Annotated in this window: 314 protein-coding genes and 1 other RNA gene; 173 read left to right on the plus strand and 142 right to left on the minus strand. The window is 33.3% G+C overall.

What is annotated here, in order from left to right; genetic code table 11:
- Nucleotides 1-774: T9SS type A sorting domain-containing protein (locus HHX25_RS09455; RefSeq protein WP_169672516.1), on the plus strand; the 774-nt coding region annotated here is incomplete at its 5' end.
- 50 nt (nucleotides 775-824) lie between these two features.
- Here HHX25_RS09455 and HHX25_RS09460 read toward each other — a convergent pair.
- Nucleotides 825-1,691: a glycosyltransferase family 2 protein gene (locus tag HHX25_RS09460; protein ID WP_169673133.1), complete on the minus strand. Its 867-nt coding sequence runs from the start codon at nucleotides 1,689-1,691 to the stop codon at nucleotides 825-827.
- A 177-nt stretch (nucleotides 1,692-1,868) separates the two neighbouring features.
- On the opposite strand from HHX25_RS09460, the gene HHX25_RS09465 reads away from it, so the two are divergent.
- The 3 genes from HHX25_RS09465 (at nucleotide 1,869) to HHX25_RS09475 (ending at nucleotide 5,547) form a co-directional block, all read left to right on the plus strand.
- Nucleotides 1,869-2,864: a polysaccharide deacetylase family protein gene (locus HHX25_RS09465; RefSeq protein WP_169672518.1), complete on the plus strand. Its 996-nt coding sequence runs from the start codon at nucleotides 1,869-1,871 to the stop codon at nucleotides 2,862-2,864.
- Between the two features lie 183 nt (nucleotides 2,865-3,047).
- Nucleotides 3,048-4,841 (plus strand): HAD-IIIC family phosphatase, encoded by a 1,794-nt coding sequence (locus HHX25_RS09470; RefSeq protein ID WP_169672520.1) that lies wholly within the window; start codon nucleotides 3,048-3,050, stop codon nucleotides 4,839-4,841.
- A 1-nt stretch (nucleotide 4,842) separates the two neighbouring features.
- Nucleotides 4,843-5,547 carry a TylF/MycF/NovP-related O-methyltransferase gene (locus tag HHX25_RS09475; protein WP_169672522.1) on the plus strand — a complete coding sequence of 235 codons (705 nt, stop codon included), beginning with the start codon at nucleotides 4,843-4,845 and terminating at the stop codon, nucleotides 5,545-5,547.
- A 42-nt stretch (nucleotides 5,548-5,589) separates the two neighbouring features.
- On the opposite strand, the gene HHX25_RS09480 is transcribed toward HHX25_RS09475, so the two are convergent.
- The 3 genes from HHX25_RS09480 to gcvP all read right to left on the minus strand — a co-directional run bounded on the left by HHX25_RS09480 (nucleotide 5,590) and on the right by gcvP (nucleotide 10,122).
- Complete coding sequence (locus HHX25_RS09480) at nucleotides 5,590-6,111, minus strand: methyltransferase domain-containing protein (RefSeq protein ID WP_169672524.1); 522 nt, start codon at nucleotides 6,109-6,111, stop codon at nucleotides 5,590-5,592.
- Nucleotides 6,112-6,113: 2 nt separating this feature from the next.
- A complete protein-coding gene (locus tag HHX25_RS09485) occupies nucleotides 6,114-7,172 on the minus strand; it encodes a 3-oxoacyl-ACP synthase III family protein (RefSeq protein ID WP_169672526.1) in 1,059 nt (352 codons plus the stop codon).
- Nucleotides 7,173-7,272: 100 nt separating this feature from the next.
- Entirely contained in the window at nucleotides 7,273-10,122 is a 2,850-nt protein-coding gene (gene gcvP, locus HHX25_RS09490; RefSeq protein WP_169672528.1) for an aminomethyl-transferring glycine dehydrogenase, read from the minus strand.
- Between the two features lie 120 nt (nucleotides 10,123-10,242).
- On the opposite strand from gcvP, the gene HHX25_RS09495 reads away from it, so the two are divergent.
- A complete protein-coding gene (locus HHX25_RS09495; RefSeq protein ID WP_169672530.1) occupies nucleotides 10,243-11,076 on the plus strand; it encodes a UbiA prenyltransferase family protein in 834 nt (277 codons plus the stop codon).
- On the opposite strand, the gene HHX25_RS09500 is transcribed toward HHX25_RS09495, so the two are convergent.
- The 5 genes from HHX25_RS09500 to HHX25_RS09520 all read right to left on the minus strand — a co-directional run bounded on the left by HHX25_RS09500 (nucleotide 11,073) and on the right by HHX25_RS09520 (nucleotide 14,605).
- Entirely contained in the window at nucleotides 11,073-11,333 is a 261-nt protein-coding gene (locus tag HHX25_RS09500) for a hypothetical protein (RefSeq protein WP_169672532.1), read from the minus strand. The genes HHX25_RS09495 and HHX25_RS09500 overlap by 4 nt on opposite strands.
- Nucleotides 11,334-11,335: 2 nt before the next feature.
- The gene (locus HHX25_RS09505; protein WP_169672534.1) at nucleotides 11,336-11,890 is read right to left on the minus strand and encodes a sigma-70 family RNA polymerase sigma factor; all 555 of its coding nucleotides are present in this window, start codon (nucleotides 11,888-11,890) and stop codon (nucleotides 11,336-11,338) included.
- Nucleotides 11,891-11,968: 78 nt separating this feature from the next.
- Nucleotides 11,969-12,661, minus strand: a complete 693-nt coding sequence (locus HHX25_RS09510) for a DUF2071 domain-containing protein (protein WP_169672536.1) — start codon at nucleotides 12,659-12,661, stop codon at nucleotides 11,969-11,971.
- Between the two features lie 373 nt (nucleotides 12,662-13,034).
- Nucleotides 13,035-13,538 carry a GbsR/MarR family transcriptional regulator gene (locus HHX25_RS09515; protein ID WP_169672538.1) on the minus strand — a complete coding sequence of 168 codons (504 nt, stop codon included), beginning with the start codon at nucleotides 13,536-13,538 and terminating at the stop codon, nucleotides 13,035-13,037.
- Nucleotides 13,539-13,609: 71 nt separating this feature from the next.
- Nucleotides 13,610-14,605 (minus strand): GlxA family transcriptional regulator, encoded by a 996-nt coding sequence (locus HHX25_RS09520; RefSeq protein ID WP_169672540.1) that lies wholly within the window; start codon nucleotides 14,603-14,605, stop codon nucleotides 13,610-13,612.
- A gap of 112 nt (nucleotides 14,606-14,717) precedes the next feature.
- Here HHX25_RS09520 and HHX25_RS09525 point away from each other — a divergent pair, with 112 nt between their 5' ends.
- The 3 genes from HHX25_RS09525 to HHX25_RS09535 are packed head-to-tail and all read left to right on the plus strand — an operon-like array spanning nucleotide 14,718 to nucleotide 16,143.
- Nucleotides 14,718-15,065 carry a hypothetical protein gene (locus HHX25_RS09525; RefSeq protein ID WP_169672542.1) on the plus strand — a complete coding sequence of 116 codons (348 nt, stop codon included), beginning with the start codon at nucleotides 14,718-14,720 and terminating at the stop codon, nucleotides 15,063-15,065.
- Complete coding sequence (locus HHX25_RS09530) at nucleotides 15,062-15,718, plus strand: DUF2461 domain-containing protein (protein WP_169672544.1); 657 nt, start codon at nucleotides 15,062-15,064, stop codon at nucleotides 15,716-15,718. The genes HHX25_RS09525 and HHX25_RS09530 overlap by 4 nt, the downstream gene beginning before the upstream one ends.
- A gap of 50 nt (nucleotides 15,719-15,768) precedes the next feature.
- Nucleotides 15,769-16,143, plus strand: coding sequence for a SnoaL-like domain-containing protein (locus HHX25_RS09535; protein WP_169672546.1), 375 nt, complete (start codon nucleotides 15,769-15,771; stop codon nucleotides 16,141-16,143).
- 134 nt (nucleotides 16,144-16,277) lie between these two features.
- Here HHX25_RS09535 and HHX25_RS09540 read toward each other — a convergent pair whose 3' ends face one another.
- From HHX25_RS09540 to HHX25_RS09550, 3 genes are all read right to left on the minus strand, one after another.
- Complete coding sequence (locus tag HHX25_RS09540; RefSeq protein ID WP_169672548.1) at nucleotides 16,278-18,317, minus strand: M3 family metallopeptidase; 2,040 nt, start codon at nucleotides 18,315-18,317, stop codon at nucleotides 16,278-16,280.
- A 144-nt stretch (nucleotides 18,318-18,461) separates the two neighbouring features.
- Nucleotides 18,462-18,944 (minus strand): 5-(carboxyamino)imidazole ribonucleotide mutase, encoded by a 483-nt coding sequence (gene purE, locus HHX25_RS09545; RefSeq protein ID WP_169672550.1) that lies wholly within the window; start codon nucleotides 18,942-18,944, stop codon nucleotides 18,462-18,464.
- A gap of 137 nt (nucleotides 18,945-19,081) precedes the next feature.
- A complete protein-coding gene (locus tag HHX25_RS09550; protein ID WP_169672552.1) occupies nucleotides 19,082-20,236 on the minus strand; it encodes a 5-(carboxyamino)imidazole ribonucleotide synthase in 1,155 nt (384 codons plus the stop codon).
- 135 nt (nucleotides 20,237-20,371) lie between these two features.
- Here HHX25_RS09550 and HHX25_RS09555 point away from each other — a divergent pair, with 135 nt between their 5' ends.
- Both HHX25_RS09555 and obgE read left to right on the plus strand, forming a co-directional pair.
- Nucleotides 20,372-21,481, plus strand: coding sequence for an adenylate kinase (locus HHX25_RS09555; protein ID WP_169672554.1), 1,110 nt, complete (start codon nucleotides 20,372-20,374; stop codon nucleotides 21,479-21,481).
- Nucleotides 21,482-21,576: 95 nt separating this feature from the next.
- Nucleotides 21,577-22,575: a GTPase ObgE gene (gene obgE, locus HHX25_RS09560; RefSeq protein WP_169672556.1), complete on the plus strand. Its 999-nt coding sequence runs from the start codon at nucleotides 21,577-21,579 to the stop codon at nucleotides 22,573-22,575.
- A 6-nt stretch (nucleotides 22,576-22,581) separates the two neighbouring features.
- On the opposite strand, the gene HHX25_RS09565 is transcribed toward obgE, so the two are convergent.
- Nucleotides 22,582-23,685 carry an alpha/beta hydrolase family protein gene (locus HHX25_RS09565; RefSeq protein WP_169672558.1) on the minus strand — a complete coding sequence of 368 codons (1,104 nt, stop codon included), beginning with the start codon at nucleotides 23,683-23,685 and terminating at the stop codon, nucleotides 22,582-22,584.
- 106 nt (nucleotides 23,686-23,791) lie between these two features.
- Here HHX25_RS09565 and HHX25_RS09570 point away from each other — a divergent pair, with 106 nt between their 5' ends.
- Nucleotides 23,792-24,313 (plus strand): DUF4136 domain-containing protein, encoded by a 522-nt coding sequence (locus HHX25_RS09570; protein ID WP_169672560.1) that lies wholly within the window; start codon nucleotides 23,792-23,794, stop codon nucleotides 24,311-24,313.
- Nucleotides 24,314-24,390: 77 nt separating this feature from the next.
- Here HHX25_RS09570 and HHX25_RS09575 read toward each other — a convergent pair whose 3' ends face one another.
- The 4 genes from HHX25_RS09575 to HHX25_RS09590 all read right to left on the minus strand — a co-directional run bounded on the left by HHX25_RS09575 (nucleotide 24,391) and on the right by HHX25_RS09590 (nucleotide 32,976).
- Nucleotides 24,391-25,800 (minus strand): T9SS type A sorting domain-containing protein, encoded by a 1,410-nt coding sequence (locus HHX25_RS09575; RefSeq protein WP_169672562.1) that lies wholly within the window; start codon nucleotides 25,798-25,800, stop codon nucleotides 24,391-24,393.
- Nucleotides 25,801-25,802: 2 nt separating this feature from the next.
- A complete protein-coding gene (locus tag HHX25_RS09580) occupies nucleotides 25,803-26,309 on the minus strand; it encodes a hypothetical protein (protein WP_169672564.1) in 507 nt (168 codons plus the stop codon).
- 101 nt (nucleotides 26,310-26,410) lie between these two features.
- Nucleotides 26,411-26,782, minus strand: coding sequence for a DoxX family membrane protein (locus HHX25_RS09585; protein WP_169672566.1), 372 nt, complete (start codon nucleotides 26,780-26,782; stop codon nucleotides 26,411-26,413).
- A gap of 77 nt (nucleotides 26,783-26,859) precedes the next feature.
- Nucleotides 26,860-32,976, minus strand: a complete 6,117-nt coding sequence (locus HHX25_RS09590; RefSeq protein ID WP_169672567.1) for an alpha-2-macroglobulin family protein — start codon at nucleotides 32,974-32,976, stop codon at nucleotides 26,860-26,862.
- A gap of 141 nt (nucleotides 32,977-33,117) precedes the next feature.
- Between HHX25_RS09590 and HHX25_RS09595 the strand changes: the two genes are divergently transcribed.
- Nucleotides 33,118-34,071, plus strand: a complete 954-nt coding sequence (locus tag HHX25_RS09595) for a tetratricopeptide repeat protein (RefSeq protein ID WP_169672569.1) — start codon at nucleotides 33,118-33,120, stop codon at nucleotides 34,069-34,071.
- Between the two features lie 139 nt (nucleotides 34,072-34,210).
- Nucleotides 34,211-35,566, plus strand: a complete 1,356-nt coding sequence (locus tag HHX25_RS09600; protein WP_169672571.1) for a UDP-N-acetylmuramate--L-alanine ligase — start codon at nucleotides 34,211-34,213, stop codon at nucleotides 35,564-35,566.
- A 72-nt stretch (nucleotides 35,567-35,638) separates the two neighbouring features.
- On the opposite strand, the gene HHX25_RS09605 is transcribed toward HHX25_RS09600, so the two are convergent.
- Nucleotides 35,639-36,145: a hypothetical protein gene (locus tag HHX25_RS09605; RefSeq protein ID WP_169672573.1), complete on the minus strand. Its 507-nt coding sequence runs from the start codon at nucleotides 36,143-36,145 to the stop codon at nucleotides 35,639-35,641.
- Nucleotides 36,146-36,549: 404 nt separating this feature from the next.
- On the opposite strand from HHX25_RS09605, the gene HHX25_RS09610 reads away from it, so the two are divergent.
- Nucleotides 36,550-37,716: an HYR domain-containing protein gene (locus tag HHX25_RS09610; RefSeq protein WP_169672575.1), complete on the plus strand. Its 1,167-nt coding sequence runs from the start codon at nucleotides 36,550-36,552 to the stop codon at nucleotides 37,714-37,716.
- Nucleotides 37,717-37,818: 102 nt separating this feature from the next.
- Here HHX25_RS09610 and HHX25_RS09615 read toward each other — a convergent pair whose 3' ends face one another.
- The 7 genes from HHX25_RS09615 to HHX25_RS09645 all read right to left on the minus strand — a co-directional run bounded on the left by HHX25_RS09615 (nucleotide 37,819) and on the right by HHX25_RS09645 (nucleotide 41,851).
- Nucleotides 37,819-38,040 carry a hypothetical protein gene (locus tag HHX25_RS09615; protein WP_205958027.1) on the minus strand — a complete coding sequence of 74 codons (222 nt, stop codon included), beginning with the start codon at nucleotides 38,038-38,040 and terminating at the stop codon, nucleotides 37,819-37,821.
- Entirely contained in the window at nucleotides 38,037-38,342 is a 306-nt protein-coding gene (locus tag HHX25_RS09620) for a DUF3817 domain-containing protein (RefSeq protein ID WP_169672576.1), read from the minus strand. Before HHX25_RS09620 ends, HHX25_RS09615 begins: the two co-directional genes overlap by 4 nt.
- A gap of 3 nt (nucleotides 38,343-38,345) precedes the next feature.
- Complete coding sequence (locus HHX25_RS09625) at nucleotides 38,346-38,810, minus strand: hypothetical protein (protein ID WP_169672578.1); 465 nt, start codon at nucleotides 38,808-38,810, stop codon at nucleotides 38,346-38,348.
- Nucleotides 38,811-38,887: 77 nt separating this feature from the next.
- Complete coding sequence (locus tag HHX25_RS09630) at nucleotides 38,888-39,478, minus strand: TetR/AcrR family transcriptional regulator (protein ID WP_169672580.1); 591 nt, start codon at nucleotides 39,476-39,478, stop codon at nucleotides 38,888-38,890.
- A 112-nt stretch (nucleotides 39,479-39,590) separates the two neighbouring features.
- A complete protein-coding gene (locus HHX25_RS09635) occupies nucleotides 39,591-40,010 on the minus strand; it encodes a hypothetical protein (RefSeq protein ID WP_169672581.1) in 420 nt (139 codons plus the stop codon).
- 69 nt (nucleotides 40,011-40,079) lie between these two features.
- Nucleotides 40,080-41,150 carry an N-acetylmuramoyl-L-alanine amidase family protein gene (locus tag HHX25_RS09640; protein ID WP_169672584.1) on the minus strand — a complete coding sequence of 357 codons (1,071 nt, stop codon included), beginning with the start codon at nucleotides 41,148-41,150 and terminating at the stop codon, nucleotides 40,080-40,082.
- Nucleotides 41,151-41,233: 83 nt separating this feature from the next.
- Nucleotides 41,234-41,851, minus strand: coding sequence for an FMN-binding negative transcriptional regulator (locus HHX25_RS09645; RefSeq protein ID WP_169672585.1), 618 nt, complete (start codon nucleotides 41,849-41,851; stop codon nucleotides 41,234-41,236).
- 166 nt (nucleotides 41,852-42,017) lie between these two features.
- Here HHX25_RS09645 and radC point away from each other — a divergent pair, with 166 nt between their 5' ends.
- The 6 genes from radC to HHX25_RS09675 all read left to right on the plus strand — a co-directional run bounded on the left by radC (nucleotide 42,018) and on the right by HHX25_RS09675 (nucleotide 47,845).
- Nucleotides 42,018-42,716, plus strand: coding sequence for a RadC family protein (gene radC / locus HHX25_RS09650; protein ID WP_169672587.1), 699 nt, complete (start codon nucleotides 42,018-42,020; stop codon nucleotides 42,714-42,716).
- Nucleotides 42,717-42,859: 143 nt separating this feature from the next.
- Nucleotides 42,860-44,176, plus strand: a complete 1,317-nt coding sequence (locus tag HHX25_RS09655) for a polysaccharide deacetylase family protein (protein ID WP_169672589.1) — start codon at nucleotides 42,860-42,862, stop codon at nucleotides 44,174-44,176.
- 101 nt (nucleotides 44,177-44,277) lie between these two features.
- Nucleotides 44,278-44,967: a YjjG family noncanonical pyrimidine nucleotidase gene (locus HHX25_RS09660; protein WP_169672591.1), complete on the plus strand. Its 690-nt coding sequence runs from the start codon at nucleotides 44,278-44,280 to the stop codon at nucleotides 44,965-44,967.
- Between the two features lie 46 nt (nucleotides 44,968-45,013).
- Nucleotides 45,014-45,577, plus strand: coding sequence for a hypothetical protein (locus HHX25_RS09665; RefSeq protein WP_169672594.1), 564 nt, complete (start codon nucleotides 45,014-45,016; stop codon nucleotides 45,575-45,577).
- A complete protein-coding gene (locus HHX25_RS09670) occupies nucleotides 45,574-46,992 on the plus strand; it encodes a DUF5723 family protein (protein WP_169672596.1) in 1,419 nt (472 codons plus the stop codon). The genes HHX25_RS09665 and HHX25_RS09670 overlap by 4 nt, the downstream gene beginning before the upstream one ends.
- Complete coding sequence (locus HHX25_RS09675) at nucleotides 46,982-47,845, plus strand: hypothetical protein (protein ID WP_169672597.1); 864 nt, start codon at nucleotides 46,982-46,984, stop codon at nucleotides 47,843-47,845. The genes HHX25_RS09670 and HHX25_RS09675 overlap by 11 nt, the downstream gene beginning before the upstream one ends.
- A gap of 36 nt (nucleotides 47,846-47,881) precedes the next feature.
- On the opposite strand, the gene HHX25_RS09680 is transcribed toward HHX25_RS09675, so the two are convergent.
- Nucleotides 47,882-49,159, minus strand: a complete 1,278-nt coding sequence (locus HHX25_RS09680) for a replication-associated recombination protein A (RefSeq protein WP_169672599.1) — start codon at nucleotides 49,157-49,159, stop codon at nucleotides 47,882-47,884.
- A 152-nt stretch (nucleotides 49,160-49,311) separates the two neighbouring features.
- Between HHX25_RS09680 and HHX25_RS09685 the strand changes: the two genes are divergently transcribed.
- Nucleotides 49,312-50,043: a rhomboid family intramembrane serine protease gene (locus HHX25_RS09685; RefSeq protein ID WP_169672600.1), complete on the plus strand. Its 732-nt coding sequence runs from the start codon at nucleotides 49,312-49,314 to the stop codon at nucleotides 50,041-50,043.
- On the opposite strand, the gene rlmB is transcribed toward HHX25_RS09685, so the two are convergent.
- The 6 genes from rlmB to HHX25_RS09715 form a co-directional block, all read right to left on the minus strand.
- Entirely contained in the window at nucleotides 50,040-50,774 is a 735-nt protein-coding gene (gene rlmB / locus HHX25_RS09690) for a 23S rRNA (guanosine(2251)-2'-O)-methyltransferase RlmB (RefSeq protein WP_169672602.1), read from the minus strand. The two genes, HHX25_RS09685 and rlmB, sit on opposite strands and share 4 nt — an antisense overlap.
- 64 nt (nucleotides 50,775-50,838) lie before the next feature.
- A complete protein-coding gene (locus tag HHX25_RS09695) occupies nucleotides 50,839-51,348 on the minus strand; it encodes a lipid-binding protein (protein ID WP_169672604.1) in 510 nt (169 codons plus the stop codon).
- Nucleotides 51,349-51,365: 17 nt separating this feature from the next.
- Nucleotides 51,366-51,971, minus strand: coding sequence for an immunoglobulin-like domain-containing protein (locus HHX25_RS09700; RefSeq protein WP_169672606.1), 606 nt, complete (start codon nucleotides 51,969-51,971; stop codon nucleotides 51,366-51,368).
- An 18-nt stretch (nucleotides 51,972-51,989) separates the two neighbouring features.
- Nucleotides 51,990-53,429, minus strand: coding sequence for a SusD/RagB family nutrient-binding outer membrane lipoprotein (locus tag HHX25_RS09705; protein ID WP_169672607.1), 1,440 nt, complete (start codon nucleotides 53,427-53,429; stop codon nucleotides 51,990-51,992).
- A gap of 18 nt (nucleotides 53,430-53,447) precedes the next feature.
- Nucleotides 53,448-56,681, minus strand: coding sequence for a SusC/RagA family TonB-linked outer membrane protein (locus HHX25_RS09710; RefSeq protein ID WP_169672609.1), 3,234 nt, complete (start codon nucleotides 56,679-56,681; stop codon nucleotides 53,448-53,450).
- 213 nt (nucleotides 56,682-56,894) lie between these two features.
- A complete protein-coding gene (locus tag HHX25_RS09715; RefSeq protein ID WP_169672611.1) occupies nucleotides 56,895-58,589 on the minus strand; it encodes a POTRA domain-containing protein in 1,695 nt (564 codons plus the stop codon).
- A gap of 334 nt (nucleotides 58,590-58,923) precedes the next feature.
- Between HHX25_RS09715 and rpsL the strand changes: the two genes are divergently transcribed.
- The 36 genes from rpsL to HHX25_RS09895 all read left to right on the plus strand — a co-directional run bounded on the left by rpsL (nucleotide 58,924) and on the right by HHX25_RS09895 (nucleotide 81,529).
- Nucleotides 58,924-59,298, plus strand: coding sequence for a 30S ribosomal protein S12 (gene rpsL, locus HHX25_RS09720; protein WP_102756994.1), 375 nt, complete (start codon nucleotides 58,924-58,926; stop codon nucleotides 59,296-59,298).
- A 22-nt stretch (nucleotides 59,299-59,320) separates the two neighbouring features.
- Nucleotides 59,321-59,797, plus strand: a complete 477-nt coding sequence (gene rpsG, locus HHX25_RS09725) for a 30S ribosomal protein S7 (RefSeq protein ID WP_102756995.1) — start codon at nucleotides 59,321-59,323, stop codon at nucleotides 59,795-59,797.
- Between the two features lie 6 nt (nucleotides 59,798-59,803).
- Nucleotides 59,804-61,930: an elongation factor G gene (gene fusA, locus HHX25_RS09730; protein ID WP_169672613.1), complete on the plus strand. Its 2,127-nt coding sequence runs from the start codon at nucleotides 59,804-59,806 to the stop codon at nucleotides 61,928-61,930.
- Nucleotides 61,931-61,941: 11 nt separating this feature from the next.
- Nucleotides 61,942-62,247: a 30S ribosomal protein S10 gene (gene rpsJ / locus HHX25_RS09735; RefSeq protein WP_007650482.1), complete on the plus strand. Its 306-nt coding sequence runs from the start codon at nucleotides 61,942-61,944 to the stop codon at nucleotides 62,245-62,247.
- Nucleotides 62,248-62,422: 175 nt separating this feature from the next.
- The gene (rplC, locus tag HHX25_RS09740; RefSeq protein WP_169672615.1) at nucleotides 62,423-63,040 is read left to right on the plus strand and encodes a 50S ribosomal protein L3; all 618 of its coding nucleotides are present in this window, start codon (nucleotides 62,423-62,425) and stop codon (nucleotides 63,038-63,040) included.
- A complete protein-coding gene (gene rplD / locus HHX25_RS09745; RefSeq protein WP_169672617.1) occupies nucleotides 63,040-63,669 on the plus strand; it encodes a 50S ribosomal protein L4 in 630 nt (209 codons plus the stop codon). The genes rplC and rplD overlap by 1 nt, the downstream gene beginning before the upstream one ends.
- A gap of 7 nt (nucleotides 63,670-63,676) precedes the next feature.
- Entirely contained in the window at nucleotides 63,677-63,967 is a 291-nt protein-coding gene (gene rplW / locus HHX25_RS09750; RefSeq protein WP_169672619.1) for a 50S ribosomal protein L23, read from the plus strand.
- A 10-nt stretch (nucleotides 63,968-63,977) separates the two neighbouring features.
- Complete coding sequence (rplB, locus tag HHX25_RS09755; protein ID WP_169672621.1) at nucleotides 63,978-64,805, plus strand: 50S ribosomal protein L2; 828 nt, start codon at nucleotides 63,978-63,980, stop codon at nucleotides 64,803-64,805.
- Nucleotides 64,806-64,808: 3 nt separating this feature from the next.
- Nucleotides 64,809-65,087: a 30S ribosomal protein S19 gene (gene rpsS / locus HHX25_RS09760; protein WP_054851677.1), complete on the plus strand. Its 279-nt coding sequence runs from the start codon at nucleotides 64,809-64,811 to the stop codon at nucleotides 65,085-65,087.
- Nucleotides 65,088-65,093: 6 nt separating this feature from the next.
- A complete protein-coding gene (gene rplV / locus HHX25_RS09765; RefSeq protein WP_169672623.1) occupies nucleotides 65,094-65,501 on the plus strand; it encodes a 50S ribosomal protein L22 in 408 nt (135 codons plus the stop codon).
- Between the two features lie 9 nt (nucleotides 65,502-65,510).
- A complete protein-coding gene (rpsC, locus tag HHX25_RS09770; RefSeq protein ID WP_169672625.1) occupies nucleotides 65,511-66,236 on the plus strand; it encodes a 30S ribosomal protein S3 in 726 nt (241 codons plus the stop codon).
- A 21-nt stretch (nucleotides 66,237-66,257) separates the two neighbouring features.
- Nucleotides 66,258-66,677, plus strand: coding sequence for a 50S ribosomal protein L16 (gene rplP / locus HHX25_RS09775; RefSeq protein ID WP_169672626.1), 420 nt, complete (start codon nucleotides 66,258-66,260; stop codon nucleotides 66,675-66,677).
- A gap of 13 nt (nucleotides 66,678-66,690) precedes the next feature.
- Nucleotides 66,691-66,882, plus strand: coding sequence for a 50S ribosomal protein L29 (gene rpmC / locus HHX25_RS09780; RefSeq protein WP_169672629.1), 192 nt, complete (start codon nucleotides 66,691-66,693; stop codon nucleotides 66,880-66,882).
- 12 nt (nucleotides 66,883-66,894) lie between these two features.
- Nucleotides 66,895-67,152: a 30S ribosomal protein S17 gene (gene rpsQ / locus HHX25_RS09785; protein ID WP_054729566.1), complete on the plus strand. Its 258-nt coding sequence runs from the start codon at nucleotides 66,895-66,897 to the stop codon at nucleotides 67,150-67,152.
- 2 nt (nucleotides 67,153-67,154) lie between these two features.
- Complete coding sequence (rplN, locus tag HHX25_RS09790) at nucleotides 67,155-67,523, plus strand: 50S ribosomal protein L14 (protein ID WP_019386277.1); 369 nt, start codon at nucleotides 67,155-67,157, stop codon at nucleotides 67,521-67,523.
- Between the two features lie 14 nt (nucleotides 67,524-67,537).
- Nucleotides 67,538-67,849, plus strand: coding sequence for a 50S ribosomal protein L24 (gene rplX, locus HHX25_RS09795; RefSeq protein ID WP_169672631.1), 312 nt, complete (start codon nucleotides 67,538-67,540; stop codon nucleotides 67,847-67,849).
- Between the two features lie 2 nt (nucleotides 67,850-67,851).
- The gene (gene rplE / locus HHX25_RS09800; RefSeq protein WP_135877600.1) at nucleotides 67,852-68,403 is read left to right on the plus strand and encodes a 50S ribosomal protein L5; all 552 of its coding nucleotides are present in this window, start codon (nucleotides 67,852-67,854) and stop codon (nucleotides 68,401-68,403) included.
- Nucleotides 68,404-68,406: 3 nt separating this feature from the next.
- On the plus strand, nucleotides 68,407-68,676 hold the full coding sequence (rpsN, locus tag HHX25_RS09805) for a 30S ribosomal protein S14 (RefSeq protein WP_169672633.1): 270 nt from the start codon (nucleotides 68,407-68,409) through the stop codon (nucleotides 68,674-68,676).
- A gap of 71 nt (nucleotides 68,677-68,747) precedes the next feature.
- Nucleotides 68,748-69,146, plus strand: a complete 399-nt coding sequence (rpsH, locus tag HHX25_RS09810) for a 30S ribosomal protein S8 (RefSeq protein WP_169672635.1) — start codon at nucleotides 68,748-68,750, stop codon at nucleotides 69,144-69,146.
- Nucleotides 69,147-69,164: 18 nt separating this feature from the next.
- Nucleotides 69,165-69,707, plus strand: coding sequence for a 50S ribosomal protein L6 (rplF, locus tag HHX25_RS09815; protein ID WP_169672637.1), 543 nt, complete (start codon nucleotides 69,165-69,167; stop codon nucleotides 69,705-69,707).
- Between the two features lie 10 nt (nucleotides 69,708-69,717).
- A complete protein-coding gene (gene rplR / locus HHX25_RS09820; RefSeq protein ID WP_169672639.1) occupies nucleotides 69,718-70,074 on the plus strand; it encodes a 50S ribosomal protein L18 in 357 nt (118 codons plus the stop codon).
- Between the two features lie 6 nt (nucleotides 70,075-70,080).
- Nucleotides 70,081-70,605 (plus strand): 30S ribosomal protein S5, encoded by a 525-nt coding sequence (gene rpsE, locus HHX25_RS09825; protein ID WP_169672640.1) that lies wholly within the window; start codon nucleotides 70,081-70,083, stop codon nucleotides 70,603-70,605.
- An 11-nt stretch (nucleotides 70,606-70,616) separates the two neighbouring features.
- Entirely contained in the window at nucleotides 70,617-70,799 is a 183-nt protein-coding gene (gene rpmD / locus HHX25_RS09830) for a 50S ribosomal protein L30 (RefSeq protein WP_102757012.1), read from the plus strand.
- A 13-nt stretch (nucleotides 70,800-70,812) separates the two neighbouring features.
- Complete coding sequence (gene rplO, locus HHX25_RS09835) at nucleotides 70,813-71,265, plus strand: 50S ribosomal protein L15 (RefSeq protein ID WP_169672642.1); 453 nt, start codon at nucleotides 70,813-70,815, stop codon at nucleotides 71,263-71,265.
- Nucleotides 71,266-71,280: 15 nt separating this feature from the next.
- Nucleotides 71,281-72,633 carry a preprotein translocase subunit SecY gene (gene secY / locus HHX25_RS09840; RefSeq protein WP_169672644.1) on the plus strand — a complete coding sequence of 451 codons (1,353 nt, stop codon included), beginning with the start codon at nucleotides 71,281-71,283 and terminating at the stop codon, nucleotides 72,631-72,633.
- 12 nt (nucleotides 72,634-72,645) lie between these two features.
- Nucleotides 72,646-72,861 (plus strand): translation initiation factor IF-1, encoded by a 216-nt coding sequence (infA, locus tag HHX25_RS09845; protein ID WP_007094967.1) that lies wholly within the window; start codon nucleotides 72,646-72,648, stop codon nucleotides 72,859-72,861.
- A gap of 55 nt (nucleotides 72,862-72,916) precedes the next feature.
- Entirely contained in the window at nucleotides 72,917-73,033 is a 117-nt protein-coding gene (ykgO, locus tag HHX25_RS09850; RefSeq protein WP_010181906.1) for a type B 50S ribosomal protein L36, read from the plus strand.
- Nucleotides 73,034-73,035: 2 nt separating this feature from the next.
- Nucleotides 73,036-73,410 (plus strand): 30S ribosomal protein S13, encoded by a 375-nt coding sequence (gene rpsM, locus HHX25_RS09855; protein WP_169672646.1) that lies wholly within the window; start codon nucleotides 73,036-73,038, stop codon nucleotides 73,408-73,410.
- Between the two features lie 99 nt (nucleotides 73,411-73,509).
- Nucleotides 73,510-73,893, plus strand: coding sequence for a 30S ribosomal protein S11 (gene rpsK, locus HHX25_RS09860; RefSeq protein WP_169672648.1), 384 nt, complete (start codon nucleotides 73,510-73,512; stop codon nucleotides 73,891-73,893).
- 193 nt (nucleotides 73,894-74,086) lie between these two features.
- A complete protein-coding gene (gene rpsD, locus HHX25_RS09865; RefSeq protein WP_169672650.1) occupies nucleotides 74,087-74,692 on the plus strand; it encodes a 30S ribosomal protein S4 in 606 nt (201 codons plus the stop codon).
- 95 nt (nucleotides 74,693-74,787) lie between these two features.
- Nucleotides 74,788-75,780, plus strand: coding sequence for a DNA-directed RNA polymerase subunit alpha (locus HHX25_RS09870; RefSeq protein WP_102758311.1), 993 nt, complete (start codon nucleotides 74,788-74,790; stop codon nucleotides 75,778-75,780).
- Nucleotides 75,781-75,845: 65 nt separating this feature from the next.
- Complete coding sequence (gene rplQ, locus HHX25_RS09875; RefSeq protein ID WP_169672652.1) at nucleotides 75,846-76,319, plus strand: 50S ribosomal protein L17; 474 nt, start codon at nucleotides 75,846-75,848, stop codon at nucleotides 76,317-76,319.
- Between the two features lie 135 nt (nucleotides 76,320-76,454).
- Nucleotides 76,455-77,558 carry a glutamine-hydrolyzing carbamoyl-phosphate synthase small subunit gene (gene carA / locus HHX25_RS09880; protein WP_169672654.1) on the plus strand — a complete coding sequence of 368 codons (1,104 nt, stop codon included), beginning with the start codon at nucleotides 76,455-76,457 and terminating at the stop codon, nucleotides 77,556-77,558.
- A 155-nt stretch (nucleotides 77,559-77,713) separates the two neighbouring features.
- Nucleotides 77,714-79,006: a phosphopyruvate hydratase gene (gene eno / locus HHX25_RS09885; RefSeq protein ID WP_169672656.1), complete on the plus strand. Its 1,293-nt coding sequence runs from the start codon at nucleotides 77,714-77,716 to the stop codon at nucleotides 79,004-79,006.
- 171 nt (nucleotides 79,007-79,177) lie between these two features.
- The gene (locus tag HHX25_RS09890) at nucleotides 79,178-80,464 is read left to right on the plus strand and encodes a citrate synthase (RefSeq protein ID WP_169672658.1); all 1,287 of its coding nucleotides are present in this window, start codon (nucleotides 79,178-79,180) and stop codon (nucleotides 80,462-80,464) included.
- A gap of 150 nt (nucleotides 80,465-80,614) precedes the next feature.
- Nucleotides 80,615-81,529 (plus strand): dimethylarginine dimethylaminohydrolase family protein, encoded by a 915-nt coding sequence (locus tag HHX25_RS09895; RefSeq protein ID WP_169672660.1) that lies wholly within the window; start codon nucleotides 80,615-80,617, stop codon nucleotides 81,527-81,529.
- Between the two features lie 27 nt (nucleotides 81,530-81,556).
- On the opposite strand, the gene HHX25_RS09900 is transcribed toward HHX25_RS09895, so the two are convergent.
- Nucleotides 81,557-82,405 (minus strand): AraC family transcriptional regulator, encoded by an 849-nt coding sequence (locus tag HHX25_RS09900; RefSeq protein WP_169672662.1) that lies wholly within the window; start codon nucleotides 82,403-82,405, stop codon nucleotides 81,557-81,559.
- 104 nt (nucleotides 82,406-82,509) lie between these two features.
- On the opposite strand from HHX25_RS09900, the gene HHX25_RS09905 reads away from it, so the two are divergent.
- From HHX25_RS09905 to ctlX, 4 genes are all read left to right on the plus strand, one after another.
- On the plus strand, nucleotides 82,510-83,415 hold the full coding sequence (locus tag HHX25_RS09905; protein WP_169672664.1) for a carbohydrate kinase family protein: 906 nt from the start codon (nucleotides 82,510-82,512) through the stop codon (nucleotides 83,413-83,415).
- 14 nt (nucleotides 83,416-83,429) lie between these two features.
- Complete coding sequence (locus tag HHX25_RS09910; protein ID WP_169672666.1) at nucleotides 83,430-84,932, plus strand: L-fucose/L-arabinose isomerase family protein; 1,503 nt, start codon at nucleotides 83,430-83,432, stop codon at nucleotides 84,930-84,932.
- Complete coding sequence (locus HHX25_RS09915) at nucleotides 84,916-85,797, plus strand: class II fructose-bisphosphate aldolase (RefSeq protein WP_169672668.1); 882 nt, start codon at nucleotides 84,916-84,918, stop codon at nucleotides 85,795-85,797. The genes HHX25_RS09910 and HHX25_RS09915 overlap by 17 nt, the downstream gene beginning before the upstream one ends.
- Nucleotides 85,798-85,889: 92 nt before the next feature.
- Nucleotides 85,890-86,825 carry a citrulline utilization hydrolase CtlX gene (gene ctlX, locus HHX25_RS09920; RefSeq protein WP_169672670.1) on the plus strand — a complete coding sequence of 312 codons (936 nt, stop codon included), beginning with the start codon at nucleotides 85,890-85,892 and terminating at the stop codon, nucleotides 86,823-86,825.
- On the opposite strand, the gene HHX25_RS09925 is transcribed toward ctlX, so the two are convergent.
- On the minus strand, nucleotides 86,822-88,894 hold the full coding sequence (locus HHX25_RS09925) for a tetratricopeptide repeat-containing sensor histidine kinase (RefSeq protein WP_169672672.1): 2,073 nt from the start codon (nucleotides 88,892-88,894) through the stop codon (nucleotides 86,822-86,824). The two genes, ctlX and HHX25_RS09925, sit on opposite strands and share 4 nt — an antisense overlap.
- Nucleotides 88,895-89,374: 480 nt before the next feature.
- Here HHX25_RS09925 and argS point away from each other — a divergent pair, with 480 nt between their 5' ends.
- Nucleotides 89,375-91,159, plus strand: coding sequence for an arginine--tRNA ligase (gene argS, locus HHX25_RS09930; RefSeq protein ID WP_169672674.1), 1,785 nt, complete (start codon nucleotides 89,375-89,377; stop codon nucleotides 91,157-91,159).
- Between the two features lie 20 nt (nucleotides 91,160-91,179).
- Here argS and HHX25_RS09935 read toward each other — a convergent pair whose 3' ends face one another.
- The 8 genes from HHX25_RS09935 to HHX25_RS09970 form a co-directional block, all read right to left on the minus strand.
- A complete protein-coding gene (locus tag HHX25_RS09935) occupies nucleotides 91,180-91,785 on the minus strand; it encodes a hypothetical protein (RefSeq protein WP_169672676.1) in 606 nt (201 codons plus the stop codon).
- 169 nt (nucleotides 91,786-91,954) lie between these two features.
- Complete coding sequence (locus tag HHX25_RS09940; RefSeq protein WP_169672678.1) at nucleotides 91,955-92,497, minus strand: hypothetical protein; 543 nt, start codon at nucleotides 92,495-92,497, stop codon at nucleotides 91,955-91,957.
- Between the two features lie 7 nt (nucleotides 92,498-92,504).
- Nucleotides 92,505-96,686 (minus strand): leucine-rich repeat domain-containing protein, encoded by a 4,182-nt coding sequence (locus tag HHX25_RS09945; RefSeq protein ID WP_169672680.1) that lies wholly within the window; start codon nucleotides 96,684-96,686, stop codon nucleotides 92,505-92,507.
- Nucleotides 96,687-96,903: 217 nt separating this feature from the next.
- Nucleotides 96,904-97,083: a hypothetical protein gene (locus HHX25_RS09950; protein ID WP_169672682.1), complete on the minus strand. Its 180-nt coding sequence runs from the start codon at nucleotides 97,081-97,083 to the stop codon at nucleotides 96,904-96,906.
- Between the two features lie 154 nt (nucleotides 97,084-97,237).
- Nucleotides 97,238-97,618 carry a hypothetical protein gene (locus HHX25_RS09955; protein WP_169672684.1) on the minus strand — a complete coding sequence of 127 codons (381 nt, stop codon included), beginning with the start codon at nucleotides 97,616-97,618 and terminating at the stop codon, nucleotides 97,238-97,240.
- 17 nt (nucleotides 97,619-97,635) lie between these two features.
- Entirely contained in the window at nucleotides 97,636-99,984 is a 2,349-nt protein-coding gene (locus HHX25_RS09960) for a TonB-dependent receptor plug domain-containing protein (protein ID WP_317169079.1), read from the minus strand.
- Entirely contained in the window at nucleotides 99,977-100,873 is an 897-nt protein-coding gene (locus tag HHX25_RS09965; protein WP_169672687.1) for a FecR family protein, read from the minus strand. Before HHX25_RS09965 ends, HHX25_RS09960 begins: the two co-directional genes overlap by 8 nt.
- Before the next feature lie 251 nt (nucleotides 100,874-101,124).
- Entirely contained in the window at nucleotides 101,125-101,640 is a 516-nt protein-coding gene (locus HHX25_RS09970) for an RNA polymerase sigma factor (protein ID WP_169672689.1), read from the minus strand.
- 149 nt (nucleotides 101,641-101,789) lie between these two features.
- On the opposite strand from HHX25_RS09970, the gene HHX25_RS09975 reads away from it, so the two are divergent.
- The 3 genes from HHX25_RS09975 to HHX25_RS09985 all read left to right on the plus strand — a co-directional run bounded on the left by HHX25_RS09975 (nucleotide 101,790) and on the right by HHX25_RS09985 (nucleotide 106,081).
- Nucleotides 101,790-103,568, plus strand: coding sequence for a hypothetical protein (locus HHX25_RS09975; RefSeq protein ID WP_169672691.1), 1,779 nt, complete (start codon nucleotides 101,790-101,792; stop codon nucleotides 103,566-103,568).
- 175 nt (nucleotides 103,569-103,743) lie between these two features.
- Nucleotides 103,744-105,072, plus strand: a complete 1,329-nt coding sequence (gene ffh / locus HHX25_RS09980; RefSeq protein WP_169672693.1) for a signal recognition particle protein — start codon at nucleotides 103,744-103,746, stop codon at nucleotides 105,070-105,072.
- A 127-nt stretch (nucleotides 105,073-105,199) separates the two neighbouring features.
- A complete protein-coding gene (locus tag HHX25_RS09985; RefSeq protein ID WP_169672695.1) occupies nucleotides 105,200-106,081 on the plus strand; it encodes a bifunctional 5,10-methylenetetrahydrofolate dehydrogenase/5,10-methenyltetrahydrofolate cyclohydrolase in 882 nt (293 codons plus the stop codon).
- A 376-nt stretch (nucleotides 106,082-106,457) separates the two neighbouring features.
- Here HHX25_RS09985 and rluF read toward each other — a convergent pair whose 3' ends face one another.
- The 9 genes from rluF to HHX25_RS10030 all read right to left on the minus strand — a co-directional run bounded on the left by rluF (nucleotide 106,458) and on the right by HHX25_RS10030 (nucleotide 113,635).
- Entirely contained in the window at nucleotides 106,458-107,216 is a 759-nt protein-coding gene (rluF, locus tag HHX25_RS09990) for a 23S rRNA pseudouridine(2604) synthase RluF (RefSeq protein WP_169672697.1), read from the minus strand.
- A gap of 19 nt (nucleotides 107,217-107,235) precedes the next feature.
- Nucleotides 107,236-108,063 carry an alpha/beta hydrolase family protein gene (locus tag HHX25_RS09995; RefSeq protein WP_169672699.1) on the minus strand — a complete coding sequence of 276 codons (828 nt, stop codon included), beginning with the start codon at nucleotides 108,061-108,063 and terminating at the stop codon, nucleotides 107,236-107,238.
- The gene (locus HHX25_RS10000; protein ID WP_169672701.1) at nucleotides 108,060-108,431 is read right to left on the minus strand and encodes a cupin domain-containing protein; all 372 of its coding nucleotides are present in this window, start codon (nucleotides 108,429-108,431) and stop codon (nucleotides 108,060-108,062) included. Before HHX25_RS10000 ends, HHX25_RS09995 begins: the two co-directional genes overlap by 4 nt.
- Nucleotides 108,432-108,464: 33 nt before the next feature.
- Nucleotides 108,465-109,436, minus strand: a complete 972-nt coding sequence (locus HHX25_RS10005) for a YitT family protein (RefSeq protein ID WP_169672703.1) — start codon at nucleotides 109,434-109,436, stop codon at nucleotides 108,465-108,467.
- 11 nt (nucleotides 109,437-109,447) lie between these two features.
- Nucleotides 109,448-110,008, minus strand: a complete 561-nt coding sequence (locus HHX25_RS10010; RefSeq protein ID WP_169672705.1) for a hypothetical protein — start codon at nucleotides 110,006-110,008, stop codon at nucleotides 109,448-109,450.
- Between the two features lie 43 nt (nucleotides 110,009-110,051).
- Entirely contained in the window at nucleotides 110,052-111,596 is a 1,545-nt protein-coding gene (locus HHX25_RS10015; protein ID WP_169672707.1) for a helicase HerA-like domain-containing protein, read from the minus strand.
- Nucleotides 111,597-111,689: 93 nt separating this feature from the next.
- Nucleotides 111,690-112,316 (minus strand): hypothetical protein, encoded by a 627-nt coding sequence (locus tag HHX25_RS10020; RefSeq protein WP_169672709.1) that lies wholly within the window; start codon nucleotides 112,314-112,316, stop codon nucleotides 111,690-111,692.
- 122 nt (nucleotides 112,317-112,438) lie between these two features.
- Nucleotides 112,439-113,134, minus strand: coding sequence for a hypothetical protein (locus HHX25_RS10025; protein WP_169672711.1), 696 nt, complete (start codon nucleotides 113,132-113,134; stop codon nucleotides 112,439-112,441).
- Nucleotides 113,135-113,206: 72 nt separating this feature from the next.
- Entirely contained in the window at nucleotides 113,207-113,635 is a 429-nt protein-coding gene (locus tag HHX25_RS10030; RefSeq protein ID WP_169672713.1) for a hypothetical protein, read from the minus strand.
- A gap of 118 nt (nucleotides 113,636-113,753) precedes the next feature.
- Here HHX25_RS10030 and HHX25_RS10035 point away from each other — a divergent pair, with 118 nt between their 5' ends.
- The gene (locus tag HHX25_RS10035) at nucleotides 113,754-114,383 is read left to right on the plus strand and encodes a 7-carboxy-7-deazaguanine synthase QueE (RefSeq protein WP_169672715.1); all 630 of its coding nucleotides are present in this window, start codon (nucleotides 113,754-113,756) and stop codon (nucleotides 114,381-114,383) included.
- A 134-nt stretch (nucleotides 114,384-114,517) separates the two neighbouring features.
- On the opposite strand, the gene HHX25_RS10040 is transcribed toward HHX25_RS10035, so the two are convergent.
- The 4 genes from HHX25_RS10040 to HHX25_RS10055 form a co-directional block, all read right to left on the minus strand.
- Nucleotides 114,518-115,063 (minus strand): DUF2911 domain-containing protein, encoded by a 546-nt coding sequence (locus tag HHX25_RS10040; RefSeq protein ID WP_169672717.1) that lies wholly within the window; start codon nucleotides 115,061-115,063, stop codon nucleotides 114,518-114,520.
- Nucleotides 115,064-115,210: 147 nt separating this feature from the next.
- Nucleotides 115,211-118,555, minus strand: a complete 3,345-nt coding sequence (gene gatB/aspS, locus HHX25_RS10045) for a bifunctional amidotransferase subunit GatB/aspartate--tRNA ligase AspS (protein ID WP_169672719.1) — start codon at nucleotides 118,553-118,555, stop codon at nucleotides 115,211-115,213.
- The gene (locus HHX25_RS10050; protein WP_169672721.1) at nucleotides 118,555-119,955 is read right to left on the minus strand and encodes an amidase family protein; all 1,401 of its coding nucleotides are present in this window, start codon (nucleotides 119,953-119,955) and stop codon (nucleotides 118,555-118,557) included. The genes gatB/aspS and HHX25_RS10050 overlap by 1 nt, the downstream gene beginning before the upstream one ends.
- 3 nt (nucleotides 119,956-119,958) lie before the next feature.
- Nucleotides 119,959-120,225 carry a hypothetical protein gene (locus tag HHX25_RS10055; protein ID WP_205958028.1) on the minus strand — a complete coding sequence of 89 codons (267 nt, stop codon included), beginning with the start codon at nucleotides 120,223-120,225 and terminating at the stop codon, nucleotides 119,959-119,961.
- A gap of 633 nt (nucleotides 120,226-120,858) precedes the next feature.
- Here HHX25_RS10055 and HHX25_RS10060 point away from each other — a divergent pair.
- From HHX25_RS10060 to secDF, 7 genes are all read left to right on the plus strand, one after another.
- The gene (locus HHX25_RS10060; RefSeq protein WP_169672723.1) at nucleotides 120,859-122,610 is read left to right on the plus strand and encodes a leucine-rich repeat protein; all 1,752 of its coding nucleotides are present in this window, start codon (nucleotides 120,859-120,861) and stop codon (nucleotides 122,608-122,610) included.
- Nucleotides 122,611-122,869: 259 nt separating this feature from the next.
- A complete protein-coding gene (locus HHX25_RS10065) occupies nucleotides 122,870-124,213 on the plus strand; it encodes a leucine-rich repeat protein (RefSeq protein ID WP_169672725.1) in 1,344 nt (447 codons plus the stop codon).
- Between the two features lie 395 nt (nucleotides 124,214-124,608).
- Nucleotides 124,609-126,546, plus strand: coding sequence for a DNA topoisomerase (ATP-hydrolyzing) subunit B (gyrB, locus tag HHX25_RS10070; RefSeq protein WP_169672727.1), 1,938 nt, complete (start codon nucleotides 124,609-124,611; stop codon nucleotides 126,544-126,546).
- Between the two features lie 154 nt (nucleotides 126,547-126,700).
- A complete protein-coding gene (locus tag HHX25_RS10075) occupies nucleotides 126,701-127,702 on the plus strand; it encodes a DUF6588 family protein (protein ID WP_169672729.1) in 1,002 nt (333 codons plus the stop codon).
- A 228-nt stretch (nucleotides 127,703-127,930) separates the two neighbouring features.
- Nucleotides 127,931-128,863 (plus strand): malate dehydrogenase, encoded by a 933-nt coding sequence (gene mdh, locus HHX25_RS10080; protein WP_169672731.1) that lies wholly within the window; start codon nucleotides 127,931-127,933, stop codon nucleotides 128,861-128,863.
- Between the two features lie 292 nt (nucleotides 128,864-129,155).
- Nucleotides 129,156-129,767 carry a hypothetical protein gene (locus tag HHX25_RS10085; RefSeq protein ID WP_169672733.1) on the plus strand — a complete coding sequence of 204 codons (612 nt, stop codon included), beginning with the start codon at nucleotides 129,156-129,158 and terminating at the stop codon, nucleotides 129,765-129,767.
- A 249-nt stretch (nucleotides 129,768-130,016) separates the two neighbouring features.
- Nucleotides 130,017-133,007: a protein translocase subunit SecDF gene (secDF, locus tag HHX25_RS10090; RefSeq protein ID WP_169672735.1), complete on the plus strand. Its 2,991-nt coding sequence runs from the start codon at nucleotides 130,017-130,019 to the stop codon at nucleotides 133,005-133,007.
- A 168-nt stretch (nucleotides 133,008-133,175) separates the two neighbouring features.
- On the opposite strand, the gene HHX25_RS10095 is transcribed toward secDF, so the two are convergent.
- From HHX25_RS10095 to rsfS, 6 genes are all read right to left on the minus strand, one after another.
- Complete coding sequence (locus HHX25_RS10095) at nucleotides 133,176-133,442, minus strand: acyl-CoA-binding protein (RefSeq protein WP_169672737.1); 267 nt, start codon at nucleotides 133,440-133,442, stop codon at nucleotides 133,176-133,178.
- Nucleotides 133,442-134,092 carry a phosphatidylserine decarboxylase family protein gene (locus HHX25_RS10100; protein WP_169672739.1) on the minus strand — a complete coding sequence of 217 codons (651 nt, stop codon included), beginning with the start codon at nucleotides 134,090-134,092 and terminating at the stop codon, nucleotides 133,442-133,444. The genes HHX25_RS10095 and HHX25_RS10100 overlap by 1 nt, the downstream gene beginning before the upstream one ends.
- Nucleotides 134,082-134,903, minus strand: a complete 822-nt coding sequence (locus HHX25_RS10105) for a phosphatidate cytidylyltransferase (protein ID WP_169672740.1) — start codon at nucleotides 134,901-134,903, stop codon at nucleotides 134,082-134,084. The genes HHX25_RS10100 and HHX25_RS10105 overlap by 11 nt, the downstream gene beginning before the upstream one ends.
- A 1-nt stretch (nucleotide 134,904) precedes the next feature.
- Nucleotides 134,905-135,513: an LUD domain-containing protein gene (locus HHX25_RS10110; protein WP_169672743.1), complete on the minus strand. Its 609-nt coding sequence runs from the start codon at nucleotides 135,511-135,513 to the stop codon at nucleotides 134,905-134,907.
- A 123-nt stretch (nucleotides 135,514-135,636) separates the two neighbouring features.
- Nucleotides 135,637-137,577, minus strand: a complete 1,941-nt coding sequence (gene ftsH, locus HHX25_RS10115) for an ATP-dependent zinc metalloprotease FtsH (RefSeq protein WP_169672745.1) — start codon at nucleotides 137,575-137,577, stop codon at nucleotides 135,637-135,639.
- A gap of 8 nt (nucleotides 137,578-137,585) precedes the next feature.
- Nucleotides 137,586-137,957, minus strand: a complete 372-nt coding sequence (rsfS, locus tag HHX25_RS10120; RefSeq protein ID WP_169672747.1) for a ribosome silencing factor — start codon at nucleotides 137,955-137,957, stop codon at nucleotides 137,586-137,588.
- A 93-nt stretch (nucleotides 137,958-138,050) separates the two neighbouring features.
- Here rsfS and HHX25_RS10125 point away from each other — a divergent pair, with 93 nt between their 5' ends.
- The gene (locus tag HHX25_RS10125) at nucleotides 138,051-138,782 is read left to right on the plus strand and encodes a biotin--[acetyl-CoA-carboxylase] ligase (protein ID WP_169672749.1); all 732 of its coding nucleotides are present in this window, start codon (nucleotides 138,051-138,053) and stop codon (nucleotides 138,780-138,782) included.
- Here HHX25_RS10125 and HHX25_RS10130 read toward each other — a convergent pair.
- A complete protein-coding gene (locus HHX25_RS10130; protein ID WP_169672751.1) occupies nucleotides 138,779-139,174 on the minus strand; it encodes an SRPBCC family protein in 396 nt (131 codons plus the stop codon). The two genes, HHX25_RS10125 and HHX25_RS10130, sit on opposite strands and share 4 nt — an antisense overlap.
- Before the next feature lie 26 nt (nucleotides 139,175-139,200).
- Nucleotides 139,201-139,845, minus strand: coding sequence for an orotate phosphoribosyltransferase (pyrE, locus tag HHX25_RS10135; RefSeq protein ID WP_169672753.1), 645 nt, complete (start codon nucleotides 139,843-139,845; stop codon nucleotides 139,201-139,203).
- Nucleotides 139,846-139,976: 131 nt separating this feature from the next.
- On the opposite strand from pyrE, the gene HHX25_RS10140 reads away from it, so the two are divergent.
- Complete coding sequence (locus HHX25_RS10140; RefSeq protein WP_169672755.1) at nucleotides 139,977-140,558, plus strand: NUDIX hydrolase; 582 nt, start codon at nucleotides 139,977-139,979, stop codon at nucleotides 140,556-140,558.
- Between the two features lie 6 nt (nucleotides 140,559-140,564).
- Here the strand turns inward: HHX25_RS10140 and HHX25_RS10145 are convergent, their stop codons facing one another.
- Nucleotides 140,565-142,304, minus strand: a complete 1,740-nt coding sequence (locus HHX25_RS10145) for a M14 family metallopeptidase (protein WP_169672757.1) — start codon at nucleotides 142,302-142,304, stop codon at nucleotides 140,565-140,567.
- A 165-nt stretch (nucleotides 142,305-142,469) separates the two neighbouring features.
- Between HHX25_RS10145 and HHX25_RS10150 the strand changes: the two genes are divergently transcribed.
- Together HHX25_RS10150 and HHX25_RS10155 are read left to right on the plus strand one after the other, a co-directional pair.
- Nucleotides 142,470-142,835, plus strand: a complete 366-nt coding sequence (locus HHX25_RS10150) for a hypothetical protein (RefSeq protein WP_169672759.1) — start codon at nucleotides 142,470-142,472, stop codon at nucleotides 142,833-142,835.
- 116 nt (nucleotides 142,836-142,951) lie between these two features.
- Nucleotides 142,952-144,565: a SulP family inorganic anion transporter gene (locus HHX25_RS10155; RefSeq protein ID WP_169672761.1), complete on the plus strand. Its 1,614-nt coding sequence runs from the start codon at nucleotides 142,952-142,954 to the stop codon at nucleotides 144,563-144,565.
- Between the two features lie 40 nt (nucleotides 144,566-144,605).
- On the opposite strand, the gene HHX25_RS10160 is transcribed toward HHX25_RS10155, so the two are convergent.
- The 4 genes from HHX25_RS10160 to HHX25_RS10175 all read right to left on the minus strand — a co-directional run bounded on the left by HHX25_RS10160 (nucleotide 144,606) and on the right by HHX25_RS10175 (nucleotide 147,132).
- Entirely contained in the window at nucleotides 144,606-145,052 is a 447-nt protein-coding gene (locus HHX25_RS10160; RefSeq protein ID WP_169672778.1) for a HEAT repeat domain-containing protein, read from the minus strand.
- An 84-nt stretch (nucleotides 145,053-145,136) separates the two neighbouring features.
- The gene (locus tag HHX25_RS10165) at nucleotides 145,137-145,610 is read right to left on the minus strand and encodes a hypothetical protein (protein WP_169672780.1); all 474 of its coding nucleotides are present in this window, start codon (nucleotides 145,608-145,610) and stop codon (nucleotides 145,137-145,139) included.
- Nucleotides 145,607-146,062, minus strand: coding sequence for a pantetheine-phosphate adenylyltransferase (gene coaD, locus HHX25_RS10170; protein WP_169672782.1), 456 nt, complete (start codon nucleotides 146,060-146,062; stop codon nucleotides 145,607-145,609). The genes HHX25_RS10165 and coaD overlap by 4 nt, the downstream gene beginning before the upstream one ends.
- Before the next feature lie 83 nt (nucleotides 146,063-146,145).
- Nucleotides 146,146-147,132, minus strand: coding sequence for a D-alanine--D-alanine ligase (locus HHX25_RS10175; protein ID WP_169672784.1), 987 nt, complete (start codon nucleotides 147,130-147,132; stop codon nucleotides 146,146-146,148).
- A gap of 176 nt (nucleotides 147,133-147,308) precedes the next feature.
- Here HHX25_RS10175 and HHX25_RS10180 point away from each other — a divergent pair, with 176 nt between their 5' ends.
- Complete coding sequence (locus tag HHX25_RS10180) at nucleotides 147,309-147,863, plus strand: PASTA domain-containing protein (RefSeq protein ID WP_169672786.1); 555 nt, start codon at nucleotides 147,309-147,311, stop codon at nucleotides 147,861-147,863.
- Between the two features lie 36 nt (nucleotides 147,864-147,899).
- Nucleotides 147,900-148,937, plus strand: coding sequence for an RluA family pseudouridine synthase (locus tag HHX25_RS10185; RefSeq protein WP_169672788.1), 1,038 nt, complete (start codon nucleotides 147,900-147,902; stop codon nucleotides 148,935-148,937).
- Between the two features lie 75 nt (nucleotides 148,938-149,012).
- Here the strand turns inward: HHX25_RS10185 and HHX25_RS10190 are convergent, their stop codons facing one another.
- On the minus strand, nucleotides 149,013-149,504 hold the full coding sequence (locus HHX25_RS10190) for a hypothetical protein (protein WP_169672790.1): 492 nt from the start codon (nucleotides 149,502-149,504) through the stop codon (nucleotides 149,013-149,015).
- 52 nt (nucleotides 149,505-149,556) lie between these two features.
- The gene (locus HHX25_RS10195; RefSeq protein WP_169672792.1) at nucleotides 149,557-150,153 is read right to left on the minus strand and encodes a hypothetical protein; all 597 of its coding nucleotides are present in this window, start codon (nucleotides 150,151-150,153) and stop codon (nucleotides 149,557-149,559) included.
- A gap of 329 nt (nucleotides 150,154-150,482) precedes the next feature.
- On the opposite strand from HHX25_RS10195, the gene HHX25_RS10200 reads away from it, so the two are divergent.
- Genes HHX25_RS10200 through HHX25_RS10210 form a run of 3 tightly spaced genes read left to right on the plus strand, consistent with a single transcriptional unit; the run spans nucleotide 150,483 to nucleotide 152,706 of the window.
- A complete protein-coding gene (locus HHX25_RS10200) occupies nucleotides 150,483-151,139 on the plus strand; it encodes a VOC family protein (protein ID WP_169672794.1) in 657 nt (218 codons plus the stop codon).
- Nucleotides 151,140-151,164: 25 nt separating this feature from the next.
- Nucleotides 151,165-151,923, plus strand: coding sequence for a peroxide stress protein YaaA (gene yaaA, locus HHX25_RS10205; RefSeq protein WP_169672796.1), 759 nt, complete (start codon nucleotides 151,165-151,167; stop codon nucleotides 151,921-151,923).
- Nucleotides 151,924-151,983: 60 nt separating this feature from the next.
- Nucleotides 151,984-152,706, plus strand: a complete 723-nt coding sequence (locus tag HHX25_RS10210) for a hypothetical protein (protein WP_169672798.1) — start codon at nucleotides 151,984-151,986, stop codon at nucleotides 152,704-152,706.
- On the opposite strand, the gene HHX25_RS10215 is transcribed toward HHX25_RS10210, so the two are convergent.
- A complete protein-coding gene (locus HHX25_RS10215; RefSeq protein WP_169672800.1) occupies nucleotides 152,689-154,125 on the minus strand; it encodes a hypothetical protein in 1,437 nt (478 codons plus the stop codon). The genes HHX25_RS10210 and HHX25_RS10215 overlap by 18 nt on opposite strands.
- 38 nt (nucleotides 154,126-154,163) lie before the next feature.
- On the minus strand, nucleotides 154,164-155,198 hold the full coding sequence (locus HHX25_RS10220) for a DUF4476 domain-containing protein (protein ID WP_169672801.1): 1,035 nt from the start codon (nucleotides 155,196-155,198) through the stop codon (nucleotides 154,164-154,166).
- Between the two features lie 395 nt (nucleotides 155,199-155,593).
- Between HHX25_RS10220 and HHX25_RS10225 the strand changes: the two genes are divergently transcribed.
- Nucleotides 155,594-156,274, plus strand: coding sequence for a uracil-DNA glycosylase family protein (locus HHX25_RS10225; protein ID WP_169672803.1), 681 nt, complete (start codon nucleotides 155,594-155,596; stop codon nucleotides 156,272-156,274).
- A gap of 86 nt (nucleotides 156,275-156,360) precedes the next feature.
- Here HHX25_RS10225 and HHX25_RS10230 read toward each other — a convergent pair whose 3' ends face one another.
- Nucleotides 156,361-158,208, minus strand: coding sequence for a hydrolase/aminopeptidase (locus HHX25_RS10230; RefSeq protein WP_169672805.1), 1,848 nt, complete (start codon nucleotides 158,206-158,208; stop codon nucleotides 156,361-156,363).
- A gap of 176 nt (nucleotides 158,209-158,384) precedes the next feature.
- Here HHX25_RS10230 and HHX25_RS10235 point away from each other — a divergent pair, with 176 nt between their 5' ends.
- From HHX25_RS10235 to HHX25_RS10245, 3 genes are read left to right on the plus strand one after another with little or no spacing between them, the layout of a single operon-like run.
- Complete coding sequence (locus HHX25_RS10235) at nucleotides 158,385-159,683, plus strand: DEAD/DEAH box helicase (RefSeq protein WP_169672807.1); 1,299 nt, start codon at nucleotides 158,385-158,387, stop codon at nucleotides 159,681-159,683.
- 8 nt (nucleotides 159,684-159,691) lie between these two features.
- The gene (locus HHX25_RS10240) at nucleotides 159,692-159,901 is read left to right on the plus strand and encodes a DUF6500 family protein (RefSeq protein ID WP_169672809.1); all 210 of its coding nucleotides are present in this window, start codon (nucleotides 159,692-159,694) and stop codon (nucleotides 159,899-159,901) included.
- A gap of 5 nt (nucleotides 159,902-159,906) precedes the next feature.
- The gene (locus HHX25_RS10245; protein ID WP_169672812.1) at nucleotides 159,907-160,137 is read left to right on the plus strand and encodes a VF530 family protein; all 231 of its coding nucleotides are present in this window, start codon (nucleotides 159,907-159,909) and stop codon (nucleotides 160,135-160,137) included.
- 48 nt (nucleotides 160,138-160,185) lie between these two features.
- Here the strand turns inward: HHX25_RS10245 and HHX25_RS10250 are convergent, their stop codons facing one another.
- From HHX25_RS10250 to HHX25_RS10290, 9 genes are all read right to left on the minus strand, one after another.
- Nucleotides 160,186-160,638 (minus strand): tRNA (cytidine(34)-2'-O)-methyltransferase, encoded by a 453-nt coding sequence (locus HHX25_RS10250; RefSeq protein ID WP_169672814.1) that lies wholly within the window; start codon nucleotides 160,636-160,638, stop codon nucleotides 160,186-160,188.
- 3 nt (nucleotides 160,639-160,641) lie between these two features.
- Nucleotides 160,642-161,091, minus strand: a complete 450-nt coding sequence (locus HHX25_RS10255) for a DUF805 domain-containing protein (protein WP_169672816.1) — start codon at nucleotides 161,089-161,091, stop codon at nucleotides 160,642-160,644.
- Nucleotides 161,084-161,854 (minus strand): tryptophan synthase subunit alpha, encoded by a 771-nt coding sequence (gene trpA / locus HHX25_RS10260; protein ID WP_169672818.1) that lies wholly within the window; start codon nucleotides 161,852-161,854, stop codon nucleotides 161,084-161,086. The genes HHX25_RS10255 and trpA overlap by 8 nt, the downstream gene beginning before the upstream one ends.
- 296 nt (nucleotides 161,855-162,150) lie before the next feature.
- Nucleotides 162,151-163,335, minus strand: a complete 1,185-nt coding sequence (gene trpB / locus HHX25_RS10265; protein ID WP_169672820.1) for a tryptophan synthase subunit beta — start codon at nucleotides 163,333-163,335, stop codon at nucleotides 162,151-162,153.
- Nucleotides 163,336-163,420: 85 nt separating this feature from the next.
- Nucleotides 163,421-164,089 (minus strand): phosphoribosylanthranilate isomerase, encoded by a 669-nt coding sequence (locus HHX25_RS10270; RefSeq protein WP_169672822.1) that lies wholly within the window; start codon nucleotides 164,087-164,089, stop codon nucleotides 163,421-163,423.
- Nucleotides 164,086-164,871 (minus strand): indole-3-glycerol phosphate synthase TrpC, encoded by a 786-nt coding sequence (trpC, locus tag HHX25_RS10275; protein WP_169672824.1) that lies wholly within the window; start codon nucleotides 164,869-164,871, stop codon nucleotides 164,086-164,088. Before trpC ends, HHX25_RS10270 begins: the two co-directional genes overlap by 4 nt.
- Before the next feature lie 88 nt (nucleotides 164,872-164,959).
- Nucleotides 164,960-165,952 carry an anthranilate phosphoribosyltransferase gene (trpD, locus tag HHX25_RS10280; protein ID WP_169672826.1) on the minus strand — a complete coding sequence of 331 codons (993 nt, stop codon included), beginning with the start codon at nucleotides 165,950-165,952 and terminating at the stop codon, nucleotides 164,960-164,962.
- 290 nt (nucleotides 165,953-166,242) lie between these two features.
- Complete coding sequence (locus HHX25_RS10285; RefSeq protein ID WP_169672828.1) at nucleotides 166,243-166,809, minus strand: anthranilate synthase component II; 567 nt, start codon at nucleotides 166,807-166,809, stop codon at nucleotides 166,243-166,245.
- A 299-nt stretch (nucleotides 166,810-167,108) separates the two neighbouring features.
- Complete coding sequence (locus HHX25_RS10290) at nucleotides 167,109-168,512, minus strand: anthranilate synthase component I family protein (RefSeq protein ID WP_169672830.1); 1,404 nt, start codon at nucleotides 168,510-168,512, stop codon at nucleotides 167,109-167,111.
- A gap of 279 nt (nucleotides 168,513-168,791) precedes the next feature.
- Between HHX25_RS10290 and HHX25_RS10295 the strand changes: the two genes are divergently transcribed.
- From HHX25_RS10295 to HHX25_RS10315, 5 genes are all read left to right on the plus strand, one after another.
- Nucleotides 168,792-169,340, plus strand: coding sequence for a TlpA disulfide reductase family protein (locus HHX25_RS10295; RefSeq protein WP_169672832.1), 549 nt, complete (start codon nucleotides 168,792-168,794; stop codon nucleotides 169,338-169,340).
- Between the two features lie 7 nt (nucleotides 169,341-169,347).
- A complete protein-coding gene (locus HHX25_RS10300; protein ID WP_169672835.1) occupies nucleotides 169,348-169,971 on the plus strand; it encodes a thioredoxin family protein in 624 nt (207 codons plus the stop codon).
- A gap of 158 nt (nucleotides 169,972-170,129) precedes the next feature.
- Nucleotides 170,130-170,447, plus strand: a complete 318-nt coding sequence (locus tag HHX25_RS10305) for a rhodanese-like domain-containing protein (protein ID WP_169672837.1) — start codon at nucleotides 170,130-170,132, stop codon at nucleotides 170,445-170,447.
- Nucleotides 170,448-170,454: 7 nt separating this feature from the next.
- The gene (locus HHX25_RS10310; protein WP_169672839.1) at nucleotides 170,455-170,850 is read left to right on the plus strand and encodes a rhodanese-like domain-containing protein; all 396 of its coding nucleotides are present in this window, start codon (nucleotides 170,455-170,457) and stop codon (nucleotides 170,848-170,850) included.
- 193 nt (nucleotides 170,851-171,043) lie between these two features.
- On the plus strand, nucleotides 171,044-171,313 hold the full coding sequence (locus tag HHX25_RS10315; protein WP_169672841.1) for a hypothetical protein: 270 nt from the start codon (nucleotides 171,044-171,046) through the stop codon (nucleotides 171,311-171,313).
- A gap of 262 nt (nucleotides 171,314-171,575) precedes the next feature.
- Here the strand turns inward: HHX25_RS10315 and HHX25_RS10320 are convergent, their stop codons facing one another.
- From HHX25_RS10320 to HHX25_RS10375, 12 genes are all read right to left on the minus strand, one after another.
- A complete protein-coding gene (locus HHX25_RS10320) occupies nucleotides 171,576-173,249 on the minus strand; it encodes a sodium:solute symporter (RefSeq protein WP_169672843.1) in 1,674 nt (557 codons plus the stop codon).
- Between the two features lie 18 nt (nucleotides 173,250-173,267).
- Nucleotides 173,268-174,593: a xylose isomerase gene (xylA, locus tag HHX25_RS10325; protein ID WP_169672845.1), complete on the minus strand. Its 1,326-nt coding sequence runs from the start codon at nucleotides 174,591-174,593 to the stop codon at nucleotides 173,268-173,270.
- Nucleotides 174,594-174,609: 16 nt separating this feature from the next.
- The gene (locus tag HHX25_RS10330) at nucleotides 174,610-176,094 is read right to left on the minus strand and encodes a xylulokinase (RefSeq protein WP_169672847.1); all 1,485 of its coding nucleotides are present in this window, start codon (nucleotides 176,092-176,094) and stop codon (nucleotides 174,610-174,612) included.
- Between the two features lie 3 nt (nucleotides 176,095-176,097).
- On the minus strand, nucleotides 176,098-177,096 hold the full coding sequence (locus HHX25_RS10335) for a GntR family transcriptional regulator (RefSeq protein WP_169672849.1): 999 nt from the start codon (nucleotides 177,094-177,096) through the stop codon (nucleotides 176,098-176,100).
- A 576-nt stretch (nucleotides 177,097-177,672) separates the two neighbouring features.
- On the minus strand, nucleotides 177,673-178,020 hold the full coding sequence (locus HHX25_RS10340; protein ID WP_169672851.1) for an L-rhamnose mutarotase: 348 nt from the start codon (nucleotides 178,018-178,020) through the stop codon (nucleotides 177,673-177,675).
- Nucleotides 178,021-178,032: 12 nt separating this feature from the next.
- On the minus strand, nucleotides 178,033-179,382 hold the full coding sequence (fucP, locus tag HHX25_RS10345; RefSeq protein WP_169672853.1) for an L-fucose:H+ symporter permease: 1,350 nt from the start codon (nucleotides 179,380-179,382) through the stop codon (nucleotides 178,033-178,035).
- 89 nt (nucleotides 179,383-179,471) lie between these two features.
- Nucleotides 179,472-180,263 (minus strand): SDR family oxidoreductase, encoded by a 792-nt coding sequence (locus HHX25_RS10350; RefSeq protein WP_169672855.1) that lies wholly within the window; start codon nucleotides 180,261-180,263, stop codon nucleotides 179,472-179,474.
- A gap of 14 nt (nucleotides 180,264-180,277) precedes the next feature.
- Nucleotides 180,278-181,108 carry an amidohydrolase family protein gene (locus HHX25_RS10355; RefSeq protein ID WP_169672857.1) on the minus strand — a complete coding sequence of 277 codons (831 nt, stop codon included), beginning with the start codon at nucleotides 181,106-181,108 and terminating at the stop codon, nucleotides 180,278-180,280.
- A 2-nt stretch (nucleotides 181,109-181,110) separates the two neighbouring features.
- Nucleotides 181,111-182,649 (minus strand): alpha-L-fucosidase, encoded by a 1,539-nt coding sequence (locus tag HHX25_RS10360; RefSeq protein WP_169672859.1) that lies wholly within the window; start codon nucleotides 182,647-182,649, stop codon nucleotides 181,111-181,113.
- A 29-nt stretch (nucleotides 182,650-182,678) separates the two neighbouring features.
- Nucleotides 182,679-184,109, minus strand: coding sequence for a tagaturonate reductase (locus tag HHX25_RS10365; protein ID WP_169672861.1), 1,431 nt, complete (start codon nucleotides 184,107-184,109; stop codon nucleotides 182,679-182,681).
- A gap of 63 nt (nucleotides 184,110-184,172) precedes the next feature.
- Nucleotides 184,173-185,825: a UxaA family hydrolase gene (locus HHX25_RS10370; RefSeq protein WP_169672863.1), complete on the minus strand. Its 1,653-nt coding sequence runs from the start codon at nucleotides 185,823-185,825 to the stop codon at nucleotides 184,173-184,175.
- Nucleotides 185,826-185,833: 8 nt separating this feature from the next.
- On the minus strand, nucleotides 185,834-186,844 hold the full coding sequence (locus tag HHX25_RS10375; protein ID WP_169672865.1) for a zinc-binding alcohol dehydrogenase family protein: 1,011 nt from the start codon (nucleotides 186,842-186,844) through the stop codon (nucleotides 185,834-185,836).
- Nucleotides 186,845-186,986: 142 nt separating this feature from the next.
- Here HHX25_RS10375 and HHX25_RS10380 point away from each other — a divergent pair, with 142 nt between their 5' ends.
- Nucleotides 186,987-187,862: an AraC family transcriptional regulator gene (locus HHX25_RS10380; RefSeq protein WP_169672867.1), complete on the plus strand. Its 876-nt coding sequence runs from the start codon at nucleotides 186,987-186,989 to the stop codon at nucleotides 187,860-187,862.
- Between the two features lie 93 nt (nucleotides 187,863-187,955).
- Here HHX25_RS10380 and HHX25_RS10385 read toward each other — a convergent pair whose 3' ends face one another.
- Nucleotides 187,956-189,491 carry an alpha-L-fucosidase gene (locus HHX25_RS10385; protein WP_169672869.1) on the minus strand — a complete coding sequence of 512 codons (1,536 nt, stop codon included), beginning with the start codon at nucleotides 189,489-189,491 and terminating at the stop codon, nucleotides 187,956-187,958.
- A gap of 258 nt (nucleotides 189,492-189,749) precedes the next feature.
- Nucleotides 189,750-190,769 carry an SGNH/GDSL hydrolase family protein gene (locus HHX25_RS10390; protein ID WP_205958029.1) on the minus strand — a complete coding sequence of 340 codons (1,020 nt, stop codon included), beginning with the start codon at nucleotides 190,767-190,769 and terminating at the stop codon, nucleotides 189,750-189,752.
- Nucleotides 190,770-191,071: 302 nt separating this feature from the next.
- Here HHX25_RS10390 and HHX25_RS10395 point away from each other — a divergent pair, with 302 nt between their 5' ends.
- From HHX25_RS10395 to budA, 3 genes are read left to right on the plus strand one after another with little or no spacing between them, the layout of a single operon-like run.
- The gene (locus HHX25_RS10395) at nucleotides 191,072-192,061 is read left to right on the plus strand and encodes a Kelch repeat-containing protein (protein WP_169672873.1); all 990 of its coding nucleotides are present in this window, start codon (nucleotides 191,072-191,074) and stop codon (nucleotides 192,059-192,061) included.
- 16 nt (nucleotides 192,062-192,077) lie between these two features.
- Nucleotides 192,078-193,901 (plus strand): arylsulfatase, encoded by a 1,824-nt coding sequence (locus tag HHX25_RS10400; protein ID WP_169672875.1) that lies wholly within the window; start codon nucleotides 192,078-192,080, stop codon nucleotides 193,899-193,901.
- Between the two features lie 10 nt (nucleotides 193,902-193,911).
- The gene (gene budA / locus HHX25_RS10405) at nucleotides 193,912-194,733 is read left to right on the plus strand and encodes an acetolactate decarboxylase (RefSeq protein ID WP_169672877.1); all 822 of its coding nucleotides are present in this window, start codon (nucleotides 193,912-193,914) and stop codon (nucleotides 194,731-194,733) included.
- 147 nt (nucleotides 194,734-194,880) lie between these two features.
- Here the strand turns inward: budA and HHX25_RS10410 are convergent, their stop codons facing one another.
- The gene (locus tag HHX25_RS10410; protein WP_169672879.1) at nucleotides 194,881-197,082 is read right to left on the minus strand and encodes a carbohydrate-binding family 6 protein; all 2,202 of its coding nucleotides are present in this window, start codon (nucleotides 197,080-197,082) and stop codon (nucleotides 194,881-194,883) included.
- 321 nt (nucleotides 197,083-197,403) lie between these two features.
- Here HHX25_RS10410 and HHX25_RS10415 point away from each other — a divergent pair, with 321 nt between their 5' ends.
- Nucleotides 197,404-198,804, plus strand: coding sequence for a S41 family peptidase (locus HHX25_RS10415; protein ID WP_169672881.1), 1,401 nt, complete (start codon nucleotides 197,404-197,406; stop codon nucleotides 198,802-198,804).
- Nucleotides 198,805-198,894: 90 nt separating this feature from the next.
- Here HHX25_RS10415 and HHX25_RS10420 read toward each other — a convergent pair whose 3' ends face one another.
- The 4 genes from HHX25_RS10420 to HHX25_RS10435 form a co-directional block, all read right to left on the minus strand.
- On the minus strand, nucleotides 198,895-200,055 hold the full coding sequence (locus HHX25_RS10420; protein WP_169672883.1) for a DUF6786 family protein: 1,161 nt from the start codon (nucleotides 200,053-200,055) through the stop codon (nucleotides 198,895-198,897).
- A gap of 50 nt (nucleotides 200,056-200,105) precedes the next feature.
- Nucleotides 200,106-200,984 carry a family 16 glycosylhydrolase gene (locus HHX25_RS10425; protein ID WP_169672885.1) on the minus strand — a complete coding sequence of 293 codons (879 nt, stop codon included), beginning with the start codon at nucleotides 200,982-200,984 and terminating at the stop codon, nucleotides 200,106-200,108.
- Between the two features lie 62 nt (nucleotides 200,985-201,046).
- Complete coding sequence (locus HHX25_RS10430; RefSeq protein WP_169672887.1) at nucleotides 201,047-202,570, minus strand: alpha-L-fucosidase; 1,524 nt, start codon at nucleotides 202,568-202,570, stop codon at nucleotides 201,047-201,049.
- 122 nt (nucleotides 202,571-202,692) lie between these two features.
- The gene (locus tag HHX25_RS10435; RefSeq protein ID WP_169672889.1) at nucleotides 202,693-203,553 is read right to left on the minus strand and encodes an AraC family transcriptional regulator; all 861 of its coding nucleotides are present in this window, start codon (nucleotides 203,551-203,553) and stop codon (nucleotides 202,693-202,695) included.
- A gap of 151 nt (nucleotides 203,554-203,704) precedes the next feature.
- On the opposite strand from HHX25_RS10435, the gene HHX25_RS10440 reads away from it, so the two are divergent.
- From HHX25_RS10440 to HHX25_RS10465, 6 genes are read left to right on the plus strand one after another with little or no spacing between them, the layout of a single operon-like run.
- Complete coding sequence (locus tag HHX25_RS10440; protein WP_169672891.1) at nucleotides 203,705-204,823, plus strand: Zn-dependent alcohol dehydrogenase; 1,119 nt, start codon at nucleotides 203,705-203,707, stop codon at nucleotides 204,821-204,823.
- A gap of 14 nt (nucleotides 204,824-204,837) precedes the next feature.
- Complete coding sequence (locus tag HHX25_RS10445; RefSeq protein ID WP_169672893.1) at nucleotides 204,838-205,638, plus strand: alpha/beta hydrolase; 801 nt, start codon at nucleotides 204,838-204,840, stop codon at nucleotides 205,636-205,638.
- Nucleotides 205,639-205,651: 13 nt separating this feature from the next.
- Nucleotides 205,652-206,809 carry a cytochrome P450 gene (locus tag HHX25_RS10450; protein ID WP_169672895.1) on the plus strand — a complete coding sequence of 386 codons (1,158 nt, stop codon included), beginning with the start codon at nucleotides 205,652-205,654 and terminating at the stop codon, nucleotides 206,807-206,809.
- Nucleotides 206,810-206,860: 51 nt separating this feature from the next.
- Entirely contained in the window at nucleotides 206,861-207,175 is a 315-nt protein-coding gene (locus HHX25_RS10455) for a 2Fe-2S iron-sulfur cluster-binding protein (protein WP_169672897.1), read from the plus strand.
- An 18-nt stretch (nucleotides 207,176-207,193) separates the two neighbouring features.
- Nucleotides 207,194-208,450, plus strand: a complete 1,257-nt coding sequence (locus HHX25_RS10460) for an NAD(P)/FAD-dependent oxidoreductase (protein ID WP_169672898.1) — start codon at nucleotides 207,194-207,196, stop codon at nucleotides 208,448-208,450.
- Between the two features lie 54 nt (nucleotides 208,451-208,504).
- On the plus strand, nucleotides 208,505-211,045 hold the full coding sequence (locus HHX25_RS10465; RefSeq protein WP_169672900.1) for a sugar-binding domain-containing protein: 2,541 nt from the start codon (nucleotides 208,505-208,507) through the stop codon (nucleotides 211,043-211,045).
- A gap of 76 nt (nucleotides 211,046-211,121) precedes the next feature.
- Here HHX25_RS10465 and HHX25_RS10470 read toward each other — a convergent pair whose 3' ends face one another.
- A complete protein-coding gene (locus HHX25_RS10470) occupies nucleotides 211,122-211,907 on the minus strand; it encodes a hypothetical protein (protein WP_169672902.1) in 786 nt (261 codons plus the stop codon).
- Nucleotides 211,908-212,059: 152 nt separating this feature from the next.
- Nucleotides 212,060-212,830: an IclR family transcriptional regulator gene (locus HHX25_RS10475; RefSeq protein ID WP_169672904.1), complete on the minus strand. Its 771-nt coding sequence runs from the start codon at nucleotides 212,828-212,830 to the stop codon at nucleotides 212,060-212,062.
- 115 nt (nucleotides 212,831-212,945) lie between these two features.
- On the opposite strand from HHX25_RS10475, the gene HHX25_RS10480 reads away from it, so the two are divergent.
- From HHX25_RS10480 to HHX25_RS10530, 11 genes are all read left to right on the plus strand, one after another.
- Nucleotides 212,946-214,013, plus strand: coding sequence for an L-rhamnose/proton symporter RhaT (locus HHX25_RS10480; RefSeq protein WP_169672906.1), 1,068 nt, complete (start codon nucleotides 212,946-212,948; stop codon nucleotides 214,011-214,013).
- Between the two features lie 9 nt (nucleotides 214,014-214,022).
- Nucleotides 214,023-215,174, plus strand: a complete 1,152-nt coding sequence (locus HHX25_RS10485) for an ABC transporter substrate-binding protein (protein WP_169672908.1) — start codon at nucleotides 214,023-214,025, stop codon at nucleotides 215,172-215,174.
- Between the two features lies 1 nt (nucleotide 215,175).
- The gene (locus HHX25_RS10490; protein WP_169672910.1) at nucleotides 215,176-216,318 is read left to right on the plus strand and encodes a CaiB/BaiF CoA transferase family protein; all 1,143 of its coding nucleotides are present in this window, start codon (nucleotides 215,176-215,178) and stop codon (nucleotides 216,316-216,318) included.
- 15 nt (nucleotides 216,319-216,333) lie between these two features.
- The gene (locus tag HHX25_RS10495; protein WP_169672912.1) at nucleotides 216,334-216,837 is read left to right on the plus strand and encodes a MaoC family dehydratase; all 504 of its coding nucleotides are present in this window, start codon (nucleotides 216,334-216,336) and stop codon (nucleotides 216,835-216,837) included.
- A gap of 66 nt (nucleotides 216,838-216,903) precedes the next feature.
- Complete coding sequence (locus tag HHX25_RS10500) at nucleotides 216,904-218,046, plus strand: CaiB/BaiF CoA transferase family protein (RefSeq protein WP_169672914.1); 1,143 nt, start codon at nucleotides 216,904-216,906, stop codon at nucleotides 218,044-218,046.
- Between the two features lie 5 nt (nucleotides 218,047-218,051).
- On the plus strand, nucleotides 218,052-219,281 hold the full coding sequence (locus tag HHX25_RS10505; protein WP_169672916.1) for an ABC transporter substrate-binding protein: 1,230 nt from the start codon (nucleotides 218,052-218,054) through the stop codon (nucleotides 219,279-219,281).
- A gap of 6 nt (nucleotides 219,282-219,287) precedes the next feature.
- Entirely contained in the window at nucleotides 219,288-220,358 is a 1,071-nt protein-coding gene (locus HHX25_RS10510; protein ID WP_169672918.1) for a Gfo/Idh/MocA family protein, read from the plus strand.
- A 176-nt stretch (nucleotides 220,359-220,534) separates the two neighbouring features.
- Nucleotides 220,535-221,398 (plus strand): DUF1963 domain-containing protein, encoded by an 864-nt coding sequence (locus tag HHX25_RS10515; protein ID WP_169672920.1) that lies wholly within the window; start codon nucleotides 220,535-220,537, stop codon nucleotides 221,396-221,398.
- Nucleotides 221,399-221,439: 41 nt separating this feature from the next.
- The gene (locus tag HHX25_RS10520; protein ID WP_169672922.1) at nucleotides 221,440-221,976 is read left to right on the plus strand and encodes a hypothetical protein; all 537 of its coding nucleotides are present in this window, start codon (nucleotides 221,440-221,442) and stop codon (nucleotides 221,974-221,976) included.
- 451 nt (nucleotides 221,977-222,427) lie between these two features.
- Nucleotides 222,428-223,141 (plus strand): hypothetical protein, encoded by a 714-nt coding sequence (locus tag HHX25_RS10525; RefSeq protein ID WP_169672924.1) that lies wholly within the window; start codon nucleotides 222,428-222,430, stop codon nucleotides 223,139-223,141.
- An 86-nt stretch (nucleotides 223,142-223,227) separates the two neighbouring features.
- On the plus strand, nucleotides 223,228-224,118 hold the full coding sequence (locus HHX25_RS10530; protein WP_169672926.1) for a hypothetical protein: 891 nt from the start codon (nucleotides 223,228-223,230) through the stop codon (nucleotides 224,116-224,118).
- Nucleotides 224,119-224,199: 81 nt separating this feature from the next.
- On the opposite strand, the gene HHX25_RS10535 is transcribed toward HHX25_RS10530, so the two are convergent.
- A complete protein-coding gene (locus tag HHX25_RS10535; RefSeq protein WP_169672928.1) occupies nucleotides 224,200-224,340 on the minus strand; it encodes a hypothetical protein in 141 nt (46 codons plus the stop codon).
- A 99-nt stretch (nucleotides 224,341-224,439) separates the two neighbouring features.
- Here HHX25_RS10535 and HHX25_RS10540 point away from each other — a divergent pair, with 99 nt between their 5' ends.
- From HHX25_RS10540 to HHX25_RS10550, 3 genes are all read left to right on the plus strand, one after another.
- Complete coding sequence (locus HHX25_RS10540; RefSeq protein ID WP_317169081.1) at nucleotides 224,440-225,204, plus strand: SDR family NAD(P)-dependent oxidoreductase; 765 nt, start codon at nucleotides 224,440-224,442, stop codon at nucleotides 225,202-225,204.
- A gap of 23 nt (nucleotides 225,205-225,227) precedes the next feature.
- Nucleotides 225,228-225,680: a MaoC family dehydratase gene (locus HHX25_RS10545; RefSeq protein WP_169672932.1), complete on the plus strand. Its 453-nt coding sequence runs from the start codon at nucleotides 225,228-225,230 to the stop codon at nucleotides 225,678-225,680.
- A 178-nt stretch (nucleotides 225,681-225,858) separates the two neighbouring features.
- Nucleotides 225,859-227,481, plus strand: a complete 1,623-nt coding sequence (locus tag HHX25_RS10550) for a sulfatase family protein (protein WP_240964460.1) — start codon at nucleotides 225,859-225,861, stop codon at nucleotides 227,479-227,481.
- A gap of 194 nt (nucleotides 227,482-227,675) precedes the next feature.
- On the opposite strand, the gene HHX25_RS10555 is transcribed toward HHX25_RS10550, so the two are convergent.
- On the minus strand, nucleotides 227,676-228,851 hold the full coding sequence (locus HHX25_RS10555) for a DUF4861 family protein (protein WP_169672934.1): 1,176 nt from the start codon (nucleotides 228,849-228,851) through the stop codon (nucleotides 227,676-227,678).
- 20 nt (nucleotides 228,852-228,871) lie between these two features.
- Nucleotides 228,872-229,714 carry a 5-dehydro-4-deoxy-D-glucuronate isomerase gene (kduI, locus tag HHX25_RS10560; protein WP_169672936.1) on the minus strand — a complete coding sequence of 281 codons (843 nt, stop codon included), beginning with the start codon at nucleotides 229,712-229,714 and terminating at the stop codon, nucleotides 228,872-228,874.
- A 432-nt stretch (nucleotides 229,715-230,146) separates the two neighbouring features.
- Between kduI and galB the strand changes: the two genes are divergently transcribed.
- From galB to HHX25_RS10595, 7 genes are all read left to right on the plus strand, one after another.
- On the plus strand, nucleotides 230,147-232,627 hold the full coding sequence (gene galB / locus HHX25_RS10565) for a beta-galactosidase GalB (protein ID WP_169672938.1): 2,481 nt from the start codon (nucleotides 230,147-230,149) through the stop codon (nucleotides 232,625-232,627).
- A gap of 10 nt (nucleotides 232,628-232,637) precedes the next feature.
- A complete protein-coding gene (locus HHX25_RS10570; protein WP_169672940.1) occupies nucleotides 232,638-234,014 on the plus strand; it encodes a sulfatase-like hydrolase/transferase in 1,377 nt (458 codons plus the stop codon).
- Nucleotides 234,015-234,024: 10 nt separating this feature from the next.
- Complete coding sequence (locus HHX25_RS10575) at nucleotides 234,025-235,686, plus strand: sulfatase-like hydrolase/transferase (RefSeq protein WP_169672942.1); 1,662 nt, start codon at nucleotides 234,025-234,027, stop codon at nucleotides 235,684-235,686.
- 101 nt (nucleotides 235,687-235,787) lie between these two features.
- A complete protein-coding gene (locus tag HHX25_RS10580; protein ID WP_169672944.1) occupies nucleotides 235,788-237,083 on the plus strand; it encodes a sulfatase-like hydrolase/transferase in 1,296 nt (431 codons plus the stop codon).
- Between the two features lie 10 nt (nucleotides 237,084-237,093).
- A complete protein-coding gene (locus tag HHX25_RS10585; RefSeq protein WP_169672946.1) occupies nucleotides 237,094-238,476 on the plus strand; it encodes a glycoside hydrolase family 28 protein in 1,383 nt (460 codons plus the stop codon).
- Entirely contained in the window at nucleotides 238,473-239,870 is a 1,398-nt protein-coding gene (locus HHX25_RS10590) for a glycoside hydrolase family 28 protein (RefSeq protein WP_169672948.1), read from the plus strand. Before HHX25_RS10585 ends, HHX25_RS10590 begins: the two co-directional genes overlap by 4 nt.
- A 22-nt stretch (nucleotides 239,871-239,892) precedes the next feature.
- Nucleotides 239,893-241,443, plus strand: coding sequence for a sulfatase-like hydrolase/transferase (locus tag HHX25_RS10595; RefSeq protein ID WP_169672950.1), 1,551 nt, complete (start codon nucleotides 239,893-239,895; stop codon nucleotides 241,441-241,443).
- A gap of 68 nt (nucleotides 241,444-241,511) precedes the next feature.
- Here the strand turns inward: HHX25_RS10595 and HHX25_RS10600 are convergent, their stop codons facing one another.
- Entirely contained in the window at nucleotides 241,512-242,573 is a 1,062-nt protein-coding gene (locus tag HHX25_RS10600; RefSeq protein WP_169672952.1) for a lactonase family protein, read from the minus strand.
- Nucleotides 242,574-242,936: 363 nt separating this feature from the next.
- Between HHX25_RS10600 and HHX25_RS10605 the strand changes: the two genes are divergently transcribed.
- Entirely contained in the window at nucleotides 242,937-244,466 is a 1,530-nt protein-coding gene (locus HHX25_RS10605) for a sulfatase-like hydrolase/transferase (protein WP_169672954.1), read from the plus strand.
- Between the two features lie 22 nt (nucleotides 244,467-244,488).
- Nucleotides 244,489-247,746: a glycoside hydrolase family 2 TIM barrel-domain containing protein gene (locus HHX25_RS10610; RefSeq protein ID WP_169672957.1), complete on the plus strand. Its 3,258-nt coding sequence runs from the start codon at nucleotides 244,489-244,491 to the stop codon at nucleotides 247,744-247,746.
- Between the two features lie 305 nt (nucleotides 247,747-248,051).
- On the opposite strand, the gene HHX25_RS10615 is transcribed toward HHX25_RS10610, so the two are convergent.
- The 10 genes from HHX25_RS10615 to HHX25_RS10660 all read right to left on the minus strand — a co-directional run bounded on the left by HHX25_RS10615 (nucleotide 248,052) and on the right by HHX25_RS10660 (nucleotide 261,586).
- Nucleotides 248,052-250,166, minus strand: a complete 2,115-nt coding sequence (locus HHX25_RS10615; protein WP_169672959.1) for a hypothetical protein — start codon at nucleotides 250,164-250,166, stop codon at nucleotides 248,052-248,054.
- Nucleotides 250,167-250,204: 38 nt separating this feature from the next.
- The gene (locus HHX25_RS10620; RefSeq protein WP_169672961.1) at nucleotides 250,205-253,612 is read right to left on the minus strand and encodes a glycoside hydrolase family 31 protein; all 3,408 of its coding nucleotides are present in this window, start codon (nucleotides 253,610-253,612) and stop codon (nucleotides 250,205-250,207) included.
- Nucleotides 253,613-253,628: 16 nt separating this feature from the next.
- Nucleotides 253,629-254,258 carry a bifunctional 4-hydroxy-2-oxoglutarate aldolase/2-dehydro-3-deoxy-phosphogluconate aldolase gene (locus HHX25_RS10625; protein WP_169672963.1) on the minus strand — a complete coding sequence of 210 codons (630 nt, stop codon included), beginning with the start codon at nucleotides 254,256-254,258 and terminating at the stop codon, nucleotides 253,629-253,631.
- 5 nt (nucleotides 254,259-254,263) lie between these two features.
- Complete coding sequence (locus HHX25_RS10630; protein ID WP_169672965.1) at nucleotides 254,264-254,947, minus strand: creatininase family protein; 684 nt, start codon at nucleotides 254,945-254,947, stop codon at nucleotides 254,264-254,266.
- Entirely contained in the window at nucleotides 254,944-255,921 is a 978-nt protein-coding gene (locus HHX25_RS10635) for an ROK family protein (RefSeq protein WP_169672967.1), read from the minus strand. The genes HHX25_RS10630 and HHX25_RS10635 overlap by 4 nt, the downstream gene beginning before the upstream one ends.
- 13 nt (nucleotides 255,922-255,934) lie before the next feature.
- Nucleotides 255,935-257,275 carry an FAD-dependent oxidoreductase gene (locus HHX25_RS10640; protein WP_169672970.1) on the minus strand — a complete coding sequence of 447 codons (1,341 nt, stop codon included), beginning with the start codon at nucleotides 257,273-257,275 and terminating at the stop codon, nucleotides 255,935-255,937.
- 12 nt (nucleotides 257,276-257,287) lie between these two features.
- Nucleotides 257,288-258,073: an SDR family NAD(P)-dependent oxidoreductase gene (locus HHX25_RS10645; RefSeq protein ID WP_169672972.1), complete on the minus strand. Its 786-nt coding sequence runs from the start codon at nucleotides 258,071-258,073 to the stop codon at nucleotides 257,288-257,290.
- A gap of 2 nt (nucleotides 258,074-258,075) precedes the next feature.
- Entirely contained in the window at nucleotides 258,076-258,885 is an 810-nt protein-coding gene (locus HHX25_RS10650; protein WP_169672974.1) for a sugar isomerase domain-containing protein, read from the minus strand.
- Nucleotides 258,886-258,906: 21 nt separating this feature from the next.
- Entirely contained in the window at nucleotides 258,907-259,671 is a 765-nt protein-coding gene (locus HHX25_RS10655; RefSeq protein WP_169672976.1) for a GntR family transcriptional regulator, read from the minus strand.
- Between the two features lie 523 nt (nucleotides 259,672-260,194).
- Nucleotides 260,195-261,586: a sugar porter family MFS transporter gene (locus HHX25_RS10660; RefSeq protein WP_169672978.1), complete on the minus strand. Its 1,392-nt coding sequence runs from the start codon at nucleotides 261,584-261,586 to the stop codon at nucleotides 260,195-260,197.
- A 321-nt stretch (nucleotides 261,587-261,907) separates the two neighbouring features.
- On the opposite strand from HHX25_RS10660, the gene HHX25_RS10665 reads away from it, so the two are divergent.
- The 7 genes from HHX25_RS10665 to HHX25_RS10695 are packed head-to-tail and all read left to right on the plus strand — an operon-like array spanning nucleotide 261,908 to nucleotide 270,851.
- Nucleotides 261,908-262,531: a GntR family transcriptional regulator gene (locus HHX25_RS10665; protein ID WP_169672980.1), complete on the plus strand. Its 624-nt coding sequence runs from the start codon at nucleotides 261,908-261,910 to the stop codon at nucleotides 262,529-262,531.
- Nucleotides 262,532-262,543: 12 nt separating this feature from the next.
- Nucleotides 262,544-263,590: a tartrate dehydrogenase gene (locus HHX25_RS10670; protein ID WP_169672982.1), complete on the plus strand. Its 1,047-nt coding sequence runs from the start codon at nucleotides 262,544-262,546 to the stop codon at nucleotides 263,588-263,590.
- Nucleotides 263,591-263,596: 6 nt separating this feature from the next.
- Entirely contained in the window at nucleotides 263,597-264,235 is a 639-nt protein-coding gene (locus tag HHX25_RS10675) for a cyclase family protein (RefSeq protein ID WP_169672983.1), read from the plus strand.
- The gene (locus HHX25_RS10680) at nucleotides 264,232-265,632 is read left to right on the plus strand and encodes a four-carbon acid sugar kinase family protein (RefSeq protein WP_169672985.1); all 1,401 of its coding nucleotides are present in this window, start codon (nucleotides 264,232-264,234) and stop codon (nucleotides 265,630-265,632) included. The genes HHX25_RS10675 and HHX25_RS10680 overlap by 4 nt, the downstream gene beginning before the upstream one ends.
- Nucleotide 265,633: 1 nt before the next feature.
- The gene (locus HHX25_RS10685; RefSeq protein WP_169672987.1) at nucleotides 265,634-266,899 is read left to right on the plus strand and encodes an MFS transporter; all 1,266 of its coding nucleotides are present in this window, start codon (nucleotides 265,634-265,636) and stop codon (nucleotides 266,897-266,899) included.
- Nucleotides 266,889-267,914: a Gfo/Idh/MocA family protein gene (locus HHX25_RS10690; RefSeq protein WP_169672989.1), complete on the plus strand. Its 1,026-nt coding sequence runs from the start codon at nucleotides 266,889-266,891 to the stop codon at nucleotides 267,912-267,914. The genes HHX25_RS10685 and HHX25_RS10690 overlap by 11 nt, the downstream gene beginning before the upstream one ends.
- Nucleotides 267,915-267,974: 60 nt before the next feature.
- On the plus strand, nucleotides 267,975-270,851 hold the full coding sequence (locus HHX25_RS10695; RefSeq protein ID WP_169672991.1) for a DUF5060 domain-containing protein: 2,877 nt from the start codon (nucleotides 267,975-267,977) through the stop codon (nucleotides 270,849-270,851).
- A 100-nt stretch (nucleotides 270,852-270,951) separates the two neighbouring features.
- On the opposite strand, the gene HHX25_RS10700 is transcribed toward HHX25_RS10695, so the two are convergent.
- The 3 genes from HHX25_RS10700 to HHX25_RS10710 all read right to left on the minus strand — a co-directional run bounded on the left by HHX25_RS10700 (nucleotide 270,952) and on the right by HHX25_RS10710 (nucleotide 272,491).
- Nucleotides 270,952-271,413, minus strand: coding sequence for a DUF4259 domain-containing protein (locus HHX25_RS10700; protein ID WP_169672993.1), 462 nt, complete (start codon nucleotides 271,411-271,413; stop codon nucleotides 270,952-270,954).
- 159 nt (nucleotides 271,414-271,572) lie between these two features.
- Nucleotides 271,573-271,935 carry a VOC family protein gene (locus HHX25_RS10705; protein ID WP_169672995.1) on the minus strand — a complete coding sequence of 121 codons (363 nt, stop codon included), beginning with the start codon at nucleotides 271,933-271,935 and terminating at the stop codon, nucleotides 271,573-271,575.
- A 70-nt stretch (nucleotides 271,936-272,005) separates the two neighbouring features.
- Nucleotides 272,006-272,491 carry a hypothetical protein gene (locus HHX25_RS10710; protein WP_169672997.1) on the minus strand — a complete coding sequence of 162 codons (486 nt, stop codon included), beginning with the start codon at nucleotides 272,489-272,491 and terminating at the stop codon, nucleotides 272,006-272,008.
- A 428-nt stretch (nucleotides 272,492-272,919) separates the two neighbouring features.
- Between HHX25_RS10710 and HHX25_RS10715 the strand changes: the two genes are divergently transcribed.
- Nucleotides 272,920-274,254, plus strand: coding sequence for a BNR-4 repeat-containing protein (locus tag HHX25_RS10715; protein ID WP_169672999.1), 1,335 nt, complete (start codon nucleotides 272,920-272,922; stop codon nucleotides 274,252-274,254).
- A 260-nt stretch (nucleotides 274,255-274,514) separates the two neighbouring features.
- Here HHX25_RS10715 and HHX25_RS10720 read toward each other — a convergent pair whose 3' ends face one another.
- Nucleotides 274,515-275,207 (minus strand): hypothetical protein, encoded by a 693-nt coding sequence (locus HHX25_RS10720; RefSeq protein ID WP_169673001.1) that lies wholly within the window; start codon nucleotides 275,205-275,207, stop codon nucleotides 274,515-274,517.
- Nucleotides 275,204-276,055, minus strand: a complete 852-nt coding sequence (locus HHX25_RS10725) for a hypothetical protein (protein ID WP_169673002.1) — start codon at nucleotides 276,053-276,055, stop codon at nucleotides 275,204-275,206. Before HHX25_RS10725 ends, HHX25_RS10720 begins: the two co-directional genes overlap by 4 nt.
- Before the next feature lie 694 nt (nucleotides 276,056-276,749).
- Between HHX25_RS10725 and HHX25_RS10730 the strand changes: the two genes are divergently transcribed.
- From HHX25_RS10730 to HHX25_RS10795, 14 genes are all read left to right on the plus strand, one after another.
- On the plus strand, nucleotides 276,750-276,911 hold the full coding sequence (locus HHX25_RS10730; RefSeq protein ID WP_169673004.1) for a hypothetical protein: 162 nt from the start codon (nucleotides 276,750-276,752) through the stop codon (nucleotides 276,909-276,911).
- Between the two features lie 129 nt (nucleotides 276,912-277,040).
- Nucleotides 277,041-278,903, plus strand: coding sequence for a tetratricopeptide repeat protein (locus HHX25_RS10735; RefSeq protein ID WP_169673006.1), 1,863 nt, complete (start codon nucleotides 277,041-277,043; stop codon nucleotides 278,901-278,903).
- A 56-nt stretch (nucleotides 278,904-278,959) separates the two neighbouring features.
- Entirely contained in the window at nucleotides 278,960-279,727 is a 768-nt protein-coding gene (locus tag HHX25_RS10740; RefSeq protein ID WP_169673008.1) for a LytR/AlgR family response regulator transcription factor, read from the plus strand.
- Nucleotides 279,728-279,868: 141 nt separating this feature from the next.
- The gene (locus tag HHX25_RS10745; protein ID WP_169673010.1) at nucleotides 279,869-280,318 is read left to right on the plus strand and encodes a LytR/AlgR family response regulator transcription factor; all 450 of its coding nucleotides are present in this window, start codon (nucleotides 279,869-279,871) and stop codon (nucleotides 280,316-280,318) included.
- Between the two features lie 18 nt (nucleotides 280,319-280,336).
- On the plus strand, nucleotides 280,337-283,990 hold the full coding sequence (locus HHX25_RS10750; protein ID WP_169673012.1) for an Hsp70 family protein: 3,654 nt from the start codon (nucleotides 280,337-280,339) through the stop codon (nucleotides 283,988-283,990).
- Nucleotides 283,991-284,008: 18 nt separating this feature from the next.
- On the plus strand, nucleotides 284,009-285,487 hold the full coding sequence (locus HHX25_RS10755; RefSeq protein ID WP_169673014.1) for a hypothetical protein: 1,479 nt from the start codon (nucleotides 284,009-284,011) through the stop codon (nucleotides 285,485-285,487).
- Nucleotides 285,481-287,466 carry a hypothetical protein gene (locus tag HHX25_RS10760; RefSeq protein WP_169673016.1) on the plus strand — a complete coding sequence of 662 codons (1,986 nt, stop codon included), beginning with the start codon at nucleotides 285,481-285,483 and terminating at the stop codon, nucleotides 287,464-287,466. The genes HHX25_RS10755 and HHX25_RS10760 overlap by 7 nt, the downstream gene beginning before the upstream one ends.
- 1 nt (nucleotide 287,467) lies before the next feature.
- A complete protein-coding gene (locus HHX25_RS10765; RefSeq protein ID WP_169673017.1) occupies nucleotides 287,468-288,649 on the plus strand; it encodes a hypothetical protein in 1,182 nt (393 codons plus the stop codon).
- Between the two features lie 2 nt (nucleotides 288,650-288,651).
- A complete protein-coding gene (locus tag HHX25_RS10770) occupies nucleotides 288,652-289,839 on the plus strand; it encodes a hypothetical protein (protein ID WP_169673019.1) in 1,188 nt (395 codons plus the stop codon).
- Between the two features lie 398 nt (nucleotides 289,840-290,237).
- Nucleotides 290,238-292,763 (plus strand): tubulin-like doman-containing protein, encoded by a 2,526-nt coding sequence (locus HHX25_RS10775; protein ID WP_169673021.1) that lies wholly within the window; start codon nucleotides 290,238-290,240, stop codon nucleotides 292,761-292,763.
- A gap of 1 nt (nucleotide 292,764) precedes the next feature.
- Nucleotides 292,765-293,526 (plus strand): trypsin-like serine peptidase, encoded by a 762-nt coding sequence (locus HHX25_RS10780; RefSeq protein ID WP_169673023.1) that lies wholly within the window; start codon nucleotides 292,765-292,767, stop codon nucleotides 293,524-293,526.
- Between the two features lie 14 nt (nucleotides 293,527-293,540).
- A complete protein-coding gene (locus HHX25_RS10785) occupies nucleotides 293,541-294,182 on the plus strand; it encodes a DUF4230 domain-containing protein (protein WP_169673025.1) in 642 nt (213 codons plus the stop codon).
- A 301-nt stretch (nucleotides 294,183-294,483) separates the two neighbouring features.
- Nucleotides 294,484-296,403: a hypothetical protein gene (locus HHX25_RS10790; protein WP_169673027.1), complete on the plus strand. Its 1,920-nt coding sequence runs from the start codon at nucleotides 294,484-294,486 to the stop codon at nucleotides 296,401-296,403.
- 99 nt (nucleotides 296,404-296,502) lie between these two features.
- Entirely contained in the window at nucleotides 296,503-298,848 is a 2,346-nt protein-coding gene (locus HHX25_RS10795) for a hypothetical protein (RefSeq protein WP_169673028.1), read from the plus strand.
- 305 nt (nucleotides 298,849-299,153) lie between these two features.
- On the opposite strand, the gene HHX25_RS10800 is transcribed toward HHX25_RS10795, so the two are convergent.
- From HHX25_RS10800 to ssrA, 3 genes are all read right to left on the minus strand, one after another.
- Complete coding sequence (locus HHX25_RS10800) at nucleotides 299,154-299,534, minus strand: VOC family protein (RefSeq protein ID WP_169673143.1); 381 nt, start codon at nucleotides 299,532-299,534, stop codon at nucleotides 299,154-299,156.
- Nucleotides 299,535-299,671: 137 nt separating this feature from the next.
- Entirely contained in the window at nucleotides 299,672-300,484 is an 813-nt protein-coding gene (locus HHX25_RS21420; protein WP_169673030.1) for an AraC family transcriptional regulator, read from the minus strand.
- A 408-nt stretch (nucleotides 300,485-300,892) separates the two neighbouring features.
- Nucleotides 300,893-301,287, minus strand: a transfer-messenger RNA (tmRNA) gene (ssrA, locus tag HHX25_RS10810).
- A 297-nt stretch (nucleotides 301,288-301,584) separates the two neighbouring features.
- On the opposite strand from ssrA, the gene HHX25_RS10815 reads away from it, so the two are divergent.
- On the plus strand, nucleotides 301,585-302,790 hold the full coding sequence (locus HHX25_RS10815) for an NAD(P)-dependent oxidoreductase (RefSeq protein WP_169673145.1): 1,206 nt from the start codon (nucleotides 301,585-301,587) through the stop codon (nucleotides 302,788-302,790).
- A 20-nt stretch (nucleotides 302,791-302,810) separates the two neighbouring features.
- Nucleotides 302,811-303,596, plus strand: a complete 786-nt coding sequence (locus HHX25_RS10820; protein ID WP_240964468.1) for an SDR family NAD(P)-dependent oxidoreductase — start codon at nucleotides 302,811-302,813, stop codon at nucleotides 303,594-303,596.
- Nucleotides 303,597-303,601: 5 nt separating this feature from the next.
- Here the strand turns inward: HHX25_RS10820 and HHX25_RS10825 are convergent, their stop codons facing one another.
- The 7 genes from HHX25_RS10825 to HHX25_RS10855 all read right to left on the minus strand — a co-directional run bounded on the left by HHX25_RS10825 (nucleotide 303,602) and on the right by HHX25_RS10855 (nucleotide 308,874).
- Complete coding sequence (locus HHX25_RS10825; protein ID WP_169673032.1) at nucleotides 303,602-304,258, minus strand: DUF1361 domain-containing protein; 657 nt, start codon at nucleotides 304,256-304,258, stop codon at nucleotides 303,602-303,604.
- On the minus strand, nucleotides 304,255-304,653 hold the full coding sequence (locus tag HHX25_RS10830) for a ribosomal maturation YjgA family protein (protein WP_169673034.1): 399 nt from the start codon (nucleotides 304,651-304,653) through the stop codon (nucleotides 304,255-304,257). The genes HHX25_RS10825 and HHX25_RS10830 overlap by 4 nt, the downstream gene beginning before the upstream one ends.
- A complete protein-coding gene (locus HHX25_RS10835; protein ID WP_169673036.1) occupies nucleotides 304,650-305,279 on the minus strand; it encodes a SanA/YdcF family protein in 630 nt (209 codons plus the stop codon). The genes HHX25_RS10830 and HHX25_RS10835 overlap by 4 nt, the downstream gene beginning before the upstream one ends.
- Before the next feature lie 379 nt (nucleotides 305,280-305,658).
- A complete protein-coding gene (locus HHX25_RS10840; protein WP_169673038.1) occupies nucleotides 305,659-306,948 on the minus strand; it encodes a DUF4153 domain-containing protein in 1,290 nt (429 codons plus the stop codon).
- 375 nt (nucleotides 306,949-307,323) lie between these two features.
- A complete protein-coding gene (locus HHX25_RS10845) occupies nucleotides 307,324-307,824 on the minus strand; it encodes a Coq4 family protein (protein WP_169673040.1) in 501 nt (166 codons plus the stop codon).
- A 79-nt stretch (nucleotides 307,825-307,903) separates the two neighbouring features.
- Nucleotides 307,904-308,197, minus strand: coding sequence for a winged helix-turn-helix domain-containing protein (locus HHX25_RS10850; protein WP_169673042.1), 294 nt, complete (start codon nucleotides 308,195-308,197; stop codon nucleotides 307,904-307,906).
- 65 nt (nucleotides 308,198-308,262) lie between these two features.
- Nucleotides 308,263-308,874, minus strand: a complete 612-nt coding sequence (locus tag HHX25_RS10855; protein ID WP_169673044.1) for a hypothetical protein — start codon at nucleotides 308,872-308,874, stop codon at nucleotides 308,263-308,265.
- 100 nt (nucleotides 308,875-308,974) lie between these two features.
- Here HHX25_RS10855 and HHX25_RS10860 point away from each other — a divergent pair, with 100 nt between their 5' ends.
- Nucleotides 308,975-309,352, plus strand: a complete 378-nt coding sequence (locus HHX25_RS10860; RefSeq protein WP_169673046.1) for a DUF1801 domain-containing protein — start codon at nucleotides 308,975-308,977, stop codon at nucleotides 309,350-309,352.
- Nucleotides 309,353-309,358: 6 nt separating this feature from the next.
- Here the strand turns inward: HHX25_RS10860 and HHX25_RS10865 are convergent, their stop codons facing one another.
- Nucleotides 309,359-310,240 carry a hypothetical protein gene (locus HHX25_RS10865; protein ID WP_205958031.1) on the minus strand — a complete coding sequence of 294 codons (882 nt, stop codon included), beginning with the start codon at nucleotides 310,238-310,240 and terminating at the stop codon, nucleotides 309,359-309,361.
- 62 nt (nucleotides 310,241-310,302) lie between these two features.
- On the minus strand, nucleotides 310,303-311,121 hold the full coding sequence (gene kdsA, locus HHX25_RS10870) for a 3-deoxy-8-phosphooctulonate synthase (protein WP_169673048.1): 819 nt from the start codon (nucleotides 311,119-311,121) through the stop codon (nucleotides 310,303-310,305).
- Between the two features lie 274 nt (nucleotides 311,122-311,395).
- On the opposite strand from kdsA, the gene typA reads away from it, so the two are divergent.
- The 6 genes from typA (at nucleotide 311,396) to HHX25_RS10900 (ending at nucleotide 318,943) form a co-directional block, all read left to right on the plus strand.
- Nucleotides 311,396-313,195: a translational GTPase TypA gene (gene typA, locus HHX25_RS10875; RefSeq protein WP_205958032.1), complete on the plus strand. Its 1,800-nt coding sequence runs from the start codon at nucleotides 311,396-311,398 to the stop codon at nucleotides 313,193-313,195.
- Nucleotide 313,196: 1 nt separating this feature from the next.
- Complete coding sequence (locus tag HHX25_RS10880; protein ID WP_169673050.1) at nucleotides 313,197-313,436, plus strand: uroporphyrinogen decarboxylase; 240 nt, start codon at nucleotides 313,197-313,199, stop codon at nucleotides 313,434-313,436.
- Nucleotides 313,437-313,618: 182 nt separating this feature from the next.
- On the plus strand, nucleotides 313,619-314,920 hold the full coding sequence (locus HHX25_RS10885; RefSeq protein WP_169673052.1) for an O-antigen translocase: 1,302 nt from the start codon (nucleotides 313,619-313,621) through the stop codon (nucleotides 314,918-314,920).
- Nucleotides 314,921-314,968: 48 nt separating this feature from the next.
- The gene (locus HHX25_RS10890; RefSeq protein ID WP_169673054.1) at nucleotides 314,969-316,255 is read left to right on the plus strand and encodes an O-antigen translocase; all 1,287 of its coding nucleotides are present in this window, start codon (nucleotides 314,969-314,971) and stop codon (nucleotides 316,253-316,255) included.
- 241 nt (nucleotides 316,256-316,496) lie between these two features.
- Nucleotides 316,497-317,861, plus strand: coding sequence for a phosphoethanolamine transferase (locus HHX25_RS10895; RefSeq protein ID WP_169673056.1), 1,365 nt, complete (start codon nucleotides 316,497-316,499; stop codon nucleotides 317,859-317,861).
- Nucleotides 317,858-318,943, plus strand: coding sequence for a glycosyltransferase (locus HHX25_RS10900; RefSeq protein ID WP_169673058.1), 1,086 nt, complete (start codon nucleotides 317,858-317,860; stop codon nucleotides 318,941-318,943). Before HHX25_RS10895 ends, HHX25_RS10900 begins: the two co-directional genes overlap by 4 nt.
- Here the strand turns inward: HHX25_RS10900 and HHX25_RS10905 are convergent.
- From HHX25_RS10905 to HHX25_RS10920, 4 genes are read right to left on the minus strand one after another with little or no spacing between them, the layout of a single operon-like run.
- Nucleotides 318,933-319,895, minus strand: coding sequence for a glycosyltransferase family 2 protein (locus HHX25_RS10905; RefSeq protein WP_169673060.1), 963 nt, complete (start codon nucleotides 319,893-319,895; stop codon nucleotides 318,933-318,935). The two genes, HHX25_RS10900 and HHX25_RS10905, sit on opposite strands and share 11 nt — an antisense overlap.
- Before the next feature lies 1 nt (nucleotide 319,896).
- Nucleotides 319,897-320,784: a glycosyltransferase gene (locus tag HHX25_RS10910; protein ID WP_169673062.1), complete on the minus strand. Its 888-nt coding sequence runs from the start codon at nucleotides 320,782-320,784 to the stop codon at nucleotides 319,897-319,899.
- Nucleotides 320,785-320,786: 2 nt separating this feature from the next.
- A complete protein-coding gene (locus HHX25_RS10915; protein WP_169673064.1) occupies nucleotides 320,787-321,467 on the minus strand; it encodes a cell division ATP-binding protein FtsE in 681 nt (226 codons plus the stop codon).
- Entirely contained in the window at nucleotides 321,445-322,812 is a 1,368-nt protein-coding gene (locus tag HHX25_RS10920; protein ID WP_169673066.1) for a hypothetical protein, read from the minus strand. Before HHX25_RS10920 ends, HHX25_RS10915 begins: the two co-directional genes overlap by 23 nt.
- A gap of 278 nt (nucleotides 322,813-323,090) precedes the next feature.
- Here HHX25_RS10920 and HHX25_RS10925 point away from each other — a divergent pair, with 278 nt between their 5' ends.
- From HHX25_RS10925 to HHX25_RS10935, 3 genes are all read left to right on the plus strand, one after another.
- A complete protein-coding gene (locus tag HHX25_RS10925) occupies nucleotides 323,091-326,111 on the plus strand; it encodes a tetratricopeptide repeat protein (RefSeq protein ID WP_169673067.1) in 3,021 nt (1,006 codons plus the stop codon).
- 140 nt (nucleotides 326,112-326,251) lie between these two features.
- Nucleotides 326,252-327,988: a TonB-dependent receptor gene (locus HHX25_RS10930; protein ID WP_169673069.1), complete on the plus strand. Its 1,737-nt coding sequence runs from the start codon at nucleotides 326,252-326,254 to the stop codon at nucleotides 327,986-327,988.
- 108 nt (nucleotides 327,989-328,096) lie between these two features.
- Nucleotides 328,097-328,924, plus strand: coding sequence for a hypothetical protein (locus tag HHX25_RS10935; protein WP_169673071.1), 828 nt, complete (start codon nucleotides 328,097-328,099; stop codon nucleotides 328,922-328,924).
- Between the two features lie 37 nt (nucleotides 328,925-328,961).
- Here the strand turns inward: HHX25_RS10935 and HHX25_RS10940 are convergent, their stop codons facing one another.
- Nucleotides 328,962-329,657, minus strand: coding sequence for a class I SAM-dependent methyltransferase (locus HHX25_RS10940; RefSeq protein WP_169673073.1), 696 nt, complete (start codon nucleotides 329,655-329,657; stop codon nucleotides 328,962-328,964).
- Nucleotides 329,658-329,786: 129 nt separating this feature from the next.
- Between HHX25_RS10940 and HHX25_RS10945 the strand changes: the two genes are divergently transcribed.
- The 4 genes from HHX25_RS10945 (at nucleotide 329,787) to HHX25_RS10960 (ending at nucleotide 332,655) form a co-directional block, all read left to right on the plus strand.
- A complete protein-coding gene (locus tag HHX25_RS10945) occupies nucleotides 329,787-330,278 on the plus strand; it encodes a YkgJ family cysteine cluster protein (RefSeq protein ID WP_169673075.1) in 492 nt (163 codons plus the stop codon).
- 22 nt (nucleotides 330,279-330,300) lie between these two features.
- A complete protein-coding gene (locus HHX25_RS10950) occupies nucleotides 330,301-331,137 on the plus strand; it encodes a sterol desaturase family protein (RefSeq protein WP_169673077.1) in 837 nt (278 codons plus the stop codon).
- A 124-nt stretch (nucleotides 331,138-331,261) separates the two neighbouring features.
- The gene (locus HHX25_RS10955) at nucleotides 331,262-331,750 is read left to right on the plus strand and encodes a DinB family protein (RefSeq protein ID WP_169673079.1); all 489 of its coding nucleotides are present in this window, start codon (nucleotides 331,262-331,264) and stop codon (nucleotides 331,748-331,750) included.
- A gap of 2 nt (nucleotides 331,751-331,752) precedes the next feature.
- On the plus strand, nucleotides 331,753-332,655 hold the full coding sequence (locus HHX25_RS10960; RefSeq protein ID WP_169673081.1) for a hypothetical protein: 903 nt from the start codon (nucleotides 331,753-331,755) through the stop codon (nucleotides 332,653-332,655).
- Here the strand turns inward: HHX25_RS10960 and HHX25_RS10965 are convergent.
- Entirely contained in the window at nucleotides 332,652-333,950 is a 1,299-nt protein-coding gene (locus HHX25_RS10965; RefSeq protein WP_169673083.1) for an exo-beta-N-acetylmuramidase NamZ family protein, read from the minus strand. The genes HHX25_RS10960 and HHX25_RS10965 overlap by 4 nt on opposite strands.
- 8 nt (nucleotides 333,951-333,958) lie before the next feature.
- Between HHX25_RS10965 and HHX25_RS10970 the strand changes: the two genes are divergently transcribed.
- From HHX25_RS10970 to HHX25_RS10985, 4 genes are all read left to right on the plus strand, one after another.
- Entirely contained in the window at nucleotides 333,959-335,194 is a 1,236-nt protein-coding gene (locus HHX25_RS10970) for an ABC transporter permease (protein ID WP_169673085.1), read from the plus strand.
- Nucleotides 335,195-335,382: 188 nt separating this feature from the next.
- A complete protein-coding gene (locus HHX25_RS10975) occupies nucleotides 335,383-336,741 on the plus strand; it encodes a pyridoxal-phosphate dependent enzyme (RefSeq protein WP_169673087.1) in 1,359 nt (452 codons plus the stop codon).
- 251 nt (nucleotides 336,742-336,992) lie between these two features.
- Nucleotides 336,993-338,123 carry an FIST signal transduction protein gene (locus HHX25_RS10980; protein WP_169673090.1) on the plus strand — a complete coding sequence of 377 codons (1,131 nt, stop codon included), beginning with the start codon at nucleotides 336,993-336,995 and terminating at the stop codon, nucleotides 338,121-338,123.
- A gap of 56 nt (nucleotides 338,124-338,179) precedes the next feature.
- On the plus strand, nucleotides 338,180-339,856 hold the full coding sequence (locus tag HHX25_RS10985; RefSeq protein WP_169673092.1) for a response regulator: 1,677 nt from the start codon (nucleotides 338,180-338,182) through the stop codon (nucleotides 339,854-339,856).
- On the opposite strand, the gene HHX25_RS10990 is transcribed toward HHX25_RS10985, so the two are convergent.
- Both HHX25_RS10990 and HHX25_RS10995 read right to left on the minus strand, forming a co-directional pair.
- Nucleotides 339,853-340,308, minus strand: coding sequence for a DoxX family protein (locus tag HHX25_RS10990; protein ID WP_169673094.1), 456 nt, complete (start codon nucleotides 340,306-340,308; stop codon nucleotides 339,853-339,855). The two genes, HHX25_RS10985 and HHX25_RS10990, sit on opposite strands and share 4 nt — an antisense overlap.
- Before the next feature lie 51 nt (nucleotides 340,309-340,359).
- Nucleotides 340,360-340,926, minus strand: coding sequence for a Crp/Fnr family transcriptional regulator (locus HHX25_RS10995; protein ID WP_169673096.1), 567 nt, complete (start codon nucleotides 340,924-340,926; stop codon nucleotides 340,360-340,362).
- 130 nt (nucleotides 340,927-341,056) lie between these two features.
- Here HHX25_RS10995 and HHX25_RS11000 point away from each other — a divergent pair, with 130 nt between their 5' ends.
- The 6 genes from HHX25_RS11000 (at nucleotide 341,057) to HHX25_RS11025 (ending at nucleotide 347,620) form a co-directional block, all read left to right on the plus strand.
- The gene (locus tag HHX25_RS11000) at nucleotides 341,057-342,328 is read left to right on the plus strand and encodes a DUF2851 family protein (protein ID WP_169673098.1); all 1,272 of its coding nucleotides are present in this window, start codon (nucleotides 341,057-341,059) and stop codon (nucleotides 342,326-342,328) included.
- 121 nt (nucleotides 342,329-342,449) lie between these two features.
- Nucleotides 342,450-342,677: a PspC domain-containing protein gene (locus HHX25_RS11005; protein WP_169673100.1), complete on the plus strand. Its 228-nt coding sequence runs from the start codon at nucleotides 342,450-342,452 to the stop codon at nucleotides 342,675-342,677.
- A gap of 18 nt (nucleotides 342,678-342,695) precedes the next feature.
- A complete protein-coding gene (locus tag HHX25_RS11010) occupies nucleotides 342,696-343,721 on the plus strand; it encodes a potassium channel family protein (RefSeq protein WP_169673102.1) in 1,026 nt (341 codons plus the stop codon).
- Nucleotides 343,722-343,828: 107 nt separating this feature from the next.
- On the plus strand, nucleotides 343,829-345,439 hold the full coding sequence (locus tag HHX25_RS11015; RefSeq protein WP_169673104.1) for an alanine/glycine:cation symporter family protein: 1,611 nt from the start codon (nucleotides 343,829-343,831) through the stop codon (nucleotides 345,437-345,439).
- Between the two features lie 10 nt (nucleotides 345,440-345,449).
- On the plus strand, nucleotides 345,450-346,328 hold the full coding sequence (locus tag HHX25_RS11020) for a ComEA family DNA-binding protein (protein ID WP_169673106.1): 879 nt from the start codon (nucleotides 345,450-345,452) through the stop codon (nucleotides 346,326-346,328).
- 122 nt (nucleotides 346,329-346,450) lie between these two features.
- On the plus strand, nucleotides 346,451-347,620 hold the full coding sequence (locus HHX25_RS11025) for an acyl-CoA dehydrogenase family protein (protein WP_169673108.1): 1,170 nt from the start codon (nucleotides 346,451-346,453) through the stop codon (nucleotides 347,618-347,620).
- Nucleotides 347,621-347,660: the final 40 nt, after the last annotated feature.

The raw sequence follows: 347,660 nt of genomic DNA on the forward strand, positions 1-347,660 counted from the left end.
TGTTTGGTATGGCACTTGAGCTTTGATGGCGATCTGGAAGGGGCAGAAACAGGAAAGAACGCCTCCGACCTGGTAGGTTGCTATAGCCTGTCGAATCCCATCGAAGTTATTAGAAATGATAAGGTTGAACCTGTGTGTGATGTTAATGGCGGCTATATTAAAGCAGGTGGGTTATACTTGTTCTGCGAAGGTGATGGTAATGATGATTTTGCAACAGGAATAAAATTGCATAACAATGAAGGATATAGTTCTCAATGGGTCGTTACAGACGTGGAGGGTAATATTCTTGGCTTACCACCATCACCAGATGCTGTTAATTTTGATGGTGCTGGGCCTGGAGTTTGTTTAATCTGGCATTTGAGTTTTAACACCATATATGGAGCAGAAGAGGGCAATAATGCGTTTACTGATTTATCGGGTTGTTATGATTTATCGAATCCAATACCTGTTTTTAGATTTCCATCAGATAGTGCTGTTTGCGATTTGATTAATTATGCGAATCATCATAAAAGTAAATCTGCTAAAATTTCTATGCATCCAAATCCCGCTAGAAATAATTTGAAGATTGATCTGTCAGGAGTTGAAGACGAGGATGTTACGGTTAAGATTTATAATTTCTCTAGTCGAGAGGTTATTAATAAATCTGTTAATTTGGCTAAACATAATAAAACCATTAATGTGAATGTTAGTTCGTTACCTCAAGGACTTTACCTGGTTAGTATCACAAATAAAGATAATTCTATAAAAACAGTAAAAAGATTACTTGTGGAATAAAGTCCATAAGTTGTGTTGACCCCATGTGAAAGGAGCTAGCTTAAAAGCGGTTAGCTTCTTTTGCTTTTTAGGGATAAGATGTTTTTTATGCCTTTCCAACGTAAATTACGAATAAATAGACCTTCTTGTTCTGATACTAAATAGGGAATTTTACTTTTTTTAGCCCTAAAATAGCCAGACATATAATTTTTAAATAAAGTAAGACTTCCCTTTTTATAAGCCAATTTTATAGCAGAAATCAAGGTGATAATGAATCCGTATCGCATTTTGTACATGGCTTCACCCTGTAGATATTTTGAAGCTTTATTGTAACTAATACCTGTTGGTTTTAAATGCTTTACTTTTAAAGATGCATCAGTTAAAAGTTCCCAATTATAAAATTTAGCCAATAACTCATCTACTGTATCCCAACCCATGGATGGTTTGAGTTTTCCAATTTGAAGAAAACACGCTTTTCTATAAGCTTTTAATGCACCACGAATATGATCCTTTCTCGTTAAGTTTTCTAATACCCAGCCATCATCCTTTTCTATATAACAAAAACCAGAAACCATGCCTAGTTTTTCATTAGTTTTATAATGATTAGATAGTTTTTCTAAGTAAGTATTCGGAAAAATTAAATCGGCATCAAATTTACAGATCACATCATAATTATCATCTAGAGTTTCATAACCTTTGTAAAAAGCATTAATGATTTTAGAGCCAGGCAAATGCTCATTAGACGATTTGGAATTTACTAAAGAAATCCAAGGATATTTTTCAGCATAAGCCTCAACAATATCTTGGGTTTTATCTGTTGAGTTATCATTTACAACCACTAAACGCTTAGGAGATAGCGTTTGTTTGGCCAACGAATCTATTGTGAGTCCTATAGAGTTTTGTTCGTTATGGGCGGGAATAATGATATAAAAATTCAAAATGGAAGTTTGTTTATTCAAAGTTAAACTCTTTCTGTGTAAATAATATAATATTAAGAGTATAATATTTATACCATCACGAAAAAGCTTGTAGATAACGCTTCGTTGTTAAAAAAGAAATAACTTTGCTTCATTCAAGTTATTAATTATTAAAATCAGGCTTTTAATTTAAGCATTATGGGAATTGTAAAAGATATTTTATATAAAATCTCCAATAAAAGACTATTGCCAGTATTTAAAAAGCAGAGTATATTTCCATATTATCACATCATAAAAGATAACCCAGTAACCCATATCGAAAATTTATATTCATTTAAAAATAAAGAGCAATTTTTAAGCGATATTAATATTCTGAGCAGTAATTATAAATCTTTAGATCCGAAAAATTTATTGGAAAGAAGCATTGAAGAAAATAGTTTTTTACTTTCTTTCGATGATGGTTTGCAAGAAGTATATACCGAGATTTACCCTATTCTAAAAAAAAAGAATATTAAGGCTATATTTTTTATAAATCCGAGTTTTGTTGATAATAAGGAGGGGTTGTATAAACACTATATAAGCATCATAATCTCTAGTTTGAAAAGTCAAAATTTTGATAAGTCCACCTTAGATAAAATAAGCAACATTTTTTCTTTTTCTTATCATAGTGTAGAAGAGTTTAAGCAAAAATTCACAAGTATTAAATTTACAGAAAGAGGAAAGATTAATGATGTTTTAAATCTTTTAAACATAAATATAGAAGACTATTTAAAAAAACATAAACCATATATTACAAAAGCACAGATTCAAGAAATGATAGACGATGGGTTTTACTTTGGTGGCCATACCATGTTGCACCCGCCTCTTGTTCAATTGTCATATGAAGAACAAAAGGCAGAAATAATTAATTCTATAGATTGGTTAAAAAATCATTTCAATATAGATTACTCCTTTTTCTCGTTTCCTTTTTCAGACCGATCTATTTCAAAAAAATTAATAGAAGCGTTATTGGAATACGATGATAATATAAGAATTTTTGGGAATTCGGGCATAAAGAAGGATATGGACGCACGAATAATTCAGCGATTTTCACTTGAAAACCCAACCAAGCTAACAGAAAAAAGAATTATTGAAGAAAACCTTTATAAATATTTTAATAAAGCCATAGGAAGATATCATATTAAAAGAAATTAAAGGTTCAGGTTTCTTGCTTGAAACAATTCAAATGGTTTAAAAATATTATTAAAACAGACATCAATAAAAAGACTTCGTTTATCTTTACAAGATAAAAAATATCCAAAGCGATTTATAAAAAAAGAGATGTGGGTTGTTGTTCTAAATAATGTGTTTATTTTGGTTCAAGACGCCTAAAACAAGATGTACGAATCAGAAGTATATATTAAAGCCACGCAAGGAAATCTACCTCAGGAGATTTGGAAAAAATTTTCAGAGACTTACGGTAGTATAAAGTCTAGAAGTATGCTTCATTGGACTGAACATTGTACTGAATGTGCCATGCCTTCATGCTTTGAAACCTGTGATTTATATGCGCCTAGAATTGATGGTAAGTGTCAGCGATTTGTTGAAGGTATAGAAAGAGTGATTCCACCTTATAAGATACACAAAAGTTCTCAAATACTGAAAATTCAGTTTAAAAAGTGGGGCGTATTGGCAACTCAAGGCAATAATGAGTTGTACGACTGCCGTGAAATTGAAGACCTAGAAGAAAGAGAATTGAAACTGGCTAGGTTCATACATCTAATACCTCCAAAATTTATCAGAAAAAAACTAATTAAAAAGCGATATAGTCAGAAAAAAAATAAAATAATTAGTGATCAAAATAAAGGCACAAAAACGCCTGATGGCTTTTTGCTCGAAATTTATAACCCTTCCGAACAGATGATACCTTTGGGGCTGGTGATTCGAAATGACGACCAAAAATACAGTAAAATCCCTTTTCAATACCGAATTGAGTTGAAACCAGGGTATAATAAGGAAATAATTCCATTTGATGAGATTGCAAAAAGAGTAAAAATGGAGATGCCTTACCGTATTAATCTTATTCCTGAAGCTATTAATAGTGACATCCCTCTATACTTTGGAACCACCGAATTTGTGCAATTAAGAAATTATAAACAAGCTAATCAGGCGGCCAAAAAAATTAAATGTATCGTTTGGGATTTAGATAATACGATGTGGAGTGGTACGTTGGTTGAAGACGGTATTGAAAGGCTTAAGCTTAAAGAAGGCATTAAAGATATTTTAAAGTATGTGGAAGAAAGAGGAATTATAAACTCTATAGCAAGTAAAAACAATTATGATACGGCTATGGAGGCATTAAAACATTTTGGTATTAATGATTTTTTTCTCTACCCTAAGATTTCATGGCTTCCTAAAAGCAAAAGTCTCAAAGAGATAGCGTTAGATCTTAATATTAATATTAATACGTTTTTGTTTATTGATGATTCCGAATTTGAGAGAAAGGAAATAGAAATGACACTTCCTCAGGTGAGGTTAATGGATGCCGTTCATTACCAAACGATACCAGATATGGAAGCACTTCAAATTCCGATGACTAGTGAAAGTGTTAAACGAAAGACATTTTACGCTAATGAAGCTAAAAGAAAAAAGTTGTCTGATGATTATGAAGGCGAATATTTTGATTTTCTTCATACTTGTAATATTGAACTGGAAATTGAATCGTTGAAAAAAGAGCACTTTGAAAGAGTTTATGAGCTCACTCAAAGAACCAACCAAATGAATTTTTCGGGCAATCGATATACTAAGGATGATATTTCTGAAGTTTATAATAATACAGATCTTTCTGCTTATATATTGAGATGTAGTGACCTATTTGGCGACTATGGAATTATTGGGTTTGGTATAATAAAAAAATCAGAAAACCGACTCATTGATTTGATGTTTAGTTGTCGTATCCAGAGTAAAAGGGTAGAGCACGCTTTTTTAACTCATATTTTAGAACATTATCTTAAATTAGGTGATTTTTGGGTTACTTACAATCACACGGAAAAAAATAAATTCTCTGCACAGGTTTTTAATGATTTCGGATTTGAAATCATACAAAAAGAAGATGATTTTAGGGAGCTTAAATTTAGTCAGGACAGAGACATACACAACGATAAAATAATAACGGTAATCGAAAGTAAATAATATGCCACTTCACCCCTTTTTGTCAAAAACGAAATTATATAAATTTTTAAAAACGATATGCAAGCCCTTTCATGTAGTTTTTAAATACACGGAGTTTGTTGCCTTTATAGACGAAAACAGAAACAAAGGTAAAATCAACGATTATTATAATAAATCAACCGCATATAAAAACAGGTTTCAACTTCATGACAAACTTTTAGAGGAGTTAAAGAATAAGCCTATTTTTTATTATGAGTTTGGCGTTGCAGGTGGTGATATGATTAAAAAATGGTCTTTAACTAACAAAGTTGAAACATCACGCTTTGTTGGTTTTGATTCTTTTGAAGGGCTTCCAGAGAGTTGGGAAAACAAAAAAGAAGGGCATTTTGATCAGAAAGGAAACTTTCCAGATATCAATGATAGTCGGGTAAGTTTTGTGAAAGGATGGTTTCAGGATTCTGTTTATAAAGCATTATTAGACAGTGAATTTAATGAACAATGTGTATACCACTTAGATGCAGACTTGTTCTCTTCGACACTTTTTGTGCTGTTTCAAATATTCCCAAAGCTTAAAACAAATGACATTCTCATATTTGATGAGTTTTCGAGTCGCGATCATGAATTTGAGGCGTTTGAAATATTTAAAAAATGTACTAATAATAAATGGCAATTTGAATTCATAGGGGCGGTCAACAATTATAGGCAAGTAGCATTTATGTTGAAGTAAGGATGGAAGGATTGATTTTAATATATTACTAATAATAACGAATCAGATTCTTTCTGCATACACGATATAGTACCTAGGTGTGAACCAGCGTAAAATAGGCCTTATCCCTATTTTTTTTACAGGATGCGTCCATTTTTTACTGTCTATAATTTTCCAGCCAGCTTTTTCCAACAACCAATCGAATTGCCAATCTTCAAACTCATGGTAATGCCTGTCCAACATATCTGTTTTACTTCTATAAGCCGAAGAGAACCATAATCTAAGTGGGATACTCGCTACTAATTTATCTGCTTTTATCGATTGTAAAACGGTGAATGGCGATAATAAATGCTCAAAAATCTCAAAAGCCGTGACTACATCCGAATTTGAATTTTCAATAGTAGAAGTATTTAAATCGATATCTTCTCCAAGAGTGTTTTCAACTGAATATCCGTTTTCTTGCATGATTTTTGTAAACGGATTTACAACACCCAAATCTAAAATAGTTTCAGAATTCGAAATGTGTTTTTTTAAAAATTGGAGAGTCAGCTTAAAACGTTTGTTCGGATAGTTTTTCTCGTACATTATTAATATTTGTATACAATGGCATTAATGTGCATGCCAGCACCAACACTTGCAAATATAACAACATCACCTTTTGTTAAGCTATGATTTTTCAATTTATTGTTTTTTACCAAATCAAAAAGAGTAGGAATGGTAGCTACAGAACTATTCCCTAAATTTTGAATACTCATAGGCATAATGTTTTCAGGGATTTCTGTTCTGTAAAGTCTGTAAAAACGTTTTAAAATAGCTTCATCCATTTTTTCATTAGCTTGGTGGATGAATATTTTTTTTACATCTTTTATGTCAATACCGCTATTATCTAAACAAGTCTTCATGGCTTTTGGAACATTGATGAGCGCAAATTCGTAAATTTTACGTCCGTCCATTTTTATATACCGTGTATCTTTTGGTAGCTCTTGATTATTTGACTTCCCAAAGAATAAATAATAGGCTTCGTCATAGGTGAAACTAGCTGTTTCATGTGCCAAAACCCCACCATCTTCATTGGAAGCTTCTACGATAGTAGCACCAGCACCATCAGAAAAAATCATGGAATCCCTGTCGTGTTTATCGACAACCCTAGATAAAGTTTCAGATCCGATAACCAAACAACGTTCTGCCATTTCAGCTTTTATAAAAGCCTTGGCTTGAATAACACCTTCTACCCAACCTGGGCAACCAAATAGGATGTCGTAAGCGACACATTTAGGGTTTTTTATACGTAAACTATGCTTAATTCTTGAGGCTAAGGAAGGGAGGATATCACTTTGGGTGGTATTATGCCTTACATCTCCAAAATTATGAGCCACTATAATATAATCTATGGTTTCGGGATCTATTTTTGCATCTTCTATGGCTTTTTCAGCAGCAAAAAAACCTAAATCTGAAGCACTTAAATGTTCTTTAGCATAACGACGTTCGGCTATACCTGTTATCGCTTTAAATTTCTCAACTATGACTTCATTTGGTGCATTTATAGATGAACCATCATTATTTAAAAATGTATGGTTATGAAAGTCGGTATTTTTTTCAACCTTAGATGGAATATAGCTTCCTGTACCAGTTATTTTTATGTTCATAAAAAAGCCTTTAATTAGTTTATTATACAAATAGCAATATACTTGTTTCTAATTAAAGGCAAATTTTGTTTTGTTTTTATTTACGATGTTCAAAGGCTATTTATGCTTCTACATAAGCCTCAATAGGTGTGCAGGAACATATTAAATTTCTGTCTCCATAAGCATCATCAACACGTCTTACGCTAGGCCAAAATTTATTATCCCTAACATATTTTAAAGGAAAGGCTGCGGCTTCTCGAGTGTACGGAAAATACCATTCATCCGATGTAATCATGTCTAACGTATGTGGCGCATTCTTTAAAATATTATTATCATCGTCTTTAGAAGCACTGTCTATTTCTTTTCTAATGGAAATCATGGCGTCACAAAACCTGTCAATTTCTGCTTTGCTTTCACTTTCTGTAGGCTCAATCATTAAAGTACCGGCTACAGGAAAAGATACGGTTGGTGCATGAAAACCGTAATCCATTAAGCGTTTTGCAATATCTGTAACTTCAATACCATTTGCTTTAAATGGTCGGCAATCTACGATCATTTCATGTGCGGCACGTCCACGCTCACCCGAATATAAGGTATCAAAACTGCCTTCTAAGCGATGCTTGATATAATTAGCGTTCAAAATGGCAATTTTTGTAGACGCTCTTAAACCTTCAGCCCCTAACATTTTTATATAACCATATGATATTAAACAAGCCAATGCCGATCCAAAAGGAGCAGCCGAAATAGCTGTGATGGCCTTTTTTCCACCAGTTTTAATTATAGGGTTTCCAGGTAAAAACGGTACAAGTTGTTTTGCAACACAAATAGGACCAACTCCTGGGCCACCACCACCATGAGGAATGGCAAAGGTTTTATGTAAATTTAAATGACATACATCGGCTCCTATATTCCCTGGGTTTGTTAACCCTACCTGGGCATTCATGTTGGCGCCGTCCATGTAAACTTGCCCGCCATTATCATGAATAATTTGAGTAATTTCTTTAATAGCCGACTCATAAACACCATGAGTAGAAGGATATGTTACCATTAAAGCGGATAAATGATCTTTATGTAATTCAGCTTTTTCACGTAGATCATCCACATCAATGTTCCCTTCTGCTGTCGATTTTGTTACGATAACTTTCATGCCAGCCATAACGGCACTGGCAGGGTTGGTGCCATGTGCAGATGAAGGAATTAAACATATATTTCTATGATGGTCACCACGAGATTCATGATATGCTTTAATAACCATAAGTCCAGCAAATTCACCTTGTGCTCCAGAATTTGGCTGTAATGAAGTGGCTGCGAAGCCAGTTATTTCTGTTAATTGATCTTCAAGTTCTTTTAAAACGGTTAAGTAACCCTTAGCTTGTTTTAAAGGTGCAAAAGGATGGATATTACCCCACTTAAACCAGCTTAGCGGTAACATTTCCGAAGCAGCATTCAATTTCATGGTACAAGACCCTAAAGAAATCATAGAATGATTCAATGCCAGATCTTTGCGTTCAAGAAGTTTTATATAACGCATTAATTCAGTTTCAGAATGGTATTTGTTAAAAACATCTGATGCTAAGAAATCGGAGGTTCTTTGCATAGATTCTGAAACATTATTTGCCTTATTAATAGCCGAGATCGTAATAGTTTCTTTTTTGGCAGCTTCAGCAAAAACAGAAATTAAATAGTTAATATCTCTAATCGAGGTTGTCTCATTAATGGCTATAATGACTGTTTCTTTGTCAGGATAATATAAATTTACTTTTTTCTCTTTGGCAATTTCTTTTATTTTTTTTGACTTCGTTTTTATTTGAAGAGTGTCAAAGTATGATGTATTAATTTGATTGTACCCTAATTTATCCAAAGCATTTGCCAATTCAGAAGCTTTATTATGAACCTTATTAGCAATAAATTTTAAACCTTTTGGGCCATGGTACACTGCATACATGCTTGCCATAACAGCTAATAACACTTGAGCTGTACAGATATTAGAGGTTGCTTTATCCCTTTTTATATGTTGTTCGCGTGTTTGTAGGGCCATGCGCAAGGCTCTATGACCGTTTTTGTCTTTAGTAACACCAATAATTCTGCCTGGTAAATCACGTTTGTAAGCTTCTTTAGTTGCAAAAAATGCAGCATGAGGTCCTCCATAGCCCATAGGGATACCAAAACGTTGCGTGGTACCAACAACAACATCTGCTCCAAATTTTCCAGGAGCTTCCAATTTTATTAAACTGAGTATATCCGCAGCTATGGCAACTTTAATCTGAGCTTCATTCGCCTTGGCTATAAACGTTTTAATATCGGTTATTTGACCATCTTTCCCTGGATATTGTAATATGGCTCCGAAAAAATCTGATGAAAAATTGAAAGTGTCTTCATCACCAATAACAAGTTCTATACCAATTGGAGTCGCTCGGGTTTGTAATAAGGATAGCGTTTGAGGCAGAACATTCTCTGAAACAAAGAATTTATTAACTCCAGATTTTTTCTGACTACGTTCTCGAACTGCAAATAATAAACTCATAGCTTCTGCAGCAGCCGTACTTTCATCAAGAAGTGATGCATTTGCAATTTCCATACCTGTTAGGTCTATAACCATGGTTTGAAAATTTAATAGTGCTTCAAGTCTCCCTTGAGAAATTTCAGCTTGATATGGTGTATAAGCGGTATACCAACCTGGATTCTCAAGAATATTTCTTTGAATAACAGCTGGTAGAACGGTTGGGTGATACCCCAACCCAATATATGTTTTATAAGCTTTATTTTTTTTGGATAACTCATGAATGTGTAGTAGATATTCATGCTCAGTCATTGGGGCTTCTAAGTTTAGCCCATTTTTTAAGCGAATATCATCTGGAATTGTTTCATATATCAATTGATCTAAAGAATCAACACCAAGGGTTTCAAGCATGAGGTTTTGGTCGTTTTCCGTAGGGCCAATGTGACGCAAAGCAAAAGCGTTTGTATTCATTAAAGTGGAATTAATTATATAATTCGCAAAAATACATAATATTTAATGTGTTTTATTGCATAAAATGGAAAGTTTTTAACCTTTTTGAGGCGTTATCAACACTTTGATTATTTTTACATTATGAAATTTATAAAGCAGCTTTTTAATTTCTATTTAAACAGTAGTATACACGTTGCCTTATCGGTATTTTCATTGACATGGATAACACTTATGGAGTTTGAAATACCTTATGACGAAAATATCCTCTACTTTGTGTTTTATGCAACTCTCACTGGGTACAATTTTGTTAAGTATTTTGGGATCGCAAAATTTCATCATAGAAGCTTGACAAATTGGCTAAAATTGATTCAAGTGTTTTCTCTTTTTAGCTTTCTTTTTATGTGTTATTATACGTTTAAATTAAATACTAAAACCTTAATTTGTGTTGTTGGTTTTGCTGTTATTACATTTTTATATGCCATTCCTTTTTTACCAAAACGTTTTTTTTTGGATAAGCAACATAATTTAAGGAGTATAGGCGGACTAAAAATTTACTTAATAGCCTTGATTTGGTCTGGAGTGACTGTATTACTTCCTCTAATAAATAATAATTATCATATCGGTACCGATGTTATGATAACAGCAATTCAAAGATATCTCTTCATAATGGTTTTAATGTTGCCTTTTGAAATTAGGGATTTGAGGTACGATAGTTTAAAGCTCTCAACGATTCCTCAAAAAATAGGGGTCAAACAAACAAAAATAATAGGAGGGATATTGCTTGCGGTGTTCTTTTTTCTAGATTTTTTTAAAAGAGAGACAGGCATGGTGCAAGTAATTATTTTAATGACAATTACATGTATAACCCTATTGTTTTTAGTTTTTTCTAAAGTGGAACAAGGAAAAAGTTATAGTGCTTTTTGGGTGGAGAGCATACCAATTATATGGCTTATACTACTGTTACTATTCTATTAATTGGAATGTTCTTTCAAAGCCTTTTCAAAGTCTAGTTTCATAGTCTCCTTGCATTTTTTATCAAGACATTCAACTTCAGATTTTTTTATGGCTTTAGTAAGTTTTGTATTGTTTTTTGTGTATTCTCTACAGGCTCTACAATATATTAAATGTATATTGAGTTTTATCTTCTCCCATAGGGTTGCCTCTTTATATTGTGTTTTATCGCATACATGATTTGCATCATCACAAGGGATAAAAACCTTAATTTTACTCATAATCAAAACCAATTTTCTTTTAAGCAATCTGCCATAGCTGTTCGTGCTCTGTGAATGATTACCCAAAGGTTAGACGCAGTAATATTTAATTCATTACAAATTACTTCGGTTTCGAAGCCTTGAATAGTTTTCATTTTAAAAACATCCGCTTGTTTTTCTGGTAATTTTCCTAAACAGTTATGAATGGCATCACCAAGTTCACTATTTTGCATAGTATCTTCTGCTGTTTTGTCAAAAGGATCTGCAACACGTTCTTCTAACCAATCACCTTCGGTCTCAGAATCGTCATTATAGCTAATGCGTACTTCTGCTTTTCCCTTGTTTGAATTTATTTTGCGGTAGTGATCTATGATTTTTCGTTTTAAAATAGAGATAAGCCATGTACGTTCGCTCGCTTCTCCTTTAAAGTTTTTCATAGATTTTAAACCAGCCAAGAAGGTGTCTTGTACTAAATCTTGTGCAATTTCTCTATCACTAACACGGGTAATGGTGTAGTTGTACAGGTAATCGGAATATAAATCGATCCATTGGTTAGGATTAATTTGATGATTGGGCATTATCTATGCGATTGTTTTTAGAATTTCAAAAATAAGATAAAAAAATGACTTTTTTAATGCTTGATAAAATGAGTTGTCCTATTGTGGAATACCTTTTTGCACATGAATAGAAGAACCATTAACAAAACATGTGGAAATGTGTTTTATATTTTTAAACTTTAGAGGAAGCAATTTTAATATTTTACTATCAAAATTTGAATGTTGTATTTCATAAAGCTCCCATGGTTTGTGAAATATTTTATATTGAAATGTTTTATTAAAGTTGTTCTTAACAAAGGCGATATTTCTGTCTACTACAAATTGTTCAAGTGTATTGGGGATTAGTTTATGAGTTTTAATAATACCAATAACAGCCGTTTTTGCCCTCTTATATTTATATTCTAATTTTATTGTATTATTTCTAACGAGCTTGTTTATAGTAATTGATTTAAAAAAATAAGGTTCATTATAAAATAGATTAGCTATCAATGCTATTATTGGTTTGGGAGCAAATTCCTTAATAAAAACGACACCCTTGGTTCCATCAATTTTAGATTTTACGTAGAAACGAAAATTTATTTGTCCAAAATGTTGATGCATGGGGATTTTAAATCCAAAAAAATTAACCTTAGAAAAGGTAAAAGCTACCATACTCATTAAAGCTTTGCCTTTGTATAAATCTAGCTCAGTATCTTTTGGAAGATAGGACTGTATAACATGCTTATCAATTTCGAAAGTCGTCATAATCAGATCCTCCCAATTACCTGACATAAATATGTTTTGGATTTTCATGATTTTTCAGATTTGTAAAGTAAGTATGTTATGTTTAAATGAAGGAATGCCAAAAGTATACATAAAACAAAGTATGCTGAAGATGAGAATCCATTAGTGCTGGATATTATAAACAGAACAATGGCAGTGGTGATAGAATAAATTATAAATTGTGTTTTTCCACTTTGATTAAGTTTTTGCAAATTACAAGTGATTATAAAAGCCATTATTAATTGAGCAGAACCCAATATAGTTAAGAACATTAAGCCGAAAAAAGGTATAATAAAAAGTAAAACGTTAATTATTACGAGCCATTTGTTTGTGAGGTATAAATATTTCATATTTCAAATATTTAAAACTTTCAGAAATATTTGAAAGTTTATTGTAAATTTTTTTATTTAATAAGTTTGAGTAAAGATTTAGTTATCCAGTTTTGTTCCTGGTTTACAATCTTGTTCATCATAGCATCTGCTGTTTCTGCTAAATCATGCAGTGCTTTGGTTTGTTTTATAAGCTCTTTGGTTTTTTCTGTCCCATCGTCTTTTATAGAGCTAACTTCCTTTAGTGTTTTAATTACAGGTTTTATTTCTCTCCTACTTCGTTCTTTAGCAATATGCCTTGCCAATTCCTGTACATCTTTTTCTGTAGTAAAAAACTCTTTTCGTTCACCAGGAATAAGTTCTTTTGTAACGATGCCCCAATCCATGAGCTGCCTCAAATTCATACTGGTATTGCCACGTGAAATTTTTAGCTCATCCATGATCTCTTCCATGGATAATGGTTTTGTGGAAATGAAAAGAAGCGATTGTATTTGGGCCATGGCTTTATTTATACCCCATAATGAGCCTAAGCTCCCCCAGGTGCTTATAAATTTATCTTTTGCTTCTTGGTATTCCATACAGCAAAGATATAAAAAATTTCTAAACTTTCAATAATTATTGAAAGTTTGTTTTGTGCTGCTTCTGTGAATTAAAAACTAACCAGTTCTCGGTTATATTTATTTTTATAGGCTACAGGCGTTAAACCTGTAAACCTTTTAAATAAAGATCTAAATGCTTTAGTGTCTGAGTAGCCGACAGAAAACATAACTTCATTAACCGTGTTCTGTGTAGATTCCAAAGCATTTTTGGCTGCTTCAACTTTTACGCGTTGAATATATTCCAATGGTGTATTGGCTGTGGCTTTTTTAAATCGCCTTATAAAATTACGCTGACTCACCGCTAACATACCTGATAGTTGTTCTACCGAGACTTTTTCGGAGACATTGTTTTCTATAAATAATTGTGCTCTTTGTATCAGGGTGTCGCTATGTTCTTTTTGACCCTTAAAAATGGCAAATTGGTTTTGATTATCCCTGCTAATATCTATTTCGAAGAGTTTAGAGACGTAAACAGCAGCTTCTTGTCCGCAATATTTGTAAACCAAATGCAAGATTAGATTTAAAAATGAATAGGCACCACCACTGGAATAAATACCTTCTTGATCGGTAACTATTTTTTCTGGTAGTACATGGATTTGAGGATACATCTGTCGGAATAAATCGATCCCTGCCCAGTGTGTGGTACATTGTTTATGGTCTAATAAGCCAGTTTCAGCCAATAAAAAAGCACCAAGGCATAAGCTTGCCACTTCGGCATTATGTTGCGTGTGTTGCTGTTTTATCCACGGAATGAAAGCATTATTGGCAGTTATACCTTCAGCAATCCATTCGGGCTTGACCGCTGCAATAATGATAAGGTCGGTTTTGGGAATATCGTGGATGGTAGCATCGCAATGTATTGAAAAAGCACCATCGTATAGAACCGTATCTTTATCAATACCAACAAGGTTTATATCAAAGAAAGGCTGTTGACTTTTTCCGGTTTGAATAACGAAGTCATTCACACTTTTAAAAATTTTATAAGGCCCAACAACACTGCTTAGAATGGTATTAGATTTAGGAACCAAGATGCTTACATGTTTCATTGGTTTAAATGTTAATTAGTTTCGATTTTAAAAGTAAGATTAAATTTTGGCATAATCAACACCTAAAAGTGTCGTATTTGACCTCTTAAAAGCATGTATTCATTTTATAATTTTGAAAACACCGTTAAATAATCCCATGGAACCCGAACAGTATTTCGAAACCATAAGAGTTAAATTTTGTTCTAGCCACAAAGGAGTGACTGCTGGCAAAATGATGCATTCTGAAGCGATACATTATAAAGGAAAAGTATTTGCATTTTTTTCTACAAAACAGAAGATGGTATTTAAGCTTGGAAAACAGTTTAATGTTCAGGTGGTCGATGTACCATTGGAAATGTTTAGTCCGTTTAAAAATAAAAAACCTATGTCAGGTTGGTATCAATTGGGTGTTGAATATAAAGATTCGTGGGAGTCGCTTACAAACTTGGCATTGGATACAATAATTCATAAAGACAAATGATAACACAAGCTTACACCGAATTCTTTAAAGAACTGAATGAAAATAATAATAAAGAATGGTTTCATGCCAATAAGAAGCGCTATGAAAATGATGTTAAACAACCTTTTTTAGAATTACTTTCAGAACTGCTTCCAATACTTCATGAATGGGACAGCCGAATTCCAACCGAAGAAAAGAAAGCCCTGTTTCGAATAAATAGAGATGTTCGATTTTCAAAAGATAAGACACCTTATCATACTATCTTAAAAGCTGGGTTTTCTCCTAATGGTAAAAAGTCTATGCTTCCTGGGTATTATTTGGGTATTAGTGCAGATTCGATCCACGTTGGAGGCGGGCTATTTAGTGTTAAATCACCAGAATTAAAAGCAGTAAGAAATCATATAGCCCATAATATTGACGATTTTTTAGCTATAACTAAAGCAGAAGAATTCAATGATGTTTTAGGAGGGATGATGGGGGATGTGTCTAAACGTATTGATAAAGCTCATGAAGCTGTGGCGAATAAAACACCATTAATATATAACAAACAGTTTTATGCTATGGCTAACCTTTCTTTAACAAGTTATTATAATTCACCTAACCTAAAGAAGGATATTATAAAACATTTTAGTGCCATAAGGCCTTTAAATGAGTTTTTAAATAATTCATTTTAAGGTGCTTTTATACAAATTAAAGATTATTAATTATAAAATCAATAAAAATTATGACAACACAAGAAGTTGCAGAACAGTTAGTAAACTATTGCAGGCAAGGAAAATTTGCTGAAGCTACACAAGAATTATATGGACAAAATATTGTAAGTGTAGAACCAGACGGAGCTCCTGTTAAGGAAACTAAAGGCTTAGAAGCTGTTATTGCCAAACAACAGCAGTTCAATGAAATGGTGGAAGAAATCCATAGTATGGAAGTTTCAGATCCTATAGTGGCAGATAAATTTTTTTCATGTACTATGAAAATGGATGTAACGTTTAAAGGTGCTCCTCGAATTAATATGGATGAGGTTTGTTTATATGCTGTTGAAGATGGTAAAATCGTAAGAGAAGAATTCTTTTTTACACCAATGCCACAACACGCTTAATAAAGAGAATTAAAAACAAGCCGTCATTACGAAGAGAGAAGTGACGTGGTAATCTTTTAGTTTAACAGATTGTCACGACTTTTTCAAAGTCTCACAATGACGGTTTGTTGTATATTTAAGCTTGTTGTATTATTTCAATTCAACAACCCAGCCCGTTTCAATAATGCCTCAGGCTTAGGCTCTTTGCCTCTAAAACGTTTATAAAGCGTCATGGGATTTTCTATTCCTCCTTGAGATAGAACATGATCTTTGAATTTATCGGCAACTTCTTTGTTGAAAATACCTGCTTCTTTAAAATATTCGAAAGCATCAGCATCTAAAACCTCTGCCCATTTATAACTGTAATACCCAGAGGAATAACCTCCTTGAAAAATATGTGAAAAAGAGGTACTCATACAATTTTCGAAAACTTCAGGATATAATGTGGTGTTTTTAAAAGCTTCTGTTTCGTGTATTTTAACCGATGTGATGGTTTCTGGAGATTCGTTAGCATGCCAGCTCATGTCCAATAATCCAAAACTTATTTGTCTTAGTGTTTGCATGCCCTCATGAAAGGTTGCAGATTCTTTTATTTTTTCAACAAGATCCATCGGGATTACTTCTCCTGTTTCATAATGGGTGGCAAACAATTCTAAAGCTTCTTTTTCGTAGCACCAGTTTTCTAAAACCTGACTTGGTAATTCAACAAAATCCCAAAATACACTGGTTCCAGATAAACTAGGGTAGGTCGTGTTTGCCAACATACCATGTAATGCATGTCCAAACTCATGAAACAAAGTTGTAACTTCGTTAAAGGTTAATAGGGACGGTTTGCTCTTTGTCGGTTTTGTAAAGTTGCAGACAATAGATATATGCGGTCTGTCATTGATACCATTTTTTATTGACTGCGGTTTGTAAGAGGTCATCCATGCACCATTTCGTTTTCCTGCTCTTGGAAAAAAATCGGCATAAAAAATAGAAATAAAATCACCACTGTTATTGGTTACCTTATAGGTTAAAACATCTTCATGATAAGTGTCTATGGTATCTATTTTTTCAAAATTTAGATCGAATAGTTTATTGGCAACTGTAAAGGCGCCGTGTATTACGTTTTCTAATTTAAAATATGGTTTTAGCTTTTCGTCATCAAGACTAAATAATTTCTGCTTAAGCTTCTCAGAATAATAGGAACCATCCCATTTTTCAAGTTGATCAATATGATCTAATTCTTTGGCGAAATTTTCCAGATTTTTAAACTCCCGTTTAGCAGCAGGCTTTGCTTTTTCGAGCAACTCATTTAAAAAACTTTCAACAGTTTCAGGTGTTTTTGCCATACGCTCTTCCAGAACAAAATGCGCGTGTGTTTTATATCCTAAAAGATTAGCACGCTGAAAACGTAATTTTACTATTTGTAATATATTTTCCTGATTATCCAGAGCATCGCCTTTAAAGGCTTTTGCTCCAGCAGCCAGTGCTAGCTTTTTTCTTAGTTCCCGGTTATCGGCATAGGTCATAAAGGGAATATAGCTAGGATAATCTAATGTAAATACCCAACCTTCTTTTTCTTTAGATTCAGCTAGTTGCTTGGCAGCTTCCTTGGCCCCGTCTGGTAAGCCTGATAGATCATTTTCGTCAGTTATATGCATTTCAAAAGCATTGGTTGCCGCTAATACATTTTCTCCAAATTTTAGTGTTAACTGACTTAATTGTTTGTCAATATTTCGAAGTTCTTGTTTTTTGTCCTCAGGTAAATTGGCACCGTTTCTTGAAAAACTTTTATATTTTTTATTTAGAAGCGTTTGCTGCTCTGTGGTTAAATCTAATGAATCTTTTGAATTATATATGGTTTTTACGCGTTTAAATAAGTCTTCATTCAAGGTAATATCATTACTGAACTCAGATAGTAAGGGCGATACTTCTTGCGCTATTTTTTGAATCGTATCATTCGTTTCTGCTGAGTTCAAATTAAAGAAGATACTAGAAATTCTATTTAATTGCTCACCAGAAAAATCTAAAGCTTCAATAGTGTTTTTAAAAGTTGGAGAATCATCATTTTTAGCTATAACATCAATTTCAGATTTAGCACTGGTAATAGCTTGCTTAAAAGCGGGTAGAAAATCCTCATTATTGATCTTTGAAAAGGGAGCAGAATTATATGTTGTTTCAAAGGGTTTTACTAATATGTTTTTTGTCATTTTCAAGAAATATGTTAAAATGTCGTTTTATTATGTGCGCATAATATTTTTTTGTACTTTTGTAGCCAATGATACACAGAGTGACTAACTCAATAGAATTATACACTAATAGCGAAAAGGTCTCAAATTTAATTTGGGACTTTTTTATTTTAAATCTTTAGTCGATTCGTTTACTTTTTGTTTTAGGCCTTCTTTGTAAACTAAAACTTTATCTAGAACACAATTATCGTTTGAGCCTATAATTTGAGCAGCTAAAATTCCTGCATTTTTTGCACCATTAAGAGCAACCGTAGCAACAGGAACACCTCCAGGCATTTGTAGAATAGATAACACAGAATCCCAACCATCTATAGAATTACTACTTTTAACAGGCACACCAATAACAGGAAGGGGTGATAAAGATGCGATCATTCCAGGTAAATGTGCTGCGCCACCGGCACCAGCAATAATTACTGCAAATCCTCTTGTATGTGCATGTTTGCCATAGTCAAATAATTTTTCAGGAGTCCTGTGAGCCGAAACAATGTCTACTTCAACTTCAATGTCAAAACCTTTTAAAATATCAATAGCGTCTTGCATTACTGGAAGATCGCTTTTACTTCCCATGATTACTCCTACTTTTTTCATAAATTTTTATTTTATGTGAGGTCAAGCGCAGTCAAGACCTCAATACCAAAACTTAAAATATTTAAAAATCCCTTGCAAACTGCGTTTCTATCTTCAACTAAAAAGATGTTTTTACTTTTGATAATGCTAAGGAGGGCTTATTCACTTATAACTTTAATTGATTTTTTTACTTCTTCAGCAATTCTTCGTGCCTCATTCAAATCCTCATTTACAATGGTAACATGGCCCATTTTTCTAAACGGGCGTGTTTGCTTTTTGCCATAAATATGAGGCGTTACCCCATCCATGTTCATAATGCCCTCAATATTTTTATAAACTACATTGCCGGTATAACCTTCAGCACCTACTAAATTCACCATAACACCACCAACCTTATTACTGGTTCTTCCCAAAGGTAAATCTAAAATAGCTCTTAAATGCTGCTCAAATTGCGATGTATAGCTGGCTTCTATAGTTTGATGGCCAGAATTATGAGGCCTAGGAGCTACTTCATTTATTAAAATATCATCGTTTTGCGTTTGAAACATTTCTACAGCTAATAACCCAACATGATTAAATGCTTCAGATGTTTTTAAAGCGACTTCTGTAGCTTTTTCTGCAACCTCGTCTGGAATTCTTGCAGGACAAATAACATATTCTACTTGATTGGCTTCTGGGTGAAATTCCATTTCTACAACTGGGAACGTTTTTATGTCTCCCGAAGCATTTCTAACCACAATAACAGCTAGTTCATTTTTAAAGGGCACTAAGGTTTCGGCAATGCATTCTACATTTGGCAAACCTTCTAGGTCTTGAAGGGTTTTTACAATTTTTACCCCAGTACCATCATATCCAAATTGTGCACATTTCCAAACAAATGGTAGGGTTAAACCTCCATTTTTTATGGCTTCGTTAATTTCAGAAGTGTAAGCAAAGCGCGAAAAAGGTGCTGTTGGCAACTTATTATCAACATAAAACAATTTCTGGGTGGCTTTATTTTGAATCGTTCGCAATGTTTTAGATGCAGGGTATACTTTTATGCCTTCTTTTTCAAGAGCTTCTAAAGCATCTACATTTACATTTTCAATTTCAATGGTTAAGACATCAACTTGTTTTCCAAAATTATACACAGTATCATAGTCCATTAAATCACCTAAATGAAACTCATTACTTGCAATTTTACAAGGTGCTTCGTTACTGGCATCTAAAACAGAGGTGTATATATCAAATTTTCTGGTATCGTTAAGCAGCATTTTACCTAATTGTCCACCACCAAGAATGCCAAGTTTAAAATCTGAAGAAAAGTAGTTCATTGATTTCTTTTTTACTGAAATTGAATAAGGATACGCAAAAATACACTTAAATATTAATTAGCACCTAAATCGTAAACCAAAAAATCGTTATTTGTAATCTAATGATTATCTTTGCTCCTTCAAAAATTAGTAACCGTGATAAAGCTACACGACAAATATTTTAAACCGTTTATTTCTGCTAAGGAAATTGATGATGTTATACAGCGTTTAGTTATAGAAATTGCTGAAGACGTGGGTGATGAAACCCCAGTATTTGTTGGTATTTTGAATGGATCGTTTATGGTTGTAAGCGATTTTGTAAAAAAGTACCCCAAACCATGTGAGGTCACGTTTATAAAGTTGGCATCATATGAAGGTGTTAAATCGACTGAAGATATTCAAAGACTTATTGGATTAACTCAGGATTTAACAGGTCGTACGGTTATTATTTTAGAAGATATTATCGATTCTGGAAATACCTTGGCCGAGGTTCACAGGATTTTTGAAAATGAAAAAGTAAAATCGCTAAAAATCGCAACGTTATTTTACAAACCAGAGGCCTATAAAAAAGATTATAAACTACATTATGTTGGTATTGAAATCCCTAATAAATTTATAGTTGGCTTTGGCTTGGATTATGACGGATTAGGAAGGAATTTACCAGAAATATATCAAATAAAAGAAACGCAACACATGACAAACTTAGTGCTATTTGGCCCTCCAGGAGCTGGAAAAGGAACACAAGCAGATTTTTTAAAAGAGAAGTATCATTTGGTACATATTTCTACAGGCGATGTTTTTAGATACAATATTAAAAACGAAACGGCTTTAGGTATGTTGGCTAAATCATATATGGATAAAGGCGAGTTGGTTCCAGATCAAGTAACTATTGATATGCTAAATGCCGAGGTTGAAAAAAATACAGATGCTAACGGTTTTATTTTTGATGGTTTTCCGCGTACCAATGCGCAAGCAGAGGCTTTAGAGAAGTTAATGGATAGCAAAGATTCTCAAATAAATGCGATGATTGCTTTAGAAGTTGATGATGAAATTTTGGTTGAGCGCTTGCTGTCCCGTGGTAAAACGAGTGGAAGGGCCGATGATGCAGATGAATCTATTATTAGAAATAGAATTGCTGAGTATTATGATAAAACAGCTATTTTAAAAGATTTTTATTCGTCACAGAATAAATATTTTGGTGTTGATGGCGTTGGTAGCATTGACGAAATAACAGTTCGTTTAAGTGCTGTAATAGATAATCTATAGGTTTTTGTCATTCTTGTAAAGGCGGGTCCGTATAAATATTTAGCTTTAATTTAAGAGTTCCCGCCTTTGCGGGGATGACAAAAACGAGATAATTCATGACTGAAGGGAATTTTGTTGATTATGTAAAAATGTATGTCGCTTCTGGTAATGGAGGTAAAGGTTCTACACACTTACATCGCGAAAAGTATATTGAAAAAGGTGGGCCAGATGGTGGTGATGGTGGACGTGGCGGTCATGTGATTCTTCGGGGAAATTCTAATCTATGGACACTTCTTCATTTAAAATTCAAAAAACATATTCAGGCTGGTCATGGTGAACATGGAAGTAAAGGACGAAGTACAGGTGCAGATGGAGAGGATGTTTATTTAGAAGTTCCATTGGGAACTGTGGTTCGGGATACCGAAACGGATACTGTTCTTTTAGAAATTACCGAACATGGTGAAGAAAAAATTATTGTAGAAGGTGGTAAAGGCGGACTGGGAAACTGGCATTTTAAGTCTTCAACAAACCAAACACCAAGGTATGCGCAGCCTGGGCTTCCATTAGAAGAGAAATATGTGACGCTAGAATTAAAAATATTGGCCGATGTTGGTTTGGTAGGGTTCCCGAATGCGGGAAAATCTACATTATTATCGGTAGTAACATCAGCAAAACCTAAAATTGCCGACTATGAATTTACAACACTGAAACCTAACTTGGGAATTGTAGAGTATCGCGATTTTCAAACCTTCGTCATGGCGGATATTCCTGGGATTATAGAAGGGGCTGCCGAAGGTAAAGGTTTGGGGCATTATTTTTTGCGTCATATAGAACGTAATTCTATTTTATTGTTTTTAATACCTGCCGATGCAGATGATATTAGGAAGCAATATGATATTTTATTGGATGAGCTTCGTCGCTACAATCCAGAAATGCTTGATAAAGAACGTCTCATAGCCATATCGAAAAGTGATATGCTAGATGATGAGTTGAAGGCAGAACTCAAAAAAGAGCTGGATAACGAACTTCCTATCCCATACTTATTTATTTCGTCTGTAGCGCAGCAGGGAATTACCGAGTTAAAGGATATCTTGTGGAAGATGTTGAATGATTAAGGCTGATTATTTAAATCGTTCTAAGATCCAATCTTTTATTATTTTTAAAGCTACAGGAGAGAAGGTTTCTTCAATTTGAGCATATTCTTGCATGCTTCCTGTTTTGGCAGTTTGAAACAGATGATTTAGACCTTCTAACTCTTTAATGGTTACATCTTTGTTTCTCGCAATCTCCAATCCGCTTTTAATACCTTCTAAATTAATTTTTGGTAATACTTGAAAATCTTTACTTCCATTTAAGGCTAATACAGGGCATGTTGTTTTTTCTAGATAATCTTTTGGGTCTATTCTAATAAAAGTGAGTAGCCATTTAGATTTTAAAATGCTCAATTGTTGTTCGATTAAAGCAGGGGTAATATAAGGAGTTATTAGAGATTTAGGATGCTGAGTTTTAAAATTATTAAGTTCTTCAGTGATTTTGATTTTAATATTTTCTATGTCAGAATGGGTTCTAATAATATTGTAAATAATTTTTGATAATTTTTCATTTTCATCCAGAATAGCACTATTAGCTCCTGCTAATTCTGCTGCTCGCCTAGATTGGGTTTCTAAAACTTTTGCTCCGTTTACACCTGTTCCTGCAAGTAATATGATATAGGCTACATCTTTAGTTTTTGAAGCAACCATGGGAGCAATAAGCCCACCTTCACTATGTCCTATAAGACCTATTTTAGACGTGTCAATATCGTTTCTTGTTTTTAAATAAGTGATGGCAGCTTCAACATCGGTGGCAAAATCGAAAGTAGTAGCATCATTAAAGACGCCTTCAGATTCAGCTGTTCCTCTATCATCATATCGTAAAACTGCGATTCCATTGTTTGTTAGGTAATCGGACAAGACCAAAAAAGGTTTATGATTTGCTAATTCTTCATTTCTGTTTTGAGGCCCAGAGCCACTTATTAAAATAACGGCAGCTGGTTTTTTGATATCTTTGGGAAGTGTAAGCGTTCCTGCTAGTTTTATATTATTCGTCTTTGAATTGGTGAAATAGACGGCTTCTGAAACATAATTATAGGGTTCTTTTGGTTCTTGTGGACGGCTAGTCTGAGAAAAAAGATTGAGGCAAAAAAGAAAGCATATTAAAAAAATACACTTAGAATAAGATACCATGCTAACGATTTTATGAATCAAATTTCGGGATACTAAACTCAAATTCAAAACTTTTACTTTATATGTGGAATAATTTTTGATTAACTTTAATCCTAAAATTATGACTATGAAATTCTTAAAAATTATTTTGCTTGCTTCGTTACTTATAGGATGCGCGCCTATTCGAGTTAGTTACGATTTTGATAGAACAACTGATTTTAATAATTATAAAACCTATAATTATTACAGTGATATGAATACGGGGTTAAGCGAATTGGACACCAAACGTTTGTTAAATGCCATAGATGCCAAAATGACAACAAAAGGATTTAGTTTATCCGATAACCCAGATTTTTTCATTGATATTAAAAGTAGTGAATTTCAAGAAGCACAGCGTAGCACAGTAGGTGTTGGTTTGGGAGGTGGTGGCCGAAATGTAGGAGGTGGTATATCAATAGGTTTGCCTGTAGGCCAGTCTCATGTTAATCGTCAGATAATAATTGATTTTGTTGATGAAAAGAAAAAACAATTGTTTTGGCAAGCCGTAAGCGAATCAAATTATAATCCTAACGCTATACCAGGAGAGCGTGAAGAACGATTAAATGCTATAGTTGAAAAAGTATTACTGGAATACCCTCCTAAACAATAATTTAATGAGTTTTGATTTAAAGAATATAGACTTTGAATCGCTCATAAGCTAAAGCAAAAGGTCATAAAATCTATAACTTATTGCTTCACTAATTTTTTGCTGGCAACTAATGCATTGTTTGTATAGAAATTAACTATGTATATACCTTGACTTAAGTTACTAATATCAATTTGTTGGATTTCATAATTAGATGCGGATACTGTTTTTAACTTTTTACCATCCAAACTAGTAATGTCCATTTTTAAATAGGCGTCTTTTTCACTTTCAATTTTAAAGTTTGCTATGGTATTTGTTGGGTTTGGATACATGGTAATACTTAAATTATTACTATCAGCTTCAATATCCTTAACTCCTAAAGACGTATTATCAATAGTCCAAGTGACCATATATACATGAATGGTTTCATGGTTGTTAACTTTTAAAAGTGCTGTATTATCAGTAACCACAACTGTTAAATTGTTTAGTCCTGCATTTAAATCGGTTTCTAAGACACTTACATTATCAATATTTGTAGCAAAATTGGCAGTATTAAGTGTCCATGAACTTTCAAGTGTATTGGGAATGGGTTTTATTAAGTTTAAATTAAAATCAATAGGGAAACTTGGGTTTGAAACTGTATTTGAAATAGGCATATAAGAGGCGATAGGAGATACCAAACTGTGTATTTTTTCTATCATACCCTCTTTACAAACCGAGCAAAAAGGGACGCCTAAATATCGCATTTTACACGATTGATGTGGTCTGTACCAAGTAGCTGCAATTGGGGTTCCTGAATGTTGATAAATTCCAATACCGTTAATTCCAATCCAGTTTTTCCATTTCACTAAACTTGGATTGCTCTCCTGAGTCATATTAATAGCTTCTCCAACAAAAACATCTCCAGCATAATACTCATCCTTTAAATCAAATAAAGAATGTCCCAACTCATGTATGGCAATGTCGTTTGCTGAAGTTGAAGCTATAGGAAACTCTCCGCCAGTCCCTCCATAAATATCAGTATTAACTAGAATTAAAGCTTGATCGTAAGTTGGGAAATTATCAGCTAAAACAGAGCGTATTTTTGTTTCAGCTGGTATGGCATCTGTATAGTTAATACCATAAAAGAGAAACCTGTGAAAATTAAAAGCATCAAAAGTAGCATTGAAATAAGTGTCTTTATAAACTTCGGGGGTTACAGGCTCTGTAACATCTGTAGCTGTTGCTGGATGATCCGCACCACTTTCATTTGAAGGCACTTTTATCGCATACACATTAAAGTATTCAGCATACTCTAAAAAAGGTGATTGGCTAAACATGTCGTTGGTAAGATTGGTTGCGTCAGTAATAAATTGTGTTAATTCTGTAGTTTGGTATCCTTCACTTAAAATAACAAGATTTATTCTTTTGTCGCTATCTCCCGAAAATTTAATGGTATCCATATCAAAAGTTTGAGCAGCGGTCAACCCTATATTTAAAAAACATACTATGTACATTAAAAAATACTTCATAGTCAATTAAGTTTGGTTTTATTTAGAGGGATTGACTGGTTTTTGGTTGTATTAAGACCATGAATACTAACGTATTTCGTATTTGGGTTTAATTGTAGTCTACATGAAAATCGTGTACTATCTAAATCAATGCTGTGGGATTGAAGCGATTTAGATTCATTCACATATTCAATAGTTTTAGCAAGTGGGTTTTTTATGATGATACTTTGTAGGATATTTGACTTTTTATCAAGTTGAAAGAGTTGTAGGTCTCCAGAGGCAGCACTCTCTAAAGATCTACTATAGTGGTTTTTTAGTTTTCCTTCAGTAACTTTTTTATTTATAAAACGAATGGACCTATTACCGTCTGAAGTTTTTTTAATAGCATAGTTTAAAAAAATAATCTTAGGAGATGTTTCTATATTGTTCGCATTTGTAGATATGCTTCGTTTTGAAACACAGCCTAAAAGCAACATAAAAAATAAGAATGCTGTTGTAGTTTTGGGGATATTTAATTTTTGCTTATTCAAAGGTTTAAACAAATAAATAAAATTTGAGTAAAGTTAAGAAAATAAAAGAGGTTGTCTAATAAGTCACTATGACCTTTTAAGACAACCTCATATGAATAAGGTTAACTCAGTAAATCTTTATACTTGTCTTTATAGCCATAAAGCACAATAATGTTTAAAACTAGTAAAATTAAAGCGCCAGCAATGCCTTCTGGAGCTAACATAGCATGAAACAGTACGGCATTAACAGAAATACTCATTAAAATAAGAGCTAAAAGAGCTCCGTATTTGTTAAAAATAAATGCCAATCCCGCTGCAATTTCTACAATAGCGACTATAGTAATTAATTTAACAGAGGATAATGCTCCGAAGTAAGCCCCTGCTTCAGGAGACATCTCTCCAAATGCCATAAAATGAAAGAACTTGTTAAGCCCAAAAAACAAAACGAAAAGCCCAAGAAGTATTCTTACGACCATAAAAACTTTTGAATTCATAATAATGTATTTATTAGTTATTAGACTGAAAGATAGCAAATTAAAATTAATTTACTTTGAGCTTTATCGAAACAGATCTACTTAACTAACAAACGAATCCCTTCACTATGACTACTAAATTCTGGGGCATACATGCTTTGTATGGTTGTAATACCATTACTCATGTTACCAGCATTATTGACCCTTAAATCATATTCAAAAACGTAAATACCTTTTGGTAAATAATCAAAAAAGAAATTGGTAGAGGCATCTTTTGTACTTTCGTAATAGCCCAGACCATCTTGCCATTTATATTGAGATAACACACTTACAGGTTCTAGCCCCGAAGCACGCATGTCTTTCATGTGGATAAACTCCATATTGCGATCACTTCGTAACTCTATACGAACTCTTACTAAATCTCCAACGTTTAGATGCGTGTCTTTTGTAATTTCTGATATGATTTCTCCTCTATCTGTATTTTGCTTTAAGAATAATTTTTTCTTTAGCTTAAGAGGTGTTTCTGCCGATGTAATTTTATCTAAATCTTCAAAATATTGCCAGTATAAACTCCCCCAGGCTATGCCTTTTCCTTTTTTAGTAAGTTTTACCTCTGCCATTTCGGGTTTAATCTCTGTGCCATTCCAAGAGGTTTTATAATAACCTGTTCCTGCTTCAACTTTTACGCTTTCTAACTTCGAAGGCGTTATTTTTTGCCCGCCTAAAACAACATCGACTATGTCTGTTACACTTAGCCAATCACTTCCTTGAAGCAACAAGGCGTATACGGCATCAGTAGTAGCTTTGGTCGTTTTCCATCTATTGGTTTGTTTGTTTTTAAGTAACCAGATTTTTAAATTATTAATAGTTTCAGTATCATTTTCGATTTCTGAGAAAACTTCAATTAAAAGCGCATGTGTTTCAATAGGAGCCTGATACCAGAACCAAGAATTGGTGTTTGATTTCCAATAGGTGCCTAATTCTTCTGAAGTGACACTCGTTTCTTTTAATGATTTTAAAATCTTATTAGTCGTTTTGGAGTCCTTATTTCTATGTGATATTAAAACCATTAAACCCTTAGCATATAATGGTCGGCTTAGCCAATATTTTTGAATTTGTGTTTGGTAATATTGCATGATTTTTTCAACTTCTTTTGACTTTTTAATGTCTGTAAAGAAGCTGCGCATATATAAATAATGCAATTGGGCATAGCTTAAACGGTCTTTGTTTAAATCGGCCTTAGCATTATACTTTCTAATGTCCTTATATTCTTTTACGAATTGTGCATCGAGATACTTTATGGCTTTTGAAATCATTCTAGAGGTCTTGTCTGTGCTTGACGTGACACCTAACTTGTTTAAATGGCCAAAACCTGTCATGATGTGTTGTGTGATGTATCTGTTTGCTCGTCCACCATTAAACCATGCCCATGCACCAGAATTCATTTGATTATTTTCTAATTTCCTGATGGCCGATTGCAACTCATTGTTCATCTTGTTTAGGTCGAAAAGCAATGCAATACGTTTTTTCTGCTCTGTTTCGTTTTGAGCATCTCTTAACCACGGTGTTTCTTGAATAACGATAGATTTAAGTTCTTCATTCTTCTCTAAATTAGAAATTAGAGCATCTTGAGATTTCCATTGATTGAAAACCTCTTGAATTCGCGGATTCGAATTAGCAATATGGCTTGCCAAAGCATTGGCATAATAACGGCTAAAAGTTTGCTCGTTGCATTCATACGGATACTCCATTAAATAAGGGAGTGCCTGTACGGCATACCAAGCAGGGTTAGACGTCATTTCCAAAGTTAACTTATGGTTTTTGAGTGTTGTCGAGGTATTGGTTTTCAATTTGTCTAAGGTGAAGGTTTTTGTTTGATTACTGCGAATCCACATAGGAAGTGTTTCGGTAACCAGCATTCGGTTAGATAGCACAGGTAAGGCATTTTGTTCACCGTCACTAAAGGTTTCCGATTTGGCAATTACTTTATATTGAATTGCTTGAACGTCATCTGGAATTGATAAATGCCATGATACTTGGGTGTTTCCTTTAGTGTCAACGGTAAATGTTTGGGAACTGGGAGTAGTTGAAGTATGTTTATTAGATGGTACGTTTTGACTACGCTCAACGTCCAAAAGCCTTTGAGATATGTCCTTTCCAGAAATAGCATCTGTTAAAATTAATATGGCTTCGCCAGATAATTGCTTTTCGGTGAGGTTTGCAATTTTAGTACTAATCGTAATGTGATCGCCTTCGCGTAAAAAACGCGGAGCATTTGGCACCACCATTAATTCTTTTTGGGTAACTGTAGTTAAGGTTTTAGTAGCACTCTCTAAAGATTTGGTATGTGCCAGTAGCTGTAAATTCCATTGAGTTAAAGCTTCTGGTGTTGTAAAACTAAAACTAACGTTACCCTCTAGGTCTGTTTTTAACTGTGGAAAGAAAAAAGCAGTTTCTTGGAGGTTTTTGCGAATTTTGACATTGTCAAAATTAGGCTCTTCTAATTTTTTTTCAATTAGTTCCTCTTTTAATTCTAAATCATCTTCATCGTTTATAAGTTCAGAGCTATAGCCTACAACCGCTACTTCATCTAAATTTGCACTATCACTTTCTGCTTTAAAATCAACGGATTCTTCTGCTTCCATCTCTGGCGCCATGGGAGCGTTTACTACACGACTACTAAATTTGCTTAAAGTTCTTTCTGCCAGATAATTGTTTCCAAAATAAAACCCAAACCAATTGAGTTGATCGTAATGTTGGGGTGTATAATGAGACCTCTTATAATTATTATAGACCCTAAAATACTGTGTACCAAAACTTCGATGAGCTTTACTTTGGTTATACGAATAATAGTTGGGTTTATTAGTAGCAAAATACCAGGCATGTGGCCTAAATTGATCTAGCGAGGCATCATACATACTAGCTAATAATTCTGCACTCACTTTATCTCCTTGAGGCCCTTTTATTTTGAAACTCCAGGTTTCATTGACTCCAGGTTGTAATTTATCTCTAAAAGTTGTTGTTTCAATATCTAACTCGGTGTTAGGGTACGGAACAGCTATATTCAAGCTGCCCGATTGAAAACTATTAAAAGCGGCAAAACTGTATTTAACTGCAAAACCACCCAAATCTTCATTGTTCACAGGCATAGAAATTGTTTTTTTATTATTGTTTAGAGAAATAACATATGTCTTTATAACTTTTCGATCCTTTTCAACCTGAACAGTAACGTTTACATTGCTAGCAGCCGACCCTAAAGTAATTAAAGCATTTTCGCCTATCTTGTAACTTGATTTATTTGTTGCAATATGAAATAGTTGTTTGTCTGCTATAGTTTTATCTTTTTCACTGTACAGAGTCGTTTTAATTTCATCCTTAACCAATTGTCCAAACTTGTCTTTGCTCTCTAAAATGATAATATAGGCACCGGATTTCCATTTCTTAATTTTGCCTAGATTAAGTTTTTTGGTAGTTGCTGTATTAAAAGAAGATACAAATACCAGTGTCCCTTTTTTCCAGTTATCAGGATTATGTTCATTATTATAAGCATCATTTGGGAATAGCTTATGAAAAACATCTTGTGAAAATTCCTGATAGTCTGGTGCGTCCCATAGTCTTTGTCTTAAAACTCTTTTAGGGCCGTTCAGCTTATAAATTTTAACTGTTCCTTTTGCTGGTACAAATTCACTATTCAAATTTCTCGTGTCTATCTCGATAGCATTGTTTTTTTTAGTTTTATCTATAAGATTAGCAATAGACATATTTGCTGTTAGGGCATGGTAACCAACATTTACGATAGTAGTAGCACTTCTGGTTTCGCCATTTAAATCGGTAACATCAGCAGTGACTTCATATTTAAAAATAGGAAGGTTCAATTTATTTGCACTTAAATCTGGAATGGCTTTAAAAGTGATTTCAAAGATTCCTTTGTCATTCGTTATACTTTCTCCATGGGTAATTTCCTGAGGTTCGCTGTTAAACCATGGGTTGTACCAAAAACACCAACGGGGATATGCTACTTTTCTATGAACTCGATACACAACTTTGGCATCAGTAATATGGCTACCCGCATATGCTAAGGCATTTCCTTTTATAGTTACCGAGTCATTTACTTTATAGGTTTGTGTTATAGGGATAAACTTTGTTTCGAATTTTGGACGTTTATACTCTTCAACAGAGAAGTGGGCAGAACTTTCCATATCGTAACTAGATTCTGTATCGAATTCAATATAGTATTGACCGTTTAACCCATTGCTAGGTAAAATAAATTCGCCCGAAACAGAACCAAATTCATTTGTTTTAAACTTTAATTGCTTGATTTCTTCACCATTTACGTTGTATAAAATAGCATAAACAGGTTCGTTTGCCAGGACCTCAGATTTGTTTTCCCCTGTTTTAAGGGCTATGGCTTTAAAGTAGACGGTTTGTCCAGGTCTGTATATGCTTCTATCTGTGAACAGAAAAGCATTGTATGTAACTTTTTCTTGCTTTTGTTTATAATATCTACCTACATAATAGTTGCCAAAATATGCCTTTTCCCTACCGTTTGTAACTTTGATGTTTAAACTACTGTAGTTTGCATTCGATTTTAGAAGTGAAACTTGTCCTAATTGATTTGAAGTTTTGGTTTCGGTTATTTCCTTATTACTGTAGTTTTTTTTATAAGATAATTTAATGGTGGCATTTTCTATAGGTTTTCCGTTGTTTCTGTCAATAATTTGAAAGACTTTTTCATCTGGATTCTCAGTTTCAGCTAAAGCCATATTAGTGACTTGTATAGTACTAAATGCAAAAGTTTTATCATCATTTTTAGGTGAAGCAAAAATTAAGTAGGTGCCATTATTTAGTTTAGGTATTAGAATTTCGGTTGTGTGTATTTGAAAATCCTGCTCGTTTCGCAATGTATTATCCCAATTTTTATAAGCATCTAACTTTTTAATAAATGTTAATTGCTTATCTTGTATGTAGGTTTTATGGAATTTTTTTAACTGATTTCTGGAGAGCTTAAAAATTTTAAATTGAAGCTGGTTTAAGTTTTTATAGCGTACTAAAAAGCGGGTGTTTTGTTGTATGGGAAGAAAATTTTCTGTAGTAATTTGTATTGTTGACTGCTGTATTTGCTGTTTTAAAACAGTACATTTTTTAGCACCATCACTTTTAGGGAATTTTGAAATAGCTTGGTTTAAAATAGCGACAGCATCTTTAAGTTTCCAACGTTTGTTTTTATTGGTTTTAGGATGGTAAGTTGTGCCTTGCTGATTATAAATAGTAGCTATTTCATAATCGTATAAAGTAGAAACTTCATGCGTCTTTAAGTATGCTCTTTCTGCCTTTAAAGTGTTTAATAGAATAGATTCTTTATCATTAAATATAGCATGTTGATTTACAAATTTTAAACGATTAATATTAACATCGGCTAAGGCAAAAGGGCTTTTGCCTTTTAGATGAAACGTAATAAGGTCTTTATAAATTTTTAAGGCATTTAATTGTAGAGAGGTTGTGTCTTTTGAATCTATTTTTAATTTCGAAAATGTTTTGGTATCACCTAAAAAATCGGGGTGATCTATTTCAAATTTATAGGCAGGTTTGGTAATATGTGTTTCATCAGTCTTATAAAACTGTAGGGCATTGTGACTTAAAAAATCAAATAAGGTGGGTCTGTATATTTTTGAGCCTTTTTGTACATTCAAGATATCGTCATAATTACTTAAAGGCTCTAACTGTAGCATCTGCCCATTTTGTAACGAATTTTGATAATGTACATGAATCTCATTAAACAGTGTTTGCAGATCCCATGTCCTAAAATCTTCAGCATCTACTTTTTCAGAAGTTTTTGTTCGGTTATAAAATTTCCATCTATTTTGATTAAAATATTGCCAATACATATTGGCTAGGACGCTTTCTAAAATATTTTTTGTAGGAAACGTGCTTTTTTCAATGGCTCCTTTAAAATTGTTAATGATATTAAACTGGGCATCTTCTTCTAAAGTTAGAGCATATTTGCTTTTAAAAAGCATGCTCTTGATAAGTTGAGGTGCATTTTTGTCCTTTTCGGCCAATTTGATAATATTTTCAACAGTTTTTAAAGCAGATTTTGGTAAACCTTCAGTTTCCTGTTGTTCGACTTTAGCCCATAAACTTTCATATTTATTATTTTGGGCACTAGAGAATGCGGCGAATAGTATAATCATTAATAGGGATAAAGTGTTTTTCATTGTTCTAAGTTTGTATCTAAAATACTTTCAAAAGCTATACCAAAAAATAAGGAATGAGCGAACGGACCGTTTGATTGAGTGAAATTAGGTTTTTATGAGTAAAATAGAAAGTTTATTTTTACGTTTTCGACTATACACACCATGAAAAAGTTTTTGTCTCTTTTCTTATTTCCTATACTGGCTTTTGGTCAATCAAACCTTAATGATGTAGATGCTCTTATTCAGAAAAAACAATTTAAAAAAGCGGAACAGTTAGTTTCTGATTATTTAGAACTACACCCAAATAACCTGAAAGCTATTGAATTGTTAGGAGATGCTTATGGGCACCAAAAAAAGTGGGATGATGCTATTTTTCAGTACGAAAAGTTAGTGGTTTATGAAGAAACCAATGCCAATTATCACTATAAATATGGAGGTGCTTTGGGTATGAAGGCATTATCGATTAGTAAATTAAAAGCTTTAGGCATTATAGGTGATGTGAAAGGAGCCTTTTTAAAGGCAGCCGAGTTGGATAAAAATCATATTCCTACGCGTTGGGCCTTAGTAGAATTATATATGCAATTACCAGGTATTATAGGTGGAAGCAAAAGTAAATCGCTGCATTATGCAGAAGAACTTGAAGTGCTTTCCAAAGTAGATGGCTATCTGGCTAAAGGTTATATTTATGAGTATGATGATGAACCGAAGCTTGCAGAGAAATATTATAAAATGGCGATAAAGGAAGGTGGGTCGGTGACTTGTTATAATAAACTAACTACTTTATACGAAAATGAAGAAGAACCTGAAAAAGCGATTGAAACTATAGAGGCTGCCCATAAAAAGCACCAACGGAATGCCATGCATTACCAAATAGGTAAAGTTGCAGCCGAATACAATATTGAATTACAAAAGGGAGAGCGTTGTTTACAAACGTATTTAGACAACTATTCTGCCGAAGATGGGGTTCCTAAGGCTTGGGCACACTACCGTTTGGCACAAATCCATATGCATAAAAAAAACAAACAAGAAGCTTTAAAATATATAGATTTAGCCATTGCCGAACTTCCTAAAATAAAACCATTTAAAAAACAAAAGGAGAAAATCCTTAGTTTGTAGTTTTAGACTATGGAGTATTAAGTATGGTATATCAATTATTTAGATTTTTGTGTCTTAACTACTGCCTACTGTCCACCATTTTTTTGGAATTTGTTTCGTATAATTTGGAAATTGATATCTGGAGTTTGATATTTGTTTTATGAACGTACATTTTATAGCTATTGGCGGTGCTGCCATGCACAATTTAGCCTTGGCATTGCATAATAAGGGATATCAGGTAACAGGAAGTGACGATACTATTTTCGAACCTTCAAAATCACGATTGGATGCTAAAGGCTTATTGCCCGAAACCTTTGGCTGGTATCCAGAAAAGATTACTTCAGAATTAGATGCCATTGTTTTGGGAATGCATGCTAAAGCAGACAATCCAGAACTGTTAAAAGCTCAGGAACTGGAATTGAAAATTTACAGTTATCCTGAATTTTTGTACGAGCAATCGAAGCATAAAACCCGTGTGGTTATTGGAGGCAGCCATGGTAAGACAACCATAACGTCTATGATCTTGCACGTTATGCATTATCACGATAGAGATGTTGATTATATGGTAGGTGCTCAGTTAGAAGGTTTTGATGTGATGGTGAAGCTAACCGAAGAGAATGATTTTATTGTGTTAGAAGGTGACGAGTATTTAAGCTCTCCTATTGATAGACGCCCTAAGTTTCATTTGTATAAGCCTAATATAGCCTTGTTAAGTGGTATTGCCTGGGATCATATTAATGTATTTCCAACTTATGATAATTATGTGGAGCAGTTTAGCATTTTTGTAGATTCTATTGTGAGTGGTGGTAGTATTAATTATAATGAAGAGGATCCAGAGGTAAAACGTGTTGTAGAAGCTTCTGCTAATACCATTCGTAAATTAGCATATCGAACACCAGTGTATTCTGTAGAAAATGGACAAACTTTGTTAGAAACACCAGAAGGTGATTTGCCTATAGAGGTATTTGGAAAACATAATTTAAATAACCTTGCAGGGGCCAAATGGATTTGTCAGCATATGGGTATTGACGAGGATGACTTTTATGAAGCCATTGCTACTTTTAAAGGTGCCAGCAAACGATTGGAAAAAATTGCTGAAAGTAAAAAAAGTGTGGCTTATAAAGATTTTGCACATTCTCCAAGTAAAGTAGAGGCTACTACTCATGCTGTTAAGGAGCAATATAAAGACCGAACTTTAGTGGCTTGTTTAGAATTACATACCTATAGCAGTTTGAATGCTGATTTTTTGAAAGAATATAAAGGAACGCTAGATGCTGCCGACGTTGCAGCCGTGTTTTATTCGCCACACGCGGTTGAGATTAAAAAGCTTGAGGAGGTAACGCATGAGCAAATAGCTAATGCTTTTCAACGTGATGATTTAATTGTTTATACCAATCCAGAAGATTTTAAAGACTTTCTGTTTTCTCAAAACTTTGATGATAAAGCTTTGTTACTTATGAGTTCGGGTAATTATGGTGGATTGGATTTTGATGCTGTTAAGGGGTTGATAAATTAGAGTGAGTTTGTATATGTTTTTGTTGAGAAGACTATGTCATTCCCATTTCTGTAAAAGTTAACTAATTTGGAATTAAGCTATAATTTCATTTTTTAGGTCAAACATGACTTTATTTTCTTTTTTCAGTACATTGGAGTAGGTTTTAAAGAATGATGGAATGTTATATTCATTTCCGTATTCAATACGTTTTTTTACTTCTTCGAATGCCAGTACTTTAATTTGACTATTGGAATTGTTAACAATTAAAATGGGCTGATTTAGTTTGTCATGCCAATAGTATTTTCCTCCATAATACCTTCTTACAACTTCAAAAATATAGGAGCCGGCTTGTGCAATAATGTCTTCTTTCATATCAGGACTCACATGATCCTTATTATCATAAAACAAGCTCAATATATTCTCGTCTAATATTTTTAAACTTGCCTCACTGTAGTCTAATCCGTAACCAACATCTTCGTTAAAGCTTGAAATGAGCCTTTCCGAAGTGTTAATGGATTTTTCAATAAATTCTTTCTGTATTTCGTCAATTGGATTCTTGGATTGACTAAGTTTCTCTTTAAAGAAGTGAAATATTCCCATAATCTTTTATTTCGTTTAACTGGTTTTTAATGAGTACAGCGTCTCGTTATATAAAAATATTTGAATACGAATCAGGTTAAGTACTAGTTATTTGATATAAAACACGAACAATGTAGTTAAATTTTCTTACAAAAACAAGATTATTATTTTTACAAATAAGGAAATTCATTCTTAAAAAGTATAAGTGTCGTATAAGATTAGTTAATAAGCAAGGTGCTGAACATCAAATGAAAGCTACTTCTTTAAAAAACAATTCATTATTTAGGTAGAGATCCTGCATTAGATGTGTGTTAAAAGTGCATTTCAAATCTAATATTAACCATATGAACAATAAAATAAGATTTTAAGACAACCTGAAACATTTCTATTTTCTTAGGTTTACATTATTATTTAAAAAAAATATTATGATTAAGAATAAATTAATTTATAGTGTACTATTCTCATCATTGCTTTTTGCTTGTAGTAGTAACGATACCCCAGAAGATACAACACCTCCATCTATAACCTGTGTTGATGATATTAATGTTAGTATTGATGCCATAGCGAGTGATGCTGTGGTAACATACAACACGCCCGTTGGGACTGATAACGTTGAAGCTGTTACTAAGCAAACCGAAGGGCTAGCTTCTGGTGCTACTTTTCCTTTGGGAACAACGACTAATACATTTACGGTAACAGACGGAGCAGGTAATAAGGCCTCATGTAGTTTTGATGTTATAGTAACCAGAAATGCTCCTACAGCTGATGTACCTTATTTTATTGGTGAAGCACCTACACCAGATGGTAAAAAATGGTCAAAACTTGAAAATTTATCAGATGAGTTCGAACAAGCCGATGGTATTGATAGAACTAAATGGCACACTGCGCCTAAAATTACCGAAGAAGGTTGGTTTTGGGAAGGCAGACCGCCAGGATTGTTTATAGAAGAATCTATTACTGTAGATGATGGTAAATTAAAAATCGAAGCCGATAAATTACCAGCTACCGTAGTACAAAATGGGAAAAGCTATGATTATACCGGGGGTATCGTTAGATCCAAAGAACAGTGCAAGGTTGGCTATTATTATGAGTGTAAAATGAGAGCTAATAAAACCTTTATGTCCTCAACATTTTGGATGATGACAGAAGAAAATGCTTGCCCTAAAAGGACCGAGTTGGATATTCAAGAATGTGTTGGGGAAATAAACCCTGATGCCCCAGCTTGGGTATCTACAGGAAAATGGGATCAAATATTCCATTCAAATGCCTTTCATAGGACCAGTTGTGCCAACGATACGGCTACTAGAAAGCAAGATGCTATAGAAACAGCTAAAAATTGGAGCGATTTCTTTGTGTATGGCTTTTGGTGGAAATCGGAAACCGAATTATGGTTTTATTTTAATGGTGAGCTTGCATATAAAATTGATAACCCTACTACAGATTTTGATATTCCTATGTATTATAACTTGGCTGTTGAGACCTATGACTGGAATCCGCCACAAACAGATGGTAAGGATATGGAAGGTCTTACTAAAGATGAGCGCTCAACTCAGTACGAATGGATAAGAACATGGAAGTTAGAAGATGAATAAAACTAACTTATAAAAATTCTATAGAAACGCCCTGAAATAGATTAATAGCAAATTAAACCGTTGAAGCTTGGCTTTAACGGTTTTTTGTTTAGAGTTTATTCGTTAACTTTTAAGCTCTATACAAGAAAAACCTTTTTCCTTTAATAATCGTACAATTTTTCTAGAAATAGACCGCTCACTTTCTACCCGAAGAATCTTATCACAATCTTCCAGATCGAAATTCCACTTTAAATTAACCAATAATTCATCAAGAAAAGGTTTTAATGATTCAACTGAGTTTTTGTTGAATACATTTGTCTTAAATACTAATACATCAGTCATCATTTCAAGTGTTTCAGTATTTTATTATCAATATAAAAAGTTCCAAAAGGAATAAAACAAGCAACAATAACTTTCCAGGTAGTTTCTTTAAAGCGCCATTGTTCTTCAATTCCAATGCGTAATGCATTGAAAATAAATAGTATAAATAAGGCGCCATGAATAGGTCCCATACTTTTTACCCAATTAGGGTTATGAAACATGTATTTAAGGGGAACCGCAATAAAAACTAAAAATAATAGAGATAGTCCTTCTAAAAAGCCATAAAGACGTAAACGTCCGATAGGTGTTGTAAAATATTTTTTCATGCTTTAAAATGGTCTTAAATAAGTTCTGACTGATAACGGTGAAAATGGCCATGGAATGGCGATGAAAATGATGACCAAGGCTATAGAAAACCAAACTAACATGGTCTTGAATTTTTCTTTATCAGTTGGTTTTCGTTTAGCTAATGCCGAACCGATGGTTAGAAAAACAATAGCGGTTAGCATTAAAAGAAGATGTACAATACCGTAAAATGTTAATTCCGAATTTTGTAACCCTACTCCAGTATCTGACCAAAAATATGTTACAATTGGACTTTGTGTATAAAGTACGATCCCAACCATTAACTGAATGTGGGCAATGGTTGCTGTCCAGTGTCTGAAAGCATTGTCGGTTCTAGAAAAAGATCTGTTTTTTACAAACCCTGTAGACGCTCTGTATATTGTATATAGAATAAAAATTAGTACAAGCCAGCGAATAATTGAATGGCCAGTGAGTAAGTGTGAATACATCTCGAATATTGATTTTTCTTTTCTAAGCACAAATTTAAAACAAAAACATACCAATTAGTATGTTTTTGTTGAAAAAATTATTTCAATGTATTTAAGTAATTTTTAAGTTCTTTTAAATAAGGGAGGTATGCATTTTTGTTGTTTTCTAATTTTCCAAAATTTCTAATGCCCCAATAGCCAGACATAATAAACATGGTAACTTGTTTTGCATTTACGCTTTTATTGATAAACTCACTCTTTTTTCCCTTTTCAATAATAGCAATCATTGTTTCTATCCACTCATTAGTTAGCTCATCTAATACTTTACTAAAATTAGCATGCCATGGCGTCATTTCTTGTGTAAAATTAGATGCAGGACAACCGAATTCAACTTTTAAAAATTCATTGTTCATTAGAAGATTGTACATTAGAGTGTAAATTGAATCCAATGGATTTTTCTCCTTTTGTAAAGGCTTAACAAAACTATTGGTAAATGTTGGTTTTAAAATGTCATTAATAATGGCAAGTCCCATATCATCTTTGCTTTTAAAATGATAATAGAATGCCCCTTTTGTAACTTGGGTTGTAGCAATAATATCGTCAACGCTAGTTGTTTGGTAGCCTTTTTCATAAATTAACTCAAATGCCTTGTGTAGAATGTTCAATCTGGTTGCCTCAGCTTTTTTCATAGAAGATACCATTTAGTATTTTGCAAAGGAACGAAAATGTCCATGTATCCACAAGTTTTATGTGATAGGCTAAATGGTAAAGGGGAAGTTTACTGGTTTATCCTTTATCAGATCACATTCGTAAAAATTGCATAACACCAGCATTTAATTGAAAGTCCAGATCTGAAATAAAATAATCAATCTCATTATTTGGAAAACAACTTTTAATCTCATCAATAGAGCTAATAGTGTCTTTATAATAATTTAAAAGTTTATGGTTGTCAGGGTTTAGGCCTTCTTGTTTACACCATATTAAAAAATCTTCAGATTCATGAAGCGTAACTAAAGCTCTAAAAACGATAATAAAATTTAATACGGGGTTATAGTGGTTAAGGTCCTCATATTCATCCATAACATGGACCGTATAGGTCTTATTGTTTATTTTTAATAGTACGGGAATTAAATTTTTATCAATAGGGCATACTTTGCTCAACCAAGTTGTAATCCCTCTGGTAGCAATAAGATTGTGGATATTTATGATCTCAGGGTGCATGATGCCTGTAATTTATAAATAAAAGCACATTGTACAAAATTACATACAAATTTTATCAATTTGTATGGTTTATTTCAGGTTTTTATGTGTGTCAAAATCAACTAAAAGCCCATTGAAAATCCATTTTGCCAAAGCTTTTCTGTTTTGATAATTAAGAATTCTTTTTTGGTCCTTTTTGTTTTTTATATTTCCTAATTCGATATACACCATTGGAGGGAATGTCTTTTTTATAAGGTAGAGCCCTCTGGATTTTACAGAGCCTGAGTAGATCCTATTTGGCTGGTGTTTTGCATATTTTTCTTTGAACGATTTGTGGATATGTTCTGCCAATCGTTTTCCTTTTTTACTGTTATGGTGATGATAAAAAAATACATCTATATTTTTGCTTTTACTTCTGCTGTCAACATGAGTAACAATTAGTCTTTGATAAGCACCTTTGTGTCTTAAATATAAATTATTCACCGTTTTTGTGCGTTGGCTCAATCGTAATTTTTGACTTTTTGAAATTGGCTTGTCTTGAAAATTAACTTCATCGTAATCTACTTCAAGAATTTTTTTGTCTCTAATACCATCATTTTTATCTTGAATAATCATATAAACCTTTGCACCGTTGGAAATAAGTATTCGTGCTAATCTCAGGGTCACATCATAGGCATATTCGTCTTCAGAAATTAGTTTACCATTATAGGTTTCTATAGCTCCTGGGTCAGGACCACCATGTCCAGAAATTAAATAATAGATGGCTCCATTTAAAGTATTGCTTTCAAAGGGAACGTTATTATAATCTTTACCAAAAAGTGGATTCTTGGTTTGCTTTGTTGTTGCAATGGTGTCAATAGTTTTGGGTTCAATGTTGGCGTTAGCCGGATTGATTTTAATATCGGTAATGGTATCTTTTACGATTATTGGAAGCAAGTATGCCCGACCTTTTACTAAGCCGTTGTTTTTTGTTAAATTTTCCTTATTAAGTTTAATAAAAGCTCTGTAATATTTTGTCGGTTCTATACCATTTTTTCGGAGTATGGAATAAATACCATCACCATCAGTTGCAATTACTTTTTTTTCAATATTTTGAGCAGTAGAGAGATTAGAAATGTTTAGATATAAAAGGATAAATAAAAGTAATTTTAATATTCTCAATTCTGATTAATTTTAGGCCACAATCTTTTTAAGGATAAAAAAATGTTGAACCATTTCTACTAAACAACGGCGTTTTTCCATTTTTATTTATTAAACTCATCTTGACTTAAAAATACCTTTCCTAAAAACTGTTCAATGCTTTCTTGATTTGCTCTAATAAGTTCTGCTCTGGCATTTTCAATATCACGGGGCTTTTTGTCTTGTGAAAGCTTGAATTTACCTTCCCAATCGGTAATCGTTATTTCGAACATTTTAATATAATCCAGATACCCTTTCATACTTCGGTTATCAGGTTTTAAAACGTATTTGTGTTCTGGAGCTTCTAAAAAAGCAGTCATATCTATTAATGATGCTATTAAAGAGGTCTTATTTTCAATGGCCTTGACTGTGGCTTTTAAATGAACAATAATATAATTCCAAGTTGGTAATTGGGTGGTTGAGTAAATACTTGGTGAAATATAACATTGCGGGCCAGAAAATATGATAGTAACATCATTGTCATCCTTTAATAATTCTGCTTGCGGATTAAACTTATCTATATGCCCGATAAGCTTCCCTTCATTATTATAAATTAAGGGTAAGTGGGTAATCAATGGTTGATTGTCCTTAACAGAAATCAATGTAGCCAATGGGTAAGTTTTAATCACCTCGATCATATGATTAATGTCATTATCTTGATGATGTTTTGGAGGATACTTCAAAATGACTTTTAGTTTTAAATTAATGTGGGTTCTATGTATAAAATTACAACATTTATTTATCCTCTATAATTTGTTTATAACAAATAAGAAGGAAATGTCTTACTTTAAATCTTTTTGCTTTTCTTTATGCTCGTTTAAATACGAAATAAATTAATACCACTAACAAATGCAAGAAAAACGAGCATCGTTTCCAATTAAAGACTGGTCGCAAGACGATCAACCACGCGAAAAATTACAGTATAAAGGAAGAGAAACCTTAAGCGATGCAGAGCTGGTGGCTATTTTAATAGGGTCGGGAAATAAAGATGAGAGTGCAGTTGCTTTATGTAAACGAATTTTAGCAAGTGTGGATAATAATTTAAGTGAACTAGGTAAATTATCTATTATAGAGCTCATGATGTTTAAAGGCATTGGTGAAGCCAAAGCGATTACTATTGCAGCAGCCTTAGAGTTAGGGAGACGGCGAAGAGGAGAAGAGGCCTTGGAAAAGGATAAAATAACATGTAGTAGGTCGGCTTTTGAACTTATGCAACCTAAAATAGGTGAGTTGCTACATGAAGAATTTTGGATTATTTACTTAAATAATTCCAATAAAGTCATTCAAAAGAATCAATTAAGTAAGGGAGGTATCACAGGTACTTTGGTAGATGTCCGTTTAGTACTAAAAAATGCTTTAGAAGTTGGAGCAACAGGTTTAATTTTAGCCCATAACCATCCGTCGGGAGCTTTAAAACCTAGTGAAGCCGATAAGCAGATCACTAATAAATTAAAAAAAGCAGCCCAAAGTATAGATATAAAGGTACTAGATCACCTAATTATAACAGAAAAAGCATATTTTAGTTTCTCAGATAAATCATTACTGTGAAATTAACGAAAAATAAATTTTAAAATCTAAGGCTAAAATCAATGTGGTTAGCTTGGAATTTGATATTTATAAAAATTAATGGATCTTGTAAAGTACACTTTAGACTACTTACTGCTAACGATTGAAAACTGCTTACTAAGAAAATGCTTTTAGTTTATACCCATAAAATATCACCTCGATTAAAATATGTTTTTAAACATCTATGTACCAGAATTCTTGGAATAAAGGTAGAATTTACAACTAAAATAGAGGCGTTTATTGCACATGATAGCTTAAAAATGTCTTATACGAAGCAACAGCTTGGAAATGAGTTTTTTATTAAAAGCCATGATATTTTATTTGAGCAAGGGTTAAGTGATCTAGAGATTCATATTCATGATTGGGATCGTACAAAATGCTTTTTTTATAATGGAGATAAAAGTGCGATACCTTTCGATATTTTTGCGGCTTCTTTCTATTTATTATCCAGATATGAAGAGTATTTGCCACATGTAAAAGATGAATTTGGCCGTTTTACAGCAGTTGAAAGTCTGGCCTATAAGCATGGTTTTTTGCGTCAGCCAGTTGTAGATATTTGGGCATATAAATTTAAGGATGCTTTGCAGTTACAATTTCCAGAATTTAAGTTTCCTGAAAGAGATTATACCGTTAGGCCCATTATCGATGTACCCAGTGCCTATAATTTTAAATTAAAAGGCATTATACGAACCCTGGGGGGAATGGTAAAAGATCTATTTCTATTTCGGTTTAAGAGTTTGTACACTAGATTTTTGGTTATTCTCGGCTTTATACATGATCCGTTTGATACTTTTAAATACATAATAAATAGGCAAAAGCATACCAAGTTTAAGTTCCTGTTCTTTTTTTTAATAGGCGATTATTCCACATATGATAAAGGTATAAGTCCTAATAAAAAGAAGTTTGTATCGCTTATAAAACATATTGCCGATTATTGTATTGTGGGTTTGAAAGCATCATATTTTGCTATTGATGAAATATCAATTTTGAAGAAAGAAAAATTGAGAATGGAAACCATTTTAAATACAGTATTAAAAGCTTCCAGGCACTCTTTTTCGAGGCTTAATTTACCAGAATCGTATAGAAATCTTATAGAATTAGAAATTAAGGAAGATTACACCATGGGATATGTAAACCATATAGGTTTTAGAGCTGGATCCTGTACACCTTTTTTGTTTTATGACTTAGATTATGAAGTACAAACACCTTTAAAAATTTATCCGTATCATATTATGGATTATGCGTTACTAAAAACATATTCTTTGTTAGATAAGAAGCAAGTTTTAAATGAGATCATTAGCGAGGTAAAACAAGTAAACGGTATATTTATTCCAATATTTCATAATTACACTTTTAGCGCAGAAAAAAAGTGGGATGGATTTAAAGAATTGTTTAATATTATTATAGAATCTGCTGATGAAATGAATACCAATAAAGTTTAAATAATGTCTTATCATATTTCTAAATTTTTTAATAAAAAATAACTGTATGATTTTATTTGTGCTTATTTTTAATTTATCGAAATGATCATAAAAAAATAAAAATGAAAATAGAGGGTATAACTGATGTGTTTTTTGATTTGGACCACACTTTATGGGATTTTGATAAAAACTCTGCATTGGCATTTGATAAAATATTAAAATTGAATCACATCGATGTAGATATAAGCGATTTTTTATATCATTATGTACCTATAAACTTAAAGTATTGGAAGCTATACAGGGAAGCAAAAATAGAAAAGAATACCTTGCGTTTTGGAAGGTTAAATGATGCATTTTCAGCAGTTGGTTATCAAGTTGAAGAGACTATGATCAATAAATTGTCTGATGATTATATAACACATTTAACAACGTTTAATTATCTATTTGATAATACTTTTGAGATTCTAGATTATTTAAATCTCAATTACAATTTGCATATTATTACTAATGGATTCGATGAAGTACAGCATAAAAAGCTAAAAGGTTCTAATATTGATAATTATTTTAAAACAGTCACTAATTCGGAGATGGCAGGCGTTAAAAAACCCAATCCAGAAATTTTCAATTTTGCTTTGAATTTGGCTAATTCAAATAGCAGTCAGAGTGTTATGATAGGAGATAGCTATGAAGCCGATATATTGGGAGCTAAGAATATTGGTATGGAGGTTGTTTTTTTTGATGTCCATAACACTGTAATTGATGATAATGTTAAACGGATTGATAATTTAATTCAGTTAAAGAAATATCTATAGATGCACTAATTTTTATATTTTACCGTTTAGTTGCTATACCTACTTTATGCAGAAACAAATAATCAAATATTCATTTTTAGTTGTTGCTATAAGCTTAAGTCTTCTTTCATGTGTAAAGGACGTTGATTTTGATCAAGCTGATGATTTTGAAATTTCTCCTGTAGTGGAATCTAGTCTTATCTTTTTTGAAGGACAGGCTAATCGTTTTTTATTAAACACTAACGAAATAGTTTCTATTAAAGATTCCGTAACTGTAGAATTTTTTAACAGTAATTTTATAGTCGATAACCTTATTAAATCCGAGTTTGTATTTGAGGCGGTAAACTCAATTAGTAAGGAGTTCCAAGTACGTGTTGACCTTATTAACGATTTGGAGCTACAGGTACATTCATTCACGCTTACAGCTTCACCGTCTACAAATGGTAATGATGTCCTGTCCGATCATACAGAGGTATTTGAAAATGACAAATTAGAGGCTTTAAAAAACACTTCAAAAATAGTATTTACCCTTAGTCTGCTATCTGGTGAAACTATTAATCAATCAACTCTGGGTAGAATTAAGCTACAATCTAAGGCTGTTTTTTATTTAAATATTGGAGAGGAGCTATGATGAGGCGTTTCATTTTTTTTTTGACACTTGCTTCATGCTGTCTCTCATTTTCACAGAATAAGCAGATACTTTACGGGTTTTCAGATATCCCACAATCTACATTGCTTAATCCTGGTAAGCTGATAAAAAATGATTGGTATTTTGGAATTCCTTTATTATCGCATATCCATGCCAATGTAGGAATAACGGGCAGTACTGTTTATGATATTTTTGCCAATGATGGTATTGATTTTAATGCTAAGCTTCAAAATGCTGTTTACGGTATGGAAGCTAATGATTTTTTTAGCGTAAATCAACAATTGGAAATTTTTTCTGGCGGATTTTCTTTTGGGAGTTCTTACGAGAAAAATGAGTACATAAGTTTTGGCCTATATCAGGAGTTGGATGTTATTGCTTATTTTCCAAAAGATCTCGCGATTTTAGCTTTAGAAGGGAATCAAAATAATATTAATAGGTCTTTTAGTACAAGTCAAGTAAGTGTAGCGGCAGAAGCCATTTCTGTATTGCATCTTGGCTATACCAAAAAAGTAAATGACCATTTTACCTTTGGAATTAGGGGAAAAATATACTCAAGCATAGCTAACATTAACGCTACAAAAAACAAAGGGCGTTTTATAACAGTACGAGGACAAAATAATTTTTACGACCATATTTTTAATTTAGATTTAGAAGCCAGAACTTCTGGGATAGCCAGTTTATCTGAGGACGGTTCCGATTCTAACTCTGTAGCTCGAGATTTAAAAAAACGTCTTTTATTTGGCGGAAACCTGGGGCTGGGATTCGATGTTGGTTTTACGAAACAATTAAACAAACAATGGAGCTTTGATGCCAGCCTGTTGGATGTTGGTTTTATTAGACATACAAAAGATATTGAAAATTACAAGATAGAAGGAGATATTGTGTTTGAAGGCATTAACCCTATTTTTCCCGACATAGGAAATGGCCAGACAGCAGAAGATTATTGGAGCGAAATTGAAGAAGACTTTGAAGAAATATTTGAACTGGATACCACAGCAACCAAGTATACCACATGGCGTCCTATAAAACTTAATACGTCATTGAATTATGCATTTGGTAAGAAAAAAGATAAAACATGTAATTGTGTAAAAGAAGAAGGTGATTATCTAAATGCCGCGGGTATGCAGTTATTTGCTATGAGCAGACCCAAGCGTCCTCTATTGGCATTAACGGCATATTATTATAGGCGTTTATTTAATGGTTTACAAATCAAAACTACATATACCATAGATTCCTATTCGCCTTATAATATCGGTCTGGGTATGTCTGCCAACTTAGGAAAATTAAACTTTTACGTAATGGCAGATAATTTTTTGGAATTTAAAAACATATATAATGCACAAAGTGTATCTTTACAATTAGGGTTTAACTATATATTTAATAAAAATGAAGACTAAGATTTTATCTGCTGCTATAGCTTGTTTAATTGTAACGACTGTTTTTTCACAATCTAATTTGAATGATTATAAGTACGTGATTGTGCCTAATAAGTTCGATTTTTTAAAGGAGAAAGACCAATATCAATTAAATTCTTTAGCGCAGTTTTTATTTAATAAATATGGATTTGAAGCTTTAAAAGAGGGTGATACCTATCCAGAAGATTTAATTAGAAATAGATGTTTGGCATTAAGATCTGATGTAACCAAAGAACCTGGAATGTTTAAAACAAAATTGGCAGTAGAACTTAAAGGTTGTAATGACCAGGTAATATATACATCTCAATTAGGAATAAGTAGAGAAAAAGATTATGCTAAAGCTTATGTAGAAGCATTAAGAGCAGCGTTTAAATCTATAGAAATGCTTAATTATAAATATGAACCTAACGAAAGGATAACATCTTTGCAAACTCAAAGCTCTGGAGAAAAGAACGAAGTAGCGCAGGAGATTGAGGTATTAAAACAAGAAATTCAAAATCTTAAAAAGGAAAAAGAAGCAGAACTAAAAGTAGTGAGCATTCCCAAAGCAGAAACACCAGTAGCCGTTTTGCCTACAATTAAAAAAGCTACTGCGATGGAGACAGGTGTTAAGGAAGTGCTTTCCAAGGTATTATACGCTCAGGAAATTGAAAATGGATTTCAATTGGTAGATAGCTCCCCAAGAGTTGTATACAGGATAAAACAAACACAACTTGAAAACGTCTATTTAGTAGAAAATAAGAGCGCTATTATTTATAAAAAAGGAGATGATTGGATTATTGAATACTATGCAAATAACGTATCTAAACAAGATGTCTTGAATATTAAATTCTAGCCTTGTAGGGTGAAAAACAGACCCTATTAAGGCAGACTAATATCCATATTTATCTTTCCACCGTTGTTTTAAAAACTCCTTATGAGCATTTTCACGAGCATTATTTCCAGGTTCGTAAAGTTTAGTATTTTTAATTTCATCTGGTAAAAATTCTTGGTTGGCAAAGTTGAGGTCGTAATTATGGGCATATTTGTAATTATCACCATATCCTAATTCCTTCATCAATTTGGTAGGAGCATTTCTAATTTCTAAAGGCACAGAAAGGTTGCCCGTTTCTTTAACTAATTGCTGTGCTTTACCAATGGCTTTATAGGCGGCATTACTCTTAGGGGAGCATGCTAAATAGGTCGCACACTGACTTAATATAATTCTGGATTCTGGGTAGCCAATAGTAGAAACCGCCTGAAACGTATTATTGGCTATAACCAAAGCCGTTGGATTGGCATTGCCAATATCCTCACTCGCTAAAATGAGTAATCTGCGTGCTATAAATTTTACGTCCTCACCGCCTTCTACCATACGAGCTAACCAATATATGGCAGCGTTAGGATCGCTTCCCCGTATCGATTTTATAAATGCAGAAATAATATCATAATGCTGTTCACCAGTTTTATCGTAATGCACAGTATTGTTCTGAACCTTTTCCGAAACCGAAGCATCGGTGATCGTTATTACATCAGAGTCATAAGAATTAACAATAAGCTCAAAGATATTAAGTAGTTTTCTAGCATCACCACCTGAAAGCTTTATAAGGGCGTTCGTTTCTTTTAGCTTAATTGTTTTTTTAGAGATATACTCATCTTGGTCTACCGCACGTTTTAAAAGTGTCTCTAAATCATTTTTATTAAATGCGTTTAGAATGTAGACCTGGCAACGAGACAAAAGTGCTGAAATAACTTCAAAACTAGGATTTTCAGTTGTCGCGCCAATTAATGTAATCCACCCCTTTTCAACAGCCTGTAAAAGGGAATCTTGTTGCGACTTGCTAAATCTATGAATTTCGTCAATAAACAAGATAGGGTTTTTTGTTGTAAATAACCCACCGCTCTGTTTGGCTTTATCGATTACGTCCCGAATATCTTTAACCCCAGAATTTATAGCACTAAGTGTATAGAAAGGTCTGCCCGATTCAGTAGCAATAATATTCGCAAGCGTCGTTTTTCCTGTACCTGGAGGCCCCCAAAAGATCATGGATGGAATTAAACCTTGTTTTATATGCTGCGTCAAGCTACCCTGTTTACCAACGAGATGATTTTGACTCACGTAGTCATTAAGGGTTTTCGGTCTTAAACGTTCAGCTAAAGGTTCATTCATATGGTAAAATTAAAATATTTTTTTAAGATTTTTGTATGTACTATTAGTTTACTTTTACTAATGGAAAAACGGGCTAATGACTTTAGAGATCTTTATCTGACATTTTAACACTAAAATAAAAATTGGTTAGCTATTTGCTATCTTTAAGTCATATGAAACAGAAACAACGCGACCATTTTAAATTCTCAACAGGAGTTATAGTTTATCCTGTATTTTTTGTACTGGCTATCTGGTTGGTATTTTGGTTTGAAGTTCGTTTTGGTTTTAACTTTAGTAAGTACGGAGTATACCCTCAAACTTTAAAAGGTTTAAAGGGGGTTATATTCAGCCCTTTTATTCACGGAGATATACAGCATATTTATCATAATACAGTGCCATTATTTGTGCTTTCCATGGCTTTATTCTATTTCTACAAGCCTCTTGCCTGGAAAGTGATACTATTCGGAATTTTATTTTCGGGTTTTTTTACCTGGTGTATTGGTAGGCCATCCTATCATATAGGGGCAAGTGGTCTTATTTATGTTTTGGTAAGTTTCACCTTTTTTAAAGGGGTATTTGCTAAACATTATAGGCTTATAGCGCTATCTCTACTGGTTATTTTTCTTTATGGCAGTATGCTGTGGTATGTTGCTCCAGTAAAAGAAGGCATTTCATGGGAAGGCCATTTATCTGGTTTAGTCACTGGTCTGTTGTTTGCACTTTTCTTTAGAAAAGAGATTGCAAAGCCAAAAAAATATGCATGGGAACAAGAAAACTATAATGAGGAAGAGGATCCTTTTCTAAAACATTTCGACAAAGACGGTAACTTTATTGAGCATATTGAAACCGAGCAGGAGGAACCTCCTATAATAAACTATACTTATAAAAAAAATAGGGAGGATTAGGAACGTTGTCTTACTGCTTCATATAAAAAGGCGCCACAAGCAACAGAAACATTTAAAGATTCAATGTCGCCTAATATGGGCAGCTTAGCTTTAACATCAACAACTTTTAACGTAGATGGGTTAATACCCCTGCCTTCAGACCCCATAATGATAGCACAGGGTTCTTTAAAAGAGACATCGTATAATACATGGTCCGTTTTTTCGGTAGCTGCTATAACACTTATTCCAGATGCCTGCATATAGAATACAGCATCTTTAATATGGTCTACTTTGCAAATAGGAACTTTAAATACAGCTCCAGCACTTGTTTTGATTGCGTCCCCATTTACTGGGGCACCACCTTTTTTTTGAATAATAATACCATCAACACCAGTACATTCTGCGGTTCGTATTATAGCACCGAAATTACGAACATCACTTAGTTGATCCAATAGCAAAAATAAAGGTGTTTTGCCAGATTCTATAACGTTTAAAACCAAAGTTTCTATGTCGTGAAATGCAATTGGAGATATTTGGGCAACAGCTCCTTGATGGTTTTTTGGGGTAAGTCTGTTGAGCTTTTCAACAGGTACATAAGAAGTGTTTATTGAATTTTTCCTTATAGCAGTTTCCAATTCACTAAAAAGCGCTCCTTTTAGCCCTTTCTGAAGAAACACTTTATCGATTGTTTCACCAGCATTTATAGCTTCAATAATAGCCCTAATACCAAAAATTTGTGTCTGTTCTTGCATGTGGGTAAAGGTATAAAAAAACCACCTCAAGTGAGGTGGTTTTTTTATTGTTTAAAGAACTTGGTTAATAATGAGGATTCTCATCTTCTAAAAACCCTGTTCTCCAATGTCCTTCATATTTATAAACCAGTCCTGGATCCCAACTAAATTCGGCATCAAAGAAAATTTGATCGACTTCAGTATTACTTTCAGTAGTATAACCTCCTCTAACAATTCTTCCATTAGTTATTGTAACAGTAGCAGGTCCGTAAAGTTCTTCTGTATTAGGTTCACTTTGAAAAGTTAAACCATCTGCATTAAGAGTTACTTTTGCTTTAAGCTCCATCCAATTTCCATGGTCGTCTAACCAAAAAGTATTATCATTTGCAGAAGTATTAAATGTACTAAATTGAACAAAATCACCTCCATATGCAGTAGCACTACCATCTGGGGTTAAAGCAACTGCCCACCAATCTCCAGCAATTTCCTCAACACTGGTTCCTCCTGGGTCTGGTTCACCACCTTCATCACAAGAGATAAACAAACTTACCGTGAATAAGAGTAAAACGGCTTTATATATATATGTGTTTTTCATAATTCTTTAAATTTTATTTATTCGTATTCAAAAGTATAGTCAAATCCATAAGGCTGAATCTCTGTTGTAAACATTCTAGTAGCTGGATCGTAAGTCAAAGCCACGCTAGTTGCGCTGAATGGGTATGTTTGTGGTATTTCTGAAATGATATCTCCATCCATTTGGAAATACATAGGGAAATTACCACCAAAACCAAAGTCAGTACAATGAAAGATACTTGTTGTTCCAGGCACTAAAGTTATAATACCTTTTCTTTCATTTCTTCCAGCATCTTGAATATTTCCTGTAACATCTGTTCCCACAATTGCAGGGTCATGAACTACTACGGTTTGAAAAACAGTGGCAGCAAATCCATCTGAATTGGTTGCAGAATAAGAAACGTCATAAACTCCTACTGTACTGGTGTCTACATTTCCACCTGATGTTACTTCTAAAGTGGCTCCATTTTCTGTAGCCACTGCTGATGGAGTGAATGTTCCGTTTAAGGGTACCACAGCTAAATTATCGTATTCGAATACAGCATAGTTGGTAACAAAAGAAACATCTCCAGTCGATTCAGTATCACAGCTACTGCTTAAGAACAGTACTGCGATACACATAATACTCTTTAATATATTTTTCATGATTCTTAACATTTTTTATTATTGATTCCACCAAATAGGTGTGGTAATTGGTACTACTGCTGGCGCTTGTAAATTTGTCGACGTTTCTCCAGCTGGATATAATAAACGTTGAGGAAATCCAGTGCCTAATACACCGTTTACAGAAACTGCAAATTGACCAGGAATATAACCTGCGTCGGTTTGAGGAACTGTAGATGTTGCAGGAATCCCTGTTCTGTGCCATTCAAAGAATGCTTCTGCACCATTTCCTGGATAACTAGCAATCCACTTTTGGGTAATAATGGCTGTAAGGTTTTCGTCAAATGTACCGCTTGGGTATTCGTAAGCTCCAGCTGTTGCAACAAATGCCGAGCCGTCTAAGCTCCATTTATTAAAGTTTTCCATCACTGCAGCATCATACATGGCTTTAGCACCTGTGCCACTGTTGTAACGTTCCATAGCTTCAGCTTGCATGAATAAACTTTCTTCATGGCTTATAAAGTAAACAGGGGTAAGAGGACTTAAGATAGAAACCGCAAATGTGTTTGGTCCAGCAGGGTTGTTATAATCACCTTGATTCACAGGATTTCCAGCTGTATAAAATAAACCCAATCTTGAATCTAAATTCGTCGCTAAATAAGAATGCATCGTTGTACTAGCCCTTAAATTAAGTGCTGTATTTAATTGTCTCTTATCAGATTCGAATAAAGGATTACTCACGTTTGGAGCATCAGTAAAACCTGTTAAAGAAGCATCGGTATCTAAAAAGGGTGCATTAGCATTAATCATGGCAGTAATTCCAGCTTGCGCTACAGAAGGTCTGGCCTCTGTCTGGCGTAAGAATATTTTAAGTTTAAGTGTATTGGCAAACTTAACCCAATTATTCATGTTACCTCCAAAAACCAAATCATCAGCACCAGGTGTATCACCTACAGAGGCTCCTAAATTACGACCCAATGCATCATCAAGATCAGCAATCATGGCATCATATACGGCTTCACCTGTGTCAAATTTAGGTTGAAAGATTAAAGGATCATTTGCTTCACTATAAGGAATGTCACCATACCAATCAGTAAGCATATGCGATATATATGTTTCTAGTACAGTTGCTATTAAGTAGTAATTCCAATTTTCGGCAGCCAAAGCTTTTTTCTTAATATTTCTGATATCTAGAAGGCCGTCATAGGTATTACGCCATCCACTCTCGGCAATGGCATCTGTAGTTCCTAAAGTATAGTTATCCACTACACGATATTGACTTGAACCAGGGCTTTGCGACCACATTTGCGACCAAATACCGCCAATTAATGCCCAGTTAGCTCCTTGTACACCAGCTACAGCTGTAATACTCGCTGGTAATTCAACTTCAAAAGCTAAATCATCAGGAGTTAGGTCGTCAGGATCTCTGTTTATATCTAAAACTGAATCGCAAGATATTAACATTCCAAATCCTATTAATAATAATATTATTTTTTTCATTGTATATTTTTTTAATTATTAGAATGACATTTTTAATGCAACTCCGTATGTTCTTTGAGCAGGGTTTCCTGCAAACTCACCAAATTCAGTTGCTAAATCATTACCTCCAAATGAAGTAACCTCAGGATCTACATAAGGATTTTCATCTGGAGTCCAAAGCATTAAATTTCTGCCATAAACACTTAAAGATAAGGAACTTAATCCTGATTTCCCAATAATGCTTTCAGGGAAACTATAAGATAAAGACAAATCACGTAATCTTATAAACGTCTTATCAATGATGTGGTTGGTTGCTTCTGTAGTAGGGTTGTTACTTGCACTATAAAAACCAGTAACGGCATCAAAAGTAATAGGCGTTGTATTTTCAGGATACGTAGGAGCCGTAATAACAGAGCCATCTGGTGCATAAACACCATCATCAATAACAGAGTTAGGTACTATAAACGTATTTCTGTCATTATATGTTGTAGCTATAGAATTCCCAGTAAATCCTAAAAGTCTGGATGTATAAGAGTACATTTCTCCACCTTCTTTCCAGTCAAATCCAAATGATAATCTGAAATTTTTATATCTAATAGTATTTTGAAGCCCCATCACAAAATCTCTTTGTGAATCACCAATGGTTTGTTCTTCAGTAGATTGTAATGGAATCCCTGTGTTAGGATCTACAATAATCTGACCAGCATCATTTGTTTGTGGAACACGTGCTTGGAAAACACTTAAGGGCTGTCCTTCAATAGCATAAAAGTTTACACCAAAAGCACTGTTAATTAATAGTTTATCTAAGCCATCTGGAAGGTCTGTAACTTTATTCTTATTTTTTGTAAATGTATAGTCTATATTCCAACTAAAATCATCTGTTCTAATTGGGACTAAACCAAGAGCGACCTCTATACCTTTATTTTCGATATCTAAAAAGTTACCAAAAATTTCTCTATACCCTGTAGAGTTAGGAAGTTGTTGAGCTATAATAGCACCATCAGTTGTTTTTGTATAATAAGCAATATCTGCAGTAATCCTATTGTTAAAGAATCTACCTTCAAGACCTATTTCGTATTCATCAGTAAATTCAGGTTCTATTCCTATGTTTCCTAAAGTTCTACCAATTTCAAAAGAGTTTAGGTTGTTGAATGGGAAGTTAATAGACCCAAAATAAGCACCAGCAACACCTTGTGTAGCAGAACTTTCTGTTAAATATAGACCGGCACCATTTGCAAGTGACGCATAACCTCCACGAGCTTTTAAGAAGTGTGCTCCATTATCTAAAACAATGGCACTTAAATTAGCAGAAGGATAGAAAAAGGAATTGTTTCCTATTGCTAAAGTAGATGTCCATTCGTTTCTTGCTGTTAAGTTTAAATAAATACGCTCTTTAAATGCTAAGGTAGCTGATCCAAAAACCGAATAGTTCTTAGCTTGGGCATCTTGTTGTGCCGTGATTGGCAGTACTGCCGAGTTAGAAATTTCATAGAAATTAGGAATATCTAGGTTTGTTACTCTAACTTGTAAAGAACTTGTTGTACTATTATTGATAGATCCCCCAAGCGAAGCATCTAATGTAAAGTTTTCATTTAAGACAGTATTATAATCGAATGTCATAAAAGACTCATAACGTCTAGCTTGGTTGGTTCTTTCTGTAACACCACCAACAACAGTACTCGCTCCTAATAAGTCATTTGGAGATCCTGGCGTATAGTTAATAACAGCACCATGACTATGACGTTTACCATTATTTATATCTGCACCAATTTGAATAGTACCAACTAAGTTAGGTGTGATATCATAAGAGAAATTAATATTTCCGTAAAAGCGCTCACGATTTAAAACCGTTGCATTTTCGTTAAGTAACCACCATGGGTTTCTTGAATACGGTGTATAGAAATTATCATTATTATTGAAAGGATTATTGGTATAATCTCTTAAGTCTAATACACTAATACCTCTCGGGATTTGAATTAACTCTTGCATAAAAGTTTCTCCTTCACCTGCACCATCACCTTGTCCAGTATTTACAGCATTTTGCCTAGTTTGTGCATAATTACCATTAACACGAAGTCTGAATTTTTCACCAGAAATACCGCCATTAAAGCTTAAAGTATTTCTTTTTAAAGCATCAGCATCGGTAGGAATAATACCGTCAGTGTCTACTCTGGAAAATATAACTGAAAAATCAGTGTTTTGACCACCACCACTTAGACGAACTGAATTTGTATAGGTATTACCAATATCATAAAAATCTTTAATATTGTCTTTTAGATTTGAGTAAGGTTTTATTTGCTGCGCATTATCAACTATTTGACCCCAAGGACGAAGCGCTCCAGTGAATTTAGGTCCCCAAGAACCATTTTCATTTGTCGCACCAGTACCGCCAGCAGGAAGACCTGAATAATCGACACCATTCCAACCTTGACCAAATTCTTGTTGTAAATGCGGGATTCTGGCAACTTCTAAAAAGTCGATAGAACTATTTATTTCTACTTTAACCTTTTGTCCAGCTTGTCCTTTCTTGGTCGTAATGATGATAGCTCCACTTTGTGCTCTGGAACCATATAATGCAGTTGCAGCACCACCTTTAAGGATGTTAATACTCGCAATGGCATTGGCATCAATGTCATTAATATTAGTACCACCATCAAAAGATCTATTAACATCTGTATTTAGTCCGCTAAGACTACCCGTGTTTGAAGCCGAAGATACAGGTGTACCATCAATAACATATAAAGGACCATTACCACTTGTAGAACTGAAACCTCTAAAAATTATTTTTGTAGAGGCACCTGGTTGGTTAGGAGCTGTTACATCCAAACCTGCTACTTTTCCAGATAAACTTTCAAAAGGGTTAAGTGTGGCCACCTCTGTTAATTTTTCCCCAGAAACTGCGGTTGCAGCATAACCAAGTGATCTTTTTTGCTTGGTTTTACCAAAAGCTGTTACTACAACCTCCTCTAAAGATTCGGCATCTTCTTGTAATGTCACATTAACCGTGTTGGACGCACCAACAGGAGCTTCGGTAGTTGTATACCCCACAAAACTAAAAACAAGGATGTCACCTTGACTAGCTCTTATTGAATACTTTCCGTCGAAATCTGAAGATGTACCAGAAGTAGTACCTTTTACTAAGACAGTAGCTCCAGGTAACGGTAAGCCAGAATCATCTGAAACAGTACCTGAAATTGTCTTTTCTTGTGCAAACGCAAGTTGCACTACCAACGCTAGTAATAGCGTTAGAATTCCACTAAACTTTGTTTTCATTTTATAATTATTTGAATTAGTCAATGCCAAAAATCATAATAAAAAGTTAATAAAACAATAAATAATGGTTAAAATTTACCTTTTAACGAGAATTTTTAAGAAAAGTGGAAAAAAAGAATACGTTCAAATGAGGCGTTTTTAATTTATTTTTAAAAAAAAGATACTCGGTTTTTATTACTTGAATTATAAAATTTAGTAAAATATTAACAAAAACTAAAAATTAGCCACCAGACTTATATGTATTTTAGAATTTGAAAGTTTGAATTTTTGATTTTCATTTTTACCATTTGCATAGTTAAATCTAAATAGTCCTGCTTGAGTAAGAACACCAAAGCCAAAGCCGTAACCAAAAAGCTTTTCCCTGGTATTCAAAATTTTATTCTCAAAATATGCTGCATCTATAATGGAATGGATATAAATAGAATTGTTAAGTTGATATCTGTACTCTGTGTTTATTAAACCAAATAGAGATGCAAATAGACTGTTTTCCTCAAAACCCCTAATGGAATTTATACCGCCAAATCTTGATAGTTCATTTTCTAAATAAGTGTCGGAATTTAAAAAAGCACTATTTAACCTTAAAAAAATGCTGTTTTTTCTGTTTAAATGAAAGGTTTTAAAAGCGTCAATAGAAATTTGCGATTGTTTCTCTTGTGTGTTGAGCGATTTTCTTTTTCCAAAGTTGGTTTCTAGATATAGTTTGGAATTAATTGGAAAAAGCAGATGTAAGGGGTGCGGTTTTATAAACTCATATGCAAAGGTGTAGTATTGTGTGTTGTAATCAGAAATTATGGGCGATATATTTTCCGTTAATAAGTTGTTGGACTCTGTAGAAAGAAGCCCCGCATAAACCTTATGTTTTGGATTTATTTGATAGTGCAATTTCAGGGCCTGATTTACAGTTGTAAATGAAGAATCCTTTTTGAAGATTCGTAAGGATAAGTCAACACCTATAGGCGATTTAAATAGGTATGGAAGTGTTAAATCTGCTTGAAATGTTTTTTGGTCATTTTCATCACTTTTATATAATAATTTAAATGATTCCCCAAAGTTTAAGTTGTTAGTTAAATTTAAGTTTAAGTAACCATCAAATTCCAGTTTGTTTGTTTCTTCATTGGTTCCAAAACCTAAAAAGCCATCAAAAGAATTACTTTTTGCTTTTTCAAGATACAAGTATAATGTCGTTGAGTCTTTAGAAAATAAAACTTCTGGAGATTTTATCTGATTGGCAAACCGTAAGTTGTTTAGTTCGTTGGTTTTGCTTCTAATTTTGGTTAAATCAAAAACCTGAGAAGGTTTAATTTTTAAGAAGTGGTTTAGATAGGAGTGTGGAAATTTTTCATAGCCTTTTATCATAATGTTGCTAATCGTTCTCTTTTTTACTTCCGATTCAATGATCAGATGCGCAGATAGATTGAAGCTGTCTTTTACTTTAATGTTGGACAGGCGTAGTTTTGAAAAGGGTAAGCCTTCTTCTGAAATTTTAAAATTAATTAAATTCAAGGCATTTTCGACTTTGTTAAGCTCTAACTCAAAATAATCATCAAAAATGTTTTTGGAAATGATTTCTAAAAGAGAACGTTTAATCTTTGTCTTGTCGTAATATACATATATGGTGTTGAATTTCTTTTTTAAGTGAATTCGACTTGTGAATAAGGAATCGTTTATCTTAATGGTTTCTTTTAGTTCATTTTCAATATATCCTATTTTGTAGAGTCTTTTTTGAACACTGTCTATTTCACGTTTAATGGATGTGTAATCTTTGTGTTTTTTTAAATAGTTTAAGGAGTCGATCAAGCTGGTTTCATGCTCAGTATTGCCATTAATTTTTAGATGTAAATTTTGGCAAAACAGTTTTGAAGAAAAAAGTGTGTATATAATAAGGAGTAAAAAAGAAGCTTTTTTCACTTTATGATAGCTAGCTGATTATTGTGTAAATCTAACGGAAAACCTAGACTTATAATATAAGTGATTAGATAATTTTTCAGATCTATTAGAATTAGGTTGTCTTTCTTATTAAAAAAGGGCTATTAACTTTAGAGTTTTTTTAAGGTAGAATGAGGCCATTTAGGTAGATAAATAAAGAGGTTGAAACATGTGCGGGGCTTGGTTGAAGTATTCTATGAAAAGCAAATATTCATTAAGGCATGAAAATTAATGAATTAGGATTTGAATTATTCATTTTAATTTCTACCTTTGCAGCCCTCTTAGAAGAGGATTTTAAAATTTATATATAATATATATGCCAACAATTTCACAATTAGTAAGAACAGGAAGAGCCAAAATAACCAAGAAGAGTAAATCGGCTGCTTTAGATTCTTGTCCGCAAAGACGTGGTGTGTGTACTCGTGTTTATACGACAACTCCTAAAAAACCAAACTCAGCAATGCGTAAGGTGGCAAGGGTTCGTTTAACAAACGGTAACGAGGTTAATGCATACATTGGTGGAGAAGGACATAATCTACAAGAGCACTCGATAGTATTGGTTAGAGGTGGAAGGGTAAAAGATTTGCCAGGAGTTAGATATCACATCGTTCGTGGTGCTTTGGACACAGCAGGTGTTTCAGGTAGAACACAACGTAGATCTAAGTATGGTGCTAAACGCCCTAAGAAGTAATTTAAAACTTTAAGAAGAAGACATGAGAAAAAGAGCAGCAAAAAAGAGACCGCTTTTACCAGATCCACGTTTTAACGATCAGTTAGTTACTCGTTTCGTTAATATGATGATGTGGGACGGAAAAAAGTCTGTCGCTTTTAAAGTATTCTACGATGCTATTGATATTGTAGACTCGAAAAAAACTGACGAAGAAAAAACAGCTTTAGAGACATGGAAAGATGCTTTGTCTAATGTGATGCCTCACGTAGAAGTGCGTAGCCGTCGTGTTGGTGGTGCAACATTTCAAATTCCAATGCAGATTCGTCCAGATCGTAAAGTTTCAACAGCAATGAAATGGCTTATAGGCTATGCGCGCAAAAGAAACGAAAAATCTATGGCGCAACGTTTGGCTTCAGAAATTTTAGCAGCAGCTAAAGAAGAAGGGGCAGCGGTTAAGAAAAGAGTTGATACTCACAAAATGGCAGAAGCAAATAAAGCATTCTCTCACTTTAGATTTTAATACGACATGGCAAGAGATTTAAAATTTACTAGAAATATAGGTATTGCTGCACATATTGATGCAGGAAAAACTACAACTACAGAACGTATTCTTTATTATACAGGTGTGTCTCATAAAATTGGAGAAGTGCATGATGGTGCTGCTACAATGGACTGGATGGAACAAGAGCAAGAAAGAGGTATTACAATTACTTCTGCAGCTACAACTTGTGAGTGGAAATTCCCAATTGAAAATGGGCAGCCAACTCCTGAAACTAAAGGATATCACTTTAATATAATTGACACACCAGGTCACGTAGATTTTACTGTTGAGGTAAATCGTTCTTTACGTGTACTTGATGGTTTAGTGTTCTTATTTAGTGCAGTTGATGGTGTTGAGCCACAATCTGAAACTAACTGGAGACTAGCGGATAACTATAAAGTGCCCCGTATCGGTTTTGTTAATAAAATGGACCGTCAGGGATCTAACTTTTTAGGTGTTTGTCAGCAAGTAAAAGATATGTTAAAGTCTAACGCCGTGCCAATTGTTTTGAATATTGGTGATGAAGCTGACTTTAAAGGAATTATCGATTTAGTAAAGAATCGTGCTATTGTTTGGCATGATGAAACTCAAGGGGCGACTTTTGATGTAATCGATATCCCAGAAGATATGAAAGAAGAAGCTCGTAAGTACCGTGCGCTTTTAATAGAAGAAGTTGCAACTTACGATGAGGAGCTGTTAGAAAAATTCATGGAAGATGAAGATTCTATTACAGAAGAGGAAGTGCATGCCGCACTTAGAGCTGCTGTAATGGATATGGCTATCATTCCTATGATTTGTGGTTCTGCTTTTAAAAATAAAGGTGTACAGTTTTTATTAGATGCTGTTTGTCGTTACTTACCATCTCCAACAGATAGAGATAATATTGTAGGTACAGATCCAAGAACAGGAGAAGAGGCTGTACGTAAGCCAGATGTTAAGGATCCGTTTTCGGCTTTGGCATTTAAAATTGCTACAGATCCTTTTGTAGGTCGTTTGGCATTCTTTAGAGCATATTCAGGTCGTTTAGATGCTGGTTCTTACATATTGAACAACCGTTCAGGTAAAAAAGAGCGTATCTCTCGTATTTATCAAATGCACTCTAACAAGCAAAACGCAATCGATTATATCGAAGCAGGAGATATTGGTGCAGCAGTAGGGTTTAAAGATATCAAGACAGGAGATACTATGTCTGATGAAAAAAATCCTATTGTTTTAGAGTCTATGGATTTTCCAGATCCAGTAATCGGTATTGCGGTTGAGCCTAAAACAAAAGCAGATGTTGATAAATTAGGGATGTCTTTAGCGAAACTAGCTGAAGAAGATCCAACATTTACTGCAAGAACAGACGAAGCTTCAGGTCAGACTATTATTTCTGGAATGGGGGAGCTTCACTTAGATATTATTGTTGATCGTCTTAAACGTGAGTTTAAGGTGGAAGTAAACCAAGGTCAACCACAAGTAGAATACAAAGAAGCAATTACACAACGTGCAGAACACAGAGAAGTTTATAAAAAACAATCTGGTGGTCGTGGTAAATTCGCAGACATTGTATTTACATTGGAACCTGCTGAGGAAGGAAAAGTAGGATTGGAATTTATTTCTGAAATAAAAGGAGGTAACGTTCCTAAGGAATTTGTTCCTTCTGTTGAAAAAGGATTCAAAATGGCTATGGTTAATGGACCATTAGCAGGATATGAAGTTGATGCTATGAAAGTAACATTAACAGATGGTTCTTATCATGATGTGGATTCGGATCAATTATCATTCGAATTGGCTGCTAAACTTGGATTTAAAGCTGCTGCAAAAGCTGCAAAAGCGGTGATTATGGAGCCTATTATGAAACTTGAGGTGATTACACCTGAAGAAAACATGGGTGACATTGTAGGTGATTTAAATAGAAGAAGAGGTCAAGTAAGTGACATGGGAGATAGAGCAGGTGCAAAAACTGTAAAGGCTACCGTACCATTGTCAGAAATGTTTGGGTATGTTACTACATTAAGAACATTATCATCAGGTCGTGCAACGTCAACAATGGAATTTTCACATTATGCTGAAACACCTTCGAATATATCTGAAGAAGTAATTAAGGCAGCTAAAGGTGTTGAAGCTTAAAATCTAAGAAAATGAGTCAAAAAATCAGAATAAAATTAAAATCTTACGATCACAACTTAGTAGATAAGTCTGCTGATAAGATTGTAAAGACTGTAAAAAGCACTGGAGCTGTAGTAACTGGACCTATTCCATTGCCAACACACAAGAAAATTTTCACAGTATTACGTTCACCACACGTAAACAAGAAATCAAGAGAGCAATTTCAATTAAGTTCTTATAAGAGATTATTGGATATCTACTCTTCGTCATCAAAGACTATTGATGCGTTAATGAAACTTGAGTTACCAAGTGGTGTTGAGGTAGAGATTAAGGTATAATAATTGGTTTCGACTTCGCTCAACCAACAATTATTATTGGTTGCTGAGCGGAGTCGAAGCAAACATGTCCCACCGATGTGGTCGCGGGAAAAACGGGTAAATACATTTCAGGGACGAAACGTATTTTGTCCCTGAATTTTTTTAAATAAGTAATAAATAAATTAATAATTAAATTATGTCTGGGTTAATTGGAAAAAAAATCGGTATGACCAGCATCTTTGATGAGAATGGGAAGAATATTCCTTGTACAGTAATCGAAGCTGGGCCATGTATCGTTACCCAAGTCAGAACCGAAGAGGTTGACGGCTATGAAGCTGTTCAGTTAGGTTTCGATGACGCGACAGAAAAAAGCGCTACAAAAGCAGACTTAGGTCATGCTAAAAAAGCGGGTACTTCTGTAAAGCGTAAAGTTGTTGAATTCAAAGGTTTTGAGGAGGAGTACAAATTAGGAGATGCTATCACTGTAGAACACTTCACTGAGGGTGAATTTGTTGATATATCGGGTACATCTAAAGGTAAAGGATTTCAAGGTGTTGTAAAACGTCATGGTTTTGGTGGAGTAGGTCAAGCGACTCACGGTCAACATAACCGTTTAAGAGCACCAGGATCAATTGGAGCTGCATCTTACCCTGCAAGAGTTTTTAAAGGCATGAAAATGGCTGGAAGAATGGGTGGAGAAACAATAAAAGTTCAAAATTTAAGAGTTTTAAAAGTAGTAGTTGAAAAGAATCTACTTGTTGTTAAAGGTTGTGTGCCTGGACACAAAAACGCTTATGTAATTATTAGAAAATAATGAAAGTAGCAGTTTTAGATATAAACGGAAAAGACACAGGAAGAAAGGCAGACCTTTCTAAAGATGTGTTCGCTATTGAGCCTAATAATCACGCTGTGTATTTAGACGTTAAGCAATACTTGGCAAATCAACGTCAAGGAACTCACAAATCTAAAGAAAGAGGTGAGATTGCTGGAAGTACACGTAAGATTAAAAAGCAAAAAGGAACTGGTACGGCAAGAGCAGGTAGTATTAAGTCTGGTGTATTTAAAGGAGGAGGACGCATGTTTGGTCCAAGACCAAGAAATTACAGCTTTAAACTTAATAAAAATGTTAAGCGATTAGCACGTAAATCTGCACTAAGTATCAAAGCAGGAGAAAAATCAATTACAGTTTTAGAAGACTTTAATTTTGAGGCTCCAAAAACGAAAAACTTTACAGCGATTTTAAAAGCCTTAGAGCTTGAAAACAAAAAATCTCTGTTTGTGTTGGGTGGGTCAAATAATAACGTATATTTGTCATCGCGCAATTTAAAAGGCTCTGAAGTTATAACTACTTCAGAATTAAGCACTTATAAAATTCTAAATGCAAATCAAGTTGTGCTTTTGGAAGGTGCTTTAGAAGGAATTGAAACAAACTTAAGTAAATAAGAAACAGATGAGTATCTTAATTAAACCTATAATCACAGAAAAAGCGACTGCAGATAGCGAGTTAAGAAACTGCTATACTTTCGCAGTGAATACTAAGGCGAACAAGGTAGAAATTAAAAAAGCAGTGGAAGCTGTTTATGGTGTTTCTGTTGAAAAAGTTCGTACTATAAATGTCCGTCCAGATAGAAGAACCCGTTTTACAAAAACAGGTATTCAACATGGTAAAACAAATGCTGTTAAAAAGGCAATTGTACAACTGGCGGAAGGTGAAATGATTGATTTATACAGTAACATGTAATTAGACGACAATGTCAGTAAGAAAATTAAAACCAATCACACCAGGACAGCGATTTAGAGTAGTAAATGGTTATGACGCCATAACTACTGATAAGCCGGAAAAGAGCTTGCTCGTTCCGAATAAAAGGTCTGGTGGTAGAAACAGTCAAGGAAAAATGACCATGCGCTATATTGGTGGAGGTCATAAAAGAAAGTATCGTATTATCGATTTTAAACGTAACAAAGCTGGAATTCCAGCAGAAGTTAAGTCTATTGAATACGATCCAAACAGAACCGCTTTTATTGCTTTATTGAACTATCAAGATGGCGAAAAAAGATACATTATTGCTCAAAATGGTTTAAAAGTTGGGCAAAATGTAGTATCTGGTTTAGAAGGTGTTGCTCCAGAAATTGGAAACGCTATGCCGTTGAGTGAAATTCCATTAGGGACTATTATTTCTTGTGTAGAATTACGTCCGGGACAAGGGGCTGTTATGGCTCGTAGTGCTGGTGCTTTTGCTCAGTTAATGGCAAGAGATGGTAAATTTGCTACTATTAAATTGCCTTCAGGAGAAACAAGATTAGTGCTTGTTAACTGTATGGCTACGGTAGGTGTGGTTTCTAATTCAGATCATCAATTATTAGTTGGTGGTAAGGCAGGTAGAACAAGATGGTTAGGAAGAAGACCACGTACTAGACCAGTAGTTATGAATCCAATTGATCATCCAATGGGTGGTGGTGAAGGTAAATCTTCAGGAGGACACCCACGTTCAAGAAACGGTATTCCTGCTAAAGGTTATAGAACCCGTTCTAAGACTAAAGCAAGTAATAAATATATTGTAGAACGTAGAAAGAAATAAGACATGGCAAGATCATTAAAAAAAGGACCTTACGTTCATTATAAATTAGAGAAAAAAGTAGCTGCTAATGTTGAATCTAACAAAAAGACAGTAATCAAAACTTGGTCAAGAGCCAGTATGATTACTCCTGATTTTGTAGGACAAACAATCGCAGTACATAATGGCCGTCAATTTGTACCAGTTTATGTAACAGAAAACATGGTAGGTCATAAGTTAGGAGAATTTTCACCAACACGTTCATTCCGTGGACATGCAGGTGCTAAAAATAAAGGTAAAAAGTAGTAAGCTATGGGAAGTCGTAAAAAACAAATGGCAGACGCTATTAAGGAAGCAAAAAAGCAAGTTGCTTTTGCTAAACTTAATAATTGTCCTACATCACCAAGAAAAATGCGTTTAGTAGCCGATTTAGTAAGAGGCGAAAAGGTAGAACATGCACTTAATATCTTAAAGTTCAACCAAAAAGAAGCATCAGGTCGTTTAGAGAAGCTGTTATTATCAGCTATTGCCAACTGGCAAGCTAAAAATGAAGATGCAGATATTGAATCGGCTGAATTATTTGTAAAAGAAATTAGAGTTGATGGCGGATCTATGTTAAAAAGATTACGTCCAGCGCCACAAGGTCGTGCACACAGAATTAGAAAACGTTCTAACCACGTTACATTAGTAGTTGGAGCTAACAATAACACACAAAGCTAAGATAGAAGTATGGGACAAAAAACAAATCCAATCGGAAATCGCTTAGGTATTATCAGAGGATGGGAATCCAACTGGTACGGAGGTAATGATTATGGAGATAAGCTTGCCGAAGATGATAAAATTAGAAAATACGTTCACGCACGTTTATCTAAAGCTAGTGTTAGTAGAGTAATTATTGAAAGAACTTTAAAACTTGTAACCGTTACTATCACTACTGCTAGACCTGGTATTATTATCGGTAAAGGTGGTCAAGAGGTAGACAAGTTAAAAGAAGAGCTTAAGAAGATTACTGGAAAAGAAGTTCAGATTAACATCTTTGAAATTAAAAGACCTGAGCTTGATGCATTTTTAGTAGGATCTAGTATTGCTCGTCAAATTGAAAACAGAATTTCATACAGACGTGCAATAAAGATGGCTATCGCTGCTACAATGCGTATGAATGCTGAAGGAATTAAAATCCAGATTAGTGGTCGTTTAAATGGTGCTGAAATGGCACGATCTGAACATTACAAAGAAGGGCGTATTCCTTTATCTACCTTTAGAGCCGATATTGATTATGCTTTAGTTGAGGCACACACTACTTATGGTAGGTTGGGTGTTAAAGTATGGATCATGAAAGGCGAAGTATATGGTAAAAGAGAACTTTCTCCGCTAGTTGGTTTATCCAAAAAGCAAGGAAAAGGTGGAGCCGGAGGACGTGGTGGAAATAAATCTAACCAACGTCGTAGAAAGTAATTTTTTATAAAGTAAAGAAAAATGTTACAGCCTAAAAGAACAAAATTTCGTAAGCAACAAAAAGGACGTATGAAGGGGCTCTCTGGAAGAGGACACCAATTATCATATGGAACTTTTGGAATAAAAGCATTAGACGCAACTTTTATAACGTCACGTCAAATTGAAGCAGCTCGTATTGCGGCTACACGTTACATGAAAAGAGAAGGACAACTTTGGATTAAAATATTTCCAGACAAACCTATCACAAAAAAGCCTCTTGAAGTACGTATGGGTAAAGGTAAAGGAGCCGTTGAATATTGGGTGGCAGTTTGCAGACCTGGACGTGTTTTATTTGAAGTTGGTGGTGTGCCACTAGAAGTTGCAAAAGAAGCATTACGCTTAGCAGCGCAAAAGTTACCAGTAAAAACTAAGTTTTTAATTGCTCGCGATTACGAAGCATAATTTATTTGATATTATGAAACAATCAGAAATTAAAGAATTATCTACAGCTGAGTTACAAGAGAAACTTGGTGAAACAAAAAAGAGTTATTCAGACCTTAAACTAGCTCACGCAATATCTCCTTTAGAAAATCCAATTCAGTTGCGTACTGTAAGACGTACTGTAGCTAGAATTGCGACAGAATTAACTAAAAGAGAATTACAATAATTCTGCTGAAAGATGGAAACAAGAAATTTAAGAAAAGAACGTATAGGAGTTGTTACAAGTAACAAAATGCAGAAATCTATTGTGGTTTCTGAGGTTAAAAAAGTAAAACACCCTATGTATGGTAAGTTCGTGTTAAAGACAAAAAAGTATGTTGCACACGACGAAACAAACGATTGTAATATTGGAGATACTGTAAAGATCATGGAAACAAGACCTTTAAGTAAATCTAAATGTTGGAGATTAGTTGAAATCATAGAAAGAGCTAAATAATTATGGTACAGCAAGAATCAAGATTAAAGGTAGCAGATAACACTGGAGCAAAAGAAGTATTAACAATACGTGTTCTAGGTGGTACTAAAAGAAGATACGCTTCTGTAGGAGACAAAATAGTTGTTTCTGTTAAAGACGCAACACCTAATGGAAACATTAAAAAAGGTGCTGTTTCTACTGCAGTTGTTGTTCGTACTAAAAAAGAAGTAAGAAGACCAGATGGATCTTATATTAGATTCGATGATAACGCTTGTGTTTTATTAAACCCAACGGGTGAAATGAGAGGAACACGTGTATTTGGTCCTGTTGCTAGAGAACTTCGTGATAAACAATTCATGAAAATTGTATCATTAGCACCAGAAGTGCTTTAATACATTAATTTAAGATGACAAAGCTTAAAATAAAAACTGGAGATACTGTGAAAGTAATTGCTGGCGACCATAAAGGGTCTGAAGGTAAAGTACAAAAGGTATTAATAGATAAGAACAAAGCGATCGTTGAGGGTGTAAACATGGTGAAGAAACATACAAAACCAAGTGCACAAAATCCACAAGGAGGAATCGTAGAAAAAGAAGCTGCTATTCATATTTCAAACTTATCATTGTTAACTTCAAATGGAGAAACAACAAGAGTAGGTTATAGAATGGAGGGCGATAAGAAAGTGAGATTTTCAGTAAAATCTAATGAAGTAATATAGTTATGGCATATTCACCTAGACTTAAAGAAGAGTATAAAAGCAGAGTAATTGCAGCTCTTACAGAAGAATTTGGATATAAGAATGTTATGCAAGTTCCAGTACTTAAAAAGATTGTAATATCTAAAGGTGTTGGAGCAGCAGTAGCAGACAAAAAGTTAATTGACTACGCAGTAGAAGAGTTGACCACTATATCTGGACAAAAAGCTATATCAACATTGTCTAAAAAAGATGTTGCATCATTCAAATTACGTAAAGGAATGCCAATTGGTGCTAAAGTTACTTTGCGTGGAGAAAGAATGTATGAATTCTTAGATCGTTTAGTGACATCTGCGCTACCACGCGTTAGAGATTTTAACGGAATTAAAGCTACAGGTTTTGACGGAAGAGGTAATTACAATTTAGGAGTTACCGAGCAAATTATATTCCCAGAAATTAACATTGATAAAGTTAATAAAATCTCTGGTATGGATATTACATTTGTAACATCTGCCGATACAGATAAAGAAGCAAAATCATTATTAACAGAACTAGGGTTACCTTTTAAAAAGAACTAAGTTATGGCTAAAGAATCAATGAAAGCCCGTGAGGTAAAAAGAGCAAAAACAGTAGCTAAATATGCTGAGAAACGTAAAGCTTTAAAAGAAGCTGGAGATTACGAAGCATTACAAAAGTTGCCTAAAAATGCTTCTCCTATCCGTATGCATAATAGATGCAAATTAACAGGGAGGCCTAAAGGGTATATGAGAAATTTTGGGATTTCTCGTGTTACATTTAGAGAAATGGCTAACAAAGGGTTAATACCTGGTGTTAGAAAAGCAAGTTGGTAAAAAAAGAATTATAAATTGGTTTTAGGTTCAAAAGAAATTTTTTTGAAAACCACTACCGCAAATTAATAAATATGTATACAGATCCAATAGCGGATTATCTTACGAGAGTTAGAAATGCAATAAGAGCAAATCACAGAGTGGTTGAAATCCCAGCATCTAACTTAAAAAAAGACATCACTAAAATATTATTCGAGCAAGGATATATTTTAAGCTACAAGTTCGACGATTCAACTGTACAAGGAACTATTAAAATAGCACTTAAGTACAATAAAGAAACTAAAGAGCCTGTAATTAAGAAACTTCAAAGAATTAGTAAACCAGGTTTGCGTAAGTATGCTGGTTCTAAAGAATTACCTAGAATCCTTAATGGACTTGGTATTGCCATCGTTTCAACTTCACACGGAGTAATGACTGGCAAACAAGCCAAAAGAGATAACGTAGGTGGTGAAGTATTATGTTACGTTTACTAATCTAAAAGGGAGAAAGAAATGTCAAGAATAGGAAATAACCCTGTTGCAATTCCAGAAGGAGTTACAGTAGAAGTAAAAGATAGCGTAATCACAGTAAAAGGAAAGTTGGGTGAATTAACTCAAAACTTCGATACTGTAGAAATTAAAGTTGAAGATGGAAATGTTTTAGTAACCAGATCAGCGGATTCTAAAGCATATAAAGCTAAACATGGTTTATATAGATCTCTAGTCAATAACATGATAGAAGGTGTATCTAAAGGATGGACTAAAGAATTAGAATTGGTAGGGGTTGGTTATAGAGCATCAAACCAAGGACAAAAATTAGATTTAGCTTTAGGTTTTTCTCACAATATTGTTTTAGATATTGCTCCAGAAGTAAAAGTTGAAACGGTTTCAGAAAAAGGGAAAAACCCAATAGTAAAGTTAACATCGTTTGATAAACAACTTGTTGGTCAAGTAGCTGCAAAGATCCGCGGATTTAGAAAACCTGAGCCTTACAAAGGGAAAGGGATTAAGTTTGTTGGTGAAGAAATAAGAAGAAAAGCAGGTAAATCAGCTTAATAAAATAGTTATGGCATTAACAAAGAATCAAAGAAGACAAAGGATTAAAAACAGAATTCGTAAGGTGGTTTCTGGAACAGAAGCTAGACCAAGATTAACTGTTTTTAGAAGTAATAAAGAAATTTATGCTCAAATTGTGGATGACGTAAATGGTACAACTATCAGTGCTGCATCTTCAAGAGATAAAGATATTAGTTCTGCAAAAGGTACTAAAACAGAGATTGCTACTCTAGTAGGAAAAGCAATTGCTGAGAAGGCTTTAAAAGCAGGGGTAGAAACGATCGCTTTCGACAGAGGTGGTTATTTATATCATGGTAGAGTAAAATCATTAGCTGAAGGAGCTAGAGAAGCAGGACTTAAATTCTAGAATATTATGTTTCAAAAATATAAAAGTGCAGAGTTAGTAAAACCAGGTGGATTAGATCTTAAAGATCGTTTAGTTGGTGTACAAAGAGTTACAAAAGTAACTAAAGGTGGTAGAGCATTTGGTTTTTCAGCAATCGTAGTGGTTGGTGATGAAGCAGGTGTTGTAGGACAAGGTTTAGGAAAATCTAAAGATGTTGCCAGTGCTATTGCAAAAGCAGTTGAAGATGCTAAGAAAAACCTAGTAAGAATTCCTATTATAAAAGGAACATTACCACACGAACAAAAAGGGAAATATGGTGGAGCAAGAGTAAATATCATTCCTGCTGCTCCTGGTACAGGAGTTATTGCTGGTGGTGCTGTTAGAACTGTTCTTGAGGCCGTTGGAGTACATGATGTATTATCAAAATCTCAGGGATCTTCTAATCCTCATAATGTAGTAAAAGCAACGTTTGATGCTTTATTACAGTTAAGGGATGCCAATGCAATTGCTAGAGATAGAGGTATTTCACTTGAAAAAGTTTTTAACGCTTAATAACATCAGAGATGGCAAAAATTAAAGTAAAAAAAGTTAAAAGCGCAATCAATCGTACGCAAAGACAAAAAAGAACTTTAGAAGCTCTAGGTCTTAAAAAGATTGGTCAAGTAAAAGAGCATGAGGCTACACCTAATATCTTAGGTATGATTGCTAAAGTTTCACATTTAGTTTCTGTAGAAGAAGCAAAATAATATAAAACTGAAAATGGATTTAAGTAATTTAAAACCTGCAGAAGGTTCAGTAAAAAATCAAGGCAAAAGAGTAGGTAGAGGACAAGGTTCAGGTAAAGGTGGTACGGCAACACGTGGTCACAAAGGAGCTAAATCTCGTTCTGGTTATTCTAAGAAATTAGGATTTGAAGGAGGGCAAATGCCACTTCAAAGACGTGTTCCTAAATTTGGTTTTACTAACATTAACCGTGTTGAGTACCAAGGTATCAATTTAGATACTTTACAACAATTGGTTGATGATAAGAAAATAAAAGATACAGTAGATTTCGAAATTTTATTCTCAAACCGTTTAGCTGGAAAGAATGACCTAGTTAAAATTATGGGTAGAGGTGAGTTAAAAGCAAAATTAAAAGTATCTGCACATAAATTTACAGCTTCAGCAAAAGCAGCTATAGAAGCAGCTGGAGGAGAAGCAATAACATTATAAGACCATATTATAAGTATGAAGTTTATAGAATCTTTAAAAAATGTTTGGAAAATTGAGGAGCTAAGAAACAGAATCATAGTAACACTAGGTCTGTTATTAGTATATCGTTTCGGTACTCAGGTTACATTGCCAGGTGTTGATGCCGCGCAATTAGCAGCCCTAGGAGACAAAACAAGTACAGGGTTATTAGGATTGCTTAGCCAATTTACAGGAGGAGCATTTTCTAGAGCATCTGTGTTTGCCTTAGGTATTATGCCTTACATTTCTGCTTCTATTGTAGTACAATTAATGGGGATAGCGATTCCTTATTTGCAAAAATTGCAAAAGGAAGGAGCTAGTGGGCAAAAGAAAGTCAACCAAATTACACGTTGGCTAACAATTGCCATTTGTTTATTACAAGCACCTGGTTATTTAGCTAGTTTGCCAAGTTTAGGAGTTCCACAAAGTGCCTTTTTATTGGGTACAGGACCTTTATTCTATTTCTCTTCTGTAAGTATTTTAGTTACAGGTTGTATTTTTGCCATGTGGTTAGGTGAAAAAATTACAGATAAGGGTATCGGTAATGGAATTTCATTATTAATTATGGTTGGTATAATTGCAACATTACCTCAGTCATTTATTCAAAACGCAGCAACAAGATTAGAGGGTAATAATGTCATGCTTATTCTTTTTGAATTGGTTATTTGGTTTGTTATTATTCTGGTTACCATCATGTTGGTTATGGCTGTTAGAAAAATAGCGGTGCAATATGCAAGAAGAACAGCCTCTGGAGGTTATGAGAAGAGTGCCATGGCTGGTTCGAGACAATATATTCCATTAAAGTTAAATGCTTCAGGAGTGATGCCTATTATATTTGCGCAAGCTATTATGTTTGTGCCTGGTATGATAGGAGGTACAGATTTATTAAAAGATTCATCAGTAGGAGCTTGGTTGGTTACTAACCTTGGTCCGGCTAGTATGTTTGGTTTTTGGTATAATGTTGTTTTCGCTTTATTAATAATCGTATTTACGTATTTCTATACAGCGATCACGGTACCAACAAATAAAATGGCAGATGATTTAAAACGTAGTGGTGGTTTTATTCCTGGTATTCGCCCAGGTTCTGAAACTTCAGAATATCTCGATAAAATAATGTCTCAGATAACCTTACCAGGTTCTATATTTTTAGCACTTATAGCTGTGTTCCCGGCTTTTATTGTTAAGCTTATGGATGTACAACAAGGATGGGCATTATTTTTCGGAGGAACCTCATTATTAATTATGGTTGGAGTTGCAATTGACACTATGCAACAAGTAAATTCATACTTGTTGAATAGACATTATGATGGCTTGATGAAAACAGGTAAAAATAGAAAGGCTAGCGCTTAATATATATCTACTATGGCAAAACAGGCAGCAATAGAACAAGACGGAACAATTATAGAAGCATTATCAAATGCAATGTTTCGTGTTGAATTAGAAAATGGTCACATTGTGACTGCACACATTTCAGGTAAAATGCGTATGCATTATATTAAATTATTACCAGGAGATAAAGTGAAATTAGAAATGAGTCCTTATGATTTAACTAAGGCTCGAATAACTTATAGATACTAATTACGATGAAACCGTAAGGTTACATCTTACAGTAATATAGAATAACTAATATAAGATGAAAGTAAGAGCATCACTTAAAAAGAGAAGTGCGGATTGTAAAATCGTACGAAGAAAAGGCAGACTTTACGTTATAAACAAAAAGAATCCTAGATTTAAACAAAGACAAGGGTAATTATGGCAAGAATTGCAGGTGTAGACATACCAAAAAACAAAAGAGGAGTAATCTCTTTAACTTATATCTATGGAATAGGTAGAAGTAGAGCAAAAGAAATTTTAGCAACAGCTAAAGTTGACGAAAGTACTAAAGTTCAAGATTGGAGCGATGATCAAATTAGTGGTATTCGTGAAGCTGTTGGATCTTATACAATCGAAGGTGAATTACGTTCTGAAACTCAATTAAACATTAAGCGATTAATGGATATTGGATGTTACAGAGGTATTCGTCATAGATCGGGTCTTCCATTAAGAGGGCAACGAACTAAAAATAACTCCAGAACTAGAAAAGGTAGAAGAAAAACAGTTGCTAATAAGAAAAAAGCAACTAAATAATTAAAAGTCATTAGTATTTAGTCGTTAGATGGAATCTGTTTGAAATGTAAAAGTCTAGGATTCTAATACTAACAACTAACAACTAGAAACTAAAACAATATGGCAAAAACAAGCACTAAAAAACGTAAAGTTATTGTAGATTCTATAGGAGAAGCACACGTTACAGCTTCTTTCAATAACATTATTATTTCGCTTACCAACAAAAAAGGAGACGTTATTTCATGGTCCTCTGCAGGTAAGATGGGATTTAGAGGTTCTAAGAAAAACACACCTTATGCTGCTCAATTAGCTGCCGAAGACGCTGCTGCTGTAGCTCAAGAAGCTGGTTTAAAGAAAGTAAAGGTTTATGTAAAAGGACCTGGAAATGGTAGAGAGTCTGCTATTCGTTCTATTCACAATGCTGGAATTGAAGTGACAGAAATTATTGATGTTACACCACTTCCACATAATGGATGTCGTCCTCCAAAACGTAGAAGAGTTTAACCCCGTTTTTACTAACGCGGTTTAAATAAAGCAAATAGAAAAATTAATATCATCTGATTGTCAGATGGTATTAATTTTTTGTATAAATTTGCAAACTGAAAAAAAATAACAAGTATCAACGAGAGACCAAAAAGATTATCGAAGGATAAGATTAAGACCTTAATTCATAATCACTCTCAAAAACAAATTTAAAATGGCAAGATATACTGGTCCTAAAACTAAAATAGCTCGTAAGTTTGGCGAAGCTATCTTCGGAGACGATAAGTCTTTCGAAAAAAGAAATTACCCTCCAGGTCAACACGGAAACAATAGAAGACGTGGAAAAAAATCTGAATACGCAATCCAGTTAATGGAAAAACAAAAAGCTAAATATACCTATGGTATTTTAGAGCGTCAATTTAGAGGATTATTTAAAAAAGCGAGAGCAGCACAAGGTATTACAGGGGAGGTTTTATTACAATTATGTGAGTCTAGATTAGACAATGTTGTGTATAGAATGGGAATTTCTCCTTCTAGAAGTGGCGCAAGACAATTAGTATCTCACAGACATATTACTGTAAATGGTGAGTTGGTAAATATTCCTTCTTACCAATTAAAAGCAGGTGATGTTGTTGCAGTAAGAGAAAAATCAAAATCACTTGAGGCTATTGAGAGATCTTTATCAAACTCAAGCCACGTTTACGAATGGATTACTTGGAATGATGATACAAAGCAAGGAACTTATGTTTCTGTTCCTGCTAGAATTCAAATTCCAGAAAATATAAACGAACAATTCATCGTCGAACTATACTCTAAATAATAAATTAATCACATTGGTATTTGGCCAAAGGGTTTATTAGTCCTCTTCAAACTTTTAAACCGCGCAACCAAGTAACAATTAAAACGAAGAAATATATGGCAGTATTTAATTTTCAAAAACCCGACAAAGTAATCATGATTGATTCTACTGATTTCGAAGGTAAATTCGAATTCAGACCACTAGAACCAGGTTACGGGTTGACAGTAGGTAACGCACTCAGAAGGGTTTTACTTTCCTCATTAGAAGGATTTGCAATTACATCGGTTAGAATTGAAGGTGTAGATCATGAGTTTTCTGCAATTGCTGGAGTGGTAGAGGATGTTACAGAAATCATTTTAAACTTAAAACAAGTACGTTTTAAAAGACAGATTGATGATATAGATAATGAATCTATTTCAATCTCAATTTCTGGTCAGGATAGAATTACAGCTGGAGATTTTCAGAAGTTCATTTCAGGATTTCAAGTATTAAATACTGAACTAGTAATATGTAATTTAGATCCTAAAGTTAATTTCAATTTAGAAATTACTATTGAAAAAGGTAGAGGTTATGTACCAGCTGAAGAAAACAAGAAAGCTGCTGCTCCAATAGGAACTATCTTTACAGATTCAATTTATACGCCTATTAAAAATGTTAAGTATAGTATTGAAAACTATCGTGTAGAGCAAAAAACCGATTACGAAAAATTAGTTTTTGAGATTATTACCGATGGGTCTATTACACCACAAGATGCTTTAACTGAAGCTGCTAAGACATTGATTCACCACTTCATGTTATTCTCTGATGAGCGTATCACTTTAGAAGCTGATGAAATTGCACAGACTGAAACATATGATGAAGAATCATTACATATGAGACAGTTGCTTAAAACTAAGCTAATTGATATGGATTTATCTGTGCGTGCACTTAATTGTTTAAAAGCTGCAGAAGTAGATACTTTAGGAGATTTAGTATCATTCAATAAAAATGATTTAATGAAATTCAGAAACTTCGGTAAGAAGTCTTTAACAGAGCTTGAAGAGCTTGTAAATGTTAAAGGGTTAAATTTCGGAATGGATTTAAGCAAATATAAATTAGATAAAGATTAATAACTCCTTTATAATTTGCTCCTCGATTATGGGTTGTAGCAAGATAAAGGTTTAAAACAAATGTCATGAGACACGGAAAAAAATTCAACCATTTAGGTAGAAAAACAGCTCACAGAAAAGCAATGTTGGCTAATATGGCTTGTTCTTTAATAGAACATAAACGTATTAATACGACAGTAGCTAAAGCAAAAGCTTTAAAACAATTTGTTGAGCCAATGATTACAAAATCTAAGCAAGATACAACACACAACAGACGTATCGTTATGTCTCGTCTTAGACAAAAAGAAGCAGTTGCAGAATTATTTAGAGATGTGGCGGCTAAAGTTGCAGACCGTCCAGGAGGTTATACAAGAATTATAAAGCTTGGTAATCGTTTAGGTGATAATGCAGATATGGCTATGATAGAGCTTGTAGATTATAACGAAATTTACAATGCAGATAAGAAGCCTAAGAAAACAACAAGAAGAAGTAGAAGAGGTGGTTCTAAACCAGCTGCTGCTCCAGTTGTAGAGACTAAAGCAACTAACGAAGAAGAATAAATGTTAATAAGCATTTAAAATATTAAGGATAAACTATTTTAGTTTATCCTTTTTTTTATGCAATTTTGTAAAACCTTGTTCCCAAAGGTCACTGAGCATAGTCGAAGTGAAAGCGGGAATCTCATAAAAATCAGAATGAAATATCAAAAAAGACAAAAAGCCATCATTCTTCTAGCAGATGGTACTATTTTTTACGGTAAGGCAGTAGGAAACAAGCAAGGAACATCTTTTGGAGAAGTGTGTTTTAACACAGGAATGACTGGGTATCAAGAAATTTTTACAGACCCATCTTATTTTGGCCAATTAATGGTGACTACCAATGCTCACATAGGTAATTATGGAACCCATGCTGATGAAGTAGAATCAGATTCTATTAAAATTGCTGGGTTAATTTGTAAGAACTTCAGTTATGTGTATTCTCGAGTTGATTCAGAAGGTTCACTGGAAGAATTTTTAGATAAGAATAACCTGTTAGCAATATCAGATGTTGATACGCGTGCTTTAGTAAGCTATATTAGAGATCATGGAGCAATGAATGCTGTTATTTCTACAGAAGTCGATAATATAGAAGGTTTAAAGAAGCAATTGGCCGAGGTTCCAAATATGGAAGGTTTAGAATTAGCATCAAAAGTGTCTACAAAAGAACCTTATTATTTTGGAGATGAGAATGCAACTTATAAAGTAGCAGCTTTAGATATAGGTATTAAAAAGAATATTTTAAGAAATATAGCCAGTAGGGATGCTTATATAAAAGTATTCCCATACAATTCTAAATTTGAAGATTTAGAAGCTTTCAAACCAGATGGGTATTTCTTGTCTAATGGTCCAGGAGATCCTGAACCATTAATTGAGGCACAGAACTTAGCAAAAGAAATTATAAAAAGAGATTTACCATTATTTGGAATCTGTTTAGGACATCAGGTTATTGCCAGAGCCAATGGCATATCTACTTATAAAATGCATAATGGTCATAGAGGCATTAATCATCCTGTTAAAAATTTAATAACAGGAAAGGGTGAGATCACTTCTCAAAATCATGGGTTTGCTGTAAACAGGGAAGAAGCCGAAGCAAATCCAGATTTACGAATAACACATGTTCATTTAAATGACCATACAGTTGCTGGTTTGGCTATGGAAAACAAAAATTGTTTTTCAGTACAATACCACCCAGAAGCGAGTCCTGGTCCGCATGATTCTTCGTATCTTTTCGATCAATTCATTGAAAATATCAAAAAATAAATTGAATAATAGCCTCAAACAAAGCATGCTTTTTTGAGGCTTAAGTTTACTAAAACGTTATAGATGTGGTTTTGAGCATTTCTTCAAAAACATCTTAAAATAAACAAGATTAAGCCGTAAATTTGAAGTATTAAAAAGATTTAAAATAACCAATTATGAGTATTATAATTAATATCCACGCAAGACAAATTCTAGATTCAAGAGGTAACCCTACAGTTGAAGTAGATGTGGTAACAGAAAATGATGTATTAGGAAGAGCAGCTGTACCATCTGGTGCATCAACTGGAGAGCATGAAGCTGTTGAATTACGTGATGGTGGTAGTGCCTATATGGGAAAAGGTGTTACTAAAGCTGTAGATAATGTAAACTCTATTATTGCTAAAGAATTATTAGGAGTTTCAGTATTTGAACAAAATTTGATTGATCAAATGATGATTGATTTAGATGGAACACCAAACAAATCAAAATTAGGAGCAAATGCTATTTTAGGAGTTTCTTTAGCGGTTGCTAAAGCTGCTGCTGGAGAACTAGGTTTGCCATTATATCGCTATGTAGGGGGCGTTTCTGCCAATACATTACCATTACCAATGATGAATATTATTAATGGAGGATCTCATAGTGATGCACCAATTGCATTTCAAGAGTTTATGATTATGCCTGTAAAAGCCAAAAACTTTACGCATGCTATGCAAATGGGGACTGAAATTTTCCATAACCTTAAAAAAGTATTGCACGACAGAAATTTAAGTACAGCAGTTGGTGATGAAGGTGGTTTTGCACCAAACTTAGCAGGAGGTACTGAAGATGCTTTAGAAACGATAGCAAAAGCAGTTGAGAATGCTGGATATAAATTTGGCGATGAAGTTAAAATCGCTTTAGACTGCGCTTCTGCCGAGTTTTATGAAAACGGACAATATGATTACAAAAAATTCGAAGGTGATTCGGGTGTTGTAAGAACAAGTAAAGAGCAAGCTGATTACTTAGCGCAATTGGTAGCTAAATATCCAATTGTTTCTATTGAAGATGGTATGGATGAAAATGATTGGGAAGGTTGGAAATATTTAACAGAATTAGTTGGCGACAAAGTACAGTTAGTTGGAGACGATTTATTTGTAACTAATGTAGAGCGTTTGTCTCGTGGTATTGAAGAAGGCATTGCAAATTCAATTCTTATTAAGGTAAATCAAATAGGAACATTAACTGAAACTATTGCAGCTGTTAATATGGCACATAATGCAGGGTATACATCAGTAATGTCTCACCGTTCTGGGGAAACAGAAGACAATACCATAGCAGATTTAGCGGTTGCTTTAAATACTGGACAAATAAAAACGGGTTCTGCATCTCGTAGTGATCGTATGGCGAAGTACAATCAATTACTTCGTATAGAAGAAGAGCTAGGAGAAGTTGCTTATTTCCCTCAAGAAAAAGCATTCAAAGTAAAATAGTATATATTACAATTTATAAAAAGCGATTATTATTATTTAATAATCGCTTTTTTTTTGGTGTCAATTTTAGCAATATGATAAATATCAAAACCTTTGAGGAGTTCCTTTATTAATAGGGGGATATTTCGTAAATTAGCAATCCATTATTAAAAAATAAAATCACTCAAATACATGGCTAATACCGCTACCATAGAAATAAATGGTCAAAAGAATGAATTACCATTAATTAAAGGAACAGAGAATGAGATTGCTATAGATATTACAAAGCTTAGAAGTGCTACTGAAGGTGTAATAACTGTAGATCCAGGATATAAGAATACGGGATCTTGCGAAAGTGCCATTACATTTTTAGATGGGGAAAAAGGTATTTTGAGGTATAGAGGGTATTCTATTGAAGAGTTAGCAGAAAAAGCTGATTTTTTAGAAGTCGCTTATCTTTTAATTTTTGGAGAACTTCCAACTAAAGAACAAAATGATAAGTTTCATGACGATATCAAAGCAGAGTCTATCGTAGATGAAGATGTAAAAAAGATATTGGATGCCTTTCCTAAAGCAGCACACCCAATGGGGGTTATATCTTCCTTAACAAGTGCCTTAACAGCATTTAATCCCTCTTCAGTAAATGTAGATTCTGAAGAAGATATGTATAAATCTGTAGTAAGAATTTTAGGTAAATTTCCTGTATTAGTTGCATGGACGTTCCGTAAGAAGGAAGGTTTACCTCTTGATTATGGCGATAATTCGTTAGGTTATGTTGAAAACATTTTAAAAATGATGTTTGTGAAACCTAATGGAGAATATACACAAAACCAAATTTTAGTTGATGCATTAGATAAGTTGTTAATTTTGCATGCAGACCATGAACAAAACTGTTCTACATCTACGGTAAGAATTGTAGGATCATCACATGCAGGATTATTTGCGTCACTTTCTGCAGGTATTTCAGCACTTTGGGGACCACTTCACGGTGGGGCTAACCAGGCTGTCTTAGAAATGCTAGAAGCTATTAAAGCAGATGGAGGTGATACTAAAAAATACATGGCTAAGGCGAAAGATAAAAGTGATCCATTCCGTTTAATGGGCTTTGGACACCGCGTTTATAAAAATTTCGATCCCCGTGCTAGAATCATCAAAAAAGCTGCTGATGAAGTTTTAGGAGATTTAGGAATTGATGATCCTATTTTAGATATTGCCAAAGGGCTTGAAAAAGAAGCCTTAGAAGATCAATACTTTGTGGATAGAAGACTATATCCTAATGTTGATTTCTACTCAGGTATTATATACAGAGGTATGGGTATACCAACAGATATGTTTACCGTTATGTTTGCCTTAGGACGTTTGCCTGGTTGGATAGCACAATGGAGAGAAATGCGCTTACGTAAAGAGCCTATAGGAAGACCTAGACAGGTTTATATAGGTGAAACAGCAAGGGAATTTGTGCCAATAGAGAAAAGATAAATTTCAATATATTGTATTATTATTAAGCTTCATGATGTTTTCATGAAGCTTTTCTTTTTTTTAGTAATATTTTTTAGAATAATTCAAAAAGTGTTTTTAATTATTATTAGTTTAGCCCCCTGAAAAATAAATTCCTATTGGGGTATAAATATGCTAGAAATAAATGTTAAAAATGAAACATCGAGGTTAAGAGCAGTTGTTTTAGGTACTGCTCAAAGTAGTGGGCCAATCCCTGAAGTAGAAGATTGTTACGACCCTAAAAGTATTGAGCATGTTATAGCTGGAACGTATCCAGAAGAGCATGACATGATGCTAGAGATGGAAGCGGTTGCCAAGGTTTTTGAAAAATATGATGTTACTGTTTTTAGACCAGAAGTTATTAAAGATTGCAATCAGATATTTTCAAGGGATATCGCTTTTGTAATTGAAGATAAAATTATTCGGGCTAATATTTTACCTAATAGAGAAGAAGAGGTAAAAGCCATTAAATATATTTGGGATCAAGTTAGAAAAGAAGATAGAATTATATTACCTGAAGCCTGTCATGTTGAAGGAGGCGATGTGATGCCGTGGAATGATTATATTTTTATTGGAACCTACTCAGGTGAAGATTATCCAGATATTATTACGGCGCGGACAAATATGGATGCGGTTATAGCCATTCAAGAATTATTTCCTAACAAGATTGTAAAATCGTTTGAACTTAGAAAGTCCAATACAGATGCAAAAAATAATGCATTACATTTAGACTGCTGTTTTCAGCCCATTGGAAAGGATAAAGCCATTATTCATAAAAATGGATTCTTGGTTGAACGTGAATACGAATGGTTGGTTGATTTTTTTGGGAAAGAAAATATTTTTGAAATAACTAAAGACGAAATGTACCAAATGAATAGTAACGTGTTTTCCATTTCTGAAAACGTTATTATTTCAGAAAAAAACTTTACACGTTTAAACTCTTGGTTAAGAGAACAAGGTTTTACGGTTGAAGAAGTACCATATGCCGAAATAGGAAAACAAGAAGGTTTATTGCGCTGTTCTACAATGCCATTATTTCGGGATTAGTTATTCTAAATAACCATTTATTTATATCTAAAGCTTTTTTCTATATTCTAAAGGTGTCTGTTTTAAGTATTTTTTGAATTGTCTATGGAAAAAAGACATGTTTTCATAACCACACCTCAAAGCTATATCAAGTAATTTATTGTCTGTTTCTTGTAACAGTAAGCAGACTTTGCGTATTCTAAATTCATTGAGATAATTGGTAAAAGATCTGCTAAATTGTTTCTTGAAATATTTACAAAAAGCACCCCGAGTCATAAAAGTTAGATTGGCCATATCTTGAATAGTAATTTTTTCTTGATATTTTGTATCAATGTAATTTAAAATAGATGTGATTCTGGTATCTGATTTTTTTGAGAATTTATAACGTTCTCCTTCAATTGCCAAGAGTTCTTTGTCACTGCAATTAGATAATTCCAGTAAGATGTCTAACAAATCAATTATTTTTTTTTCAGGCTTAAAATAGCATAGCTTTTCAAGCCTTTTACGTATCATTTCATTAAATGCCTTATTGGTAAATTTTATCCCAAATTTTGATGCCTCCAGTAACTTGCGAATTGCTTTTAATTCTATATTAGAACGTACAAAATTATCTAGTACATTACTATCCCATTGTACACAAGTAGATTTGACCCCATTTGAATATCCTTTTTCGTTTTTCCAGCAATGCGGTACATTTTCACCTATAAATATTAAGTCACCAGATACAAAGTTGTCTACGCTATTCCCTACATATCTAATACCGCTACTTTTAGTAATATAAGTAAGCTCATAGTCTTTATGATAATGCCATGGGGCGTCAAAAAAATCATTTTCGTACACGAAAGCATGAATGGCTCCATCAATTTCGTGTGGAATAAGTTCTAATTGTGGTTTCATCTAAAAATAGAATATTAATTATGACAATATAGTACATATTTTGTCATAATTAGAATTTAAAACCAATGTTCTTTCGGTCTATATTTGATATAAATAATTTGGTTATGAAAGTTTTATGTAGCGGATTAAACGTTGTAGATGTACTGGTGTCTACACCATCAAATATAAATGTTGGAGGGAAAAATGCGTGCGAAAAAATTTTATTGCAAGGAGGCGCTCCCGCAGGTAATGCCGCTTGTGCTATAGCTAAATTGGGACATGAAACTTCATTCTTGGGTTATTTTGGCAATAACCCTTTAAGCATGGTTGCTAAGAGTGAATTGACTAAGCATGGTGTTAAGGATGACTTTTTTTTATATAAAGAAGAGGCTTCTCCTGCCATTGCTGTTGTGCAAATTGATAATCATGGAGAACGTACTGTATTGTATTCTACAAAATCGTATATGCCATTTTCGTCAAAGGATATTGATAAGAAATCTTTAAAGAATTTCGATTTAATCCTTGTCGATGGTTATGATACTGAAATAAATTTACATCTATTGAGGTTGGCAAACGATTTGGGTATCATGAGTGTGTTAGATATGGAAACTGCTGAAATGAACATTATGAAGACCATGTTAGAATTATGCTCTGATGCTATTTTACCTCTCGAAGCGGCAATAAGCATATCAGGAAAAGAAGATACCATAGAAGCCTTAAAGGCTGTTTCAAAAATGACTCATGCACAAGTTGTTATTACTGATGGTGCCAATGGGGCTTTTGCGTTACAAAAAGGAGAATTAATTTATCAACCAGCATTTAAAGTCAAAGTTGTAGATACTACGGGCTGTGGAGACTCTTTTCATGCAGCATATGCTTCAGCTTTATTACAAGATTTTAATTTAAGAGATAGATTGGTATATGCAAGTTACTACGCTTCTCAGGTAGCGCAACATTATGGAGGTAGAACCTATTTGCCAAACAGAAGTTTTATGGAAGAGCATTGTCCATTATTTGTAAAAAATAAATAGAAAATATTATGGAGATGATTAAAAAATTGTCCACTAAAAATGGGATAGTAAGCCACTTATTTGAAAAAGTTATAACTTCCAAAAAGCCTAATTATATAGCGAAAATAGCTTTTGTTGGTATAGGGCTTGAAGAGCATTTTGATTGGCAATCAATTTTGAGTAATTATAAGAAAGCGAAATTAGGTTTAGCGGAAGCCCTTCCTAAAGAACGATTTGAGTTAATTTCTTCAAAGGAGCCGATTCAAACTAAAGAGGCTATTTTTACATGGCTTAAAGAGATGCAGGCGCAAGGTATCGATGGTATTATTATTTATCAAGCTTCTTTTATTGCAGGAGATTTAGCCGCGACTTTGGCACGTTGGTTAAACCAAAATAAAATCCCCATACTAAGCTGGTCTCATGATGAAGAAACAGGGGGAAGGCTATCAAATAACAGGTTGTGCGGACAAAATTTTTTGTTGAATATTTTTAGTTCTTGCGGTGTAAAATTTTCATGGCTTTTCGAATCGCCTGAAGATGATGAGTTTAATAGTAATATTTTAAAGTTTGCCAAATCGGTTTATGTAAAAGCATCAATCAATCAAAAATCAGTTGGTATGGTTGGAGGCTTCAGAGTGCCAGGTTTTTATGATTGTGAGTTAAATGAACTTTCATTATTAAATAGGTTTGGGATAAAAATAGATAGAATTGATTTTGATACTATTTGGCAGCACGGGAAGAAATTTACAGACCTAACAATCCAAGAAATAAGGGACGAACTTCTTAATCATCCACTGTGCAAGTTTAATAATGTGACACATCAACAGATAGATAAATCTATTCGTTTGTCATTAGCTATGGCAGATTATGCACGTTTAAATGATTATCTGGGCATTGGGTTAAAAAATTGGCCGGAGCTTTTTGATCATTACGGCATTGCAGGAGATGGGGCAGGCGCTTTGGTGCAAGATTTAGGAATACCTGTGGCCGATGAATCTGATATGGGGGCTTTGTTAACCATGATTTTAATGAATCAAATAAGTTTTGAAAAAGCCATTCCTACATTAGTGGATTTGTCATTGATTAATAAAAATGATAACCGAATAGGGTTCTGGCATTGTGGTGGTGCACCTACTAAACTTATTAATGGAGATACGGGATATGAAGTGAGAAACCATAGTATTTTGGAGAATTTTGATGTCGATAGTAGTATGGGTATGTTGTTAGAGTTTCTACAGAAAAAAGGCCCGGTAACAATTGCAAAATATCAATACCCTGAGGCTTCGCGAGTATTGACGTGGGAAGGAGATATTCGACCTTCAGAAATGGCATTTAGAGGTAGCTATGCAGAAGTGGAACCAAAGATAAATTCAGCCGGAGATATTTTAAGTACCGTTTTAAATAACGGTTTGGATCACCATTGGATTATTGGGCGTGGCTATTTACAAAAAGACCTGAATGAGTTAAACCATTGGTTAGGAATCGATAATATTAAAATAGAAATTAGTAAAGATCATTTATATGGACACAGTAATTAAAAGCAACATAAAGACTATCTATAATCAAGACTATAAAAGTCTTAAGGAATTATTTATTGATTACAGGGCCACGCAACGCTGCTTACCAGCTTTTAACGTTAATGATAATTATGATTTAAAAGCTGTGGTAGAAGCTTCAGACGATATGGATACTCACGTTATGGTTATGACATATCCTCCTGTAGCGGAGTTAAACACTACAGAGGTTTTTAGGTCATTGGTTGATGGATTTAAAAAACGATCTAAAAACAAAATTTTTCTCCATTTAGATCATAGCACTTCTGTTGATTTATGTAAAAGAGCAATAGATTCTGGCTATGATTCTGTTATGATAGATGGTTCGCAGGTATCGTTAGAAAAAAATATTAAAATGACACAGGAAGTCGTTAATTATGCTGCTTCTGCTGGTGTTGTTGTTGAAGCAGAAATAGGAAAAATTATGGGGCGTGATGTTGTGGTGAAATCAGACAATGATTTTTTGGCAGATGTTGGTGAAGTGAAACAACTGTTTGAAGCCACGGATGTAGATTTAGTTGCTGTAGGTATTGGAACGGCTCATGGGTTTACGCCTACTGAGCCTAAAATTCATTTTGATAGGTTACAAGAAATTGCAGAAGCAATTCCGGCGCCTTTGGTTTTGCATGGAGGGACAGGAATTCCCGATACAGATATTCAAAAATCAATTTGTATGGGTATGAGCAAAATTAATATTGGAACCATAGTACATAATACCTATATGAAGTATGCTTTTGAAGAAATGAAAAAGGCAGGGAATGATGCTTATCCACCTTATGTTATGAAAGAAGTGCTTCCAAAAATAAAGAATGTTGTTAAAGACCGACTGAAGGCAGTTAATTACAAGTAATAGTAATTGAATGACTTGAAAAGTTTCTTTTATTAAAATATAAGTTAATTACAGTTTAATAGTATAATTTTGCATTTCATATTGGAATAGAAATGCAACAAACAACAAATACTATCTTAATGGTTCGTCCTGTAAATTTTAGGATGAATGAGCAAACGGCGGTAAATAATTACTATCAAAAAATAATAGATAACTTATTGCCAGAAGCAGTTAATGTCAAAGCGCAGCAAGAATTTGATCATTATGTTAAAAAATTAAGAGCTATAGGGGTTGATGTCATAGTTGTTAATGATACGGATGCCACAGATACCCCAGACTCTATTTTTCCAAATAACTGGGTGTCATTTCATGAGAATGGTGATGTAGGCTTGTATCCTATGTTTGCAGAAAACAGGCGTTTAGAACGCCGTGAGGATATTTTGAATATTCTTGAAGAAAAAGGATTTTTAATAAGTAATATCGTTGATTATACTAGTGCTGAAGATGAAAACATATTTCTCGAAGGTACTGGAAGTTTGTTGTTGGATCGTGAAAATAGAAAAGCATATTGTGCGTTATCGCCTAGAGCCGATGAAGATTTAGTTATTGAATTTTGTGAAGATTTTGAATATATACCGGTAATTTTTACCTCAAATCAGACTGTAGATGGTAAACGTAAAGCTATTTATCATACCAATGTTATGATGTGTTTGGGAGAGACCTTTGTTGTTATTTGTTTAAGTAGTATTGATGACAAAAAAGAACGCAAAAATGTGATCGGCCATCTAAAGGAAAATAACAAAGAAATTATTGATATTACAGAAGCCCAGGTAAATAATTTTGCAGGTAATATGTTGCAGGTAAAAGGAGCTAATGATGAGCGCTATTTAATTATGAGTCAAGCTGCTTATGATTCGCTGACAAAATCTCAAATTAAGATTTTAGAGAAACATACTAAGATATTATCGAGTTCATTAAATACTATTGAAGCTTGTGGTGGTGGTAGCGCACGTTGTATGATGGCAGAAGTGTTTTTGCCTAGAGCTTAATCACCATTGGGTCTTGATTTTGGTAGTTGTACATAGAACGTACTTCCTACACCTTGGGTACTTTCTACCCAAATTTTACCATTATTCAATTCTATTAATTCCTTACAAATAGAAAGTCCCAATCCAGTACCTTTTTCGTTACTGGTACCAACGGTAGTGAAAGAACTATTTTTGAAGAGTTTTTCTAGGTTGTGTTTAGATATACCAACTCCAGTATCGGCGATGCTTACAATACAGCTTCCGTTACTTATATGATTAGAAATGGTAATGGTATCTCCATCCTTACAGAATTTTAAAGCATTAGCAAGTAGGTTTTGTACAACAATCTCAAACATACTTCTATCCGCATAGGCAAAATCACGTAAAGAATGGTCAACTAGAGCGATGCCTTTGCTTTCCATACGCTGTTCAATAAGTTTGACCTTATCTTCAAAAACTTCTTGGATGTCAAACAAACTAGGCTTTGGCTCTAACGACTGCATTTGAGATTTAGACCAGTTTAATAAATTAAACAATAACAACGAGGCATTGTTTGCGTTTTCACTTAATTCTGGAATTAAATTATCAAACTCTTCTCTAGATAGGGAGCCATCTTTGAGTAAATCTATAAAACCGTTAATAGAAGAAAGCGAATCCTTTAAATCGTGAGACACAATAGAAAATAATTTGTCTTTCACATTATTCACGCTTTCAAGATGCTTCGTTTGTTCTTGAAATGCGGCATTTTGTAATTCAATTTTAATATTTTTTTCTTCTAACTCTTGTGTATATTTTATATTGCTATTACGCTTTAAATAAATTAAGATTAAAAAAGTGGATACAATAGCGAGTGCTGCTAATAAAGCGTAAAAAATAAGCTTGAATTTGCCATAATCTTCATTTTTGGCTTCCATTGGTTCTATTTTTCCTGCCGTATTTGCTTCTTCGTCTATAATTGGTTTGTCAAAATTTGGATCTAGTTCCAATACAAGAGGTTCTTCAGTTTCCGAATCTATGTTTACTTCTTTTTTATTAAACTTGTTTTTTAAATCGTAATATTGGCGTTGCCACATAAAAGCTCTGTCAAATCGTTTTTTCGTAGAATCTAACGATTTCATCAACTTGTAATGCTTGAGTAATTCTGTTTTATTACCTATGCTTTTAGCGATACCTCCAGCTTCAAGTAATTGTTTTTCTGCTAAGATTAATTTACCTTGTTGTAAATTTAAATGCCCTATGTTATTTAGAGCAATTAATAAACCTTCTTTATAACGACTACGCCTATTAAGCCTTAAACCTTTTACTAAATATTTAGCTGCATTATCGTAATCATTGAACATTAAATATTCGCCGCCTAATTTAGGGTAAATACGTCCACGTACAGAATCTCTGTTTGTTGTTTTATTGGCTAATACTTTTTCGTAATGTTCTATTGCTTTTCGGTGCTCTTTTTTAAAAGAAAATAACTCTGCTAATTGACTGTTGGATCGATTAGTTCCTTTTACATCATTTAATTGTTCCTGTACATTTAAAGCTTTCGAATAAAACTCTATGGCCTTATCATAAGCATTAATATTATAGTAGGCATCTGCTAAATTGCTATATGCTAATCGTAAATCTTCTACTAAATGCCTTTTTTCCAACTCTTTAATAGCTGCAAGTGAAAACTGTAACCCTTTTGCATAGTTACCTCGCTTAATTTCAATTAAACCAATGCTGTTATTTACTTTGGCAATTCCAAGCGTGTCCTTTAATTGATTAAATAAAGCTTTAGACTTTTCATAACCACTAACAGCATTTATATAATCGCTCTTTACTGCATATATGAGTGCTTTATAATAGGTGATTTCTGCAATGCCTTTATTGTAATTTAAATTATGAGATAATTTTTCACTTTCAATAATGTACTTTAAGGCTCTATCGTAATCGTTTATATCATAAAGCGATTTAATAAGCTTTATAGAAGTGTCTATTTTTAAAGTGTCTTGGTTTTGGTAAGCTAACTCTAGGGCGAGGCTATCCACATCGTTGGTTTGAGAGTAACCAATCAACACAGATAAAAATACAATACATGTAATTATTTTCCTCATATAACATTTTAATTACAACTATAAATCAAGCAATAATTAAAGTTGTCTTAAATTTGAGGGAAAGTAAGAGCACTTTATTAAGTTGTAACGTGTTTGTTAGTGTTAAAATTTTCCAAATAAATGGATTAACTAATAGCTTTACGAAACAAAAGTTGGAAAAAGCAAATTTAAAATCTAATTTCTGCGTTTTAATACCAATAAATTAGATAAAAGGACATTGTAATTTTAACATAAAAATCGACGAATAGACGAACGGTAAAAATCATAGAAAAAGAGCACTTTTATCGACGAAATGCATGTTTTTTTTAGATACATTTTTACGCTTTTTTTATAACAATTTGAGAATGAGTTATTTGTTGGTTTTTCTTTCAAATAGTGTTTTCATTTTTATTTTATTGGTAGACTATTTTTTAAGACTACTTTTACAAGTAATGCTTTGATAAAATTTTTATCTTTGCGCACCTAAAAATTCACTATATAATGAGCCTTCAAGAGACTTTAGCTAATCAAGTAAAAAGAGCCGTAGCATCGAGTTTTAATGTTGAATTGGAAACCGTGGAATTTCAAGCGACCCGAAAAGAGTTTGCTGGAGATATTACTGTTGTTATTTTCCCAATGTTACGCTTTGTAAAAGGTAATCCAGTGCAAATAGGAGAGACTATTGGTCATTATTTAGTGGAACATGTAGCAGATGTAAAGGCATTTAATGTGGTTAAGGGCTTTTTAAATGTAGAAATAAGCGATTCGTATTACATCGACTTTTTTAATAAAATAAAAGATAATGAAGCCTATGGTTTTACTTTGCCTAATGTCGAAAAAAAGGCAGTAATGGTAGAGTATTCTTCACCAAACACCAACAAACCATTACATTTAGGACATGTACGAAATAACCTTTTAGGTTATAGTGTGGCCGAAATTTTAAAAGCAGCAGGAACCAAAGTATACAAAACACAGATTATAAACGATCGTGGGATTCATATTTGTAAAAGTATGTTGGCGTGGAAACGTTTTGGAAATGCTGAAACTCCAGAGAGTACTGGTTTAAAAGGGGATAAGTTAGTAGGTAATTACTATGTGAAGTTTGACCAGGAATACAAAAAGGAAATACAAAACTTAGTGGTTTCTGGAGAAACAGAAGAAGAAGCTAAGAAAAAGGCGCCTATTTTGTTGGAAGCTCAAGATATGCTTTTAAAATGGGAAGCAGGCGATGAAGAAACAGTAGCCCTTTGGAAGAAAATGAATGGTTGGGTGTATGATGGTTTTGATATAACCTATAAAAACTTAGGTGTAGATTTCGATACACTGTATTATGAAAGCGATACTTACCTATTAGGGAAAGAATTTGTTGCCGAAGGCTTAAGGTCTGGTGTTTTTCATAAGGAAGAAGATGGCTCTGTTTGGTGTGATTTAACAGAGGACGGGTTAGATAAAAAAATTGTATTACGAGCTGATGGAACTGCAGTTTATATGACTCAGGATATAGGTACAGCGATACAGCGTATTAAAGATTATCCAGATGTAGGTGGTTTGGTTTATACGGTTGGTAATGAGCAGGATTATCATTTTCAAGTATTATTTCTAATTCTAAAAAAACTTGGTTTCGAATGGGCTGAAAATTTATACCATTTAAGTTACGGTATGGTAGATTTGCCAAGCGGAAAGATGAAAAGTAGAGAAGGTACAGTGGTTGATGCTGACGACTTAATTGATGATATGGCTAAAACGGCTGGTGAAATTTCGGAAGAATTAGGGAAGCTTGATGGCTATTCTGATGACGAAAAACAAGCCTTGTATAAAACGATTGGTTTAGGTGCTCTAAAATATTATGTCTTAAAAGTAGACCCTAAAAAACGTATTTTGTTTGATCCTAAAGAGTCTATCGATTTTCAAGGGAATACGGGGCCTTTTATTCAATATACTTATGCTAGGATTCAATCTATTTTAAGAAAGGCCACTTTGACTACGCTCAATGACCAAAATATAAGTGGAATTAATCTTCACGAAAAAGAAAAAGAGCTTTTAAAACAAATCCAATTGTTCCCAGAGGTTATTCAAAATGCTGCAGCGCAACATAGTCCTGCATTAATAGCGAACTATATCTATGACTTAGTTAAGTTGTATAATTCCTTTTTTCAAAATGTATCCATTTTAGGCGCAGATAATGAAAGTGAAAAAGTATTCAGAGTACAACTTTCAAATACGACTGGAAATACTATCAAAAATGCATTTAGGTTATTAGGAATTCATGTTCCTGAAAGGATGTAATTAGTGAATTTTAACCCTGTTTATTTTTTGAATATACTAACCCAATTTTGCAATTCTACTTTTAGTTTTTGCAATTCTTTTGCTATATCATATTTTTTATTTGTCTTTTTTTCTTTTCGTAAATTTTTTAACCTTTGATCAAAGAGATAAAATTCTTTTAAAGATTTTAAATAAAAATTCTTTTTATAATACAAAAGCAATTTATCTATAGCTCTTTGGATTTTATTTTCACTTAATAGGGCTTGAATATCTTTTGCTATTGGGACTGGAATAAGAGATTCGTTCCAATATTTAATGTTATTTATATATGGTTGAGTTTGATTTTCTTTACAGGTGGATTTCTGTATTTCTAATAGAAATGAAAGGCATTCTATTTTTTTGCCTAAGGGCATTTGACTATTAGTGTCATTTTTTAATGAACTTCTTAATTTTTGACCAAGTTCATAACCAATTCTAAAACCAATATAATATTGATTTCCAAATAATCTATGATTATATCCTTTAGGGCATTCAATGTTCTTTATGTCTCTTATTAAAATATAATCATCAAAGTGAACAGGGCTTTTAAGTCCTTCAATTCTCCCCTCATTTATTCCTATCGATTTAGGAAAAGGTTTCCCTCCCATTATATTTATAATTTAAAGTCATATCAAAAATGATTTTCACGAGATTAATTATATAAATAGCAAATATTTGGTTTTATAGTGGTTTGTAAAAACCATCAATATTTAGTGCCACCACACCATTAGCCATCTACTTTACAAATCACGCTCTTTTTTTTCAACTATTTTTCTTTTATTCTTCTTGTAAATTTATATACCGATCCCTAATTTCTGAATCGAAAAACACTGTAATTTCTGGATAGCCGAGGTAAGGCTTGGTTTCTTCGTCTACAATCTTCATTGCTTTTAAGTAAATATGCTCTCTATTATCAAAATGAAGTTCTAAACCATATGGATAATCTGTTCTAGATTTCGGATGCCCTCGAGAAAACCTATGGTTTATAATCCTTTCCCAATTCAACCATATTGCTTGTATTTCTTTTCCTATGTAGCCTTTCCATTCTACAGTAACATTTTTTAAGTGTTTAATATATTTCTTTTCTCTTTCCCAGTAATTCATTTTTTTGATGTAAACGCCATAAATGAACTTTAAATTCAACTCATCTGCAGGATAAATATGAAAGACATCACCATCAGAACATTCCAAAAAGAGTCCTTCTTCGTTAGTTTGATAATCACTTCTGATATTAAACTTGCCTTTGTACCATACCGAAGTGATTATCTTTCCTTTCAATTTGGAAAATGCATGTTCCAAATCTATTTTATTTTTTATCATATAGAACTTAAGATGCAGTTATAGCCAATAAATCAGCTATCGTTTCTGAAAAGACAATAGGCGGTATTTCCTTAAAAGGAATTAATCTGCTATCATTTTCATTATAAGGGTTTTCATCGACATAGCTATCTGTACGAACAGCACCTATAGCAACAAAATATAATCTGCCAGAGGTCATTATGTCTTCATAACCTTCTCTTACAGGTAGCTCATTTGTTTCTATAAAAGCTTCTATATGGTCTGCTTCAAAAGCCTTTTCGTAAGAAGTAACCATGCCTCCTACAACAAGACCTCTTCGCCATCCTGCTTTAGTGGCTCGATACCTAAAAGTGCTGACTTGAATTTGTTTAAGGTTAAAACGATTGTCCATAGTCTGAGCATGGAGTTCTTCTGGTAAGTGGTGTATATCTCTGGTTAGTTGATCGAAAGTTGATGAAATAGCTTTGGTTTCCAAATAGGTTATCCATTTTTGACTTATATCTTGCCCCATTAAGATAGGATGTGCTAAAGTAATTTGGTCATTTTTTCCTAAGTAAACTCTCTGATCTTTTAAATCAACCACCTCACCGTTAGGCCTTGCGATGAAATAGATTTCACCATTACTCCAAACTGTCTTTTGTGCAAAAGCAAAAGTGACAGGATGGTTTAGGAAAAATGATTGCCAATCTTCTGTGAACCAAAATTTTTGAGTTACCAAATATCTATTGAGTGATTGCGAAAATTGCTTGGCTACCGTCATTAATAAAGCATTGGACTCTTTTTGCTTCTTTTTAAAGTCTGAAGATGCTTTGGGAATACTTTTTAGGACCTTCTCTTTTTCATTTTTATAGCTGAAGTGAAGTGAAGTATCAATAAATAAAATGTAATCTACACCGTTTTCTGTAAACTTCAGTTCACGTTCTGTAAATCCAAAATCAGGGAGCATTCGTTCTTGCAACTCCAGAGCTGTTAGTCCTAAACTATCTGCTATAGCAGTAAAAGCAGCTTCGGCTTCTCTTAAAAGGCTGTTTTGCTTCGGTTCATTAATTTTCATGACCTTATCTAAAGCCCAAGCAGCAGTTTCAGAGGCCATAAGCCCTAATAGGCTACAAGCAACTACTTTTTTGTTTTTTAACGCTTCATGTGCTAAGCTGTTTATTAATTCTTCCCCACCCCAAATACCAACAGGAGCAAGAACCCCTTTTTCCTTTATAGATAAGCCTTGGTCTTTTTGAACCAATTCCCACCATGCTTTAGCAAAACCTTCTGCACTTTTCTTTTCTACCAAGTTATAGATGGGTTGAGCTTCTACATCTGGGGCTATAGTTTTGCACAGGCTTTGTCTATAAAACAAATAGTCAATTTCCTCTTGAGTAAATGATGTTCCATCAGACCAAATTAGCTGAGGAAGCTTGTTTTGCCATTTTACTATTTTAGTTTCTAACTTATTTAAAGCAATAGCATCTTGTATTCGCTCTTTCATTTCGCCAACCGTTACTTTACTAAGGTCTTGTTGCCCATAAATAATATCTACGGCTATTTCTCTTATTAAATCTTTGTTTTCTGTTTTAAGAATAGACTGGATGGCCGACTTGGTATCCTCATCTCTCCAGTAATAAAAAACACGCATAGCAGCTAATCTCTGTGCATCTTTCTTTGAATTTAAGTAGTCTAGTGCTTTATTTTTAACTTCAATATTTTCTGTTCTCGCCAGTTCGAAAGCTGCCATTTGGGAAATTTTGGTTTTTTTATCTGTCGCTAGTTCCCATACCTTGTCGAAATGTGCCGAATAATCAAACCTTCCAACGATACCCAATAATGCTCTATAATATTCTTCGGCTCCATTACTGGTTGTACTCACTTTAAAATCATGTTGTATGATATCCAATGCGTCTTGACCAAAGTGATCGACGATAACTTTAGAAATTCCTAAATTATGTCTTTTAGTATGCTCTACATATTGAGCAACTGCTTCTTTTAATTCTGTGCCATAAATTTCCAGTGACCAGTCTATAAATTCGGGTGTGTTATCTCCATATCCGCCTTTTACAGACCAAGAAAATTGGTTTTTTCCGTTTTTATTTATCTTCTCAGAAATAATAGTTAACGTTTCTTTCACTTTTGCAAGCGTTATGTCTCTGTAATCTTCCTCGTTGTGCTTTAGTAAGATTCTGTGGCATTCCATGATACATTCATGACAATCTGTTTGTTCTATCAGTTCATGAATGTAATGTTCATAGGACTTAAGGTCATAAGAAACCAACAGTTCAAGTAAAGTAAATGGGATATGTTTATTTGCTCCGCCTGTTCCCTCATATTCCCTTATAACCAACATTTTTGCCAAACTTTTTTCTAATAATTTACGGTCATTAATAAGCATAAATTGAATAAAAGGCCTTCTTAATTTATGTTTGATCATAAGGTCTGTAAGGTTTTCTATGTCATTTTTAGCTTTGTCTAGAATATAGTTGCCAACAGAATTTGGTGTTTGATCTGCGTGATTAAACGGAACTTTTGCTGGTACGGAAGATAGAAATGCTTCAAAACAAGTGTCTTCATCTACACCAGCATTAATGAGTAGTTCAAAAATACTTCCTAAGAGATTCTGGTCTTTTTGTTCATTTTCCAGTTGAGGTAAAAACCAATTTTCGAAAAATTGTTCATGATATCCACTAAAAGAAGGGCCATCTATAAATCTATTTTGCTCCTGATAATAAAATGCATCTTGGGTGATGAATAAAAAAACTCTCTCATCTATAAAGTTCCATTCTTCTAATGGGGACAACAAGTCAACAATACGTTTATAATCATAAGAGTCTTTTCTTAATGCTAAAGGTAGGTCGTGCGATTCTCCAGTAACAAAGTCTCTTACTGTTTTTATATTCTCTTTATCATCACCAAACGTTTCTGCATTAATATCAGAGAATATATCTTCTATCAGGTTCCCTCTGTTTTTAACCAATTGTTCTTTATTGGGAGGAGTCTCAGGTATATTTTTAGTAACAGTGGTCTTCTGTTTCTTACTAAGATTGCTTAAATAATCAATAATGGACTCAGGCTCGAGGGAGTTAAAGCCAAGACTCTCAACCCTAAACTGTGAAGGTATATTAGACGTTTCACTTAAATTAATTTCGAAATTTTCTAAGTTCTCTAAGTGTACAAACTCGTTTGGGATATGCTTTACGGCAACTGAAGAAGAATGCATTTCTAATGTTTCTAAGTTGGTTAAGCTACAAATCCCTAAAGGGAAGTGATCAAGAGCGTTATATTCTATTATTAATTCTTTCAGTTTTTTTAGATTACCTATGTCGTCTGGTAAAGATTGAATATCATTTTCTTTTAAGTCCAGTTTGGTTAGGTTCGTGAGTTTTCCAATCTCTTTGGGAATAACTAGGCCTGGAAGTTGAGAGTCCAAGTAAGGACTTCTACTTCTAGAAGACTGAACAATTAATTCCTCTAAATTGCCCAGATTTCCAATTGAAGCAGGTAATGTTTCTAAAAGTTTAGGATTATTTAATTCTATTTTTTTAAGTTGAGATAAATTACCTAAGTCTTTAGGGAGTTCTTTACTAGCAAATCCATCAATTCTTAATGTTTCTAAGTTGGATAATTTGGAAATGGCGCTTGGGAGGATGGATTTGTGATTACCATCTAGATGTAATTTCTTAAGATAAGATAGTTCTCCTATTTCATTTGGAATGATAAAATTTATGCCATAGCCTGGCGAAATATAGAGATCTTCTAGTTTTTGTAGATTTTTGATAGATTGTGGAAGGCTTTTACACTCAAGAAGTGAAAGTTTAAGAGTTTTAAGGTTAATTAAATTGCCTAATTCTTCTGGGATATTTAAATCTGTCCGAAGATCTAAAAATTCTAACTCAGTACATTTCCATATTTCTGCCAGTATTTCTTCGTTGTCTGTCCATAATCTATCCTCATTAATTATAGTAGCATTCCCTCTTTGAACTTGCTCTATCCTATACAGTAAATCTAGATCTTCCCCCTTTATTTTAATTGTAAGTTCAATATAACCACCTTTTATTTTAGATTTAATAAGTTTTTCTGCATCCTTTTCACATGCTTCCTCAGTTTTAAAAGTCTTTTTGTTCTTTCTTAGTTTGCCATCTACCTTTCCGTATTCTACAATATGAGATTTGCCTTTGGTTTCTATTTTCCAAAGTTTGGTGTTGTTGACTAGTTCTTTTTTCATTTTTTGATTTTGTTGAAACTGATTAAGGCTTTTGAGTTTTCAGAATGTTTTTTTTAACTTATAACCTCAATGTGTTATAAGATGTTGTTTTTTTTCAAAAATAGAGACAATTTTATTGTTTTATATCCCAGTTTTCAGTGAAAAATATAACTTAAAAGACTTGGTGTATAATTGAAGATGTTAAGCTAATTTTGGATTGATTTTTATATCAATTCAGTCATAAAATTTCTTTAGCATCCTCACGGTCATTTTCATCATCTTTCTTTTCAACAAGTTCAATAGTATATTTTGGTAAATTATCTTTTTTGTAAAATGTTATAGGTACAGGCAATACAGAAGCCAAAGCAATCATAAGTATTAAAGCAAAAAGCCTTAATGCCTTTTTTAAAGTTTTCATAGTAGTAATAGTAGTAAGACTGCGTAAAAGGATTTTATTATTTGATTTGTCTTATTGTGCATTTCGACTGCGCTCAATGCGACATTGTATTTACTTTTTAGGCTAGTCTCAGATTAAAAATAATTGAAATTGTGCCAGAATATTGACAACAGGTTTACTCTATGAAGATACTTTTAGACTTGATTGTGTATGTTTGAGCGATAAGATTTTGCTCTAGAAGGTTATTGTAGTTTTCAAATTGTAGAATAGCTTCCTTTTGAGACTTAAAAGTTAGATTAAAATCGAAAATATGATTATTCAATAAGGATTTAAAACTAAAAATAAGGTATTGATTAAATACCACTTTTTGAGGCCTTTTGGCCAAAGGTAGGTATTCTTTAACAGTAGAATCATCGCTTCTGTATTTACTAACTAAAAGCTCGGTTTGTGGTTTATCATAATTAGAAGAAACACTTGTGGGTACCGAAAATGATACTAAAGTGATTAATAAAGCGAGATAGCTAAATATATTTTGGATTCTCCTTATTGGTAGCATCTTACAAAAATAAGCATTTAAAAATAAATTCTTAAACTGACATTAGGCGTGATGCCTAGAGATTCATTTTCAATGGTGTTGATCTCATTGTTGTCATCTAAAGTATAATAGGTGTTGATGATATTCTTTTTGTTTAAAACATTCCAGACCGATGCTCCAATAGTTGCTCGCGTTGTATCAGATATATCAAAGGCATAGGTGGCAGAGCAATCTGCTCGTAAATAATCTTCTAAGTTACTGCTATTAGGATTGGTATAAGTTATGGCCCGATCTTCTGGATCGTCAGTTGTATCTGGAAGTGTGCTAGGTCTTCCAGAGTGCCAATTGAGTCCCAAGGCTAATTTAAGAGCATTTTGAGTATAGGTTCCAGCAAAAGAAAATGTATGCCTAATATCTGTATTGTTAGGAAACTTTTTGCCTTCGTTTAAAGATGGGAATATATAATTATTATTACTAAAAGAATAGGAAACCCAACTGCTAACCGTATTGCCAAACTGTTTGTTTAACAAGACATCTAACCCTTTAATTTCATAACTTCCTATACTGTTTACAAATTGATATTGGTTTTGAAACCCTTGGCTTCTTGTTGTAATGCCATTTACTTTTTTTATGTAACCTTCGGCACTAATTAATAGTTTGTTTTTATTATAATGTATGCCTGCAGATAGTTGCTTGCTCTTTACTACTGGTACAGGGTAGATTGTTTTATTGTTAATAACAATATTGTCACTATTATTGTTAGCTAATACCCACCTGCGATTTTCGATACCCAAAAAATCGTTTTGCAAATCGATAATTTGAGAAGTCGTTTGGTGTTTGAATTCCCCTAATATCTCGAATTTAAGGTTATTAAGAAAACGTTGACTAAACCTAAGCCTGGGTTCTGCTAAAAATAAATCGAATTTACTTATATAATTTAAGCGCCCACCTATTTTTAAATTGGTTTTGGCATTATTCGATAAAAGAGCTGTCTCTGCATAAATAGCATGGCTTCTAATAACATCTTTAATATAGCTTCTAAAAATAGGGTTGTTAACGTCTTCTAAATTACTAATACCAATTTCTGAGAAATGGTAACCGCCATTTATCTTTAATTGACGACTGTGTTTGTAATTAATATCAAATTTAGAAGTACCGTCATATACTTCGTTTTCTTGAATAAGACGTTGGTCGTTAATAAGGTCAAAATTAGTAGCGTCCAGATCATAGTTAGAAACATAGACTTGATATGTTGTTGAAAGCCTTTTGGTCCAATCTCTAGTATAAGTAAGTCCAATAGCTGAGTTTCGTTGTGAAAGTTTGCTTACTAAAGCCTCATCTCTAACATTACTGGTTAGTTGTTCTTCGTAATTTAATTTGTTATCTACATGTAATAAATGAAATCTAATTTTATCTTTTTTAGAAATGTTATATAAGAATTTTGCAGTAACATCGTAAAAATAGAAGCTCTCATTTTGAGAGATGGTATTGTTACTGGATTTACTAAAATCTGAATCTTCAAAAACACGCTTGAGATACTGATCGTAAGTAGGTGTTACAATTAAATCGGTTACAGAGCGGCGTGTGGATAATTGCAGTTCCGTTTTTTTAGATAAAGGAATTTTGGCGTATCCGTCGGCATTAAGTAAATTAAAGCCTAAGCCTGCTTTAAATTCGTTATCAATGTTATCAGGTAATTGCAAATCTATAATGCTCGAAATACCATCGCCATATTTAGCACTGGTGCCATTTTTATATACACTAACACGTTTAGTTGTGTGCGGGTTAAAGGCAGAAATGAGTCCGAAAAAATGACCAGATTGATACATTTTTATACCATCCCATAATAATAAGTTCTGATCGTGGGTTCCGCCTCTAACATTTATATTCGATACGGTTTCATCTGTGCTTACAACACCTGGAAGTGCCTGAATGGTTTGTAAAACATCGGGTTCTATTAAACCAGGGAGAATTCCAAATAATTCTGGTTTTATACTAATAGATCCGTCATTAAGTTTAGTAATACCACTAGTAAGATAATTGGTAACAACAACCTCTTCAAGCTTTTGCAATCTGTAATTGCTTTTTTCTTTTTCTAAAAGTTTAATGGCTACAAAACGACTATCTAATAATTGAAAATCTAGTTCGGTTTCTTCTTTAAGTAGTTCTAAAATAATTTCTAGGGCCAAACCTTCGGAAGGTAGGGCGATTTCTTTACCCTTAATCGTTTCATCTACATAAGAAAAACTAATATTGTAACGCTCTTCAAGGATGTTTAAAATAGACAGCAACGGTTGCTTTTCTTTTTGAATGGTTTGCGCTTTGAGGTTAACGACATTCAAAAAAAGCAATAAAGAAAAAAAAGAAAGAATACTTTTTCTACTCACGTTTTAATATTATAGTATGGTTTGTTTTACTATAAGTTACACGTAAAGGTAAGGTAATTGCTTTTATGGCCACATCTATATTATCATGTGCAAAGCTACCTGTAAATAGTTGGTCAGAATCAATATTCATTAAAGTAATATGAACTCCATATTGTCTTTCAAATTCTGCAATAACAGCTTTATAAGGCGCACTTTTAAAAGTACTTTCGTTATTTAACCACGAAGGTTCCGAGCGGTTTTCTTTTTCTTTAGCAATTATTTTCCCATCGATAATTAAAAAACTGTCACCAGAATTTAACTTTGTTTCTTGAGAATTGTAAGTAACGCCAACTAAACCTTCGTAGCAAATAACCTCAAAATAATGATCCCATTGTTTTACATTAAATTGAGTTCCGTAAACAGTTACAAGTCCTGTTTTTGTCTTTACTTTAAATGATGAGCCCTTAGCTACTTTAAAAAAAGCTTCACCATTAAGTTCTACCTCTCTATTGTGTTTCCAACCTTTTTTATTGAAAGTCAATAATGATTTTGCATTTAGAGAAACACTGGAAGTATCGGGTAATTCTATAGTTGTTTTTTGAGCAAACTCAGTAGTTATAGTAGTATCTAAAGTCGTTGTGTAATAATATAAGCTAAAACAAACAGCGAGTATAGCTGCAATACGCATAAATGGCTTGAACCAATGTGTCGATTGCTTTTTGTTGCTTTTAATCGTGCTTAAAACGGTGTCTAGTTCTTCAGACGTGTTGTAGGCATCTACCTTAAAAGCTTGTAAGCCTTGGTTTAAATTCACTAAATCATCATAATCTTCAAGCGCTTTAAATGCTTCAAGCTCTTGATCATTTAGATCGTTATCCAGCCATTTCGATATTAAAATTTCTCTGTTCATGATTCCTTATTCAACTATATAACAATTGACTTTTATTTTTTCCTACCCTAAATTTAATTTTTTTTTCAAAAAGTTTAAAATTCAGTGTTCAGCCAATTTTATATTTTTCGTTAGAAAACAAAAGATACAAAATATTAATACATTCTTTTTTGTATTCTAATAAAAGCGTATTCGGTTTTGCTTTGCGAGAAAAAAGAATTCAAATTTCAAAATCAAATACCAAAATTTTAATTTTCTAACATCTAACAACATCATAACTCCTTAATGTCCTTACGCAATTTTTCCAAGGCACCGTAAATGCGTTTTTCAACAGCTTTGGTAGAAATATCTAAAAGTGCTGCAATTTCTTTAAAACGTTTTCCTTCAACACGATTCATCATAAAAGCGACCCGTTGTGCTTCCGTTAAATTAGCCAGTGCTTTTTGTAATTTATCATGATACTCACTTTCCTGCATTAAAAATTCAGGGCTCTCATTCGTATACATTTTGGGCTTGGTTTGTTGATGTCTTAAAACAACCTTTTGATGTGCCGTTTCATTCAACATTAAATTGTTGGCAGTAGTAAATACAAAACTCTTAGCCTTATCTGGGGAAACCTTTGAGCAGTTTTCCCAAAGTTTAACAAAAGCTTCCTGAACCTTATCTTTTGGATTTAGCAATTCACCAAACTTATAATATAAAAAATTGTGTAAATCTTTAGAATGTTTATTAAATATAGACGAAAACAGGCGTTCCTCACAAATGTTTTCATGTAATTGCTTACCCATTATAGTTTGGTGGTTTAATGACGCTAAAATAAAGTTTTTTGGAATTCGGAATTTAGAATTTTGATTTTTTTTCCATTCATAGGGTAGGAATTTTTAAAGATATCCTGTTTAATAATCAAAAAGCTATGTTTAACCCAAAATTAAAAATCATGAAATCTAAAATGAGAATATTATTATTGATACCTTTTTTTGCCCTTTTGTTCTTCACATCATGTCAAGAAGAGGCTGTTGAAGTAACGCCTCCTGCCGAAAGTGAAGCACTTGTAGCAGATTCGCAGTTAACAAGTTTTATAAGTGCAACATCTAAAATGGATGGTTCTAAAGACAACATTATAGATAATGCAAGTTGTATATCTGTATCGTTACCAGTAACAGTAACAGTTAATGGTTTAGAGGTTATTGTTGACTCTGAAGAAGACTTTGAAGTTATCGAAGCTATTTTCGACGAATTTGAAGAGGATTTAGACAAACTGGAAATGTTATTTCCAATTACAATAGTTAATTCAGAGCATGAAGAAGTTGTTATAAATAATGCCGATGAGTTAGAAGCTTATGTTAAAGAGTGTAGTGGAGACAACGAAGTTGATGATGATATTGAATGTATCGATTTCCAGTATCCAATATCTTTTTCGGTTTACGATACTGAGTTTCAGGTTATAGATGTTGTAACGATTGAAAATGACAGAGAATTACATCGTTTTGTTAAGCGTGTTGCGAATGCCGAAGTTTTAGCAAGTCTTAACTTTCCTGTGACAATGCTTTTATCTGATGGTTCTTCTGTTGTAGTAAACAATAATGAGGAATTGGAAAAAACTATAAACGAAGCAAAAGATGCTTGCGATGAAGATGATGATAACGATTATGGTGATGACGATTTCACCAAAGAACGTTTAGATGAGTATTTAAAAATTTGTCCTTGGGTTGTTTATGAATTCAAAAGAGATAACCAAGACAATACAGCCGAGTACAAAGAATATGCTTTAAACTTTAAAGAAGATAATGTTGTTGTAATGCGTGCAAGAGGCGGAGATATTTTAACAGGTACTTGGAGTACACGCGTAACTGATAGAGGTGCACTTTTAAAAATGGAATTTGAAAATCTGGCCGACTTTACTTTAGAGTGGATTGTATATGATATTGAATATGGTAAGATTAAGCTTTATGAGACTGGTGGCAATAGAATCATCATGAAGAAAAACTGTGATGTTGTTATTGATATTACCAAAGAAAGAATTAAAAACTATTTACAGGAATGTTTATGGCGAGTAGCACGTTTAAGTGTTGATGGTGCCGATAATGAAAAAGATTATATAGGAACACCTTTAAAGTTCTTTGAAAACAATGTTGTAAAACTTAGAGTTAATGGTGAGTTGGTTGAAGGAACTTATGAAGTAGGTGTGAGAAATACAGGTTTTGTTTTAAAAATTAATTTAGAAGGAAGACCAGATTTGAAACTAGAATGGGCTATTACTTTCTTAGAGCCAGGTTTAATTAAACTTGAAAATGAGAATAACAAAATGGTCTTGAAAAGACACTGTCCTGAAGGAGATGAAGATATAAACTATATCAACGATGTACTTACTACCGCTTGGGGAGCAGGTTGGGATGGAGGTTGGATTGTAGCCTCTTATATCGATGGAGATGAAGAGAAAAAGGAAGCCTTTGAGTTATATGCAATTACTTTTTCAGAAGAAGGAAAGATAAATGTTTATAAGGAAAATAATGATTTACAGTATAGTGGTTCTTGGTTAGCTTATAGAAATGAAGGTTTGTTCCTTGGTATGCATTTTGGAACTGAAGCACCATTTAATACGCTTAATCACAGGTGGATGATAAAATCTATTACAGAAACTAGAGTAGAATTAAAGGATTACACTGCCGAAGGTGGTATAGAAAGAATATTAGTTCTTGAACAAAAAGAATGGTAATCTGAATCTGTTTTTGATTAAAAAGGATAAGCTTATCTTTTCGGTTTATGGTTAGTTAGTTAAGTCTCCTTTATAAGGCTGTCAAATTATAATTTGACAGCCTTTTTTTATTAGTCTACTTTATAAATACGCTTCAAATGATTAACTTTGCCATTCCTAAAATTAAAAGTAAATTATGTTTAATAATTTAAGTGATAAATTAGATAAAGCCTTACACGTTTTAAAAGGACATGGAAGCATTACAGAGGTTAATGTGGCCGAGACTTTAAAGGAAGTACGTCGCGCATTACTTGATGCCGATGTTAATTTTAAAATAGCCAAAGAATTTACAAAAAGAGTTAAAGAAAAAGCCCTTGGACAAAATGTTTTAACAACATTACAGCCAGGTCAGTTAATGGTTAAAATCGTAAAAGATGAGTTGACTGAACTTATGGGAGGCGATGCAGAGGGGGTTAACCTTTCAGCAACGCCAAGTGTTATTTTAATGTCTGGTTTGCAAGGTTCTGGTAAGACCACTTTTTCTGGTAAACTCGCTAATTATCTTAAAAATAAAAAAACTAAAAAACCATTGTTGGTGGCTTGTGATGTGTATCGTCCAGCAGCGATTGACCAATTGCATGTTGTTGGAGATCAAATAGGTGTTGAGGTTTTTAGTGATAGAGGCAATAATGATCCTGTTGCGATTTCTAAGGCGGGTATTGCCCACGCAAAGGCCAATGGACACAATGTCGTGATTATTGATACCGCAGGTCGTTTGGCTGTTGATGAGGTGATGATGACCGAAATATCAAACATTCACAAGGCAATCCAACCACAGGAAACATTATTTGTTGTAGATTCTATGACTGGTCAGGATGCTGTTAATACGGCAAAAGCCTTTAATGATGTCTTGAATTTTGATGGTGTTATCCTAACAAAATTAGATGGTGATACACGTGGTGGTGCAGCAATTTCCATAAAATCTGTAGTCAATAAACCAATCAAATTTATTGGTACGGGAGAAAAAATGGAAGCCATAGATGTGTTCTATCCATCTCGTATGGCAGACCGTATTCTTGGAATGGGAGACGTTGTTTCCTTAGTTGAAAGAGCCCAGGAACAATTTGATGAAGCTGAAGCACGTAAACTTCAAAAGAAAATAGCTAAAAACCAATTTGGTTTTGATGATTTCCTGAAGCAAATTCAGCAGATCAAGAAAATGGGAAACATGAAAGATCTTATGGGGATGATTCCTGGTGCTGGAAAAATGATGAAAGATATTGATATTGATGATGATGCTTTTAAAGGGATTGAAGCCATTATTCATTCTATGACACCTAAAGAAAGAAGTAATCCATCTATTTTGAATTCAAGTAGAAAAATACGTATAGGAAAAGGTTCGGGAACATCTGTTCAGGAAGTGAATCAACTACTTAAACAGTTCAACCAGATGAGTAAAATGATGAAGATGATGCAAGGGGGCGGAGGCAAAAAGATGATGCAAATGATGAAAGGGATGCGCTAGTTCTAGTGAGCAGTGTTCAGTACTCAGTTCGCAGTAAGCAGTAATTAAGGGAAAAGTATATAACAACTTTGCGATTTAGCGTCTTTGCAAGATAATATTCGTGCATTCACGGCAAAAATTAATAAATATGACAATTTTAGACGGAAAAAAAGTTAGTAACGACATTAAAAATGAAATTGCTGCTGAAGTTCAGAAAATAAAAGATAAAGGAGAGAAAGTTCCTCATTTAGCGGCAATAATTGTTGGTAATGATGGTGCTAGTTTAACCTATGTTGGGAGTAAAGTAAAAGCTTGTGAACGCGTTGGTTTCGAGTCTACTTTGGTGCAAATGTCCAATACAACGAGTGAGGTTGAATTGTTAGAAAAAATAAAAGAACTTAATGAGAATCCTGAAATTGATGGTTTTATAGTTCAGTTGCCGTTACCTCCACAAATTAATGAGCAGAAAGTATTATTAGCCGTAAACCCAGATAAAGATGTTGATGGTTTCCATCCTACAAATTTTGGGAAAATGGCTTTAGATATGTCTACTTTTATTCCAGCAACCCCATTCGGTATTCTAGAATTGTTAGATCGTTATGGTGTAGAAACTAAAGGAAAGCATACGGTAGTTATTGGACGTTCTCATATTGTAGGTAGGCCTATGAGTATTTTAATGGGACGCAAAGGATTCCCTGGAAATTCAACAGTAACTTTAACCCATAGTCATACAAAAAATATTACCCAAATTACATCACAGGCAGATATTATTATTTCGGCATTGGGGGTTCCTAATTTCTTAAAAGCAGAAATGGTAAAAGACGATGTTGTTGTTGTAGACGTTGGGATTACAAGGGTTACCGATGAGACTAAACCGAGAGGGTATAGAATAGTAGGAGATGTAGATTTTGCCAATGTTAGTCAGAAAGCAAGTTATATAACACCAGTTCCTGGAGGTGTAGGTCCTATGACCATTGCCATGCTACTTAAAAACACATTGCTCGCTAGAGAAAGGCATAACAATATTTAAACTTAAACTAAACAACTTATAAAGGTTTTTTGAATGGCATTATAGGCTTTTAGCGTATAATGCTTTTTTTATTAAAACTTTTTTTGTGTTATAGATAATATTATCAGCAAAATTTAGTTATACTATACAATTACCAGTAATTTGTGATATGAATAAAATGACAAATTTGCCTAAAGAAGGTAAATCAATATTTGAAGAAATTGATAGACTCAAAAAGATGAACGATCTGTTGGTCATTATTCTTATTTGTCTTTTTATACTTTTATTCGCAGTGGTGTTTGTATTGCAATAGATGGATAAACAAGTGCTGACTTCCTAAGGCTTACACGTAAAATGATTTAAAAGTTTTAAAAATATGGTTTCCTCTATCAACAATTTATCTTTTTATTCTTTTTGGCTGTTTCTGGTGTTCTTTCGAAGAATTGCTAATTAACTTATTTAGCTCATTAAATTCCACTTTCGTTAATTCTCTATACGCACCAATAGGTATATCCATTTTAATATTCATTATTCTAACACGTTTTAGTGTTTGCACCTCATAATTTAGATACTCGCACATTCGCCTAATTTGTCTGTTTAGGCCCTGTGTTAAGATGATTTTAAATTGGAAAGTACTTAACTTTTTAACTTTACATTTTTTAGTAACCTGTTTTAATTCAGCTAGATGAATACCGCTAGACATACGCTCAATAAATGTTTGAGATATAGGTTTATCTACAGTTACAATATATTCTTTTTCATGATTATTACTGGCGCGTAGAATTTTATTTACTATATCGCCATCATCAGTTAGTAGAATTAAACCTTCACTAGGTTTGTCCAGTCTTCCAATTGGAAAAATACGTTTCGGGTAATTTATAAAGTCAATAATATTGTCTTTTTCAACAGAAGTATCGGTTGTGCAAACAATTCCAACAGGTTTATTAAAAGCTAAATAGACAAAGCTTTCTTTATTGTTTTTTATTTCCTTGCCATCAACGTATACAATATCTCCCGGTGCAATTTTTGTACCCATTTCAGGGATCACTCCATTAATAGTGACTCGTCCAGCTTCAATAAGTTTATCGGCTTCTCGACGAGAACAATATCCAACTTCACTTAAAAATTTGTTAATGCGTTTTAATTGTACTTCCATGCCTCAAAAGTACAACATTTTATACGTTTAAGAAGTCGATAATATAATTGTGAACGATATCGTTTTTTAGACCATGACCGAAACCTTTGGTACCAATAAATTGTACTTTTTCATGGTTTTTTTTAAATTTTAAACCATCTGTGTAAGGTATAACTTTATCTTTCTTATCGTGAATGACTAGTATTTTTGTTTCGATTTCTTTTATGAAATTAGGTGCAGAATAGTATTCTGGTAAATGGTTAAATTCTTCCAATACATATTGAACCATGGCAGAGGAAACTCTTTCATTGTAGCCCATCATAGTCTCATAGCGTTTAAAAACATCAACAAAATCTGCTGGGGCACCCAATGAGACAATTTTTTTAACAGACTCTAATTGCTTTTTATGCTGAGAAAAAATAGTTGCAGTGCCTCCAACCGAATGCCCTATCAAAGTATCTACCTTAAATTTTTTAGCAACAATACTTATACACTCAGAATAAAGAAGCGCATTGAATAATTTGCCACTAGAATTACCGTGAGCAGGAGCATCTAGAGCAATAATAGTATAATCTAAAGCAGTTAAAGTTTCAATGAGGCTTTTCCATCTAAAAGCGTTACTTTTCCAACCATGAGCTAGTAAGATGGTTTCTTTTTTGCCTTGCCAATAATAGGTTTTTATTGAAATATTTTCATGAATGATATTTTCTTGAATAGCTGTGGAAAGGTATTGGTTTTGTTCTTCGTTAAGTCGTCCTTTTTGGGGTGTAGAAAATAATTTGATTGCTAATTTTGCAGCATATTTAGGAGAAATATAGCTTATCAGATTTATATAGAACCCAATAAATTTTATAAAATACGCCTTCATTTAACTTCTCTGTTTACCAAGTCTATAGAAAATGCAGGTGTACAAATAGCTATGTATTCACATATTTCAGCAAAAGGATTGGAATATTGAACTCGGGTGTTCTTTTCAATTTTAATAGATTGACCAGCTTCTAAAATAACTGTTTCATTTTCAATAATAAATTGCTTCTTGCCTTTTAGAATAAAGGTGAATTCATCAAACTTAGGTGTCTGAAAAGGTTCGCTCCACCCAGAAGGCGCCTTCATATAGGCAATACTAATTTGAGAATTACCATCGGTAGCCATTCCAAAATGCTCTTTTATAACTTTGCCATCTGTGGTAGGCACAATAAACGGATTGTTTTGAATAATATATTTCTTTTGTTTCACGAGTTTTTAATTTTGCTCACTATTCACTGCTTACTATTTCATAGGCTTTTTTTTGATCATACCACCCTTTAAATCTTTAACAATACCCATAATGATAAATGCGTTTCTATCAATTTTATCAATCTCGGTTTGTAACTTTGCAAGTTCTAAACGGGTTACTACAGTATAAATAATGTCTTTGTCATAGCTTTTTCCCTGGGTTCCAAAACCACCTTTCCCCGCATAAATAGTACAGGCACGACGCAGTTTTTCGGTTAACATAATCCTTAATTCTTCATGTTTGTTCGATATGATTGTAACCCCAACATATTCTTCTACACCATCAACCACAAAATCTACTGTTCTTGCTGCTGCTAAATAAGTAAGAATGGCGTAAAGAGCGGTTTCAATAGAAAGTGTATACGCACCAATAGAAAATATAATGATGTTAATTAGCAATAGAACATCACCTATAGTTAATGATAATTTTCTGCTTAAAAAAATGGCTAAAACCTCAGTGCCATCAATAACACTACCCCCACGCATAGACATACCTATTCCTAGCCCTAAAAAGAAACCGCCAAAAACAGCAATCAATAACTTGTCTTCTGTAACAGTTGGGTAATCTATAAAATGAACAACGAGAGCTAAAAGCGCAATGGCAGCAATACTTTTTATTGCAAATTTGAAATTAATAGTTTTAGATGCAAGAATTAAAAAAGGCAGGTTGACCAAAACTAATAATAACCCCAATTTTAACGAGGTAACATTTTCCAATAATAAAGAAATACCTGTAGCGCCTCCGTCAATAAATTTATTTGGAAGCAAAAAACCCTTTAACCCAAATCCAGCAGAAAAAACACCAAGTATGATAAAAATATATTCTTTTATGGCATGCGATAATTCAACTTGAAATCTCCTTACCAGAGGGACTATTTGCTTTTTGCTTACAGGCTTGTTTGCTTGTTTTTTTTCAAGCCTTTTACGAGCTAAATCTATTAATAGTTTCGATAAGAATGGATTCATTTATTTGTTTGCTAATGCATATTCCAGTTTAAGAAAAAATATTTTATTTTGGCATCATCAGGGATATGTGTTGCTTCTATTTTAACATCCATATTAAATCTAAGATTTGCTGGAAGCTCTTCTTTATCTATAACAAAACTTGCGTTTAGTTCATTAATAATAATATGAATTGAGTTTATGAGATTGTTTATTTTCGATATTTTATAAGTGCTTGAAATATCCTTAAAAGTACTTAGAGTTGTAATGCCCTTGTTGGTCTTAAACCGAGGGTCTAAAATTTGTATACTCTCAATAGTCGATGTAGAGTCTAAAGCTTGTTTAGGCGTGAGGGCCAAGAGTTTTTTACCTCCTTTTTCAAATATTTCTATATTGTTCTGGCTCCCTGTAAACTCATCACCGCCAATAAATTTCACCAAAGAATCATTAACATAAATATCCTTAAGGTCTTTTACCTGCGTTGAGTCTGTCAATAGTCCGAGATGCTGTTTTCCAATTTCAAAAGGATCTTGCTTCTTTTTACAGCTAGAAAACAAAAAACTAAGTATAATAAGACTTAAAAATGGTTTGTACATTATTTTAAAGATAATTTACGGGTTGATTTATATTAATTGTTATTTACTTTTTTAGCACTTTAGTTAAAATGCCAAAAACACTTCTTATAAATGTAGCACTTGTAAGTACTTTAACAATGGGGTTCATTCTGGTACTTCTCCTTCTGGAACTAGTAGTTGTACGCTTTCTGGATTCTGCCTTTTTAAGAGCTTCTCTTTCTTTCTTTGCTTTTTCTTTGGCTTCTTCAGCTTCTGCTAGCTCTATTTTTTCATTTAGCATTTCATAAGCACTTTCTCGATCAATATCCTTATTGTATTTTTTTACCAATTTTGATTTTGAAAGCAGTGTACTTAATTCCATATCGGTTAAAACATCCATTCTACTCATTGGTGCTCGCATCATGGTCGCTGCTAATGGCGTGGGTCTACCTTTTTCATCTAAAGCAGAGACTAAAGCTTCTCCAATACCTAAAGATGTTAATACTTCGGTGGTATCATAATATTCAGAATCTGGATAGTTTTGTGCTGTAAGCTTTATGGCTTTTCTGTCTTTGGCAGTAAAAGCTCTGAGGGCATGCTGTACTTTTAAGCCCAGTTGCCCTAAAACAGCTTCAGGGACGTCTGTTGGATTTTGAGTTACAAAATACAAGCCGACACCTTTACTTCTTATTAGTTTTACGATGCTTTCAATTTGATTTAGTAAAGCTTTGGATGCTTCTTTAAAAATTAAATGAGCTTCGTCGATAAATAGAATTAATTCAGGTCTATCACTATCGCCTTGTTCTGGAAATGTTGAATAAATTTCGGCTAATAGACTTAACATGAATGTTGAGAACAATTTAGGTTTGTCTTGAATATCGGTTAATCTGATAATATTGATATAACCGCGTCCGTTCTCATCAATTCTTAATAAATCCTGAGTATCAAAAGAGGTTTCTCCAAAAAATAAATCGGCGCCTTGTTGTTCCAATTCAACGACTTTGCGTAAAATAGCGCCTGTTGATGCTGTTGAAATTCTTCCATAAGCTTCGGTGAATTCTGCTTTTCCTTCTTGAGTAGCGTATTGTAATATTTTTTTGAAATCTTTGATGTCTAGGATAGGAAGTTTATTGTCATCACAATATTGAAATATAACAGCAACGACACCAGATTGCGTTTCAGATAAATCTAAAATTCTTGAGAGTAGTACAGGACCAAATTCGGTAATGGTTGCTCTTAGGCGTACACCGTCTTGTTCAGATAGAGTTAGTATTTCTACGGGAAAGTTTTTAGCTTCAAATGGAAGTCCTATTTTTTCATGGCGCTCATCAATTTTTGGATGTCCTGGACTTGGTTGAGCCAATCCACTTAAATCACCTTTAATATCCATAAGCAAAACAGGAACACCCTTGTCACTTAAGTTTTCGGCCAGTACTTGTAAAGATTTTGTTTTCCCGGTACCTGTTGCACCAGCAATTAACCCATGACGATTCATGGTTTTTAAAGGGATTTTTACATGCGCACCCGTAATAGTTTCCCCATCTAGCATGGCGGCACCTATGGGAATAAAATCACCCTTTGTTGTATTGCCTTCGGTTATATGTTTAAAAAAAGTTTCTTTACTCCCCATTTGCTATAATTTTGCATAAAAATACAGGAAAAATGAAGAAGAAAAAAATAAGGTTTTATAATGAAAAAACAACTATAAAGTTATATACTTAAACTATTCGCGCCATTTAACCCAAATAATGGCTGCAGGGTCTTCTACAGCAGAGCCGTTGCTGGCAGCTCTAATTGTTATATAGTCTCCAGCATTAAAATCAATATTAAAAGTAGTTCTTGTAAAAGAACCTCCCGAAAGATTGAACCTTCCGTCCAGAGTTGGGTCTGAATTATTCCCAACATTAGTACCATTTATTAATAAGTCAAATCTTTTTGAAGCATTTCCTCCTGAAGATTCAATAGTTAAATATACAATGGTGCCGTTAAATGGCATTTTAGGGCCACTAACATCTTGAGGAGCAAGATAGTATCCTATGTCTCCTCCGAAATATAAAGTTTGATCATCAGTACTAGTTCCATAACCATATTGAAGTGCAGTTGTTTCGACGCTAAGCCATTTTGTTCTGGTTGCGTCGTACATAAATAATTTGTCACCTATTACTGCCAATTGTCCAGTTACTGTACCAGTTGGGGCAGACTGCGGGTTTAATTCTAAAGCAGGAATTCCTGTATTAGTGGTTTCGATTTCTAGTTCGGAGGTTGGAGAGGTTGTGCCAATACCTACTTGGGAAAAACTGTAATAATGCATACAAAAAAGCAGCATTAAAGAATAAGCTATTTTTTTCATTTTAGAGAGAGATTAAAGCAATTTACTTTTAGTTTATTTAAAGAGATTATAAAAATATATAATCAAAACTTAGATTGTACTATTAAATAAGGTTGTTATAAATCATATCGCATTTATGGTTATTAATTTAGCTTGGTGATACCTATATTGACGAATTGTGCTTCTAAAGGTGTGCCGCCATTATTTATTACATATCTTATTTTTACTTCATCATTTGCATTAATAGGATACATAATATTTCCACTGGTACCCCAGTAATCTGTACCCGTTAGGGTTGCAAACCCCCTACTTAAGTAGCCAATTAAGTGACCATTTACGGTTATAGCAATAATGAATTTTGTACTGCCTGACGGCATGTTTCTTATAGATAAAGAAGCACTAAACATATAATTTCCAGGTTCCTGTATTGTAATAGTTCCATTAGCTGTTACATTGTATACTTGCGAGTTTGTAACTAGAACATTGCTAGAGCCTATAGGGAAATCATAGTACGTATTCGTGTTGGTAGAGATAATCGAATTACCACTTGTGCCAACCATATTCATTACTAAAGCTGAATTGGTTAGGCTGGTCCAAGCACTGTTTTTGTATATACAGTATGAGCTTTTAGTGGTGTTAAATACTAAAGCGCCATCTAGGGGCGTTGTAATAGACATCATTTGAGTATTGGTCATTCTAGGAGGTACAAAAGCTCCTGTTGTACTGTCTATTTGTAAAGCTGAACCATCATCTGGTGTGGTTGTTCCAATACCCACTTGGGCATCGCCATAATAATGCATACAGAAAAGCAGCATTAGTAAGCAAACTATTTTTTTCATTGTTAGAGAGAGGTTGTAAGCAATTTACTTTACTAAGATATAAATAAAATACTTATGTTACGCGATTATTTTTTAACAAAAATAGTTATGCAAGTTTGTGCCTAATATAAATTCCACAAAATAATTTCCTGCATTTTTGTAATACCTAAATTTCGTTCTATTGTCCTTTACCAATATAGTATGACTACTGGTTGTATAGGTTAACTGGTTAGACGAATTTTTAGTTGCATTACCAACATGCATTCTACTTTCATCATTAGATGTCGCATTAAACACAAAAGCGGAAGTTCTATTAAAGGAAACTCCAACAATATTTTTGTCGCTTTCTAAGTGTATTGGAAATACATTTGTTTTTGTGGCAATGCCAGTTTCATAATTAGAGAATCTAGCCATTGTAGGTTCATTAGAATCGAGCTGATCTGTAGTAATGGTATCAGCCTGAGAGAAAGTGTAATAGCTACTTAGTAACAGTAGTATTACAAGGTGTGTAGTTTTTTTCATATAAGATAGATTTATTGAGGGGCTTCAAATTTAATCGATCGAAGACAAACATATAAAAATAGAATTGAAAATCAAAATATAATACTAAAAGTAATGGAATTATGTATCTTTGCAAACTATGAAAAAAGAGGTTCAATCACTGATAGATAAAGGGGAATTATTACCCTTGATGGAGGAATTTTATACCATACAAGGAGAGGGGTATTATAAAGGTACTGCGGCTTATTTTATTCGCATTGGTGGATGCGATGTAGGATGTCACTGGTGTGATGTGAAGGAAAGTTGGAATGCCGATTTGCATCCTCCTACAGAAACCGCTAAGATTGTCGAAAATGCAAAAAAATATAGTGATACTATTGTCGTAACAGGAGGAGAGCCTTTAATGTGGGATATGAGCATTTTAACAACCCAATTAAAAGAAGAAGGACTCCAAACGCATATAGAAACATCAGGAGCGTATAAATTAACAGGTATTTGGGATTGGATTTGTTTGTCTCCTAAAAAAATGAAGTTACCTACTGAGGAGGTTTATAATAATGCAGATGAGCTTAAAGTGATTGTGTATAATAAAGATGATTTTCGCTTTGCCGAAGAACAGGCAGCTAAGGTTAATAAAGATTGTATTTTATACTTACAACCCGAATGGAGTAAACGTGATAAGATTGTACCAAACATTGTAGATTATGTTATGGCTAATCCTAAATGGAAAGTGTCACTTCAAACACATAAGTATTTGAATATTCCCTGAATTCAGTTTACAGTGTGCAGTAAGCAGTAGCAGTGTTCAGTAGGTAATTACTGTGATCAGTATCTGTAATTGTTAAAATAAAAAAGTTCCAACAGTTTTAAGCTATTGGAACTTTTTTAATTTTGTCTTACGTCTTACTTTGTAAAAGGCACAGCAACTCTAGTAGTTCCCCATCCTAAATGCATATTTATACTGCCGTTAGCTTCTTCAAAAGCAATAGAGAATGCTTCTAGAGATTCTCCGCCTGATGTTACTGGTACAGATAAACGAGCCACATCGTTTGCTTCATTATAGAAATAGGCTCCCCAAACGTTTAAATCTTTACTAATTATAGCGATCCATTCTTTATCTCCTGGAATGGCATAAAAAGTGTAAGTTCCTGCTTTTACAGAAGTACTTCCTAATTTCATGTCTTTATAAAGTGTTAACTCGGCAGCTTCATTAGCTCCTAGTCTCCAGACTTTACCATTCGGCGCAAGTTTACTAAGCGCTCTTTCTTTAAGTTGAGGTCTGCTATAAACAATTTTGATAAGCTTGTTAGGGTCTTTATAACTGCTTGGGAAAGCAGCTGCATCCATTGGGCTTTTGTCTAGTTTAGAGAACTTCTGAGCACCCACGTTGGTTGATAATAGCATAATAAAAGAAAAAGTGATAATCGATAATACGGTTGTTTTTTTCATGATGAAAGATTTAAAATTATTTAATTAAAGTTAGTGTTCTAGAGTCTGCAATTTTTTATAAAACTTACCTGGAGATGTGTTAAAGTTTACTTAAAAAAAAAGCTTTAGCACATGCTAAAGCTTTTTCTAAATAAGCATCATATTACTTTATTTATTTCGAACTATTTGGACATTCATTTCTTCTACTTTTTTATCGGATAAAGGAGAAGGTGCACCAAACAATAAATCTTCACTGGTTCCTGTTTTAGGGAAGGCCATAACTTCTCGAATAGAGGCTTTTTTCTCTAAAATCATCATGAGCCTGTCAACCCCCCAGGCAATACCACCATGAGGTGGAGCGCCGTAATGGAAAGATTTGTACATAGTACCTACACTTTTAAGCATCTCTTCTTTATTATACCCCATATTTTTATAGGTAGCTTCCAGTATTTCTGGCTTGTGTGCACGAACAGAACCGCCTCCAATTTCATAACCGTTTAAGATAAGGTCATATTGCTGGGCAATAATACTCCCTATTTCTTCTTCTTTGCCATTCATATGCTTCTCAATATCATAAATAGCAGGCATAGAGAATGGGTTATGGGTAAAGGTCCAGCGTCCTTCATCTGTTTTTTCAAACATAGGGAAGTCTATAACCCAGGCTGGTCGTAATTCTTTCGGATTGATTAAGCGTAACATACGACCTAGTTCTTGACGAACAGCATCTAAGGCTTTATTGGCAGTAGCATAATCTGCAGCAGAGAAAAATACGACATCTCCTACTTTGGCACTGGTAGTCTTTATAATACCAGAAGCAATATCTTCTCCTAAGAATTTAATGATGGGTGATTGTAAATCGTTTTCGTTAACAATGATGTATGCTAAACCTCCTAAACCGTGCTGTTGGGCAATAGCTGTTAGTTTTTCTATTTGTCCTTTAGATAAACGTTTCTTTCCTTGCTCTTCGGCAGATACCTTAATACATTTTACAATACCACCTTCTTCAATAGGTTTACTAAAGACCTGGAAAGTGGTATCTTTTACAATATCCGTAATGTCCTGCAATTGTAAGCCAAAGCGTAAATCTGGTCTGTCACAGCCATATTTGTCCATAGCTTCTTTATAGGTAAGGACTTCAAAAGGATGTAAAATCCATTTTTTGCCATATACTTTTTTAACAATGTCGTTGAACATGTTGGTGTTCAAATCTATAATTTGCTGCATACTGGCATAGGCCATTTCTAAATCCAACTGCGTGAATTCGGGTTGACGATCACCACGAGAGTCTTCATCCCTAAAACAACGGGCTATTTGGAAATATTTTTCATACCCACTTACCATCAACATCTGTTTAAATTGTTGAGGGGCTTGTGGTAAGGTGTAAAATGAGCCTGCTTGTTTACGGGTTGGAACTATAAATTCTCTGGCACCTTCATCGGTTCCTGCGCTTAAAATAGGCGTCTCAATTTCTAAGAAATTTCGATCATCTAAAATATCACGCATCAGCTTAATCACTTTGTGGCGATTTACAATAACTCTACGAACATCGTCATTTCTGTGATCCAAGTATTTGTATTGAAAACGCGTGGTCTCGTTTGTTTTAGTGGCTCTTTTTATTTCAAAAGGAAGCGTTTTAGAAAGATTTAAAATCTCTAAAGAAGCTGTTTCCAACTCAATTTTACCAGTTCTTAAAGCAGGGTTGTAATCGTCTTCTTTACGTTGCACCAATGTTCCTGTAACCGTAATAACCGATTCGGGCTTAAGCTTTACTAATTCGTCCAAATTAGGGAATGATTCTCTGCTTAATCGTACCTGAAAAATTTCGTTACTGGAATCTCTTAAATCGATAAAAATAAGTTCACCATGATCGCGAACACTCGATACCCAGCCAGAAAAAGTAACGTCTTCGGAAATGTTTTCTTCAGAAATATCAGAAATTAAATGTGTTCGGTATTCATCTTTTATAACAATTGGAATCTCGGGCAATATTTCTTCCTGCGTTTTGCTGTCTATTTGCAGACCACTAGTTGTAGGGGCTTCTTTTTGTGTTGTAGAGGTGCTTTGGGCTCCTGGTTCAGAACTTTGCAACTGATTAAGAACTCCTTCGCGAATGACTTTCCCAGAGGCACCCTTACCAATAATGCTAATGACTTTACCAACAAGGATCCCTGCTTTTCCCTGGTTTCCAGCTTTAATGTCATTCGCAATAGCTTCATTTTCAGAAATTACTTTTGCAATGGCATCTTGAATTTGAGATTCCGAAATGGTGTTGTCTTCAAAATACTTAGTATAATTAAAATCTCTGTCTTTTAGATAGGATGTAATGGCATTTTGAACCAGTACAGATGTTATTTTTTCATCCTTAAAGAGTTGGAAAATTTCAATAAGATGTTCTATTCTGTGTATGTCTGCATACTCTTCGGCACCAATATTATTTACTAATGTTTTAGCCACAAAAGAAGGATCTTTAAGGGCATTGTTTATAGTCATAAAAGTCTTGGAACGTAACGAATCTGCTGTGAAAAACTTAGCGTCTTGAGGTAGCACACCACCTTTAATTAAGATGGATTCTACAGCATACGGAAGCGTACTGGTATCTACCTGAATAGTATCAACAACGTCTTTAATTGAAACAAAAGGTAAATCGGGTTCTGAAATAAAACGATAATCGGCCTCGAACTCCTTTTTACGCATCGTTTTGGTTTGCTTAAGCTCGGCATCCCATAAAACGGTCGTTTGTTCTGGTCGAAATTCCTTATGTTCAATATAATAGTTGAACTGTTTTTCAACTTCTTCTTTTAAAGCCTCGACCATAAACTTAAACGAGTTCAAGTTCTTTATCTCGGTACGTGGATTTAAATTATAGCTATGTTTTTTACGAAGTGATACCGATACATCCGATTTAAACTCGCCTTTCTCAAGATTGGCTTCCGATATTTTTAAATTCTGAACAATACGCTGAATGTATTGTGCATAAATTGAAGCATCTTCTATATGTCGAATGCATGGTTCGGTTACAATTTCAATAAGTGGTACGCCAGCCTTATTAAAATCGACTAGAGATACTGCTTTTTCATGTACTAATTTAGCAGCATCTTCCTCAATGTGTACTTGAGTGAGGTTAACTGTAAATTGAGACCCGTCATTTCGGTAACAAGAGACTTGTCCATCTGGTATAACGGGATTGTGAAACTGTGTAATTTGAATATTCTTAGGGTTGTCAGGGTATTCGTAATGTTTTCTATCCCAGGAAATCACTTCGTTTTCAAAAGACGATTTTACTGCCTTTCCAAAATAAATAGCCTTATTGATAGCTTCTTTATTGATAGCTGGGAGTACCCCCATTTGCCCTGTGCAAACAGAACATATATTTTCGTTTGGTGTTTCTATTTCTTGATTCGGACAAGAACAAAACAACTTGGTTTTGGTATTTAATCGCACGTGGGTTTCAAGTCCGATTACCAATTCTAATTCGTGGGCTTTTAATGCCGCGTCTAATTGCTTCAGGTCCATTATATCGTGTCTTTTAAGAAGTTAGCAAACTTCAAAACGAGTTCGTCATTATTTTTTGCTGCTGTAACCTGTAAACCTGTTTCTGTACCTTGAGGAACGGTTAAGGTTGGTAGTTGTCCTAGGCTAAAACCTACTGTGTAAGCATCCGATAAATACATCGTTAAAGGGGCTTTTAAACTGTCCCCAATTTTAGGAGGCGTATTGGGTGTTACTGGCGATAAGATAATGTCCACTTCATTAAAATCTTTTTCAAAGTTTTCAGAAATAGCATCTCTTAAAGCAAGGCCTTTTAAATATATTTCATCAGAAAACCCTTGAGACAATACCTGGTTGCCACCAACAATTCTACGTTTGGTTTCTTCTGAAAATTTCTCAGATCGGGTTATGGCATAAGATTCTTTTAAGTCCTTATCGTCAATGCGATCCCCATAATTGGTGCCATCTAGTCGTGATAGGTTTGAAGCGGTTTCTGCCATGGCCAATGTGTAATAAGTAGAAACCAGAATATCAGATTTAAAGAAGTCCAGTTCTTTTACCTGAATACCCTTGGATTTTATTTTTTCAATAGACATTAAAAAATCCGTTTTGATACTGGCATCAATCGCTTCGTTTTCTACAAAGTTTTTAAAATAACCAACGGTTTTAATGCTAGCTGTGTTTAAAATACTCTCTTGTTTAATAGCTTCAGAAGGATAGGTTGTTTGGTCTTTTGTGTCTTTTCCACTCATGGCGTTTAGGACAATGCGAATATCTTCAGCAGATTTAGCTATAGGTCCTACACAGTCTGTCGATGATGCATAGGCCATTAAACCATAACGAGAAATACGTCCGTAAGTTGGTTTTAATCCATATACATTATTGTAACCAGCTGGCTGACGTACCGAACCACCAGTGTCTCCACCAATAGAAAAAACAGTGTAGTCCTTAGCAACATTAACCGCAGAACCTCCACTGGAACCACCGCCAACTAATTCTGGATTTGTAGCGTTTTTAACAGCACCAAAGATGGTATTTTCACTAGATGAGCCATGACCAAAACTGTCGCAGTTTTCTTTTACAACGGGTATGGCACCTGCATCCAATAGTTTTTGAATAGCTGTGGCCGTGTATGCCGATTTATAATTTTTAAGTAAGTCTGAGCTTGCTGTTGCATAAGTACCTTGAAGCATATACACATCTTTGATCCCAAATGGAATGCCCTCAAGCAAACCAATGGTGTCACCATTTGCAATTTTAGCATCCACCTTGGCTGCTCTGTCTAATGCCAATTCGGTTAATAACGAGTTTACGGTGTTATAAGTGTTCTCTTTGAGCGCGCTTAATTTTTCTTGTATTAAATCGACACAAGAAATTTCCTTGTCCACTAATTTTTGGTGGATTTGTTGTATTTGAGATTCCATAATCTATGCATCTATAACTTTAGAAACTACTAAATAGCCATTTTTCTCTTTCGGGAAATTGTCTTTAATGATCTGTTTTTCTAGTGCAGAGCTTTCAATCACGACATCATCTCTTAAATTATTTAAAGACACGCTGTTATTATGATTATTATTGGGGGCATTATTTGCTGTTTGTGCATTTTTAATCACATCAAATAATTTACTCACAGCCTCAGAGGGCTGTGCACCTTTAATACTCGACAATACGTCGACTGTCATAATTTTACTCATGTCTTAATTTTTAGTTTAACAAAAAAGCCTTCCAAATTTGGAAGGCTTTATATATTTTTAAAAACAATAACCTTCCTAATCCTAAACATTAGGATTATTGAAATTATTATTGTTATTATTTTTTGTCATAATATGTTATCTGCTGTCAAAGATATGTAGAATAAATTTAGTAAACATCATTTTTTCTTCATCTACAATTTTTATTGTCAAATTAATAAAAAACCCAAAATTATTTTATTGCTTTTATAACGATTATTCGTTTAAGGTTCATTCTAGGCATAATATTTCGTTATTGTAAGTTGGAAAGCATGGTTTGTTCATCTGTGGTATGATTGAAAATTTCATAAAACAACCTATGTAAATACGTTGTGTTTAATGCTTGTTTTCTAAACTTTAAATCTGTTCTGTTTGAACTAAACTAAAAAACAAAGAAAGTTTTTAAACAAAAGCTAATATAACATTGATAAATGACCAATTTGTGATTTCAAATGAGTGATTTGTGATGTTTAGCGATTTCACAAAATAGATTAGGACTTCATTGATTGATTTGTGATCAAAATTGATCTAAAATTGATTGTAAAAAGTAATTAATTGCGACCTGTAAATTTAAGATCAATTTAAAACCAAATCATTATGAACAAACAATTACTTTTTTTATTAACCGTCATTTTATACGGTATGTTGTCTTATGGACAAACGTTTACATTTAATGGTATAAATTATACGGTTACCGATGCTGTTGCTGAAACGGTGGAGGTTGCATCAAACACAAACTATACGGGAGCCGCTGTGATTCCTGCTACGGTGACAGATGGTGGTGTTACCTATCAGGTTAAGGCTGTAGGTCTTGAGGCGTTTAAAGACTGTGTAGGGTTGATGTCTGTGAGTATGCCAAATTCTATTGAAATCATTGAAAATTCTGCTTTTCATAATTGTACAGGTTTAACATCTGTAAATATTCCAAATTCCGTATCAGCCATTTATTTTCATGCATTTAGAAATTGTACGGGCTTAACCTCCTTAGATATTCCAGATTCAGTTTTGACTATTGGAAGGTATGCTTTTTCAGGCTGTACAGGATTAACGTCATTAAACATTTCAAATTCTGTAAGGAGTATTGGTCCATTTGCGTTTAGCAACTGTCGTAGCATAACGTCATTAAGCATTCCTGATTCTATTTCAATTATAGCTGAATCTGCATTTTCAGGCTGCACTCGTATAGAGTCATTGGATATTCCTGATTCTATAGAGGGTATTCGTGATTATGCCTTTGCAGGCTGTCATAGCATAACGTCGTTGGATATTCCGAATTCTGTTTTGACTATAGGAAGTAGTGCGTTTCGTGGTTGTGCAAGTTTAACTTCCATAGTTATTCCAGATTCTGTAGTGAGTATTGGAGATAGTACATTTAGGGATTGTACAGGTTTAACGACTATCGATATTCCAGATTCAGTTTCAAGAATTGAAGATTTTACGTTTTATAACTGTACAGGGCTAACATCAATAATTATCTCAAATTCTGTTGTAGCTATTGGGCGTTATGCATTTTCTAGGTGTAGTAGTTTAGAGTCAATAAATATTCCAGATTCTGTTACCAGTATTGGAGAATTTGTATTTCAAGCCAGTACAGGGTTAAGATCATTGAATATCCCAGATTCTGTAACAACTATTGAAAAAGGAACGTTTTCTAATTGTACTGGTTTGATCTCAATAAGTATCCCAAGTTCGATAACAAGTATTGGTGACAGTGCGTTTAGTAGCTGTGTAAACCTGAGATCATTGGATATTCCAGAGTCTGTTGTAAGCATTGGAACAAATGGGTTTTATAATTGTAGAGCATTAAGATCATTAGATATTCCAAATTCTATAACAAGTATTGGAGCAAGATCGTTTTCTAACTGTAAAAATTTAACAACATTGAGTATTCCTAATTCTGTGATTAGCATTGGAGAAGTTGCATTTTCTGATTGTACATCACTGACTTCGGTAACCGTTGCTCATGCATCTCCCTTGTCAATTAATAGCAATGTATTTGAGAATGTAAATACCGCAGCAGCGACTTTGCACGTGCCATCGGGGCGTAAAATTGCTTACAGAGCAGCAGATGTATGGAGAGATTTTGGAACTGTATTAAATACAGAGGAACTACAAAAAAATGCAAATACATTTAGTATGTATCCCGTTCCTAACAAAGGCGTCTTAAATGTAAAATCGAAGGTCTATGATTCCTTTCAAATCATAAACCAATATGGTCAAGAAGTGAAACGTTTTACAGTAGCACCAGGAGTCGCTACAAAATTAAATATAAGTTTTTTAAGTGACGGTATTTATTATGTTAAAGCAGTACAAAGTACTAGTACAAAAAAACTGGTTATCAAGAAATAGGGCTTTTAGAATGACTGGTCTTAAAGCTGCCATGTATTGGCAGCTTTTTTTGTTAACAATATTTGTGCTAATAAAAACAGAATTACAAAAGTAATTCCCATTTTTGGGGACGAATAAATGTCTTTTTTAGGCTTACGGTCAGAATAAGAAAAGATGCCATATTTAGGTACGGAAATACCCTATATTCAGTGAGAAAAACAAGTGTCATGTTGAATAAATTTGCATCATAATCGAGTATGAAATTTTAACTCTAATCGTGATGAATAAACAAATACTTTTTTTACTGTTGACTTTTGTGTGTGGTATGATGTCCTATGGACAGGATTTTGAATACAATGGCATTAACTATAGGGTAACCGATGATATGGCACTAACAGTAGAGGTTGCTGTAAATGTAGATTATACAGGTGATGCTGTGATCCCTGCTGCTGTAGTCTATAATGGTGACTCTTATCGGGTTACAAAAATTGGAGATGAGGCTTTTAGGAACTGTACAGGCTTAAGTTCGGTAAATATTCCAGATTCCGTTATAAGTGTTGGGCATCATGTTTTTTCTGGTTGTAGTAGCTTAGTTTCAGCAAATATCCCAGATTCCATTACGGGTATTGGGCATAGTATGTTTTATAATTGTACTAGCTTGGTCTCAATAAGTATCCCAGATTCCGTTACGAGTATAGGAGTTCAGGCATTTAGAAATTGCAGAGTTTTAAACTCAATAAGCATCCCAGATTTTGTTACCAGTATTGGGGCGCATGCGTTTTCTAGCTGTAGAAGCTTAACCTCAATAGGTATTCCAAGTTCTGTTATGAGTATTGGAGATTCGGCTTTTTGGGACTGTTCTTATTTAACATCGGTAAACATCCCAGATGCTGTCACCAGTATTGGAGATCGTGTATTTGGTGGATGTAATAGATTGGCATCTATAGTTATACCCGATTCGGTTACAAGTATTGGTGAATTAGCATTTTATACATGTCGTAATTTGGTCTCAATAAATATCCCAGATTCTGTTACTAGTATTGGAGATCGTGCGTTTTCTAGTTGTTCTAGTTTAACTTCAGTAAGTATCCCAGATTCCGTTACGAATATAGGGCTTCGTGCATTTAATGGCTGTACTGGTTTAATATCGGTAAATATCCCAGATTCCGTTACCAGTATTGGAAGTTATACGTTTGCTAGCTGTATAAGATTAACTTCGGTAACTGTGGGTCATGCATCTCCTTTGGCCATTGATAGAACTGTTTTTAACAATGTAAATACCTCAGGAGTGACTTTACATGTACCAGCGGGGCTTAAAATTGCTTACAGAACGGCAGACGTATGGAAAGATTTTGGAACCGTATTAAATACAGAGAAACTACAAAAAAATGCAAATACATTTAGTATGTATCCCGTTCCTAACAAAGGCGTTTTAAATGTAAAATCGAAGGTCTATGATTCCTTTCAAATCATAAACCAATACGGTCAAGAAGTGAAGCGTTTTGCAGTAACACCAGGAATCACTACAAAATTAAACACAGGGTTTTTAAGCGACGGAGTTTATTATGTTAAAGCAGTCCAAGCCCAGGACACTGGTGCGAAAAAGCTAATTGTTAAGAGGTAAGATTTTCTAGAAGCATTTTACAATTTTAAAAATACTGCCTAAAAGTGTTGTTCAAAATAACATTTTTAGGTAGCTTTTTTAATTAAAAACGTTTGTGCTTTTCTAAATTATCAATAAAAAAATGATAATGTTAATTTAAAACATTACTTCTATGGGGTTTTATGTTTTTACTTGAAATTCAAAAAGAATAAAAAAAGCTAAAATCCATTTTAAGGTTGTTTTTAGACGATTTAAGCCGTTTTTAAGAAATTAACAATTGTTGATAATTATTGTATAAAGTCTCGGAGATGCTTTTTAAAAGGGTGATGTTTTTGTATATTTGTTAGTAACCAAACAATGATGCATTAGCGTCATTTTTTTATGACCTAAAATCATATATAAAAGACAAAAATTTTATGAGCGAAGAAAACAAAAATCAATATTCGGCAGATAGTATTCAGGCTTTAGAAGGTATGGAGCACGTACGTATGCGCCCGTCCATGTATATTGGAGATGTTGGTGTGCGTGGTTTACATCATTTAGTATACGAAGTTGTAGATAACTCCATTGATGAAGCGTTGGCTGGTCATTGCGACAATATTACGGTAACTATTAATGAAGACAATTCAATAACTACCGAAGATGACGGTCGTGGTATTCCAGTAGATTTACATAAAAAAGAAGGCGTTTCTGCTCTTGAGGTTGTTATGACTAAAATTGGAGCAGGTGGGAAGTTTGATAAAGATTCTTATAAAGTATCTGGAGGATTGCATGGTGTAGGTGTGAGTTGTGTAAATGCACTATCGGAACATTTAAAAGCGACAGTATATAGAGGCGGAAAAATTTATGAGCAGGAGTATGAACGCGGGAAAACGCTATACCCTGTTAAATCAATTGGAGATACTGATAAAAGAGGAACAATCGTTACTTTTAAGCCAGATCCTACTATTTTTACACAAACTTTAGAGTATAGTTACGATACTTTGGCGAGTCGTTTGCGCGAGTTGGCCTATTTGAATAAAGGGATTACGATTCATTTAGTTGACAAAAGAACTAAAAAGGAAGATGGCGAATTTGAAGGCGAAACATTTCATTCTGATGAAGGATTAAAAGAATTTATTAAGTATTTAGATGCGACTCGAGAGCCTTTAATGAAAGATGTAATTGCTTTTGAAGGTGAAAAGAATGGCGTACCAGTAGAGGTTGCTATGGTATACAACACATCGTATGCAGAAAATTTACATTCTTATGTAAATAATATTAATACCCATGAAGGGGGAACCCACCTATCTGGTTTTCGTCGTGGATTAACACATACCTTAAAAAAGTATGCAGATGAATCTGGGATGCTGGACAAATTAAAGTTTGATATTTCCGGCGACGATTTCCGTGAAGGATTAACAGCTATTGTTTCTGTAAAAGTAGCAGAACCACAATTTGAAGGACAGACCAAAACGAAATTAGGTAACCGTGAAGTTTCGGCATGTGTTAGTCAGGCGGTTTCAGAAATGTTAACAGACTATCTGGAAGAACACCCTGAAGATGCTAAGACCATTGTACAAAAAGTGATTTTAGCTGCTCAGGCCCGTCATGCAGCACAAAAGGCACGTGAGATGGTGCAGCGTAAAACGGTGATGTCTATTGGAGGGCTCCCTGGAAAATTATCCGATTGCTCAGAGCAAGATCCTGCAAAATGTGAAGTTTTTCTTGTTGAGGGAGATTCGGCAGGTGGAACGGCCAAACAAGGTCGTGATCGTGCATTTCAAGCCATCCTTCCGCTTCGTGGTAAGATTTTAAATGTTGAAAAGGCCATGCAGCATAAGGTCTTCGAAAATGAAGAGATCAAGAATATTTTCACCGCACTAGGTGTGACTATTGGAACCGAAGAGGATAGCAAAGCATTAAACCTTTCTAAGTTACGCTACCATAAAATTGTTATCATGTGTGATGCCGATATTGATGGTAGTCACATTGCGACTTTGATTTTAACCTTCTTCTTTAGATATATGAAGGAATTGATAGAGAATGGACATGTCTATATTGCTACGCCTCCTTTATACTTGGTTAAAAAAGGTGCTAAAAAACAATATGCATGGACTGACAAAGAACGGGACGAGATTATCGGACAGTTTGGAGAAAATTCTAAGATTCAACGATATAAAGGTCTTGGAGAGATGAACGCAGAACAACTTTGGGATACGACTATGAACCCAGAATTTAGAACCATGCGTTTAGTGCAAATCGATAATGGTACCGAAGCAGATAGAATTTTCTCGATGCTAATGGGAGATGAAGTACCGCCTCGTAGAGATTTCATTGAAAAGAATGCTATTTATGCAAATATTGATGCTTAAATAGCTTAAATAATAATTCTTTATAAAACCCTGATATGATTCATGTCAGGGTTTCTTTTTATAGTAAAATATCGTTGAAATGCATTTTTTTTCGATAAAAAGTTGTTTGTAGTCGTTTTTTTTATACTTTTGTTCTAACCAAATTAACAAAAGAATGAAAAAGTTAACCTTATTATGTTTGCTATTATTAGTAGCACATGTGTCTCGTTCGCAAGAACTGGAAAGTATTCTACTGGCATCTAGAGACGATGCTAACAAATTAACGAATAGTTACATTGGTCCTGCAATGACAGGATTAATTTATGGTATGAATAGTGGTTGGTACCATACGGCTAAAGTCCATAAAAAACTAGGGTTCGATGTTACAATTGCTATGAATGCTTCTATGGTACCATCAAAAGATGAATTCTTCGATATTGCAAACTTAGGGTTAACAAGTATAACGGCATCAGGATCTTCTGTAACCCCAACCGTTGCTGGTAAAGGTGATGGAGCTATGTTAGATGTAAACGCTACCGTTGAAGGCCAGACTGTAACAGCTTCATTTGAAATGCCTTCTGGTATAAATGATGATTTGCCTCTAGGAGCAGTACCAACACCAGCAATACAATTAGGTGTGGGCTTGCCTTATAAATTTGATGTGATGCTGCGTTTAGTTCCCGAAGTAGGAAGCGATGATGTAAAAGGGAAATTATTTGGAGTAGGACTTAAAAAAGAAATAACGAGCATTTTCGGGCCAGTTGATAAGTTGCCATTACATGTTTCTGTATTAGCGGCTTATACCTCTATGGATGTAAATTATGGCATCGATGGTAATGTGATACCTGGTCAAAATCAAAGAGCAGAGTTTAAATTAAATGCATATACAGTTCAAGCCATAGGGTCGTTAAACTTCCCAATTGTTAATATTTATGGTGGATTGGGGTACACTGGAGGTAGCTCAACACTAAAAATGTTAGGGACTTATGAACTACAGTATGATAACATTCCAGTAGCTATTCCAGTTACAGATCCTTTAAACCTAGATTTTGATGCCAGTGGTTTTAGAACGACATTAGGCGTAAGACTAAGTTTAGGTTTCTTTAAGCTTTTTGGAGATTATACATTGCAAGAGTATAATACATTATCCGCAGGAATAGCGTTTAGTTTTAGATAAAAGTTGAAAAAAAAGTCATTTAGTTAAGTTAGTTTATATTTCATTAATTAGTTTTTAAAAGTACAAGATTTAATCTTGTACTTTTTTTATTTAGAGTATATTAATTCGTAGTTTTGTATGACTAAAATCATATAATTTAGGCTTTTAAATTATGAGATTTGTATCGATAAAATTTCACTAAAAAGTGAATATTCAAGGGCCTAGAAATAACAATAAAATAAATAATAGATGAAAGTAACAGTTGTAGGAGCAGGAGCAGTAGGCGCAAGTTGTGCTGAATATATTGCTATTAAAGATTTTGCTTCGGAAGTCGTTTTATTAGACATTAAAGAAGGTTATGCGGAAGGAAAAGCCATGGATTTGATGCAAACTGCATCATTGAATGGTTTTGATACTAAAATAACAGGTATTACAAACGATTATAGTAAAACTGCAAATAGTGATATTTGTGTGATTACTTCTGGGATTCCTCGTAAACCAGGTATGACACGGGAAGAATTAATAGGAATTAATGCAGGTATTGTAAAATCTGTATCATCAAGTTTAATAGAGCATTCTCCAAACACGATTCTTATTGTAGTTAGTAACCCAATGGATACCATGACATATCTAGCACATAAGTCAACTAACTTACCTAAAAATAGAATTATTGGTATGGGTGGTGCATTAGACTCTGCCCGATTTAAATATAGGTTGGCAGAAGCTTTAGGAGCACCTATTAGCGATGTTGACGGTATGGTAATTGGTGGTCATAGTGATACAGGGATGGTGCCATTAACAAGCCAAGCAACCAGAAACAGTGTTAGAGTATCTGAGTTTTTGAGTGAAGATAGATTAAATCAAGTAAAAGAAGATACTAAAGTAGGTGGAGCTACACTTACTAAATTATTAGGAACTTCTGCTTGGTATGCACCAGGTGCAGCAGTAAGTGCTTTGGTACAAGCGATTGCTTGCGACCAGAAAAAAATGTTCCCTTGTTCTACGTTTTTAGAAGGGGAGTATGGTTTAAGTGATATCTGTATTGGTGTACCGGTTATTTTGGGTAGAAATGGTATAGAGAGCATTGTTGACGTGCCTTTGAGCGATGCAGAAAAAGCACATATGCAAGCTAGTGCTGAAGGTGTTAGGAAAACAAACGGACTATTAGAGGTAGGTGTATAGAAGCTTACTTTTTAAATATATTTAAGGGCTATCAATATTTTGGTAGCCTTTTTTGTTATATAATGAAAATATGTGTGTATACTTATTAGGCCACATATTTACTTTCTGTTATTCTCTGATAGAAAATTTATAATATTCAGTACTTTAAATGAGATATTTATGTAAAAGACCGTAGAAAAACTGTCTTTATTTTTTATATTTGGCTCTTGAAATGTTCATAGCGGTATCTTCATTATATGGTGAAAAGACTTTATGGATATTACATGACCGTTGAAATCAATAGATATTACGCATGAAAGCGAAATGGTACTTTAGTACTTTAGTTATAGCCCTTATTTTATTAGGTGTTTGCCAGGAGCAAATTTCTGTACCAAATCAGGAAATTGTCATGGAATTCATCTATGATGAGGTAACATCTGACGAAGTTCAAGATGCCATTGCAGTTGTAAAGAAGCAATTGCGAACCTTAGGGATTGATAATGTACAGGTAGGAGAAAAGGAAGATGGACGGTTAAAAATCACATATTATAGTGATGTTCATGTTGCTAGTGTAAAAGAATTACTTTCCAAAGAAAAAGATCTAGAGCTAGATTACGCTTCACAGAACCAGGATAAAGGTCAGAACAAGATCCCTTCCAACGAAAACAAAAACAGTTATAACTTAGATGTATATGAAATTCAAAAAGGAACAGATGGAGAATCTGACCTAAATGGAATATACGTTGCTGAGTTAAAGCATGAATATGACCGATTTACCAATCCAAATCTATACATTGCTAAAATAGATAGTAGTGAAAAAGATAGGATTGTTGGAGTAGTCTATAAAGTACAGAGACATATTACAATTGCAATAGATGATATGTCTTATAATGTTCCTGACGTTAGAGCTGGACCAACTTCGTAAAGGGAATTCTTAACCTTATTAAATAATGCTTTTTTACTTTTCAAATAAATGATGGTATGACTAAATGCCTCAGGGAAGAAATACAATATTAAAAGCATTTTTCAAAAACATAAAAATACAATAAGACAAGTTTTATCATTAGCTTGAAAATAATGAATCGTCTTATTTGAATCACAAAAAATAATTGTCAAAATATAGAGTAAATCATACATTTGCTCATTTTTAAAAATTGACCAAAATAATATAAACATGCAAAATAAAGGATTAGTAAAATTATTTGCTGTGTTGTTCGGACTAGTAAGTATTTATCAGTTATCGTTCACATTTAAAGCAAATCAAATAGAAAGCAATGCCGAAGAGGTAGCGATCAATAAAATTCCAGAAACGGAAGCCGATTATCGTGCTAAGAGAAGTCAGGAGGAAGTTAGTTATTTAGAATCTATTGCAACCGACACCGTTTTTAATCTTGGTATTTCCAAATTCACTTATAATCAAGTGAAAGAAAAAGCCATGCCTTTGGGGCTGGACCTTAAAGGAGGGGTTAGTGTGACTTTACAAATTTCTGTAAGAGATATTTTAGAAGGACTAGCTAATAAAAGTAAAGACCCAGCATTTAATAAAGCCTTAGATGATGCTGAAGAACTTCAAAAAGATGCTCAAGAGTCTTATTTAGAATCTTTTTTCAGAGCTTTTGATGCTATCAAAGGTGACACTAGATTAGCATCACCAGATATTTTTTATACAAAAGATTTGGATGGTGAAATTAATAGCAATATGTCTGATGATGAGGTTAAGCAAGTTATAGGACAGAAGGTAGATGAATCAATTGTATCAGCTTTTGAGGTATTGCGTAAGCGTATTGATGAGTTTGGTGTTACACAACCTACTATTCAACGTCTAGGTAATTCGGGTCGTATTTTAGTTGAATTACCAGGTGTTAAAGATAAAGAACGTGCTATAAGATTATTACAAAATACGGCACAATTAGAGTTTTGGGATGCTTATAAAGGTGAGCAATTTTTTGGCTTTTTGGCCCAAGCTAATGAAGTGTTAAAAGCATCTGTAAAACCAGAAGCAACAGAAGAAGAGCAAGAGCCTCAGGATGGAGAAAATACGGAGGATGACACTATTGATGACCTTTTAGGAGATGCAACTACTGATTCAACAGCTGTGGAATCTGAAAACAATCCTATTCTAGATTTATACAGAGGGTCAGGTTACCAGGGAGATGCTATTATTGGAAGGTTTGAGCTTAAAGATAAGGCCATACTTCTCGATTATTTAAACAGACCTGAAGTAAGGGCTTTACTTCCTGCGGAGCAACGTTATGTTAAATTTGTTTTTGGAAAACCAGAAAAGGATAGTGAAATAGTAGATTTATATGCTCTGGTAGGAAATAGAGATAATACACCTCAGTTAAGCGGAGCCGTTATTGTAGATGCTCGTAATCAATTTGGGCCATCTGGAAAACCAGAAGTTTCTATGCAAATGAATGCTAAAGGAGCTAAAATTTGGGAGGCCATGACAGGTAAAGCATATAACCAACAAAGTCAAATAGCTATTGTTTTAGATGATATTGTATATTCAGCGCCTAGTGTTAAAACAGGACCTATTGCTGGAGGTAACTCTTCAATATCTGGAAGTTTCACGTTAAATGAGGCAGTCGATTTAGCAAATGTACTACGTGCAGGTAAATTACCAGCATCTGCTGATATTATTCAAAGTGAAGTGGTTGGACCATCACTTGGTCAAGAATCTATCGATAGTGGTACGACATCGTTCTTAATAGCATTAACATTAGTACTCATTTGGATGGTATTTTATTATGGTAAAGCTGGTGGTTTTGCAGATGTTGCCATGTTATTAAACATATTATTAATCTTTGGTATATTATCAGGATTAGGAGCTGTATTAACCTTACCAGGTATTGCAGGTATTGTATTAACAATAGGGATGTCGGTAGATGCAAATGTACTTATATTTGAGCGTATTCGAGAAGAGTTAACAAAAGGTAAAGGCCAAAAAGAGGCTATTAAAGATGGATTTAGTAATGCGCTATCATCTATTTTAGATGCGAACATTACCACTGGTTTAACAGCATTGATTCTATTTATATTTGGTTCTGGACCCATTAAAGGATTTGCAACAACTTTATTAATAGGTATTGGTACCTCTTTATTTACAGCTATATTTATTACTAGGTTGTTAATTGACTGGTATGCTAACAAAGGTGGTAAATTGGACTTTTCTACAGGGGTTACAAAAAACCTTTTCAGAAACATAAACATCGAATTCCTGCAAAAACGTAAAATAGCTTATATTATTTCTGGAGCTTTTATTGTATTAAGTTTAGGGTCTTTGTTTACCAATAGTTTAGATCAGGGTGTTGATTTTGTTGGAGGAAGAACATATCAGGTGCGTTTTAGCCAAGATGTTAGTGCTTCAGAAATTACAAATATTTTATCAAAACCCGATGTTTTTGCGAGCGCTGATGCTAAGACTTTTGGTGATGCCAATCAATTGAAAATTACAACAAAATATAAAGTAAATGAAACAGGAGCTGAGGTAGATGAAGCTATTAGAAAATCGTTATTTGAAGCGCTGCAACCGCATTTAGATGGTATGTCTTATGAAGATTTTATTAGCGATTCAGATACTAAGAAAGTTGGTTTAATGAAATATTACAAAGTAAGCCCAACGATTGCAGATGATATTAAACAAGCCTCTTTCTGGGCGATTTTAGGATCTTTAATAGTTGTATTCCTTTATATTTTAATCCGTTTTAAAAGATGGCAATTTTCTTTGGGAGCAGTTGCTGCAGTATTCCATGATGTATTGATTGTTTTGGGAATATTCTCTTTAACTTATAAGTTTATGCCATTTAATATGGAAATAGACCAAGCATTTATTGCGGCTATTTTAACGGTTATTGGTTATTCATTAAATGATACCGTGGTAGTATTTGATAGAATTCGTGAGTTCTTTAATGATCATGCTAATTGGGAATTTAATCGCGTTGTAAATGTATCGCTTAGCAGTACCCTAAGTAGAACATTAAATACCTCTTTAACTACTTTGGTGGTGTTATTGGCAATCTTTATTTTTGGTGGAGATTCTATTAGAGGCTTTATGTTTGCCTTAATTGTAGGTGTTATAGTAGGTACGTATTCATCGTTGTTTATTGCAACACCAATCATGTATGATACCGTTCAAAAACTAGAAGATAAGAAGAAGAAATAAAAACTAACTTAAATTATTTTTCTTCAAGAAAGCCTGTCAACATTGTTGATGGGCTTTTTATTTAACGTTTAAATACTATTTTGACACTTCCTGTTAAAACAGGAATCCCGCTCAGGGAAATAATAATAAGCTTAATTTATGGAGTTCTTAATGAAGGCTGGAATAATTTTATTCCCTATACAAAAAATAACTGTTCACCAATTCGATGTACAGGCGTTTAGCTTTATTTTCGCTAATGTCCTTGGCCTGAAATAGTGCGTTGGTTTTAAAAGCATTGATGATGGGCTTTTTACTTTTAGGTCTGCCATAGTCGTTGGTAGCTTTTTTATAATACGCATAAAGCTTTAATAGCGTATCTGCTGGAAAAGGTTGAGTATGCGCATTTACTCTGCTAACAGCATTTTGAAACTCTATATCTAACTCTATATCGGTCATTAAACTTCTGCAATAACACTTTCGCCACCACGAACTTTTTGGTTAAGCTGGACTTTAATATTTGTATCTAAAGGTAAAAATAAATCGACTCTAGACCCAAATTTTATAAAACCAGAATCTTCGCCTTGCACAGCCTTATCATTTAGTTTGGCATAGTTTACAATGCGTTTTGCCAAGGCTCCTGCAATTTGTCTATAAAGTACTTTACCATATGTTTCATTTTCAACTACTACAGTTGTGCGTTCATTTTCTTCACTTGCTTTGGGGTGCCATGCTACCAAATATTTACCAGGATGGTATTTGCTAAAAATAACATTGCCACTAATTGGATAACGCGTAACATGAACATTTATTGGAGACATAAATACACTAACTTGCAAACGCTTTTCTTTAAAATACTCCTTTTCAAAAACTTCTTCAATGACAACAACTTTTCCATCAACTGGAGAAACCACTTGCTTGCTATTGAGTGATGTATGGCGTTTAGGGTTTCTAAAAAATTGAAGTATAAGTATTAAAAATACTAGAAGCACTACTACAATAAGCGTATTTATCCACTGAATCTCAATAAAATTGTCAACCAATAGAAAAGATGCAATGGTAAATATAAAAGTTATAAGTATAATTTTATGGCCTTCTTTATGAAACATATTGTATAATTCTTAAAAATAAATATATAAATGGTGCTGCAAAAATAATGCTGTCTAATCGATCTAACAATCCGCCATGACCAGGCATGATAACACCACTATCCTTAACATTAGCCTGTCTTTTAAATTTGGACTCTATTAAGTCTCCTAAAGTTCCAAATACGCTAATAACAATACTTAAAATTAGCCAACTTGTAAAGCCTAATAGCTCTGTAAAGGTAGCGATAAAATAGCTGGCCACACATGAAAAAAATAATCCGCCAAGAAAACCTTCCACTGTTTTTTTAGGTGATATTTTTTCAAAAAGTTTTTGCTTTCCAAAATTTTTACCCACTAAAAATGCAAAAGAATCATTTACCCAGACTAAAATAAAAGACCCTAATAATATATTTGGATTGTAGATTTTATGATAATTGGCTATTAAAATCAAGAATACAAAAGCACTTGATAAATAAAAGGTTGTGAGAATAAAACGCTTTGAAGCAAAGAGCGGGATGGTTTTTTCTGAAAATAAGTCTTTTATTAGAAATAGCTCAACAAAAATAGTGAGTACCATCAATATTTGAGTCGCCTCATCTAAACCTGTGTCAGTATTTAATACCGATTGCCAATATCCAAAAATAGCATAAAGGACAATAAAAATAAAGTAGGGGATATAACTTTTAAGCTGAATAAGTTTTTTGAACTCACCCAAACAGACCAGACCAAAAACAAAAAAAAGACCTATTGATAGCTGTTCGTAATTCAAGCATAGAATTAGTAACAAGACGTAGAGTAGCCCAGAAAGTGATCGAATAAGGATTTCTTTCATTCTATAAATCTTCTAAAAGTAGTAGGTAAAGGTTTTTTGCACTACTACCATAACTTAGAAAATCTTTTTCATCGTTGGATTTAAAATGCTTTATGGTTGTAATATTAGTCGGGATTTTTTGCCTGTTTTTAGATTTTATACCGCGCAAGCCTTCTCCAATATTTTCAACAATCTGACTTGTTGTAGCAAATACAATAAAGTTTACAGGTAATTCAGGAAGTTTTTTTTCAAAAATTTGCTTTGAGGAGATAAGTAATGATCCGTCGTTAGCAATAAGATTTTCACAAGTTGTTAGCAAAAAAGTTGACTCACTTATATTGTTCGTGTCTTTAAGATTAGAGTTTTTAAATTTGTTTTTTAAATTGTCGTCAAGTAATAAGACCTTTTTTTCTTTCCAATTATTTTCCTCAAGAATATGATCTAAATTGAAAAATATCTCGTTTAAATTCTCACAATATAAGAACTTACCGCCATTAGCTTTGAAGTTTATAGTAAACCTTTCATCTATTGGTAGTTTTATCTCAGGCATATATTTGCCTCTATCGTCAGATTTCAATTCTTCCCCTGAACGTTCAGACTTGGAACCAAAAATTTTTCTAAAAAGACTCATTTAAGTGGGTTGCTATTAACAGAATTCTTTATGAGGTTTATCAAATATAAAAAATCTTAAATTAACCATACGATTAATTTAAGATTTTTACTAAAAAGCTTAACAAAATATGTGCTTATCGAGCTATTTGTCTAAGTTTTCGCGTACCTCCTTTTCAAAATCACGCTTCCCAAATATTTTTTCAAGATTATCTTTGAAGATAACCTCTTTTTCGAGAAGAACTTCGGCAAGCTCGGTTAGTTTATCTTTATTGTCTTCAAGCAATTTGATAGCTCGTTGGTATTGTTCTTCGATAATATTTGAAATTTCTTTATCGATCAATTCTGCCGTTTGTTCACTATAAGGTTTGGTAAAGCCATATTCGCTTTGTCCAGAATCGTAGTAAGTTAAATTTCCAATTTTATCACTCAGACCATAAATGGTAACCATGGCTCTGGCTTGTTTTGTTACCTTTTCTAAATCACTAAGTGCCCCTGTAGATATTTTATCGAAAATGACTTTCTCGGCAGCACGACCACCAAGCGCAGCACACATCTCATCTAACATTTGTTCTGGTCTAACAATTAGGCGTTCTTCAGGTAAATACCATGCGGCACCTAATGAGCGACCACGAGGAACAATAGTTACTTTAACCAATGGAGCAGCATGTTCAAGCATCCAGCTTACCGTCGCGTGACCAGCTTCATGAAAGGCAACAGCTTTTTTCTCGCTTGGAGTTATTATTTTATTTTTCTTTTCTAATCCGCCAATAATTCTATCTACAGCATCAAGAAAATCTTGCTTGTCTACAGCCTTCTTGCCATTTCTAGCGGCAATTAAGGCAGCTTCATTACAAACATTGGCTATATCTGCTCCTGAGAACCCTGGTGTTTGTTTTGAAAGGAAATCGGTATCTAGGTCTTTGGCTTTTTTTAATGGTCTTAAATGTACCTCAAAAATTTCTTTACGCTCACGAACATCTGGAAGATCCACAAAAATTTGTCTATCAAAACGACCAGCACGCATTAATGCTTTATCTAAGATATCGGCTCTGTTGGTAGCTGCAATTACAATAACGTTAGTATTTGTACCAAAACCATCCATTTCTGTCAACAACTGATTCAATGTGTTTTCACGCTCATCATTACTTCCAGACATCGCATTTTTTCCTCTGGCACGCCCAATAGCATCTATTTCGTCTATAAAAATTATAGATGGTGATTTTTCTTTGGCTTGTTTAAAAAGATCGCGAACACGAGATGCACCTACGCCAACAAACATTTCGACAAAATCTGAACCCGATAAAGAGAAGAAAGGAACTTTAGCTTCTCCAGCAACAGCTCTGGCCAACAAGGTTTTTCCTGTTCCAGGAGGTCCTACAAGTAAAGCGCCTTTTGGGATTTTACCTCCTAATGTTGTATATTTTTCTGGAAATTTAAGAAAGTCTACGATTTCCTGAACTTCTTCTTTAGCGCCTTCTAAACCAGCAACATCTTTAAACGTTGTTTTTACTTCTGTATTCTGGTCGAAGAGTTTCGCTTTGGATTTTCCAATATTAAAAATCTGCCCGCCAGCACCACCAGCACCACCACCAGACATACGGCGCATGATAAAAATCCAAACCCCAATAAGCAAAATAAAAGGAAGTATGCCCATCAAAAGATTTCCCCAATCATTAGTTTCTGTATCAAATGTTACAACAGGTTTAACGGTTAAATCTTTTGTTAGCTCGTTTAAACGATTCTCAAAATTTTGAAGATCACCAAACTCAAATTTATAGTTTGGTAACTTTGTTGAAGATGGAATAAGTGTTGTAGGCTTTGAATTTTTATGAACCTCTTTGGCTTCAGCGTCTTTAGTTAAGTAAACCCTGGCTACGCGTGTATTCTTTACAATATCAACTTTCTCAACATCTCCATCTTCTAAAAATCTAAAAAAGTCTGAAGGTGTCGTTTGATTACCATCTTGGTAGCTTCCATTACTAAATAATTGAAAACCTAAGAAAACAGCTATTAATATGCCATAAATCCAATATGGACTAAATTTTGGTTTTTTGTCTTTTGTATTTTTTTTGTCGTTTGCCATCTGATTTTTTAGTAACTATTTTCTATAACTGTTGTTTTTGCGTCTCCCCAAAGACTTTCAATATCATAATACTCTCTAATATGTTTTTGAAACACATGTACTACAACATTGACATAGTCTATTAACACCCATTCGGCGTTATCTACGCCTTCGGTATGCCAAGGATTATCTTTAAGTTCTTTGCTTACTTTTTTTTGTATTGAATTAACTATAGCGTTTACCTGTGTGTTTGAAGTCCCCTCACAAATTATAAAGTAATCACAAACCGTATTTTCAATCTCTCTTAAATCTAGAATATTTATTTTATCACCTTTAACATCTTCAATGCCATTTATTATTACAGATATTAGTTGGTCTGTGCTTATATTTTCTTTCGCCATTAAATTTATTTAATTTATGCAAAGTTATTATTTTTTTAGTTCTTTATACTTTAAAATAGTTATAAGATTTTATACTGTCACAATAACCTCATTATGCTTATAGTCAAACTTAATGCCATCGATTCTACAAATAGCTATTTGAGAAAGCTTAGTGCCAAGGAAATTATACAAGATTATACGACAGTTATTGCAAAAGAACAAACACAAGGACGTGGTCAAATGGGAACAGTTTGGAGCTCTGAAGCATCTAAAAACCTTACATTTAGTGTGTTTAAGGAAATGTCCCAATTTCATTTGGAACACCCTTTTTATATTAGTATTGTTACTTCTTTAGCCTTATTAAAGACACTTCAATTTTTTTCAATTTCTCGATTAAGCGTAAAATGGCCAAACGACATTTTGTCAGAAGACAAGAAGATTTGTGGTATTTTAATTGAAAATGTCATAAAACAAAATAATATTAATGCCTCTATTATTGGTATTGGTTTAAATGTAAATCAAACCGAATTTAAAAATTTACCTAAAGCTTCATCTTTGAAAATTATATCGGGAAAAGTTTTTGACTTAGATGAAATCGTTCATGCTATTCTAAAAAATTTAGAACACTATTTTCTTCTTTTGGAAAAAGGGCAATGTCATATTTTAAAAAATGAATACGAGAAATACTTGTTTAGAAAAAATAAACCTTCAACATTTAAAGATGTTGAAGGTTCTATTTTTTCTGGTTTTATAAAAGGAATTTCCCAATCTGGAAACCTACAAGTTTTGTTGGAAGATGATATTACAAAAGAGTTTGACTTAAAAACTATAGAGCTTTTATATTAAATTGCATTTGGAATACTGGTAGCAAGGGTTTCAATAAACTTGCTAATAGGCCCTTTTATCATCATTGCCATCATGGGGTTAAAATCTCCAGTAAATTCTAATTGAACCTCGCTAGAGGTTTCATTAACCTCAACAATATTTCCAGTAAGCGAAAAATCTAATTTTCCTCCAGCAGCTCCTAAAACTATTTTATTTGGAGCGATGGCCTCTTTCTTTTTTAGAATAATTTCGGGCATACCCTTTAGAGCAAATAAGAATTTGTCATTTTCTAAAACTTCAAACTTACTAATATTTTCAGGCATTAAAGATTCAAAATTTTTAACATCAGATAAAAAATCAAATACCTCTTGAGGAGACTTGCTAACGTTAATTTTTGGAGATTCTAATTTCATGAATTTTTATTTTAGTAATGAGTATATCAATTAGCGTTCCATTCTGAGGGGTTACTATTCCATTCAGATAATGTCTTTAATTCTTTTTCAGAAATATAATTGGTGTCTAAAGCTTGTTCCAGCAAATTTTCGTAGTTGCTAAGCGTTAATAATTCTATATGCTCTTTACTAAAATTTTCTGAAGCCACATCAAAACCATAAGTAAAAATAGCAATCATACCCTTAACATTTATATGCGCTTCCTTCAAGGCTTTTACGGCATTTAGGCTACTTTTTCCTGTGCTTATTAAGTCTTCAACAACTACAACATTTTGTCCGCCTTCAATAAAGCCTTCTATTTGATTTTTTCTACCATGCCCTTTGGCGTCTGGTCTTACATAGATAAAAGGCAGCCCTAAATAATCTGCAACCAGCATACCTATACCGATAGCTCCAGTTGCTACACCAGCAATAGCATCAGGTTTACCATATTGGCTTTCAATTTGTTTACCCATGGTTTCACTAATATAATTACGAATTAATGGAAACGATAATACAATACGGTTGTCACAATAAATTGGAGATTTCCATCCTGAAGCCCAGGTAAATGGATCATTTGGACTAAGCTTTATTGCGTTGACTTGCAATAATACTTCAGCTGTTTTTTTTGCGGTCTCTTTATTAAAAATCATGGAAGCAAAATTACATATAAATTTAGTTTTACCTAAGGGTTGCTTTACGAATAAAAATATTTTTTTCAACAATGAGTAGATTGTTACTAAAAATGATATTTTTACCATCTAGTAATTGTTAGTTGTAAAGTATGTATAAAGTTTTTGTTGGGGATAAACCCATTATATTGACAACTAAGGTTGAGCAAGAAATCAACTTTAAAAATTATTTGCTAGATACCGTAAATATTGGAAAAGTTATAAAAGAACTTAATACAACTTCATTAAAAGAGGTGCGTCTTATTCATAAAAAAGAAGATAAACTTCTGAAAAAATTCTTAAAAAAACTGCCCAACGTTATAGCTGGTGGTGGTAAGGTATATAATGACAATAACGATATTTTATTTATATACAGAAATGATAAATGGGACTTACCTAAAGGGAAGGTAGAAGGTAATGAGACTATAGAAAAAACGGCAATTCGTGAAGTATCTGAAGAAACTGGAGTTGGTGGACTAGAAATAATAAAGCCTTTAGAAACTACTTATCATATTTTTAAACGTAATGGACGTCATAAAATAAAAATCACGTATTGGTTTGAAATGAAAACAGGCTTCAAAGGTGATTTATACGCCCAAGAGGAAGAGGGTATAACCAAAGTAGAATGGTTAAACGAAAATCAAGCTAAAACGGCCCTGGGAAATTCTTATGCCAATATTAAACTGTTAGTCTAACTAATTTTATTTAATCCTGTATATAGGGTATTGCATATGGGCTGTTTCATAATATCTACTTTGTTTGTGTATCCAGTCCAATTGAGCGTACCAATTATTATTAAATGCGGGTAAGTCTTTTTTACGATGCTCAAATGCTTCTTTTAGTTCAGGGTTATTGTTTAGCAACTCTAAAGCTTTGTCTTCCCAAACATAAGGAGAGAAGCCTTCTTTTTGTTGTAAAATGGTGTCGAAGAAATTCCAGTTAAAAAAAGAATCTGGAGCTTGTGGTTCTAAAGTTTCCAATAAATACCTAAAAGCATATTGATTTGTATATATAATATAGTCCCCTTTTATAAATCTAATTTCTTTTTCAGTTTTGATAACCTTGGTGTTATAGTGTTGATAGTGTCCTTCGTAAGGCGTTTTTCGAGTGTCGAAATTGCTGATTTTATAGGACTCTACCTTGATTATTGAATCTTTTATTAATGGGGTCATCTCCACTTGATTTAATTTTAAAAGTTCAATGATACGATACCTGCTTTTAGGAATTATATAAGCACTGGGAACTTTAATCTTTACTTTAGCCTTATAATAATTTTGATACGTTACCTTTTTTGTAAAAGGCTTGTTTCTATCGTATTTCAAACGTTTAGCTCCAGTTATTTTACTTGCAATCTGCTCCCCTTCAAAACCTTTAAAATTTAAAATGGTGCTTTTTGTTGTATCAATTTTCCAGTCAAGTGGATAGGTTTCAGTGTAAGTATGAACATTTTTTATAGCATGTATTCGTTTTTGTTTGATAGCTATATGATCTTCCTCCATAATTTCAATCATACTTTTCATAAGCTCGTAAGTACCTTCAACACGTTGCTTGTATGGTTTTAGCATATGAGTTTCTACCATCAGACCAAGTGTATTGAACAAAGAAGTGTAACCTGTTGAATACCTTGGGGAATCCATAAATTGTGAGAATCCTTTCTCGGGAACTTCATTAAATACATTTACGTAAGGCGTAATGTCCCAATCTTTTAAAGTCAGTTTCTCTTCTAATTTTGGCATCATATTATTATGGATGTATTCACCTAAATCACTACCAAGCTTATTGTGTTGTGTGAATAAATGGGTAAGGGTATATTGATAATCGGCACCATTACTTACATGATTATCGATAAAAACGTCTGGTTTTGCCAAATGAAAGATCTGGGTAAATGCCTTTGCGTTTTTTGTATCGCACTTTATGAAATCACGATTTAAATCGTAGTTTCTTGCATTGCCTCTAAACCCATAGTCTTTTGGGCCATTTTGGTTAGTACGCGTGGTAGAATTTCGATTAAGGCTCCCGCCAATATTATAAATGGGGATGGTGACTAAAACTGTTTCTTTAGGCATTTTAATTTTACCTTGGACCAAATCCCTAAAAAGTATCATGGTTGCATCAATACCATCACTTTCTCCTGGATGAATACCATTGTTTATTAGCAATACACCTTTGTTATTTTCATGAATTTTAGAAAAATCAAATTCACTATCGGGATTTAGGGTAACTACATGCAAAGGATAACCAGAATCTGTTTTTCCTATGTTTTGTATTGAGATTTCAGGATATACTTCTGCTAAATCTGTATAAAACTGTATGGTTTGTTCATATGTTGCGGTCTCTAATCCTTTTGATTTTTCATAATGGGTTTCAAAATCATATACTGTTTTTTGGTTAGAACTTGTGCAGGAAATGCATAGGATTACTAGTATAAGGATTAATCTCATATATTTATTGATATGGAATTGTTTTGCAATAAAATGCTTAAAAAAGCTTAAAAGTAGAAAAAAATAACTAACTTAGGTTTGTAAGTAATGTCTTATGTAATTGCTGTAAGATAGTTTTTTTGAAGTTTTTTGTAATTTTATTAACCTCTCAAAAATAGTTTTATCATGGAAACTTATAAATTGTCTTTCGGTATCATTAATAAAATTGGTAAAAATATAGCCGAAGTTATTGTGAATGAAGGTATTGAGATGGATACGGTTAAGGTTAGTGAATACCATGATTTTTTGCTCAATAACTTAGAGGCTCCATTTTTACTATTGGTGAACAGAAAACATTGTTATACCTATACTTTCGAGGCTCAAAAAATAATAGCCCGCTTAGAAGAAATAAAATCAATAGCTGTGGTAGCGAATACTAGTGGAGGTGTACTGTCTACAAAAACGTTGATTAATGTTAACGGTAATGCGAATCTTAATATAGAATTATTTCGAGAAAGAGAAGAAGCTTTGGTATGGTTGAATAAAGAGTAAAAGTTTGATTTTTAAAGTGTTACTTAAACGTTTTAGTGTTGTTTCTCACCAAAACAAAGATTACTTGTTGTTTCTCTGTATTTTAAGTGTAAATTTGCAGCTTCAAAAAATAAACCATGACAGAATTTATTAGAAAGCGTACGGCAAATGCCAAAAACGATATTTTAAGCGGAATAACAGTAGCATTAGCTTTAGTGCCAGAGGCTGTAGCTTTTGCTTTTGTTGCTGGTGTAGATCCTTTAGTAGGATTGTATGCTGCTTTTATGATTGGTTTAATTACGGCTCTTTTTGGCGGTCGCCCAGGAATGATTAGTGGTGCGACTGGTGCCTTAGCTGTTGTCATGGTAAGTTTAGTTGCAGAAGGTAATGCCTTTGGAGCTGAAGGTGAAAACCTTGGGCTTTATTATTTGTTTGCTACTGTTATTTTAATGGGCTTTATACAAATGCTTGCGGGTGTTTTAAAACTTGGAAAATTTGTTAGGTTGATTCCACATCCAGTTATGATGGGATTTGTAAACGGATTAGCTATTGTGATTTTTTTAGCACAATTAAAAATGTTTAGGGATGTTAACGGCGATTGGTTTAGTGGGGCTCAAATGTGGACTATGCTAGGTCTTGTAGCCTTAACTATGGGAATTATGTTTGGTTTGCCTAAACTAACCAAAAAATTACCAGAAGCTTTGATTGCTATTTTAGTAGTTTCTGCCATTGCCATTTTGGGTGATTTTGATGTGGCTACAGTAGGAAGTTTTATTCGTGATGGAGGAGGTGAAGGCTTAAAAGGTGGGCTGCCTCAGTTTCAAACAGATATTTTTACTAAGGTGCCATTTAACTGGCAAACCTTAAGATTTATTGGACCATACGCGTTAATTTTGGCGGCGATTGGCTTAATTGAGTCGTTAATGACATTAAACCTTGTTGATGAACTAACAGATACTAGAGGAAACACCAATAGGGAATGTATGGCACAAGGCGGTGCTAATATTATTACTGGATTATTTGGAGGTATGGGTGGTTGTGCCATGATCGGACAATCACTTATTAATATTAAAGGAGGTGGTCGTGGCAGATTGTCTGGTATCGTCGCTGCATTAATGTTATTGTTTTTTATATTGTTTGCTTCTGGGCTTATTGAACAGGTTCCAATTGCTGCTCTAGTAGGTGTTATGTTTATGGTTGTAATAGGTACATTTGCCTGGAGTAGTTTTAGAATTTTAAATAAGATTCCAATAACCGATGTTATCGTTTTGGTAGCGGTATCTTCCCTGACTGTTATTTTTGATTTGGCTGTTGCCGTCATTGCTGGTGTTATTATAAGCGCTTTGGTTTTTTCTTGGGAAAATGCCAAGCGTATTAGAGCTAGAAAACGCATGCGTGAAGACGGTACTAAAGTATACGAAATCTGGGGGCCTTTATTTTTTGGATCTATTATAGCCTTTAATGAGAAATTTGATGTTAAAAACGATCCGCAAGAAGTAGAAGTTGACTTTGTAGAATCGAGAGTAAGTGATCATTCTGCCATTGAAGCTATTTTCAATTTAGTAAATAAATATGAAGCCGAAGGAAAAACAATAAGGCTGAAACATTTAAGCGAAGATTGTAAAATCTTGTTGTATAAATCCAGTCCGAAATTTAGAGAAGTTATTATTGAAGACATAGACGACCCACGTTACCATTTAGCCGAAAACCCTGAGGCGTTTACCAAAGGGCTTTCGGAATATAAATTGTAATGTTGTTAGAAGTTAGAAGTTAGAAGCTAGAAGCTAGAAGCTATCTCATGGGCCTTTTAAGTTGTTCTTTTACACGATCAAAAGATTTTTTACTGGCACGTTCCCATCTGTAGATCTTATACTTTTTACCTTTATTGGCTTCTAGTTTAGCTTTTTTTTCGCGTTTATCTTTTACCCAATTAAATCGCTTTTTTATAATAGCAGTCCCTAATTCGTCATTACAACCAATCGCTTCAAGGGCATTTAAAGCTGCCACAGATACATTGTGTACTTTGTCGTTTATAGCTCTAAAAAGTATAGGGATGGATGACTTGTAACCAGTCTCGCCAAGAGCTTCTGCTGCTAATTTTCTAGTTTTATAATTACCATGTTCTAAAGCATACTCTATTCTTTTAACCCGTTCTGTTAATATCCATATTCGAATATCTCTTTCAGAAGGTTGAATGAGTTTTAACTTAAGGAGAATATATTTTATTCTTTGTAGCATAAACTGTTAGAAGTAATTATTTACTTATTAGTATATAATAAGTGTGAAATGTTACTAATTAACAGTAGTTTTTTAATTTTGCCTTTAGTTTAGGCTTCTCGATTGGCCGTTTAAGAATTTCCAGCCATCTTCTCGTTTAATCAAGGTTCCAGATTCAATTATTTTAAAAGTTATGGGATTGTGGGCAGTATCAACCTGAACACATTTTACAACACCAGAATAAGTCGCTATTTCATTTGTTAAGGGAACTATTTTTATATTTTCCCAAGAAAACTCAATGAAGTTTACGGTTTTCGAATTTTTGGTTAAAATATCTTTTATGGTACTATAGTCTAATGTTTTCTTGTAACCTGGTGGGACCCAAAAGAAATCCGAAGAGTCGTCTAAATATTTAAACTCACTTATTAAGCCATTTTTTGTAATGTCCTTATGAAAGTTGTCAAACATTTGCTTAATCTCAAGAGAAATGGCTTCCTTACGTTCACTATTTAAGGCTTTTTGGCCATAGCTATTAAAAATAACTATAAAAAACAAACTAGCAGTCCAGATTAGTTTCATTTAATTTTTACGCTTTTAGGTACAAGTTTTGTGTAATCTCCATTATTTCTTATAACATCTCTTACAATAGATGATGCTATATAAGACGTATCAGCCGATGTTAAAAGGAACACAGTTTCAATAGGAGCTAAGTCACGATTAGTATGAGCAATAGCTTTTTCAAATTCAAAATCTGCAGGATTACGAAGTCCGCGCAATATAAATTCCACACCTATTTCATTACAAAAGTCTACTGTTAACCCTTTGTAAGTAACAACCTTTATTTTTGGTTCATCAGCGAAAGCTTCTTCAATAAACCGTTTACGTTCCTCTAAAGAGAACATATATTTTTTATCAGCATTTACCCCAATAGCCACTATTACTTCATCAAAAAGGGTAACACCACGTTTTATAATATCATAATGTCCCAATGTTATAGGATCGAAAGATCCTGGGAATATGGCTTGTTTCATGTTCTTAAAGTTACAAATTTTATTTAAAACTTATTATTTTTCTGACTTAATATGTTTTGATTATCTGATTTTTTTTTTGATAATCAAGGTTGTTTTAAAGCTTCTTCAATAGCATTGTCAAATAAATCTACTAACGAAATACCAGCTGCTGCAGCCTGTTGTGGCAAAATGCTTTCTTTTGTTAACCCAGGTACTGTATTCATTTCCAGCATGTGAGGCTCATCGTCTTTAAAAATAAATTCAGTACGCGAGAAACCTTTCATTTTTAAAACGTTATAGACTTTTTTGGCAAGTATATTTACTTTGTTTTCTTGTTCTTTATTTAATCGAGCTGGCGTGATTTCTTGAGATTTCCCCAAATATTTAGCTTCGTAATCAAAAAAATCATTTTCGCTTACAATTTCGGTAATCGGTAATACTTTGGTTTCTCCTCGATAAGTAATAACACCAACAGAAACTTCAGTGCCATCTAAAAAAGACTCAATAATAATTTCATCATCTTCCTTAAAAGCGACATCAATGGCGTTTTGCAAATCTTCTTTTTTGTGCACCTTAGTGACTCCAAAACTACTTCCTGCTTTATTGGCTTTAACAAAACAGGGCAAACCGACCTTATCGATGATACTATCCTCATTAATAACGTCTCCCAGATTTAAGTAAAAAGAAGTTGCTGTTTTAATACCGTAAGGTTTTAAAACACTTAGGCAATCTCGTTTACTAAATGTTAGAGCAGCTTGATACATACCGCAGCTTGTATGTGGGATATTAAGTAGCTCGAAATAGCCTTGCATATACCCATCTTCACCAGGAGCCCCATGAATCGCATTAAAGATGCAGTCGAAAGTAATAACCCGATTGGCAACCCGCACAGAAAAATCATCCTTGTTAACAGGGAATTCGGCATTATTAGCATCGACATATACCCATTTGTCTTTAAATATATGAATGCGATATGTATTGTATTTAGTAGTATCTAATGTTTCATAAACAACATTTCCGCTTTTAAGAGAGATTTCATATTCACTTGAAAACCCGCCCATGATTATTGCAATGTTTTTTTTTGTAAGCATATTTTTTTATTTCCGCGAAGACGAAAACCTTTTTAATTATGATTTGTATTCATCTAAGAATAGATAATAAAACGTATCTATTATGAGTTAATATAAGCCAAGCTAAAATATCATATATATTGCAAAAGAAAAAACAGTTCTGTTTTTATATATTTGCCTTATCGAAAAAATTATAAATGAGTCTACTTAAATTCCTTACCAGTAAAATATTTTTAAAACAAATTATCTTAGCGGTGGTTGCTGTTGTTATTTTGTGTTTTATTATGCTTAAATGGTTAAAGTCTTCAACAAATCATGGTGATTTTGAAACGGTTCCAGATTTAACGGGTAAATCCATTAGTGTTGCAGATATGGAGCTAAAAGAGAATAATTTGGTGATGCAAATTCAAGATTCGGCTAATTTTAACCCAAATTATCCTAAGTTTTCCGTTATCGAACAAGAGCCGCCAGCAGGATCGAAAGTTAAAGAGAACCGAAAAATATATTTAACACTCAATCCATCTGGATATAGAAAAATACAAGTTCCAAACTTAAAAGAACGCACTTTCAGACAAGCAAAACCAATGCTAGAAGCCCTAGGGTTTCAGGTGGGTAAAGTGACTTACGAAAATAATATTGGTAAAGACCTCGTATTAAAGATGCGTTATAAAGGGAAGGCTATCGAAAAAGGTGATAAGTTAGCAAAAACTTCAAAAATAGATTTGGTTTTAGGGAATGGTAAACGACCTTAAAATTAAGCGGTCTATTAACATCTAATTTTACTACAAATGGACGATTATACACCGCAATTACCAGACGAAGACAATCTTTATGAGCATTATGCTTTTACAGTTGATAGGGGCCAAACCCCTTTGCGTATAGATAAATATTTGATGAATTTTGTTGAAAATGCAACTCGAAACAAAATTCAGACTGCCGCAAAAAACGGTAGTATTTTTGTTAATGATGAGACTGTAAAATCCAGCTATAAAGTAAAACCTTTAGACAGAATACGTGTTTTATTTACACACCCACCACACGAAAATTTATTGGTTGGAGAAGATATTCCTATTGATGTCATTTATGAAGATGAGTCGCTTCTTGTAGTTAATAAGCCAGCAGGTATGGTCGTACATCCAGGGCATGGTAATTATTCGGGGACACTTATAAATGCTTTAATTCATCGGTTTGATAACTTGCCCAATAACTCTAGTGATCGTCCAGGGTTGGTACATCGAATAGATAAGGATACTAGCGGACTTTTAGTGGTTGCAAAAACTGAAAAAGCCATGGCCCACTTATCGTTACAGTTTGCTGAAAAAACTAGTGAGCGTGAGTATGTTGCACTCGTTTGGGGGCATATAGAAGCAGATGAAGGTCGTATTGAAGGCCATATTGGTCGTCATCCTAAAAACCGATTACAAAACACGGTATTTTTAGAGGATGAAGCCCATAAGGGCAAACCAGCTGTAACTCATTATAAAGTCTTGGAACGGTTGGGGTATGTTACTTTGGTGTCCTGCAAACTCGAAACAGGACGTACCCACCAAATAAGGGTACATATGAAACATATTGGACATACACTTTTTAATGATGTTCGTTATGGTGGTGAAAAAATATTAAAGGGAACTACTTTTACAAAATACAAACAGTTTGTAGAGAATTGCTTTAAAGTATTGACAAGACAAGCATTACATGCAAAAACCTTAGGGTTTACTCATCCAAAAACAGGTGAATTTATGCGATTTGATACGCCGATTCCAGACGATATGCAGCAGTGCATTGAAAAATGGAAAACGTATACTAAAAATCAGGAATTAGGATAGGATACCTATATTTTTTAGTGTCATGGTTAGGCAATTCAATAAAATTTTCGTTACAGATAACATTTTTTGTCGTATTTAATGATATTTATGTAAATCGACCGTTTGATGTTTTGGGTTTTTACCTTCATTTCTACATTTTATATAATAAAACCATCTTTCAATCAATGCATCGAAGAACTGCATGTAGCCTGCTTGTCCTGCCTCCATAAATACATCGATAAAAATTTCTATAGAATCTGATAATCTAGATTTAATCGAAGCTATAAAATCATAGGTTCTATTATCATCTCGAATGCTGGAAACCGTTACACAAATATTCTTATTACTTTTTAATTTTCTATTGTTTAACTTAGATAAAACGGTTTCGCTATTACTATGGTTATGAGAAATGAAGGCGTGTATGTTATCGATCTCAGAGCGATTTAATTTTGTTAATAATTCTTCAAAATCGCGAACACTATGGAACCTATGAATTTTGAAATGATACTCAAAGTGTCGTAGATATGTTTTCATAATCTCGCATGATATTCTATCCCAATAGGGTGTGCCACAAATAATGATATTCATTGGTGCCTTTTTTAACTTATCAATAGTATCTATGCGTGATATGTCTACCTTGTTAAACACGATGTTCAATTTTTTTATTTACATGAGAATCAATGCTTTTAAACAAATTATTTAGTTCGTCTTTAGCAATTTGGCGCAAATCTTGATGCTCTTTATTCAATTCATCCAAAATATTTAACAATAAGGTTTTCTTTTCCTGATCTTTTACTTTTAGAAATTCTACTGTAATCTCTGTGCTTTCAATAATGAGGTTTTTTAAGTAGTGGGCTTTTTTCTGAGTACTTTCTGAAATACTTAATTGTGATTTTGAATATAAATCAATAATAGTACGTTGACGTTCTAACAGTGCTTCTTTTGTGGTATTGGCTGAATACTCATCAGGATACTTAATAATATCTCTCAGGTATTCTTTGTGTAGTTGTAGTTCTTTTAGATAATCTTTTAAAAAATTCAGTTCATCTTGGAAATTATCAAAAAACGAATCGGCATAGGCTTTAATGAGTTCTTCGCTATAGGTTTTCGAAATATCTAATTTACTTTTTAAAGTTTCAATTTTAACAGCGTTCTTTCTAGTTATTATTAGTTGTACAATGGCTGTCGTAAGGGCAAAAATGGCAGTTATAATGGCGATATAGAATTTGTCTTCCATGTTGATTAATTATTAGGCTCTTATTACGCTATTTTATATTTGGCACCATATATAAAGCATATGAATTTTAAATAAGCTTTGCTTAGGTAAATTGGTGCATGAACACTGAACTAAGTTCGATAATTTTTCTGATAAAGCCAAGGGAATAACATGTAGGCTCTGTATTTTTTATTTGTTAAACGATCTTATAGTGAGTGAGTTAGGTGGTTGTTGGTGTTTTTGTATGTTTTTATAGCCTGTAAAAAACACATAAAAACATCTTATTCATATATAAATTTTATCATTTTAAATCATAAGAACGATAGCGCATTAGGACTTATATTTGGAGTATGAAGATTGAAGAGATTATCCTTTTTACAAAAAGCATTCAAAAGCAAAAGCAGTTTTATCAAAAGGTTTTAGGTTTTGAATTGATTTTGGAATCCAAAGAAAAAATCTCATTTAAGGCAGGGGAGAGTATCATGTCCTTTCAATATGATAAAAAAGCTGTTAATGCATCACACTTTGCATTTAACATACCATCAAATCAAGAAAAGGAAGCCTTGTTATGGTTGCAAAAGCGTGTACAAATAATACCAGATGGGGATAATCTAATATCGGATTTTAAAGATTGGAACGCCAAAGCCATTTATTTTTATGATGCAGATAAAAATATTGTAGAGTTTATTGCCAGGAAAAATTTAAATATGGGGAGTTATAAGTCCTTTTCTGCTAAAAGTATTTTATCAATAAGTGAAATGGCAATTGCTACTACAGATATTGAAACTATTTATAATGTCATAAACAATATTAAAAGTATTCCAATTTTTAGTGGCAACCTTACCCGTTTTTGTGCTTTGGGAAATGATGAAGGTTTGTTTATTTTGGTAAATAACACTGTAAAAAAATGGCATCCTATCCAAGAAGAAGCTTTTACTTCAAATTTTATTATTAAAGGGGATTATAACTTTAGTTTTGAAAATGGAGAAATAAAAGAATTATTGTAATTTAGTTAATTAAAAAATAGCTTTAATGAAATTAGTCCTGTCACCAGCAAAGTCCCTTAATTTTGAAAGTCAGTTGCCTACAACCAGACATACCGAGGCTCAGTTTTTAAAACAATCTGAACGCTTAAACAAACTACTTAAGAAAAAGTCTGCTAAAAGTTTATCGAAACTCATGAGTATTTCTGATGCTTTGGGCCAGTTAAACTATGAGCGTAATCAGGATTGGCAATTACCTTTCACAACAGATAATGCACGACCTGCGGTTTATGCTTTTAGCGGTGATGTATACAGAGGCTTGGATGCTTATACGATTACAGAAGAAAAAATAGATAGGTTACAAAATAGGGTCCGTATCATTTCGGGTTTATATGGGCTATTGAAACCAACCGATTTAATTCAACCATATCGCTTGGAAATGGGGACTAAATTTCCCGTTGGAAAAAATAAAAACCTTTATGAGTTTTGGAAAAAGCAAATTACAAAGGTTTTAAACGAAGAATTAGAAGATGGTGAATTGTTTTTAAACCTGGCCAGTAACGAATATTTCAAAGCCATCGATACCAAAACATTAAAAGTACCAGTGATTACTGCAAATTTTAAAGATTTAAAAAATGGTGAATATAAAACGATTATGACTTTTGCCAAGTTGGCCCGAGGTTATATGACGCGTTATATTGTTGATACCAATGCCAATACTTTGGATGATTTAAAGGGGTTTAATTACGAAGGCTATAACTTTAGCGAGCCCATGTCTACAGAGACTGATTTAGTTTTTATCAGATAACTTTAATGTCATTTTGAGTAAGAATAATTTAATTACTACTTACAATATTTCCAACCATAAATGTATTATTACTTAATTATTGCGCTTCAGGTTTTTTGTATTTATCATCTTTATAAAAACAGGAATCCTTACTATTGGTTTTTCATCATATTCTTTATTCCAGTTATAGGTTGTGTTATTTATTTAATTACCCAGGTTTATAACAAACGGGATGCAGAAAAAATCACAAATGAAATCACACATATTATAAACCCGACTAAAAAGGTGAAGGATTTAGAGAAGCAGCTTCAATTTTCTGAGTCGTATCAAAATAGGGTAAATTTAGCCGATGCCTATTTGGAAATTAAGGATTATAATAGTGCGATTCCTCATTATCTGGAAGCTTTGGAGGACAGTTCGCAAAACGACTTTTATGTCATTAAACAATTGATAGAAGCTTATTTTAATATAGAGGATTGTGAACATGTTATTTTGTATGTAGAAAGGATAAAAGAGCATCCAGAATTTAAGAAATCCCGAACACAGTTTTTATACGGATTGGCATTAGAAAGAGTCGGTAAATTAGAGGAGGCTGAAGAAAACTTAAAACAAATAGATGTTCGATACTCTTTTTACGATGAACGTTTAATATATGCGAAGTTCTTGTTGAGCAGGAATAAAAAAGATGAGGCCAAAGAGATATTGGAAGATGTATCTACAGAGTCTCAGCACATGACGAAACCTAATAAACGTATTTATAGAGCAACGATCTTAGAGGTTGAAAAGTTATTGGCTGGTCTTTAAATTTTTTATAATATTAAGTATACCCTCTCGCACTTTAGTAAAATCCTTGTCATCAATAATGTCATTAAAACCATGGGTGTGATATTCGTTAGAAAAGAGCGCTCCGCAAGTTTTTAGTATGCTTAAACATTCTTTTTTGTCACCCAAACGTAAAGTCGTTTTTGCTAAACCGTAGTATGGATGTGTATAAAAATCTTTTCCTAAAATACGGCTGTCTTCATACTGTTTTTTAGCTTCTAATAATGTATCTCGGTTAGAGAAGTTTTCTAAATATTTCGAATAGTCATAGAGGTAGTCGCCGTGATAAACACTTAACTGAAAGTCGCTTACTTTCTGCTGAGCATTTTCAAAAATACGGAGCCCTTGATTAAATAGTTTAATAGATTTATTACGATCATTATTTTTAAGATGGATAAGAGCCATCATTTGGATTGCATGGCTCGCATAATATGGATTTGACCAAGTTTCACCATTTATCTCCAAAGCTTTAGAATAATAATTAAATGCAGTTTCATAATATGATAAACCGACTTCTTTTTTTGCTACTTTATCGAAAAGGTGCCCAATGCTTGTTAAAAAATGTTCATCATTAGATTGTATATCTGTGGCTTGGCTTAATACTATTTTAACTTCTTCCCATATATCGTTGACTACTTCTTGAGAGATCCTGCACGTTTCTATTTTAGGGTAATCTACCCAACCTGTAATTCGAACTAACGTTTCGGCCCAATGGTAATAAATAGAAGGATCTTTTTCTGTATAGGGTTTAATCGCTTTTTTGAAAGCTGTTATAAACTCATTATGAATATAAGTGTTATTGTCGAATGCCAATGCTAAAAACTCATAGGATATATTTAAAAAACCACTAATTGCAGAACCATTAAAACCAAAGAAATTTGACTGGTGTTTTTCTTTTCTTTCTAAATGGAGCGCCCTAAGAAATAGGGATTTTATGTCATCGAATATTTGTTTTTGGTAGTTCTGTGTCAATCTGCAGGACCTAAAAACGTTTTGAGCTAAATCGATCAGTAACGAAACATCTTCTTCATTAACATCTAGTTGTTTTTGTAAATGAGCTATACATAACTTGTTAAATTTAATTTTATCCTCATGTTCCTTGCTTGTACTTGAGAGCATTTCGTAGACATGCCCTCTGTAGAAGTTGGATTGATCAAAATCAGGGGTTAATATTTCTATTTTCTCTATCCAATCCATCATGTCCCATATCCATTCAAGTTCATTTAGTTTACCGCACATATAATCATAATGAGATTCCCCAAAATCTGAAAGATAGGCATCGGCTACTAGTTCCTTTTCTTGAGGTGAACCATCAAGTGATATACGATCAAAAAGATCGTCTAACGTCGGTACATTCTTGCCTTTGGTATACTTGTCTGTTAACTCTTGTATGGTTTGCATATATAAAACCTAAAAAAGGAGGATAAAGTGAGTTGTTGTTATTGTTTGTCAATGAGAAACTTATCGAGTTTTTGCTTAGAGTTTAAAAATTTCAATTTGTTTCTAAATACATACATTTTATCTGGAAATGGCGCATAGTCGTATAAAAACTTAATTATTTCTAACCTGTCTTTGTCAAATTTAAATATGGATACGATTTCCAGCAATTGTTCCATTGAGAAACATTTTTTTTCTATATTTTTTTTAGCCATCTCTTTTTGTTTATCCGAGAAAATTTGATCTTTAATCGATATAAGAACCTGCAAGAACGCTTCATCATTGATGTAACAGTTGTTATTAGGATGATCGGTAACAGGGCTTATAAATATTAAATAATCTTCAATAAACACTTTCAAATCATCTTTATAATAGGTATGACTTATAAGTTGTGTACTTTCAATGAAATTTTCTATATCGAAGCATTTGTCCAGCGCAAATTTTAGAAACGTTAAACGATTTTTTTCTAATTGTAATTCCAGGCCTAATTTCATTATTTGAGCCGTTGAAAAACAATGCGAAGTAACCTGTTGCTTTAAAAAATCTAATCGTTGGTTGTCATTACTGTCAAACAACAAACTGTCGAAAAAATAGTTAAAGTCGTTTTGGGCCATAGGCAAATTACAATTAACTCCCGTTAGGCCTATATAACCATCAGAATTTGGAAAAACAATAGAAGCATAATCCCTGTCTGGATGGTTTTCAAATTCTAAACTCCCATCTTTGGCTTGGGTATTATGGTACAGTTTTATGGCATGAGAAAACGTAGCGAATGAATCGTAAATATTGAAAAAATTATTTTTATCAATAACTTTTGGGTACGCAGCTAAACAAAGCTCGTATTTAATTTGATCATTGGGCATATAATAACATACATCTTGTAGCTGAAAAGTAGTATGCCATTCGTTCGTAAAGTAATGGATCGCACTATTATAACGAACATCCCTGTTTTTATTTGACTTCATAGAAACAATGAATTTCTTATGTTTCTCATGAGAGATTGCTTGGTTGTTTTGCGCTAATACTTGTTTATGCATTGATAAGATTAATATCAATATAAATAAGATGATTGGGCTTTTTTTCATTCTTTTTATAATTAGTTTTAATATTTTTTACTCTTATCTTCAACTATGATGCCATCTTGATCAAAAAGTATTTTAATACAGCAAAAATAACGTGTTTTGATTTTATAAAACACCCCGTTTTTAGCTAAAACCGCAAATTTTGAGTAAATAGAATTGTATCTTATGAAGTTTAATTTGATATTACACCAGTTTCATTACTTTTAAGAAATAATTAAACGGAAGTGTCATGCAATCTAGAGTATATAAAATATAAGTTGACGACCATAAGAAAAATTGAAATGTGATGTAGAATCTGTTAAATTTGAATTGCGTAAAAATTAGGCAGATTCATGTCTATAAAGAAGATTATGTTTAAACACACCCACCCGTACAAACCGTTTATTCAAAACGATACAACAAAACTAATCGTAGGAACCTTACCACCACCGAGGTTTACTACGGGAGAACTTTTAGAGAAAGATGTAGATTTTTGCTACGGAAGTTATTATAACTCACTCTGGTTGTTTATTGATGAGATTCATGGGCTAAATTTACGTTATGATAATTCTCAAGAAGCCATTGAACAACGCAAGCAATTTTTAATTAAAAATAAAATTGGCGTTTGCGATATTGTTGAAAGTGCAGAGCGCGAAAAAATTGATGCATCCGATTTAGGTATGCAAAACATAAAACTTCGTGATATTATAGGGTATTTGAAGCAATATCCATCAATAGACACTTTATTGTTTACAGGAGGAAATAGTAAAAACGGTCCAGAATATTTCTTTAGAAAACATATTAAGGGTTATAACATGAAGCTAGAACTAATTTCAAACGAAATTCCCCGAATACATAAGTTTGAACTACCTGTCAGGCTGAACGCAGTCGAAACTTCGTCAAGAATTATCAAGACTGTATCCTTAACCTCGGGATCTGGTGCAGCCAATATTTCAATAAGTAGAATCCCTTTATATAAACAGCTAAAATCTAAAAATCCTAAATTCAACACCTTTGATTTTAGGGTGCTGCAGTATCGTGAGTTTTTTTAGAGATTCATTTTTAAGATTCTTCAGATGTTCCTCCTTCTGAATAACATATTTATCTAGTTGTTTAGTACCATAAAAATATATTAACCTTAGTTATAACCCAACAAATCATCAATAGTATTAGCTGTCACCGCATGATAATTCGATCTTGCTTTCTTGTAAATAGCTAAAGCCTCGTCTGTTTTGTCATTTCTTTTAAAAGCTTTATAGATGGTGGAAACATACCAGCGCCTCCCCACTCTAATTAAAAATTCTTCAATTTTAGTATCAATATTATTTCCGCGATAATTATGATTAATAGCTTGCTCATACCAAACCATAGCAATGTATGAGTTGTTAGAGTTGGTTAAATTGAAAGCGTTATCAATCATAGCTAAATGTCCTGTTTTAATATCATTAGGGAAATTTCGAACAAAATGCACCCATTCCTGAGTGGTCCAACCTTCGGTAAGTGTTTTGTCTACTATATTGGTTTTAACAAACTGCTGTATTGTTTTTTCAACCGTTTTGAATTTATCAGAAGAAATGATGGCTTGATTATCAGGAATACCTGCCGTATAAATCCATGCGTCTGTATTAAATGCTATGTTATATTTTTCTAGTAGGTTTTCATTTAAAAAATCAACAAATTTTTCGGTGTTGATTGTTGAAAAAGCATGTTTTTGAAAATAGTTTTTTAAGAAAATGTCAAAATTTTCGCGACCAGCAGTCTCTTCTAGTGTTCTTAAAAAGAGATAACCTTTATCATATGCAATACTATTCATACCATCATCAGGATTGCGACCTTTTAAGTTTAGTTTCAGTTTTGTTTCATCTGGAGCATCTTTAAAGCCTTCTATTTCTTCCTCTAAATCCTGCCTCCCGATACGAGCTAACATATTGGCTCTGTCTTTACCGTAAAGGGCCTCCATAATGCGCATTTCAAAGTATACTGTAAAGCCTTCATTAAGCCAAAAATCGTCCCAAGTGGCATTGGTTACTAAATTTCCCGACCAGGAATGTGCTAATTCATGGGCAATAAGCGAAGTTAAACTTTTATCACCAGCAATTACTGTAGGTGTAGCAAAGGTTAATCGCGGGTTTTCCATACCACCAAAAGGAAAACTAGGAGGTAAAACGATCACATCAAATTGTTCCCAGGCGTACTTGCCATACAGAGCTTCAGCTGAAGCCACCATATTTTCCATATCTGAAAACTCATAATGTGCCTTTTCTACCATAGATTTTTCGGCATAAATCCCAGTTCGGTTACTTATGGCTTTATATTCAATATCTCCCACAGCAAGAGCAATTAAATAAGGCGGAATAGGCTGTGCCATTTTAAAGGAATAATGACCGTCTGGTGTTTTTGATTTGGGGTTTTCGGCACTCATAACTGCCATAAGTTGAGATGGAACCTGCACTTTGGCATTATAAGTAATTCTAATTTGTGGGCTATCTTGAATAGGGATCCATGTTCGCGTTAAAATGGCCTGTCCCTGTGTAAATAAGAAAGGGTGTGTTTTATCTGTTGTTTGCTGAGGTTTTAACCATTGTAGAGCTTCAGTCTTATTTGTGGTTTTGTAAAAAACAGTGATGCGCTTTGTATGCTTATTAATATCTATTTTTAAAGGATTTCCTAACTGCTTATCAAATTCACCTAAAGAAAATGAGGTGTCCTTACCATCGGCTTGTACATTTTCAATGGTTAAAAATTTTGAATCGAGAATAATTTGTGAAGCCTCATTGCTTTTAATTAAATAAGAAGCTTTGCCATGTATCATTTCATTATTGAAATCTACATTAATGTCTAAATCCATGTGTGTAATAACAGCCTCGTTAGGTTGAGAAAAAGAATGTGGTTCTTCAATATAGCTTAGTGTTGGTATATTTTGTTTTTTCGAACAGCTTGAAATTAAGAAGATTAAGCATCCAAATGCTAATAAGATTTTTTTCATATTGAATTTTAAGGGTTTTAAGCGAAAAACGAAGTTAGTTGTTTTTCTTTTAAAAAAGATAATTAAAAGGTCGTGGAGAAAATTAGCTGTACATTTGCGCCTTAATTAAAGAGGTGATGTTTAATTTATAAGTTGTCATCTCGCACCCCCCAATAAAGGGCTACCAAACAATTTATATGTCATTTAATTCATTAGGCCTCTCTCAAGCTTTGCTAAAAGCGATTAGCAAAAAGGGATACACAACTCCGTCACCTATACAGCAAAAAGCCATTCCACCTGTTCTAGAAGGAAAAGATGTTTTGGCATCTGCCCAAACAGGCACAGGGAAAACAGCAGGTTTTACATTACCGCTTTTACATATACTTTCTGAAAACCCGAAAGAGAAATACAGGCCTATTCGTGCTTTAATTTTAACCCCAACAAGAGAATTAGCAGCGCAGGTATATGCAAATGTTAAAGAGTATAGTGAGTTTTTGAATCTACGAAGTGCTGTTATTTTTGGTGGTGTAAACCAGAAACCTCAAGTAGCAAGGATTCGCCAGGGAATTGATATTTTAGTGGCAACTCCAGGACGTTTATTAGACCTGGAAAGCCAAGGGTTGCTATCGTTAAAAAGAATTGAAATTTTTGTTTTAGATGAAGCCGATCGCATGCTGGATATGGGTTTTTTACGTGATATTGAACGAATAATAAAGATGGTTCCAGACAGAAGACAAAATTTAATGTTTTCGGCAACGTTTTCAAAAGATATAAAGAAATTGGCTCACGGCATTTTGCATCATCCAGTACAAGTGGAGGCTACCCCAGAAAACACTACTGTAGAGGCTATTAACCAGAAGGTTTATCGTGTTGCTAAAGGTTTAAAAACAGGATTGATTATTAAATTGATTTCTGACGGTAATTGGAAGCAAGTACTCGTTTTTACACGTACAAAACATGGTGCAAATAGACTTTGTAAAAAAATGATAAGTGCTAATATTAGTGCAGCTGCGATACACGGAAATAAAAGTCAGAGTGCCAGAACTAAAGCACTGACAGGGTTTAAAAAAGGTAGCATTCGTGTTTTAGTGGCGACCGATATTGCTGCCAGAGGATTAGATATTCCGTTATTGCCACATGTTATAAATTTTGAGCTGCCTAATATTTCTGAAGATTATGTTCATAGAATAGGAAGGACAGGCAGAGCAGGGGCCAAAGGAGAAGCTTTGTCGCTGGTTAGTGCTGATGAGACAACGTATTTGAAAGGTATTGAGAAACTGATAGATATGAAGCTTCCAGTGGAAATTATAGAAGGTTTTGAACCCGACCCCAATGCTTCTACAGAGCCAGAAAAAAGACAACAGGGGCGCGGTGGAAATAGGTCTAGAAGAAATTCGGGTTCTGGAAATTCAAGAACAAGTAGACATAAAAATAATAATTCAAGACGACGTTCTAAGGGGAATAATGATAGACGTAGTGGTAATAAAAGACATTAGAAAATAGTATGCAAAAAATTTTAAAAGACAAAATTATTGAGATTTGTAATAAAAAAATAAAAGAGAAAGGTCCCAATGTGGGTTTGTCTTTTTATGCTTTTTTTGCCAATAAAAATGATAATCCTGAGTTGCTCATGGAAGCAGCGACTTGGTGGATTATGGAACATAAGTTGGACCATTTTGAAAAAGCTGTAAAGATTAAGAGCCTGATAAAATAAGTTTTATGGAAACACAGCCCAATAACCCATTACACGGAATAAAACTAGAACAAATTATCAATGATTTGGTTGCATATTACGGTTGGGAGTATATGGGGTATACCATTAAAATTAGATGTTTTACAGATAACCCTTCTGTAAAATCGAGCTTAAAGTTTTTACGCCGTACACCTTGGGCGCGAACTAAAGTGGAAGCGATGTATTTAAATATGTTGAAGAATAGAAAAAGGAAATAAACGATACTTTAGGAGTTGCCTTTTAACGTCACGGATATTACAGTTCTATTATTGTAATTGTTTTAACCCTTCATAAACCACAATACTAACAGCATTTGCTAAATTTAAGCTCCTAACATGCTTACTGTACAATGGAATTTTAAAAAGCCTGTTTTGATTCATTTCAATGATAGACTTAGGCAGTCCAACAGATTCTTTTCCGAAAACTAAAAATAAATTGTCTTCAAAAGGGAGGTTCCAATGATCTTTTTTTCCATGACTGGAAAGAAAAACCATTTTTTGATCTTTATTTTTTAGGAAAAAATCATCAATACTATCGTAATAAGTTACCGATAAATGCTGCCAATAATCCAATCCAGCACGCTTTAATCGGGTGTCGTCAATCTCAAAACCAAAGGGTTTTACCAAGTGTAAACGAGACCCTGATGCTAGTGCTAAGCGACCAATGTTACCTGTATTGTTAGGGATTTCGGGTTCTATTAATACGATGTTTAAGTGCATAATTTAGTTGTCTAATAGTGGTTTTCCAATTTCATCAATTTCATCATAATCATTATTGGCTTTTGGATCGAGGCCATACATGTTTGGTCTATGATCCCCATCTGTACACATTAAAACGAGATACCAAATTCTTCCAACTAGAGGGATTAAATTTATAAAAAGATAGCCCCCACTTTTTCCAGTATCATGCAAGCGCCTTACATTAACTGCCAGCCAGGGAATTAAAGTACCCAGTAAGTAACCAATTATAATGATGCCAAATAATGAATTTTCAAAAAGATCTTCTAGAGCAACTGATACAAAACCTAGTAAAAAAAACAAACCAATTTGAAACAAAAAAAACACCCAATATTCCTGTCGCCTTGCTCTACCAGAAAAATTAGCGTAGTTATCTATTAAAACAGTTAGATACCATTTTAAAAAACCATGTCTCTCGACTTTCAATCTATTCATGGTTTAATATAGAGCTTACAAAATTACCGATTTTGCTAATCCCTTCATTGGTTATATGTTTTACAAAAGCACTACCAATAATAGCACCTTTGGCATAAGTAGTTGCTTGAGTAAACGTTTGATTATTGCTAATACCAAATCCGACAATTTGAGGGTTGTTAAGGTTCATGCTACCTATACGCTCAAAATACTGGGTTTGTTCTTCTCCAAAACCAACTTTGGCACCAGTGGTGCTGGCACTACTAACCATATAAATAAACCCATTAGAAATAGAGTCTATGTAGCGAATACGGTCATTGCTAGTCTGTGGTGTTATTAAAAATACATTTATTAAACCATACTTTTCAAAGATGGGTTGATATTTTTCATGATATACATCTACTGGTAAATCGGGGATTATTAAGCCGTCAATACCGATTTCTTGACATTTTTTGCAAAAAGCTTCTACACCATATTGAAACATCGGATTAAAATAACCCATAATAATCAAAGGAATATTAACCGATTGTCTAATGTCTTTTAGTTGCTCAAAAAGAACCTCGGTTGTCATGCCATTTTTTAAGGCTTGTGTAGAACTTGCCTGAATGGTTGGACCATCTGCTAAAGGATCACTAAAAGGTAAGCCTATTTCGATCATATCAACACCGTTTTTTTCTAAATCCTTAATGATAGAAGCGGTATCGTTGATATCTGGATAGCCCGCTGTGAAGTATATAGAAAGTAACTTCTTGTCTTCTTTTAGTTTTTGATTTATTCTGTTCATTTTTTTGTCATTCCTGCGAAAGCAGGAATCTATTTTTTAATTATATTTTTCTTTTGTTCATTTTTTGCTTGTCCAAAAAACGAACCAAAAAAAGACATCCAAGTCAAGGAATTTTTCAGTTTTTCAAACTGAAAACCAATTTGAAAACTCCGCGTCGAACTGTGTTCTCCTGTTTTCGGAGCTTTTCTTCATTTATTCTTCGCCTTGGCAGATCAATTCGCAGAATTGACTCGGGACTTGAATATTTAGAATGTTCTGTTTTTAACTTAAGTTCTAACTTTATTTTTTATGTGCATTTATATTTTAAAGTAATCAATATAATTCTCTAAATCTTTATCACCCCGGCCAGACAAACTCAGCACTACCACATCGTCTGGTTTAAAACTTTTTTGTTCGAAAATAGCAAGGGCATGTGAGCTTTCTATAGCAGGAATAATGCCTTCTAATTCGCATAATTTTAATCCAGCTTTCATAGCTTCGTCATCTGTAATAGCCATAAATTCTGCACGTCCTGTTTTACATAAATGGGCATGCATAGGTCCTACACCTGGGTAATCTAAACCTGCAGATATAGAATAAGGTTCTGTTATTTGACCATCGTTTGTTTGCATTAATAAGGTTTTGCAACCATGTATAATACCTTCTTTCCCCAAAACAGATGTTGCGGCACTTTCACCAGAATCGACGCCCAAACCAGCAGCTTCAACGGCAATAATATTAACATCGGTTTCATGTAAAAAATGATAATAGGTTCCAGCAGCATTACTTCCTCCACCTATGCAAGCTACCACATAATCGGGGTTTTCCCTTCCTTCTTGTTCTTTTAATTGCCATTTGATTTCTTCTGAAATAACAGATTGAAATTTGGTCACCATATCTGGATAGGGGTGTGGGCCAATAGCTGAACCTATAATATAATGTGTGTCTACTGGGTTGTTTATCCAATCTCGAATCGCTTCATTGGTAGCATCTTTTAGGGTACGGCTTCCCGAAAGAGCAGGCACTACGGTAGCACCTAACATTTTCATTCTAGCTACATTGGGGGCTTGTCTTTTTATATCGATTTCTCCCATATAAACAATGCATTCTAAGCCCATTAAAGCACAAACGGTAGCGGTGGCAACACCATGTTGCCCTGCACCAGTTTCGGCAATAATTCTGTGTTTGCCCAGACGTTTTGCCATAAGTATTTGGCCAATGGTATTATTTATTTTATGGGCTCCTGTATGATTGAGATCCTCCCGTTTTAAATAAATTTTGGTATTGTATTTTTCTGAAAGGCGTTTTGCAAAATAGAGCGGGGAAGGACGTCCTACATAATCTTTTAAAAGTTGATCGAACTCCTTTTGAAACTCAGGTTCTGCCATTACTTTAAGGTAGTTTTGGCGTAACTCTTCTACATTTGGATACAGCATTTCGGGAATATATGCTCCTCCAAATTCGCCATAGTATCCTTTTTCGTTTACGTTGTAATTTTTCATATTTTTTGTCATTCCCTCTAAGGAGAGTATCTGTTTAATTTTGATTATAATTTATAATGGATTCCGCATCACACTTCGACGCCGCTCAGTTTATGAGTACGGATGACAAACTTTGTTTAAACTCGTTTAATTTTTCAATACTTTTCAATCCTGGTTCTATTTCGAATTTACTATTTACATCTAAGGCATAACAATATTTTGAAGCCTCACTGTGTTTGAATTTTTTAATGTCTTCAATTTGGTCTAACCCAATACCTCCACTTAAGAAAAAAGGTTTGGTTGAGGGATAATCGTTTAATACACTCCAATCGAAGGTATACCCATTCCCCCCAGGTAATTTTCCTTTTGTGTCAAATAAAAAATAATCACAGACACCTTCGTATGGTTTTAAAATCTCAAAATTGAATTCGTCTTTTATAGAAAATACTTTGATTATTTCAATCTGAATAGGTCTTGTATTCTTATTACTTCGCTCCTTAAAAAACTGTTTCAGTTCTAAACAATATTCTGGTGATTCTTTTCCGTGTAATTGAACAGCTTGAAGTTGATGCTTATCTATTTGTTCGATAATATATTCCAGACTTTCGTCTACAAAAACCCCTACTTTTTTAATGGATTCTGGTAATTTTGGAATATGACTATTAAAATGTCTTGCAGATTTTTTATAAAATATAAATCCAAGATAGTCAGGTTGCAAATTGGCAATTTGAGTGATGTTATCTTTATATTTCATTCCGCAAACTTTCAGTTTCATGGTTGTAAGTCTTTTATAAATTGTTTGGCACTTGCGCCTGCATTATCCGTTTTCATAAAGTTTTCACCAATTAAAAACCCTTGATATCCATAAGGTTTCAATTCTTTAATAGCTTCAATATTACTGATGCCACTTTCTGAAACTTTAACAAAATCATCTGGAATTAATGAGCTTAATGTTTTGCTGGTTTCTAAACTAACTTCAAAGGTTTTTAAGTTTCTATTATTTACGCCTAGCATATCTAGCGTGGGCATGACAGATTTATGTAATTCTTCTTCGTTATGAACTTCTAATAAAACATCTAAATTCAGACGTTTTGCAAATTCTGAGAATTGTTTAATTTCCTCTCTGGTTAAAATGGCTGCTATTAATAAAATAACATCGGCACCATGTGCTTTAGCTTCTAACAGCTGATATTCATCTATAATAAATTCTTTTCGAAGTAATGGTAAATTACAGCTTGCTCTGGCAAGTAATAAATCGTCTAGGGAACCACCAAAATACTTGCCATCTGTTAAAACCGACATACCGCAAACGCCTGCATCTTCGTAACCTTTTGCTACATCTTGAACGTTTAGACTTTGATTTATTACTGATTTTGAGGGTGAACGTCTTTTATGTTCTGCAATAATACCTGATTTGCTGTGTCGTAAGTTATGTGCTAGGGAAATCGTTTCTCTTTGGAACAAAACAGATTGTTCTAATTGCGTTACTGGAATTAAACTTTTTCGAAGGTCAACTTCCTTACGTTTGTCTTTAACTATTTTATCTAATATGGTCATTTGTGGTTTTCAGTGTTAGGTAATCGGTGTTCAGTAATCAGTGAAATGGGATAATGTTTCGAACTGTTTATTGCATACTGTAAAATCATTATTTACTTAACTCAATTAATGTATCTAAACTCGCTTTCGCCTTTCCTGAAAGCAGTGATTCTTTTGCTTGCTCAAAACCTTCTTTGTGGCTAATTTGCTTGGTTGTTGCTATGGCTAAGCCAGCATTAGCACAAACCACATTGTTCTGAGGTTCGGTTCCTTTTCCTTCGATAACATTTACGAATATTTTGGCAGCATCTTCAACCGTATTTCCTCCAAAAATAGATTCTTGAGTGATTGTTGAAATCCCTAAATCTTCTGGTGAAAACATGGTTTCGGAATTATTAGAAATAACTTTAGTATTGCCTGTTAGAGAAATTTCATCATAACCATCTAATGCGTGAACGATACTATAATTTTTATCTGTATTTTGATATAAATAGCCATATAAGCGTAACAATTCCAGATTAAAAACTCCTACCATTTGGTTTTTAGGAAATGACGGATTAACCATGGGGCCTAGCATATTAAAAAATGTTTTTACACCTAGTTCGCGACGAATAGGCGCTACATTTTTCATGGCAGGATGGAATAATGGCGCATGCAGAACACAAATACCTGCTTTGTCAATTGATTTTTTTAGGAAATCTTCGTCATTAGAAAATTTAATACCTAAATGTTCCATAACATTCGAAGACCCGCAAGCAGAAGATACGCCATAGTTACCGTGTTTAGCTACTTTAACTCCAGCTCCAGCAGATACAAATGATGATAGGGTTGAGATATTAAAAGTGTCTTTGCCATCACCACCAGTTCCGCAAAGATCAATAGCATTAAAGTCTTTTAAATCTATGGCAATACATAATTCTAAAAGGGCATCTCTAAAACCACGTAACTCCTCCAAGGTAATACTTCGCATCATAAAAACCGTAAGAAAAGATGCAATTTGGCTTTGGTTGTACATGCCGTTAGAGATGTTTACCAATACTTGTTTTGCTTCTTCACTTGAAATGCTTTCGTGATTTATAAGTCTGTTTAATAAGTCTTTCATTTTTCTCTTTTTATTTGTTCATTTTGTCCTAAATACAAAATCCTTCGACTACGCTCAGGATAAACTAAGCCAAAAATCATATCAAGATTAGGAAATTGCTAAAGCAATATTCACTTTCTGAATTACGTGCTTGAAGCTGTGCTTCGCATCTCCATTCCTTCTTTTATTATTTCTGAATTTTGATGATTCCGACTGTGTCGGAACTCCAAGTTCAATTCAGATTTCATTGTTTAATTATCATTATAACCTTTTCAACTGAGTAGGTACGGCTCACTGCTTACAGAATACTGCTAACTATTAAGCCAGTTTTCTAATATTTTTTTTCCGTTTGGTGTTAATACAGATTCTGGATGATACTGAACGCCTTTTACATCGTAGACTTTATGTCGCAACGACATGACTTGTCCGTTTTCATCAAACGAAGTGGCTTCTAAACTATCAGGTAAATCAGGGTTGACTACCCAAGAATGATATCTGCCAACTTCTATATTTTTATTCAGACCTTCAAAAATGGGCTCGTCATCGACACTAATGGTGACATTTGTTGAAACACCATGATATACTTCATCTAAATTAATGAGCGATCCACCAAAAACCTCACCAATAGCTTGCTGTCCTAAACAAACACCTAAAATACTTTTAGTAGGAGCAAATCTTTCAATGATTGGTTTTAATAAACCAGCTTCATCTGGAATACCTGGACCTGGAGATAATACAATTTTATCAAAAGGTTCTACATCATCTAAAACCAATTTATCATTTCTAACAACGATTACCTCACAATTTAAATCTTCTAGGTAATGAACTAAATTGTATGTAAAACTGTCGTAATTATCTATAACTAATACTTTTGTCATTTTTTGTCATTCCTACCTTGGCAGGGATTTATTTTTAGTTAAACTTTTTCTTTGTTCATTTTGTCTTGATACAAAATCCTTCGACTACGCTTAGGATAAATCAAGCCAAAAATCATGTCAAAATCAGGAAATTGCTTAAGCATCATTCGCTTCCAAAACTACGTGCTTAAAGCTTCGCTTTACATCTCCATGTCTTCACTCATTATTTGTTGATTTTGACTTTTCCGACTATGTCGGAATTTCAAGATTGATTTATATTTTAAGTTTCTATTTCTATTCTTTAATTAATTCCTGACTTTTTATATTTCTTCTGCTAATTCAATAGCCTTTGTTAATGCTCCTAATTTATTATATACTTCTTGTAATTCGTTTTCCGAGTTGGATTTTGAAACTAACCCAGCACCAGCTTGCCAATGTAGCTTGTGGTTTTTACTCAAGAAGGTTCTAATCATAATGGCATGATTAAAATTACCTTCAAAATCCATAAAGCCTATAGCACCACCATAAAAAGAACGACTTGTTTTTTCGTATTGCTCGATAAGTTGCATTGCTCTGTGTTTTGGTGCGCCGCTCAATGTTCCCGCAGGAAATGTGTCGGCAACCACCTGCATCGTAGAGGTGTCTTGATGTTTTTGACCAGTAACCTTACTTACTAAGTGAATAACGTGAGAGAAAAACTGAACTTCTCTGTAAGTATCCACATTAACACGGCTTCCGTGACGACTCAAATCGTTTCTGGCTAAATCTACTAACATAACATGCTCAGCATTTTCTTTATCATCTTTAACCAATTTCTTAGCTAATTTGGCATCTTGAGAATCATTCCCAGTGCGTTTAAATGTTCCTGCTATGGGGTGAATCTCGGCTTTGCCATCACTTACAATAAGTTGTGCTTCTGGCGAACTACCAAAAATCTTAAAATTGCCGTAATCGAAATAAAATAGGTAAGGGGAAGGGTTTATGCTTCTTAAAGCACGGTATACATTAAATTCATCGCCTTTAAATTCTTGTGCAAAGCTTTTAGATAAAACCAACTGAAATACATCCCCTCTAGCACAGTGCTTTTTTGCTAACTCTACATGCGTTTTATATTCATCATCTGTTAGATTAGAGGTAATGTCTCCTTTTGAGTAAAAACTGTAAGAAGCAAAGTTTTTAACTTTGATGAGGTGGTCTATTTCATCAATATTATTTTCAGTATTATGACAATGAGCAAAAATATAGGCTTCGTTTTTATGATGATTTATGGCAATGATATTCTGATAAACAGCATAGTATACATCTGGAATGTGTGTTGAATCATCTTTTTTAGAAATGTCAATATCTTCGAAGTAACGAACAGCATCATAGGCTATATAACCAAAAATACCATTATTTATAAATTTAAATTCGGTATCAGAATTAACGTCGAATCGCTTAGTGAATTGGTGTATTTCTTCAGAGACGTCAATACCATCCGTTATTGGTTTTTCTATAGTACTTCCATCTGGAAATGTTTGATTAATAACTTCATTTTCAACTTTGATAGAAGCTATCGGATTAAAACAGATATAAGAAAAACTGTTGTCATTTGCATGATAATCACTACTTTCTAGTAAAATACTGTTAGGATACTTATCTCTAATTTTTAAGTAAATACTAACAGGTGTAATCGTATCTGCCAGAATTTTTTTGTAATGCGTGTATAAATTATATGTTGTCATATTAATTTTTATTATTAAAAATATGTATTAAAAAAGGCTTGTCGTGAATGACAAGCCTTTTTCGATATTTTAAGTTTTAAATATACTAGGTTTTCTTCACGAACGTAAGTTTCTGAAGCTCCACCACCAAGTATTATTTAAAATTGTATTCATCTTTAATTTTTTGTTGGTTCAAATATAGAAATGAAAATATAAATACGCAATAGTTTAAAACATTTTTTATTTAAAAGTTTGTTAAACTATAATATAAACAGTGAAGTATTAATTAAATTTAGGGCTATGAAATTAAAACTGTTAATTGTTGCAATATTAATAATAACATCAAGTTGTAAGAACGAAAACAAAATTGCTGAAGAAAGCACAGATGTTGCTAAAAAAGAAGCTGATAACACTATAGATCCTAATGATATCGTATTGGAGGTATACGATTATAAAGGTTTTGAAAAATTTCTTAAAAAGAAAGACGATAAAATATATGTTATTAATTTTTGGGCAACTTGGTGCAAACCTTGCGTAAAGGAGTTGCCATATTTCGAAAAATTAAACGAGCAATACAGCGATAAAAATGTAGAAGTTATTTTGGTTAGTTTAGATTTTCCTCATTTATATGAGTCTAAACTAAAACCTTTCATTAAGAAGAAAAATTTAAAATCTAAAGTAATCGCTTTAGATGATGCCGATATGAATTCATGGATACCAAAAGTAGATGAAGATTGGTCTGGAGCCATACCAGCAACTCTTATATATAAAAACGAGGCCAGTAAATTTTTTGAGGGATCGTTTACTTATGAAACGTTAGAAACAGAGATTAAACATTTTTTAAAATAAATATAATATGAAAAAGATAGTCAAGATAATTTCGGTAGCATTTGTTGTGCTTTCCATAAGTGCATTTACAATGTATAAAACAGCCTCAACAGATGGAGGATATAAAATAGGTGATATCGCTGAGGATTTTTCGCTTGAAAATGTAGACGGTAATATGGTTTCGTTATCAGATTATAAAGATGCTAAAGGTTTTATAGTCACATTTACTTGTAACACGTGTCCTTATGCTGTTATGTATGAAGATAGAATTAACGATTTAAACAAAAAGTATGCTTCAAAAGGGTTTCCCGTAATTGCTATCATGCCAAATAATACAGATGTGAAGCCTGGCGATAATATGGAGGCCATGAAAACACGTGCAAAAAGTAAAGGTTTTACTTTCCCTTATTTGTTAGATAAGGGACAAAAGGTGTATCCTAAATTTGGAGCTACTAAAACGCCTCACATATTCTTATTACAAAAAACAGATAAAGGTCATGTGGTAAAGTACATAGGTGCTATAGATGATAATTATAAAAGTGCTTCGGCAGTAAAGACAAAGTATGTTGAGAATGCTGTTGATGCCCTTTTGGAAGGAAAAGAAGTTAAACAAACAGAAACCAAGGCTATTGGTTGTTCTATAAAGGTTTAGGATATGTCTTTGTTAGTGTACAAAATCTAAAAAGTAAATAGAACCTAAATATGTAGTTTAATATTTACAACAATCTGAAGTGTAATACTTCAGATTTTTTTTCGTCTATAATTTTAGATGTACTAATTTTGTACCTACGTAAATTATATTTAAAAAAAATGGAAGATTTAACACAAGATGAATGGGCATCGCAACTAGCTGATGACAATAACGCAGTTGTATTAGATGTAAGAACAGATGAAGAAGTTGCCGATGGTATTATAGCTAATGCCATACATATAGATATATATAGGGGGCAGGAGTTTATTTCAGAAATCGAAGATTTAGATAAAAACAAAAATTATTATGTTTATTGCCGTTCAGGTAATAGAAGTGGTCAAGCCTGCTCTATTATGGAAGAGCTAGGTTTTGAAAATACTTATAATCTTGAAGGTGGTATTTTAGAATGGGCAGGCGACTTGGTCGATTTAGATTAATAACCGAATGAAACGTTTAGTCCTGTTTTTATGCTCCTTGTTTAGCATAAGTATTACTGGCTGTAAGCAATCATCATCCAAAGGCGTTATAAAAATAGTTTCTCCAAAAGAGACACGAATGCTTTTAGAAGAAGAAACCATACAATTTATTGATGTTAGAACCCCCAAAGAGTTTGATAAAGGGCATATTAAAGGTGCACAAAATATAGATTATTTGTCGGGTAGATTTAATTCGGAGGTTGAAAAATTAGATAAAACTAAGCCTGTTATATTGTATTGTAGATCGGGGAAACGGAGTGCAAAAAGTAGTAAAAAATTGTTGAACGCTGGTTTTGCCGAAATATATGATTTAGAGGGAGGTATAATAAAGTGGAAAGAAGCAGGATTTGAAACTAAATTTTAGTAAGTATCACTAAATTTATTATAACTGTTTACATCGTTTTTTGCTAAATAGCTCATTCAACTACTTTTTTAGTACTTTACCTTTTTTATTTTTAGAAGAGAAATCATTTTTTCTATCTTTATATAAAAGTAAGCTGTTTTATAGTTAAATAGCTTTTTTTTAAGGTTTTAACTTTATTATTATTTAAAATAAGATGGAAAACGGTTACGTAATATTAGGCATAATTGCATTACTATTTTTAAGTATGTATGGTTACTCGTATATGTCGGTAGCCATGGAAAAATTCAGACTTAACAGAGCAAAGAAAATTGATGCTCAGAAAGAAGAATTAAGACGTCAACAGCGTATTAAAAACCAAGAGGCTAGGGAAGAGAAGTTTCGTAAGTTTAATAAACGAAAAGAAGAAATTAAACACGAGCTTATGTTGTTGGAAAAAATGAAGGAAAAACAAAGAGTCAGTTAATTAAAAATTAATAATCCCTTTCTAATAAGAAAACCTTTTGAATATAAATAATATATATTCAAAAGGTTTTTTTATGGAGTAAGGTCAAATAATAAGCTTACTTTAACTTGAGTTCGACTTTTCTAGGTTAATTATATCTGTTTTAAAATTAATTTATGCTAGGTACTTCGCCTGTACTCAGTATAGGCGCAGTCGAAACCTTACTTAAAAGCTGTAAATTTCGACTGCTTTCAGTGCGACAAATCGAACGCAGTTTATATTATCATCCAGTAAAGTAACTAAGTACCCCAATCACTAATAGAACAAGAATAACAGATAATACTACATCGATTCGATCATAGCTATCTTTATTAGCAGTTCGCTGTTCATCTGTAAGCGTACCAAACGACAAGCCTTTAATAAGACTGTAGTCTGGAGCTGTAGTAGCTAAACTTACCGAAATACAAAGTATTACAGATAAGATAAACATGAATATGGCCATATGAGCAAAATTAATAGTTGCAAAACTATAAATAAAACTATCTATATGTTCTCCAGCAGCTATTTGGGGTTGATAATAAATTTCGGAACCCAGTCGTATAATTAACAAAGCTAACCCAGCTAGCAATGTGGTAATTGCTGCAGTAGAGTTTACACGTTTCCATATGATACCAAGTAAAAAGACTGCCGTAACTGGTGGTGCTATATACGATTGTACATTTTGGAGGTATTGGTACATCACGCCACCTCCAATTTTTTCCATAATAGGAATCCAAATAATTCCTAGCACAACAATAAACCCTGTCGCAATTTTACCTGTAGTAAGCAAGGATTTTTCAGATTTATTGGGTTTGAGTTTTTTATAAATGTCAATAGTAAATATGGTAGAACAGGAGTTAAATACAGATGCTAAAGAACTCATTAATGCCGCCATTAATCCACCTGCAACTAATCCTTTTAAACCAACGGGTAGTAATGTTTTTACAAGCATAGGAAATGCCCTGTCTGCTTTTTCAACCGAAAAAATTTCAGGATTTTGTATGGATAAGGCAAAAGCAATAATTCCTGGTACTAAAAAGATTAAAATAGGCAACAATTTTAAATAGGCACCAAAAATAGCACCTCTTCTCCCTATCTTAATATTATTGGCTGCCAACGTTCTTTGAACGATGTATTGATCTGTACACCAATACCAAATACCCACAATAGTACCACCTATTAATAGTCCAGTCCATGGGAAATTAGGATCGCTCATAGGGCGCCACATGTTAAAATGATCTGGGCTTGCAGCTGTTACTGTTTCTCTAAGTTGAGACCACCCTCCAACTTCTTGTAATCCTAAATAGGTGATAATTATAGAACCTAATATTAAGATGACGGTTTGCAGTGTTTCTGTATATATCACCGCTTTCATACCTCCAACAACTGTATAAATTCCTGTAAAGACTACGATGCCTATGGCACCATACCAAAAAGGAATTCCTAACAATTCTGAAACCACAATACCACCAGCATATATAGTAACCGACACTTTAGTGAGTACATATGCAACTAATGAGAATAATGATAAAAACCATCTGGATCGTGAATCGAAACGTTTTTCCAAAAATTCGGGCATGGTAAAGGCGCCACTTCTAATATAAAATGGCAAAAACAGCCAGCCCAATAATAATACAATCCAGGCGTGAAGTTCGTAATGTGCCATAGGGGTTCCAGATTCAAAACCTGTCCCGGCGAGTCCTACCACATGCTCAGATCCAATGTTTGAAGCAAAAATAGAAGCTCCAATAACGAACCATCCTACATTTCGACCTGCCAAAAAATAATCCTCGGTATTCTTGTTTTTTTGTAGCACAACCCATACAGCTACTGCGACAAGGGCCAGAAAATAAATTCCCAACACAACCCAGTCTAAATTTTCCAGTACCGATTGTGCGGCTAAAAAATTATTCTTCATAGTTTATAATTTTGTTGATTAGATATATTGATTAATTATGTTCTCAAACAATTCTTGTTTTCCGCTTTTTAGAGACAATTCGCCATTTTCTTGAGCTATTTTGTATAGATCTTCTAAATTCAGGTTGCCTTTTTCAAATTCTAACCCTTTTCCTGAATCGAAGGAGCTATAACGTTCTGTTCTTAATTTTGTGTAAGGAGAAGTGGTTATGATTTTATCGGCAATTAATAAGGCCCTGGCAAAGGTATCTGCTCCACCAATATGTGCATGGAAAACATCTTCCAGATCTGTTGAGTTTCTTCTAATTTTTGCATCAAAATTAACGCCTCCACCTTGTAAGCCTCCTGCTTTTAAGAAAACCAACATGGCTTCAGTTGTTTCTTGGATATTGTTAGGGAATTGATCTGTATCCCACCCGTTTTGGTAATCGCCTCGGTTGGCATCCAAGCTTCCTAACATACCTGCTTTTGCTGCAACTTCCAATTCGTGTTGGAAAGTATGTTGGGCTAATGTAGCATGATTTACTTCGATATTGATTTTGAAGTCTTTATCTAATCCGTACTCCTTTAAGAACCCTATAGCAGTAGCAGAATCAAAGTCATATTGGTGTTTAGAAGGTTCCATAGGTTTGGGCTCTATGAAAAAATTTCCTTTAAATCCTTGTGCACGTGCATAATCTCTACACATGTTTAGGAAACGCCCCATATGATCTAATTCACGTCCCATATCTGTATTTAATAAAGACATATAACCTTCACGGCCACCCCAGAATACGTAGTTTTCACCACTTAGAGCAATTGTTGCATCCAAGGCCAATTTAATTTGACCACCAGCTCTAGCAACCACACCAAAATCTGGGTTTGTAGCGGCACCGTTCATATAGCGTGGATTAGAAAAACAATTAGCCGTACCCCAAAGTAATTTAACACCAGAAGCTGCCTGCTTTTCTTTTAGGTACTTTGTAATTGTTGATAATCTTTTTTCAGACTCTGCAAAAGTTGATCCTTCTTGAATCAAGTCATAATCGTGGAAGCAATAGTAGCCAAATCCCATTTTAGTAATGAATTCAAAAGCGGCGTCTGCCTTGTCTTTAGCAGCTTGTACTGGATCTGTAGCCCGGTCCCATTCGAAATTTTGCGTGCCTGGACCAAAAGGATCCGAACCTTGTCCACAGAATGTATGCCAGTAAGCTACAGAAAATTTAAAATGTTCTCGCATGGTTTTACCTGCAACGACCTGATCTGGGTTGTAGTATTTGAATGCTAATGGGTTATCTGATTCTTTTCCTTCAAATTTAATTTCACCGATACCTTTGTAGTACTCTTTGTTTCCTATAGTTGCCATATTACTCTAAAATATTTTATTTATTGTTTAATATAATTTCTAATTCTTTCTTCCAATTTTGATAAGCCTCCATATAAGGAACCTTATTTTTATTAGGTACAAAAGTCATTACATGATCATTTTTAGTAATGTTTGCACCAAATTTTTCAAAATCACCATCAGTTAAACCAGCAGCTCTTGCAGCTCCTACAGATCCTGTGGTATTGTAAATTTCTATTTCGTGACCTATTAAAGTAGCTACTGTATTCGAAAATATTTCCGATCGGAACAAATTGTCATTTCCAGCTCTAATCACATTAATTGCGGCATTATCACCTTTTAAAATATCCATACCATAAACAAAAGAAAAAGCAATACCTTCCAGTGCAGCACGATATAAATGACTGTCATTATGCTTATTGAAGTTTAGGTTACAATAATGTGCTCCTATATTTTTATTGTTTAGCATTCTTTCTGCTCCATTTCCAAAAGGAATAACACAAAGACCGTCGGAACCTATAGGAACTTCATTCGCTTTGTTATTCATCGTTTCATAAGAATTACTAGCCAGATTGTCTTTTAACCAGCGGTATTGGATGCCTGCTCCATTAATACATAATAGTTTCCCTAACGTGGGATTTTCTTTTGTGTAGTTTACATGTGCAAAATGATTAATTCTTGAGGCTTCTTTTGATTTTAATGTGTTTGTAACGGCATAAACAACACCCGAAGTGCCTCCCGTAGCAGCAACCTCTCCATGGTTAAATACATTTAAGGATAGTGCATTATTGGGCTGATCGCCAGCTCGATAGTTTACAGAAATTCCTACTGGTAATCCTGTCTCGGTAGCAGCTTTTTCATTAACAGTTCCTTGATTTGTAAAGTTGTCTACAATATCGGGGGTTAATGAAGGATCTATTCCATAATGTTTCAACAGGAAACTGGCTAATGTATCATCTTTATAATCCCAAAGTATACCTTCTGACAAACCATTTTTTGTCGTATTTATAATACCAGTTAACTTGTAAGCAATAAAATCTCCAGGTAACATATACTTGTAGATTTTTGAATACAATTCTGGCTCATTTTCAAGAACCCATTTTAATTTCGAAGCTGTAAAGTTCCCTGGTGAATTTAATAATTTAGTTGTACAGACGTCATGTTCCAATCTATTGAATGCCTCATTTCCAATTTCAACGGCTCTACTGTCACACCAGATAATAGAATGACGTAAAGGTTCTCCTTGTTTATCAACAACGACTAATCCGTGCATTTGGTAAGAAATTCCAATGCCAGAAATCAAAGAGGCATCAATATTTGCTTCTTTAATGGCTCTTTTTGTAGCAATACAAACATATTCCCACCATAAGTTGGGGTCTTGTTCCGCCCAATCTGAATGAATGGCAATAATTTCCATTTCATTTTGTGGCTCGTGAAGTGCTACTAATTTTTCTCCTGTTTTTGCATTTACAATAGCAACTTTCACAGAAGAACTTCCTAAATCATATCCTATATAATACATAGTTTATAGTGATTCTCTTAATATTAAGTTTGTGGGTATAAATTTTTGTATGGGGGCATCTTTATAAATAAATTCTGCAGCTTTCTCTCCCAAGGTTTTAAAATTGGTTGAGATAACAGAAATACCTTTATAAATAAATTTTTTCATAGGGGTTTCGTTGTATGACAAAAAACCTACGTCTACCCCAGGTTCTAGATCATAACTTCTGCATTGTTCCAAAAATGTTCCTAAAAAACGATCGCTAACACTAATATAGGCTACGTTTTTTTCAATCTTGAAGTTCTTTATGTCTTTGATTACTTTATATTTAAATAGAAAGTTATTACAATATCTTTCGAAATGAGAAATAGCTTCTATGGGATGGTACGTGAATTTTGGGTAAACAAAATGGATTTCTTTATATTTTTTGAACGATTCTTGGGCATCTTTTAATGCATAAAAAAATGAATCACCAAAATCTTGACAAACAAAATTGCTATCTGTTTTAGCATGTATATTCCAATCTATTAAAAGTAGCTTTTCATTTCTAAAACCATTTAAAACAGAAGGAATGGCATCGTTGTCGAACCCCATAACAACATATTTATAGTATTTTCCTTTGCTATTATTTAATATGGTTTTGAAGTTTTCAATATTGTAATGATGAAATTGTACATCTGTTATAATATTATCTGGAAGGTTGTTTATAAAAGAATGGTACAAAACTTCTTTATAGGCTTTAAATGTATCTAATACTAAAAGCACTTTTCTAGTAACGTTAGCAACGTAATATCCTTTATTAGGAACAGAATCTATTACTTTTTGTTCTTTTAATATGGTGTATGATTTAAAAACTGTGTCTCTTGATAGTTTATATTCTTTACAAATACTATTCACAGAAGGAAGCATATCTCCAACAAGCAACGTATCGTTAGCTAAGGCATCATTAATAGCGTTAACCAATTGCTGATATTTTGGAATATCGCTATTAAGATTGATATTAAAAATAAATTTATTTTTCATTTTAATCTGTCCTGTTCTGTTCTGGTTTGTAAATATATAAAAACTGTTTTAATTTGACATATTTAGTAGATGTTTTAAAGAAAAAAAACTTGATGGTTAAAAAGAGGTCTAAAAAGCATTTGCGATTGGATTTGTTAGATAAAGCATTTCAGCTTAAGCTTTTTGAATGCTTTAGTTGCGTTCTATATGACAACATATTTGCTTTTAAGACCTCATTTTGTCATCAACAATTCAAAAATTGATTAGCTATTAATCATTTTTAAGTAAAATTGTCAAATTTTTTGGTGTTTGTTGGTACTTAAAATGGTCTAAATAGGTCGGTATAGCGTTCAAAATAACTTAATTGGTTGATTTTGCTTACTAAAAAATGAAGCTTCGTTAATTTAGAAAGCTGAAAACAAAAAAGAGTTCCTAATTAAGTAACTCTTTTTTAGGACTAGTCAACAAAAACATATAAAAAGAAAATCTCAGAACAAACCATGGTTTGTTCTGAGATTTAATATATTTAATCCTAGTTAAAACTGTAATGCTTATTTAGGACTAGTCATTTTATTAAAAAATGAACTGAACAAATGCCTATTCTCCTAGTTTAAATACCTTTTCTAAAGCGATCCATTTTTCACCGTCTTTAGCCCAAGGTAATTCTTGTTGGTAATCCCACATCAGGTTTTCCCACTCTTGTACTTTAGGATTATTGGCATCCATTTCAGCTTTTTTTGCGGGATCAAAAGTTTCATCAACTTCCATGATCATAAACATTCTATTTCCTGTTAAGTAAATTTCCATATCAACAATACCAGAATCTTTAATGCTTTTGGTTATCTCAGGCCAAGCGTTGCCTGCTGCATGATAAGCTTTGTATTCGGCAATGAGTTTAGAATCATCTTTTAAGTCGCACGAATAACAATATCTTGTTGTATTCATATTTTTATTAATTTAAATAGTGGCTTTTTTTGTTACTTTATAAGCGTAAATTCCATAAAGAGCTACGAATACAAGACATATCATTGGTAGAATGAATGAAAAATGAATTTCCGTAATCCCACCAGCTATAACATCACCAAAAACTTCTTCGTCGTTTACTGTATCTCCGAAATCCATTATAGCAGCTTGGATTTTAGGTAAAAAAGCGCCTCCTACAATAGCCATAATCAATCCAGATGATGCTAATTTTGCTTCTTCTCCCATATCTTTGAGTGCTAGCCCATAAATTGTTGGGAACATAATGGACATGAAAACAGAAACCAGTACTAAACAAACTAAACTAGTTATACCAGTGGTAGTCATAACTCCAATACATAAAGCTGCTGCAGCAACAGCGAAGTAGGTTAGCATTCTTGCTGGATTTATTTTTTTCATTAAAGCGGTTCCGATAAACCTTGTAGAAACAAATAGTATCATGGCAGCAATGTTCCAGAAAGTACCATCAACTTTATCTCCGTCATTTAATCCTTCATTAATATATTCAACTAATTGAAAAATAGCTGTCCAACACATAATTTGTGCGCCTACGTAAAACATTTGGGCTATAACTCCGAACAGGTAGGTCTTACTCTTAAAGATTCGATTGACAGATTCTTTAATAGACAAATGTTCTCCCATAGTCATTGACGGAATCTTAGTTTTCAAAATGATGAAGAAAACTACCGCAACAAATAAGCCTACGGCTATATATGGTGTACTAATAATATCCAAATCATGCGCTTTTATTTCTGCAGCTTTTTCAGTACCAAGGGCAACAATTTCGGAGCTATCATCATAATCTGCAGACAAAATTCTATCAAGTACAACAAATTTGGCGATCATCATCCCAGTTAGAGAACCTATAGGGTTAAATGATTGAGCTAGGTTTAGTCGTTGGGTTGCGGTTGATGGATCTCCCATTGATAGTATGAGCGGGTTGGATGTCGTTTCGAGAAATCCTAGTCCACAAGTAATAACGAATAAGGAAATTAAGAAATATGTATAGCTGCCTTCCAGAGCTGCTGGATAAAAAAGAACAGCACCTATGGCATATAACGCAAGGCCAAGTAAAATACCTGATTTATAACTAAACCTTCTAATAAAAAGAGCAGCAGGAATGGCCATGACTCCATAGCCAAAATAAAATGCAAATTGTACGTTATAAGCCTCTTTGTTAGAAAGAATCATAACCTTTTTGAAAGCGGCCACCATTGGATTAGTTAAGTCATTAGCAAAACCCCACAATGCAAAAATTGATGTTGCTGCAATAAAAGGAACCAATAAATTCTTTGGAACGACAGGTATGTTTTTTAGTTTGCTCATAATGTATTTTATTTAGTTGATAAATATATTCTTAAGTTTAGTTTAAACATGTTTTGTTTGTTCAAAAAAAGAGAACAAATGATTTTTTGTTATTCGGTTAACAATGATCTGTCTAAATGCACATACCCACCATCACAGAATATAAACTGTCCTGTAGTATGTGATGATCTATCTGAAATAGTAAAAAGACAGGTGTCTGCTATTTCTTGTGGCGTTGTCATTCTATTTTCTAAAGGAATTTTCTTTACTATGGACTTTAGCTTTTCTTCACCATTCTCTAAGGTTTGAATCCAATTGTTATAGGCTGGTGTCCAACTTTCTGCAATAATTATAGCGTTAACTCTAATCTGGTCTTTTATTAAATCTACAGCCCACTCACGTGTTAGTCCCAGTACACCTCCTTTTGATGCCGCATAACCAGAGGTGCCACCTTGTCCAGTAAGGCCTACTTTAGAACCTATGTTAAGAATGTTTCCTTTCGATTTTTTTAGTAACGGTAATGCATATTTTACAACTAAGAAATAACTAATCATGTTGAGTTTTAATGAGTTCATAAAATCTTCGTAAGACGCATCTAGCCCAGCACCATCATTTACTCCAACATTATTAATCACAACATCGATTCTTCCATATTTTTCTGAAATAGTTTCAACAGCACTTTTTATTTGCTCTGGGTCGGTAACATCGGTCTGACAAAAAATAGCATCAATACCTCTTTGTTGTAATTTTTCAACATAACCAAAACCTCTGGCATTTCTATCGATAACTGCTGGCGTAGCTCCTTCATCTGCTAGCTTTTGTAAAATGGTTTCCCCAATACTACCTTTAATTCCTGCAGCTCCTGTTATAACAACTACTTTTCCTTTTAATCCTAAATCCATTTTTTAATATTTTATTATTTTAAACTATAGAATTTAATAGCATTCCCTCCCATAATGGCAGCCTGTTCTGTAGAACTCATTTGTGCTATAAATTCTGTTACTAATTCTTTTACTTTTTTATAATTGCCTGCAACCAAACAAACTGGCCAATCTGACCCGAACATGGTTCTTTCTGCTCCAAAAACTTCCAAAACTAAATTCATGTATGGATGTATTTGTGCTGGTGTCCATGTATTAAAATCGGCTTCTGTTATCATCCCAGACAATTTGCAATACACATTTTCGTGTTTTCCAATTTCTTTCATCAAAACCGCCCAGCCGTCGTAAAAACCATCTTTTATGTATGGCTTAGCAATATGATCAATCACAAATCTTTGGTTGGGAAACTGTTTTACAAATTCCAAAACAGCACCTAATTGATGTGGGAACACTAAAATATCATAGGTGTAGTTATGCTTTTCTAAAATAGAGATTCCTTTCAGAAAGTTTGGGCGCAACAAAAAATTAGAATCTTCTTCACCTTGAACAACGTGACGAAAACCTTTCAGTTTTTCATATTCTTTATAAGTCTCTAAAACGCTTTCTAGGTTGTTAGCTCTTAAATCTGCCCAACCAACTATACCTTTAATAAAATTATTTTTAGAAGCTAAATTTAATAAGAAATCAGTTTCAATAAGTGTTTGGTCTGCTTGTACAGCTATACAGCCGTCAACATTATTTTCAGCATAAACTTTTTTTAAATCATCAGGTAAAAAATCTTTACGAATGGCAGACATACTGTCATCGATCCATTCGTGTTTCACTGGTTCATAATTCCAGAAATGTTGGTGGGAATCTATGATCATTTTTATGCTGAGGTTTCTATTTTAATTACTGTGGCCATGTTGTCTACTACTTTTGAAGGGAGTTTAACTTTTAACCCTTCTTTTGTGTCGATAGACCATTCTATTTTTTCGTCACTTCCAAGAATGGAGACAGATTCTATTCTTACATTGTCTTTTATATTCTTTTTTGCAAAAGCGGTTAATAAGATTTCTTTATTTGGTACTGTTTCACCCATTATAATACCATAGATATTGTAATCTTTCGTTGTGTAACGAATATCCTTGTTGCTGTATTTTATTTTATGGAAGGCTTTATGATTTCCGAAATGTCCCTCAGGCTCTTTTGTTGGGCCTTCACCAAAAGTGTACCAAGCTTCTGTTCCATAAATAGCCTCTCCATATTTTTCTAACCAAGCTCCCATTTCTAATAAGCATTTTTCTTGGTTTTCTGGAATGATTCCATTAGCCATCGGGGAAACATTTAGCAGTAATACACCATTTTTGCTAACGATATCTATGAGCATATGTAAAACATCTGTTGACGATTTTACTCCTAAATCTTCTTTGTAAGACCAGCTTCCATTACTAATGGTAGCATCTGTCATCCAGGCTTTAGTACCAATAACATTTTTACGGGACTGCTCTAAATCCATAACACTCATAGACAAAGGGAGATCGTGTTGTTTTCTAACAATGACAACTTCTTTATCTAATTTTTCTGCTTCATTTAAATAATAGGCTGCAAATTCTTTTCTGTAGTTTTCAGGAATAGCATCCAGAACGAAATCAAACCAAATAATATCAGGTTGATAATTATCAATAACTTCTTTTAATTTGCCTAACCAGATTTCTTTATGCCATTTCTCGGCAGGAATGTTCCCGTATAAATAGGCCAATGTTGAGTCTTTAGAAGTAGGGGGCATGCCTTCCATATATGGATAATGGCTCAACCAATTGGTGCCATTCAATTCTGTATTCCTTTGCAAATTTCTGGCATGATGAAAGGCCGTAATAAACTTCATGCCTTTTGATGTAAAGGCCTTTTTCAATTCGCCTGTTACATCGCGCTTGGGACCTTTGTCCATAGCATTCCAAGGGGTTATTTCACTATCCCACATGGCAAACCCATCATGGTGTTCTGCCACTGGACCTGCAAATTTAGCGCCTGCTTTTTTGAATAATGTTGCCCATTTTTCAGGATCAAATTTTTCTGCTTTGAACATGGGTACAAAATCGTGGTATCCAAATTCAGATGGGTGTCCGTATTTTTCAACGTGATGTTTGTAAACACGATGGTTTTCTAAATGCATGTATCTCGGGTACCATTCATCATGAAACGCAGGTACGGAATAGATGCCCCAATGAAAATAGATCCCTAATTTAGCATCCTTAAACCAATCTGGGTCTTCATTGTGTTTTCCGAGGGAAGCCCAATCCTTTTCATAGCTATCTTTTGTTTCTTCCTTTATTGTGACCGTCTCATTTTTTTCTTCTTTCTGGACACAACTTCCTAAAGAAATAAGAAAAAGAAAAACTAAAATTTTTAAATAAGAAACTTTCATACTGTTTTGGTTTAAAATGCTATTTAATTTCACAAAGCTTTTAATGCTTGCTTCATACCGTTTAAAACGATATTTTCTAATTGATAGGTTACAAGGTCTAAAAGCCCGTCAAATTCGGTTAAGTCGACTCCCCAAAAATCAGTATTGGATAACGTTGCTTTTGCTATACTAGGTAAATCCCCTGTAGCCCATTGTGTTGCAAAGAAATCTAATGCCGATTGATCGTCTTTTAGATCTATCGTTTTACCATCCCTATCTCCTTTATAGAAAACAATTAAAGAAGCTAAAGAGAATAACAACCTATTTGGTAATTCATTTTTTCTTTTGATATATTCTAAAACCGATGGCAGGACTCTTGTTTTGTATTTTGAAGTTGAATTCAACGAGATACTTATCAAGGCATGCTCTAAATATGGATTTCTAAAACGATCCAAAACATCATTAGAAAACTGATCTAATTCTTCTTTGGAAAGATCTAAAGTCGGACAAATTTCATTAAAAATAGCATCTTTTAAAAAACTGCCAACAACATGATCTTCTAAAGACTCACGTACTTTGTCTATTCCATATAAATATCCAACAGGAACCAAGGTTGTATGCGCGCCATTTAAAATTCTTACTTTGCGTGTTCTGTATGGTTCCATATTGTCTGTAAACACGATATTTAATCCGCATGCGTCAGCAGGAATTTCTTCTTTTACAGAAGTTGGTCCTTCAATCACCCATAAATGAAATTGCTCGCCTTCAACAACCAGATTGTCTTTATAGCCCAATTCCTCAGTAATAGCATCCATTTTATCTCTTGGATACCCAGGAACTATTCTGTCTACTAAAGTATTGCAAAAAATATTATCTTCATGAATCCATTCAACAAATGCGTCTCCTAAATTCCAATCTGAGGCATATTGCAAAACAATTTTCTTCAAATTATCACCATTCTTATCAATCAATTCGCAAGGAATTATAATCATGCCTTTATCTGAAGCACCTCCAAAAGTTTGAAACCTTTTGTAAAGTAAAGCTGTTAATTTTCCTGGAAAACTGGATTGGGGCGCATCATCTAATTTATCACTGGCATTATAAGCTATTCCAGCTTCAGTCGTATTAGAAATAACAAAGCGCAAGTTTGGGTTTTCAGCATTTGCTAAATAATCGGTATAGTTTTCATAAGGGTTGATACCTCTTTGGATACAGTCTATAATTTCGTGTTCACTAATGGCTTGTCCATTTTTAATACCATTTAAATATAGTGTATATAGACCATCTTGATCATTCAACATATTAATCAAACCTTGATCGATGGGTTGTATAGCCACAACTCCAGCATCAAAACCTGCTTTTTTATTCATTTCATGAATCATCCAATTGGCAAAGGCACGTAAAAAATTTCCTTCTCCAAATTGAATAATACGTTCTGTATATGTGTTTGTTTTAGCTGTCTTTCTATTTAATGCATTCATTTTTTATTAGCTTTTAGCTATTAATCTTTAATTTTTTTGATTGAAATACCAAAATTTAGAATACTACAATGAAACTCCTCGTTTCCAAGGAATAAAATCGTTGTTTCCGTGCAATACTGCTTTTGAGGCAACTTCGCCACTGGCAACTTTAATAATATGGTCTAATATTTTTTCACCCATAGATTCAATGGTATCCTCTCCACTAATTACAGTTCCAGCATTTATATCTATAATATCATTCATTCTTTCGTACAAGTGGGTATTACTAGACATTTTTAAAACAGGTGCTACGGGGTTTCCAGTGGGGGTACCTAAACCAGTTGTAAATACCACAATATTGCATCCAGATCCTACTAAACCAGTCGTAGACTCGACATCGTTTCCTGGTGTGCACAATAAGTTTAAACCAGGTTTTGTTACTTGCTCGGTGTAATCTAAAACCTGAACTACGGGAGATGTTCCTCCTTTTTTTGCCGCGCCAGCAGATTTCATAGCATCTGTAATCAAGCCATCTTTTATATTTCCAGGAGAAGGGTTGTTTTCGAATCCAGACCCTACGGCTACTGCAGCTGCAGAGTAAGCACGCATTAAATCATAGAATTTTTTAGAGTCTTCTTCTGTTTCACAGCGATTAATGATTTCTTGTTCTACACCGTTCAATTCTGGAAATTCTGATAAAACGGGACTTCCTCCAAGAGCTACTAATAAATCGGATGCATAGCCTAATGCTGGATTTGCAGAAATTCCTGAAAATCCATCAGACCCACCACATTCCAAGCCTAATACCAATTTACTTAAAGGTGCTGGTTGCCTGGTTACTTTATTGGCTTCAATTAACCCCAAAAAGGTGTGTTTAACGGCCTCTTCAATTAATTTTCGCTCGCTTTCACTTTTCTGTTGTTCTAAATAATGAACGGGTTTGTCTAAGTTTGGACTAATAGCATCTAAAGCATTTTGTAGCATGTCTATTTGAGCATTCTGGCACCCTAAACTAAAAATAGTGGCTCCAGCAACATTGGGATTAGAAATATAGCCTGCCAATAACTTACACAGTGTTTCGGAATCTTGACGAATACCTCCGCAACCACCATCATGTTTTAAAAATTTAATACCATCAACATTAGGGAAGGTACGATTTTTAGTCATTTCTTCCTTGGTTGTAATGATTGGGGTATTTAAAATAGCATCTTTAGAAGCTCCTGCTTTATATTGATTAATTAAGGCTTCTGTATCTACAGCAAAGTCTTTTTTTGTTTCGTATCCCAATTTTTCAGAAAGCGCTCCTTCTAAAACATCAACATTTCTATTTTCGCAAAAGGTTAATGGAATAACCAACCAATAGTTTCCTGTGCCTACCTTGCCATCTTTTCTGTGGTAACCATTAAATGTTCTGCTTTCAAATTTTGAAGCATCTGGTGCTTTCCAGATAAATTTTTCTTTTGAATCTTGAAATTCGGCAGAGGCATGTTTTACATTATCAATAGTAATGGCACATCCTGCTTGGATGGGTTCTATGGCTTTACCAATTAGTACGCCATACATGAAAATTTCATCACCTAAGGTAAAGTCGTTTAGAGCAAACTTGTGCTTTTGTTTTATGTTTTCTTTTAAGATAATATCAACACCTTGAATGGTTGCGACTGTTCCTTTTTCAAGAGGTGTAATAGCTACAATAATATTGTCTTTTGGATCTATTTGAACGTAATTCTTGGACATTTATATTCTTAATTAAAATTTACTGTCGCTTTAATAACGCCAGTTTCTGGATTTAACCAGCTGTCAAAATTCTCTATCATTTCTGTAAAAGGAACATTGTGTGTAATGAAAGAGTCTGTTGGGAATTGATCCAGAACACTTATAACATGTTCAAAATCTTCTGTGGTAGCATTTCTGCTGCACATTAATGTCATTTCCTTAGAATGAACAGCAGGGTGATTATAGGTTAATTCTCCTTTTGAGAGCCCTACTAAGATAAATCTACCTCCATGCGACATATAGTTTGGCCCTGTTTCTAAAGCACCTTTGTGACCTGAGGCATCAAATACGGCAGTAGCCATATCTCCATTAGTGACTTCAGAGATTTGCTTTACGGGATCATTACTAACATTTACCGTGTAGTCAACACCTATTTTATCTTTAGCATATTGTAAACGATCTTCATTTAGGTCTAAAGCAATAACCTTGGCTCCGGCTATCTGTGCTAACTTCATGATGCCAATTCCAATAGGACCACAGCCTATAACGACTACAAACTCATCTTTTTTTATGTCAGCTCTTCTAACAGCATGCGCACCAATTGCTAAAGGTTCTACAATGGCCATTTCATCATTAGATAGATTATTGGCAGGAAGTAAAATATTAGTAGGTACAGTTATTTGTTCTTGCATACCACCATCTCCATGTACCCCAAGTACTGTTATGTTCGTACAGCAATTAGTTTTACCATTTCTACATGCAATACATTTACCGCAGCTAACATAAGGCATAACAACAACTTTATCGCCAGCTTTTATGCCTTGTGGATTTTCTCCTATTTCTAGAACTTCTGAAGCCAATTCATGCCCTAATATTCTAGGATAAGTAAAAAAAGCTTGATTTCCAGAGTAGGCATGTAGATCTGTTCCACATATACCAACTTTATTTATTTGTAATAAAGCTTCATTTTCTTTTCTAATTGGAGCATCTTTTTCCTTTAAAAGAAACTCTCCAGGCTTTTCGCAAACAATATATTTCATAAAAAATTAATATTAAGAACACAAAATTAGACCGATTATCAAGTCAAATCTACCTCATAGAAGACATTTTTTGATACTTTAATTGCATTAAAAAAAATATTTGGGCTATTATTGCATTATAAGATCAATAAACAATGCTAAAATGAAGCTCCATTTTATAGATAGAAGTGACTTAAATAACAATACTTTTACTGTTACGCATCACAACTATCCGTATTTTTTAAAAATTTGGCACCATCATAGGGAGTTAGAATTGGTTTTGTCTATTAAAAGTAAAGGAACCCGGTTTGTTGGTGATAGCATTCTTAAATTCGATGAGGGTGATTTGGTACTCATTGGTAAAGATTTGCCACATATGTGGTTAAATGACGATGAATATTTTGAAGCATCGTCTAATTTAAAGGCCGAAGCGATTGCCATTCATTTCAAACAGGATTTTCTTGGGAGTGATTTTTTTAAAATTAATGAAATGAAACCCATTTTAGATTTAATAGAAAAGGCTAAGTATGGCATTAAATTCTTGAATATTAGCTCGAAATTAGTAGACAAAATAAAGACACTTTCAAGCCTTAATGGGTTTCATAGAGTGATGCGTTTTATTGATATTTTAAATGATTTGGCTCATTGTGAAACTTTTCAACTTTTAGCAAGTAAAGGGTTTATAAACTCATTCAATAAAGGAAGCCATAGAAATTTAGACAAGGCCTATGAGTATATATTTAACAATTTTAAAGAACAAATAACGCTTGTTGATGTTGCGAAAATAGCTTGTATGAATCCATCTTCATTTAGTAGGCTGTTTAAAAAGGTAAATGGTAAATCGTTTTCAGAATATTTGAATGAAGTTAGAATTGGCTATGCTTGTAAACTTTTAATGGAAAGAAATAAAAATATTTCTAAAGTATGCTATGAATCTGGCTTTAACAATATTTCTAATTTTAATAGGAGGTTCAAGGCACTTATGCTAATGTCTCCTAAAGTTTATGTTCAACATTATAAAAAAGTTAAATATATGTAGAAGAGGGATTCCCTTTTTTATATCGAAAAAGGGTGCATTGAAATACACCCTTTTAATTAAACAAACAAAAAACTAAATAAACTATAAGTTTTACTACATGGTAATTTCTAGTACAAATGCATGATCACAAGGTTTCTCGTGAGGCATTTCTACTGTTAAACTATCATCATTTTGGGACCATTTTATTTCTGCATTACTTCCAAGCATTTTAACCTGGGTAACAGAATCTTCAGTCTTTTTAACTGATTTAATACTAACTTTGTTATTCTCAGGCCAGGCCATCATAATGGCATATAGTTTCCCGTCTTTTTGTGTAAAACGAATATCCTGTCCCGTAAACTCTTTATTGTTGCCTTCAGAGTGATGTCCTTTACTAACTTCAGTTGGGCCTTCTCCAAATACTTTCCAATATTTGGTGTCATAGATGGCCGTTCCATTAATTGATAGCCAATTACCTATTTCCAACAAAATGTCTTTTTGGTCATCTGGTATGGTACCGTCAGCTTTAGGACCAACATTTAATAAAAGATTTCCATTTTTGGATACGATATCTACTAAATCATCAATTAATTGATTAGCAGTTTTAGATTCCCAGTTGGATACATGGCTCCATGAATTCTTACCTATTGAGGTGTCTGTTTGCCATGGCAACTTTCTAATACCAGGTAGTTTTCCTCTTTCTAAATCATAAATAACGGTACCTTCAGGAAACGCATCATGATCGAAATTCTTGTCTTGAAGTACAACCTCTTTCCCCCATTCTATTCCTTTATTATAATAATAAGCGGCAATTTTTGGACGCATATCCTTATAGTCTGGAATATCTAAATAAAAATCGAACCAAAGGATGTCTGGTTGGTAATTATCAATTAAATCTACCGTTCTATCCCACCACTTTTTCTTAAACTCATCAGAAACTGGCTCGGTTAGATCTTTTCCTTTTGGAGAATATAAATCTGCATATTCAGGATCTGTAGTGTCAAAATGATCTTTTTTATTATAAAAAGACCAATTAAAAGCATAATGAGATGAAGCTCCCATAATTAAGCCTTTACTTCTACCTTCTTTAAAGAGTTCCCCTAAAATATCTCTTTTTGGTCCCATATCTACAGAATTCCAACGTGTGGTATTCGATTTGTACATGGCAAACCCATCATGGTGATCCGCTACAGGAACCACATATTTAGCTCCCGATTTTTTAAATAAGTCGATCCATTCTGCAGCATTAAATTTTTCTCCTTTAAACATAGGTACAAAATCCTTATAACCAAATGTTTTTTGATCTCCCCATGTTTCTTTATGATGAAGATAAGAAGCATTGGGACCTTCTTTTTGCAAATTTAACTGGGCAGTAAATGTTGCTGTATCCATGTACATACGACGCGGATACCACTCTGATCCAAAAGCGGGAACAGAGTAAACCCCCCAATGTATAAATATTCCAAATTTTTGATTGTTGAACCACTCAGGATCCTTGTAATGTTTTTTAATAGATTCCCAGTTGGGTTGGAAAACCAGGAGGGAGTCTTTCTCAACTACTTCAGCTAGTTTTTTGTCATTTTTTGATCCGCAAGAGACTAAAAAAATAAGAAGAAGTATTAATAATAAATGATTTTGCTTAAAAGCCATAAGGTATTTTATTTAATATGATTTATGGTTAGAGTTTATTTAAATACACTCATAATTTCTGCTGCTAAAGTCTAATTTTATTAGGTTTTATGACGTGTCGAATGTTGAAAACTATATAACAAATGGGTTTTTATTCTTTTTGTGCTGTTGGAGTTATTTGCTATTATGTTGAATAAGAGTGCTTTTTATTTAATGATGGTATAAATGATTTGTTAAATAAAAAATAATTTGATTGAAATAGATCATGGTTTTTGGATATTAATTAATCATTATTTTGCTTTTTATTAATTGTGTTAGGGCTTTTGCAATTACTTTATGTTCTTCAACTTTTGGGTGTCCTTTAGTATTTTTATATGGCACAAAACAGGTATGGATTTTTTTATCATTTAGTGCATTAATTGCTGTTTGAACATACTCTGGCCATAAAGATCCTTTTTTAGTGATGTCCATATTTCCAAGCACACATACAATACTGGCTGTTGGGTTTTTTTCTCGAAGCGTTTTTATAAAGGTTCCATAGGCCTTTATTATTTGTTTTTCATTAGGTTTTTGATCTTTAAACCTTTGTTTAAATTCAACATAATCTGGTCGGTTTAGAATCCAGGAGTCATTTTGGAACAAATTAACAACCATGATATCTGCTTGTTTTTTAGAAAAATCCCATTTGCTGTTCACATCATTAGGATTTAATCTATAATACATTTCAGGCATGATCATATTGAACCAGCTTACCATAATACCTATGCCTCCTCTGGCAATGCAAGAATATTCTGCATTGATATTACGAGCTGTCATTGCTGCATATGTATTGTAGTTATTGGTAACGTCTCCCTCTGATTTATCATCTCCAGAATAATCTTCATTACCATGGCCAGTTGTAATGGAGTCGCCATAAAACTCTATGAATACAGATTTTTCTTCATCTTTAGGTAATATTTTGGTCCCTAAAATTTCAAAACCATAAAAAAGAGTTGTACCATAGGTCCATTCATTTCTTTTGGTCAATTCAACCGAATGCTTTCCAGAAGGTAAATCCTTAGCAAGTGTGTAAGTGTTTTTTTCTGGATTTAAACTCAACGTGTCAAACTTAGTACCGTCAATAATGACGTTAAAATAATTTTTGCCGTTTTCGTCTTTTAAAATTGCCTTTACGGTAGTACCTTCAAAATTAATTTTAATAGATGATCCAGACCAATATATTTCTTGAGCAGTGTGGTCAGCATTTTTACCTATTCTCCCTTCATATACAATGTTTTTGTCAGTATGATTTATTGACATAAAATGATTTTTGGCTATGGGAATTTTACAGTTTGTAAAGAGAAAAAATATGATTATATAAGCAAGGAAGTTTTTCATTATTTAAATCTACACTTACAAAATGACTATTGCAAACTAAAAAAATGGGCTATTTGTCTTTGTTATAAAGAGAAATTTAGGCCAATGTGCTTTAATGTATATAAAAATGATCTCAAAAAAATACATTTGATATACATTAAAGATCATATTAAATAAACATTCAACAGTATATTACGTAGTTTTATTTTTTATATTAACAGCTTAACATTTATAAAATTAAAAGTATGTTTAAAAGTAACTGGATTTTAATATTACTGTTTTTACTTATTTTATCCTGTAAAGGTTATAAGCAAGCCGATTTCAACCATAAAAAATCATGGCATCAGGTTGTTACGTCTGATGATTCTTCCCCAATAGCGAGACATGAAGCAGCTTTTGTAAATGTAGGGGATAAGTTCTATCTATTGGGAGGAAGAGGTATAAGGTCTATTAGCATTTTTGATACAAAAACTCAAAAATGGTCTTTAGGGGAACAACCGCCTATTGAGTTTCATCATTTTCAACCCATTGTATTTGAAGATAAAGTATATATAATAGGCGCACTCACTGGTAAGTATCCTGCTGAAACTCCGGTCGAGAATGTTTACGCATATAATACAACAACCGATAGTTGGGAAAAAGGTGCCCCTATTCCTAAAGACAGGTTAAGAGGTTCTACAGGCAATGTTATTAAAGATGGTGTGGTTTATTTATCATGCGGTATTAGCAATGGCCATATAAGCGGACATAAAAAATGGTTAGACAGCTATAATCTTAAAACTGGGGAATGGAAAATACTTCCAGATGCCCCAAGAGCAAGGGATCATTTTCAGGCTGTAGAAAGCGATAATAAAATTTATGTACTAGCTGGGAGATTATCCAAAGCACCAAGTGCAACATTTAAAGAAACCATAGCAGAGGTTGATGTATACGATATTAAAAAGAATATATGGGTAACATTAGAAAAAGAAATTCCCACCCAACGCGCTGGTAATATAGCATTATTATATAAAGATGATGTGCTGGTTATAGGAGGCGAGTCCGCTAGTCAAACTAAGGCACACAATGATGTTGAAGGTTTAAATACTAAAAACCATACATGGATAACATACCCTTCTTTATTACAAGGAAGACATGGTACGGGAGCCGTATTGTTTAATAATCACATATATATAGCTTCTGGTTGTGGAAATAGAGGTGGCTCTCCAGAATTAAACACCATGGAAAAATATTGATTTAAAATATGCTTTAATGAAAAAGCCCATTAAAATAGTAGCCATACTCATCATTCTGATTTTAACAAGTTGTAAAACAAAAAGTGAAGAGGAAACAAAGAAGGCTAAAAGGCCAAATGTCATTTTAGTCATTACAGATGACCAAGGTTATGGAGATATTGGAGCGCATGGAAACCAAATCATTAAAACACCAAATATTGATGCATTTTACAATGAAAGTTATCATTTAACAGATTTTCATGTGAATCCAACCTGTGCGCCAACGCGATCGGCCTTAATGACAGGGAGATTTGCCAATAGTACGGGTGTTTGGCATACCGTAGGAGGAAGGTCGTTATTAAGAGAAGATGAAAAGACGCTGGCAGATATGTTTGCGGAAAATGGTTATGTAACAGGAGCTTTTGGAAAATGGCATATGGGAGATAATTACCCGTTTAGAGCCCATGATCGTGGATTTCAGGAAACAGTAATGCATTATGGAGGGGGTGTACAACAGACACCAGATTATTGGGGTAATAATTATTTTAATGATACATATTTTAAAAATGGAAAGCCTGTTAAGTACCATGGTTATTGTACAGATGTTTTTTTTCAGGAAGCAATACGGTTTATAGAATCGAATAAAGAAGCTCCTTTTTTTTGCTACATATCAACAAATGCACCCCACGGTCCTTATAATGTTCCTGTAAACTATTATAACATGTATAAAGATTTGAGTGGTGCTATTTTAGCAGATACTCAAAAACGTTTTTATGGAATGATTACCAATGTTGATGATAATTTTGGAAAGTTAAGAAACACCTTGAAAGCATTGAATATAGCTGATAATACGATTTTAATTTTCATGACAGATAATGGAACATCTTCTGGGTACTATAGTAGAAATGGAAAAATTACTGGATTTAATGCAGAAATGAGAGGGATTAAAGGAAGTGAATATGAAGGTGGTCACAGAGTCCCGTTTTTTATTCATTGGAAGGATGGGAATATTAACATCTCAAAGGATATTAATGAGCTAACGGCTCAAATAGATATCTTGCCAACATTGGCTGAGTTGTGCGATTTAAAATTACCTAAAGACCATTTAGAGATTCATGGACAAAGCTTGGTTTCTATGTTTTCAGATCCTGAAAGTGCAAATAATAGAATGTTGGTTACAGATTCGCAGCGTTTGGAGATACCAAAAAAATGGAAAAATTCTTCGGTGATGCAAAATAAATGGCGACTGATTAATGGAACTGAACTTTATAATATTGAGAATGATAAGGGGCAAATAGACAACGTGGCTTCCCAATATCCAGAAAGAGTAATGGACATGCGAAATTTTTATGAAAAATGGTGGACGCGCATATCTGGTAAATTCGACGAACAAATCTTCTTTAAAGTAGGTATTGAGGAGGAAAACCCTGTGACCTTAACGGCTCATGATGTCCATTCTGATAAAGAAAATTACCCTTGGAATCAAATTCAAATAAGAAAGGGGAAGATAGGATCGGGGTATTGGAGCATTGATGTAAAACATGAAGGTGATTATGAGATTTCTCTAAGAAGATATCCTAAAGAATCAGATCTGTTAATAAACACATCTGTACCTAAGGTAACTACAGAAGAGCTTCCAGGGTTAGAATTTGATATCCCCAAGGGTGTAGGCTTAAATTATACAGAGGCATCTATAATGATAGGGAATCAGATAAATGAAACGGTCCAGGTAGGAAATACTGATAAATCGGCAGATTTTAAGGTACATTTAAAATCCGGGAGAACTAAATTTACAGCTAAATTCATAAACTCTAAAGGTGAAGAAAATGTAGCTTATTATGCTTATGTTAAAAAAATATAAATTAAGAAAAATGATATTTAAAAAAACACCCTCGCTGCTTTCTGTTTGTGCTTTTTTCGCACTTATTTTTTGCAGTGCTTGTATAAATGATGCCAAAACACCAGATGAACCAGCCGTCATTGAAAAAGCAAGTATCGATCGCGATTTATTTTACCATTATTCTATTTGGTATGCTTTTGTAAATAAAGTTTTTGAAGGAGACTTAACCGTATCTAAATTGAAAACAAAAGGCGATATAGGATTAGGATCTTATACAAAACTGGATGGCGAGTTGATTATGCTTGATGGAATTCCCTATAGGGCCACTGAAGATGGTCATGTTAGTATTGCAAAAGGTGCCGATAAGATTGTATATGTAAATACAACTTTTTTTGATGAAGATTTATCGTTTAAAATTACTAATACCATAAATTATGATTCTTTAAGAGTTGAAATAAATAAACAACTTCCTTCAAAAAACATGTTTTATGCTTTCAAAATTCATGGAAAATTTAAAAACATCAAGTGTGGTGGTTTAAACAAACAGGAGCCGCCTTTTAAGGAAGGTTTAGATGTGTTGATTCCTAATAGACCTATTTTTAAGGCAGAAGAAATAGAGGGCACGATGGTTGGCTTTTACTGCCCTAAATTTATTGGAGATATAAATGTTGCGGGTTATCACTTGCATTTCATATCAGATGATAAAAAATTTGGAGGACATGTTATGGAATTCAGTGCAGAATCCCTAAATGTTTCTATTGATGAAATGTATGAATATCAGTTCGTTTTACCTAATACAGACGCTTATAGGCATGTAGGTTTCGATAAACAATTCCAATACAAAAAGGATTGATTAAAACATTATTAAAAGCCAATTCAGTGTCGTTGATGTGAGGCTTTGTAAAAAGTCGTGGCAATCTTTTAAGTCAATTTGAAAGATTAGTACATTTAGACCACGCTCTGTGCTGGCTGACTCCTTTAAAGTAAGTTGATTAGATCATTATATTTTTTTCTTGTCAGAATTCTTTTCTTCTTCGTAAGTTTTGATGTTTCTGGCAAAATCAACTTCTTTTTTAACGATTTCTAATTGTTTTTCCCAATCAAAGGTTCTTAAGCGCGCAAAGTTTTGACGTTCATATCTGGGAACATTAATATTTGTATATTTTTCCCAGCTTGCTGCGGCATTTTTAAGATGCTCAATAGCTTTTTCTTTATAGGAAGCCTCACCATTGTTTTTATAAAACTCTAATGCTACAGCGCCATTGATTTTATGGGCATAATATGCACCTAAAAAACTCATGGATTTAATGTCTAACAATGTTTGTTTTAATTCTTCGGAAGTTTTCCCAGCTAACAATGTATCAGCATTTTTAATGGCGTTGCTGGAATAGGTTGTTAAGTTGCTTACCACATCAAGAGGCGTTATTGATTTGATGTCTTTATTGTTTAAAACAGCTTTGACATAGTCTGAAACATTTAAAATGCCACTGCCCTCCATAGTAGGATTGGTTCTGAATTTATCAACCGATTTTAAATCATTCCAAATCTCCATACAAGCCTCTGGTTGCCAGTGGAAGTCCCAATCTCCCCAAGCAAATCGTGTTACTTGCGGTATTATTTTTGAAGCTTCGGCCCAAGTATTCATTAATAATTCTGCATCGGTTTCCGGGTATTTGAACGCTAATATTTGTTGGAATCTATTTTTTGGAATATCGGGGTTATATCCTAATCTTCCCCAAAGCATAAAATTATACCAGTGCTTATCGATCTCTAATTGTCTAGGAGTTGCAGGTTGTTTACTAATAAATTCCCTGCCCCAAACATAACCGTCCGATCCCATATGATAACCTGCTGTTTGATCAAAGGGTAAGTGCTTAATAAAATCGCTGGCAAATTGTGGGTCTCCCCAACGGTGTATAAAAATATCATCATTTCTAAGGTTCCACCATGACTTTAAATTTTCTGTTTTCATCCATTCTGCAAATGGTTTGTAAAAAGGTGGATTGACGGCAGAATACATATGGGCTTTAGCGTATTTAAAACTCATCTCAAAAGGATCAGGATAATGGTCCCAATACTTGTTTACTATTTTCATATCTGTCCACCAAAAACGATGAATAAAATTTACGGTTCTGTCTGTTTGTGTTTTTTTAGCATCTAAAATACCTAAACCATACGTTTCCCAGAGCCATTTTTCCTTATCATCATCGTTCATGGGAGTCCGCATGTTTTCACCAGCAGTAACTCCGATACCTGTAACATCAGGATAATTTAAAAGAAACTGTTTTACAGATTTTCGTAAATAATCTTTACTAATCTCATTTTTATAATCGTTAGTAATACCATATTTCCCAACTTGACCTTCATTTTCCCAGTTAGGTCCTGGAGGAGAAGCACCGTTTAAGCAAATGTTCCAGGTAATAAAATATATATCAATACCTCTGTTTTTGGCATGTTTCATTACCTTTTGCCAAAACACAATCTTTTCGTCAATGGTCATTTTTTTGAGGACTTTCAAATTAGCAATAATTTTACTGCTTGGCATTTCTGGAACATTCCAATAATTGCCATTTTCTTGAGGTTTAATCGTGGTTCCACAAACATCTTGTAATGCTACATCTGGATAGTCATCAAGTTTTACCATAGAAGAGAAGGGGTGAGCATTCCAGTAAGAAATGGTGTTGTAACGATGGCGCGCCATGTTGTCAAAAAATTGTTCCCAGAACTCCAGGTTCCACATATCGATAATGTTATTTTGGGCAGAATCTCCAGAGTCATCAAAACTTGAAGTTCTTACATCTAAAGGAATATTAAATTTGATACCTCTTCTCTTTATGTAAGGCTTGTCATTAATTTTTGTAATTGAATGGATATCTTTTCCAATATTAATTAGTTCGGTAAGCTCTAAACCACCATACATTAAACCATTTGCATCACTGGATTTTATAAGAATTTCAGAATCGGATACTTTTTCAATCTTAAAACCTTGCGAGGAGCTACTGTTTTCCTCTAGTTTGAATTTAATTGTAAAATTACCATTGCTGGCTACTTTATAAGATTTTAGATGTAGTGCTTTCGTTAAATCTGTTACGGCAAAATCAACTTGAGGTATAGATGAATCGTAAGCTATTTCAATTGTTTTTTCATTGGCACATGAAGTTAATGCTAGAAAACTAATAAGTAGTATTACAAAATGTTTCATTTTAGGAACTAAAGATTGATTACTGGCATAAATTTAGGTAATTAGAAGATATAATTTAGGCCAAGCCCTAGTTATAAGCCATTTGTTATAGAGAATAAAACACCTATTATTTATTTTAACAAAGGTATTAAGGGTAATTCACTATTATTACTTGGATAAAAAATAACATTTAATTAGTTGTTAACATTTTTCTTTCTCCTTATTTTATTAGTGTTTTACAATTTCTTTTTTGAGCCAATTTACTTTAAGGCAAAATGATGCAACGCATTGATTTTTTAAATGTCTATAGTAGGAAAAGTCATTAATTAAAAAATCAAGATTATGAAACGACCTATTTTAAAGAAAGAAAAATTCGTAAAAACACTGAACAGATTATTTCTGTGCCTTTTATTTTTTTGCTGTTTTGCCTGTAAATCAGATGATCATATACCTCCTCCTATCAATTCAACACACGGCTTTTGGTCGATAGCAGACAAAGGGTATATTTTAGAGATTGCAGATGATAAAAATATACTATACAATACATCTTCTGCAGGGTGTTCAATTCTGGATAATGATTTTAGTATAGAAAAATCGAGCTTTGATTTAGAGGTGGTTGGTCCTGATGAACTTGCTGGAATCTCAAAGATATCGCTTTCTAAACTAAAGCTAACCCGTTTAACCGATCTGGATAGTAGTTGCCTTCCAGATCAGATTTCTAATACTGAAGACGTAAAAGTTAATTTTGATCATTTTTGGTCTTTTTTTAACGACTATTATGCCTTTTTTGAATTAAGAGGTGTAAACTGGGCCAATTATAAAAATTATGGTAGTCAAGTTACAGAAGATAATTTTTACGATATTCTAGAAGAATTAATACTTTTATTTGAAGATGGGCATGTGAGTATTGATGATGATGAAAATGATATTTATGTAGAATCTGGGATTCCAAGCTTAATTGAGAGATTGAATACAAATTTGCATGGAGATTTTGTTATAGAAGATGAAGACGATTTGGATGAAATTTTAGAACAAAAAGCAAAAGTTATTATCGAAAAGTACCTAGATGGAACCTTTGAACAAGATAGAGAAGAAAATATGTTATGGGGTTTTATAAATGATGATATAGCATACTTGAATATTTTAGGAATGGGAGGATTTGGTACTGATTTAAACGATGAATTGGCTTCATTAAATTCTGTATTGGACGAAATTATGGAGGATATTAAAAATTCTGCTGTTTCTAAACTGATAATTGATATTCGTTTTAATGGAGGAGGCTTTGATAAAGTTTCATCAGAGATTGCATCACGTTTTACAAACCAAGATCGTGTGGTTTTTTCAAAAAAGGCGCGATTAGGGAATGGCTTTACGGAAGATCAAGTCATAACATTAGGTCCAAAAGGCGATTTCCAGTTTGATAAAGATATTGTTTTGTTAACGGGACCTTTAACTGCAAGTGCGGCTGAAATCTTCACTTTATATTTAAAAGATTTACCGTATGTCACTATTGTAGGCGAAAATACCAATGGTGTTTTTTCAGATATACTAACGCATGCATTACCAAATGGTGCATTAATAGGTTTGTCAAACGAAGTATATAGCGATACTAAAGGCATTATATATGAAGCCGTAGGTGTTGGGCCAGTTGAAGAAAATAAAGTGCCTTTTTTGTCTAATAATGATTTAACCAATAATACAGATGGAGGGATTGAAAAGGCCATTGAAGTGCTTAATAATTAGGCTAGGTTAATTGAGAAATAATAAGACAGGAATCCATCCTGTTAAGGCTGATTCTTGTCTGTAAATAAGTATCTTACTAATCGAATAAAACTATTTTATTTCATTGAGGTTAAAATTTAAAAGCTTTTCCGAAATATGGTTTAACTCATTAAAACTTCCAGAGAAATGATAGACTCTGTGAAAATGTGTTATAGTTTCATTGGGATGTAATACTTTCATGGCAGAGGTAGATTCTAATTCAAAAAAACTAATGTCATCCGTGGCAGAATAATCCATAGTACCATGATTGTAAATAGGAATAACTTCTCCTTGGTATGGATTTTTTTGAACAAAAACATTCGAATTAAAATAAAGGCTGTCGTTTGTTTTTCGGTATTGAATAATGGTTAGCCGCTGCTGGTCTTTAGAGTAGCAGCCATAAATTTCTGGAGCAAATTTGTGAGGAACTCCAATCTTACTTCTATACTTACCATCGGCTCTATAAAGCAATGTTTTGTTTTTGATATATAATCTTTTAGTATTTAAAGGTCCCATGTATTTGAACACATTGGATATAGAACCGTTGTTTTTTAAAGGAATAATAACCGTAGTACTATCTCTACCCTTAAACATGCCAGCACTCCATATAGAAGCTAAGCCTGTTTCTTTTTTCCAACTAACAGAATCTATGTTTTTAAGGGTGTGAGAGCTATTGTAAGCAACAAAGTCAACGGTAGGGTTTAATTTAAACTTTAGGTTTTCTTCAATATTGCTTTTGTTTAAAATAGAGATATTGCGTTTTATGTTTAAGTTAAAAGTAGTGCCTTTAAAGTTGGTTAACTGTACGTTGCCCTCTAATAGTACCTGTGTACTTGTTTTAGACAATTCATTAAAGGTCATGTCCTCTAAAGTACTAGGTACTTGCCAATTTTTTTCATCTAATGGTTTGATTTGCTGGTAATAAAAGGAAAACTGTCCGCCTAATGGGCCAATCCAGATTCTGTCTTCGCCACCAACTCCCTTTCCAGTTGGATTTTGCTTGTTTATAGCATTTCTGTTAAGCCATCCGTTGCTTTTTCCAGCCATACCATGGTAGGTACTTGTTATAATTTTTCCCTGATATTTTGGGCAAATTATAAGTCGGGATTTGCCTTCATTTGAGGTAAGCTCAACAAAATTGGTGTGTTCTTTTATGAGTTTTAGGTCATCTTCATAGCTACTTATATTGGTTTTATTATTGCAGCTAGCAACGATGCATATAATTATGAACAACTTTAACACTCTAAAACACGAAGTAAACAAAGACTCTAGCATCAAACTTATTATTTTCGTTTCCAGGCCCTAAAATATTTAACATGGTATTCGCCATTTAAACGATTATCGTCTGGAAGTGCTCCAAACCATTTATTAGATTCACAATTAAAATTCACTTCTAAAGGTTGATGCCAATGTGTGTTTTTAGCTTCTCTAAACAAGATGCCATCAATATAAAAACGAATAAACTCTGGTGTCCATTCTAAGCCCCAAACATGATAATCTGCTTGTAATTCTTCAGGGAAATAGTATTTTTTTGTTCTCGAAAAATGTTTTTTAATATTTCCTTTGTTTTTCGGGGTTCTAAAAACATGAATATTAGAATTTAGATCATGTCTGTTATAGTGTAGTCCTGGTGCATTTTCACAAATATCAATTTCTGTCCACCAATCTTTGCTAACATTGGTCATCCAAAAACCAGAAACCCATGGTGCATCCATGAGTTTTGCTTCAGCTTCAAAATATCCATATAAAAATTGTTGTTTACTCTTAATAAATCCAGTGGTATGTGTGAAATTAGCAGGTAATTTTTCATTACCATGTTTATTGACTCTAATAACCAATTCGCCATTTTCTAAGCTCACATTAGATCCGTGAAAATAAGTGGGAGGTCTCCCTTTCCATTTAGGGTTGTTGGGATACCATCTTTTCTCATTCACTTTTTCTTCATTAAATTCATCGGAGTACTTTTTTAATAATACCCACTGTTTAGAGTTGCTTTGATCTGATAAAGGGAACGTATTGTTACTTCTAATAATGGCGTTTTCTATATTGACAGAATCGACATAATTTTTTGGAGGGATCGTCAAGTCCTGGCCTAGGATATCAACTATCGAACTAAGGCTTACTAAACACGCTAATAGAAGTTTTTTGTTATTATTGATCATAAATTTATTGTTTTATAGAAATTAAACCTAATCTATATCGGTCAGGTTTGATGTTATTACTTTTATATATCAAGGTCTATTTTATATACTAAAGCGGTGCCCGCTTTTAATGGCTTCTTTTTTGGTTGTTGTACTGATAGTCCATCTTTTGTTTTTTTCCAACGAATTGTTTCACCGCTACCTAAAACTGTAACCGATTTTATTTTTAGACTTTTAGCTTTGTTTGCAAATGTTTTGAAGGTTCTTTCGTTTTCTTTTTCATTCCAACCTAACTGAATAGCATAAACCGTTTTTCCGTTTTGTGTAAAACGAACGTCCTGTGCATTTAAGTTCTCCAAACCTTTCTTTATGGCTCCATATGCATTCCATGCATCTTGAGGATCCTTTTTTAAGATCGTTGTTCCTTCTCCATAAGCAACAAAAGGTCGTGTATTGTATATGGCCTCACCATATAGTTTAAGCCAGCCTCCAATATCATTTAATGCATCAACTTGTTCTTGTGGAATGGTTCCATCTGCCATTGGACCAGCAGAGAGAATCATAAAGCCATTTTTGCTCACGATGTCTGCCATCATACGAATGGCTTTTTTAGGGTTGATGGCCGTTCTCTTTTCCTTATTAAAGCACCACGAGCTTCCTAAAATAAAATCGGTTACCCAAATCTCTGGTGTAATGTCTTCCATAGTCGCTCTTTCTACATTCACTATAGCTAGGTCTGTAGGGAAAAAGGAACCTTTGGTATTAACAACAACACTCTTATTGAGTTCTTTGGCTTTATTAAAGTAATTAGCCAAAAATTGTTTCCTGTGGGATTCTTTGATATAACGCTGTCCAAAATCCATCCAGATATAATCTGGACAAAAATTGTCGATAACTTCATTAAGTTTGGTTAACCACCTGTTATTAAAATCATCATACGTTAAATTGTTGTATAGCGTTTTGTATTTTTCCTCTTTGGGGACTATACAAGAATCCTGAATAATGATATGTCTGGTTACAGGTAAAATCCATTTATTCTCTTCTTTAGGATAAAACACCAATCCAAAGCCATGATGAAAAGTGGCCATGAACTTTAAGTTACGTTTTTTTGTTTCCTGATATATTTCTTTTATGACATCTATTTTTGGCCCCATTTTAGCAGAATTCCATTTGTTTACCTTACTATCCCATAAAGAAAAACCATCATGGTGTTCTGCAATAGAACCAACGACTTTAGCCCCAGCATTTTCAAATAGATCGACCCATTCTCTAGCGTTAAATTTTGGTGCTTTCCACATGGGAATAAAATCATGGTAATCAAACCCTTTTCCATAAGTTTTTTGATGATAATCATAAATTTTTTCTCCCCAACCAACCCGATTAGGGTCGTACATGAACCTAGGATACCATTCACTACCCCAGGCAGGAACAGAATATATGCCCCAATGAAAGTAGATTCCGAATTTGGCATCAGCAAACCATTCTGGAGAGGCTTTATGTACTTTCAAATCTTCCCATTCGGGTTTAAATGATTGTGCGTTCACAGCTTGAAAACTTGTTATTAATAACAAAAAAAGGAAGAAAGAAAGCATAAAGTTTTTGGCCATAACAGTAGCTTGTTTGAAGTTATAAAAGTATATCCTTTTTGCATGATTGAAGAAAACAAATGTGCAAATAGATACCACATATTACATGTCAATACCAAATTGTAAAGTCCTTACAAAATGTTTTATTGATATTGCTTTTCTAATGCCTTTTTAAAATGTAGGGGCGAACAGTTCATGAATTTTTGAAATTGCTTGTAAAAGAAAGGTAGGCTTTCATAACCACATTCGTACGCAATTTGCCTTACTTGCTTATTCGTTTCAGAAAGTAATTTGCAGGCTAAATTTATTCGATACTCATTTATAAAGGTAAAAAACGATTTGTTGAATGACTTTTTAAAGAAACGACAAAAAGCCTCATCGCTCATAGAAACCAGGTTTGATACATCATTCAATTTTATTTTCTTATCATAATTATGTCTTACAAAATGATAAACAGTTTCAATTCTATTGGTTGCTTTTCTGTTTAATATAGGCGTGAAGTTTGGAGAACATAGAATTTCGTATTCTTTAACATGGCTTAGTTCCTCTAGAAACTCTAAAAAACCAATCATTTTTTTAAATGGCGTCTGTTCTAATATGTTTTTTAGCCTTTCTAAATGTTTTTCAGCAGTTTTTTTATGAAATTTTATACCTTTTGAAGCTCTATGCAGGAGTTTTTTAATTTCGGAAAATTCACGTTTTAAAATCCAATCGTTGCCTAAAAGATTTTCATCCCATTGAAAAATAATAGATTCTACAAACCCTTCATTCGTTTCTGTATTTTTCCAGCAGTGAGGTAGGTTAGATCCGATTAAAACAAAATCACCTTCTTCAAATTTCTGAATATTATTACCAACATAACGTATGCCTTTTCCTTTTACAATATAAGTGAGTTCAAATTCGGGATGAAAATGCCAGGGCGCATCAAATCTTTTATCTTCATAAATAAATGATTTAAAGGAATTCTCTAAAGGAGCTGCTATTTTTTCAAACTGCGCTTTCATTGCTTTTTGTAAATATGATGTTCAATTCTGACTTAAAATTTGAAATGAAAGATAAAAATAGTCAAAATACATTACTATTTGGTTAGGATACGTACTTTTTTAAAAACAGGGAATCTCTAATTTTGTAAATTATTAGTAAAAAGACAAAGGTATGAGTCTATTATGTAAAGCAGCCATTTCTCATGGAGATGGTACATTTTCTATTGAAACTATTGAAGTACAAAACCCTAAAAATGATGAGGTTTTAGTTGCCGTAAAAGCAGCTGGATTGTGCCACACGGATCATGATTCGTTAAATTGGGGAAAGCCTATAATAATGGGGCACGAAGGGGCTGGTATTGTTAAGGCTGTTGGTTCAAGCGTAAAAAGTGTCAAAGTTGGAGATGCTGTTATTTTAAATTGGGCAACGCCTTGTGGTACATGTTTTCAATGTGAAAATGAGAACGAGCATATTTGCGAAAACAATTCACCAGTAGTAGCGGGTGCCAACGGTTATACAGCAGGCCATGCGCATATAGAAGGCGCTACTTTAAACGGCACGCCGATTGAACGTTCTTTTAATATAGGAACCCTTTCCGAATATACGTTGGTAAAAGAGTCAGCTGTCGTTAAAAATCCTATTCAAGATATGTCCTTTAGTGCAGCTAGTATTGTAAGTTGTGGTGTTATGACAGGTTTTGGATCTGCTGTAAATACAGCTCAGGTAGCCGCTAATACTTCGGCTGTGGTTTTAGGAACGGGAGGTGTTGGTTTAAATGTTATACAAGGGATTAAAGTATCCAAAGCATCAAAAATCATTGCAATAGATATTAATCAAACACGATTGGATATGGCTGTCGAATTTGGTGCTACCCATACTATTTTAGCAGATAAAGATGATAAAGGCTTGTTAAAAGCTGCTGAAAAAGTAAAAGAAATGACCGATGGACGAGGAGCAGATTATGCTTTCGAATGTACGGCGATTCCAGAACTGGGAGCAGCACCGCTAGCGATGGTTAGAAATGCAGGTACTGCAGTTCAAGTAAGTGGTATTGAACAAGAAGTGTTAATAAATATGGAACTGTTTGAATGGGATAAAAAATACATCAATCCTTTATATGGAAAATGTAATCCTCAAAAGGACTTTCCTAAAATAATTGAGCACTATAAAAACGGTGAGATTAAATTAGACGAAATGATTACCAGAACGTATTCGTTGGATGATCTACAACAAGCATTTGATGATATGTTAACTGGTAAAAATGCCAAAGGGGTTATCGTATTCGAATAGAAAAGAGAAAATTCATGTCAAAATTTAAGACTACCGAAATATCAGACCCTCGTTTTGAAGCAAATCATTTGCGACATATTACTGTAAAAAGTAAACATTTAAAAAATCGAGGCGATATTACTGTTTTCATTCCGCCAGGAGAGGACTTAACCGATTTGCCCATCGTCATTTTATTACATGGCGTGTATGGAAGTCACTGGATATGGTCTCAGAAAACAGGCATCCATCTAAAAATGAAAACGTGGATAGAAAATGGAGATATTGCACCTATGATTATAGCCATGCCCTCAGATGGATTATGGGGAGATGGTAGTGGTTATCTTCCTCATAAAGATTCCGATTTCGAAAAATGGATCGTAGACGATGTGCCTAACGCTGTTGTCGAATTAATTCCTCAGGCAAGTGACCAATCTAAATTATTTATAGCAGGTCTGTCTATGGGAGGTTTTGGGGCTTTACGTTTAGGAATCAAACACCATGATAAATTTTCAGGTGTATCTGGGTTATCTTCTATTACAGTTGTTAATGAGATGGCCTTGTTTGTTGAAGAACCGCTTAGTGACTATAATCAAGAAGCAGTAGAAAATGAGTCTGTTTATGCTACGATATTAAAATATAAAAACAGCTTACCGCCTTTTAGATTCGATTGTGGTAAAGAAGATGAACTTATTGAAGGAAACAGAAAGTTACATCAACAATTAAATGATTTAAATATACCCCATACCTATAAAGAAAATCCAGGAAAGCATGAGTGGATTTATTGGGAAACACATATTAAGGAAACCATAGCGTTTTTTAATGGAATTTTAAAATAATAAACATAAATACATGAAAAAGAGTGCACTTCCAGATCCGTTTGAAGAAGCCAGAGTTAATAAAGGATATGGCGAAATGGATGACCAAAATGATCCAGTTACTATGGTCTTGGGTTTAAAAGATCTACGTAAATGTGCGCATAATTGGAAAACATTTCAATCGGGGGCAACACCAGGGCGTATTGTAATACCTTCAGAAGTTAATATTCGTGATACACGTCAAATACCATTTGAAGTAGACCCGCCAGAACATAAAGACTTTCGTGCTTTAGTGGAACCCTGGTTTAAAAGACCACTAGAAGCAGATTACAAGGCCACTTTAACGCAGCAAATTAACGATATTGTAGATGAGGTGCTTGCGAAAGATTCTGTTGAAGTGGTGGAAGAATTCTCATTGCGTTTACAATCGCGTGCGCTAACCTTATTATTGAACATACCTTATGAGGAATCTGAAACATGGATTTCTTGGGGCACCCATGTATTTAGAAGTGAAGGCGAGGCACTGGATGGTGATAAGGCTAATATTCTTTATGACTATATCGATGAAAGAATAACTCAGGCAATTGAAAGCCCAGGAGCCGATTTATATTCCATGCTTTTGGCGGCAACCGTAAACGGTAAAAAGTTAACACGGGAGGAAGTTAAAGGCGTCATGATTTTAACCTTTGCAGGTGGACGTGACACGGTTATTAATGCTGTTACAAATTCTATAGCTTACTTTGCCGAACATCCGGAATCATTAGATAGGTTGCAAAACGAACCAGATATCACGGGTAGGGCTGTTGAAGAATTGATTCGTTATTTTTCACCATTAACACAAATGGGGCGTGTGGTGACCGAGGATACTCAAGTTTGTGAACACGCCGTAAAAGAAGATACGCGTATTTCATTATGCTGGGCATCGGCAAACCGAGATGCTAAAGTGTTTGAAAATCCCAATGATATTGTTTTAGACCGAAAAATCAATCCGCATGTGGCTTTTGGTTTTAGTCATCATAACTGTTTAGGAGCAACACATGCCCGTCAGATTATGAATATTTTGTTAACAACATTGGCTAAAAAAATAAAATCAATTGATATTGTAGATTACAAAGAAAATATAGAAGAATTAGGTGAATTTAAGCGTAAGGTAGGTTACGACAATTTAACTGTTAAATTTAAGGGAAGGTAATCCGTTTAAAAACCTTATTTTACAAACTCATTTACATTTAAAATTAAAATTATGGCAAAAATAACTTTCATAACAACAGATGATAAAACAATAACTTTAGAAGGTACTTCAGGCTCTGTAATGCAATTAGCGGTAGATAATAGTGTGCCAGGAATCGATGGTGATTGCGGCGGCGTTTGTTCCTGTGCTACATGTCACGTGCATGTCGCTCCAGAGCATATCGAAAAAACAGGCGTAGCCAGTGAAATAGAAGAAGATATGTTGGATTTAAACGATTATTCAAATGAACGTAGTCGCTTGTGCTGTCAACTTGAAATTAGTGAAGCACTTGATGGCTTGGTATTGCAGGTAGCAGAATCGGACTAGGTCCTTAAAGTATATTTGATGTCAAATAATCAGACTAAAAAACGTGTTTGCGCTGTCATTGGTGCAAGTCACGCAGGGGTAAACTTTGCATTTTCATTACGTAAAGAAGGTTGGGAAGGAGATATTGTTCTTTTTGATAAAGATCCTGTGCTTCCTTATCACCGTCCACCACTTTCAAAAGCATATTTAACCAGTGAAGATGGTATTGAAAAAAACTTATTGAAATCTGCAGAAAGCTACGAAAAAGAGAACATCCACTTGAATTTAGGAGTTTTGGTTAGTTCGATAAACCGTGAAGATAAAACACTTCGTTTAAGTGATGGTAGGATTCAGGACTACGATAAGCTCGTCATTGCTACAGGAGCACGGCCTGTTATACCACCAATTCCAGGAATAGATATGGCAACTAATATCTACCCCTTGCGTACGGCAGAAGATGTTGAGAATATCCGTCATGCATTTAATGCAAGTTCTAATAAGCGTATAATCATTATAGGAGGTGGTTATATTGGTTTAGAAACAGCTGCTTCTTTGAAAAAACTGGGAGGGGCTGTAACTGTTTTAGAGCGAGAAGAACGTATTTTGGCGCGTGTTACAGCTCCAGAAATGTCAAACTTCTTTATGCAATTGCATACTCAAAATGGAGTAGATGTATTAACCAATAAAAATGTCGTTTCCATAAAACCTGTTAATGATGTTAATATGGTTGTTTGTGAAGATGGATCTGAGTTTGAAGCAGATATTATTGTAGTTGGCGTTGGTATTCGAGTTAATTTAGAATTGGCAAAAGATGCAGGTTTGCATATAGAAAATGGTATTGCAGTTGATGAAACGGCTTGTACAAATGATAAAAATATTTATGCCATAGGCGATTGTACATATCATTATAATCCGCATTACAAACGTCGCGTACGATTAGAATCTGTTCAAAACGCCGTAGATCAAGCTAAAGTGGCCGCAGCTGCAATTTGCGAAAAGGCTCCAGTTTATGATACGATTCCTTGGTTTTGGTCAGATCAATATGATGTTAAACTACAAATGGTTGGATTATCGGAAGGTTATAACAATATCTTAATTAGAAAAGAAGAAAGCGATGGTGTTAAATTTTCTATATGGTATTTTAAAGATGATACTTTGTTGGCTGTAGATGCTGTAAATAATGCAAAAGCTTATGTTTTGGGAACAAAATTTATAAAAGGCCATAATAAAATAGATCAATCGAAATTGGCAGATAATTCTGTGCCTTTTAAACCAGCTAATTTACTGATGCAGTAATATCGTGTATTAACTTAACAGTTATTTTTTGTATAATTCAATAAAAGCAAAATTATGAGAATCGTTGGATTTTTTCTTTCCTTATTAATACTGATTTCATGCCATAAACCTGTTGATTCTGTTAGAGAGATTGAAGATTTTAATTATGATTGGAAATTTCATTTAATAGATGATGACTCAGCTTCAGAACCAAGTTTTGATGATGCCAGTTGGAAAAAAATTAATGTACCTCACGATTGGAGTATTGAAGCGGGCTATCAAAAGGAAAAAGGAGCGGCAAGTACAGGATTTGTGGCAGGAGGAATAGGTTGGTATCGAAAAGCCTTTGCACTTTCACAAGCTGATGAGGCCAAAGTAATCCGTATTACTTTTGATGGTGTTTATAATAATTCAAGTGTTTGGATAAATGGTCATCTTTTAGGAAAAAGGCCTTATGGGTATAGCACGTTCTCTTATAATTTATCGGAACACTTAAAATTTGATGGATCGAACAATGTGATTGCTGTTAAAGTTGATAGAACAGCTTATGTAGATTCTCGCTGGTATACAGGTTCTGGAATTTATAGAAAAGTACAGTTGATAAAAACCAGCCCTTTACACGTTAAGCAATGGGGCGTTCAAATTACTACGCCAAAAGTGTCTTCAAATGTTGCTGAGGTTCATGTCATTACCAAAGTTGAAAATTCGAATGATGAACCTATTGAAAACGGCTCCGTAAAATATTCTATTCTAGGTGTTAATGGAAACCTTGTGGCTGAAAAAGTTATTGCTATGGATTTAAAAACATCTAATAAGGCAATATTATCTGTGGAGACCCCAGAATTATGGGGTGTAAACACTCCAAATCTATATACTTTAAACACCCAATTATTTATAGGGGATAAACTCATTGATAATGTTTCAGAAGTATTTGGAATTCGTATATTTAATTTTGACGCTAATAATGGCTTTTCCTTAAACGGTGAAAATTTTAAAATAAAAGGAGTGAATCTGCACCATGATGCAGGGGCTCTCGGAGCTGCAGTTCCAAAAGCCATATGGGAATATCGTATCGACCAGTTAAAATCTATTGGTGTAAATGCAGTACGTATGGCTCATAATCCTCATGCTGTTGAATTGATGGAAGTTTGTGATGAAAAAGGTTTATTGGTAATGGCGGAGGCTTTTGATGAATGGAGTAATCCGAAAGGAAAAAGTTTGATCTATCTTGGAGATAATGCAGCACCAAAAGAATCAGCAAAGGCCTATCCAGAGATGTTTAATGAATGGGCCGAAAGAGATTTGAAAGATTTGATTTTACGTGATTTTAATCATCCTTCAGTAATCATGTGGAGTATTGGCAATGAAATAGAATGGACGTTTCCCCATTATTCTAAAACATTTAATGATGTTAATATTGAGTCTCGTGCAGATGGCTATAATTTTGCTCCAAATTATGATCCAAAAATTATAAAAGAAGCTTTCGACAAAAATATTGAGGGAATAGACCCATTAGCAACTACGGCTAAGCAATTGGTCGATTGGGTTAAAGAAATTGATACAAGTCGTCCTACCGTTTGTGGTAGTGTACTTCCCTCAATTGCAATGGCTAGTGGTTATGGAAAGGCTGTAGATATCTTAGGTTTTAATTACAGGTTAGCAGATTATGATGCTGCACATAAACAATATCCTGATTTAAAAATTTTAGGATCTGAGAATTGGGGTGCCTATAAAGAATGGAAAGCGTGTACAGACCGTGATTTTGTCGCTGGTATTTTTGCATGGACGGGTTTTGCATATCTTGGAGAAGCTGGACCTTGGCCTAGAAAAGGCCTGGAGATTTCATTTTTCGATTATGCAGGCTTTAAAACACCTAGAGGGCACTTTTTTGAATGTTTATGGAAGGAAGATCCGAAAGTATATATGGTAACAATACCTGTTTCTGAGTCCGAATTTTCTTTTAATGAAGATGATGGGTGGAAATTCGACATACAATTAACACCGCCTCCAGTGTGGAAAAATCTGCGTTTGTGGGAATGGTATAAAGTGAACTCAAAATGGCATTATACTGAAGATGAATCTATTGTTGTTCAGGCTTATACGAATTGTGAAGAAGCCGAATTGTTTTTGAATGGGACTTCATTAGGGAGGCAAAAACGCTCGGATTTTGAAGATGATAATATTATTAAATGGTTGGTTCCGTATAAAGATGGGGAGCTTAAAGTTATAGGTTATAACAATGGTGAGCAGACAGATGAATATATTTTAAATACTCAAGGGGAGCTTTCAAAAATAGCCATGTCGTCCAATAAACAAACGGTAAAGGCTAATGATTATGATGTGGCAGTTGTTACTGTTGAATTATTGGATAATAACGGTGAATTAATAACAGATGCAGAAGAGGATATTACTTTTAGTATGGAAGGTGATGCAAAAAATCTGGGCGTAGATAATGGCTGGGAAAAAAATGTATCACTACATAAAAGTAATACAGTAACCACGCGTCTTGGAAAAGCTGTGATTTTTGTACAATCGACTAAGAAAAAAGGTGATGTGATAATAAAAGCATCAAATAGTAAAGGGTTATCTGGAAGCATGGTCTTAAAAATAAATTGAGATTTTTAAGAAACAAATTATGAAAAGAGGATACATTTTAATTTATAGTGTATCCTCTTTCACTTAGTTAGAGTAATTATGGTTTTTGCTCTGTGAGTTTAAAAGCATCTATAGCATGAAAATCTGATCTCGCTGCAATCTCTATAATATATTTTTTAGCTTCATTAAAGGTGGCATAAATTTGATGGGCATTATTATCTGAGGTGCTACTAATCATTGACCATTTGTCGACATCATTCATATATACTTTAAAAAAGCCATTCCCGTTTTCACCAGCAGGATTTGGTGTTTTCCCAGAACCCTTAGGGTAAAGTGTATTTCCGTCCCGTTTTGCAAAGAAATCATCTGCATCAGGAAATTTAAGCCAAGTATCATTGTGTTCTGCCCAAGGCTTCTCATCTGCTTTTTTAGCTATGTAAGATCGCCATTGAAAAAGATAAGTTCCTGCTTTAAGAACATCAATAGTATAGGTTAATTTTCCAACTTCTCCTATATTGCCTTTCCATGTCTGTCCAGGTCCTTCCCAAACGATATAACCTTCTCCTGTATAATCGGCTATAGAAGTTCGTTTTTTCCAATCACCAGTCAAGGTAACAACAGAAGCATCTACTTCTATCACAGCGGCAACAAATTCTTCACACTCGCAAGTGTCTGCATTTAAAATAAAATTACCATCACAGGTTTTGGTACAGGCCTCTTTTTCACATTCACAGGTATCCGTATTAAGTATAAAGCCTGTTGAACAGGTTTTGGTACAGTCTTCAGATTTTGGGTCAGGGTGAGAGTCACTGCCCGAGCATGAAAAGAGTAGAAAGAGACCTGACAAAACCATTGCTAACGATAATTTTTTTAGTGTTTTCATTTTTAAATTTTGATTTGAGGTTTAAACAATAAATGTGTTTCTTTAAATTACATTGCGTATTCAAAAAATAAAGTTAAAGAAGCGATGCTGTTATTTGAGTAACATTTGTTTTAAATAAGGGAGCATATGGTTTTCAATAAAATAAATTGAAGTTAACTTCCAATTAACTGATTTATATCAAGTTGCGTTTTTTTAAGCATATTAATTACAGTGTCAATATTTATATCCTCTTCTAAACTGGAAGAAAAAATTGAAATAGCCAAAACGGCATGTATATAAGAATTTTTAGAGCCTAATGGTACAGCGATATCGGTAACGCCACTGGTGAGTTTGCTTTTAGAGCATCTATAACCATCTTTTTCTATGTCTTCAATAGTAGATAAAAGCTGCTCTTTTTCTTTTTTGTTCCATGTTTTGAAGTGTTTGTCCCTCGATAAAATTGACAGTCGTTTTTCTTTTGAAAACATAGATAGTAAAGTGCTGCCAGAAGTAGTCATCGATAAAGGAAAGTGCGTGCCTTCTTCAATGGATAATGATACGGGGCTAGGACTCCTCATCTGATAGATTACTAATAATTGATCATTATTCATGATGCTCAAATGGCAGGACTGTCTGGTCGTTTCAGATAAATATTGCATAGGATATCTCGCTACACGTTTTAACTCATCAAAAGGGGTGTGCGTATGCGATAGATTATACATTTTCAATGACAGCCTGTATTTACCTGCATTAGTTCCTCTTATTAAATAACCGCGTTCTTCAAGGCATATTAGCATTCTATATATTTCACTAGGTGTTCTGTCTATACCTTGTGCTATTTCGGCTTGGGTTAAAGGGATGCCTTCTTGAGACAAATACTCTATGATATCAAGGCCTTTGTCCAATGCAGGAGCGTTGTATTTTGTTGAGGTTGTTTTGGTCATTTACAAGTGTTCTATAATGCAATATTAATAAAAACTATTTGGTTGTTGTGTTTTTCATATATAAAATATATTTTTGTATATGAAATTTAAAAATTAATTTATTATCTAAATAATTATGGCAAACCCTTTAATAGGTACCTTGATTCATGCAGTTGGAGGTGTCGCAGCTTCTACATGTTATGTGCCTTTTCAAAAAGTTAAAAAATGGTCTTGGGACTCTTATTGGATTGTTCAAGCATCTTTTGCATGGTTTATTTTTCCTTTTTTAATTGGGTTTTTAACAGTGCCTAATTTATTAGATGTCTTTAGTGAATCACCAACAGATGTTTTGGTAAATGCCACCTTGCTAGGTGCAATTTATGGTTTTGGAGGTATGTGTTTTGGTTTTGCCATTAGACATATAGGATATTCACTTACATATACCATATCAATTGGTATTTCTGCAATATTGGGAACTATAGTACCTTTAATTCAGGAGGGTACTTTATTTAAAAAATTTAATGAGCCTGGAGGAGGTATTATCTTTTTTGGAATGTTTGTGGCGCTTATCGGAATTGTTTTTTGTGGTTTAGCGGGGTATAGGAAAGAAAAAGATTTAAAAGCAAATAATACCAATAAAGAGGAAGCTTTAACCTTTAATATGAAAAAAGGGTTGACGCTAACTTTAATTGCAGGTGTCTTATCGGCAGTTTTTGGTATCTCATTAACAGTGGGGGCACCTGTGGCTGAAATAGCAGGAGAATATGGCGCTGGTAATTTTGAAGGAAATGCTAATTTAATACTGTCAACAGGTGGTGCGTTTATAACAAACTTCATTTGGTTTACAATAGCTGGTTTAAAAAACGGAACATTAAAAGAAATTATTGATGTTAAAGGTGTGGGTAAAAAGCATTTTACACTTAATCTAGGAATGTCCATTTTAAGTGGTGCTTTATGGTACGGACAGTTTTTCTTTTATGGAATCGGCCATGTTCAAATGGGGGATTATGGCTATGCAAGTTGGGTAATCCATATGTCCATGCTAATTTTCTTTAGCTACATAGTTGGTGTTATAATGAAAGAATGGGTTCAGGTAACTAAAAAAACAAATATGACATTGTTAATAGCCTTAGCAATACTAATTATATCGTTTATAATAATGGCATATGGAACAGTATTAGGAGAAGAAGTAGTAGCACATTAAAATATAAAAATGAGTACAAAAAGAATACAGCTAAAAGGAATAACATGGAACCATAGTAGAGGATTTACATCTATGGTAGCCACGGCACAGCGTTTTTCGGAATTAAACCCAAACGTTGACATTACATGGGAAAAAAGATCATTACAAGCTTTTGCAGATGAACCAATAAATGAGTTAGCAAAAAGATACGACTTGCTTATTATTGATCATCCTTGGGCAGGATTTGCAGGTAAGAATAATGTGATTCTGCCTTTAGATAAATATTTACCAAAAGCATACATGGACGACCTCGCCGAAAATACTGTAGGGCGTTCCCATGAAAGCTATTCGTCAAACGGTCACCAATGGGCGTTGGCGGTTGATGCTGCAACACCAGTAGCATCAAGCAGACCAGATATTCTTGCAGAAAAAGGACTTGAACTTCCAAAAACATATGACGATTTATTAGCTTTAGCTAAAGTTAACTTGGTTATTATGCCAGGAATTCCACAAGACACATTAATGAATTTTTATATGATGTGTTGTAATTTAGGAGAAACTGTTTGTACTTCCAAAGAGCATGTGGTTAGTGAAGACATTGGAATAAAAGCGTTGCAGTTATTACGTGCGTTGGCAGTAGAAATGGATCCACAAATTTACGATTGGAATCCTATTCAAGTATATGAAGCCATGACGCTAACCGATAAATATGCATATTGCCCCTGGGCTTATGGATACACAAACTACAGCAGAAATGGTTATGCCCGAAAACTATTGCATTTTCATGATATGGTGAAAATTAATGGGGTAGGTGCAATTTCTACGCTTGGGGGAACAGGTTTGGCAGTTTCTGCAGACACAGAAGAGATAGAAACAGCCATGAAATATGTAGAATATGTTGGATCAGAAGCGTGTCAAAAGACAGTGTTTTTTGACAATGGTGGTCAACCAGGTCATAGAAAGGCATGGACGGACGAACATACAAATAGTTTAACTGCAAATTTCTTTAAAAATACATTGCCAGGTTTAGACCGTGCTTTTTTACGACCACGTTATAACGGACATATGTATTTTCAAGATAGGGCAGGGGCGCCAATTAGAGATTATTTAATGCATGGAGGTGATGAAAAAGAATTGCTTTCGCATTTAAATGAATTATATAAAAAATCATTACATAAATAATATGAGACCATTAGAGGGTGTTTTAGTTCTAGAGTTTGCCCAATTCATGGCGGGGCCTTCCGCGGGTTTGAGGTTGGCGGATTTAGGAGCTAGAGTTATAAAAATAGAAAGACCAGACAGAGGAGAGGCAGGAAGACAAATCGCACTAAAGAATTTGTTTTTAGATGGTAGTAGTTTAGTTTTTCATACTGTCAATAGAAATAAAGATTCTTACGCTGCAAACCTTAAGGATCCTGAAGATTTAGAACGTATTAAAAAGTTAATTGGCCAAGCAGATGTTATGACACATAATTTCCGGCCAGGGGTCATGGAAAAAATAGGTTTAGACTATGAAACGGTAAAAGAGATTAACTCAAAATTAATATATGCTACTGTTACAGGATATGGTACTATAGGTCCCTGGTCCAAAAAACCAGGCCAAGATTTATTAATACAATCGATGTCTGGTTTTGCTAATTTGACAGGAAATAAGGAGGATGCCCCTGTGCCTGTTGGAGCAGCAGTTTCAGATATAATTACAGGAACCCATTTAGCTCATGGAGTGTTAGCCAGCTTGATAAAAAGAGAGAAAACCAATAAGGGTTCATTAGTTGAGGTAAGTTTATTAGAATCTACTTTAGATTTTCAGTTTGAAGTGATTACAACATATTTAAATGATGGCCACCAACGTCCAGAAAGAGCAAAACAAGGTTCTGCTCATGCTTATTTGGGGGCGCCTTATGGTATTTACAAAACAAAGGATGGGTATATATCTATTGCGATGGGCTCTTTGTTAAAATTAGGTGAGGTTCTGGACTGTTCAGAATTAAGCGTGTATACAGATCCAGATTCTTGGTTTACAAAACGTAACGAAATCATGGACATATTAAGATCTTTTTTAATAAAGGGAAATACATCTCAATGGTTGGATATTTTGGAATCTGAAGGAATATGGAGTTCAGATGTTTTTGATTATAAAACATTATTGAATCATGAGGCTTACAAAGTACTACAAATGGATCAAAAATTGTCTTTGCTTTCAGGGGAAGAAGTTCATACTTTAAGATGTCCTATAAGAGTAAATGATCAACGAATATTTTCTAATAAACCTGCCCCACGGGTTGGACAACATACAGAAGACCTTATTAAAGAATTTAATCTATAAAATACAAAGAAAATTATGCCAGAAAACACGCCTTTGGAGCAACACGAAAACATTCCTGTATATAATACGGAAAACTGGATGTATGAAGATTTTAAAATTGGACAAAAGGACCGTTCTATTAGAAGAACAATTTCAGAAGGAGAGGCCATGTTGTTCAATGGCTTGGTACTTGATATGCATCCTTATGTTGGAGATCAGGTTTTTGCTGAAGAAGATGGTCTATTCGGAAAGCGTCTGGTCGCAGGAGCTATGGTCTTTAGTTTGGGACTAGGTCTTATGGCCAACAATAATGTAAATACTTTCAGTTATGGCTATGATAAGCTTCGGTTTATAAAACCTGTATTTATAGGTGACACAATTTATACAGTACGAACCCATTTAAATAAAACTCCAAAATATGATGAAATGGGTTTGATTACCGTTAGTTATGAAGTCTATAAGCATCCTGGGGAATTAGTTTTGTATTGCGAACACTTACAAACAGTTAAATATCGAGACCCAAAAAACCATAAAAAATGAGGGGTTTAGATATATTTCATACGTTAAAAATGAGCACAAAAATAATAGTATTCACAATTAGTTGAGATGAAACCATTAGAAGATATATTAATTATAGATTTAAGTCAGTTTTTATCTGCTCCATCGGCAACATTACGATTAGCAGATTTAGGAGCTCGAGTTATAAAAGTTGAAAGACCAGAAATCGGTGACATTTGCAGACAGCTTTATGTTTCAAATGTTCGCTTAAATGGTGAATCAACAATTTTTAGGGCAATTAATAGAAATAAGGAAAGTTTTCAGGCAGACTTAAAGAATGAAGTTGATAAGCAACGTGTTTTTAAACTTATAGAAAAGGCAGATGTTTTGGTGCATAATTTCAGACCAGGTGTCATCGAAAGATTAGGATTAGACTATGAAACTGTCAAAAATATAAATCCAAATATTGTTTATGGAGATATTTCTGGATATGGAACAGAAGGCCCTTGGAAATCTAAACCTGGACAGGATTTATTACTACAATCCTTGTCTGGCCTAACAGCACTAAACGGAATTGAAGGAAATGGACCTACTCCTGTTGGGTTAGCAATCGTAGATATATTATCGGGTGCACATTTAGTTCAAGGTATTTTAGCGGCATTGTTAAAACGGGCAAAAACAGGAAAAGGCAGTAAAATATCTGTTAGCATGTTGGAGTCTATCTTAGATTTTCAATTTGAGTCAATCACAACGTTCTATCACGATGGTGGTCAGCCAACGGTTCGTCCAAAAAGCAACAGTGCTCACGCATATTTAGGAGCACCGTATGGTGTATATCAAACAACTAATGGATATATAGCATTAGCAATGGGTTCAATTCCAGTACTTGGTGAACTGTTGGGATGTAAACCATTAACGCATTATAAAGATGTAGGGTCTTGGTTTACTAAAAGAGATGAGATTAAAAAGATTTTGGCAGATCATTTAAGCACAGATACTACAGAAAAATGGCTTTCAATTTTAGAGCCGGCTGATATTTGGTGTGCAAGTATTATGGATTGGGATACCTTATTCGCTCAAGATGGTTTTAAAATCTTGGAGATGATACAGAACGTGAAAATGGGAGATGGTTTTGAATATAAAACAACGCGCTGTCCTATTAAGATTGATGGAGAATATTTAACATCATCGTTAGGCTCACCCGCACTAGGAGAGCACACAAAAGCTATTATAAATGAATTAATTTCATAGAAACGGTGAACAATAAGTTTAGAATAGCCGTTCGCAAGTTTGATGCCTTTGAAACAGGAATTGATAAAATTTGGAAATTATTTTGCAAAAAAACAGGCTGTAAATTAGAATTAGAAGCTGTTCCATTAGACCTACATCCTTTATACGATACCATCTTAAAAGACGAGGGGTTAAAACACGGAACTTGGGATGTGTCCTTAATAAATACAGATTGGATTACCGAGGCTTACACAAACAATGCTATCGAAGATTTAACACCATATATTGCTAAAAGCCCACCTCATAACTTTCCTGATGGCTGGTCTGGATCTTTATTGTCCAAGCAAGAATTTGATACTAAAACAGTAGGTCTTCCTTTTCACGATGGACCAGAATGTCTGATCTATAGAAAAGATCTATTCGAATCTGTTGAAGAAAAAACCAATTTCTATAAAGAATATGAAAAACGGTTAGAGGTTCCAAAAACCTGGGACGATTTAATAGAAGTCGCAGAATTTTTTAACAGACCAAAAGATAATTTATACGGGACTACTTTTGCGGCATATCCAGATGGACATAACACGGTGTTTGATTTTTGCCTGCAATTATGGACCCGTGGTGGTGAATTGTTCGATGATGTCAAGAAAATCAAATTAAATTCAGAACAAGCTGTTGAAGGTATGGCGTTTTACAGAAAGGCACTTAAAAATTTAAAGGCTATTCACCCAGAATCAAGAGATTTCGATTCTGTGAAATCAGGTATGGCTTTTGCCAACGGCAATTTAGCAATGATGGTTAACTGGTTTGGATTTGCTTCTATGTGTGAGTTTCTTGAAGGTTCAAAAGTGAAAGGAAAAGTAGATATTGCGAATGTACCAGCGGGACCTAATGGAGAAGGTGCCTCTTTAAATGCCTATTGGATGTATGTTATAGGTAGTGGGAGTAAACATAAAGATTTAGCATACGAATTTATTAAGTTTGCAGTTAACGAAGAGAATGATAAGTTGCTAACATTGGAAGGAGCTATAGGTTGCCGTAAGTCTACATGGCACGATGCAGATGTTAATAAAGAAGTCCCTTATTATCACAAATTAGAAGAATTACATAAAAATACGCGATCACTTCCCAGAAAGAGTAATTGGTCCAAAATAGCCAATATTATTGATCAGTTGGTGTTAGAGGTCATCAATACTTCAAAAGACATTACGTTAATTCTGGACAACGCCCAAAAAGAAGTTGATTTTATAGAAAAATAATTAATTATGCAATTAGTTTACAAACCAGAATTACCAAAAGAAAAACGCCCAATTTATATTATTGGAGCGGGTGGGATTGTTCGTGATGCACATTTACCAGCATATAGAAATGCAGGTTTTGTGGTAAAAGGCATTACTAACAGAACCAAACAAAGAGCTACAGATTTAGCTAAATCATTTAATATTCCCAATGTTTATGATAATGTAGAGGAGATGGTATCTGCGGCATCAACAAATGCCGTTTTTGACCTAACATTGATGCCTAACCAATTTGTAGCTACTTTAGAATTATTACCAGACGAATCGGCAGTATTGATTCAGAAGCCAATGGGTGATGATTATAAGCAGACTATAGAGATTTTAGAAGTTTGCAGAAGAAAAAAATTAAAAGCAGCTATCAATTGTCAAATGCGTTTTGCTCCGTATGTTATGGCAGCAAAGTATTTGATTGATCAAGGGTTAATAGGTGAATTATACGATTTTGAAGTTCGACTAACAATTTACACCCCATGGGAGTATTTTCCAAATGTAGTGAATCATCCACGTTTAGAAATTCAGCAACACAGCATTCACTATATTGATTTAATCCGTTCGTTTTTAGGAAATCCAAAAAAAGTATATTCAAAAACGTTGCGGAATCCAATAAAACCAATGTCATCAACACGCACTACTACCATTATGGATTATAACGATGCGATGCGTGCCATTATTAATACCAATCACGATCATAACTTTGGAGAGAAGAACCAAGAAAGTTTTGTGAAATGGGAGGGAACAAAAGGAGCCATTAAAGCAAGAATAGGGTTGTTGTTGGATTACCCTAACGGAAAACCAGATTTATTTCAATATTGTATAGTTAAAGATGGGGAAGAACCAAATTGGGTTGAGGTTGCATTAGAAGGCTCATGGTTTCCTGATGCTTTTGTAGGAACTATGGCATCTTTAATGCGCTATGTAGAAGGTTCTACGGATGAGCTTCCAACCAGTGTTGAAGATGTTGTGCATTCAATGGCTATAGTTGAATCTGCTTACCAATCTAATAATGATGGCGGTATTACGCCAAATTACAATGTGTGAGAGGGTTGGCTTTCAATACAATATAAAGCTGGACAGTTAACTCGGGTCTCACTAAAAGAATGTGTTTGTAATATGTTCAGCATCATCTCAAGTCATAACATTTTCACTGAAAACAGGGTGTTGTAAGTAATCAATGCAGGGTATTTTCGCTTCTATAATAATTAGAAAATATTCCCATGATCGACAAGAAAAAACATTTAAAAATACTTAAGAAGAAATTTGATAAAATTAAATGGGAAAATCGAAAAACTTTAGAGAAGTCTTATTTCGATTTTATCGAATCGGAAACTGTTCCAGCTATAAAAATTGAAGAGGAAGTTTCAAAAAAAGTAACCTTAGGAATATCAAAAATAGGTGGCACTCCGCATTTGGCACCTCATATGAAATGGCCTGAGTTTGAAAATGCTCCCATGGTGTTTTTTGCACAGCTGAATTTATCGGACATAGCATCATATCACATCGAAGATCTCCTGCCCAAAAGAGGAATTTTATATTTCTTTGCACATTATGAAGAACCAGTAAATGAATATGGTGCAGAATTTGATTTTATACAACCTAAAGAAAAATATCAGGTGCTTTTTTTTGAGGGAGATGATATGGGGCAACTGAAGGATACGTCTTTTCCAGAAACAATGCCTCGTTGTTACCAATTTAAAGAATCTACCATGCGCTTTGAGCCTTTTTATGAGGTTCCAAACGATATTTATAACTATACAGAATTTGAGGATAATCTTTCTGGCAATGATTATAATCGTATTATCGAATTTCACGAAACAATATCAAAAGATTTAGATGTTAGCCAAATATTAGGAGTTCCTGCAGCGGTTCAGGATGATGTAGCTATCGATTGGGCATATGCATATATGGAAGAAGAGGAATGTGATGAGGATGAAGATGAATTGGCAGCTGAATTTGTTAACATATTAACCATGCCTATTTTTAGCAATATTGGTGGTGCACAAGGGTATTTTGGAATTCGAAAGGAAGATTTAGCAGACAAAAACTTTGATGCATGCATTTTTGTTATGCAAGACTCCTAGTTTAAGAAGGTTATGCCAATGAGTCAAGTCAATAGAAATAGATGAAAATAATATACTTTTTTTGGATACTTCATGGCTTAATTTACAATGCCCAACAAAAAAAATATGGCTGTAATGATATCACTTATAAAGGCGGTTATTTCTATGAAATAAAGTCTGGCAATTTAGCAAATGGAGTGCTGGAATGCGTAGAAGCTATTAACAATGATGGATATGTCTATAGGGATTTCGCGCATTATAAAAACGGTGTCAAGGTTGGGAAATGGTTGTATACTGAGGGAAATGATACGTTGCAACATGGAGAAATAATTCTAGATACAAAATTAAGCAGATTACTTTCCCAAAAATTTAGTGCTAAGCACATAGGTCTTGAAATATCTCATGAAAGAGGACTTATTAAATTTAATTTAAAGGTTTATGAGCCTAAAAAGGTGCTTGGTTCAATTGAAATTCAAAATATAGTAAATACCGATCTAAGAGGATTTATGATTGTAAACCAGGTAAATAAGGTTCGTATTTTTATTTTAAATAGTGATGGGTATTGGAGTGACGAAGATTTTTATAAACTAGAAGAATAAAATGTCTACCAAAAGATATAAGGTTGAAGTTTCAAATCAAATTTTTAAAAACATAGCTAATAAAAAAATTATAAGCCCTATTACAACGGAGGGTGACAAAACAAAATGCTTATCCATCTGTTTGTAGTCATTATAAGAGATGTTTAACGGCTATTTTTCTAACTACTAATTATACAATATCATAAAAAATAGGAATTTTCACTGGAAACGGGGTATTTTAATTAGCTAAAACAAGATATTTTAGTAGTTATTAATATATGTCTTGATCGATAAGGAAGGACTATTTGAACGGCCTTAGGGTGCAATCACGTACATCATTTCAAAAATAAAAAGATACTACGTCAATAATATTTCAAACAACTAATGTAAAAGGCTTCAAAATAACTTTTTATTTAGACTGTTACGCTTATTTAGAAAATTAAAATAGATAAAAACAAATTAATATATAATTATGAAAAAAATATCTTTAGCAAGTCTATTAATCCTAATAGCATTACTTGCTTCCTGTAACAAGAATAAAGAACCTAATACCATAAAAGAGGATGTTGGTATGGTTGACAATTCTAAAACTTTAGTAAAAGAAAGCTTAGATTTAAACAAACCAGAGCTTTATTGCGAAATAGAGCTAGAAAGCACAAAGCAACAAGCTTCGAATTATGAACTTAAAAGTTTTAATGCATTGAAAAAGGGAGCTATCACTACGACATTCAGTATTAGTTTGAATGAAGACATGTATAACCGGAATCCTCTGGAAATTGAGCTCATAATGATTCGAGAATCAAATTCACCAAAGTTAATCACAGGAACCTATCCTATAAAATCTTTGATGGAATCTGAAAAAGGATTAGTGCGTTATTTTGATTTTGTAGGTAATGTTATTAGTATGGAGACATACAAGAATGCCATTGCCGTTGATCTTTTAGAAGATATAGAAGAGGATTTTGTATTTCTATCTGAGGGAACAAATAAATTAATTATAGAATCGGTAGAGGGAATTAATATTGAGGAAGAAGAGAATGGGGTATATGAATCTGGAAAACAGTTATTAACGGGAAGTTTACAGGTTTCCTTGTTAAAAGTATCCAATAAAGAAAAAATTCAGCTGAAAGTTGACTTTAGGGTCAACCACGATTGGATATTAGTAAATATGGATAACAAAAAATAACTGTCCACTAAACAAGGTTTACAAAATGAAGAAAACCTGAATTCCTATATTATTGCTTAAATCATATAGCTAATTAAAATTAAGATATGAAAGAAGTAACAGCTAAAAACTTATTTGAGATTTTTTGTGAAAAATTTGCAGAAGTAAATGATGGTACAAAATCATTTCCAACAACACTAATCATAGAGTTTTTATATGGGACAGAAATTGTATTTTACCCTGAAGAATCAGAATGGTTTAAAATGAGTTTTAGTTCTATTGAAGACTACTATTCTGACTATGATATGGGTTCCAATTATGCTTATGAAATAAGTGCTATTATTATAAATTATAAATACAGTGAGAATTCGATTGATTTTGAGAATTTAAGAAATCAATTTGATCAAATTCAAGATCATACAGGCTTCTCTCATACAAATTCAATAGCTGTCGATGAGGCGGGCATAGATCATGTTATTGCCCTAACACATTTTGAACACCTTACTTTACAAAGGCCTGAAGATTATGAAAATATGATCTTCAATCACACGCTTAGCACATTATCAAACTCATATAATCAATACCAAAAACCAATATTTTCAGAATTTCGTTTAAATAAAAAAATACATACTTTTACCTTGCGTTGGTGGGAATCTAATATTGGTTATAGTTTGCATTTCGACGATGATACCAAAGTGAACTTTGACCAGGTATTGTATGCCGAAAATGATGTAGAATTAATGTTGGAGCATACTCATGGAGATCAAGAAGCCTTTTTTTCCATTTGGTTGATTTTGTACAGGATCTGTGTTAAGTTAAAGAGTGCTTTGGCAGACCATCCTATGTTTCTACCAAATTTTGAATGTTATCCTACTTTTTTCGATCATTTTCAACAAAATGAGGTTTACGGCTTATTTGCTGAAAAACATAAAGATTTAGACATTAACGAATATGTGAATCTCCTTTTGAAAACATTAAAAAAACCTCAAAATTTCTAAATTATAGTAATCAAAGAATGACCATAGGGCACTAAACAAAAAGTATCAAAAATTCACATTGTTTATGCTGTTAATGAATAGCTAAAGCAAGTGTTGATATGTTTGTTTTGTTAAGTTGTCAATTTCTTCTTGATTGCCCGCTACTAATGAAGAAAATTCAATAAAATCGTTTGTATTTAAGATAGCGTTATTAGCGCTTTCTGTAAGAGAAGAAAGTACCATTTAGGGACAAGATTTTAAGGAACTTTATTTAACTTCGCCGCAAGTAAAACTTTAGTCTAAAAAGCAAAAAAAACAATAAATAAGAATTATATAATGGGTATTTTGAACAAATTTAGTTTAGAAGGCAAAACAGCATTAGTAACAGGATGTAAAAGAGGTATTGGAAAGGCTATGGCAGTAGGTTTAGCAGAAGCGGGAGCCAATATTATTGGAGTGTCGGCTTCGTTAGAATTGGAAGGTAGTAATGTTGAAAAAGAAGTTCAAGCTGTGGGCAAAAGTTTTAAAGCTTATCAATGTGATTTTTCTAATAGAAAAGACTTGTATACTTTTATAGAAGAAGTTAAAAAGGATAATCCGGTTATAGATATCTTAGTAAATAATGCAGGAACTATTTTAAGAGCACCAGCTGTGGAGCATTCTGATGATTTGTGGGATAAGGTGATTGAAGTAAATCAAAATGCTCAGTTTATTTTAACCAGAGAAATTGGTAAAGATATGGTATCTAGAGGTGCTGGAAAAGTAATATTTACCGCATCGTTATTAACATTTCAAGGAGGTATAACAGTACCTGGGTATGCAGCAAGTAAAGGTGCTATAGGGCAATTAACGATGGCTTTTTCTAACGAATGGGCGGGTAAAGGAGTTAATGTAAACGCTATTGCTCCTGGTTATATTTCGACAGATAATACAGAAGCTTTACGAAATGACCAGGCTAGAGCTAATTCTATTTTATCTCGTATTCCAGCTGGAAGATGGGGTAAAGCTGAAGATTTTGCTGGGCCAACGGTATTTTTAGCTTCTGAAGCAGCTGCTTATATGAATGGAGCCATCGTACTTGTAGATGGTGGATGGATGGGCAGATAATTTAATCATAAAAATATCAAGATATGCATATTGTATCAAGGTTTTACGAGGATTACGAATTAGGTAGTAAAAGAGAGACTTTAGGAAGAACAATTACAGAAACAGATTTTGTTGTTCATGCTGGACATACAGGCGACTATTTTCCACATCATATGGACGCCGAATGGTGCAAAACACAACCTTTTAAGCAACGAATTGCTCATGGTACACTTACGTTTAGTGTAGGTATTGGTATGACGGCTACAGAAATAAACCCTGAGGCTTTTTCTAAAGGATATGACCGATTGCGTTTTATAAAACCCGTATATATAGGTGATACCATTAGGGTTGTAGTCACAGTTAGCGAAAAGAAAGCATCTAAACGTCCTGAATTAGGCCATGTTAATGAGCATGTTGAAATATTTAATCAGCGAGATGAATTGGTTTTGGTTTGTGATCATATTTTACTCGCTAAGAAAAAGGAATTCGAGACCTAAACTTTTTAAACTAGTTTGTTTAAAATAGTTTTATGCCAGTTTAAGCATAAGTAAGGAATATTAGTTATAGGTATTGATCATATAGTAGAGATCAGTATTTAATCATATTCTTAGCTTTGCTTAATCTGGCATTTATTTTATATATTTTATTAAACTAGTTTAAAACTTTAGAAAAAGAATGATGAAAATTAAATTTCCTATAATGGTTTTTGGACCATTATTTTGTGTATTGTTATTTGTTTCTTGTAAGCAAGCAGAAGAAAAAGCTGATAAAAAGCAAAAACCAAACATTATCTATATTATGACAGACGATCATGCTGCTGGTGCAACTGGCATGTATGGAGGCCGTTTGGCAAGTTTAAACCCTACGCCAAATCTGGATAAGTTAGGAAGTGAAGGGATGGTTTTCGATAATTGCTTTGTTACAAATTCCATCTGTACTCCAAGTAGGGCGTCTATCATGACAGGACAATACAGCCAGACAAACGGAGTTTTAGATTTGTGGAACGAATTAGATACGGAAAAGCAATATCTTCCACAGGAAATGAAGAAATTGGGGTATCATACGGCCATGATAGGAAAATGGCATTTGCACAACGAACCAAAAGCTTTCGATTATTATAAGGTACTACCAGGACAGGGGAAATATTTTGATCCCGTATTTAGAGTACGTGGTGAAAAAGAATGGCCCAATAATACAGTGGAATATAAGGGCCATAGTACAGATGTTATTACGGATCAAGTACTGGATTGGTTTGAAAATATAAAAGGTAATGATGGTGCGCCTTTCTTTTTAATGTATCACCTTAAGGCGCCACATGATATGTTTGAATTCAATCCCAAATATGCCAATTATTTAGAAAATAAATTTATTCCCGAGCCTGAAAGTTTGTATAACCAACCACTTTGGGGGTCTGAAGCAACTCGTGGAAAAAATGACAGCTTAATAAATACAATAGGGTCTTCCATTTCTAAAAGGCATCCATATCGTAGCTATGTTAATGTTTATAAAACAGGTGGCCAACCTACGGAAAAGGAAGCGACCAGTGCTGCTTACCAGGAATATTTAAAGAGATATTTAAGATGTGTAAAAGGTGTAGATGATAACCTAGGACGTTTTTTTGATTATTTAAAAAAGAAAGGTTTATGGGAAAACACTATTATAGTATACACATCCGACCAAGGGATGATGTTGGGCGAGCATGATTTTGAAGATAAGAGATGGATGTATGAAGAATCAATTCATATGCCGTTAATAGTACGCTATCCAGACATGGTAAAGAAAGGTTCTAGAACAGATTTAATGGTAAATAATACAGATTTTGCACCTACTTTAATAGAATTGGCTGGAGGTAAACAGCCAGATTACATGCAAGGAGAGAGTATGGTAGATATCTTAAAAGGGCATGCACCAGACGATTGGAGAACAAGTACCTATTACCGCTATTGGATGCAAATGGTTCATCATGATATTCCAGCCCATTTCGGGATAAGAAGCAAAGAACACAAATTGATTTTCTTTTATGGGAGGTACCATAATTTAGAAAAAGAGGGCACGCTTTCTATGTACTGGAATGATGAGGCACATTCCAATAAAGTGGGGATAACACCAGCAGCTTGGGAATTTTATGATTTAAAGAATGATCCAGATGAGCTGGTAAATCAATATAATAACCCGGCATATAAAGAAGTTATCGATAAGATGAAGGCTGAATTGAAAGAAACCAGAAAAGAGTTAAATGAAGAAGATCATGATTATCCGCATTTAAAAGAAATCATTGATAAACACTGGGATGATTAATTTTATGGATTAAATAACATCATGATAGTTTTTTAATAAAAAAACCTGCGCTACTGCGCAGGTTTTGCTTTTTAATAGGTTAGAGCTTTATTAAGAAAGAACCAACTTGTATGGTTTTCTTAATTTAAAGAGTTTGCATTTGGTAAAACATAAATAGTACCATGTAGGTTGTTTCGAATTTATGCTGACTTAGATTATGGGTTACTCTCTAATTTTATAATGAATGGGTTGTTGATTTTTAACGAAAATTGATTCAAATAGTTTTCCCATGCTTTTTTATTTTCAAATTGCCCACTTTTTTTCCAACCAAATCCAGCATAATATTCAACCTTATCATTTATAACGTTCAGGTTTGCAAATGCATTACTTAAATCTTTTTTATCGGTATCATATTTTTCAGAATCTATAAAATATTTTTTTGTGGCTACTATAGCTGTTCCAAGTTCAGAATCGCCATGTGGTTGCCAATAGCTTACCCAATAGTTGTCGTCATTGCTTACAACTTCTCCATCTTTTTCATGTAAGGTTAAACCAGCCAAAACTGAATCAGATCCGTTTAAAGATATTTCGAATTTCGATAAGTTACTTCCCAGGTCCAAGCTTATGATTCTGGACTCTTTTATAGTATGTCCATTAGCATCCCAATCTTCATATTTTAAATAAAAACTAGTTCTAATTGGCCCGGTTGTTATGGTTTTCCAATGTGTGAAGTTTTTAGATAAATAAAAAGAATCTTCATGTTTTATAGTAATTCCTCCAACACCTCTGCTTATTCCAACATGAAAGTTGTCTAGACCTTCTCCATTATCTTCATGGTAAGATCCGCCATCTGTATTTTTTTTATACCATTTGTTTATAATAGGATAGTTAACCCTTTTAAGCCATGCGTCAACACCACTGGATAAAGTACCACCAGGTATACTATCTTCAACCATTTTTTGAGCGGTAGGGCCAAAAACCCGAAATGCTACTTTGTCGTTTTCCCAAGCATAATCATCTGTTCGTTCTGGTACAAAACGAGAAAAACAAATGTCCTGTGCTTTAGTTTTTGATTCCAAAGGAATAGCTACTATTTCATATTTCTTTACCGAATTAGCGGCTACTTTAGGTTGGAACAATAAAACATCGTATACACCATCCTCATTATTATCAACGAGTTGAGATAACATCAGTGCATTCGAATCTGTATCCTTTACACCCAAGTATGTTAAAGAGTCAACTTTTAAAAATTCTTTTGTTAACTCTACGGTTTCAAACGTTCTTTCAATGTTTAATGTGTTTTTAACGGTGATTATTTTGCGTTCCTCTTTCGTACAAGCAGAAAAAATTAATACGCAAAAACTGAAAATACATAGTTTTTTAACGACCATAGTTGGAGATTTAATATTATTTATCTTAATTCATTTATTTTACAAGTGTCCATATCACTGTAATCTAAATTCTCGCCAGCCATACCCCATATAAATGTATAACTACTGGTTCCAGATCCTGAGTGAATTGACCATGGCGGAGAAATTACAGCTTGGTTATTAGCCATCCAGATATGTCTTGTTTCATTTGGTTGGCCCATAAAATGACAAACAGCCTGATCTTCTGGTACTTCAATGTAAAAATAGATTTCCATCCTTCTATCATGTACATGTGCAGGCATGGTATTCCAAACACTCCCTTGTTTTAAGGTAGTCATTCCCATTTGTAATTGGCAAACATCGACAACACTATTCACAATGTATTTTCTTAAAGTACGTGCATTAGCTGTTTCTGGAGAGCCCAATTCTACAACTTCAACATCATTTATTCCAATTTTTTTATTTGGAAAAGCTTTGTGAGCTGGTGTTGAGTTTAAATAAAACTGTGCAGGACTATCGCTGGATTTACTAGAAAAAACAACTTTTTTATTCCCTTGGCCCAGATATAATGCTTCTTTATGCTCAAGTGTGTATTCTGTCCCGTCTACAGTTACCGTACCAGTATTTCCAATATTGATAATGCCAAGTTCTCTTCTGTCCAAAAAGTTTTCAGATTTCAAAGGATCTATTGATTCAAGTTCAACAGATTTATTAACAGGAACAACGCCGCTGATCATATATCTGTCATAATGAGAATACACCCATTTCAGCATGTCCTCGTTCATAACATTTTCCACTAAAAATTCATTACGTAATGCTTTAGTATCATATTGTTTTACAGCTTCAGGGCTTGAAGCATACCTAACTTCATAATTGTTGTTCATTTCTATAATTTGTTTAAAAATTCATTATTAGATTTAATTAAGCTTTGCTAAAATACTATAAAGACCACTTAATTAATTGTTTGATCATTAATTCTATTAATTATGAACTATATGTACATCTATTTAGAACAATTTGTGTATGTGTTGAAAACTACTAATCGTCTTTTTGTTACATGTTTTAAGTTTTAGTATAAAGTATGGTTAATTCATTTTATGAAATAAATTATGGTAAAATGTGTTTAGTGAAAAAGTGAAACATATGTTGTTTTATTAAAATAGCACCTGTTTATCTCAAAGAATTAAATCAAGTGTTTTTTTTTATGCAACAAATGTGTTTTTTAGGAAAATTGTATCCGTTATTTTTTATTAAAGAATAGGTATAAATTATATTTACTATAAACATATTAGTACAATTCAAAAAACAATAGTTATATGAAGATTTTTAAGTGGATTTGTTCAACGATTTTTTTAGTAGTGGCAGTTTCTTTTTTTTCTTGTGATGCTCCTAAAAAATCAACTTCAATAGAAGATCGGAACTTTAATAAAGATTGGCTTTTCTCTAAAGGTTCTTTTGATGAAGGCGCATCAATTGATTTTGATGATTCTGGTTGGAGAAAATTAAACTTACCACATGATTGGGCCATAGAAGGACCTTTTGATAGTATTTATAATGCCAGAACAGGTGGTCTTCCTGTTCATGGTGAAGGCTGGTATAGAAAGCATTTCAGTATAGCTAAAGAAAATAAAGATAAACAGATATCTATTGAATTTGATGGCGCCATGAACGAGGCCAAAGTTTGGCTTAATGGCCATTATGTTGGTGAACGCCCTTATGGATATATTGGTTTTGAATTGGATTTAACCAAACATATAAAATTTGATGAAGATAATGTGATAGCGGTACAACTAACTCCAAAAGATTTAGCTGCTCGTTGGTATTCTGGAGCTGGAATTTATAGAAATGTTCGATTAAAAATTAATGAAGCAATTCATATTCCGCAATACGGAACCTTTGTAACAACTCCAGAGGTTTCCAAAGAAAAAGCACTGATAAATATTGAAACTAAAATTGCCAATTTTAGTAGAATAGTTTCAGAAGTATTGTTAAAAACGGAGGTTAAAAATGCAAAAGGTGATGTGGTAGCCGAAAATAGTTCAACAATTAAGGTTGATAAAGAATCAACCGAAAACATTAAGTTAACCGTCAATACCCCAGAATTATGGGATATTACAAGTCCAACATTATATGAAGCTATAAGTACAGTAACCGTAGATGGAAACGTTGTAGATCGATACACCACTAATTTTGGAATTAGAACGATAGAATTTGATAGAAACAAAGGTTTTTTACTCAATGGAAATTCGGTTGAGTTGAATGGTGTTTGTATGCATCATGACCAAGGACCCTTGGGAGCGGCAATTAACTTTAGAGCGAAACAACGCCAAATGCAAATTATGCAAAGTATGGGGGTAAATGCTCTGCGAACAAGTCATAATCCGCCTTCTCCCGAAATATTGAAAGCTTGCGACGAATTGGGCATTGTGGTTATTGTTGAAGCTTTTGACGAATGGAAAATAGGCAAAGTAAAGAATGGCTATAACAAATATTTTGATGAATGGCATGAAACGGATTTGAGGGATATGATTAAGCGTGATCGAAATCATCCATCAGTAATCATGTGGAGTATTGGTAACGAGATTTTAGAACAGGCGAAAGCAGATGGATGGAAATTAACCAAACATTTAAATGACATTTGCCATGATGAAGATAATACGAGGCCAACCACTATAGGATTTAATCATTTTCCAGCGCCATTTATAAACAAATTAGCAGAACAAGTAGATATCGTTGGGATGAATTATTGGCCAGAGCAGTATAAGTCAATTCTTGAAAAGAACCCAGACATGATTGTTTATGGTTCGGAGACTTCATCTTTAACCAGTAGCCGAGGTGTCTACCATTTGCCTATTGAATTTACTCAAAAGCATGAAACCACTCATGTGAGCAGTTACGACGTTATTGTTGGTCCACCATGGGCTTATGCACCAGATGTTGAGTTTGATGCTCAGGCTAAAGAACCCAGGTCTTTAGGAGAATTTATCTGGACAGGTTTTGATTACTTGGGAGAGCCTACACCTTATGGAGGGCGAGATAATTCAACAAATGGTTATTGGAATGACGATTGGCCCGCACGTTCATCGTATTTTGCTCCAGTCGATTTATGTGGCTTTCCAAAAGATAGGTACTATTTATATCAAAGTCAATGGACTACAAAGCCTATGGTGCATGTACTGCCACATTGGAATTGGGAAGATAAAGAAGGAGAAAAAATTCCAGTATTTGCTTATACCAATGCTGAAGAGGTTGAATTATTTGTAAACGGAAAGTCCTATGGAAAAAAAGCTAAGGGAAAAGATCTCACAGAAATTCCATCAGAATATCATGATTTTGAACGTGGCATGTACAAATCCAAATATCGTCTTTCATGGGATGTGCCTTATCAACCTGGGACACTTAAAGTTGTGGCCTATAAAAAAGGAAAGGAAGTCGCTGCAAAAGAAATAAAGACAGCAGGAGCGCCTGCCAAAGTGAAATTAATAGCCGATAGAACTCTGATTAATGCAGATGGCAATGATTTATCTTTTGTAACAGTAAGAATAGAAGATGCAGATGGCAATATTTGCCCAGTGGCAGATAATTTGGTGAATTTTAATATCGAAGGGGAAGGTATATTAGCAGCAGTGGGCAATGGAGATCAAACATCATTAGCTTCTTTTCAGGCTCATAACAGAAAAGCATTTAATGGGCTGTGTATGCTTGTGGTAAAATCTACTGAAAAGGCAGGTGAGATAACTATTACCGCAACTTCAGATAAATTAAAACCTGAGTCCATCACTGTCCAAACAAAATAAACCTTTTAAAATGAAGTGCCAATTAAAAATAATATTATTCATTTTCTTGTGCATTTCAATAAATGCACAAGAAAAACCTAATATAATCTTGGTCTTAACAGATGACCAAGGGTGGGCTGACGTTGGTTTTAATGGGAGTACTGATATTCCAACGCCTCATCTCGATAGAATGGCTTCTCAGGGTGTGATCTTTTCAAATGGTTACGTATCCCATCCTTATTGTAGTCCTTCTAGAGCGGGATTATTAACAGGCAGGTACCAAGCACGTTTTGGACACGATTGCAATATGCCATATAAAGAAGAGAATGACGCATCTGTTGGAACTCCATTATCAGAAAAAATGATTTCTGAAGCTTTAAAGGGGCAAGGGTATAGAACAAGTGCTATTGGAAAATGGCACGTAGGAGACCATCCAAGTTTATATCCACCAGCTCAAGGGTTCGACCATTGGTTTGGTTTTCCTGGAGGAAACATGAATTATTGGGGGTATCCTGCTAATCCTTTACAAACCATATATCGTAACAGAAAAGAAGTTTCCCAAAGTGAATTATCGTACTTAACAGATGATTTTACTAATGAGGCTATTGATTTTATTGCTCGAGAAGACGATAGACCTTTCTTTATCTATTTAGCATATAATGCTCCCCATTCCCCAGACCATACCACTAAAGAATATCTTGAAAAAACACAGCATATTGAATATGGAGGTAGAAATGTTTATGCTTCAATGGTTAATGCAGTCGATACTGGAATAGGAAAAATAGACTCTACTTTAATCGCTAATAATATGAAAGAGAACACCATTGTTGTGTTTTTAAGCGATAATGGCGGAAGGGTAGAACATGCCGACAATAGGCCTTTTAGAGGACATAAAGGGATGTTGTTTGAAGGCGGAATTAAAGTCCCCTTTTTTATCAATTGGCCAAAAAAGCTAAAAGGGAATCAGGTGTATGATAAACCGGTTATTTCCTTGGATCTGTTCCCTACTTTTTTGCAAGCAGCTCATGGAGATGTTTCCAAAGAAACAGATTTAGATGGTAAAAGTTTGTTGCCTTATATCTCTAATGAAAATAAAGACAATCCTCATAATATTTTATTTTGGCGTTCTGTTGGAGGATTTGAATATGCGGTGAGGAAAGGAGATTATAAATTGTATAAAAGTGCTTATAAAAATAAGACGTTATTATTTAATTTAAAAAAAGATAGCTATGAACGTTACGATATTGCGGACGAAAACCCTGAAATTATAGCGCAGCTCGAGGCAGATTATATAGAATGGGATTCGAAGAACATAGTGCCAGGTTGGGTAGATCCACATCCTGAAAATGTCATTAAAGAAGAAAAAAGATTACAGAAAAGTCTTAAAAAATCAATAAGAAGTAAATAAACATCATAAAATGAAACTTAAAGTTTTTGTTTTATTATTATTAATTATTAATGAAGTAATAGCACAGGAACGTCCTAATATTATATTCATTTTAACAGACGATCAATCATATGGTTTATTAGGATGTACGGGTAACAAGACTGTAAAAACACCACATATAGATAAACTGGCAGACCAGGGAATTTTGTTTACAAACGCTCATATAACAAGTGCCATATGTACACCAAGTAGAATTTCTATTTTGTTGAGTCAATTTGAACGTAAGCACAGTGTGAATTTTAACTCAGGAACAAGTGTGTCTGCAGAAGCCTGGGAACAGTCTTACCCTGATTTGATGCGAAAAGGGGGGTATTATACAGGTTGGATTGGTAAAAACCATGCGCCTGTTGGTGAAGGAGGTTATCAAAGTGGCCTCATGGAAAAGAGCTTTGATTATTGGTATGCAGGTCATGGACATTTAGGTTTTTATCCAAAAGACAGGCATAAAATATTTAATGATGCAATAGCCCATACGCAACCTGAAATTATTACTGAAGGGGTTCGTTCTTTTTTAGATAATAATGAGCGAAGATTAGAAGGGGCTATTGAATTTTTGGAAAAACGCCCAGAAAATAAACCTTTTCTACTGTCTATAAATTTTAATTTGCCACATGGTGCTGGTACTAGTTCTATGCAATTAAAACCAGAAGACGATGCTATTTACAAAACGCTTTATCGAGATATGGAAATTCCGCTTCCCGATGGTTATATTGCAAAAGCAGCTATCAAAACCCCGAAATTACCTGAAGATTTACTTCGTACCGAAGATAGGCAGAAAGGCTATAATTATGTAGATACGCCCGAAGCGACTAAAGAACGCTATATACGTCAGTTGCAAGCCATGACTGGTATAGATCGTATGGTTGGGAACTTAGTAAAAAAGCTAAAAGCATTAAATTTAAATAAAAATACAATCATAATCTTTACATCAGACCATGGTTTGTTTATGGGAGAGCAAGGTTTGGGAGGCAAGGCGCTTTGTTATGAGAAAGTGACCCACGTTCCTTTAATTATTATGGATCCAAGAGTGAAAAAGAAATATAAAGGAATTAGAAGTAGTGCTTTGGTTCAGAGTATTGACATAGCGCCGACTATGCTTTCGATGGGAAAAATGTCCATCCCATCGACATTTCAAGGAAAAGATATTTCTGGGCTCCTTAGTGGAGGTACACAGGAGCCACGCAATTATGTATTCACCGAAAATTTATGGTCAACTCAATTTGGTAACCCCCGTTGTGAAGCCGTTCAAAATAAAGAATGGAAATATATTAGGTATTATGAGAACAATACGTTTTCTGCTAGTAAAAAAATAGCTGCAGCTAAACAGTTGGGAATCAATGAAAACAAGATGTTATATGCAGTCCATGACACTGATGTTGCGATTTACCGAGATTATATTGAATCACCTTTAAACGGAGAGAAACCTGTTTATGAAGAACTGTATAATTTAAGAGATGATCCAGCAGAGTTGAATAATCTTATATATAAACCAGAACATAAAAATGTCCTAAAAACGCTGAAATCCGCTTGGATAAATAAAATTGAGTTTGCCCGTGGGGAAGAAGCTCCTAAGGTTAACAGGTATACAATTGATAGTCAGTTAGAATCGAATAAAAAAGTACACTTAGAATGAAACCTGTGAGATTAAATTCATCTTTAAACATAACAGTAGAACGGTTGTCTTAATCATCAACTTGTCATATCCAATAATTAAAAATCAATACATATAAACACATGAAAAAAGTTATATACATCTTACTATTTGGTTTAACTACTGGTGTTTTTAATGCGCAAAGTCACCCTAACATTGTATTTATAGAATCCGACGATCAGAGTAATCAGGCTCTGGGTGCTTTTGGAAATCCGTCTATGGTAACTCCAAATATGGACACGCTTGTAAAAGAAGGTGTTTCGTTTACATCGGCTTACAATATGGGCTGTTGGTCTCCCGCAGTATGCATACCAAGTAGGACTATGCTTTTTTATGGACAGTATTTGTGGGATTCACAAAAAATCAACAAAAAAAATGCACCAATTTCTTTACCCGAAATATTAAAAGAGCAAGGGTACAATACCTATATGACAGGCAAGTGGCATGCTATGGGGAATCATCCTAATGATATTTTTGACCAAACAGGCTCAATACTTGCAGGACAACTTAAAACGTATTACACAGATAAAGGACATGCTACAGATCTTGTAGGACATGAAGCTGCTCAATACATAAAAACATACAATAGCGATAAACCTTTCTTTGTTTATGCTGCTTTTAATGCACCGCATGTGCCTAGACAAACAGAGCAGAAATATTACGATTTATATCCTACCAATAAGGTTGAACTTCCACCAAGTGTGGCCGATGACAGTCCATTAAACCCCAATATAAAATACAATTATACCAAAGCCCCATTAAAAGCTAAAACTATGAAATCCAGAGTGCAGCAAAACAATGCGATGGTTACTCACATGGATGAACGTATTGGTGAGATATTAAAAGCTTTAAAGGAAAAAGGAATGTATGATAATACAATTATTGTTTTCATGTCCGATCACGGTATCAGTTTTGGGGAAAATGGTGTTGCTGGTAAAGTATGCCTTTATGAACCAAGTGTTACGGCACCACTTATTATAAAGGCGCCAAACATTGCTGCAAATAAAAGAATAAATGAAAGGGTGTATCTTCAAGATGTACTCCCAACCTTATTGGAATTAGCCGATGTTAAAACTGAAGCTAATTTTGATTTTCAAAGTTTGAATCCGCTTATCAATGAAACCAATAAGGCCAGAGAATCTATTTATCTGGCTATGTTTGATGACCAAAGAGGGATTATTTCAAATAATAATAAGCTTATTATTTACCCAAAAACGGGCGATGTTGAACTATATGATTTAGAAAAAGATCCCTGGGAAACAACAAACCTTAAAGACTCTAAAAAAGGAAAAAAAGAATTTAAGAAACTCCATAAAGAGCTCATGAACTGGCAAGAAAAAGTGGGAGATACTGTAAACTTAAAATTTATAAAACTCTAAAGTGTTTATTATGAAAAAATGCCTGCTATTTTTATTTATTACTACATCCATTTACGCTAAAGATTTTAATGTAAGAGATTTTGGAGCAAAAGCAGATGGAGTTAGTCTGGACACCCAATCTGTGCAAGAAGCTATAGATGCATGTACTAAAAATGGAGGAGGAAGGGTGATTATACCTTCAGGGAAAACTGTGCTTATTGGTACTATTTATTTAAAAGATTTTGTGACGCTACATATTGAAAATGGAGCAACCTTATTAGGTAGTACAAATATAGATGACTATGCTACAGATACACATAAGAACATGTATAAAAACGAGCCTCATATGGACCGCTGTTTAATTTTTGCCCAAGGAGCAACATCTTTTGCTATTGAAGGTTATGGTACTATAGATGGCAATGGTTATTTTAAAAACTTTACTAGGGAAACTGGTAGACCTATGCTTATAAGGTTTATGAATAGTAATAATATTCATTTAAAAGATGTGACTATTAAAAACCCTGCAGCTTGGACTTCAGCATGGCTATATTGCAATAATATTGTTGTAGATGGTATAACAATACATAGTAGAGCAAATAATAATGGGGATGGGTTAGATTTTGACGGCTGCACAAATGTACGAGTATCAAATAGTTCTTTTGATACTAGTGATGATTCTATTTGTATTCAAGCGTCATTACAAGATAAGCCCAGTAAAAATATTGTTGTTACCAATTGTACTTTTACGAGCAAATGGGCTGGGATGCGTATTGGATTGCTTTCTAGGGGAAATATAGAATCCGTTACTGTTACCAATTGTACGTTTAATGATATTGATGATTCAGGCTTAAAAATTCAGCTAAATGAGGGTGGGGAAATGAAGCAAATGACTTTTTCTAATCTAGTCATGAAAAATGTACCGAGGCCTATTTTCATGACTTTTGCACAACAAAAAGCATGTGTGGATGCTCCCGAAGCCATGTACCCCATGAAGGCGATGCATCATTTTATTTTCAATGGTATTATAGCAGATAATAGAGGTCTTGATAAAAATTCAGCTATTTTTATTACAGGGATGCCCGATAATTATATTACAGATATTCAATTAAATAATATTCAAATGACTGTTTCTGGAGGAGGAACAGAGGAAGACGCTAAAAAAACAGAGTTTAAGGAGTATACTTTAGATGTTTTAGGTGGTTGGTGGCCAGAGTTTCATTTAGTGGGAACGCTTCCTGCTTATGGTATTTTTGCACGTCATGTTAAGAGCATTTCTATCAATAATGTCCAGGTTAATACCGTAAAGGAAGACCAAAGACCACCTATAGTTTTTGATGATGTTATGCATAGTGATATTCAAAATACAAAAGCTAATAATTCTTTAATAAATAGAGCTAAATACATAAATCAATGACAAACTTCAAACTCTTTATAATTGGGCTGTCGGTTTTAATACTTGCTGCTTGTAATCATAAAACAACAACATATACTATTACAGATTATGGAGCAAAAGGTGATAGTCTCACTATAAATACAGCCTTTATTCAAAAAGCAATAGATGTTTGTTTCCAAAATGGAGGCGGTACCGTTTTTATTGAAAATGGTATTTACTTAAGTGGTACTATTCTCTTGAAAAACAATGTCACTCTTCATATTTCAGAAGATGCCAAGTTAGTTGGAAGTTCTAACCCCCAGGATTACCAAAGTATCGATACTTTTGTTGATGCTACGGGTCAAGAACGTGGAAATTGTTTAATTGGTGCTACAGATGCTTCCAATATTGGTATTTCAGGTAATGGGATCATTGATGGTAATGGGAAAGCTTTTTTGCATAAAAATATTCAACAAAAAATAAAAGAATTAGGCATTGATAAGAGCGAACAGAAAAAATTTGGCGCCAACCGTCCTTTTTTACTTCGTTTTGTACGTTCTAGCGCTATAAAACTAAAAAATGTAAGCTTAAGACAACCAGCCGCATGGACCTGCCATTTCTATCAGTCTAAAAATATTGAAGTGGATAGCATTAGTATATACAGCCATGCTCATCATAATAACGATGGCATAGATTTAGATTCAAGTCACGATGTCGTAATTACCAACAGCCACATCGATACTGGAGATGATGCTATTTGCGTAAAAGCGACTTCGGCATTGCCGACTCACCACGTAAAAGTAAGCCGATGTAAACTAAAAAGTGATTGGGGGGCTCTTAAGTTTGGTACAGAATCCATGGGTGACTTTTACGCTATTTCGATTAAAGATTGTGAAATTTATAACACTAAGGGTGGGGGGATAAAACTCTTAAGTGTAGATGGAGCCAATATTTATGATATTGAAATTGATAACATTAAGATGAACAAGGTTGACATGCCCATTTTTATTCGTTTGGGAGAACGTCTTCGTACGTATAGAAATGCAGAAAAACTATCCGTAGGTTCTATTAAAAATGTCCATATAAAAAATATCACGGCAACTACTCAGAATTTAGAAAATTCAAGGGTGTCCTCACCTTCAGGAATTTTTATAACAGGAACTCCAAACCATAAGATTGGTTCGGTTTTTTTAGAAAATATCTCGATGGTACTTCCAGGAAGTGAAGAAAATTTGGTGCTAACAGATGTAGAAGAGCAAGAAACTGCTTACCCTGAGTTTAGTTTTTTTAAAACTTTGCCAGCTTATGGCTTGTATGGTAGGCATATAGATACGCTTCAGCTTTCAAAAGTAAATTTTAAGCTGAAGGCTAAAGATATTAGAGAGAAAGAGGTCTTTGAGGATGCGGATGTCATTTTAATGACAGATAAAAAATAGATTAAAAAGAAATTTACTGTATATGAAATTATTAAAGTTAGCTTTTGTACTTATAGTTTGTTTAACATGCATACCAACTATTGCTCAAAAGAAAAAGGGTAAAAAGCCCAATGTTTTGGTTATTTATACCGACGATCATCGTTTTTCAGGAGTGCATGCATTGGGAGGCATGGAAGTTAAGACACCTAATATAGATCACTTGGTAGACGATGGCATCGCCTTTACAAATACATACTTAATGGGTGCTTTTTCAGGAGCCACCTGCATTCCAAGTAGGGCCATGCTGCTTTCAGGACGTCACCTTTTTAAACTAGAAGGGCAAGGGCATGTCATTCCAGATGAACACATAACCATGGGTGAGGCATTTAAAGAGGCAGGTTACAACACACATATTGTAGGTAAATGGCATAACGATAATAAATCATTGGTACGTTCATTCGATTCTGGCGATAAAATCATGGGAAGAGGTGTTTATTTAGTAGATCACTTCAGGATGCCTTTCTGGGATTGGGATAAATCTGGCGCATTCAAAAAAGAAGATGCCTACCTGTTAACTTTTGATGCTAAAGGAAAGGAAATTCAAAGACCATTGACAAAAAATGATAAGAGAGGCCCAGTTGGAACAGAATTAGAAGGTCCACATACTTCGGAAGTTTTTGCAAGACATGCGGCTCAATACATAAAAAAGAAAAAGGACAAAAAACCTTTTTTTATGTATGTAGCGTTTCATGCACCTCATGATCCCCGACAAGCTCCTAAGAAATATAGAGATATGTACAATCCAGAAACTATTAGTCTGCCACCTTCTTATGCGGCTCAACACCCTTTTGATAATGGTCATATGTTTCTAAGAGATGAAGAGTTAGCCCCATGGCCTCGAACAGAGGAGGTTGCAAAAGAGCATTTGGCCGATTATTATGCAATTATTTCACATTTAGACCACCAAATTGGAAAAATAATTTCAGCTTTAAAAGAAAGTGGCGCCTATGAAAATACATTAATTGTTTTTGCAGGTGATAGTGGTTTGGCAGTTGGAAACCATGGATTAATTGGTAAACAAAATGTCTATGATGAAGATGGTATCCATGTACCTTTTGTACTTTCAGGAAACCTCATTAAAGATAAAGGGAGGAAAATAGATGCGCTTAGCTATATTCATGATATTTTTCCAACGGTTTGTGAAATGGCCAATATAACCATGCCTAATTCGGTTAATGGTAAAAGTCTAGTGCCAGTTATTGAGAATAAAACAGCACAAGTAAGAAATGAGACATATCATGCGTATAAACAATTTCAAAGAGCTTACAGAAAAGGAGATTATAAGTTAATTGAATATGTAAGAGCAAACGATTTACATTGGAAATATGGAGAGCAAATTACAGGTTCCAGAGTCACTCAACTTTTCAATATAAAAAAGGATCCTTGGGAAACTCAGGATCTTTCCTTTTTTCCAGAAAACAAAGAATTACTTCTAAAAATGCGAAATGAAATGAAAGCAAAAGCATTAGAGCTAGGAGATAAAAAAGAAAATATAAAAGGTGAAAAGTATGATTTTTGGAATTTTTATTATTAAATCAATCTCATCTTTTCATCTTTGCCTAATATTAAAAATTAAATAATAAGGACTCCTAAAAGTTCGGTTTAGTACTGGAGGTTTATTGTTGAAGTGACACAGACAGGAGAAATGATGTTATAATTACGGGATCGTTCCAGTAGTTTGCCACTTGATGTTATTTCGTAGGCAATCACTTCATCAGAATCTTGTAAACAAGCTATCAGCCATTTACCATTTAAAATAATATTAAATGCTCTTAATGTTTTTCCTTCTGTAGGTTGAAATGATAGCAATTCTAAGTCTTCACCATGAATTTTGAATATAGTAATAGCATCTAAAGTTCTATTTCCAGCATATAAATACTTACCGTTTGGATGTATCCTAATAGCAGAACCACTTGGTATTTCTTTATAAGAAGCTGGTAAAGATTTAACAGATTTAAGAAAAGTAAATGTACCCTCTTTTTGTTTTAAAATAGAGATGTCACCAGTTAGTTCATTTATTAAATATCCTAAATCACCATTTTTATTAAAGACCATATGCCTTGGGCCACCACCTTTATCAACAGCAATATCATTGCTTTTAATAGCGCTTAAAGCATTGTTATGAAACCTGTAAGCCTTAATTAAATCAATACCTAAATCTGGGACAAAAACATCTGTTCCATTAGGATGAACAACCGCTTGATGGGCATGGGGGGCTTCTTGTCTTGCTAAATTGATACTGTTTCCTTGATGTTTAAAATTTTGGGTGCTCGGTAGCACCTCTCCATTATCTTTTGTAGGGAATAAAAGTATATTACCAGAGCCATAACAAGCAATTAATAAGCCGTTATTGGCATAAGTAATATGGCATGGCAAATCGCCATCAATAGTTTGTTCGTTGATCAATTGTAACGAGTAATCCTCTTGTATTTTAAATGCTTTTACTTTTGGGTTTTCGTTAATGGAAACCTCGGTTAATGCGTATAAATATTGATGGTTTTTGCTTAATACCAAATAGGCAGGATTTGTTGTTGAGTACATGTGAAGCACCCTCATTTTTCCACTAGTATTATTTATTTCAATAGTATATATACCATCACCCTTGCCGCCAAAATCTTGAGAGAGCATTTGTGTATAACATCCAATATAGAAAATAGAATTCATTGTCATTTAATATTATCAGTTCTGGTATTTTGTTCTACAGTTTTCTAACTGCATTGTACAAATAAAACAATTTATTAATTGAGTATGTATATTAATTTTAACATTAACATTAAAAAGGGACAGGATAAAATAATAAGGGTAATCGGAAATAGATATGGTTTATAACTCTATAAATATATGGATGTACAAGCGTTTTAGTACTATTTTGTTAGTTTTAGAGGTGTTTTTGAATTTATAGAAGTAGTGAATTATCTCATTTTTTGTTTCTTTGAACATTAGTTATATCGATTAATTCATTTGTTATAATAAATGCCATTTAATTGGATGATATTTGATTTTGTATTATTAAAAAGTTTTAAAAGAATGATTAAATTTTATGCCATCGCCTTAGTGTTTTTGTTGTGCTCATGTAACACTAAAAAAGAGGAAACTAAAACAGCAAAGCCTGATGCAGCAAAACCCAACATAGTCTTTATTTTTACCGATGACCAAACATACACGTCTGTAAATGCTTTAGGAAATGATGAAATTATTACCCCTTCTTTAGACAAATTGGTTCATGAAGGCACTACATTTACACATGCTTACAATATGGGATCATGGAGTGGTGCAGTTTGTGCAGCATCTAGGGCTATGTTGATTTCGGGTAGGTTTGTATGGAGAGCGAATGAGTTTAGACAAAATTGGGTTAAGAACGATTCTAGTAGTTATCAAAAGAGTTGGCCTAAACTATTGAAATCTCAGGGTTATAAAACGTACATGACTGGTAAATGGCATGTAGATGCTTCGGCAAAAAAGTTATTTGACAATACGGTTCATATTCGACCAGGTATGCCAGGAGATGCGTGGGATCATGCCAAGATGGTCGCAAAATTCGATTCTTTATCAAAAATAAAAAACGCCAATGTTGAGGCTATTATGCCTAATGGTTATAACCGTCCGAAAAGTGTAAATGATACATCGTGGTTACCTACCGATAGATCAAAAGGTGGTTTTTGGAAAGGAGGAAAGCATTGGAGCGAAGTTGTAAAAGATGATGCTATAAAATTTATTGATGATGCGAAAAACAGTGACGATCCATTTTTTATGTATTTGGCATTTAATGCACCGCATGATCCGAGACAAGCTCCTAAAGAGTTTGTAGACATGTATCCACTAGAAAATATTTCTGTTCCTACAAGTTTTCTTCCAGAATATCCATTTAGAAAAGACATGGCTAATGGTAAAAATTTAAGGGATGAAGCCTTAGCGCCATTTCCAAGAACAGAATATGCGATAAAAGTCCATAAACAAGAGTATTATGCTAGTATTACGCACTTAGATAAGCAAATTGGTTTAATTGTAGACGCTTTAAAGAAATCTGGGAAAGCAGATAACACCTATATCTTTTTAACTTCAGATCACGGATTAGCTATGGGTAGACATGGTCTGTTAGGTAAGCAAAACCTGTTTGATCACAGTATTCGTCCGCCACTTGTCATTATAGGTCCAGATATTCCTAAAGATAAAAAAGTAGATTCTGACGTTTATTTACAGGATATTATGGCTACTTCATTAGAAATAGCTGGTGTTGAAAAACCAAATTACGTTGAGTTTAATAGTTTTTTAGATATCGCTAAAGGCAAAACAAATAAAAGTAATTACGAATCAATTTATGGGGCCTATCTAAATGTACAGCGGATGATAAGAAAAGATAATTTTAAACTATTGGTGTATCCGGAAATTAAAAAGACTCTTTTATTCGATTTGGATAAAGACCCAGAAGAGATGAACGACATTGCAGATGTACCCGCCAATAAAGAAAAAGTAAAATCACTATTTAAAGACTTGATACAATTACAAAAGGAAATGGATGATCCAGTTGATTTAAATAGCATCTATGAATTATTATAAGTTACAAAGAAAAACATATTGTATGTCCATAAAGAATAAGGTATTTTACGTATTGTTATTTGCATCAATTAATTTGATGTATGCCCAGCAAAATGATTGGGAAAATCCTATTGTAAACCAAATTAATAAGTTACCAGCTAAAGCAACTTTTTATTCATATGAAAGTGCAGATTTAGCAAAGGCTGACATTCGTGAAAATTCAAAGTTATTTAAATCACTAAATGGTGATTGGAAATTTAACTGGGTTGCTAAGCCAGCAGATGCCTCGGAAGTTTTTCAGGAAAATGATTTTGATGCGTCGAAATGGAATACTATAGATGTGCCTTCAAATTGGGAAATGCGAGGCTATGGTACACCTATTTATACAAATTCAACGTATCCCTTTTTTAGTAACTTCCCTTATATAAACCATCATGATAATCCAGTGGGCCACTATATTAAAACATTTAATGTAGATGCGTCTTGGAATGGAAAAGATATCATGCTTCATTTTGGAGGAGTTTCTTCAGCTTTTTATGTTTGGGTTAATGGCGTATTTGTTGGATATAGTGAAGATACGCGATTACCATCTGAATTTGATATTACGAAACATATTAAAAAAGGAGCCAATAAAATAGCTGTTAAAGTCTTTAGATGGTCGGATGGAAGTTATTTGGAAGCACAGGACCATTGGAGAATGAGCGGTATAGAACGAGACGTTTATTTACAGGCAGTATCTAAAGTTAGATTGTCAGATTTTGCTATTCGCACAGATTTAGATGAAAATTACGAAAATGCATCACTTCAAATACGACCTGAGTTTATAGCCAACATTACGGACAAATATGTCGAAAAAGTCGGTCATTTTGGAGATGCTCCTTTACATACTAAGGTTGACGATTGGACCTTATCAACGCAACTAATTGATACTGAGGGTAACCAGATTGGAGATGTACATGTCATGGAACTTAAAAAATATTTTCGTGAGGTATACCCCCAAAGAAATAATGTGCGTTTTGGTTTAATAGAAACGGAGGTGAAATCCCCTAGGAAATGGTCGTCGGATGATCCTTATTTATACACATTATTATTTACGCTTAAGGATAATGAGGGGCGTGCAATTCAGTATACTAGCACAAAGGTTGGTTTTAGAGAAGTTAAAATAAATGAAAAAGGACAATTCTTAGTAAATGGCAACCCTGTTAAAATGATAGGGGTCAATCGTCATGATCATCATATGATTAATGGTAAAACAGTTTCTCGTGCAGATATGGAGAGAGATGTACGGTTGCTAAAACAATTTAATTTTAACGCTGTACGAACCTCTCATTATCCTAACGATCCTTATTTTTATGATTTATGCGATAAGTACGGGTTGTATGTTATGGACGAAGCCAATCTGGAAACTCATGGTGTAAGGGGAGAGATAACAAATAGTCCAGAGTGGGGCAGTGCTTATTTGGAAAGGGCTATTAGAATGGTAGAGCGAGATAAAAACCACCCAAGTATCGTTATGTGGTCTTTAGGAAACGAATCAGGTTCAGGACCAAATCATGCAGCTATGGCAGGATGGATTAAAGATTTCGATCCAACACGATCCATACATTATGAAGGAGGACAGGGAAATCCATACGATAAGAGACATAAAAAGTATTACAATCCAATTGATCATAACCAGATTGATCGTTCTTGGGTAGATGTTATAAGTAGAATGTACCCGCAACCAAATGAGTTGCAAAGCTTAATCGATAGGAGTGAAAAAGATGGAAGACCAGTGATTTTATGTGAGTATGCACATTCTATGGGGAATTCTACAGGAAATATGAAAACATATTGGGACGTTATTTATAAGAATGACAGAGCTATTGGAGGTTACATTTGGGATTGGATAGATCAAGGTATTTTACAAAAAGACAAAAACGGAAAGGAGTTTTATGCCTATGGAGGCGATTTTGGAGATAAACCTAATTCGGGAAGCTTTTGTTTAAATGGTATCATAGCATCAGACAGAACACCAAAGCCTGAAACTTATGAATGCAAAAAGGTTAACCAGCCTGTAGTCATTTCAGAAATAGATGCTTTAAAAGGAATGTTTAAAATACGAAATAGACACCATGCTATAGATTTGTCAAAATATGATTTAGAATGGACCTTAGCTGAAAATGGAGTCATTATTCAAAAAGGTACTATACCAACATTATATACAAAACCCTATGAAACAGATGAAATAAATATCAGTTTTAAAAAGCCAAAACTAAAAGCAGGAAGTGAATACTTTATAAATATCCAAGGAAAATTAAAAGAAAATACACTTTGGGAAAATAAGGGATATGTTGTTTTTGAAGATCAGTTTAAACTAAACTATGACATCCCAGAACCAAAAACCATCAGCAGTAATTCAACACTAGTAGTTGATAAAAGTGATAAGGTTATAACTATTAAGAACAAGTCTGTAATGGTGCAAATAGATAAACCTACAGGGTACATAAGCTTATATAAAGCAAAAGGGGTAGATATTGTAAATATGCCTTTAAAATTAAATTTTTGGAGAGCAGAAACTGAAAATGATGAAGCATATAGAAGGGCTAAGAAATTATCGAAAGAGCTTATTTGGATGAAGGCAGGCGATTTAATGGTTGCCGAAAATTTTGCGATAAATTCTGATGTAAAAGGAAAAGTAATCGTCAATGTAAAAGGACATATAGAAAACCCAAAAACAGAAGTTAATTTAGTTTACACGCTTCTTGGAAGTGGGGAAATAAAGGTCGATTATCATGTTGTTATTGATGAAGAGGCTCCAAACGTTCCAAGAATAGGTATGGCGTTCGATATTTCCAATACATATGGAAAGATTACCTATTTTGGTAAAGGGCCTCAACCAAACTATCAAGATAGAAGTTATGGTGCTGAGGTAGGTTTGTTTTCTGGAGATGCACAGACCATGAGTTATCATTATGCATACCCTCAAGAATATGGTAATCATACAGGCACGCGTTGGTTTAAAATACAGAATGCATCAGGCAAGGGTGTTTTAATAAAAGGAGAAGATGTATTGAACTTTAGTGTGATTCCACATAGTATTGAAAACCTTCAAGAAGCTAATCATGTAAACGAGTTGGCAGATAGAGATGTTTTGACTGTTAATGTAGACCTAAAACAAATGGGTGTTGGAGGTGATGATACCTGGAGTAGAAGAGCCCAAGCTCATGAAGCCTATAGAATTAAGCCTGGAACTTATAAATACGCTTTTTACTTGGTTCCGTTTACTGCTAAAGTGAAAGCAGAAAAAATTAGATTTTAATATTAAATATGAGTAGCTAGGTATATTGGGTTTAATAATATAAAAAATTAAAGAGGCACCAAAAAAGTTCACAAATTGTTATTTTGAGCACAGTCGAAAAATCTTAAATTAAGTAGATAAACGTTTAATTTTTAAAAGATTCTTCACTACGTTCTGAACGTTATTTTTTAGACTCCTCTTTAATTTCTTTAAGAAAAATTGATCTTCAACCTAGTAATACACGGTATATTATACGGTCATTTTAAATAAGGAACAGTATAAATTTCGAATAGGTATTGGACTGGTTATATAGTATTACCAAAGTTTTACAATTCGTATTTTAGAAACAGATATTGTGCGGGTTTATCAATAAAAAATCTTACATTTCCATTCAATCCAGCCCGTACTTGTTTAATAGTATTGTTCTCTTCTAAATCAATCAATTTTATTTTTTTGTTCTTCAAAAACTTAAGCTTAATTTCTTTGCTGTTTTCATTGTTATGTAGTTCTCTGAAAATCATCAAAAATCCAGTGTTTTTATCAGGGTTATATATTTGAAAACCTGACCAAGAATGATTATTAGGCTCTTCTCCTATAGGAAAAACGTAGCTTTGAAAAATATCTTTGCGATGTTCTTTGTAAATTGAAATAAGCTGTCTTAATTCGTCGCGTTCCTTGGTTTGTAATAGCTGAGTAAGCATAAAACAAGAAGGCGCTGCCATGAAAGCACTCATTGCTGCATACGATTGGCTGTGTAAATGGGCATCAGAGAACCTTGGATTTGTACGAGATGTATTCTGCCAATGTGTTTGTAAATCATTCATATTATAATACTTAGATATCATCCAGTGATGTCTTAACGTAATATATGGAACGTATACCAAATGATTTGGTAAATTATTTTGAATGTTTTGAAAATACATAGGACCTACCTCCCTAACGGGGCTATACCATCCATAACGCTGGTCATCATACTCAGGACACCATGAAATTTGAGTGCTATAGTCTGTTTCTTTTATAAAATCCCTTGATTTTTTTAATCGGTTTGCAAAGGCATCATGATTTTCAAGTTTATCAAAATCAAATTTCCATGTGGCTACATCCAGTTTTTTCTGATTATCCAACAATTCTTCAGGAGTTATAAATAACGCTGCCGCCCACAACCCTATGCCTACATTATATTCTTCTGATAATTTTTTTATTTTGATCCAATTTGCATCATATCCAACTTTAGTATTAGGATGCCATGAATCTTTACTTTTGGTTCTTCCATCTTGCCAACCATCATCAATTCGTACAATATCAATGCCTAGATCTGATGCTGATTTTATTTCTTTTTCTATTATTGAAAACTCTGAATTCTCTCGCCCATAAATCTTGTCAAAGTTTCCTTTCTGCCAGTCACTACCCCAGGTATCAATTAAAATGTGCATATCTAAGTCAAGATTCACTGGGTAACGAATGCGGTCAAACCTTTTTAAAGCTAATTGTGAGGCAGCGTCACCGCCAGCGTACAATATACTCCAAGTAGCCCATGTTCGTTTAAATTCTGATGAAATTTCGTTTGGTTTCAACCCCCAACCAGTAACTTCTATGCCTGTAGGAGTACAGTAAAAAGCACCTGTTTGAATACCGTATTTATTAACTGTTTTATTCGATTCCTTTAAAACGATTAAGCCCTCGTTGTCTTTTTGTATGACAACACCATTTGCCCATGTGTTTTCTTCGTCTTGAAAAATGGGGTATCCAGTTACAATTCTTTCCTTAACCATATTTTCTGTATTGACACGATTTCCTGGATTGTTATAAATACCCCAATACTTACGTTGATTTTTTTTCGAAAAATCGACAGGAATAAATTCGTTACGTGCTATTTTAACAGGTTGGTTGGAACCATAAGATTTCTTATAAGCTAAATCCTCAGGAATACCTTCCGTAGAAAAAGTATTATCAGATTTCACTTCAAGGGCGGTCCATATGCCAGGAGAATCAGGATAAACACGAATTAAGAACTTTAAATCAATACCAATTTGATAATGTATATATGCGGTTACCAACAAATGGGGTGAAGTGAATTTTTCATCATTACTTTCTAATACTTCCAAAGACACTAATTCGGCTTTAGTTGCTGAAGTAATTTTAGTGGGTAAATCCCAATCGCATGTAAAAGTATGATTGGATTCGGCCCATTCTTTTCCAGATACAGTATTCTTATAGCTGGTAGTTATAAAACCAAAACCTGTCCAACGCCATTTTCTTTTAACCTCACCTGTTTCAACATATAATTCATTATTCTTAAAAATCACCTTAGCACGTCCTAAAGTATAAAAAACATCCTTTTTAGTATCTGCAGATATTTTTTGAAACCCAATGAGGCCATAAAAAAACATCAAAAGGATAAAGACTATTAAGCTTTTAAGATTGATTTTTATCGAATACATAATGATTTATCATTTGTGAAGTTTTATAAAATTAGAGTTTAATGTCCTCCCTTTTTCTTTTTCGAATTAGTTGCTTGGGCATCCCATGTGTTTTCAAACACTTTTCTTGTAACCGTTTCATAACCTTCGCATTTAATTTCGAATAGGCATTGCGCTGGTCGCTTATAATAAGAAATATCTTTAAAGATAACTTCGCCCTTTTTGGCAACCTGAGTATAGGTCTGTAGCAATTTACCCTGTTTATTATACACGTTAAGGATGACTTCTTTTTCAATATTTCTTATCAATTTATCGCCTGCCCTAAAATTCACAAAAACATCTACATTGTCTGGAATCCATCCGCCATCAGAGTCTAATTTTACTTTTTCTGGTGGATTAATACGAACCTGTAAAGCACCTTTCTTAGAAGTGGTACGAATCGTTTTTTCTTTTAGATTGGCAAAGGTTACCGAAACTTTAACATCCCCTGGGGTATTGGTCGATTTTAATGAGAATTTTGCTGAGCCATCTTTAAAATAAATTGATTGCTTTTTTGATTCATTTTCGCATAATGCTTCTCCTTCAACATGAACAATAATTGGAGAACCAGTTGTTAAAACTTCACGATTTCCATCATCGAATAATTTTGCAGTGAATTCAAGCGTATTTTCGTTATCAGCAACCAAAACGGTATTAGCTTTTTCGATTTCTAAGCGCACGGGATTTCCATAAATTGGCAACGAGAAGGAGCCCTTTTCTATGTTTGTTCCAGAAATGGAAATTTTAGCTGTCCCAGGAACCTTACCCGCTAAAATATTGAAATAATCTTGCTCGGTTGGGTTAAAGGACATGCTTGATGTTCCATTTTGGAAACTGGCAGGACCTTCAATTTTCAAATCAATTTTTTGAACTTTTGATTTCTCATTTAAAAGATGAACTTTGATTTTCGCTAAACTATAGCCATCTGATGGTAATGATTTTATATTGGAATTTAATTCTACAACAGCCAGTTTAGGCAGTTTTACAAGAATGTTACGACTTCCAGATTGATTTTTATAAGCATCTGAAAATACTATTCTTTCATTTTTAGCGGTTAAAGGAATGGTTGCTATAGGATTGCTTCCATCTGTTGTTTTAGCATATTGCCATCCTTTATCTAATTTGATAACTGCTTTTTTTGCTATGGCATCATAAAACCATCCATTTTGTTTAATATCATGAATCAAATCCTTTTGGTTGTCAAAATAGGCTAATTCATAGCCATCAACATAAATATTATTAGGTTTTAAAAGACTGTGCATTTTTACCAAATAAGTCCTTTTTTCAGGCATATTATTGTAAGAACCTTTTCTTTTTGAAATAGAAATTTTCACTTCATTTTCTAAAGCGTCTGAGGTAATATCTGTTAGAGTGAAGGTTCCTTTCTCATAATCATAAGATATACCATCATCTTCATATAGTTGAAAAGATGATTTTTCATGAGGATATATGTCTAAAACGACAACTTCATCTTTTGTTTCACCAATATAGTTCTTCGTTTGTCCCATAGGAATAATAGCGCCTGCTTTTACAAAAAGTAACCCACCTAAATACTCTGGCCAATCACCATTTACCCATTGAGACTTTTCTATATTTTCGACATTGCCGTTCCAATAATTGATCCATTTTCCTTTAGGTAGGTAGGCACGTCCGTGATTACCCTTTTGTACACCAGTCCAGAAATCTATTTTTTCACCAGCAGGAGAATCATCAACATCAGAAAGTGCCAATAAAAACCAATCTCCAACCATGAATTGTGATTTCATGTGATGCGTAATTGGATCGTCGTGGTAATTCAATACCATAGGTCTTTCAATAGGCAGACCTACTTTACGAGATTGCCATAGTGAAGAATATAAATAAGGAACTAATCGGGATCTCAAACAAGCGTAGACCCTATGGCTCTGTTCAATGGATTCTGAATAAAGCCATGGTTCACGATAATAAGCCCAGGCATCAACTACGGTAAAAGGTGTGAAGAAACCTTGATGCCATCCAGCAGCATATGGATTACGAATATCGTAACTTACCATTGCGTGCCCCGACAAACTTGCATTAAGCATGCCATTCTCTGCTTGGAAATCACCAGCCCATTGAAAAGGCCAACGGTGCGAGGCTACTGATGCGTTATATGCATGAAACATGACAATAGCACGCTCTTTAGTTTGTTTTCTAAATTCTTCGAATAAAGTTTCAGAATATAAAGAGTTGGAGATGTTATTCATTTCCTCTTCACTGAAATTTTTGTCATTATGCGGTTTTACTCCATAAGTAGGATCTAATAATTCTGAGCTTGTAATTGATCGTGGATACGGGTCATCTTGCTTAAACATGCGTACGCCCATATTGACAATATGTTTACGTTTTTTATACCAGTTTTTACGTGTTTTAGGCTTAGAGATATTTATAACTGGAGCAACTCCAGATTCCCATAAATCCATTTTAAAACCCATATCCCCTAATTCTGCAATCATTTTTTCAGGGTTAGGAAAACGTTCTGGGCTCCATTTCCATTTCATGGAGTATGCTACATCTTCCCACCCAGGTTCTAAAGCTACAATGTCGGCAGGAATTTCTTTTTCTCTAAATTCTTTGGCAATATCAAGCAATTCCTTTTGATTACCGTAGTATCGTAAGCGATATTCTAAACCAAAAGCCCACTTGGGTACCATCATACTTTTTCCTGTTAAATCTGTATACCTATTTAATAGATTAGGAAAGTCTGGACCGTATATAATGTAATAATCAATAGCCCCTCCATTAGAAGTAATAGAATAGTAATCGTTTGATACATCACCTGATTTTGAGCTAAAGTCAAAATCTTGATTATATACACTGTTTGAATAAAAAGCATAACCTCTGGTGCTCATAAAGTAAGGAAGTGTTGCGCCTTTCCAGCGATAGGCTCTTTTAAATGTTAATTTGTGTCCTCTGGCATCTAAAGTTTCTCGCATGAACCCAAAACCAAAAAAGTGCTCATCGGCAGGCATATCAAAATTTAATGCATTTTTACTGCCTGTTTGTGTTCCTAATTTTTTGTTTTCTCTTAGAATAATATTTCCTTCCTTGTCTTTGACTTCAATACGAAAAGCTTCTTTATCTACGGAAATATCTAATTTTGAAGTTGTAATTTGGTAATGTTTTTCAGTTTCATTTAAATTGAAATTTGTTGCAGGAAAATCATCTTTCACGAACCCGAATTCGATAGTTTTAGATTTTTTAAACGTTCCATTGGGAGCGACTTGTACTCTAAAAATAGCATCGGTAATAATACTTAATTTAACCTTTTTAGCATGTTCACACTGAAAAAGAACAGCCTTTTGATCTTTTTTATATGAAACGACTTTTCCCAATTGATTTTGAGAAAATCCTTTAATCCCAAAGATTAGGAATAAAGAAAAGGCAAATAGTAATAATTGTTTTTTCATTTAATTGATGTTTAAATTAATTGTTGTGTTGAACCCTAAGTAAGGCTTTAGTGATATTTTCTGTGATGGTACTGTAATCGTTGTCTGCAATTAGTTGTTTTGTGGCTAGCCAAGAGCCTCCAATAGCAATAACATTATCCATTGCTAAAAACGCACTCATATTATCAAGGGTTACGCCACCCATAGGTATAAAAGCAACCCCAGTATGTCCATAAGGGCCCGCTAATGCTTTTAACATTTTTGTGCCACCAACTAGAGAGGCTGGGAACAATTTTTGAATTTTGCAACCCATTTCCAATGCCAATTCTAATTCAGACGGAGTCATAACTCCTGGAATAAAAGGAAAATTAAGATCTATAGCTTGTTGTACCACTATTTTGTTGAAACCAGGTGAAAGCCCAAATGCAGCACCACTTGCCTTTGCTAGAATAACTTGTTCTGGTGTTATTAATGTACCTGCTCCAACATATAAGTTTGGAAATATCTTCGTGATTTTACTAATGCTTTGTGCGGCAGTTTCTGTTCGGAAAGGGACCTCCATAATATTCAGACCACCATTTACAACAGCTTGTGCTACTTTTATAGCTTTGTTTTCATCTTCAATCGTGATGGCGGGCATAATTTTTTGTTCAAAAAAATGTTCCATGAGTCTTAATTAAATGCTCTTTCTACCTTTTTGGTTAATTCTGCAACCGCTTTATCTCTTATTAACTTTCCGTTCTCTAGGTCAGTTTCAGACGGCTTTCCATTGATGCCTCCAGATGTTGGGTCTAATTCATAACGTGAGCGAATCTTATACCAAGGTTTTTCAACTTTAAAATCTTTGACCAATTCCATTTTTGAAGGTGTGCCTACAGCAATAGCTACTTCAGTTTCGCCCTTATCAGCATGATGAATTCCTGTAATGCCACAGTCACTCCACCAATTCCAGCAAATACCTTTAAAGTCTGGATGTTTTTCCCAAATCTTGAAGAAAGCCAATTCGCATGCCGTTTTATTGGCTCCATGTCCAGTAATAAATATGACTTTTTTGAAGCCTTGTTTACAAAACAAACTACAAATGTCCTGAATTGTAGCCATAAAAGTTTCTACTGTTAATCCCAAAGTTCCTGGGTATTCTCTCATTTCATCTGCAAAACCATAAGGAATACAGGGGGCTAAAATCGCTCCGGTATTTTCGACAACTTTTTTGCTAAAATATTCTGCTGTATCTATATCTACACTTACCGCCAAATGTGGGCCGTGTGCTTCTACTAAACCTACAGGAACGATTACAGGAATATTTCTGTCTAACGCATTTATTTCTGTAGAAGTTAATTTAATCCATTCTTTCATTGTTCATTAAGTTTAGCGTTTAACATAGCTGCGGCGCCATATACACCCGCATATTCTTGAATAATTGATATTTCTATAGGGATACCTTCATTTTTCGGAAATCTAAATACACGCTCGTTTACTTTTTTTTGTACGTCTTCTAAAAAGAGATCAGAGGCCAAAGAGGCACCTCCACTTAGTATGATCTTTTGAGGACCGTAAGCATGAGTTGCATTAACCAATAGCACGGCTAAGTGTTCCTTCCATATTTCTAATTCGCGTAGGCATAACGCATCTCCTTCTCTACAAGCATTAATAATTTCTTTAAATCCTATCTTAAAAGGATTTTCAAAATAAAGTTCTGAAAGAGCAGAGGGGATACCTCTTTGAATGGCTGTTTTTACTTGGTTTACTAAGGCCGTGGCAGAACATAATGTTTCTGCGGTACCATAATTTCCTGTGAGGCAGTAGTTTTTGTTTGAGTGGTCAATAACTAAATGGCCAATTTGAATTCCAAAATTAAAATGAGGGTCTACAAGAATATTTCCATTAATAATAACACCAGAGCCGACACCTGTTCCTAATGTTATTACGACTGCCCAATCTACATCTTTTGCATTTCCATAATATTTTGCAGCATAGGCGGCTAGACGACCATCGTTTTCGGCATACACGGGAAGCTTAAATTCTTCTCTAAGCAAGGGAACTATAGGAAAACTTTCTAAACCTTTAAATTTACCTGGCAATAATACGACACCTAAATTAGAATCAACAGGCCCTGTTAATCCTAAGCCTATTCCCAAACAATGGCCTTCTCCAAGAGAATTAGGTAAACGCTTTTTTATAAGGGTTTTTATGGTTTCTAATAACGCATCGGTACCCAGATGTGCTTGAGAACTTACTTCTTCGGCGTGGGATAAATTTCCGTTAGTATCAATAATACCTGCTTTTATTCGGGTGCCTCCAACATCGCATGCTATGATATAATCGTTCATAATATGTGGGTTTTTAGTTGCTGTAAGGAGCTTCTATTATGGCTCCTTGATTTTTTAATGTGCTTCTCAAAACATTGGTGTCTATATCAATAGGAGCACAATTATTCTCAATTGACATGGTGGCTGCTACCCCTGCTGCTTCGCCCATGACCATACATTGCGCCATGGACCTTACACTGCTATGAGCCACATGGTTTGCCGAGAAACAACGGCCAGCAACCAAGAGATTACTGCTTTCTTGCGGAACTAAAGTTCTATAAGGGATTCCAACAACCTCGCTATTAGGAATATATTGCCATTTTACACCTTCACCATCATGATGATCCTCCATGGGAGCTCCACACAATCCAATTTGGTCTTCAAATTGTTTAGCTCCTAATACGTCATCTGCAGTCATTCTATAGTATCCTTCAATTCTACGTGTTTCACGAACACCAATTTGCACTCCAAATGTTGATAGTTCAGATTTTTCATAACCTGGAACATATTCTTTTAAAAAACGAATGTATTCAATGGCTTGTAACCGTCCTTTCATTTCGGCCTCACTCCACAGTTTCGGGTCTGTTGCATTAATAACATGTCCCAATGAATCTTTTTCAAAAGACGTTAAACGGGTCATGATAGTTGCCGTCATATGGTTTACAGGTGTAATATGATCGCTCCCTTCTTTACGTGGTAATTTAAATTTTCCTGTAGCGGCGGCTTTTTCCATTAAAGCATTAATTTCTGGTTTTGATATGGTTTTACGTCTTGCCATATCAACATTTACCATCTTAAATGTAGTGGTTAGTGTTTGTGCAGGATCTACTAGACCTGCTAATTCATAAGGAATCCCAGCTTGGTGACATATATCTGCATCTCCAGTAGCGTCGATTACCTGTTTGCATGTAATGTATTGTAGACCACTTTTAGTAGCTACTACCAATCCCTTAATTGTGGTACCTTCTGTGACAGTATCCTGAACCCAGGCGTTTAATAAAATATCACAACCAGCTTGCCTTGCTAATTGCTCCCAAACTACTTTCAAGTATTCTGGATGATAAGTAACACCTGTACCTGCCCCGAAGGAATTTGGGCGTTCTAAATAAGCTTTATAAGCTCCTAACCCTTTTACGACATCATCTGCAATCCCTCCAACTACTTTTGTAGATCTTTCGCCTGGCGTGTAATACCCGTAAAATGTATCTAATACTGCGGTACTCGTACCTCCTAAAAAACCTAAACGTTCTAAAAGAAGTACTTTAGCTCCTTTTCTGGCAGCAGCAATAGCAGCTGGAGATCCAGCAGAACCAGATCCAACCACAATAATATCATAACTCTTCGCAACTTGTAACTCTTTACTATATGTATGCATTTTTTTAATTATTTAACTTGAAATACTCCATCCTGCATCTACTTTTAAGACCTCGCCTGTAATGGATTTACTTTTGTTACTTAATAGAAAAACGGAAGCTTCTGCAACGTCGGTAGCATCCATGACTCCCTCAATCAGGGGTTGTTTTGTTTTCATAAAATTTACGATCTCATCATTCTTTGATGCTCTTGCACTCATTCGGGTTAATGCTAGGCCAGGTGCGATAACATTTACCCGAATTTTATCTACTGCATATTTTGATGCCATTGATGTACTCATACTTATAATGGCTCCTTTAGCTGCAGCATATCCAATAGTGCTAAAGAACTTAGGCTCTGGTGAGATACCGAGGATACTTGACATATTTAAGATGGAACCGCGTAACCCATTTTCGTCACACTTCTGAGTTAGCATTTGCTTTACAACCTCTCTGCACATACGATATTGTGTCGTTACATTAGTTGTCATTGTTAGTTCCCAACCTTCTTCTGTGCACTCATGAATGGGGCCATCTCCAAATCGCCGCCCACTAATACCTGCCACATTGTATAAGCCGTCAATACGTCCGTATTTTTCAATACAAGTATGCACTAATTTAGGTGCGGTAGCCGGATCTACGAGATCACCAACAATATAATCGGCATATAGGCCTGCCTTTTGTAAGCTTTCTTGAAGATCTTTACAGCGGTTTGCTTCCCTGCCTATAAAAAAGACTTTGGCTTCCTGCATTAAAACCATTTTTATGGTTTCGGCAGCAATTCCTGAAGATCCAGTTATAATAAAAACTTTATCTTTCATATTTATTCCGTTATTGGTATCACCCTGTTTGGGTTATAAGTTCCCAGTGCATAACGTTTTCTTTGGTCGTCTAACCATTCATCGTAATTGTCTGTTGTATCTGCAATATGCATATTGCGCAAAACGTGGTGTTTAATGCCTCTATGGTCTAATTCTCTAACAGTTAGCTCGTTTAAACATTGTGCCACAGAAATGGCTCCAACTGTTGATAGTGGACACACATGATAAGTATCCGTTTTACCTTCTATTTTTACAGATAAATCACCGTAAGGCATAGAATTATCAATAAAATAGCCATTAGGATTCTCTTCTATAATATGAATTAGATTTTTGCCGCAACTATGCTTTACAGCTGCACCTGCAGACTGTACTTTGGAAGCAATTCCAACAATTTTCAAGCCTGGATACTGTTTGCTAAATTCTAATGCCATATCTACTGCGGCAGCAGTGGTGCCTGTAGCTGTAACTACTACTAAAACATCTTTGGGCCCAAATTGTACTTCTTTTAATAATATTTTGCCAATACCTTCTACTTTTTCGTAGAATTGATCAACGCGAATACCATTTGGTCCCGTGACATCATTAAAAGTAATGATCGCATCTGTTAAAATGGGATTGAATCCTGTTAGTGCTCCCATTCTAATTACAGTTTCTTCTACAGATTGTCTTGAATGGCCATTAGCATAAACATGTACCATGCCTCCAGATGCAATAGCATCGGCATAAATACGTGCGACTTCTTTTAACTCGTTTTCTTGAGCTCTTAAGCCTTCTTTAATTTTGTCCAGTTGGTCTGGGAACTCTAAATTCATAGGTTTTGAATAATAATTTGCTTAATATTTACTTTCTGTTTTTAACAGGTCATTTAAGGTTTTTGAATCCACCGTTTTATTTATTTGTTTGGATCGATATACATAAGAATCTGCAGCAGCAATAATGGAAGAAAATTCAAAAGGAGTTTTGTTTGCCAGAAAAGATAAACGTTCAATCACTAAAACAATAGGTGTTTTTAATTGAAGTGTCTTTTTTTCATAAATGGTAGCTTCCCTTGCATATACTTGTTCTTCTGCTAATATGCCTATTAAATTGTATTGATCTTTTAAGTAGGTGTAAAGAGACTCTCCAATACTGGTGTCTTTGTTTAAGCCTGGTGCCAAACGAGCAGCTATATGGTTTGTCATTAAACAAATAGGTTTGTTTTCAATTAGTCTTAAACGTTCTACAGTTACTGCTTTTTCACGAGCTTTTAGTTCTAGAGAATTGGCAATGGTTGCTATAGGGGCTTTTTGCTTTATTTTGACCCATTTAGTACTTGGTACACTACCTTGACTGGTAATAGAATCAGTCCAACTTGATACGCCAATATGATTGTCTATAATCTGTGGTCGTCTAATAATAGTACCTTTTCCGGGCTTGGATTCTAAATATCCATCAGTTTCTAATTCTTTAATAGCTCTTTTTACGGTAATCAAACTGGTTTCTGTTGCTGTTGCTATTTCAGATTGCGTAGGTAGTAAGTCGCCTGGTTGATAATCTTTTTTGATTTTATCTAACAGATAAGTGTAAACCTTGTGATATAGAGGTGTTTTAACTTCCAAAGTTTTATTATTTTGATTAAATAATGTTTAAAGCTTATAATAAAATAACTTGCACAAATATTATAATAATATATTATTTATGCAAATATAAAATATACTTAATGGATAAGTAGGTTGTTTGGGCATGTGAATAAACCCTAAGGCAAGTATTTGTTTTGCATGGGAATTCAATCACTCTGATAGGTGAAAAACCTAATTTAGAGTTTGAAAAACTTAGACCTTGTACACATAGCTGTAATAAAGAATTTCTTGAAACCAACATCCTCAGGGCAAGCCACAGGGGGATTTTGTTGGTTTGATTTTGACCTAAGGGGCAAAAATCGAAATTCTGTTATTTAGATTCCCATTTTATTCATTGTCTTGTATTTTTGTAATAATGAATTCATGAATCTTACGATTTCATGGGAATGACAATTTCAACGGAAACCTCAATGCAGAGCATCGGGGAATTCTTTTCGATTAAATTTAAAGTCTGGCTTGAAACTTCAAAGAAACTAAATTCTATGAGCCTGTTATTATAAGGTTAGAAAATTTCCTCAATCTCTTCTAGGGTTTTATTTTTAGTCTCTGGTATTTTGTATTTTACGAACAAGAAGCATAATATGCAAATAACACCATAAGACCAAAATGTACCATAAGCTCCTAATGCACTGTTTAAAATAGGAAAGCTATAGGTTAGAAGAAAACAAGCTATCCATAAGGCTGTTACAGTCAGAGACATGGCGGCTCCTCGAATTCTATTTGGAAATATTTCTGAAGCCAGTACCCAAAATACAGGAGCCAAAGTGAGTGCGTAGATGGCAATTGCGATGACGACAAGTACAACTAGAGCAAAGCCTTTGAGTCCGTAAAAATAAAACATGCCTATAAGCAAGTACGATAATCCTAGGCCTACGGAGCCAAATAGCCACAATTTTTTTCTACCCCAGCGATCTATTACCTGCATAGCAATAACGGTGAACACCAGATTTACGATACCCGTCAAGATAATATTAAATAAAGCGTCACTAACACCATATCCTGCGCTGGTAAAGACTTCTTCCGCATAGTTGAAAACGACATTGATACCGCACCATTGCTGTAAAAAAGCGAGAAGAATTCCTGTAATGATTAATTTTTTATTCTTGCCATTAAAAAGCTCTCCAATTTTAATAACCTTTTCACTGGCTTCTTTTAGAGTTTCTTTGATTTGCTCTTGAACTTCATCTGCATAAATTGCTCCTCCAATATTATTCAAAACTTTTAGGGATTCATCCCATCTTTTATTCTTGGAAAGCCATCTTGGGCTTTCAGGAATAATAAAAATCAATACGAAAAATAAAGTGGCAGGAATCAATTCTGCCCAAAACATCCATCTCCAACCTGTTTGGCCGTTCCAGGAATTCATAATTTCTAAATCTGTCATATTTTCAGGAACAGGATCTGCAATAACATAATTAAAAATTTGAGCAGCAAGTATGCCTATAACAATAGCTAATTGATTTAAAGAGACCAATTTTCCTCTATAAATGGATGGGGAAACTTCGGCGATGTACATTGGAGAAATTGTAGAAGCCAATCCTATACCTAAACCTCCTAAAATTCTAAATACAATAAATACATTGAAGTCATTAAAACCTCCAGTACCAGCGGCTGAAACAACAAATAATAAAGCGGCCAGGCCTAAGGGTTTCTTGCGTCCAAAACGTTCGGTTACTTTTCCTGCTATGGCTGCGCCAACAATACACCCAATTAATGCACTTCCCATGGCCCAACCCTGTAGGGTTGGAATATCTGTAATTTCAAAAAAGCGCTCGTAAAAAGGTTTGGCCCCTCCAATAACCACCCAATCGTAGCCGAAAAGAAGCCCGCCAAGTGCAGAAATCATAGAAATAGAAAGAATGTACTTGAAATTTAGTTGGTTAGATCTTGACATGTTTTAATAAAATTTTAGTGTTTGAAATTGATGTGAAACTTGGTTTCAAGCCTACTTGTTTTTATGGAAAATTAACAAAGCTATTGTATATATGTAAATTGGATGTCGTACTATTCGTTTTATTAGGTGGTGATAATGTTCAATATATCATAATTAAGGCTGGTTTAGATTAGGTTTATCCTAGTTATTAAATGCACTTTTAATTGAAACCATGCGGTAAGCTATTTGTATGGGCTCTATATAATTCAAAAATATAATTTGTTTTTTTTAGCTAAAGTTGTAATATTGTATTTTGTATACAAAATACAATATTACGGTTTTATGATAGAGCATACGAGTATTAGTGAACCCATTTACTTAAGACTAAAAGAGATGATCCTAAATGGGGAGCTTAAACCAGGAGAGAAAATAGTTCAGGAAAAAATTGCAGAACAGTTAGGTGTGAGCAGAACACCATTAATGAAAGCTTTATTGGCACTGGAACATGAATATTTGGTAGAGAGTATTCCCAGAAGGGGTATGTATATACGCTCGTGGGATAAACAAGAAATAATAGATATCTATATATGTAGGGAGGCTATTGAAGGCATGGCTGCACGTTTGCTAGCGCAATCAAAGGAGGAAAACATAATAAAACAACTTAAGGACTGTTTTAGCCCTTTTTTAAATAGTAATGATATTGACCTTAATGCTTATACGGAAGCAGATGAAACCTTTCATTCATTACTTATTAAACTTACAGGGAATGCCCCTTTAGATAAGATATATTTCTTTGGTAATATTCATGAAAAGGTCATTGGACATGGATTGGTACGGCCACCGGAGGAAACGTTGGACGAGCATTTTAAAATTATCAATGCTATAGAAGAAGGAGATGAAGATGCGGCAGAAAAATTTGCCAGAGAGCATATTAAAAAATCAAGAGAGTTATTATTCGATCAATAAAAATTTTAAAAAGTGAAAAATTACAAGATTGCAGTAGTACCAGGAGATGGTATAGGAAATGAAATAGTACCAGAAGGGTATAGAGTTTTAGAAGCGGTTGCCGAGAAACACGGTTTTAGCATTACTTCAGAAACATTTGATTGGGGAGCTGGTTATTATTTGAAAAATGGAAAGTTCTTACCTGATGAAGGTTTAGAGACACTAAAAAGCTATGATGCTGTTTACTTTGGATCGGTTGGGCTTCCAGAAGTTGATGATACACTTCCTGCTAAAGACTATACGTTTAAAGTACGAACAAACTTTAACCAGTATGTTAATTACAGGCCAGTAAGAACTTATCCTGGTGTACAACGTCCGTTGAGAACGGAAAAACACATCGATTTTGTAATTGTTAGAGAAAATACAGAAGGTGAGTTTGTTCAAGTAGGGAGCCAATACCTTCCAGACTCTGAAAATGGAATGGGTATAGACACCAGTATTTTTACAAGAAAAGGTATTGAGCGTGTTGCTCATTATGCATTTAAATTGGCTAGGAAAAGAAGAAATAAAGTGACTCATATTACAAAATCAAATACATTGATTAATAGCTTGTCTTACTGGGATCGTGTTATAACTGAAGTAGCAGCTCAATATCCAGATGTAGAACATGACCAGATGTATATAGATAATTCTACAGCAAGCTTTGTTTTAAAACCAGAGGTTTTTGATGTTGTTTTAACAACCAACCTTTTTGGAGATATTTTAAGTGATTTAGGCGGTGCCGTTATGGGAAGTTTAGGTCTTGGAGGTAGTGGTAATATTAACCCAGAAAAAGACTTTCCGTCTATGTTCGAGCCTATTCATGGATCTGCACCAGACATTGCTGGTCAAAACATAGCAAACCCTTATGGACAAATATGGTCTGCAGCTATTATGCTAGAGCATTTGGGAGAAATAGACGCTGCTAACAATATTATGGAAGCTATAGATAAAAGTACTTCAGAAGGTGTGCTTACTAAAGATTTGGGAGGTAGCGCAAGTACTTCTGATGTTGCCGATGCTGTAATAAAAAATCTATAAAATATAATGAGTGGGATAGTTGATCTTACATTAACATATACTAATGATGTTGCTGGGTTTTCAAAAGAAGCTAGTAAAGTACTCGATGTAGATGGATGGAATGCAAGCACCCTTACGTTTTATTCGCATTGTGGTACGCATATGGATGCCCCCATTCATTTTAATGTAAGCAATCAAACTATTGATGAAATTCCAGTATCAAACTTTGTTGGAAAGGCTTGGGTTATAGATGCACGGCATGTAGGCTCTAAAGGACTCATAAAACCAGAGCATATTCATCAAGATATTAAAGATAAGTTTGTAGCAGGGGATGGTCTTATTTTTTGGACGGGCTGGTCTAAATATGTGAACACTCCAAAGTATAGAGACGAGCTGCCTAGAATAAGTGAAGCTCTTGCTTTGTGGTGTATTGATAAAAAGGTAAAGATGATAGGTGTAGAGCCACCTTCTGTAGCCGATGTGAATAATTTAGATGAAGTCACCAAGATTCACCAAATATTGTTAAAAGGCGTTGTTATTATAGAAGGACTCACCAATATAGATGCCTTACAAACTAATTGTGTTGAATTGATTGCATTACCCTTAAAAATAGAGTCTGGTGATGGTGCGCCAGCAAGGGTTATAGCTATTGAGAAATATTTATGAGTATTTTATTATCAGACATATCAAAAGAATTGCCATTAGAAGACACTTCTAATTATAGATGTTTAAATAAAAAGCTTTTTAAAGATCTGGATAGAACCTGTGTAGTTATTGATGATGATCCAACAGGAAATCAAACGGTATACGATATACCGCTTTTAACAGGATGGGATTTAGAAACATTGGTGCATGAATTTAAAAATGAAACACCTGCTTTTTTCTTGCTGACAAATTCTAGAAGTTTATCGCAGGAAAAATCATCAGAGGTTTATCAGGAAATTTCAAAGAATATTTTAAGAGCATCAGAGCTTACAAATAGAGAATTTACTGTTATTAGTAGAAGCGATTCTACATTAAGAGGGCATTTTTCAGAAGTTAATGTTGTGAAAAATGCCTTAAATTATAATAACATAATTACTGTTTTTCTACCTGTTATGTTTGAAGGAAACCGTGTTACAGTTAATGATGTACATTATATAACCGATGGTGATTATTTGGTACCTGTTAACGAAACACCGTTTTCTCAAGATCATACTTTTGCATATTCTAAAGCAGATTTAAAAGAGTGGATTCAGGAAAAAACAAACGGAGAAATAAAGGCTTCAGATGTTTTTTCATTGTCAGTTGAAGCTATAAGAAATAAAAACAAGGAATGGCTTTGTGAGCAGATTATGTCTTTACATGCTGGTGCCTTTTGCGTTTTAAATGCACTAAATTATCATGATTTAGATAAGGGCGTACAGGCACTATTGTTAGCCGAAAAATTAGGTAAAAAAATAGTGTATCGTACCTCAAGCTCGTTTGTGCCTTCCTATATTGGGTTGGAACCTAAATCATTGTTAACTCCTGAGAAAATAATTGATTTAAATACCCAAACTGGAGGGGTGGTCATAGTAGGATCTTATGTGTCTAAATCTTCCCAACAACTTAATTATGCCTTGAAGCATTATAGTGAGAATGAGATTATTGAAGTTGATGTTGATACCATATTAAAAGAAGGGGCAGACGCATATTTAGCAGTCATTATTTCTAAAATAGATGAAAATATAGCAACCGGTAACGATGTTATTGTTTATACAAGCAGAAAATTAATAACAGGGGCAAGTGCCAATTCTAATATAAATATAGCATTAAGGGTGTCTAATGCGTTAGTTGACTTGGTCAAAGGTATGAGTGTGCGACCTAAATACCTATTGGCTAAAGGAGGTATCACATCTCATGATTTGGCTATAAAAGGTTTAGGAATGAAGCGCTCGAGAGTTCTGGGGCAAATTCAGCCAGGTATTCCTGTTTGGGAAATGGATGAAGAAACAAAATTCCCCAAATTACCATATATCGTATTTCCTGGTAATGTAGGTGATGAAAGATCACTTTTAACAATAATTCAAAAACTATCTTAATATGAGTCAAGCAATACCATCCAGAAGATATGGGTTCTTCGCAGGTTCCTTTTTAATTACATTATTATTATATATAGACCGTGTATGTATTTCATCGGCTAAAGACTCTATTAGTGGGGATTTAAACCTCACAGATATTGAAATGGGATGGGTTTTAAGTGCTTTTGCATTGGGTTATGCTTTGTTTCAAGTACCTGGTGGTGCATTAGGCGATAAATATGGTGTGCGTAAAGTTATGACTTCCATTATGGTTTTATGGTCTATTTTTACAGCGTTTACAGGAGTTGCCTGGAATTATATATCGATGCTTATATGTCGATTTATTTTTGGAGCAGGAGAAGCAGGAGCCTTTCCTAATATTTCACGAGCAGCATTTTCATGGGTGCCTTTAAAAGAACGTGGAATTTTTCAAGGAATCAATTTTTCAGGATCAAGATTGGGAGCAGCTTTTGCATTGCCTTTAGTTGCTTATTTGATTGATGCATGGGGATGGCGAGCCATTTTTTATTTTTTCGGAGCCATAGGAATTATATGTGCTATACTATTTTATTTTTTATTCAGAAATAAGCCAGAGGATCATAATGGTATATCAGATGCCGAGAAAGCATATATTGTAGAAAACCGACAACAAGAAGAGGATACGTCAAAAATTATTTTACCCCTAAGTCGTATTCTAGGGTCTAAAAATGTCATTTTGGCTATGGTTCAATATATAGGCAGCAATTTTATTTTCTTTTTCATGTTAACCTGGTTGTTTCCATATATCAAAACAAAGTACAACTTAAACCTAGTTACTACTGGGTTTTATGCTATGCTACCATTACTTGCGGGAGCTGTTGGTAATTGGGTGTCAGGTTATACAGTTGATGCCATTTATAAAAAAGGAAAATGGAAACTATCTAGGCGCGTACCAGCAATTACAGGTTTTTGTTTAGTCGTTGTGGGTATTCTTTCTAGTTTGTATATGGAGACAGCTTTAGGAGCGGTATTATGTTTATCGGTAGCTATTTTTGGAGCAGACATGACTTTGAGTCCTTCATGGGCATTCTGCATGGATGTAGGAAAAGAAAATTCTGGAAAAGTTTCTGGTATGATGAACATGGCTGGCAATTTAGGGTCCTTTTCAACGGCATTGGCATTTCCTTATTTAATGGCTTGGACAGGTTCTAACGAACCGTTCTTTTTTATTGCTGCTTTTTTGGGAGTCGTTGCTATAGTTTGTTGGTTGTTTATGGATCCCGCTAAAGAAATACAATATGAAGACTAAATTAAAAGGAGTTGCAATAGGCGCAGGTTATTTTAGTAAGTTTCAATATGAAGCTTGGACTCGCATTCCAGAAGTTGAAATAACAGCACTTTGCAATTCTGATAAAAAAAGAGCTATGGGCATTATGAGTGCTTATGGCGTAAAAAATCATTATTCCGATTATAAGGAAATGATTGTAAATGAAAAACCGGATTTTGTTGATATTATCACACCACCAGAGACACATTTGGAAATGTGCAAGTTTGCAGCAGATCATGGTGTACATATAATTTGCCAAAAACCGCTTGCTCCAACTTTGGAAGAATCTGAAGAAATAGTGAGTTATGCTTCAAAAAAAGGTGTGCATTTTGTAGTTCATGAAAATTTCAGATTTCAACCTTGGCATAGAGAAATAAAAAAGATTATTGACCAAGGAGAAGTTGGAGACTTATTTAGCTTGAATTTTAGATCCCGAATGGGAGATGGATGGGGTAATGACGCTTATTTGTCAAGACAACCTTACTTCAGGGATTATGAGAAATTAATTATTTATGAAACAGGGGTCCATTATATAGATACATTTCGCTACCATGTTGGTGAGATAGAAAGTGCCTATTCGATACTTAAAAGATTAAATCCTGTTATTAAAGGTGAAGATATGGCATTGATGATTCTAAACTTTAAAAATGGAGCACATGCCATTTGGGATGCCAATAGATATAATGAGAGTCATTTTAAAAATGCGAGATATACATTTGGTGAATATTTAATTGATGGATCTAAAGGTAGTATCAGGTTATATTCAGATGGGAGAATTACTATTCAAAAATTAGGAAAACAAGAAAGAGATCACTCGTATGTTCATAATGATATAGGTTTTGCAGGAGACTGCTGCTATATTTTTCAACGAGATTTCATAGATAGTTTTCTTTTTACAGGCGTATTTGAAACTAGTGGCGTCAATTATTTAAAAACACTAAAAGCACAGGAAGCAGTATACGAATCGGCTAAAATAAACAAACCGGTATTTGTATAAAATAATATAGATTTTAACAACTAACTATGCAATTAAGCATACATTAAATTCATTAATAAAATGAAAAGAATATTTGTTTTAATAGGTTTATCATTTTTATTTTTTAAACCTGTTTTTTCGCAAAATTCAAAGGTGTCAATTGAAGGCGAATTAAAGAAATGGCACAAAGTTACACTTAGTTTTACAGGAGAAGAATTAGCTGAGAATGGAGCTGAAAACCCGTTTTTAGATTATCGGTTAAATGTCACATTTAAGAATAATAATAAAACTTATGTAATACCAGGGTTTTATGCAGCAGACGGCAATGCAAGTGAGACAAGTGCAGATAACGGAAACGTATGGCAAGTGAGGTTTGTACCTGATGCTATTGGGGAATGGACTTACCAAGTGTCTTTTAGAAAAGGGAAAGCTATTGCGGTAAGTGACGACCCGAAGGAAGGGGAGGCTGTTCAGTTTGATGGACTGAATGGTAGCTTCTTAATCGAAAAATCAGATAAAACAGGTCGTGATTTCAGAGGAAAGGGACGTTTAAGTTATACAGATACAGGATATCTTCAATTTCAGGAAACCAAAGATTACTTTCTTAAAGGTGGAGCAGATAGCCCTGAAAGTTTTTTAGGTTATTATGAATTCGACCAAACGCCTCCTTCCCATAAATATGAGCCTCATGCGAAAGACTGGAAAGTTGGTGATCCAACCTGGAAAAACGGGAAAGGAAAAAATATTATCGGAGCCTTGAATTATTTGAGTTCAGAAGATATGAATGCGGTTTACTTTCTTACTATGAATGTGCAGGGAGATGGCAAGGATGTTTGGCCTTGGAATGACATTAATGAGCGTTATAGGTTTGATTGTAGTAAACTGGACCAATGGGAGATTGTTTTCGATCATATGGATGCGTTAGGCTTGATGCTTCATATTGTAACCCAGGAAACAGAAAATGAATTGTTATTAGATATAGGACAATTAAAAGTACAACGCAAACTGTACTATAGAGAACTTATTGCGCGTTTTTCTCATCACTTGGGAATAACCTGGAATTTAGGGGAAGAAAACGGGCCTTTACATTGGACCCCTAAGGGACAAGATGATAAAGATAGAAAGGCCATGGCAAAATATATAAAAACCCATGACCCTTATAAAAACTTAGTGGTTTTGCATACACATGCAGGAAGCAAGTCACAAGAAGTATTTCTTGACCCTTTGTTAGGTTATGAATACTTAGATGGGCCTTCTATGCAAACAAGCAAACCAAAAAATGTACATGACAGAATAGTTAGGTTTGTAGATGTTTCTAAAAAAGCAGGTAAGCGATGGGTTGTTTGTCAAGATGAAATAGGGCCAGCAGATACTGGAGCAAAACCTGATGCAGACGATCCAGAACATAACGAAATAAGAGCGCAGGTTTTATGGGGTAATTTAATGGCTGGAGGCGCAGGTGTTGAATGGTATTTTGGATATAGATTTGCACATAACGATTTAAAATGTGAAGACTGGCGTTCCAGAGACCTGTTATGGGATCAAACGAAACATGCTTTAGACTTTTTTCAAAAACATGTACCATTTACAAAGATGCAATCGGCTGATGGTTTAACGGACAACCCTGATGATTATGTGTTTGCAGAAAACGGTAGTACTTATGTGGTTTATTTACCAAAAGTTACCGAAACGAAAATCAATTTATACGGTTTCAATTCTAAGTTTACTATAAAGTGGTACAACCCCCGAACTGGAGGAAATTTACAAAGAGGTAGTGTGAAAACTATAAAAGGAGGACGAACTGCTTCTATAGGATTGCCTCCAAATAATGATAAGGATTGGGTGGCTCTAATTACAACTACAAAAAAAATAGCAACTACTAAAAAATATGATGATAATGACATTATAACTTTAAAAGCCTTGTCTGACTTTGAGATTAATAAAGCAGGTGAAGCTGTTTATTATGTAGATCAAGGTAATGGCGCATTATCAATAGATGCATCAAATAAGGTCCAACGAAATAAGTTTGCAAGTGCAGCACTAGTTTTTAAAGGAGAAACAGGACTGTATAGAGCAACATTGACCACAACAGCAGAAAATGACGGAGAGTCTGTTTATAAGGTAAAAGTAAATGGAAAAGAAGTAAGCACATTGGTGAACCCTTCAACAAAATCTTCTTTTTTAACGGTAAAACATGATTTGGATTTATATCTTCACAAAAATGATATTGTTGAGGTACTATCTAAGGCAGTAACCAATGGGAAAATCCCTGAAAATAATGAAACGGCATGGTCTAGAGGTAGATGGAGCTCTTTAACTCTAACACCAGATGCTTTTTTAGAAGTAACTAAAGCACTTCAAGACATTGCGCCGTTTGTAGAAAAACATGGTATCTTAGAAGTAGAAGCAGAAAGCTTCCATAATAAAACTAATAATGGAACAAAAAGAGATTGGTATGTTCGATCTAACAGTGATGACATTCCTTTTTCGGGAGATACTATAGAGAATCACTCTGCCACAGCTAGTAAAGGTGCTTATATTGAAGCATTACCAGATACTAGAGTAACTCATGATGATAAATTAATAGCAGGAGAAAATTTCTTTCCAGTTGCAGGTACTGGAGGTATTGTATCCTATAAAGTTAAAATTAATAACCCTGGAACCTATTATGTTTGGGCATTGGCATATTCCACTGGAACCGAAGATAATGGTTTACATGTAGGTGTTAATGGTGAATGGCCAGAAAGTGGTGCGCGTATACAATGGTGCGAAGGAAAACACAGATGGACCTGGTCTTCAGCACAGCGTGTTCCAGAAAACCATTGTGGCATTCCACAAAAAATAACGCTTAATTTTAAAAAAGCTGGTGAATATGTCGTTTCTTTCTCAATGCGTGAAGACGGATTTGAATTTGATAAATGGATCTTAGCAAAAGATAAAAACTTTATACCAGAATAGTTAGAATATTCTGTTTACTTGTGTTAATGGAAAAGGCAGTATTCTTTAATAGAATACTGCCTCTTTTTTATAAACGGGTTAGTAATTATTTTACTGTGTGTTACATTATATTTTGTTTTAAACCAGTTATCAACCCATTCAAATGTTCTTGCCATTTATCGTAAGAATCCGATTCCTTCCACAATTCTACAAATTCTCTTTCTCCATCCTCATCAGGCTTTTCATTTTTAATGTCTGTTAAATATTGAAGGGTAAATTCAATCGATTCTTTATCTGATTTAAATTGTGTTTTCTTTCGTAAAGAAACCCTCTCGTCTTCATTGTCATAATCCAGTTCTCCTTTTTCTTTAAACATTAGAAATAGCTCTGCTAATGATATTGCAGTGTTATCATATAAATAATCAATATTATTTCTATCATCACTCAAAAAGTCTGCTTTTATCAATATAGTAATTATTTCACTTAACGATAGCTCTAACTTTTCAGCATAAAACTCTTCCAAAAAGCCTATAAAATCTAATCCGTTATCACTCTCAAGAGCTTTAATACCCCAATTGCCCATAATCGATGGATTTTTATTTAAATAATAGTTATTGTTTCAACATAAAGTTAGTATATGTCTTGAACATATACCTCCCTATATTCAGTGAAAAATTTACTGACAATTGTATTAATAGTGGTTCAGATTTTTCTGTAACTGGTAATTGTAGAAAAGCTACGTTTAAATAGCTTCGACTATAAAAATAGCATTATTGTTTAAATCATAAAAACCAAATTCATTTGTTTTCCAATCTGTATTTAATTGTAATTTTTCAGGCTTTACAGTACCTCTTTTTACAAATTCCTTAAAAATGGATTCTATATTCTTCACAAATATTTTAATAACAGAACCTCCAAGTAATGGATCATCGATAGTATCTGCATGCCATTGTAAATGAATGAAAAGATTTTTTCTTCTCAGCACAGCATACATTTTATCTTTGTGTACAAGTTGAAATCCAACAAATTTTTCATACCATTCAACATCACGATCAATATTTTGACTAGGCATTACGGGTGAAATTTCTAATAATTCGGTTTCCATATTCAGTTATATTTAGCATGTCAATAATATTTAGAATAAACCCTTTAATGAGTTTTTTGATATCTGATTTTTATTTCTCAATCACTTTAAATGCATCAATATCTACTGAATAAGCCCAAAGTAGTTTTTCAGAATTATCAAAATGAACCCGTAAAAGTTGTTCTTTCTTTTCAATAGTACTACCAGATTTTGCATTACGTCGCAATAGATAAACCAACGAAAAGCCAATAACACTTTCAGGTTTAGCGTTCTTGAATTCGTAAGTCAAATTAACCTCATCAGGATAAGTTATTAACTTAATGACCTCGTTTTTAGTCATGCCTTTCTCAAGCTTATTCATATTATTGAGTATGATAGCTTTCCTTTTTTCAGATGCGCTATACGGGTAATTTATATTTTCTTGATAAAGTTTGGTCCCTTCAGTGTTCATTTTACTGTTTTCTTGTCCACAACCTAATAATGCTACTAATGGAAGTATTACTATTAGAGTTATTAATTGTTTGATCATTTCTTTATTTTTACCATACCATATATAACATTTGAGTCTGTTTGCCATGATGAAATGCTATTATATGTGTAGCTAAGTTAGTAAATCTTTTATGCTTTAATATAAATACAAGTGCCATTTGGATTTCTTATCATACTAAAAATAATATGGAAACAAGTATTAAAAAGTACCTAAAAAGTCGTGTAGGTAGAATACTATTATAATCCATGTTTTAAACAGGGGTTTTCTCAGTCATTGTTAAGGGGATATCCTTTGAAGGAGATGGTTTCTTGCCTTCAATTTCAATCTCTTTTTCGCATTCAGGATAACAAATAAGAATATGTCCTTGAGTTCTTAATTTTTTTCTCCAAACTTGTCTTTTTTCAAATTCCTAGTTTTTTAAAATAAGAAGATAGTCCATTAATTAAAGTGAATAATCTATTTTTATTTCTAAGATACAATTATATGTTTGTTTAAATATCAAATGAACAGTTTTTATGAAGCATAATCGTGTTTTTATACTACTTTGGGCATGCATTCTTTTATGTGCTTGTAAGTCATCAAAAAAACTAAAGGAACAGCCTTCCGAGCACCTATCCGGGACTATTTCTAACGTTACAAATAATGGTGCCTGGTGTTGGTTTTCAGACCCCAGGGCTATATATACACATGATAAGGACCCTGGAGTTTTAACAGGGTGGGTAACTACCAATGGTAGTATTGTTACTGCTAAAATAAATTCTAATGGAGACATTAAAGAGCAGATTTTATCCCGAAAATTAGATAAGGACGATCATGCCAACCCTTCATTTGTAGAGTTTGAAAATGGTGATAATATGGTCTTTTTTACAAAGCATTTTGATAATTTTGTGAGATACCATTTCAGCGTAGATAGCGAAGATGATTTATTTGGAGCCCCTATTCTTTTTGATCCATTCGATGCAGAGGAGCTTAAAAAATTTCCTTTAAAAAGAACGACCTATGCGAATCCATATGTTTTGGAAGAAGAGTCAGGAAAACTATTTTGTTTTGGACGCTGGACAGGTTTTAAGCCTAATTTTATGACATCTACAGATAATGGTAAGACCTTTTCAAAATCGAAGGTATTAATAACCAATTATCCCTTTGATGAAGAAAATAGGCCATATGTAAAATACTATTCTGATGGGAAATCTAAAATACACATTCTTTTTACCGATGGCCACCCAAGAAATGAGCCTACCAATTCGGTGTACTATGCTTATTATGAAAAGGGCGCATTTTGGAGAGTCGATGGTTCTAAAATTTGCACAATAGATGCGTTGCCTTTTGAACCCAAAGATGCTTCGGTAGTGTACCAGGCAGATAAAGAAAAAGGAAAAAGTTGGATATATGATATGGCATCTGACGAAAAGGGGTATCCTGTCATACTCTACACACGATATCCTAACGACAAGCATCATGTTTATCATTATACTAGGTATGATGGGAGTAAGTGGATAGATACCAGAATATGTGATTCAGGAAAATGGTTTCCTCAGACTTTAAAAAAGAAAATAGAAGAAGAGCCTAATTATTCTGGAGGGATGACTATTAATCCCTTAAATACGAATATTATTTATACTTCAGAAAAAATAAAAGACGTATTTGAAATTGTAAAATACAGATTAGACACAAATGGAAACATTGTTGATAGAAGTCCAATTACTATAAATTCTAAGAAGGATAATGTTCGCCCGTTTATTCCAAGGAATATGAAAAAAGGGGATGAAGAAGTCGTTTTATGGATGGAAAACAAAAAATATATTCATTATACAGACTATAAAACTGCTATTAAGATGTATAAAAAATAGTTGAAGATATAAATCAATACACTGTTTTCTATAATTAGAATACTCCTATTAAAAAGACTCTGGTATACAGCTACTTGAGTCTTTTTAATTTATAAGAGTTTGAATAATGGATTAATTAATTCAAATAATAAGTTTTACTAGAACGTTTTCTAAATATTTAATAGGAGTTTTTATTTCTTTTTATGTATGATATACGTTGTAAATAGTGTTGGTAGACTTCTGGGTTTAGCAAATTATTTCGGTTTTAAATAAAGCTCGATTTATTCATGGGTATAACTTTTTTTATCCCTAACAATACGTCTTACCACACTAATAGATTTATGGGCTTCCGAAAGAGAAAATACATCACCTCCATCTGTAGCTTCCTTTAAAATGGCCTCAGTTAATGTAACGGAAAGTCTGGTGCCTCCTTTTGTTGTAAGGACAAACTTTTGAGTATCATCATACTGAATTATTTTCCCTGTGTCGATAACCGATTTTAAGACAGGTATTTTTTTTATGATTTTATCTTTCCAATCATTGTCTATTAAGGAACCAGATTCTGTAACGGTTTCAAAGGAAACAATATCATTGTAGAAGTATTCATAAGTAGCTTCATTAAGTGCATTACTTGTGGTAGGGTCGAACATGCATTGATAAGCGGTAAGTGAGTGGTCTGTGAAATTATAAATAGTAATACCAAGAGGTAAAAACCTTAATAAATTATCTTTGCCTTTTTTTATTTTAAATTCTAGCCCATTAAGCCTTTTAAAGTTTGGGGGGCCTTGTATCATCACAGATCTTGATATGCAATCCCCTGGATCCAGATCAACCATTTTTAATGATATGTCGTATAGGCCTTGTAAAGACTCTTTAATAAGGTTATCATATTCTTCATCTTTTATTTTTGATTTAAGAACAGATTTTGAATAGTAGTTAAGAATTTTTTTTCCGTTAGGTGTTAGATTTTTCATATGAGTGTTTTCTCTATTTCTTTATAAGGTATTCCTGTACATATTTCTAAAAATTGTAACCATTCTAATTGAGGGGAGTGTTTTGTTAGCCGTATTCTTTGATATGAATAGCCAATTCTTTGATGAAAATCTTGATATATTAAATGAAGTAACTCCGAATAGTAAGTTATACCTTCAGAATTGAATTGAATGGATTTGTTAAGATGTTCTATAATACCATCAATTCTTATTTTTTTATGTCTAAATGGCCTTTTGCCATCTAAAAGGCTTAAGGATTTAAAAAAATGGAGTTTAGAATTGTGTGATTCTAAATCGCAGCACTTATTAAACAGATTTTCAGCCTTTTTAAAATAACCTTTGAACAAAAGACCAACCCCAATATTGAAAAGTATTTCAACAGAATTATTGTTTTGCTTTAGGAGTTTTTCTCCTTGAATGATCATGTTATTAATTTCTGATGCTTTCTCATAAATAAGGGGAAAAATGTTATCGGATCTGTAGAAAGAATCATTAAAATCTGCTATAACGCCGTCTATACGGTCGCTTACAAAACGCTTCCAGCTTACTTCTTCTATGTATTGGCAAAGAACATCTAATTTTCCTTCTGAAACACTGAAAGGGTATTTCCAATTATCAGGATCACTCATAAACCTATAGTCCCTAATGGCGTTGGCGCTTATGGGGTAAATATCTCCATTTGGATTTAAAATGGACTTAATTTTATCTGCTAATGTGTTTTGTTCGTGGCCTTTAAATTCATTTAAAGGCTTTCGAATACCACTTTTTTTAATAACAAGTTGAATTAATTCTAAAAAAACTTCAAGATTAGTTTCCCCAGTAACGTTCATTATTGATTTATTGAAAAGATTTCGACGAAAATAGATGAATATTTAAAAAATGAGTAAAGTATTACGTGAAAACACTTTTTAAGGTCGTGAACACTGCAGTTTTATGCTTTACCGTAAACTTTTATTGAAAATTAATTAAACCTTTGATTGCTGGTATTTGAAACAATAAAAGTCTCCTTAAATACCATTTATACCTCGAACTGACCAAAAAAATAAATAATATTTAAAAAAATGTTTTTACGTCAAAACTCCTTGTTTAATAGATGTTTTAAGAGATTTTATGCGGCTTTGAAGTCTGTCGGTAGAAACCGTTTAGCGGTCGACACAAACAAAAAATCTTTGATGATACTTTTGGCTTAGATAAACACATATAACCTGATCAATTATAGTTGTTTATTAGAAGTTTTAAAAAAATTAAAGATACGTAAAATGCAAAAAATGGAATTTATTAAAGAGGGAAAAATGCAGAATTTAAATGCTGATCCAACATTATTAAGGCGATATATAGCCCATACCATATTTGACATGCTTGCTATCGATAATAATAAAAAACTTATTTACATAAATAATGCGTGGCATATGCCACATATAACCAGTATTAGCTGCCGGTTTTCCAATTCATTGAAAGTGCACAATAGTTTGATGATGCGGACGGTATACCAAACTGTAACGCAATACATAAAAATTTATTTTTATGAAAAATGTTGTAGTTTATTGTTTTATTTTATTGGGCATTTCTTTTTGTACAAGTTGTACTGAGGTTGACGATTTAAACGAATCGCCAATTGAGGCCACCGATTCCTTACCAATAAATGGTAATAATCAAGAAGATGACTGTAAAGGAAATTGTAACTGATTTTTTTAAATAAAGGTGCTTCGAAAGAAGCATCTTTTTTTCGATTATAAATGAATAATTGTATAATGAATATATTAAGTGTTTGTTTTTTAATAGATTAGCTGTCTGTTACATTAAGAGATCCATTTTATGATAAAATTAAGCTTAAAAGCATTTAATTATGCGGTGCTTTTTATTGTGGTTTTTACATGCATTCGGTGTAGTCATCAAGATAGATTGGAAGTGGATACTGCACATTTGGATTCTTTTTATGGAGATAACCTATATGCATTAGGCGACTCTTGCTATTACAAGGAAAAATTTAATCATGCTATTTATTTTTATAAGCTTGCGGCTAATGCTTTTACGGTAAAATCTGATACTCTAGGCATTGCTAAATCTTTTAATGATGTTGGCTTATCTTATAGGAAAATAGGAAAGTTTGATTCTGCCAGAATCTATTATAAAAAAGCATTTTTTTTAGATAGTATTAGAAAAGATACCCTTCCTTTAATTGGCAGGTTAAGAAATATAGGAATTACCTATAATTATGAAGGAAACCATGTGCAAAGTATTAAATATTATACACGTTCTTTAGAACTTGCACAATATACCGAATCTGAAGAAACAGTAGCTGCGATACATAATTCACTTGGAAATTTATATAATGACCAGGAAAGGTATGCATTAGCACTAAAACATTATGAGAAAAGTCTAGCACGATATTTACAAATAAGTAAACCTGCTAAGTTGGCTTTGGTGTATAATAATATTGGAAATGTCAATGCGGCCATGGGTGATTATGATGAGGCATTGTTTTATCATAAATCTTCTTTGGGAATAAAAAAAAATTTAAAAAATCAGGAAGACATCGCTTATAGCTTTCATAATGTTGGAGTTATTTATCGATTTCAGAAGAACTATTTACTTTCAGAAGAAAATTTAAAAGAAGCTTATAAAATAAGGGTTAAGATAAAAGACCTGAGAAATAGTGCCGTGACGGCTAATGCTTTAGCGAGATTATATCTCGATATGGACAAGAGAAAAGAGGCTTTGCCATATTTAAAAATAGCAGAATCATTTTTTCAGCAAAATTATGATAAAACCATCGAGCTTGATAATTTGAAAAATTGGGCAAATTATTATTATCAATTGTCGAGCTATAAATTGGCCTATGATAAATTAGAAAATTGGGCAGTGTTAAACGATAGTTTGTTTAATACGCAGAAAGTAAATGTTTTAGAAACATGGAATCAATTTGAATTAAACCAAAAAGAAAATGAAAATATTAAGCAGAAAGAACGTGCAGATCATCAGGAAAAAATAGCAAAAAACTGGCTGAGAGTGTTATGGCTATTGTTTGGCTTTTTTATAGTTGTTTCTATTTTATCGATACTCTTGTATAGGCAACGAAGAAAAATACTCAAGTTAAATGAAGATCTGGATTTGCTTAATACCGATATTAGGCATGGAAAACATAACGACTATACACAGGTGATACAAGAATTACAAAAATTAGAATTTGACGGCGCGGATTCTATAGAGAATATGCTCTATGCGTCTATTGCAGTTGATGATATGTTATATAACCGGCCAGGGCAAAAAGTAAATATAAAAAGTCACTTAAATAAAATACTTGAAGAAAAATATCAAGCCATGAATATGGATAAGCATGGCGTGATTATAGAAAAAGAGCTAGAACCAGTAATACTAAATGGAGAAATGGCTTCTAAATTGACTTTTATTATTAGGGAATTAATGACAAATTCTATGAAACATGCTTTTAAAACTAATAGAGCCTTAAAGATAAAAGTAAAGGTGGAAACTAAAGATGATAATATACTAGCTATTGCTTATAGTGATAATGGAAATAAGCTTTCTAAAGAACAATTGGAATCTTCAAATGGATTGGGGTGGAAAATCATAAAAGGGTTTATAAAAAAACTAGGAAGTTGCATAGACATAAAAAGAGAAACAGATTATAATGTATTTCAATTTTTTGTTAAACTATAGGATTGTTTTACGCATCAAGGATTACATATGACAATTAAAAATCAATATATAGATATATGAAAGTACTCATAGTTGAAGATGATTTAGTTCAAGCTAAAAATATAATAGGCCATATATATAATGTATTTGGAAAACAGGTACAAATATTAGGGCCTAACGCTTATTATAAAGAAGCTATTGGGCATGTAAAAGAAGAGACATTCGATATGGCGATCCTTGATATTCAACTACAGGATGATCGCTATGCAGGCGTACATATAGGGGAAACCATTGAATTATTACACAATATTCCAATTTTATATATATCCGGGATATCTGACGATAAAATAATTGAACAAACAAGAACGATTCAAAATTGCAATTATATAAGCAAACCGTTTGATAGCGAAGCAATAAAAAGAGCTTTGCTTAAAATAAAAGATCAAATAACCTTTAAGTCATTAGAACCTTTTAAAGACAAAATATCTTATAAACCAAGACATCGAGATACATATTGGATCAAAGAAGGAACATCTAATTATACGGGTATTACAATTAAAGATATTGTATTTGTTGAAGCCAAAGATAAAATCTGCGAATTCAATATGATAAATGGTGACATTCTGAAAAAAAGGGCAACACTTGAAAAACAGATTTTTGATGAAACATTACGTTATTATCCTAATTTTTATAAATTGAGTAGAAGCTATATTGTTAATTTAGATCATATAAACAATATTGATGGCAGACGCATCGTTTATCCTGAATTGAATAAGAAACTTTACATAAAAATACCTGAAGATCAATTGAAAACATTATTCAAACTTATAGGTCTTCATAACTAGAAAATACAAAAATACTTCACGTACTCAATTTACCTTTTCACGAATCCGTTTATTGTTTTGACGGATTAATTTTGCGTAGCTGTTTTATATAAGTCAAATTTAGGTCGTAAATGCGAATTTTCACACTTGGATATACATTTTATGACCACAAAACTATTTGTTTCTAATCAAGACTCAATAAGCTATTATAATTTTATTAATTGGGTTGTTAACTTTTTTACAAAATTAAATATTTCTGAAAAACCTTATCAAGAATACCAATCACACAAGATTTGGATTTCAGTTAAAAGAGGTGTTTTCGAAAGCCTGGAATTTGAAGATATCATCCATATACAGGCAGCAGACCATTACCTTAAAATTCATTTATGCGAAAAGAGGCTGTATGTCATTAAATCTTCACTCAAAGATTTTTACAAGCAATACCTCTCAAAATATGACATGTTTTACCGGCTTAGTAGGTCATATATCGTAAACCTTGATATGGCTCACAAGATTGAAAACAACCAATTGTTTTTGAAGGAGCATACTGTTTTACCGATTCCAAAAAGTAAGCGAGAAGAGATATTAAAAATTGTTGGTGTCAAACTATAAATCCCAGAGTCAGATACTATGAAAATATTGGTTTTATTTTTTTCATTTTTATTGTTTTTGATCCCTCATGATGAAGGTGAAGCTAATGATCCTGTGTTAAAAGAAGCAAGTTTTATTAAAGGACTTGATTCTGCAAAAGCAAAAAATAACATACGAAGACACTATTTAATAGCTATAGATGTCTCAGGAGCTTTTGTCTCAAAATCAAAACCAATCTTAGAATCCAAAGAAGCATTAATAACATTGTTTCAAAATAAAATTCCTCATTCCACAATTAATGAGAATTCTAAAAACCTGACTTCCGAAATTCAGAATGGCATTCGCTTTTTTGACCCAGAACATGATGAGATATCCTATTATCAATTTGGAATTACGGAGCAAGAAATAGCATTGCTTAGACCAGATAAGTATTCTGGCAATAAAGATTTGATCATTAATAATTTTAACGAAAAATTTATAGAAGATAAACAGTTTAAATGGACCGAGTACAGTACCAGACCTCATATTGAACAATATTTTAACACCTTATTTTATAAGGTTCCAAAACAGGGTTTTGGTGAAGGCGTAACCCTTTCCAATTATGTATATCCATTAGTTTTAGATAACATAAAGAGTTCGTATTATGCTACCGAGTATATATTGATTATTGTTAGCGACTTTCTTACGGGGTCTCAATTTGGTAATAAGAACGACTTTTTAAGGCTTAAAGATATATACCGTTATTCTTATGATTATGCCCTTTCTAAGGGGACAGCTCCCAATATTATAAAGGAATACATTAATGATCTGTCAAGCGCTTTTTATCCTATAGATTATTTTGAATATGCTTTTGGAACCAAAAAGAATAATGTGGGGCTCATGGCCTATAAAATAAAACCCAAAGCAGGAAAAGAGCGTCCAGAAGATATTAGCATGTTTATAGATGGAAATATTGGGTTAAAGCAAATAAGTCATAAAGGGAGTGATTATAATTTATCACCATCTCAACTTCGCTTTATACATAACGACAAAATATATATAGATGCGTTATCACTTTCTGTTAAAACAAACATAGACTCTATAAAACCTTTGGATTTTGATTTTCAAGTAGGTTCGGTGAATATGAGTCGTGAATGGGAGTCGGCATATACAAGAAGAAATACACTCATGAATTTGGACAGTAGCTCCATGAGTTATACCATACCTATACTAAAAAAAATACCCCTAAAAAAAGAAAAACTAGGAAAAGTAGCATTGACTTACATGGCCAATGTAGGGTATAAGCCATTAAAAACTTCTAAGCAAAAAATTAATTATACGTTTCAAACGACAAGAAACCTGGCACTGCAAGACATACAATATAAATCTAAATTATCGATCATCATGATCACTTATCTCTTACCAATAGCTTTAGTACTACTCATATTAATCATTTTAATAATTGTAGGAAAACCAAAGGAGTTGACTTTAAGAATGGGCACTGTTCTAAACGATTCTTTTGAAGAAATCAATTATAAAAAAAACGTAGAGGGAACCAATTGGGGGCGACAATTAATACCTTATCTAAGATGGGGTACAAATAAGAAAAGCCAGGTTTTTGTTCTGCAAGGTGCCGTGAATTTAGGAAGCTCAATTTTAAGAGGTTTATGGAGAAACCAAGTGTATATTAAAATTATACAAGAAAAAAGTGCGCCAGGGTATGAAATTCGTCTAAGAAGTGATAGCGACAGCATTTCTGGAAATCATGATGCTTTAAAAGTGAGGTACTCGAAACATGGTGATTTTGATTTCAATCTAGATATTGAAAAAGTAGATGCATTATTAAAAGTAAATAAGCGTATTAAATTTGAGTTTGTACTAGAAGCCTTTTATGAAAAATCCTTTTTGTTCTTCTCTAAATCATTAAGAAGCGATTTTTTGAAATATAGCTTTTATATAGGTCCAGAATTAGGAAATACATGGGTTGGTATTGATCCAGGAACATCGGGTTCATGCATTGCTGCTGGCGCAGATGGGCATCCAGAAGTGTTTATCCCCACAACAAATACAGGGGAAGATCTCATTATACCTTCAATGCTTACTTTTCTAAAAGGTGCAGATAATAATGAATTGCGCGATGCCTTGCCATACAAGGATAAAAAATATTTTTACGGGACGCTTGCCAAGACCAATAGCAGTAGAAAGCAATATGCGCCAGCTACCTTTAGGTCTATTAAAAAACTACTTGGTTTTGCAGATAAAATCCAACTTGACTTTACAGAGAACCCAGTAGTTTCATACCAAGTCGATGGAAAAGAGCTTTGCTCATTGCTTGCAAAAGGTATTTATAGAGAGTTGGAAACAGCAGTTACCAGAGCCAACAAAAAAGAATTGTTAATAAACGGAGCGTTTGAGCCTAAAAGGGCTATAGTAGCCATTCCAAACAATTTTACAGCACAAAAAATTCAGGATATTATAGATAGTGTAGATGCTCTAAATCAGTTTGATGAAATTCGATGCATTTATGAGGCCGAGGCAAACCTGATGTATTATTTATTTGGTGTAAAAAAGATTACTAAGAATACAACTGTTTTACTCTTTGATATGGGAGGTGCTACTATAAATGCCACCATAGCCTCCATAAAAGGACAGAATATAGGTGATGGCATTTTTTATAAGATCGATATCATAGGTAAGTTGGGTTATGGTATTGGGGGCGATACTATAGATTATGTCATCATCAATTTCTTAGGTAAATACCTTAATAGCCTGGGCGTATATGTCGACCCATTTAATTTTCATAATGATCCACAATTAAAAGAGCGGTTAGTTGATTTGGCTTTTAGTATCAAGTGCGAAATCATAGATAACTATAATGAAGGTAGCGATGTGTTGATAGACAATATAAAACTGGGAAGTTTTATTAATAAAGCCTTTGAAACTTCAGTGTCAATTAGTGGGGAAGAAGAGGTTATGCAGGCATTTACACGTCAGGAAGAAGATGGTTCATACCCATTCTTTAAAGATGATGAGGTTCAGGGCTTATTATTTAATAATGTACAAACCGTAGTTAAGGATATTATGAGCTTGTGTCCTGAAGATGTAGACCAAGTGATTTTTTCTGGTCGTAGTGTTGTTTTTCCAGAAATTCAAAAAACAGTACTAAAAGCCTTAGGACAAAGCAGCATACCAGAAGTGCACAGTCTGTCTATTGATGAGTTAAAAAGTGCTGTGGCCAAAGGGGCTTGTTTATATGGAATGAATAGAAGCAGGGTTGAATTAAATTCCGTCAGGGTAAATAGTTGGTTTGGAGTAAAACATAGTTTAAGTGCTCATGATTTCAACCTGATAAAATTAATTCCTTTAGGCGCCTCATTTACAGAAAATGGAGAGGGCCTAAAACATATAAAAAAAAGGACTAAGGTAGAAAGTGATTTCGGGCTAGATGGTGGTATGGTAAACTTTTACCAGATTATGGGAACAGATCCTATTGCCTCTTTTAGAAAAGGAGAAAAGCACAAATATAATTTACTAAAACAGGTACGTATCGATTCAAAAACAGAAGGTGTTGGTCTGGAATTATGGGAGAACGATGATATTGTTTGTGAGGTAAAAGAAAAAGGCGCAAAAAAAGAAAAAAAGTTTTCTACACTCGTAGAGGATCATGAGGTTGGTGATGCCAATGACAAGCATTATACGTGGATTGTAAAGTAAATAAACATCATTAAATATATGAGATTTATTGATAAAATATTGAAAAATAAGTATTTGAAAGGAGCTTTTTCGATGTTCAGTTTATTAACTGTGATAGTTACTGTTATCATTCAATTTACTGAAACCAATCTTTCAAAAATACTAGACTTTAATACGAGTAATATTTATGATTTATCTGAATCTAATATAAAACCCATTCATGATGAAGCAGGTAACCACTATATCTTCGTCATTGATATAAGCAAATCATATAGAAAACTTGAACCGAATAAAAGAGTTTTGAGTTTATGTAATAAAACTATTAAAAAATTAGAAGAGGAAATCACGATTAGTCCTAATAAGTATAAAGCACCAGTATCTTCATTAGATGTAGCAAAACTTTACATCTTGGATGTTTTATTAAAACTAAAAAAACCTTCTGAAAAAATAAATAATGTCTTTTCAATATGGACAATTGGAAATAATACCGAAATTATTTTTCCAGAAGATAACCCTAGAGAAATAGATGAAACTAATATTAAAAACCTAATAAAATATTTTAATAAGGGAAATGCTTCTTTAGAACTTGAAAAGGAAAGCTCTTGGACAGATTTTGTGAAATTAATGGAGTATCTGGAAAACTATTATAAGAAAAAAAATGCACGTCTTATAGTCACCATAATTAGTGATTTTGATTATTCAATTTCAGAAATTCAACAAAATCGTGATTACCTGAAACAAATAATTAATGTTAAGCTTCAGCAATTATCTAACCTTCCAATTAATATAAATAGAGTTGAACTTGAGAAAAACACTAAAGCAGAACCTAAAGAAGGCAAAAAGAGCAGTGATAAAGAAGGGAGTATATACATATCAGAAAAGTGCTATTTTGAGGATAATTTAGGTGTTAATAGAACTGATCATACCATATTAAACTTGTTAAGTAATGAGCAGTCCTTGGTAACAGATTTTATTTTTCCAAGTTATGAGGTCGATGAAGCATTGGCATTTAAATACCATTATGCAAATAGTATAACCAAAAGTAGTTTTCTGCTTAAGATTCCTGATGGAAATTACAGCGTTGGTATCCCTTTCGAACCGCCTATTCTTAAATTATATCCAAAAATATCCCTAGAATTAATTAAATCTAATTTAGAAGGAATTGAAAAAAAAGATAAGGGAAAAATCAAACAAGGGCAAGGCTCCTTTGAAATAGAGATTGAAAATGGAGATTTTATAAAATTTAAATTCCAAGGAAGAATACCCAAACATGTACTGTCTCCTACTATTCGAATAGTTGATAGGGATAATGGAGCATCATATTTCATACCAATTACATTCGAAAAAACAATTCCTTTTTGGATCAAGATCTTAATTCTTTTATTGTTTGTTCTGCTAATAATACTTTTTCTCATAGGTGTTTTAGATATATACAATGAGAAGGATTATGATGATAGCCATCAAAAAAATATCAAAGAAAATAAATCGAATAACTCTAAACCAAATTTAGAATGGTAGGTACAATAAGATATACAATTGTTGCACTTTTTTTTATCCAATTTAGTATTGGACAGCAAAAATACGCTCAAGTACAACAAGAAGGTTTAAAGAAGTTAGATGGCGTTGATAAAAGTTTTCTAGTGTTTGAAGGAGAGATATTAGAACGGAAAAACCTTATACATACATTACCTAACAAGACAAAACTTGTTTTGGGAAACGGTAATGATATGAAAACATTTGATACGATTCCTAAAACACTTTCAGAAACCATAATAATTCAAAAACTTATTAAGAGACAAAAAGTTTTTATGAATGACGGGAAGCTTTATGAAGGTTATCTATTCAATTTTAATCATGATGAGCTTGTTATAGAAGACAAAAAGGAAATTAAAGTAGCCAACTATTTAGAAAAATTAATTAGACTAAAGAAAAAGGGTAAAGTAGCTATAAATAGTTATCCTTACGATGCATCTGGACTGGTTTACTTCTACAAATCAACTGAAAAGTTTTCTAACCCTTATATACGTATTGTCATTCCTGGTTATACTACAGCCTATGTCGATAAAAATATTATTGAGGACATTCCACCTGTATATGATACCAACGCATTCGAAGAACATATTATATTAATAGAAGAAGGACCGACGAAGGTACTTTATGGAAAAGATAAAGGTATTTTATATAAATGGGATGCAGAGTCTATTGAAGGTACTAAGCTTAATCTGGGTGATGGAAAATATCTTATAACCCAATCTACAGGGAGTGTAAAACTTCAATTTAATATCATAAATGGAATAGCCAATAAAGAAACGGTTAAAGAGGAGGGCAAATCTTTTTTAAATTCATTAAACATATGGCATATAATTATTATAATAGTATTTGGAATATTGGTAACATTATTAATATGGTTTAGAAAAACGCTTTTTGGAAAAGACAAGCAAAAAAATAAAGATAATAATGAATCGAATCCTGGTTCTCATCGTACCGATAGATCAGAGTATCACAATAGTTTTGAGACTAATAATAAAGCAATAAGCAGAGTAGATAAAACCTCTCCAAAATCCCTTAAAGAAGTTACAAAAAGTATAACCCAAAAGGTAGAAGAAAGCCAAAAAGAAATAGAACGAAAAATAGAAAAGCTTAGAAGAGAGATAAATTCTAATGATAACCATGAAACTAAGTCTTTAAGAGAGCAATTGCAGCTCTTAAAATCAGAAAAGCAAGATCTTGAAAAAGAAAAAGTAGGATTAAATAGAGAAGTTTTAAATCTAAATGAAACAAATAAAAAAAATCAAGAAAAGTTTGAGCTATTAACTCCAAAAATAGAACGTTTCGAAAAACAAGGTCTCTTTATAGAGAATCACCATACCCTGATTGATAAGCTGGTGCCTTTTTTTAATCATATAAAACATATTGAAAATCAACTTATAGAAAGTATAGGCTCAGAAACAAACCAAGCAGTAAAAAAGTTTCAGTCTATAGTCTTGGCGAAGTATCTTAAAAATAATACGCGAAGTGAGTTTAACAAGTGGGATACCATTTTAGAAACCCTCAAAAATAATGATGGGCTAGTAGTAGATAAAGACCTAATTCATAAGATAGAAAACAAAACATCAGACCCTGATAAGTTAAAAGGTATGGAATGGATTGTTGTTAACGAGGTTATCATTTCAAAAATAAATGCGCTTTTAATTATACTGGAAGAGCTCAGTAATACTTCAAAAATCACTGATGCCGGAAACGATTTTTCTACAAATACAGCAGCAAAACATAAAACGGATTTAATAAGTAAAATGAAACAGTTATTTGGCATTCATATAGATCATGTGACTCTCTTTTCAAATTTTCAAACGTATTCGAATATAAAAGCCACACAAGAAAAAGTGTCGTACGACCTAAGCTCGGTAACATTACAGATGGGTGACATTAAGGAGATTATAACCTATGGAATGAAACTGAAAGATAAAGAGATAGAAACATTAGTTATAGAAAAATAGTATGGAAGAATACTTAATCTTATTATTTGAAGCCTTTGGAAATTATATGGATACTGTTTCCGAGTCCCAACAATGGTGGCTTGTACCAACAGTGTTAATTGGCATTTGGCTGTTAAGTTTCACAGTTTCTAAATTCATTAAGGAGAGTATTATAGTAACTAGAGAGTTTAAAATACTAATACATATTATTATGTACAGTATTGCTGTGGAGCTTTTATTGGTAATCTGGTTTATGTACCACTGGTTAAAAACAGATGTTTACCAAAGTGATACAGAAAAATTGATACACTTACTTAGTATTGTTGTTTGCATCGTTGTTCAAATAATAAGCTATAAAAGATTAGCAAACGGATTTAAAAGAGAAAGCATATTACAAAATATAAATTGCCCAGCGACAAGACAAGATTTAAAAGGTAAAAATAAAGCAGCTTTACAGCGATTCAAAAAAATAAAATTATGGTCTTTCATTCCTGCTTTTGGTTTTTTGTTGCTGTTTTTGCCAATAAAAATGGATAAGAACTTGGTGTCGTTCTTACTAGATACAAGTTCTAGCATGGATGTTCATATAGGTAACGGACAGGAGATTTTAAGAAAGTCTTTTCAGAATATAAATAATGACACCGATATTATTCTAAGCTGGTTTACTGAAAATAGCCCTAGCGGAAATTTTAATGACCTTATAAGGACTAGAAATAGTCAGCAGCTAGATGGTATGCATCAATACTTTACAAATAAACATGATGCAATCAATGCATTAAACGGTATTGAATTTACAGAAGGAACGCCATTATTGGAAACCATTTGGTCTAATTACCTCTTTACGTTAGAACATATACAAAACGAGCACTATACCAATAACATTTTTGTATTAGTAACTGATGGTGAGGACAGTTATTTTGAAAGTGAAATAAGTACCTTTTTATGTGAAATTCCCCAATTCAATAATTTCTATCAGGACAATATAAATATTATTAATCTTCAAGGCGCCAATAACGCTTTTTTTGATAAAGCAGATGCATGTAACTACGCTGTTTATGAAGGTATGGATATAGATAGCTATGCCGCAGCAGTTCAGGAAATTTTAGCAGGAATTACAAAAGATTATTACTTCCCTGTTTGGCTTGCTGTTTTTTGTGCATTGGGAATGCTAATAGTGTTATTTATTAAACCTAAAAAATATTAGATATGAGAACATTATATTTAAGTATAACCCTTATTATTTTATGCTTTTCAAGCATATATAGTCAAAGTAAAACACAAAGTGTTTTCGTGATGGTCGACTTATCAAAAAATGTGCAAAAAGATAATTCGCCTATTACGCTTTCGCAGCGACAGGATGCTATAGCCTTTACAAAATCTATAATCACGGCATCTTATGCATCCAATAAATTCCCTAACTGGAAAAAAACAGGTGTTTTTACTAGCCCCGAAATTGAAGCTATTATTAAGGGCAAGGGTAAACCTTTAATTGGAGTAGACGACTTTTTAATGGTCATGCCATTTGGAGAAATTAGTAGTACGAACAAATTTCAAATTAACCTAGTTGGTAATTATCCTTCAGATTTTAATAAATACTACAAGTTTCCTTTTTCTTATAACGACAATGATACCTGGGGAGATTATGCCGAAGCGAAAGTCTGCAACATTGCCTATAATAATCAGATCCTGGAGTATTACATCATCAGGATTCAGGGCATGGCCGATGACCCTAATTCAAGGCTATTGGACAAAGAAGACCTTAGTATGGTCGATGAGTACGAAACAGGCTCGGTAGGTGAGGTTGTTGCCAGATTTAAACATACAACAGCTAGTAGATTTACCGTAACAGTAAAAAAGATAGATATAAGTAAGATAGATATTTTTAAAAATGGTAAGAAGGTTACCATAACACCAACAAATACAGATAAGAAATCGTTACGCATCATCTCTCCCAAAGGAACTAGGAAAACACCTTTTACAATGGCTTCATCGAATATACGTGTTTCATGGACGTGTATTGGGTGCGATAGTCTACCAAAATATACACTAAGAGCGCATAACCTCAAAACCAAAAAAACGAAAAATTATAGTGTAAAAAACAAAACATTTCAATCTTTAAAACTAGAGCCAGCAACCTACAAAATTAATGTTTCTACAAAAGGGGCCAACTCAAAAGCACAGTACATAACTGTAAAAGGAGAAAGTGGAGATAGTGGAGGTTTTGGAGTCATTTTATTATTGCTTTTACTTGGGGTAGGCGGGTATTTTGCATATAAATATTTAATAGCGGGAAGGAAAGAAAATACAAATAAGGAAAGAAGCGATTGGGCAGAACGCGAAGAAAAATCGCCTCCATCGAATACAGATACAACATCACAAGACGAAGACTGGTAAAAAATAAAAATAATCGCATGGAACAATTTAAATCATTATTGGAAATAGGTATAGATAATTGGATAAGTTTTCTAATTAAATCCTTAATACTTATTGGTATCACAGCATTTGTATTATGGGCAATCTTTTTTGCTCTGGTAAAATTTACACAGAAGAAAACTAAATTACATAAAGATATATTTCTGCGTCTTCAATTTTTATGGGCACTTTTCCTCTTGTTTGTACTTTTCAATGTATACTGGTTTTATTTTATAAAAGTAAACGGAATCCACGAATTTACATGGGGAATCTTAACATTCTATGCAGACATAAGTGCACAGTTGCTTATATACTTGCTTATAGTTATAACTTTTATATACAGTTATTCAAAATATTATTCACTTTTAAAAAAATAGGACATGGCAAAACCAACATTATTAATAGGCATAGGAACAAGCGGATTGCGTGTTTTAGAAGAGACTCAAAAATTTTATTTTGAGCATACAGGTAAAAACAAACCTGGGAATGTAGAGTACTTATATTTAGAAACCGATGAAAGTAGTTTTCCTTCAACCACAGTACTGAAGAATGAAATTAAACGTGTTTATTTGGATTTAAGTGATAAAGAAACAAAAATCAATAATTTAAAGGATCAGTTACCAGAGTCGGAAAGCCATTGGATACCCGATCCAAATTATATCAAAGATGCTGGAAAAGGAGCAGGAGGGATGCCAGCTTTTGGAAGGGTAGCCTTATGGAGTTATCCTAATTTCAATACAGTAAAGGAAGCTATTAATAGTGCATTCAATAAAATTAACAATCATACACAAGTAGATAGTGATAATACAAGACCTGCGGTATTTATAACAGGTTCCTTAACAGGAGGTACAGGTTCTGGAGTCTTTATCGATATCGCTTACATGATCAAGAAGCATATTCAAGGATTGGAAGATGTTTATGGTTTGTTTTTAACCCCAGGTAGGGACTATATGGGCAAGGATAATATTTTGTATTGCAATACACTATCCTCTCTATGCTCATTAGAAAAATTCAATCAGCCAGAACAGGAATATCACATGAGTTGGCCAGACTCTACCACAACCAAAATCAATGACCTTCCTTTCGAAATTTCTCATTTCATTTCACAGGACCGAAATGATGGTATAGCACAAGTAAAAAGCTTAAGTGGTTTGTATAAAATTGCTGGCTTATGGATGTTTTTAAACATTTTTGGATTAAGGGAAAAAAGAGACAGAAGATTAGTAGATAGTAAAGGGAGTGCCTTTATAGACAAGTATGGTTCTTTTGGTATTGCCGCGGTTCAATACCCTAAAAGGCAATTAGAAGAATTATTGGGAGTAGATCTAAGTATTAATCTCCTTAATAGGTGGATAGACCCGATAGCTTATTATAATAAAAGCAATAAAAATCAAATAAAAGCCGTAAGACAACGTATTGTTAGTGATACTATAACTCATTTCGAGAGAACACTTAAAAATGCGTTCGATACTTTGGATGCTACCATTGTTGATGGTGAGAATAGGGTACTTTCAGATTTAAAAATAAAGGCTGAGCAAATTAATAAAAAAGAGTACACGGAACAATCTGCGTATCATTTTATTAAGCGGTGGTTCAGTTCTTATGGAGATAATAATTATTATACAGCTGTCAAAAATAATTTACAGCTTGCCGAAGATGAATTGATACAAAGAATCCACGAGTTAATAAGTACCACAATAGATCGTACAGAGAACCTGCAAATATCAAAAATTCAGTTATCGGCTATTAGTGATGCTATAAAAGACAATAGAGAATATTGGGAAACCCTGGGAATACACCCCAAACCAGAAAAATGGGAAAACCTTCTGGAAAAACAAATAAAATGGATTCTTAAATCAAGGTATAAAATGATTGGCGAACAAAATGCCGTGGTTCGAGATCGTTTAAAAACGACATTCGATTTGATGAAGATTCATTTAATGGCAGAAAGGGTATGGCGATTGAAAAAGAATATTACAGATGAGACAGATCCTCTAAAAACATTCGATGGAAACATAACGCTTCCTAAAATACCCAAGATTGATCAATTGATTAAAAACATTAGTCATGTTATCGATTCTCAAGACAGGAACAATAATTCCAACAAGAAAAACAAAACATTGCAATCTAGGTACAATGATATAGAATCAGAATTAAAAGATACCACCATCCCTATACTTAGGGTCTATAAAGATGGTAGCTCTCCAGAAGCATTCCATAGAACATATGATTCAGCAAAAACACGCTATTTCACGCAGACGGGAAAAAACATAACATCTAAAAAAACGATTATAGAAGAAGCTTCTTTATGGGATTATATTAATACATCTACAGATAAACTTCATACCACTTTATTTAGAGACTGTATCACAAAATTTGAATCAGATGTTATTAGGTTGGCATGTTTTGAAGATATGGATATTGCCGAGTATATTAATAGCAACCCTAAAGAAAGTGGCAAAATGGCACTTATTGCAAAAACACCGCTCATTATGGTTAATAATGATAACAAAACAGATTTTGTAGAGGGAAAAGGCATACCAAGGTTAGTAATAGGCAAGGATAAAAGTCAAATAGATAAAGTATTTAATGCGCTGCAAAATGATACTGAAATTTCTTATTTAAACTCATACGTAGAGGATGAAGATGGTATTTGGCTAAACGAGGAAATTAGCAATATTGTCATATTCTATGTAGAACAAGGTTATATGTCTAATGGAGATTCCTTCAATCCATTAAAACATATTAAAAATATAGGAGACATTAAGCATGTATACGAATTGGAAAAGGAACGTTATTCAAAAACTAAGGGAATAGGGCATGAAACATGGAACATTTTAAGAAACCCTTACATGAATGAAGAAGAGTTTATGGAAATTATGGATGTTAATCAAAAACAAAAATAAGATGATACTTCTTGGAAATACAGAAAATGAGAAAAACGAAAATAGAAAGAAACTCAATAAAAAAGGTAAGCTAGCAAGTACCTTTTTTATACTCATAAGTTTCTTGCCAATACTTGTGTATCTCATCTTTCATTTTGGATTAGTTGAAAGTCAGTCTAAATTTAATCAGGCATTGGAGAAGTCTGTAGCCTTGGTGAATACGGGAACAGGAACTGGGACCGCCTTTTTAATAAGTCCTACCAAATTATTGACAGCAAAGCATGTCGTGAAAAATAAGAATGTAGGGGATACGGTCGATTTAATATTCGAAAAATCGGAACCACAATTTTCAGCAACCGCCAAAGTTGTTTGGATCGATCCATCGAATGATCCCGAACCAGAATATTACCTGAAAGATGTCGCTGTTTTAGAATTGGTAAGTCCATCTTCAGTACCGGAGGATTACCCATATTTAACTATTGGGGAATCCGCAGGAGTTACTACACGTTCACAGGTCATTCTTATTGGATACCCAGGAGGCTTATTGTCAACAACATCGGGTGCCATTAGCAATGATAATATTAAAGGAGTCGAGTTGTTTCAGCTTGATGTTGAATCTTGGCCTGGTAATAGTGGAGGCCCATTAATATTAGAAGAAACAGAGGAAGTTATTGGCATGCTAGTAGCTGGCCTTAATGAAGAATATCAAGGTATTAACTTTGCTAACAAAATTGACAACATTATACTTTTATTAGAAGAAAATGGGATCGATATATATGAATAATTACTATTAAAATTATGAAAAGGGTTCTTTTTGGAATCATATTGGCTTTAGTAGCCATATCAATTTATAACTCTAAGGTTAATGGTAATGAAAAATCTGTGTTGAAAGAAAGTTCAATGCTGCTTCAACAAGAGTTGAGGAAAGTATCTAAACTAATCGTTACAGAGGGTGACTTTGTTGAAGTTTATAAATATTCCAATTCCAGAGAACTATTTGGGTCTTCTTTTTTAAAATCTGAAAAGAAAGCTTTAGTGGTAGCAAATGCTAAGGTTGCCATTTCATATAATTTAAAGGAAATTAATTACGAGCTTGACGATAAAAGAAAAACGCTGTTTATTCATTACATACCAGAACCAGAAATAAATATTAATCCTAATCTGGAATATCAAGATGTTAGTCCAGGACTTTTAAATGCTTTTACTGAGAAAGATTATAACACCATTCAAGATAATATCACTAAGTCTTTGTTGGAAAAGGTAAAAGCGTCACAACTCATATTGAATGCCAAAAACAGACTGATTAGTGAGCTTGCCAGATTTTATGTGTTAACTAATGAAATGGAATGGACGCTGGTTTATAATAGTAAGGAAATCAATAAACCTGAAGATTTTGAGTTTGAAATCCATAAAAACAAAAACTTAGACAATGGAATATAGCATTTTTTAGCATATGAACTATTCCATCAAGTTTTATAATTTTTAATGACTAAATAGTAACCAAAGACAAACGTATTAAAATTTATTTTATATATTTAAACCTACTTATGTATGATGTAATTACTTTCTTTTTTGGAGGTTGATTAATTTTTGTTGGCACAAGAAATTAATGAATATTCATTCTATGAGTATCTAATATTAATGTATGGATCATCAGAATACCCAATAATTGGTATTGCTATAGTAGATAGCTATATATACTTTTATCTTTTTAATAAAATCACTTATATCAACCTATAATATGAAATATTTAAAAATTGTATTTGCATTCACTTTACTATGTACAAATTGGTGTCAATCCCAAGACCAGCAAGAAAACGACTTTACTTTATTGGATAATATTGCCGTTAATAATGTGGTTTATGGCGTCAATTTAAAATCCAGTAGCACTCAATTTACATTGCAAATTTGTGATAATACAAATTGTTACACAACAAGAGATTATGTTATAGACATAGCTCCCAAGCTATTAGTAAATGATGTACTACAAGTTATTAAAACAAATATGGACAGTGCATTGGTTATAGCTTCAGTATCGCAGACTGATAAAGACCAAATAGCAGAGCTTAAAACAAAAATACAAGCGGCTGAAACTAAAAAAGCAGAGGCACAGCGTACCGAAGTTGAAAACCTACTTAAGACTATTGATGAAGAAAAAGATCAGTATTCTGCAGAATTGCTTTTAAATAGCTCAACTAAAATTCCTTACACCGTTATTACCTATGAGCTTAAAAAAGAACATAAAGAAGATTTGGAAAGTCAAAGGATTAAGGATATAAGAAATTCTTTAAGCGAAACAGACGGTGCGGTATTTAATAATGTTATTTCAACGAAAAATTTTTCTTATTTGTCAAATTTAGCTAAGAAGGATTATACGACTTTTTCATCAGACACTGAGGTGAAAAAGTTTAATGATGCTAAAAAACTTTATAATAATTTATCATTAAAGCAAGAACAAAATAGAATTGATCAATATAAATGTAAACACTATAACGAAATTAGAAAAAAAGGTCAAGGTTCATTAAAAATAAAGAATGCCTTAGTTCAGTTCTTTAATAATAAAGCTTCTTCAATATATATAGAAGCTGAAATTAATGATGGAGGCGTTACAGAAACGCTTATTTTCGTTAATTCAGATTTTAGCGTTCCTCTTAGATATTTTAATAATTACAATAGCTCTGTAACAGCATTTAGTAAAGTTGTTTCTAATAATGGTTATCGAAAAGAAATCAGCGTAGATTATAATGATATTTTCGACTACAAAGCAGACCAATTTTTTAACTATTCAGTTGCAAACAGTCAAGTTCATTTATCTAATGAGGAAGATAGTAAATATGGTGCTTCAGCTAAGGTTGTACAACGACGTTTTTTAGACTTCTTCACAGGGGTTATATATTCAGATGTTATGGGTTTCAATACCGATAACTCTAATTCTCTACTCAATGCTCAAGCCAAATTGCTATTGCCACTTAATTTAAGAAATATTAAAAAATGGTCTTTTGGAAGGCAATTTATTACCACTGCAAATATAGCTTTAGATAATAGCTTTCAAAATGAGAACAGGTTTATTGACATCAAAGATGATGAAGCCTTTAGTAATTTCGACTTGTTAAAGAAAAATAATTTATATGGAAAGTTTGCTCTCGATGTCATTTCTCATGAAGCTAAAGGTTGGTTTACCTATATTTCTTTAGGTTATAATGCAGCATTTTACAGAACTGGTCTGCGTTATACAGAAACGCAGCCTAATGTAGAAGATACTGTTACTGAACGCCAGCTTTTGTCTGTAAGTCATGGTCCCTTTTTAAACTTTGAAATTCGTCCACAATCTAATTTTGGAGCCGATGTTACTTTTAGTATTGAAGATTTAAATTATTCAGATATACCGTCTATAAGTAGCCGAAACTTTAAAGGAGACATTATACAAGATGTTGGTAAAGATCATTTTATAATGCCCTTTAACCTTATAAATATTGAAGCAAATTTTTATTGGCTAGTAAACCCTGAAAAATCTAAAGGAGGTATTTATGCTAAACTGGGGAGTTACTTCAATACAGACACAAATGGGGTCTTCCCACAAATTATGGTAGGGTATGCTACTAATTTAACATCGTTTGTCAATCGGTTTAAGCCCAAAAAGCCTGAAACTGCTAAAGAATAAGAACTAAAGTTATGGGTAGGGTTTAGCTAATAATTTTATGTAAATCAACCACCCATTTGTCAGTGATATTTAGTTTATAAAGTTTATTATTAGTTGCTTATGTCAAAATCTAAATATACAATCAAAGACTATCTGTCAGATTTATTTGAGGTTGTTAAAGTCCATAGTTTATCATTAACTTTTGTCATTATTATCTACATATTATTTTGGTTTGTTCCACAAATCAATGATCTTATTTTAGTGATTATCCAAGTGCCTAACGACTTTTTGGTAATCACTTTGTTTTTTGCTTCAATAATTGTATTTGCGTTGATAGTAAGCAATATTCAATCTTATTTTAAAGACATAAATAAAAAACGACAAATAAAACCGTTTCACAATATAGATACAGCTGCTAAAAGTAGCAGATTTAAGACGGTGGTACAAAAGGTGGTGCCCCAAGATGAAAAAGAAATTGCCGTTCAAGAAGAAAGTCGGCCCAAAACATTAGTAAAAGCTAGTTTTTGGGAATCAAAAAAAGGATATATACATCGTATGTTTCCTAAATTATTGAGTACATATTTAATCATGATTATTGCATTCTCAGTAAATAACACTTACGAGCAAATTTACAGTAAACCCATTTTCTTTTTAGGTAATTGGTGGTTACTAATCATACTTGGCGTTTTTCTTTTAATCTTGCATCCAGATATAATGAGATGGCTAAGAGCGAATACAAAACTAAATATATCTTATACCTTTTTACCTCCAGTTATTGCAATTCTCTGCCTTTTATTAATTATGGCATTAGGGTTTATGAATAAGGGTGGGACTTATAGAGATACTAGACGATTCTTTATTTCAATAAGTCTTTTAGGCATTCTTTTTTACCAACTATCGGTCTCTTATAATATACATATCATAAAAATTAAGAAAATACTCAGTGTCGTTGTGGTTTTAATAATTATCCCCACAATATTTATAATGTATATCATTTTATATATTGACCCAACTGTACTAAAAAAAGTAACGCCGTTAGTAGTCACAATGATTTGTTTAATAGGGATCTTCTCTATATTCAATGTTTTAAGGCTCTTAGGGCATATAAGTAAACTGCCTGTTTTGACTTCTTGCATTATAGTTGGGATCGTATTAACAATAATTAATGCTAATAGAAATAATTTCCAACACTATGAAGTAAGTGAAGTACCAACAGCTATTTCTCCAAATTCAAGATTAGATATTGATTCATATGTAAAACTATGGGTTGAAGATAGAAAAGAAGATATATTAAAATGTCATACCGAGGCTAAGTTTCCGATTATTTTAGTATCTGCCGAAGGAGGAGGCTCGAGAGCAGGTTTGTGGTCGTTATTGGTGCATAGTTACCTGTATGAGAAAAGTGAAGATTATTTTAATAAATATTTATTTTCAATAACTGGAGCTTCTGGGGGTAATGTAGGCAATAATATATTTTATGCCCATGCATTTGATAAAAGAGATCAGTATGATAAAACTAATTTTCTGCTCAATACTTATAAAGCTAAAACGCTTGGTTTTAAATATAAAGCCAGTGAATTTTATAATGAAGACTATCTATCTGTATCTGTAGCAAGTCTTTTAGGGAGGGATTTATTACAAAGTATTGTTGGTTTTTTAGATTTTAAGGATCGCGGTAAGTTGTTGGAAATCGAATGGGAGAAATCGTTTAATAAAGCTTTTGGTAAAGACCTTTTAAGTGAACCTTATTTGACTATCATGCCAAAAAAAGAAAACGGTTTCATGATACCAATTCTTGTTACTAATACTACTGATGCGCAATTTGGAAATCTTAATATTATGAGTTCAGTAAAGACTGAAAAAGATATTGGTAACATGGCCATTTTTAAAGATATAATTACAAATTATCCTAAAAAAGATACCATGGTTAAAAGGTCTACAGCCATGTTGCTTAACGCAAGATTTCCATATATAAGCCCTACAGCTCGTATAACTGGATTGGGGCAATATGGAGATGCGGGTTATTATGATAATATTGGAGGTGTAGTCACCAAAAGGCTAGAGACTGCTTTATTAAAAGAATTAGCAAATCATGAAGATTTGAAAGGTAAATACCGTATCAAGCATCTATTTATTACCAATAATCCATATGAAGGCGATGATGATCATAAAAAAGTAAACTATTCAAGCCAACTGATTACACCTGCAAAAATGATCTTAAATGCAACATTTGCGCACCCAAACGAGATTATAAATGCTTACGGCGATGACTTTAAAATTGAGTCTAAACGTACCTATATCCCTGTAAAAAAGGTGTCTTTAAATTTTGATGAAGAGAAAAAGTTCAGACCAATTTTACCTTTGGGAAGGTATTTGAGCTGGAGCGCTATAAAATCACTTGAAGAACGCTTAAAACATAAAGAGGTTACTGGTAAATTGGACAGTTTGTTGCTTAAAACAAAGTAAAATTTTCATAACATGAACCTTAGTTGGTATTCAAGGCTTATTATGTAATAACCTATGCTTGTTGTTAGTAACTTTTGCTGTTCATTTAGTTTATTTTAACACGTCTCTATACTCTTAATCTACTAAACTATTGCAAACTAAAGCAAATGGATTTTTTTTTTTGAAAAATCTAATGCTTCTGGAATTTCATCTCCCAATAGCCCTCTAGAAAAGCATTGCCATCACAAATTTACGATACCGAAGAATCTATAAGAGGATCTACTGGATTTTTTTAGCCTATGCCTAATATATATAGGCATAGCGTGTTATTCTTTGGGTTCAGTATAAGTCACAATATCAATTCCAATTCCATTTGGGTCAACAATAGCGAAATGCCTATCTCCCCAAGGTTCGTTTCTGATTTCAATTTCAATTTCAATTCCTTTGTCTTTAAGTTGTTTATAAACCTTGTCCACTTTTGCCACTTCAATGGTCAAATAAACACCTTTTCCGTTAAAGGGGTGTTGAAAGATTGGCTTTTGGCTTGGGTGGTTCGGTTGTAAAAAGCTAATTTCTGCCGATTTGTTTGGAGTGTGCATCAAAAGATAGAAATCGTTTTCAAAGCTTATGTCAAACCCTAATACATTAGTATAAAACTCTTTGGTTTCAGCCAGTTTATCTGTGATTATACCTGCGTTTAATTTCATTTTGTTATTCGTTTGCGCATTTGATAGTCCAATTGTTAAAACAAATGCAGTTAATAATAATGTTCTCATCTTTAATATTTTAATAAAACAAAATTAGGATAGGATATTTGGCAGGAATTGTAAAAATCGGACAAAGTCTAATAGAAGGCTTCTGAAGGTGTTACCCCATAGAATGTCTTGAAACTTTTAATAAAATGTGCTTGGTCAAAGAATCCAACGTCAAAGTATAATTTGTTCTCTTTTAAGCTTTGTTTTGATGGCTTGGCATTTAGTATGTGCTGAAAACGCACAACATTGCTAAAAGTTTTTGCAGTAGTTCCAATATAGAAATTAAAAATCCTACGAAGTTGTCGAGAGCTTAAACCTGTATTCAATTCCTTCTCGGTATCCAAAAACCCGTTTTTTTGAAAAATAAGGTTTAAAGCGTTGAAAAAACGATGATCTAATTGAAAATTATAGTTTATAGTTAAGTCCGTTAATTTTTTGTTTAAGCGCTGTGTTATCTTTTTAAACGATTCTGATGGTTTGATTTCTGAAGCCATCCAGTTTGAAAGTTCAGGTAAAATATGCTTAAGTTCTTGTGATCGATTACTCAAGATTTTGGCGTTTATTCCAAGTAAATGTGGAAGGGCAGAAGGCAAAAACCGAATTCCGATATAGTCGAACGATTTGCCAATAGGAAACTCTGTATACTTTCTACAAAATCCCATCACAAAATTTTCGGAAGGTTGGTTGTGGTTAAAAAATATGTCGATACAGCCATCTGAAACCACCCGGTAAATAAAAGGCTGGTTAAGTTTGTTTTGTGTTTTCAGCTGCCAAAAGCAGTACACATAATTCTCTATGTCTACATTTGGCCGAACTTCTCGGTAAACTATTTCTTCGTTTTCAGCACTTACGGTTGGCTGAATCGGTCTGTAGTAATTTTTTATGGCTTCAAATTCGTTCACTTCATTTTGTTAGAGTTATGCACATAACGCCTCAAATAAAAGATGTTTTAATGTTTATCAATTCAAGCAGAGCAATCACAATCGTTTATAGCAACAAATTACCAATTATTTTCTGATGCTATGGAATAGAGTATTTTAATAATCATACGATCTATACAAGAAAACTACTTTTTCCCTTTTATATTTTTCTGGTAGTTCAATTTCCTTACGTTCAAAATATTTTTATGATATAAGGAAGGAATTTTTTACTTCCTTAAAACGTATGTAGGGGAGCTTTATAAATAGGCGTCCCCACTCTTTTAGCCTATTATTTTGTTTATGTGGATGAGAAGAAAAAAGGTTAATATTGGTTTATTATTCCCTTTAATTTTCCCTATAACCTGAAAAACCCTTAAAAAATAAGGGTTTTAGTGGAGTCGGAGAGAATCGAACTCTCGTCCAAACAAGTAATCAAAGAGCTTTCTACACGCTTATTCTTTTCTTGGATTTTCGATTATAAGCTGGTTAAAGACAACCTACTTATAACTTATCTTTTTTAGTTTCAAAAGGGCATCAAAGCACTACCCAATCTATGTTAACATTTACGATGCCTCAAAATAGAACGCCGTTAACAAAGGCTTTCTGGAGACATAAAGCTTGCACACCTTGTGTGCCTAGGCTAATCTTACTATAATTCAGATTATGCAGCTAAAGCGTAATTATTTTCGCCGTTTAAAAGTTGACCTAGCCTTTAACGTGTTTCAATGTCATTACACGACGTGCTTACCGTTCAATTAATCTCGCTGTCAAAACCAGTCGACCCCTTAATTAATTTGTCATTTCGGGTGATTTTCTGTCATATCAAATATAATTGAAATAAAAATCGTATTGAGAAATGTTTGTTATCCTAATTGTTTCAAATTATGAATTGTCTCTCATATCAAGGTGTTTAACGCCTTAACCCTTAATGCAGACAGCAAAGGTATCAAAAAGTTTGTATAACCATGCAAATCCTCTTATTTTCGTGCAAAAATTATTCCAGTATTTAATTAACTACTTGTATTAGTAATAATTAGTATTGCTAGAACATTTGACCAACTAAACCAAATAACCAAATGAATATCCAGTTTGCTATTATAAAAGAGCGTAAAACACCACCAGATAGGCGTGTGGTATTTTCTCCGCTAAAGCTAGCTGAAGCCCAAAAAGAATTTACTAAAGTGACTTTTAAAGTTGAATCTAGTGATATTCGTGTGTTTTCTGATGAACAATATAAGGCAGAAGGATTTGAGGTAGTAAACAATATTGATGACTGTGATGTGATGATTGGTGTAAAAGAAGTACCAATTGAAAATCTAATCCCTAATAAAAAATACTTTTTCTTTTCCCATACTATAAAAAAGCAACCCTATAACAGGGAGCTTTTAAAAGCTATTTTAGAAAAAAATATAGAACTGTATGACCATGAAACTATTGTTGGGAGTAATGGATTTCGTTTAATAGGTTTTGGCTATTATGCGGGGTTGGTAGGTGCCTATAACGGGTTTAGGGCTTTGGGTTTGAGAGATGGGCTATTTCAATTACCAAAAGCTGAAACCTTGACAGATTTAAATGCTATGAAGACTGAGCTGGATAAAATTGAACTACCAAATATTAAAATATTACTCTCTGGGACTGGAAAAGTAGCACGTGGAGCTAAAGAAATTTTAGATCATTTAAACATAAAGCAAGTTAGCGATGCTTTATATTTAACATCCAAATTCACCGAACCTGTTTACTGCTTGGTGGATGTTATGGAGTATAGCAAGCGTAAAGATGGTAAAGTAGGTAGCACAGAAGAATTTTATAAAGATGCGACAAATTACGAAAGTAACTTTATGCCCTATGCAAAAGAAACAGATTTTTTTATAGCAGGTCATTTTTATGGTACTGGAGCACCTTATTTATTTACACGAGCTGATGCTAAATCACCGAATTTCAATATAAATTTAGTGGCAGATATTAGTTGTGATGTAGACGGTCCTGTGGCTTCTACATTAAGGGCATCAACGATTTCAGAACCATTTTATGGTTACGACCCGCAATCTGAAAAGGAAGTTGCCTATAATGAAGTAGGCGCAATAACAGTTATGGCGGTAGACAATTTACCATGTGAACTTCCAAAAGATGCCAGTGAAGGTTTTGGTGAACAATTTCTTAAACATGTCATTCCAGCATTTTTTAATAATGATGCAGATGGTATTTTGGAAAGAGCAAGGATAACAAAAGATGGAAAACTAACAGAAAAATTCTCTTATTTGCAAGATTACGTGAATGGTGAAGAGTAATTTCGAATTACTAAAATGATATGATGAGTAAAACAGCGTTAGTAACTGGGGCTGCTTCGGGATTGGGATATGAATTAGCGTTTTTACTAATAAAAGATGATTATAATCTTGTTTTAGTTGATATTGATGCACCTAAGCTCAAAGAGGTAAAACAGTTTTTTAATAAAACCTATAAAAACACGGTTACCATATTGGTAAAAGATTTAAGTCAGCCAGATGTCGCTCAGGAGATTTATAATGAAGTTAAGCAGTTACCTGTAATAGATGTGTTGGTAAATAATGCAGGTTTTGGGCTATTTGGAACATTTGCAAATACAGATTGGAAACGTGAATCTGAAATGCTCCACCTTCATGTTTTAACAACAACACACTTAACAAAATTAATTTTACCAGCTATGATCTCTAGAGAATCTGGTAAAATCTTAAATATTTCATCTTTGGCTGCATTTCAACCTGGTCCCATGATGTCTATGTACTATGCATCAAAATCTTATATTTTATCTTTTTCTGAAGCGATAGCGAACGAATTAAAAGGTACAGGGGTAACTGTTACTGCTCTCTGCCCTGGACCAACTAAAACATTATTTCAACAAACAGTTTCTAGCAATTGTTCGGAGAATAAAATTAGTTTTAATATGGCCTGTCCTACAGATGTTGCTCAGTATGGCTATAATGCTATGAAAAGAGGTAAAACAGTAGCAATTCCAGGTGTTTTTAATAAGTTTTTATCCACAATTCCGCGTTTTGTTACAAGAAATATGGCAACAAGAATTGTTAGAAATATTCAAGAAAAGAATAGGGCTTAATAGTTTTAAGACTTATATAATACCTTAAATATCCAAAATCCGATACTTAAAAAAATACCAAACAGAAAGGTAAATAACCAGGCTTCTAAATGTTGATTGGGATGTAAAATAATATTGAAAATATCATTAAATAGGTTCAAAGGATGCTGTATGATTTCCCATGAGTTATAACGTAAAAATCGGCCTAGATAAACACCAAATCCACTGAGAAAAAGTATGGATATTATCGCAAAAGGTATTGTTTTCCTTTTCAGATATTGACTCAATAAGGTTTCCATGTCTAGTAGCGAAAGCGAAAACATCAATAATCCATTTAGAGCAAAAGAACTTACCACGAGCACATCCAGCCATAGTAAATGGCTAGAGCTTATTTTTAAGTGTAATAAATCTGTAATAATATAAGGCGCATTTGGTAAAAAGAGCAACCAAATACTAAACCATATTATAAAACCTATTTTGTTAAGTTTCGGGATACTTGTTAAATAGGTGGAGATGGCAAAAGGAATGACAGCTAAAAACAAATTCCAGACCAAAAATAAGTAGAAATAGGAATGTGTTAATTTCATTCTTATCATAAGTAATACAATACTTAGTATCATTGAAATACTTAATAAATAAAAGATTTTAAACCGATTGATAATAAGTGCTTTGATAGAATTCATATGTTGTTTGTTTTTTTGAGACCAGATAAGGTTAGGACATATTCAATAATTAAAACAGAAAGAATGCCTAAACTATAAGCAACCAAATCTGAAATTTGGAATGTACTGCCAAGGATAAGTTTTAATAAATGGTTGTTGTTTAAGTTTAACATGCTCAATATGTTTATTAATTGTAAGAACTCTATAATATAAGCGCAAATTAAAACAGGAATCGCAACGATAAGAGGTGTTGTGTTGATAAAACTTTTAGCAAAGCAATAAAGCAGTATGACTACCAAATAATCACCAAAAGTGTAACGTATAAAGCCGTGTTTAAAATAGATAGCAATTAATATTTCTGTTGCTAATAATATTAATGTAATTATCGAATATGTTTTATTGAATTTAAGTGTCATTTTATTTCGATTTTTTCACCTAAAAACTTAGGTCGTACGTTAAAAATAACATCAATTGATGCTTTAGCTTTAGCTATATATTCTCTTAAATTTGTTTTTATGCCATATCGTCCGTTTATATTTTTAGCATTAAATCCAATGGCATTGATTTTTAGGTTTTTGGCTAGATATATGGCACGTTCGTTATGAAATTTTTGAGATATGATTGTTACAGAATTTAGCCCAAATATTTCTTTTGCTCTTACTACCGAGTCTAATGTCCTAAATCCAGCATAGTCCAAGAATATTTTGTTTTCGGGAACTCCTTTTTTTATTAGATCATTTTTGAAATCGGTAGGTTCGTCATAACTCTTTCTCCCATTATCTCCACTAATTAAAATGAATTCTATTTTTTCCGATTTGTAAAGTTGATAGGCAGCTTCCAGTCTATATTTATAATATAGGTTTATATTACCGTTCGATACAAATTTACTTGCACCCAAAACGAGTCCGACTTTATTCTTTGGAATTATTGATATATCATTATAAGTAGCATTTTTAGCTTGGTTTACTATCCAAACATTTATAATTATTGTGTAAATAATTGGTAGTGTTATTAAGAGTGTGATTTTTTTTAAATATTTCATGTTAATTAATCTATTATTGATTGTCTTTTGCTAGCCATACCCACGATTGCATTGCGGTGAAAAATGCCGAAATAAAAAAGCTAATAGCAAATGAAAGTTTAATTGCTCCATAAAGGCATAAGCTAAAACTTGTTATAGCATAAAAAGGAAAATATTTTTTAAAAACGCTTCTATTACTCAATCCATCTCTTTTAAACCAAAAAAAAGGCATAATTGTAAACAGGATGGTGAAAGCACAACAAAGAAAAATTGGAATTATTGATAAAAAAACAAAGGGTATCATGTCACTCTGAAAATCTTTGGAGATAATAAATATCCAAAATGTACAAGTAGCTAAAAGGGTTGATTTTGAAATAGCTGAAGAAATGTTCATGAGCCTTTAATTTAATTTCCAATTATTGTATTGTATTTCTTGCCAGTTTTTGCTTTCTAATTCAATTATATAGGCTTTATATTTTTCCTCAATTAAAGATTTCTTTTCATCTGTTAAGTTATTTCGATCTGCATAGTTTTTAAGAAGAAATGTGTTATTGTCTGACAACTCTAATAGATAATTAAAATCCATAGATTTTGCATGATTTAGGTTGTAGTAAGTAATGTAATTATCCCAGTTAATGATACTTGATATTATTAATATAGTAAAGGCCGTTAACGTATTGACTCTAAATAAATACCAGAAATTTTTAATTTGCTTGACTTTAATTGATGTGGTAAACAAACCTATTATTGCAAGTAATAAATAAATTAAAACACCTATTCGCTTATATGTAAATCCAAAATAATAGATGTATTGACAATCTTTTATTGCAATATTTATTATGAGTATCAGATTAAGCACTATCCAGGTATACGTGACAGTTTTAAGGTTTTTATTGTCCTTATAAAAGTTTAAATTTCCTCTGAAAAAGTATAGTATAATTATAATTGCAATAACAATAGAGGTAATTAAGGTGTTAATGCCATTATGAACTTGATTTGAAAAGGCAGAAGCTCTTAAATCGTTGGTAGAAATTAGATAAACAATATCGGTAATAATAAAAAAGACAAGGAGTATATTTAGAAGTGTAATTAAAATAAATCCTAGTTGATTTTCTTTTTTGAGCTTTTCTTCTACAATGTCTCCTTTTGTGCCTAAAGAATTTTCAATATTTAAGTCATGAGTAGTTGCTGGGTCAACTCGTACGGGTTTAGAAATATTACTTAACAAATAATAACCAAGAACGGAGACTAATACCCATTGGACATTAATAAAACGGAAGTCGATTTTAGAAATCAATTCGTTGAACATGGGGTTTCCATTTTTGTATAGACTTATAAAAATGATAACTGTAATTAACGGAACACCTATTATTTTAATTAAATGCGGGTAATCGGTTTTTTGCTTTGGTACTGTTTTTTCACCTTTTTCAGTTGTATTAAAGTTTCGGTGAAAGAATCCTGCAATAGAGGCGTAAAGTCCGTTTAGCCAATTTATGTAAATAGATGAACCTTGTTGGGATATATTTCCTATGAGTGTTAAAAAAGCGACTACATACGCAATTATCGTTAGGCTGGATTTGTGAAAAAATATTGTGATTGCAGTTGTTATAAATACGATGCTAAATATGATCGTACTTTTTTTCTTGAATAAATCTTTGTTATAGATTGTAAGTATACCAATTGTTAGCAAACAAAATAAACTGAGGTTTAGACCAAAATTTTGTTGGTAAAAAAGTATACTGAACAAAAGGGCTCCGATCAATAAAGGTATATTTTTCATTTTATATTAAATTATGAATTACTATTTGGTAGTACAGAAAAGCGATTGGGATGTTGAAAAGTATGATGCCTATCGATTTTATTATCTCAATTTTGTTTTTATTTAAGAACAATGCAGACAATAGGATAATTAAGGTTAAAGAATTAACTATTATGGCTAATCCAACATAGTAATAGCCAATCATTGTCACGCTATTTATGCCCATGTTTATTATTTGTAATAGAAATATAAAAGTTCCTATACTAAATGATATTAACGCAATTTTGTATGAAGTTTTAAATACGTTTATGTCCATTTTAAATTTTTTATTAATGTGTTAATTTGTGATTTCGAGAATATAACCTGTCTTAAATCATGTATAGAAATCATTAGTAATTCTTTATAATCAAAATGATGAAATGAATTAGCACTTTTTCCAATACAGTACGATTTATAGTAATATTTGTAATAATCAGGTAGAATAATGGTGCCTAATATAATGACTCCACAGAGGTATAGACTTCTTTTACCGTTTCCATAACATAAGTATTGTAAGGCAATTTCGTCTTCAACTTCAATACCGTAACCCGTTAGGGTATGATAAGCATCATGTCTTTCAACTTTTGGGATCAATTCAAAATTATTTTCATTTAGAAATAATCCGAGATGTTTTCCAAAAGAGTCTTTGGGATAGTTTAGCAATTGTTTTTTGTCAACTCTCCAAGGTTCACAGCTCTTAAAAAGATTTGTATAAATCTTTTTAGATATTTCAAATAACCATGCTATAAGTTTTTTTCTCAAATCCATATTTAAAGTACTTTGAAATTCAAAGTAAATAATTAAAAAAATTTACTTTTATTATTGTCATTCCTGCAAAAGCAGGAAACTATTGCTTATTAATTAATTTTTCAAGGGCATTAATGTGTTTTTTAAATTCGGCCTCTCCTAATTTGGTAGTACTATAACGTGTATTTGGTTTTCGGCCTATAAATTGCTTCTCAACTTTTATGTATGCCGCTTTTTCAAGAGCTTTAGTATGGCTTGCTAAGTTACCATCTGTAGCTCCTAGTAATTCTTTCAGCATATTAAAATCGGCATATTCATTCACCATTAAAATAGACATGATGCCTAATCTAATTCTATGATCAAATACTTTGTTTATGTTGGTAATGATACTCATTTTACTTCCTAAGAAAATAGGAATCTTCCTTTTAAAATTTCTAAGTTACTGAAAACTGCGACTATTTACTTTTTAATATCATATTTAAAGTACATCCAAGTACCATAAACAATATGCATAACTCCAAATCCCAATACCCAAAGCCAAAACCCATATCCAGGAATCCAAGCGCAAATTAAACCTAAAATAATTTGTATAAAACCTAAATAACGAATATCTCCAATACTGTATTTAGAAGCATTTACTAGAGCGAGTCCATAAAATAATAACATTAAAGCCCCTGTTTGCCCATATTTTTGCTGTCCTAGTATAATTAATATATAGATACCACCAGCTATTAACGGAATTAAAAAATTTACTACTAGACGTCTCGATGAGCTATCCCACATATTGGCGCCATTTTTTTTTGCCTTTCTTGTTGTTAAAATAATTCCAGTAACTACGCTTAAAAATGCAATTAAAAATAAGTCTAACATCACCAACCTAAATATTTTACCATTCAATACTAATGTGCCACTACTATATTCTACAACCAGCCAATAGGCAATGGCTGCTCCAATGAGGGCATAAATTCCTGCTAATATTCCCGATAAACCACTAAGTGATATAAAACGAGAGGATTTATTCATTAAATCTTTTATCTCGCTTATGTCTTTTAAATAATCTTTTGATTCCATATAAAAGTACTTTGAAATACAAAGTAAATAAATATTTTTCAATTGGGCATCATAAAATTTTGTTAAGTTTGATATTTATAAATCTAAACCGTTTTGAATATTGAAACCTGTAGACGCATATTTTTTTAATCAAAAAGAGCCTTACCAATCCATTATGCTTTATGTTAGAAGTGTTATATTAAATACACTTCCAGAAGTAGATGAGCGGTATAGTTATAAAATTCCGTTTTATAATATTGGAAAGAAACCCATGATTTATTTAAATATTTTAAAAGGTAAAGATTATGTGGATGTTGCTTTTGTACAAGGTGTTCTGTTGGAAAAGCAATTTCCTATTTTAAAGAATGATAATAAACGTAAACAAGTGCGGTCTATTCAACTAAGAACCATTGAGGATCTAGATCATGAAAATTTTATTGAATTATTACATGAGGCTTCAAACTCGTTGAGCAAAAGTAAAAAGGCTTGGTTTATTTAAACGATTTCAAATTCTAAAAACACCACCAAAAGAAATAACACGCTGCAAGTAAAAGAAATGTTGTGATGCACTTTCCGCAGTGTTACTGGTTGTTCGTATATCAGGCATATTTATATAACCTCCTCTTAAGTCTAATTGTATAAAAAAGTGTTTGAAAAACGTCATATTCAGCCCAGCGTTAAGAGATAGTCCATAACCAGCTACATGAAACTCATCGTACCTATCTTTTTGAAGTAGCGTCGCGTTTGTTTTCGGGTATAAGATTCCAGCACCTAGTCCCTCAGTAATATTTAGTTGGAATTTGTCGGTGTTTTGGATGTTGAATATGGAAGAAACATCATCAAATCTCGAAAATTCAGTATAAACATAGTTTAAACCATCTGTGTGTTCAAACAATAAGAAATCTTCAGATACAAAAAAAACTTCATTATCATAATTTCCATTGTATTGGCTGCCTAATTCATTGTTGGGTAAATTAATGTAACCGTCAATAATTTTATTTCTATTGTCGTTCATTACATATTTCATATGGTCCATACCAAACGAAATGGCGTACTTATCTGAGATAAAATAACCAATTTTTAAATTAGTTTGTGGAATCGTAATTTTTGTTGGTTTAAAATAGTCGATATGCCACCCTTTTGGCTTGTCTTTAGCAGACGCATCTCTAATGGTAAAATCATAATTGGTACCTTTAAACCTAATATCCGATCTTGAAAAAGATTCCCTATTGCCTCCCCAGCTAATAAAAAATTTACCTTTATTGGAGGCTGTATATTTTTGAGAATTATTTGTGGTATTGGTACTGGTTTTTTGAGAGAAACTGTACTGTGATACGAAAGAGCTTACAACTATTTTTGCTATAAGCTTAAATGATTTGATATTCATTAAATGCTTTTGATTGATTTGGAGAAAAAGTTTTTTTAGGAATAAATCTATTCCTTAAAAAACTAGAGTGATTGAACCGTTTTTCTGATGGTAACTAGGTTGGTGAGTAACTTTTCTAAATTATCCAGATGTAGCATATTGGCACCGTCACTTTTGGCATTGGCAGGGTCGTAATGAGTTTCGATAAATAGACCATCAACATTATTAACAACGCCAGCCCTGGCTATAGTTTCAATCATGTCTGGTCTTCCACCTGTTACACCAGCACTTTGATTAGGTTGTTGTAAAGAATGTGTAACATCTAAAATGGTTGGAGCATATTGACGCATGGTTGGTATCCCTCGAAAATCTACGATCATGTCTTGATAACCAAACATAGTCCCCCTATCTGTTATCCATGCTTTGTCACTTCCAGAATCTTTAACTTTCTGTACTGCATGTTTCATGGCTTCTGGACTCATAAATTGCCCTTTTTTTAAGTTGACTACTTTACCAGTTTTTGCCGCCGCAATGACCAAATCTGTTTGGCGAACTAAGAAAGCCGGAATTTGTAATACATCAACATAATGAGCGGCTAGGGTTGCATCAGAAATTTCATGAATATCTGTAACTGTTGGGATACCAAAAGTATCTGAAACTTTTTTAAGGATTTTTAATGCTTTCTCATCACCAATTCCTGTAAAACTATCAATTCTACTACGATTTGCTTTTTTAAAGCTACCTTTAAAAATATAAGGGATTTCTAGCTTGTTAGTAATAGCAACTACTTTTTCGGCAATACGTAGTGCCATATCCTCTCCCTCAATGGCGCACGGACCACAGAGCAAGAAAAAATTGTTTGAATTTTTATGTTTTATTTTTGGTATATCTTGAAGCGCCATAAATTTTTTCAGAGAAATTATAATACAAAGATACTATTAATGCTGAATTAATAGGTGTATCTTTTTAAATAGAATTGAAAACATTTTTAAGTGTTTATGTTAAAATATTGAGCCATTCTAGTTTAATGTTTTTAACAGTTTAATAACGAGAAAGATAAAGTAAAAGCCTTTCTTTTTTTTGTATTTTACAAAGAAGGAATATTCAAAAAAATAATATTCCATAATTTATACATTATTTATGGTTACCTTTGCACGCTTAAAATAAGGCACTATTATGACTAAGATTAAAAATATTGCAATTATTGCTCACGTAGATCATGGTAAAACTACTTTGGTTGATAAGATTATGTACCATTGTCAGTTATTTCGTGAGAATGAAAATACAGGCGATTTAATTCTTGATAATAATGATTTGGAGCGTGAAAGAGGTATTACAATTACTTCTAAAAACGTTTCTGTAATCTATAAAGACACAAAGATTAATATTATTGATACACCTGGTCACGCCGATTTTGGAGGTGAAGTAGAGCGTGTGCTAAATATGGCTGATGGTGTTTTATTATTGGTAGATGCCTTTGAGGGACCTATGCCACAAACACGTTTTGTATTGCAAAAAGCAATTGATTTAGGTTTAAAGCCGTGTGTGGTTGTGAATAAGGTTGACAAAGAAAATTGTACGCCTGATGAGGTACATGAAAAAGTTTTTGACTTGATGTTCGAATTGGGAGCAGAAGAATGGCAGTTGGATTTTCCAACGGTTTATGGTTCTGCAAAGAATAATTGGATGAGTGATGATTGGCAAAAAGAAACAGAAAATATTGAACCATTATTGGATATGGTTATAAACCACATTCCAGAACCAAAAATTGAAGAAGGTACCACCCAAATGTTAATTACGTCTTTAGATTTTTCTTCTTTTACAGGAAGAATAGCTATAGGCCGTTTAACGCGTGGTGAATTAAAAGTTGGACAAAATATATCTTTGGTTAAGCGTGATGGAAGTATTGTTAAGTCTAAAATTAAAGAACTACATGTTTTTGAAGGCTTAGGACGTAAAAAAGTAGAAGAAATACAAGCAGGAGATATTTGCGCTATAGTTGGATTGGAAGGTTTTGAGATTGGTGATACGGTTGCAGATTGGGAGTCGCCTGAAGGTTTAAAGACTATTGCTATTGATGAGCCAACCATGAGCATGTTATTTACTATTAACGATTCGCCTTTTTTTGGAAAAGATGGAAAATATGTAACCTCCCGCCACATTAAAGAACGTTTGACAAAAGAACTTGAAAAGAATCTGGCACTTCGTGTTGAAGAAACTGATAGTGCAGATAAGTTTATGGTATTTGGTCGTGGTGTCCTACATTTATCTGTTTTAATAGAAACGATGCGTCGAGAAGGCTACGAATTACAAATTGGACAGCCTCAAGTTATTATTAAAGAAATTGATGGTGTTAAATGCGAGCCAGTAGAAGAAATGACTATTGATTTACCAGAAGAGGTTTCAGGTAAAGCTATTGAAATGGTAACATTACGTAAAGGGGAAATGCTAAGCATGGAAGCTAAAGGAGACCGTATGGTGTGTGAATTTGTAGTGCCATCCAGAGGTATTATAGGATTGCGAAACCAATTATTAACGGCTACTGCTGGCGAGGCTATTATGGCACATCGCTTTAAAGAATATCAGCCGTTAAAAGGAGGGATTCCAGAACGACAAAATGGTTCTTTGGTATCAATGGAAAAAGGTCAGGCAATTCCTTATTCTATTGATAAACTACAAGAAAGAGGTAAGTTTTTTATAGATCCAGGAGAAGATATTTACGAAGGTCAGGTTATTGGAGAAAATTCTCGCGGTGACGATATGACGGTAAACGTGACAAAAACTAAAAAACTTAGTAATGTACGTTCGGCTGGAGCAGATGATAAGGCGAAAATTGTACCCGCAATTAAGTTTTCATTAGAAGAGGCTTTAGAATACATTCAAAAAGATGAATACGTAGAGGTAACACCAAATCACTTGCGTTTACGTAAAATCTATTTAACAGAAGTAGAACGTAAACGAAACAAAACGATATAAGATGGAATTCTTTGGAATTTCTGGTGTTGAATGGGTTGGATATGCTGCTATGGCTACTGTTTTAATCTCATTCTTGATGAAATCGGTTAGTAAACTGCGAATAGTAAACTCCTTAGGATGTTTACTATTTGTGTTTTATGGCATTTTGTTAAATCCAGTTTCAATGCCAATTATAATAACCAATACGGCTATATTTTGTATTAATTTATATTACTTATTGCAGAAAAAAAATGAAACCTGACTTATGATTTGTAGCATCTGATAAATTCTTACAACTTTAGCTTAAAAAGAAAGAAAAGTTAAATGATTTTGTATATTTGACCCCCGTTATAAAAGCATAGTAGAATAATATGTTTTTTTTAGCGTTTACAGGTCATGTATTCAATTTTAAGTAATTTTATTTACTAAAAAATTCATACTTAATTGAAAAGGTTAATTGATTATATAAATAGTAAGGTTTTAGTTAAAATTACTTCGTTACAAACAGCTTCTGTATTAACAAGAATAATAGCAGGGATATTAACTTCTAAAGCTATTGCCGTTTTTATTGGACCTGTAGGGTTGGCGTTAATAGGAAATTTGCAAAATTTTGTTAGCTCTTTTCAAACGATTGCAGTAGTTGGTTTTTACAAAGGGGCTGTAAAAAATATCTCAAAATTTAAGGATGATGTTCTAGAATTAAGTAAGGCAGTATCGACCATATTCTATATCGCATTCATATCAACTATTTTAGTGTCTTTTTTCTGTTATTTTAATGCAGAATTAATCAATAATATTATCTTTCCTGTCTATAATAACTATACTTATGTTATTCAAATATTTGCTATAGTATTGCCTTTTTATGCTTTAAACATGTTTTCATTTTCTATAATGAACGGTTTTTCGAAGTATAAAATTCTTATTATTATCAATATCATTGGACAAGTATTAAGTGTTTCTATAGCTTTACTTTTAATTTACCAAAATAAGATCGATGGTGCTTTGGTGTCAGTTGTTATTGCAGAGGCATTAATATTTTTAATCACTTTGGTTGGTATTATTAATAGGCGTAGTTTGGTGCCTCTTATACGTGTTAATAGGGTAGATTTTAGTTTTTTTAAAAGAATGAGTTCGTATTCGTTAATGGCTCTTTTTACTGCTGTTTTTCTGCCTTTCGTTGCTATTGCTATTAGGTCATACATTATAGATAACATTGGTTATAAAGATGCTGGTTTTTGGGAAGCTATGACAAGAATATCCAAGTATTACCTAATGCTGGTTAGTTCGTTAATTGCATTATATATTTTGCCTAGGTTTTCTGAGATTGATGATGCTAAAGAATTTAAGAAAGAGGTATTTAGCTTTTATAAAACGATTATACCAGTTTTAGCTATTGGTTTGTTTATTATATATTTATTGAAATCCTTTATAGTATCAATAATTTTTTCCAATGAGTTCGAACCTGTTGAAGATTTATTTTTGTGGCAACTGTTAGGTGATTTCGTTAAGATTTTGTCCATTGTTATTGCATATCAGTTTTTAGCAAAAAAAATGTTTTGGCATTATATTTTAACCGAAGCCTTTTTAATAATAACGTTATATACAACAAGTATATATTTTATCGATTTGTTCGACGGTGTTAAAGGCGCCGTTGTTGCGCATTTTGTAAGCTATGTGATGTATTATGGTATTATTTTACTGATATTTGGTAGTTCGCTTTTTGGTATAGAAAATGAAAAGAAATAGTTTCCCAATATTAATAAGAAATCTTTTTATTGATAATCTACATTGTAAATGCTAGAAAAAATAAAACAACTTTACAAAAAGAATGTGTTGTTAAAAGTAGCATCATTTAACTCTTTGAGTGTTTTTGTGAGATTGGTATCAGGATTTTTTCTGTCAAAAGCTATTGCATATTTTTTATTTCCTCAGGGAATGGCACTTACAGGTAACTTGAGAAGTTTTTTAGTTAGTTGTCAAGGAATTTCAGTAAGTGGCATTCAAAGTGGTCTAATAAAATATACAGCTGAGAGTAAAAATAATAGTGTGATATTAAAAAAAATTATTTCCACTTCTTTTTTTTTAGTAATTGCATTTACCATAATAGCCTCATTAGCTTTAATTAGCTTTTCAAACTATTTTAGTGTATGGGTTTTCGGAATAAGAGAGTACGCTTACGCAATTAAAATATTGGCTTATGCGATCCCATTGTATACTATAAATACATTTATTTTATCGATTATTAATGGTCTAGGGAAGTACAAAAGTATTATTCTCATTAATACTATCGGCTATATTTTAAATATTATAGTAGTAGTTCTTTTACTTTATTTGTATAACTTGGAAGGTGCTATTGTGGCCATTATAGCTATGCCTTCAGTTTTGATTTTCATAACGTTTTTTTGGATTAAGGAAATCAAAATGATTTTTACCAGTATTTCCATTTCAAATTTTTCAAAAAAGTACTTGGGAGGCTTGTCTTCATTTATTATTATGGCAATATTTACTGCTTTAACAATACCTGTAGTTCATGTTCTTGTAAAGAATTATATTATTGATAATGTAGGGCTTAAAGAGGCTGGTTATTGGGAAGCTATGATAAAAATATCACAATACTATTTAATGTTTATAATGAGTCTTTTTTCGTTATATCTATTACCAAAATTGTCTCAAAATCAAACAGACAAAGGGTTTAAAAGTTTAGTTATGCAGTTTTATAAAGCTATTTTACCATTTGTTGTACTAGGCTTTATTGTTATTTATTTTTTTAGATATTGGATTGTTAGAATTACTCTTACTCAAGAATTTCTTCCTGTTCAAGAACTGTTTTTATGGCAACTCATTGGGGATTTTTTTAAAATAGTATCATTTGCTATTGCTTATCAAATGCAAGCTAAAAAGATGTTGTTTTGGTATTTATTTGGTGAATTATTTTATGTATCTGCCGTTTATTTTTTCAGTATCTATTTTATTGATAAGTTTGAAATAAAAGGAGCTGTAATTGCTCATGCAATAAGCTACCTATTTTATTTCTTATTAATGTTATTTATATTTAGGAAACCTTTATTAACTAAAATCTAAACTAAAATTGAAAGATAAACTTTATTTATTGGTTTTTGTTTATTGGTTGGTTCTTGAATATTTATTAGAAGGAGTATTTCATTTTTTTTCTTTATTCAGATTCTTAAATATAATTGAGAATCTTTTTTTTACAGTATTGCTTATTTTTATTGCTAATCACTTTAAAAAAGCTTCACTTAAGAAAATACTTTTTCGTTTAATTATAGTTTTAGTGGCAATTATGTTGTGGTTTGAAACCATTATGTATCTTAATTTCAAAATACATTTTGGTCCTTCCTCTTTCTTTGTTTTAATAAATACTAACCCAGATGAACTCTCAGAGTTTTCTAATGAGTTTATTGGTGCGAGAGAATTAGTGGTTACGTTATTATTTTTCATTCCTTTATTAAGGCTGAATTCTATAACGAGTGCTATTTTAAATGTTACATACAAATTTAAATTTGTGACTTACAAATTTTTAAAGTTAGGAGCTTGCACTTTACTTTTCTTGACTGTTTTTAAATTTACTAGAATAATAGATCATAATTTACCTTATTTAATCTGTCGTTCATTTATTTTAAATCATAAAGACAAAAAGTTTGTAGAAGATTTTAATTCCCAAATTGAAACAAATAACAATTCATTTAAAAATAAAAACAATAATCTTAATAATACATTTGTTGTAGTTATAGGAGAATCTGTAACGTCTTCCCATATGCAATTATATGGATACTATAGGAATACGACACCTTTTTTTCAAAAAATAAAAGATAGCTTAAGTATATATGAAGATGTCATCAGTCCTAACACTTCAACATTTCATTCGTTGAGCAAAGCTTTAACCCTAGGTAATTATGAAGACCCTAAAAAAGTTTTGGCATTACCCATTACAACCTTGTTTAACAAATCTGGTTTTAAAACTTTTTGGATATCTAATCATAGCCCAGCATTTAATCCAGGCAGCGCTTTAGCAAGAGTTTCAGGTCAGGCACAATTAAAATTTTTCAATTCAAAAGCGGTCGTAATGGGGAATTTAAAACATGATGGAGAGCTATTGGATAAAGTTGATGAAGCTTTAAAAGATGACTTCTCTCATAAAATTATTTTTTTACACTTAATAGGGGCCCATTTTTCATATGAAAATAGATACCCTGAAGAATTTAATGTTTTTAGTGATAAGCCAAAAACTAAATTTAAGGACGAGATGGCTTATCAAAAAATTAATCAATACGATAACGCTGTTAGATATTCAGACTTTATATTAAATAAGGTCTTACAAAAACTGAAAACTGAAAAAGCAAACAGTTATTTAATGTATTTTTCTGATCATGGAGAAGAAGTATTTCAAGACGAAGACTTTTATGGTCACTTAGAAGATAAGCCAACTAAAAATACTTTTAAAATACCTTTTATTATGTGGTATAGTAACCATTTTAAATACCCGAAAGATTATTCTTATAAGAAAAAAAGAAAGTATATGACTGATGATTTATGGCACAGCATAGTACATATTTCAGGTCTTAAAAACTCTTTTTTAGATAAAAGGAGAAGCATTTTTAGCTCAGAATTTGTAAATAGAAAACGCCTCATTTTAGAAGGCGAAAACTATGAAACGTTTTTCGAATGAACCATAAGAAACATATTTGTATTATTGTAGATTGTCTTTGTGGAGGAGGTGCAGAAAAAGTTGCTGCATCTTTTTCATTTCTTTTGAAGAGTAAAGATTATAAAGTGTCTATAATATCTGTAAGAGACGATATAACTTATAAATACACTGGAGACCTATATAATTTAGGAACCAATGAGCTATATATAAAGAAGTTTAAGCAATTAAAAAAAATATTATTATTTAGAAGATATTATAGAAAAATCGATGCAGATTTTTATGTAGATTTTAGAATGCGAAATAGGTTTTTAATGGAACTATTATTGCATCTTTTTGTATTTAAAACAAAAAAAATGGTATTAAGTATTCAAAATTATAATATTGAATATCATATACCCAAAGGGTTTTTTTTTAAGAAAGTATATAGTAAGGCAAAAGCTATTATAGCTGTCTCCCATGATATTGTAATGGAACTTAATTCATATTACCCCTTTAATAATGTAAGTTATATACCGAACTTTGTAAATAAAAATTTACTGTTAATTTCTAATTTACCGTTATCTGACATTCCAAATAATACTGTTTTGGCAATAGGGAGGTTAAATATAATGGTAAAACAGTTTGATAAATTAATATTAAGTTATAAGAATACAGATTCATGTAAAAAAGGAATTCCTTTAGTTATTTTAGGGGATGGACCAGATAAGAAAAAACTTGAAGATCTGATTAAGTTCAATAAACTACAATCAAGTGTCAAGTTGCTAGGTTTTGTATCTAACCCCTATGATTATATTAAACGATGTAAATTTTTGGTACTGTGTAGTAAGTTTGAAGGTATGCCGCTAGTCATACTTGAAACACTTACATTGGGAAAACCTGTAATATCTTTTAACTGCAAATCTGGACCAGCGGAATTGATAACTCATAAAAAAAATGGCCTATTGGTTAAAGACCAAGATTTCTCTGAGTTAGAAAGAAGTATTGATCTTTTACAAGAAGACGAAGAGTTATATGATTTGCTAACCAAAAATACTATAAGTTCAATGAATAAATTTTCAGAAAAGGAAATGATGAAATATTGGGAGTCCGTTTTTAACTTTTAAAAGATGTAAGTCTAATATTGTATTTCAAAAAGCTTTTCTTAATAAATTTTATTGTTTTTAACAACAACAAAGGGCTTCTTAGTAAAATCCTTTGTTTTAATGTGAGATTATTATAGTTAAGGTTATTAGTGTAGTATTTCAAGTTAACTTTATCACGATTGATTTTATACTGAATAGCATACATATAGCGTTTAAAATCTAAATATTTTTTCAGGGATAAATTATTAGGATTGTTTTTTTCATAAAAATCTAAATTGGGAAGTGTTTTGTTTTTAATTCCAATTTTGGTTATTTGATTAGGTATATTATTTAATATCGTTGACAAAGGTTTGTAATAATAGGCTAACTTATACCTAGTAAAGCTTTTTAAGTAAAAGTCAACATCTTCAGCGTAATTTATAGTTTCATTAAATGAAATGGTTTCTGTGACTTCTTTTTTAAAGGCCATACTGCTCTGGCAAATTATAGATTGAAATTTATTAGCTAAAAAGAAATCTTTAATTAAAAACTTAGTGTTGTTTAATTTTGGTGTGATATTTTTTTTGGTTTCAAGAATATTGGTTTCGCTGTATTTTTCAAGATAATCAGTTCCATAAAATGAAGCTTCAGGAAAACTTAAATATAATTCATGTATAGATTCTAAAAAAAGTTCATGCCATAAATCATCTGCATCTAGCAATGCAATAATTTGTCCTTTAGATATTGAAATACCTTTGTTTCTTGATGAGGATAATCCTTTATTTTCTTGATTTATAATAGTATAGTTTTCAAAGTTTGAAAGCGCAGTTTCAGATTTTTCTAAACTGTTGTCAGTTGACCCGTCGTTTACGATAATAATTTCAAAATCTTTAAAAGATTGTTTTAAGACGCTTTTAATAGTGTCTTGTATGTATTGTTCTTTATTGTAAAGAGGAATTATTACTGAAAAGAATGGATGGTTCAGCTTGTCCATACTATTGTAAATCTTTATAACACATGTATGAAATTTTATATAATTGTAGAAAAAATATATTTGGTTGCTTCCCCAATAAGTTCTTCTTTATTGATGTATTGAAAACTCTAAAAAATAGAGACATAAAGTGGTTTAGCTTCAAACGTTTTAAATAAATGAATATTGATAATAGTTTATTGTTGTGTTGAAATATTCTTCTTTCATTTAATAACCATAATAATGTTTCGATGGCGTTTTCAATTTTTTTAATATATATGTCGCTTTTATCTATTCCTAAATGGTAAACTTCATTATTTATATGTTTAACTCTTGCTTTTTTTTCATTTAAAAGTATACCAAAATAGTTATCTAAACCATAACTGTTTTTTTTAATTTTTAAATTAATAAGATTAAAAATAGTTTTTTTTATTAAAAAGTTACCAGATACAACAACTTGATAAGGCTTTCGGTTTCTTTTTGACGCGTTAATTTCTTCACAGGATTTTCCATATTTCCAACGCAACAGATACTCCGTTTCAGGTTGCTCATCTTTATAAGCAACTCCTCCATAAAGAGCATCGGTATCTGGTGATATGAGGTTGATGTATTTTTCAATAAAAGAGTTATGCTTTGGAATAACATCAGAATCTAAAAATAATAACCAATTATAAGATGCCTGATTGGATAAAATTTGCCTAGATTTGATACTTCCTTTATTGAGACTAGAAACAATAATGGATGTATGCATAAGCGTTTCTATGCTTGACTTATTTTCAATAACATATTTGTTTGAACCATCTTCAAAACAAATTATTTCAAATTCAATTTTGGTTCGAGTTGCCTGTTCATGAATGTTATAAACAAGATTAGTAATGTTATAATTATATACAGGTATTAATATTGAAAGCATAATTAATTTTTACGCTGCACCACCTCATAAACCGCATTCTCATCACACTTTAGCGTTTTGCTTGGGTACTTTAGTAACAAAGCATAATCGTGAGTAGCCATTAGAATGGTATTCCCATTTTTATTAATGTCTTGCAGTACTTCCATAACTTCTACACTGGTTTGCGGATCTAAATTACCTGTAGGCTCATCAGCAAGAATAAGTTCAGGGTTATTAAGTAGCGCTCTGGCTATGGCAACACGTTGCTGTTCTCCACCTGATAGCTCATGTGGGTATTTAAAACCTTTTGTTTTCATGTCTACTTTTGCTAAAACTTCTTCAATGCGCGTATCTATTTCTGTTTTGTCTTTCCAGCCAGTAGCTTTTAAAACAAACATTAAGTTATCGTTAATGGTCCTATCCGTAAGTAATTTAAAGTCTTGGAAAACAACACCAAGCTTTCGTCTTAAAAAAGGAATATCTTTTTCTTTAAGGTTTTTTAAGTCATAATCAACAATATTACCCTCTCCTTCCGTTAAGGGCAAATCACCATAAAGTGTTTTCATAAAGCTACTCTTACCCGTTCCAGTTTTTCCGATTAAATAAACAAAATCCCCTTTATTAATTTCAACATTAACGTTATTTAATATCAAATTGTCTCCTTGATAAATGGCTGCATTTTTAAGCTGTAATATTTTTTGCATTTGCTTTAGGGATGATAGTTTTAAGTAAAAATAGATTTGTGATTACAAAATAAACAATTAATGGCAAATATGGGAAGCAGAATCTAGAATTATCGCCATAAGCAACTAAAGCTTGTGCAACAGAGCCACCCATTACCACGATAACTAAAAATAAATCGAAATCAAAGATTTTAAATTTTAACGTTACAAATTGAAAAATTTTTTTTATTGAAAATAAAATGAACAGAATATTAATAAGAATTAATATATATTGCTGAATTATTTTCCAAATACCATATACTAAGTATTTAGGGATTTTATATTTGAATTTTTCCTTATTCAAAAGAAAAGTAGATTCAGTTCCCCAAAAACTTTTCCAAGAAACTAATACTTGCTTTAAATATAGGTGTGGATACTCTTTAAATAATTCTATTGAAATTTTGCCCAATTTATTCGAAAGATCTTGTGTTTTAAGATTTGTTAGTTCTAATAGGTCATCTGCAGCATACCAAACTGTCATTGGATAAACATCATGCGATTTATTTTTTTCAATAAAAGTTCTATGTTTTATAAAAATATCTCTTATCTCTTTATGTTCTTCAGGTACCAGATCAAAAAAAGAAGTGGCCATTTGAGTTAGATTATACCCAAAATAATAGGTGCTAGAAAAATACCCAATGTTTTTTTTGTTTAAAGAGCACCAACTATAAAAACTAATACCAGATAATGTAAAAATTACTATGACTGGTAAAACTATTCTTTTGATTCTCTGTTTAAAGTTTTTTATTATGAAAAAAATAATAAATAGTAAAGGGAAATAAATAAACATGGGTCTGGTTAAGTAAAGAAAACTCATGGTAATTGAGAGAAAAATGAAGAATATTAGTTTACCATTACTGGTTAATAGTTTATATTTTTGAATGATCCAAAAAGATAATAGTAATAAAAACAAACTTAAAGTTTCAGTCAAAATGGCTAATTCGTAAAAATTGAAATGCAAAAAGGTAATTGTAATAAATGTGATCCAAAATGATATAGTTTTATTTTGAGTTTTGTTTAAGCTAAAATCATAAATCAAACAAATATTAATTAACCCAATTATTTGTTGAATTATTATTGTTATAATAAGATTTTTATTAGTTAGCGCAATAAGTAGCGGAAATCCAGGTGTCCTTCCGCCAGAATAATTATCAAGACTCAAATTAGCAATGTATTGGCTTAAATCAATATAAGCCCTGGAATCTGGAAAGATTGAAACGCCCTGGTAAATAACTAAAATTAAAACTCTAATTAAGAGGCCTAAAAGTAAGAGGTGTCTAAGCGGGTGTTTTAAAACTAAAGCATATAATTTTTGAATATTATACATGTAGAAAATAATAGAACAAATTAATCTTTGTAAAAATATTACTAATAACTCAAATCATAAAACGTTGAGCTTAAAAGTTCTTTTAAAAAATAACATTTTAAATTTGCATTTTATAATTATGGCACGATTATTACGTTATAAAATTTATATCGAACAAAAATAACCTCATGGTATATATGCCAAGGTTTCTATAAAGTTTATCATTCTCATGAAATCGAGAGTCCAAAATAAGGAATTCTTTATTTATCTTTGATTTTAAATTAAAAAACGAATCGTTAATGACTAAAAAAAACATTGTTTTCCTTTTAGTAGCTATTAGTTTTAGTTTACACATTATAGCGCAAAAATCTGCTGCGTATACTAGCAATTTAGTTGATTACCAAAAAGCCTTATCCCTTTATAACAATCAGCAGTACCTCGCGGCCCAATCATTATTTGGAAATGTAAAAAAAACAGCTAAAGAAGAAATTTTACAGTCTGATTGTACCTATTATATTGCTAATTGCGCAGTGCGTTTAAATCAACAAAACGCGGACCAATTAGTGGAAGATTTTGTGAAAGATTATCCAACAAGTACGAAGCGAAATACGGCATATGTAGATGTAGCCGATTATTACTTCGAGAATTCTAAATACGCCCATGCCAGGAAGTGGTATGATAAGGTTGATGAAAATGCTTTGGGTAGAAAAGAGAAGGAAAAATACAATTTCAATAATGGCTATTCGGCTTTTTCTGCTAAACAATACAAAGAGGCAAAAAAATATTTAACACGTGTAGAAAGCTCTCAAGAGTTTGGCTCTCAGGCTAAATATTATATAGGTTTTATGGCTTATGAAGGCGATGATTATGACAGAGCCAACGAATATTTCGATCAGGTAAGTGATCAGGAACGTTACAAAGAAAAGCTATCTTATTATCAAGCAGACTTAAATTTTAAATTAGGGAATTTTGAAAAAGCTATAGAATTAGCTAAAGATAGGTTGGATATGAGTGACGAGGTAGAAGTATCTGAACTATCAAAAATAATAGGAGAAAGTTATTTTAATTTAAAACAGTATGCCGAGGCAATTCCTTATTTAACTGAATACAAAGGAAAAAGAGGCAGATGGAACAACACAGATTTTTACCAATTAGGGTACGCCTATTATAAACAAAAAGACTATGAAAGTGCCATTTCAGAATTTAATAAAATAATTGATGGGAATAATTCAATTGCCCAGAATGCGTACTATCATTTAGGAGAAAGTTATATTAATCTAGGTAAAAAACAAGAAGCATTAAACGCTTTTAGGTATGCCTCCCAAATGAATTTTGATTTGAAAATTCAGGAAGACGCATGGTTAAATTATGCAAAGATTAGTTATGAAATAGGAAATCCATATCAGCCTGCACCCCAAGTTTTAGCGAGTTATTTAGATAAGTATCCAGATACTAGCTATAAAGAAGAAATAGAAACCTTATTAATAGATTCGTATATCACATCGAAAAACTATAAAGAAGCGCTTAAACTATTAGAAGGAAAAAAGAGTTTTGAGAACAAAGTGGCGTATCAAAAAGTAGCATTTTACCGAGGATTGGAACTTTATAATGAGAATGATTATTTAGAGGCAGAATCGCTCTTTGATCAATCTTTAAAAGAACCCAGAGATCCTAAATATATAGCGCGTGCAACATTTTGGAAAGCAGAAACCGATTATAATTTAACTAATTACGAAGATGCCTTGGTTGGCTTTAAACAATTTCAACAGGAGCCATCCTCATCTTCAACACCAGAAATTGAAAATGTAGATTATAACTTGGCTTACACTTATTTTAAGTTAAAAAACTATGAGCAGTCGACTCTATATTTCAATCAATTTATTTCTAATAAAAAGGAAGATAAAGTGAGGTTGAATGATGCTTACTTGCGATTAGGAGATGGGCATTTCGTTTCGAGTCAGTATAAAAGTGCTATAAAAGCTTATAATAATGCCATTAAGCTAAATGAAATAGATTCTGATTATCCATTTTTTCAAAAAGCGATTAGTACAGGTTATAGTGGACTAACTTCAAAAAAAATTAGAGAACTCGAACAGTTTATTTCAGATTACCCTAAGTCAAAATTACGAGATGATGCTATGTATGAACTGGGTAATTCATACGTTAAAGCCAATGAAACAGATAAAGCAATTACAATTTACAACCGTTTGAATTCAGAATATAGAATGAGTTCATTTGTGCCAAAATCATTGCTCCGTCAAGGTTTGGTTTATTATAACGGGAGTGAGAATGAACGGGCACTAACTAAGTTTAAGAAAATCGCAAGCGATTACCCGAATACCCCAGAAGCTGTTCAAGCCGTAGCAACGGCAAAATTGATTTATATAGATTTAGGACGTGTAGATGATTATGCAGCTTGGGTTAGAACCCTGGATTACGTTGAGGTCACAGATACCGATTTAGATAATGCAACTTATGAAGCTGCAGAAAAACAGTACTTAGATGGTAATACAGATAAGGCTATTAAGCAATTTAATGGGTATTTAAATGAATTTCCTAGCGGATTACATGCATTGCAAGCACATTTTTATATAGCACAATTATATAGTAAAAAGGATTTAACAACCAATGCAGCCCCACATTACAAATACATTGTAGAAGCTTCTCAGAGTGAATACACAGAAGAAGCATTATTGCGTTTATCTCAGCACTTTTTAGAAACCAAAAGTTGGAATGAAGCCATACCGTTACTGTCAAGGCTTGAAGAAGAAGCCAATTTTCCGCAAAATGTAGTATTTGCAAAGTCTAATTTGATGAAGGCAAATTATCAGTTGAAAAATTATGAAGCAGCTGTTTCTTATGCAGAAAAGGTATTAGAAAGCTCAAAAATTGATAATAAGATAAAGAGTGATGCGCATATCATTATAGCACGTTCTGCTATAAAAACAGGCGACGAAGACAAAGCTAAAACGGCTTATGCCAAAGTAGAAAAAATAGCAACAGGAGAAACAGCTGCTGAAGCTCTGTACTTTAATGCTTATTTTAAGAATAAAGAAGGAAAACACGAAGCTTCAAACAGATCGGTTCAAAAATTAGCTAAAGATTTTTCAGGTTATAAATATTATAGTGCCAGAGGTCTGGTACTAATGGCCAAGAATTTTTATGCTTTAGGAGATGCGTTTCAAGCGACCTATATTTTAGAAAGTGTTATTAAAAATTTTGCTGAATTTGATGATGTTGTATCTGAAGCAAAAGACGAATTAAGAAAAATAAAATTAGAAGAAGCTAAAACGAATTCATCTATTGAAACAGAAGATTAGTTTTGTTAGAAGTTAGAAGTTAGAAGTTAGAAGTTAGAAGTTAGAAGTTAGAAGTTAGAAGTGTTATGCTAAGCGGTTTCTACCGAATGTAGACGAAGTAAATCGAAGCATCTCATCAATCATAAATCAAACGAATAAATATGCGAAAGCACATAAAAAGCATTTTAATTGTAGTAATCTTATTGCGTGTTACAATTTCCTTTTCTCAAGATAAAATAAATGATACGATTAACACAGGGGTTATTGATGTTGTAAAGCCATATACCCCAACAATATCTGATGCATTTAAGGTAAAAGAGATTCCGTCTTTAGAAGATGAAACCACCGAAACTAAAAAGGAAATTAAATATAATATTTTTTCATTTCCAGTGGCATCAACATTTACACCTGCAAAAGGAAAAGCTGCTGTTGTAGAAAAAAGAAAACCAGTAAGATTATTCGATAATTACGCTACTTTAGGGGTTGGTACTTATACAACTATCTTAGGTGAGGTATATTTAAATCATGCTATTAGCAGAAGCGAAAGCGTAGGAGGTTATATAAGTCATCACTCATCGCAAGGAGGGATTGAAGACTTGTCTTTTGATGATAATTTTTCAAACTCCAAGATTAATGTAAATTATTCCAGTCGGTTAAGAGATTTAGCATGGAATGTAGAAGGCGGATTTAAACACCAAACCTATAATTGGTACGGCGTACCACCATCTCAAATTGCAGCAGCAAGCACTAATGGTATTGATGAAGAGCATTCTTTTTTTAGTGCTCATTTTGGAGGAGATATTACTTTTGAAGATACTTATATTAATTCAGGGAGTTTCTTTTTTAGGCGTTTTGGAGATAATCAAGGTTCTGGAGAAAACAGGTTCATAGCTAAAGCGACGATTGATGTACCAATTAATGATGTAGAGATTTCTACGGATATTAAATTTGACTATTTAGGAGGTACATTTGATAGAAGCTATACAACCAATACAGAGTTTAATTATGGGAATTTTCAAGTCGGAATTTCACCGACATATGAAATGAAGCAAGACGATTTAACAGTAAATCTTGGCTTTTCTGCGTTTTATTTAAATGACAAAGAATCTGGAGAAAGTAAGTTTTATGTTTACCCCAATGTCACGGCAACATACAGGTTGGTAAACGATGTATTGATTGCTTACGGGGGAATAGAAGGCGATTTAATTCAAAATTCGTATTACGATTTTGCTACCGAGAACCCCTTTGTATCTCCAACCTTATTTGTTATGCCCACAGATCAATTGTACAATGCTTATATTGGTTTAAAAGGAAAGCTGTCCAGTAACATGAGTTATAACATTAGTGGGCATTATTTAGCAGATAGAAACAAAGCACTTTATAAAAACAATGTTATAAGAAATCTGGCGCCACAAACGAATTACGATTATGGAAATTCATTTGGAATTGTGTATGATGATGTTGATACATTTGGCGTAGCAGGAGAAATAAACGTTGATGTAAACAGAAACTTTAAGCTAGGTTTAAAAGCAGAGTATTTTACCTATTCAACAGAGCGTGAGGTAGAAGCTTGGAATTTACCAGATATTAAAGGGGCTTTGTTTTTAGATTATCAGATAAACGAACACTGGTTTGCTGGTGCTAATTTATTTTATGTCGGCGAACGTAAAGATCAATTAGAATTAGAAGTTGCTTTACCGCCAGACCCTCAATCAACTACTGTTGTTTTGGATAGTTATTTTGATGCCAATGCGCATGTGGGGTATCATATTAACGAGCAGTTGTCGGTTTTCGCAAAAGCAAATAATATTAATAATCAGGCTTACCAACGTTGGCAAAATTTTCCAGTGCAAAGTATTCAGTTTTTAGCAGGAGCTACTTATAAGTTTGATTTCTAATCTTCGCGAAAGTGGGGATCTCATGATGAAATTTCGAAATTGTTTCTGGAACTTACGATGTATTGTCATGCTGTGAAAGCAGGAGTCTTTTAATAAATCGAATACTAAATGTTAAAAAGTAAAAGAAAATACTTTCTGCTAAATTACATTTTCGTTTTTGAACTAGTTTTATTATTTCTTAACGATCATTATTTTAAATGGGAGTTTTCAAATTGGCTAACAGGAAAGCTTTCAGATTTTGTAGGCTTGTTGATTTTTCCATTTTTTTTAACTTTTTTCTTTCCAAAAAGTATCTTGAGAAATGTTCTTTTTACAGGATTGTTTTTTGTGTTTTGGAAATCTCCATTTTCTCAAGGCGTTATAGATATATATAATTCAATAGCTTTTATAAAAATTACGAGGATTATAGATTATTCCGATTTGGTAGCGTTATCAATATTACCGCTGTCATATTGTTTTTTGAGGCGAATACCAATTTCTGAACCGTTTCATATAAATAACATTAATATCCATCCGCTTATAATATTGTTTCCTGCTATCATTGTATTTATGGCAACTTCACCACCATATTGGCATCGTTTTATGTATTCGGAAGGTAATCTTAAATTTTATAAAACCTCTGTTAAAGTGAAAATGAGTCAAGAAGATATATTAAACAGAATGGAAACATTACAAGTGCGTGTCGCTATAGATTCAACTTTTCATCATGAGAATACAGAAATTTTAAACTTTTACCGTGTTGATGAATTAGTAATAAACGAAGATACTATTAATGATTTGAAGTTTTCTATGGTGTCATTTAAGAAAGACAAGACAAAAATCTTTTTAAATGCTATGAACATATCTGAAGATATTAAGGAGGAAAATGTGAAGAACGAACTCAGGAAATATTATAGAAGGCTTTTAAAAAAGTATATTAGAGGAAAAATCAAATAAATTTTTGTCATTCCTGCGAAGGTAGGAATGAAAGAAATTAACTCAACCTTGCCAAATAATCAAAATGCTCACCTTCTATAATAAGCTCACATTTTAACCCAACAGATTCAGAAGCCAAACACAGTGTATTAAAATCTAAATACAACCATTTCATTGGTGTTTCTTTTTCTCCTTTATAGGACAAAAAATAATCAAGTTCACCATAATAACAGGAATTGGTATCTATCCAGAGCCCGCCATCTTCGTCTTCGTACATATATTTAATATCGGAAGAATCAATTAAAATTTGTCCGTTTGGTTTTAAAAGGCTTTTAAGATGGGATAAGTATTTGGACACCTGGGATAATTCCTGAAATATGCCAGTACCGTTCATTAAAAGTAAAATAGTATCGAAGGATTCGGTTTCATCTAAAATATGCTTTTCTTCCACATGCATAATACCACGTTGTTTCGCAACATTAATAGCTCCTTTAGAAATATCAATAGCTTTTACTTTTAAACCGTTTTCTTGTAAATATAAACTATGACTTCCTGCTCCACAACCAACGTCTAAAACAAAACCTTTAGAGAGTTTTAAGGCTTTTTGCTCTAAGGGCGACATATCTTTAAACTTGCGAAATAAGTATGGAAGAGGTAAAACGTCTTCTTCAGAAATACTTGTAGAAGTAATAATGTCTTCGGTGTAGTTGCCGTTTTGGTAATCTAATAAAGCGCATCCGAATAAGTCCTTCATAGAAAAATTTTCTTTTTCATTTCCGCAAAGGCGGGAATCTATTTGTTATATAGAAAACAGTGACTAGCATCTCATAATAATTTAGATCATTCGCACTGTTCAGAATCACAAGTTTGTTATTTTTACACTATGCAAGACATCATTAAAAACCTTCCAAAGTTCGCCAAAGATAAGCATAACGAAAACAAAAAATTCTTTGCCAAGTTAAAAAAGAAACCACCAAAGAATTTAGATTATATCATGCAGGAATTACATGATGATGAGTTTCAACGTACCGATTGTCTAGAATGTGCCAATTGTTGTAAAACTACGGGACCCTTGTTTACAGATAAAGATATTGAGCGTATTTCGAAGTACTTGAAGCAAAAACCACAGCAATTTATAACTCAGTATTTGCGTATTGATGAAGACAACGATTATGTACTCCAAAGTGTTCCCTGTACTTTTTTAGGAGCCGATCATTATTGTTCTATTTATGATGTAAGACCAAAAGCCTGTAGGGAATTTCCGCATACAGATAGAAAGAAGTTTCAACAAATATCAAATTTAACATTAAAAAATGTAGCCATGTGTCCTGCAGCTTTTAACATCGTTGAAAACATGAAGAAAAGAATAAAATAGTATATTTAATAAAAATATTCTATTGGAAGCTATTCTAAATTATTTCGAAACAATACCTCCATTGCATAGAGGTATTATTATAGTTGGGGGCTTAACCTTCTTTTGGATTATTGAAGGTATAGTGCCTTTGTTTGGCTTTAAATACAAGAAATGGAAACATGCTATACCAAATATATTCTTTACGTTAACAACTATTCTTGTTAATCTGCCTCTAGCTTTTATATTTTTAAAATCATCAGATTGGGTGGTAGCTAATAATTTTGGAATTCTTAATTGGCTTCCAGAAATGTCTGTATGGTTGTATGGTATTTTGGGCATTTTTTTAATAGATTGTATAGGTGCCTACTTGCCACATTTAATTGAGCATAAAGTAAAACCATTATGGATGGTGCATTTAGTACATCATTCAGATCATCACGTAGATACCACAACGGCGAATAGACACCACCCATTAGAGAGCCTGATCCGGTATGTTTTTACGCTTTTGGGCATCTTTGTAATAGGAACACCTATTGCCTTGGTTTTTTTATACCAATCTTTGTCGGTTGTAGCTACGCAATTTAATCATGCGAATATAAAGTTGCCCAAAAAAGTAGATGATTTGCTTAGCTATATTATTGTGTCTCCAGATATGCACAAAGTACACCACCATTATAAGTTACCGTATACCGATTCTAATTATGGCAATATCTTTTCTGTTTGGGACAGGCTTTTTGGAACTTATATGAAACTTGATACCGATAAAATTATTTATGGAGTTGATGTCTTTCCTGATGAAAAAGAAAATAGCAATATCAAAGATTTGTTAAAACAGCCTTTTCAGAAATATCGAAAACCTACAGCTTCTATAAAGGAATAATCCTTTGGCAGTTTTTTAAAATTAACCATTTTGATAGCAAAAAATGCTATCAAAAAATACATTTGTTATGTAAAGCTTTGATTATTAGTTGTATTATTGGTTTTAAATAAAATCTAATAGAATCATGAAGTTTAAAATAATATTAGTTGCAAGTTTTATGAGTATTGTTTTTTTCATGGCCTTTACGAGAATTAATAAACAAAATCCTGATTACCATTATTTAAAAGAGCGTTTACAAAAAACCAAATTGTTTACAGTTGAGGTCATTAAAGCCATGCCAGAAAGTGACTATATGTATAAACCAACAAAGGAGGTTCGGTCGTATACAGCTTTGGTATCCCATACCGTGTATTCTATTGAATGGAATATTGAGTTAATGAAAGGTACTCCTATTAAGTGGGAACCTGACAATGAAAATCGTTATAGCAAAGAGCACTTAATAACATATGCTAATGATCAATTCGATAAGCTAATAGCGTTTATCAATAATGCTAAAGAAAGCACTGAATTGACAGATAAAATTATTGATGTGTTGAATCATAATGCTCACCACCGTGGACAGATGACAATTTATTTACGCATGAAAGGAATAACCCCTCCTAATTACAGATAAAAATGAAAGATTTAAAACAATTTCTAATTATTGCAATCCTATTTTTAGGATTTCAGGATGCACTTGGGCAAGATTCAAAATATTTACACTATTTAGTTGATTCATTGCCAAAAGGAAAACCAGTTTTAGTCAATTTGGAGGTAGAAAAAAACTTTATGGCAACAGAACGTGTTGAGATTTCCAAAAACGGAAAAACTTTATTTTATGGAGCTAGGAATGGTTATAAAACAACTTCTAAAGCAGATATTTTAAAAATTGAGTTCAATAAAGGGAAATGGAACAAGCCCCAAGTTGTTTTTGCCGATAGCTCAGGAGCTCCATCGCTTTCAAAAGATGAGAAAACAATATATTTTCAATATGATCACCAATTATCTCCAAAAGGATTGTATTCAAGAAAAACGAAAACAGGTTGGTCTACACCAAAACGGTTTTTAGATTCATTAGAAAAATCCCATTATTTACAATCACCAAAAAAATCTAGTTTTTATTACTCATCTGGAATCAAAGGAAATGATAAGATTCAAAATATTTTTCATGTGGTTACTACCAAATCGGATACTCTTATAAAACAATTAGGTTTTAAGGTTAAAGGGGATTTTATAGATTTTTATGTATCTCCAGATGAATCATTTTTAATTTTAGTAATGAATAAAGCTACTAATGAAGACTCTTTTGCATTTTATGCAAAATCAGATTTATTCATATCCTTTAAAAAGGACAGTAAAACGTGGACAAAACCAGTTAATTTAGGGGCGGAAACGCATAGCGTATCCGAATGGAATTGGGGACCTTACGTCACAAACGATAAAAAATATTTATTCTTTTCAAGTTGGGGAAAAACGGTGGGTACCTACATGATCGATTTTGAACCTATCTATAGTCGTTTAAAACTTAAATCTAATTAGTCATACATCAAATATTTGCTCCTGGTATTTTTAAACGCTTCCAGACGATTTTGCCAGGTAATTTTGATCTCTGCTTCACTTAAGCCAGCTTCAATTTGTTTCTGCAATTTATCTGTTCCAGCATGCTTAGTGAAGTTCTTTGTATTAAAGAATAATGATTTATCTGTCGAATTTTGATAGGCTTTAATAATCCATTTAAGTGTCATAACACCATTTAAATCTTCATTTTGTAAATCCTCTCCGTAGCATAAATTGTTTTTGTGCTTAGGGTATTTAGCTCCAAAATTAGTGATAGGTGTATAGCTAAAGGCTAAGGTCTTTTTGTCTAAAAAAGGAGCGCCGTACCTTTGAAATTGGAACTCGGTGCCGCGACCAGCATTAATATTTGTCCCCTCAAAAAGCCCAAGACTAGGATATAGTTTTATAGCTTGGTCATTAGGTAAATTTGGAGAAGGTCTAATTGGCAAACTATAAAAAGTGTTGTGCGTGTAGTTTTTAACGGGAATGATGGTAAGTTCACACTGGATCCCATTTTTTAACCATTTTTCGCCATTAATCATTTGCGCATACTCGCCAATGGTCATACCATGTACCAATGGTATAGGGTGCATGCCTAAAAAACTTTTGTTTTTAATTTCTAAAGTAGGGCCATCTATATAATGTCCATTTGGGTTGGGCCTGTCTAATATTAAAACAGGAATACCTTGTTCCGAACAAGCTTCCATGATGTAGTGTAATGTAGAGATATAAGTGTAAAACCGAACGCCTACATCTTGAATATCAAATATAACAATGTCTAAACCTTCAAGTTGTTCTTTGGTAGGCTTTTTGTTTTTGCCATAAAGCGATACAATAGGTAAATTGGTTTTGGTGTCAATGCCATCTTTAACTAATTCGCCAGCATCTACACGACCTCGAAAACCATGTTCTGGGGAAAAAACTTTTTTAACAGCAACTTTCAAAGAAATTAATGAGTCAACCAAATGGGTCATAGTATCTTTTTTAACAGCATGACCAAGAGATTGTTCGTTGGTTTCTGGGTCAACAAGTATCGTTTGAAGTTTTTCTTTTCTAAAAATGGCCGAGGTTTGATTGGCAACAATACCAACACGTTTTCCCTTTAATATTGGTAAATAAGCTTTGATTTGATTGGCTCCAACAACGACAGAACTATCATTTTGTATGGTAAGATTAACCTTATTTTTTAGGTCTATTTTACTTTTTGCTTTAGAAGCACAAGAAATCATTATAAAAACAAATAATAAAACTGTATTTTTGAAAATATTAAACCCCATTGAATAATTTGAATTACGAATTTTTTATAGCTAAACGCATTATTGGTAGTAAAGCGTATAAAAGTAGTATATCGGCACCAATAATAAAAATTGGTATCGCAGCAATTACTATTGGTATTGTTGTGATGATGGTCGCTATAGCAACGGGTATAGGTTTGCAACAAAAAATTCGTGACAAAGTAGTCGCATTCAATGGCCATGTAACGATTACTAAATACGATAGTAACAATTCCCAAGAAAGCATTATTCCTATATCAAAAAATCAAGAGTTTTATCCTACGTTTAAAACAGTAGAAGGTGTTGGTCATATTCAAGGGGTAGCTGCAAAGTTTGGTGTTATTAGGACTGAGAAAGATTTTGAAGGTGTATATTTAAAAGGGGTAGGAGGAGATTATAATTGGAGCTATTTTGAAGACTTTTTAATAGAGGGTAATCTGCCAGACTATTCGACGAAAAGGAATGAAGACGTTTTAATATCTCAATATTTAGCGAATCGGTTAAGATTAAAACTAGACGAAACATTTCAAATGGTGTTTCCAAAGGACGACCCAGAAAGGTTAACAAATATTATTACCTATCATATAGTTGGGATTTATAATTCAGGGTTTCAAGATTTTGATGCCAATTATATTATAGGAGATATTCGTCATCTACAAAGAATTAATAGATGGAAAAAAGACCAAATTGGAAATTTTGAAGTATTTATTAATGATTACGACGAAATAGATAAAAAAGGCCTTGAAATATATGAAAATATACCCTCAGAGCTCAATGCAGAAACCATTAAAAATAAATATGCTTCAATTTTTGATTGGATTCAAATTTTTGACACTAATATTTATGGTATTATTGGTATCATGATACTGGTAGCTGGTATTAATATGATAACAGCATTACTTGTTTTGATATTAGAACGCACACAAATGATAGGGATATTAAAAGCAATAGGAAGTAACAATTGGAGCATTCGTAAATTGTTTTTGTATAATGCATCTTACCTAATTCTTCTTGGTCTTTTATGGGGGAATATTATTGGTTTAGGGCTTCTTTTTACTCAGAAATACTTTAAGCTATTTCCATTGGACCCAAGTATCTATTATGTTACAGAAGCTCCAGTTTATATAAGCTTAGGCTATGTTATAGCATTAAACATCGGCACACTTGTCCTTTGTTTACTTATGCTTTTAATACCATCGTATTTAATCACGAAAATATCTCCTGTGAAAGCGATCAGGTTTCAATAATTTAAGTGCTTTAGAAGGTGGTTTTGCTATTTCTTTGCTTGAAAATATTGTATGCGGAATATTGAAATCAGTCACATCTAGAATAAACTAAACAGACTACATTAAATCTATTCGAAATCAAAGGATTAAAATCCTAACATAGCAATCCCTGTTTTTTTAGTGTAAATTTGTAAAGTAAACTTACTATTATGGAATACGCTGAAAATATATTAGGAACTATTGGTAATACGCCATTGGTGAAATTAAACAAGCTTGTTGAAAAATTACCATGCTTAGTTTTGGCAAAATATGAAACGTTCAATCCAGGTAATTCCGTAAAGGATAGAATGGCGGTAAAAATGATAGAAGACGCAGAGGCAGACGGGCGATTAAAACCCGGGGGAACCATTATAGAAGGTACATCTGGAAATACAGGCATGGGTTTGGCTTTGGCTGCTATAGTGAAAGGTTATAAAATGATTTGTGTTATAAGCGATAAACAAAGTAAGGAGAAAATGGACATTTTAAGAGCTGTAGGCAGTAAAGTTGTGGTGTGTCCTACCAATGTAGAGCCTGAAGACCCGAAATCATATTACTCTACCTCAAAACGACTAGCCGAAGAAACACCAAACTCTTGGTACGTAAACCAATATGATAACCCCAGTAATACCGCAGCGCATTATGAAAGTACTGGGCCAGAGATATGGAAACAAACTAATGGAAAAGTAACGCATTTCTTGGTAGGAGTAGGAACAGGAGGCACAATTTCTGGAGTTGGAAAATACTTAAAAGAGCAAAATCCAAATGTAAAAATTTGGGGAGTAGATACTTATGGCTCTGTATTTAAAAAATACCATGAAACAGGTATCTTCGATGAGAATGAAATTTACCCTTACATTACCGAAGGAATAGGAGAGGATATATTGCCTAAAAATGTTGATTTTAGTGTTATAGATGGCTTTACTAAGGTTACAGATAAAGATGCAGCTATTTACACGCAAAAATTGGCAAAAGAAGAAGGCATGTTTCTTGGTAATTCTGCTGGAGCTGCCATAAAAGGACTTCTTCAACTCAAAGATCATTTCAAAAAAGAAGATGTAGTCGTGATTTTATTTCATGATCATGGAAGTCGCTATGTAGGCAAAATGTTTAATGATGAATGGATGCGTGATCGTGGTTTTATTGAAGATGAATTGACTTGTGCTCAAGACATTGTTAATAATCATTTAGATAAACCCCTAATAACAGTAAAGACCGAAGAATTAGTTTCCCATGCTATAGAACGTATGAAGAAATATAAAATATCCCAAATACCAGTAGAAGATTCGTCTGGGTTTGTTGGAGCGGTAGATGAGGCAGATTTATTGCGTAAATATATTGAGAATAAAGATATTTCCGATTTACCAATTAAAGAAGTCATGCACAAACCATTTCCAATAGTTAGTAAAAATACTCCTATTGAAGCGATTTCTAAATTAATTGACAGAGATAATAGTGCAGTATTGGTAAAGCTAAATGATGGCGCTTATCAAATTATTACCAAATATGATATTATTAGTGCTTTGTAACTAATAATAAGCAATAGAATTGTATAAAAAATCCTGAATGTTTTATTCGGGATTTTTTGTGCGTTATCTAGTATTCACACGATATTATCTTAATAAGCAAATTGATAATTTTAGGTTTTTTCTGTAACTTATTGTAAATAAAAACTTTATAAAAAATTTTGATTATAAAAAATTTTATTATATTTTCGATAAAACGTATTGTTTTGACGATAAAATGCAGTTGACTTGAATCACTAACTAAAGTATTTAATATGAATGTTCAACAAATATCCCTACAACAGGATAATTGGCAAGAAGATATTTCTATTCTAAGCATTGAAGCTGATATATTTCTACTATTCGTATCTCCAGATTTTACCCCTAAAAGGAAGGTTCTCGATTTCATAAATAATAAGTATCCAAAAACAACTATTATTGGATGCTCAACGGCAGGCGAAATATCAGATATTACTGTAAAAGATGAGACCATATCTTTAACAGCCATACAATTAGACAAAGTTACCTACAAAAAAGCAGCGATCGAAATTATTGATATGAACTGTAGCTATCAATCTGGCCAAGATTTAGCAAAAAACCTCTATAATAAAGAATTAAAGCATGTACTGGTTTTGAGTGATGGGCTTAATGTTAATGGAGCCGAATTGGTTTCAGGATTAAAATCTATAATTCCTCATGTTGGCATATCTGGTGGCTTAGCTGCAGATGGAGCCGATTTTAATAAAACCTTTGTTGTAAATGATAATGAGATAGTCGATAAAACCATTGTTGCCTTAGGGTTTTATGGAGAAGGTTTAAAAGTATGTACAGGCTCTAGAGGGGGATGGGATAGTTATGGGATAGGCAGACAGGTAACGAAATCCAACAAGAATGTGTTATACGAACTTGATGGAAATCCAGCATTGGATATTTATAAATCCTTTTTAGGAGAAGAAGCTAAAAATTTACCGAGTTCAGGACTATTATTCCCTTTAAGCATGGTAAGTGATGCAAATTCGAAACCTTTAGTACGATCTATTTTAGCAACTAATGAAGATGAAAAAAGTGTAACATTTGCAGGAAACCTTCCTGAAGGTGCTTATGTCAGATTTATGAAAGCGAATTTGGATAGATTGATTGATGGAGCTGAAGAATCTGCTATTTCAGCTAGTAAATTCTTTGATAAAGAATCTTCAGAGTTAGTAATATTGGTTAGCTGTGTTGGTAGACGTATGGTACTAAAACAATTAGTAGAAGAAGAAGTTGAGGCTGTGAGAGATGTTGTTGGAAATAAACCTTGCATTACAGGGTTTTACTCTTACGGTGAAATAGGTCCTTATGATGAATCTTCACCTTGTGAATTACATAACCAAACAATGTCCATAACGACGTTTTCAGAATGCTAAATGATAAGTTCCATAGGCTATTAAGAAGACAACTCAAAAAATCTAACTTAGATATTTTGAGTGATCCAAAGTATATGGACTTTTTGGAGATGATTGATAGTGCCTATAAAGGTTTCGATAAAGACTTAAGACGTATTGAGCACATTCTTGACGAAAGCACAAAAGAACTATTTCTAGCCAATCAGAGATTGATTCAGGAGCGGGATAAAACTAATATAAAACTTGAGAATATTGTTGACAATCTTGGAGGTGTTATTTTTGAAACTGATTTAAAGGGTAATTTTACTTTTTTGAACAATGCTTGGGAAGGGTACACAGGCTTATCAATAGAAGATACTTTAGGTAAAAATTTCAAAGATTTTTTATTGCCTGAATATATTGATAATGAAGAAAATTTTGAAGAACTTTTTTATAGAGGGAAAGAACACATTAAGTTTATCTTCAAATATAAAAAAAAGAAAAAACCTATGTGGTTTGAGGTTAAATCTAAATTAATATATAGTAATGGAGTAACCCCCGTTGGCTTTATAGGAGCCATTACAGATGTAACAACTTTGAAAAGGACAGAGATAGAACTACAAAAAGCTAGTAAATCCAAAGATGAATTTTTGTCTACTATGTCTCATGAAATTAGAACACCTTTAAATGCTGTTACTGGAATAGCCAATATTTTGTTAATGGAAGAGTATCTGCCAGACCAGTTAGAAAATTTAAAGGCATTAAAGTATTCGGGAGAACATTTATTAGGTTTGATAAATGATTTGTTGGATTTCGATAAAATAAAATCAGGTAAGTTAAAACTTGTAGAGAAAGATTTTAGCTTAAATTATTTTTTAGAAAGCATAAAATCCCATTTTAGTTTAAGAACAGAAAAAAAGGGTTTAATCTTTAATGTTATTAAGGAAAATGATGTGCCAGATAACATTATTGGCGATAAGTTGAAGCTTACTCAAGTAATTAAAAACCTATTGAGTAATTCTTTAAAATTTACCGAAAATGGATGTATTAATCTTATAGTTAAAAATTTAGGTGTTAAAGAAAACAAAGTAAGATTAGTTTTTAAAGTTGTTGATACAGGAATTGGCATATCGAAAAGCAAACAAGAATCCATTTTTGAAAGCTTTATACAAGCAAATTCAGAAACTTCTATCAAGTATGGAGGTACAGGCCTTGGCTTGTCAATTAGTAAAAAGTTATTGAACCTACAAGGTAGCGACTTGATAGTGGAAAGTGAACTTGGTAAGGGGTCGACATTTTTCTTTGAGATCACTTATAAAATAAGTAACAGGCTTAGTGTTTATGAACCTGACATGATTAAAATGCAACCTGATTATGAGCCCATAGATATCAATGTTCTAGTTGCCGAAGATAATAAAATGAATGTGTTAATACTTAAACGTTTTTTTAATAAATGGGGCATTACATATACCATTGCTGAAAATGGAGAAAAAGCCTTGGAACTATTTAAAAAGTTTGATTACGATTTAATACTTATGGATCTGCAAATGCCTAAGATAAATGGATATCAAGCAGCTAAAATTATTAGAAAATCTGAGAATAAAAATAAAGCTAGTATACCAATAATTGCTTTAACAGCTTTTGCCCAAACAGATATTAAAAAGAAAACAGAACAATATAAAATGAATGGGTTTATGGGGAAACCTTTTAACCCGGAAGAGTTATATAAATTGCTACGATCCTACAGTAAAGAATACAATAAAAAAGCTATTTAGCTAAATTTTATTGCGGTTAAATACACCCAAATTATAAACAAAACCTGTAGTGGAATTCTAAACCACAAGTACATTAACCCATTTCCATCATAAGTGGCTTTTTGATAATTTAAATGGTCAATTGAAGCTTTAATATTTGCTGGTAAAATAATAATAAAGAATAGGATTAATAGCCATGCCGTTAATGGTCTTAACTGCGGAATATGTAAACCTATGGCTCCAAGAATCTCGACAAAGGCAGTAAAATAAACGATTTCTTTTTTAAAAGGAATTATTTCGGGAACCATTAAAGCCATACCATCTGGAAATAAAAAATGACCTAAAGCAGTAAAAAGAAGCATTACGGACATAGCTATACGTCCAGACAGGACAAAGTCATATTTCCCATTAATAACTTTTACGGAAACTAGAGAAATAACAAAAACTATAATAAGTACAAAAAGGGCTTTCATCTTTTTTAGGCAAATTTCATGAAAGTTTAAACTTGAAACAATGAACCTAAGTTAAAAAATACGCTTTCTAATCCGACTTAATGCTTGTGGGGTTATGCCAATATAAGAAGCTAAATATTTAAGGGGGATTTTTTTAATTAATTCTGGTCTTTCAACAAATAAATTTAAATACCTTTCTTCTGGAGTTTCATTTAAGAAAGATTGCTCTCTTCTTAACTTTTTTAAATAAAGGTTTTCTGCTATTATTCGGCCAATAACATTGCCTGCTTCGGTTTTGTTATAAACGTCTTGTAAATCTTGATATGTAAGTCTCCAGAGAATAGTCTCCGTTAAAGCTTTCACCTCGTATGTACTGGGATTTCTGGTTATAAAAGAATCATATGCACTCACAAACTCATTTTCAAAACAGAAACTAAAAGTAATATCATTCTCAAGTTTTGGAATAAAAAATAGGAGCGCCCCTTTTTCGATAAACGAAATATGATTTTCTGTTTCCCCAACCTTTAAAATAGTAGCTTTTTTATTGTAAACACTTTTTTTAAGCTTAGAAGAAAATACCTGCCAATCTAAGTCACTTAATTTAACTATCTGTTCAAAGCCTTCTCTTATTTTATGCATTAGCCTGTTTGAATTGTCCAGTTTATTGAAAATAGTCTAACCAAAAATATAAAACGAAGTTAATTGTTTTTTTGTAGGTTATTTCTTTTAAATTGTTTGAATTAGACTACGTAATTTTTATTTTAGCCATATGCAAGAAGATTTTTTACATTACATCTGGAAACATAAAAAAATTCAAATAAATAAACTTAAAACAGCAAACGGTGAGACAATTATAGTCAATACTGTAGGGCATCATAATTTAAATTCTGGTCCAGATTTTTTTAATGCACAACTCACTATAGGAAACCAGTTGTGGGCGGGAAATGTAGAGATTCATTTAAAATCATCTGATTGGTTTTTACATAATCACGAAAAAGATAAAGCATACGACAATGTTATTTTACATGTAGTTTGGGAGCATGATACAGATGTTTTTAGAAAAGATCAGACAATAATCCCCACTTTGGAGTTAAAAGGCTTTATAAGTGAAGGTGTTTTAGATAATTATGAAAAACTCTTTTTCAAGCCCAATAAATGGATTAATTGTGAGTACGATTTTGCTAGTAGCGATGATTTTGTATTAAATAATTGGTTAGAGCGTTTGTATTTAGAGCGTTTAGAACGAAAAACAAAAGAAATAGAAGCGCTTCTAACAGCATCAAAAAATGATTGGGAAGCGGTTTTGTTTAAAATGTTGGCAAAGAATTTTGGACTTAAGGTAAACGGGGATTCGTTTTTTAGTTTGGCAAAATCTATTGATTTTTCAATACTCAGAAAATCCCAATCAGATCAACAAACTTTAGAAGCACTACTCTTCGGACAATCAGGTTTGCTAAATCAGGAGACCGAAGAACCTTACTCCATAAGCCTTGTCAAGGAATACCAATTTTTAAAACAAAAGTTTAAATTGGAAAATACTCATGTACTACCATGTTACTTTTTTAGATTGCGGCCATCAAATTTTCCAACGATTAGATTGTCTCAATTGGCGAGTTTATATTACGAGCATCAAAATTTGTTTTCAGAAATTTTAGAAACAAACCATTTAGATCATTATTATAAATTATTAAAAGTATCGACGTCAAAGTTTTGGGAAACACATTATACGTTTCAAAAAAAATCAAAATTATCTAAAAAAGTACTTACAAAACCATTTATGGATTTATTATTAATTAATACCATTCTACCTCTTAAATTTTGTTATGCGAAGCAAAAAGGTGAAATCATTAATTCTGATATTATAAAAATTGCTGTTTCAATTACTTCAGAAAAGAATAGTATAATTGATGCGTTCAATAATTTAAAAAAAGTATCGAAATCGGCATTAGATTCACAAGCACTTATTCAGCTTAAAACAGCATATTGTGATAAAAATAAATGCTTGCAATGTGCAGTTGGAAATGCTTTAATCATTAAATAATAATAGTTTTTTTAGGAAGTTTTCGAAGATTCATGAAGACAATGATTTATAAATAAAATCAATGAATAAAGTGGAAATCTAAAAAATATAATTTTGTTAAATTTTATATTTAAATTGCAGCATGAATTATATCTATAAACCATTATTGTTTTTTCAAAAACATGGCTATTATGTTTGTCAGCGTATAGCAGATAGATTGGGTATTAGAGCTAAGGTAGTTAGAACTACATTTATGTATTTAACGTTTGTCACTGTTGGTTTTGGTTTTGCACTATATTTATTTTTAGCTTTCTGGATAAAAATTAAAGATGTAGTTTATACGAAACGTACATCGGTTTTCGACTTATAATTAGATTTGGTATAACCCATGAGTCCACTTATAAAGTTTTTTAGAACTAAAATATATACAGCAGTGTTTTTATTAGTAGTTATTTTACTAATAGGCGTTGCAGGGTATAAAACGATATCTGGTTATTCATGGATTGATGCGGTTTATATGACCGTAATTACTATGACAACTGTTGGGTTTGGTGAAGTGGTTCCCCTTGATAATCAATCAAAAATTTTTACTATATTTTTAATACTTGCCAGTATAGTTATTGTTGGGTATGCACTTTCAATAATTACAGAATATATTTTGAGCAAAAACGATGTTGAAGAATTAATACAAAAGAAGATGCAAAAAAAGATCGATAGTTTTAAGGGGCACATAGTTATTTGTGGTTATGGCAGGAATGGTAAACAGGCAGCTAGAAAGCTTTTAGCATATGAAAAGGAATTTGTAGTTATAGAAAAAGATAAAGAAATGGAGGAGCGTTTGCAGATGGATGAAGTACCATATGTTATTGGGAACGCCAATGAAGATGAGACCCTAATGCAGGCAGGAATTGATAAAGCCTCTTGTTTAATATCTGCTTTACCAAACGATGCTGATAATTTATTTGTAGTGCTTTCAACCAGGCAATTAAATAAGTCTATCAATATTATAAGCAGAGCCTCATTGGAAACATCTTATGATAAATTAAAATTGGCTGGGGCAAATAATGTTATTTTGCCCGATAAAATTGGTGGCGACCATATGGCATCTTTGGTTGTAATTCCTGGCTTGATGGAGTTTGTTGATAATTTGTCAATCGTTGGTAAATCGAATATTAATATAGAAGAAGTAGCTGTTGAAAAACTATATAGGGATAATATGAAGGAAGCCAGAACTATTAAAGACTTAGACCTTCGCAAAAAAACAGGTTGTACTGTTATTGGGTATAAAGATGAAAAAGGTGAATATCTGGTAAACCCTGAGGCTGAACTAGAATTAGCAGCAAATTCTAAAATTATTGTTTTGGGTAGACCAGAACAAATAGATGCTCTTAATTCCGAATACAATATAGATTAAAGATTTTTTGATTTTAACAACCATTGTTTTAAAAAATCATTTTTTTTTAGCATCTTGCTAGCTTTTAATACGAATTTTTCAATAAAAATAATAAATACAATTTTTCTATGAAGAAATTTCTTCTTTCAATATGCGCTTTAATACTACCGTTTTTAACATTTGCACAAGAGGCTGTCGAAAAAGGACTAGATCAAAGAATTGATGAAGGGTTTAAGCCCGTTTCAGACTTTTTTAGTAGTGTCATATTTTTTAAGGTTTGGACAGACCCGGATATTCCATTTGTGTTATTGCTTTTAGTTGGAAGTGCTGCTTTCTTTACGATCTACTTTGGGTTTCCTAATTTAAAGTATTTTGGAAAAGCTATTAATACGGTAAGAGGAAAATATGATGAAATAGAAGGAGGGCATAAAGCTGCCGATACACCGATGACTATAGATGGAGATATACGCGATACGATTCGTGATGAAAGCCAAGAAGGAGAAGTGAGTCATTTTCAGGCTTTAGCTACAGCAGTTTCTGGTACTGTGGGTAATGGAAATATAGCAGGGGTTGCTTTAGCAATTGCACTAGGAGGTCCTGGAGCAACGTTTTGGATGATTATATGTGGTTTGCTAGGGATGTCTACTAAGTTTGTGGAGTGTACTTTAGGAGTTCAATATAGAGATGTTGGAGAAGACGGTACAGTTTACGGTGGCCCCATGTATTATATTACTAAAGGACTTAAGGAGAGAGGGTTTTCTGTATTAGGAAAAGTAGCTGCTGTACTTTTCGCTATATTTTGCATAGGTGGATCGTTTGGAGGCGGTAATGCGGCTCAGTCTAATCAGGCAACGGTTGTTCTTAAAGAACTTATGGGGCTGGAAAGCACAAGTGCAGGAGCTGTTATTGGTTTATTGATGGCTATACTGGTGGGGATCATTATAATAGGAGGTATTAAAAGAATAGCTTCGGTTACAGAAAAAGTTGTGCCTTTTATGGCTGTGCTATATATTGTAGCGTGTCTATATATAATTTTAAGTAACTTTTCTTTAATAGATGATGCTTTCGGATTGATATTCACAGAGGCGTTTAACCCTAGAGCTATTGGTGTAGGTGGTGTAATTGGAGTTTTGCTTGTTGGTTTTAAACGTGCTGCTTTTTCAAACGAAGCAGGGGCTGGTTCTGCATCTATTGCGCATTCAGCAGTAAAAACTAAATATTCAGCTTCAGAAGGTTTGGTGGCATTACTAGAACCGTTTATTGATACCGTTGTAATTTGTACTATGACAGCTTTAGTTATTGTGATCTTTAATACTGGTGGTGTATTTGAATATGGTGGCGATGGTACAGGAGGAGTCATGATTGATGGTATGCGTTACGAAGGCGCAGGAATAACGTCACAAGCATTCGCACAATACATACCTTATTCTAATGTGTTTTTAACAATTGCTGTTGTACTGTTTGCAGTTTCTACAATGATTTCATGGTCTTATTATGGACTACAATCTTGGAAATTTTTGTTTGGTAGAGGTAAGGTAGCCGATTTAACCTATAAGCTTTTATTCTTATTGTTTGTTATTATTGGAGCAGCAGCTAGTATGAAATCAATTTGGGATTTCTCAGATGCCATGATTTTTGCCATGGTATTCCCTAATATGGTTGGGTTATATTTCCTATTCCCTGTAGTTAAAAAGCAATTAAAAAGATATTTAGATGCTATAAAAGCAGCCAAGGCATAAGCAATTTTATATGCAGAATTTTAAATCCCATTTCATGTTTTCTAAAGAACAACGAAATGGGATTCTTTTATTAATACTACTTATAATTGGGTTGCAATGTGTTTATCATTTTGTGGATTTTTCGACAGAAGATATTTTAATTAATGAAGTAGAGTTTGCCAAGTTTAATGAAGAACTCGATTCGCTTAGATTATTGAAACTTGAAGAAAACAAACCTAAAATATATCCTTTTAATCCAAATTATATAACAGATTTTAAAGGAGCGTCCTTAGGAATGTCCAATAAAGAAATTGATAGGTTATTGGCTTTTAGAAAGCAAAATAAGTGGGTTAATTCAGCAAAACAATTTCAAGAAGTTACTAAAGTATCCGATTCGCTTTTAGATCGGATATCACCATATTTTAAATTTCCAGAATGGGTTACAAATCCTAAACCAAAACAAGTTTCAGTTTTTAATCATACTAACAACTTAATAACCTTTGCTCAAAAACAAGACTTAAATAAAGTAACAGCGCAACAACTACAAAAAATAAATGGCATAGGGAGTGTTCTTTCACAGCGTATTATAAGATTTAGAAATAAATTTATTGGAGGCTTTATTGATGATGTACAGCTTCAAGATGTATACGGATTAACTCCAGAAGTTATTGAACGAATAACAAACAATTTTACCGTGAAGACACCAAGAAAAATTCATAAAATCAACATAAATGCAGCTACTGTAGATGACTTGGTAACTATTCAACACATAGATTACGATTTAGCTCATAATATCATAGAGCAACGTAATTTAATAGAAGGATATAAATCCTTGGGTGGATTAAAAAAAGTAAAAGACTTTCCAGTAAATAAAATCGATATAATTAAATTATATTTGTCGCTCGATTGAAAAATAGCCACGTTTAAGAAATGTGTATTAACTTGGAGTTGTTAATGATAAAGAAAGGTTAATTATAAATAACACCTGCAAGCAAGCAGATCTAACCGATAAAGAATAATAAATTTTAATAAATGAATAGTATGTACTTCACCGAAGAGCATAATCTTTTTAGAAAAAGTCTTCAAGATTTTTTAAAGAAAGAAGTAGTTCCTCATATAGAAAAATGGGAAAAAACAGGAACTATAGATAGGTTTATTTGGAAAAAGTTTGGTGATATGGGTTTTTTCGGTATAAATTACCCAGAAGTCTATGGTGGAATGAGCCTAGATTTATTCTATACAGTGATACTTCTTGAAGAACTTCAAAAAATAAACTCAGGCGGTTTTGCTGCTGCTATTTGGGCTCATGTGTATTTAGCAATGACGCATCTAAATGCAGAAGGAGATGAAGCCATCAAACAAAAATATTTAGCACCAAGTATAGCAGGAGATAAAATAGGGTGCTTATGTATTACTGAGCCTTTTGGGGGTAGTGATGTGGCAGGAATGCGAACAACGGCAGTGAAGGAAGGTGACCATTATATTATTAACGGATCAAAAACCTTTATTACAAATGGTGTATACAGCGATTATTTAGTGGTAGCAGCAAAAACAAACCCAGAATTAGGAAACAAAGGCGTTAGTATATTTGTAATAGATAGAGAAGCAGATGGCGTATCGGCAACGAAATTAGATAAATTAGGGTGGAGAGCATCAGATACTGGAGAAATAGCATTTGATAATGTTAAAATACCAGCATCGAATTTAATGGGAGAAAAAAATAAAGGGTTTGCCTATATATTACAACATTTTTCATTAGAACGTTTAATTATGGGGGTTAACGCCCATGCACGTGCAGAATATGCCTTAGAGTATGCATTGGGATATATGTCTGAACGTCAGGCTTTTGGAAAGACAATAGATGAATTTCAAGCATTAAGGCATAATATTTCAGACCTATATACCGATATGGAAATCTGTAAAGAGTTTAATTATTCGGTTGCTTATAGATTGAATAAAGGCGAGTATGTTGTTAAAGAAGCTTCCATGTCCAAATTAAAGTCAACAAAAATGGCGGACGATGTTATTTATCAATGTCTTCAGTTTTTAGGAGGCTATGGCTATATGGAAGAATATCCAATGGCAAGACTTCTAAGAGATAGCAGATTAGGTCCAATTGGTGGTGGTACCTCTGAAATCCTTCGTGAGATTATCGCCAAAATAGTCATAGATAAGAAAGAATATAGGCCAGTAGTAGAATAGTTGGTAGGTGTTTTGGCGAAAATAACAAAAGGATTATCGC

This window comes from Flavivirga algicola, from assembly GCF_012910715.1.
Taxonomy (GTDB): domain Bacteria; phylum Bacteroidota; class Bacteroidia; order Flavobacteriales; family Flavobacteriaceae; genus Flavivirga; species Flavivirga algicola.

What these genes read in the sequence shown, in the direction of transcription:
- ctlX (WP_169672670.1), top strand. Translation starts at nt 85,890, where the DNA reads ATGCAACAAACAACAAATACTATCTTAATGGTTCGTCCTGTAAATTTT.
- HHX25_RS10820 (WP_240964468.1), top strand. Translation starts at nt 302,811, where the DNA reads ATGATGAGTAAAACAGCGTTAGTAACTGGGGCTGCTTCGGGATTGGGA.
- HHX25_RS10465 (WP_169672900.1), top strand. Translation starts at nt 208,505, where the DNA reads ATGAGAATCGTTGGATTTTTTCTTTCCTTATTAATACTGATTTCATGC.
- rluF (WP_169672697.1), bottom strand. Translation starts at nt 107,216, where the DNA reads ATGGAAGTACAATTAAAACGCATTAACAAATTTTTAAGTGAAGTTGGA.
- HHX25_RS10580 (WP_169672944.1), top strand. Translation starts at nt 235,788, where the DNA reads ATGAAAAAAGTTATATACATCTTACTATTTGGTTTAACTACTGGTGTT.
- HHX25_RS09675 (WP_169672597.1), top strand. Translation starts at nt 46,982, where the DNA reads ATGAAGACTAAGATTTTATCTGCTGCTATAGCTTGTTTAATTGTAACG.
- HHX25_RS10605 (WP_169672954.1), top strand. Translation starts at nt 242,937, where the DNA reads ATGATTAAATTTTATGCCATCGCCTTAGTGTTTTTGTTGTGCTCATGT.
- HHX25_RS10385 (WP_169672869.1), bottom strand. Translation starts at nt 189,491, where the DNA reads ATGGCTTTTAAGCAAAATCATTTATTATTAATACTTCTTCTTATTTTT.
- HHX25_RS10125 (WP_169672749.1), top strand. Translation starts at nt 138,051, where the DNA reads ATGCTTATAGTCAAACTTAATGCCATCGATTCTACAAATAGCTATTTG.
- HHX25_RS09870 (WP_102758311.1), top strand. Translation starts at nt 74,788, where the DNA reads ATGGCAGTATTTAATTTTCAAAAACCCGACAAAGTAATCATGATTGAT.
- HHX25_RS10600 (WP_169672952.1), bottom strand. Translation starts at nt 242,573, where the DNA reads ATGAATTCTATTTTCTATATTGGATGTTATACACAAATGCTCTCTCAA.
- HHX25_RS09705 (WP_169672607.1), bottom strand. Translation starts at nt 53,429, where the DNA reads ATGAAAAAAATAATATTATTATTAATAGGATTTGGAATGTTAATATCT.
- HHX25_RS10895 (WP_169673056.1), top strand. Translation starts at nt 316,497, where the DNA reads ATGTATCTTAATTTCAAAATACATTTTGGTCCTTCCTCTTTCTTTGTT.
- HHX25_RS10140 (WP_169672755.1), top strand. Translation starts at nt 139,977, where the DNA reads ATGTATAAAGTTTTTGTTGGGGATAAACCCATTATATTGACAACTAAG.
- HHX25_RS10155 (WP_169672761.1), top strand. Translation starts at nt 142,952, where the DNA reads ATGACAGAATTTATTAGAAAGCGTACGGCAAATGCCAAAAACGATATT.
- HHX25_RS10200 (WP_169672794.1), top strand. Translation starts at nt 150,483, where the DNA reads ATGAAGATTGAAGAGATTATCCTTTTTACAAAAAGCATTCAAAAGCAA.
- HHX25_RS10590 (WP_169672948.1), top strand. Translation starts at nt 238,473, where the DNA reads ATGACAAACTTCAAACTCTTTATAATTGGGCTGTCGGTTTTAATACTT.
- HHX25_RS10005 (WP_169672703.1), bottom strand. Translation starts at nt 109,436, where the DNA reads ATGAATCCATTCTTATCGAAACTATTAATAGATTTAGCTCGTAAAAGG.
- HHX25_RS10770 (WP_169673019.1), top strand. Translation starts at nt 288,652, where the DNA reads ATGAGAACATTATATTTAAGTATAACCCTTATTATTTTATGCTTTTCA.
- HHX25_RS10725 (WP_169673002.1), bottom strand. Translation starts at nt 276,055, where the DNA reads ATGAACGTTACTGGGGAAACTAATCTTGAAGTTTTTTTAGAATTAATT.
- HHX25_RS09535 (WP_169672546.1), top strand. Translation starts at nt 15,769, where the DNA reads ATGACAACACAAGAAGTTGCAGAACAGTTAGTAAACTATTGCAGGCAA.
- trpA (WP_169672818.1), bottom strand. Translation starts at nt 161,854, where the DNA reads ATGAACAGAATAAATCAAAAACTAAAAGAAGACAAGAAGTTACTTTCT.
- ftsH (WP_169672745.1), bottom strand. Translation starts at nt 137,577, where the DNA reads ATGGCAAACGACAAAAAAAATACAAAAGACAAAAAACCAAAATTTAGT.
- HHX25_RS09695 (WP_169672604.1), bottom strand. Translation starts at nt 51,348, where the DNA reads ATGAAAAACACATATATATATAAAGCCGTTTTACTCTTATTCACGGTA.
- HHX25_RS10295 (WP_169672832.1), top strand. Translation starts at nt 168,792, where the DNA reads ATGAAATTAAAACTGTTAATTGTTGCAATATTAATAATAACATCAAGT.
- HHX25_RS10675 (WP_169672983.1), top strand. Translation starts at nt 263,597, where the DNA reads ATGAGTGGGATAGTTGATCTTACATTAACATATACTAATGATGTTGCT.
- HHX25_RS10920 (WP_169673066.1), bottom strand. Translation starts at nt 322,812, where the DNA reads ATGTATAATATTCAAAAATTATATGCTTTAGTTTTAAAACACCCGCTT.
- HHX25_RS10380 (WP_169672867.1), top strand. Translation starts at nt 186,987, where the DNA reads ATGAAGCTCCATTTTATAGATAGAAGTGACTTAAATAACAATACTTTT.
- rplE (WP_135877600.1), top strand. Translation starts at nt 67,852, where the DNA reads ATGGCATATTCACCTAGACTTAAAGAAGAGTATAAAAGCAGAGTAATT.
- ykgO (WP_010181906.1), top strand. Translation starts at nt 72,917, where the DNA reads ATGAAAGTAAGAGCATCACTTAAAAAGAGAAGTGCGGATTGTAAAATC.
- radC (WP_169672587.1), top strand. Translation starts at nt 42,018, where the DNA reads ATGCAAGAAAAACGAGCATCGTTTCCAATTAAAGACTGGTCGCAAGAC.
- HHX25_RS10645 (WP_169672972.1), bottom strand. Translation starts at nt 258,073, where the DNA reads ATGAAAGATAAAGTTTTTATTATAACTGGATCTTCAGGAATTGCTGCC.
- HHX25_RS10055 (WP_205958028.1), bottom strand. Translation starts at nt 120,225, where the DNA reads ATGAGTAAAATTATGACAGTCGACGTATTGTCGAGTATTAAAGGTGCA.
- HHX25_RS10685 (WP_169672987.1), top strand. Translation starts at nt 265,634, where the DNA reads ATGAGTCAAGCAATACCATCCAGAAGATATGGGTTCTTCGCAGGTTCC.
- HHX25_RS10710 (WP_169672997.1), bottom strand. Translation starts at nt 272,491, where the DNA reads ATGGCAAACAGACTCAAATGTTATATATGGTATGGTAAAAATAAAGAA.
- HHX25_RS10215 (WP_169672800.1), bottom strand. Translation starts at nt 154,125, where the DNA reads ATGCAAACCATACAAGAGTTAACAGACAAGTATACCAAAGGCAAGAAT.
- HHX25_RS09970 (WP_169672689.1), bottom strand. Translation starts at nt 101,640, where the DNA reads ATGGGTAAGCAATTACATGAAAACATTTGTGAGGAACGCCTGTTTTCG.
- HHX25_RS10630 (WP_169672965.1), bottom strand. Translation starts at nt 254,947, where the DNA reads ATGAAAGAATGGATTAAATTAACTTCTACAGAAATAAATGCGTTAGAC.
- HHX25_RS10900 (WP_169673058.1), top strand. Translation starts at nt 317,858, where the DNA reads ATGAACCATAAGAAACATATTTGTATTATTGTAGATTGTCTTTGTGGA.
- HHX25_RS10880 (WP_169673050.1), top strand. Translation starts at nt 313,197, where the DNA reads ATGGAATTCTTTGGAATTTCTGGTGTTGAATGGGTTGGATATGCTGCT.
- HHX25_RS10485 (WP_169672908.1), top strand. Translation starts at nt 214,023, where the DNA reads ATGAGTACAAAAAGAATACAGCTAAAAGGAATAACATGGAACCATAGT.
- HHX25_RS10310 (WP_169672839.1), top strand. Translation starts at nt 170,455, where the DNA reads ATGAAACGTTTAGTCCTGTTTTTATGCTCCTTGTTTAGCATAAGTATT.
- HHX25_RS11020 (WP_169673106.1), top strand. Translation starts at nt 345,450, where the DNA reads ATGCAGAATTTTAAATCCCATTTCATGTTTTCTAAAGAACAACGAAAT.
- secDF (WP_169672735.1), top strand. Translation starts at nt 130,017, where the DNA reads ATGCAAAATAAAGGATTAGTAAAATTATTTGCTGTGTTGTTCGGACTA.
- rpmD (WP_102757012.1), top strand. Translation starts at nt 70,617, where the DNA reads ATGGCAAAAATTAAAGTAAAAAAAGTTAAAAGCGCAATCAATCGTACG.
- coaD (WP_169672782.1), bottom strand. Translation starts at nt 146,062, where the DNA reads ATGAAACAAGCCATATTCCCAGGATCTTTCGATCCTATAACATTGGGA.
- HHX25_RS10010 (WP_169672705.1), bottom strand. Translation starts at nt 110,008, where the DNA reads ATGTACAAACCATTTTTAAGTCTTATTATACTTAGTTTTTTGTTTTCT.
- HHX25_RS10185 (WP_169672788.1), top strand. Translation starts at nt 147,900, where the DNA reads ATGGACGATTATACACCGCAATTACCAGACGAAGACAATCTTTATGAG.
- HHX25_RS10755 (WP_169673014.1), top strand. Translation starts at nt 284,009, where the DNA reads ATGAGATTTATTGATAAAATATTGAAAAATAAGTATTTGAAAGGAGCT.
- trpB (WP_169672820.1), bottom strand. Translation starts at nt 163,335, where the DNA reads ATGAAAAATTACAACGTAAACGAAAAAGGATACTATGGCGAATTTGGA.
- HHX25_RS10210 (WP_169672798.1), top strand. Translation starts at nt 151,984, where the DNA reads ATGTATTATTACTTAATTATTGCGCTTCAGGTTTTTTGTATTTATCAT.
- HHX25_RS10030 (WP_169672713.1), bottom strand. Translation starts at nt 113,635, where the DNA reads ATGAAAAAAACTACACACCTTGTAATACTACTGTTACTAAGTAGCTAT.
- HHX25_RS10350 (WP_169672855.1), bottom strand. Translation starts at nt 180,263, where the DNA reads ATGGATTTAGGATTAAAAGGAAAAGTAGTTGTTATAACAGGAGCTGCA.
- rpsE (WP_169672640.1), top strand. Translation starts at nt 70,081, where the DNA reads ATGTTTCAAAAATATAAAAGTGCAGAGTTAGTAAAACCAGGTGGATTA.
- fusA (WP_169672613.1), top strand. Translation starts at nt 59,804, where the DNA reads ATGGCAAGAGATTTAAAATTTACTAGAAATATAGGTATTGCTGCACAT.
- rplC (WP_169672615.1), top strand. Translation starts at nt 62,423, where the DNA reads ATGTCTGGGTTAATTGGAAAAAAAATCGGTATGACCAGCATCTTTGAT.
- HHX25_RS09940 (WP_169672678.1), bottom strand. Translation starts at nt 92,497, where the DNA reads ATGATAAAAAATAAAATAGATTTGGAACATGCATTTTCCAAATTGAAA.
- HHX25_RS09550 (WP_169672552.1), bottom strand. Translation starts at nt 20,236, where the DNA reads ATGAACTACTTTTCTTCAGATTTTAAACTTGGCATTCTTGGTGGTGGA.
- HHX25_RS10615 (WP_169672959.1), bottom strand. Translation starts at nt 250,166, where the DNA reads ATGTATTCGATAAAAATCAATCTTAAAAGCTTAATAGTCTTTATCCTT.
- rlmB (WP_169672602.1), bottom strand. Translation starts at nt 50,774, where the DNA reads ATGCAAGAACAGACACAAATTTTTGGTATTAGGGCTATTATTGAAGCT.
- typA (WP_205958032.1), top strand. Translation starts at nt 311,396, where the DNA reads ATGACTAAGATTAAAAATATTGCAATTATTGCTCACGTAGATCATGGT.
- yaaA (WP_169672796.1), top strand. Translation starts at nt 151,165, where the DNA reads ATGAAATTAGTCCTGTCACCAGCAAAGTCCCTTAATTTTGAAAGTCAG.
- HHX25_RS10430 (WP_169672887.1), bottom strand. Translation starts at nt 202,570, where the DNA reads ATGGCCAAAAACTTTATGCTTTCTTTCTTCCTTTTTTTGTTATTAATA.
- HHX25_RS10980 (WP_169673090.1), top strand. Translation starts at nt 336,993, where the DNA reads ATGAATGTTCAACAAATATCCCTACAACAGGATAATTGGCAAGAAGAT.
- rplQ (WP_169672652.1), top strand. Translation starts at nt 75,846, where the DNA reads ATGAGACACGGAAAAAAATTCAACCATTTAGGTAGAAAAACAGCTCAC.
- rpsJ (WP_007650482.1), top strand. Translation starts at nt 61,942, where the DNA reads ATGAGTCAAAAAATCAGAATAAAATTAAAATCTTACGATCACAACTTA.
- argS (WP_169672674.1), top strand. Translation starts at nt 89,375, where the DNA reads ATGAGCCTTCAAGAGACTTTAGCTAATCAAGTAAAAAGAGCCGTAGCA.
- HHX25_RS10975 (WP_169673087.1), top strand. Translation starts at nt 335,383, where the DNA reads ATGGAATACGCTGAAAATATATTAGGAACTATTGGTAATACGCCATTG.
- HHX25_RS10050 (WP_169672721.1), bottom strand. Translation starts at nt 119,955, where the DNA reads ATGGAATCTCAAATACAACAAATCCACCAAAAATTAGTGGACAAGGAA.
- HHX25_RS09485 (WP_169672526.1), bottom strand. Translation starts at nt 7,172, where the DNA reads ATGAACATAAAAATAACTGGTACAGGAAGCTATATTCCATCTAAGGTT.
- HHX25_RS10285 (WP_169672828.1), bottom strand. Translation starts at nt 166,809, where the DNA reads ATGACAAAAGTATTAGTTATAGATAATTACGACAGTTTTACATACAAT.
- rplF (WP_169672637.1), top strand. Translation starts at nt 69,165, where the DNA reads ATGTCAAGAATAGGAAATAACCCTGTTGCAATTCCAGAAGGAGTTACA.
- HHX25_RS10415 (WP_169672881.1), top strand. Translation starts at nt 197,404, where the DNA reads ATGAAACGACCTATTTTAAAGAAAGAAAAATTCGTAAAAACACTGAAC.
- HHX25_RS10935 (WP_169673071.1), top strand. Translation starts at nt 328,097, where the DNA reads ATGTTAAAAAGTAAAAGAAAATACTTTCTGCTAAATTACATTTTCGTT.
- HHX25_RS09505 (WP_169672534.1), bottom strand. Translation starts at nt 11,890, where the DNA reads ATGCCCAATCATCAAATTAATCCTAACCAATGGATCGATTTATATTCC.
- HHX25_RS10460 (WP_169672898.1), top strand. Translation starts at nt 207,194, where the DNA reads ATGTCAAATAATCAGACTAAAAAACGTGTTTGCGCTGTCATTGGTGCA.
- HHX25_RS10020 (WP_169672709.1), bottom strand. Translation starts at nt 112,316, where the DNA reads ATGAAAAAAATAGCTTATTCTTTAATGCTGCTTTTTTGTATGCATTAT.
- HHX25_RS10495 (WP_169672912.1), top strand. Translation starts at nt 216,334, where the DNA reads ATGCCAGAAAACACGCCTTTGGAGCAACACGAAAACATTCCTGTATAT.
- HHX25_RS10025 (WP_169672711.1), bottom strand. Translation starts at nt 113,134, where the DNA reads ATGAAAAAAATAGTTTGCTTACTAATGCTGCTTTTCTGTATGCATTAT.
- HHX25_RS10425 (WP_169672885.1), bottom strand. Translation starts at nt 200,984, where the DNA reads ATGATCAATAATAACAAAAAACTTCTATTAGCGTGTTTAGTAAGCCTT.
- HHX25_RS10360 (WP_169672859.1), bottom strand. Translation starts at nt 182,649, where the DNA reads ATGAAAGTTTCTTATTTAAAAATTTTAGTTTTTCTTTTTCTTATTTCT.
- HHX25_RS10785 (WP_169673025.1), top strand. Translation starts at nt 293,541, where the DNA reads ATGAAAAGGGTTCTTTTTGGAATCATATTGGCTTTAGTAGCCATATCA.
- HHX25_RS09935 (WP_169672676.1), bottom strand. Translation starts at nt 91,785, where the DNA reads ATGGGAGGGAAACCTTTTCCTAAATCGATAGGAATAAATGAGGGGAGA.
- HHX25_RS09500 (WP_169672532.1), bottom strand. Translation starts at nt 11,333, where the DNA reads ATGAGTAAAATTAAGGTTTTTATCCCTTGTGATGATGCAAATCATGTA.
- HHX25_RS10715 (WP_169672999.1), top strand. Translation starts at nt 272,920, where the DNA reads ATGAAGCATAATCGTGTTTTTATACTACTTTGGGCATGCATTCTTTTA.
- HHX25_RS10535 (WP_169672928.1), bottom strand. Translation starts at nt 224,340, where the DNA reads ATGGTACTTTCTTCTCTTACAGAAAGCGCTAATAACGCTATCTTAAAT.
- HHX25_RS10015 (WP_169672707.1), bottom strand. Translation starts at nt 111,596, where the DNA reads ATGGGGAGTAAAGAAACTTTTTTTAAACATATAACCGAAGGCAATACA.
- HHX25_RS09910 (WP_169672666.1), top strand. Translation starts at nt 83,430, where the DNA reads ATGATTAAAAAATTGTCCACTAAAAATGGGATAGTAAGCCACTTATTT.
- HHX25_RS09465 (WP_169672518.1), top strand. Translation starts at nt 1,869, where the DNA reads ATGGGAATTGTAAAAGATATTTTATATAAAATCTCCAATAAAAGACTA.
- infA (WP_007094967.1), top strand. Translation starts at nt 72,646, where the DNA reads ATGGCAAAACAGGCAGCAATAGAACAAGACGGAACAATTATAGAAGCA.
- HHX25_RS10905 (WP_169673060.1), bottom strand. Translation starts at nt 319,895, where the DNA reads ATGGACAAGCTGAACCATCCATTCTTTTCAGTAATAATTCCTCTTTAC.
- ffh (WP_169672693.1), top strand. Translation starts at nt 103,744, where the DNA reads ATGTTTAATAATTTAAGTGATAAATTAGATAAAGCCTTACACGTTTTA.
- HHX25_RS10445 (WP_169672893.1), top strand. Translation starts at nt 204,838, where the DNA reads ATGTCAAAATTTAAGACTACCGAAATATCAGACCCTCGTTTTGAAGCA.
- HHX25_RS10740 (WP_169673008.1), top strand. Translation starts at nt 278,960, where the DNA reads ATGAAAGTACTCATAGTTGAAGATGATTTAGTTCAAGCTAAAAATATA.
- HHX25_RS10440 (WP_169672891.1), top strand. Translation starts at nt 203,705, where the DNA reads ATGAGTCTATTATGTAAAGCAGCCATTTCTCATGGAGATGGTACATTT.
- HHX25_RS10320 (WP_169672843.1), bottom strand. Translation starts at nt 173,249, where the DNA reads ATGAAGAATAATTTTTTAGCCGCACAATCGGTACTGGAAAATTTAGAC.
- HHX25_RS10235 (WP_169672807.1), top strand. Translation starts at nt 158,385, where the DNA reads ATGTCATTTAATTCATTAGGCCTCTCTCAAGCTTTGCTAAAAGCGATT.
- HHX25_RS09950 (WP_169672682.1), bottom strand. Translation starts at nt 97,083, where the DNA reads ATGAAAACTTTAAAAAAGGCATTAAGGCTTTTTGCTTTAATACTTATG.
- HHX25_RS10230 (WP_169672805.1), bottom strand. Translation starts at nt 158,208, where the DNA reads ATGAAAAAAATCTTATTAGCATTTGGATGCTTAATCTTCTTAATTTCA.
- HHX25_RS10865 (WP_205958031.1), bottom strand. Translation starts at nt 310,240, where the DNA reads ATGAATATCAAATCATTTAAGCTTATAGCAAAAATAGTTGTAAGCTCT.
- HHX25_RS09985 (WP_169672695.1), top strand. Translation starts at nt 105,200, where the DNA reads ATGACAATTTTAGACGGAAAAAAAGTTAGTAACGACATTAAAAATGAA.
- HHX25_RS10095 (WP_169672737.1), bottom strand. Translation starts at nt 133,442, where the DNA reads ATGACCGATATAGAGTTAGATATAGAGTTTCAAAATGCTGTTAGCAGA.
- rpsS (WP_054851677.1), top strand. Translation starts at nt 64,809, where the DNA reads ATGGCAAGATCATTAAAAAAAGGACCTTACGTTCATTATAAATTAGAG.
- HHX25_RS10410 (WP_169672879.1), bottom strand. Translation starts at nt 197,082, where the DNA reads ATGAAACATTTTGTAATACTACTTATTAGTTTTCTAGCATTAACTTCA.
- HHX25_RS10305 (WP_169672837.1), top strand. Translation starts at nt 170,130, where the DNA reads ATGGAAGATTTAACACAAGATGAATGGGCATCGCAACTAGCTGATGAC.
- HHX25_RS10150 (WP_169672759.1), top strand. Translation starts at nt 142,470, where the DNA reads ATGGAAACTTATAAATTGTCTTTCGGTATCATTAATAAAATTGGTAAA.
- gatB/aspS (WP_169672719.1), bottom strand. Translation starts at nt 118,555, where the DNA reads ATGGACCTGAAGCAATTAGACGCGGCATTAAAAGCCCACGAATTAGAA.
- HHX25_RS10910 (WP_169673062.1), bottom strand. Translation starts at nt 320,784, where the DNA reads ATGCTTTCAATATTAATACCTGTATATAATTATAACATTACTAATCTT.
- HHX25_RS10455 (WP_169672897.1), top strand. Translation starts at nt 206,861, where the DNA reads ATGGCAAAAATAACTTTCATAACAACAGATGATAAAACAATAACTTTA.
- HHX25_RS10040 (WP_169672717.1), bottom strand. Translation starts at nt 115,063, where the DNA reads ATGAAAAAAACAACCGTATTATCGATTATCACTTTTTCTTTTATTATG.
- HHX25_RS10270 (WP_169672822.1), bottom strand. Translation starts at nt 164,089, where the DNA reads ATGAAACTGAAAGTTTGCGGAATGAAATATAAAGATAACATCACTCAA.
- HHX25_RS09630 (WP_169672580.1), bottom strand. Translation starts at nt 39,478, where the DNA reads ATGAAAAAAGCTGAGGCAACCAGATTGAACATTCTACACAAGGCATTT.
- HHX25_RS09540 (WP_169672548.1), bottom strand. Translation starts at nt 18,317, where the DNA reads ATGACAAAAAACATATTAGTAAAACCCTTTGAAACAACATATAATTCT.
- HHX25_RS10570 (WP_169672940.1), top strand. Translation starts at nt 232,638, where the DNA reads ATGAAGTGCCAATTAAAAATAATATTATTCATTTTCTTGTGCATTTCA.
- HHX25_RS10825 (WP_169673032.1), bottom strand. Translation starts at nt 304,258, where the DNA reads ATGAATTCTATCAAAGCACTTATTATCAATCGGTTTAAAATCTTTTAT.
- HHX25_RS10365 (WP_169672861.1), bottom strand. Translation starts at nt 184,109, where the DNA reads ATGAATGCATTAAATAGAAAGACAGCTAAAACAAACACATATACAGAA.
- HHX25_RS10735 (WP_169673006.1), top strand. Translation starts at nt 277,041, where the DNA reads ATGATAAAATTAAGCTTAAAAGCATTTAATTATGCGGTGCTTTTTATT.
- HHX25_RS09470 (WP_169672520.1), top strand. Translation starts at nt 3,048, where the DNA reads ATGTACGAATCAGAAGTATATATTAAAGCCACGCAAGGAAATCTACCT.
- xylA (WP_169672845.1), bottom strand. Translation starts at nt 174,593, where the DNA reads ATGGCAACTATAGGAAACAAAGAGTACTACAAAGGTATCGGTGAAATT.
- rplB (WP_169672621.1), top strand. Translation starts at nt 63,978, where the DNA reads ATGTCAGTAAGAAAATTAAAACCAATCACACCAGGACAGCGATTTAGA.
- HHX25_RS09620 (WP_169672576.1), bottom strand. Translation starts at nt 38,342, where the DNA reads ATGAAAAAATATTTTACAACACCTATCGGACGTTTACGTCTTTATGGC.
- HHX25_RS10665 (WP_169672980.1), top strand. Translation starts at nt 261,908, where the DNA reads ATGATAGAGCATACGAGTATTAGTGAACCCATTTACTTAAGACTAAAA.
- HHX25_RS10130 (WP_169672751.1), bottom strand. Translation starts at nt 139,174, where the DNA reads ATGAAATTAGAATCTCCAAAAATTAACGTTAGCAAGTCTCCTCAAGAG.
- HHX25_RS09905 (WP_169672664.1), top strand. Translation starts at nt 82,510, where the DNA reads ATGAAAGTTTTATGTAGCGGATTAAACGTTGTAGATGTACTGGTGTCT.
- rplN (WP_019386277.1), top strand. Translation starts at nt 67,155, where the DNA reads ATGGTACAGCAAGAATCAAGATTAAAGGTAGCAGATAACACTGGAGCA.
- obgE (WP_169672556.1), top strand. Translation starts at nt 21,577, where the DNA reads ATGACTGAAGGGAATTTTGTTGATTATGTAAAAATGTATGTCGCTTCT.
- HHX25_RS09945 (WP_169672680.1), bottom strand. Translation starts at nt 96,686, where the DNA reads ATGAAAAAAGAACTAGTCAACAACACCAAACTTTGGAAAATAGAAACC.
- HHX25_RS10190 (WP_169672790.1), bottom strand. Translation starts at nt 149,504, where the DNA reads ATGAATATCATTATTTGTGGCACACCCTATTGGGATAGAATATCATGC.
- HHX25_RS10635 (WP_169672967.1), bottom strand. Translation starts at nt 255,921, where the DNA reads ATGAACGATTATATCATAGCATGCGATGTTGGAGGCACCCGAATAAAA.
- HHX25_RS10510 (WP_169672918.1), top strand. Translation starts at nt 219,288, where the DNA reads ATGCAATTAGTTTACAAACCAGAATTACCAAAAGAAAAACGCCCAATT.
- HHX25_RS10435 (WP_169672889.1), bottom strand. Translation starts at nt 203,553, where the DNA reads ATGAAAGCGCAGTTTGAAAAAATAGCAGCTCCTTTAGAGAATTCCTTT.
- HHX25_RS09530 (WP_169672544.1), top strand. Translation starts at nt 15,062, where the DNA reads ATGATAACACAAGCTTACACCGAATTCTTTAAAGAACTGAATGAAAAT.
- HHX25_RS09610 (WP_169672575.1), top strand. Translation starts at nt 36,550, where the DNA reads ATGATTAAGAATAAATTAATTTATAGTGTACTATTCTCATCATTGCTT.
- HHX25_RS10990 (WP_169673094.1), bottom strand. Translation starts at nt 340,308, where the DNA reads ATGAAAGCCCTTTTTGTACTTATTATAGTTTTTGTTATTTCTCTAGTT.
- HHX25_RS09915 (WP_169672668.1), top strand. Translation starts at nt 84,916, where the DNA reads ATGGACACAGTAATTAAAAGCAACATAAAGACTATCTATAATCAAGAC.
- HHX25_RS09520 (WP_169672540.1), bottom strand. Translation starts at nt 14,605, where the DNA reads ATGAAACATGTAAGCATCTTGGTTCCTAAATCTAATACCATTCTAAGC.
- HHX25_RS10250 (WP_169672814.1), bottom strand. Translation starts at nt 160,638, where the DNA reads ATGCACTTAAACATCGTATTAATAGAACCCGAAATCCCTAACAATACA.
- rpsH (WP_169672635.1), top strand. Translation starts at nt 68,748, where the DNA reads ATGTATACAGATCCAATAGCGGATTATCTTACGAGAGTTAGAAATGCA.
- rplX (WP_169672631.1), top strand. Translation starts at nt 67,538, where the DNA reads ATGACAAAGCTTAAAATAAAAACTGGAGATACTGTGAAAGTAATTGCT.
- HHX25_RS10390 (WP_205958029.1), bottom strand. Translation starts at nt 190,769, where the DNA reads ATGTCAATAAATCATACTGACAAAAACATTGTATATGAAGGGAGAATA.
- HHX25_RS10480 (WP_169672906.1), top strand. Translation starts at nt 212,946, where the DNA reads ATGGCAAACCCTTTAATAGGTACCTTGATTCATGCAGTTGGAGGTGTC.
- rplW (WP_169672619.1), top strand. Translation starts at nt 63,677, where the DNA reads ATGAGTATCTTAATTAAACCTATAATCACAGAAAAAGCGACTGCAGAT.
- HHX25_RS10760 (WP_169673016.1), top strand. Translation starts at nt 285,481, where the DNA reads ATGGTAGGTACAATAAGATATACAATTGTTGCACTTTTTTTTATCCAA.
- HHX25_RS10855 (WP_169673044.1), bottom strand. Translation starts at nt 308,874, where the DNA reads ATGGAATCAAAAGATTATTTAAAAGACATAAGCGAGATAAAAGATTTA.
- HHX25_RS09955 (WP_169672684.1), bottom strand. Translation starts at nt 97,618, where the DNA reads ATGCTACCAATAAGGAGAATCCAAAATATATTTAGCTATCTCGCTTTA.
- HHX25_RS10145 (WP_169672757.1), bottom strand. Translation starts at nt 142,304, where the DNA reads ATGAGATTAATCCTTATACTAGTAATCCTATGCATTTCCTGCACAAGT.
- rpsN (WP_169672633.1), top strand. Translation starts at nt 68,407, where the DNA reads ATGGCTAAAGAATCAATGAAAGCCCGTGAGGTAAAAAGAGCAAAAACA.
- HHX25_RS09665 (WP_169672594.1), top strand. Translation starts at nt 45,014, where the DNA reads ATGCAGAAACAAATAATCAAATATTCATTTTTAGTTGTTGCTATAAGC.
- HHX25_RS10955 (WP_169673079.1), top strand. Translation starts at nt 331,262, where the DNA reads ATGAAGTTTAAAATAATATTAGTTGCAAGTTTTATGAGTATTGTTTTT.
- HHX25_RS11005 (WP_169673100.1), top strand. Translation starts at nt 342,450, where the DNA reads ATGAATTATATCTATAAACCATTATTGTTTTTTCAAAAACATGGCTAT.
- HHX25_RS10395 (WP_169672873.1), top strand. Translation starts at nt 191,072, where the DNA reads ATGTTTAAAAGTAACTGGATTTTAATATTACTGTTTTTACTTATTTTA.
- HHX25_RS10930 (WP_169673069.1), top strand. Translation starts at nt 326,252, where the DNA reads ATGCGAAAGCACATAAAAAGCATTTTAATTGTAGTAATCTTATTGCGT.
- HHX25_RS10845 (WP_169673040.1), bottom strand. Translation starts at nt 307,824, where the DNA reads ATGGATTTGAGAAAAAAACTTATAGCATGGTTATTTGAAATATCTAAA.
- HHX25_RS10795 (WP_169673028.1), top strand. Translation starts at nt 296,503, where the DNA reads ATGTCAAAATCTAAATATACAATCAAAGACTATCTGTCAGATTTATTT.
- HHX25_RS10400 (WP_169672875.1), top strand. Translation starts at nt 192,078, where the DNA reads ATGAAAAAGCCCATTAAAATAGTAGCCATACTCATCATTCTGATTTTA.
- HHX25_RS10765 (WP_169673017.1), top strand. Translation starts at nt 287,468, where the DNA reads ATGGAAGAATACTTAATCTTATTATTTGAAGCCTTTGGAAATTATATG.
- HHX25_RS09600 (WP_169672571.1), top strand. Translation starts at nt 34,211, where the DNA reads ATGAACGTACATTTTATAGCTATTGGCGGTGCTGCCATGCACAATTTA.
- HHX25_RS10165 (WP_169672780.1), bottom strand. Translation starts at nt 145,610, where the DNA reads ATGAAACTAATCTGGACTGCTAGTTTGTTTTTTATAGTTATTTTTAAT.
- HHX25_RS10530 (WP_169672926.1), top strand. Translation starts at nt 223,228, where the DNA reads ATGAAAGAAGTAACAGCTAAAAACTTATTTGAGATTTTTTGTGAAAAA.
- HHX25_RS10705 (WP_169672995.1), bottom strand. Translation starts at nt 271,935, where the DNA reads ATGGAAACCGAATTATTAGAAATTTCACCCGTAATGCCTAGTCAAAAT.
- HHX25_RS10060 (WP_169672723.1), top strand. Translation starts at nt 120,859, where the DNA reads ATGAACAAACAATTACTTTTTTTATTAACCGTCATTTTATACGGTATG.
- rpsK (WP_169672648.1), top strand. Translation starts at nt 73,510, where the DNA reads ATGGCAAAAACAAGCACTAAAAAACGTAAAGTTATTGTAGATTCTATA.
- rplO (WP_169672642.1), top strand. Translation starts at nt 70,813, where the DNA reads ATGGATTTAAGTAATTTAAAACCTGCAGAAGGTTCAGTAAAAAATCAA.
- kdsA (WP_169673048.1), bottom strand. Translation starts at nt 311,121, where the DNA reads ATGGCGCTTCAAGATATACCAAAAATAAAACATAAAAATTCAAACAAT.
- HHX25_RS09585 (WP_169672566.1), bottom strand. Translation starts at nt 26,782, where the DNA reads ATGAATTCAAAAGTTTTTATGGTCGTAAGAATACTTCTTGGGCTTTTC.
- HHX25_RS09575 (WP_169672562.1), bottom strand. Translation starts at nt 25,800, where the DNA reads ATGAAGTATTTTTTAATGTACATAGTATGTTTTTTAAATATAGGGTTG.
- HHX25_RS10890 (WP_169673054.1), top strand. Translation starts at nt 314,969, where the DNA reads ATGCTAGAAAAAATAAAACAACTTTACAAAAAGAATGTGTTGTTAAAA.
- HHX25_RS10375 (WP_169672865.1), bottom strand. Translation starts at nt 186,844, where the DNA reads ATGAAATATATTGTTTGCGAAAAGCCTGGAGAGTTTCTTTTAAAGGAA.
- HHX25_RS09655 (WP_169672589.1), top strand. Translation starts at nt 42,860, where the DNA reads ATGCTTTTAGTTTATACCCATAAAATATCACCTCGATTAAAATATGTT.
- HHX25_RS10175 (WP_169672784.1), bottom strand. Translation starts at nt 147,132, where the DNA reads ATGCTTACAAAAAAAAACATTGCAATAATCATGGGCGGGTTTTCAAGT.
- HHX25_RS10830 (WP_169673034.1), bottom strand. Translation starts at nt 304,653, where the DNA reads ATGACACTTAAATTCAATAAAACATATTCGATAATTACATTAATATTA.
- HHX25_RS10290 (WP_169672830.1), bottom strand. Translation starts at nt 168,512, where the DNA reads ATGACAACATATAATTTATACACGCATTACAAAAAAATTCTGGCAGAT.
- HHX25_RS10660 (WP_169672978.1), bottom strand. Translation starts at nt 261,586, where the DNA reads ATGTCAAGATCTAACCAACTAAATTTCAAGTACATTCTTTCTATTTCT.
- rplD (WP_169672617.1), top strand. Translation starts at nt 63,040, where the DNA reads ATGAAAGTAGCAGTTTTAGATATAAACGGAAAAGACACAGGAAGAAAG.
- HHX25_RS09700 (WP_169672606.1), bottom strand. Translation starts at nt 51,971, where the DNA reads ATGAAAAATATATTAAAGAGTATTATGTGTATCGCAGTACTGTTCTTA.
- HHX25_RS10595 (WP_169672950.1), top strand. Translation starts at nt 239,893, where the DNA reads ATGAAATTATTAAAGTTAGCTTTTGTACTTATAGTTTGTTTAACATGC.
- HHX25_RS10780 (WP_169673023.1), top strand. Translation starts at nt 292,765, where the DNA reads ATGATACTTCTTGGAAATACAGAAAATGAGAAAAACGAAAATAGAAAG.
- HHX25_RS10500 (WP_169672914.1), top strand. Translation starts at nt 216,904, where the DNA reads ATGAAACCATTAGAAGATATATTAATTATAGATTTAAGTCAGTTTTTA.
- rpsG (WP_102756995.1), top strand. Translation starts at nt 59,321, where the DNA reads ATGAGAAAAAGAGCAGCAAAAAAGAGACCGCTTTTACCAGATCCACGT.
- HHX25_RS10925 (WP_169673067.1), top strand. Translation starts at nt 323,091, where the DNA reads ATGACTAAAAAAAACATTGTTTTCCTTTTAGTAGCTATTAGTTTTAGT.
- gyrB (WP_169672727.1), top strand. Translation starts at nt 124,609, where the DNA reads ATGAGCGAAGAAAACAAAAATCAATATTCGGCAGATAGTATTCAGGCT.
- secY (WP_169672644.1), top strand. Translation starts at nt 71,281, where the DNA reads ATGAAGTTTATAGAATCTTTAAAAAATGTTTGGAAAATTGAGGAGCTA.
- HHX25_RS10720 (WP_169673001.1), bottom strand. Translation starts at nt 275,207, where the DNA reads ATGAAAAATCTAACACCTAACGGAAAAAAAATTCTTAACTACTATTCA.
- HHX25_RS10680 (WP_169672985.1), top strand. Translation starts at nt 264,232, where the DNA reads ATGAGTATTTTATTATCAGACATATCAAAAGAATTGCCATTAGAAGAC.
- HHX25_RS10470 (WP_169672902.1), bottom strand. Translation starts at nt 211,907, where the DNA reads ATGAAAACACTAAAAAAATTATCGTTAGCAATGGTTTTGTCAGGTCTC.
- rpsD (WP_169672650.1), top strand. Translation starts at nt 74,087, where the DNA reads ATGGCAAGATATACTGGTCCTAAAACTAAAATAGCTCGTAAGTTTGGC.
- HHX25_RS10610 (WP_169672957.1), top strand. Translation starts at nt 244,489, where the DNA reads ATGTCCATAAAGAATAAGGTATTTTACGTATTGTTATTTGCATCAATT.
- rpsL (WP_102756994.1), top strand. Translation starts at nt 58,924, where the DNA reads ATGCCAACAATTTCACAATTAGTAAGAACAGGAAGAGCCAAAATAACC.
- HHX25_RS10575 (WP_169672942.1), top strand. Translation starts at nt 234,025, where the DNA reads ATGAAACTTAAAGTTTTTGTTTTATTATTATTAATTATTAATGAAGTA.
- HHX25_RS10965 (WP_169673083.1), bottom strand. Translation starts at nt 333,950, where the DNA reads ATGGGGTTTAATATTTTCAAAAATACAGTTTTATTATTTGTTTTTATA.
- HHX25_RS10240 (WP_169672809.1), top strand. Translation starts at nt 159,692, where the DNA reads ATGCAAAAAATTTTAAAAGACAAAATTATTGAGATTTGTAATAAAAAA.
- pyrE (WP_169672753.1), bottom strand. Translation starts at nt 139,845, where the DNA reads ATGATTTTTAATAAAGAGACCGCAAAAAAAACAGCTGAAGTATTATTG.
- HHX25_RS10100 (WP_169672739.1), bottom strand. Translation starts at nt 134,092, where the DNA reads ATGTTTCATAAAGAAGGCCATAAAATTATACTTATAACTTTTATATTT.
- HHX25_RS10790 (WP_169673027.1), top strand. Translation starts at nt 294,484, where the DNA reads ATGAAATATTTAAAAATTGTATTTGCATTCACTTTACTATGTACAAAT.
- HHX25_RS10625 (WP_169672963.1), bottom strand. Translation starts at nt 254,258, where the DNA reads ATGGAACATTTTTTTGAACAAAAAATTATGCCCGCCATCACGATTGAA.
- HHX25_RS10555 (WP_169672934.1), bottom strand. Translation starts at nt 228,851, where the DNA reads ATGGTCGTTAAAAAACTATGTATTTTCAGTTTTTGCGTATTAATTTTT.
- HHX25_RS09975 (WP_169672691.1), top strand. Translation starts at nt 101,790, where the DNA reads ATGAAATCTAAAATGAGAATATTATTATTGATACCTTTTTTTGCCCTT.
- carA (WP_169672654.1), top strand. Translation starts at nt 76,455, where the DNA reads ATGAAATATCAAAAAAGACAAAAAGCCATCATTCTTCTAGCAGATGGT.
- galB (WP_169672938.1), top strand. Translation starts at nt 230,147, where the DNA reads ATGAAGATTTTTAAGTGGATTTGTTCAACGATTTTTTTAGTAGTGGCA.
- HHX25_RS09510 (WP_169672536.1), bottom strand. Translation starts at nt 12,661, where the DNA reads ATGAAAATCCAAAACATATTTATGTCAGGTAATTGGGAGGATCTGATT.
- HHX25_RS10450 (WP_169672895.1), top strand. Translation starts at nt 205,652, where the DNA reads ATGAAAAAGAGTGCACTTCCAGATCCGTTTGAAGAAGCCAGAGTTAAT.
- HHX25_RS10220 (WP_169672801.1), bottom strand. Translation starts at nt 155,198, where the DNA reads ATGCATAAACAAGTATTAGCGCAAAACAACCAAGCAATCTCTCATGAG.
- rpsM (WP_169672646.1), top strand. Translation starts at nt 73,036, where the DNA reads ATGGCAAGAATTGCAGGTGTAGACATACCAAAAAACAAAAGAGGAGTA.
- HHX25_RS09625 (WP_169672578.1), bottom strand. Translation starts at nt 38,810, where the DNA reads ATGTATTCACACTTACTCACTGGCCATTCAATTATTCGCTGGCTTGTA.
- HHX25_RS10355 (WP_169672857.1), bottom strand. Translation starts at nt 181,108, where the DNA reads ATGATCATAGATTCCCACCAACATTTCTGGAATTATGAACCAGTGAAA.
- HHX25_RS10515 (WP_169672920.1), top strand. Translation starts at nt 220,535, where the DNA reads ATGATCGACAAGAAAAAACATTTAAAAATACTTAAGAAGAAATTTGAT.
- HHX25_RS11025 (WP_169673108.1), top strand. Translation starts at nt 346,451, where the DNA reads ATGAATAGTATGTACTTCACCGAAGAGCATAATCTTTTTAGAAAAAGT.
- HHX25_RS09900 (WP_169672662.1), bottom strand. Translation starts at nt 82,405, where the DNA reads ATGAAACCACAATTAGAACTTATTCCACACGAAATTGATGGAGCCATT.
- HHX25_RS09895 (WP_169672660.1), top strand. Translation starts at nt 80,615, where the DNA reads ATGCTAGAAATAAATGTTAAAAATGAAACATCGAGGTTAAGAGCAGTT.
- rpsC (WP_169672625.1), top strand. Translation starts at nt 65,511, where the DNA reads ATGGGACAAAAAACAAATCCAATCGGAAATCGCTTAGGTATTATCAGA.
- HHX25_RS09680 (WP_169672599.1), bottom strand. Translation starts at nt 49,159, where the DNA reads ATGAATGAACCTTTAGCTGAACGTTTAAGACCGAAAACCCTTAATGAC.
- HHX25_RS09565 (WP_169672558.1), bottom strand. Translation starts at nt 23,685, where the DNA reads ATGGTATCTTATTCTAAGTGTATTTTTTTAATATGCTTTCTTTTTTGC.
- rpmC (WP_169672629.1), top strand. Translation starts at nt 66,691, where the DNA reads ATGAAACAATCAGAAATTAAAGAATTATCTACAGCTGAGTTACAAGAG.
- HHX25_RS10650 (WP_169672974.1), bottom strand. Translation starts at nt 258,885, where the DNA reads ATGAATTTAGAGTTCCCAGACCAACTGGACAAAATTAAAGAAGGCTTA.
- budA (WP_169672877.1), top strand. Translation starts at nt 193,912, where the DNA reads ATGATATTTAAAAAAACACCCTCGCTGCTTTCTGTTTGTGCTTTTTTC.
- HHX25_RS09670 (WP_169672596.1), top strand. Translation starts at nt 45,574, where the DNA reads ATGATGAGGCGTTTCATTTTTTTTTTGACACTTGCTTCATGCTGTCTC.
- rsfS (WP_169672747.1), bottom strand. Translation starts at nt 137,957, where the DNA reads ATGGCGAAAGAAAATATAAGCACAGACCAACTAATATCTGTAATAATA.
- rpsQ (WP_054729566.1), top strand. Translation starts at nt 66,895, where the DNA reads ATGGAAACAAGAAATTTAAGAAAAGAACGTATAGGAGTTGTTACAAGT.
- HHX25_RS09570 (WP_169672560.1), top strand. Translation starts at nt 23,792, where the DNA reads ATGAAATTCTTAAAAATTATTTTGCTTGCTTCGTTACTTATAGGATGC.
- rplR (WP_169672639.1), top strand. Translation starts at nt 69,718, where the DNA reads ATGGCATTAACAAAGAATCAAAGAAGACAAAGGATTAAAAACAGAATT.
- HHX25_RS10960 (WP_169673081.1), top strand. Translation starts at nt 331,753, where the DNA reads ATGAAAGATTTAAAACAATTTCTAATTATTGCAATCCTATTTTTAGGA.
- HHX25_RS09495 (WP_169672530.1), top strand. Translation starts at nt 10,243, where the DNA reads ATGAAATTTATAAAGCAGCTTTTTAATTTCTATTTAAACAGTAGTATA.
- HHX25_RS10640 (WP_169672970.1), bottom strand. Translation starts at nt 257,275, where the DNA reads ATGCATACATATAGTAAAGAGTTACAAGTTGCGAAGAGTTATGATATT.
- HHX25_RS11010 (WP_169673102.1), top strand. Translation starts at nt 342,696, where the DNA reads ATGAGTCCACTTATAAAGTTTTTTAGAACTAAAATATATACAGCAGTG.
- HHX25_RS10520 (WP_169672922.1), top strand. Translation starts at nt 221,440, where the DNA reads ATGAAAATAATATACTTTTTTTGGATACTTCATGGCTTAATTTACAAT.
- HHX25_RS09660 (WP_169672591.1), top strand. Translation starts at nt 44,278, where the DNA reads ATGAAAATAGAGGGTATAACTGATGTGTTTTTTGATTTGGACCACACT.
- HHX25_RS10315 (WP_169672841.1), top strand. Translation starts at nt 171,044, where the DNA reads ATGGAAAACGGTTACGTAATATTAGGCATAATTGCATTACTATTTTTA.
- HHX25_RS09635 (WP_169672581.1), bottom strand. Translation starts at nt 40,010, where the DNA reads ATGCACCCTGAGATCATAAATATCCACAATCTTATTGCTACCAGAGGG.
- HHX25_RS09475 (WP_169672522.1), top strand. Translation starts at nt 4,843, where the DNA reads ATGCCACTTCACCCCTTTTTGTCAAAAACGAAATTATATAAATTTTTA.
- HHX25_RS10585 (WP_169672946.1), top strand. Translation starts at nt 237,094, where the DNA reads ATGAAAAAATGCCTGCTATTTTTATTTATTACTACATCCATTTACGCT.
- HHX25_RS10330 (WP_169672847.1), bottom strand. Translation starts at nt 176,094, where the DNA reads ATGTATTATATAGGATATGATTTAGGAAGTTCTTCTGTGAAAGTTGCT.
- HHX25_RS10525 (WP_169672924.1), top strand. Translation starts at nt 222,428, where the DNA reads ATGAAAAAAATATCTTTAGCAAGTCTATTAATCCTAATAGCATTACTT.
- HHX25_RS09480 (WP_169672524.1), bottom strand. Translation starts at nt 6,111, where the DNA reads ATGTACGAGAAAAACTATCCGAACAAACGTTTTAAGCTGACTCTCCAA.
- HHX25_RS09710 (WP_169672609.1), bottom strand. Translation starts at nt 56,681, where the DNA reads ATGAAAACAAAGTTTAGTGGAATTCTAACGCTATTACTAGCGTTGGTA.
- HHX25_RS10105 (WP_169672740.1), bottom strand. Translation starts at nt 134,903, where the DNA reads ATGAAAGAAATCCTTATTCGATCACTTTCTGGGCTACTCTACGTCTTG.
- HHX25_RS10255 (WP_169672816.1), bottom strand. Translation starts at nt 161,091, where the DNA reads ATGAATAGATTGAAAGTCGAGAGACATGGTTTTTTAAAATGGTATCTA.
- HHX25_RS10690 (WP_169672989.1), top strand. Translation starts at nt 266,889, where the DNA reads ATGAAGACTAAATTAAAAGGAGTTGCAATAGGCGCAGGTTATTTTAGT.
- HHX25_RS10110 (WP_169672743.1), bottom strand. Translation starts at nt 135,513, where the DNA reads ATGAGTCTTTTTAGAAAAATTTTTGGTTCCAAGTCTGAACGTTCAGGG.
- HHX25_RS10940 (WP_169673073.1), bottom strand. Translation starts at nt 329,657, where the DNA reads ATGAAGGACTTATTCGGATGCGCTTTATTAGATTACCAAAACGGCAAC.
- HHX25_RS10775 (WP_169673021.1), top strand. Translation starts at nt 290,238, where the DNA reads ATGGCAAAACCAACATTATTAATAGGCATAGGAACAAGCGGATTGCGT.
- HHX25_RS10995 (WP_169673096.1), bottom strand. Translation starts at nt 340,926, where the DNA reads ATGCATAAAATAAGAGAAGGCTTTGAACAGATAGTTAAATTAAGTGAC.
- HHX25_RS09965 (WP_169672687.1), bottom strand. Translation starts at nt 100,873, where the DNA reads ATGAACAGAGAAATTTTAATATCGAAATGGCTGGATAACGATCTAAAT.
- rplV (WP_169672623.1), top strand. Translation starts at nt 65,094, where the DNA reads ATGGGAAGTCGTAAAAAACAAATGGCAGACGCTATTAAGGAAGCAAAA.
- HHX25_RS10300 (WP_169672835.1), top strand. Translation starts at nt 169,348, where the DNA reads ATGAAAAAGATAGTCAAGATAATTTCGGTAGCATTTGTTGTGCTTTCC.
- HHX25_RS10195 (WP_169672792.1), bottom strand. Translation starts at nt 150,153, where the DNA reads ATGGAAGACAAATTCTATATCGCCATTATAACTGCCATTTTTGCCCTT.
- HHX25_RS10800 (WP_169673143.1), bottom strand. Translation starts at nt 299,534, where the DNA reads ATGAAATTAAACGCAGGTATAATCACAGATAAACTGGCTGAAACCAAA.
- HHX25_RS09995 (WP_169672699.1), bottom strand. Translation starts at nt 108,063, where the DNA reads ATGAAGGCGTATTTTATAAAATTTATTGGGTTCTATATAAATCTGATA.
- HHX25_RS11000 (WP_169673098.1), top strand. Translation starts at nt 341,057, where the DNA reads ATGCAAGAAGATTTTTTACATTACATCTGGAAACATAAAAAAATTCAA.
- HHX25_RS10035 (WP_169672715.1), top strand. Translation starts at nt 113,754, where the DNA reads ATGAAAAAAGAGGTTCAATCACTGATAGATAAAGGGGAATTATTACCC.
- gcvP (WP_169672528.1), bottom strand. Translation starts at nt 10,122, where the DNA reads ATGAATACAAACGCTTTTGCTTTGCGTCACATTGGCCCTACGGAAAAC.
- HHX25_RS10075 (WP_169672729.1), top strand. Translation starts at nt 126,701, where the DNA reads ATGAAAAAGTTAACCTTATTATGTTTGCTATTATTAGTAGCACATGTG.
- HHX25_RS10180 (WP_169672786.1), top strand. Translation starts at nt 147,309, where the DNA reads ATGAGTCTACTTAAATTCCTTACCAGTAAAATATTTTTAAAACAAATT.
- HHX25_RS10850 (WP_169673042.1), bottom strand. Translation starts at nt 308,197, where the DNA reads ATGAGTATCATTACCAACATAAACAAAGTATTTGATCATAGAATTAGA.
- HHX25_RS10745 (WP_169673010.1), top strand. Translation starts at nt 279,869, where the DNA reads ATGACCACAAAACTATTTGTTTCTAATCAAGACTCAATAAGCTATTAT.
- HHX25_RS09925 (WP_169672672.1), bottom strand. Translation starts at nt 88,894, where the DNA reads ATGAGGAAAATAATTACATGTATTGTATTTTTATCTGTGTTGATTGGT.
- HHX25_RS10225 (WP_169672803.1), top strand. Translation starts at nt 155,594, where the DNA reads ATGTTTAAACACACCCACCCGTACAAACCGTTTATTCAAAACGATACA.
- trpC (WP_169672824.1), bottom strand. Translation starts at nt 164,871, where the DNA reads ATGACCATATTAGATAAAATAGTTAAAGACAAACGTAAGGAAGTTGAC.
- HHX25_RS10550 (WP_240964460.1), top strand. Translation starts at nt 225,859, where the DNA reads ATGATGAAAATTAAATTTCCTATAATGGTTTTTGGACCATTATTTTGT.
- mdh (WP_169672731.1), top strand. Translation starts at nt 127,931, where the DNA reads ATGAAAGTAACAGTTGTAGGAGCAGGAGCAGTAGGCGCAAGTTGTGCT.
- eno (WP_169672656.1), top strand. Translation starts at nt 77,714, where the DNA reads ATGAGTATTATAATTAATATCCACGCAAGACAAATTCTAGATTCAAGA.
- HHX25_RS10545 (WP_169672932.1), top strand. Translation starts at nt 225,228, where the DNA reads ATGCATATTGTATCAAGGTTTTACGAGGATTACGAATTAGGTAGTAAA.
- HHX25_RS10915 (WP_169673064.1), bottom strand. Translation starts at nt 321,467, where the DNA reads ATGCAAAAAATATTACAGCTTAAAAATGCAGCCATTTATCAAGGAGAC.
- HHX25_RS10245 (WP_169672812.1), top strand. Translation starts at nt 159,907, where the DNA reads ATGGAAACACAGCCCAATAACCCATTACACGGAATAAAACTAGAACAA.
- HHX25_RS10945 (WP_169673075.1), top strand. Translation starts at nt 329,787, where the DNA reads ATGCAAGACATCATTAAAAACCTTCCAAAGTTCGCCAAAGATAAGCAT.
- HHX25_RS09890 (WP_169672658.1), top strand. Translation starts at nt 79,178, where the DNA reads ATGGCTAATACCGCTACCATAGAAATAAATGGTCAAAAGAATGAATTA.
- HHX25_RS10700 (WP_169672993.1), bottom strand. Translation starts at nt 271,413, where the DNA reads ATGGGCAATTGGGGTATTAAAGCTCTTGAGAGTGATAACGGATTAGAT.
- HHX25_RS10340 (WP_169672851.1), bottom strand. Translation starts at nt 178,020, where the DNA reads ATGAATACAACAAGATATTGTTATTCGTGCGACTTAAAAGATGATTCT.
- HHX25_RS10160 (WP_169672778.1), bottom strand. Translation starts at nt 145,052, where the DNA reads ATGCTACAAAGAATAAAATATATTCTCCTTAAGTTAAAACTCATTCAA.
- HHX25_RS10085 (WP_169672733.1), top strand. Translation starts at nt 129,156, where the DNA reads ATGAAAGCGAAATGGTACTTTAGTACTTTAGTTATAGCCCTTATTTTA.
- purE (WP_169672550.1), bottom strand. Translation starts at nt 18,944, where the DNA reads ATGAAAAAAGTAGGAGTAATCATGGGAAGTAAAAGCGATCTTCCAGTA.
- HHX25_RS10490 (WP_169672910.1), top strand. Translation starts at nt 215,176, where the DNA reads ATGAGACCATTAGAGGGTGTTTTAGTTCTAGAGTTTGCCCAATTCATG.
- HHX25_RS10065 (WP_169672725.1), top strand. Translation starts at nt 122,870, where the DNA reads ATGAATAAACAAATACTTTTTTTACTGTTGACTTTTGTGTGTGGTATG.
- HHX25_RS10370 (WP_169672863.1), bottom strand. Translation starts at nt 185,825, where the DNA reads ATGTCCAAGAATTACGTTCAAATAGATCCAAAAGACAATATTATTGTA.
- HHX25_RS10475 (WP_169672904.1), bottom strand. Translation starts at nt 212,830, where the DNA reads ATGACCAAAACAACCTCAACAAAATACAACGCTCCTGCATTGGACAAA.
- HHX25_RS09595 (WP_169672569.1), top strand. Translation starts at nt 33,118, where the DNA reads ATGAAAAAGTTTTTGTCTCTTTTCTTATTTCCTATACTGGCTTTTGGT.
- HHX25_RS11015 (WP_169673104.1), top strand. Translation starts at nt 343,829, where the DNA reads ATGAAGAAATTTCTTCTTTCAATATGCGCTTTAATACTACCGTTTTTA.
- trpD (WP_169672826.1), bottom strand. Translation starts at nt 165,952, where the DNA reads ATGAAAGACTTATTAAACAGACTTATAAATCACGAAAGCATTTCAAGT.
- HHX25_RS10695 (WP_169672991.1), top strand. Translation starts at nt 267,975, where the DNA reads ATGAAAAGAATATTTGTTTTAATAGGTTTATCATTTTTATTTTTTAAA.
- HHX25_RS10335 (WP_169672849.1), bottom strand. Translation starts at nt 177,096, where the DNA reads ATGAAAAATAAATTTATTTTTAATATCAATCTTAATAGCGATATTCCA.
- HHX25_RS10750 (WP_169673012.1), top strand. Translation starts at nt 280,337, where the DNA reads ATGAAAATATTGGTTTTATTTTTTTCATTTTTATTGTTTTTGATCCCT.
- HHX25_RS10620 (WP_169672961.1), bottom strand. Translation starts at nt 253,612, where the DNA reads ATGAAAAAACAATTATTACTATTTGCCTTTTCTTTATTCCTAATCTTT.
- HHX25_RS09685 (WP_169672600.1), top strand. Translation starts at nt 49,312, where the DNA reads ATGAAACAGAAACAACGCGACCATTTTAAATTCTCAACAGGAGTTATA.
- HHX25_RS09515 (WP_169672538.1), bottom strand. Translation starts at nt 13,538, where the DNA reads ATGGAATACCAAGAAGCAAAAGATAAATTTATAAGCACCTGGGGGAGC.
- HHX25_RS09590 (WP_169672567.1), bottom strand. Translation starts at nt 32,976, where the DNA reads ATGAAAAACACTTTATCCCTATTAATGATTATACTATTCGCCGCATTC.
- fucP (WP_169672853.1), bottom strand. Translation starts at nt 179,382, where the DNA reads ATGAGCAAACTAAAAAACATACCTGTCGTTCCAAAGAATTTATTGGTT.
- HHX25_RS10835 (WP_169673036.1), bottom strand. Translation starts at nt 305,279, where the DNA reads ATGAAATATTTAAAAAAAATCACACTCTTAATAACACTACCAATTATT.
- HHX25_RS10730 (WP_169673004.1), top strand. Translation starts at nt 276,750, where the DNA reads ATGAAAAATGTTGTAGTTTATTGTTTTATTTTATTGGGCATTTCTTTT.
- kduI (WP_169672936.1), bottom strand. Translation starts at nt 229,714, where the DNA reads ATGAACAACAATTATGAAGTTAGGTATGCTTCAAGCCCTGAAGCTGTA.
- HHX25_RS09615 (WP_205958027.1), bottom strand. Translation starts at nt 38,040, where the DNA reads ATGATGACTGATGTATTAGTATTTAAGACAAATGTATTCAACAAAAAC.
- rplP (WP_169672626.1), top strand. Translation starts at nt 66,258, where the DNA reads ATGTTACAGCCTAAAAGAACAAAATTTCGTAAGCAACAAAAAGGACGT.
- HHX25_RS09605 (WP_169672573.1), bottom strand. Translation starts at nt 36,145, where the DNA reads ATGGGAATATTTCACTTCTTTAAAGAGAAACTTAGTCAATCCAAGAAT.